Genomic DNA, 461,373 nt, shown 5'->3' with positions numbered 1-461,373 from the left:
GTCCACCAACGAGCCCACTGCCCCAGTTTTTTCATCACTGGCTCCATATACTAGACGGCGGATACGGCTATGGACCATGGCACCGGCGCACATCACACAGGGTTCCAAAGTCACATATAAGGTGGTGTCAGGTAAACGGTAATTTTGTTGTTTTTTTCCTCCCTGACGCAACGCCATAATTTCTGCATGGGCGGTGGGATCGTGATGAGTAATAGGTCGGTTCCAGCCTTCGCCAATCACGTGATTATCCAAAACCAAAATCGCGCCCACCGGCACTTCACCTTCTGCCTGCGCGCGCTGTGCTAATTGTAATGCCTGAGCCATCCAATATTCATCATTATATTCAGCAAACATATTCTTCTCTAAACGACAATATCCTAAGAGCTTGTTCGATTAAACACATCCTTCAATAATAACGGTAGCACAGGCATAGTGTTGCTCATCCGACAACGAAACATGCAACGATGTCATACCAAGCTCTGCCGCCAATTCTGCAGCTCGTTGATGCAGTCGCAAAACCGGTTTACCCAGTTTGTCGTTGAACACTTCAAATTGATTAAACCTCAGACCATTGCGCATCCCCGTCCCCAAAGCCTTCACCGCCGCTTCTTTGACGGCAAAACGTTTTGCCAGAAAACGAACCGCCTGTTGATGTTGCAAATAACGCTGTAATTCCGAGGGATGAAGGATACGTTGTGCGAGTTTATTGTCAGAACGCGTGACGATGATTTTAATACGCGCTATGGCGACAATGTCAACACCTAAACCTAAGATCGCCATTGAGCACGCGCTTCCTTCATTAATTCTTTCATCTTGCTCACCGCAGACGCTAAACCCATCATCGCTGCCTCGCCTATAATAGCATGACCAATATTTAGCTCGTGAATATCATCTAACACAGCAATAGATTTGACATTATGGTAAGTAATGCCATGACCCGCATTAACCTTTAACCCTTTACTGGCAGCGTAAACTACTGCGCTGGCGATACGCCCTAATTCTTTCTGACGATCAAGGTCATTGGACGCATTGGCGTAAACACCCGTGTGGATCTCAATATAGGGTGCGCCAACAACACTGGCAGCGTCAATCTGTTGCTCATCGGCATCGATAAACAATGAAACCAAGATCCCAGCCGCAGACAAGATGTCAACCGCTGGGGCAATTTTATCCAATTGACCAGTAACATCCAGTCCACCTTCAGTAGTCACTTCCTCACGCTTTTCCGGAACGAGGCAACAAAAATGCGGTTTCAATTCTCTCGCGATGGCAACCATCTCATCGGTTACTGCCATTTCTAAATTCATCCGTGTCTGGATGGTTTCACGCAAAAGACGCACATCACGATCAGTAATATGGCGACGGTCTTCACGTAAATGCACGGTAATACCATCTGCTCCGGCCTGTTCAGCAATAAAAGCGGCATGGACAGGATCAGGATAGCAAGTCCCACGTGCATTTCGTAATGTCGCGATATGATCGATATTAACACCCAATAGCAGATCAGCCATAATGCCCCTCTAAGAACCTGTTCGAAATCTCTTGTCTCGTTTGATATTTCGTCAAAAACGTACTCAAAATGCTCATTTACTCCCTTTTGTTCTATACAAAGAGTAAACTGCGCCTTTTCGCCCATTTTTCCCTCGTCTGTCGTCTGAGCACAGCGAAAAAGATTTGGAACAGGCTTTAAAAAAATTAATTCGCGTACTTCATGCCTGTTTTCTGTTGCTCTACCCGCCGTTTGCCATCATGAACATTTTGCTGCGACTGACTTTTAACCTACCGCTCATTTACTTGATTTATTTTAATATTTTTTATCAAAAACTATTTTATAGTCCCCATTACAGCCCTATAAACAAGAGTCGCCCCACTCTACAATAATCATTCCTGCAAATCAAAAAAATCCCGCCTGACCGTCTTTTTCGTGTATGGAGGTACAGAATTGAACATCGGGCAGTATCACAATGTGACTTGAGAAGGTGTCCTGTTTCATTGAACCATTACAATGCGTTGACAAGCTTGATGTCACCTTCTTTCCTTGCTTCGCTATCGTTTATCTTAATGTCCTCAAATTACTTTGTTAACAATGTATAGCGTAACGTATTAATTTTGATTACAATGTATAGCTAAATTATTTAACAGGGAGTTAGCGATGAGCCACTCTGTCGATTTTCGCCGTAAAGTTCTGGGTATTCGAGAGCAAGAAAACTTGAGTATCAGAGAGACCGCTAAACGCTTCCACATTGGTTCAGCTTCCGTTACTCGCTGGCTCAGTCGTATCGAGGTTAAACCTTCTTCCCCCCGTCGGCGTAAGCTTGATAAAGTGGCGTTAGCTGAAGATGTTGCACTTTATCCCGATGCTTACCAACGGGAACGGGCGGCGCGCTTTCAGGTGTGCCAGAAAGCCATTTGGCAGGCACTGAAAAACCTGGGTGTCACCTATAAAAAAAACCCTGCGTCATCCCAAGGCAGACGAAGAGACACGGCGTGCCTTCCAGGACACGATAGCCTGCTATAAAAAGCAGGGAAAACCGGTCGTTTATCTGGATGAAAGCGGTTTCGCACACGATATGCCACGAACCCACGGTTATGCTGCACGAGGTCAACGCTGTTGGGGTACCCAGGATGGGCAGGCTATAGCAGGCGCCATGTAACGTGATCACTTTTGTTAATAAATATTAATTAATATCAATATGTTATTGCTGATTTTCATAATCAACTTATACGGCCCCTGCTATAAGGGCCGAACAAATGTCATTGGCGCGTTACTGGGAACCGTCCTGATGGCGGTCGGCTTATTTTTTTGTTCCATTAACAGTGATGTTTTTTACGCCTGGGTTACCCAGCGCCTTTTGCCTACTCTTCCTCCTCATTGTGTCATCGTGATGGATAACGCCAGTTTCCACAAACGTCTCGACATTCAGCAGGCTATCAGTAAAGCCGGGCATTGGATTGAATATCTCACTCCCTACTCACCTGCTCTCAATCCTCACTTTTACCCACAACGTTGAATGAAAAATGATTCAGGTGAAATTGGATTATTGGTAGAGTCAATAGTTAAATCAGGAAACAGGCACATGAAAACAGTAACGGGTAATGGGAATGAGTGGATCCGGGAAGAATTTCATTAAATTGATTTCGGAGATAAACGCCTTAAAGAGCGTTTTTTTGAAACAGCGGGCTTATTATCATCAAAAGCGTCAGGTTCAATTTACCCAAGCTGTCATGGTTCCTGGTCACAGGCCAAAGGAGCTTATCGATTTTTTAGCAATGAGAGAGTGAGCGAGAGCGCGATATTCCGTACACATTGTGTACAAACACAAAAACGCCTGGAAGGGCATTCACTGGTTTTTTCTCTTCAGGACAGATCAGAGTTGGACTTTGACACACATAAAAAGACAGAGGGGTTGGGAAGTATATCTAAAGCCTATCACAAACATAAAATGGGGTTGATGCTTCATGCAAGTTTGATGGTAACTCAGGAGGGCTTGCCGCTTGGGTTATCCTCGCTTAAATGCGGGTCACGTGTTTCCCGAGAGGAAACCCCTCAGGAAAAACAGCGGCGGCTTTATCAATCGACAATGAAAGAGAAAGAAAGTATTAAGTGGATAGAGACCCTCTACGAGACAGCGGCGCTGATACCCAAAGATACCTGCTTAATCACGCTGGGAGACAGAGAAGCGGATATTTTCGAACTTTTTCGGGTTGCAAGCTCACTAAAAACATTTTTTATTATCCGCAACCGGAAAGACAGAAAATTTATCGATGAAAAGGGGAAAAAAACAACGGTGCAAACCGCCTTGTCAAAGACGCCGATTTTAAAAACCATAGCACTCACCCTGCCCAAAAATCAGCAAAGGGTAGCAAGAACGGCTTATGTGGATATTCGCTCCATTTCAGGCTGGCTCCCCATTAGAAATAATCTAGTTTATGGGCCTACCAATAAAGACGCTTCACGGCATATCCATGAAAAGGTTCACGTATCTGCCATCAGTGTTAAAGAACAGCCTCCTCCAGAAGGAGTAGCGCCTGTCGAATGGGTATTATTGACCAATTTGACGGCCACTGACGCCTTTGAAGCAGAAGAGAAAGTGAATGGGTATAGACTGAGATGGAAGATAGAAGAGTTCTTCAACACACTGAAATCAGGATGTTGTGTTGAACAATGTCGTTTAAATACGGCAACCAAACTAACGAAAATGATCACCCTCAAAAGCATTATCGCCTTCAAACTGATGTATATGACCAAAATGGCAGCGTTGTGTCCTGAGGCTACCTGCACCGATGTGTTGTCAAAGATAGAATGGCAAACGCTGTATTGCAGAATACAGACAACAAGCCGCCTTCCCGAGCATCCCCCACAGTGCTTCAGGCAATAACATGGCTGGGTCAATTGGGAGGATTTCTTAACCGACGTGCCGAGGGTTTACCGGGAATAATGTCGCTTTGGCGAGGGTATGAGATCCTGCAAGAAAATGTGAGATTGTTCATTATTCTTAATAACAAAAATTGTGGGTAAAAGTGAGGATTGAGAGCAGGTGAGTAGGGAGTGAGATATTCAATCCGATGCCCGGCTTTACTGATAGCCTGCTGAATGTCGAGACGTTTGTGGAAACTGGCGTTATCCATCACGATGACACAATGAGGAGGACGAGTAGGCAAAAGGCGCTGGGTAACCCAGGCGTAAAAAACATCACTGTTAATGGAACAAAAAAATAATCCGACCGCCATCAGGACGGTTCCCAGTAACGCGCCAATGACATTTGTTCGGCCCTTAGGCTGCCAATCCTGGGTACCCCAACAGCGTTGACCTTGTGTAGCATAACCGTGGGTTCGTGGCCTATCGTGTGCGAAACCGCTTTCATCCAGATAAACGACCGGTTTTCCCTGCTTTTTATAGCAGGCTATCGTGTCCTGGAAGGCGCGCCGTGTCTCTTCGTCTGCCTTGGGATGACGCAGGGTTTTTTTTATAGGTGACACCCAGGTTTTTCAGTGCCTGCCAAATGGCTTTCTGGCACACCTGAAAGCGCGCCGCCCGTTCCCGTTGGTAAGCATCGGGATAACGTGCAACATCTTTAGCTAACGCCACTTTATCAAGCTTACGCCGACGGGGGGGAAGAAGCTTTAACCTCGATACGACTGAGCCAGCGGGTAACGGAAGCTGAACCAATGTGGAAGCGTTTAGCGGTCTCTCTGATACTCAAGTTTTCTTGCTCTCGAATACCCAGAACTTTACGGCGAAAATCGACAGAGTGGCTCATCGCTAACTCCCTGTTAAATAATTTAGCTATACATTGTAATCAAAATTAATACGTTACGCTATATGATTGACCGCGCAATGCAGGCACGTTGGTCATGGAACCCCTCTCGGAAACCAAAGCGGACCCACATTCTCATGGGTTTCGAGCAGGAAGAGCTACAGCAGACGCCATAGCTGCACGATTTAATTTTGATTGCCTAACGGATACATTGAGGAATAAATATACGGAGTGGCTCATATTTTGTGTGCTAATCAAAACTACCGACCTCAGCAAGCATTCATTTCATGTCTACGGCCAAGATAAATCTGGAAAACCATAGATTTTCATTAGGCAACAAATCTAATAAAATAATTTTAAAAATTTATTTGAAATTTCTTGTGCTTCAGTCTGATATTTTGTCAAAAACGAGCTCAAGATGCTCATTTACTCCCTTTTGTTATACAAAAAGAGTAAACTGCGCTTTTTCGCTCATTTTTTCCTCGTCTGAATGTTGTTCAAGAAGATTTCAAACAGGTTTTGATAAATTTAAAAGACGAGTGTACTGTGTCCAGGGTGGATTTGATGAAAATAACTAGCGTCGAATTAGGTTATGGCGAGCTATTGGCAATAAATAGCGTTCGGTTTCCTGCAAGATAATTTGTAGATATTCGTCATCCATCACCCGTAAAATACGCTGGATATAAGGATCTTTTCTTTCCCCTGTGTCCTGTTGTAGATTGCCTTGCCACGTTTGTAGTAATTTTTCTTTGGCTTTAGTTTGTGTTTTTTCATCCCAACAAATTTGTCCGGTTTCTGCATCAAAACAGTGTGTTAGCCATGTCCAACCACTTTTGTATAATAGCAATAGTGGTTGGCTCATTCCTCGCTGATATCCAGTATATAAAAGTTGCAAGTAACGTTGTGCGTCAGATTGCAATAAAGGCTCAAACCGCCAAATGGTTCCCTTACAACCATACATCCGACTTTCAGCATTACCTCCAGCTAGGCAATAAACGAGGTGTTCCAACCAAAGTAATAATCCATCCACAGCCGTTAATTTTGTTGGTCGCCAGCGGAGTAATCCATCAGCTTGCACTCGATGTAGCCAGCCAACTAATCTGGTTTCTCCCATATCAATATCCAGTTCCAAACTGTGATATCCACCACGCTCACTGCGGATTTGTTCCGCAAGCGGTGCTATTTCTTTTTGCTGACTCTGCCAGTATATTTCTCCAAAAGAACCATAAGGCAAAGTACCTGAGGCCTTGGATCGGGCAAAGAATTTGCCAATGTCTTCCTGTTCTATCAAGGTATTCAAAAATAGAGTATTAAATTGATAACGCGCTAAATCATCCAGGGTGAAAGGTTCCTCAGCAGATAATTCCGTTTCTTCAATCGTAAAGTTTACGCCAAGGCGTAATTGGAAGAAAGTACGTACTGGATGGCGGTAAAAACGCATCAAATCATCCAAAGTTAACTCAGTTAGTGGCTCCATCACTAGGGGGCGATTAAAATCAGGATATGCTTGACCACAGGTTTGTGCTGCCGGTAACCATTCTGCCGCATAACTTTGTTGTTCACTGCCAATGATAAAATTGTCCGCGGCAAAGGGATCTCGTGTATGCCACCTGATGATATGCTGAGCCACACGTTGAGCACTGTCATCAGCATTGAGGTCTTCGTCTCCCGGTAGATGATAACTTTGTGTTAGATAGTCAAGGAGTTCACTGACCAGGACTGAGGGATAACGTTCACTGTTATCCTGAATAGAGTTGCCAATATAACTAATATAGAACTGCTGTTGCGCGGATACTAATGCTTCAAGAAAAAGGTAACGATCATCATCCCGACGGCTGCGATCACCTCTTTGTGTTTGCTGTGCCATTAAATCAAAGCCCAGTGGTGGTACTGTCCTGGGGTAGATCCCATCGTTCATACCTAATAAACAGACAATTTTAAAAGGAATTGAACGCATTGGCATTAGTGTACAAAAATTAATTGATCCCGCCAAAAAGCGCTGACTTATCCTTTCGTTATCAAAGTGTGCTATCAAATCGTCTCGCAATAAGGTGATAGATATATTGTCAGGATATTGCGCTGCCGTACCATAGTTGATAATTTTTTGCCATTGCTGTTCTATTAATACCAGAATCTCTTCATTATCTTCAGAACGTTCGAAGAAGGTATCGAGCAACTGTTGGCATAGAGGCAACCATGCCACTAGAGTACGCGCGCTGGCTAGCTGTTGGCGCCATGAACTGAGTTGCATGAGCATTTCTGCTAGCTGCCCAACCAGTTCAGCGGCCAAACCACTCGATTCATCATAAGGTAATATTCCTTGCCAATCACCGGCGTTACTCTCCATAGCATAGCCTAAAAGCATACGGGTTAATCCAAACTTCCAGGTATGCTGACCCGTTGGTGGCAGAGAAAGTTGCCGCACATTATCATCATCCAACCCCCAACGTATCCCCGCTTCCTCTACCCATTGGCGTAAGTGACGTAATTCACCTTCATCGATACCAAATTTTTTTGCCAAACTGTCAACTTCCAATAGCACTAATACTTGTTCTGAAGTGAAGCGACTTTGTGGTAAATCAAGCAGTGTAATAAATGCCTGCAACACAGGATGAACTTGACTAGATTTGCGATCTGAGATAGCAAAGGATAAGTAGCGCTCAGTAGTCGCGTTACCAAATACGGCCTGGATATAAGGGGTATAATTATCAATATCGGCCACCATCACAATGATGTCACGTGTTGTCAATTGTGGATCCGCTGCCAATAATCCCAGTAGCTGATCCTGTAAAACTTCTACCTCCCGCTGTGGGCTATGGCAGACATGTATGCTGATTGAGTGATCTTGTGGATCTAATAACCGTTTTTGATCACTACGAGTGAGGGTTTCCACAGTAACACCAATGATGGCATGATCTTCCAGCTCTAGAATATCGTGCTGCATTGTATGCAACAGGTTATCGGGTTCAACATCTACAAAGGCATGAACCTCTTGAATATCGTCAAGTTGTGACAATAAATACATATGGTCTCGACCTAATCGTCCCCAAGAGGCAAGCAAGGGATTACTGAGGTTTTGTTGACCTTCAGCATTAAATAATTCAGTCGCCGACTGTGGATTACGAAATAAATTGGGTGATAAAGATCCTTGAAAATGGCGTCGTTTGCGGCTTTCTAGCTTAGCAAGAAGAGTATAATCCTGGATATCACCCCAAAAATAGCGACAAGGATTGGTAAACATCAAATGAATTTCAATATGCTTACCTAAGGCTTGTAAAGCTTGCAAATAGATAGGAGGTAGTGCAGAAATGCCACAGATAAACACTCGCTTAGGTAAACCCGGGGGATACATATCGTTTTCATGTAATCTGCAGATAAAACGCTGATAAAGATTAGCTCGATGCCATTCGGGTTGTTTAAGCTGACGGGTATATTGCGTCAATTCCGCCCACAAAGGTGCCTGCCATTGTTGCACATCACTGAGCCCATCAATCAGCTGTCCACCTTCCCATTTTTTCAACCATTCAGGACGATAGACCAAATATTGATCAAAAAGATCGGCTACCCGTGTTGCCAATTGATGAATTTTTCGCTTTTCACTGTCATCACTGAGATAACGTTGCATTGCAGCAAAAGCGGGTCTCTCAAGTAGAGTAGGCAGTAACCACATTAATTTCCATGTCATTGCCTTTTTGCTAAAAGCACTCTCTTTAGGAATACCAGGCAGTACCTTGGTAAACATATCCCAAATAAAGGTTGCAGGCAGAGGAAACTGAATATTCGCCGCGATACCGAATTGTTGTGCTAACTGAATCTGTAGCCATTGTGCCATACCTGGGCTTTGTACCAGTATCACCTCTTGCTGAAAGGGATCCTTCAAGGGTTCGTGTTCTATCAGTACGGCAGTCAGCTCTTTTAATATATCTAGTTGATTAGAATAGTAAACCGTGAACATTACAGCTCCCATAAGGTGAGGTGAATACCACGTGTCGCACAGTTGATTTCAAACAGGCTCTTGAATTATTCCTGCGTGTCACAGAGCCAACGGTTCAATTCAACCTGTTGCTTTTGTGGTGTGATCACTTTGACATTTAATTTTACGCAACTTTCATTAATACGATCTGCATTATGAGTATATTGCCAACCCAAGGCTGGTTTTGGTAGTCTGGACTCGGAAAATGGGAAATCACCGTTTGCCAGAATCTCGATGTTTTGCTGAGCAAGTGACCACGCTTGCTTGAGCTGCCGTTGACGATGGAAACCCTGTAACAATGTCTGCTGGTATTGTAATAGCCCCAACAAAGATACCGAGAATAACAAAGCCGCAATAACGATTTCGGGTAGACTGAAGCCCTTTTGGTATTTGGCGGGTATTTGTTTTACCTCTAGCCGAGGCTGCGGATGTTTTACTCGCAACCGCCACTCACGATTATAAAAAGTTACCACTAATCGACACAAAATTCTTCATCCTTTTCGGGACAAAAATCTAACCACCGGTTTGTAACCTTCATAACCCGTTGCTCATTCATTTTTGGCATATTTCTCTTCCGGATATCCATAACGGCAGAGTGCGTGGTTTCATAAATGACTTGCTGGTACAAAACAATTTTCCGAGGTTTATGACCTGTCAGTGACCCTTCCCCTTTTAGCAGTGCACTTTCTCCTTTTAGCCAGAATGTTCCAGAAGTGATCATTGCTTTGATACAAGCTTTCAACCCGTGGGGTTGCTGTATTGCACAATGCCATTTTCCGCGCTGTCCAGTGCTGCTATGTTGTAGCAATCTCAACGGCCAACTGTGGCTGAGCCCCCAGTTTAGCGATGAAGCCGCTTGATTATAAGCTCGGAGATAGAACTGTTGGTCTTGAGTGATACGCATAGCACGATTCAATTGGTGATGTAGTCCCATTAGCAAAAATAAACTCAGCGTAAAAAATACCGCTACTGCCAATAGCGTACTACTACCCTGTTGATAAACTGATCTCATAAATTTTTACCATGAATTACGCTGTTTATCTCAAGCTGGACTGCCGGATCTCTTATTGAGTTCGCTGCAAGTTGCAATTTAAATAGATTCCCTGATGTGAGATCGCCTACAGGTGTTACGGTAAAATGGGTCACTTTTATTTCTTGTGGATCAAATAGTTTTTCCCAACCATTGCCAAAACAGTTTCTCTCTCCACGCTGTGCCTCTAAAGCTCCATGACGCAATCGGTAACCAAAATATTCAGACTTCGTATGTCCTTCGTCCTCCCAATGACCATTGCGATTAAGGTCATAAGCAACGATCATACAGGAGTTTTTCATTTCGCCTCGATCTTGACTAAAGGCTATTGCAGACCCAGAACACTGTTGATGACAGAAACCAGCCCGCCGTACATCTTTTTCGATAGTAAGCATAACTTGTCGCATTGCCTGCTCAAGACGGTAGTGCTGATATACGGTTGCAACTTGTTTGTGAAACTGTGGATAAATCTTGGCGGCGCTCAATACAATCAAACTGCCAAAACTCAACGCTAGCATGACCTCCGGTAAGGTAAACCCCATAGGGGGGTGATAGTGATGAATTTGTATGCAATCTGATTTTTTCTCTATCATGATAAATTAGCTCCTTTTCTAGGCTAGTTACAGCTTCCTCAGTTTCATCTTCGCGGCCACCGCTTTTCGTGCCTGTGGTGTTGTAAATAGACTTCTTGCAAAACCTACTACCTGCATGGTGAATTTTACGTTACGCGGTGCTCGCAATCCTCATGTATTCGTATGCATAGCTGCACGATTTAATTTTAATTGCCTAACGGATACATTGAGGAGTAAATCTACGGAGTAGCTCATATTTTGTGTGCTAATCAAAATTAAATTGCGCAGTTATATATTCATCACTACTCAACACACTGGAAAAATTAGATTATTTAATAGTACGCAACATTATGATTTTTATTAAAAATTGATAATATTCTTCTAAACACAAAAACCAGTATCTTCAGGTACAAATGGACGTACACAGTGACTATTGTGCGCCATAACGAACAACGGCTATGTAAGAAGTCTAATGACATCTTCCGATACCTGCTATCGATTTATCTTCACTGCACAACCTCATCCTGCCTCGGTTTGATATGACCAACTGGATACGCCCGGCTGAATTGACGAGAGTAAAATGACCCGGTTGCGCCGTGTTACGCCGACCATAAAACCCCATCTCATTTTGCGCAGTCGCACTCAATGAAATATTTCCAGATGGAATAAAGACGTTATCCGTTCTTCCTTCACAGGCCGCTGCTAATATTTCTCTACTGCCAAGACACCCACGACCAGAATGTTGCACCCACAACAAAATAGTATGATTATGCCAGTCAGCATCAGCTTTAATCCGGGTCAGGAAAGCTAACAGTTGCTGGGCGTTAGTCACCAACTGTTCTCGTTGTTGATGACGATACCAACCCTGCCTTCCCCACGTCACCATTAAACCCACCAGAAACATGACGAGAAGTAATTCGATCAGGCTGACGCCCTGTTGTTTTATTGCAATGGGAGATTTCATAGTTCGAGTTTAGATCGTATACATTTCAACGCTAGTGCTGAAAATGAAGGTGTGGAAACCACTCGCAAATTATTCAGTGAGTTTTCAATAGTAGATTACCTATTTGCGAGTGGAGTCACACTATCGGCAGCACTTATAGCGTAACGTATTAATTTTGATTACAATGTATAGCTAAATTATTTAACAGGGAGTTAGCGATGAGCCACTCTGTCGATTTTCGCCGTAAAGTTCTGGGTATTCGAGAGCAAGAAAACTTGAGTATCAGAGAGACCGCTAAACGCTTCCACATTGGTTCAGCTTCCGTTACCCGCTGGCTCAGTCGTATCGAGGTTAAACCTTCTTCCCCCGTCGGCGTAAGCTTGATAAAGTGGCGTTAGCTGAAGATGTTGCACTTTATCCCGATGCTTACCAACGGGAACGGGCGTCGCGCTTTCAGGTGTGCCAGAAAGCCATTTGGCAGGCACTGAAAAACCTGGGCGTCACCTATAAAAAAAACCCTGCGTCATCCCAAGGCAGACGAAGAGACACGGCGCACCTTCCAGGACACGATAGCCTGCTATAAAAAGCAGGGAAAACCGGTCGTTTATCTGGATGAAAGCGGTTTCGCACACGATAGGCCACGAACCCACGGTTATGCTGCACGAGGTCAACGCTGTTGGGGTACCCAGGATTGGCAGGCTAAGGGCCGAACAAATGTCATTGGCGCGTTACTGGGAACCGTCCTGATGGCGGTCGGCTTATTTTTTTGTTCCATTAACAGTGATGTTTTTTACGCCTGGGTTACCCAGCGCCTTTTGCCTACTCTTCCTCCTCATTGTGTCATCGTGATGGATAACGCCAGTTTCCACAAACGTCTCGACATTCAGCAGGCTATCAGTAAAACCGGGCATCGGATTGAATATCTCACTGTTGAATGAAAAATGATTCAGGTGAAATTGAATTATTGGTAGAGTCAATAGTTAAATCAGGAAACAGGCACATGAAAACAGTAACGGGTAATGGGAATGAGTGGATCCGGGAAGAATTTCATCAAATTGATTTCGGAGATAAACGCCTTAAAGAGCGTTTTTTTGAAACAGCGGGCTTATTATCATCAAAAGCGTCAGGTTCAATTTACCCAAGCTGTCATGGCTCCTGGTCACAGGCCAAAGGAGCTTATCGATTTTTTAGCAATGAGAGAGTGAGCGAGAGCGCGCTATTCCGTACACATTGTGTGCAAACACAAAAACGTCTGGAGGGGCATTCACTGGTTTTTTCTCTTCAGGACAGATCAGAGTTGAACTTTGACTCACATAAAAAGACAGAGGGGTTGGGAAGTATATCTAAAGCCTATCACAAACATAAAATGGGGTTGATGCTTCATGCAAGTTTGATGGTAACTCAGGAGGGCTTGCCGCTTGGGTTATCCTCGCTTAAATGCGGGTCACGTGTTTCCCGAGAGGAAACGCCTCAGGAAAAACAGCGGCGGCTTTATCAATCGACAATGAAAGAGAAAGAAAGTATTAAGTGGATAGAGACCCTCTACGAGACGGCGGCGCTGATACCCAAAGATACCTGCTTAATCACGCTGGGAGACAGAGAAGCGGATATTTTCGAACTTTTTCGGGTTGCAAGCTCACTAAAAACATTTTTTATTATCCGCAACCGGAAAGACAGAAAATTTATCGATGAAAAGGGGAAAAAACAACGGTGCAAACCGCCTTGTCAAAGACGCCGATTTTAAAAACCATAGCACTCACCCTGCCCAAAAATCAGCAAAGGGTAGCAAGAACGGCTTATGTGGATATTCGCTCCATTTCAGGCTGGCTCCCCATTAGAAATAATCTAGTTTATGGGCCTACCAATAAAGACGCTTCACGGCATATCCATGAAAAGGTTCACGTATCTGCCATCAGTGTTAAAGAACAGCCTCCTCCAGAAGGAGTAGCGCCTGTCGAATGGGTATTATTGACCAATTTGACGGCCACTGACGCCTTTGAAGCAGAAGAGAAAGTTAATTGGTATAGATTGAGATGGAAGATAGAAGAGTTCTTCAAAACACTGAAATCAGGATGTTGTGTTGAACAATGTCGTTTAAATACGGCAACCAAACTAACGAAAATGATCACCCTCAAAAGCATTATCGCCTTCAAACTGATGTATATGACCAAAATGGCAGCGTTGTCTCCTGAGGCTACCTGCACCGATGTGTTGTCAAAGATAGAATGGCAAACGTTGTATTGTAGAATACAGACAACAAGCCGCCTTCCCGAGCATCCCCCACAGTGCTTCAGGCAATAACATGGCTGGGTCAATTGGGAGGATTTCTTAACCGACGTGCCGAGGGTTTACCGGGAATAATGTCGCTTTGGCGAGGGTATGAGATCCTGCAAGAAAATGTGAGATTGTTCATTATTCTTAATAACAAAAATTGTGGGTAAAAGTGAGCTCTCAATCCCATTGAACATCAATGGGCACAAGCCAAGAGCAAAAGAAGGAACTTAAATTGCAGCCTTGACGCCTTATTCTCTCAATATAGTGCATAATCATTATTATGTCGTTCAGCCATAAACAGGAAGGAGAGTCTGTGAGACGTTACAAAACAGCTCAGTTGGTGCGTGAGGCAGGCATAGAAAGCAAGCAACGCCGGCATCGTTATAAATTCACGGGTAAAGAAGCTTGTTATACGCCTAATCAAGTAGAGTGTGGCGATGTGACCTACATTGGTGATATATACACCAGGAAAAATGCGGCCAGTATAAAAGTAGCCTGATTAAGACAAATACCTTCCTATGAATTTTACTGTATGTAGGATGATGTTTTCTGTCATCAGACGGTTTATACCCGTGATCAATGAAGATGCTTGATTTTGAAGTCGATAAGGATCATGCTCATAGCCATGAAAATAGAGCTGACTGCTGACCAGAAAATTACCCTCGAAGCCCAACATCGTCAAAGCCATGACCGCCGTGTCTGTGACAGGATCCGGTGTGTTTTGTTGTCCGCAGACGGCTGGACTCCCCTATGATTGCTCACTCACAGCTCATTAATGAAACCACGGTGCGGCGCCACCTTACAGACTATCATAAACTCAACAAGCTCAAACCTGAAAATGGCGGCTCCGATGGCTATCTCAATGCGGAACAGACCACGTCGCTGGTTGAACATCTCACCCAGCAGCTCTACCACCACAATCACCAAATTGTGGCGTATATCGCTGGAACATCACCTTTACCGTATCAGGTCTGTATAAAGGGTTGAAGCAGCATGGCTTTAGCTATAAAAAGCCGAAAGGTGTTCCGCATAAATTTGCCGTTGAGAAACAGCAGCAATTTATAAAGACCTACAGCGAATTGAAAGACGCCGCGGGTAATGACCCCATACTGTTTATTGATGCCGTTCATCCGACACAAGCCACCAAAATAAGCTACGGCTGGATACGAAAAGGCCAGGATAAAACGATAGAGACCACCGGGAGCAGAACGCGGTTGAATATCATGGGAGCCTTGAACATCCAGAATGTGGCTAACCCCATAATCCGTGATGATGAGACGATTAACAGCGAAAATGTGGTTCACTTCCTGTCTGCCATTCGCGCGCATTATCCCATCACGACAACGGCACATGTGATCCTCGAGGGTGCAGGCTATCACCGTTCACAGCTTGTGCAAGACGCCGCGCTTACGTTGAATATCCAGCTTCATTACCTTCCGCCGTATAGCCCGAATCTAAACTCGATAGAGCGATTGTGGAAGGTGATGAATGAGCAAACACGAAACAATAGATATTACCCATCTAAACAGAGTTTTAAGAACGATATCTTAAACTTCTTTGAAGTGAAGCTACCACAAATGGCAAGTTCTCTGGTATCTCGCTTAAACGATAATTTCCAGGCGCTAAATCCTGCATCTTGATTTCACTTGGGTATATATAAAATAGATGGCAAATAACCACACAAATTACGGAAATAAGAATAGATTGATATAAAATATCGCTCATTAGGATAAGCACGGAATACATAACGACTGTATTATCGGTTTAAAAAACTTTATGAGCAGGGAGGTTAGGCTGCACTTGTGGAGTTTCATAAGACGATGAAAAATGAGTGCTATAAAGTGATGTTTCGGCGTAAAATTTATTCATCACTGGAAGAAATTAAGGATGACAGATACCCAATGAATTTCGAGTGGCAAGGCGGCAATTAATCGAATCCCAGGAGTGTACAGGTAGTACATGACTGGGATGAGTTTGAGCCATTACAAAAATCGAGCTTAGTTTTTAACATTTCATAAGGGGTTTTTCCAGCGTGTGCTTTCTGGGCTTAGTGACATCTAGAACCCTATAAACAAATCAAAAAAACGACACCATGGAGAATGCATTATGAAGACCGTCCGCTTTTCAAAAATAGTGATGGCGTTAATGATTGTTTCGTTCGCTTTTATGATCACATTGAATAACATTCTTGACTACCGTACCAATTATGCTTTTGTGCAACATGTGTTAAGTATGGATACGACTTTTCCGAACAATACACTAATGTACCGTGCTATCACTAGCGAGAGTCTATGGCATTTTAGCTATTGGTTAATCATCGCTGGAGAAGGTTTAATCTGTCTATTTTTTCTGATGGGTAGTCTGGCGCTTTGGCGCGCACGCTATGGTACGGCAGAGGTATTCCATCACGCAAAAAAGTGGATTTATGTCGGCGCGACAATGGCAATGTCGGTCTGGTTTTTTGGCTTTATGGTGATAGGTAGCGAATGGTTTTTAATGTGGCAATCACGTGAATGGAAGGGGCAAGAAGCGGCATTCCGGTTTTACATGAGCGTACTCGGGGTGTTGATTTACATCAATCAGAGGGATAGAGATATTTCTTTATGAAAAAGGCGTGTTTCCATAGACTTGTTGCCTAATAGTGGCTTGTTGCTTATTAAGCAACAATGCGCGCCATAGAAGATAGAAGGGCCTCTAAGCGATTTTTTCGCACAAGCTAATGCAAAACGTCCCCCTAAAAATGACTAAAAAATATTTGTTTCTTGATTAGGCAGCATCTCATGAAAATTTATAATGGATTCTGGCACCACTACTACCACCAATGATGAAAATGATGTACCGGGCCAATCCCTTTGCCGACCTCTAGACTGTCTGCCTGTAACAATGCCTGTTGTAGGTAATCTTTAGCTATTTGGACACTATCTTGCCAATTATCATGCCTGGGCCGTAATGCTGCTAATGCTGCCGATAAAGTACAACCCGTACCATGTGTATGACGCGTTTTCACCCGAGCACAAGCAAAACGGTATTCACCTCCTTCGCTGGTAAATAACCAGTCAGGGCTTTCGTCGCTATTTAGATGACCTCCTTTTATTAATACGTTTTTGCATCCTAAATCCAATAATCTCTGCCCCTGTTCACACATTTGCTTTTCATTTGCTTTTCATTTTGCGCAATTGGACAATCCAGCAATATCGCGGCTTCCGGCATATTTGGCGTCACCAGGGAGACCTGTGGTAACAGATATTGCTTGATGGCTTCTACGGCCGTTAGCGGCAATAACGGATCACCACTTTTAGCCAACATCACGGTGTCCAGTACCACAAAACCAAGGGAATTATCACGTAATTTTTCAGAGACAATCCGTACGATAGATTCATTGGCCAGCATACCTATTTTAGAGGTATCGATACGCACATCATTTAGCACTGAATCTAATTGGGCTGATACAAATTGGGGATCGACAGCACAAATTGCTTGCACACCAAGGGTATTTTGCGCAACCAATGCGGTGATTACACTGGTGCCATAGGCTCGTAACGCAGAAAAAGTTTTTAGATCTGCCTGAATGCCAGCACCACCACTAGGGTCGGTTCCTGCAATGGTGAGCGCGTTGATGCGTTTCAAAGGATCGAGGTCTCCATCATGTGTCTATGAAATTCGCTGTGTCAGTACTCTTTATTGAATTAACTGGTACTTTACTGGATTTGCGGCGCATAGGCCACCAGCGCATTCAAAAACAGTGGAAACTGCATTACAGAATACCAATAGCGCAAAAACTACTATGATTACCCGACCCGTTTTATTCAGTATGGGGATAGACTCAGTGTTATCAAAAAATCTGTTATCAGAAAATTGACAGTCGAAAAACAGCATCACGGCAGCTCCTATGATAATCACTGAAAACAGGATAAATGCCCATGTATAAAAATGCATACCGAGGATAATATGACCATATGCACCTGTCCCTGGGATAATATGCAACAAAATTTGCCGGCCAGAGATAATGGTACCAACGACAGCACTCAGAATTGTTAGAGCATAATGGCTGGGTCGTGGGCCAAAGCGTATATTAAGAGCCAATCCTATCCCTACACCGGCAAACCCAATACGTTGCAACAAGCAAAGCGGGCAGGGAATATCGTGAAAAATAATTTGGTCAATGAATGCGATTAGCAATACAACGCCAATTGTGCTAAGTCCGAGCAGATTTAATTTGCATGCAACAGAAGGTGACATCGTGCATTCCTTTTATACTCAGAGGGGGACATTAAGTGAACCAGAAGTATGTAACCGGAATAGGACGAGAGTTAACACAGTGGCGATCAACCAGAAGAAAAGTGCAGCTCGTCGTTTCCCATTTAGAATGAAAACCAGTCCACCGGCATAGAACAGAAATGGTAACGCCATCATCAGGTTATTCCTTATCAACTGATTGCAAATTTATCTCCCGAGTATAGTAGAAAATATTGACGCTTATTAGAAAGCTATTACACCCGCTGATACTTCATCGAAAATGATCTCAACATGCGTGGTGTAACTACGTTTTTTCGCCAATTTTCCTTGTCTGAGCATCGCCTATGACGATGTCGAATGGTTTCCTGGAGTTTATGTGACATTACTGAGTGGCATGAGCTCTACTTTGTCTTAACACTGACCGTGGATGATGACGGAGTATAAAATCATGATGAATTGTCATCTCTGTAAACAGGCCGCACTGTGTTTTTTTTGACATGAGGAAGTGATTATTTTAGAGTGCGGCAGCTTTTCTGTATGGGACTAAGCTTGGGGCAAAAGTACGAGGCAATTGGAATGTCTGTTTTTTTAATGACTACAAGTTAAGTAATAGGTTGCAATTCGTTTACCTTTAAAACTGGCTTTAGGTTGGTTTTTTTCTTGTGGAAAGAGGTTTCTAGCAAAGGTTTATTTTTTTATTGAGGAACGATAGATGAAAAAATGGAGTATTTTAGCGATGGTTTCAGCAGTGATGTTAAGCGGCTGTGCGACAATAGTCGGTAAGGATACGCAATTGGTTCAGGTTAACAGTGATCCAGCAGGTGCTCACTTTGCAATAAAGGATGAGACAGGCCAGTTAGTGGCACAAGGAACGACACCTCAGGGAGTGACACTGGAAAAATCTGATGGTAGTTACTTTGGTAAGAGAAACTATCAAATTACTTTTTCAAAAGACAAATACCAACCCACAACTTTACCCATTAGAGCCAGTGTAAACGGCTGGTATATTGGTAGCAACGTCCTGTTTGGTGGTTTGATTGGATGGCTGGTAGTCGATCCTTTCCACGGTGGTATGTATACATTGCGCCCGAAAGAAACGAAACCCGCTATGGTGCCCAGTGCCCATTGAAGTTGAGGTCTTATTACTAATTCGAAACCTGTTACATTCACTGACACTTCGTCATAAATGATCTCAACATGTTTATTATATGGGGTGCTACGGTTTCACAAGAAGTTATGACTTGGGTGGTGAACCGATTTGCAGTATCACCGGTCGATAGGTACTACTGGTAGCTATTTTTTCTGCAAATCGGCGAGCCACTGTAAAACAACCGACACCGCCAATGAGCGCACCCAAAGCAGCAATAGCATCGTTGGAAAATGAAGCCTGACAAACAGTAGCGCCGATAATTAAGCCCAATAAAGGTGTCAGGTAAATGAGCAAAGCAGAACGTAATACACTGCTTCCACGGATACCGACCTCTACTCGCTGACCTGGTTGCAAAGCCTGCGCTATCGGTATCTGCAGTCGATGTTCCGGCCGTGAAAAAAACTCATCCAACAGTGCTTTTCCACACCCCCCCGATGAATTGCAGCGCTTGCATCCTGTACGCGGTTGGTAACTTAGCAAGGCCATCCCTTGTTGCCATGATATCACTGTAGCCCATTCTTTCATCATACTTAAACCTTCAAATGAACCTTTTGCGAGATCTATTGTGTTGCCAATTGAGTGTCAGGGGCATGAACAGAGGTCGGTAACGGCTCCAGCCTGACAAAGGGTATGTGTTGGTCCAACCCAAATCCTTGTTCCACACGTTTACGTTGTTTTTGTACTTGTTGTTGTTGGCTATCGCCAAAAGTTCCATCGACAGGAACACCGAAACTAACCGGTGAAGCTTTACCTCCCATCATTGGCAAAGTATTAAATACTGGAGATTCTGGTTGTAAATTTAACATTGCCGGTTGATTACGTTGTTGGCTATATTGTTGAACACCGACAACTACCGCCAGGCAAACGCAGGCGGCCACGGCAACTTGAGTCAACTGGCTTGCCCAGGGGCAAACTTTTTGCCAATGCCAGCCGGATGGTCGTGGTTGATGTTCAGGCACACCAGCAGGGTTCAAAGGCACAACGGTCGCTTTTTCTCCTTCTTGCGCGTCGACGATTTTAATCACCTGCGCAACGGAATGGGCAATATCTATATGCAGCATCGCGCCCACGGCCTGATCTCTGCGTAGAACACCACGGATCATGTGGTAACGTTGCCAACGTTGCTGAAGTTCGTCATCCTTTAATAAAGAATCTATCAGCTTAGTATCGAGAATTTCTCCATCCATCAAGGCGGAAAGCTTTTCTTTCTGCATGATTAAATACCTTTGCATATCCACTACTGCTGGATTAGTGGCTGAATTTTGTTATCGATAGTTTCCCTAGCCCGGAAAATACGTGAACGGACGGTACCAACCGGGCAATCCATAATGGTCGCTATTTCCTCATAGCTTAAACCCTCTAACTCACGAAGCATAATCGCCATACGGAGATCTGCTGGCAGTGATGCGATGGTTCGAAAAACCGTCTGCTCCAACTCCTCGGACAATATTAAGTTCTCAGGGTTCGATATTTCTTTTAATGCGGATGAATTTTCGTAATATTCAGCCTCATTGACATCGACATCACTTGAAGGAGGACGTCGTCCCTGAGAAATCAGATGGTTCTTCGCCGTATTCACTGCTATGCGGTACAACCATGTATAAAAAGCGCTTTCACCGCGGAATGACTCTAACGCACGATAGGCTTTAATAAAAGACTCCTGTACTACGTCGGGTATATCCCCCAGTGGAACGTATCGGGACATCAAACTAGCAACCTTATGCTGGTAACGGATGACCAGTAGGTTGAATGCTCGTTGATCCCCTTGTTGTACCCGATCAACCAATACTTGATCTGTTAACGGCTCGCTCATTCGGGGTAGACTCCCCGAAATCTATTGCTAGGTAAAAAAAAGTAGTATTGATCATATAATTATTTTCCTGAGCAAGCTTGGTTGGGAAGCTGTTTACCTGGAGGATACTACATCCGTAGCTTTTGCTTAACCAAATAGGCTAACATGAAACTTTATTTTCTTCTGTAGGCATCATACCTTATGCCAGCATCATCTGAACATGTTAGTGATGTATTGATCATCGGAAGCGGAGCAGCAGGTTTATCACTGGCTTTGCGGCTTGCGTCACCACATTGTAATGTCACTGTCCTGAGTAAAGGATTACTTCAAGAGGGGCCACGCTTTATGCGCAAGGCGGCATCGCTGCCGTTTTTGATGAAACGGACAGTATAGCATCACACATTAAAGATACGGAGATCGCGGGTGCGGGGCTATGTGACACAATGGTAGTTGAATTTATCGCCAGTAACGCCCGTTTTTGCGTAGATTGGCTTATCGAACAAGGTGTCATTTTTGATCGAGAGACCGATATACATGGTGAAAAGCGTTATCATTTAACCCGTGAAGGGGTCATAGTCACCGTCGAATTTTACATAGTGCTGATGCGACAGGCAAAGCGGTACAGAATACGCTAACAGGTAAGGCAAGTGCTCATCCCAATATCTGTGTGAAAGAACGCTGTAATGCGGTCGACCTGATTATTTCTAACAAAATCGGTTTACCCGGCACCAAACGTGTTGTCGGTGCCTATGTCTGGAATCGTGAGTTAGAAGAAGTAGAGACTTTTCAGGCGAAGGCAGTGGTATTAGCCACTGGCGGCGCGGCTAAGGTTTATCAATATACCACCAACCCGGATGTTTCTTCTGGTGATGGTATCGCGATGGCGTGGCGAGCCGGCTGCCGAGTAGCTAACCTCGAATTTAACCAGTTTCATCCTACCTGTTTATTTCATCCGTCAGCGCGAAATTTCCTGTTGACCGAAGCGTTACGTGGTGAGGGTGCCTATCTTAAACGCCCTGATGGTAGCCGTTTTATGCCCGATTTTGATTCACGCGCTGAACTGGCACCCCGTGATATCGTTGCCAGAGCCATTGATCATGAAATGAAACGATTGGGCACAGACTGTATGTATTTGGATATCAGTCACAAACCTAGTGACTTTGTTATACAGCATTTTCCGATGATTTATGAAAAGCTGCTGTCATTGGATATTGATCTGACCATTGATGCGATTCCCATCGTACCCGCAGCGCATTACACCTGTGGGGGAGTGATAGTGGATCAACATGGTCGTACTGATCTGGACGGTTTGTATGCCATTGGTGAAGTAAGTTACAGTGGATTACACGGCGCCAATCGCATGGCTTCAAATTCACTACTAGAGTGTCTGGTGTATGGCTGGTCAGCGGCGGAAGATATTCTGACGCGTCTACCGCGTGAAGAGCTGACCAGTAGTCTGCCTCAATGGGATGAAAGCAGGGTGGATAATTCTGATGAACAAGTGGTTATTCAACATAATTGGCATGAATTGCGTTTATTTATGTGGAATTATGTCGGCATTGAGCGAACCACTAAAAGATTAGAACGTGCGTTACGGCGGATCAATATACTACAGCAAGAAGTTAATGAGTATTACGCTAACTTTCGTCTCTCAAACAATCTGCTGGAGTTACGTAACCTAGTACAGGTAGCTGAATTGATTGTTCGCTGCGCCATGGAAAGAAAAGAAAGCCGGGGCTTACATTATATTCTTGATTATCCAGATAAAATAGACAATCCACAACCTACTATTCTCAGCCCTTGAACTTGACACCATAACCTGAGTGGATATGCTATGCTTCTGCTGGCCTGCTGATTGTCACTCCACACTTTTGGAGGATTTATGGATCACCGTTTACTTGAAATCATTGCTTGCCCCGTCTGCAACGGCAAATTGTATTTTAATAAAGAACATCTTGAATTGGTATGTAAAGCTGATAACCGGGCTTATCCTGTGCGGGATAACATTCCTGTTCTGTTGGAAAGCGCCGCTTACCCTCCTACTGTCGATGAGAAACTAACATGAGCTTTGTTGTCATTATTCCCGCTCGTTATGAATCACGTCGTTTACCTGGTAAGCCTCTGGCTGATATTGATGGTAAGGCGATGGTGTTGCACGTTATGGAGCGAGCACTGCAATCGGGTGCTGGGCGGGTGATTATCGCTACTGATAATAATGCTGTGGTGAAGGTCGTTGAGGCTGCTGGAGGAGAAGCCTGTCTCACCGGGCTCGATCATCAGAGTGGTACTGAGCGGCTAGCTGAGGTTATTAAACGGTATGGTTTTCCTGCCGATAATATTATCGTTAATGTACAGGGTGATGAGCCACTCATTCCTCCCGCGATTATCCGACAGGTTGTAGATAACTTGGCAACATGCGGCGCGAGTATGGCGACACTGGCAGTGCCTATTGAAAGTGGTGACGAGGTCTTCGACCCTAACGTAGTGAAAGTGGTGAGAGATGCGAAAGACTACGCGCTCTATTTTTCCCGTGCACCTATCCCTTGGGATCGGCAGCGTTTTTCTCAATCGAAAAGCAATATTGATGTAAGTCTTTTGCGGCATATCGGCATTTATGCTTACCCTGCAGCTTTTGTCCAGCGTTATGTCGATTGGTCATCCAGTCCAATGGAAAAAGTTGAATCACTTGAACAACTGCGAGTGCTGTGGCACGGCGAAAAAATTCATGTAGCACTAGCACAGGAGATACCTACTGTAGGGGGGATTGATACTCCAGAAGATCTGCAAAGAGTACGGGATATTTTTCCCTCGGTGAAATAGGTCTTTGCAGAGCTAGTGTTTGTTACCTGAAGTCAAGGATCCAGGATGAGTGAAATTTCCCAGACAATACCCGAGCTGATCGCTTGGGCACGAAAAAATGATTTTTCGATTACACTCCCTACTGAACGTCTCACCTTTCTGTTAGCCATCGCGATGCTTAATGGCGAAAGATTAGACTGTGAAATGAGCGAAAGCGAGTTGATTGATGTATTTCGTTATGTCAGTAGCGGATTTGAACAAACTCATGACACTGTCGTGCTACGTGCCAACAACGCCATTAATGATATGGTACGGCAGCGCCTGTTAAACCGTTTTACCACTGATTTGGCAGATGGCAATGCAATTTATCGTTTAACCCCTTTGGGTATTAATATTACCGATCATTATATTCATCAACGCGAGTTTTCAACGCTACGCCTTTCGATGCAACTCGAGGTTGTCGCACAAGAATTACATCGAGCAGCAGATGTGGCAGAAGAAAGCGGTGATGAATTCCATTGGCAACGCCATGTTTTTGCGCCTTTGAAATACTCGGTTGCGGAAATTTTTGACAGTATTGATATCAGCCAGCGGTTAATGGATGAACAACAAAATAGCGTCAAAGAAGATATCGCTGCGTTATTGAATCAAAACTGGCGTGCCGCCATTGCCAATTGTGAATTATTGCTCTCGGAAACTTCAGGTACACTTCGTGAATTACAAGATACGTTAGAAGCAGCAGGAGGTAAACTACAAACCAATTTGCTGCGTATCCAGGAGGCGACCTGTGGTAATGTTGCATTGGAGCGGATTGACCACCTGGTTTCTGCCTTGCAAAACAAACTGGATCGTATTATCGGCTGGGGTCAACAGACTATTGATTTGTGGATCCACTATGATCGTCATGTACATAAATTTATCCGTACCGCGATTGACATGGATAAAAACCGTGTCTTTGCACAGCGATTACGCCAATCGGTACAAAATTACTTCGATAATCCTTGGACACTGGTGTTCGCTAATGCTGATCGCCTGCTAGATATGCGTGATGAAACCCTAGCACTGTGCAGTGAAGAAGTCACAGGTGAATTACCACAGGATTTGGAATTTGAAGAGTTCAATGAGATTTGCCAACAACTGGCCGCTATCATCGCACAAGCATTGGCTGTTTTTCCACAACAAGCAAAACCACTTAATCTGGCGGAGGTGATGCGTGATTATCTGGCGCAGTATCCGCGCGCCCGTCATTTTGATGTAGCACGTATTTTGGTTGACCAAGCGGTTCGACTTGGTATAGCTGAAGCCGATTTTTCTGGACTATCCCCCGAATGGTTGGCGATTAATGATTACGGAGCCAAGGTGCAAGCCCATGTCATCGACAAATATTGACCTCATTATGCCGCTCAAGCTGGCGCAGGCATTAGCCAACTCATTATTTCCTTCTTTGGACAGTCAACTACGTGCTGGACGTCATATTGGCTTCGATGAACTGGATAACCATGCTTTTTTGATGGATTTTCAAGAGCCGTTGGAAGAATTTTACCGGCGCTACAATGTGGAGTTGATCCGTGCCACCGAAGGTTTTTTCTACTTAAGACCACGTTCCACCACCTTGATCCCTCGTTCTGTACTGTCTCAGCTGGATATGATCGTGGGTAAAATCCTGTGTTATCTCTACCTTAGTCCTGAACGCCTTGCTCATCAAGGGATCTTTAGCCAACAGGATCTGTATGCAGAACTGATAACGTTGGCAGATGAAAGCAAATTGCTTAAATTGGTTAATCAGCGTTCTAGCGGCTCAGATTTAGATAAACAGAAGCTACAAGAAAAGGTACGCGTCTCCCTTAACCGCTTGCGTCGTTTGGGTATGCTTCATTTTATCGGTAGTGACAGTAGCCGATTTCGCATTACTGAAGCGGTATTTCGTTTTGGTACCGATGTCCGTAGTGGCGACGATCCACGGCAAGCACAATTACGGATGATTCAGGATAGTGAGGCGATGGCGGTTGAAAAGGGTTTATTAGGGCATAACGACGATACTGAAGCGGATGCTGTAGTGGACAATAAATAGTGGACAGTACGATAACGGAAAAGACGCTAGCGGAAAACACAGAGGATGAGTAGTGATGATTGAATCAGGCATAATCGAACGAGGTAAGTTTCGCTCACTGACATTGGTTAACTGGAATGGTTTTTTTGCTCGCACTTTCGATCTGGATGAATTAGTCACCACTTTATCAGGCGGTAACGGTGCGGGTAAATCCACGACTATGGCTGCTTTTGTCACCGCCTTGATCCCGGATCTGACCTTACTGCATTTTCGTAATACCACGGAAGCCGGTGCTACCACGGGTTCGCGTGATAAAGGTTTACACGGCAAATTGCGTGCTGGAGTCTGTTATGCCACTCTGGATGTTGTGAATTCGCGTCATCAACGGATATTGCTGGGCGTGCGTTTACAACAGGTGGTGGGGCGGGATCGTAAGGTTGATATTAAACCCTTTACCATTCAGGGATTGCCGATCACGCTTCAGCCAACACAAATACTGACGGAAATACTGAGTCAACGTCAGGCACGAGTTCTCACCTTAGCTGAGCTGAAAGTGCGCCTTGAGGAGATAGAAGGGGTACAATTTAAGCAGTTTAATTCGATTACTGATTACCACTCTTTGATGTTTGATTTGGGTGTGATCCCAAAACGGCTGCGTTCTGCGTCTGATCGCAGTAAATTTTATCGATTGATAGAGGCCTCTTTATACGGTGGTATTTCCAGTGCCATCACACGCTCACTGCGGGATTACCTGTTACCGGAAAATAGCGGTGTGCGTAAAGCTTTTCAGGACATGGAAGCGGCATTGCGGGAAAACCGCATGACATTGGAGGCGATACGTACTACTCAGTCGGACAGGGATCTATTTAAACACTTGATTACAGAATCGACACATTACGTCGCTGCCGATTATATGCGCCATGCCAATGAACGGCGTATTCATCTTGATAGTAGCCTGGTTCTACGGGGAGAGCTGTTTAGCAACCGTCAAAAACTGCAGGTGGAACAGTATCGTTATGTTGAGATGGTGCGCGAATTGGCAGAAAAAAGTAGCTCAGAGTCAGTTTTGGAAGCGGATCATCAAGCTGCCAACGATCATTTGAATCTGGTGCAAACAGTCCTACGTCAGCAGGAGAAAATCGAACGTTATCAGAGCGATTTAGAAGAGTTAGCTTATCGACTGGAAGAACAAGGTGCAGTGATGGCTGATGCGGCGGATCAGCAAGCAGCAAATGAAGCAAAAGCTGAAGCTGCAGAGCAAGAAGTCGATGAACTAAAAAATCAATTGGCGGACTACCAACAGGCGTTGGATGTGCAACAGACCCGTGCCATTCAGTATCAACAGGCGTTGCAAGCATTGGATCGTGCTCGCACACTGTGCCAGTTGCCCGAACTGGCAGCCGATAATGCTGAACACTGGTTGGCAACTTTTCATGCTGTCGATCAAGAAAAAACTGCCGCTTTACTTCAGATTGAGCAAAAACTGAGTGTGGCAGAGGTTGCTCACAGCCAGTTTGAGCAGGCTTATCAACTCGTGATCAATATCGCTGGGCAGGTAGATCGTGCTCAGGCCTGGCAAAGTGCGCGTGAGTTATTACGCGATTGGCCGGCACAACAACATCTGGCGGAGCGTGTACAGCCATTACATATCGCTTTATCCGAATTGGACCAGCGTTTGCGTGCTCAACGGGATGTCGAACGGATGTTGCAAGAATTTTGTAAAGATCAGGAGCAGCAGTATCAACCCGAAGAGCTGGTAGATCTGCAACGTGAATTGGAGCAACAAGTTGCTACACTCTCACTCGGAGTCAACGACGTGGCAGAACGTCGTATGGAAATACGTCAAGAGTTGGAGCAAATTAAACAAAAAATTGCCACGTTAACTGCCCGCGCGCCCATCTGGTTGGTGGCACAGGATGCGTTGCATCAGCTCAATGAGCAGAGAAAGGGAATATTAGCGCTGTGGCGCCATCACAGCGAGTGGCATGTATTGGAAAATAGTGCTCAGATGACGGAGTACATGCAGCAATTGTTTGAATATGAACGTAAAATCACGATTGAACGCGACACAGTAGCGAATAAGCAACGTGAAATTGAAATACAGATTGAACGTTTGAACCAGCCAAATGGGGCGGAAGATCCACGATTACTCGTACTCGCAGAGCGTTTTGGTGGCGTGCTGTTATCAGAAATTTATGACGACATTACCCTTGACGACGCTGCCTATTTTTCTGCCCTTTATGGCCCTGCACGTTATGGCATTGTCGTGCCAGATCTATCGTTGTTAGTGGGACAACTGCAAAATCTAGAAGATTGTCCAGAAGATCTTTATCTGATCGAAGGGGATCCTCAATCGTTCAATAACGATGTTTTCACTGTAGAAGAGCATGGAAAAGCGGTACTAGTGAAAATCGCTGATCGCCAATGGCGTTATTCTTGCTATCCCAAAATGCCGTTATTTGGTCGTGCCGCCCGTGAAAATCACCTTGAAGTGTTATATTTGGAGCGAGCTAACTTAGCTCAGCGCTACGCTCTGCTGTCGTTTGACGTACAAAAAATTCAGCGTGTGCATCAGGCATGCAGTCATTTTATTGGTACTCACCTGTCTGTTGTTTTTGATACTGATCCAGAAGCGGAAATTCGGTTGCTTAATATTCGACGTACTGAAGTAGAACGTAATTTAACTACCCATGAAAATCAGAATCAGCAACATCAACAACAGCTTGAACGGGCAAAAGAAGCAATTTCTTCCCTTAATAAATTGATCCCTTTCGTTTCTTTACTGCTTGACGATGGGTTGCAACACCGTGTAGAAAAAATGACCGCTGAGCAGGCAGTGGCTGGCCTCGCTGCTCGTCATATTCAGCAACATGGTGAATCTTTAGCTAAATTGGAGCCTTTGCTTGCAGTATTACAAAGTGATCCACAGCAACACAAACAGTTGCAGGCAGATTACCTACAAACGAAGCAGCAGCAGCAGCAAGCCAAACAACAAACATTTGCTTTAACTGAAGTGGTGCAACGGCGAGTTCACTTTAGCTACAGTGATTCGGCTGGTATGTTAATAGAAAATGCAGATCTTAATGACGGATTGCGCCAACGTCTTGAACATGCGGAAACAGCACGTACCCGTGCTCGTGAACGATGGCGAGAGTATCAGGTTCAATTTACCCAGTACAATCAAGTTCTAGCATCGTTGAAAAGTTCTTATGATACCAAAAAAGAAGTGTTGAAAGAGCTCGCTCAGGAGTTACAGGATAGTGGTATACAGGCCGATATCAATGCTTACGAACGTGCTTCGAGGCATCGCGATGAATTGCATAGAGCGCTTCGTGACAATCGTTTACAACGTAATCAGTTAGAAAAACAGCTGATGTACTCTGAGGCAGAGACGGATAATTTACAGAAAAAGCAAGGCAAATTAGAACGCGATTACCGTCAGATGCGGGAACGAATTGTTAATGCAAAAGCGGGCTGGTGTCGGATTATGAGCATGGTGAAAGACAACGGTATTGAACGCCGCCTGCACCGCCGTGAGCTGGCCTATAGGGGGCGGATGAGCTTCGTTCGATGTCGGATAAAGCGCTAGGTGCATTACGGCTGGCGGTCGCTGACAATGAGCATCTGCGTGATGTACTACGTTTATCGGAAGATCCTAAACATCCAGAGCGAAAAATTGCTTTCTATATTGCTGTTTACCAGCATTTACGGGAACGTATCCGTCAGGATATTATCCACACCGATGATCCGGTGGAAGCTATCGAGCAAATGGAAATTGAATTGGGACGCTTGACTGAAGAATTAACTACACGTGAGCAAAAACTAGCCATCAGTTGTAAAAGCGTCGCTAATATTATCCGTAAAACCATTCAACGGGAACAAAATCGGATCCGTATGTTAAACCAGGGCTTGCAAACCGTTTCCTTTGGTCAGGTAAAAAGTGTACGGCTTCATGTAAATATACGTGAAGCTCATGCTAGCTTACTGGAAGTACTTTCTGAGCAGCAAGAACAACATCAGGATCTGTTTAACAGTAATCGTTTAACTTTTTCTGAAGCATTAGCAAAATTGTATCAGCGCCTCAATCCTCAGGTGGATATGGGGCAGCGTTTGCCGCAGACGGTCGGTGAAGAACTATTAGATTATCGCAATTATCTGGAATTGACGGTGGAAGTTTACCGTGGCGCTGATGGTTGGCTAAAAGCGGAAAGTGGTGCATTATCAACAGGTGAAGCGATAGGTACAGGTATGTCGATTCTTGTTATGGTCGTGCAAAGTTGGGAAGAAGAATCACGGCGTTTACGGGGCAAAGATATTTCACCCTGTCGTTTACTCTTCCTTGATGAAGCTGCTCGATTGGATGCCAAATCTATCGCCACGCTGTTTGAATTATGTGCACGATTGGAAATGCAGTTAATTATTGCAGCACCAGAAAATATCAGTCCCGAAAAAGGTACAACGTACAAATTGGTGCGAAAAGTATTTAATAATCATGAACACGTTCATGTGGTTGGATTACGTGGCTTTGTTAACACGTCTCTTGAAGAAGAGGTTGTAGCTGTATAGGTTCGTCAAAAACGCGCTCAAAATGCTCACTTACTCCCTTTTTGTTGCATACAAAGAGTAAACTACACTTTTTCGCGCGTTTTTTCCTCGTCTGAGCGTCGCTCAAGAAGATTTGAAACAGGCTCTTAGGCGAGCTATCTCGGCCAGGGGTTGGCTATGCAACATCAGCTAGCGTTACGTTTTCGGCTAAGATCCTCTTTGATACGTGCCGATTTACCAGTACGTGTACGTAGGTAGTACAATTTGGCTCTACGAACGGCACCACAGCGCTTCACCTCAATGCTGTCGATGATGGGAGAGTGGGTTTGAAACACGCGTTCAACGCCCACACTCTTGGAAATTTTACGCACGGTGAATGCGGAGTGCAGGCCACGGTTGCGAATGGCGATAACGACACCTTCGAATGCCTGCAAACGTTCTGTATTTTTTGGTCGTGATTTGGTTCCTTCACCATCAACCACCTTTACCTTAACTTCCACAGTGTCACCAGGACGGAATGCAGGTAGGTTCGTCCTCATTTGTTCTTGTTCAATCTGTTTAATAATGTTGCTCATAATTAACTCTCTTATCCTAGGTAAACTGATATATCAGGCTAGTTGGCACCTTAGAACCTGTTCGAAATCTCTTGTGCTCGTCGTGTTTTGGTCAAGTAATTCGTCAAAAACGCGCTCAAAATGCTCATTTACTCCCTTTTTGTTGCATACAAAGAGTAAACTGCGCTTTTTCGCTCATTTCTTCCTCGTCTGAGCGTTGCTCAAGAAGATTTGGAACAGATTCTTAGTACACAACACGCCCCTACATGGTTTTATTGCATGGCTCTACTACGCAAGTTCTCTTGCTGAGGGTTTCATGCTCCTGTTGGAACTCAGCCAGCAGCACCATTTGCTCGTCAGTCAGAGCTAGGCTTGCCAGAAGTTCAGGCCTTCTTAGCCAGGTACGACCCAACGACTGCTTTAAACGCCAGCGACGGATCTCAGCATGGTTGCCCGACAGTAGGATTTGAGGGACTTCCATTCCATCTAACATTTTAGGACGGGTATAGTGTGGGCAGTCTAGCAATCCATCAACAAAAGAATCTTCTTCGGCTGAGGCTCGATGACCTAAAACACCCGGTATAAAGCGGGAGATTGAATCAATCAATGTCATTGCCGGTAACTCACCACCACTGAGAACGTAATCACCCACCGACCATTCCTGGTTAATTTCTGTTTTGATCACGCGTTCATCTATCCCTTCGTAGCGCCCACACACCAGAATTATCTTCTGATAAGCTGTCAGCTCAATAACACCTTGTTGGTCTAGTTTGCGCCCTTGAGGTGATAGATAAATCACTTCGGCTGCTAGGCTAGCCTTTTCTTTGGCTGCACGGATAGCTGCACGCAACGGTTGTACCATCATGAGCATCCCCGGTCCACCGCCATAAGGACGGTCATCTACGGTACGATGTTGGTCGGAAGTGAAATCACGTGGGTTCCAACAGGCTATCTCTAACAACCCTTTTCTCACCGCTCGACCTGTTACTCCGTAATCGGTTATTGCGCGAAACATTTCAGGAAACAGGCTAACAACACCAATCCACCTCGTTTTGCTTTGCTTAGCCTGGTTTGCCTCATCATACTGACTTAGTTCGGTACTCAAAAATGAGGCTCCCAATCTACTTCAACCCGTTGAGCCGCGATATCGACTTGTTTTATGACTTGCTCATCAAGGTATGGGATCAAACGTTCTTTGATGCCAAATGCATCTTTCAGGTTTGCTTTCACTACCATCACATCGTTAGAACCGGTTTCCATCATATCGACGATTTTACCTAGTTGATAACCAGACGTGGTCACTACCTGACAACCAATAAGGTCTTTCCAATAGTATTCACCATCACTTAAAGGGGGAAGCTGTGGCGCATCAACTATAATCTCTAGGTTAGTGAGTTGACTCGCGGCTTCTCGATCATCGACACCTTTTGCTTTGATGATAAGATCTCGGTTGTGGTACTTCCAGCTCTCTAGTTCGAGATGCCGCCACTGACTTGCTTGTTGGACAAACCAAGGTTGATAATCAAAAATATTGTTAGCATTTTCGGTGAATGAAAACACTCTGAGCCAACCGTGAATACCGTAAGCCGATCCCACTTTACCGAGAACAATCGGCTGCGTAGAGACGACAGAATTAAGTTGTTTGCTCATGCCACCACCTTAACGTGACGAATCAAGCGGCTTTTTTAGCTGCATCGGCCGCTTTCATTGCTGCATCGACAGCCTTTGTAGCTGCATTAGCGGCTTCTAGAGATAATTTTTCCGTTTTTTCAGCGGCTTTTTTAGCTGGAGCAGACATTTTTTCTGTTGCTTTTTCAACGGCTTTTTTAGCTACGCTTGCGGCTTTTTCAGCAGCTTTTTTAGCTACATCAGCGGCATTAGCGGCTTTTTCAGCGGCCTTCTTAGCTGTCGTTGCATTAGCTTCTGCTGCTGCATTTTTGGCTATAGACTCATTATTAGCGGCTTTTTTAGCTGCATTTTTAGCTTTGTTGGCTGCCTTTATGGCAACATCGATAACGGCATCAGCTGTTTCTCTATCTGCTTTTTCAAGTAAATTAGCGGGATCGACAGACTCTTTAGCTTCTTTTTCCTTTTTTCCGCTAATGAGCACGTTTCTTACAAGATCTTTTACTTTCAGTGTTTCCGAAATTGCCATTCCAGACACCCGCGCGGAAACGGTAGCACCTTTACGCAGCCAGTGTTCGATGCGATCTGCGTTTAAACGCAAAAGTTCAGTACGACCCTGTGCCAATGGAGCTAGCGGATTAAAAAAGCCGACACGCTCGATGAAGCGACCATCACGCGCATTACGGCTGTCAGCGACGACAACCTGGTAAAACGGCCGCTTTTTAGCACCGCCACGAGCCAAACGAATGGTTACCATAACATCCTCTTTAATTAACAAAATAACGAGATCCTGCCTAGAAGCGGGATCCTGTTCCAATACAAAAAGCCTCAGAATTCTACTGATTTCGGTGCAAAAAGCAATCTAAAGCTCGACTTTCTTAAGGCTCCTCATCCTCGATCCCTGTTAACGACCGAGGAAGCCCGGTAGCATCATGCCCCTCATGCTGCGCATCATTTTCGTCATGCCTCCATTCTTCATCTTTTTCATCATGCGTTGCATATCATCGAATTGTTTCAATAAAACGTTGACATCGTGCACTTGTACGCCTGATCCACTGGCGATACGGCGCCGGTGAGAACCTTTGATGATTTCTGGTTTAGCACGTTCTTTGAGTGTCATTGAATTAATGATAGCTTCCATACGTACCGTCATTTTATCATCCATCTGTGATTTTATGTTGCCAGATAATTGGCCTATACCGGGCATTTTATTCAACATATTGTTCACGCCACCCATATTGCGCATTTGCTTTAGCTGTTCCTGGAAGTCGTTCAGATCGAATCCGTGGCCTTTTTTCAGCTTGGTCGCCATTTTTTTAGCTTGAGCTTGATTGACTGTGCTTTCAATATCGTCTATTAGCGACAGTACGTCACCCATGCCAAGAATACGTGAGGCTATGCGATCGGGATAAAATGGCTTTAATGCATCGGTTTTTTCACCGACACCGAGAAATTTAATTGGTTTGCCTGTGAGATGGCGGATAGACAAAGCGGCTCCACCACGTGCATCGCCATCGACTTTAGTTAATACTACCCCGGTGAGAGGCAAAGCCTGGTTAAACGCCGTAGCGATATTAGCAGCATCTTGACCCGTCATGGCATCAACCACAAATAAGGTTTCTACCGGATTCACTGCGGTATGTAATTTTTTGATTTCGTCCATCATTGCGTCATCAACGTGCAGACGACCTGCTGTATCGACGATCAGCACATCGTAGAACTCGATCTCTGCTCGTTCCAAGGCACGGTTAACAATATCAATCGGTTCTTCCTGTTCATGAGATGGGTAGAAATCAATCTCTACTTCTTGCGCTAATCTTTCTAACTGTTGTATCGCCGCCGGCCGATAAACGTCAGCCGATACGACCAACACCTTTTTCTTGTGTTTTGCTTTAAGAAATTTTCCCAGTTTAGCTACACTGGTGGTTTTACCTGCACCTTGTAGTCCTGCCACCAACACGACGGCAGGAGGTTGGGCAGCGAGACTTAACTCGCTGTTGGCATCACCCATTGCTGAGGTCAATTCACGTTTGACTATTTTTATCAGTTCTTGACCTGGCGTAAAGCCTCTATTGACGGTTTTGCCCAGAGCATGTTTTGTAATTTCGCTAATAATAGCCTGTACCACTGACAAAGACACATCAGCGTCGAGTAGTGCCACGTGGACTTCACGTAGGGCATCTTTAATATTTTTTTCTGTCAGTCGACCACGGCCGCTGATATTGCGCATTGCGCCTGACAATCGATCAGTTAAATTTTCAAACATCGTTTTATGCTCAGATATAAACAAGTCGCTTGGGCGACAAAAACCATGCTGGCGCACAATACGCCGCACTCGGCGATACAAATAATAAGGTGATTGTAGCACGAAGCTGGAATTATCGAATCTGTTTGAAATCTGTTGTGTTCGCTTATCTCATATCAAATTAAAATACTTATCCAAACAAAGAAAGCCAATAAAATAGCCAACAAGACTGCCGCCGAAGCCATATCTTTCGCCTGACCTGACAGTGGATGTAATTCACTACCAATACGATCAACAGCCGCTTCAATGGCACTGTTTATTATTTCAACGATGATGACCAGTATCACCGATCCTATCAATAAAACACGTTCGATTATCGTCAAATCGAGGCAGTAGGCAACTATGATGGCGGCAATAGCCGCTACAGTTTCTTGGCGAAAAGCCGCTTCATTTTTCCACGCCACCCGTAATCCTTTTACCGAATAGTGGGCAGCTCTGTAGAGACGGATTAATGCTGCTGTCTGATTTTTCATCAATTAATAAGCCCTTATCGTCGTTGAGTCGTAACCTTCACTGGCGGTTTCTGGTATCCTTGTGCTGAATTGCTAACGAGAGGCTTTACCTTGTTATGTCAGGTTGGCGTAAAATATACTATAAGTTACTGAACTTACCACTTAATTTTTGGGTAAAAAGCAGGGTTATTCCGGCAGATCCGCTGACAGAATTAGGTCTGGATCCCTTATGTCCTGTTCTGTACGTGTTGCCTTATTATTCTAAAGCTGATTTGCTGACGTTACGGACGCAGTGTTTGGCGCAAGATTTGCCTGATCCCTTAGATCCCTTAGAAATGGATGGTAGGCAACTCCCCAGCTATGTTTTCATTGCCAGGGGTTCTAGAGCGGCGCCTGATTGTCGTTTTAAACAGGAATCGGTGAAGTTGTTTCACGATTATTTAGATCTGCATCGCAATAACCCTGAATTGGATGTACAAATGTTGCCGGTCTCGGTGATGTTTGGGCGTTCACCAGGTCGTGAGCAACATGGCACACTACGTTTACTTAATGGCATACAAAAATTCTTTGCTTTATTGTGGCTAGGTCGTGACAGCTTTGTTCGTTTTTCAAACAAAGTGTCATTGCGCTATATAGCGGATGAGCACGGTACAGATAAAACCATCTCTCATAAATTGGCTCGGGTAGCCAATATGCATTTTTCCCGACAACGTTTGGCTGCGGTTGGACCAAGCTTACCGGTTCGTCAAGATCTGTTCAACAAATTGCTGTCTTCTAAAGCTATTGAAAAAGCGCTATTGGATGAAGTACGTATAAAAAAAATTTCTTATGAACAAGCGCAGCAAAACGCCATGCTACTGATGGCAGAAATCGCTGCTGATTTTTCTTATGAGGCGGTACGTTTTTCCGATCGTGTATTGAGTTGGACTTGGAATCGTCTCTATCAGGGGATTAATGTCCACAATGCCGAACGGGTACGCCAGTTGGCACAGGATGGGCATGAGATAGTCTATGTGCCCTGTCATCGTAGTCATATGGATTATTTACTGCTCTCCTATGTGCTTTATCACCAAGGTTTGGTGCCACCCCATATCGCGGCGGGAGTTAATCTGAATTTTTGGCCTGCGGGGCCAATTTTTCGCCGTTTGGGGGCGTTCTTTATCCGCCGTTCTTTTAAAGGCAATAAACTTTATTCGACGGTATTTTGTGAATATCTTAGCGAACTCTTTACCCGTGGTTATTCGGTAGAATATTTTCTTGAAGGAGGGCGTTCTCGTACAGGGCGTTTACTGGAACCTAAAACAGGCATTCTATCTATTACTATTCAGGCCATGTTACGGGGGGGACACGTCCTATTACACTGGTGCCAATTTATATTGGCTACGAGCATGTGATGGAAGTGAGCACTTACGCCAAAGAATTGCGTGGCGCAGCCAAAGAGAAAGAAAACCTGCTGCAAATGATACGTGGTCTGCGCAAATTGCGTAATCTGGGGCAAGGCTACGTGAATTTTGGTGAACCTTTATCGTTGATGACTTATCTTAATCACCATATCCCTCAATGGCGTGAATCCATTGACCCTATTGAGGCACCACGTCCGAGTTGGCTGACGTCGGTAGTGAATGATCTAGCAAGCCAGATTATGGTGAGGATCAACAATGCTGCCGCCGCCAATGCGATGAATTTATGTTCGACTGCGCTGTTAGCCTCGCGTCAGCGTTCATTGGCACGTGGTCAGCTGCTTGAACAGCTTGATTGTTATTTACAACTTTTGCGTTATGTGCCCTACGCTCATGACGTCACTGTACCGGATAAAACGCCGCAAGAATTGCTTGATCATGCATTAAAGATGAATAAGTTTGAGTTAGAGCAAGACAACATCGGCGAAATTGTGATTTTGCCACCTGAGCAAGCTGTGTTGATGACTTATTATCGTAATAATATTCAGCATTTGCTGGTACTGCCTTCATTGATTGCTAGTATGGTCATTCACCACAATGGTATTACGCGAGTAGAAATACTGCGTCAAATAGAAATAATTTATCCTATGCTGCAAGCTGAACTCTTTTTGCATTACAGTAAAGAGCAGTTACCGCAGATACTGGATACTTTGTTTGATGAATTGGTTCGTCAACAGTTAATTTGTGATACCGATAATCAGTTAATAGCAAATGTGGCACGTATCCGTCCGTTACAACTGTTAGCCGCCGGAGTGCGTGAAACATTACAACGCTATGCCATTACCTTTTTTTTACTCAGTGTGGATCCGCAAATAACACGAAGCGTCTTAGAAAAAAAAAGCCGTATTATGGCGCAACGTCTATCGGTATTACATGGTATTAATGCTCCCGAGTCTTTTGATAAAGCCGTGTTCACAACACTAGTAACGAAGTTACGTGAAGAAAACTTTATGAGTGACAATGATAATTCCATCGGAATGGATACGACGTTACAAATTTACCGTATGCTGAGCCATCTGATGACACCTGAAGTGAAATTGACCATTGAAAGTGCAAGCATAGCTGTGAAAACTGATACCACCTTGGTATTATCAAATGGATCTCCATCAAATACTCAAGATTAGTTTTTTATTATCATATTAAAAATAAATAGGCCATGATTATGCTTGGCCTTATTTATATAAGTAGAATCTTTAATATTAGGGTAATAAATTCATCTCTCACCCTATTTTTTTATCTAAAAAGATTACGACAGTGGATTATAACAATACAATGGTGTTAAGCCGCTTGACGAATACCTTTTATTAAACTTTACTGTATTTATGTGAGTAAATTTTTTATTTAACGAATAGGAAGATAAAGCAATAATACAATCCTGGCTAGGCTGATATTATTGCCGTTGTCTTATTATTTTATAATCTATTTTTATCATCTGAGCATCGACTAAAAATTTATCCCTCTCAATTTTTTGCATAATAAATTTTATGTAGTTGGATAGCTATTGCCTGCTGTATTTTTTGGAGAATAAGAACAGTATGAATAAAAGCTATTATTTGATACGAAATAAAGTACAGGATGTTTTAGTCATGACTACGGAGTCCTCTAAAATTAATAGTAAAAAAAATGCGAGTCTATTAATATTTTTTGTAAATAATAAATATATATTTAATCGGTTTAATGAATTATTTAAATTGATGCTAAAATCGATTTTACTGGCGTTAGCCAGTGATATTTTTTGTCTTACTACAGCATTAGCAGCATATTCACTGAATAGCACCTCAAGCGGTCAAGTAGTCTGTTATGGCAATGAGCCTCCGGGAGTCAATAGCATTAAACCTTTTATTCCACCCAAAGGTGTTGTGGTGAATGCTGCTGTTCATAACCCTCAACATTTGGATATTAACAGCGGTGACTGTCTTGTTTCAGGCGTGCAAGAGTTTCAATATACCACCTTGAATGGCGGTTTGGTTTTTTTTGATCATGTTGCATCTTTTGGCAGGGGGATTATCAGCGCCAATGGTGGCATGATGGAAACACGTACCGACCAGCTTAGTCTTGAGAATGACATCCATTTAGAAAGTAATGGGTTAACCGTGCAAGGTGCTAATGAACTCCGGCTATTAGGGACTATTATGGGTAGCGGTAGTTTAACGAAATCCGGCTCTTCTAATTTGCTATTGAATGCTTCTAACCGTTATCGTGGTGGTACTTTTGCGACTGGCGGCATTATCACTCTCGGCAGCCAGTTAGCATTAGGTAGCGGTACCTTGACTGTAGAGGGTGCGACTTTCCTGGATACGACGCTTGGTATGGGACTCAATAATGCCGTCGTGCTTAATGCGGATCTGTCACTGACAGGCAATTATCCGATGATCATCAATGGGATGATCTCAGGCCAAGGGGGAATACATAAATACGGTAGTGAGTTATTGGAATTAACAGAGGCTAATAGCTACAGCGGTGGTAGTTTTTTATATCGTGGAATGTTATTCCTTAATCACAAAGAAGCACTGTCCAGTGGTGCCTTGACGGTTGAAGGACATTCGACCCTTGATGCTCAAAGCGGAATGCGGTTGAAAAATGATCTTAAACTTAATGCCGGTCTCAATTTGGTGGGTCGTTATTTAACGTTGAACGGTACAATTTCAGGCACGGGAGGGATAACACATTTAACTTCCTCACCACTGACGTTGAACGCAGCTAACAGTTATAGCGGTGGCACCTTCACCACGGGTGGAAAACTGGTTCTCGGTGATAATAAGGCATTGGGTAGTGGCGTTTTAACAGTCGATGGAGAGACGATACTGGATAATTGGCAAGCGCTAGTACTGAATAATGATATAAATTTGAATGCTGACCTCAACGTGGGAGGCAGTCGCAATCTGGTGCTTAAGGGTATCATTTCAGGTACTAAAGGGATAAAAACAGGAGGGACGGCTTTGCTGACGTTAAATGGTGCTAACAGTTACAGTGGTGGTACCATCCTAAGTAACGGGAGTTTGACACTCGGTAACGATACAGCATTGGGCAGTGGTGTAGTGAGGTTAGAAACAGATCTGACTTTGAATAGCTCTATCCCGTTAACACTAGATAATGCCATGGTGTTAAATAAGGATCTCAAGGTGGTGGGTTATCACGATCTGACTTTAAACGGGGTAATTTCAGGTACCGGCGGGATCTCGAAATTTGGCATAAATCATTTAATGTTGAATGCGGCTAATAGTTACAGTGGCGGTACTTCTTTTGATAACGGAATGTTATCACTGGGTAACGATGCTGCACTAGGAAGCGGTACATTAACTGTCCATGGAATGTTCAACGCATTAGAGACGACGACTCCACTCACCTTAAATAATCCTATCGAACTCGTAGGGGATCTCAAGATAGCAGGAGATCACGATCTGACTTTAAACGGGGTAATATCTGGCGGTGAATACATAGATAAACAGGGCCCTGCTACTCTGAGATTAAATGCGGCTAATAGTCATGAAGGGGGTATTTTGCTGTATGGTGGAAAACTGCTGCTCGGCCATCATGCAGCATTAGGCCATGGTAGCTTGATGCTGATGAGTGAGGGTGGCAGTCTGGATACCACCACTGAGTTGACGTTGAGTAATAAGATTAAATTATGGGAGGCGGATCTTAACTTGGTAGGTAGTCATGATTTGACACTGAATGGAGAGATTTTGGGGCCAAAGAGGATAATAAAATCAGGTGCGAACACACTGATATTGAATGCGGCTAACCACTATGAAGGGGGTACTCTCTTTAACAAAGGAAAACTGCTACTTGGCTATCATACCGCATTGGGCAGAGGTGCATTGCAGCTCAGCGCAGAGGAGGTAAGTTTGGATACCCTCAAGGTGCTGACGCTGGATAATAATATTGAACTCAATGCCGATCTCAATGTAGCAGGCAGTCAGGATTTGACGTTAAACGGAATAATGACCGGCATCGGGAAGATAATCAAGTCAGGTTCTGCTGCTTTGAAATTGAATCAGCCTAACGATTATAGCGGTGGCACTGTCCTTAATAACGGAAAACTATTACTTGGAAATGATACAGCACTGGGCAGTGGTATTTTGGCTGTCGAGGGTGCCGCGACCCTGGACACCACGACCAGGTTAGCACTCGATAATCCCATCGAACTCGGGGCGGATCTCCATCTAAATGGCAGTCACGATCTGACATTGAATGGTGTAATTTGGGGTGGCAGAGGGGTAACCAAATCCGGTTCTGGCACACTGACGTTGAACTCATCTAATCGTTATACCGGTGGCACCGTCCTCAATGACGGAAAATTATTGGTTGGCAGTCAAACAGCGTTAGGCAGTGGTGCTTTAACGGTAGCCGGATCGGCGACGCTAGATACGGGATCTATGCCGATGTTGGATTTGGATAATGCTATTGAATTGAAAGCCGATCTCGATATAGCAGGTCGTTATGCGATATTAAATGGCCCTATTTCAGGGCCGGGTGGGATAACGAAATCAACAGGTGCGCCACTTACGTTAAATGGGGTTAACAGCTATAGCGGGGATACGATCTTGTATGACGGAGAGCTGTTACTGGGTCGTTCAGCGGCGTTAGGCAGCGGTAAGTTGGTCATCAGGGGAGCAGCAATCTTGGATAATAAGATCGAGATGACGTTAGATAATGCCATTGAGCTTAATACTGATCTCAAAGTAATGGGTAGAAAAGATCTCACATTGAACGGGGTGATGACAGGTGACGGAGGGATAACGAAATTTGGCAACGGCACCTTGACGTTGAATGCAGCTAATCATTACGGCGGTGTTACTGTTTTGGATGATGGCGTACTGGTGCTCGGAGCGGGTGGTAGTTTTGCGGCAAACAGTGCGGTGAATATCACTGGCTCCGAGGCGCAGTTGGATATCTCAGCAGCAGGCGATCAAACTATAGGTTCATTAATAGGGGTAACAGGTAGTGGCGTGAACTTGGGTGAGCATACTCTGACCTTTGGCGACGGCAGCAATCAAACCTTTGCTGGCGTGATCAGTGGCAGCGGGGGGCTGATAAAAGCAGGTAGGGGGAAAGCTATTCTAAGTGGTACTAATACCTTTACCGGTCACACTACTATTAATGCCGGTACGTTACAGATTGGTGATGGTGGCACTACGGGTAGCTTAGTTGGTGACATTATTAATCATGGTTCACTGATATTTAATCATGCCAATAAACATGTTTTTGGCGGCGTTATCAGCGGAATAGGTAACCTGGTTAAGGAGGGAAATGGCGTGTTAGTATTGGCAGGAAATAATACTTATAGTGGTATGACCGTAGTAAATGCGGGTACGCTTGAAGTAACAGGTTCATTGGCTCATGCAGAGGTTAACGTGAATAATGGTGCCACCTTCCAGGCTGCTGGCACCATAAGAGATGTGACGATTGGTAGTGGTGCCACTGTTTCTGCCGCTCCCATTCCTCCGGTGGATCAGCGCGTTGATGACTTACAACGAGTCAGTGATATTCGTTCTGTCGTAGAAGGGGCTGATGATAATAATCACGATGATGTGCAGATTGTTTCGCAACGTTCAGAGGAGAGGGATACAACCAGGGCTGCCGCTTTGTTGGCGGCACCTATTGCTGCTGCTCCCATTCCTCCTGTGGATCAGCGTGTTGATGACTTACAGCGCGTCAGTGATATTCGTTCTGTCGTAGAAGGGGCTGATGATAATAATCATGATGATGTGCAGGTTGTTTCGCAACGTTCAGAGGAGAGGGATACAGCCGGGGCTGCCGCTTTGTTGGCGGCCCCTATTGCTGCTGCTCCCATTCCTCCTGTGGATCAGCGCGTTGATGACTTACAGCGCGTCAGTGATATTCGTTCTGTCGTAGAAGGGGCTGATGATAATAATCATGATGATGTGCAGGTTGTTTCGCAACGTTCAGAGGAGAGGGATACAGCCGGGGCTGCCGCTTTGTTGGCGGCCCCTATTGCTGCTGCTCCCATTCCTCCTGTGGATCAGCGCGTTGATGACTTACAGCGCGTCAGTGATATTCGTTCTGTCGTAGAAGGGGCTGATGATAATAATCATGATGATGTGCAGGTTGTTTCGCAACGTTCAGAGGAGATGGATGCAGCCAGGGCTGCCGCTTTGTTGGCGGCACCCGTTTTTGCTGCTCCTACTCCCCCTAGGAAAGAGTACGTTGATGGCTTACGAGTAGCCGGTAATATTAATTTTTCCTCTGGATCTTTCTATGATGTGCGTGTTACTCCGCAAAAAAGTGGCATCATCAATGTTGCCGGTAATGCCACCCTATCTGGTGCAGCTGTCAAAGTGGCAGTGACACCAGGTCGTTATCAATTGGTTAATCGATATACCATTCTTACTGCCGATGGCGGTTTCAATGGTATGTTTGTCGATACAACGTCTGATTTGGTGTTTCTTACGCCAAGTTTACGTCAGGATGCTAATCGTATTTTTCTTACTTTGTCGCGCAACGACACGACTTTCGAGCAAACAGCACAAACGCGAAATCAGAAGAGCGTGGCACGAGCACGGGATAACGCCGATGCTACAACCCTGATTAATAGGCATTTATTGCCTCTTGATATGGCCTCTGTTCGCACTGCATTCGATCATTTATCCGGCGAGATTCAGGCCAGTGCACAGAGTATTTTATTAGCTCATAGCCATTACACCAGAGAGACGGTGATGGCACGTACTCGAGGGGAGTATTTTATGCCCAATCCGGCGACCTATCATGTTTGTGCGTCTCACGATCAGTCAATACAACAAAATAAATCGTTCATCCCCAACGAAACATGTAGTGATCCCGTTCAGGAAACGGCGACCGTTTGGGGCAGGTACTGGCTGGTAAAGGCAATTTAAAAGGGGGGAGAATACTAACGCGGTGAATTATCGTACCACAGGGTTTGTTATGGGTAGCGATATGGTGTTGAATGATCGCTGGCATGTCGGTGCCGCGGGTGCGCTAGGTCATACCTTCTTTAATACCAATCAGATTGATAATTCGGGTTCCGTCAATCATTACCATTTGGCATTATACGGCGGCACAGGTTTTGGTGCACTGGCTGTGCGACTGGGGGCCGCTTATACCTGGCATCATCTTGATATTGATCGCCGGATTGTCTTTCCTAGCTTTAGCGAGCGTGCGCAATCCAGGTATAACGCAGGGACAATGCAGTTTTTAGGTGAACTGGGTTATGCCATTACAGCAGGTTCGGTCATGTTTGAGCCTTTTGTGAGCCTGGATCATATTAATTTATACAGCGATGGATTTACCGAGACAGGGGGAGCGAGCGCATTGGTTGGTAATAAAAATAGCCAGCATGTCGCTTTTTCAAGCTTGGGTTTAAGAGCGCGGACGTCTTTTGATATTTTGGGTTTGACGGTGAGTGGCCATGGTTCTATCGGCTGGCGGCGAGGGTTTGGCGATCTTATACCCAGGACAAATCTCACTTTTGGCGACCAAAGCACCACTTCCTTTGAGATAATCGGTGTTCCCATTACCGATGATAGTACGTTGATAACGAGCGGCATCGATGTCAAGATCAGTAAAAAATTCACTTTAGGGCTAGGGTACTCGGGTCAATTTGCCGCGAAAATGCAAGATAATGCCATTAACGCTCGAGTGATATGGGAATTTTAATAAACCTTGTAAAAGTGCCGTTGATTAATAACTATTTTGAATAGGCCACTGGGATCCCGTGTCAAGCAGTAGGTTTTATGAGAAGTCTACTATATAATCCGCTCCCCTTAACGCTGATTCGACGTTAGACTTCTTGCAAAACCTACTACCTACTGCGAATTCTACGTTACCTGGTCGCAATCCTCATGTACGTGCTCCAGGTGCCTTGACTGCACAAGCCCTCACTACGGTTTTGTAAGAAGTCTATTGTTGAGAACGAAGCTCAGACGAAGAAACAATTGGCGTGGATCCCCTTAAAAATCAAATAGAGGTTGTTATGGCTGTTGAACGTACCTTATCTATCATCAAACCTGATGCCGTTGCTAAAGATATTATTGACGCCATTTATGTGCGTTTCAAGATGGCTGGATTCAAAATTATTGCAGCAAAGATGGTGCACTTAACTCAAGATCAGGCAGAAGGTTTCTACGCGGAACATAAAGGTCGCCCATTCTTTGGTGAGTTGGTTACATCTATGACCTCAGGGCCAATAATGCTCCAGGTCCTGGAGGGTGAAAATGTGGTGCAACGTCACCGCGATATGATGGGTGCGACTGACCCGAGTCAGGCACTGACAGGTACGCTGCGTGCTGATTTCGCTGATAGTGTTACCGCTAATGCGGTGCATGGTTCTGATGCAGTTGCATCGGCTCAACGTGAAATTGCTTATTTTTTTGCCGCAGATGAAATTTTCTCGTGTAGCTAATCTGTAACATTCTGCGCTCTGGATGAGTTAATTTTCCGGAGCGTTCAACAAGGTCACGACGTTTATGCCCGAACAATTTTTATCGTCTCCTATTTTATCCGATGTGACGCCTCCATCTGGACAGATCAAGACTGCCACTGTGGTTAGCGCTAAAATTAATTTACTTGATTTAAATCGCCAACAATTGCGTGAATTTTTTGCCCGAATGGGTGAAAAGCCCTTTCGTGCCGACCAAGTGATGAAATGGATATACCATTATTGTTACGATGATTTTGAGCAGATGACCGATATCAATAAAGTATTACGCACCAAGCTACAACAAATGACAGAAATCCGCGCACCTGAAGTGGCGCAAGAGCAACGCTCGGCGGACGGTACTATCAAATGGGCGATTAAAGTGGGTGATCAGCAGATCGAAACCGTCTATATCCCGGAAGGTGACCGTGCCACCTTGTGCGTTTCTTCACAGGTAGGTTGTGCATTGGAATGTAAATTCTGTTCAACCGCCCAACAGGGATTTAACCGTAACCTGCGAGTCGCGGAAATTATCGGCCAAGTATGGCGTGCGGCTAAAATTATCGGCTCTTTGAAATCAAGTGGTCGCCGTCCGATCACCAATGTCGTCATGATGGGGATGGGAGAACCGTTACTTAATCTGAATAATGTGGTACCGGCGATGGAGATTATGATGGACGATTTTGGCTTTGGTCTGTCTAAACGCCGTGTCACTTTATCGACCTCTGGTGTCGTACCGGCGTTGGATAAACTTGGTGATATGATCGATGTGGCCTTGGCAATCTCTCTCCATGCCCCGACGGATGACATCCGTGATGAAATTGTGCCAATTAACCGTAAATATAATATCGCAACTTTTTTAGCCGCTGTGCGCCGTTATCTAACAAAATCTAATGCTAACCAAGGGCGTGTTACCGTTGAATACGTCATGCTCGATGATATTAACGATCGGATAGAACAAGCCCATCAATTGGCTAACTGCCTGAAAGATACGCCTTGCAAGATTAATCTTATCCCCTGGAATCCTTTTCCAGGTGCGCCCTACGGTCGTAGTTCCAACAGCCGTGTGGATCGCTTTGCCAAGGTGTTAATGCAGTATGGTTTTACTACCATTGTACGTAAAACCCGTGGTGATGATATCGACGCGGCTTGTGGTCAATTAGCGGGAGAGGTGATTGACCGTACAAAACGAACGTTGAAAAAGAAAATTACCGCTGAAACTATCGGCATAAAAATAGTTTGAACGTTGTTAGAACCTATTCGAAATCTTTTATGCTCACTGATACTTTGTCAAAAATGGGCTCAAAATGCTCATTATTCTATGTAAACTGCGCTTTCTTGCCCATTTTTTCCTCGTCTGAGCGTCGCTTAAGAAGATTTGGAATAGGTTCTTAGACTTCTTGCAAAACCGTAGCGAGGGCTACGAAGTCAAGGTACTTGGCATGCAATAGCTGCACGGTACAGTACATGAGGATTGCGAGCACCAGGTAACGCAGAATTTATAGCACGTAGTAGGTTTTGTAAGAAGTCTATTAAGACGAGGAGATAAGGCGCGGATTTCTATCTAACCTGTGTTAAAATTTTTCTGCGCTTGTTATTGAGGATGAGGAAGAGAGTAGACTTCTTGCAAAATCGTAGTTCGTTATGCGAAGTTAAGGCATCTGGCGCTCAGTGACTGCATGGGACGCGAATATATGAAGATGACGAGCACCAGAGGTTCTGCAAGAAGTCTATTGAAGGGTGATATAGCTCTAGGGACAGGATGGAAAGCATGAAGCTAAATAGGCTGTGGGCAATATACTTAACGAGTAGCATATTAGCGGGTTGTTCAGTATCACAGGATAAAACTCGTCAAGTGGTCGCCGGGCAGACGCGTTTGCAACTCGGTCTAGAATATTTGCTGCAAGGTGATTTCAATGCTGCTCGGCAGAATATTGCTAAGGTTTTGCATGCTGATCCGCAGAATTATCAGGCTCAGTTAGCGATGGCTCTTTATGAGCAAAGGGTTGGCGAAAATCGTGCGGCAGAGCTACGCTATCAGAAGGCGATGAAACTTGCTCCGGCAAAGGGTGTCGTATTGAATAATTACGGTGCGTTTTTGTGTGGTTTAGGGCAGTATGTATCCGCACAGCAGAAATTTAGTGCATCTGCGGCGTTTCCTGATGAAGGTCAAGTGGCAAATAGTCTTGAAAATTCGGGTTATTGTTTTTTACAGGCTAATCAGAATGCTCAAGCCCGGATGCGCTTAAGTCGTGCGTTGCAGTATGATCCTGGTAAAGGAAAGCAGTTGCTCGTTGAAGCTGAAAGGCATTTGGCGCTAAGGAACAGTGCTAAAGTACAGTTGTTACTAGAGGTGTACCAAAATATTCTGCCAGCGAATGCTGAAAGTTTATGGTTACAAATTCGTTTCGCCGCATTGGCAGGTCGTCAGGATAGCGTACGACGCTATGGCCAGCAGCTTGCGCGAAATTTCCCACAATCCAAACAGTACCAGCATTTTCTCGCCCATGAATACTGAAACCGGCCAAGATAACATTGTTCCAGAGACGACAGGTGCGCGCCTGCGTCGAGCTCGCCAGGCATTAGGATTAACAGAACAGACTGTTGCAGAACGTCTGTGCCTAAGGGTGTCTACGGTCCGGGAGATTGAAGAAGACAAGATGCAAGCTAATCTGGCTTCAACGTTTCAACGTGGCTATATTCGTTCTTATGCCAAACTGGTTCATATCCCAGAAGATGAGTTATTACCACTGCCCACGAAAGATGTAGCAGGGGGATAACTAAATCTTCCTTGATGGGAGGTGTTTCATTAGGTAAAAAACGTAAAAAACGTGACACCTGGTTAATGGGCCTCACCTGGTTGATTGTGCTGATTGTTTTGGGTCTAACCTGTGCTTGGTGGTGGCAAAATCATCAAATTCGTCAGGTAGAGATTACGACTATGGTGAATCAATCGTCTTCTTCTGTGCCGTTACCTTCTGCACAATCGTCTGTTATACAATCGCCTACTACACAACGGTCACATGGTGATGGATCCGTTGCTCTTTCGCCGCCTGACGATCGTGATGTTGTTAGCGGCAAAAGAAATGAAGTACCTTTGGCTTCTAACCTTGCTGGGGTGACGCCAGTGGCGGCCAAGCAAAACTTGCTGCCGTTTAATGGTTCTCCAACGGGTGCTAGTGGTAATGGCTCTATTGCTATGGTATCTGACACAGTCATGGCGGAACCTTCCACTGAGGCAGTGGCGGTGGATCGAACAACCTCCGTAGACAGTGCGATGCCTTTATCCATATCCACGAATGATGCCACGTTCGAATCAAAGAGCGACTTGCTCATGAATTTTTCTGCGGATTGCTGGATACAGGTTATCGATATTAGCGGTAAGACATTGTTCCGAGGCATACAGAAAAAAGGAGCCACACTAAATTTATCTGGCAAGGCACCTTATAAACTGACCGTTGGCGTGCCGAGTGCAGTCAGTATTCAGTATCAAGGTGAGCGTGTGAATTTAGCTAAGTTTATCAAGGCAGGCAGCATAGCTCGTCTCACTGTTGGTGTAGAGTAGTGGTCTGTCATCGTTACCCTACCGTATAAGGAGAAAATGTGATGCACAATTCATCCCCTATAAGCCGTCGTAAATCTACTCGGATTTATGTTGGTGGGGTGCCGATCGGTGATGACGCTCCCATTACTGTGCAATCGATGACCAATACTAAGACCAGTGATATTGATGCAACGGTAGAACAGATCCTGGCTTTGCAACGTGTGGGTGCAGATATCGTCCGGGTTTCTGTGCCGACGATGGATGCTGCGGAAGCTTTCCAGAAGATCAAGAAACAAGTCAGTGTTCCGCTGATAGCCGATATCCATTTTGACTACCGTATCGCCTTGAAAGTGGCGGAATATGGCGCTGATTGCTTACGTATTAATCCAGGTAACATTGGTCATACAGATCGTATTCGTGCGGTCGTCGACTGTGCTAGAGATAAGAATATCCCGATCCGCATTGGTATCAATGGTGGTTCCTTGGAAAAAGACATTCAGGAAAAATACGGAGAGCCAACAGCGGAAGCATTGGTGGAATCAGCCATGCGTCATGTAAAGATCCTTGAAGACCTCAATTTTCATAACTTCAAAGTCAGTGTCAAAGCCTCGGATGTTGCTTTAGCAGTAGGTTCGTATCGTTTATTGGCAAAAAAGATCGAACAGCCACTGCATTTAGGCATTACGGAGGCAGGTGGATTGCGTAGCGGTTCGGTGAAGTCGGCAATAGGTTTAGGATTGCTTCTCTCTGAAGGTATTGGCGATACATTGCGTGTTTCTCTGGCTGCCGATCCGGTAGAAGAAATTAAAGTGGGTTTCGATATTCTCAAGTCGTTACGTATCCGGGCGCGAGGGATTAACTTTATTGCTTGCCCAACTTGTTCACGACAGGAATTTGACGTTATTGGTACGGTGAATGCGCTTGAACAGCGATTGGAAGATTTAATCATCCCTATGGATGTTTCCATTATCGGTTGTGTGGTTAATGGCCCTGGCGAAGCTTTGGTTTCGACGATTGGTGTAACTGGTGGACACAATAAAAGTGGATTATTTGTAGATGGTGTACGTCTTAAAAAAGAGCGTCTTGATAATAATAATATGATTGATCAACTTGAAGCCAAGATCCGAGCAAAAGCAGCGATATTGGATGAAAAAAACCGTATTGAGGTCAACCAGTGTGCCAGCCTGTCATCTGGAAATTAAAAATTTAGAGAGCCGTTGCCGGTATTTGGGATGATTGAACCATTATATTTAGAGAAAAGATGTGGCAAAAGTAGAAAATATTCAGGCTGTTCGTGGTATGAACGATTGCTTACCGGCAGAAACAGCAGTGTGGCAAAAAATTGAAAGTGTGTTGCAGCAGGTATTGGCAAGTTACGGTTATAGTGAAATACGTTTACCGATAGTAGAAGCGACACCCTTGTTTAAACGCGCCATCGGTGAGGTCACTGATGTAGTAGAAAAAGAGATGTACAGCTTTGAAGACCGCAACGGTGAAAGTTTGACGCTGCGCCCCGAAGGTACTGCGGGTTGTGTGCGTGCCGGTATTGAGAATGGTCTATTTTATAATCAACAACAACGTCTATGGTACAGTGGCGCGATGTTTCGCTATGAGCGCCCTCAAAAAGGGCGTTATCGTCAGTTTTATCAGTTGGGCGCAGAAGCTTTTGGTTTATCTGACTCGAGTATTGATGCGGAGTTGATCCTGCTAAGTGCACGTTGTTGGAAGGCGTTGGGTATTACGGATCATGTTGAACTTGAGCTGAATTCTATTGGATCCTTGGTCGCACGAACCGATTATCGTCAAGCGCTGGTAAAATTTTTAGAAGTGCATCAAGATAAACTGGACAAAGATTGTCGACGTCGTATGTACACAAATCCATTAAGGGTGCTCGATACTAAGGATCCGGATGTTCAGCGATTACTTAATGATGCCCCGCAACTCTCTGAATACCTCGATGAAGAATCAAAACAGCATTTTGCAGATTTGTGCGCACTTTTAGATCAAACAAAGATTAAATACAGAGTCAATCCCCGGTTGGTGCGTGGATTAGATTATTACAATCGTACGGTGTTTGAGTGGGTAACGAAAAGCTTGGGTGCGCAAGGTACAGTTTGTGCTGGTGGTCGTTATGATACATTAGTGGAGCAATTGGGTGGACGGGAGACCCCGGCAGTGGGTTTTGCTATCGGATTGGAACGGCTTATCTTGCTGTTTAAAAAGGTTGATCCTGACTTTACCGTACCCGTGGTTGATTTATATTTTGCCGTTTCGGGTGAAAATACCCTGAATGCAGCGATACAATTGTCTGAAACTTTGCGCGATGCGATACCTCATTTGAAATTAATGACCGATCACCGTGGTGGTAGAATGGCAAAGCAATTTACTCGTGCGAATAAGTATGGGGCACGTTTCGTTCTAGTACTTGGCAAAGATGAACTTGCCGCTAAGCGAGTGGGACTGAAAAATCTCAGTACCGGTGAACAAGAAACATTAGCACTGGTTGATGTTGTTTCACGTCTCGTGACGCTGTTGGCTTAAGAGTCTGTTCCAAATCTTTTTCGCTGTGCTCAGAAGAGGAAAAAATAGGCGAAAAAGCACAGTTTATTCTTTGTATGCAAAAGGGAGTAAATGAGCATGTTGAGCTCATTTTTGACGAATGACTTGACCAAAACACGGCGAGCACAAAAGATTTCTAACAGCTTCTAAGGAGGAAATATATCGTGGAAATTTATACCACTGCAAATGACCAAGCTGATGCAGTACGCCGTTTTTTTAGTGAAAATATTAGGGTGCTGGTTGTGAGTGTGGTGCTTGGCATCAGTGTTTTAATTGGCTGGCACTATTGGCAAAACCATCAGAATACAACATTAAAGGCGGCTTCTTTTTCCTATCAACAGGTGAGTGAAGCGTTGTTTCCTCGTGATAAAGATCTTGGCGATAAAAAATCGATTGATAAAGATCACGATGTTGCTGCGGCTGAAAAATTTATTCAAGACAATAATAATAATTACGGTGTTTTCATCGCCCTAGAATTAGCAAACTATTTTGTTGAGCAAAAAGCGTTTGACAGAGCGGAACAGCAGCTGACTCTCGCTGTGGATCAAACGAAAGATGAAAATCTATTATCGTTGATTAATCTGCGTTTAGCACGATTACAGTCACAGTTGAAAAAACCAGACACAGCATTAAAAACGCTAAATAAAATACAAGGTGAAGGTTGGATGGCAATGGCTGAAGATATACGGGGTGACTTATTTTTGAGTAAGGGGGATATCGTGGCGGCACGTGCGGCTTACACTAAGGGTATCGAGTCCAATGCTTCTCAGGCACTGCAAGTATTGTTGCGCTTGAAGTTAGATGATCTGTCTGACTGACAGTCTATCCAGGTGCTGTAAATTCTGCGTTACGTGGTGCTCGCAATCTTCATATGTTTGCCTGTACGTTGCAGTTGCTGCGCTCCAGGCGCCTTGACTTCGCAGCACTGGTCACGGTTTTGCAAGGAAATCTATCTTGATATCATTTTTGACGAAACATCAGCGAGCCTAATAGATTTCGAAAAGGTTTTAAAGGGGAATTCTCATGCGATTGCGTAAAACACTTTTATCAGGACTGGTATCAGTTATTTTTTTGAGTGGTTGTTCACTGCTTAATAGTGAAGACGAGATGGCAGTTCTATCGCCTCTACCAAAAGTTACCAATCAATTCACTCCTGATAAAATGTGGAGTGTCTCTGTGGGTAGTGGTGTTGCCGGTTATTATTCTCGTTTACACCCGACTTGGCAGGGTTCGTCAATATTTGCCGCTGATCGTAAAGGTTTGGTGCAGGCAATGGAGGTAAACAGTGGTAAACAAATTTGGCGGGTTAATCTGGCGGAAAAAACTCATTTCCTTGGCAATGATCGATCAGCGATGTTATCGGGAGGCCTAACGGTAGCCGATTCTCATCTCTATGTTGGCAGTGAAGAAGCACGAGTGTATGCGTTGAATACCTCTGATGGCAAGCTCGTTTGGCAAAGTGCTGTCGCTGGTGAAGTCTTATCTCGTCCGGTGGTCAGCGACGATTTACTACTGATCCACACCAGTAATGGTATGTTACAGGCGTTAAACCGGGCGGACGGTACTATTAAATGGACATTGAATTTGGATATGCCATTGCTTTCGTTACGTGGTGAATCAACGCCGACCGTGGCAATGGGTGCTGCTATTGTTGGCGGTGATAATGGTCGTGTCAGTGCCGTGATGATAGAACAAGGCCAGCTAATTTGGCAGCAACACATTTCCCAGATAACGGGTGCTACCGAAATTGATCGCTTGAGTGATGTGGATATGAGTCCGGTGGTGGTGGAGGGTATCGTCTACGCATTGGCCTATAACGGTAATCTGACGGCATTGGATCTGCGTTCGGGGCAAATTTTGTGGCAACGCGAGATGGGGTCAGTCGATGATTTTATCGTCAATATGGGGCGTATTTATTTGGTTGATCAAAATGATCGTATTATGGCACTGCAATCGAATGGTGGTGTTACCGTTTGGAACCAAAGCGATTTATTACATCGCAATCTGACTTCACCGGCCATGTATAACAATTATTTGGTTGTGGGTGACAGTAAAGGATATTTACATTGGCTAAATAAAGAAGATGGTCGTTTTGTGGCACAACAGCAGGTGGATAGCTCTGGTTTTCTCAGTACACCGTTAGTTGTTGATAATAAACTGATTATACAAAGCAAAAACGGCACAGTTTACGCCTTTACCGGTATCCCTGATTGACAGATTATGGATCCCTGACAACATTTACCCTGTGTAAGACCATAAGGCTTCAACAAATGATACCTGTTATCGCGCTAGTTGGGCGCCCAAATGTGGGTAAATCCACGTTATTTAACCGTTTAACACGCACTCGTGATGCATTGGTCGCTGATTTTCCAGGGTTAACACGTGATCGTAAATATGGTCGTGCTGAATTGGAAGGGCATGAGTTTATTGTTATCGATACGGGTGGTATCGATGGCACAGAAGAGGGTGTTGAGACACGAATGGCAGGGCAATCCCTATTGGCGATTGAAGAGGCTGACATCGTATTCTTTATGGTGGATGGTCGATCTGGATTGATCCCTGCGGATAAAGGCATTGCTCAACATTTACGCAACCGAAAAAAAGCGACTTATTTGCTTGTCAATAAAACAGATGGTGTCGATCCTGATAGTGCTATAGCCGATTTTTACTCGTTGGGTCTGGGTGAAATTCATGCGATTGCGGCCTCTCATGGACGTGGTATTATCCAGTTGATAGAACGGGTTATGGCACCGTTTATTACCATTGAAAAACCTGAATCGGCATTGACTGAAGAACAACTTAACGCCTCTTATTGGCTTGAGCAAGAAAAACAGCATCATGAAGAAGAGCCAGAAGACGATTTCAATCCACAGGATTTGCCGATTAAACTGGCTATCGTTGGACGTCCTAATGTAGGTAAATCGACACTCACTAACCGTATTTTGGGTGAGGAAAGAGTGGTGGTGTATGATATGCCAGGTACTACACGTGACAGTATTTATATTCCGATGGTTCGGGGTGAACGTGAATATGTTCTCATTGATACTGCGGGTGTACGTAAACGTGGCAAGGTGACGGAAACCGTTGAAAAATTTTCAGTGATCAAAACATTGAAAGCGATTGAAGATTCTAATGTTGTGCTGCTGGTCATTGATGCTCGTGATGGCATTTCTGATCAGGATCTTTCTTTGCTGGGTTTTATCCTTAACAGTGGTCGCTCGTTGGTGATTGTGGTGAATAAATGGGATGGTATGAAGCCAGAAGATCGTAACCAATTGAAAGATATGCTTAATCTACGTTTAGGTTTTATCGATTTTGCCCGTGTCCATTTTATCTCTGCTTTACGGGGGAGTGGTGTTGGTGATTTGTTCACTTCGGTACAGGAAGCCTATGACTGTTCAACTAAACGGGTTAACACCTCGTTACTGACCCGAATTATGCAGATGGCAGAAGAAGAACATCAGCCGCCGCTGGTTCGTGGTCGCCGTGTGAAACTTAAGTACGCTCATGCCGGGGGCTATAATCCGCCTATTGTAGTGATCCACGGTAATCAAGTGGCAGAGTTAACTGATACATATAAACGTTATTTGATGAACTATTTTCGTCGCTCATTAAAAGTGATGGGGACACCGATCCGCATTCAATTTAAAGAAGGCGATAATCCCTTTGCGGGCAAACGCAATAGCTTAACACCAAACCAAATGCGTAAACGTAAGCGCTTGCAATCACATCTAAAGAAAAAATAACTTGTTTCGACGCATTTTTGGGGTGGTATTAATTTGTGTGACTTCACTTTCTACCCAACCATCTTGCAAGCAAGTAATTAATTTATCACCTGTTTGTACCTGCTGGGTTGTTTTTAATACCGTGCCTGCTGGAGTTTGTGTCACATTATAACCACGTGACAAGGTGGCTAACGGGCTGACGGCTTCCAGTTGGGAACAAGCAATACCAAAACGTTGGCGATAGCAATGCAGTTGGTGTTGTAAGGCTTGTTTAAGGCGATACGATTGCCGTTGTATTTGTTGCTGATAACCATGAATTATCCTTGGTAGTGGCAGCTGTGCTAGGCGTTGTTGTAGCCGATCCATGCGTTGTAACGGCAGGAGAATTTGTCTGGCTACGCCATTCTCCAGCCTGTTTTGTAGCTTGGTTAACAGGTTTTGTTGATGTGCCAACCGTAATTGTGGATGTTGCTGTTGTAGATGATGATTAAGTGTGGTAAATCGCTGATGGCATTGTGCCAGATAATAATCCATCGCCACTTCTATGTGTTGTCGTTGAACTTGTAGTTGGCGTATCAACTCCAACTGGTTACGGCTCACTAATTCAGCGGCAGCCGAAGGGGTTGGTGCACGTAAATCGGCGACAAAATCGGCAATGGTAACATCGGTTTCATGGCCGACGGCACTGACTATCACGATATGGCTATTAAAAATAGCGCGCGCGACCCGTTCATCGTTGAAACTCGATAAATCCTCCAGGGAGCCGCCACCACGACTCAGAATTAACAGGTCACACTCTGCTCTCTGATTAGCGATTTCGATTGCTCTGACAATTTGTAGTGGTGCATCGGTACCTTGCACGGCGGTGGGGTAAATCACCACAGGCAGTGAGGGATCACGACGTTGTAATATTTGTAAAACATCATGTAAAACTGCACCGCTGACAGAAGTAATGACGCCAACTTGCTTAACTGGGCTGGGTAGTCGTCGCTTGTGGTTTTGGTCAAATATTCCTTCGGTGATTAAACGTTGTTTAAGTTGTTCAAATTTGTGTTGTAATACACCCTCACCTGCGCTCTGCATACTCTCGATGATCAGTTGGTACTCACCTCTAGGTTCGTATACGGTGATCGATGCTCTGACAAGTACCTGCTGACCGTTTTGGGGTTTAACAACACTCCGACGATTACAGTTACGGAACATGGCACAACGTACCTGTGCATGATCGTCTTTCAAAGTGAAATACCAGTGACCAGAAGAGGGCTGTGAGAAATTGGAAATTTCGGCACTTAGCCAAATTTGACCTATTTCGACTTCCAACAGTTGCCGCACGCTTTGATTAAGGTGACTGACAGTAAAAATTGACGACATATAAGCGCTAGAGAATTCCAAAGTAAACACCTTCTATACTCATCACCATTTAAAACATTGGAACAATTAGATTATTTAATAGCGCACAACATGATGATTTTTACTGAAAATTGATAATATTTTTCTAAACACAAAAACCAATATCTTCAGGTCAAATGAGTATGTAGGATATTCTGGTTTGATACACTTGGACACTAAAAAGAGTACAAAATTTTTCTGAAAAGATCGGCGGTGAAGAAAAGGCACTAATTCCGCCTGATAAATCACCAATTAATAAATGTTTGTTCGTTTTACAGGCAAAAGAATCCGTAAAATAATTTTTTTGTTGCATAGCGCGTTCACACTGCCTAGAATGCGCTCCACTTGATGCCGGCATAGCTCAGTTGGTAGAGCAACTGACTTGTAATCAGTAGGTCCCGAGTTCGACTCTTGGTGCCGGCACCATTCAGATTCTAAATGTAGGTGGGGTTCCCGAGCGGCCAAAGGGAGCAGACTGTAAATCTGCCGTCATCGACTTCGAAGGTTCGAATCCTTCTCCCACCACCAGATTTGATTTTTCTACTCAGTGCTTCTGCGGGCATCGTATAATGGCTATTACCTCAGCCTTCCAAGCTGATGACGTGGGTTCGATTCCCACTGCCCGCTCCAGATTGTATTATGCCTATTGGTAAGTAGTGCGTAGCGTCGCGCCTCTGCATCAGTCTAGTATCAGCTCCTCCCAATTTTATGTCACTATTGTCCGTGTTTGTCGATCGATTGAAGATGACTGCTCTGTCTTTGTAAGTGTGATACAATCGCCGAAGTTGTTACATTAGGGTTTGTTTGATTTAAAATGACGGGTTGGTTTATGAGTGTGAATATACAAGCTCAAGGTAGCCGTAGCGGTTTAGAAACGATTAAATGGTCTGTTGTTGCCGTATTGTTAATTGTGGCTGTTGTCGGTAATTACTATTACCGTGATGTTACTTTGCCACTGCGTGCGTTGGCAGTACTGGTTATTATCGCGATTGCTGGTGCTGTGGTGTTGGTGACGGTAAAGGGCAAAGCCACTATTGCCTTTGCTCGTGAAGCGCGTACTGAAATGCGTAAGGTGATTTGGCCTACGCGGCAGGAAACACTGCAAACCACCCTGGTTGTTGCTGCAGTAACTACCGTGATGTCGCTGATTCTTTGGGGGCTTGATGGTATTCTTGTCCGTCTGGTATCGTTTATTACTGGCCTGAGGTTTTAAAAAGATGTCCGAAGCACCTAGAAAACGTTGGTACGTCGTTCAGACGTTTGTCGGTCATGAAAAGCGTGTAGCGGTGGCGTTGCGTGAACATATCAAGTTGCACAACTTGGAGGAGCTTTTTGGTGAGATAATCGTGCCAGCAGAAGTAGTCGTCGAGGTACGTCCGGGCGGGCAGCGTGTCAAAAGTGAGAGTAAGCTTTTCCCTGGCTATGTGCTTGTACATATGCAGATGAATGATGCTAGTTGGCACTTAGTAAGGCGCGTAGCTCGAGTGCAGGGGTTCATCGGCGGAACTTCTGATCGTCCTGCGCCTATCAGTGATAAAGAATATAGGAATATAATGTGTCGTCTGGAACAAGTAGGTGATAAACCGCGGCCGAAGGTATTGTTCGAACCAGGTGAATCAGTGCGTGTTAATGACGGTCCCTTTGCCGATTTTAGTGGTATTGTTGAAGAAGTCGAGTATGACAAGAATCGTCTGAAGGTGTCTGTCTCTATCTTCGGTCGTTCTACTCCGGTCGAATTGTGTTTCAATCAAGTTGAAAAAAGTTGATTTTTCCGCCGTATATTGAAGTCTGAGTATTGCTACTGGCGTGGAATTAAAATAAAATTCCGCGCTTTCGTTTCTATTATCTGGTCTTCGCTTTTTATGGTGGAGAATATATCGAGCGTCTTGCTTTTGTTCGGTCGTGACAAGCGAAGTAAGGTGGCACAAGGGAAGCCTTAAATGAGGCGCTACTACCCAAATTGAGGAATGGTAAATGGCTAAAAAAGTACAAGCCTATGTCAAGCTGCAAGTGGCGGCCGGTGCGGCGAATCCGAGCCCGCCAGTAGGGCCAGCTTTGGGGCAGCAGGGTGTTAACATTATGGAGTTTTGCAAAGCGTTTAATGCCAGAACTGAAGGTATTGAAAAGGGCTTGCCTATCCCTGTTGTTATTACTGTGTATTCTGATCGCTCTTTCACGTTTGTTACTAAAACTCCGCCAGCTGCAGTTTTGCTGAAAAAAGCAGCGGGTGTTAAGTCTGGCTCCGGTAAGCCGAACTCAGAAAAAGTAGGTAAGGTGACCAGTGCCCAGATTCTTGAAATCGCACAGACTAAAGCTGCGGATATGACAGGTGCTGATATCGGTGCTATGGTGCGCTCTATTGAAGGTACCGCCCGTTCTATGGGTTTGGTAGTAGAGGGATGATGAAATGGCCAAGCTAACCAAACGTATGCGGATGATCCGTGACAAAGTTGATGTTACCAAAAACTATAGTATTGATGAAGCCTTTGCTCTGCTTAAAGAGCTGGCTGTTGCTAAATTTGTAGAGAGCATGGACGTTGCCGTTAATCTCGGTATTGATGCACGTAAATCTGATCAAAACGTTCGTGGTGCCACTGTTCTACCACATGGTACTGGTCGTTCAATACGTGTTGCTGTATTTGCTCAAGGCGCTGCTGCTGACGCCGCGAAAGATGCAGGTGCTGAACTGGTAGGAATGGATGATTTAGCTGATAAAATCAAAGAAGGTGAAATGGACTTTGACGTCGTCATTGCTTCCCCTGATGCAATGCGTGTTGTTGGTCAATTAGGACAAATTCTGGGTCCACGTGGTCTGATGCCTAACCCTAAAGTTGGCACTGTAACGCCTAATGTTGTAGAAGCGGTGAAAAACGCTAAAGCAGGTCAAGTTCGTTACCGCAATGATAAAAACGGAATTATCCATACCACTATTGGTAAGGCCGACTTTGATACTGCTGCGTTGAGAGAAAATTTAGAATCTTTGGTTGTGGCGCTGAAAAAAGCTAAACCTGCCACGGCGAAGGGTGTTTATATCAAGAAAATTAGTTTGTCCACTACTATGGGTGCAGGTGTTGCTATCGATCAAAGCGATCTGGCTGCTCTGTAATGACGAATTAATTGCTAAGTTGATTAATTGCTAGATCATGTAATTCGGAGCTTGGCCTATCCAAGCCTCCGTCCAAGACCGCAGGTGTATTGAAAAATACTTAATTTCCTGCATAGACGGTGGCAGATTCTCAAGCTTCTTTGCTGAATTCTGCTCGCCGTGTTTAGACGCCTCACTGTCTCAATCTTATTTGTGGTTGGGATGATGTGAGTATACGGGGATATTTTTCCGCTAATCCAGGAGCAAAAAGCTAATGGCATTAAATCTTCAAAAAAAAGAGGAGATCGTTGCTAAAGTCAGGGAAGTAGCCAAAGGAGCGCTTTCTGCGGTTGTTGCCGATTCACGTGGCGTTACCGTAGATAAAATGACTGAACTGCGTAAAGCAGGTCGTGAGGCTGGCGTATATATGCGTGTTGTTCGTAACACCTTGATGCGCCGCGCTGTTCTGGATACTTCATTCGAGTGTTTGAAAGACACCTTCGTTGGTCCAACCTTAATTGCATTTTCCTCTGAGCATCCGGGTGTTGCTGCTCGTTTGTTTAAAGAGTTTGCTAAGGGAAATGCAAAATTTGAGGTTAAAGCTGCAGCCTTTGAAGGCGAGTTAATCCCAGCTACACAGATTGACCGTTTGGCAACCTTACCAACCTACGAAGAAGCAATCTCACGTCTGATGGCAACCATGAAAGAAGCCTCTGCAGGCAAACTGGTTCGTACTCTGGCTGCATTGCGCGATCAGAAAGAAGCGGCTTAATCGCTCCTTCTCCGTGCTGCTTTTTAACGTATAAACTATTTCTGTATTTTAGGAACACTTGTTATGTCTATGAGTAAAGAACAAATTTTGGATGCAATTGCAGAATTAAAAGTAATGGAAATCGTTGAATTGATCTCCGCTATGGAAGAGAAATTTGGTGTTTCTGCTGCTGCTGCTGTGATGGCTGGCCCTGCGGGTCCTGTTGAGGCGGTAGAAGAAAAAACTGAATTTGATGTTGTCATGACCTCTTTTGGGGCAAATAAAGTTGCGGTTATTAAAGCGGTACGTTCTGCAACTGGCTTGGGTTTGAAAGAAGCGAAAGATATGGTAGAAGCTGCTCCAACGACAGTGAAGGAAGCTATCGATAAAAAAGAGGCTGAAGAACTGAAAAAACAGCTTGAAGAGGTGGGTGCTACGGTTGATCTTAAGTAAGCTGAGTTTTTTAGTTTGCAGTCTGGCTTGATAGGCTGACGGCTGGTGATTCTTTGTCATCAGCCTTTTTGCGCTGTTAAGACTGAGCAAAGTTGCATGTTGTTCGTCTTCTGGCTACGCCAATATTTTTTTATCGACGACTTAATATACTGTGTTCTCAGCTACGACCCACTGAGGTAAGCTCGGTAGGCAACACAATGAAATGATTTAAGAGTGGTAGACAAAAATATGACGGAAAATGTTTCGGTGCTACAGTCATAATGGCCAATCGAGAAAATCGATCAAAATCAATAGCGTTGCATGCATTGTCTTTGAACAACGTTCTTAAGACAGAGTGGGTCATGAGATCAGTGAGCTGAGGAACCCTATGGTTTATTCCTATACCGAGAAAAAACGTATTCGTAAAGATTTTGGTAAACGTCCACAAGTACTGGACATACCTTATCTCCTTTCTATCCAGCTTGATTCGTTTCAAAAATTTGTCGAGCAGGATCTGGCAGGACAACACGGCCTAGAAGCAGCATTCCGTTCTGTGTTTCCGATTAAAAGCTATAGCGGCAATTCGGAGTTGCAATATGTTAGCTACCGTCTTGGTGAGCCAGTTTTTGATGTTAAAGAATGCCAAGTCCGTGGTGTAACCTATTCGGCACCCCTGAGGGTTAGACTGCGTCTGGTCATTTATGAGCGGGAAGCCCCGAAGGCACAGTTAAAGATATCAAAGAACAAGAAGTTTACATGGGTGAAATCCCGCTGATGACCGAAAATGGTACCTTTGTGATTAACGGTACTGAGCGGGTTATCGTATCCCAGCTCCATCGCAGTCCGGGTGTATTTTTCGATAGTGATAAGGGAAAAACTCATTCATCGGGTAAAGTGCTGTATAACGCACGTATCATTCCTTATCGTGGTTCATGGCTGGATTTCGAATTCGATCCGAAGGATAACCTGTTTGTTCGTATTGATCGGCGTCGTAAATTACCGGCGACTATCATGCTGCGTGCATTGAATTACACTACACCGGTGATCCTGGATCTCTTTTTTGAAAAGGTCGTATTTGAAATTTGCGATAACAAGTTACAAATGGAATTGATACCAGAGCGTTTACGTGGTGAAACGGCTTCTTTTGATATTGAGGCCAATGGCAAAGTTTATGTCGAGAAAAACCGTCGTATCACCGCGCGTCATATCCGCCAACTTGAAAAAGATGAAATTGATTCTATTAACGTACCGGTTGAATATATTACCGGTAAAGTGGTAGCAAGAGATTATGTTGATCTGAATACCGGCGAAGTGATCTGTGCCGCCAATATGGAGTTGTCAACAGATTTGCTGGCGAAACTAAGTGAGGCAGGTCATAAGCGCATCGAAACGCTATTTACCAATGATTTGGATCACGGTGCTTATATTTCCGAGACCCTACGTGTTGATCCAACCAGTGATCGCTTGGGTGCTTTGGTTGAAGTTTATCGGATGATGCGTCCTGGTGAGCCCCCCACGCGTGAGGCAGCAGAAAACCTGTTCGAAAATCTTTTCTTTTCTGCAGATCGTTATGATTTGTCAGCGGTTGGCCGCATGAAATTCAACCGTTCACTGTCTCGCCCCGAGATTGAAGGTTCGGGTATCTTGAGTGAAGAAGACATCATTGACGTGATGAAAAAGCTTATTGATATTCGTAACGGTAAAGGTGAAGTCGATGATATCGACCACTTGGGCAACCGTCGTATTCGCTCTGTGGGTGAAATGGCTGAAAACCAGTTTCGTGTTGGCCTGGTTCGGGTTGAACGTGCAGTTAAAGAACGCCTTTCTTTGGGGGATCTTGACACACTGATGCCACAGGATATGATTAACGCTAAGCCTATTTCGGCGGCAGTGAAAGAATTCTTTGGCTCCAGCCAACTTTCTCAATTTATGGATCAAAATAATCCGTTGTCTGAGATTACGCATAAACGCCGTATCTCTGCATTGGGTCCAGGTGGTTTGACTCGTGAACGTGCTGGTTTTGAAGTGCGAGATGTACATCCGACTCACTATGGTCGTGTCTGCCCGGTTGAAACGCCGGAAGGCCCGAACATTGGTCTGATTAACTCCCTGTCAGTGTATGCAAGAACTAACGAATATGGCTTTCTGGAAACACCTTATCGTTCCGTAGGCGTCTATATAGGTGAACATAAGGGCGTCAAGCATACCGTACGTTTACGTGATAATCATCTTGTCGATTTAAGTGATGATGAGGCTGCAGGCCTGGACAATGGTAGTATTGTAATAACCAATGAAATTCGCTATCTGTCTGCCATTGAAGAAGGTAACTTCGTTATCGCTCAGGCGAACTCTAATTTAGATGAAAAAAACTGTTTTATAGAAGATTTGGTAACTTGTCGGAGTAAAGGTGAATCCAGTTTGTTTAGCCGCGAACAAGTTGATTATATGGATGTTTCCACTCAACAGGTGGTTTCTGTTGGTGCTTCGCTGATTCCCTTCCTGGAACATGATGATGCTAACCGCGCCTTAATGGGAGCGAACATGCAACGCCAAGCAGTTCCGACTCTGCGCGCTGATAAACCGCTGGTAGGTACAGGTATGGAGCGTGCCGTGGCGGTTGACTCGGGGGTAACTTCGGTGGCAAAACGTGGCGGTGTTGTACAGTATGTTGATGCATCGCGCATTGTTATTAAAGTTAACGAAGACGAAATGCGTCCAGGTGAGGCGGGTATTGATATTTATAACCTGACTAAATACACCCGTTCTAACCAAAACACCTGTATCAACCAAATGCCCTGTGTCAGCTTGGCTGAACCCATCGAGTGTGGCGACGTACTGGCGGATGGCCCTTCTACTGATCTTGGTGAACTGGCGTTAGGGCAGAATATGCGTGTTGCCTTTATGCCTTGGAATGGTTATAACTTCGAAGATTCCATTTTGGTTTCTGAACGTGTCGTGCAAGAAGATCGTTTCACTACCATCCATATTCAGGAATTGGCCTGTGTGTCCCGTGATACCAAATTAGGGCCTGAAGAAATTACTGCTGATATTCCGAATGTGGGTGAAGCTGCCCTTTCCAAATTGGATGAGTCCGGAATTGTATATATCGGTGCTGAAGTCACTGGTGGTGACATTTTGGTGGGTAAGGTAACACCGAAAGGTGAAACTCAGTTGACGCCGGAAGAAAAATTGTTGCGTGCTATCTTCGGTGAAAAAGCGTCTGATGTGAAAGATTCTTCTCTACGGGTACCAAATGGTGTTTCTGGTACGGTTATCGATGTGCAGGTCTTTACGCGCGATGGTGTAGAAAAAGATAAACGCGCATTAGGAATTGAAGAAATGCAACTCAAGCAAGCGAAAAAAGACCTGACGGAAGAATTGCAAATCTTCGAAGCTGGTTTATTTGCTCGTATCCGCGCGGTACTGGTTGCCGGTGGCATAGAGGTTGACAAGTTGAATAAGTTGCCACGTGAGCGTTGGTTGGAACTTGGCTTGAGCGACGAAGAGAAACAAAATCAGCTGGAGCAGTTGGCTGAGCAGTACGATGAAATGAAATCCGAATTCGAAAAGAAACTGGATGGTAAACGGCGTAAAATTACCCAAGGTGATGATCTCGCGCCCGGTGTGCTAAAAATTGTTAAGGTTTATTTGGCGGTTAAACGTCAAATACAGCCGGGTGATAAAATGGCAGGTCGTCATGGTAATAAGGGAGTTATTTCTAAGATTAACCCGGTTGAAGATATGCCTTACGATGAAAAGGGTACGCCGATTGACATCGTACTTAACCCGCTCGGTGTGCCTTCACGTATGAACATCGGTCAGATTTTGGAAACACATTTAGGCATGGCCGCGAAAGGTATTGGTGAGAAGATTAATGCCATGCTCAAAACGCGTGAAAAAGCGGCTAATTTACGTGAATTTATCCAGAAGGCTTATGATCTCGGCGATCACGTGTGTCAAAAAATTGATCTGAGTACTTTTTCTGATAGCGAAATATTACGTTTGGCGGAGAACCTGAAAAAAGGTTTGCCTATTGCTTCACCGGTTTTCGACGGTGCAACCGAAAAAGAGATAAAAGCATTGTTAGAGTTGGGTGATCTGCCGACTTCAGGTCAGATTACTTTGTATGACGGTTGCACAGGTGAAAAATTCGAGAGAAAGGTTACCGTCGGCTATATGTACATGCTAAAACTGAACCACTTGGTTGATGATAAAATGCACGCGCGTTCTACCGGTTCTTATAGCCTGGTTACTCAGCAGCCGCTGGGTGGTAAGGCTCAGTTCGGTGGTCAACGCTTCGGTGAGATGGAAGTGTGGGCGTTGGAAGCTTATGGTGCTGCGTACACATTGCGTGAAATGCTTACCGTTAAGTCTGATGATGTCAACGGCCGAACCAAGATGTATAAAAACATCGTGGATGGCGACCACCGTATGGAGCCAGGTATGCCGGAGTCCTTCAACGTATTGTTGAAAGAAATCCGCTCACTGGGTATCAATATTGAGTTGGAAGAAGAGTAAATTTTCTCCAAGGCGGCAAACTCTCAGAGCCGGGGGTTTGTCGGTGTTCGCATTGGTCACAGGGCTATTTAAACGTAGGTTTGAGTAGCCAACAGATCTAACTCCGACAGGAGCCAATCCCGTGAAAGACTTATTAAAGTTTTTAAAAGCACAAGCTAAAACTGAAGAATTTGATGCCATTAAGATTTCCTTGGCATCGCCAGACATGATCCATTCGTGGTCGTTCGGTGAAGTTAAAAAACCGGAAACCATTAACTATCGTACGTTCAAACCAGAACGTGACGGCCTTTTCTGCGCCCGTATTTTCGGTCCAGTGAAAGATTACGAGTGCCTTTGTGGTAAATACAAGCGTTTAAAACACCGTGGTGTCATTTGTGAGAAATGTGGTGTTGAAGTGACCCAAACTAAAGTGCGCCGGGAGCGTATGGGGCATATCGAGCTGGCTTCTCCCACCGCACACATTTGGTTCTTGAAATCGCTACCCTCGCGCATCGGCTTGTTACTCGATATGCCACTACGTGATATCGAACGCGTACTCTACTTTGAATCTTATGTCGTTGTTGAAGGCGGAATGACCAATCTGGAACACCGTCAAATATTGACTGAAGAACAGTATCTCGATGCGTTGGAAGAATTTGGCGATGAATTCGATGCGAAGATGGGTGCCGAAGCTATCCAGGCTCTGTTGAAAAATATGAATCTGGAAGCCGAATGCGAGAAACTTCACGAAGAACTTAACGAAACCAATTCTGAGACCAAACGTAAGAAACTGACTAAACGTATTAAGCTGTTAGAAGCATTTATCCAGTCAGGTAACAAGCCAGAGTGGATGATACTGACCGTGTTGCCGGTGTTACCTCCCGACCTGCGTCCGTTAGTGCCTTTGGATGGTGGTCGTTTTGCGACTTCTGATTTAAACGATCTCTATCGTCGTGTGATCAACCGTAATAACCGCCTGAAACGTCTGTTGGATCTTGCAGCGCCTGACATTATCGTACGTAATGAAAAACGGATGTTGCAAGAAGCGGTTGATGCCCTGCTGGATAATGGTCGTCGTGGTCGTGCTATTACTGGATCGAATAAGCGTCCGTTGAAATCTTTGGCTGATATGATCAAAGGTAAACAAGGTCGTTTCCGGCAAAACTTACTAGGTAAACGTGTTGATTATTCCGGTCGCTCGGTTATCACGGTAGGCCCACGCCTGCGTCTGCATCAGTGCGGTTTACCGAAGAAAATGGCGCTTGAACTGTTCAAACCTTTTATTTATGGCAAGTTAGAGTTGCGTGGTTTAGCGACGACGATTAAAGCGGCCAAAAAGATGGTGGAACGCGAGGAAGCTGTGGTATGGGATATCCTAGATGAGGTTATCCGTGAACATCCTGTGCTACTAAACCGAGCACCCACACTGCACCGTTTAGGGATCCAGGCGTTTGAACCGGTTCTGATTGAAGGTAAAGCTATCCAACTGCATCCGTTGGTGTGTGCGGCTTATAATGCCGACTTCGATGGTGATCAGATGGCTGTACACGTACCCTTGACACTGGAAGCTCAGTTGGAAGCCCGTGCGTTGATGATGTCGACTAATAACATCTTGTCACCGGCGAACGGCGAACCCATCATCGTTCCTTCGCAGGATGTTGTTTTGGGGCTGTACTACATGACCCGTGATTGTGTTAACGCCAAAGGCGAAGGCATGTTACTGACGGGGCCGAAAGAAGCAGAGCGTGTGTACCGTATGGGGCTGGCTTCACTACATGCGAGGGTGAAAGTCCGTATTTCTGAAGAGGTACGTAACACTGAAGGCGAAACCCTTAACCAAACTAGTATTGTCGATACGACCATTGGTCGTGCCATTTTGTGGATGATTGTTCCGAAAGGTTTGCCATATTCTATCGTTAATCAGCCGCTAGGCAAAAAAGCCATTTCTAGGATGTTAAACACTTGCTATCGCATCATGGGACTGAAACCAACGGTTATTTTTGCTGACCAAATCATGTACACCGGTTTTGCTTATGCCGCACGTTCAGGTGCGTCGGTTGGTATCGATGATATGGTCATTCCACAGAAAAAAGAAGAGATCATCAAAGAAGCGGAAACCGAGGTTGCTGAGATCCAAGAACAATTCCAGTCAGGTCTTGTTACTGCTGGTGAACGTTACAACAAGGTGATTGATATTTGGGCAGCGGCTAACGAACGTGTCGCTAAGGCGATGATGGAAAACTTGTCAGTCGAAAAGGTTTGCAATCGTCAGGGTGAATGGGAAAAACAAGTTTCCTTCAACAGTATTTTTATGATGGCGGATTCCGGTGCGCGTGGTTCTGCAGCGCAAATCCGTCAGTTGGCTGGTATGCGTGGTTTAATGGCGAAACCTGACGGTTCTATCATTGAGACGCCTATCACGGCTAACTTCCGTGAAGGTTTGAACGTACTGCAATACTTCATTTCAACTCACGGTGCACGTAAAGGTTTGGCGGATACCGCATTGAAAACGGCAAACTCTGGTTATCTGACCCGTCGTTTGGTTGACGTGGCACAGGATCTGGTAGTGACCGAAGATGACTGTGGTACTCGCGATGGTATTGTGATGATACCGGTTATTGAAGGTGGTGATGTTAAAGAGCCGTTGCGTGAACGTGTATTGGGTCGTGTGACCGCAGAGGAAATCCTTAAGCCGGGTACGGCTGATATTCTGGTGCCGCGTAACACTTTGTTAAACGAAAAATGGTGTGATCTGTTAGAAGAAAACTCGGTTGACAGTGTTAAGGTACGCTCCGTAGTAAGTTGTGAAACTGATTTTGGTGTTTGTGCTAATTGCTATGGTCGTGATCTGGCGCGTGGTCACATTATTAATAAAGGTGAGGCGGTAGGTGTTATCGCTGCGCAGTCCATCGGTGAGCCGGGTACCCAGCTTACCATGCGTACCTTCCATATTGGTGGTGCGGCATCGCGTGCTGCGGCAGAATCGAGCATTCAGGTTAAGAGCAAAGGTAAGTTAAAACTCAGTAACGTTAAATGCGTTACTAACGGTGTGGGTAAACTGGTTATTATTTCACGTAATACTGAGCTTAAACTGATCGATGAATTCGGCCGTACCAAGGAAAGCTACAAAGTTCCCTACGGTGCGGTGATGGGCAAAGGTGATGGAGCCGAAGTTAATGGCGGCGAAACAGTCGCTAACTGGGATCCGCATACTATGCCAGTGGTCACTGAAGTCGGTGGTTTCATTCGCTTCACTGATATGGTTGATGGTCAGACTATTACTCGTCAGACTGATGATCTGACTGGCTTGTCTTCTCTGGTGATACTCGATAGTGCAGAGCGTACTGGTGGTGGTAAAGACCAACGTCCGGCGTTAAAAATCGTTGATGCCAAAGGTGAAGATGTCTTGATCCCAGGGACGGATATCCCTGCGCAATACTTTTTGCCGGGTAAAGCCATTGTCCAATTGGAAGATGGTGTTCAGATCGGTGCGGGAGACACTCTGGCACGTATTCCACAAGAATCCGGTGGTACTAAAGATATCACTGGTGGCTTGCCGCGGGTTGCTGATTTGTTTGAAGCACGTCGCCCGAAAGAACCTGCTATTCTGGCTGAAATCAGTGGAATTATCTCGTTTGGTAAGGAAACTAAAGGAAAACGTCGTCTAGTGATCTCACCTTTGGATGGTAGTGACGCTTATGAAGAGATGATCCCCAAATGGCGCCAACTCAACGTATTCGAAGGTGAAGTAGTAGAATGCGGTGATGTCGTCTCCGATGGCCCAGAATCGCCACACGATATTTTGCGCCTGCGTGGTGTGCATGCGGTAACACGTTACATTACTAATGAAGTGCAGGAAGTGTACCGTCTCCAGGGTGTTAAGATTAACGATAAACATATTGAGGTTATCGTTCGTCAAATGTTGCGTAAAGGCACTATCGTTAGCGCCGGGGGAACTGACTTTCTGGAAGGCGAACAGGCAGAAATGTCGCGTGTTAAAATCGCTAACCGCCAGTTGGCAACTGAAGGTAAGATCGAGGCGACTTATACCCGTGATCTATTGGGTATCACCAAGTCCTCTTTGGCGACAGAGTCCTTTATTTCTGCGGCTTCGTTCCAGGAAACCACGAGGGTATTAACCGAAGCGGCGGTAGCAGGTAAGCGTGATGAACTGCGTGGTTTAAAAGAAAATGTGATCGTAGGTCGATTGATCCCAGCCGGCACCGGTTACGCTTATCATCAGGAACGTATGCGTGGCCGTCTGCAAGGAGAAAAGTCGCTTGTACAGCCGGTGAGTGAAGATGAGGCGACAGCGAATTTTGCTGAGTTACTTAATGCGGGTTTTGCTAACAAGAAAGAGTAACAGGTTTTTTTAGGTAATATATTGATCGTTCTGTAGTATTTGAAAGAAATTATAAATAATTGATAATCAGGTTTCAACAATGTTGGAACCTGATTTTTTTTGTTTAATAATAAATTTCGTATTTTAATATGATAGAAAATAAAAAAATATTTTGTGCAAATTTGCCTTTTACATATTACTAGCTAAACTTCCAATTACTGTGAACTAATAATAATACAGTGAAAATTTTATATTAGATTATTTCATCAATCTAATTCCCCTAATTTTTATCTTAAAAAAATAAATCTATCTATTTGTTTTATAATATTTAGATAGAATTAATATTATATGATACTTGGAGGTATATTAAAATTAAGTTTTTTCTGAAACTTTGATTAGGCAGTAGCTATATTCTAATCTCGTTATATTCGTTTAATCGTTTTATAAAGTGAGGGAATAATTATTTAGTAAGGATAATTATTTATTATACTTTGTCTTAATCTATTTATATGACATCGACAAGAATGTAAATCCTACATAGCATTTTATTGTGATGAACATAAGAAATTAGTCGTTATCCCAAGTAAAAAATAATGTTTATAGAGTGAAATAAAGTCCAATGAACAGAATATATAAAATAGTTTGGCATGGCTCTTTAGGCTGTTGGATAGCTGCTTCAGAACTGGCAAAAGCGTCGGGAAAGAAAGGCAAAAAAAAATTGTGGGTTTATAGGTTAATTATTGGTCTTTTTCTATCCGGCATAGTATTTGGTAGTTACGCTGCAAATTCTGGACAGAGGATTGAGGCTGCAAATGGAGCATTGGTAATTGATGGAGGGGTGCCCGAGAGTGCAAGCACAAAAACTGATGCAACGGGTCATATGGGTAAAGGTGGGGCGCAAGGGAAGACGCTTGCTGGCGTTGCGATTGGTTCAAGAGCTCAGGGTTATTTTGGCAGTGTTGCCATTGGTGACGACCCGAGTGCTAATTCTGTATATGGTGTGGCAATAGGTTCAGGAGTGTCGATTGATCGCAGAGGTAGTGGTGACGCTGATAGTGATGTGGGTAGAACTTTTGGTGATAAGGATACAAAAGGGCCATCGGAGCGTGCTGTTTCAATAGGAAGTGGGGTATGGGTAAAGCAATCGTTCGGGGGTATTAGTGTTGGTAATGAAGCCAGTGTCAATAACTCGACGAAGGGTATTGCCATAGGTAATGGTGCTAAGGTTGATAGCTCCGTAGGTTCTGTTGCCATAGGTAGTGAAGCCAGAGTTGATGGCTTCGCAAATTCTGTTGCTCTTGGTAGTGGTTCAATCGTTCATCAAGACAAAACGGTATCGATAGGAACTCTAACCAATCCACGTAAATTAACCAGCCTTGCTAAGGGAACCGTGAGCAACAGTAGTACGGAGGCCGTCAACGGTAGTCAATTTTTTCAGCTTGAGCAAGAAGTGACGAAAAATGCTAATAGTATTAGAACTCATAGATCTGAAGTCGATAGTGGATTATTCGGCATAGTACAACAGGATGTGATCACTCAGGAGATTACGGTAGCTGGGAGGAAAACAGGAAGACAAGTCTCGCTTCTAGGTACGTCGGGAACTCGTAAGTTAACCGGTGTCATGGAAGGTATATTAAACGCTAACAGCAGTGACGCTGTTAACGGCAGTCAGCTGTTTGCCACTAACGGAGAAGTGACGAAAAATACCAGAAGCATTACACAAAATGCTGCTGACGTAAGTACATTGACCACTAACATCAATGCGGGGTCGGTCGGCTTGGTGAGGCAAAATCCATCAAGCAAAGCCGTCACTGTCGCCGCTACCAGTGCAGGAAATCAAATTTCTTTTGCTGGTACAGCAGGATCACGGATGTTAACCGGTGTTGGGGAGGGTGTGTTAAGCGTGAGTAGCACTGATGCGGTTAACGGCAGTCAGCTTTTTTCTACTAACACCGCCGTTACCATTAATACTGAAGGGATTGAGAGAAATACCCTTGAAGTGAAAAAAAACACAGCTAGAAGTAGGACCAATTCCGATACGATTTTGGACAATGCTAGCAGTATTAGGCTAAATAATGATGCTGTCAGCCAGCTAAAGGTAGATATCGGCAAAGGAGCGATTGGTTTGGTGCAGCAAACTCCGGTGACAGGGGTTATCACTGTAGCGGCCGACAGTGGAGGAGATAACATCTCATTAAAGGGAAAAACAGGGGAGCGCAGATTGAGTGGCATTAAGGCAGGCGAGTTAAGCACCGTTAGCACTGATGCTGTCAGCGGCAGCCAGCTTTTTGCTACTGACACCAATGTGACGGGAAATCTCAATAATATTAGAAGATTGATCAGTAACCTTCATCAGGGAGCGATTGGTTTAGTACAACAGGATGGTACTACTAAGGTCGTCACTGTTGCAGCTACTCAAGCAGGAAATCAGGTTTCTTTTGCTGGTAGCGCAGGGACACGCAAATTAACGGGTGTTACACAAGGCGACATAACGGCAGATAGCAGCGATGCCATCAATGGTGCTCAACTTTTTACTACTAATAAAAATATTGTGAAAAATAGTGATGATATTGCAAAAAGCACTAAAGATATCGTAGAGAGTGCGCAAAAAATTACCGAAAATGTAAATACTATCAGTAAATTGACCCGTGATATTAGTCAAGGAACTATCGGATTAGTACTACAGGATCCATCAAGCAAAGCGATTACCGTCGCGGCGGATAGTGCAGGAACACAAATTTCTTTTACGAGTAACACTGGAGCCGCTCGCACATTAAGCGGTATAAAAGCGGGTACGTTAAGTATCAGTAGCAGCGATGCGGTCAACGGTGCCCAGCTTTTTGCTACCAATGAGAATGTGACGAGAAATGTCCGAGATATCGGGGAAGGCGCGAAGAAGATAACGGAAAATGCGGCGGCGGTGAGTACACTGACTAACAATATAAGCCAAGGAGCCATTGGATTAGTGCGACAGGACCCGTTAAGCAACGTGATTACTATCGCGGCGGACAGAGCAGGTGAGCAGGTGTCTTTTGCCGGTAATGCAGGGGTGGCACGTAGGTTAAACGGCCTAAAATCCGCTGAGTTAAGCACGAGCAGTAGTGATGCGGTCAACGGTGCTCAGCTTTTTGCTACTAATGAAAATGTTGCAAAAAATAGTCAAAGTGTTGCAAAAAATATCAGTGACATCACGCAACATGAAGGAAAGATCGCACAAAACAGTGCCGATATTCGGTCGAATGCGAGTGGTATAACGCAAAATGCCGACAAAATCACGCAACATGAAGGAAAGACTGCACAAAATAGCGCCGATATTCGGTCGAATGCGAGTGGTATAACGCAAAATGCTGACAAAATCACGCAACATGAAGGAAAAATCGCACAAAACAGTGCTGATATTCGGTTGAATACGAGTGGTGTAACGCAAAATGCTGACAAAATCACGCAACATGAAGGAAAGATCGCGCAAAACAGCGCCGATATTCGGTCGAATACGAGTGGTATAACGCAGAATGCTGACAAAATCACGCAACATGCAGGAAAGATCGCGCAAAACAGTGCCGATATTCGGTCGAATACGAGTGGTATAACGCAGAATGCTGACAAAATCACGCAACATGCAGGAAAGATCGCACAAAATAGCACCGATATTCGATTGAATGCGAGTGGTATAACGCAAAATGCTGACAAAATCACACAACATGAAGGAAAGATTGCGCAAAATAGCACTGATATTCGATTGAATGCAAGTGGTATAACGCAAAATGCTGACAAAATCACACAACATGAAGGAAAGATTGCGCAAAATAGCACCGATATTCGGTCGAATACAAGCGGTATAACGCAAAATACTGGCGAGATTAGAACTTTGACTAACAATATTAGTCAGGGATCTATCGGTTTGGTACAGCAAGACACTCCTACCAATACTATCACTGTGGCTGCCACAAACTCAGGTGATAAAGTTTCCATCGTTGGTACGTCAGGTGTGCGCACCTTAAACGGCTTAAAAGATGGTGAATTAAGTGCTAGTAGTAGCGATGCGGTTAACGGCAGTCAGCTTTTTGCCACTAATACGGATATTGCGAAAAATGCTGACGATATCAACAAATTTAGCAACAGTGTTATAAAAGGGGCAAGTGGTTTGGTGCGGCAAAAATCGCCGACGGATATTATCACTGTAGCGAGTGAAAGTGCCGGAGATCAGGTTTCTCTGGCAGGTAAAACAGGATCTCGTAAATTAAGCGATTTAAAAGACGGTGTGTTGAGTATAGATAGTAGCGATGCTGTCAATGGCAGTCAGCTTTTTACTGTTAATCAAAATGTGGCGAAAAATACTGGAAACATTGTGCAAAATGCTGCTGATATTGTCGAAAATGCTGGCAAAATTGTGCAAAATTCTGAAAGTATCAGCAAATTGACTACTGATATTAGTGAAGGCGTGGTCGGTCTGGTACAGCAAAATTCGCCTATAGCGACTATCACTGTCGCTGCTATGAAAGGTGGAGAACAGATTTCCTTTGCAGGTCAAAGCGGATCACGCATTTTAACCCGTGTCAAACGGGGTGCGCTAAGTACGACTAGTACAGATGCCATCAATGGTAGCCAATTGCTGACGACCAATAATGAAGTCGAAAAAAATGCCGATGGTATCGAGCAATTGCGGGAAGAAATTATGAACGGATCGATCGGCCTATTACTAGATAATCCGAAACATGGTGGCTGGTCAACAGACTCCAATAGTACAAGGAAAACGAGAAGTATCACCTTGGCGGCGGGACACGTAGCAGAAGAAGTTTCCATTGAGGGTAAAAATGGAGAGCGTAGATTAATCGGTGTTGCGCCGGGTGAGCTAAGCCCAACCAGTGTGGATGCGGTCAACGGCAGTCAGCTTCTCAAAACGAATAACGAATTGATGCAAAATGCCAACAATATTGCCGCTATTGCCAACAGCTTCGGTGGCGGTGCGATGATTGATCCGACAGAGGACAAGTTTGTTTCCCCAAGTTATATCGTACAAAATAGGGAGGTCAACAACGTTGGGGATGCGCTCTCAATGCTAAATGATGTGGTGGTTCTAAATAGTAGCGACATTGCTGCATTGAAAGCAGGTAGAAATAAATATCCGTCTAATACTATGACTCAGCTAGTACGTGAGGATGCGAGTAGCAAAAAGATCACAGTAGGAAAACTGACTGGAGGAAAGTCAGTTGACATTACGGGAACAGAAGGGGTTCGTAGGATCAGTGGTGTTAAGGCGGGTGTGGCGGATAACGATGCGGTGAACCTTGAGCAATTGAATAAGACGTTGGCTGACATGCGATCCGCTAATGACCATTCAGTAAATCGGGCAATTAAAAAATTGGATAATCGCCTTGATCAGGTAAAAAATAAACTTACTGCGGGCATCGCTTCATCTATGGCAATGGCCGGGATCCCACAGGCATATGTACCGGATTCCAGTTTGCTAGGTGCTGCGGTTGCCAGCTATCGTGGCGGATCTGCGATTGCCATTGGAGTTTCTACCGTTTCTGAAAGTGGTAAATGGATAACGAAACTACAGAGCAGTAATAACACGCAAAAAGATTTTGGTGTCTCTTTGGGGATAGGTTATCAATGGTAAACACGGTTTTGCAAGGAGTCCAATACAAGAATTCATGAGCGCCCGAAATAATGCTCCCAATCTTTCCAAATGGGCTGTAGCCCATTTTTAATCAACGCTTGTGCGACCTGTTGTGGAGAACGGTTGTCATGTGGCGTAAATTGTTCCAGTTCAGGATGATCATCGGCATAACCTCCTGGTTGAGTTTTAGAACCGGCACTGATGTTATTGATGGCTAACGGGATCATATTATCGCGGAAAAACGGTGATTCTCGCGTCGAGAGAGAAAGCTCGACATCGGGTGCGAATAAGCGGAAAGCACAGATCACCTGCACTAGTTGTTGTTCACTTATTACGGATGCAGGCTCAACCCCACCAACGCAAGGGCGTAGACGTGGAAATGAGATCGAATAGCGGCTTTGCCAATACGTTTTTTGCAAATAAAATAAATGTTCCGCTAGCATATAACTATCGGCACGCCAGCTATGTGATAAACCGAATAACACCCCTAAGCCGATTTTATCGATTTTAGCGTGTCCCAAGCGATCTGGTGTTGTTAATCGCCAATAAAAATCTTGTTTTTTCCCCCGCAAGTGGTGCCGGTGGTAGCTAGCATGATGATAAGTTTCCTGATACACCATAACACCGTCTAACCCTAGCGTTTTTAGCTCTGCATACTCTTGTTCTGCCAGTGGCTGAACTTCCATCATTAAAGAACTAAAACGTTGGCGGATCCCAGGCAGATGATGACGGAAGTACGCCATGCCCACTTTGGTTTGATGTTCTCCAGTAACCAGTAACAAATGATTGAATCCTTGTGCCTTGATGGCGCTGCATTCACGGATAATTTCTTCTTCATTGAGTGTTTTGCGTTTGATTTTGTTGCTCATGGAAAAACCACAATAGCTACACTCATTGGCACACAGATTGGAAAGATAGAGCGGCACAAAAAAATGCACCGTATTGCCAAAGCGTTGCCGAGTCAACTGTTGTGCTTTTTGCGCGAGCGGCTCGAGATAAGGTAATGCCGCTGGTGATATCAGTGCCATCAGATCTTCTCGCCCTGGTTTGCTGGCATTCAGGGCGTCTTCAACGTCACGTGCTGTTTTGCTATTAATACGCAGAGAAATATCGTCCCAATCCAATTTTTTTCAGTGGTGACTAAAATCTTTAAGCATGTTCTTGATCTTTCATTTGATTGAGGAAAGCGGTTAATGGGCTACTGGCGACGGCCTGTTGTTGAGGTTGTACCAAACCAGCTTGATAAGCTGATCGACCGGCTACAACCGCCAGTTTAAAGGCATACGCCATCTGGATGGGATCACGGGAAACGGCGATGGCGGTATTGACCAACACGGCATCTACTCCTAACTCCATTGCTTCCAGGGCATGACTAGGCGCGCCAAGGCCGGCGTCGACTACGACTGGTACGTTGCTTTGCTCAATAATCAATTGTAGAAAATCACGGGTGCGTAATCCCAGATTAGAGCCGATGAAGGCACCTAGCGGCATTACGGCAGCACAGCCGACCTCTTCCAATCGTTTGCACAGCAATGGATCGGCATTACAGTAAGGCAGCACCACAAAACCTTTTTTTACTAAGGCTTCTGCGGCTTTTAGGGTTTCTATCGGATCGGGTAACAGATGTCTGATGTCGGGGTGGATTTCCAGTTTTATCCAGTGGGTACCTAGCGCTTCACGCGCTAGCCCGGCGGCAAAAATAGCTTCCGTTGCTGTTTTGGCACCGGAAGTATTCGGGAGTAATTGGATACCCAGCTGTTGTAGCGGTGTTAAGATTGCATCGTGATCGGCACCTAGATCGATCCGTTTCATCGCGAGAGTAGCCAACTGCGAACCTGATTCCTGTAGCGCATCTGTCATTAATTTTGAGCTGGCAAATTTTCCGGTGCCGGTAAATAGACGTGAATCAAAGAAAGTATCGGCAATTTTTAATTTATCATTAAGCTTTAACATATTAGCCTCCGGCTATCGCCTGAAACAGTAAGATCTCATCACTCTCTTGTAGCAAATGGGTCTCCCAGTGACTGCGAGGAATAATGTTTTGATTAATTGCCAGAGCATGCCCTTGCTGGTGTCGTCGTAATTGGCGGAGTAGAGCATCAATAGTCATGGCGGCTTCAAGTTCTATGGGCTGGTCGTTTAGCGTAATTTTCACAGTATTTTTCCACTAGGCTCTTTTTTCACATATTGTCCTGCTACAAACTGCACAGTGAGTTGAACGGCTTAGTTGTAATGTATGCCAACTATGCTGTTTGCCATCAAATAAACACAGTTTTCCACTGAGTGGGGAGGGTATCCCCGTTAGAATTTTGATTGCTTCCAATGCTTGCAAGGTGCCGATGACGCCAACCACGGGGCCTAATATCCCAGAAGTACGGCAGTTGTGTGGCGCTATTTTTTGATCGGGATACAGGCAGGCGTAGCAGCCATAGGTATAGGGTGACTCGATCACTAACAGTTGTCCGCTAAAACCCATGGCACTGCCACTGATCAGGGTTTTCTGTGCCGTAACACAGGCTGTGTTAACTTGATGGCGAGAGCGCATAGTATCACTGCAGTCGAGTACCAAATCTGCATTGATTACCGTATCCGTCAAGTTTTGGCCGTCAAGCCTCTTGTTAATGGCGATAATATTTATCTGTGGATTAAGTTGATGTAGATGATTCTTGGCGAGTTTGGCTTTGCTCTGGCTGATATCACTGGTGCGGTATAGGATCTGGCGTTGTAAGTTACTAATATCGAGCAGGTCATCATCGGCGAGTAACAGGGTGCCGATTCCCGCTGCCGCAAGATAAAGGGCGGCCGGCGAACCCAGTCCCCAATACCCACGATAAGTACACGGGACGCCTGTAACTGACGCTGTTTTTCAATGCCGATTTCTTCCAACATTAGTTGACGGCTGTAACGTAAAAAATCGTTATCATTCATCACCGGTTACCTATTTTTTTTCGATCAATTGCAATAAAGTGGCTGTTGCTTGCCGCCAGTTACTGACCTGTGTAATGGCACTTACCACCGCCACACCACTAACGCCGCACGCCAATACTTGTGGTACGAGCTCGATGCTGATCCCACCAATGGCAACGGTTGGGTAATCAGGTGTGTTGGCAACCTGACGTTTTAACGCCACTAACCCTTGTGGTGGAGAGGGCATTTGTTTGGTTTGGGTGGGGAAAATATGACCGAGTGCAATGTAAGAAGGACGCAATCTGCGTGCTTTTGCTAACTCTTTCTCATTGTGCGTTGAAATACCTAGTCGTAGCCCCGCGCGCTGAATGGCACTGAGATCTGCGCTGACGAGATCTTCTTGCCCCAGGTATACGCCGTAAGCTTGGTGTTCAATGGCTAATTGCCAGTAGTCGTTGATAAATAGCCTTGCTTGATAGCGTTCAGCTAACGCAATGGCACAAGCAATGATTTTTTCCCTATGCGGATGCGCTAAGTTTTTAATACGTAGCTGTAAAGTGGTTACACCTGCATCCAGCATCCGGTTGATCCAGGTCAAAGAATCCACTACAGGATAAAGCCCCAAATGGGGCTTTGTACTGGCAAAGGCGATGTCAGGCAGATTGATTAGCATAATCACGCACTTCCTGCGAAATCTTCATCGAACAGAACTTAGGGCCACACATGGAGCAAAAATGAGCGACTTTGCCGGATGCCTGTGGCAGAGTTTCATCATGATAGGCACGTGCAGTAGCAGGATCGAGGGCCAGGTTAAATTGATCTTCCCAACGGAATTCAAAACGCGCTTTGGACAGCGCATTATCGCGGATTTGCGCACCAGGGTGTCCTTTCGCTAAATCAGCGGCATGAGCGGCGATTTTATAGGTCATCAGCCCTTGTTTAACATCTTCTTTATTTGGTAAGCCCAAATGCTCTTTTGGCGTGACATAACACAACATAGCACAACCGAACCAACCGATCATTGCTGCTCCAATACCGGAAGTAAAATGGTCATAACCTGGCGCGATATCCGTCGTCAGTGGTCCCAATGTATAAAAAGGGGCTTGATGGCAGTGTTCCAGCTCTTCCGTCATATTACGGCGGATCATCTGCATGGGCACATGCCCGGGACCTTCAATCATCACCTGTACATCGTATTCCCAGGCAATTTTTGTTAATTCACCTAAGGTATGCAATTCTGCAAATTGAGCCTTATCATTGGCATCTTGAATTGAACCGGGGCGTAGGCCATCGCCTAATGACAGTGAAACATCATAGGTAGCACAAATCTGGCAAATATCGCGGAAATGTTGGTACAGGAAATTTTCTTGATGGTGGGACAAGCACCACTTAGCCATGATAGCGCCGCCTCGAGAGACAATACCAGTCAAGCGTTTTGCTGTCATAGGAACATAACGCAGCAGTACTCCAGCGTGAATGGTGCAATAATCTACTCCTTGTTCTGCTTGTTCCAGCAGTGTGTCACGAAATATTTCCCAATTTAATTTTTCAGCAATGCCGTTCACTTTTTCTAATGCTTGATAAATGGGCACTGTACCTATAGGTACTGGACTGTTACGTAAAATCCATTCACGGGTTTCGTGGATATAACGACCCGTTGATAAATCCATCACCGTATCAGCGCCCCAGCGGGTTGACCAAACCAGTTTTTCTACTTCTTCTTCAATGGAAGATGTCACCGCTGAATTGCCGATATTGGCATTGACTTTGACTAAAAAATTACGACCAATAATCATTGGTTCGGATTCAGGGTGATTAATATTGGCAGGGATAATGGCACGACCCGCAGCCACTTCTTGTCGTACAAATTCAGCGGTAATATTTTCTGGCAGATTGGCACCAAAGGATTGCCCGGGGTGCTGTTGGCACAATATCTCACTACAGATTTTTTCGCGCCCCATATTTTCACGAATGGCGATAAATTCCATTTCAGGGGTGATGATACCGGCACGTGCGTAATACAGCTGAGTGACAGATCGACCCGCAATCGCCCTTATCGGATGAGGACGTTGTGCAAAACGTAGATGATCTAGCCCCTCATCAGCCAAACGTTGTTGGGTAAAACAGGAACTGACAGCAGGCAACGCTTCGGTATCTTGTCGTTGCGCGATCCAGTTGGCACGTAGTTTAGCCAGGCCCGCTCGGACATCCGGTTGAGCTTGAGGATCACCATAAGCACCGGATGTATCGTAAACGGGGATCGCTTCATTATCCACATAATGTGCCGCGTCTGTTGTGCCACTAATAAGTGTCGGACCTTGCTTGATTTCACGCATGGGCACTTGAATATCTGCCCGTGAGCCTTGCTGATAAATACGCCGTGAATTAGGAAAGGTCATGCCTTCTAATGTAGAGATAAACTGCTGTGCGGCATCACGTTGCCGTTTACGTGGGCGTGTTGTAGGCTCTGGTGTTATCGCCTGATGAACTGAAATCGTATTATTAGACACAGCAAATTCCTTGGTATGGGGAAATGAGTACGGCAGAGAAAATTGTTTGTCTGGAGGCTGGCGGGAGTAACGATATAGAGAGACGAATGGCATTCTTTCTTTTGCAAACGTAAATCACTGCAGTTGAAAACCAGTTCTAACGATAAATTACTCTTGTTCCCTTCGCGGGTATTAGCCCGATCAGGTTCCGCGGATCCCGAATTAACGGTCTCAGCCTGCGCAACGTTTACGCTAGGCACTCCGACAAGAGGGCTTAGTATATGAAGTAGAATAAAAACCACAAGCCCTGTTGAATTATATTTTTTAGATTTCGTTTTAGGTATCAGCGCATCGCTCCTGAACGATGGTTTGCCAAGATTCGACTGCCCACTGAATAAGCTGGTCCTCGAGCTGAAAACGTGTATCGAGCGCTTGACCGAGCGCAGACAACGTCTGATTAAATTCCAGGTAACGATCCTGATCGACGTTGGTATCTATATAGTTATCGTGAAATTCCATGATGTCTTGTGTATTATCTTTTAACGCCGGATAAATTTTGCTTTTGAGTGCCATCTTCGGGCTAGACTGACCTTCTGTCTGTTCAATAATGGTATCGTAAATCTTAAAATGACCCGATGAAAGATAATCCATTAAATTCTGGAAAAAATCCTCCAGTGCTTTTTTATCGAATGAGGCGTGCTCCGCTTTTGGCTGTTTAACACCGATCACGGTGCAATAGGTGACTAATAATTTTTTACGCGCCTGAAGCCATTGATCAATTAATTCATTACTGCCGCCAACGCGTTGAGTGAGGTTTTCCAGTCGGTTGAGCATGATTGATTCCGTGAGTTAAATAAGATAACGGTAGGTTATAGAACAGACCTCTTCTCCCCTCGCTACGGTTTTGAAAGCAGTCTAATATATAACAAGCCAGGCTTTAGAGTGCCAGTGAACTCGAGATTGTGCAACAATAGACTTCTTGCGTAACTATTGCGTAGTGTAAATTCGGCGTTACACGGTGCTCGAATCCCATCCGTATGTACCGCGCCGTTACTGTGCTCCGGGTGCCTTGAACTCATACCATTCGTTACGGTTTTGCAAGAAGTCTAATTGAAATAACATATCCCCAGATATAGCCCGAGATAATTTAGGAAGCCTCTGATGAATGAATTGAAAAATGATCGTTATCTGCGTGCTTTGTTGCGTCAGCCGGTTGATGTTACTCCGGTGTGGATGATGCGTCAGGCGGGTCGCTATTTACCTGAGTATAAAGCCACCCGTGCGAAGGCGGGTGATTTTATGTCATTGTGCAAAAATACAGAGTTAGCCTGTGAAGTTGCAATGCAACCTCTGCACCGTTATCCACTATTAGATGCGGCAATTTTATTCTCGGATATTTTAACTATCCCTGATGCGATGGGGCTTGGACTATATTTCATCGATGGCGAAGGCCCGTGCTTTCACCAACCGATTAGCTGTTTAACTGATGTACAGCAACTCCCTACCCTCGATCCAGAAAACGAATTAAGGTATGTCATGGATGCGGTGCGTGCTATTCGTTGTGAATTAGCAGGCAGTGTGCCTTTGATCGGTTTTGCTGGTAGCCCGTGGACGTTGGCAGCTTACATGGTCGAAGGTGGTAGCAGCAAAAACAAGGATTTTACTAAAATAAAAAAAATGATGTGCACTGAACCTAAAACTTTGCATTTATTGTTGGATAAGCTGGCTGAAAGTGTACGGCTGTATTTAAATGCGCAAATTAAAGCCGGTGCACAAGCCATAATGATCTTCGATACCTGGGGTGGGCTGTTAACCACTGAAGGCTATCAAACATTTTCCTTGCAGTACATGCATAAAATTGTTGATGGCTTGTATCGAGAAAATGACGGGCGTCGCGTACCGGTTACACTATTTACCAAAGGTGGTGGGCAGTGGCTGGAAGAGATGGCAAAAACAGGATGTGATGCTTTAGGGCTGGATTGGACAACGGATATTGCTCATGCTCGTCATCGAGTCGGCGATAAAGTTGCGCTGCAAGGTAATATGGACCCCAATATTTTGTATGGATCACCAGAACGGATCCGTCAGGAGATCGCTACCATTCTAGGGAACTATGGTGAGGGGAATGGTCACGTATTTAATCTCGGTCATGGTATTCCTCAGGATGTGCTGCCAGAGAATGTGGAAGCCTTTGTTAAGGGAGTACATGGTCTCTCACGCCAATATCACCAGTCGGTCAATGATATTTTAGCACCTAGTGGAACCATTTTACTCTCATAAGTGTTCAGGTACACTAGCACGCAAATTTATGCACCAGGCCTCTTGCGCAAGCTGGATCCTGTGTTGCGTTAAAAGGTTTATTAAAAGAAGGTGTCATGTTACGTAATCCGATCCATTTACGTCTTGAAAAATTAGAGGGCTGGCAACATCTGACGTTTATGGCCTGTTTGTGCGAACGGATGTATCCCAACTATCAAAAATTTTGTCTGGAAACACATTTTGGCGATCCCGCTGTTTATCGGCGTATTTTAGATTTAATCTGGGAAACTTTACTGGTAAAGGATGCTAAGGTAGATTTTGATAGTCAGCTTGAAAAACTGGTAGAGGCTATTCCTTATACCGATGATTGCAGTATTTACGGTGTTTATCCGGCCATTGATGCTTGCAGGGCACTCGGAGAAGCTATCCATTCACGTCTGAGTGGTGGGGATTTGGAACATGCTATTGCTATCAGTGAGATTTCCGTCGATACGGTAGCGATGCTTGAAATGAGTCATGCAGGTAAGGAAATGACGGCTGAAGAGTTAAAAGTCCTGCCTGCAATTGCCGAAGAATGGGATATCCAATGGGAGATTTTTCGTCTGTTGTCCAGTTATGAAGAGCGTGATTCAGATCTGATCAAAGGGTTGCGATCTGACTTGCGAGAGGCTGCTGTAAGCAATATTGGTATAAATTTAATACAATAAGGAGAAAAAACGTGATTTAACTGCTAATTTGGGGTGTTTTAAAGCTTCACAGCAGCGCTTGTCTGTTCTACATTTGAAAGGTGAAAGCAATTGGCGATCAGTGCCTGTGTAGAAGGGTAGTGTTGGCCGGCATATCCATGGCACTTGGTGCTTTATAAACGATAAATATACTGTAAGGGTAACTTATGAATAAGACACAACTGATTGATATAATCGCAGACAAAGGGGATATTAACAAAGCTAAGGCTAAATCGATTCTGGACATTATTTTGGAGGCCATTACGAACTGTTTAAAAGAGGGAGATACAATGCAATTGGTTGGTTTTGGTACTTTCAAGGTCAATCAACGCCAAGCAAGAACCGGACGTAATCCACAAACGGGTAAGCCGCTTGAGATTGCAGCATCTAACTCGCCAGCGTTTGTTTCTGGTAAAACGTTTAAAGAGGCAGTTAATAAAGTAATGGCCAGTGAACCCCAAAAGGTAGTCGGTGCACCCCAAAAGGTAGTCGGTGCACCCAAAAAGGCGGCCAGTCCACCAAAAAAAGCGGCCAAGCAATAGTAATGTGCTAGTGGTCATCACAAAATAGGGGAGGGGTTGTTTAAACCCCTTTTATCTATGTGAATATAAAGGAGCCGGCAGTTCTTTGTTATTGTTTGCCTCGTGCAATAGCTCGATAGCCAATATCTTTTCGGTAAAAACTCCCTTGCCATTGAATGTTTTTGACCAATGCATATGCATGTTTCTGTGCATCGGCGACAGTCATACCGAGAGCCGTTACGCAAAGTACGCGTCCACCATGGGTGACCACCTGGTTACTGTCATTTAAATGGGTACCTGCATGGAACACTTTCCCTTCATTCGTGATTTTTTGTTGTGGCAAACCTTGAATAACATCACCCTTACGATAATTACCAGGATACCCCTCGGCGGCGAGTACCACACCTAACGCGCAACGTTCGTCCCACTCAGATTTTTTTTCGTTCAATTTACCTTGTGCACCTGCTAAACAAAGTTCGACTAAATCAGAACGCATACGCAGCATAATGGGTTGTGTTTCTGGATCGCCGAAGCGGCAGTTAAATTCGATGACTTTCGGTTGCCCGTCACTGGAAATCATCAAACCGGCGTACAAAAAACCGCTGTAAGTGTTACCTTCAGCAGTCATTCCTCGCACTGTCGGCCAGATAATCTGTTCCATAATCCGTTGATGGATATCATCTGTTACTACGGGAGCCGGTGAATAAGCACCCATACCGCCGGTGTTTAACCCGCGATCACCGTCATTAACACGCTTATGATCTTGGCTGGTTGCCATAGGTAATACATTTTTTCCATCTACCATGACGATAAAGCTGGTTTCTTCACCCTCAAGAAATTCCTCGATTACGATACGATGACCGGCATTGCCAAAAACATTACCCGCTAGCATATCATTAACCGCCGTTTCGGCCTCTTCCTGCGTACTGGCAACAATCACACCCTTACCGGCAGCTAAACCATCGGCTTTGATCACGATTGGGGTACCTTTTTTACGGATGTAAGCCAATGCAGCATCAATATCGGTAAAATTTTGATATGCCGCGGTTGGGATCTGATGGCGAGCCAGGAAGTCTTTGCTGAAAGCTTTCGAACCTTCCAATTGTGCGGCGGCTTGGGTTGGGCCAAATATCGTTAGATCGGCAGCGCGGAAGGTATCAACGATACCAATGACCAAAGGTGCTTCGGGGCCGACGATCGTCAGGCCGATAGCATGACTTTTAGCAAATGCCAGTAACGCGGGGATATCTGTGGCAGCAATATCAACATTTTCTAATCTGGGTTCCAATGCAGTACCTGCGTTGCCTGGTGCAATATAAATTTTTTCTGCTAAAGGTGATTGTGCTGCCTTCCAGCCTAGTGCGTGTTCGCGTCCACCATTGCCAATAATCAAAATATTCATCGTGATGATTCCGTGAAATTATGTGGTTTAAAAATAAGGGGATGTTAACTTAATGACGGAAGTGGCGCATACCGGTAAAAATCATAGCGATATCATGTTCATCGGCTGCGGCAATGACCTCTTGGTCGCGGATTGAACCACCAGGTTGGATGATACAGGCAATACCGACATCAGCGGCGGCATCGATGCTATCACGAAACGGAAAAAAAGCGTCAGAAGCCATCACGGCACCAGAGATGTTCAATCCTTCATCGGCGGCTTTAATTCCAGCAATTTTGGCCGAATAAACACGACTCATCTGACCAGCACCTATCCCTATGGTCTTATTATCACGTGCGTAGACGATGGCGTTGGATTTAACGAATTTAGCCACTGTCCAACTAAATAAAGCGTCACGTAACTCTTGTTTTCTGGGTTGACGTTTAGAAACGACTTTTAAATCATCCAATGTCACCACGCCAGCATCTCTTTCTTGCACCAATAATCCTCCATTGACACGTTTGAAGTCCAACGCTGCTGTTTGCTTATCGCATTGACCACAAATCAGAATACGCATATTTTCTTTCTTGGCTAATAATGTTTTGGCATCCTCGCTTATATTGGGAGCAATGATCACTTCGACAAATTGGCGGCTAATAATGGCGCTAGCCGTACCGGCATCCAACTCACGGTTGAAAGCAATAATACCGCCAAAGGCTGAGGTTGGATCGGTTTTATAAGCATTCTCATAGGCTTTAAGAATGGAATCTCCGATGGCAACACCACAAGGATTAGCATGTTTGACGATTACACAGGCAGGATCACTGAATTCTTTGACGCATTCTAGTGCTGCGTCGGTGTCCGCGATGTTGTTATAAGAAAGTGTTTTACCTTGTAGCTGTTGTGCACAGGTAACAGAAGACTCTTTCGACTCTTCTTCTACATAGAGAGCGGCTTGTTGGTGATTATTTTCGCCATAACGCATATCCTGTTTTTTGACATAGTTAAGGTTCAGAGTTCGGGGAAAACGACCAGAAGGTTGGGTTGTTTCGCCATGATAAGCTGGAACTAAAGTGCCAAAATAGTTAGCGATCATACTGTCATAAGCAGCGGTATATTCGAAGGCTTTAACTGCCAGATTGAAACGAGTCGCATCGGTCAGGGAGCCGCCATTTTTTTTCAATTCATCGATAATGTCTTTATAGTCGCTGCTCTTAACCACGATAGCGACGTCTTTGTGATTTTTGGCTGCTGAACGTACCATCGCAGGGCCACCAATATCAATATTCTCAATGGCATCTTCTAGTGAGCAATCCGGTTTGGCAGTGGTCTGAGCAAATGGATACAAATTGACAACTACCATATCAATCGGTTGAATGTCATGTTCATCCATAACGGTTTTATCCTGACTACGACGCCCCAAAATGCCACCATGTATTTTGGGATGCAAAGTCTTAACACGTCCTGCCATCATTTCTGGGAAACCGGTGTAATCAGCAACTTCACAGACAGCCAAACCAGCTCCTTTCAATAGATTGAAGGTACCACCAGTGGAAAGTAACTCAATGCCCTGTGCGCAGAGTTCGGTAGCAAATTCAACGATGTCGGTCTTATCGGAAACACTGATTAGAGCACGGCGTATCACAGCGGGTCGTTGCATGGCTTGTATTCCTTGGTATTTTACTACAAAAATTATGGCAAAAATTGACGACACGAATTGTAGCGAAAATGTCTGCTTGATGCTTGTCAAATTTAATATGGAGTTATTTTGTGGATAACATTGTGCATAAAAGGGTATAAAGTGGACCTTTGCTGTGGAATACAGCGAACGTATATTTTAATTGGAACTAGCGATTGCGTATGGCACAAAAATCTCTATAATGCGCCCCTCTGCCGAGATGAAGTGATTTACTGAATAGTTTATCCGATAGAACGAAATTCAAGACAAGAAAATCTTGACTCTCGACAAGGGAAGCGTAGAATTCGCCCCCTCGCGTTGTACAGATAGCCGGTTGATATAGATACCGATAAGTGGTCAACGCCTTGCTCTTTAACAATTAATCAGACAATCTGTGTGGGCACTGGCAATATGCTATCGCTTAGTTTTGAAAAAGACTGGGCAAAAGCAAGAATAAAGTGCTGAAGAATGTATGAATCCGTGATCGTTTTGTTTTTTACTGCAAAGTGGTTGAGGCTGATTTCATATTGAAGCGCAGAGCAGTAAATAAAATTGAAGAGTTTGATCATGGCTCAGATTGAACGCTGGCGGCAGGCCTAACACATGCAAGTCGAGCGGCATCGGGAAGGTAGCTTGCTATCTTTGCCGGCGAGCGGCGGACGGGTGAGTAAAGTCTGGGGATCTGCCTGATGGAGGGGGATAACTACTGGAAACGGTAGCTAATACCGCATGATGTTACGCGACCAAAGCGGGGGACCTCCGGGCCTCGCGCCATCAGATGAACCCAGATGGGATTAGCTAGTAGGAGAGGTAATGGCTCCCCTAGGCGACGATCCCTAGCTGGTCTGAGAGGATAACCAGCCACACTGGAACTGAGAGACGGTCCAGACTCCTACGGGAGGCAGCAGTGGGGAATATTGCACAATGGGCGCAAGCCTGATGCAGCCATGCCGCGTGTGTGAAGAAGGCCTTCGGGTTGTAAAGCACTTTCAGCGAGGAGGAATGAAGCAATGCAAAGAGTGTTGCTAATGGACGTTACTCGCAGAAGAAGCACCGGCTAACTCCGTGCCAGCAGCCGCGGTAATACGGAGGGTGCGAGCGTTAATCGGAATTACTGGGCGTAAAGAGCACGTAGGCGGTTTCTTAAGTCAGATGTGAAATCCCCGAGCTTCACTTGGGAACGGCATTTGAAACTGAGAGTCTAGAGTTTTGTAGAGGGGGGTAGAATTCCAGGTGTAGCGGTGAAATGCGTAGATATCTGGAGGAATACCGGTGGCGAAGGCGGCCCCCTGGACAGAGACTGACGCTGAGGTGCGAAAGCGTGGGTAGCAAACAGGATTAGATACCCTGGTAGTCCACGCTGTAAACGATGTCGATTTGTAGGTTGTGGTTATAAACTGTGGCTTGCGGAGCAAACGCGTTAAATCGACCGCCTGGGGAGTACGGCCGCAAGGTTAAAACTCAAATGAATTGACGGGGGCCCGCACAAGCGGTGGAGCATGTGGTTTAATTCGATGCAACGCGAAGAACCTTACCTACTCTTGACATCCAGAGGAGTCGACAGAGATGTTGACGTGCCCTTCGGGGAGCTTTGAGACAGGTGCTGCATGGCTGTCGTCAGCTCGTGTTGTGAAATGTTGGGTTAAGTCCCGCAACGAGCGCAACCCTTATCTTTTGTTGCCAGCACGTAGAGGTGGGAACTCAAGAGAGACTGCCGGTGATAAACCGGAGGAAGGTGGGGATGACGTCAAGTCATCATGGCCCTTACGAGTAGGGCTACACACGTGCTACAATGGCGTATACAAAGAGAAGCGAGCCTGCGAGGGTGAGCGGACCTCATAAAGTACGTCGTAGTCCGGATTGGAGTCTGCAACTCGACTCCATGAAGTCGGAATCGCTAGTAATCGTGGATCAGAATGCTACGGTGAATACGTTCCCGGGCCTTGTACACACCGCCCGTCACACCATGGGAGTGTTTTGCAAAAGAAGTAGGTAGCTTAACCTTTGGGATGGCGCTTACCACTTTGTGAACCATGACTGGGGTGAAGTCGTAACAAGGTAACCGTAGGGGAACCTGCGGTTGGATCACCTCCTTACCTGAAGATAGGTATTGCGTGGTGTCCACACAGATTGTCTGATAGAAGTCGTTTCGTTTTTGTGCACTGAATATTTTTCCGTCCCCTTCGTCTAGAGGCCTAGGACACCGCCCTTTCACGGCGGTAACAGGGGTTCGAATCCCCTAGGGGACGCCATTTATTGGTATGAAAGAGGCAGTATAAGCGAGACAAAATATCTTAAAGCGTGTGATGGAATGTGTTTTAAGATATTGCTCTTTAATAATCTGGAACAAGCTGAAGCTGAGGCGATGAAGTCATGCGTGATGAAAATTAGGCGTGTGTCGTTGTGAGAACTCAGTACCCGAAGACAATTTCGGGTTGTAAGGTTAAGTAATGAAGCGTACAGGGCGGATGCCTAGGCAGTCAGAGGCGAAGAAGGGCGTGCAAATCTGCGAAAAGCGTCGGTAAGCTGATATGAAGCGAGAGAGCCGACGATCCCCGAATGGGGCAACCCAGTGCAATAAGTTGCACTATCGTTAGATGAATAAATAGTTTAACGAGGCGAACCGGGGGAACTGAAACATCTAAGTACCCCGAGGAAAAGAAATCAACCGAGATTCCCCTAGTAGCGGCGAGCGAGAGGGGAGCAGCCCAGAGTGTGTATTGTTAAGAGTGGTTAGGGGAATGACCTGGAAAGGTCGGCGATAAAGGGTGATAGCCCCGTACCTAAAAATGCGCTGACATTGCACTCAAAGAGTAGAGCGGGACACGAGAAATCCTGTTTGAAGACGGGGGCCCATCCTCCAAGGCTAAATACTCCTGACTGACCGATAGTGAACCAGTACCGTGAGGGAAAGGCGAAAAGAACCCCGGCGAGGGGAGTGAAAGAGACCCTGAAACCCTGTACGTACAAGCAGTGGGAGCCTTGAATAGGGTGACTGCGTACCTTTTGTATAATGGGTCAGCGACTTATATTTTGTAGCAAGGTTAACCGTTTAGGGGAGCCGTAGGGAAACCGAGTCTGAATAGGGCGACGAGTTGCAAGGTATAGACCCGAAACCCGGTGATCTAGCCATGAGCAGGTTGAAGATAGGTTAACGCCCGTTGGAGGACCGAACCGACTTATGTTGAAAAATGAGCGGATGACTTGTGGCTGGGGGTGAAAGGCCAATCAAACCGGGAGATAGCTGGTTCTCCCCGAAAGCTATTTAGGTAGCGCCTCGTGAGATTATCTTCGGGGTAGAGCACTGTTTCGGCTAGGGGGCCATCCCGGCTTACCACCCCGATGCAAACTGCGAATACCGAAGAATATATCACGGGAGACACACGGCGGGTGCTAACGTCCGTCGTGAAGAGGGCAACAACCCAGACCGCCAGCTAAGGTCCCGAAGTCATGGTTAAGTGGGAAACGAAGTGGGAAGGCGAAGACAGCCAGGATGTTGGCTTAGAAGCAGCCATCATTAAAAGAAAGCGTAATAGCTCACTGGTCGAGTCGGCCTGCGCGGAAGATGTAACGGGGCTAAACCATGCACCGAAGCTGCGGCAGTGGTGATTACAGATGTAATGACTGTTGGGTAGGGGAGCGTTCTGTAAGCCGCAGAAGGTGAATAGAGATGTTCACTGGAGGTATCAGAAGTGCGAATGCTGACATAAGTAACGATAAAGCGGGTGAAAAACCCGCTCGCCGAAAGACCAAGGGTTCCTGTCCAACGTTAATCGAGGCAGGGTGAGTCGACCCCTAAGGCGAGGCTGAAAAGCGTAGTCGATGGGCAACAGGTTAATATTCCTGTACAGTTTGTTATGACGAAGTGGTGACGGAGAAGGCTATGTTATCCGGGAGACGGTTTACCCGGTTCAATCGTGTAGGGAGTGCAGTTAGGCAAATCCGGCGGCACACAATCTTGAGGCGAGATGAGGAGGTACGTAAGGTACGTAAGTAACAGATGCCCGGCTTCCAGGAAAAGCCACTAAGTGAGATGTAACAGACGATCGTACCCGAAACCGACACAGGTGGTCAGGTAGAGCATACTAAGGCGCTTGAGAGAACTCGGGTGAAGGAACTAGGCAAAATGGTGCCGTAACTTCGGGAGAAGGCACGCTGATGTAGGTGAGGCACTGAGAACGTGCTGAGCGTATGTGAGTCGCAGAGACCAGCTGGCTGCAACTGTTTATTAAAAACACAGCACTGTGCCAACACGCAAGTGGACGTATACGGTGTGACGCCTGCCCGGTGCCGGAAGGTTAATTGATGGTGTAATCTGCGAGGAGAAGCGCTTGATCGAAGCCCCGGTAAACGGCGGCCGTAACTATAACGGTCCTAAGGTAGCGAAATTCCTTGTCGGGTAAGTTCCGACCTGCACGAATGGCGTAATGATGGCCAGGCTGTCTCCACCCGAGACTCAGTGAAATTGAACTCGCTGTGAAGATGCAGTGTACCCGCGGCAAGACGGAAAGACCCCGTGAACCTTTACTATAGCTTGACACTGGGACTTGAGAACTAATGTGTAGGATAGGTGGGAGGCGACGAGATGTGGACGCCAGTTTGCATGGAGCCGTTGTTGAAATACCACTCTTTATTTTTTGATTTTCTAACTTAGCGCCGTGACCCGGCGCAAGGACAGTGTCTGGTGGGTAGTTTGACTGGGGCGGTCTCCTCCTAAAGCGTAACGGAGGAGCACGAAGGTTAGCTAATCACGGTCGGACATCGTGAGGATAGTGCAAAGGCATAAGCTAGCTTGACTGCGAGAGTGACGGCTCGAGCAGGTACGAAAGTAGGTCTTAGTGATCCGGTGGTTCTGAATGGAAGGGCCATCGCTCAACGGATAAAAGGTACTCCGGGGATAACAGGCTGATACCGCCCAAGAGTTCATATCGACGGCGGTGTTTGGCACCTCGATGTCGGCTCATCACATCCTGGGGCTGAAGTAGGTCCCAAGGGTATGGCTGTTCGCCATTTAAAGTGGTACGCGAGCTGGGTTTAGAACGTCGTGAGACAGTTCGGTCCCTATCTGCCGTGGGCGTAGGAAGATTGAGGGGGTCTGCTGCTAGTACGAGAGGACCGGAGTGGACGCATCGCTGGTGTACGGGTTGTCATGCCAATGGCATAGCCCGGTAGCTAAATGCGGAAGAGATAACCGCTGAAAGCATCTAAGCGGGAAACTTGCCCCGAGATGATTCTTCCCAGAGATAGTAATCTCCGAAGGGACGTTTAAGACGAAGACGTAGATAGGCTGGGTGTGTAATTGCAGTGATGCATTGAGCTAACCAGTACTAATGACCCAGGAGTCTTAACCTTACAACACCGAAGTTGTTTTATGTTGATTCAGCTTGCTTCTAGAAGCAGACATGTTGAGAGAGACATGTTGAGAGAAAGAATTTGCCTGGCGGCCCTAGCGCGATGGTCCCACCTGATCCCATTCCGAACTCAGAAGTGAAACATTGTAGCGCCGATGGTAGTGTGGGGTTTCCCCATGCGAGAGTAGGACACTGCCAGGCATCCATTTTAATTTATCAATGCGGAGCATTGATAATATAAAAGAATCGGTGGTGCGGTAGTTCAGTTGGTTAGAATACCGGCCTGTCACGCCGGGGGTCGCGGGTTCGAATCCCGTCCGCACCGCCACCCTGTCTAGGGGCGTAGTTCAATTGGTAGAGCACCGGTCTCCAAAACCGGGTGTTGGGAGTTCAAGTCTCTCCGCCCCTGCCAAATATGTCAAATAGGAACCCTTTGCGTAAGCGAAGGGTTTTTATTTGATGGCTAGAAAGTTATTGGTTTGAGTTATTAAGAAGTTTTCTGTAGCCATGTGGGGACATACTTATTTTCTTTTTTTTGTTTAGACAAAACTGATGGATTTTGCAATGGCTCGAAATAATACCACCGATTGAGGGTAGTAGCATGGGAAATGACGAAATACTGAGTGAGCAGCGCAAAGAAACCCGCTTGATCATTGAAAAATTGTTGGAAGATGGGAGTGATCCACATGCGTTGTATATCATTGAACATCATTTTTCTATTCCACAATCCCGAGATGTATTGGAAAGGGTAGCTGTAATGGCGTTTAAATTATGTTACGAAGTGACCGATATAGAAGAGCTACAGGTTGAAGACGGTTCAGTTGTGCTATGTTGTGATGTTATTAGTGAGCTCCCTCTCGAAGCAGAATTAATCGATGCTCAAGTAGAACAATTAGTTATGTTGGCTAAAGAACATGATGTTGACTATGATGGCTGGGGAACCTATTTTGAAGATCCTAATGATGAAGATGATGAAGAATTGTTTGATGCAGAGGATGATGGTAGGCGTCATTAATAAAGATCCTATTCTAAACGAGAGTGTTAGAAATTCTGTGTCATTCTAGTAAAATACTTCGAAAAAGGAATGACACATGCCCCAGCACTTTGATTTGAATAAAGCCCTGAAAGCTCTTCAAGATGGTCAAGCACTCACGGGCAAAGACGGTATCCTTATATCTTGATTATTAACTTTCAAAGGTTGATGATCCCCAACTGATCATTGGGATGTCACCGGAGAGTTTGTTTGCGCCCTTAGGCTTAAAGCTTGTGCAGTCAGATAAAACCCCGGTGACATATTTATCGTCGCCTGTAAGACCGAACGGTATCTTGTGCTAAGAGCACGTATTTATAAGGAAGGTCGGGGCGATCATTTAATTATCTGTTTTTCATGGGAGAATCAGCCATGGACAAGACCTCAGTGGGTATTGATGTTGCCAAATTAAAATTCGATGTTGCAGTGTGGGTAGAGAGAAAAAAGTATAAAACAAAAGCATTCCCGAATACCCCCTCTGGATTTAGCCAACTACTGAAATGGCTTATCCCTTACGGGGATTGTCATATTTGTCTCGAAGCCACAGGGAGTTACAGTGTTCCACTGGCTATGTTCTTAGTTGATAATGGCATTGACGTCAGCCTAGAAAACCCATCACGTATTCATGCCTTTGGTGAGAGTGAACTGAGTCGGAACAAGACGGATCAGGGGGATGCAAAAATGATAGTGCGCTACTGCGCACTGCATACACCTGTCCTCTGGACTCCTCCTCCCTTGAGCGAACGTCAATTAACCGCGCTAGTACGCCATCTAAAGAGTTTAGAGGAAATGAGGCAAATGCAAGAAAATCGGCAATCAGTGGCTGACGATGTCGTTCAATCCTCACTGCTTGAAATCATTTCTGCACTTAAACAACAAATCCAGGCCACCAAAGAAAAAATAAAAAACCATATCGATAACGATCCTGACTTAAAGAAAAATAAAGCGTTGCTGGAGAGTATTCCTGGTATCGGTGAAATACTAAGTGCCAGTTTGCTGGCGTATGTGGGTAATGTGTCAAAATTCACTAACAGTAAGGCAGTGGTGGCCTATGCCGGGCTTAACCCAAAACTTTGTGAATCAGGTTTATTTAAAGGACGGAGCCGCCTATCAAAACGGGGTCATACCGAGCTCAGGAAAGCGTTGTATATGCCCGCTCTGGCTGCCCTTTCTTGTAATCCGATAGTGAAAGCACAGTGGCAACGACTCGTATCACGCCATAAAGGGGGTAAAATGGGCGTCTGTGCAGCAATGCGCAAATTACTCCAACTGGCGTATGGTGTGCTGAAATCAGGCATCCCATTCGATACAAAAATAGCACTTGCATCATGATGGGCAAGACGGTATCTGACCTGGAAAATATCAAGAAACGCCTTTCTGCCTTGGAAGCCAAAGTAGCGCAGGAGGGGTACTTACTGACGGAAGCCCAACTGCAAGCATTAGAAAAAGTGCAGGATAAACGAGAAGCTCATGGACAAATTGAAACGCAACATCCGGGCTATCTCGGCTCTCAGGATACTTACTACGTGGGGCACATTAAAGGTGTGGGTAAAATGTATCAGCAGAGCTTTGTTGATACCTATTCCAGAGTCGCTTTTGCCAAGGTCTATACAGAAAAAAATGCCTTGGTTGCCGCAGATATGTTAAACGATCAGGTGCTGCCATTATATGATGAGCAAGCGGTTCCCTTATTGCGTATCCTGACCGACAGAGGGTCAGAATACTCGGGGAAAAAGGAAACCCATGCGTATCAGCTTTACCTGGAGCTAGAAGATATCGAGCATACGCGGACCAAGGCATACAGCCCGCAGACTAATGGTATCTGTGAGCGGTTTCATAAGACGATGAAAAATGAAGGCTATGACGTGATGTTTCGGCGTAAAATTTATTCATCATTGGAAGACATTCAGCAAGACATCGATAAATGGCTCGCATTCTACAACAGAGAGCGACCTCATTCAGGCTGGTATTGTTATGGCAAAACCCCCTGGGAAACTTGGATTGCATCAAAAGAGTTAGTAAAAGAAAAACAACTCGATAATTTATTTGAACCATCGCACAGTCAGACTACTCTGACAAATTCGATGGCTTAGCTTGTGTCTGTCAGGTTAAGTTTGAGCTACTACATTTTAACATAAAGACAAACATCCCTAATGCCATCATCATGTTGCTGTTTCCTTAATCATTATCCTGGTAGCGGCTGTTGACTTGTGCTCTGGCTCGGCGCTCTCGGGCATCTAGCTGACGGGTGACTTCCCGCGCGATATCCTGTGGGCTGTGGTTGGGCTGGGTGATGATCTGGATCGGGGCATGAATCGATACCGGTGTGGTTTGATGGTAAGTGGCATCAGTAACCGAGTGGGTGCGATACTGTGTCGCCGGTAAGCTTTGGGGGTGTAGCGGTGCTGCGGTGGCCTGATAGCCGGTTAACATCATGCTAGCTGTTGCCGCCAACGCAGCGGTTTTTTTACGGCTGGTGATGTGCGCAGAACCGGAGACGATTTCTGCCCCTTTTTCACCGACAATACCCCATTTCCCCCGTGGAATATGACCCCCTGTGTCGTATTGCCCTGCGTAGCTCCCTTTATACGATTGGTAAAGCGGGGCGGTGTAATGAGGGCGAGGCAGTACGGGTTGTGTGGCCGCTATCTGGGGTAATTTTGTGGATTTGGCTTCAATCACGCCCAATTTTTCCAGTAACCATGACACACCGTCCATTAACCGTTTGAGCGGCGTCAGAGCGAGCGTGATACCTGCGGCTAAAGCGTCGCCAAATTTTTCCCCCTTGGCGGCCGCCATCTCTAATGCTTGCGCACTGGCTGTGATTGGACTGAGCAGCTCGCTCAACCCGCGTAACAGTGCCCTGACTTTTTCTGTCAGCCAGTCAAATAGCGGTTGTAATGGAGCAAACGCCTCTTTAATCGGCGCGACGGCTTGCCTAAATCCTTCGACCCGTCCACGTAAGAATGCCGTCATCGGCTGCCAGTAACGGGTTAAGGTGAGTGCCGTGCCCGCTATCGCTGCTATAACGAGTCCCATCGGACTCAGTAACCCTATTAGCGCAGCAGAGAGTAGACGTAGACCGGTTTGCAGTAATGGCAACGAGGAACGCGCCAGCCAGGCAACCCGCTGGCCTGTTTTGTGTAATCCATGAGATAACACGGGTAACAGTCGTATCCCCAGTACGGAAAAGGTTAATTTTAACACTGCCAGCGGGGCTAACAAGGCTGCCACCGATAAGGCCAGCGTCGCAACACCGACGGTGAATACGGCCAGCACAGTGGCGATTTTCATGAGGGTGGCGGCCAGTTTCGGGTTCTCTTCTACCCAGTTGCGTATTTTGCGGGTAACAGTTTTCATTTTCGCTATGATGTCCAGCAGCGGACTGCGCAGGGTTTCGCCCAAACTGCTAACGGTGTTATGGGTACTGGTTTTGAGCAGCAGCCATTGTGCAGAGAGCGAGTCTTTATCAATCTCCGATTCCCGCTGCATGGAACCGGTCGCTTTTTGACTGCGGGTGAGGGCGAGTTGGCGGCTGAATTCTTCAATATTGAGTCCCAATTTTGTGGCATCATTACCAAACTGTTTACCAAAAATCTGCGTCATATTAACTAATTGCTGGTCTTTGGGCAGTGTTGTGATTTTAGCCAACACTTTTTGCAAGGTACCCACCGCATCATCAGCAATACCCCGTTGCAGCGCCTTCCCGTCGAAGCCCAGGCGGTCAATCGCCTCTTGAAAGTCTTTGGCTTTGATGGTGGCTATCCCTAGTTCACGCACCATCGCTTTGCTGGCGCTGGCGGCAATTTCCGGGGTGGCACCCAGCGACAAGAAAGCGGAACCCAAGGCAGCGGCTTGCCTGAAATCCATTTTATCGGCCACATCGCCCATCCGTTTGAGCACATCGATGATGTCTGCCCCTTTAGATTGGGTGTTATCATCCAAAAAATTGAGGGTATCGCCCAAGGCTTCAATGTTTTTGATCGGAATTTTATACAATCCGGCGATTTTTCCCAGGTCTTCTGCCAGTTCACCGGCCGGTAATTCAAACGCTTTGGCGGCTGTGCAGGCAAAATTGAGCAGGTTATCTTTTTGCTCTTGCCATGAGGCGCTACCCTGCGTGACGCCCATGCGGGCACCCCCTTCCACCAACGCGGCAAAATCAACGGCACCCTGTTCCATCGGTTGCTGTTCTGCTGTGTCTTTGATGGCCTTTTGCAGCTCATGGAACCGTGAAGTACGCTGGCCGTTGTCGGCACGTAAGCCACTGACCTGTTTGGCAACCCCTTTCATTGCATCTTCAATATCACGGTAGCGTTTTACCGTAGCCAGCACCGGCAGGCCCATCGCGATGCCGGCTCCCGTTGCCGCCACGCCCGCGCCTGCCAGTCGATGACGGGTGTCACGCAGCCTATTGTAACGGGCTTTGGCGGCTGTCAGCCGCTGTTGCTGGTCTGCCGCCTGTTTGAGTCGGCGTGTCTGTTGTTGTAAACGTTGCGTGTAACGGTCCGTTTCTCTGCTGATACGCGCTGTCGCCCCGGCACTGTCTTTTGCGGATATCCCCATGCGGTAGAGTTCAGCCCGTACTTGCTGTAACTGTTGGGTTTCACTGCGTTGCTTCTGTTCTAGCTGACTGACGGCTTTCCATTGTGCGTCTAAGGCTTTTGTCTGTTTTTTCGTCGGCGCGGTTAACCCTGACATTTCCTGCGTCATCAGCTGAGCGTTGAGACGGGCGCTGCCTAATTCAGTGGACACTTTTTTCAGCGAGGCTTGCAGCGACTGAAAGGCGGTGAGTTTGCTTCCTGCGGTGTTCAGCTGCCCCAGGGCATCGCGCGAGGATTTCACCGCCGCTGCCAGCTTTTTATGACCGGCCTGCATCGTTTTCAGGGGACGAGTGACTTTGTCTACCGCACTCATCACCACCTGTAATCTGAGGTTTTTGTCACTCATCTTGTGCACCACGGCGAATAATGGCTTTCTCACGCCAATCCAGTAATTCGGTTAATGTCATGCTGCCAGTAACGGACGGCGGCCAGTGAAAAAGCATCGCAATGTCAGCCATGAGATCTTCTACCGTTAATCGGGCTGGAAACTGGACTTCACCGACTTCGGTAACAAAAAATAGATCAGCTCGACACTGAGGCGATACAAATCCGCCGGGTTCAGTGCCATGATGTCACTTTTTGTGAGCGCTGGCGTGGTAACACGCGGTAAGACGATCATCAATGCATCGACATCGGTTTCTAATAATGCTTGAATTTTTGCTCCGCGTAAGGCACCTGCCAAGGGTTTACGCACCGTGATGTCATTGAGTGTGCTCTCCCCTCTGACCAGCGGGGTATCCAGTGTCACGCTGGCCGAGGTTTTATTTTCTTCCGATGGGGTGATAATAACATCGTTGTTTTGTGTTGCCGTGGGTTTGCTCATGTTTTGCTCCAAAAATAAACAAGAATGCGATCAGGTTCGCAGACTACACTGTAACGTCCTTTAAGAATGTGTTTGCCGTGTGAGGCAAACCCTAATTTATTTAAGGGTAAATCAAAATCTGCACGGCTCCCTCATCAGGAGGTTACTGTGTGAACCGCGACTTACAGACCGATTGCCCGTCGGTGTTCTTGCAATAAATCGTTGCCATTCGAGATTTCAATCATATTGAGGGTGTCAATTTCGACAATCACCTCGTTATTTATCGTCAATTTGTAGTAGGTGTTTTTTGATGAAATCTTGGTCTGTGAGTTATCGCCCTGTTTGTAGTCACCGCTGTCAATTTCCTGATGACGCCCGCGCGTCACTATCTCGATGGATGTGATGTCACCGCTATCATCGCGTTGCAATGAACCGGCGAAGCGCAGTTGCACGCCGTCGATTTTAGCACTGCCCCATTGTCGGTAAAGCTGGGCTTCAACACCACCAATTGTCCACTCCATGTCGATTGCGCCTTCTTCCAGCCCTAAATCAATTTTAGCGCTGCCGTTCATGCCACCACCACGGTAGTCTTCCAGTTTGCGTACCAGTTTGGGCAAGGTGATCGATTCAACAACGCCTTGATAATTATCGCCGTCGTTAAACAGGTTGAAATATTTGAGTTTGCGTGGTAATGCCATAGTGTTCCCCCTTAAGTGCCCTGTTGTGCCAGATTGATAAGATAACGATCAGTAATGCGTTGACGGAGCAGCAGATTTTCCAGTGGGGGCACCGCTGTGTAGTCGTAATCAATCACCAGTTTTCCGGCCTTAAGGGCGTCTTTGTCGTTGCGGGTTTCATCGAACCAGCAGCTACCGTCGATAAGATGACCCGCTGATTTCAGTGTGCGAAAGGTGGCGCTGATGCTTTCCACGATATCCTTGATTAATGAGGGATGTATCGGTTTGTCTACTGCCCACAGGTGTGCATCCGCTAAGGTATCGGCCAGCACCTGTGCCGTGCGGGTGTAATTTTCAAACTGAAACAGCGGGTCATCAGAGCAGGTACGTGACCCCCAGAAGCGGTAGCCGTCTTTGCGGATCAGCGTGGTAACGGCATGCTGATTCAAGAGATTGGCATCGGTCGCGCTGTTTTGTAAATCCCAATAGACATCGGCAGAAATGCCGGTGACACCGTTGATACCGACGTTAGAAAGCGTTTTGTGCCAACCGGTTTGCTGGTCTATTTTTGCTCGCAGCCCGAGCGCACGCGCGGTAGCAAAGGCGGTGGTTTCCGCGTGGGTGACGCTGTCCCAGCTGAGAAAATCAGGCCAAATCAGCATAGCTTCACGTTGGCTGAAATTTTTGCGGTAATGGATGGCCTCTTCTTTGGTTTTACAGCCGTAAGCACTGAGGTAAGCGAACCCTCGCAAGCGTTGGGCAAGGGCAACCAGTTCGCTGGCAACGGCCTGGGTGTCATGACCCGGAACGCCTAAAATACGCGGTGTCACCCCACATTGGCCTTGGGCGGCGAGCAAGGCGTTGAGGCCGGTTTTGCGCCCCTCAGGGGTGCTGCCTCCGATGATATTCGAAGTCGTTTCGGCTTCATTGTCCCCCTGTGCGACACGAACCACCACAGTGAGTGGCTAAGTTTGATCACTGATGGCCTCCAATGCTCGGGCTAAGGTGCCGGTTTCACCGGCTTTGCCACTGGCGGTGAGGACATCGGTGAGCAGGATCGGGGTATTCAGTGGGAAAGTTTTTGCATCGGCATCGTCAGCGGTACAGACCATGCCGACAATCGCGGTGCTAATAGGGGTGACAGTGCGGGTGCCTTGGTTGATTTCCTGCACACTGACACCGTGATGATAAGCTTGCGCCATGGGGCGGATCTCCGGTTACGATTTCCGCTAGTGTGAGGGGTTTGGGGTGGCTTGCAGGGGAGAGACGTTGTGTGAGGGAGGGAACAATACCGATTCATCACCCTGCTGACGCGGATAATTCATGTTGTTCCTTGGCCGGAATGTAGCGATAAAGCGTCTTGGGTGAAACTCCCAGCACGATTGCCACGTGACGTAATGGGGTACCCGTGGCAAAGAGTCGTTTTGCTGTTTCGATTACTTCGGGGGTCATCACCCGTTTTCTACCGCCAATACGCCCCTGCAACCTTGCCGCCTCTAAACCGGCTTTTGTGCGCTCAACAATCAATTCACGTTCCATTTCAGCCAATGCACTCATCACATGAAAGAAAAAACGTCCCATTGCGGTACCGGTATCGATATTGTCTGTCAAACTACGAAAATGGATACCTTGGCTCTTCAACTGTTCAATCAAGGAAATTAGGTGATGGACACTACGACCCAGTCTATCGAGTTTCCAGACAACCAGTGTATCGCCGGCAGAAAGTTTTTTAAGCGCTTTCTTTAATCCAGGGCGGTTCGTACTGGATTTTCCGCTTATTTTATCTACAAAAATCTGTTCACAATTGACGCTGATTAACGCATTTCGCTGTAATTGTGTATTTTGGCAGGGCTTACGCATCAAAATCACCCTCTATTTTTTATCGTTCCTGAATAACAAATGCTCCATATATTCATCATCCCAGCCAGCGCATTTACGTCGTCCACGTAAGCTGGCTTTGTTGGCAGTATCCTTTCGCACGATGTTTAATGCCATTTTGCGCAATAATGCAAAGGTTCGGGTGGCCACTTTGTCACGAACCCGTGAATCATCCTCTCTAAAGGTGACATCAAGCACCCAATGCAGGCTGTTTTCAATGGCCCAGTGTTTTCTAATTGCCGCGATTTGTATTTCTGCTGCATCATTACAGCTACTCAGATAGTAATGCAGCTCGCACGTTGTTTTATGACGGTGATTGATAGAGCGAATATTTTCAATCAGAATAATATTCCGCAGCTCAGGCCAAGCCTGCAATTCCGCCAGCTTATCCACACAGGGTAAAACCCAACCTCGCCGACGAACCCGCCGCCCGTGACTGTCATCAAAGGCATCATAATCAGGTTTGATGGCTGCTGGAACCGCTATACAGGTTGTGTGACAATAATCTACCACCGCTTTATGGCACTTTTTTTGATTACCTTTCAGCGCCAGAATATAGTCGGCCTGTTGAGCAATAATCTTCTGCGCTATGACCCGCTGACAACCCATAGCGTCTAGAGTCACAATGTTCCCTTTAACTGACAGGCTATCTAATAAAACGGGAAGGGCCGCGATTTCATTGGATTTATTTTCCACCGCCCGCTGACCCAGGCTGATACCTTGCTCTGTAGCAAATGCACTGACCATATGAAGGGGTCCTTGCTGTGCTGCTCTATCAAACGAACCGCGGACGGTTTTACCATCGATGGCCACGACTTCTCTATCAATCGGTAAAAAACAATCCTTAACCCACAGAGAAAAGCGTTGTTCGAAGAGGACTGGGTCAATGATACTAAATACTCTGCGGAAAGTATCATGCGAAGGAAGCCCTCCTTCCAAGGTAAGAAATGTGCTCAGCCAGTCTTTTTTCGAGCGACCGTAAAGGGCTATATCAATCCAGGTTTCTGCTCCAGCTATAACAGCACAAACTGCAATAACCAGTACATCAATAAAACGATGCGCTGTCCGTCCTGCGCAACGCGGATCTGGAAATTCCATGAACGATTCAAATAGCTTATTTAACACAATATTATCCAACAAAGGCAATCAATGGATAAATATCAACTAAAACATATTAATTCGCTAGCTTAACTTTTGATGCGTAAGCCCTGTGTATTTTGGTCATTTGTTGACACCCGAATATAGCCTATTAACACCGTTAGCCTCGTCTAAAAAGCCCGAAAGTATGCCATTAAACAGCGTGTGAGGTTAAAAAAAGTTTCTCAGAAACCTTGGTTTGCGAGAAGCCGCCAAAATGCCTATCGGCACTACACAAAATACCCTCATGAAAGGGGATGATCCCAGAGTTGTGAAATGTGATGTTGATCACATCAACGAGCATGCTTTTTTAGCCGTTAACAAGAACGCGTCTCTCACCGACGTTGCTGGAGAGGCTCCTCAACAACTTCCCGTGGGCATGGGATTACATGCTGGCGGCGATTTTTGGGGAAAATTTGAGGTGGAATTGATGGCGGCCACGTCCGGCGTTGATCCGGCTACGCGCCCAGCCATTGTGCGTGAATTGTTACAGTATATGAACATGGATACTATTCATTTTACCGCTGGCTTTAATATCATGAAGTTAACCATCAAAAAGACCGTCGACGGGTTTGGTTCTTATGTTTTCCATATTCCCAATCAACATATCAAAACAGGGTGTTTTATGAGCTTCGTGCTGTATCACAACATTGTGGGTAATACGGATTGGTGGTGGTGTGACAACGCGGTAAAGGGACGATGGCACCAGAAAACACATCATCTCTTCAGCGGCAAAGCCGCAAGCACCTACCATCGTGGCGGGAAGCTGTCTGATTTATCACGAAAACATGCAGCAGGTGCTTACACCCATGTTGACATTGGCATCAGCGGTAAGCCTACCATAGGCGATGTCCTGTACATCGCGTTGCCACAAGTTATTGCCGGAAAATGGAACCCCGCTCACCGTTGCCCACAGTTTTATAATGTGGGCGCAGGCCTTGGTACATAATGGAGGTATAAAAAATGGATGAAGTTAACACTGATAATCTTAAGCCATCTTTTGCTCGTGATGATGGCTATGTCGTGACCCGTAAAGGTCTGGAATCCAAAGAGACTGTAAAAACAAGAGAATGGATTCGTCAACAGATTGAAACGTTCGCGGATACCCGTTCACGTGAAGGAATTTTAGCGGATGTGTTGGGGTTAATGCTGGTCAATTTCTCGCAACTGACCATGGCGATGGCACAGGCAAAAACGGTGTCAGATATCAAGGCGGCGGCTCAACCCTTGGCCGATATATTCACTGTGATCGATGCAGAAGTGAAAGCGGGTACATTGAAATTACCTTATAGGGTCAAACCTCGCGGAGCACAAGGCGTACTGGCTGATATGAGCCACTTATCGAATGATATTACTGTGGTGTTGCTTACCGAGCAAAAACAGAATCAGTGAAAAAGATATAGCGATAGCTATCTCATTAAAAATCATTTCCACCAATGAAAGAGCGATCTTGCTATTTTAAAACTTATTTACGCCCACATCTGAAACCTATTCCCTGCTTTTTTTTGAATAGGTTCATCAGTTAAGGCATCAAGCAGAGATAGGGCTGTCGTATCACTGCTTTCTTCTAAAGTTATTTTTTTCTTAATAGCATCAATTGATAAGGCATTTATCGGGTTACGGCTATTCACTGTCATTCCTTTTTCTTCAAGAACAAGCTTAACTATTTGCTTTTTTTTATCAAAATATTTGAATAGTACGGTGAAGGGTGTCAGTGGTTTAAACAGTACTTCATTCTCACAAGGATCAGTGGAAAAGGCAGAAATATCGGCGCCAGAGTGACCAAAAATATACATCATCTCCTTGTGTTCAGGTTTGGTGGTGTCCGTTGACCTATCTTCTACAAAAAATTTTGCAGTTTTTTCATGTTTTGAAGTGGAGAAAAAATTTCTATCACCAAGGACGTCTCCCTCCTGAAATTGCTCAGGAGGGCCAGATTTACCAAAAATCACTCGGGAGCTGCGCACCGGCGAACCGCGAAATAGTGGGCCTGGAAACATTGTATTTAAAACCAACTCGCTATCATCAAGATTATTACTACAAGATTCACCTCTATTGCCACCTAACCGAGATAACTGCTCAATACCTTGAGATAAGTCTTGAAAGAAACCTTTCCAAGATACAAAATCTTCCGGTGGAGCATTCAGTCCTACCTTGATTTCTTTATTATAGTCTTCATAAGTATAAAGTATCAGAGCTGAAATTGTGATGAGATTTTCTGAGTTTAAGGGATGACGAGTACTACTACATTTTTGTAAAGCTTGTAAGTAGATATACCTAATTTCAATCGGTTTGATGTTTGGATAGCGCTCTTTTAATCGATTACACTCATTTTTTATATTAATAGAATCGCCCAATACAATCTGCCAATAATACAATTTTAAGCGTATTACGATATCTGCAACAAATTCTTTTAGCCGTTGATAGTTTAAACTGAGCATGCTGGTAGTCTTAGTTTTCCCTTCTGGATACAAGTCAAAGTCATCCAAAGTAATACACAATAAATCTAAATTTGGATCCTCTAAAATAATGGAAGATTTAGAAAAATCTATTTTTAAATCCGCTGCCTCACTGAATGAATAAACAGTTTTATTCCTATGTTCTTCAGGCATCACTAACATTAATTTATCTAAATTTTCACCCAATGACTTTTTTGCTAAATGATTTAAGTTCTCGGTTATACGAATAGTAATTATAGATCCAAGATTGTCATTAAATTTAATTTCAAATATTCCTTCTTCATTAAAGGATGTATCAAATAAATCTTTATATTCTGGTTTGATATGTGAGGCCAGTTTCTGAATGCTGTTTGACAGAGTTATTATCTCCTCTTCATTAAGTAGCCATCTTCTCGCAATTTTTTCTATTGATAATATATCAGTAATATTTTTTTGTGTTTGAGTAAGGTGCTGACTAGGAAAAAAATCCCGGATTTCCGACCATAATGTATCAATTTTTCGGTTCAACACCTTTTCTGGGGCATTTTCAACCTGTAGGTTTTGAGGGAAAACTATACTCATCTTTTTTTATTCTCAGAAAGAACACTAAATTTTTTTCATTATTAATGATATAATATGTATTAGAGCATACGGTATTCCCCTAAATTTATTTCATTAAAATTCAGTACTACTTAGGTAAAAACCAGTGTTATTCCAAGTGTATACCCTTCGCCTTTCAAGTTACTACGGCGTTGGCGGCTCGCACTCATCCCAGTCATGTATACTCCCTGTACACTCCTGGGATTCGATTGATTACGGCCTTGCCGTAACTCGAAATTCATTAGGTATATGTTGATCTCAAATCACCTCAGCACCACCGGCCACTCACTCTCTACCGTCGTAGTATCTAGCCTATTTAACGCCACGCGGTAGTGTTTCCACGTGTTAAGTGCTGCTATTTCATCCTCAGTAGCAATCCCTAACTCCACCGCATCTTGCAGAGGCGCGATTTTCGTCGTCGCTTCTCTAAGTAAATCGCGACGCTTCTCGGCACGTGTTTTCATTCGCTGGGCAGCCAAGGCTTGTTGATGCAACGCGGTAGCCTTCTGCCAGCTGAAGCCCACTTCAGTGAGTTGATATGGATCGGCGGGAACATTAGACCTCTTCGGAAACTCTGATTTATCTAATTTCCATGTTATAAATTGCTGCAATCAGATTAAATCGTAATCCAAAACGTTTTCGCCTGTTTCGATAACGATCTGATACGATTTTAAATCGTTTAATCATACCAATGACATTTTCGTTTAATACACGCTGGCTTGATAACTCACGATTGTTGCGTTTATCTTCTTTTGTTAAGGGATTTTTCTTTGTCTTTTTCTTAGGCAACGCCGAGTTTGAATGGATCTTGCCAAGCCCTTGGTAACCTGTATCTGTCACTGTTTTGATTTCAGGATGTATTCGCACGCCAGACTCTTTGAACAACCTATACCCGTGATCAATGAAGATGCTTGATTTTGAAGTCGATAAGGATCATGCTCATAGCCATGAAAATAGAGCTGACTGCTGACCAGAAAATTACCCTCGAAGCCCAACATTGTCAAAGCCATGACCGCCGTGTCTGTGACAGGATCCGGTGTGTTTTGTTGTCCGCAGACGGCTGGACTCCCCCTATGATTGCTCACTCACAGCTCATTAATGAAACCACGGTGCGGCGCCACCTTACAGACTATCATAAACTCAACAAGCTCAAGCCTGAAAATGGCGGCTCCGATGGCTATCTCAATGCGGAACAGACCACGTCGCTGGTTGAACATCTCACCCAGCAGCTCTACCACCACAATCACCAAATTGTGGCGTATATCGCTGGAACATCACCTTTACCGTATCAGGTCTGTATAAAGGGTTGAAGCAGCATGGCTTTAGCTATAAAAAGCCGAAAGGTGTTCCGCATAAATTTGCCGTTGAGAAACAGCAGCAATTTATAAAGACCTACAGCGAATTGAAAGACGCCGCGGGTAATGACCCCATACTGTTTATTGATGCCGTTCATCCGACACAAGCCACCAAAATAAGCTACGGCTGGATACGAAAAGGCCAGGATAAAACGATAGAGACCACCGGGAGCAGAACGCGGTTGAATATCATGGGAGCCTTGAACATCCAGAATGTGGCTAACCCCATAATCCGTGATGATGAGACGATTAACAGCGAAAATGTGGTTCACTTCCTGTCTGCCATTCGCGCGCATTATCCCATCACGACAACGGCACATGTGATCCTCGAGGGTGCAGGCTATCACCGTTCACAGCTTGTGCAAGACGCCGCGCTTACGTTGAATATCCAGCTTCATTACCTTCCGCCGTATAGCCCGAATCTAAACCCGATAGAGCGATTGTGGAAGGTGATGAATGAGCAAACACGAAACAATAGATATTACCCATCTGAACAGAGTTTTAAGAACGATATCTTAAACTTCTTTGAGGTGAAGCTACCACAAATGGCAAGTTCTCTGGTATCTCGCTTAAACGATAATTTCCAGGCGCTAAATCCTGCATCTTGATTTCACTTGGGTATATACTCAAGGGCCATTAATAAGCGATCTTCTAAACCCAGCTTGGGTTTCCGACCTCCTTTCCCTTGCTTACATTTATCTGCTTCATTCAATATCTTTATCATCTTTTCAAATGTACTGCGTTTAACTCCGGTTAAGCGCCGAAATTTTTCCTCTTCCAATACCTTTATTTGTTCATATTTCATGGGGGCTCCTTGTTCAGGAGATTTTTACCAACATTCCTACATGAATGCTATAGCAGGCGCCGTATCAGTTGATTATGAAAATCAGAAATAACATATTGATATTAATTAATATTTATTAACAAAAGTGATCACGTTACATGGCGCCTGCTATAGTTTCCGAAGAGGTCTATTAATGTCTCCTCGTTAAAGAAGAAAAACTGACCCATCTCAGACAGCTATTCATCACAGCCGTCTATTTTCAAGCTATAACCTGTGCACCAGGCGGCCTGGGTTTTATCCAGTATCACATCACGTAAGGGGGCAGCCAGTTCTACCCGCTGTACCCCCTTGACATGCAGGGCACCATAAATCGCCGACAAACGGATATCACGCCCTAAACGACGTTGCGTACTGATATAGGCAGTGAGACGATTTTCGGCAGCCATGCGGATCGGTTCGGCTTCCGGTTTAGGGTAGAGCGTGAGCGTGGCATCAATGCGGTAATCAATAATGGTTGCCGATTGTACGGTGAGGCGATCAGCGACGGGGCGGATGTTTTCATCATTGAGTGCGCTGTTAACCCGTGTTAGCAGGTCTACCGAAGCAATACCGTTGTTTTCTCTGGATAATACCGTGATGGTCACGCAAGCTGGCGAGGGACTGATGGCGGAAGCATCGGCTACACGGCCATCGGCACTGAGAGCGTGAAATTCGTAAGCACCGGTCGAACCAGCAACACTTAAGCCTTCAAAGGCCTGTTGAATGCGAAGGCGGAAATCGGTGTCATTTTCTGTTATCAACGCCAGCGGCGGGATAACGTCAGGATTGGCTGCTTGAAGGATTAAGCGTTTAACCTGGTAGTTGGCGCCAATCTGATCGAGATCGGCGTCTTTGGCATAGGCCAACAGGGTGGCTTGCGCGGCTTCGTTGATCCGTTGGCGTAATAGTAATTCGCGGTAGGTGTTTTCTTGCAGTAGTTTGGTGATCGGCTCGGATTCATAGTTGAGCGTCTGGCTAATCGCTGCTTGCTGTTCCGGGGGAGATAAGGCAATAAATTGGGCTTTACGCTGCTTAAGGAGTGTTTCAAAATCCAGCGGTTCTACCACCTGGGGGGCCGGCAGTAAGCTTAAATCCAGGTTAGGCATTATTTTCCTCCTATCGGTAAGGAGAGCCTGAGAGGAACCCCGGTATCACTGCGATGGCCGCGCAGGTCGATTTGCATGATGCCGTTGATGTCAGAGGTAATGTCGATGGCGCTCAGGGTGAGGCGGTTTTCCCAACGTAATAAGGCACTGTAAATGGCGGCCATCATTCTGAGGCGCAGTGCCGGACTCTGCGGGCTGTCGATCAGGGTTGAGAGCAGCGAACCGTAAGCACGGCGCATCACCCGTGAGCCTTGTGGGGTGATGAGAATGTCACTGATCGATTGGCGAATATGCGCGATGTCGCTGATCGCTTGACCACTGTGGCGGTGCATACCAAGGTACGTCATCGGGGGTTCCCACTGTTATTGCCGCCACTTTTTACCCCGCTGTATTGATGGCGGTGCAGGGTGATACCGTTAGAGGTCAGGTTACCCCCGCTGTGGGTGAATTCTCCGGTGATTTTGCCACCCTGATTAACCTGTAAGCGGTCGGTGATCAGCTGTTGTGTGCAGGTGACAACCGGGGTATCCAGGGTGATGGCACTAGCGGCGGTTATCGTTGCAGTTTTGATGCCTGTTAGCACTAAGTGGCTGGTTTTTGGCTCATAGGCAAAGTGAGCACCGTCCGGGAAAGTCAGCATGATCGCATCCGCTGAAACCGAAGGCGCTGGGTTAACATCGGAAAAGACCGCCGGTAAAACAAATGCGGTGGTCAGTTCGCCACCCAGACTGAGGATCAGGACTTGTTCACCCACCGAGGGTGCAGACTAGCTTTTGACACGCCCTGCACGTAACGTGAGCCAGTTTAGCCAGTCGGTTTCTAAATCACCGGTTTTTACGCGGCACCGTCCTTGAGCCGTATCCACGGCAGATACCGTGCCAATCCGGATCAGGTTTGCCAGCAGGCGTTGATATTCTGCATGATTGAAGGTTTTCATGCCGTCAGTGTGCCGCGTGGGTGACATTCGGGCATGTGATCGGCGTTGTGTGAGGGGTGAGACAGAGGAAGTGAAGTTATGCTCAGAAAATATAAAATGTTATTTTTAAAATAAATTAGCATTTGTGCTAATTTAATGAATAGACTAAAATAAACATTGTCATCAGGGAGAAGGCTAATGTTCGAACTTATTTATCATTCTGAAGCAGTCCAGGAACTTGAGGACTTACCCGCTCCACTTAAAGGTAAAACAGCTTACCTACTTGATAGACTAGAGAAAGAAGGCAATCGTTTGAGATACCCGTTAAGCGATTCATTGCGTGATGGTTTATTCGAACTGCGTGTAGGGGGAGGTGATATCGCTCGAACTATTTACGCCTTTGCTAAAGGTCGTCGAATATACATATTAAGATCCTTTGTGAAGAAAACCCCTAAGACCCCGCCGAAAGAAATGGCAATCGCTTTTAACAGACTCAAGGAGTTTACAGAATGAAAGGTATACGCCACGCAGAAGTTAGAGCTAAATTATTAAGTGATCCACTCTCCTTGCTCGCCTATGAAGAAGCCCACCGCGAGGCAGAACTTGCCCTTATGTTACAAAGTATTAGGGAAAAAGCAGGTATAACCAGAACTGAAATTGCGCTACGCATGGGAGTTACTCCCCCTGTAGTCACCCGGATTGAACAGAATGTGATAAAGGCAAGCATTCACACATTGGAACGTTATGCTTCTGCATGTGGCTCTAAACTGGATATCCGTGCTGTCGATCTTTGATTTTGCCGGTAGGACTGCTTTAACCCACCAGATGTGCCAACGCGAGATCAGTGATCTCGTCAATATCCCTGTCAGTCAACCCCAATAACGGGCGGCTTTCGTAACGTACGGTCACGCCGTTGCGTGTTACTTTATCCCGCAGACCATAATGATGTACCCGTGCTACTTGTGTGACTTGGCTTGCAAAACTCACCATGGCTTCATGGGCGTTACTGTGGCTCTTTAAAAACCGGGCTGTACGTAATTTGCTGAACATTTTGCGTTTAATACGTCCGTTTTTGTCACGGCGTTTTTTCTTGCGCGGTGCAAACGGGGTACCGTCGGGTTCCTGTTGTGCTTGGATGCGCTGTTTTTGCCGTTCCCGTAGCTTTTTGGCTATCTGGCGCGTGAAAGATTTCCTACTGGCTGGTGATAATTGCTTCAACAGGTTGGCGAGTGCCTGGCTGAGCTGATCGCGGGTATTTATTGTTGCCATTGTGCCACTTTTTCCTCTTTGATAAAGAGTTCATAACGGCGGTGTGTCGTATCAGGGTCAGGCGGTTCATCCAGATGGGTGACCTGTAAGACGCCCTGTTCTTCTTTGACGATGACCCGTTCGGTCAGTCTGAGATTAATGCTGATATCACGCAGGCTGTTGTTTAAATGATCGGCTTCAAAGGTCAGTCCTTCTGCGCGGGAGCATGTTGCGCCATGATGTCGGGCTGATGGGTGCGTAACCAGTGTAAAATAGGTACAAACAGGGTATCGGCGTCGTCTGCATAATCGGTGATGATCAGATTGAGGGTGTATTGGTATTCAAAGGACAGGGACGACGCCAATGTGGAGACAATAGCGCCCCGATCAATAAAAATATCAAGCTATCGGGATTTTGTTTGAGATAAGGCACGGCATCTGTCAGTGCCTTTCTTAGCAAAGTGGGTTTTAACATCGCGGGTTATCCTGGGTGAGTTAAGCACACTGTTTGAATGTAAGCCTGTAATCCCGCTATTTGCTGAGTTGCGGTTTTGATACGTTCTCGGAGATGGAAATAATGTTTGATAGCGGTGTCGTTAAGTCTGGCGCGGGTACCATCATCCAGGCGGGCGGCGGTGGCGGCGTGGGGCACGGGTTTGGGGCAAGTGGCGTTGAGCTGCATCCTACGGTGCTTATCATTAACATCACGTTCAAGGGCAGCCAGCTGAGTTTTGGCATCGGTTAATTCCTGTGTATAGTGACTGTCAATGGCCGCGAGCTGTTGGCGCTGTTTTTCCAGTGCCTGGATAAGGGAAAAGGCCGTATCGCGCTCTTGGGTGATTGTTTTGATGGCGATATCCTTTTCTACGGTTTCTTCGTGATAATAAAAAGCCGTGAGGAGTAATCCGCTAAAAATCAGTACCAGTACGCCGGTAACGAGTCGATTAAGCATCTAACCCCCAACAGCTGAGTACACTTTCCTGTGCGCGTCTGAGAGGCTGACCCGCACAGTTATTGGCTCGAATACGGCAGTCTTTGCCACCATCGAAGATCCAGCGTTTAATTTCTGCACAGGCTCCGAGGGTGTCACCGGCATTGAGTTTGCGATAAAAAGTGGACGCCGTGCATTTACCGGCACCGATATTGTACGGGCAGAATGAGGCAATACCGGCTTTCTGCACGTCGGTTAGCGGCACCTTGATATGCTGCTCTACCCAGGCAATCGCCTTATCCACCTCCATTTTGTTAACCTGCTCGCATTTTTCGCGACTGAGTTGCAGCCCTTGTCTCACCGGCTGCCCATCAACCCGCGTCGCACCGCGGCAAATCGTCCACACGTTAGCGCCATCCTGATAGGCACTGAGTCGGTTGCCTTCTTTCTCTTGTAGGAATTGTGCGAGCAGGATCGCAGTACTGGCACCGGCTACAATTAAGGTCTGGATTTTTTTACTCAGTGGGCGCATTCTGACCACCTTGAGTACGTTGTTTACGTTGGCGTTCAGTCAGCTGTTGGCGCTGGAGGTTATGAAGCTCTTGTCGGCGGTGGTCTTCGCGCCGTTTGTAGTAACGGTTATTGAGGTACGTGCCTAGCGCCAACGCGACGCCGATCAGCGTTGCCCAGTCCTGTAATGTCCAGGCACCCAGACAGGTCAGCAGCCACGCTGATGAATAAGAAAGCCAAGAAGTGTGTCTGTCCATGCGGTGTTTTTCCGAGTATCAGTCCCACAGTTGGAGATGTTGTTTGAGGGGAGAGGGCGTCGGATCGGGCATGTCCACGCCGTAGCCGTGCGGCAAGATAACGCCCGCGTCGGCGAGTCCCGGGTTACAGGCAAAGATTTGTTCCGTCACACCCTCGGTACGCTGGTAATAACGCCAGCATAAGGCGTCTACCGTGTCGTTTTGCTGTGCAAAGATTTTCATGACCGTCGCTCAAAGTGATTAATGGGTTCCATGTTTAAATGCGTTCGAGATTAAAATGGTTCAGGGTTAAATGTGTTCAAGATTAAACGTGTTTAACGTTAAATCAGCTCAATGGTGGTGCGAGTGAAGCCTTGTATGTCCTGGATTGCCCAAGCCGCATCACGGCGGAGGTGATCAATCGTCTCTTCCCGTGCTTCTGCCCGTTTCGTGCCCGAGGCCGTGGCATCAACGCTGCGAAACCGTTCCGTTACTGTGGCCTGTATCAGGCAATAGACAGCACGGCGGTAGAGGAGCAGGCAGCTACTTTCATTGCCTACCTGCTTCGCAGGCACCTCAACCAGTGAGGGATAGCCCGCCTGTTGTTGTTTTTTTCTCCATTCTGTAAGCCGGTCATGGGTTTCATTGAGGCCAACCTGTGCCGCTTCGAGTAAACGTGCCGGGGTGAGGGTGCCGTCCTGTCGCATGGCATCACGGTAGTGCTGGAGATCGAGGTCCGGCCAGAAGCCGTTGTTTTTGATGAGCTGTTCAGTTTTTATCCCGGCTTCATTCGCTGTGGGGTTGACTGCAATACTGACCATCTGATGTTTCTCCTATCATGTTGAAAAGGTGTCAGATTCACTCCTGCCCTCCCTCCGTTCTTCATTCGGCAGTCTTGATGTGCTCTGAACATCTAAATCACTCGATTAAAAGGGCGGTGAACGGACGCATTGATAGCAATACATTTGTCCTGTCAATTGCCCGTGCCGCCCGGCCGTTGGGCATGGGGTTAAGCAGCCTGAAGTAATTTTTCAAGCTGTTTGATGTCGGTTTTGACCCCACTGCCGCTGTCCAGGGTGAGTGCCTGCTTTAAATGGAGACAGGCGGGTTCATATTTCCCATCTTGACGCAGGGCGTAACCGACCATTTTATGCAGACGGGCTTTGACCGGATCGGGCATGTCTTGCCCCCGTAAAATGTGTTGCGCACGCAGCAACTGGGCCGTATCAAGCGGGCGTTTTTTCAGCAGCGTTTGGCTGGCTAGTGCCGCCACTTCTTCGGCGATTAAACAAGCCGTGGAACGCTGGAAACTGTCCGGTGTAGCCAGATCGTGTTTGATAGCGTAGTCAGCAATGTCGAGGGCACGGGTGAGATCGCCGACATCCAGTTGCCAAATCAGCATGCGCATCAGGATCGCATCTTGCGTGCCTGTGCCCTTAGCCAGTACTCCTGCTACCCACGGGCTGTAGGTCGGTAACAAGCGGCGTTTGACCTCGGCTTTACGACTGATCGAGGCCATGCTTTTTAAGTGCAATAAATCTTGCTGCAATTTGAATAATAGTAATTCGTAGGTGCTGGCATGGCGCAGTCCTGCCGTAATCTTCCACCACATAGGCTTCATTAACCGATTCAAAATTTTCTACTCGATCACGTTTCGGGTTGTCAATCATAGCGCGGCGGCGCGTGCCCGCTTGCCAGTAAATCGACAGGTTATCGAGACGGGTGATCAGCATGGCATTGGCAGGGAAGTACGGGGCGCGTACTGCCGGTAAGCCGCCAATCCGTTTTTGGCTGATGATCAGATCCGCTGCCAGGCTTTCGCTGTTGGCTTGGTTCTGGTTGATAATTGGGAAATATTTGTCCGCCAATAACGCACGACCACAAATCACCACCAATTCGGTATCATCTTGAAACCAGCTCTCAATCAGTTCATCGACCGCATTCATCACAAATGCATCGAGATTGGCAAAATCACCGCCTTGACCAATGCGGATTTTTTCTGATGTCACCGCCCCGTCGGCATTGATGATTTTATTCATCACCTGGGTAGCGGCTTGGGCGCGGATATGCTGTAACCAGCCGATATTGACATCCTGTAACAGCGGATTCTGGGTTACATTGGAGGTGGCTGCCCGTTTGATGCCGTTAAAGCCAATCATGATGCGATCTAAGGCTTGCCGTTTAATCAGTGCGTCACGGATCAACTGTTGAAAGTGAGGAAATTTTGCCCACATGTCCAGCTTTTGATAGCTGAGGGCAGTATCAAAGTTGGTTTGCGTGCAGCGGTAGGGGTGGTTATCCAGGCCAGTGGGATCGGCAGGGCTGCGTTCTTTTTCGCCAGTATGCGTGGTACTGGCAATCGGGCGTTCAATCCCTAAGCCCACTTTTTCGCCGGTTTGTTCATCTACCGGAAACAGGTTGATTTTTGATAAAAAACTGCTGCTTTCCTGTTGTTTGGCTTCCAGTCTTTGTGCAATCGACGGTTCCACGGTGAATTTTGCGGCGATATCCGTGGTGTTTTCCAGCGCATTGAGCGTCGCGACCTGGTGAATATATTGGTTAAATTGGCTGCGGGTGTGTTTTTTCATGTTAGCAATCCGTCAGGTGAGTTGGGTTGGCACCCGTGGTGACGGGGCGAGGGGTGAAACGCTGATCAGCACGGAGTAATTGGGTGTTCAGTGCCGTCAAGCTGTGCTGTGTTGTATGCTGTTCAGTTTGTAATGCCGTGACAGTGTTCTTTAGCGCCATCAAGTCAGCCAGTTTTTCGGTGAGCTGTTGCTGATGATTGGCTATCAGGGAAACGGCTTGATGGATATCCATGAAACGTGCGTCATCACTGAGGTGTTTTTTGCCAAATAAGGCTTTGACGGTGTTAAATAGCGCCGGTTTTTGTTCGGTTTCAAATTCCAGAGTGATTTCTTCCGCTGCGCTAAAAAACGCCTCCGCCTGGCTTTTACGTGATGCCAGGGGGTTATGTTGACTGTTGGCACAGAACGTGAGCATTTCAGCCCCCAGTGAGGCTGGGTTGTCGGTAAAGGCAATACCGGTTAGGTAGGCTTTGCCGGTATCGGCGAATTTGGGCAGGTATTCAATGCTGGTGTACACTTTTTGCCGATTTTCTCGCAGTTTGACCAGTTCCTCGGTCGCATCTACCTGAACCAGTAAGGCGATTTTTCCTTTAAGCGGGCCGGCGCTAATTTCTTCATATTTTGCCGCAACGATATCGCCATACGCACGAAACGGGCTATCCGGTAACAGGCTTTTGATGTGTTCCAGATTGGCGCGTGCGCCGCGATAGGACGGGTTATAACTTTCCGCCATTTCAATAATGTGTTGCCGTGAAATGCTGCGCCCGTCACTGGTCGCACCCTCAACGGCGGCGCGGAAAAAGGTGGATTTTGCCATGCTGTTGGCTCCGGTTAATAATGATGGGGTCTAGGATGGCGAGCCGAGCGCGCGTGAACAATCCGCCGCTGTTGTTTCAGTGCTAGCACAGCGCGTAGCGAGAGAGGGAGGGGGTTTTGCACGGTAGCCTTGCGGGATCAACGCGACTATACAGGCTATTTTTGCATGGATACTTTTACCACGGACAGACTCACCACGGATACGCTCACAGCGCCCCCCCATTTAGATCCGCGCCGTCAAGCCATGTATTTATATTGGCAGGGGCTACCGGTTGCGCGTATCGCTGAAATCTTAGGCATCAAGGCGACGACGCTACACAGTTGGAAACGCCGTGACCAGTGGGATAAGTATGGCGCGTTGGAAAAGATGCAACTCACTACCGCCGTGCGCTATTGTCAGTTGGTGGCTATCGAGGCAAAGAGTGGCCGTGATTTCAAAGAGTTGGATGCCCTTGGGAGGCAGGCAGAACGGCATGCCCGTATCGGCAAATACAATAACGGGGGCAATGAAGCCGATCTCAATCCGAACCGAGCCGCTCTCCTTCGAGGAAAACGTAAGGCGTCGGTGAAAAATGTTTTTTCAGAGGAACAAATTGGCCAGCTGGCGACTTTATTTCAGGCGTCCTTGTTTGCTTATCAGCGTGCGTGGTATCAGGCGGGTTTGGATGATCGTTTTCGCCTGCGTAATCTACTGAAATCGCGGCAAATCGGGGCGACGTTTTATTTTGCCCGTGAAGCCTTGCTTGATGCGTTGACCACAGGGCGTAATCAGATGTTTATTTCCGCGTCTAAGGCGCAAGCCCATCAGTTTAAACATTATATCGTCGATTTCGCCGCCGAAGTGGGCGTAGCGCTGCGCGGTGATCCGATTTGTCTGCCCAATGGGGCTGAACTGCATTTTTTAGGCACTAATACCAATACTGCGCAGGGGCGCTCCGGGTGTTTGTATGTCGATGAGTATTTTTGGATCCCCGGCTTTAAGAAGCTACGTCGTGCTGCCTCGGGCATGGCATCACAAAAACGGTATCGGCAAACCTATTTTTCTACGCCCTCGAGTGTCAATCATGAAGCCTATCCGTTCTGGAATGGCACCTTGTTTAATCAGGGACGCGAGAAAAATCAACGCATTGAGGTCGATACCAGTTATCCGCATTTGGCCGCGGGGGCACTGTGTGCAGACGGGCAGTACAAGCAGATTGTGACCCTTGAGGATGCGCTGGCCGGTGGCTGTGATCGCTTTGATATCGCGCAATTGTGGCGTGAGAACAGTGATGACGATTTTGATAATCTGTTTATGTGTCAGTTTATCGACGATGCACACTCGGTGTTCCCGATGAAGGAAATGCAACGTTGTATGGTCGACAGCTGGGAGCACTGGCCGGATGTGAAATTACTGGCCGCGCGACCTTACGGGCATCAACCGGTGTGGATTGGCTACGACCCGGCCAGTACCGGCGATGCCTCCGGTTGTGCGGTGATGGCGCCGCCCAAGGTGGCAGGCGGGAAATTTAGGGTGCTGGAACGTTTTCAATGGCACGGTATGGATTTTTCCGAGCAGGCGCGGCATATCCAGACACTGACTGAGCGCTATAACGTGAGCTATATCGGCATTGATGATACCGGCCTGGGGCGATCTGTGACCCAGCTGGTCAGGCAATTTTTCCCTGCGGTGCAGGCGATCCATTATACCGTCGAGATGAAAACCGATCTGATTTATAAGGCCAAGGATGTGATCACCTCGGGCAGACTGGAATTTGATGCCGGTGCGATGGATATCGCCAAGGCGTTTATGTCAATCCGCAAAACCTTGACCGCCAGTGGTCAGCGCGCCACCTATGTCACCAACCGCGCCGAGGGCACCAGTCATGGCGATGTCGCCTGGGCGATTATGCATGCGCTGTTTAACGAACCCCTGGCCGGTATCACTGTCAATAACAGCAGTTTTATGGAGCCATTTTAATGGCTAATAGGAAACAGAATACGATGCAGCGGGTAGAGGCGTTTACCTTTGGCGACCCGGTGCCGATGCTCGATCAGCGGGATATGCTGGATTATCTGGAGTGTGCCGTTGTTGACCACTGGTATGAACCACCGGTGTCGTTTCATGGGCTGGCAAAATCCTTTCGTGCCGCCGTGCACCACAGTTCACCGATTTATATGAAGCGTAATTTGCTGGTGAGTCTGTTTCAACCGCATCGCTGGTTATCTAAGCAAGATTTTAGCCGCTATGCGTTGGATTTTTTGGTGTTTGCCAATGCGTTTTTAGAAGTGCGCACTAATCGTTTGGGCGGGGTACTAAAACTGGTGCCCAGTCCGGCAAAATATACCCGCTGCGGCGTTGAAGCCGGCACCCATTGGTATGTGCAATCCTGGGCCGCGCCGCATTTATTTGCTGAAAATAGCGTCTTTCACCTGCTCGATCCAGATATTAATCAGGAAATTTACGGTGTACCGGATTATCTGGCGGCACTGAATTCAACCTGGCTGAATGAAGCCGCGACACTGTTTCGGCGTAAGTATTATCTCAATGGCAGTCATGCCGGTTTTATTTTGTACATGAACGATGCGGCGCATAAACAGGAGGACATTGACCGCTTACGGCAGGCGTTGAAGGACTCAAAAGGCCCGGGGAATTTTCGTAATTTATTTATGTATGCCCCGGGCGGTAAAAAAGACGGGTTGCAACTGATCCCCTTGGCAGAGGTGGCAGCCAAAGATGAATTTATCAACATTAAAAATGTGACCCGTGATGATCAATTAGCGGCACAGCGGGTACCACCGCAACTGATGGGCATTTTACCGCACAATACCGGCGGTTTTGGTGATATCGAAAAAGCGGCACGGGTGTTTGCCATCAATGAATTGGCACCATTGCAAGAGCGACTGAGTGAAATTAATGACTGGCTGGGCGAGGAGGTGATCCGTTTTAAACCCTATGAATTAGTCGAAAAACCGTCGGTGTAAACGTGCAAGTCTAGACTGCATCAATCTGCACGTTTTTTTGCAGCCTTATTTAAGGCTAAAATCCAAGCTAGAACAGGTTTTATGATGGATCAACAGACGCATGAAAAAGTTGATTATTACATACCCAGACCGAGGGCGCGGGGAGCACCCGCTTTCGTAGTTGAAGAGCATGGCCGCCTTCATTTTGTGGCAAATTGAGGGGGATCATTGCGTTTTGATCGCAGAAAATGTGTTTTTCTACATGCGTCGGGCATGAGAGCTTCTGATGCGCGTGCAAGTGATAGTTGTTCTCTGTGTAGGAGGAACATTTATTGATGTGTTTTTAATCATTTATATTTTGTAGCGATACAAAATATGTTCAAGCATAAGTAAGAGCGAACGCACCTAATGCAAGCACACTTAACGTACCTAACATCCCAGAAGTTACGTAGCAGACGTTAGAAAAACCACTAGATTTATCTGGTGCATTTAATGATACAGCCTGACTAGCTTGACCCCCTGTTATATTTTGCAAATTTATGACTGGAACGAACTCGGTGCTAGCAGGTGGCATTACCTGCTCAGTTTTCATGCCTAAAATTCCTAATCTTTCGTAGGCTGATTTGGTTATACCATTTATGCTCACTTTTTTCTTATCACAAATAGTTGGTTGAGGATGAATAATGGATACATCCAGCCCCGGGAATTGTAGGCTTATTTTTTCTAGGCAATCGACATGCTTATCGTCTATCGTCAGAGTCCCACCCAATCCAAGATCCAATGTCAGTTCTGTTAAGGACAGTTCGCTCATTTCTACTGCATTAAGTATTATTACCAAGTCATCTGCAGAGAGGTTATGAACTTCACAGTTTATTTTGACAAAAGACGAATCAGGGGTGTCTATGATGGATTGTGCTATTTTTATCAAACGGTCAGTGTCTTTTAGAGGTTTTCCGCACGTATCATATCCACATACGGAGGTTCTACGGAAATAACTACCTGTTGCTCAGAATTGTAGTTGGTGGAAAAACTTGTTTCGTTAAAAGGAATGTTTTCAGAACCTAACCTCATAATGCAAAAACCTTTTATATAAATTTAAAGGACAGCATTGTAACGATTTATAGCAGGGAATGCGCCTAAGGCAATTGTATCTAAATTTATATCTATTAGATTTTTAAGTCATTTTATTAATAAATGTAAAATACATATCGATCGATATGATTAATGCTCTTTCTTTAACCGGTTTAACCTACTGTCGTTTTCAGGTAATGCTCTCAAAATCACTTAAATCCGTAGTAATAATATGTTGCTCCTTCGATCTAAACGAAGAAAAATTAAGCATGCTTGATACGCTCATTCAGGGTTTCAAGGATAAAAGTATTAACGGATACTTGTCGTTCAGATGCTGCACCTGCTAGACGTTCTCCCAATGACTCAGGGTAACGCAATGTAAAGGTTTTTACCTTCTCTGTTGTAGCAAATGGAGCGATGTTGTGTTCTTTACAATCCTCCAGATAGCCATTGAGAGAAACTTCTCCCTCTTTTTTCAACCCCCTATGCTATCAGACATAAAATCACAATAGCCTGATAAACCTAAAAACTTACCGCGAAACATACCCATTTCAGGTATGTAAGCGATAGTAGCGGGTTGTCCGGCTACTACCATAGTATTGAGCGTGTTTGTCATTGTTTTATTCATTGTTTAATTCCTATACTTTCTAACCATTCACGTAGACTTACCAATGCGCCTTTATCTGTATCTGGTGAGGGGTGTGGACGGTGAAACCGTGCGATACTCCCCTTTAGAAGGAATCGGACTCTTGAACCGTTTTCTTCTTTGACTTCTCCACCCAGTGCTACGATCAATGATTCAATATCAGCCCATTTGATATTTGAAGAGGGTGGCTTTCTTAATACTTTTTTTAGTGTTTCTGCCTGTTTTTTTCTCACAATGGATTCACTGAATGAAGTCAATTGGTCAATAATAGGGATTGATTTCTATGACGTCAATAGATGAAGTCACTCTGTTCTCTTTAGCCGACTGGTTACTATCTTAAATGTCCTCTGTACAATCAAATAAATAACTAACCCTCCTCAAATCTTCATCGGAACCGCCTCTTTCCCTCGCTTTTTATTTTTGATTGTTTTTCACGCAAGGGGACAGTTATTGCCACGAGTCCAAGGGACGATAAACCCGTCCTGAAGGACAACACCTAACCCTACGTCACCGGCTGTCTCATTAACACAATGAGTAGGTTGCTTATCACATTTCACCTTGCGCACCTTTTTCCAGGTATCCACATGAGTACAAATGCGTGACGTAATGCCCAGCCGTGGTGACCACACCCCGTAAATTTTCACTCCCTGCTCACCGTAGGCATTGGGCGCTTCACATTCGATATACGCCGTGCGTACAGTATGCTCTTTACGCGGGATAAACACCCCGCCTTGCTTGACAATATAGGTCGCCATACAACCGGCATCGGCAGCCGCTAGCACCTCATCCATCGGCTTATCATCCAGCAACTGCCCACTTTTTTTCGATGTTGATTTGCGCTGCAACTGACCGGCCAGTAAACGTAATTCACGGTACGTCTGGCGTGAAGGAATGCCAAAAAACTGAAATTGTCGTACCCGATGCAAACTTGCCCAGGCCACGGCATGTTCAACCGATTCATTAAGGGGCTTACCGGTCTCAATACTCAGTAACGGCTCACCGGTGGCCTTATCAATGGCGTTTTTTAGTACCGTGCTATCCATATTTTTGCTGATATATTTCGCCAGATAACTGGTGGGTGTGCCTTTACTCTTCAGCACCGGCTTGACATCAAAGCGTGGTTTGATATTTTTTCCTAGCTCCTCACGATCGCTACGGATCGCAAATTCACGTAACACCGCGGTAATGGCGACCCGATCTTTTCTCGCCATAAAACACAGCAAATGCCAATGCACGGTACCATCATGATGAGGCTCTGCTACCCGCACGCCGTACCAGCGCAGCCCCATTTTGTTCATCTTTTTGCGCACACCCGCAAACAGAGCGACCAGATAATCACTGCTTTCACGTACCGTATGGGTCGCCCATTTGGGATTAGGTTTACCGCAGGATAAGGTAGCGTGATAGCGCGACGGACAGGTAAGGGTATAAAACATCGCATAATCGCCACGCTGTTCTGCCAGATTTTCCAGACCTCTGGCGGTGGTCATCATTTCCAGATGACGTAAGTGAGGATTGCTGGTACTCGCGTTAACCACCTTTTCCATGTCCAGCGTCACCCCGTCCTCATTCACCAGTTCATGTGAGCGGATAAATTCCCGTGCACGGCGATCCTGCTCACGCTTACGGGTCAAGGCATCATAGCTGACATAGGCAGAAGCTTGTTTATGCACCAAACAAATGGCACGGTATTGCTCCTCACGCCATTCACAACGCAACCGCCACAGTTTACGTGCCCACCAGTCAGCACAACACAGCCGTGCCAGTGCGCCAGGGATCAGATGATAAGGCATTTTGCCACGGTGCTGGATATGCTCACGCAAACTGTGCCAATGCGGGGGTGTAATAGAAAACCGTTTAGCTTCCGCGGCCACACGCTGATAAAGTCGCAATATTTTATCCGGATCCGTATTATCATCCGGTAACACCTCGGCGCAGGCACAGAAAAACAGTTCCATATGTCCTGCCACCCTCGCTGCCACATTCTTTACTTCCTTTTGCATCAGTGTCGGTAAATCCAATAACACGCGTAGCGCAGGATAGTAGGTAACACGCTGATAATCCTCCGTCCTCTGCTTTTTACGCACGGTTTCAAGACGGTGCAAGACTGGCTTAATCACCTCCAATAAAAAGGTTTTGGCTCTTGCTTCACCGCCCTCACGACGCAGATAATCCAGGCGCTGCTGCAACGGCTGCTGGATAAATTTCGGCTGACGGCGTAAATCTGCTTGTATTGCTAATTCGGGATCAGCCTGCCACTTCCGTTTTATGTGATCGAGATGAGCAAGATGATTGGCTTGCGCCACCTGACGTTGCCAATAGGCTTCTATCCTCGGTTCCAGGATGGCAGGCAATTGCTCGCGCTCCCACATTAACGGAGAAAAAATGTGACAGGGGGCAGGATTGAGAGAACGCGGTGCGGGGATAGGGATTTCTTCTGAATAGAGGGTCATCGGTAACGGCCTTGTTTTTGAATAAAACGGTTCCCACGTCATCACGTGTTTATTTATTTCAGGTATGAATTAATGGCGTTAATCAGGAAGTCGATAATGCTCGATATACGTTATGCGATTAGGCAGTAATAATCTGCGTTTTATTCCTGGCCCTATTTCGTATTCATCTGGATCTAATAGCGGGACAGGTTTAAACACCTCGTGGCACGTTCTAAAGATGTGTTGTATTGCATTATGCCAGTCTTCCATAATCTGATTGTCTACCCTCAACCCATGATGGCGGATCAGACTCTCAATGAACGCGGGGAAGGATGAATAACACGCCAAGAATTCAAGATAATTTTTGATGGCCTTTTTTGACGAATTAAAATAGATTTTCTTTTTATATAAAATAAACCGTGAGTTATTATGGGCTGATAACATAATCGTTATCGATATACAGGCTCATAATACGTCCTTATTTAGATGACAGGAATACCGACACAATAACGCGTCTGTTCATTTTAAAAATGAAGGGATGGTGTTATTCCGTCTTGTTCGGCAGCGGATCACAATCAATATACGTCACCCTGTCAGGCAATAAACTGATAACGGCACGTAAGCGAATAATCGCGTCAATAATATTCATCTGTTCTTCTGGAGATAACTGTTTAAATGCCAACGCATGCTTTTTCTTTTCAATACCGGCCAAATAATACAAAGCCCCTTTCATTTGCGGATCGGTTTCTTGCATTTCAGTGATCAGCGCGGGAATAACCCCTTTATATTTTGCGTCAGGAAATAACCCCCATAATAACGCGATGTGCTTAAGACTACATTGACGCTGTTCTAAATTCAGCGGGACGACACGTGCTGGCCCTGTATTCGCCATGACCCCTCCTTATTAAGCAAAAATCCCCATCAAATGTGCAAAACCAACGGCGGCGTGGTTTATTGATGACGGGTGTACTCATTCCTTTAATAAATTGTACATCCTGCGCATTAGGCTGAACATGGCGACCATCAGGGGTCTCCAGCCAGCCACGGCGATGACGGCGATGCGTAATGTGCAACGGGTTATCTGGCAATACGGCTACGGATGTGCAGGTTTTTATTAACATGGTGCCATCTCCATTAAGTGAAAGAAGTGCCGGAATGTTTACCCCGTCCGGCGCGGGTTTGTGTGGTACTATTTTTATGCCGGCTTCTGCTCTACCAAAGATGACGCCGGCATAACCTCCCACCACAACAAGGAAAATAGGTTGATGTTTAACAATAAAACGCAAAGTGTGATTAACATTCGCATCTCATTTCGCCCTTGGTACTCTCTACGAAGACATTAAAATCTCTGCATTCAATTTGAAAAGATTTTATTCTTAGCATGAAAAAGAAATGACTGCACTGCCTAAAAAATAGATAAAGATAGAAAAATATGAATTTCAGGAGAATATTTTCAGTTCTATCGTGATGGTATTTAAGCTTGTGCATTATAATAAAGCACTTCCCAAACATATATACTCCCATTGCACCATAGACTTTGTAATATCCCCGTTGCACCTTAGAAGGTAAAGTGACAGGGAATAGCTTAATTGTCATAAATGTTATCTCGAAATAGCGTTAAAACACAGTGTGTATTTTAAAATTCATCACTTATTCCTGTAATAAATAAAACCTCTTCATAATGCTAATTTAGGGGAAGGCTTTACGCTTTGATTTAAAGGACATGACGTGTTTTGCATTTAATTTCTGCTTCATGCATGAGAAATTGCTGCCAACCGGTTAATTTTGCGTGTTTCTTTCGGTATGTATGGATTGCCATCACAATACGCATGGCACCGTAGACCATCACAGCGAGAATAATCGTGATTGATATCAGTAGTTCTGTTGAATAACTCATTATTATCATTCCTCTCTATTTTCTTCGTCTGATGTAACTGATCGATGTAATCTGTTGCTTGTGCCACCGTATCGACCTTGCCAAACGACTGATCACCTAACCACAGGTGATAACGGGTAATCGGTTGAGTCACTGTTTTCGGCAGGCGGACAAGAGTAAATCCACGGTATTCCTGTGAGTGGCGACTGATTGGGGTTGGGGTGTGTGTCATATATTCCTTAACTATTAGCAATAGCGTCTTTCAGCATGGCAACAAGGTTAACTTCAACTTTGTCTTTAGCTTTCTGCTTGGGACGAATAATAATCCGACCATCGCGTACCATCCCTCGGCAGTATCGAAAGGAATACCAACCAGTTTCGAATATTCTTTCAGAGAGACATACCCTGTAGGAACAGCGATGTTTATGGTCACATTCCCCATACTTCCCCCAATTTATCAGCCTGAATAGCAGCCATACCACGTAAACACACAAGGCGAGCCATACTGGAAATAGAACGACTGTCTTTAGCGGCAAGAGCCTCTAAACTGCCACGTTCATCATCAGATAAACGCATAGGGATAGGGTTCTTGGTCGCAATACCCTTTGGTAATCGTGAAGGCTGATTATGTTTGACTTGTTTCATAATGGTATATTGTGATCTGCTGGATTATTCATATGTTTATAGTGTCACCGTTTGGTGAACTTGTAAAATAGAGGTTCAATAAATGGATAACTTTGGGGGCAGGCTAAGGGAAGAACGTAAGCGGTTAGGCATGACTCAGACTGAGTTTGCAGATGTCGGAGGTGTTCAAAAAACTACACAAAGTAATTATGAAAACAATATTAGATTACCGGATGCTCAATACTTAGGGTCAATAACGAAGATAGGTATTGATATAGCTTATATAATCACTGGTGCTCGCACCATAAAAGCTGATATCACAACAGAAGAACAAAAATTAGTTGAAAATTACCGAGCAATGGACGACTCGGCGAAGCTAAATATACAGGCGGTTGGTGATGCGTTTGCTCAATCGAAACCCAACTTGAAAACAGGTTAATATTTATACTATGCAACATGTTGATTTTATTTATATTTTATAAATTTATTGTTATTTTATATGAAAAATAAATAAACAATAATCATAAAAAATCAATAAATGGAATAAGTCAATATCATAATTAATATTTATATGATTCATATGGCAATGTATTTAGATAAAAATAATTCGGCAAGGTTAAGTATACAAATGGTTGGTGATGCATTCGCGCAATCAAAACCTAAGCAAGAGTAAATAATGATAGAAATTTTGTCCTTGAGTGAACGATTACTATTGCTCACTTTAGTTGAAGAGCTAAATAAAATGAATCTCAAATTATGTCAAAAAAATTAGAAAGATGGTGAAAATCTGCTGTCAAGCTAATTAATGATTTTTTATACCAGTCATGATATAATTACATTATCGGATAGACAGTAGGTTAGGATTAATGAATGCCAAGACTGAAAAATCTTTAGTTTGGATAGGGAGCAGTAAAAAAGACTTGTTGGAACTGCCGCAAGACATTGTTAAATCTGTCGGTTATACGCTGCATTTTGCCCAAAAAGGCTTAACGCCTCCAAACGTTAAACCATTATCTGGGTTTCATGGTGCTGGTGTACTTGAAGTCGTAGAAAATTATGATGGTAACACCTATCGGGCTATCTGTACGGTTAAGTTTGCAAGTGTTGTATTTGTTTTACATTGCTTCCAGAAAAAATCCAAAAAGGGCATAGCTACACCAAGGGCTGATCTTGATCTGATAAGAACCCGCCTCAACACAGCCCAACAGATTTATGAGGATATGAAGAATGGAAAGATCTAAAGAATATGATTTTGAAGTCGGATCAGATAATGTTTTTTCTGATTTAAATTTACCAAACTCAGAAAGTCTGAAGCTAAAAGCTGACTTAGCTATACAAATTATTACGACCATAAAAAAAATGGGGTTAAATCAGGCCGAAGCAGGTAAAAGAATGCATTTACCTCAAGCGCGTGTTTCTGCACTTTATAACGGTAAATTCTTCAATATGTCAGAAAAAAAACTGATGGATTGTTTAAACCGACTCGGTTATGACATTGAAATCGTAGTAAAACCTAGCCATGAATTTTTAGGTCGTAGAACATTATTTATACCCGCGCATAGCTAAAAATAAGATCAGATATCAGTCGTAACAAGAAACGCCAATTCTGATAAATTTTTAATGTGGTAACCCGATTAGTTAACAAGCTGAGTCAAATGTAGTACTTCTGAAAGAAGACAATAGGTCAATACCATAATTAATATTTATATGATTCATATGGAAATGTATTTAGATAAAAACAATGCGAGACGCTTATTTTGACAATCCGTAAACTTTCTACCGGCAAATGGATCTGCGAATGTTACCCCAACGGGCGTCGTGGTGAACGAGTTCGTAAGCAATTTGCCACAAAAGGAGAAGCATTTTCATTTGAACGCCGTATTATGCCAAAAGATCAAACTATGGATGCTTCTGTTGCTAACAGGCAGAAACTCAGTGATCTTGTCGCACGTTGGTATGAAATGCACGGTAAAACGTTAACCTCTGGCGAATCGCGCAAAGTAAAACTTGATGCAGTATGTGAACGTTTGGGTGATCCATTAGTAATAGATTTTGATAAAAATGCTTTTGCAGTGTATCGAGAACAACGCTTGAATGGAAAGTGGCAAGCAAAGGGACGTGCCGCACCGAAACAGGCAACCGTTAACCGTGAATATTCCTATCTCCGTGCCGTATTCTCTGAATTAAAGCGCTTAGGTGAATGGGAAGAAGATAACCCGCTTGATGGAATTCGTCAGTTTAAAGAGGGAGATCAAGAACTGGCTTTCCTTTATCCAGAGGATATAAAACGGCTTTTGGAGGCTTGTGACGAGTCGGCAAATAAAGATTTAGGGCATGTTGTACGTTTATGTCTAGCGACTGGAGCAAGATGGAGTGAGGCACAAGGACTATCTCAGTCACAACTGATGCCGGGGCGGGTCACTTTTATTCAGACAAAAAGCAAGAAGAACCTCACAGTGCCGATATCCAAACGTCTATACCCGTGATCAATGAAGATGCTTGATTTTGAAGTCGATAAGGATCATGCTCATAGCCATGAAAATAGAGCTGACTGCTGACCAGAAAATTACCCTCGAAGCCCAACATCGTCAAAGCCATGACCGCCGTGTCTGTGACAGGATCCGGTGTGTTTTGTTGTCCGCAGACGGCTGGACTCCCCCTATGATTGCTCACTCACAGCTCATTAATGAAACCACGGTGCGGCGCCACCTTACAGACTATCATAAACTCAACAAGCTCAAGCCTGAAAATGGCGGCTCCGATGGCTATCTCAATGCGGAACAGACCACGTCGCTGGTTGAACATCTCACCCAGCCGCTCTACCACCACAATCACCAAATTGTGGCGTATATCGCTGGACGCTGGAACATCACCTTTACCGTATCAGGTCTGTATAAAGGGTTGAAGCAGCATGGCTTTAGCTATAAAAAGCCGAAAGGTGTTCCGCATAAATTTGCCGTTGAGAAACAGCAGCAATTTATAAAGACCTACAGCGAATTGAAAGACGCCGCGGGTAATGACCCCATACTGTTTATTGATGCCGTTCATCCGACACAAGCCACCAAAATAAGCTACGGCTGGATACGAAAAGGCCAGGATAAAACGACAGAGACCACCGGGAGCAGAACGCGGTTGAATATCATGGGAGCCTTGAACATCCAGAATGTGGCTAACCCCATAATCCGTGATGATGAGACGATTAACAGCGAAAATGTGGTTCACTTCCTGTCTGCCATTCGCGCGCATTATCCCATCACGACAACGGCACATGTGATCCTCGAGGGTGCAGGCTATCACCGTTCACAGCTTGTGCAAGACGCCGCGCTTACGTTGAATATCCAGCTTCATTACCTTCCGCCGTATAGCCCGAATCTAAACCCGATAGAGCGATTGTGGAAGGTGATGAATGAGCAAACACGAAACAATAGATATTACCCATCTAAACAGAGTTTTAAGAACGATATCTTAAACTTCTTTGAGGTGAAGCTACCACAAATGGCAAGTTCTCTGGTATCTCGCTTAAACGATAATTTCCAGGCGCTAAATCCTGCATCTTGATTTCACTTGGGTATAGAACGCTGTCAGGCCCGCACGGGCCGGGCGCAAAGAAATCATATTTTTCTAGCCATGGCTGCCTGGTTTGAACAACATAAACGCCGTCTGTCCGAAAAAATAACCCTTTACCAACAAAATTGGGCTGTCATTAAAAACGCTATTACTACACACATCAGAGCACTATTGGCTGCACCAGGTTAGATTCGTGCGAAACTCGTGTAAATAGCGGTTTTGCAGGAAGCTTATTCTCTAAAAGCGAAAGTAGCCAGCAGCTAAGTTACCTGGGCATAGCGAATACTAAATTAAGATGTCGTCCAGGTTATCATTGGCTGTAAAACGGATATGACTTGTTTTTTACCGAGGATACCAAAATAACGCGCATCGAATGAACTGGCACTATGGTCGGTCATCAGTAATAACTCAGATTCATTCAAGATGTAAGGCTGTAAATCTATTTGTGGTAATGGACGTCCCATTTTATCGAACGCTAGAGGTCGGCTATGTTGCAGTAATACACCGTTTACCGTAACGCCCTGTGAGGTAATACTCACTTTGTCGTCTTTCATTGCCACGATTTTTTTCATCATATAGCCGTAATGATCAGGACAAAAACCTGAGCTAATATAGCCGCGCTCTTTAGCTTCCCTGAACACGGCCTTTGATGGTGGGCAAAAGATGACGTATTCTCCTTTTGCCAACGGCTTGCTACTGATCCTATATAAACCTAAAGGAATGCTTTTGCTGATGTTGATGCGTCCACCTGACAGGTAGATGGCACCCAAAATTCCGGTGATCACCATAGCAATAATAGCTAGTGTGATAATACTATCAGCAAGGATCTTACCTTTAGTAATTTTTTTCATCCCTTAAGTCACGTCTTCGTGGTTGGATAATCAAGTTTCGGAGCAAAGAACGGCAACAATAGCTTCACAGAGTGCTGCCATATTACTGGTTGTCATCCCTGCAACATTGACTCGACCAGAGTTAACGGCATAAACCGCAAATCGGTCACGCAGCTCCGGGTCACGTAGCTGTAATACCTGTTTTTCGGTCAAACCACTAAAAGAAAACATGCCGTTCTGTTTCTCAATGAAACTAAAATCTCCGGCACCTTTTGCTTTCAGAGTCTTCACAAACAGTTGACGCATACGCTGAATACGTTCTCGCATCTCGGTGAGCTCACCTTTCCATAGCTCATATAATTCTCTATCATTGAGGATAGTGGCTACCACCGCTGCTCCGTGCGCCGGAGGATTGGAGTAATTAGCGCGAATTATCGCTTTCATCTGGCTCAATGCGTCCTCTGCATTCTTAGAGGTAGCGGCTACCAGGGTACAAGCTCCAACACGTTCATTATATAAACCAAAGTTTTTCGAATAGGAGCTGCAAACAATCAATTCTTGATGTTTGTCTGCAAAAATACGTAGACCCTGAGCATCTTCTTCCAACCCTTTGGCAAAGCCTTGGTAAGCAAAATCAAACAGTGGCAGCCAGCCTTTACTTGCAGACAGATCCGCCAGGTCGCGCCATTGCTTTTCCGTTGGATCGATGCCGGTTGGGTTATGGCAACAACCGTGGAACAGTACGACATCACCGGCCTGGGCACCGGTTTTTAAGCTGTCCAACAGACCATCAAAGTCCAGGGCATGCTTTTCGGCATCGTAGTAAGTGTATTCATGCACTTCCAGACCGGCAGCAGAAAATATATTTTTATGATTAGGCCAACTTGGATTACTCACCCAAACCCGTTTAGCACCAGCCTGTTTGACGATAAAATCAGCAGCAATACGCAAGGCACCGGTTCCGCCCGGAGTTTGCGCACTGCGCGCCCGTTCGATCACTGAATTTGAGCTACCAAAAAGTAAGTGCTGGGTAGAGCGCGTAAAGGTTGCAAGCCCATCGATACTCAGATAATTCTTTGTGGTCTCACTGTTTAACAGAAGCCGTTGAGCTTGTGCCACACTTTCGAGGATCGGTGTTTCACCCTTTTCATTTTTATAAACACCAATACCCAGATTGATTTTGTTATCTCGGCGGTCCTTTTTAAAAAGGTCTGCTAAACCCAAAATAGGGTCAGCAGGTGCAGCAGTGATTTTTTCAAACATGTAAGAGACTTCCATAACTTAAAGTTGAGCGATTGAACCGCCAGAGTAGCGCCAGTTCACTACTTTGCCAATCGTTTGTGATAAAAAAGAAATGAATGTTGTGCACCAGTTGGACTTAGCATAAAAAAACAACAAAACTGATGACAATAAAAAAAGCAGAGCCCAAACCCTGCTTTTTCGTACATAGTTGGCAGCCAAACGAAACGGCGTGCCATTATCAAATTGACTTAGAATTTGTAAACTACACCTACGCCAACAACATCTTTAGTGTTGATACCGCTAACCTTGGTAAATTCATTCTCATTCAATAGGTTGATTTTGTAATCAACATAAGCAGTAACATTTTTATTGAAATTGTAAAAAGAACCAACGGAAACATACTTCAGCAAATATTCACTCCCCATGTCGTTGGAGCCTTTAGACTGAACATAGGCCAATGAGGGACGTAAACCAAAATCTAATTGGTACTGTGCTACAACTTCCACATTTTTTGTTTGCTTCGCGATGGCTTCCTTACGTTTGCCGTATGGCGTTAGGTTCTGGGTTTCTGCATACATTGCTGCCAAGTATAGATTATCAGCATCATATTTAGCACCTATATTCCACGCTTGAGCTTTATTACCGTGAGTATCAGACAGCTCTTTCTGTTCAGCAGTACGATTAGCAGCAGAGTAAGCGGCACCTAGCTTTATGCCGTAACCAACATCATAGGTAGTGGAAACGCCGACACCTTCACCATTTTGGGTTTTTATATTTTCAATGCCTTCTCTACCATCCTGATTCGCGCCCTGGTATTGCAGAGCAAAGTTTAAACCATCAACCATGCCGAAGAAATTAGTGTTACGGTACGTTGCCAAGCCAGAAGAACGAGCGGTCATGTAGTTGTCAGGGCGAAAGAATGAGTCGCCTCCGCTGGTTGGCAATACATCAGTCCATATGTTGACATCATAGAGTACGCCATAGTTACGACCGTAATCGACCGAACCCAAGTCAGCAAATTTCACGCCAACAAAGGCAAGACGGAGTTTTTCATCATTCTTAGACTCAGGTTTGTTGGCTTCTAGTTCTTTCTCCACTTGACCATAACCAGTGAGTTGGTCAGAAATCTTAGTTTGACCTTTTAAACCGAAACGGACATAAGATCTGTCGCCACTTTCGCTCTTGTTATCAGAAAACAGATGGCGCGCATCAACCATACCGTAGAGGTCAAGTTGACTGCCATCCTTGTTACAAATCTCTACTGCGTTTGCAGTGCCAGTAGCTAAAAAAGTGGAAATAAGTACTGAGAGAATATTGCGCTTGATCATTATTATTACCTTCATTGGTGTTATTCGAATACCTGTCACTGCCGTCAATAATTTCTAGGGAACTATTGTTGATAGTCTGGTGTCGTCTATGCCGTCAAGGTGCAGTGTTCCATTCATGAGAAAGTTAATCCACCCACAAAATGCTACAAATTCAATAAAAATGTTTCTATTTGAAATAAATTGTATCTAAATATTAATAAAGTATCACTTTATGACAAAAATAGACTATCGAAAATAACAAAAGCCAGTACAACTTGGCTTTTGTTTATCAATTTGATATCAATGGTTTTTAATTAACTGGATTAAAAGGCAACATTCTTCGGCGTCCGTGGGAAGGGGATCAGCTCACGGACGTTAGGTACGCCGGTAACATAAGCGATCAAACGCTCAAAACCAAGACCAAAACCAGCATGTGGTACTGTGCCATAACGACGTAAATCGCGATACCAGCTGTAATCTTCTCTACTAAAATCCATCTCTGCCAAACGTTGATCTAACATATCAAGTCGTTCTTCACGTTGTGATCCCCCGATGATTTCACCAATGCCGGGTGCCAGCACATCCATAGCGGCGACGGTTTTACCGTCATCGTTGAGACGCATATAAAACGCTTTAATATCCTTCGGATAATTTTTCACCACCACTGGCGCTTTAAAATATTGCTCGGCCAAATAACGCTCATGTTCAGAGGAAAGATCGATTCCCCAAGAAACTGGGTTTTCGAAGGATTGATTGGATTGTTGTAATATTTCAATAGCAGTACTGTAATCAATTTGTTCAAAATCTAACCTAACAAGATCAGTCAAACGAGCAATCACATTTTTATCTATACGTTCAGCAAAGAACTTGAGATCATCAGAGCGATCGTCTAGCACTGCCTTGAAAACATATTTCAGCATTTCTTTTGCCAAGGTGGCGATATCATCAAGGGTAGCAAAGGCGACTTCGGGTTCAACCATCCAAAATTCAGCGAGATGACGACTGGTGTTAGAGTTTTCCGCCCGGAAAGTAGGGCCAAAGGTATACACTTTTGATAGGGCACAAGCGTAGGTTTCCGCATTTAATTGGCCTGATACCGTTAGGAAGGCTTCCTTACCAAAAAAATCTTTTGTGAAATCTATCTTGCCATCCTGCCCACGTGGGAGGTTTTCGAGATCCAGTGTCGAAACGCGGAACATCTCACCGGCACCTTCAGTATCGGCAGCAGTAATCAGGGGTGTCGATACCCAGAGATAACCCTTTGCATGAAAAAAACGGTGGATAGCCTGTGCTAATGTGTTACGTACCCGTGCTACGGCACCAATCAGATTAGTACGCGGACGTAAGTGAGCACATTCACGCAGATATTCCATACTGTGGCGTTTAGGTGCCATCGGGTAACTCTCTGGATTATCAACCCAACCAATAACTTTGATATCAGTGGCCTGAATTTCAAACTTTTGCCCCTCAGCGGGTGAAGAGACGAGCTGTCCCGTCATCTCAATCGAACAACCAGTCGTCAGACGCAATACCTCATTCTCATAATTATTAAGACAACTATGCGCTACAATCTGTAACGCATTAAAACAAGAACCATCATAAAGGTCGATAAAGGAGATCCCTTCTTTGGAATCTCTCCGGGTACGTACCCAACCACGTACGGTAACTTCGCTGTTCAGGGTGGCAAGGCCTTGCAATACCTCGACGACAGGTCTAATGTTCATAAATTACTCTCTGTATAAGTTTTATTTTGCGAAAATAGTGAGTTAACAAATAAGCCGCAACCCAATAGAATGGGGTAGTAGACTTCTTACAAAACCGTAGCGAGTGCTGTGAAATCAAGGCGCCTGGCACACAGCCACCGCAGTGTACATGCGAGTACATGAGGATTGCGAGCATCAAGTAACACAGAGTTCGCAGCACGTATTTACAAACACAGAGTAGGCTTTGCAAGAAGTCTGTTGTTATGTTACTTCTCGTGATGTAGGACACAAGTAGCAATTATCGAATTAATAGGATCAAAATTTTTTATGACACAGTCTTCAACTAATTCTTCTGCTGCAAAAATGTCTGTTACCGCAAACAAGCCACCGATTAAATACCGTCACGATTATCAGACACCTGACTATAGCATCACAGAAATCGATTTAGATTTCGTCTTGGATGCACAAAAAGCCACTGTCACCGCGATCAGTAAAATCATACGTCTGACAAAAGAAAAAACCCCTTTGATCCTCGACGGGGAAAATCTGGTGTTGCTGGAAGTCCGTGTCGATGGGCAGCCGTGGCCATATCAACAGAATGACCAGTTGATCCTGGAAAATTTACCCGCAAGTTTCACCTTAACCATTGTAAATGAAATTAATCCTACGACTAATACAGCACTTGAAGGTTTGTATCTTTCCGGTGAGACATTATGTACACAATGTGAAGCAGAAGGCTTCCGCCATATCACTTTTTACTTAGATCGACCCGATGTGCTGGCATGTTTTACCACCCGCATTGTGGCGGATAAAGCGCGTTATCCTTATCTTCTTTCAAACGGTAATTGTATTGACAAAGGCGATTGTATTGATAAAGAAGGGCACCCGGATGGTCGTCACTGGGTGAAATGGCAAGATCCGTTTCCGAAACCTTGCTATCTATTTGCGCTGGTGGCAGGGGATTTTGATCTATTGAGTGATAGTTTTACGACCTGCTCTGGGCGTAAAGTTTCATTGGAGCTTTTTGTCGATCGCGGTAATCTGGATCGTGCTACTTGGGCGATGGCTTCGCTGAAAAACGCTATGAAGTGGGATGAAACCCGCTTTGGCCTGGAATATGATCTTGATATCTACATGATTGTCGCTGTTGATTTTTTTAATATGGGTGCGATGGAAAACAAGGGATTAAATGTCTTTAACGCCAAATACGTACTGGCCAATGCCGAAACTGCTACTGATCAAGACTATCTTGCTATTGAAGCGGTAATTGCTCATGAGTATTTCCATAACTGGACGGGCAACCGTGTGACATGTCGCGACTGGTTTCAGCTTAGTCTCAAAGAAGGGCTGACGGTATTTCGTGATCAAGAATTTAGTTCGGATCTGGGGTCACGCTCGGTTAATCGTATCGAGAACGTCCGTGTAATGCGGTCGGCACAGTTTGCCGAAGATGCTAGCCCAATGGCTCATCCTATCCGCCCAGATAAAGTTATCGAAATGAACAACTTCTATACGCTAACAGTGTATGAAAAGGGCGCGGAAGTCGTGCGCATGATACATACTTTATTAGGTGAAGAAAAATTTCAAGCGGGTATGAAGCTTTATCTTGCACGCCACGACGGCAGTGCGGCAACCTGTGATGATTTTGTGAAAGCGATGACCGACGCGAGCAAAATTGATCTTGAGTTATTTAGTCGTTGGTATAGCCAATCTGGCACGCCATTACTCACAATACACGACAGTTATGATGCCGAAAAACAACAATATCATTTGGTCGTCAATCAAAAGACATTACCCAGCGTGGAACAATCAGAAAAATTGCCATTACATATTCCACTAGATATTGAGCTATATGATAACGATGGCAATGTGATTAATCTGCAATATAATGGAGCTCCGCTAGGTTCTGTGCTTAATGTAACTGAAACGAAACAAACCTTTATCTTTGATCGGGTTAAATGTCAGCCCATCCCTTCTCTACTCCGTGAATTTTCCGCGCCAGTCAAACTGGATTATCCTTACAATGATGAGCAGTTGATCTTTTTGATGCGCTACGCTCGTAATGAATTTTCACGTTGGGATGCAGCTCAAAGTTTGCTAGCGATCCACATTAAAAAAAATGTCGTCAACTATCAGCTAAAAGTACCTATATCGCTGCCGTTACCGGTCATCGATGCGTTTCGTGCCATTTTGCTAGACAAAAATATCGATCCGGCCTTGGCAGCCCAAATTCTCAAACTACCTTCTGAAAATGAAATGGCAGAGTTGTTTACGCTGATTGATCCGCAAGCCATCCGTTCCGTTCATCAAGCGTTGACACGTTGTTTGGCAGAAGCATTAGCCAATGAATGGCAGGCGATGTATCACATCAATAAAACGCTGCCTTATCAGATTAAACATGCTGATATTGCTAAGCGTGCGCTACGTAATGTTTGCCTGGGATACCTGGCATTCGGTGATATTACATTAGCGAATGATGAAATCACCAAGGCATACTGCCAAGCGGATAACATGACAGATTCTCTTGCTGCTTTGGCGGCTGCAGTCGCGGCGCAACTACCTTGCCGTGTTCAACTATTGGATGCATTTGAACAACGTTGGTCTCAGGATAGTCTGGTAATGGATAAATGGTTTATGTTACAAGCCACCAGTCCGGCGGTGGATGTGCTCCACCAAGTACGAACTTTACGAAACCATCGTTCATTTAGCTTGAATAATCCTAACCGTACACGCTCACTCATTGGTAGCTTTGTGTTATCCAACCCAGCGGCATTTCATGCTGACGATGGCAGCGGCTATCAATTTTTAGTTGAAATATTAAGAGACCTAAACAGCAAAAATCCACAGTTAGCATCACGTCTTATTGAACCATTAACCCGCCTGAAACGTTATGATACAAAGCGTCAGCAGTTAATGCATGATGCGCTGCAACAACTAAAAGCACTGGATAATCTCTCTGGTGATATGTATGAAAAGATAGAAAAAACATTAGGATCTTAATTTTCCATTAAACCGCTTGCTATCAGAAGCGAGTGTGTTGATATTCATGATTCATGATGTTGTGGTATAATTTGATCCGTAGTGTTGTCGATTTGGCACAAAAATTAGGCAGGAAGGTGGCATGTCTGCACAACCGGTAGAAATTCAGATTTTTGGTCGTTCACTAAAAATTAATTGCCCACTAGAAAAACAAGAGGCGTTAGAGAAAGCAAAAGAAGATCTTGAGCAACGGTTGCAAGATCTCAGAGAGCGCACTAAGGTCACAAACACAGAGCAGTTAGTTTTTATTGTGGGGTTAAACCTCTGTGCCGAACTAACCCAAGAAAAAGTGAAAACCGACGAAGAAGAAAGAAAAAAATGTGACTATATTGCCAAAATGGAGTTCCGTATCACGGAGTTACAGAAAGTCATTGACCGAGCTTTACCCAAATAGCGTAGCCTAATGGAAACATAGGAACGTATGACTTGAATAAATCGCTATCGAATGATAGATTCAACGGTGAGTAAGAAATTCTCTGAGATGTTTGCCAGTGGGCGAGTCCCCTGAGCCGATATTTTGTACCAATAAGGATGTGATGTTCTGTGATTGGTGAGCATGCTCGGTTCGCCGAGAAGCCTTAAAGTTGCAGCATCGCGTTCACCTTGAACCAAGGGTTCAAGGGTTACAGCCCACAGCGGCATCTTGGAGATCCTATCACTCGATTACTTTTTGTTGTGAACACCTTTCTACTGTATGCGCTTTTATTGGCAAATATTCACAGAATTGATAGCCTATGACGTTGACTCCACAGAATATCCTTCTACGCCGACAAATTAGAAATAAAATCCGTCAGCAACGCTGTTGCCTCGGGTCACAACAACGGCAAATAGCAGCGAAACTTGTTGCCGAGCGTGTTATTAATCACGACAGGGTCCAGCAAGCAAAAAGTATCGCTGTTTTTCTCTCTTTTGATGGTGAGTTGAATACCCAACCAATTATTGAACAACTTTGGCAACAACAAAAGCAGCTTTATCTACCGGTATTACATCCTTTCAGCCGAGGCAATCTGCTATTTTTGCATTATGATGCTACCACGCAGCTGATTATCAATCAGTTTAAGATCCGCGAGCCTCAACTAGACGTTCGGGCTGTGCTCCCACTCGCGCAATTAGATATTATTCTAACCCCCTTGGTGGCATTCGATCGCTTCGGACAGCGCTTGGGGATGGGGGAGGATTCTATGATCGCACTCTACAGTATTGGCAACAGCAAGGCACCTATCCCATTGGCCTAGCTTACGATTGTCAGCTCGTCGATAAATTGCCGGTGGCAGATTGGGATATTCCGTTACCGGAGATCATCACACCAGACGAAGTGTGGCGATGGCCATTGAAATAAACTCCAGCAAAATCTGGTTAGCCCTAGTCGATCTTCAAAAAAATCTCTTGATTCTATTCGATAACCCTGACGCCATCAGCTGTTGCTACCAACACAACATCTGCACCACGGTTAGCAAACAGCCCTACGCTCACCACCCCAGCAATACAGTTAACGGTATTTTCTAAAGCGATAGCATCTACAATCTGCAAATTATGGACATCCAAGATCTCATTGCCATTATCGGTGATCACATTCTGGCGATACTCTGGCAATCCACCGAGTTTAACCAGTTCACGAGCCACAGCGGATCGCGCCATCGGGATCACTTCAACGGGCAACGGAAATTTACCCAAAACACTTACCTGTTTCGATTCATCTATAATACAAACAAATTTATCGGCAATAGCAGCAACAATTTTCTCGCGAGTCAATGCCGCACCCCCTCCCTTAATCATTTGTTTTTGTTCATTAATTTCATCAGCACTATCCACATAAATATCCAGCATATCTACAGCATTACAGTCGAAGACGGGGATACCGAGATTTTTAAGTTTTGCTGTCGATATATCCGAGCTGGAAACAACACCTTCAATCTGATGTTTGATTGATCCCAAGGCATCGATAAAATGTGCAACCGTGGAGCCCGTACCCACGCCAACAATGGAGTTAGGTTTGACATATTTCAATGCTGCCCAGCCAACTGCTTTTTTAAGTTCATCCTGAGTCATAATCAGTTCATTGCCTATCATCGATCTATTACTAATTAATTGAAGTATAATGTAAAAATACCACTGCAGTGTACAACTAGTTATAAGGGTTGTGAACACCATACAACACAAAATACGCTAATTATGAGCATTCAGAATCGATTGCCTTGATAACGTCCTGTACCGGAATGGCATCCAGATAACGCTCAGTCGTATTAGTATCAACTTCATCAGAAGAGGGTAAAGGCCGATAATCACCTGCCCACAATAGAGTATGCCGTGCTTGCCAAGGGTACCACTGTTTAAGATTAGTGGGTCCGAATAACACGACTGATGGTGTGTGTAATGCTGCTGCCATGTGCATAGCTACCGAGTCGACACCAATATACAAACAGGCACGGTCAATTAACACGGCCAGCTCAGGAAAAGTGAGTGTACCGGCAAGATTAATAAGCTTACTGTTTTGGGAACCATTTTTTTTAGCACAACCATTAACAATATCGGCAATATGATCCAATGCAGCTTTATCGTTTCCACCGGTCAATACAACCATTTTGCCTTGCATAATAAGATGATCAATCAATAGGCTGAAAGAAGCACTTGACCAGGTTTTGAACTTCCAGCGGGATCCTGGCTGAATCAAGATATAATTATCTAGTTTCCACTGCTGACAAATTTGCGTTATACGTTCAACGTCAGCCATGCTGTAAGCCATGGTCACTTCAGTATTAACATCAGTTAACTGTAGTGGCTCCAGAATAGCAAGATTAGTCAGTACCGTATGTTGTTCCGTGCTATTGGATATATAGACCAACTTTGAATGACAGTAACGCCATAGCCAGTTATCACGCTTTGAATAGTGAAAAGCAATACTGAATTTAGGTTGTAGTAAACGACAATAAAGCCCGGCACGCCATTGATCCGATAAATTAAGGATTAAATCATAGCCTTGTTGTTTCAGATTATTAAACAAAGCCCACTCACTACAAATTTGAGCCTTAACACTGGTATATTTTGATCCACGCATAACAGTCCAGGCTTGATTAACCGTTTTGTTCGCCGACAATATATCCTGAGTGCCACTGTAAACAAGGACATCAATCAAAGCATGAGGAAAATGGATTTTTAGGGTATTAAGCAGGGGCGTGGTCAACAACACATCACCGAAGTGACGCAGTTTTATCACAAGGATCCGTTGGACATTATCTTTATTACATAATCCATTGAGGGTAATGGGTGAAGAAGAGCGAGAGCGTTGTTGCCCGGCGGATAATTCGGTTTCATTAGACAGATTCATTGTAAGACACACCATTAGAGGCAACAAACAAAAAGGCGGTTATGCTATATTAATGGGTCACTCAATGGCAATTTTTTTTTGAGGTAGATACCGAATACTCATGCCATATCTCGAATATCACTACCATTGAGAACTATTTAACCAGTTGGCACATATTTAATACTAACCGCTTAAGATATAAGCGTTCGTCGCGCGAATGCTTGCATTCGCGGCAAGAAAATGTACCATGCAACAGCGTCGGCATGTAGCGCAGCTTGGTAGCGCACCGTCATGGGGTGTCGGGGGTCGGAAGTTCAAATCTTCTCATGCCGACCAAAATTAATCAATTAAACCAACCACTTAGTGTTGGTTTTTTTGTTTCTGGAATTCGCAAATGGTAAAACTCTGGTAAAACCCCGGACGAAAAACACCTTGAGCGCGCGGACGTGATGAGTTAAACATCACCTGAAGGCTGTTACTCGTCCAGTTGAATTCCACTTTGATCACACTATAATTTTGTATTAAACAGACTGTTTAAGAACAGGAGCTTAAACTCAGGTGGATACGGTGCTTAAGTTAATTTTTATCGGGTTAAAGCAACTTACAGCTATAAACGGATGAGAGGAGGATGGCGTGTGAAAATAATAAAGACTTTTTTAAAAACAGTAACAATTTTATTCTTGCCCACACCTGTTTTGGCCTCTCCTACTTGGGTTGTGCCCACGTGGAATTCAGGTGATTGCAAAGTGTGGATAAAATCTCGATCAACATGGATTTTGATATCACCCAGGGCATGTCATAAAGAGGAGTCTCCTAAGACCGTGCGACCCACTCCCACAGAAGCCGCTCAGCGTAGAGCACAGGAGCAAATAGAATCCAAATCCAGAGCACGCGATCAATTTACAGCATTTCGGGCGTCAGCAGATGTAGATTAGTCATACCCTCTTTCATTTATAAAAAAATGAAAAATAAATAAGTTAAAAGAGAGAGATAAATGATTTGAGGTACATCTGGAAAAGTGGGTTAACTCAATTCAGCGTGCTATTTTCAGCACTTCAGGGAATTTACTGGGTACACCCTACAGCTACAGGATGCGGACTAGCGACCTACGGCTTAAAATTTTGCAGCAGACGAAATTCTCTCATATGTTTAATTAATACATATAAATTGAGCGTTTTATAATCTAAAATTGGTTAATTAGTGAGTTTAATCCCGCCCTGCACACATGGATGAGGGTGATGCAGGGTTGTTTTTAGTTAACACGATATTGTTAATCCAACAATCCTCTAAAATGCGACTAGGTACATAGGAGTAACCATTTTTATTCTTTCCGGATATTATTTTTAATATAAATAAAACAATTAACATTGTATTTATCAGTAGCCTCCTTTTTTACCAGTTAAAATTCTTGAATTGTTCAAGCGATTTAACACCTGCTTTATCGTAATATTCTCCACTGTCCGGAGAGCACAATCCAGTTCCTAGGCTACCATCTTAATGAACATTGATTATAATCGAAGGAAAAGCAGATCAAATTCTTTGTCAGCAAAAAATTCATCAGGTTTATCCAACACGACGGAGTCAGAATTTTCTCCACAGAATCGAAATTACCCAGCCTACATAATTATAGGGGGTGTAATCTTTTTGTCCTATTTCACAGGGAAAAAACTCTATGAAAACAGAGAAGCGACACTACAAACATTTCGGAACAGTTGGTCTACGTGGATACACACTGGCTATAAACCTTTTATCGATGGCAGAAAGCTCGGTTGGATCGACCACCGCATGGCCGTCTAGCGTATGCTCTTTGGGTATATAATAGCCCATAATAGATTTTGGGTCGTAGACTGTATATTGCGTCCTATTTTTGGCATACTTCTTAAACAGGTTGTACTCCGTTTTGGCAGCATCCCAACCAAACATATCCAAATAATAGGCTAACACAACCGGTTTATTCCATTGGATGCCACATTCCGGATTGTGGTGTTCGTGTAGCAAACCTAAAGCATGCCCAAACTCATGCAAGGTGGTCGATTTTAAGTAGGCTGCATCAGAAGGATCGTCGGTAAAACCGTCGAAATTCATGGTAGGTTCATTCACGGCTGTCTTTATACTATTTGTTCCTAAGTCTGACCAATTTCCATCGCCTTCCTTAAAAGCAATCCGGATATCTGCCTTCTTTTTGCTTCTTACAGGTAACCACTTAAATTTCAAATTGGCATATTTAAGCCATTCATTTGCATGGTGTCGAACTGTGTCTTGTACAGCACGAGTTACGCACGGATCTAACCTGGGGAAGCCAAGAGTGATCTGATGTGTTCAGTAATGGCGTTTTTAATGACAGCCCAATTTTGTTGGTAAAGAGTTATTTTTTCGGACAGACGGCGTTTATGTTGTTCAAACCAGGCAGCCATGGCCAGAAAAATATGATTTCTTTACGCCCGGCCTGTGCGGGCCTGACAGCGTTCTATGCCACAAGTTTGTTTGACTTCCCGATGATAAACTTCAACAGACCAACGGGCTTCGGTGACAGCACTAATTTGTCCCCGAGTGGGGGTCTCTTGGTTCGTAGCAACATAATCAATGCGACCGTGTTTGGCCACAAACTTGAAGACTGTCACCTAACCATAGCCCCGCAGGTGTACTGAAAGCCCTTCTTCTGGAATATCAAGTGAGGCTAATTTTACGTTACGATTAACTATCCGGTTCTTTCTCAACGTGGTGACCCCAATCCAGCCAGGAGAACGAATGGCGTTGAGATTATCTAAACTTGAATACCACGCATCCATCACCACCGCTTCAGGACTTATGCCCCTCGCTTTTGCCAGTTTGAGCATGTCGCAAAAATGCGAGCTTTTTGTTTTTCCGGCGGTCTCTTTGTCGTCAATTCGGTAGTCAATAGGCACTGACTCTCCCGTTTCAAGACCCCTGCCACAGCAGATTAACCAAACCAATACCTGCTATAGCAGGAGCCGTATAAGTTGATTATGAAAATCAGAAATAACATATTGATATTAATTAATATTTATTAACAAAAGTGATCACGTTACATGGCGCCTGCTATATCACATCATGTTCATTACCAGAATATTGATAATGAAACAGCTCTATCTTCTTACTCCGTTTTTTTGCTAGCACAGTATCAGCCGCAATCAGTAAACAAGGCGCTCCCCGCTCAATCGAGGGCGCGACAAGGTGCCACAACTCTTTGGGACGAAAACAGCGGCTCTTTAACCTGCGAATTACGCTATCATGGGATACCCTCGACGGGCTCACTTCTGACAACGCCAGACTAGAATATCTCACACGACTCGCTTGTAAAAATGCTTTATAAAGGTCTTTCGTACAGGGATAACCTGACATCTCATTACCATTCTTATCTTTTTTTCTACTCTCCTTTTACCATCATTTATTACAGTGCGAAACTCGTGACATCGTCCAAATCAGCGGTAACAGCTACCGATTAAAGGGAAAAAAAACAGTTGGAATTGTACCTATCACCGATCTGGAAAAGCACTCATTTTGGGATGAAAAATAATCAGAGTGGGTCAATTTTATATTGCCGTTTTTACCGGGTTAGTGGGTCAAAATTCGATTGCTGTTGACACTCAAGGGTAGGATTTCAAATCCGACCCTTTGAAAAGGCTTACGGGTGAATTCACCCTCGGCATTTCAAATGCGTATGGCGCTAACACCGTAACCCAACGTTATCTTTTCGATTATTTATTGAGCCAAACAAACCTGGGTAATGTACGCCTGCAAGCCCACAATTTGCTGCGTGACAATTGCTATTCCTTCCCGGAGACGGAAATAATCGTTGATAACGGTGTCGTCAAGTCAGACACCGGTAGCATCATCCAGGCGGGTGGCCGTGGGGGTGTCGGGCAATGTTTCACAGCGGGCAGCGAGCTGAGTTTTACCATCGGTTAATTCTCGGGTGTGTTTGTTATCGAGCACGGCTATTTGTTGGTGTTGCTTCTGCGTTGTTTGGAGCGTGATAAAGAGGTTATCGCGCTCATCCCTTATCGTTTTGATGACGCTGTCTTTTTTTGCTGATTCAGTATGGTAATAAACAGCCACCAGACTGACGAGCAGAATGAGACTCATCAGGATAAAAAATGAATCGGTTAAACATCGAGTCCTCAACAGGTGAGTTCACTTTCTTGCGCTCGTCTCATTACTTGACCCGCACAGTTATTAGCTCGAATGCGACAATCTTTACCGCCATCAAATGGCCAGCGTTTGATTTCTGCACAAGCACCGTGGTAGTCACCGGCATTCAATTTTCGATAAAAAGTCGACGAGAAGCATTTACTTGCACCGATGTTATACGGACAAAATGAAGCAATACCGGCTTTCTGGGCGTCGCTTAACGGTACCTGAACATGACGTTCTACCCAGGCGATCGCTTTATCTACCTCAAATTTGTTAACTTGCTCGCATTTTTTTGCACTGAGTTGCAGGCTTTGCCTCACCGGCTTGTCATCAACTCGTGTCGCACCGCGGCAAATTGTCCACACATTCGCGCCGTCTCGGTAAGCTGTCAGCCGATTGCTTTCTTTTTCATGCAGAAATTGAGCAAGGATGGTTGTCGCTGTCGCTCCTGCCAAAATAAGTCCCAGCATGGGTTTGCTTAGCTTACTCATTTGCCTGTCCTGCTCTTGCGCTTATCTTCTTTAATTTTGAAATATAAATTCGTCAAATACGTCAGCACAGCCAGCGAGACGCCCGCGAGTACGCCAATGGCGATCCATTGTTCCGGGCTGTAGCTGTTTAGCAAACCATTCAGGATGCTACCGGCAGAAGCACCATAGGCCGCGCCTGTCGTCAGTTTTTCCATTGTCATTTTCGTCTCTCAGTGGGGGGAGGCGCTAAAATAGAAAAAGGCCATGTGATGCGCAGCCCTAAATAAGCGTTTTTTGCAAGCATGTTACAAAAATATTCCGTATAACGTCTCTTTGTATTAATACGTAAAGATACGTCATGATTATATTGCTAAACGTAAATATACTATTTGAAAGAAGAGTTTTTTTGATTAAAAGCGGTTGGATTGGTATTATACAATACCTTTAATCATCACCTATTAAATATAAATAAATCTAATTAAATTTTTCATTTAATTGTATAGCACTCTATTTCAGATCATGTATTCAATAGGTTGTTAAGGTATCAAAAGTAGTATTCCCTTTCAATGAATGTGCCAATCACCTTATCGTGCATTTTTTCGGATTTTGAGTAATCTATGGTTTTACGATTGAATCGTTTAAGTCGCATTCTCAGTGTTAAATTTTTTTTCTGTCCTTTGCGTATAAAGCTTGCCGGTGATGTGATTGGCAGAAGGTAAGATAGAATAAGCCGTAAAATTATCTGTACAGAAGAAGGCCACCTGAAAAGGGGCTAACAGGTCAAGGAGTCTCTGTAGCGTTGAGGTATCTCGTCGTCCGAAAACATGGGCGATGATCCGCTTAAATAGGGGCTCCCAGGCATACCACAGCCATCGCTGATTTTTTTTGTTCGCTACAAAAGACCCCTGTTCATCCACTTCACAGATAATCTTAATTTCAGCTTTATCAATGGGTAAGTTGGTTACATTGCGGGGGGGTGAGTTTTTTAAAATGCGCATCACCGCATTAATACTGATAGATAGCACGCTTGCAGTGTCTCGAATACCTAAATTATTCATCGCTATATCAACAACTTGCTCTTTAATCCCCGCTTTGCAGGCCGTATAAGAATAATTCAGTTGAAAGGTGCATTTGCAGGACAGGCAACGAAAACAGGGGTGTCCGCCACTTCCTATCCCCTATTTTTTCACGTCACTCGTTTCACCACAGTAGCGGCAACGAACTTCTATTTTTGCCACCGGCGATTATCCTGCAAAAACAGAAATTCTAACAGAGAATAAACCTATTGAATACATGACCGCTGCTTGGAGCCCTCCGTTAAGAGCTTTGCATTGAGTACTGGCTCAAATTTTTTGCAAAAATCATCCAGTAAGCAATAAAGTTCGGTAATATCGTTCATGAGTGCCTCGCTATTTCGTGATGAATAATGTCCGCAAACATCATTGTCTTGAAGTACGAGGCACTTATCTATTCTTGAGCAAAAAGTTAGAGAAAATAAACGTCAATTCCTTATCCCGAACTCAGGTTACCAATACACTGGCGCGTTCGAAAAAAGGTAGTGTCATTTTCATCCATTAACTCCTGAAATCCGCATTCATTTAGCTCCAAAATGAAATTATTAATAGAGGGCGGATATTACCACAAAAGTGCTTTATACCCTTTGCCTTTGAAGCCGCCGCGTTGTTGGCTGCAGGCATATGTGCATTTCATTTGCCTAGGCGGCGTAATATAAATTAATAATACTAATAATATAAAAGAATATTTTTTTTGCCATTACTTATCATTTTCAGTTAGCTTAAGAAAATTATTGAATGACATTGATCATCACGAGTCGCCCTACTTACACCTTATTTTATAACAATATTGTTAGGAAAATAATTATGCCAGATACTCATGCCACAGACACCGTTACTCCCGCAGCTGATACAGCCGTTGCCAACGACACTACCGTTCACTATAGGGGGCAGGAGGCTACTGCGATTGCTGGTTTTATGGCATCAAAGGATTACCCTCGATTTCAGCAGCAATATCAGCAGGCGATTGATAGTATTGTCGCATTTTATAATCAACACGAAAGCGACGAAGAGAAAAAAAGAACAGTAGCCGATAACTTTAATAAATTAAAAATCAAGATCTCCGAAAACAGTGATCAGCATTCAGATAATACCTGGCATCATTATTTTCAAGCCAAAGACTGTTTAGAAAGGATAGTGCAATATTTAACAACAGAGAGTTTAATAACAGAAGGCGGAGCACCACTTAACGTAAAATTAGAAGCTATTCACGATCTCGCTCCGCATGTCATTGTTTGTCCAGAGGGCACCAAAACACACATCTTACATGCAACAATGCAATTAGAGAGTTACTACAACAGCTTGCCGCATAAAGTAGAACAAATCAGACAAACTCTCATCCATGCTGCCATAACAGAATTTATTAGTACCAATAGTGGACCTAACACCCAATTGGGTGAAAGGGCCTGGGTGCAACAGCATAATGCCTATGTCAATAGATTAGCGGAACAATTTGGCATCCCTACCATTCAGGACCAACATACTGACCCTATCAATATCACGCGAGAAGATCTCCTTGCCTGTCAGCAAAAGATTAATAGCGTCTTAACGCTCCATGCTATTACCTATCAGTTAGCGAAAAATTTGCTAGATAATCTTGAGGATATGCTGCTGAATAAAGATATTGACAGGCAGACTAACCGGTTTATTGATCCTGACATTATTCCTGGCACCTTAGCGGGTCTCGAAAAAAATTATGGTGAACTTGAGAGCGCCTCGTTATTTGAAGAAACTGAAGATTATCGCTACCAGCTACGATCCGAGCCGATACTATTACAAATAGACATCGCTAAAAAATTACTGGCGAGTTTACCGCCAGAAAAATTACAACAGATGGGCTGGTCAATAGAGACGCTGACAGATGACGGCAAAGGAGTGACGATCAAACGCATCGATACTCTTTTTTGGAAAGAAATCACAGCAGAAGAGGTCACTGAAACGCTTGAATTAAGCTTGTCTGATATAAAAGGTTTACATAGAGCCCTTGTGGACAGAATAGCGCCGGAACAATTGATCCGTATCTTGGCAGGCGCCTCTGAGCAGGATGCAGAATTTCTCACCCGTATCGATCCTCGCAGCTTATCAAGCGCCAATAGCAAAGAAATTGAATCTTTTTTCACAAAAATGGGGCCGGAAGCCAGTGTTTTTTATGCCACCAAGCACAGTGAATGGTTTAAGCGATTGGGCAGCAATCCTTTACTAAAGGTTTTTTTAGCATGGCCGGTCGATCAAATAATGACTACCTCCACTGCTCTCTTCCACGGATTTAACCAAGAACAAATTAGCGCGCTATTTGCGAAATTAGGTGTAAAAGGCATTGATTATGCGAAAAATAATCTCGCATGGTTCAAAAAACTGCCTGTCAATCCATTATTACCGGCCCTGTTAACACTCCCTAAAGATCAACTGTTCAACACGGCTACCGATCTATTGCACGGCATGACGACGCCACAACTTGCTAATTTTTTCTTAAGACTCGGTGGCGAGCGTGGTATGGATTATGTAAGGGATAAGAAGACATGGTTTAAACGCTTAAGATACAATCCATTGATACTGGCTCTATTAACATTACCCATTGAGAAATTGGTTCAGGTCCACTCTTATTTTTTTGAAAATATAAGTTATTTAAGGGCTAAAGATTTTTTTTCCAAATTAGGTCCTCAACAGAGCCTCGAATATGTAAAACGCAATCCAGGATGGCTAATTGATCTATCCTATGGCGGGGCTATTCTTAACCCCTTGAGGCTGAACCCGGTAATCCCGACGCTGTTAACCCTCAACGGTGAAGAACTGTTACAGACTGTTATTCCTGGCAATCTGAAACAGATTACAGAAACAGAACTCAACCAGTTATTTGTTAAATTGGGGCCCGCTTTGGGCATTGAGTATGCAAAACGTCATCCAGCGTGGTTTGAGACATTGCCTATTAACCCGCTGCTGCCGGTTCTTGCGGATCTGTCTGATAACGAGTTAATAAAAATCCCGCCAGAGGTGTTTTATCCGATGACCGCTGAAGCCATCAGCGAATTTTTCCAGCATCGTCAACCGACTTCTTTGTCAGCGGATTATATCAAGCGCTACCTTGATCCGTTCCAAAATCAGCAGGGGGGTGGCGATCATGTGCAAATAAACGCGTGGGGACAAGGAAATCATCCCTTTAGAGAATTCCTGTTAAACATAGTGATAATAAAAAAACAAGCGACTATGTTTGAAGCGGATTCTTTTTACTCTCCTCTTAAGCAATTATTGATCGCGGCGATTGAATTTGACGATGAGGCTACTACCCGTTCACTCTTACTAAGAACAACGGAAACGGAAACGGATGATGAAAATATAAAAGAAAGATTAGGGCTAGAACAAAAATATTATGGTCATCATAAAAATCCTTTATTTTTAGCCTTGGAAAAGAATCGTACCTGGTTAGTCACCGAATTGTTATTGCTGCATCCACTCAAGGATTATCAAGATCATGGACGATATCACGTCCTTTCCTACCCGATACAATTCAAAAATGTGGAGATCCTCGAGGCGTTGTTGCTTGCGGGTGCTGATGCAAACGAGAAAGATGCACTGACTCAGCGTCCACGAATTGAAGAAGCGGTGTTATCCGGGGATCCACGTTTGGTAAGGGTACTTTTACAGCACCAGGCAAAAGATGAGGCAGGTAATGCTTTGCTGCTCGCCATACGGCAGGGAAATAGTGAGATGGTACAGGCATTATCGACCATAACCCGGCCGAATCCTCCCAGCTCGCTTTATGATGAAGCACTAGCTGCCGCCAGAATCTTGGCAGATCCCGCCACGTCAGCCGTCATCATTGCCGTCCTTGAGCAACACACCCAACAATTATCTCATTCGCACTCTGTGGAGCCGCCGGATCTGTTTCAGCATGTGGTGACCTCCCTTGAGTCAATACAAGGCGAAAGGGCACGTAAAAAACAATTTATTGAACTATCCATACAAGATAACTTGGATCGATTACATCAGACATCGGGCACCCCCCAGTTAGAAATTGCATTTAGACTGAAACAGCAAATTCACGCTTATCTCAGCCAACAGCGCGATCCTCTACGCCATAGCACCTTATTAACGTTGGATAGCCAACTCAATCGTGTTCTCTTTACTGGAGAAATGTCACCTTTCGAAACAGAGATGCACCACATACTATCAAAAGACCCGGCATGGTTAGCCTATATCTATCAATCTGTACATAATGAACCCTCTTCTTCCCGTGCAACCTTAATGGCTTTTTTCATTGCGGCAATAAAACATGAACACTACCTCAATCTAGGGGGTTTTCCTGAGCCGGTACCGTCCAACCAACAATTAGTGTTTAATGCCACCTTCCATAGCTCTTTGGAAAACATGAATTCAGAAGAGTTGGATCATTTTATCTCTCAGTTGCGACAAGATCAGCAAAGTGGCGAGTTGCAAAAAATCAAGGTTGATCGTAGCAAGAAACAGCTGCACATCGGCTACAGTTATGACGAATTAGTTTTTCTAGCAGAAAAATATGAGATCATCCGTTCTATAAAAAGGAAGTGGTTCTCCTATTATGATTCTTATTCTGGTGTTGATAGCGATGCTGATTATAAATATCTACAGGATCATGGTAATCCAACTTATATACACCAGCGACAGCGAGAACAGTTAACACAGATCAAAGAAAGCTATGACAGCCTTTACAGTGCTGACTTGAACACCTGGGATAGCCATTACACAGGGCAAGGGCGTCTCCAGCTTAATCAGCAACTGGCTCAACAAGCGGATATTAACGGGCAACTGAGACTTCTGCTTGATCAACGGCAGGGATTACTGCTGGGTCGCGCGGATGATTGGAGAAGAAATAGTGGCATCCCTGAGTTTATTATTCACCACCTAGATACATTGAAACAGCAGGGGGTATCGACACTGTTTCTGGATCTGCCTAATACCAAACTCGTTTTATCGCTGATTGATGATTACCAACGCACCAAGAGGATGTCGCCGATATTGCGTAAGATACTGCGTAATAATGGCACTGAAACGCTTTTTAGCGCCGCCAGTGAAAAAGGGATGACCATTATTCCTATGGGCAAAAAAATTGCCCGCTACAGCATACATGAATATGCTGTGGCTAATAATGTGGCGATGCAAACGTTAACAGGGTTGCCAACGGGGGAAAAATTCATCTTTTACGCAAGTGAGACTTATTTACGGCCCCTACCGGGAGCAGGCCGTTTTTTACCCAGTATTGCCCATCGCTTAAACTTGCCGGTATTGGAAATCAATGCTAACCAGGGGTTATCAGTCAAAGAGGAGCCTTTCCGTAATCGAAAAGTCTTTAGCAATCCCTCAGCGTTCTATAAGTATGACATAGGGGCGTATTTAAACAGTAATGAACTGAGCTTAGGCGTAGGTCACGCGGCTGAGCGCGATAATGCCGCTGACTGGATTAGGCCGATGGTCGATAGGCAACAGGCCGCCGCAGAGGAAGTCCGTAAAAGTCGCGTGATTATTCAGCTAGAAGAAGACAGGGTGACGCGGCGTGCCGTAGAGGAGCTGGCCGGTAAACACCCGGATGAGACGGTGATTTATCAACGCGATCAGCAAGGCAACCTGCATTTGGTGTACGGTAAACCGGTTGATCTACAAGGTGATCTGAACCTGGTGTTGGTCGGCCATGGGCGTGGGGGTGGCGATGATGCTCACAATAATACCACGCTGGCGGGCTATAATGCGGCCGAATTGGCGGGGGTCACGCAACAAGTCTATGACACCTTGAGTGACAAACATGTTGTCCATGGCCCGATGGATAAGCTGATTTTAGCCGGCTGTGCGTTGGTTAACGATGATCAAACCGGGGGCTTTTTATTTGATATGGCGCCAGAATTATTAAAGCCGGGCGCTCCCCGCCCCCGTGAACTGGTTGGCTATTCCGCTGAAATCGGTATCAGTGGGGCTTCGAGTGAAACCGGGAGGGGCCATCGCCACCAGGTGGATCAAGGGGTTGCCGGTGAACCGGCACGTCATGTTCGGGTCAGTTTACAGCGGGATGAAACGGGTACGCGTTATTTACAGCCGGCATCACAAATCCCTCCACGAGAGTCACCAGAATCAACTTTACCTCCCGTGGTTGAAGCTGTGCAAGAGCGTCAGGCGATCACCTCATCGGATAAAAGCTTGATGAAAAGAGTGGACTGGGCGAAGGAGAGGCTAGATCTATCCCGCCTCAGTAGAGAAGTGAAAGCGGAAATCCTACGGCTAGGGGGAACCGAGTTTAGGTTGAAAGGATTTGGCCCCACCGTCGACGGTAAAACCGAGCTTATTTTTGTGCCAAAAGTTAACGCGGAGCAGAGAGGAAGACCCGGCCAGGACAGCACGGCAGTAGAAAAACGCCTGACCAGCGAGAGCGATGTTTTCGTTAGAATGCAAAATAAAATGGGGCAACTCGAGCCAGAAATTGCCCATGTGGATGGGGTCAGTACCATGAATGCGGCCTTTCTGGCGATGAACCTGTTGTCACACCGGGGAGAGCAAGAGGAGTCACCGTGGAAAAAGTTCGTCGGTCGCGCCAATTTAACCCAAATCCTGCATGGATTAGGGCAGGACATGGGGCATCTGGTTAGCACCGTCAACACCTTGAGCGGGGCAGGTGCCAAAGCCGAAGGCATGTTAGGCCGACTCCTCGGAGGGGTGCGTTTCACCCATGCCGGGAGTGTCGTCAATGTGGCGGTTGATATCATCAATCTTGTCGATGCGGTTAAAGATTTGCAACAGATACCCGAGGGGTCGCAAAAAGATTTCGCTGTCACCCGGGTGGCATTAGCCGGGACGCAATTAACGGTGGACGGCACGCTGGCAGTATTAGGGATGGCGGCCGGTTTTTCTCCGGCTGTTGCCAGCGGGATGGCGATAGCCGGGCCACTCAGTGTGCCTTTTGCCGGGGTGATGATAGGCATTAATGCCTTGGTACAGGCACTTTCCTCTAATAATGCGCATTACCAGGTTGAAGTGAGTGAAATTATCGCGCCTTTTTGCCATGCCGCGTCTCAAACTCTCCTCCAGCCCACGGCCATCGCGCAACATGACCCTCGTCATCCAGGGGTGATTTATTTTGAGCCTTATGTGCCGATACAAAAAATGGTCATTAACGGCAACCGCCTCTCGGTGCAGGTGGCCGATATCACGGTTCCCGAATTTAAAAATAATGGCTCGCGTGAACGGACCGGAAGAGAGTTGAGTGCTTATCCCGCTTTTGGTATTGATCCGGCAACCGTTTATCAACAATCTATTGCTCTGCCGGAGAGTGCGCTACTGGTCCTGCCTGCGACGTTAGCCGGGCATTATGGTTTTATGTCTGATACCGGGGCGGCAGGGCGTTTTCAGGGAGCAGAGATATTTAACCGCTTGCATCAACATTATGGTGCCGCGTTTCCTCTCTCGACAGGGTGGTCGGCGCCTAATGACGCGACTTTTATCGCTCAATCCACCACTTGTGTCATAGCATTAGACAGCGGTACGCGTTCTTTCACTTTTCAGCAGGGACAAGCGGTTAAGAAAATAGCCGGCGATGACCATCTGGGGCTGAGAGCCGGGCATTTACCCACCCCGATAATGGATGCTCAACATGCTGAGCTGTTAACCTATGAATTTCAAGGTGCGGGGGAACCACCTTTATCGATCTTGCCGATGACGCACGACACATTACCATCAAAGCGAGCAGTGAAGAGCAAAAACGACACAGCGAACGTTGGGTGTTGGATATCACCCCCGAACTCTCCACCATGACACCTGAAGCGGGTCGCGCGCGGGTGCAATCACAAATAAGTCAATTACGGGTTAGCAAAACGGCGCAAGGGGCGGTACTGACCTTAAAAGGGCGTCCGGTCAATATTATGGGTCCAATACCGGGAGAAATCACACTTCAGCTGCGCCCGATAGAGTTACCGGGTGTAACATGTAAACTCAGTTTATTAGCGGCCGACGCACAAGACAGCCCGACATTTCAGCTCAGTCTGGCGGCAGACTCTATTGAGGCGTTATCGGGCGATAATCTTAATAATATTCAACAGATTATGCAGCGCTATTTCAGTGATAACACCCGCTTTACACTGACACCCCAGGTGCGGGTGACTATCGCGTTGACAGAGGGGGATGTCGCCAGCGGACTGCTTGATTTAACCACCAGGCGCTGGCAAGTGATAGAGAATGATAGCAGTGCCGCTGCCCATCCCCATCTCTATCGCAGTGATGGAACCGCTGTTGCGTTACTCGGCCGGCCTGATGCCCACATCACCAGTGTGGCCCATATCGAATATGACGCAGAACAACAACAGTTCTATGCCGTGGGTATCGCGCATCCCAGAGATAACCCTAAAACGAGTGTCTCCTACCGCTATTATCCTCATTTGCCAGAAAATCAACGCTATCAGCGGATAGAAGCCACCTATATCGATGAAAAAAATGGCAAGGGAGAGCAACCGTTAACACAACTCATTGAGGAAATCCACTCTCAATCCTCGCAAGCGGTTATCCGTGTCAATGCCCCCTTGGAAAGTCTAAGCGTCGAGTATGCCTGGGATGGGCAACCATTTTACAAAAAAATAGAGTGGGAGCAGAATAACCATCACTTTATGGCTGAACGCAACGACAGTGTTAGCAAATCGACACTCACGGTGATCGCCCTGCCTTCACCTACCCCTGAGTTGTTTGCGGTCAGCAGACTCGGCCCTGATTTTTTAGCAAAATGTAAGAATGAATTATCTTCTATTACCCTGTTACTACAAGATGATACCCGCAAAGTCGATTTATTGGGTTTGCCCGTGATCCCGCTGAACGTGTTTGCGCATGTGGAGACAAAAATAGTGGGTGCACAGCCCGACACCACCTTTTTCTTACACAGTGAAACGCTGCCCGGCATCACCTTTAAACTGACTGCCTCGCTGCCGGTAGTAGCCACCGGAGAAATCTGCAAATGGAAGATGTCGTTATATGCTGAAACGCGGGCGGCGTTACAGGGCGAGAGCAGGGCAAAAATAGTACATCTATTACAGCACAAGAAAAATGGCTCTTGGCTATGGGATGTCGGCACATCGGTTCCATACTCGATAGGCAATAACCCTGACGGCGCGGCTGAGGGTGTATTTGAGTTAACCCCGTGGTTAAGCTCAGAGACGTCTGCCGCCACAGTAAGTGAAATACCGGCTGATAGTGCGGGCATGAGGGAGGCGATGAGCGCTTTCGATGGAGGAAATGAGCCTCTAGGCGCAAGAGATGAGGTTCTCCTGCCTTCGCAGCGACCTGATTGGGTGACCGCAAGGGCGCGTTAATTTTTGGCAATAAATGTAAAAGTGATCCTTGATGCGATTGCCCTGATCATCATATTTTCATCAGGATATACTCTGCTAATGTTTTTTATATAGCTATGCACTTTAATTTTAGTTAAAATTAAACAAAAAAGTCGATGAGAAAAAGATGAGGTATTCGGTTGATTTTCAGCGAAAAGTCCTCAGTGTTCGAGAGTAGGAAGGCCTGATTATAAGAGCCACCGCGAAGCGTTTCCACATAGGCACGGATTCGCTAACGCGTTGGCTGAGGCGAATAGAGCCGTAGCAGTCTGGCTCGCGTCGGCGCAAGATTGACAAAAAAGCCCTGGTCAAAGATGTTGAGCGTTATCCAGATGCTGACCAACGGGAACGTGCGGCCCGTTTTGGGGTGTGTACGAAATCCATTTGGCAAGCTTTGAAAAAATGGGGCATCACCTATAAAAAAAACCTGCGTCATCCCAGGGCATCCGAAGACGCACGGCACAGCTTCCAGAAAAAGAGAGACGGCTATAAAGAGCAGGGAAAATCGTTGGTTTATCTTGACGAAAGCGGTTTCGCAAAAGATATGCCACGAATCCATGGGTATTCTCCGCGAGGTCAACGCTGTTTTGGCGTTCAAGATTGGCAGGCTAAGGACCGCACTAACGTGATTGGCGCCTTATTGGGCATGGTGTTGATGGCGATAGGCCTGTTTTCCAGCCCGGTTAACAGTGATGTCTTTTACGCCTGGGTCACACAACTGCTCCTTGCATATTATCATCAAGAAGATCACTCAATAACCCCTGTGTCAGTCTAGTTGTCGCCTCTAATTTTCCTTAGCAGAGACAATAGACCTCTTCGGAAACTATAGCAGGCGCCATGTAACGTGATCACTTTTGTTAATAAATATTAATTAATATCAATATGTTATTTCTGATTTTCATAATCAACTGATACGGCGCCTGCTATAGCATTCATGTAGGAATGTTGTTAAAAATCTCCTGAACAAGGAGCCCCCATGAAATATGAACAAATAAAGGTATTGGAAGAGGAAAAATTTCGGCGCTTAACCGGAGTTAAACGTAGTACATTTGAAAAGGTGATAAAGATATTGAATGAAGCAGATAAATGTAAGCAAGGGAAAGAAGGTCGGAAACCCAAGCTGGGTTTAGAAGATCGCTTATTAATGGCCCTTGAGTATCTACGGGAATATCGCACTTATTTTCATGTTAGCCGAAGCGATGGGGTGAGTGAGAGCACCTGCTATGAAACGATTAAATGGATAGAAAATACGCTAATAAAGCATCCTGATTTTGCACTCCCTGGACGCAAAGCTTTATTAAAAAGTGATAGGGAGTATGAGCTCGTTCTTATTGATGCCACAGAAACGCCGATTGAACGTCCCCAAAAAAACAAAAGCAGTTTTACTCAGGAAAAAAGAAACGACCCACCTTAAAAACCCAAGTGATCGTCGATAAAAAAAGCAAAGCAGTCATCTGTACAAGCTTTACTCATGGGAGGCGTCATGATTTTAGGTTGTTCAAAGAGTCTGGCGTGCGAATACATTCTGAAATCAAAACAGTGACAGATACAGGTTACCAAGGGCTTGGCAAGATCCATTCAAACTCGGCGTTGCCTAAGAAAAAGACAAAGAAAAATCCCTTAACAAAAGAAGATAAACGCAACAATCGTGAGTTATCAAGCCAGCGTGTATTAAACGAAAATGTCCTTGGTATGATTAAACGATTTAAAATCGTATCAGATCGTTATCGAAACAGGCGAAAACGGTTTGGATTACGATTTAATCTGATTGCAGCAATTTATAACATGGAAATTAGATAAATCAGAGTTTCCGAAGAGGTCTATTGAATATCAATCGTGGCACACTAAACTCCTCTTATTGGGTGTTGGAACCGTAATATTACGAGTTTACTCTTCTCTTTCAATTCTTTATTATCAAATGTCAACAGCCTCTAGGGAGAGGATCAAATACAGACAAATCAAACGGACAGATTCTGTCCGTTTAATGGTGATGTCATTTCAGTTTTAAGCGGTTCGTGGTGTGTGTCGACAATGCCTTGTACAGTCACTACGTTCCCAGCGAAAGCCTGATTAATGCGATAATGTGCTGATAGCTTTGGCCTTCTGGGCTGCCACCGTATTGGGCGGTGACACTGGCAATAAATTTTTCTAACGTGGTGTTAAGGCCATTGCCATTGATTCCCATGGAGCCATCTTGTTGTTTGAACGCAGTCACGGATTGGTTACGACAACCGATGAGCGAGACGGTGAAGTAGTCCGCATCATTCGCCACACGGGCATAGTCTCCCCCACCCGTGTTTGACCGTGCATTTTTACCTCCCCACAGACCTGAGCCGTGCCAAAGACCCGTGCTTGGCCGTACACCGAGGCCTGGCCGACAATACGTGCTCTCCCGCATACCCTCGCTTCGCCATATACCTGTGCATCATCACGCACCCAAGCATTTTCATACACCCAAGCTTCATTAAATACGGCTACTTGGCCATCAACATGCGCCTCGTTGGAGACCTGTGCCTTATGGCATACGCGGGCATTGCCGAATATTTGTGCATCATCGTAGATATGTGCTTGATCGAATGCTTGCGCATTATCAGATAACCATGCATTCCCAATCATGTACCCAGCAATTGCCGTCTTGAGAGAGATTGGTTTCTGTTTCAATCCATCCCCCTACCTCACCGGCTTTCACGCCATCAAACGGTTTTCGTGCTGCTATTCGGTACAGCGTGATACCGTCGGTTTGCTGTTTTTCATCGGTTAACATAAATTTTTCCATGTCTTTTTTCCTCCAAAATAAAAAATATTGGCTTCTCACCTCTGTGGATTAACTGAATAACGCCTCTGCTAAGCAGAAGCGGTGATAGCCTTGTTTGTCCGGCGTGTTCCTCGAACTGAAAGTAACCAGGCTCTTGGCATTAGCCGGTTGTACATACTGCCCTGTGGCTTTTTACGTAAAGGGAAGGCCGTCGCTAGAGCCAATCGCCCGATCTACATCTGAGCGAGGTTGAGCACGCACTATTTTTGCGTGATGGCCCCTCTCCGATCAAGACTGTTTTCAATCGCCTCGCGCGAAATAGCCTGCGCTTTACGGCGTTGATGTCTGCGGTATTTGGCATTACCGCCATACATTGCCTTGCGTTTCGATGGTTTGTAAATAATCGTTGCCAGAACTTACCTCTGATTGATTTCTGGATAAGCTGGTTACATGACCTATTCAGAAATCAACGGGTAAACGTAAGGGTGCACTTTGTCAGTGCTATAAATCCCAAATTGTTAAAAAGCGTCCGCCTGGGCGGGGTAAAGCCGGTCTTGCAATTCGCGAATCATTCCGATCTTCATGTGCCTCGGACGGCTACTTCATGGGCTTTCCTTGCCTGCTTCACGTCGGCGTTTGCCGTGTTGATAGACTTAAATATACAGGTAAAAATGTATTTATCAAACAATTAATATTGTATTTGCATTTCGTTTATACATATCTGTTTGTATTTAAAATGAATTTATTTTGAAAAAACTTAGGATTTGACTCATCAGACCTATCGATTAGGTATGAAAAGAGTTGGGTGAATTGTGATCACGGGGAGGACCTAGCTAGCGCTTACGTCGATATATCCTATGTTCAACCATTGTTCCAATAATAGTCACTGGAACTATATCAGATTTGATTGTTGGATAATCGGGATTTAGAGGAATTAATTCAAATACAGCCTTACTATCCATGGCGGTAGTTTGAGGACGATATTTTTTAAATGTAGCTTCATTATCACAGTTTTTAGCAACAACAAACTCTCCAGGACATGGTTCTATTTCAGGATCAACGATGATAATATCCCCTGGTTCAAATTCTGGTTGCATTGAGTCCCCTTCGATTTTCAACGCAAAAGTATTCTCTGAACAATCTCTATCGGTCAGTATGTACTCAAATTCATCTGTCTCATTTAATATATGTGCGTTATACGCCAAAGCACCAGCTCGTATATAACTTATTAAGGGAATCTTCCTTGTTCCCACCTCTGCCAAGGTTTTAACCCCCCCCATGTACTAGCCAAGAAGGGTCACATTGTAAAACCTTAGCTAGTCCAAGAATATTTCTTGGTTTTTTTGTCTTTCCATTTTCGATGGCTTCTATAGACTGCTGAGATGTTTCAGCAATTTTTGCAACTTGAGTTTGAGTCAAGTTCAACTCTAGCCTTCTAGTTTTCACTCTATTTGCAAGGCTCATTATTATTCCTCGGTTAACTACTTTATATCTTCACAAGAAATTCTGTAATTGAAAAACATGTATATTTGTATATTAATACAATTAATTTTGTGGAGGATAACAACGGAAACTATCTCGGAGAGAATCAAAAAAAGATGCTCTGACCTTTGTATGACCCATATATACCCGTGATCAATGAAGATGCTTGATTTTGAAGTCGATAAGGATCATGCTCATAGCCATGAAAATAGAGCTGACTGCTGACCAGAAAATTACCCTCGAAGCCCAACATCGTCAAAGCCATGACCGCCGTGTCTGTGACAGGATCCGGTGTGTTTTGTTGTCCGCAGACGGCTGGACTCCCCCTATGATTGCTCACTCACAGCTCATTAATGAAACCACGGTGCGGCGCCACCTTACAGACTATCATAAACTCAACAAGCTCAAGCCTGAAAATGGCGGCTCCGATGGCTATCTCAATGCGGAACAGACCACGTCGCTGGTTGAACATCTCACCCAGCCGCTCTACCACCACAATCACCAAATTGTGGCGTATATCGCTGGACGCTGGAACATCACCTTTACCGTATCAGGTCTGTATAAAGGGTTGAAGCAGCATGGCTTTAGCTATAAAAAGCCGAAAGGTGTTCCGCATAAATTTGCCGTTGAGAAACAGCAGCAATTTATAAAGACCTACAGCGAATTGAAAGACGCCGCGGGTAATGACCCCATACTGTTTATTGATGCCGTTCATCCGACACAAGCCACCAAAATAAGCTACGGCTGGATACGAAAAGGCCAGGATAAAACGATAGAGACCACCGGGAGCAGAACGCGGTTGAATATCATGGGAGCCTTGAACATCCAGAATGTGGCTAACCCCATAATCCGTGATGATGAGACGATTAACAGCGAAAATGTGGTTCACTTCCTGTCTGCCATTCGCGCGCATTATCCCATCACGACAACGGCACATGTGATCCTCGAGGGTGCAGGCTATCACCGTTCACAGCTTGTGCAAGACGCCGCGCTTACGTTGAATATCCAGCTTCATTACCTTCCGCCGTATAGCCCGAATCTAAACCCGATAGAGCGATTGTGGAAGGTGATGAATGAGCAAACACGAAACAATAGATATTACCCATCTAAACAGAGTTTTAAGAACGATATCTTAAACTTCTTTGAGGTGAAGCTACCACAAATGGCAAGTTCTCTGGTATCTCGCTTAAACGATAATTTCCAGGCGCTAAATCCTGCATCTTGATTTCACTTGGGTATAGAACTAGCGATAAAGGTTGGAATTAAGCAGCAATCAATTCAGCAAATAGAGTCAGGGGCTACAAAACGCCCAAAATTTCTATTTGAAATAGCTAAAGCTCTTAACTGTGATCCTCACAGGCTTATTTATGGAAGAACAAAATTCGAAGTAGCTTGAGGAGTATCAATCTCGCTTTAAAATTTTAGTCCATAGAGAAATTATTACCGACGGAAAAAATAAAGCGACCTAGCACAATCATTACCATTAACTATCTCATAACTAAACAGTAAACATAACTAATCTGAATTCGGGATAAGCCGACTATTCTATAATGTGACGATATTTGAGCAGTTCAGAGCGAATTTTGGTTTGGATGGTGTAAGGTAGTAAGCAACGCAGTGTGCTCGACAGATACCGTCTTGATTACGTCTTTGCAAGCGCTATTTTTGTATCAAAAGGGAGACCTGATTTCAGCACGCCATAGGCCAGTTGGAGTAATTTACGCATTGCAGCACAGACACCGACTTTTCCCCCTTTATTTCGTTTTACCCATCGTTCCCATTGAGATTTTATTATTGGGTTGTAAGTGATGGAGCTAAGGGCTGGCATATACCCAAGTGAAATCAAGATGCAGGATTTAGCGCCTGGAAATTATCGTTTAAGCGAGATACCAGAGAACTTGCCATTTGTGGTAGCTTCACCTCAAAGAAGTTTAAGATATCGTTCTTAAAACTCTGTTTAGATGGGTAATATCTATTGTTTCGTGTTTGCTCATTCATCACCTTCCACAATCGCTCTATCGGGTTTAGATTCGGGCTATACGGCGGAAGGTAATGAAGCTGGATATTCAACGTAAGCGCGGCGTCTTGCACAAGCTGTGAACGGTGATAGCCTGCACCCTCGAGGATCACATGTGCCGTTGTCGTGATGGGATAATGCGCGCGAATGGCAGACAGGAAGTGAACCACATTTTCGCTGTTAATCGTCTCATCATCACGGATTATGGGGTTAGCCACATTCTGGATGTTCAAGGCTCCCATGATATTCAACCGCGTTCTGCTCCCGGTGGTCTCTATCGTTTTATCCTGGCCTTTTCGTATCCAGCCGTAGCTTATTTTGGTGGCTTGTGTCGGATGAACGGCATCAATAAACAGTATGGGGTCATTACCCGCGGCGTCTTTCAATTCGCTGTAGGTCTTTATAAATTGCTGCTGTTTCTCAACGGCAAATTTATGCGGAACACCTTTCGGCTTTTTATAGCTAAAGCCATGCTGCTTCAACCCTTTATACAGACCTGATACGGTAAAGGTGATGTTCCAGCGTCCAGCGATATACGCCACAATTTGGTGATTGTGGTGGTAGAGCGGCTGGGTGAGATGTTCAACCAGCGACGTGGTCTGTTCCGCATTGAGATAGCCATCGGAGCCGCCATTTTCAGGCTTGAGCTTGTTGAGTTTATGATAGTCTGTAAGGTGGCGCCGCACCGTGGTTTCATTAATGAGCTGTGAGTGAGCAATCATAGGGGGAGTCCAGCCGTCTGCGGACAACAAAACACACCGGATCCTGTCACAGACACGGCGGTCATGGCTTTGACGATGTTGGGCTTCGAGGGTAATTTTCTGGTCAGCAGTCAGCTCTATTTTCATGGCTATGAGCATGATCCTTATCGACTTCAAAATCAAGCATCTTCATTGATCACGGGTATATGCTGCATATTATCATCAAGACGATCACCGAATAACATTGATGGAGATCACTCAATAACCCCCTATGTCAGCATAGTTGTCGCCTGTTAATATTAAGGAGAACACCATGCCCGCAAACCCCGTGCCTATCAATATCAAGCAACAAGGGTTGCTCTGGTTTCAACCTCCGTATAATTGGTCTGACCGGCAAATAGCTAAAAAGCTAGACGTGAGCCCTTCCGTTGTTTCAAGATGGAGAAACGAGTTAATGAATGATGGCCTGTTATGTGAAGATGAGTGGTTTTTAAAGAATAACGAAGGTTGGTCCCCGAGCAGCGCTTTGCGGTGGTCCTCGAAAGCGCAGTGATGTCTGAAATTGAGCTGGCGGAATACTGTCGGCATAAAGGATTGTTTGTTGAACAGGTTAAGGAATGGCGAACGATTTCGACCCAGGCACATGAGCTGAAAGCCCTAAATAATCATAAAGTTGATAAGGTCGTCAAAGAATACAGACAAAAGGTCCGTGAACTTGAAAAAGAACTCGCCAGAAAAGAAAAGGCGCTTGCGGAAACCGCAGCCCTACTGGTAAACAGCGAGGACGCCTGATCCCTCTCCCGGAGCGGCATAAAATAATTGATATGCTCAGAGATGCGATGCAACAAGGGGCTCGTAAGGCGCCGGCATGCTAGGCCCTTGGGATTTCAGTCAGAACACTGCAACGCTGGAACAACAACCGTCACAACTCCCCCTGGCCGACAAACGGTCAAAGGCAGTTCGCAATGCCCCCAGTAACAAATTGTCTGATGCTGAACGACGGCGGATCATAGAAATCTGTAATTCGCCAGAGTTTGCGAGTTTCCTTCCGAATGTAATCGTCCCGACGCTTGCTGACAGGGGAATTTATATCGCATCTGAGTCTACGTTTTATCGGGTGCTCAAAGCTAACAAATTGTTCACTCCTAGATGTCGAGAGAGAAGTTATAAGCGCCCATGCGCACAAAAAACGACAGCACCGAATCAAGTATGGTCCTGGGATATCAGTTATTTACCAACACCTATAAAAGGCCGGCATCTTTACCTCTACATGATGATGGACATTTTCAGTCGGAAAATTGTGGGGGCAGATGTTTTTGAACAAGAATCCGGCGAACAGGCTGCAGAGCTACTGCAACGATGCATCTGGAGAGAAAAATGCGCTGACAAAAAAATTATTCTTCACTCAGCTAATGGTAGTCCCATGCGCAGTTATACCCTGTTGGCGAAAATGTGCGATCTGGGGGTAATTAGTTCATATTCCCGCCCGCGAGTCAGTAATGATAACCCTTATTCTGAATCATTGTTTCGAACGGTGAAATATTGCCCCCAGTGGCCGGCCGAGGGTTTTACCTTGCTCAATGATGCCAGAACCTGGGTAACCCAGTTCGTGGACTGGTACAACCTTGAGCATAAACACAGTGGTATCAAATAGGTTACTCCAGATGAGCGTCATAGGGGAGCAGACAGAGAAATATCAGCCAAACGGAAAGCCGTCTATGGATTAGCTCGAGCTAAAAAACCCGAACGTTGGAGCAAAGGCTGTCGTAACTGGAATTTTATTCATGAAGTGATGCTGTATCCGGAAGCAAATGCTGCATAAAATTAGAAATAAGGCGACAACTAGCTTGAAAAACAGCGAAGAATGTGTACGGAATATCGCGCTCTCGCTCACTCTCTCATTGCTAAAAAATCGATAAGCTCCTTTGGCCTGTGACCAGGAGCCATGACAGCTTGGATAAATTGAACCTGACGCTTTTGATGATAATAAGCCCGCTGTTTCAAAAAAACGCTCTTTAAGGCGTTTATCTCCGAAATCAATTTGATGAAATTCTTCCCGGATCCACTCATTCCCATTACCCGTTACTGTTTTCATGTGCCTGTTTCCTGATTTACCTTGCTCTTCTTTACTATTGACTCTACCAATAATCCAATTCCACCTGAATCATTTTTCATTCAACGTTGTGGGTAAAAGTGAGACCTCAATCCTATCGAACACAAATGGGCTCAAGCCAAAGCACTTCGTAGAAAGCAACAATGTCACATTGACTCTCTGTTTTCTTATGACTTTATTTAAATCAATTTATAAGGCCCCTGCTATATCTATTGAACTGGAGGCTTCAGGATCGACGGTTTCTGAAGTAGAGGGATTTGGTATAATAATACTGGATAATATCTGTTTTTCATATTTACACCACGCAAAATACCAAACTCATTTCAGAAAAAACCTTGCTAACTGTGCCATATGATTATTTTGACTCACTGCGATGACCATTTTTTAGTAGATAAAACAAATTATTTTTATATGTTTCGTATCTATAAAATAGAGTATAGAATGATATTTTCTACTGCAAAACATCGTAATTTGTTACTTAAACATTTTTTTAGTTGAAAATTTTGCTTAATTCATTTGATTTCTAATACAGATGCTCAGGTTATTTTAATAATATTTACAATGCAAAAAATTCAAGCTTATCTTAAAAACTATTCTGTTATTAATATGGTAGAAAAAATAAATAAGAAATAATGAAATCGTTTTACGGTAATATTTTTATTCCAATTTATTGATGTTTCCATCAGAGTTTTTTACAGTTATGGAAACAGTGGATAGCATTTTATTCAGCCATGAATACCTCAACCATCTTTGATAAATTCAGTCAGACATTTATTATCTGCATTACAAAAAATGGGTAATAGGACGGTGTTGAAATGGTATTTATTTGGTACCGATTCATTTAGCGCAACATGTTTAATAAACCGATAATAGATTACATATCAATGGTATTAATACGACACAAGAATATTTTAGATCTGTCTAAAACGTTATAACTGATTGATATTACTGGTGGGTCGTGCAGGATTCGAACCTGCGACCAATTGATTAAAAGTCAACTGCTCTACCAACTGAGCTAACGACCCGCTGCTGCTTCATATCGACAGGAACAAACTAATCATCCTGCGCGCCACTCTTGACTAGGGCGATGCATGTTACCAATTTATCTTGGTAGTGCAACTTAAATTTCCTGAAAAGCTTTAATTTTTTGCTATTTATTTAATTATGCGCAAAATAACACCCATTTAATTTGTTTTTCAGTTTATAGGCTGCCATCAAAGCAAGTTCATAGCCTAGTACAGTAGCAGTTTTTGATAATACAAAGAGGCTAAAAAGAAGCCAATTTCTTCTGTGCTTCTGCGGCTGCCTGGCTATTAGGGTACTTTTTAATCACTTGCTGATAAACCGCCTTCGCTTTGTCGGTTTGTTTTTTATCCTGCATAATCATACCCACCTTAAGCATCGCATCTGCACTTTTTGCTGATTGTGGGTAATTCTTAACCACGAATGCATAATAGGAAGCAGCGATATCTTTTTCGCCTTTATTATTATAGTACAACTGCCCCAACCAATAATTGACGTTAGGTAGATAAACTGATTCTGGATATTGAGTCAAAAAATTTTCAAATGCTACAATAGCTTGATCATATTGTTGTTTTTCCCGGGAAGAAGTGGCTTGTTTGTAAGCATTCTCGTCATCATTCACAGGTATCTTTGTATTGCTGGCAGCCTCCGGAACCACAGTACTCTTAGCACTGGTGTCAGGTTCTGTATTACCCGGTATTTCTTGCCCTATTAGACTTTCTGCCCGTTGAGCCATCTTTGGCTGCCCAACGATCTGGTTGAGTTGATACTGGTTATTCTGGATTTGACCCCGCAAACTTTCAATATCGCGTTGCGAATCTGACAGTTGCTGTTGTAATTGGGTTAATAATTGGCTGTGCGCATTAACAATACGTTCCAGCTGAGTGACATGATCTTCTAACGATCCCGAGCCAACACCACTGATCGACGCTTCGGCTGTAGCGGCCGATGGAACCGCTACGCCAAAAAGTAACGACAAACTTAGCAAATAGCATCTGCAGTTACTGTTCATCTGATTCTCTTAGTAAACCAAAACTGCGCGACGGTTTTTCGCGTATGCCTGTTCATTATGCCCCAATTCCGCTGGTTTGGCTTTACCATAAGAGACGATAGAGATTCGATCCGCAGATACACCTTTACCTTGCAGGTACATTCCAACAGCATTCGCACGACGTTCACCCAAAGCAATGTTATATTCCGGCGTACCACGTTCGTCCGCATAGCCTTCAACAGTTACCTTGAACTTCGGATTATCCCGCAGGAAATTGGCATGTTTGTTCAGCATATCCATGAAGCCAGCATTAACATCATATTTATCAAGACCAAAATAAACTGTCTTATTTGCTTGCAGTTCTTGCATTTGCAAACGTGCCTGCTCTCCAGAGGACAAACTGCTAATATTTTCGCTACTCATGCCGGAGTCAGAACCCATAGCCGATTGATCATTATCAACCTTTTTATTAGAACTACAAGCGGCCACAGCCAGAACAGGTAATACCAACATCAACCCTTTTAGCATTTTGTTCAGTTGCATTTTTTGGATCCTTTAATTTTATAGTTTGCCATAGATTATATGTGCATCACAGATACGGCGACCAGGCAGGAAATTTGACTTGTCCATCGGTTGCCGGAAGACTCGCTTTGAAACGTCCATCAGTCGATACCAGTTGTAACACTGAGCCTAGCTCCTTGGTCGAACTATAGATTACCATGGTACCGTTAGGCGCGATACTGGGCGTTTCATCCAGAAAGGTATCCGTTAATACTTGAACGGCTCCCGTTGCCAGATCCTGTTTGACGATGTGCTGAGATCCACTCTTGCTACCCACCATGATCAAAGATTTACCATCAGGGCTAACATCCACATCCTGATTTTGCGATCCTTCCCAGGTAATTCGCTCCGGCACACCGCCGTTAATGTCTATTTTATACACTTGCGGACGTCCACCTTGGTCTGAAGTGTAGGCGAGATGTTGGCTATCTTGGAACCAGCTTGGTTCAGTATTGTTACTACGACTATCAGTAATCTGACTGATGCTACCAGAAGCAAGATTCATCAGGTAAATATTGAGACTACCACTTTTAGACAAAGCAAAAGCTAATTTAGACCCATCTGGAGAAAATGCAGGCGCACCGTTGTGGCGTGGAAATGAAGCAATCGGTTTGATGTTACGATCAGCGAGCGTCTGCATAACCAGAGCAGATTTACCACTTTCAAAAGTAACGTAAGCGATTTTGCTGCCATCCGCCGACCAAGCGGGTGACATCAGAGGTTGAGGAGAACGATGAACAGTGACTTGATTGTAACCATCGTAATCTGAAACACGTAATTCATAGGGAAACTGACTGCCATTACTGGTCTCTACAATATAGGCAATGCGAGTACGAAAGGCACCTTTAATACCTGTTAATTTTTCAAATACCTCGTCACTGGCAGTATGAGCCGCATAACGTAGCCATTGTTTAGTAACTGTGTACTGATTTTGCGCTAAAACGCTACCAGCCATGCCCGAAGTATCGAGCAGTTGATAAGAAACCACATAGCTACCATCAGCACTCGGCTGGATCTGACCGATCACTACGGCATCAATCCCCAGTGTGGTCCAGGCTGTGGGGGTGACTTCAACCGAGCTGCCCGGCTGCTGCGGCATACGTGATACATCGATGGGGTTAAATTTGCCACTGTTGCGCAAATCGGCGCTTACTATCGAGGCAATTTCTTCAGGTGCGATGCCTGGCCCGAGCCATTTAAATGGAATGACCGCGATGGGCCGAGCTGAGTCAACACCCTGGGTGATTTCAATACGCACCTCTGCGTGCAAGATAGTCGCCCACAATATTAAAAATCCTAGTGCTACTCGAGATACTCGCTTCATTTTATCTCCCTTTCTAAGAAAACTTATTTCGCAATAATTTAAAGCGGTTGACCAACTTCCTGCAACACTTCAACGTGTGTACTTAAAGCGTAGAGAAATAACGTAACACAAAGACAACCTGACTAAAATTTCACGGGTGTTTATCAAACCTTATTACGGCTTAAATACAAGCGCAGCATTCTTAAACACCTGGTAAACATCATCATTCGGTGGTTTAGGTATTTTAGCCTGTTTCGCAGCTGCTATCGCTGCCTGACATAAGGCAGGATCCCCCCTTCAGCCGTTACACCCATCAATATACCTTCCGGAGACAATTGAATTCTCAGATCACATTTACGCCCCCGATAAAGATTTGCATCGTAAAATCTGCTTTGAATGGCGGCAGTGATTTGCCCTAAATAGCCATTAATTTCAGATCCCGATGCGCCACTCTTTCTACCTCCACCTTGACCTGCCGCTGCTGCACTACCTTGGGGTACATTTTTTTCTGCTGCCAAGCCTCCCAATAGATCATCCACTTCTGTTGTCCTTGCGGCCTCAGCAGCAGCAGCAACTTTCTTGGCCTCAGCCGCTGCTTTTTGTTTTGCCTCATTTTCTGCTTTTTTCGCCTCAGCCTGTTTTTTTGCCGCAGCAGCGGCTGCTTTTTTCGCTTCTGCCACCGCTTTTTCTCTGGCCTCCGCCGCCGCTTTCAGCATTTTATCGGCTTCTGCTTTTGCCTGAGCAGCCTCGGCCTCCGCCCGTCTTTGTTCTGTTTGCGCTTTTTCTATCGCCGCCGCGGCTTTTTCCTGTTGTTCTGCAAACTGTTTTTGCTGTTCTTCAGCCGCTTGTTTCGCATTTTCTTGCGCCTGTAGACGTTCTTTTTCTAGATCTTTCAAACGTTGCCGTTCTGCTGCCTGTTTTTGCTGTAGCTCTTCAGCCTGTTTCTCAGCTCTTTTTTTATATTGTTGTTGTGCACGTTTAGCTTCAGTCTGTTGCTGCTCTTGACGCTGATATTGCTGTGCAACGGCGCCAGGGTCAACCATCACCGCGTCGATAACAGTACCACTTGCACCAGAGCCACCAATATCAGCATTCTGCGTCGAGGATCCCCAAATTAATAAGGCAATCAATACCAGGTGCAGAATGACCGAAACAATCACAGCCAGCTTCAACTTATGGTTTTGTTCGGTTCCTTTTGTCACATTCGATTTCCAGAAACAAGATTTTAATAATAGACTTTTTGCAAAACTGTAGCGAATGCTGCAAATTCAAGGTGCCTTGCGCGCAGTAACTGCACGGTACATACGAGTACATGAGGATTGCGAGCACCACGTAACGCAGAACTTGCAGCACGGTAGTAGGTTTTGCAAAAAGTCTACGAAGTTATATCGGTTGCGTCATCAAGCCCACAGAAGTAACGCCAGCCTGATGAAGCATATTCAATGCTTTAATAATCTCATCATAAGGTACTTCTTTTGCACCACCAATTAAAAACACAGTTTTCGGATCAGCCTGCAAACGCGCCTGTGCTTCGGCAACCACTTGCTGTTCTGGTAGTTGTTCCATACGTTGATGATCGACAACTAGGGTATATTGACCCACCCCAGAGACTTCAACAATGATTGGTGGATCACCCTTGCTAGACACTGTTTTTGAATCTGTCGCATTAGGTAGATCAACTTCAACACTTTGCGTAATAATGGGCGCTGTCGCCATAAAAATCAGCAATAGCACCAGTAACACATCGAGTAAGGGAACAATATTAATTTCAGATTTAAGCTCGCGACTTTTACGGTTTGATGCTCGTCTCATGTGCCCCCGCCCCTCACTTATTAGAACCTGTTAAAAATCTATTGCGTAGCACGTGCAAAAGCTTGGCGATGCAGAATAGCGGTGAATTCTTCCATAAAATTATCGTAGTTCTGCTCAATTTTATTCATGCGTTGGTTAAGCCTGTTGTAGGCCATGACCGCAGGAATCGCCGCAAATAAGCCAATAGCCGTTGCAATCAAAGCCTCGGCAATACCAGGTGCAACCATCTGTAACGTTGCCTGCTTCGCGGCACCTAAAGCAATAAAAGCATGCATGATACCCCACACCGTACCAAACAGACCGATATACGGGCTGATAGAACCAACAGTACCAAGGAACGGAATATGGGTTTCCAAAGATTCTAATTCACGGTTCATCGCGATACGCATCGCCCGTGATGCACCGTTAACAACCGCTTCAGGCACCTGACTATTAGCACGATGTAAACGAGCGAACTCTTTAAAACCAGAATGGAAAATTTGTTCTGAACCGCTGATGCTATCATGGCGCGCCTGACTTTCCTGATACAGGATAGATAGCTCGCCACCCGACCAGAACTTATCTTCAAAAGCTTCAGCATCACGGCCGGCGGCATTCAGAAGACGCGTCTTCTGAATAATGATCGCCCATGAAACGATAGAAAATATAATTAATACCAGCATGATAAACTGCACCAAAAGGCTTGATTTCAAGAATAAATCTAAAATACTCATGTCAGTCACTGCGTAAACTCCGCGATAATAAACTTAAGAAGTCAAAAACCAACCACAACACGATACTCAAGAGTTTCAAACTCGGGAATGAATTGTCCAACGAGGAAGAAAATAATTATAGGTTGGCCTCATCGTTGTCATTCTTAGCTGCATTTTTACGCGTCTTGCTAATTTCACTCTGCTCCAGTGCCAAAGCAGAAATAATACCGAAACAACAGGCCAAAAGCGTGCCAAATATCCAGGCAAGATACCACATGATCTGTGCTCCTTAATACAACGAATGCGGATTTTTATCGATAAAATCTTTATCAATACGACCAAACATTTTGTAATAACACCAACTCGTGTAAATAAGAATAACAGGGATGAAGACTAACGCCACCCAGGTCATCACTTTCAGGGTTAGTAAGCTCGATGTTGCATCCCACAGTGTCAAACTGACGTTAGGATCAGTGCTTGATGGCATAATAAACGGAAACATAGCGACACCCGCCGTCAGAATAATACAAACAAGGGTCAACGAAGATGACACAAACGCCCAAGCGCTTTGCGTAAAGCGTGACAGTAATAGAGTAAACAGTGGCAAGATCACACCCAACTCAGGCAACGCCCATAGAATAGGGTACTTATTGAAATTCAGCAACCAGGCACCCGCCTGATGCGCGACTTCTTTGCGCAATGGGTTAGATTCTGCTGTCGTATCCAGTGCCGAAGTAATGACAAAACCATCAATACCTTTCATCAACCAAATTCCCGCTAATAAGAAAGCGGTAGCCGTTAGCAACGCTGAAATCTGTGCAGTGCTACGGGAGCGTAAATGTAATTCACCTCGAGTACGTATTTGCAAGTAAGTGGCTCCCTGTGTCACTAACATGGCTAAACTCACCCCCCGGCAAGTAAACCAAAAGGATTGAGTAGCTGGAAAAAATTGCCACTATAGAATAAACGCAAATAACTATCGATGTGAAAAGGCACCCCTTGCAGCAAGTTACCAAAAATTACACCAAATGCCACGGCTGGTACGAAACTACCGACAACAATGCCCCAATCCCACAGGTTACGCCAACGAGGATCATCCAGTTTGGCACGGTAGTCGAAACCAACCGGGCGGAAAAACAGCGCGGCCAATACCAACATCATCGCAACATAAAAACCCGAAAATGCGGCGGCATATACCATTGGCCAGGCAGCAAATAACGCGCCACCAGCGGTCACTAACCAAACCTGGTTGCCTTCCCAGTGCGGAGCGATAGAATTAATCATAATGCGGCGATCGATATCACTTTTACCTATGATGCGCAGTAAAATCCCTATGCCGATATCGAAGCCATCAGTGACTGCAAAACCTATCAACAGTAAGCCAATCAGTAGCCACCAGGTAAAACGTAGTTCTTCATAACCAAACATAAGTGAGTCTCTCTTACTAGGCTTGTTGTACCCTATGAATCGCCTGTTCAAAATGATAGCGACCTGTTCTTAGGCTACTTGGCCCAATGCGGGTGAATTTGAACATCAGATACATTTCTACGATCAGGAACAAGGTATAAAGCCCACAAATTAGTATCATAGAAAATAGGATCTCACCGGCGCTCACTGACGAATTTGCCATCGCTGTTGGCAGAACCTCACCTATCGCCCAAGGCTGACGGCCATACTCAGAGACAAACCAACCCGCTTCTACCGCGATCCAAGGCAATGGCAGGGCGTAAAGTGCCATCCGATGTAACCATTTTTTCTCACCTATCTGGCTACGTACAACAGTATAAAAAGAACAGGCCATGATCAATAACATCAACAAGCCACAAACGACCATAATACGGAACGCAAAATAGAGGGGCAACACAGATGGAATAGAATTTTTTGTCGCTAGCTGAATTTGTTCTTCGGTCGCCTCAATAATATCTGGTGCATATTGTTTCAGCAATAAGCCATAGCCTAAGTCTTGTTTGCTTTTATCAAATGCTGCACGTACTGCAGGATCAGTATTGCCCGAGCGCAGTTGTTCGAGTAACTGATAGGCCTGGATACCGTTGCGGATACGTCTTTCATGTTGAGACATCAATTCGCGTAGTCCCAATACTGGAGTGTCTATTGATCGTGTAGCGATCAAGCCAAGTACGTAAGGGACTCGAATGGCAAAAGCGTTCTCCATTTTTTCCTGGTTTGGAATAGCAAATAAGGTGAATGACGCAGGGGGAGGCTGAGTTTCCCACTCCGCTTCGATGGCTGCCAATTTCGTTTTTTGCACATCACCCATTTCATAACCGGATTCATCACCCAGTACAATGACCGACAACACAGCCGCTAAACCAAAACTGGCCGCGATAGCAAATGAACGCTTAGCAAACGGGATATCACGACCTTTCAACAAATAATACGAACTGATCGCCAGTACGAACATGGCACCCGTTACATAACCTGCGGCAACGGTATGGACAAATTTCACCTGAGCGACGGGATTAAACACCAGTTCAGAAAAACTGACCATTTCCATTCGCATGGTTTCGAAATTAAAATCAGAAGCGATCGGATTTTGCATCCATCCATTAGCAATCAGGATCCAAAGCGCAGAAAAATTAGAGCCTAACGCTACCAACCAGGTTGCTCCTAGGTGCTGATATTTGCTTAATCGATCCCAACCAAATAAAAACAGACCGACGAAAGTGGATTCAAGGAAAAATGCCATTAAACCTTCAATCGCTAAGGGTGCACCAAAAATATCGCCAACATAATGGGAAAAATATGACCAATTAGTACCAAACTGGAATTCCATAGTCAAACCCGTGGCTACTCCCAGAGCAAAGTTAATCGCAAATAATTTACCCCAAAACTTGGTCATATCCTTATAGATCTGTTTACCGGACAAGACATAAACTGTTTCCATTATTGCCAGTAAAAATGCGAGTCCAAGCGTTAATGGAATAAAAAGGAAGTGATACATTGCTGTTAAAGCAAACTGTAACCGGGAAAGCTCTACAATATCAAACATCTTGATTCCTCGTTCCTCACGAAAATATCGACTTTGCAGTAGTTTTATTCTCGCTTGGGTAGCACTCTTATGACCAGTAGCAACAAATACTCAGACATATAGCGGCCTAATATTTTAATAACATAATAATACCCTCGTAATCATAGAGAATAAATGGGCTTTTACCACATGTATTTATTTACATATAGAGGATTAAAATGTGCTTCCACTATTAAAATTTCATTATTGACACCTTTGATAGAAAAATAATGTTGTCCTTGTATGAATAACATCGGTCAAAAAAGTCACTTATTGGATAATATTCCATCAATGATTGAAATTCATATTGCAAATAATAAGCTTTAATCAACCGCAGTGAGAGGGCATGATAAAAATCTGACTTCCAGATTGTGGAAGAAGAGAAAATAAAAACTTTTTTTATTTTGAGGATAAATATGAATGAGGATAAATATGAATATATATCATATCGTTATAGCATGTATCATGTTGGTCAGCGCCCCACTTATGGCTTCGGAAGAAAGTGAGTTTCTTAATCCTTGTACCTTTCCTATATTTGATGTAGAAGCCCCTGATTATACACTAAGAAATATCGCAACCAACTACGTTATTCAGGATGCTCAAGTCAAGATAAAATATGATCTGGAAGTGGGAGAACCACGTCCATTTTTGCTGATAATGACGCATTTATGTGATAACAATAACCAGGACTTAGCCCGTAATATAACCACTAACTTCAATTTACGCTGGAAGGAGGGTGTAGATGATGAGGACGAGAAGTTCTTAAAAAATAAGGAGATTAAGTTACGAGTTCAAGATCCTGCTCCTAGCGATTATAAACTGGTTGTCAGAGTGTTGAGTACCACACGTCAAGAGAGATTAGAGAATTTTCCAGTCACTTTCTCCCATGAAACTGATGTCACAACAACTGATACCACCCCCACTGATATTAAGTAAAATTAAAACCATAGAATAACCTTAGTTTAGAGATCTCGTCATGTTGAACGTAGTCCAACCACAGCCACCAGCGTCAACCTGGTGGCTTGTACGATCAGCAAGCAAATAACACTAACCGAGTTGCTTACGTGCATGACGGAACATCCGCATCCACGCACCATCTTCACCCCACTCTGGCGGATGCCAGGAGTTGCTAACAGTGCGGAAAACTCGTTCTGGATGAGGCATCATGGCTGTCGCCCGACCGCTACTGCTGGTTACTGCGGTAATACCTTGTGCGGAACCATTTGGATTAGCAGGATAGCGTTCAGTGACCTGGCCGAAGTTGTCGACAAAGCGCATGACCACCTGATTCTGTTGCTGTAACATTGTTAGCTGCACCACATTTTGCACTTCTAGCCGTCCTTCGCCGTGTGAAACGGCAATAGGTATACGTGAACCTGCCATATCCTGTGTAAATAAGCAGGGGCTGACAGCCACTTCAACCAGGCTAAAACGCGCTTCAAAACGTTCGGACAGATTACGTCTAAAATTCGGCCAATGCTCCGTACCGGGGATCAACTCACGCAAATGGGACATCATCTGACAACCGTTACACACACCCAATGCCAAAGTATGTGGACGTTGGAAAAAAGCGGCAAACTCATCACGTACCCGGTTATTAAACAAAATGGATTTAGCCCAACCCTCACCGGCACCTAAAACATCACCGTAAGAAAATCCCCACAAGCGACCAACGTTTGAAAAGCGTTCAAATTTATTCTGCCGCTCAATAAATCACTCATATGCACATCGACAGCATCAAAACCTGCACGATGAAAGGCAGCAGCCATTTCAACCTGAGAATTCACGCCCTGTTCACGCAATACCGCCACTTTGGGGCGTATTTGTTGAGCAATATAAGGTGCCGCAATATCCTCGCTGGGATCAAAACTCAGTTTAACGTTAAGACCCGGATCCGTTTCATCTTGTTTGGCTTGATGTTCTTGATCCGCACAATGTGGGTTATCACGCAACCGCTGCATTTGCCAGGTAGTTTCCGCCCACCAGCAACGCAACTTCGCTCGACTCTCTTGATATAAGATTTCATCACCATGACGGATGATAAAACTGTCACCTGTTATCGCCTTTCCTAAATAGTGCACAGCGTTTGCCAAACCCAGATCAGCCAGCCATTGTTCTACCGTTTCACGCTGATCAGCACGTACCTGGATCACTGCACCTAATTCTTCATTGAATAAGGCTGCAAGGTGATCCTTACCCAACGACTGAATGTCTACATCGATACCACAATGACCGGCAAATGCCATCTCCGCCAAGGTCACTAATAAACCACCATCGGATCGATCATGATAGGCCAGTAAGCGCTGATCGGTGATCAACATCTGTATGGCTTTAAAAAAAGCTGCCAGCTGTGACACATTGCGCACATCAGCAGGTTTATCCGCTAATTGACGGTAAACTTGTGCTAGTGCAGTCGCCCCTAATGCGTTGTATCCTGCCCCTAAATCGATCAACAATAACGCATTTTCACAGTGATCAATCTGTAGCTGTGGTGTGATGGTACGGCGAACATCTTCCACTCGGGAAAAAGCGGTGATCACCAATGACAAGGGTGATGTCATTTCACGCTGCTCGTTGCCTTCTTGCCAGCCAGTCTTCATCGCAAGCGAATCTTTTCCTACTGGAATGGTCAGCCCCAGAGCGGGACAAAGCTCTTCACCGAGAGCGCGTACTGCGGCATATAATCCGGCATCCTCCCCGGATGCCCTGCGGCAGACATCCAGTTAGCCGAAAGTTTAATGCGCTTTAAATCACCAATCTGGCTGGCGGCAATATTGGTTAATGCCTCTCCAACGGCAAGACGCGCCGAAGCGGCGAAATCCAACAAAGCCACGGGGGCACGTTCACCGATAGACATGGCTTCACCCTGATAGCTATCCAGGCTCGCGCTGGTAACAGCACAATCGGCTACTGGAATTTGCCAGGGACCCACCATCTGATCACGTGTCACCATACCCGTGACCGTACGATCACCGATGGTAATCAAAAACGTTTTTTCGGCTACCGCCGGTAAATGTAGAATCCGTTTTACCGCATCAGCGATATCGATCTGCGCACGTTGTAATGGCTCACCCTGTGCTTGCAATCGCGTGACATCCCGCAGCATTTTGGGTGTTTTACCCAATAAAATATTTAATGGCATCGTGATCGGTTGATTGTCGAAGTCACGATCGTTCACCAGCAAATTTTTTTCTTCAGTCGCTTCACCGATAACCGCATAAGGTGCGCGTTCACGACGACAAATTTCATCAAATAACGCTATCTGTTCTGGTGCAACCGCCAATACATAGCGCTCCTGCGACTCATTACACCAAATTTCCAATGGACTCATGCCAGGTTCATCATTTAGGATATCCCGCAACTCAAAGCGCCCACCACAACCGCCATCATTGATCAGTTCTGGCATCGCATTTGACAGGCCACCCGCCCCCACATCATGAATAAACAAAATAGGATTGCGATCACCTAGCTGCCAACAACGATCGATCACTTCCTGACAGCGACGTTCCATCTCTGGATTACCTCGCTGTACCGAAGCAAAATCGAGATCAGCATTTGATTGACCGGAAGCCATCGAAGAGGCCGCGCCACCCCCTAAGCCGATATTCATTGCTGCGCCGCCAAGGACGATCAGCTTCGCGCCCAGAGTAATTTCACTTTTTTCTACATGATCGGCACGAATATTGCCCATGCCGCCTGCGAGCATAATCGGTTTATGATAACCACGTAGCTCACTACCGTTATGGCTATTAACACGTTCTTCGTAGGTACGAAAATAACCGAGCAACGCGGGTCGACCAAATTCATTGTTAAAGGCAGCAGCACCAAGAGGCGCATCGGTGATAATCTCAAGCGCGCTCACGATACGATCAGGTTTACCAAAATTTTCTTCCCAAGGTTGTTCAAAATTCGGAATACGCAAATTAGAAACCGAGAAACCGACCAATCCAGCCTTGGGTTTAGCGCCGCGTCCAGTGGCGCCTTCGTCGCGGATTTCACCACCAGAGCCTGTTGCTGCTCCTGGCCAAGGTGAGATTGCCGTTGGATGATTGTGAGTTTCTACTTTCATCAGGATAGGTGTTTCCTCCTGATGATAATCATAGATACCGTTCTGTGGTGCCGCGAAAAAACGCCCAACCCGAGAGCCTTGCATCACCGCTGCATTATCTGTATAGGCAGACAACACATAATCTGGCGTTTGTTTAAACGTATTTTTAATCATGTCAAACAGAGAATATGGCTGGTCAATCCCATCAATCCGCCAATCTGCGTTGAAGATTTTATGGCGACAATGTTCCGAATTGGCTTGGGCAAACATATAAAGTTCAACGTCTGTTGGATTGCGTCCGAGAGTCTTGAAAGATGCCAGCAGATAGTCTATTTCTTCCGTTGCAAGTGCCAAACCTAATTGGCTGTTCGCCTGCTCTAATGCTTTTCGCCCTTGCCCTGCGATATCGACCCGCTGTAGCATCCTGGGAGGATGATGAGAGAAAAGTTGTTCTGCCTGTGCCAAGTCGCTAAATACCGTTTCCATCATCCGATCATGCAGCATCGCCTCTAGCTGTTGCCATTGGGCAGATGTCAGCTCGCCACTCTGAATGTAGAAAGCGACACCACGTTCCAGACGTAGCACCTTGGATAAACCACAATTATGCGCAATGTCGCTGGCTTTAGAGGACCAAGGAGAAATAGTGCCAGGACGAGGCGTTACCAACCGTAAAACTCCCGCCACTGTACATTCAGGTGAAACAGCCCCATATTTGAGTAAATGTTGTAATTTAACGTTTTCCTCAGCATTCAGCGGCGCACTGAGATTGACAAAATGCACATATTCAGCGTAGATATCACGTACCGGTAATTGTACATCCTGACAGCGGGACAGCAGTTTAGTGATCCTAAAAGCTGACAAGGCGGGTGAACCGCGCAGTATTTCCATAAGCAAAGTTTCTCTCATCGATGAAGCAAAGGGAGTAGCATGTTAACGCGCGCTATTATAGTGAATCCCCAACAGCGACGGAACCGTCTGCCTCTTTATTCTTGATGACAGGCTTGACTTCACACGACAAATACTGATTTGGCGCCAACTAGAGAGCTGAAGAAATGTGGCATACAATGGACTGTGGGTAGCACCTCAGACTAGAAACAAAAAAATGTCATCAGTATAAACTAAAGAGCTGACTCCAGGGCATATAGTAGATATTGCCGATGATCATGAGCATAAGAGAAATGTAAGCCGTGTTGATGGCAGAACCCTGCCAACGGATATCGTGATAGCGCAGGTGATAAAAGTGTAATAAACGCTCCACGATTAATATTAGCCCACAAAGATGAATTATCCAGGTTTCTGCGCCGTTCATCTCAAGTATTATGAGTAAAATAAGTGCGATAGGGACATATTCCACAGCGCCGCTATAAACAGCAATGGCGGTTTGCAATTCAGAAAAACCGCCATCACCATAGGTTACCCGGTATTGATTTCTGAGTTTTACTACATCTAACGAGAGCTTGAGCAGCAATATTGCGCCCAAAACAACATAAAACGAGCTAACCATTTTAGACTCCATAGCCCAATTTCAACATCCTCCTTGCTTTAAAGGGCAAAGATCCCTACCGTGCAAACCAAAGCCTAATTTGTCTCGGTGGGTTTTCATTTCATATACTCTAACAGCAAGAAAAATTTTAACACAAATCAGGTAGAAAACTGTGCCTTATATCCTCCCCGGCGCTTTGCTCACAACAATTCTAAACAGACTCTCAAAACTTTGCATCATCTGCATAAACACTCACCAAAATACAGGATAATAAAAGCTGTTCTTGATTTCATACCTTAGCTAGACTAGGACATATTTGTTTTTTAAATGGCAAAAATAAGCGCAACAGTTTCCGGCAACCTCGTTGAAGGATAGTTTAAAGGGTAGGGTATGCGTACTGAATATTGTGGGCAGTTAAATTTGTCCCATGTCAATCAAGAAGTCACTTTGTGTGGCTGGGTTAATCGTCGCCGTGACCTCGGTAGTTCTATTTTTATTGATATGCGCGATCGAGAAGGCATTGTCCAGATATTTTTCGATCAGGGTCAACCCCTCGCTTTTGCACAGGCATTGTTATTGCGTAATGAATTCTGCATTCAGGTAACAGGTACTGTGCGGGCACGCATCGGTGAACAAATAAATAAAAAGATGCTGACCGGTGAAATTGAGGTACTCGCCGAGACACTCAATATTATCAACCGTAGCGAACCCCCACCACTAGATAATAAGCAGATTAATAATGAAGAGCCTCGTTTAAAATATCGCTATCTGGATTTGCGGCGTCCAGAAATGGCACTGCGGATAAAAACACGCGCTAAAATTACTCGTTTTGTGCGCCATTTTATGGATAGTCATGATTTCCTCGACATTGAAACCCCAATGCTCACCAAAGCCACACCAGAAGGCGCCCGTGATTATCTGGTGCCGAGTCGAGTGAGTAAAGGCAAATTCTATGCTCTGCCACAATCACCACAGTTGTTTAAACAGTTGCTGATGATGTCAGGTTTCGACCGTTACTATCAAATTGTGAAATGTTTCCGTGATGAAGATTTGCGTGCCGATCGTCAGCCTGAATTTACCCAAATCGACGTTGAAACCTCCTTTATGAGTGCTGAACAGCTGCGTCATCTGATGGAAGAACTGATCTGCAAACTGTGGAAAGAAATCAAAGGGGTCGATCTCGGCACCTTTCCCATCATTACTTTTTCTGAAGCTATACGCCGTTTTGGTTCCGACAAACCGGATTTGCGTAATCCATTGGAGCTAGTCGATATCGCTGACTTAGTCACCTCAGTCGAATGTAAAGTTTTTGCCGATCCTGCCAATGATGCAGCAGGACGAGTAGTCGCGATACGTGTTAAAGATGGGACACAAATCACTCGTAAACAAATTGATGAATACACTGAAATTATTAAACAACAGGGTGCTAAAGGCTTAGCTTGGCTAAAGGTGAATGACCGCGAAGCTGGGTTAAACGGCGTGCAAGGCCCGATTGCCAAATTTCTGAATACCGATGTATTGAAAAATATTCTGGAACGTACTAAGGCTGAGAATGGCGATATCTTATTTTTTGCTGCAGATAATTTTAAAATTGTTAGCGATGCAATGGGGACACTGCGTGTAAAACTGGCAATTGACAGGAAATTAATCAAACAGGATAGCTGGGCTCCCTTGTGGGTAATTGATTTTCCCTTGTTTGAAGACAACAAAATGGGGGCATGAGCGCCATGCATCACCCCTTTACCGCACCCAAAGAAATGACACAAACTGAACTGGCAGCAAACCCAGTCGCCGCTATCGCCAACGCCTATGATATGGTGATTAATGGTTATGAAGTTGGCGGCGGATCAGTACGTATCCACCATAGCGAAATGCAACAACAAGTATTTTCTATTCTCGGCATCAATCAACAGGAACAACGCGAAAAATTTGGTTTTTTACTCGATGCGCTGAAATACGGGACGCCGCCGCATGCAGGTTTGGCTTTTGGCCTGGATCGTTTAGTGATGTTGTTGACAGATAGCGATAATATCCGTGATGTGATCGCCTTTCCAAAAACCACTGCTGCCGCCTGTTTGCTAACAGAAGCACCTGGTTTCGCTAACCCTGCTTCATTGCAAGAACTGTCGATCAGCACGTTGATAATGGAAAACGCGGAAAAAAAGCCGAATGAACCGTAAACGCCCTGGAGTCATCGACGAGCAATATTGGGATCTAGAAAAATGATTTTTGGAGATTTTTATGGCAGGTCATAGCAAATGGGCAAACACCAAACACCGCAAAGCCGCGCAGGATGCCAAACGTGGAAAAATTTTCACTAAGATTATCCGTGAGTTAGTGACCGCTGCCAAGTTGGGTGGCGGCGATCCGGCGGCAAATCCGCGTCTGAGGGCTGCCATCGATAAAGCGTTATCGAATAACATGACGCGTGATACGTTGAATCGTGCGATTGCCCGTGGTGTCGGTGACGATGAAAATAATCACATGGAAACCATCATCTATGAGGGATATGCCCTTGGTGGTGCCGCAGTGATGGTTGAGTGCCTAAGTGATAATCGTAACCGTACGGTGTCTGAAGTACGGCATGCTTTCACTAAAACCGGCGGTAATTTAGGTACCGATGGTTCGGTAGCCTATTTATTTAGCAAAAAAGGGGTAATCTCTTATGCACCCGGTCTGGATGAAGGAACGATGATGGAACTGGCGATAAGGGCAGGCGCTGATGATATAACGGTTTATGACGATGGTACTATCGATGTGCTTACCACGCCGGAGGATTTCGATGCAGTAAAGGATGCATTGGATGAGTCTGGCTTAAAAGCACAGATGGCTGAAGTATCCTTTATCCCCTCAACTAAAGTGGATTTGGATGCAGAAACTGCACCGATGCTGCTACGTTTGATCGATATGCTGGAAGAATCAGACGATGTGCAAGAGGTTTATCACAATGGTGAAATTTCCGATGAAATTGCTGCCACATTATAATTGGCCTCTGCAATTGATGCTAAAGGTGAATACTGGTCATGGCAATTATTTTGGGTATCGATCCCGGCTCTCGTATCACAGGTTATGGTGTTGTTCGTCAGCAGGGAAACCGCTTGAGTTATCTGGGCAGTGGGTGCATTCGTACACAGGTAGAGGGCACACAGCTAGATGATTTACCCAGCCGATTAAAGTTGATTTATGCGGGTGTCACTGAAATTATTACCCAGCAGCAGCCGAATTTTTTTGCTATCGAACAAGTCTTTATGGCAAAAAATGCGGCTTCTGCATTGAAACTCGGTCAAGCACGGGGAGTGGCTATAGTCGCAGCCGTAAATCAGAATTTACCGGTGTTCGAATATGCTGCCCGGCAGATTAAACAAACAGTGGTTGGTACGGGTTCGGCAGATAAGAGCCAAGTGCAGCATATGGTACGTTCTTTATTGAAACTGCCTGCCAATCCTCAGGCAGATGCCGCCGATGCCTTAGCAGTAGCCATCACTTACTGCCATTTTAATCCAACCTCATCTTAAAGAGAGTTAACATGATAGGGCGTCTTCGGGGTATCATTTTAGAAAAACAGCCGCCGTTAATGTTGTTGGAAGTTCAGGGTGTTGGCTATGAAATCCAGTTACCTATGACGTGTTTCTGTCAGCTACCCGATTTGGGGCAAGAAGCGATTATCTTTACCCAATTCGTGGTACGTGAAGATTCACAGCTACTCTATGGTTTTAATGATAAACAGGAACGCGCCCTCTTTCGTGAATTAATTAAAGTCAATGGTGTTGGGCCCAAATTAGCGCTGGGGATTTTATCTGGCATGTCGGCACATCAATTTGTCGGCGCAGTAGAGAAGGAAGAAATCACCACCTTGATCAGACTCCCAGGGGTAGGTAAAAAAACAGCAGAGCGTTTAGTAGTCGAAATGAAAGATCGCTTTAAAAGCTTACATGGTGATCTGTTTAGTAACCGTGGTGATATTCCATCGCTAGCCGAGCCGGCGAAAGTATCAGATGCAGATATTGAAGCTGAGGCCGTATCAGCGTTAGTGACTCTAGGTTATAAACCGCAGGAAGCCAGTCGATTGGTCAACAAAATTGCCAAAACAGGGGTGGATTGTGAAACATTAATACGTGACGCTTTACGCTCCGCCTTATAGGTCCAGCATGAATGCTTTCTATACCCAATGAGTTTCGAGTTACGGCAAGGCGGCAATCAATCGAATCCCAGGAGTGTACAGGTAGTACATGACTGGGATAAGTGCGAGCAGCCAACGCCGCCGTAACTTGAAAGACGAAGGGTATATGCTACTATCGCTTTTGTCTGAGCTTCTATTAGAACCTGTTCGGAATCTTTGTTGCTCGCCGTGTCAAGACATAGGGACATCAATATGAACGGATGCTCCCTGACGAGTGCTAAAATTAGATTCATCATAACTTTCAGCCAATACCTCGGATTCGACTAATATACCGTCTATAATTTGCTTTAAGAATCTTTTTTTTATTGTCTTCTCGTCTTCATCTGGAAAATTATTTTTAATAACATCAAAAACCTCATCTTTTATCAGTGGATCAATAATTTTATTATCCTTACTCCAAGGGTCAAGAATCAGAAATGTTTCTTTTTTTTCATTTATTTCAGCGCAAAAATCGATAAAAAGAGAATATGAATTAGGGGTGCCTTCATTAATACCACAGTAAAATTCCATATTTGTGAATAGATTCGGGTCTGAAGAGTAGATAATTAGGGCGTGATTATTAGCGAAATCAGGATTATCTGGGTTATTTTCTGTAAAACAGATCACTCGCATTATCTCCGGATTTACACCTTGTCTACATAACAAGGTGTAAACTAAATAAGAGATCTCTCCACAATAAGTTGGGATCCCCTCTTTATATTCACTCTCGTGGGTTGTGGCGCTTGCTTCTACTTTTGTTGAAATTGAAGCTAAGTTTCCAGCAGAAAGATTATCCTGATCGGTTTGATGATTTTCATAGGCTTTCACAACTAATTCACCATAAATTCTTTGTATGATGACCCAATTATTATTTTTACAGGCATCATCAAATTCTTGTCGTAGATCGTCTGACATATCGGCGGCTTTTCTACGTACCCATTTACGTACAGTTTGAATAGTATCTATGCCATTGGGAGAATTGCTTGTTGGAACATCACGCCGATTTGCCTTATTGTAAAAGACATCCGCTTGAATAAAAGCGGATCTAACACTATCCCTTAAAACGTAATCCTTTTCCAAAGATGGATAGCGCCCGTCATCGATGTTAGCAATACAATCGTTCGTGCTTCGATGCCGTACAAATTCAAATTTTTTCCGTCTTCTACCAGAGGGAGCCGCATAATCGCCGGATATTAAATTTTCATTGCTAACTGAAGGCGAACACATAGAGCACCTCTATCACATTTATGAAAAAACCTGAGGCCACAATCGATAGGGCGAAGCCGCTGTAGTGGTCATGTTTCGAGGTGCCACCTCATCGAAAATTCATAACTCGCATTCATAGGCTAGATTTTGCTTCTAACTCATCCAGCCGCTGCTCCAAAGTTACAAGTTTCTCTCGGATACGTGATAAAACCTGAGTTTGTACGTCAAATTCCTCTCGATTAACCAAATCGAGACGGGTGAGCTGTGTTTGCAGTATCTGACGGATTTTTTTTTCAACGTTATCCCCGAACTCGCGTACGCCATAAGGCAGTGATTCATGCACCTGGCGAGCGATTTCTTCAATCTTTTTCGCATCTATCATAATATTCTCCAGTAATTCAAGCTCTTTCGAAAACCCAAAGCGACTTGAAGCCTAGGATACAATGTAGGATCCACGTCACACAGCAGATTTTGAAAGAGGCATAATGAGATCTGTGGTCAAGATGCTATAAGTGTAATGCCTGATCCACTTTGGATAAACCTTTTGGTAGTGTCATTCAATTCAATAGAGCTCACAGTAACACACAACAAGTAGGTTTCACCGTGGGTCTATTTTGTGGATTGCCTGTATGAATGATTAACGATATAGTTCCGAATCTCATTCTCAGATCAGTATGTACGAGGATCAGGATAGTAATTCATTCCCTTGTGGAAGTCTGTGAAAGCTTATTTTATTGAGGTTTTTTACCGTGGATCAGACACTGTGCTCTGAATTTGGCCCCCCTATAGAACGCGTAAAGCGTGCACTCTGTGCTTTACGTAATGGTCTTGGTGTCATGGTACTGGATGATGAAAACCGTGAAAATGAAGGCGATATGATCTTCGCGGCAGAAACAATGACCGTAGAGCAAATGGCGTTAACTATCCGTCACGGTAGCGGTATTGTCTGTCTGTGTATTACTGAAGATCGTCGTTGTCAACTTGAATTACCCATGATGGTCAATAAAAATTCTAGCCAGTTTAAAACTGCGTTTACCGTGAGTATTGAAGCGGCAAAAGGTGTGACAACAGGGGTTTCGGCAACAGATCGACTGACGACTATCCTTTCAGCTATTGCTGATAACGCAAAACCTGCTGATTTAAATCGCCCCGGTCACGTCTTCCCGCTGCGTGCAGAAACAAACGGCGTGCTTTCCCGACGTGGGCATACTGAAGCGGCTATCGATCTGGCTCAATTGGCAGGGTTAAAGCCTGCTGCGGTGCTGTGTGAACTCACTAACGATGATGGCAGTATGGCACGCATGCCAGAAGTGGTTACATTTGCTAAACAACATAAGATGCCGGTGCTCACGATCGAAGATTTAGTATGCTATCGACAGCGAGGCGAGCCGCCGGACAATCCGATGGCGGCATCACTCATGACGATTTCACATAGGATCTAGGATAATATGTGGATAAAAACGGGATGAATCCTGTGTAATTAACTGCCGATCTTCACGTACACCAATGCCACAGGGCTGATCATTTATTAACCAACTACCAATTAAGGTGTAACTGTCACCAAAGCGAGGTAATGGGTGGAACTGTTGCACGATCATGCCTTCTGCACCATAAGGCCCCTCCGTTTGAGCTATTCTTTGACCGTTTTCGGTTATTTGGATATTAGCGCCTTCACGTGAGAACAGAGGCTTAGTGACGTAGTGAGTCAACGGCTGATTCTTATCTTGAGCGAAGTAAGCTGGGAGTAAATTGGAATGACCAGGAAACATTTCCCACAACAATGGTAGCAGTGCTTTATTAGCAAGGATACTCTTCCAGGCCGGTTCGAGCCAACGTACGCCAGCATCCTCGAGTTTGGTGGAAAACATTTCACGGAACATAAATTCCCACGGATAAAGCTTGAAAAAATTGCTGATGACTTGGTTGTGTAGATCGGTAAATTGTCCTTTTTCGCCTAGTCCGATTTCGTCGATAAATAAAAACTCACTGGGCAGCTCAGCGTCCAAGGCGCAATCTTGCAAATACTGTACTGTAGCGCGGTCTTCTGTCGTATCCTGGCAACAGGCCACATGTAATAAATTAAATCCGTGGCTTTCCCGTAGCTCAGCAAAACGCTCAATCAGTTTTTCTTGCAAACTATTATATTGATCCGCACGTTGAGGCAGATGGCCGGCGTTTATCTGGTCTTGCAACCATATCCATTGGAAAAAGGCGGTTTCATATAATGAAGTGGGGGTATCTGCGTTGTTTTCTAACAACTTGGCCGGATTTTTGCCGTCATAGGCCAGATCGAGACGTGAATAGAGCGAAGGCTGGCACGTTTTCCATGAAGATCGAACAAAATCCCAGCAGTGTGGCGGGATACTAAATCTAGTCAATAATTCTTCATTATTGACTACTTTTTCCACCACCTTTAGGCACATTTGATGCAGTTCAGCAGTGGTTTCTTCCAACTCTTCAATCTGAGCAAGGGTAAACTCATAGTAGGCTTCTTCACACCAGTAAGGCTCATTATTTATAGTGTGAAAATGAAAACCGAACTCAGTGGCTTTGTCACGCCAGTCAGGGCGTTCATTAATAGTTACACGTTTCATTCTTTAGATCTTAACTCCCCATGCTACGTGCGCTGGATTTGGATGAAGAAGAAGTATTGCTATGTTGCATCGACGCTTGTTTAGCAACGGATTCGCCGAAACCGCCACGCGTGGTAGTGGTCGTGACCGCGGGCTTGGGTGCAAGTGTGCTTCCAGGTACGGTCACCGAGCGACCCGAAGTGGCGGCACCATAATTTTTACCACTGGCATCGACAAACTTACCGTTAGCGGGGCTGGTTGGTTGATTTGAGGTAAACAGAGGTTGTTGAGCAAAACCACTGCCACCCATCATGCGCCCCATCATATAGCCTGCCATTAACGGCATCCAGGCACTGCCACCGTGTGATTCTGCTGTTTTGCTAGTTTCAGCGGTGTTAGACGCAGATCCTGTTGTACCAGGTACCATCCCTGCCTGTGCTGGAGCGGGAGCAGGGGTACACTGTGATTCGCCAAATTCGGCCACACAATCAGCCTGGGTGGCGTATTTCGGTGCCGTTCTCGCTGCCTCTTGCAGCGCCTTATTGTACGAAGCGCTGCATTGTTCACTCATTGATGGGTTGGCTTGTGAACAATCGCTAGCATTTTGATACATCGAAACAGTTTCATCTGTTTTCTCGCAGCCTGCCAGGATGAATACGGCACTCAGTGATAACGCTATGGGTGCTAGACGATAGCTACGCCAAGATTTACGAAATGCCTCTTGATTGATATTCTTAGTCCGTTTCATGGTTATACATCCTATTTTAGTAACAGATTATTGATCTCCCAGTGAATGACATAAGAATAGAGGAAAGCGGTACAAAATTAAAGCGTGAGATAACAGCAAAATTTTGTCGCCTGGAATATATCCGTGGATAAAAAACAAATCGGGTACTGATGAAACCAGCACCCGAAGGCAGTGTGTTTAACCGTTAACCACGAAATGGATTGCCGCTATTGCGGGGCTGAGTATTCGCAGGGGGTGTCATGTCAGTCGGAGCGACTTGCCGGTTATCTGTCGTAGCATCCGGGCTTTCTGGTGCTAGCTTGGTGGTAGAGGTAGAAATAGGCGTATCCAGTACGCTATTGAATGCCATCAAATCATCCTGGTTTAAGGTTCCTAATGCTGATTTAATACTTAATTCATTGATTAAATAATCATAACGTGCATTAGCAAGCTGCTGTTTAGCATTATATAGTGTGGTCGTTGCATTCAAGACATCGAGAATAGTATGAGTACCCACTTTATAGCCTGCCTCCATCGAATCCAGCGAGCTTTTGCCAGAAATAACGGCCTGTCTATAGGCATTGATGCTGCTAATTGAAGCTGAAATATTATTGAATGAAGAGCGCACTTTTTGTACTACATTACGGTGGGCGTTTTCCAGACCTTCACTGGCACCAACAAAATTGTATTGAGCCTGTTTAACCTGAGAGTAAGTCGAACCACCGTTATATAAAGGCATATTGAGTGACACACCAATTTTATTTTTGCCTGCTTCGGTGTTGTTTGAACCGCCGTATATATCCTTGATGCGATTGTTGCTCAGCTCAGTGGAAGCCACCAGATCCAGCGTTGGCATATAACCGGTTTCAGCGATTTTAATTTGTTGCTGTGCCAGATCCTGGTTTAGACGAGCAACAAGCAACGCCAGATTATTTTTTTCCGCTTCTTGCAACAGGGTATCAACCTTATTTGGGTGTTTAGTTTGCAGTCGTTTGAGGTTTAGAGAAGCCAGTTCATGATAGTAAACACCAGTCACTTGACGCAGAGACTCTAATGCATTATCCAATTTGTTGCGACTATTGACTTCACTGGCTAATACACCATCATAATTTGCGCGCGCGCTCTGCACATCGGTGATGGCAACTAAGCCAACATTAAAACGCTGGGTTGTTTGGTCTAGTTGGCGGTAAACAGCTTCTTTTTGCGCTTCAGTGTAAGAGAGCGCGTCGATGGCGCGTAATACATCAAAATAAGCGGTAGCTGTATTGAGAATCAGATTTTGTCTACTAATTTGATAGTTGACTTCCTGAATACCCGCGGTTTTTTCCTGCAATGTTCGAGCGCGCCATTTTGACATATCGAAAATGCTTTGCGTCAATCTCAGTGAACCCGAAGTGCTATGGGTATTCGGATCTGAACGATGTATATTAACGTCGCGTCTTGAATCATTACGAAAATCGCGGCTATAGCCATAGTCGGCACTCAACCCCAATTGCGGTAACAGCGAGCTGCTTGCTTGATTAATTTTTTCAAATGCGGCATCACGTTCAGCCGCTACTTTACGTAACTCAGGGTTACTGTCTCTGGCTTGTTGATAAACTTGCAGCAGATTTTCTGCCTGACTTAGGGTACTGAAGCCGACTAAATTCAGTCCGATCAGCAAGGGGAGTAACTTCTTCATTAGTAATCCTTGTTATACAGTCACTTATTGTGCACTACAAATAGAATTTGTGCCATCTTGCCTTAATTCATCTAAATCTAACATAAACTTAAGCGAATATATTACGTTTAAGACTAACGGTTATATAGGCTAGCATATTTATTATTTTAAATATTGGTGGCAAAAATTATGCTTAATAAGGTAGTTTTGTAAAGTAATAAATCCTTTTTTATTAGATCTCTTGCATAATTTGCGGCGTGGTGTGAATAAGTTAAAAATCATATGGAGAGAGAGAGGAACAGATGACTGACTCCCAAAAATCACCGGTTACTTTTGGTAAGGGTGATGTAGAAATTATTACACGTGAGCTACTTTATAAAGGTTTTTTCACCTTAACTTTGTATCGATTTCGTCATAAATTATTCAGTGGTGCCATGAGTAATGAAATAACCCGTGAAGTTTTTAAACGCCGTCATGCTGCAGCACTATTGCCCTATGATCCGCGGCAAGATCAGGTGGTGTTGATAGAACAAGTACGTATTGCTGCTATGGATAATAGCAGTACGCCTTGGCTGTTAGAAATCGTTGCTGGAATGATAGAACCGGGTGAAACGGTTGAACAGGTAGCACGGCGTGAGGCCAAGGAAGAAGCAGGGATTGAGGTGGGGCGTTGTAAATTAACACTCAGTTATTTAGCCAATCCAGGTGCAGTCAGTGAACGCTTATCGATCATGGTGGGCGAAGTGGATGCGAGTACCGCCACCGGTATCCATGGCTTAGCGACGGAGAATGAAGATATTAAGGTTCACGTGGTGAGCCGTGAACAAGCTTATCGTTGGGTTGAAGAAGGCGTGATTGAGAATGCCGCATCGGTCATTGCACTACAGTGGTTAGAATTGCACCATCACGCATTAAAACAAGCGTGGACAAAATAATCGACTTCTTACAAAACCTGGTGACAGTGGAAGTGTGTACCAGCCCGCAGATCTTTTATTTTGAAGCAAGTTATACTGATTTCTATTCTACTCAACGGGTATTCGATGATGATGTTGGAATAGGCGTCTTGTATAACCTACTGAGTGGTGTGTGTTGCAGTTTTGCAAGAAGTCTGATGAACGACGAAAATAAGGAGAACATTTGGAAAATCTGTTTAAACTGCCGATGGTAAATGGAACCAAGGTAAGAATTCTACAAATAACAGATAGCCATCTTTTTACAGATAAAAATCAAACTCTATTGGGCGTTAATACGGCAGAAAGTTATCATGCTGTATTGGCGGCTATTGTTATGCAACAGCACCATTGTGATCTGATCATAGCTAGCGGTGATTTAGCGCAAACACCTTCCGTAGTGGCCTACCAACGTTTTGCCGCTGGCGTGTCTGAACTGGCAGCGCCTTGCGTTTGGCTACCAGGAAATCATGATGATCAATCGGTGATGGTTAAAGTATTGGCGGATGCTGGCATTGTCTCTGCCAAGCAGGTTATGGCGGGTAATGATTGGCAGATCCTTTTGTTGGATAGCCAGGTAGTGGGTCAATCTTACGGTAATCTCAGTGAACATCAGTTGTTATGGCTGGAGCATTGTTTACAAGCACATCCACAACGTTATGCTTTAGTGACACTGCATCATCATCCACTCGCTTGTGGTTGTAGCTGGCTTGATCAGATTAGCTTGCGTAATGCATCACAGCTGGCAGAAATACTGATGCGTTATCCACGTGTTACTACCTTATTGTGTGGGCATATTCACCAGGAGTTAGAGGGTGATTGGTATGGCAGACGCCTGTTAGCTAGCCCGTCTACCAGTGTACAATTTAAGCCAAATAGTCTTATTTTCACTCTTGATAACTTGGCACCAGGGTGGCGTTATATCGATTTACAGCCCGATGGTTCAGTTGCAACTGAAGTATGCCGTTTAGCGGATGGCGAATTCTGTCCTGATATCAATTCGGATGGTTACTAACTTGTGTTAAAATTTTTTTGCTAGCCGGTACATAAAGGCAACTTAAGACTGTGGAGAGAGGGTACAGTGAAACCGCTCTGTCGTTCAACTATTAGCCAAGTATTAATTATAAAATGAATAAATCAAGTTATAACGCTGACGCTATTGAGGTGCTCAGCGGGCTGGAACCCGTCCGCCGTCGACCTGGAATGTATACCGATACGACCCGTCCAAACCACCTGGGCCAGGAGGTGATCGATAACAGCGTTGATGAAGCCTTGGCAGGGCACGCACGGCGCATTGAGGTAATTTTACATGCTGATCAATCATTGCAGGTCAATGATGATGGTCGTGGTATGCCGGTGGATATCCATCCTGAAGAAGGTGTTCCCGCAGTTGAGTTAATTCTGTGCCGTCTCCATGCTGGGGGAAAGTTTTCGAATAAAAATTATCAGTTTTCTGGCGGGTTGCACGGCGTTGGTATTTCGGTAGTCAATGCATTATCACGCCGACTGGAAGTGAAAGTACAACGTAATGGGCAGATATATAGCATTGTTTTTGAAAATGGCGATAAAGTGCAAGATTTGCACGTCATAGGTACTTGTGCCAAACGTAATACGGGTACTTACATTCATTTTTGGCCTGACACCTCTTTTTTTGACAGTCCCCGTTTCTCGGTTTCTCGCTTATCACATTTATTAAAAGCCAAAGCGGTGTTGTGCCCCGGCGTGGAAATATTTTTTAAGGATTTGATCAATAACAGCGAACAACGTTGGTGCTACGCCGATGGCCTGACAGATTATTTAATGGAAGCGGTTGACGGCCTGGTCACGCTGCCAAAAGTGCCTTTTATCGGTACTCTCACTGCCGCGACTGAAGCTGTTGATTGGGCATTATTTTGGCTGCCAGAAGGCGGTGAATTATTGACGGAAAGTTACGTTAATTTGATACCCACGGTGCAAGGGGGGAACCATGTTAACGGGCTGCGTCAGGGTTTGCTAGATGCCATGCGCGAATTTTGCGAGTTTCGCAATATGGTACCTCGTGGCGTAAAACTTGTCGCTGATGATATTTGGGATCGATGCGCTTATGTTTTGTCGGTCAAAATGCAGGATCCACAATTTGCCGGGCAGACCAAAGAACGCCTTTCCTCTCGCCAATGTGCCGCTTTTGTTTCTGGTGTGGTGAAAGATGCCTTCAGTTTATGGCTTAACAAAAACGTACCGGTAGCGGAACAACTCGCCGAACTCGCTATCGCTAATGCTCAACGACGGATGCGCGCGGCTAAAAAAGTGGTGCGTAAAAAACTGACGAGTGGTCCAGCGTTACCAGGCAAACTGGCGGACTGTAGTTCACAGGATCTCAACCTTACCGAATTATTTTTAGTCGAAGGGGACTCTGCAGGGGGATCGGCGAAGCAGGCACGTGATCGCGAATATCAAGCTATCATGCCGCTAAAAGGTAAAATTCTCAATACATGGGAGGTTTCTTCTGATGAAGTGTTGGCTTCGCAAGAAGTGCATGATATTTCGGTGGCTATCGGCATCGATCCTGATAGTGAAGATTTAAGTCAGCTCCGCTACGGTAAAATCTGTATTTTGGCTGATGCAGATTCCGATGGTTTGCATATTGCTACCTTATTGTGTGCGTTATTTGTGCGTCATTTTCGCTCTTTGGTATGTGGCGGACACGTTTATGTTGCTATGCCACCGTTGTACCGTATTGATTTGGGCAAAGAAATTTTCTACGCATTGGATGAGGAAGAAAAAATCGGCGTGCTAGAACAATTGCAACGTAAACGTGGTAAACCGAATGTTCAGCGTTTTAAAGGACTCGGTGAAATGAACCCACTACAATTACGTGAAACCACGCTCGATCCTAATACACGTCGCTTAGTACAACTGACCATCGATGACGAAAATACGGCTAAAACGCTGGCGATGATGGATATGCTGTTAGCCAAAAAACGGTCGGAAGATCGCCGCAATTGGTTACAGGAGAAGGGTGATGGGCTAGCAATCGAGCTCTAGACAGAAAGGTACTACGTAACGCAACATTTGCGCTACGCAATAGCATCCATGCAGTAAAATCAATCAGCAAACTTTATATACTGTGAACAACGTCAATCTTTAAGAACCTATTTGAAATCTCTTGTGCTCGCTGATACTTCGTCAAAAACGAGCTCAAAATGCGCATTGACTTTATGTAAACTGTGCTTCTTCGCCCGTTTTTTCCTTGTCTGAGCGTCGCTCAAGAAGATTTGGAACAGGTTCTAAGCGCTAAAACTGTTACCCACATTGGTCCTTTACCTACCGGATAACGTGCCAGTAGAGTTAATTTTCCAGTGTGTTCATCAATACCATAAACGGCAATATGATCGGATTGTTGCCCTGCGGCGATTAAAAAATCACCGCTATGATCAATATTGAAACCGCGTGGTTGTGTTTCTGTCGGCTGATGCCCTATCAAGGAAATCACCGTACCCTCTTGCTCTATGCTAAAAATCGCCAGGGTGCTAGCCGTACGATCACTGATATACAGATAGCGTCCATCGGGAGTAATATGAATATCGGCGGCCCAACAAGTGCCGGTAAAATCAGTCGGCAGTGCATTCAACGTTTGGATCCGTCTATATTGTTGGCCATTATCCGTGATTTGATAAACGTCTACCGTACTATTTCGCTCATTAACACAATAAGCGACCTGATGATGAGGATGGAATGCCATATGACGTGGACCCGCCCCTTTTGCTGTTTTCACTTCTTTCTGTTGCTTGTGTGGTGTTAATTTTCCATCAGTACTTAACTTAAATAGACATATTCGGTCTTCTTCCAGACAAGGCACCAGTACCAGTTGATTGCCCAGATCGATGTTTGCTGAATGTGGTGTCTTTAAATCATCCAATTGCTGGATCCATTTTTTTACCACGCCCTGGTTATCGATCGGGCTGACGCTAACACAATTTGCATTATAGGATGCTGAAAATAAAAAACGTCCTTGCAAATCAGTCGAGATATGTGTTGGGCTGCCAGGCAGTGCAGCACTAGCCACCTTTTTTAGCCTACCATCATCAGTAATACGGTAAGTCAGGATGGCAAAATCGGGGCGCACGCCCACGTACAAATAACGCTTATCAGGGCTAATAACCATAGGTTGCACCTGCTGATCGGACACTCTCTCAGTTTGCAGCAACGTTAATTCACCTATTAGATTTAATTGCCAAACATCGATCTGTGAGCTGTTTGGACTTGCCACATACACTATTTGTTTCATCATCGTTCCTTAATCGACCTTTTCATCTTCATTCGAGATTATTAATGTAGGAAAATCCATTATTTCTGAAGATTGTGATGGCAGCGGGGCTTTTCAGATAATCATAAAAAGCGCTGACTTGCGGGTTTTCATGACCACGAATTATTGCCATCGGGTATTCAATGGGATTATGACTTTGATCGGGGAAAACACCAACAACCCTGACCTTATCACTGGATACTGCATCTGATCCGTAAACAATACCCAACGGTGCTTTTGACCGTTCTACCAGTGCTAATGCACGACGAACATCGCTGGCAGCGATAATATCCGTCGCTAATGTCGACCAGGCTCCCCAATATTCCAATGCCTGTTTGGCATAAACCCCAGCAGGAACATGGTCTGGATCGCCAAGTGCCAGGCGCCCCCCGTCCAACAAGTTTTTCCAATCGGTTTCTTTATTGATGGCAACGTTATAAATATTGCTGTCTGTTGGTGCGATAAGCACTAGTTCGTTACCCAATAGAGTGTAGCGACTAACAGAAACAATGGCCTGTTTTTCAGCGAGATAATCCATCGATTGTTGATCGGCCGAAATAAACAGATCCGCTGTTATGCCCTTTGCTATTTGCTGTGCCAGCGTGGAAGATGATGCGTAAGAAACCACCACCTCTATTTGTTTTTCTACCTGATACTGTTTAGCAATATCCTGTAATGCATTAGTTAATGAAACAGCGGCAAACAAGGTAACTTTCTCTGCCGCTACAGCAGACAGGTTCCCTACACAAACCAATATGACGCCAAAAATCCATTTATCCCACCGATATTTCATCCCCTTCCCCTTAATAAAAAACTATTAACACTGTTATTTCGACTGACTTGTCCTGGAAATCAAATTAAATATACCGCCTAAACCATAAATTAGCCCCAACATCACCGCCATCACTACCGGCACCATCACCACCGCTAACAACAAACTTTGCAATAATTCCAACATGGTAGCCCCACTTAACTATACAATTAGCGATAATTTATACCACCGTCTATTATTAGATCTATTACTAGAATAACTTATATTCACGATACTTATCATATTTATGGATGATAGACTTGCAATAGAGCTCTTGTAAAAACTATTCGGTGCTGCAAATTCTGCGTTATCTGGTGCTAGCAAATGTACGTACAGGGATTGCAGCGCTCTATACGTCTTGACTTCGCAGCACTTGCTATCGTTTTACAAAGGGTCTAATAAAAAAGATAATCCCTATGATGCTCCCATGCTAGATAACATAACAGAGTTATGTGATAACGATATAATTTTGGATAAATAACAAGGATTAATCAATCTCCATAAACAATTAGCTCTATCTATTAATAGTCACTACAATCGATTAAAGTATGTTATCAAGAAAAACAAACAAAAGGACTTTATCATGTGGGCAACTCTTGCTGCTTCATTGTTTTTTTTACCATTTAACCACACACTATCCCTGTTGCTACTACTTTGTTCGTTAGCAGGGGCTGTTTATTATGCTGTATTAACTCTGCCGGCGATGGCTTTCTTATTATTCATGCTAGTAGTCGCTGTTGCCGTAACGCTATTACGTCATCGTCAGCAGAAATGGCGAGTAGTGGTGATGGAATTACTGCTACTTCTTGGTTGCATCGCACTTCTTTTTCACGTCTCTGGTTTCAACAACTTTAAAATATTAGATAAAGTTCAAGTTGGCATGCTGAGCGGGCCTTTCTCCATGTATTACAACTTTGACAAGGCGCTGATACCCTTCTTTGTATTGATATGTTTGCCAGATTTATTCACTACCCAAAAACATCCTTCGATCAGTCAACTCAGCTGGATAGGATTAATGTGTACAGTACCGGCCTTGCTTTTACTGGCTGTTGCCATCGGTGGCTTAAAGATAGAATTCCATTTTCCACAATGGATTGGGCAGTTTTTTATCGCCAATGTCTTTTTTGTCTGCCTAGCTGAAGAAGCGCTGTTCCGCGGATATTTGCAACGAAGACTTAGCCAGTGGTTAGGGGCTTATCCAGCACTGCTATGCAGTGCGTTGGTATTCGGTGCCTATCATTTCGCTGGCGGCTCCTCACTGATTATTTTTGCTACATTGGCCGGAATAATTTACGGCTTGGCCTGGCTATGGAGTGGTCGTCTATGGGTTGCTGTTAGCTTCCATTTTGCATTTAATCTTATACATTTGCTGTTTTTCACTTATCCAATATATTTGCCAAAATAATAATTAGGCAAAAAATCAGCCAGGGTTAAAACAAACGATTGCTGTACGTAGCCGTCCCGCAATATGATATTCTTGTTGAATAAATTAGCGAGTTAAGGATTTTACGTTATGGCGGTGACTAAATTGGTTCTGGTAAGACACGGTGAAAGTGAATGGAATAAAGAAAATCGTTTTACTGGCTGGGCGGATATTGGCCTATCTGAGAAAGGTCGTAGCGAGGCGAAACAGGCTGGTGACGTATTAAAAAAAGAAGGCTTGATTTTCGATTTTGCCTATACTTCGGTTTTGCAACGCGCTATCCATACCCTGGATTATGTATTGGATGTGTTGGGTCAATCTTGGCTACCGGTTGAAAAATCCTGGATGCTCAACGAACGCCATTATGGGGCGTTACAGGGGTTAGACAAAGCGGAAACGGCTAAAAAATACGGTGATGATCAAGTAAAACTGTGGCGTCGTGGTTTTGCCATCTCTCCTCCTGAATTAACCAAAGAAGATCAACGTTTCCCCGGTCATGATCCGCGTTATGTGAAGCTCAGCGCCGACCAATTGCCACTGGCTGAAAGCCTTGCAACCACAGTCGAGCGCGTTATCCCCTACTGGGATGAGGTTATACAACCGCGCATCGCCAGGGGTGAGCGCGTTATCATTGTGGCTCATGGTAATTCTTTGCGAGCGCTAATAAAGTATCTCTATGACATGACTGAAGATGAAATCCTTGAATTAAATATCCCGACTGCTGCGCCTTTAGTGTACGAACTTAATGAAGATTTTAAACCTATCAAGCATTATTATCTGGGGAACGCAGAAGAAATCGCGGCAAAAGCAGCGGTCGTTGCTAATCAAGGAAAAGCCAAATAACTTGTGCCAAAACTGGCTAAATATCTCAACGATGAGCACCCGATCTAATCTGACAGACAACTGTATTTATAACCAGAAACTGTTAGAGCCTGTTCCAAATCTTTTTCACTGTGCTCAGACGAGGAAAAAACACAGCGAGCACAAGAGATTTCGAACAGGTTCTTAGGTCGGGTTTGAGCTACTACATAACAAGGTAATTTAAAGATTTTAAGATAGGCGATTTCTATTCTCGTAACCACTTACACCAACTGGCCATGACCTGCCGCCTTTCACTGTGAAAATCATTGGCAGCAACAATACCTGGCAACTCTTGCAATACTAAACGATGAATTCTATCACGCATGCCAATATAAGCAGCAGTTAATGCCGCCGCTTCTGACTGTGCCATGATGCCGAAATCCACCATACAGGCAAAAATACGCACATTATCTGACCAATTGGCCAGGTCCGGTTGTGCCGCTGCGTGGCGTAACACCAAATATTGCGCGATAAATTCAATATCGATGATACCACCTGTATCAGCTTTGATATCAAATAGATCTGGCTGTTTATCGCCAAGGTGATGACGCATTTTTTCACGCATGGAGATGATATCTTTTCGTAGCTGCTGATCATCTCGCCGATGACATAAAACCTGTTGCCGAATGGCGTCAAATTGTTGCTGTAATTTGGCTTCACCATAGACAACACGCGCACGAACCAACGCTTGATGTTCCCAGCTCCAGGCTTGATGCTGTTGATAATCGACAAAGGCTTCAAAAGTACTGACTAACATGCCAGATTCACCCGATGGACGCAAACGCGTATCGATCTGATACAGAATACCGGACAAGGTACGAGTGCTAAATAAATGCATAATGCGCTGAGCCAAACGCAGATAGAATTGTCGACCATCAATACTACGTTCCCCTTCGGTCATCACATTTGACGGGCAATCTAGCAGAAACACCAGATCTAAATCCGAGTGATAATTTAGCTCCCAACCACCGAGTTTGCCGTAGCCAATAACAGCGAAACCCTGTCCTTGATCTTGATGTAAAAGAGCCGGTTGACCATAACGTGCTACCATTTGATGCCAGGCTTGCTGCACCACAGTAGCAATAATGGCTTCCGCAAGATAGGTTAAGTGATCACTCACTTTCATTACCGGCAAGGTACCGCTGATATCGGCAGCAGCAATCCGTAGTTGCTGTGTCTGTTTGAATTGGCAGAGTGCTTCTAACTGCAGCTCTTCATCACCCTGAGCGATACGCAACAGATATTGGCGCAGTTCATCATGGTAGGCAACGGGTGCCATTGGTTGATATAGCGCCTGAGGGTCCAATAATTCATCCAGTAATAACGGATAACGTGCCAGTTGATTGGCAATCATCGGCGAGGCTGCACAAAGGCGGACGACATGAGTCAGTGCAGCCGGGTATTCCAACAGTAATTCCATATAAGTGGTACGTGTGACAACACTGAGCAATAGCAGGGTCACACGTGCTAAAACAATATTGGCATCAGGCCGTGAGCAGACTTCAGTCAACAGGTGTGGCATAAGCTGATCTAACACCTCACGCCCACGTCGACCCACCGCCCTTTTATTAACATCGTGGCGGAAATGGTCGATGATATGCAGTAACTGGCGGCAGAGAGTCTGCTCTAAATGAGGTGCTAACACGGCCAGATCGCTTTCTTCCAATTTATCCTGCCATAAACTGTTGTAACCGCTATAACAGGGATCTTCGCCAATATGTGCACTATCATCACCAATTAATTGATTGAAAATCTGTCGTACTGCTTGCATATGCTGCTGTAGTGTTATGAGCAGCGCTGGCCAATCAGTCTTATTCATACCATAAGCCAAACGAGCCTGATTCAGGCTGTCATGCGGCAGCGTCTGTGTCTGTTGATCAGCAATTGTTTGTAACAAATTTTCCAGACGACGTAAAAATAGATAACTTGTGCTGAGTTGATCCACCTGTGTTAGCGGTAGTAAACCCAATTCAGCGATGGTCTGTAACGTTGGCAGTAAAGCACGCTGTTGTAAACTTGGCTCACGACCACCCCGTATCAGTTGAAATACTTGTGCGATAAATTCGATTTCACGGATACCGCCTGCACCCAGTTTAATATTATCTTGCAACCCACGACGGCGTACTTCACGTGCAATCATCACTTTCATACTTCGTAACGACTGGATAACGCTGAAATCGATATAGCGGCGAAATACAAAAGGCCGCAACATATGGCATAATTCCTGAGCGTAATGATTATCGTCACCACCGATTACCTTAGCCTTCACCATCGCATAGCGTTCCCAGTCTCGGCCTTGCTGTTGATAGTAATTTTCCAATGCTGCAAAACTCATCACCAAGGGGCCGCTGTCGCCAAAAGGACGCAAACGCATATCGATACGATAGACAAAACCGTCAATAGTTTGCTGATGCAAAGCGTTGATCAATCTTTGGCCCAATCGGATGAAAAATTGCGCATTATCTAACTGCCGTCTACCTCCTGTGGTTTTACCATTCTCTGGATAGACAAAAATCAAATCGATATCGAAAGAAAAATTTAGCTCCCCCGCGCCCAATTTTCCCATACCTAAAATCAGCAACGGCTGTCTCATTCCATCATCATTACAGGGTGTACCGAAATCACGACAAAAAAGCCGATAAAGCCAATCACGCGCAGCAATAAGCAAACTTTCTGCCAATTGACTCAGTTGTTGCAGGGTTTCTTCTGTGCTGCTGGTTGACAGTAGCTGTGACCAGGCAATACGTACCATTACTCTGCTACGGAATAGTCGCAACGTTTTTAGTAATGCGCTTTCATCCTGTACTTGATTGAGCTCCCTGGCTAATTCATGTTGATAATATTGCCATTCCTGTCTCTGGGGAGGGTGCTGATGTAACTCTTCCCACCATTGGGGATGCATAAACAACATGTCACTGACAAAATCGCTCAACGCCAATAGAATGCTATCTTGCTGACCAAGCGTGACAGGAGGCGTCAGTTGAAGAAAACGCTGTTGCACATACTGTGCTTGCAATTGTAGAGGAGTGGAAACAGGTAACATAAATTCTCGGTGTAGCTGAGTGCCGGCACGGTTTTGCAAGAGTCTATACCCAATGAATTTCGAGTTACGGCAAGGCGGCAATCAATCGAATCCAGGTAGTACATGACTGGGATGAGTGCGAGCAGCCAACGCCACCGTAACTTGAAAGGCGAAGGGTATATTGTATTTATAATTTAGCGAAGCAACGCTGTGCGGCTGCTACCGTTTCTTCAATCTGTTGGTCACTGTGTGCCAGTGACATAAACGCACTTTCAAAAGCCGAGGGTGCCAGATAAACACCTTCAGCTAACATCAAATGAAAGAAAAGTTTAAAGCGTTTAACATCACATTGTATGACATCTTGATAACAATTTATCCGTGAAGCATCAGTAAAAAACAGGCCAAACATCCCCCAATGTGGTTAATCACCAGCGGAATATTTTTTACCTTAGCCGCATCAGATAATGCTTGAACTAAATTTGCAGTCAGTTGCGTTAGTCTACTGATGCTATCTTCAGACAACTGATTTAAGCAGGCAAAACCCGCCGCCATGGCGATCGGATTACCGGACAATGTTCCTGCTTGATAAACGGTACCCGTAGGTGCCAGTTGTTTCATTATTTCGTCACTGCCACCAAATGCCCCCACAGGCAAACCGCCACCGATAATTTTGCCTAAACAAGTGAGATCGGGTTTGACATTATAAAGCGCCTGTGCGCCTCCCAAAGCGACGCGAAAACCGGTCATCACTTCGTCGATAATCAATAGAGCACCAAATTCATCGCACAAAGTACGCAGGCCGGGCAGAAAATCGGCGGACGGTAGTACACAGTTCATATTACCGGCGACCGGTTCGACGATAATGCCCGCTATTTCTTGCGGGTACTGTGCAAAAACTTGCCGCACCGAATCCAAGTCGTTATAAATGCAAGTCAAGGTATGTTTTGCAAAATCGTCTGGAACACCTGGCGAATTTGCTTCTCCGAAAGTTAACGCACCCGAACCCGCCTTTACTAATAGACAGTCAGCATGACCGTGATAACAGCCCTCAAACTTGATAATTTTGTCGCGTTTGGTGTAAGCACGTGCCAAACGAATCGCACTCATGGTAGCTTCGGTACCTGAATTAACCATGCGTACTCTTTCCATACTGGGTATCAAAGAAGTAATTAACTTTGCCATCCTGACTTCAATTTCAGTCGGAGCACCAAAGCTTAGTCCACGCTCAACCGCAGCGATTACAGCATGGCGAATAACTGGATGATTATGACCCAGTATCATTGGTCCCCATGATCCCACGTAATCGATATATTCTTTACCGTCAACATCGTATAGATAGGCACCATTAGCTCTTTCAATAAATAATGGCGAGCCACCAACACCGTTAAATGCTCGAACCGGGGAGTTGACCCCTCCCGGGATAAATTTTTGTGCCTCGGCATAGAGAGTTGCGGACTTATTCATTAATGAGTTCCTGAATTTGGTGGAGAAGGCAGGTTTCGCGAGGTCTATTCCTTGCGTTCAAACATCAGATCCCAAACACCATGTCCTAGACGTTGACCGCGTAATTCAAATTTAGTCAATGGTCGTGAATCAGGACGAGGAACATACCTCTTATTGGTGGCAAGATTATGATAGCCGGTAATATTCGACATCACTTCCAGCATATGTTCTGCATAATGGTGCCAATCGGTTGCCATATGGAATATTCCCCCTACCTTTAACTTGTTTTTTACCAGTTCAGCAAAAGCAGTTTGCACAATACGCCGTTTGTTATGGCGAGCTTTAGGCCAAGGATCAGGAAAAAATAGCTGTAATCTGTCGAGTGAACTATCTGGCAACATATTTTCCAACACTTCAAGCGCATCATGGCGCATAACACGTAGATTTTTCAAATCCATTTCATGCGCAGCCGCCAGACAAGCACCCACCCCAGGAGCATGGACTTCAATACCGAGAAAATTTTGTTGTGGATTATCCGCTGCCATCGTCACCAAAGATGTCCCCATACCAAAGCCGATTTCTAATACCAACGGCGCCGTACGACCAAATATTGAGTTAACTTCAATGACAGTTGCCTGATAATCGATGCCCATCAGCGACCAGTAGCTATCCAACGCGAGTTGTTGCCCTCGGGTCAATCGCCCTTGGCGACGAACAAAACTACGAACGCGACGTAAACCACAACCATTTTCAGCAAATTGTTTCGATATAACCGTATTTATCATGGAACTTTCTAGCTATCAATAAAGTTCCAGTTTACAGTCTTACAACTCTATGCTGCAATCCCAAGCTAATTTATTTATACCCAATGAATTTCGAGTTACGGCAAAGCGGCAATCAATCGAATCCAGGTAGTACATGACTTGGATGAGTGCGAGCAGCCAACACCGCCACAACTTGAAAAGCGAAGGGTGTATCTGCCAATTTACCGATGGCGACTTATGATACCAGCACAACAATTCGCACAATGGGTACTGGAATGGTACCAATGCTATGGCCGCAAAACGTTGCCGTGGCAACAGGATAAAACGCCCTATCAAGTATGGCTGTCTGAAGTCATGTTGCAACAGACTCAGGTTGCTACTGTCATTCCTTACTTTCAACGTTTTATCACGCGTTTCCCTGATATACTGACGTTAGCCTCCGCGCCCTTGGACGAAGTGCTTCATTTGTGGACAGGTTTAGGTTACTACGCCCGTGCCAGAAATTTGCATAAAACAGCACAAACGATTGTTGACCATCATCAGGGAAAATTTCCTACTACTTTTGCTGAAATTGTCGCGCTCCCTGGTATTGGTCGTTCTACCGCCGGTGCCATTTTGTCTCTGGCATTAGGGCAACATTTTTCGATCCTCGATGGTAATGTTAAACGAGTATTGTCACGTTGTTATGCGATATCCGGTTGGCCGGGTCAAAAAGAGGTAGAAAAACGCCTGTGGCAGATGAGTGAAAAAGTCACTCCTGCTAATGGTGTAGGGCAATTCAATCAAGCCATGATGGATTTAGGTGCGACGGTATGCACCCGATCTCAACCAAAATGCGAATTTTGTCCACTCAATAGTGGCTGTTTGTCTCATGCTACTCGTAGCTGGCTTCACTATCCGGGTAAAAAACCAGCACGTAAACTACCAGAAAAAACTGCTTATTTTTTATTAATGCAACAGGGCACACAAATCTGGCTAGAACAGCGCCCGCCGGTCGGTTTATGGGGCGGGTTATTCTGTTTCCCACAGTTTAGCCAACGCACAGAACTGGTTTTTTGGTTACAACAGCGTGGATTGCAAGAAAAAGATTTACATCAACTCGGTGCTTTCCGTCACACCTTTAGCCACTTCCACTTGGACATCATTCCCCTGCGATTGTATAACTCCTTGGTGAAAAGATGTATGGATGACAGTGCCGGTCTCTGGTACAACCTGAAGCAACCGCCGTCAGTCGGGCTTGCTGCTCCGGTTGAACGCTTATTGCAACAGATTTCGAATAGGTTCTAAAAGAGGATAGAGTATGAGCAAAATAATTTACTGTACATTTTTAAAAGAAGAAGCCGAAAGACAAGATTTTCAAATTTATCCAGGAGAAATAGGCGAACGTATCTATAATGAAATTTCTAAGCAAGCGTGGGCGCAATGGATAAACAAACAAACTATGCTGATCAATGAAAAAAAGTTGAGCATGATGAACCTCGCTGATCGCCAGTTACTGGAAAAAGAAATGTGCAATTTTTTATTCGAAGGCCAAGAAATACATATTGCAGGATATGTCCCGCCAAGTAAGTCATAGAGGTTTAGATGATTTTGAAAAAATTATTTTTTTTCATCATGATATGGTTTATAAGATGAAGAAAATTTTAGTTCTACTCATGATCACACCTTTGCTGATCTCTTGCTCAGGGAATAAAGAGCAGGCTGATAATGAAATGTTTATCAAAGATACCAACAGTTTTGATATTTTGATGGGGCAATTTGCCCACAATATCGAAAATATCTGGGGCTTGGATGAAATCTTGATCGCAGGCCCAAGAGACTACGTAAAATACACGGATAAATATCAAACGCGCAGTCATATCAATTTTTACGCCGGTACCATTACCTTTGAAACTATCGCCACGACCAATCCTGAGGCTCATCTGCGTCAAACTATCATCGCCACCTTACTCATGGGTGACGATCCCGGTGCAATTGATCTTTATTCTGACGTTAACGATATTCAAATCAGTAAAGAGCCGTTTTTATATGGTCAAGTATTGGACAACAATGGTCAACCGATCCGTTGGGAATGGCGTGCTAGCCAGTTCGCAGACTCTTTGCTGCAAACTAGAATGCAAAAACGCAACAAGGGATTGCAGGTTATTTGGTCGATTACAGTGCAGCTGGTACCTAACCATCTGGATAAACGGGCGCACAAATATTTGCCTTTAATACGCCAGGCTGCCGCAAAATACCAGGTTGAAGAATCGTTAATACTGGCTATTATGCAGATTGAATCTAGCTTTAATCCCTATGCTATCAGCAGTGCTAATGCGTTAGGTCTGATGCAGATAATGCAACAGACCGCTGGCAAAGATGTATTCAAAATGAAAGGGAAAAATGGTCATCCGAGCCGCAGCTATTTATTTGACCCAGAAAATAATATCGACGCGGGTGTTGCCTATTTATCCATTTTGCAAAATAGTTACCTTGGAGGGATCCGTAATAGCACCTCGCGCCGCTATGCCATGATCACGGCCTATAACGGTGGTGCAGGTAGTGTATTACGTTTATTTTCCAACGATAAAGACCAGGCATTCATTATGATCAACAGTATGGAGCCAGGAGAGGTATTTAACACACTGATCACTAAGCATCCTGCTAGCCAATCACGTCGTTATCTAATGAAAGTGAATAACGCTCAAAAAACGTATCGTCGTCGCTAAAGGCGCGTTCGAAATCTATTCTAGTCAGAGAACCACGCCCCTTGAGCCGCGAGAGAAGACATAGGAGCAGTCGTGCAACCTGCTCCGATTTTTTTACCATTATCGGGTGCCATAAACGACAATGGTTTTACCGTGAGCGGAAATCAAATTTTGTGCTTCTAGCATTTTAAGGATACGTCCTACTGTTTCACGTGAGCAACCCACGATCTGACCAATTTCCTGACGGGTGATTTTAATTTGCATACCATCTGGGTGGGTCATAGCATCAGGTTGTTTTGCCAAATTAAGCAACGTTTCTGCGATACGCCCGGTAACATCCAGAAAAGCAAGATTACCCACTTTTTCGGAAGTAACCTGTAAGCGTTGCGCCATTTGTGCAGATAAGCGCGTCAGAATTTCTGGATTCACCTGAATAAGCTGCCGGAATTTTTTGTAAGAAATCTCAGCAACGTCACAAGCGCTTTTTGCTCTAACCCACGCACTGCGTTCTTGGCCTTCTTTTTTAAATAACCCCAGTTCGCCAATGAAATCTCCCTGATTTAGATAGGCAAGGATCATCTCTCGACCCTCTTCATCCTTGATCAGAACCGCTACTGAACCCTTTACGATATAGTAAAGCGTTTCGGCCTTTTCACCCTGATGAATCAAAGTGCTCTTCGATGGATATTTGTGGATATGGCAATGAGACAGGAACCATTCAAGAGTAGTGTCTGGTTGTGGCTTGCCGAGAACCATATGCGGTATCCTCTGTTATTATTGCAGCCTAATATTATAGCCTGATCATCATCAGGCAAGTATATAAGAACCTGTTCGAAATCTCTTGTACTCGCCGTTTTTTGGTCAAATAATTCGTCAAAAATAAGCTTAAAATGCTCATCGACTCCCTTTTTGTTGTATATAAAGAATAAACTGCGCTTTTTCGCCCATTTTTTCTTCGTCTGAGCACAGCGAAAAAGATTTGCAACAGGCTCTCAGATCATAGATTAAACTGTTTTCTTCTTTTCTAGCAGACGCTGCACGAGCGGCGCCATTATCAACTCCATCGCTAATCCCATTTTACCGCCAGGCACAACTAATGTATTAACATTTGAGATAAAAGAGCCTTGTAACATCGCCAATAAATAAGGGAAATCAATGTGATCTAAGCCACGAAAATGGATAACCACAAAACTTTCATCCAGCGATGGGATCGCTTTGGCAGAAAAAGGATTAGAGGTATCTATCGTGGGTACGCGTTGGAAGTTGATATGGGTAAGGGAAAACTGGGGAGTAATGTAATTAATGTAATCGTCCATAGAACGTACCACTGAATCCATTACTGCTTCACGAGAATGACCACGTTCATTGGTATCCCGTACCAGTTTTTGAATCCATTCCAGGTTAACAATAGGCACCACGCCAACCAACAAATCCACATATTGGGCTACATCGTATTCTTTGGTGACCACACCACCATGTAGCCCCTCGTAAAACAGCATGTCAGTCTGTGTCGGTAGAGCCTCCCAAGGCGTAAAAGTCCCTGGGATCTGTTTATAAGGCATAGCTTCATCATAAGTATGTAGATATTTACGTGCTTCACCGCTTCCCTGTTTGCCGTAGTCGGCAAAACTCTTTTCTAGCAGACCAAAATCATTGGCTTCTGGACCAAAATAACTGATATGACGCCCTTGATCGCGTGCTTTCCGAATCTCTGTATCCATTTCCGGACGAGTATAACGATGAAAACTATCACCTTCTAATTCGGCGGCACTGATATTTAATTGTTGAAATATTTTACGAAAAGCCACACTGGTAGCCGTCGTTCCTGCGCCACTGGAACCCGTGACGGCGATAATGGGGTATTTGGCTGACATAATAATTTTTTCTCCATAGGCGGGCTCCTGCCGCGTTGCAAATGAGGTCTAATGCTATTTTTCAGGATGATTCTTCGATACTGAAAGTGCTAACGTTACTTTGTGTTCGTGGCATAATATTGATGGTTTCCTGTACTTCAGACCACACCACTAACGCTTCTCCAATGATCAACTGATGACGAACATCGGCCACTTTTTGCTCTAGTAAAAATTCCTGCTCACCATAATCTGTACCTTCACGTAATACAAAAGCCTCAATTAAGCTGTCTAGCGTTTCACTGTTGATGTGTTGCCAAGGGATAATCATTATTAGCATTCCAGAGAGAAAAAAATCAAGTAGTCTACTATCGAACCATGACCTATTTAACTGCCACTCAATAGACGCCTAATATTAACAAATCCAACCTCACAATAGACCTCTTTCGAAAATTGAAAGCCGAAGGCTACTTGAAACCGTAGTTTGTTATGTGAAGTCATGGTACACAGCAACCTGAGTTAACACAGAGACACATGAGGATTGCGAGCAACACAGGATCCAGATCACGTAGTAGGTTTCAGCTTTCGAAAGAGGTCTAATAGTTTATACTCATCGACGAGTGACCACGTGAAGACAGCATTCCTTATGGCTTCATAAGAGCCTGTTCCAAATCTTTTTCGCTGTGTTCAGACGAGGAAAAAACGGGCGAAAAAGCGCAGTTTATTCTTTGTATACAACAAAAAGGGAGTCAATGAGCATGTTGAGCGCGTTTTTGACGAATGACTTGACCAAAACACGGCGAGCACAAGAGATTTCGAACAGATTCTTAGACGTCTGATAGCGTTTAATTCACTATAATGATGCTACCTTCGCAGGATGCAAGGTCTTTGTCTACTGTGATGATTTTTTATCCACCAATCAAACTTATGGAGACGATAACAATATGAGTTACTCATTACCTACCCTCGCCTATGCTTATGATGAACTAGAGCCTCATTTCGATGAGAAAACAATGAAGATCCATCATACCAAACACCATCAAACTTATATTAATAATGCTAATACCGTGCTAGAGGCTTATCCAAACTTGGCAGGACAGTCGGTTGAAGAATTGATCAAAGATCTGAATAAAGTCCCTGATGAGAAACGTACTTTTATGCGTAACAATGCTGGTGGACACGCTAACCATAGCATGTTTTGGCAAGGCCTGAAAATCGGTACTACGCTGGCCGGCAATCTGAAAGCGGCCGTCGAACGTGATTTTGGCACGGTTGAAGAATTCCAAACTAAGTTCGAAACAGCAGCAGCGGCACGTTTCGGTTCAGGTTGGGCTTGGTTGGTGAGCAAAGGTGACAAGCTAGCGGTAGTTTCCACGGCTAATCAAGATAATCCACTGATGGGTGAAGCTATCGCGGGCGTATCGGGTTATCCGATCATTGCCCTAGACGTATGGGAACATGCTTATTATCTTCAATACCAAAACCGTCGCCCCGACTATATCAAAGCATTCTGGAATGTAGTGGATTGGGACGTAGCGAGTGAACGTTATAACGAGAGACCATCCTGAACTATAACGACCAGACCTCTTGTAAAATCGTAGCAAGTGGTGTGAATTGACTAGACTTTTTGCAAAATCGTAACGAATAACCCGCCACAGCGGGTTATTCACAACGACGAAAAATGATTATGCTTGGCTTTTAACTTCTAACCAGCTGCACTTCGCTGGCTTACCCGGTTTACCTAGTGCTTCTTCAATACGGATAAGTTGATTGTACTTGGCAACCCGATCAGAGCGGCTCATAGAACCGGTTTTGATGTGACCGGCAGCGGTCCCTACCGCTAAATCGGCAATGGTGGCATCTTCCGTTTCTCCCGAACGGTGAGAGATAATAACGGTGTAACCTGCCTTCTTCGCCATCTTGATGGCGGCCAGTGTTTCAGTTAGAGAACCAATTTGATTGAATTTAATTAAGATAGAATTAGCAATGCCTTTCTTAATCCCTTCTTGCAGGATCTTGGTATTGGTTACGAACAGATCATCTCCCACCAATTGGATCTTCTTACCCAGCACTTTAGTTTGATAGGCAAAACCATCCCAATCGGACTCATCGAGACCATCCTCGATAGAAACGATAGGATATTCTTGAGTCAATTTTTCCAGATAATGGGTAAATTCCTCTGAGCTGAAAGTTGTTCCTTCGCCTTTCAACTCATAGTTCCCGGTTTCTTTGTTGTAAAACTCTGAAGCCGCACAATCCATCGCCAGAGTCACATCTTTACCCAGTACATAACCGGCTCGCTCTACCGCTTCTTTGATGGCCTTCAATGCAGCAGCATTAGACGCTAAATTGGGTGCATAGCCGCCTTCATCACCTACAGCCGTATTGAATCCTTTTTCTTTCAAAATCTTTGCCAAAGTGTGGAACACTTCAGAACCGATACGTAGTGCCTCTTTAAATGATTGAGCACCAACCGGTTGAATCATAAATTCCTGGATATCGAGATTATTATCAGCATGTTCACCGCCATTGATAATATTCATCATCGGTAATGGCAGCGACAGTCTATCTAATGGGGTACCACTCAATCCGGCGATATGCTCGTACAGAGGCATACCTTTAGACGCCGCCGCCGCTTTCGCCACCGCGAGGGATACCGCTAAAATAGCATTTGCACCGAATTTAGATTTATTCTCAGTACCGTCCAAATCGATCATAATCTTATCGATATTCGCCTGATCTTTCGCGTCTTTGCCACGGATGGCATCGGCAATAGCACCATTCACCGCAGCAACAGCTTTGGTCACACCTTTACCAAGGAAACATTTTTGGTCACCGTCACGCAATTCAAGTGCTTCACGAGAACCGGTAGACGCTCCTGAAGGCGCAGTAGCCAACCCCATGAAACCACCGTCTAAATGTACTTCAGCTTCTACGGTTGGATTACCACGGGAATCGATGATCTCACGACCGATGACTTTAACAATTTTGGACATTAGATTTTCCTCTAGTACACATAAGCTAAACTATTTTTTTACCGATTTCTGGTAGTCACTGGCCGCTTTAATAAAACCGGCAAATAATGGATGGCCATCACGTGGTGTCGAAGTAAATTCCGGGTGGAATTGACAAGCCACAAACCATGGGTGGTTTGGTAATTCGATGATTTCTACCAATTTATTATCTGCAGAACGCCCAGCGACAGAGAGTCCAGCCTCTTCAATTTTCTGCAATAACATATTGTTGACCTCATAACGGTGACGGTGACGCTCAGTGATAATGGTAGCAGCATACATCTGCCGTACCTTGCTGCCCTCAATCAAATGACATTGCTGCCCACCCACCCGCATGGTTCCGCCAAAATCACTCCCTTCTGTACGAACTTCAATACCCCCCTTTTCATCATGCCAATCAGTAATCAACGCAACCACTGGATTCTGACAGTCTGGCACAAATTCTGTTGAGTTGGCGCCTTCCATAACAGCAACATTGCGAGCGAATTCGATTAGAGCCACCTGCATACCCAAGCAAATCCCCAAATAAGGGATATTATTTTCCCGCGCATAGCGTGCCGTAGTGATCATGCCTTCTACACCACGGTAGCCAAAACCACCCGGAATAAGGATCGCGTCCAGCCCTTGAAGTACATTCTTACCCTGTGTTTCTATCTCCTGTGCATCGATAAGTTTAATCTTTACCATTAAACGATTTTTCAACCCTCCGTGTTTTAATGCTTCAATCACTGACTTATAAGCATCCGGCAATTCTACATATTTACCGATCATGCCAATGGTGACTTCCCCTTGCGGATTCGATTCCTGGTACAACACCTGCTGCCATTCAGACAAATCGGCTTCAGGATAGCTTAAATTAAAACGCTGACAGATATAATCATCAAGATGCTGCAATTGCAATAATCCGGGAATTTTATAAATAGAATCAACATCCATCAGGGATACTACCGCTTTTTCCTGCACATTACAGAATAATGCGATTTTTGCCCGCTCATTAGCAGGAACCTCACGATCAGAACGACAAATCAATACGTCAGGCTGAATACCGATGGAAAGTAACTCTTTGACCGAGTGTTGTGTCGGTTTGGTTTTTACTTCGCCTGCAGCCGCCAGATAGGGAACTAACGTTAAATGCATATACAAAGTATGTTCACGACCAACGTCCACCGCCATTTGACGGATAGCTTCTAAAAACGGCAGTGATTCAATATCCCCCACAGTGCCACCCACTTCAACCAAGGCAACATCATGCCCAGAACCCCCTTCGACGATACTTTCTTTTATCGCATTAGTGATATGTGGGATAACCTGAATTGTCGCGCCTAGATAATCACCTCGACGCTCTCTACGCAGAACCTGGGAATAAATACGACCTGCGGTAAAGTTGTTACGGCGCGTCATTTTGGTACGGATAAAACGTTCATAGTGCCCCAAATCCAGATCCGTTTCTGCCCCATCTTCAGTAACAAAGACTTCCCCGTGCTGTGTCGGGCTCATGGTCCCTGGATCCACATTAATATAAGGATCCAGTTTCATTACGGTCACTTTGAGGCCACGGGCTTCGAGTATAGCGGCTAGAGAGGCGGCGGCAATGCCTTTACCCAGAGAGGACACAACCCCCCGGTCACAAAAATATAATTAGTTGTCATGCTGAACCCGAGCGTTTAGGTTTAAAGATGATAGAAGAACTAAGACGGGAGAACAGTATACCCGAACCTTAGTTAGGCCACAAATCGTCTCCTATCCTGGGATAGGCTAAAGCTTATGCGAAATTTGTTGCGTTCTCTGATATGGCAGAACAATTTTATTCTGATGACACCATTAAAGATGAGTCGTATCGTATATTTATATCGAATGGTATTTATTATGTAATCAAAATTAAATCGTATAGAAGGGGCCGTATAAGTTGATTATGAAAATCAGCAATAACATATTGATATTAATTAATATTTATTAACAAAAGTGATCACGTTACATGGCGCCTGCTATACCGCTATTATACTTCGTCAAAAATGTGCTTTTTCGACCATTTTTTCCTCTTCTAAGCACAGCGAAAAAGATTTGGAACAGGCTCTAAAATGAGGAAATAACATGAGCAAGGGTTTACAGCCAAATCTAATGAAATCACTTTATTGGCTGTTAGGTTTATTTTTAATATCGGTTGTCCTGGTGCACGTAATTTTACGGGGGTTTATGGATACAACCGTTGAAAGTACCTACGCATCGATTAAAGATATTGAAGCAAAAAATGCAATGCGATCGGGTTGGCTACCGAAATGGTTACCCTCGACAGTGACAGAAATAATTGAAATTCATGATTTAGATACCAACCTGTCTATGATTAAATTTTCATTTGTAAAAAATACGGATCTCAGGTTACCTCCTTTATGTAAAAAAATTGAACCTACACTACCTTTGGTTCTTCCTTTCAACCGCCGTGGATGGCTGTCAGACCTATCATTGGGACCTGATACTACCATTCTTAACCATGATTTTTTTCAATGTGAACACGAATATATCGCTATTTCTAAAATATTGGGTAAGGGTTACATATGGAGATCAAAATAATTATTTTTTTATATTCTGACTTATAAATATCCCTATGTTTGTTACAATATATTAACATGAATAAAAAGTAGATATAAAAATAATCAGTATCCAAACAAAAAATTTTTCTTTACATAGAGGTAATAGCGATCATGAATTTGTCAAAAATAATTTATATCCTGATCATTCCATTATTCGTTACGGCTTGTTCGAAACAAGATATCAGTTGGACTCAAAATATAAGTTCGACGCAAAATATAAGCACGTCTCAGATCAAAAACAATATTGATACGCTATTGACCAATCCTAAACTCAAAGGTGCTCAATTGGCTATTATGGTACGTGATGCTAATAGTGGAGCAATCATTTACCAACATAATGCCAATAGCCGATTGATTACTGCTTCTAGCATGAAATTATTTACTTCAGCAGCAGATTTTGACATCCTTGGTGCAGAATACAAATTTCTTACTTCTACGCTTACCGATGGCACTCGGCATAAGGAAAAGCTGAGGGGAAATCTGTATTTACGTGGTTCGGGCGATCCCACCATGTTATTTGAAGACTATCAAGCGCTAGCGGCGGGTATTGCTGCTAAAGGTATTAGGCGGGTGAGTGGCGATTTAATCATAGATGATACTTGGTTTGATAATATCAGGCTTGGTAATGATTGGGCACAAGACGATGAAGAACACTATTATGCTGCTCAGATTTCTGCATTGACGGTATCAGCTGATAAAGATTACGATGCAGGTTCGATCATGATTAAGCTTGTTGCCAGTGATACCGTGAATCAACCGCTAACGGTTTCTATGATCCCAGCGAATAACTATGTCACCTTAGTCAATAAGGCCAAAACAACCCGTGCCGGAGGTGACGATACATTGATCATCAAACGTGAACATGGAAGCAATCGTATTATTATCAGTGGCAATTTACCCGTAGGGAAAGAAAAAAGCGTGCTAAGGAGTGTATGGGAACCGACTCAACTGGTCGCGAATTTGTTCAAGCAAGCCCTGCGACAAAATGGCATTAAAATTGAGGGTAAAACGAGAATTGGTGTAGCTACGCCATTACATGCACAAGAATTGTCCAAACATGTTTCAATACCATTGTCAGAATTAGCAATACCTTTTCTTAAACTTTCAAATAATACCCATGCTGAAATTTTGCTTAAAACTATTGGACGAAAAGTGTTTAATTCCGGCACTAGCCAGGATGGGATCAAAGCCATCGCAGATTTTTCACGGCGTAATAACATAGATACCTCTTCAATGTTGCAAACAGATGGTTCGGGATTGTCACGTCGTAACCTCGTTACGACGAAACTTTTTACTGATCTCTTGATTGCGACCCGTAAACAACCGTGGTTTGACCAATGGTATGCGGCTTTGCCGGTTGCCGGTGATCCTAATAAGCTGGTTGGTGGCACTTTGCGCAAGCGTATGCGAGGTACTGCGGCAGAAGGCAATGTTGTCGCTAAAACCGGTAGCCTGAGTGCTGTATCGTCCTTAACTGGCTATGTGAAGACGGCTAATCACGGCAAATTGGTTTTTTCTATTCTGTCGAATAATGCCTTGATTTCGGTTAAAGAGTTAGAAGATAGTATCGTGGTGTTGTTAGCTAATCTAACTCAATCGTCATATTGACGGAAGAAAGCGTTGTGGGCTATATTCGCCGGTGAATTCACAGCCCACAGCGACGCTGTGCGAATTTAAACGATGTAAATTTAAGCAGTGGTATATGATGAAAAATTTGGGGTCTCAAACCATCTCGATCGCTAAATCAACCGGGCAAACTGGTTTATCTCAAGCGCAAAAACGATTCAATTCACTGACCCAAAAAATTGATAGTAAACGGCAGAATTTAATAGCATGGCAGGCCATGCTCCCTTTATACCACCAAAAATATTCTGACGAATTTTATCCTTTGCTGACGTCTTTCGATCAGAAGCGGACAGATTTCGTGCAATTGTTAGATAAAAGCTACTCTGACAAGGTATTTAGCAAAAGTGATAGGAAGAAAATAAGTCATATTATTTGTATGATCACGATGGAATTGATGTCTGAAAGGGACTGTGTAGATTTAAAAAAAATTTATAACAAATACAGTGAAATCGACTTCGACTCGCGGGTTGAGCAAGAAAAGGAAATGATGCAATCTGCCATGGCTGAGATGTTTAGTTTTGATATTTTTGAAAAGATGGATGTTAACTCGACAGAAAAAATAATGGAGAATGTTGGTGAGGAAATACAACAAGAATTAATTCAGGAAGAACGAGTTAAAAAACAATTTGAGGGATCCTATAATGAACAAAAAAAATCGGCAAAGACTCTTGCCAGAGAAGAAAAACAACAAGCAGAAATACAAAATATCAGCCAATCACTCCGTGAAATTTACCGTAAACTAGCTAGCAGCTTACATCCAGATCGTGAACAAGACGCAGAAGAAAGAGAGCGTAAAACAGAACTGATGCAACGGGTCAATATAGCGTATAATAGTAAAAATTTGCTTGAGTTATTGGCGCTACAATTGGAAATTGAACAAATCGATCAGTCTATTATTAATACTCTCCCTGAAGATAAATTGAAATATTACAATACTATTTTAGCGGAGCAGTTTGCTGAGTTGCAAAATGAAATTAACGATATCGAAGTTTCGTTCAAGATACGTTTAAATATGTCACCCCGTTGCCGAATAGTGCCTATGACAGTAATACGTGATTTACAGAATGATATTAAAAACATTCAACGTGATATTGATCGTGTGGAGGCAGATCTGACTCTTTTTCGGGAAAGTAAAAATATTAAAAATTGGCTAAAAACCTACCGGATAGCCCGCGCAAAATGAGGATTACGAGCACCAGGTAACGCAGAATTTGCAGCACGTATTTACAAACATATATGTAGGTTTTGAAAGAAGTCTATTGATTTATGCGATTGTACAGCCGTTGAGGTTGTTAGCTTTTCTTGAGGTATTCATGAGTACACCCACACATTCACGATTAATTATTTTAGGTTCAGGGCCTGCAGGTTATACCGCTGCGGTCTACGCGGCACGCGCCAATCTGGAACCGCTGTTGATTGCTGGTATGGAGCCAGGTGGTCAATTGACCACCACCACTGAAGTGGAAAACTGGCCAGGAGATGCTGAAAATTTAACCGGCCCTCTTCTGATGGAACGTATGCGCAAGCATGCGGAAAAATTCGGCACTACCCTCTCACAAGATCATATTACCAAGACAAATCTTACAGAGCGTCCTTTCCGTCTGTTTGGCGGTAGTCAAGAATACACTTGTGACGCATTAATCATCGCCACGGGGGCTAGTGCACGTTATCTTGGTTTAGCATCAGAAGAAGCCTTTAAAGGGAAAGGTGTTTCAGCTTGTGCGACCTGTGATGGATTTTTTTACCGTGATCAGAACGTTGCGGTAGTCGGGGGGGGAATACCGCTGTTGAAGAGGCGCTATATCTGTCGAATATTGCGACAAAAGTTTATTTAATTCACCGTCGAAGTAAGTTTCGTGCAGAGAAAATATTGATCGACCGGCTGATGAAAAAAGTCACCGAGGGTAGGATTGTGCTACATACCGATAGTACCTTGGAGGAAGTAGTAGGTGATGATACAGGCGTAACAGGTCTACATTTAGGCAATGCTAAGGGTGGACAAGGTGAAGAGTTGGTAGTTTCCGGTGTTTTTATCGCCATTGGTCATGTTCCAAACACCACTATTTTTGCTGATCAGTTGCGATTAGAAAATGGCTATATCAAAGTACAGTCGGGTCTTGGTGGAAATGTCACACAAACTTCTATTCCTGGTGTGTTTGCTGCGGGTGATGTAATGGATCATGTTTATCGTCAAGCGATTACTTCTGCTGCGAGTGGTTGTATGGCAGCTTTGGATGCCGAGCGTTATTTAGATGGTTTAAATCAATGAGCTGATTAATGATCTGATGAATAAAACAAGACAACATGAATTGATCCAATGGTTGAAAAAGCAGAGTACACCCGCACGGCCCTGGTTACGTTTATCCATGTTGTTAGGTCTGTTGGGTGGTTTACTGATGATTGCTCAGGCAGGGTTATTAGCGACACTTTTGCAGTCTTTGATTATTGATCATCTGCCTCGCCACTTGTTGGTTACCGATCTCTGCTGGCTGTTGGTAGTATTTGTGCTGCGAGCTATTGTTAGCTGGTGCCGTGAGCGTACCAGTTTTGTTTGTGGTATGCGTATCCGTTTATTAATTCGCAACAGGGTATTGGAGAAATTGGCACAATTAGGGCCGTCCTGGGTAAGAGGCAAGCCCGCCGGTAGCTGGACGACGATTATCATCGAGCAAATTGAGGATATGCAGGATTATTATTCGCGATATCTACCACAAATATATCTTTCTGCGCTTATCCCACTATTGATTCTACTGGCTGTTTTCCCTATAAATTGGGTTGCCGGCCTGATTTTATTGACTACTGCCCCTTTGATACCCCTGTTTATGGTGTTAGTCGGTATGGGAGCAGCAGATGCCAATCGACGTAATTTTGTCGCTTTGGCACGTCTCAGTGGTAAATTTCTTGATAGTTTACGTGGTTTGGATACCTTGCGGTTATTCTATCGTGCACAGGCAGAAACAAAACAAATTGTTGAAACGTCAGAACATTTTCGCCGTCGTACAATGGAAGTACTCCGTCTCGCTTTTCTGTCATCAGCGGTGTTGGAGTTCTTTGCCGCTGTCTCTATTGCGCTCGTCGCTGTTTATTTCGGCTTTTCGTATCTCGGTGTGCTGCATTTTGGTAATTACCATACAGAAGGAGTCACGCTATTTTCCGGTTTTTTTCTGTTGCTTTTGGCGCCGGAATTTTTCCAGCCCTTACGCGATCTCGGTACCTTTTATCATGCTAAAGCACAGGCCTTAGGGGCCGCGGAATCACTGGTTACTTTTTTGACAAGTGAAGCCGAGGTGGCAATTGAGCAAGGAGATAAAAAATTATCAGGCAATACACCCATCAGGCTAGTCGCCAATGAGTTAGAAATATTAGCTGTCAACGGTACTCGCTTAGCTGGACCATTAAACTTTACTGTGCTTGCCGGACAGCGGATCGCTATCGTCGGCCATAGCGGTGCAGGGAAAAGTTCATTACTTCATTTGTTACTTGGTTTTTTGCCTTACCGTGGTTCACTCAAAGTCGAGGGGATTGAACTGAGAGAATTGAATACAGAGGCATGGCGTCATCAAGTAAGTTGGATCGGTCAAAATCCCTATCTACCAGAAAAAACGTTGAGAGCGAATATTTTACTTAGTCAACCCAATGCCAGTAACGTACAGTTACAGCAGGCTATAGATCGAGCCTATATCAATGAATTTCTTGTTGATTTACCTGAAGGACTGGAAACTGAAATAGGCGATCATGCGTCACGCCTTTCTGTCGGTCAGGCACAGCGAGTAGCGGTAGCGAGAGTCTTACTTAATCCTTGTCGCCTATTATTATTGGATGAACCCAGTGCTAGCCTTGACATGCATAGTGAACAACGGGTCATGAACGCCTTAAGCAGAGCTTCCTATGCACAAACTACCCTGTTGGTGACTCATCAGCTAGAGAATATATGTGATTACGATCTTATTTGGGTGATGGATCGTGGTATGTTGCTTCAGCAAGGTGATTACAGTACGCTGTGTCAGACTACAGGCGCTTTTGCTAGCTTACTTTCTTACCGTAGCAAGGAAGGTTAATTATGCGCCTTTTGTTGCCTTTTCTGGCGCTGTATCGTCGTCATTGGTTTCTTGCTAGCTTAGGGATAGTCATGACGACTCTAACCCTGCTAGCGGCTGTGGGTCTGCTTGCTCTATCTGGCTGGTTCCTTGCAGGTAGCGCCCTTGCTGGCTCTTCGGGGCTATATAGCTTTAATTACCTGCTGCCTGCTGCGGGGGTCAGAGGTGCAGCAATAATACGCACTGCGGGGCGTTATGTTGAACGGGTGGTGAGTCATGATGCGACCTTTCGCATATTAGCACATCTACGCTTGTTCGCTTTTCAAAAAATCTTACCGTTATCCCCGGGCGGTATCGCCCGTTTTCGGCAAAGTGAAATATTGAATTGCTTTGTTGCTGATGTGGATACTTTAGATCATCTTTATCTACGAATTATTACCCCGTTAGTCGCCGCAATGGTAATTATTTTTACGGTTACTTTTGGGTTAAGCCTGTTAGATATCAATATGGCATTAACATTAGGCGCGATTTTACTGGGTTTATTGCTGTTATTACCTGTGATTTTTTACCATATCGGTAAACCTATCGGTAGTGCTCTCACCGATTTACGTGCTCTTTATCGCTCAGCACTGACCTCATGGTTACAAGGCCAAGCTGAACTTTTGGTATTTAGCACTGTGGAACGTTTTCACACTAAGTTGGCAAATATCGAGCAACATTGGCTGGTTCGTCAGCAGCAGCAGGCGTCATTGTCTGCGTTTTCTCAAGCGTTGATGATATTGGCTACTGGCTTAACGCTTATCTTGCTATTGTGGCTGGCTGCCGAAAATATTAATTTCATTCACACTGTTAGCAATGATCAAGCAAGTGCTCTTATTGCTTTCTTTGTATTTGCTGCCATCGCGGCTTTTGAAGCATTGTCACCAGTAACAGGTGCTTTTCTACACTTGGGGCAGGTGATCACTGCCGCCAAACGTGTCACACACCTTATCAAGCAACAACCTGCAGTGACCTTCCCAAGTACAGTAATCTCGTCACCTATATCATCACTGATCACCCTGGAAATGAAACAGGTAAGCTTTACCTATCCAGACCAACCATTACCTGTCTTACAAGCTATTTCATTATCACTGGCTGCAGGGGAACATATTGCGTTGCTTGGGCGTACTGGTTGTGGCAAATCCACATTGTTGCAATTGTTAACCCGTGCTTGGGATCCGCCTCAAGGTCATATTTACATTAATAAGCAGCCCATTACCCATTTTGATGAAAGCACATTGCGCCGAATAATGGTTGTCGTTAGTCAGAGAATACATATTTTTAGCGATACATTGCGAGCCAATTTATTACTAGCTGCTCCTTCTGCTACGGATATTCAATTGCAAAAGGTATTAAACCAGGTAGGGTTACAAAATTTGTTAGCCAATGATGAGGGCTTAAATGCATGGTTAGGAGAAGGAGGGCGAGGATTATCCGGCGGTGAGCAACGTCGTTTAGGGATAGCTCGTGCACTGTTGCATTCGGCGCCATTATGGCTGCTCGATGAACCCACCGACGGGCTAGATGCAGAAACTGAACAACAAATTTTTTCGCTACTGAGGCAACACTGTCAGCGCAAAAGCTTGATACTGATTACCCATCGTCTATATGGATTGGAAACGATGGATCGTATTTGTGTAATGGATGGTGGTCGTATTGTCGAACAAGGTGATCATCAGAGCTTACTAAAAAATAAAGGTCGTTATTACCAACTCCGTAAGCGCTATGGCAGTTCACATATAATCTGAGTTCGAGATAAAAAATTTAGTCACTATTTTTTAGAACCTATTCCAAATCTTCTTAAGCGACACTCAGGCGAGGAAAAAATGGGCGAGAACGCGCAGTTTACATAGAGTAAATGAGCATTTTGAGCCCGTTTTTGACGAAGTATCAGCGAGCATAAAAGATTTCGAATAGGTTCTTAAATGAATCTAACTGGCGTTTAACCTCGATCAGGCATCCTTGACAGTGAGAGTCATGCAAAAATGTTTTTGTTTGACAGTGAGTATTGCGATAACTACAACATTGAGTCTTTTGTGTGTACGCCCAAATTTCATAATGTCGTCTCCATTGTAGGTAGGAATGGCGATTTAAACGGAGGTTTTCCATGCATATCTTGATAACAGGTGCAACAGGCTTAATTGGCCGTGCGCTTACCCAACGGCTCCTGTCTCTTTCCCACCAGATAACTGTATTAAGCCGTGATCCACGGAAAGCATTTGATGTACTCGGCAAGCAAATAACCTGTTGGTCAACATTAAATGACCAACAGGATCTCAATAACATTGATGCCGTAATCAATTTGGCGGGTGAACCTATCGCTGACAAACGCTGGACAGTTCAACAAAAAGAACGGTTATGTCAAAGCCGTTGGCAGATAACCCAGCAATTAGCGGAACTGATTAATGTCAGCAGTAATCCACCTGACGTATTTATCTCCGGATCTGCAGTAGGGTTTTATGGTGATAAAGAGCAGGTATTGGTCACTGAAGAAGAACCACCACACGATGAGTTTACCCATCAGCTATGCGCGCGCTGGGAACAACTGGCATCAACGGCAGAAAGTAGCCAAACCCGTGTTTGCCTGTTACGTACCGGAGTAGTACTCGCCGCAAAAGGTGGAGCATTAGCTAAAATGCTGCCTTTGTTTCGTCTTTGTTTAGGTGGACCAATGGGTAATGGTCGTCAATACTTTCCGTGGATCCATATTGATGACATGGTGAATGCGATTCACTATCTGCTTACTAATGATACTCTATGTGGCCCCTATAACATGGTTTCTCCCTCATCAGTGTGTAATGGGCAATTCAGTGCCATACTGGCTAAGATTTTACACCGTCCGGCATTTTTACGGGCTCCGGCCAGTATTATCCGCCTACTGATGGGAGAATCAGCAGTGCTGGTGCTAGGCAGCCAACACGCCGTTCCTAAACGCCTGGAGGAAGCCGGTTTTAACTTTCACCACTGTGATTTAGAAGGGGCACTACGGGATGTACTGCGGAATGTACCATGACCTGAATAGCATCAATCATCACACGTCTTATAGCTATACACCCCAGATGCCTTTTCTTCCATGGACAAGAAAGGGGTATACCCATCGCCATTAAAACCATTGGAAAATTTGCTCAACTAGATTAAAAATAAGGTCATGAAAATAAACTCACTGACAGCTTCTCAAAAACAAGATTTGGAACGCCTTCATCGTTACGAACACGATGGCCGTGTTCGAGATCGAATCAAAGCGGTGTTGTTGAAAAATGAAGGCTAGAATAACAAAGCGCTTGCCCAAGCATTACGTATTCATGAAGAAACAGTGAGGCAACATGTAACAGATTGGCTTTCAGACGAAAAATTAAAGCCTGAAAATGGCGGCTCGTATAGTAAGTTGAGCGTGCATGAATCTTTATTGCTTGAAAAACACATTGAAAGCACGACTTATAGCCGTGTCATCGATATCTGTGCTTATGTGGAAACCCAATTTGGCGTCTGTTACACCGTATCTGGCATGACAAAATGGCTGAAAGCGCATTGTTTTAGCTATAAGCAGCCCAAAGCGATGCTGGTTAAAGTGGATGTTGCTCGGCAAGAAGCGTTTATCGCGTCTTATTTCACTTTGCTAGAGAGTGCTCTTAAGAATGAACCGATTGTTTTTATGGATTCAGCCCCTCCAACGATGGCCACCAAAGTGGTCTGCGGTTGGATAAGGAAAGGCAAAGATAAGCCGCTGGTCAAAACAGGGGCAAAAACACGGGTTAATGTCATGGGAGCCATTGAATTGAGCACCATGAAGGTGGTCAGTGCCCGTCCTGAGCAGGTGAATTCAGAAACCACCGTCGCTTTTTTTGAGCAGCTCAAAGCTGCTTATCCTGATGCACAAAAGATACACATTATTTTAGATAATTCTGGCTATCATTGCCGTCAGCGAGTCAAAGACGCCGCATTAGAGAAGGCTATCGTACTCCATTATTTACCCCCTTATAGCCCTAATCTTAATCCCATCGAGCGATTATGGAAGGTCATGAACGAGCGTGTCAGAAACAACCGATTTTTCTCTTCAGCCAAAGAGTTTCGTGGGGCTATAGCCGAATTTTTTGATAGTACATTGGCAAAAATTGCTCCCTTTCTCAGGGGCAGAATTAACGATAATTTCCAAACCATCTAATCCAGACCTTCAAGTTGAATGAGTATAGACTGAGATGGAAGATAGAAGAATTATTCAACACACTGAAATCAGGATGTTGTGTTGAACAATGTCGTTTAAATACGGCAACCCAATTAACGAAAATGATCACACTCAAAAGCATTATCGCCTTCAAACTGATGCATATGACCAAAATGGCAGCGTTGTGTCCTGAGGCTACCTGCATCGATGTGTTGTCAAAGATAGAATGGCAAACGTTGTATTGTAGAATACAGACAACAAGCCGCCTTCCCGAGCATCCCCCACAGTGCTTCAGGCAATAACATGGCTGGGTCAATTGGGAGGATTTCTTAACCGACGTGCCGAGGGTTTACCGGGAATAATGTCGCTTTGGCGAGGGTATGAGATCCTGCAAGAAAATGTGAGATTGTTCATTATTCTTAATAACAAAAATTGTGGGTAAAAGTGAGGACTGAGGTCAGATGAATAAGGAAGTAGATATTCAATCAGATGCCCGGCCTTGCTAATGGCCTGCTGAATGTCCTGACGCTTGTGGAAACTGGCGTTAGGTGATGCCCCATTTTTTCAAGGCTTGCCAAATGGATTTAGTACACACCCCAAAACGGGCCGCGCGTTCCCGTTGGTAAGCATCCGGATAAAGCTCAACATATTTGACCAGGGCTTTTTTGTCAATCTTACGCCGACGCGAGCCAGACTGCTGTGGCTCTATTCGCCTCAGCCAACGTGTTAGCGGATCCGTGCCAATGTGGAAACGCTTCACGGTGGCTCTTATGCTCAGGCCTTCCTGCTCTCGAACACTGAGGACTTTTCGTCGAAAATCAACTGAATAGCTCATCTTTAGCTCGTTTGGATTATTTTTTTACATTGTAATCAAAATTAAAATGCATAGCTATTTAGTTAAAGTTTTGATTCCCGTATTTTGCTTTTACGATCAATCAGGGCACCAGTTTTTCGATCAAAGTAGCGAGATGGCCATATCTTGGATGGATGAATTTTCAGACATTCGGCTATCAACCATTCACCTTTAGGCCACGGTCGCGTCAAGGCGTTAGAAAGAGTGGAAGAATGTAACCCTGATTCCCTCGATAAAGATGCTATGGTGGTTCCTTTCTTGCGTAATGCAGCAATTATATCGGCAGGGTGCCAATCGGACTTCCTTTGAGTTACTGTCATCGTTAATCCTTTATTTTCTGCTGAGGTACTGGTCTATTAATGGTATAACTAACGTGATATTGTTAGGCGTATTAGGAACAAAAGATAATTGTTGGACAATTATACCATTAATTTCGATATATTTTCTAATTTTTTCTTAAAAAATTATTCTTTCCTCAACGCAAACATAGAGAAAATAAAGCCATGAAAAAAGAGTGGTTTGCAGCCAAAGAACTTACAGGCATTGCTGGATTACCTTCTTCACCACAAGGAGTCAACCTCATGGCTAAACGTCAAGGATGGGAACAACGTCGCCGCTTAGGTGTTCAAGGAAAAGCACTCGAATACCACGTAGATAGTTTGCCAGATACTGTTTTTAACCTACTGCAATTAAACGAAAATACAGCATGTTATTCTGTCAATGGAGAAGATCCGTTGGCAATATGGGTCGGAGCATTTAACCAATTGACTGAGTCTAAACGTAAAAGAATGACTAGCTTCATATTGAGTGCCGGCATTGAGAAGTTAGTCGAGCTGGTTAATAATAAGCAAATGGAAGATCTTTTAGAATCAGAGTGAAGGAAACCCTGTGACCGTTAAATTGTTAAATTTAACAGTTTTTTATATGTAAAAATTTCTAAATATTTTCTTAAAAAAAGCGATTTATAGCAAAATGAGTGATGTCCTTTAACGCTGCACAATAATCGTTCGCGGGCAGTTTTTTTAGTGCGGTAATGGCCTTGTCGATTTCTTCCTGCGCCCGTTGACGGGTATAGTCCAAAGATTTACATTCTTGCATAACCTCAAGTACCGATGTGAGCACATGGCGGCTATTACCTTGTCTAATTGCTTGGCGTATCATTGCAGCTTGCTTTTCTGTGCCATGCTGTATGGCATGTAACAGTGGTAGTGTTACTTTGCCTTCATTAAGATCATCACCGACATTTTTACCCAATGTGTTCCCCTCTGAGCTGTAATCGAGTAAATCGTCAATCAACTGAAAAGCGGTGCCGAGGTGACAGCCATAGCACTGCAACGCCAGTTCTTGCTCTGTACTGGCGCCTGCTAATATAGCAGAAGACTGTGATGCGGCTTCAAACAGTCGAGCCGTTTTATCATAAATAACAGACATATAGTCTTTTTCGGTGATATTAGGATTATTACAATTCATTAATTGTTGCACTTCACCTGCTGCTATCATATTGGTTGCTGTAGACATAACCTCAAACACCCGCATTGAGCCCAGGCGAGTCATCATCTGAAAGGCACGGGTATAAATAAAATCGCCGACCAATATACTGGCTGTATTACCAAATACAGTATTAGGGGTTTTTTTACCGCGTCTTAGATCAGATTCATCGACGACATCATCATGCAATAGTGTGGCAATATGAATAAATTCTATCAATGTAGCAATATCGATGTGCTTATCACCCTGATAGTCCAAAGTACGTGCAACGAGGAGAGCGACCATCGGACGAATACGTTTCCCGCCACTGTTGATAATGTAATCACCAAGCTGGTTCACCAATGCAACTTTGGAGTCCATTTGCCGGCGAATCATTGCGTCGACAGCAAGCATATCTTCCATAATCAATTGATTAATATGGTTTAATTTTTCTAGGTTCATTATATTATCCAGCACTTTTCTTTTTAGTTGTTTTAGCTGTGATGAGATCATTGCTCACATTAATTACACAAGACTAAGTTAAAGACTATGAAGAGACCTCTGTTGAAAGAACCTTATTGTACTGAAAAAATGCAGTAAATAAATGACATCTGAGCATACTATGTTTTTTTCTATCCTGGTACTGATTCTGTTCTTGTTATCCACACTGTTTTTGCGTAGAATTCGCGCTTTATTGTGGATATTTATGTGCGCTCTGGATTCAATAAAGTGGGGTGTACGGAAGGCGGAGCTTTATATGTACGCGGTTTTCCAAAGTGGTGGTAAACAACACCGGGTCAGTGAGGGTCAGGTCGTTCGTCTAGAGAAACTGGACATTGTAACGGGTGAGGTTATTGAGTTTGATCAGGTTCTAATGGTAGCTGATGGGGAAGATATCAAGATTGGCGTTCCTCTCGTCGATGGCGGTAAGATTAAAGCTGAAGTGCTTGCTCATGGCCGCGGTGCAAAAATTAAGATTGTTAAATTCCGGCGGCGTAAGCACTACCGTAAGCAACAAGGGCATCGTCAGTGGTTCACTGATGTTAAAATCACCGGCATCAGTGCTTAGGTTTTAGGGGAGTAAATTTATGGCGCACAAAAAAGCTGGTGGCTCGACACGTAATGGTCGCGACTCCGAAAGTAAACGCCTTGGTGTGAAACGTTTTGGTGGTGAGACGGTACTGGCTGGCAGTATTATCGTTCGTCAGCGGGGTACCAAATTCCATGCAGGTACTAACGTCGGCTGTGGTAAAGACCATACCTTGTTTGCTATGGTTAGTGGCAAAGTCAAGTTTAAGGTTCAAGGCTTGAAGAACCGTAAATTTGTCAGTGTTGAAGCTACAGTCAGTACTGACAAAGCAATGTAGATTTTTCGTGTTGTACTGAGTTCAATATAGGGCCCTGCAGAAACTGCGGGGCTTTTTTCTAAGCCCCGAACACACTAATAGCTTTATAGAATAAAACGACTTAAATCTTCATCTGTTACCAGCTTATCCAAATACTTACGAACATACTTTTCATCAATAGTGACAGACTGGCCGTGATTTTCACTGGCACTATAAGAAATATCTTCCATGAGACGCTCCAATACCGTGTGCAAACGACGCGCACCGATATTTTCGGTATTTTCGTTCACCTGCCAGGCTGCTTTGGCAATACTGTTGATGCCATCGTCAGTAAATTTGACAGTTACACCTTCTGTTGCCATCAATGCTTTGTACTGCTCGGTGAGTGAGGCATTAGGTTCGGTCAGAATGCGTTCAAAATCTTCAGTACTCAGTGCTTCTAATTCAACTTGGATAGGCAAACGTCCCTGCAGTTCAGGGATCAAATCATAAGGGCTTGCTACCTGAAAGGCACCCGAGGCAATAAACAGAATATGGTCTGTTTTTACCATGCCATGTTTAGTGGAAACCGTACAGCCTTCCACCAGTGGCAGTAGATCCCTCTGTACACCTTGGCGGGAGATATCTGCACTAGAAGTTTGGCCTCGCTTGCAAATTTTATCGATTTCATCGATAAACACGATGCCTTGCTGCTCAACGGCCTCAATAGCTTGTTTATGCAGCTCTTCTGGATTCACCAGCTTAGCTGCTTCCTCTTCAACTACCAGTCTAAGTGCTTCTTTTATCTTGAGTTTGCGCGTTTTTTGCCTGTGACTGTTCATCTGTTGGAACATGGATTGCAGGTGATTGGTCATTTCTTCCATGCCAGGAGGCGTCATAATTTCTACTCCTAGCGATCCCACTGCCAAATCAATTTCGATTTCTTTATCATCAAGCTCGCCTTCACGCAGTTTTTTACGAAAAGCGGTGCGAGCGGCGGAAGGAAGCTCCGGTTTTTCTTTGGATTTCGAATTATCTTTTGCCGGTGGTGTAACCAAAACATCCAGGATGCGCTCTTCGGCTAATTCTTCGGCACGTGGACGCATTTTCTCGATAGATTGCTGACGTGCCATTTTTATCGCGGCATCGGTCAAATCACGGATGATGGAATCAACTTCCTTACCCACATAACCGACTTCGGTAAATTTTGTCGCTTCGACCTTGATAAAGGGCGCGTTGACCAGCTTGGCCAAACGACGAGCAATTTCGGTTTTACCCACACCTGTTGGACCAATCATCAAAATATTCTTTGGTGTCACTTCATGACGTAACTCTTCATTCAACTGCATACGCCGCCAACGGTTACGCAAGGCGATAGCAACAGCACGCTTGGCTTTGTTCTGGCCGACAATATGGCTATTTAACTCATCAACTATCTGGCTCGGGGTCAGTTCCTGTGGATCAATTGCAGACATATTTTTCTATTCCTTGCGCTTTAAAGGCGAATTCTTAATTTTTGCACCACGGCCATGAGCACGCGCTTTAGTTTCGATCTTACCGTTATCGACTAAAGGGACCTCTTTCTCGATATCTTCACAAATTAACTCTTCGATGGTTTGATTGAGGTTAGTATAGATACAAATCTTCCCCGCAATACTCAGCGATTTTTCCACAATCTCCCTGGCACTTAACTGAGAATTTTCGAGCAGCGCCATTGCTGAAGACTGGGCATAGGGACCACCAGAACCAATAGCAATCAAATCTTTTGCAGGTCGTACGACGTCTCCAGTACCGGTAATGATCAGGGATGATTTTTTATTTGCTACCGCTAATAAAGCTTCAAGACGGCGTAGTGAACGATCAGCGCGCCACTCCTTTGCTAATTCAACAGCAGCTTTATCTAAATTCCCTTGATGTGCTTCCAGTTTACCTTCAAACAACTCGAACAAAGTAAAAGCATCCGCAGTACCACCAGCAAACCCTGCGAGCACCTGATTATGGTAAAGACGACGTACTTTACGAGCATCACTCTTCATCACCGTATTACCTAAGGTGACCTGACCATCACCACCGATCACTACCCTTCCATTAAGACGTACACTCACAATTGTTGTCACGAACAACCCCTTGTTGCAGACTAAATGAGCCTCGTGTTATGCCAAAAAAGCGGTGTTTCCAACATGATGCTTTCTCAACGATAACACGGGGTATATTTGAAAATCATTTTTAAGCTGTAGATGGGGGAGAAATGATATTTTTCAACCCCCACAGAGAGGGCAATACAACCTGACACCTCAGTATCTTTGAGACGTCGCAACATCGTATCTATGCTAGCACGGCTGCTATAAGGGCCAAGTAGAACACGATTCCAGCCGTCACTGGAGGTAACTTGGCTTTCAATGCCATCAAAAGCCAGTTTAGCCCGGATCGATTCAGCCTGATCCACTGTGCGGAAAGAACCACATTGTAGTAGCCAACTCTGTACTTTTTCTTTTTCCAGTTTGGGTTTTGGTGTCGTCACCGACGGTGGCTCCATTATTTGACGAGAGGGATCATGAGTTAGTGGTGATAGCAAGCGAGCCTCACTACCTGAAGAAGGTTCTGTCGGTTTTGCGACCCCAATCTGGCGATTTTCTAATTCTTTAATATAGCGCCAACGCTCTTCTGGTAATGGAGGTAATCCAGTCACAGTGTGAGGATTACGATTTGGCAATAACGGCGGTTTATCTACTTTGTTATGGCTGATGAAATAAAATCCCGCAGCAAACCCCACCGATAGTACGACAGCCAGAACCAGCACGATTTTAGCCATGCTGCCACTGTTGACTCTCTTTGGGCGGCCAGTTTTACTCCGGGATGTTGCCAAGCGTTCTCGGCTTACATAATCTTTTTGTGCCACTATTTTTGCGCCACGTTTTTGAAGATGAAATAGATTCGTTATGTTACTTAACTCTCGAATATTTGCCTAGACATGTTGTCACTTAACCCTATTTCGTTTTAGGGTAATCCTTGTCAACGGCACAAATAGAGGAAAAATATAACAGCCAATAGCTGTAACAGAAATTTACATTCAAATAAAATATTACTTTTAGTAAGCAATAATAAGATAATTAATTGCTAATTTATTAGTTATTATATAAAAAGCTGATGTCAAAAAAAATATTCATTTTATCATGATGTTAATTCTTTCTTTGCTGACAAAAAACACTGCTTCTACGAGCCATATCGCAAAATAGATAGATAACCGTATTGGCTCTACCTTGACAAGGTTTCAAAACCCTCCGTAAACTCTTTAAGTGGGTATTTGTGGGTTAAAGTGGTGAAAAGGTAACTCAGCTATGTTCCGTGGTGCAACGATGATAAACCTCGACAACAAAGGTCGGCTCGCCGTGCCTACCCGGTATCGGGATTTGCTCAATGAGGGAACACAAGGCCAGATGGTCTGTACTATCGACTTGCATCAGCCCTGTTTACTACTTTATCCATTGTCTGAGTGGGAAGTGATTGAGGAAAAACTCTCTTACTTATCCAGCATGAACCCATTAGAACGCCGTGTTCAGCGTTTGTTATTGGGACACGCCAGCGAATGTCAGATGGATGGTTCAGGCCGATTGTTAATCCCCAACACTTTGCGTCAACACGCAAGGCTAAGTAAAGAAGTCATGTTAGTCGGACAATTTAACAAGTTTGAACTCTGGGATGTACAGATTTGGTACCAGCAAATAAAGGAAGATGTTGACGCAGAACAGCTCCAACCACTGTCTGAACGATTACAGAATTTTTCTTTGTAGTTAGGGTAAATAAACGGCAGGATAAAGCAAGATCATGATAAATGAATAGAATGGTAACTCATTATGAGCATACGAGCGTATTGTTGAATGAAGCAGTAAATGCCCTCAATATTCGCGATAACGGTATCTATATCGATGCTACCTTTGGTCGTGGAGGTCATTCTCGTCAGATCCTCTCGCAACTTGGTCGGGAAGGGCGTCTGATTGCTATCGATTGTGATCCACAAGCGATAGCAGCGGCGAAATCCATCGTTGATCCTCGTTTTACTATTATCCAAGGTTCTTTTTCTGATTTAGCACACTATGTGCGCCAACGGGATCTTGTTGGGCACATTGATGGCATATTATTCGATCTTGGTGTGTCATCCCCCCAACTTGATGATCCACAACGTGGTTTTTCTTTTATGCGTGACGGTCCACTGGATATGCGTATGGATCCTTCCCGTGGTGTGTCTGCAGCACAATGGCTGCTGAAAGCGGAAATAGACGAAATTGCCTGGGTACTAAAAACCTTTGGTGAAGAACGTTTTGCCAAACGATTGGCTCGCGCCATTGTCGAACGTAACCAACAACAACAACCGATGACCAACACTCTCGAACTGGCTCACCTAATTGCTAATACCATTCCTCGGCGTGAAAAACATAAACATCCGGCCACACGTAGCTTTCAAGCGATTCGCATCTACCTCAATAAGGAGTTAGAAGAAATCACCAGAGCATTAGAGGCAACACTTGAAATTTTGGCACCACAGGGGCGGTTATCGGTAATTAGCTTCCATTCACTGGAAGATCGCATTGTAAAAAATTTTATTCGCCAACACAGTCGTGGGCGACAAATTCCTCCTGGTTTGCCGCTGACTGAAACACAATTACACAACTTGGGTGGACGTGATCTGAAATCACTCAAAAAAATGATGCCTTCAAAAAAAGAGGTGGAAACAAACCCACGGGCGCGTAGCTCAGTACTCCGTTTTGCAGAAAAACTGTACTAGACTTCTTGCAAAACCGTAGCGAGGGGTGTGAAGAGGAAGAGAAGGAATAACGCATGACAAGCCATGAGCAACCAAGTTTAATCAAAGTGATAACAGTGGATTTTATCCATAGTGCCAAGATTCCATTGATATTATTGGTCATGATATTGATATCAGCAATGCTCGTGGTCACAACGACTTACCGAACTCGTTCATTAACAGCAGAACGTGAGCGGCTCATTCTCGAAAGAGATGCTCTCGACATTGAATGGCGTAATCTGATTCTGGAAGAAAATGCATTGGGTGCTCACAACCGTGTTGAACGTATCGCCAGCGAAAAATTAAAAATGCAACAGGTTAATCCATTGCAAGAGAACATTGTAATAAAAAAATATTTTTGATCTCAATCTTGATGTTAGTTTCAAATAGGCTCTAGAAAATGAAAACAGTGCGTCCTACGAACAAATTAAAACGTCAGGAACGGCAAATTAGCTTTATTGGCTGGCGTTTTGCTTTGCTCTGCAGTTGCATCCTGTTGGCGATGATGGGGTTAATGATACGTACGGCTTACCTACAAGTGATCAGTCCAGAACAATTGGTACGTGAAGGTAACATGCGTTCACTACGAGTACAAACGGTACCCACTGCCCGTGGCATGATCAGTGATAGATTGGGACGGCCCTTAGCCGTCAGTGTACCGGTCGATGCAGTATGGATCGACCCAAAAGAATTACTTGAACATGGCGGGATCACCCAGGACACACGCTGGCAAGCGTTGTCGGATGCCCTAGACATTCCGCTTGATCAACTGACTAAACGTATCAACACCAACCCTAAAGGACGTTTTGTCTATCTAGCGCGTCAGGTTACCCCTACTATTGGCAATTACATCGATAAATTGAAATTACCTGGTGTCTATCTGCAGCAAGAATCACGCCGTTATTATCCTGCTGGCCAAGTAATGGCACATATTATTGGCGTGACTAACATTGATAGCCAGGGTATTGAAGGAGTAGAAAAAAGTTTTGACCGTTGGCTCACTGGTCAGCCTGGTGAACGTACGGTACGTAAAGACCGTTATGGAAGAGTCATCGAAGACGTCTCTTCCATTGACAGTCAGGCGGCACATAATTTGATACTCAGCGTCGATGAACGTTTGCAAACGTTGGTATATCGAGAATTAAGTAACGCGGTAGCCTTCAACAAAGCGGAATCCGGCACAGCCGTCCTGGTCGATGTCAACACCGGTGAAGTACTAGCCATGGCTAACAGTCCTTCTTACAATCCAAATAAATTAACCGGTACCACCAAGGATGCAATGCGCAACCTTGCGATAACCGATATTTTTGAACCGGGTTCAACGGTAAAACCTATGGTGGTGCTGGCGGCCTTGCAGCGTGGTTTGGTGAAAGAAAACAGCGTATTAAATACATTGCCATTCTACATCAGTGGTCACGAGATTAAAGATGTTGCGCGTTATGCTGAGCTATCAGTTACCGGGATTTTACAAAAATCGAGTAACGTCGGTGTTTCCAGACTGGCGTTAGCGATGCCTCCTTCGTCATTAGTCGAAACTTATTCTCTCTTTGGTATTGGTAAAGCCACCAACCTGGGATTGGTCGGCGAAAGAAGCGGTTTATATCCGAGCAGACAACGTTGGTCTGACCTGGACAGAGCTACTTTTTCTTTTGGCTACGGGCTGATGGTAACTCCGTTACAGTTAGTACGTGCTTATGCAACCATCGGTAGTCTGGGAATTTATCGCCCCCTGTCGATCATCAAAGTCGATTCATCTGTAACAGGTCAACGCGTTTTTCCAGAACCACTGGTACGCACGGTGATAAATATGATGGAAAGTGTGGCTTTACCTGGTGGTGGTGGTGTCAAAGCCGCGATCAGAGGTTATCGTCTTGCGCTTAAAACAGGTACAGCCAAGAAAGTCGGCCCTGACGGCAAATATATCAAAAAATATATCGCTTACGCTGTGGGCGTGGCCCCAGCGAGCAATCCCCAGTTTGCTTTAGTTGTGGTGATTAATGATCCGCAGGCAGGAAAATACTACGGAGGTGCGGTCTCTGCTCCGGTGTTCGGTGCCATTATGGGCGGAGTACTGCGTACTATGAACATTGAACCCGATGCGTTACCGATAAATGATCAAAGCAAACTGGTTATTAATAAGAAAGAGGCTTCAGGTGGCAGATCGTAATTTACGTGACTTGCTCGCTCCCTGGGGGCTTGATGTCCCCACGCTCCCGCTACGGGAAATGATATTAGACAGCCGCCATGCTGCTGCTGGGGATGTTTTTATTGCCGTTGTCGGTCAGCAAATAGACGCGCGTTGTTATATTCCACAAGCCATCGCTCGAGGTGTCGCTGCCGTTATTGCTGAGGCAAAAGGGGCAGAAGCACACACAGAGACCAAAGAAGTCGCCGTTACTCCTCTGATAACTGAAATACAAGGCGTACCTGTGATCTATCTTCATGATCTCACACGACATTTATCTCAGTTGGCCGGTTTTTTCTATCCACAACCAGACACCGCATTAGAATTGGTTGCTGTCACCGGAACTAACGGCAAAACGACAATCACACAATTGTTAGCACAGTGGAGTCATGCTTTGGGAAAAACCAGTGCCGTATTGGGCACCTTGGGCAGTGGCCTACTAGGGCAACGGCTAAAGCAAACAGAAAATACTACCGATTCTGCGGTTGCTATTCAGAAAATGTTGCACGGTTTACGGATGCAAGGGGCGAATTTTGCCGCGATAGAAGTTTCTTCCCACGGTTTAATACAACATCGGGTAGCAGCATTATCTTTTGCCGCCGCTGTGTTTGCCAATTTAAGCCACGATCATCTCGATTATCATGGTGATATGGTCAATTATGAGGCGGCAAAATGGCGACTTTTTTCTACTCACAATGTCAAACAGCAAATAATTAATGCTGATGATGAGGTCGGTCATCGTTGGCTAGATAAGCTGCCTGATGCAGTGGCGGTGACGATGCAGGATAAAACCCTTGTCAGCGGCAGAAAACGTTGGTTGGCGGCGCAAAGTATCAGCTATCGGACTGAAGGAGTCATTATCAATTTTGATTCAAGTTGGGGGACAGGGTATTTGCAAAGCCGCCTGCTAGGTGAATTTAATGTTAGCAATCTATTGATTGCCTTGGCGACACTATTGGCGCTCGATTATCCGTTAGCACGGCTGATTGCCACAGGGTCACAATTGCAGCCAGTTTGTGGACGGATGGAAATATTTAATGCGTTAGGTAAACCAAAGGTAATAGTGGATTATGCACATACTCCTGATGCATTAGAAAAAGCGCTAATAGCTGCCCGGTTACATTGTCAAGGACAACTCTGGTGTGTCTTTGGTTGTGGTGGAGGTAGAGATAAAGGTAAACGTCCACTGATGGGAAGTATTGCAGAACAACTGGCCGACCACATCGTGTTGACGGATGATAATCCGCGCAACGAAGAAGCACATGCGATTGTAGCGGATGTTCGCAGTGGATTGCTCGATGCTAATCATGCGTTGGTGATCCATGATCGGACAGAAGCGTTAACCAGAGCCATTATGCAGGCAAAAGAACAGGATGTGGTTTTAGTCGCCGGTAAAGGACATGAAGATTACCAATTAGTGGGTAGCCGTCGGTTTGAATACTCTGACCGCCTGACCGCCACTCGGCTATTGGAGATCAATGTATGATCACACTTTCCTTGCGACAACTAGCACAAGCGCTCAATGCTAAACTTATTGGCACACAACTGACTAACGACAAAATCGAGATCACACAAGTTGTCATTGACAGCCATCGAGTGACGACGGGTTGTCTGTTCGTTGCTTTAAAAGGTAAACGCTTTGATGGGCATGATTTTGCAGCCAGTGCCATTGCTGCGGGTGCCACAGCCTTGTTGGTCAGTAGACCACTAGATAATAACCTTTTGCCATTCAAGATCCCGCAACTGATTGTGGCAGATACCCGTATAGCGCTAGGGCAGCTTGCTGCTTGGCTTCGTCAAGAGTTACCAACCCGAGTTGTGGCTATAACCGGTTCTTCCGGTAAAACATCGGTAAAAGAAATGGTCGCGGCGATTTTGTGTCAGTGCCGAATCAATGCAAAAAAAGGCAGTACTGTGCTGTATACCGCCGGTAACGCAAACAATGATATCGGTGTACCACTGACGTTATTACGTTTAACGCCAGAACATGATTTTGCCGTTATTGAATTGGGTGCCAATCATTTAGGTGAAATTGCCTACACCACCGCTTTAAGCCGCCCTGAAAGTGTATTGGTAAATAACTTAGCCGCTGCTCATCTGGAAGGATTTGGTTCTCTGTCCGCTGTTGCTCAGGCTAAAGGGGAAATTTTCACTGAATTACCACCAAAAGGGACTGCCATTATTAATGCAGACAGTCACGACTGGCCGCGTTGGCAACGGTGTTTATTGCATCAACAGCGTGTTTGGCGTTTTGCACTGGATGCGAAGGAGGGTGTTGATTTTTTTGCCACTGATATCCGTATTCAAGCGCAGGTAACGCATTTTACTCTGCATTCACCGCAGGGCACTACAGAGATTGCATTATCATTGCCTGGCCGACACAACGTTGCTAATGCACTGGCGGCAGCAGCGTTGGCTATGTCAGTGGGAGCTGATTTGCCAGCGGTACGTCAAGGGCTCGCGCAATCCCAAGCAGTGACTGGACGATTATTTCCCATCCCACTGGCAGTGGGGAAATTACTGCTAGATGACAGTTATAATGCCAATGTGAGTTCTATGACCGTCGCAGCACAGGTACTTGCCGATATGCCGGGTTATCGCGTTATGGTGGTCGGTGATATGGGGAATTGGGAGAAAAAGCAGCAGACTACCACCGCCAGGTTGGTGAAGCGATTCGACAAGTGGGGGTGGATAAGGTGTTGAGTGTCGGGAAACTCAGTCAGCAGCTTAGCAGTGCCAGCGGTAACGGCGAACATTTTCAGGATCAACACGAGTTAACGACGCGTTTAGTCACATTGTTGCTTGAACACCCGATGATCACCGTATTAATTAAAGGTTCACGCAGCGCTGCAATGGAAAAGATTGTGCACACGCTTCAGGAGAAAACATTATGTTAGTTTGGCTAGCTGAATATTTAGTGAAATTTTATTCTGGTTTTAATGTCTTTTCCTATTTGACGTTTCGTGCCATCGTCAGTTTACTCACCGCTTTATGTCTCTCTTTATGGATGGGGCGACACCTGATTGCTTGGTTACAGAAACTACAAATTGGTCAGGTCGTTCGCAGCGACGGGCCAGAATCGCATTTTAATAAACGCGGTACTCCCACGATGGGAGGATTGATGATCCTGCTATCGATCATTATTTCGGTGTTGATGTGGACGTATCCTACAAATCCTTATGTCTGGTGTGTGTTGTTTATTTTATTCTCCTACGGTGTTATCGGATTTATTGACGACTACCGTAAAGTAGTAAGTAAAAAACCTAACGGTTTGATTGCCCGCTGGAAGTATTTTTGGCAATCAGTCATTGCGCTAATCGCTGCCTTTGCCATGTATAGTATCGGTAAAGACACAGCGGCGACTCAACTGGTCGTGCCATTCTTTAAGGATGTTATGCCACAGTTGGGCTTACTGTACATTCTGCTGGCTTATTTTGTTATCGTCGGCACCAGTAACGCAGTTAACCTCACGGATGGGCTTGATGGCCTAGCGATTATGCCAACGGTATTCGTTGCTGCTGGTTTCGCCCTGGTCGCCTGGGCGACAGGTAACGTAAATTTCGCCCATTATTTACACATTCCTTATTTGCGTCATGCCGGCGAACTAGTGATTGTTTGCACCGCCATTGTCGGCGCAGGCTTAGGCTTCCTGTGGTTTAATACTTATCCCGCTCAGGTATTTATGGGCGATGTCGGTTCACTGGCGCTGGGTGGCGCATTGGGCACCATCTCGGTATTGCTACGGCAAGAATTTTTACTGGTCATTATGGGCGGTGTATTCGTGGTTGAGACTTTATCAGTCATTTTGCAGGTTGGGTCTTTTAAATTGCGTGGGCAACGTATTTTCCGCATGGCACCGATCCATCATCATTATGAGCTTAAAGGTTGGCCAGAACCTCGGGTGATCGTGCGTTTCTGGATTATTTCACTGATGCTGGTATTGATCGGGCTGGCAACACTTAAGGTACGGTAGTTATGGTAGATTATCGGGGTAAGAAAGTGGTTATTATCGGGTTAGGATTGACCGGTATTTCCTGTGTTGATTTCTTTATGGCTCGTGGCATAACACCATGGGTTATGGACACCCGTGTTAATCCACCCCAGTTGGATCATCAATTAATGGCCGATGTGGAATGTCATTGTGGCTCGCTCAATCGGGAAGGGTTGTTAGAGGCCGACCTAATTGTTGCCAGCCCTGGCATTGCATTGTCTGATCCAGTACTCAACGAGGCGATAGTCGCCGGAGTAGAAGTTATCGGCGATATCGAATTATTCTGCCGAGAAAATCAAGTACCTATTGTTGCTATCACCGGTTCTAACGGCAAGAGTACCGTTACTATGTTATTGGGTGAGATGGCACAAGCAGCTGGCTGGCAAGTCGGTGTTGGCGGCAACATAGGGACCCCCGCGTTAACACTGCTAAAACAGGAATATCAGTTAATAGTACTGGAATTATCCAGTTTCCAGTTAGAAACCACATACAGCTTGCGCGCGTGCGCGGCTACCGTACTTAACGTTACAGAAGATCATAACGATCGTTATCCTTTAGGGATGCAACAGTACCAGAGAGCCAAATTACGTATTTATGAAAATGCGCAAACTTGCGTGGTGAATGCGGATGACACCGGTACCATGCCGAATTTCGCTATGCCACAATGCGCTGTTTCACTGCAAGCTATGCCACGACGAGCTATGTCACAACAAGAAAAGGATGAACAGAAAAAAAATAACTGTTGGGTCAGCTTCGGTATCGATGTCGGCGATTACCATTTGAGTAAACAACAAGGCACGATCTGGCTACAGGTAGGGAGGAAAAAAGTATTAGATACCAAAGAAATAAAACTCAACGGGCGTCATAATTACACTAATGCATTAGCAGCATTGGCGTTAGCTGATGCCGCCGGTATTCCGCGTTCATCCAGTCTAAAAGCGTTAACCACTTATCAGGGGCTGCCTCACCGTTTTCAGTTGGTGTTTGAAAATAGAGGAATACGTTGGATTAACGATTCCAAAGCCACAAATGTGGGAAGTACTGAAGCTGCCCTTGATGGTTTACAGCTAGTGGGTACTCTACATCTGTTATTAGGAGGAGATGGTAAATCTGCCGATTTTTCTGGTTTAACTCGATTTTTACAAGGCGACCACATCCGTATCTACTGTTTTGGTCGCGATGCACAACAATTGGCCCAGTTACGACCAGAAGTGTCACAACGTACTGATAACCTGCGGCAAGCTATGCAGCTACTCGCTGGGCAGATCGTGAGCGGCGATACAGTGCTACTCTCACCGGCCTGCGCTAGCCTGGATCAATTCCGTAATTTTGAACAACGTGGTGATGAGTTTTCTCGTCTCGCGAAGGAATTAGGCTGATGAATATCTACAGGTTGCCTAACAAACTAAAATATTGGCTAATACGCTCGCCAAAAGGCAATGCTAATAACCATGATATTACTAGCCCTATTCTTTATGACAGAATTCTAGTATGGCTAAGCTTTGGTTTAGCGATTATCGGTTTGGTAATGGTGACCTCGGCTTCAATGCCGATCGGCCAGCGGCTTGCTAACGATCCCTTCCTGTTTGCTAAACGTGATGCGTTTTATCTTACTTTAGCGTTCGCCATGTCGCTCGTCACGTTACGCATTCCGCTGCTAATCTGGCAGCGCTATAGCAATATCATCTTACTGGTTACCACAATGTTGCTGGTCATGGTTTTGTTTGTAGGGAGTTCAGTCAATGGCGCATCACGCTGGATCACTATGGGTCCATTACGCATTCAGCCAGCAGAACTTTCCAAATTGGCACTATTTTGCTATCTCTCCGGTTATCTAGTACGCAAGGCACCGGAAGTGCGCCGTAATTTTTGGGGTTTTTGTAAACCCATGGGCGTAATGGTGGCTCTCGCGGTGTTGCTGCTGGCTCAACCTGATTTAGGCACCGTGGTTGTGCTGTTTATCACTACGCTCGCGATGTTGTTTTTAGCCGGTGCCAAATTGTGGCAATTTTTGGCGATCATCGGTTGTGGCATTTTTGCGGTGGCTTTGCTGATTATTGCAGAACCTTATCGTATAAGCAGAGTCACATCGTTTTGGGATCCCTGGAGTGATCCCTTCGGTAGTGGTTATCAATTAACCCAATCGTTGATGGCATTTGGTCGTGGCGAGTTATGGGGACAAGGACTAGGAAATTCGGTGCAGAAAATGGCATATTTGCCAGAAGCACACACCGATTTTATTTTTTCGATTCTGGCTGAAGAACTTGGCTATTCCGGTGTAGCTCTCACCTTGTTGATGGTATTCTTCGTCGCTTTGCGTGCGATGTCCATTGGACATCGTGCATTGAAGGCTGATCAGCAGTTTGCGGGTTTTTTGGCGTGCTCAATTGGTATTTGGTTCAGTTCGCAAACATTGATTAATGTTGGTGCAGCTGCCGGAATACTGCCGACTAAGGGCCTAACACTACCTTTGATCAGCTACGGTGGTTCGAGTCTGTTGATAATGTCCACTGCAATAGTGTTGTTGCTACGCATTGATTTTGAAACACGTTTAGCAAAAGCCCAAGCCTTTGTCAGAACCTATTCGAAATCGACATGACGAGCACGATAGATTTCGCATAGACTCTAAGAGCCTGTTTCAAATCTTTTTCACTGTGCATCAGAAGAGGAAATAAATGGGCGAAAAAGCGCAATTTACTCTTTGTATACAGCAAAAGGGAATAAATGAACATTTTGAGCTCGTTTTTAACGCATTACTTGACCAAAACACGGCGAGCAAAAGAGATTTTGAATAGGTTCTAAGGGGTTAGGTGATGAGTGTGAGCACTAGACGTTTAATGATAATGGCAGGGGGTACAGGTGGTCATGTTTTCCCTGGCCTGGCGGTAGCTCGCTATTTGCTAGCGCAGGGCTGGCAGGTGCGTTGGTTAGGTACAGCAGACAGAATGGAAGCCGATTTAGTCCCCAAATATGGCATTGAAATAGACTTTATTCAGATTTCAGGTCTACGAGGTAAAGGGTTACGTGCTCAGCTGCTGGCACCGCTACACATCTATCGGGCAGTACGCCAGGCAAAAAAAATTATCCGTGATTACCAACCGGATGTGGTATTGGGAATGGGAGGTTATGTTTCAGGTCCTGGTGGTCTGGCAGCCTGGCTGTGTGCGGTGCCATTGGTATTGCATGAACAAAACGGTATCGCCGGTTTAACCAATCGCATTCTGGCAAAAATTGCCAAAAAAGTATTGCAAGCCTTCCCAAGCGCATTTTTACATGCCGATGTGGTAGGTAATCCGTTACGAAGCGATCTACTCGTATTACCGCCGCCAACACAACGCCTGGCTACACGTGCAGGGGCAATACGAGTACTGGTGATGGGGGGTAGTCAAGGTGCACGGATATTAAATCAGGTTTTACCGGGTGTCGCCGCTCAATTTGGCGAACAAATAACAATATGGCATCAGGTAGGCAAAGGGGCGTTGACAGAGGTACAGCAAGCTTATCAGCAATACAATCAGCAGCAGCATAAGATCACCGAGTTTATTGACGATATGGCTGCGGTTTACCTCTGGGCTGATGTGGTGGTGTGTCGTAGCGGGGCCTTGACAGTCAGTGAAATAGCTGCGGTTGGATTACCAGCAATATTCGTGCCATTTCAGCATAAAGATCGCCAGCAATATTGGAATGCACTGCCGCTGGAAGAGGCAGGTGCTGGCACAATTATCGAGCAATCACAGTTTACCGTATCAGCAGTGAGCAGTTTGCTGGCAAGTTGGGATCGTGCAACATTGGTAGCGATGGCAGAGAAAGCCAGAGCAATCGCTATCCCTGATGCAACTGAACGCGTCGCTGCCGCGGTAATAGCGGCCGAAAAGAGGTCACAGAAATAGTTAAATAGGCAATATTTGTAACAAACAATATTTATAATCCTATAACAGGCAACGGGATAGCGAAAAAAAACGTGAATACACAGCAACTGGCGAAATTACGTACTATCGTGCCCGAAATGCGGCGCGTTCGGCACATTCACTTTGTTGGCATTGGTGGTGCCGGCATGGGAGGCATCGCTGAAGTGCTGGTGAATGAAGGCTATCAAATCAGTGGGTCTGATCTCACACCCAATTCAGTGACAGAGATACTGAGTGAGTTAGGTGTACAGATTGATTATCATCATCGTGCGGAAAATATACTGGGTGCCAATGTGGTGGTGGTTTCCAGTGCGATCCTTGATGGCAATCCAGAGGTTATCGCGGCGGGTAAAGCACGCATTCCGGTGATCCGTCGTGCAGAGATGCTGGCCGAACTGATGCGTTATCGTCATGGTATTGCTGTCGCTGGTACTCACGGCAAGACTACCACCACCGCGATGGTTGCCTGTATTTATGCTGAAGCGGGTTTGGATCCAACTTTCGTTAATGGTGGATTGGTGAAAGCTGCAGGTGTTCATGCACGTTTAGGTGTTAGTCGTTATCTGATCGCTGAAGCAGATGAAAGTGATGCTTCCTTTCTTCATCTACAACCTATGGTCGCCATTGTGACTAATATTGAAGCCGATCACATGGACACCTATCAGGGTAACTTTGAGAATTTAAAACAGACTTTTATCAATTTTTTACACAATTTGCCCTTTTATGGTCGATCTGTAATGTGTATCGACGATCCCGTAGTATGCGAATTATTGCCACGTGTAGGGCGCCATATCACAACCTATGGTTTTACAGAGAGTGCTGATGTACGAATTATCGACTACCAGCAGAAAAAGGCACAGGGATATTTCACCCTGAAGCGGCGAGATAAGGAAGCAATCAAAGTAACGTTGAATGCACCTGGTCGTCATAACGCGCTTAATGCGGCGGCTGCGGTAGCGGTGGCGACGGAAGAAGGGATCAGAGATAATTGTATTTTACGGGCATTAGAGAATTTTCAAGGTACCGGTCGCCGCTTCGATATTCTTGGTGATTTTTCATTAGAAAAGGTAAATGGCAAAAAAGGCAGCGTTATGCTGGTTGATGATTATGGGCATCATCCCACTGAAGTTGATGTCACCATTAAGGCCGCGCGTGCTGGCTGGTCAGATAAACGTATTGTGATGGTTTTTCAACCACACCGCTACACGCGTACACGTGATCTGTACGACGACTTTGTTAACGTGTTATCTCAAGTAGATCTCTTGCTGATGCTTGATGTTTATTCTGCAGGTGAGTCAGTTATCCCAGGTGCTGACAGTCGTTCTCTATGCCGTACTATCCGTAACCGTGGTCATCTGGATCCGATCTTAGTTGAAAAAAATGAAGACGTGCCAAAGATTTTGGCATCTATGCTCAATGGCAACGATCTGCTATTGGTTCAGGGCGCGGGTAACGTTGGTAAGATCGCGCGACACCTGGCTGCATTGGAATTACAGCCGCAGAAACGACTGTCATCGAAATTGTCATCAAAACGGCCAGTGAAACAACGATCACCGAAACAACAGCCACTAAAACGACAACTGTTAGATAAAAACGAGGCAAGTCATGACTGAAAAAGTCGCGGTATTGCTGGGTGGGATTTCCGCTGAACGTGAAATCTCAGTGTTGTCAGGTAAAGCCGTATTGGCGGGTCTGCGTCAGGGAGGCATTGATGCACATGCAGTAGATAGCAAAGAGGTTGCGGTCACGAAATTAAAACAGCTGGGATTTGACAAGGTTTTTATCGCGCTTCACGGGCGTGGTGGTGAAGATGGTAGCTTACAAGGAGCATTGGAATTTTTACAATTGCCTTATACCGGCAGTGGTGTACTGGCTTGTGCGCTAGCGATAGATAAGTTACGCAGCAAATTAATATGGCAAGCATTAGGTTTGCCGATAGCACCTTATGTCTCGCTGAATCGTCAACAATTTGCAACCGTTTTGCCTGATAATGTAAAACAACTTACTGAGCATCTTGGTTTCCCACTGATTGTTAAGCCAAACCGTGAAGGTTCCAGTATCGGAATGAGCAAAGTGATGCAACACGATGAATTGCTATCCGCACTAAAAGAAGCTTTCCATCATGATGATGAGGTCTTGATTGAAAAATGGCTTGGCGGGTCGGAATTCACCGTTGCAATACTGGGTAACGAAATTTTACCATCAATTCGTATTCAGACACCTGCCATGTTCTATGATTATGACGCTAAGTATCTCTCGGATAATACAGAGTATTTTTGTCCAAGTGGCTTAGACCAGGAAAAAGAGCAGCAGTTAGCACAGTTAGCAAAACAGGCTTATCAGGCGCTAGGTTGTAGTGGTTGGGGTCGGGTTGATGTGATGCAAGACAGTGATGGCACTTTCTGCCTGTTAGAGGTGAATACTTCGCCGGGAATGACCGATCATAGCTTGGTGCCAATGGCGGCGCGTCAGTGTGGGTTGAGCTTCTCTCAGCTGGTGATGCGCATTCTCGCGTTGGCTGATTGATATGTCACAGGCTGCCCGAAAAACACAGGCACGAATGGTTGCAAACAATATCGCCAGGCAGAGTGCAAAACGAAGTCGCAACAAAGGCCAATTAGCTGGGCTGATTTTCCTGCTGATGGTTTTAGCGACATTGCTGTGGACGATTTGGGCGATTGTCAGTTGGATGAAGGATGAGCGCCGTTTGCCGTTATCAAAATTAGTGGTGACAGGGGAGCGTTACTTCACCACTAACGATGATATCCGCCAGGCGGTTCTGGCATTGGGAACACCTGGCTCTTTTATGAAGCAGGATGTGAATATTTTTCAACAGCATATTGAACGTTTACCTTGGATCAAGCAAGTTAGTGTGCGTAAGCAATGGCCGGATGAGCTGAGAATCCACCTGGTAGAGTATGTGCCGGTGGCGCGTTGGAACGACTTGTATCTACTCGACAGCGAAGGGAAGCCATTCAGTGTGCCCTTAGAGCGTATTGGTGATCAGAAACTGATATCACTTTACGGCTCTGAAGGCAGTGAGCATGACGTATTGAGCGGTTATAAAACAATCAATGAAGTATTGGCTGCCAGTAAATTTAAAGTAAAAATGGTCACGATGAGCGCGCGTCATTCCTGGCAATTGACCTTGGATAATGATGTTCGACTCGAATTGGGGCGAGATGACCTCAACGGACGCTTACAACGTTTTATTGAGCTGTACCGATTGCTGGAAAAACAGCCTGATAAACAACTCAATTACGTCGATTTACGTTATGACAGCGGGGCTGCGGTGGGTTGGTCGCCTGTTTTTCAAGCGATCAATTGATGATCAAAAGAATAGTGGCAGCAATAACATCAGAGACAGGCAAAACAACGATGATCAAGTCAACGGACAGAAAGTTGGTAGTAGGTCTTGAGATCGGCACGGCAAAGGTCTCGGCATTAGTTGGCGAAATTCTGCCCGATGGCATGGTTAACATTATTGGTGTGGGTAGCTGTCCTTCTCGTGGCATGGATAAAGGCGGGGTTAACGATCTTGAATCGGTAGTAAAATGCGTACAACGTGCTATTGATCAAGCTGAATTAATGGCAGATTGCCAAATCTCTTCCGTTTATTTGGCGCTATCGGGTAAACATATCAGTTGTCAAAATGAAATAGGGATGGTGCCTATCTCTGAAGAGGAAGTCATTCAGGAAGATGTTGAAAACGTGGTTCATACTGCGAAGTCGGTACGTGTACGTGATGAACATCGCATCTTGCATGTTATTCCTCAAGAATATGCCATCGATTACCAGGAAGGGATCAAAAATCCGGTTGGGCTTTGTGGTGTGCGGATGCACGCCAAAGTGCATTTGATCACCTGCCATAATGATATGGCAAAAAATATTGTTAAAGCGGTTGAACGCTGTGGTTTAAAAGTTGATCAACTTATTTTTTCCGGGTTGGCCGCCAGTTATGCAGTATTGACCGAAGATGAGCGTGAGCTAGGCGTTTGTGTGGTGGATATTGGTGGTGGCACTATGGATATCGCCGTTTATACCGGTGGAGCTTTACGCCACAGTAAAGTTATCCCTTATGCCGGCAATGTAGTCACCAGCGATATTGCTTATGCTTTTGGTACACCACCAGGTGATGCGGAAACGATTAAAGTTCGGCACGGGTGTGCGCTCGGGTCGATTATCAGTAAGGATGAAAGTGTAGAAGTACCTAGTGTGGGTGGACGTCCTCCTCGTAGTCTGCAAAGACAGACGCTCGCCGAGGTGGTTGAACCACGTTACACCGAGTTACTGAACTTAGTTAATGAGGAGATATTACAGTTGCAGGAGCGATTACGTCAGCAAGGGGTAAAACATCACCTGGCAGCCGGAATTGTACTGACAGGAGGGGCGGCTCAGATTGAGGGTCTGGCGGCTTGCGCGCAGCGGGTATTTCATGCTCAGGTTCGCATTGGTCAACCTCTCAATATTACTGGACTAACGGACTATGCTCAGAAACCTTATTATTCTACTGCTGTTGGATTATTGCACTATGGTAAAGAGAGCCATCTTAATAATGAGTCAGATACAGAAAAACGTGCCTCAGTGTGCGGTTGGTTTAAACGTATCAATAGCTGGCTGAGAAAAGAGTTTTAATGCCTTAACCTGATATTGCAACAAAGAGATCACCACAAAAAACAGGGGGTATGATCTCAAAGTAAGTTGATCTCAAAGTTATAGGCACAAAGCGGAGAGAAACTATGTTTGAACCGATGGAATTAACCAATGACGCGGTGATTAAAGTCATCGGCGTTGGCGGCGGTGGTGGTAATGCTGTTGAACACATGGTGCGTGAACGCATCGAAGGTGTTGAATTTTTTGCCGTGAACACCGATGCTCAAGCGTTACGCAAAACAACAGTGGAACAGACGATCCAGATCGGCAACACCATTACTAAAGGTTTGGGTGCCGGTGCTAACCCTGAAGTGGGGCGTCATTCCGCAGAGGAGGATCGTGAAGCACTGTGTGCCGCGCTCAATGGTGCCGATATGGTTTTTATCGCCGCGGGTATGGGCGGGGGAACCGGAACGGGAGCTGCACCCGTCGTCGCTAAGGTGGCAAAAGAATTGGGCATTCTGACCGTTGCCGTGGTAACCAAGCCTTTTCAGTTTGAAGGCAAGAAACGCATGGCATTTGCTGAACAGGGCATCGCCGAGCTATCTAAACATGTCGATTCCTTAATCACCATTCCCAACGATAAATTACTTAAAGTACTGGGTCGAGGTATTTCGTTACTCGATGCGTTCGGTGCGGCTAACAATGTTTTAAAAGGTGCAGTACAGGGGATCGCGGAGTTGATCACCCGCCCTGGCTTGATGAACGTCGATTTTGCAGATGTGCGTACTGTGATGTCCGAAATGGGTTATGCCATGATGGGATCGGGTGTTTCGCGAGGCGAAGATCGCGCAGAAGAAGCAGCAGAAACGGCCATTTCCAGCCCATTATTAGAAGATATCGATCTGTCTGGTGCGCGAGGAGTGTTAGTCAACATTACTGCTGGCTTCGATCTACGTCTGGATGAGTTTGAAACCGTCGGTAATACGATCCGCGCCTTTGCCTCTGATAATGCGACTGTCGTTATCGGCACCTCGCTGGATCCAGAAATGAACGATGAACTGCGGGTCACGGTGGTGGCGACAGGTATTGGCATAGATAAACAAAAAGAAATCAAGCTAGTTGCCAATAAACAAGCTCAGCCACTCGAGCGTTGTTATCAACAACCCGGGATGTCTTTGATGCCACAGGAGGCTAAATTTAACGCGAATGTAGTTAATGATCAGACCACAGATAACAATAAAGAACCCGATTATTTGGATATTCCGGCTTTTTTGCGTAAACAAGCCGACTAATGACCAGAAGCTTGGAATCTTTATCCTTTGTGTTAGACTGTACGGCAAGTTTTGCGCTATCTTAAATCGGCTGGGCAGATATATTGCGGGATAACACAATGATAAAACAAAGAACACTAAAGAGTATTGTTCAAGCGACGGGTGTTGGTCTGCATACGGGCAAAAAGGTCACACTAACAATGCGTCCCGCAGCAGCTAATACCGGCGTCATTTATCGTCGCACTGATCTAACACCCGTGGTCGATTTTCCGGCAGACGCAAAATCGGTGCAAGATACCTTGCTCTGTACCTGTCTGGTTAATGAACGCAATGTACGCATCTCCACGGTTGAACATCTCAATGCTGCTCTGGCGGGCTTAGGGATTGATAACATTATTATTGAAGTCGATGCCCCGAGGTGCCGATTATGGATGGCAGTGCTAGCCCTTTTGTATTTCTGTTATTAGACGCAGGTATCGAAGAATTAAATACAGCGAAAAAGTTCTTGCGTTTAAAAGAAGCAGTACGTGTCGAAGAGGGTGATAAATGGGCAGAATTGTCACCATTTAATGGCTTCCGTCTAGATTTTACCATCGATTTTAATCATCCAGCGATCGACGCTAGCACACAGCGTTATCGTCTAGATTTTTCGGCTGACTCTTTTGTACAGCAGATCAGTCGGGCACGTACTTTTGGTTTTATGCGTGATATCGAACATCTTCAGTCCCGTGGGTTGTGCCTTGGTGGTAGTTTCGATTGTGCTATCGTCGTGGATGATTACCGTGTACTTAACGAGGATGGCCTACGTTTCGACGATGAGTTTGTACGGCATAAAATGCTTGATGCTATTGGTGATCTCTTTATGTGTGGTCATAATATTATTGGCGCTTTTACTGCCTTTAAATCTGGTCACGCATTAAATAACAAGCTATTACAGGCTGTTCTGAAAAAACAGCAGGCTTGGGAATATGTCACTTTTCAGGATGAAGCGGAACTACCAGTGGCATTTAAAACGCCGTCAACGTTGCCGGCTTATTGATCAGGTTCCTGCCAATGAAGCGAAGCGTTCCAGGATAGCACGTAATTTTTCTGGGCTGCGACTTGCTAGCTTTCTGAGTTCTACCGCGCTTTTCACACTTAAATGACGGCCTGATAGTGCCGGTTTTTCCGCATTTGCTGCCGGTTTTGCGGCGTCTTTCACAATGTTATGACCCGGAGCCATTAGCGCAGGATTAATCCTAATGTCGATTGATGACAATGATGCTAGAATTTGCGCTCTCAGTGTAGAGAGCAAATGAAGTTGTTGATAACGTAATGCCATCATCCAGCTCGCATTTGCTACTTCTAGCACTAAAATATTCTGTCGATAATTGGCAACACGGCACCAGGGTTGTAATTGTGGTGGGAGTAATTCTTGCACCGCCTGGTTGAGTTTTAATAGCGCAACTGTACGCTGTTGCACTTTATGCAGGCTATAGGGTTGGGAATTATCTTTTTGCGAATGAGATAACGAACTATGTTTTTCTGCTATCGTATCATCAAACAAGACGTTCAATAATTGTGGGTGGCTTTGACGCATGAATATAGCCTCGTCGGATGTTAGACTGATAACCGGTATTCTAAATCCTTAGCAACAGTTACGCAGCCGTTATTTTTGGTCGCCAAATTAAATAGACTTCTTGCAAAACCGTCGTTCTCACACCACGCAGTAGGTTAAGCAAGGGGTCAATATAACCTTTGATCGCCCGTTTAGCGGCATTGTAAGAGACATTAAGAATTATGCTAATTAAATTACTCACCAAAATGTTTGGCAGCCGTAATGATCGTACCTTACGCCGTATGCACAAAATGGTTGATTTTATCAATCGTATGGAGCCAGAAATTGCAAAATTACCTGATCAGCAACTGCGTGCTAAAACCGATGAATTCCGCGCACGTTTGTCAAAAAATGAAACATTGGAAAACCTGATACCGGAGGCTTTTGCGGTTGTTCGTGAAGCCAGTAAACGGGTATTCGGTATGCGCCATTTCGATGTGCAATTAATCGGCGGAATGGTGCTCAATGAGCGCTGTATTGCAGAAATGCGTACCGGTGAAGGTAAAACATTAACAGCAACACTGCCTGCTTATCTCAATGCTTTGGGTGGTCGTGGTGTTCATGTTGTCACCGTCAACGATTATCTAGCACAACGTGACGCTGAAAATAATCGTCCATTGTTTGAGTTTCTCGGTCTGAGTGTCGGGATTAATATGTCAGGCATGCAAGCATCCGCCAAACGTGAAGCCTATGCTGCAGATATCACCTACGGTACCAACAACGAATATGGTTTTGACTATCTGCGCGATAATATGGCTTTCAGCCCACAAGAACGCGTACAACGTGAACTATATTATGCACTGGTCGATGAAGTTGACTCCATCTTGATTGATGAAGCCCGTACTCCGCTTATCATTTCGGGTCCAGCGGAAGACAGCTCGGACATGTATCTCAGAATTGATAAACTGATCCCAAAACTTATCCGCCAGGAAAAAGAAGATTCTGAAACCTTTCAGGGCGAAGGCCATTTTTCTGTTGATGAAAAAGCACGCCAGGTACATTTAACTGAACGTGGGTTGATCCTGATTGAACACATGTTAATCGATGCCGATATCATGCAGGAAGGCGAATCTCTTTATTCTGCAACCAATATTATGCTGATGCATCATGTTACTGCTGCACTACGCGCGCATGTTTTGTTTACACGCGATGTTGATTACATCGTTAAAGACGGTGAAGTGATCATTGTCGATGAGCATACGGGGCGCACCATGCAAGGACGTCGCTGGTCGGATGGCTTGCATCAGGCGGTTGAATCGAAAGAAGGTGTTAGCATTCAGAACGAAAACCAAACATTGGCTTCCATTACTTTCCAAAATTACTTCCGTCTCTATGAGAAACTGGCGGGAATGACGGGTACTGCAGACACCGAAGCGTTTGAATTTAGTTCAATTTATAAACTAGATACTATAGTGGTGCCCACTAACCGTCCGATGGTGCGTAAAGATCTGGCCGACTTAGTCTATATGTCCGAGAGGGAAAAAATAGGGGCGATTATTGAAGATATCCGCGAACGTACCGCCAATGGACAACCGGTGCTGGTGGGAACCATCTCAATTGAAAAATCTGAAATGGTCTCTGCCCAATTAAGCCAGGCCGGTGTTGCACATAAAGTACTGAATGCCAAATTTCATGCGACGGAAGCGGAAATTATCGCGCAAGCGGGGCAACCTGGGGCGGTCACTATTGCTACTAATATGGCGGGACGAGGGACTGATATCGTATTGGGTGGTAGTTGGCAAAGTGAAATTACTCTACTGGATGATCCATCACAAGAGCAAATCGATGCCATTAAAACCGCCTGGCAAATCCGTCATAATGCTGTGCTGGCATCCGGTGGCTTACATATTATTGGTACTGAGCGCCACGAATCACGTCGCATTGATAATCAACTTCGTGGTCGTGCAGGTCGTCAGGGAGATGCTGGCTCTTCGCGTTTTTACCTATCGATGGAAGATACTTTGATGCGTATTTTCGCTTCTGATCGTGTATCTGGCATGATGCGTAAGCTGGGAATGGAGCCCGGTGAAGCCATTGAGCATCCGTGGGTCACAAAGGCGATTGCTAACGCGCAACGTAAAGTAGAAAGTCGTAACTTTGATATGCGTAAGCAATTGCTAGAATACGATGATGTTGCTAACGATCAACGACGTGCTATTTATAGTCAACGTAACGAGTTGTTAGATGCTTCAGATGTGAGTGAAACCATAAACAGCATTCGTGAAGACGTATTCACGCTTACCATTAATCACTTCATTCCGCCCCAGTCGATGGAAGAAATGTGGGATATCTGCGGATTGGAACAACGTCTGAAAAACGATTTCGACCTCGATATACCCATTGCTTCTTGGTTAACAAATAAAAAACTGCCAAGCGAGCAACCATTAGATGAAGAAACACTACGTGAACGTGTTCTTCAGTACTCGATTGAGCAATACCGACAAAAAGAAGAAATTGTTGGTAGCGAAACAATACGTAACGTTGCAAAAGGGGTAATGCTACAAACACTGGACTCGCTATGGAAAGAACATCTAGCGGCGATGGATTACCTACGTCAGGGCATTCATCTGCGTGGCTATGCGCAAAAAGATCCAAAACAGGAATACAAACGTGAATCTTTCGCGATGTTTTCCGCTATGCTGGAATTACTGGAATATGAAGTCATCAGCGTGTTAAGCAAATTACAGGTACATGTGCCGGAGGAGGTCGCTGCGCTAGAGTTACAATATCGTGAAGATGCCGATCACCTAGTGAGCCAGCAACAATTAAGTCATCCAAATGATAGCAGTGCACTGATGTCATCTAAAGAAATAACACGGATAGAGATTGAAGGTAAAGTGGGCCGTAATGATCCTTGCCCTTGTGGTTCCAGAAAAAAATATAAACAATGCCACGGTCGTTTAAAAAAATAATTTTTTGGTATCTCGCGGATAAAGAGCTAATGTTACAGGATCCTTAATAGACTTCTTGCAAAATCGACTACGTGTTGCAAATTCTGCGTTACGTGGTGCTCGCAATCTTCATGTACTGCTGAGGTTGCTGCACGCTAGGCGTCTTGACTTCACGTAACGAACTCCGGTTTTACAAGAAGTCTAATGTGACTTTTATGCTTAGTAGCGGTTAGCTTGCCGGATGAGGAATTATGCGTAACGCATCTAAAAATAATCAGATTTTATTTACTACAAAAAAATACAAGGAGCGACTTCCCCCTCCCTCACCGAGGGCATACAAAGTGGTGTACAAGGTGGTATACAAAAGAGTAGACAGGCCATTTCCATTTTTACCCGTTTGAATCAACGGATCAAAAGGTATTCACCTGTTGCCCATATAATACGTACTACAGATCGATTTAACGATCGCTTGGGTAGCCAATTTGGTGCCGCTATTACCTACTTTTCTTTTTTGTCTTTGATCCCGATTTTAATGGTTTCTTTTGCGGCAGCGGGTTTTTTTTTGGCTTCCAATCCCTACCTGCTCGCCGAATTAATTAATAGAATCGTTAATAGCATCAGTGATCCCATGCTAGCGACAACGTTAAAAAATACGGTTAATACTGCGGTGAAACAACGCACGACCGTCGGGCTAACCGGTTTAGCTATCGCGCTTTATTCTGGCATTTGTTGGATAGGCAATCTACGTGAGGCGATCCGGGCACAATCACGCGATGTTTGGGAGCGTAACGTTCACGATAAAGAAAAATTTTATTTCCGTTATCTCCGTGATTTTGTCTCATTGATCGGACTGATCATCGCCCTGATCATAACACTGTCGCTTACATCGATCGCGGGTTCAGCGCAAGCGGCTATTGTCAACGCATTGGGTTTAGGCGGTATTGAGTGGCTACGCCCAGCACTGACCTTGATTACGCTGACAATTTCTATTACTGCCAACTGTTTATTATTCATTTGGATTTTGTGGATACTGCCGCGTCATAAACCGCAAAAAAAAGCCTTATTACGAGGTACGCTTATTGCTGCCATCGGCTTTGAGATCATCAAACTTGTCATGACCATGATGTTACCCCGCCTTGCCAGCTCACCTTCAGGGGCTGCTTTTGGCTCAGTACTAGGTTTGATGGCCTTTTTCTATTTTTTTGCCCGTTTAATCTTATTCTGTGCGGCCTGGATAGCCACCGCTCACTACCCAGAAGAGGAAATCCAGCCAAAGAGTTGTCGCTAGCATATCACACCCACTCGCTACTGCTTTGTAAGAACCCGTTCCTAGAAGTCTAATAAGTGAATATTGAGATAATCACCCATCACTTGTCGGTCTATAGATGTGAGATAAGGGATGATACCGAGCAATGGGGCAGTAAGTCGAGTCGTTAAGGTGAAGAGATATTCTTGCTGTCGTTCAGCCGTGGGGTCGATATGATTGGCGATCCAACCCGCTAGAGTTAAGCCGGCAAGTTCAATCGCCTGTGCTGTGAGCAAAGCATGATTGATTGCTCCCAATTTTATACCGATCACTAATATTACGGGCAATGCTTCCTGTTTAACCCAATCGGCAAAGGTAATTTGTGCCGATAACGGTGTAAACCAACCACCCGCGCCTTCAATGACTAGCCAATTAGCTCTGTTTTCCAGTTGCCGTAATCCTTGTGATAATTCAGCTAATTCGATAGCTCGTTTCTCTGACTCGCAGGCAATATGCGGTGATGTGGCTTCGATAAATGCCAATGGATTAACCTGTGAATAGGTTAGTCGCTGATTGCTGTTAGCCTGTAACGCCAGCGCATCACTATTACGTATACCTGCCGCTGTGATCACACTGCCAGAAGCCACGGGTTTATATCCGGCAGTGTAATACCCCTGTTTGTTAGCCGCTTGTAATAGCGCACAACTGGCAACAGTTTTACCAATCCCAGTATCGGTACCCGTGATAAACCAGCGCTTAATCACGATAAATCACCCCGTAAACGAGTTGATAACTGAGTGGATAACGTCCTACTACAGACGGATAAGCTGCCTGAAGTGCAGTTAAATGCTGGCGTCCGGTTAGCCCTTGTTTTCGTCCATGGTGCAAATGCGTAGCACCGATACCCTGTAGTGAACGCATCAGCGTAACCACATCAGGAAAGAAGAGTTGCTGTAAACGATGGTGTAAATGATGAGGGTAATGTGAACAGGCCACATGAATTTGGCTTAGGGTAAGAAAATCATTGACATGATGATAACCGTCGACGCTTTGCCAGGCTTGTCTGAGTTCATCTAATGATCCTGCTGATAATGTAGAGAACAAAATAACACCTCCGGAATGCGTCACGCGATACCATTCTGCCAATACAGCATCCAAACTGTGACACCATTGCACCGCTAAGTTACTGAAGCAAATGTCGACTTTTTTATCTGATAAAGGAATTTTTTCCATATCTGCAAGCAAATAAACATCCGCTGCCTGTTGTCGGCGTGCCTGTTGTAACATGCCTTCAGCGAGATCTAACGCTATCACTTTTTTGCCTGATGCACGCCATTTTTGGCTAAAATAACCCGTTCCACAACCCACATCCAATACGACTGTGCCCGGATGTTGGCAACCGATACGTAGCAACAACTTGCCGGTTTTTTGCTGTAATTGTGCCACAGAATCATAGCTTACCGCTGCCCGGCTGAATGCCGCCGCAATGGCCTGTTTATCAATATTGTCAGTAGCTGATGATTTATCAACGGTCGATTGCATTTAATGCCTCCAGTAAATCATCAATATCACTCGCCTGATGAGCTGCACTCAGGGTAATACGCAATCTAGCCGTGTTTAGCGGGACAGTCGGGGGACGGATCGCCGTGAGCCATAGCCCACGTTTGCGCAAATTATGGACCAGTTCTAATGCGGATTGATTATCACCGACCCACAGTGGCTGAATGGCGCTATCAGACCGACCTAAGCCCAAAGACAAATTCGCCGCACCGTGGCGGAACTGCTTAATACGCTGCTGTAGTCGATCACGTAGATCATCACCTTGCTGGATACGAATCAGAGCTGCCTGCAAAGCACAAGCCTGAGCAGGCGGCATGGCCGTGCTGTAAATCAGATGACGCGCAAACTGCAATAAATATTCGGCAACCTCGTGTTGACACAACACAGCGGCACCACTTAAACCAAAGGCTTTACCGAAGGTTATCACCAACAGTTCAGGTTTTATTTTTTGCTGCCAGCAACTGCCACGTCCTTGTTCTCCACGCGTACCAATGCCATGTGCATCATCGACCAGCAACCAACCTCCCGCCGCGATTGTCTGTGCTTGCAACTGGCTCAGTGGTGCGCTATCACCATCCATACTAAAGATCCCTTCCGTGATCACCAAGGTCTGACCATCACAAGGTTTATCCAATAGTCTTTGCAAAGCATCTGGCTGATTATGATGGAAGCGCCGTAGTTGCGCGGCTGAATTGACTGCCGCTTCCAATAACGAAGCATGACTTAATCGATCGGCCAATATGCGATCGCCAGCGGCAGTGAGGGAGGCTAATAATGCTTGATTAGCCGCATAGCCAGAAATAAACAGTAAAGCTCTTGGATAGGCTAACCAATCGGCTAATTGTTGTTCAAGCTCAGCATGGGGTTGCATGTAACCGGTAATATGACCAGAGCCACCACTGCCGACACCATAACAGCGTGATCCTTTCCTCCAAGCGGCAATGACTGATTTATCATGACTCAATCCCAAATAATCGTTACTGGAAAAATTGATATAGGATTGGTTATCAATCCGCAAGCAACGTCCGGTGCTACCTTGATTTAACTGACGAGTACGATAGGTAACCGCGGCATGACGTTGCTGTAGGCTTTGTTCAATTTTCTGTTGCCAACTCATTAGATACCTTGTTTCTGTGTGGATACAAACCCAATGTGCTAAATAACTGACGATCTTTATCTTCATCAGGATTCGCTGTTGTAAGCAATTGTCGACCATAAAAAATGGAATTCGCTCCCGCCATAAAACACATAGCTTGAGTTTGTTCATTCATTTGTTCACGTCCAGCAGAAAGACGAACATATGAGGTTGGCATCATAATACGTGCTACTGCGATGGTACGGATAAAAGCAAAAGCGGACACATCTGGATTACTTTCTAACGGTGTTCCCTTCACTTTGACGAGCATATTGATAGGTATGCTATCCGGGGGGCGTCTAGATTAGCCAGTTGTACCAGTAAACTGGCGCGATCACGTACTTTTTCACCTAAGCCGACAATACCGCCACAGCAAACTTTGATGCCAGCATTGCGCACTTCATGCAAGGTGTCTAAGCGTTGTTGATAACTGCGAGTGGTGATGATGTCACGGTAAAATTCGGGTGAAGTATCCAGATTATGATTGTAATAATCCAGACCAGCACTGGCTAAACACTGAGCCTGATCAGTATCCAATTCACCCAGTGTCATACAGGTTTCCATCCCCAATTCTTTCACTTCCTGGATCATTTGTTGCAGATATGGCATAGCACGTTTGTGAGGGCTTTTCCAAGCCGCCCCCATACAAAAACGAGTGGCACCCGCAGCTTTGGCGGCACGCGCTGCTACTAGCACTTGTTCAACCTGCATTAACGGTTTATTTTCTAGTCCGGTTTTATAGCGCGCGCTTTGTGGACAATATTTGCAGTCTTCGGGACAAGCCCCCGTTTTTATCGACAGTAAGCTACTCACTTGTATTTGCTGTGGATCAAAATACTGACGATGGACATTCTGAGCAGTAAACAACAATTCCAGTAGAGGTTGAGCAAACAACACCTCAGCTTGTTCGATTGTCCATTGTCTACGATTTCCCATCAGGGTATCTCCAAAATAAAATTTTCGTTAGTTTAAGTGAAGGCGATATACTGTCAACCAATTAAATATATTATTGTTTACATATGAATGTTATTAAACCTGAAGATCGCGCGTTTGATCGGCGCCATATCTGGCATCCCTACACCTCGATGAGTGATCCACTTCCCTGTTATGCGGTCATTGCTGCCGATGGCGTCGAATTACATTTGGATAACGATCAGCATTTAATTGATGGCATGTCTTCATGGTGGGCTGCCATTCATGGCTATAATCATCCAATACTGAATGATGCTGTGTGCCAACAGCTGAAAAAAATGTCCCATGTCATGTTTGGTGGCATTACCCATCTGCCAGCAATCACACTGTGTCGCAAGTTAATAGACATCACCGCTAAATCGTTGCAAACCGTTTTTTTGGCGGATTCAGGATCGGTCGCGGTAGAGGTTGCATTGAAAATGGCGTTGCAATATTGGCAAGCCAAAGGGGAGAAACGTCAACGTATATTGGCACTACGCCATAGCTATCACGGAGATACTTTTGCTGCCATGTCAGTATGTGATCCGCAAAATTCCATGCATCATCTTTATCGGGGTTATCTAAAAGAAAACCTGTTTGCCACAGCACCGGCACTATCTCGCTTTAAAGAAGGCAGGGTACAAGAGAATTGGGATGAGCAAGATATCAGCGACTTTACCACTATGATGGCATGTCACGCTGATGAGATTGCGGCGGTCATTGTTGAACCTATTGTGCAAGGCGCCGGTGGTATGCGTTTCTACCATCCAGATTATTTAAAACGAGTGAGAGAACTTTGCGATCAATACCAGATCCTGTTAATCGCTGATGAAATCGCCACCGGTTTTGGGCGTAGCGGCAAACTATTTGCCTGTGAACACGCTGCTATTGAGCCAGATATTCTTTGCTTAGGCAAAGCACTGACCGGAGGTTATATGACGCTTGCCGCTACTTTGACCACCCGTCAGATTGCTGAAACCATCAGCCTGGGCGAAGCCAGATGTTTCATGCACGGCCCCACTTTTATGGCTAACCCGCTGGCTTGTTCGGTAGCAAATGCCAACCTGGATTTACTGGCACAGAACCATTGGCAACAGCAGGTTAAAGCCATCGAAACTCAGTTATGGCAAGCATTATCACCGTTAAAGGAACAACAGACAGTGGCAGATGTTCGCGTGTTAGGCGCTATCGGTGTGGTAGAAATGAAAGAAAGGGTCAATATCGCAGAGGTACAACGCGAATTTGTCGCACAAGGGGTATGGATCCGACCTTTTGGTAAGCTGATTTATTTGATGCCTCCGTATATTATTCAGCCCCCGCAGCTGCGGCAGCTAACTGATGCCATAGTGACTATACTGAAACGTGTCGAGGGCAAAGCGTATTCCGCTTATCGTGTAGAATAAGTCTAATAAGAACCTATTCCCAATCTTTTTGAGTGACGCTCAGACGAGGAAAAAATGGGCGAAAAAGCGCAGTTTACATATTTACATAGAGTAAATAAAATTAGGTAATCCCCCGGCTTTGCCGGGGGACTCCGTAAGGTTTGACCGTGTGGTGCGGTCACCCGAATCTTCTATCTCGACCAAGAGATAGGAAATTCAAATGAAAGATTACCAGAGTCTTAGCCATACGAAATGGGATTGTAAGTATCACATTGTTTTTATCCCGAAAGGCCGTAAAAAAACAATATTTGGTGAAATTAGAAAGCATCTCGGTGAGATGTTTCACGAGTTAGCAAGTCAGAAGGAATGCAAAATTATTGAAGGACATTTGATGATTGATCATATCCATATTTGCATAAGTATTCCGCCGAAATATTCAGTGTCATATGTAATGGGTTATCTAAAAGGAAAAAGTGCAATCTCAATCGTACGACGGTTTATGGGTAAAGTCCGGAATTATAGTGGTGAGAATTTTTGGGCTAGAGGTTACTTTGTATCTACAGTGGGTTTGAACGAAGAGCTGATACGAGCTTACATTCGATACCAAGAAAAACAAGACAATCATTATGAACAATTGAAGCTTAGGATGTAATGACCGCCTTCAGGCGGTTCAAGGTTTGTTGGCCTCTTCTAGGGCTAATAATTAAAGCCCCCGGCTTTGCCGGGGGATATTTACTGAGTATTTGAGCCCGTTTTTAACGAAGTATCAGCGAGCACAAGAGATTTAGAACAGGTTCTAAGAAAAAAGCACCGGAATATGTCAGCAGGTGTACATTAATTGTGCTAAAATGCGATGCCGGGATTTGAGGATAAAATATGAAAAAAGTTTTTATGAAGCAAATTGTTGTAAAAAAGGTTTCAATTATCGCTAAATGTTTAGTCAATACTAAAATTTTTACTGAGATGTCTACAGCTGAATCATCAATAAAAAAAGTTTTTAATGACAGTTATTCGGAACATTCATTTGATGAATGGAACACCGAAGTGTCAGAACTGAGTGCTAATCGTATTATTGCACGGGTTGCGACTGCGTCTAAAGTTCGTGTCCGTAGTTTGATTCAGGAGCTATGGCATCATTAATTTCGGTTGTCAAGGGGAGAAAGCCCCTTGACCGGTTGTATTACGCCGCTTCTTCCGATTCTTCCAGTTCTTCAGCCTGTTCTGCCCCTGTTTTAATCGTTTCGGCTTTCTCTGTCACCGTTTTAATCGTTTTTATTCCATGGTCACCAAAAAATTGATAGAGGGTTGCGGTCGCCGCTTTAGTTAACACCATGATTTCAATACGGCGGTTCGCCGCTCCCAGAGGATTTTCTTCATCAAGTAGCATTTGATCAGCCATAGCATTGATTTGTAAAAGATGCGTACCGTCTAACCCACCTTTCTCTAAGGCTCGACGGGCGGCCATCGCTCTTTCCCCTGATAAATTCCAATTGTTGTACAACTCTTGGTCACGATAACGTGAAACATCAGTATGACCCGTAATGATAATTTTGTTATTGAGGTTATTTAAAACCGGCGCTAATTCACCCAATAAGCGAGTAAAAAACGGTGTAAGCAAAGCACTACTACGCGAGAACATCTCCCGGTTTTTATCGTCCTGTACTAAAATACGCAGTCCTTGCGGAATAATTTCTATGTTCAAATTGGATTGCGCATTGTTTGCATTACTGATTTTCATAATCATACGTGATAAATCTTTCATTTCTATTGCAGACTTATCGACGAGTTCTTGCAGTGATTGATCGGTTTGCTTAAATTGCTCACGCCAATTACTCTCTTTTTTGTTGTCTCGCGACTTGCTATTAACGATATCAAAATGCTGATCAGCGCCATTTTTATGCTGTAATGGAATCGATAAAAATGATTGTTCAGAAAAAATGCTATTTCCGTGAATGTGAGACATAATTTCATGTCGCTCTTCTTCAGAAACAGCACCCACTATCCACAACACCATAAACAGCGCCATCATTGCGAGAGTAAAGTCAGCAAAAGCCACTTTCCACGCCCCAGTATGGGCACCGCTGTGGTGTTTTTTGGCCGAACGTTTAATGATGGTAGTATCTGTACCTCGACCTTGTCCTCTCATTACATGCCTTCCATCTTATTGATCCAAGAATCAAGCGTGGCGAAGGTGGGCTTGTTATCCAGTGGTAACATTTTACGCCCCGAATCCACAGCTAATAAAGAAGGTTTACCTGCTACATGATTGACCAATACCATGCGGACACATTCAAAAAAGGAAATTTTCTTTTTCATTTCCTGTTCCATAGCATTAGCCAACGGATCCATCAGACAATAACAAATAAAGACTCCAAGAAAAGTACCGATCAAAGCCGCCGCCACTTTAACACCAATTAATGCAATAGAACCGTCTATCGATTGCATGGTAATAATAATACCGAGTACTGCCGCACAAATACCAAAACCCGGCATGGCTTCTGCCGTCCTTTGCATAGAACGGGATGGAATCAGCAACTCTTCTTCAACTGCGGCTAATTCCTGTTCCAGAATACCTTCTAATTCATGAGCATTTATTTTTCCCATCGCAATTAAACGAAAATTATCTGAGATAAATGTCACCAGACTTTTATGACGCAAAATAAGGGGATATTTTTGAAACAGTTTACTGTTTTCAGGAATTTCAATATGTTCATCTAATCGTTTCAGCCCTCCTTCATCGACCATCTCTAATAATTCATAGAGCAGCATCAATAACTGTTGCTGAAATTCCAATGTATATTCATTTTTACTGGTAACACTCTTTATCTGCTGCCACATTTCCACCAATACATTTTTGGGATTGGCAAGGATGGTGGCACCTATGCCTGCGCCAAAAATAATAATAATTTCACCTGGCTGCCAAAAAGACGATAGAATGCCTCCCGACATTAAATAACCGCCAATAACGCAGAACATAATAATAATCAAACCCAATAATTTCTGCATATATTCCTCAATGACTAAAAAATTTTTTGATTTTTTCTGTTATTTTTTTATTTAATTGACAGACACGTGCCTCAGTAAGCTCTAATACCAATGCAATTTCTTTCAAACTGAGTTCTTGCTGGTAATAAAGACTGAGAATAAGTTGCTCTCGTTTATCCAAGGTAGCAATTGCCTGTTGAAGGCTATCCTGAATAATGATTTGATCTTCCAGTTCACGACTTTGCAATGCGTCGGTATGCATTTCTACTGAAAGGAGATCATCTAAACTTTCCATTGCCTTGGCGCTTTCCAATAACAGATACTCTTGATACTCTTGTGGTGTGATTAATAATTCTATGGCAATCTCTTCGTAATTAGGTTCATGTCCTAATCGTTTCCCTAGCTCCCTTATCGCTTCATTGGTTTTGTGTGTTTTTTGCCTTAAGCGTCGTGCTCGCCAATCATGTTCACGCAATTGATCCAATACAGCACCACGAATACGATGTACCGCATAAGCAGCAAATTGCCCATCGGGATGGCCATAACGGCGTAGTGCTTCAAGTAGCCCCATCAGGGCAATTTGCTGCATATCTTCTCTTTCTATAACGCTGTCAGCCTGAAATGACAGTTGCCTGACGACTCGCTTTACCAAGGGTAAATAAATATCGAGATATTTACCTTCATCTACAGTAGTCAACGCTATATTTTCTTTAAGACACATTATCGTCATAGAATTATTGAAAGACCATTTTACTAATTACAACATCATCGAATGGCATAGGAACTTTTAATTGATTAAAGTTCTTTTGATATTCGCTCATTAAACTCTGGCGTAAATCAGCAATCGTAAGATCACGGACTTCCCGGTAATTCATACCTGAAAGTAAATTAACGGTGGCACCACGAATAGCAGGTGTTAACGCATTGACTTTCTTAACGTCATCGTCATCACCCGTAGCTATTCCTAATTCCAATAACATATAACGTTCATCCTGATCGATATTTTTCAGGGTGATAACCATATTTTTAATCTCAACAAATTGCACAGCTTTATTTCCGCGCACAAAATTTTTGGCGCACCATGTCGGTGGTTTGATAGGATCTTTTTTTATTTCATTCTGATAATTAAATGCTACCCAGCCGCCGATCAAAGTGGCAGCAATGGCGATCACTATCAATATTTTTGAGAATTTTTTTAAGATAGTCATAAATAATCCATTAAACCGTTTGCTATTAAACCGTTTGCTATTAAACGGTTGCTAAAAGAGTGCCATCATCTGCACTCGTCTCTTCTTCGCTATTAATAATTTCAGCGGCAATGATTTTGGAGCCTGGTGTTGTTTCCTGTTTTTTCTGTTGCTGTTTATCGCCAGAAAAGATTTGTACATCTACCTGTGATGTATGTAGCGCAATAAGATTTTGCCGCAGTTCATTACTGCTTTGTTGAAGTGCACGATAAATATCCCCCTGGCTGGCGTTGATATGGATTTGTAATTTGCCGGCATCAAAACTCACAGAAATATCTATTTTTCCCATTTCCGGAGGATCAAGACGAATGGTAGCCTGCTGAACATGTTTATCTATTTGTAGCTGTAGTCTTTCCCCAGCAGGGTGCGTAACTGTTCTGACCATTGGTTTTGATCCTTTGCCAAAGTGAGATGCGTGTTTGCCATCTTAAGGTTTTGCTCAGTATTGACGATAGACGGATTATTTGAACCAGGTTGTAGCGTGATCACTGAGCTTTCTGATGTTGTTATCATTGGCTTTGCCGCTAAAACATTCATCATCAAATCAGAGGTTAGATTCCGGGTAGATTGCTCTTCATCCTGTGATTTTACGGGTACCAGCAGCTGAGTTTCATTGGATGTCGATGAATTAACCTGTTCCATAGCAGACGACAGAGTAACGATGACATTGGCTGGCTTCGATGATGGCACAATGTTTAATAAAGCATGTAGCCATTGCTGATTCTGTTCATTCAATATCTCAGTGTCGCTAACCTCTTCAGCATTGTTGTGCAAAGCCACCAGTTCTTCCTCTGTGTTCTGGGGTTCAGCAGTCGACGATACAGACGAATTGGATTGCATCATCTGAGATAGCGTATTGTTAAATGTGGGCAAATCTGCACCATCGCTCTCTGGTGAACCAGAGATGGGGCTAGCAGCCACATTTTTGCTTTTTTCCCCGGCAGCTAATGACACAGGTGCTAGTGGTGTCGAATTGATCTGGGTGCTCACTTTTCTATACCCCGTGTTCAGCAATGTCCTCATGAGCTATCACTGCCATATTGGCGTAAGCACTTAAACCGTTTTGGTTATTGCGGTAGAGGGAAATCTTCTTTTCCAGCAACTGGCTTTGTTGTTGGCAATAATCGAAAGCTTGTTGATGGCTGCTTCGCAAACATTTTAATGTTTGAATTTTTTTCACTGATAAAGACTCAGATTGTGATGAAATCAATAACTCTGTAATACGTGTATTGATCTTCTGTAAACGCTGCCAATCATGATCCTTAGCGGCTTTTTTTAACTCGTTGCCTAAGCGTTCTATCCACTGCAGCTCATCCATTCTTTTTGCTTTTGCTCCCCAATCTTATCCATCCTTCATGAAGGGAAATTAATATTTTTTCAGCTTCTTCAACCAGTTCGGTGGATAATTGATGACTGGCACCATACAAACGGAACACACAGTAGTCATATAAACGCGCTAAATTGGCAGCAACTTCACCGCCTTTTTCGTAATTGAGTACGGCGGTCAGTCCATTGAGAATATCAATGCATTTATTGATACTCTTTGCCTTTTTTTCATAGCGTTTTGCCACAATATGGCTTTTAGCTCGTACTAATTCATCCATGAGTCCTGCAAATAACATCAGTACCAGTTGATGCGGCGTCGCCGCCGCTGCTTGAATAGCAATATCATCCTGCTGATACAAACTGTGGTCTTGGTTTGGGTACATAAAATATTCCGGTTTTTCGGGTTGAAATTTATCTGTTCATGAGCATCGACATCATACTCATTGAATTTTCCTGTATTTTAGCCATGGCTGTTTTCACATCGCTAAATTTCTTAAGATTGTCCTTGTACACTTTGTCAAGACGTTCTTTCAGTTGTTCTTCGATACGCTTTACACTCTTTAGTTGAATATCCAGAGAATTTTGACGTTGTTGCAAAATGCTAGGTTCAGATTCTGCATTACCCTTGTTTTTTGTAGCACTCAGGAAAGGAAATAACGCCTTTTCCATGCCTTTGATAAGCCCCTCTGGACCGTTAAATACATGGGCCAAAACGCCAAAATCAGTGGTTAACGACTCTTTTAGTCTTTTACTGTCAATTGACAAGGTTCCGTCCCTTTGCGTTGTTATTCCTAATGCAGATAAAGGTTTTCTACCAGGTGAGCTGTAGATCTGACGATATAACTGGCTGTCTAATTGAGCGAGAGCTGAATCACCGGCAAAAGCACCACGTTCAATCTTTTCTGAGTCTGAGCCGCTGCGCATCAGAGACTTGAGTGAACTCTTTAGTGTGTTATACGCCTCAACAAATTTTTGTGTCTGTTCTTCAGTGCCTGATTCATCAGGAGCAACAGAAAAATGTAAATCTGTGCCTACTGTGGTCTCTTTTTTCAGCTCAATTGAAACACCGGGCACAGTGGTTAACTTATTGCTATCACTTTCAATATCTATCCCGTCGAGCGTCACCTTTGCATTTTGTGCTGGACTTAATTCTGTGCTTCCAATGAATAGGGGACTAGAGCTTGGATCAATCTCAATTTCATTGTCCTTACCACTTTTATGGCTACTTAAAACCAATTGTTGTTGACCGTTGATACGGTAAATCGAAGCAGCGATTTCATTGTTATTGGCATAGAGATTGATCGCATCGGCTAACTCTTCCAACGTCCGCAATTTATCCACCTCAATGGTAAAATCTTTACCCGCTACTTTTAACTTTAGTGAACCTGTGGCACTGGCTACCTGTGCATCATTCAGACTCTGATATCTTATTTTATGATTGCTGGCTAGCTGAGCAATCTTCAAGTTATAAGAGCTTTTAACTGCTTTACCATTAGAAGTAATATTGGCAACCTTGTCGTCACTGGTGGTGACACTGTTTTTTACCATACCACCATCAATACCATTTAATGCCCTGATAGAATTACGAAAACCAGTGAGTGTTTTTTTAAGTTCCTTTAAGCCCTTTTCTTCTGCCTCTGCTTTCAGCTTCTGATTGCTCCAACGCTTTTCTTCAACTTCAATGCTGGCTTGTGCTATTTTTTCTGCCCATTTTTCTGGTTCAATATTCATATTCATCGAATAGCTTCCCCTGGTAGTACTTGTGCCTTATCCGTTACCACACAATCTATATGACAAAAGAAAGCAACAATTGTGCCAATATTAATTAACTGATTTATAGACAAATATATTCAATCGCGGAAGTCATACTTCCTCTTTCCTATTGTTAGGAGGAAAGAGCTGATATAGCAGGTGCCGTATAACTTGATTATGAAAGTTAACAATAATATATTGATTTTAATAAATATTTGTTAACAAAATCGCTCAGGTTACATGGCGCCTGCTATAGCATGGAAACACCGCCAAAAAACGGTGCTTCCATCATAATTCGAGTAAAGACTAACGATTTATCAGCGTAACAGACCCAAAATCATCTGAGAGGATTGGTTCGATTTCTGTAGCATTGCCATACTGGTTTGTTCCAGCATTTGACTACGAGCCAGATCCGTCAAGGTAACGGCAAAATCAGTATCCATGAGATTACCTCTGGCCTTTTCAGTATTGCTTACCATGTTTTCTAGATTGCGTGAGGTATGGTCTAGACGGTTAATAGTGGCGCCCAATTTAGAACGTATGGCAGACAGTCCTGAGAGTCCCGCTATAGTCCCGACGCTGCAAACATAGGCCCTTCAGTGGCAATTTTACCGCCACTCGCCGCCAGATCGATTTTTCCAAAACCCTCAGCAGGTTTTAAACCGATAATATCAGTTAACTTCTTAAGTTGATCCTTCAAGCTAACGGCCAATTTTGCTCCTGAGGCACTACCGATCTGGAAGTTAGCACCACTAGTTGTACTCAATACACCTGAACCGTGTAGTAATCTCTCGCCACTGTAGCTCGTGGTTTGAATGGTATTGATTAATTCAAGGTGCAACTCTTTAAATTCATCATTCATTGCTTTTTTATCAGCAGGTGAATTAGTATCGTTGGCGGCTTGCATACTCAGATCTTTCATCCGAATCATGATATCTTTCATTTCCTGGAAAGCGCCTTCTGCCGTTTGCAGCATGAATTTTGCGTCGGAAATGTTACGTATACCTACTCTCATACCACTCAATTCACCGTCCAAACGACCAGCAATTTGCAGTCCTGCAGCATCATCAGCCGCACCATTAATGCGATAACCCGTTGCTGCTTGTGTCGAAAATTTAGTCGATGAAGTGCCAGCCCTGCTCATTGAAAGCTTTGCTGCGATGGACGCCGGATTAGTGTGAACCGATGATTGTGCCATTGTAAACCTCTCCTTATTTAGGGAGCTACCTATTAGCCCCCGCTGATACCCGATATAAGCGACATCCGGCAAAGTGAAATTAAATTAATTTGATAAGATAAATTATGTTTAAAATAATAATTTTATCGCTATAAAAAAATAAAAGAGACGACATTTTTTTATTAAAAATTAACTATGATCTATATTTTAATAAACTCTGTTTAGTAAAAATTAATAATGTAAACTAAAAAATTTAATATGATCTATGTTTAAAATAGAATATGACTGTTGAGCATAAAAAAATCGGTTATTGATGATGGGTTGGTTGGGTTCGCTGGCATCGTTGATAATGTTAAATACTTAACAAATATTTAACATTATTTATGGGGATAATAAACAAGCAAAATTATCTTCATGGATAAAATAACCCGCTAAAAGATAAGTTAATTCATTTTCTGCCAGCAAACGCTATTATAACTGTATTTAAAGTAAGGTTATTAAGTCAATAGACCTCTTGTATAACCTACTGTGTGGTGTAAATTCGGCGTTACTCAGTGCTAGCCATCCTCATATACTCGTATGTACCCTGCATTTTTAATAAAATTCAATCGGATAGAAAAATTCTACTGGGATGTTGTGATTCATTCTTAAAAAGAAACCAGACTATTAGTCATGAAACTATTGATTATTTTCTCTTTGTAGCGTAAAAATATTCGCTTGCTAACAATTGGTTACTAACAACAATTTAAATTTTATTTAAAACATTAGGTTCCAGCAGCCTCTATCATAAAAATTTAAAAAAATACAGCTACAGAGCTAAACGATAGGATCCAAAAGCCTATTAAAAAATCGTCGTGAGCGAGGTTCAGATGAGGAAAAAATGGGCGAAAAAGCGCAGTCTAATGAACATGTTGAGCGCATTTTTGTTACATGACACTTTTTGCTTATATTTTTGAAAAATTGCAATGAATAAACGTTTATATTCTGTTAATAATTAGCTAATCGATTTCTGTTCGGGATTTATGACTCATCAAGGTTCCGGTGAGAAAAAACGTCTTGGTGAGTACCAGCTTAAATTGTTAGATATGTTGCTACAACATGCCGGAGAGATCCTTTCTCGCGATCAATTGACGCATTTGGTGTGGGAAAAACGGGTAATTGACAATAATAGTTTACCGAATGCCATTCATACGCTAAGGGTTGCATTGGGTGATGATAAGAAACAACAACGTGTTATCCAAACAATCCCCAAAAAAGGCTATCTATTAGATGCTTCTTATTGCGTCACCGTGGAAGAAAATACGGCAACAGCGATTGATGAAAATAATGATGATAAAAACAATTTTGATCACAATAGCAATGATGTCGATAAAAAATACAATGTGCAAAACCAAGATAATGTGCCCGATCAAAATAACGACAGTCAATGGCAAGAAAATATTTCGTTGCCACCGTTAGCAAAAAAAATGTTCTTATCGACCAAGATAAAAATAATTTTTACGCTTTTATTGACAGTTGCGGTGAGTAGCTGGATCACATTTGTTATCGAGCACAATAACCGTCTGGCGCCAAATTTTTTCGCCGAAGAACAGGAACCGAACGTTTACCGCAATATCCGTTTGTTTCAACTAAGGGATGACGACCCCAACACTGAAGATGATGATAATCTTTATCATAGATTGAAAGATACCCTATATTTACTTGACAAAGAGATTGGGGCAAAAAAAATGCGTATGAGTATTTACTATCATTTGTCACTACGATGGCTGGATTATACTTTTCTCATCGAAAATGGTTGTGAAAAAAAACAACTCAATATGACTATCTACCATTGGCGTCTTGATAATAAAAATCTTAATAATCTGATTTACCGTGAAACAGAGAGAAAAGTTAATGAAATGGATCCCTGCCACAGTTAGTTTCATCGGATTAATTTTGGCACAAGCGATAATGCCTCTCCCTGTTTTTAGTACTAACGAGTTGCCAACTATAAAAAGAAGAGAGAATGTGCAGATCGGTTTTTACGATCTGCTCTCGCAGAAAAAAGAAATTTATGATGCCAAAATAACTGTCAACAAGGGTGTGGTGATTTCTACCATGACAAGTCCTAATGATAATCGCTTTATTTTGAAAGGAAAGTTAGTGCAAAAACCATTACCAGGGCGGCAACTTCAATATAAGTACACACCTATTTTTCACCATAATCCGACATCCGGTCATATGGTAGATGGGTTAATAGACTATTTAGTACATAACAGAATAATTATCACTCCAATATGGGTAAATGGGCAATACTTGGTCTTTGGACAAGGGGGCATTTTTCTTGAAGGCAGCTGAGGTTAAGTCAGTTTTACAAAAAGTCTAGTCTGCCATCACTCAGGGGGCGAGTGCATCCCCCTTAATGAATACGGTTTTAAATGGGCTTCCAGTGATCAATAACACAATAGATTTTTTACTGTAGCACTGTGTACATTATCTTGCCCACTGATGGCCTGTGATAACGTGCTGTAATTGTTATCTGCATGACTTAATTTTTCGGTTAAAATCTGTGCTGCCAGTAATGCTGATCCGGGTTGGCTAAAAGTAGACATCCCGCTAATACGGCTATGAACCTTCTCTTTATTTGTTGAGAGTTGTCGCAGTTGTTGCGTTATCTTATCCAACAGGTTCTGTATTTCATCAAGATGGTTTTTAGCCGTAGCGGGGTTGGCGACTATTTGTTGTATATGCTGTTCGGCAGCACTCTCAAGTTGTAATTTAATCTGAGTGAATTGTTCTTTAGGATAACCATGCCCTTCTCCCCTGGCACTGAAATGATTATTCAGTAAGCTCCGCTGACTTTCATCGACGCTGAATACTGTCTGATCATGACGTAATTGACCATGAATACCAAAGCGTCCCAACCCTTTGTTTAATTGTAATAGTCTCTGTTTTAGCGTACTTTGTTCAGCAAATTTTACCGCGGTCATTTTATTTTTTGTCCCCGATACAGAAAACAATAATGTTTCTCCCGTGGATTGTTGTAGCAAGTTATCGAGGTCGTTGGAAGTAAAATCAACCTTTGGCCTGCGTGTCAATTCAACTTGTAGCTGCCGATCAACCGTGCCACCAGAAAGCTCGCTTCTCTGGTGTAATAATGACAATAATTTATTCGCCTGCTGTTGAATAAGAGGCGAGCTTTTCTCCTGTTCTTGTGCATGATAGTAATGCGATAGCTGACGTTCAACATTCATTAAATAGCGATAGGCCTGCTGCACTGAGGTTAGCTGCTGATTAAGCTGCACGTTATAACGTAACGGGCAGCTGGAAATCAGCGGCTGATCGGGGAAAGTAGCGGTTGACCTGTTACTTTTTTGTGTTTGGGTTCGCCGTAATGTCTCAATGCCACTTTGTTGGGTTAACGTGACAGTATCTGTTTTGCTGGTGCTGATTTTGTTGGTGTGAAATTTTACCGACATAGAATCTCGGTCTACCTTATATAGTCAAATAGGGAAATTCGATAGATTTTGCTATAGATTAAAAAACTGGTCTGCAACGCAGATTCTTGCTGCGTGAGTTCTAGTATTTTATCTTTCTTGTCGTCCTCAGTTAGCCCCACTAAATGAGTAGATAGCTGATTGTTGGCGTTGGTTTGTGTTATTTGAACACCGTCCAGAAGTTCTAACATATTCGTTCGGTAACCCAATTCAGTTACCGTGCCACTGACATCATCCCTGGCTTTGCTGGTTAGATCTAAAAGTACCTGGATATCATTCTGATAGTCGGATTTCTTTTTAGTCGTATCTTTCATGTTTTCACTCAGCTGTTTAAGCTTGGTGAGTATACTCATATCGTTGCCACCGGCTGTAGAAAACGCACTGTAGAGATGTACATTCGCCTTTAGTGTCACGCCCTGTGCCACACTCACTTCACGATATTCGGCATTGCCTGCATAGCTATAGCTTTGAGTACCAGTATCATAGATTATGGGTGCTACATCATTTTTGGTACCAGAGAACAGATAGCTGCCACCGGTATCTTTAGCATTCAGCTGATAGATGATCGAATCGATAATATACTCCAGATTAGCAGCATGGATAGGCATATCCTGATCACCGTTGGTATCATTTGCGGCTTCTTGTAATCTTACCCCTGCCATCTTTAATTCTTCTTGAATAAAATTAGGTAATCCCCCGGCTTTGCCGGGGGACTCCGTAAGGTTTGACCGTGTGGTGCGGTCACCCGAATCTTCTATCTCGACCAAGAGATAGGAAATTCAAATGAAAGATTACCAGAGTCTTAGCCATACGAAATGGGATTGTAAGTATCACATTGTTTTTATCCCGAAAGGCCGTAAAAAAACAATATTTGGTGAAATTAGAAAGCATCTCGGTGAGATGTTTCACGAGTTAGCAAGTCAGAAGGAATGCAAAATTATTGAAGGACATTTGATGATTGATCATATCCATATTTGCATAAGTATTCCGCCGAAATATTCAGTGTCATATGTAATGGGTTATCTAAAAGGAAAAAGTGCAATCTCAATCGTACGACGGTTTATGGGTAAAGTCCGGAATTATAGTGGTGAGAATTTTTGGGCTAGAGGTTACTTTGTATCTACAGTGGGTTTGAACGAAGAGCTGATACGAGCTTACATTCGATACCAAGAAAAACAAGACAATCATTATGAACAATTGAAGCTTAGGATGTAATGACCGCCTTCAGGCGGTTCAAGGTTTGTTGGCCTCTTCTAGGGGCTAATAATTAAAGCCCCCGGCTTTGCCGGGGGATATTTACTGGCTTCTATCCGTCGTCCTTGAGCCCCAAAACTAATTTGCAGACTTTGGTTATTTTTTTGATACTGTGCAATGACCGTGTTCTCGCTCTGCACCTGTAAATTTCTGGCACTGGCGACAACATCATCTGAAGGCTGTAGCACCCGCATTCCATCGCCACTGAGCTGCTCACTCAGCCGATTTATTCTCGTTCTAATGTCGGCAGTACTGGATGACATTATCCGTGAGAACCTTGCTGTACCTTGTCTGCCATAGCCACTAATGTGTTCTGCCATATTGATTTCCTTGTAAGAAGTCTAGTATCAGAATATTTCTAAAACGCTGCTAAAAAGTTGTCCGGCGATCATGATCATTTTCAGATTGGCATTATAGAGGTTTTGATATTCCACCAAATGGGGCCCTTCTTGATTCTCATCTACACCATTCGCGCTGATTCGTTCACGATTTGCCCTATTCAACTCCTCTCTGCTTATCTCAAATTGACTCTTATAGTTAGCTGATTTCCTCGCCAGATCATTGATAGTAGAATCGGCAGCCTCTTTAATCGTAATATTTCCTAAAGCGGGGAATTTCTCGTTTTTCAATGCTATTAATTTTTTCAAATTGCCATTATCAGAGACAGTGCCCGTCGTCGCTGAGAGCCCCAATTCTTCAGCTTTAATATCAGTGATCTGTAATATCCGGCTTGGATTGTTACTATCAAAATGAAAGAGCGGTTTTCCTTGATTGCTATTTAAATCATAGCCAGCCTGTAATTGAGCATTAAATTTCTGTTCTATTGTTTGCGCGATATTTTGAATGTTTTCCTGCAAGGGCATTAGCGTATTAGATTCAATATCATTCATTGCCCCTAGCTGACCACCGCAAGACGGATTAACAGTAGAAGTCGAGCCAGGATATTTCAGCTGAATTTGCTGGCCACCACCGGGTAACGTAGTTAACGCCATTTCTCCCGCTGTATTACCTGTGACCAAGGGATGACCATTTTGTAAGGAAATATCATAACTGCCATTATTCGCATTATTAACCCGTACCTCTATCAAGGCGCTTAACTCTCTGACACTTTTATCACGCTGATCCCGCAGGGTATTGCTATTGCCACCCGTGGATTCTAACTCGATAATTTTTTGGTTATAACTCGCGATGTTAGTACTGAGGTTGTTGATCGTGGCAACAATATTTTTGCGGTCATTAGCCAACCCTGCTTTCTGATTATTAATCTCTTGATTAAAATAATTAAGACGTGATGCCAATACCTTAGCCTGATTGATTATTTCCGCACGATTTATGCTGCTATCAGGTTGCTCCTCACTATTAATCAGACTATTAAAAAAGGCATCCAATCTTGCTGGCAAGGAATTTTTGGATTGAGTACTAGACTCGCTGAAAATCTCTTCCAACGTTTGCAAATACTGCATAGCCTCTCTGTCATAACTTTCTTCACTGCCTGCTTGCCATTCCTTGCTCACTAAAAATTGATCACAAATCCTACGGATACCATCAATGCTCACACCATCACCGGCACGGATCCCGCTGTTCGTACCAGGGCCAAGGCTGCTGGTTTCAATCTGTTGGCGTGAATAATCTCTATTTTCCTGGTTCGCCATGTTCATCATCACAGCATCTAGATGCGCTTTCATGGCTCTGGCACCACTGGAGGCAATCTCAATTAAACTCATTTGCTCGCTTCCCTTTCTGTTAGTCAATAAGAATTAACAGTAAATTTTTTGTGGTATTCACTGTGGTTTTATAAGAAAAACGACCGCTGAATCTTAGACTTAAATAACTGCAGCAAGATAAGCCTGAGAATCTGTTCGAAATCTATTGAGCACTTAATTGTTTAATCAGTAAATCAGCGATACCACTACTGCGTTGTGCAGCCAATGTCGATGCGAGTTTGTCATCGTAAAAATCACGCATGACCCCTTGTTGTTTACTATTAAACAGATTGTCACCCTCAGCTAAGGCATCAGATGTTTTGCGCATCTGTTGTAACAAATTGCGCATGAATAACGCCTCGAACTGTATTGCGGCTTCTTCGATATTTTGCGGCTGAATTTCCCCGGTAAAACTGCCGGGGATCACGGTGCTTGGCTTACTGATTACTTTTTTATTAATGATTTCGTTCGCCTGGATACTCTCAGTCATTTATTTTTTCCTTAGATTACTACCAGTTCAGCATCTAGCGCACCCGCTTCATGTAACGCTTGCAGGATAGCCATAATGTCATCAGGGGATGCACCTAAGCTATTGATAGTGTTTACAATACTGCGCAAACTGGTACCCGCTGGTACAATAACCATTTTTCCACCGTCTTTGTCGACGTTGATGTCACTTTGTGGCGTCACTGTGGTTTCACCTCCCGATAACGCATTCGGCTGGCTAACTTTTTGATCCTCACGAATGCTAACCGTCAAATTGCCGTGTGAGACTGCCGCTGCGCGTACTACCACCCCTTCACCGATCACAACCGTACCGGTACGCGCGTTAAACACTACCCGAGGTATCTGCTTGCCAGCATTAATCTGCACATCTTCTAGCATCGACATAAAAGCGACGCGAGCACCTGCCCCTTGCGGTGCATTGACCACCACATTCGTTGCGCTTTGAGCTGTGGCAGTATTGGCACCGAAGATCCGGTTAAGGGCAACAGCAATATTATTGGCTGATTTAAAGCTAGGGCGTTTCAGATTGAGGATCACGGTGTCGTTGGTTTGAAAATCGCTGATCACTTGCCGCTCAATACTGGCACCATTAGGAACGCGTCCTACAGTCGCTGTGTTCACTGTCACACTAGAACCACTATTCCCCTCTGCTTTCATACCGCCAACCACCACATTACCTTGTGCTAATGCATAAACTTCACCATCGGCACCACGTAACTGAGTGAGCAACAAGGTACCGCCGCGCAAACTTTTGGCATCACCAATGGATGAAACCGTAACATCAATCGATTGACCACGGGCGTACATCGGGGGCAAGGTGGCGCTGATAGCCACTGCCGCCACATTTTTCACTTTAGGATCAATCTTGGCTGGCAGCTGCACACCAAATTGACGCAACATATTAGCCATCGATTGACCCGTGAATTTAACCTGGTTTTTATCTCCAGTACCGTCCAGACCTACTACCAGGCTGTAACCCACTAATTGGTTACCACGCATCCCTTGAATATCGACCAAAGAGCTTAAGGGCTGTGCGTTGGCCAGCGGTAATGTCAGCCATAATCCAAGCAGCATAAAATAACGTTGAAACATAGTTAATACTCCTGCTTAGATAGGGAACAGCTGATGGTTGAAGAAACGCGTCAACCATCCCGCTGAGTTAGCATCACTGAGCGCACCACGACCTGCGTAGGAGATGCGCGCATTAGCAATACGTTGCGAAGAAATGGAGTTATCACGCTCAATATCCTCTGCGCGTACCAGACCTGTCACACGCATGTATTCATCCCCTTGATTAAGAGTGAGCCATTTTTCGCCGCGAATAACCAATACGCCGTTCGCCAATACCTGATGTACTGCTACGGTAATCGAACCACGCAACATATTTTGCTGCTGTGAGCTGCCGGTTCCATCAAATTTACGTTTACCAGAAAGTGAACCGCTGAATTTGTCAAGTTTTTTGCCTAATACCTCCGGTATTCCTAGGGTCATATCATTATTTTTGCCAAAATTAGTCTTCGCTTGCTTACTCGATTGGGTCGATTCATCCAACTTTACCGTCAAAATATCGCCGACACGGTAAGCACGCCGATCTTGCAGCAAAGACCAGTTATAGGCGGGTTGATACAGTCCGCCTCCTTGCAAAACAGGTGCTGGCTGGTTCAGATTCTCCGGTGGAGCATAAGCAGCATCATCTTTATGCACCAATAATGCCGGAGATTCACAGCCACAGAGCGCCAACACTATCGGCGTTAACATTAAAAACCTTTTCATTCATTATTCGCTTTTAAATAATTGGCGAGAAGATTAGATATTATGAGTAACGTATTTATCCATCTCATTACCCGCAGTGATCGATTTGGCGATAATTTCCCAAGCTTGTTGTACTGCAAGCATCTCAACCATTTCTTCTACTACCTGTACATTAGATCCCTCCAATGCATTCTGCATAAGTTTGCCTAAAGCGCCTTCTCCGGGTTCCCCTTCCTGCGCCTCACCACTGGCTGTCGTTTCTCTATAAAGATTGTTACCAATGGGAAGTAGCCCGGCCGGATTAACAAAATTAACCAGTGTCAGTTGCCCGAGCTCAACCGGATCGGCTTCACCACCGACCATGGCATTGACAGCACCGTTTTCGCTAATGATTAACCGTTCAAGACCTTCTGGAAGTTCAATCCTCGGATTCAAAGGGAAGCCTTCTGTCGTTGTCAGTACACCATCCGCGTTTTTACTCAGATTACCAGCACGGGTGTAGGCCATGTTGCCATCGGTCATTTCTACCTGGAAAAAACCTTGCCCCGTGATCGCCACGTGCATCTCGTTCGGGCTTTCCTTCTGGGTACCTATGGTAAATTTCTTTTGCGTTCCTACGACTCTCACCCCTCCGCCAAACTGAATACCGTTAGGAGAGATATTATTCTGATCCACCGGTGAACCTGGAAGTCGCTGAGTCTGATAAAATAGATCGGCGAATATAACGTCATCACGTTTAAAAGAATCGGTATTAACGTTAGCCAAATTATTAGCAATAGCTTTCATTTTGGCATCTTGTGCCAAAAGACCGGTTTTGCTGACCCATGTTGAGTGACTCATTATTTCTGCTCCTCAATCACTGATTTTATGATTAGCCTTGAAGCAGTTTATTGCCTGCCTGCGCCAGTTCTTTTGCAATTTTTATCATGTTGATTTGTACCTCAAAATAACGACCGATTGAGATGCTGGAAAGCATCTCGCTGACTGCAGAAATGTTGCTGCCTTCCAGATAGCGATTTTCAATCAGGATACCTTCATCACGTGGGTGAGTAGGAAGATCAGTGATTAAGAGACCGCGGTCGTTCTTGCGTAATTCATTCGCCGGGATATCAACCAGTTTGATACGATCGATATCCGCTGGAATAGCGATCCCATCTTGAGGCACGATAGAAATCGTACCGTCACGGGCTATCGACAGTGAGCTATGAGGGGGTAATACAATGGCCCCACCATCACCCAGCAACGGCAATTGATGAACCGTTAATTCTCCATTCGCACCAATATTGATATGACCATCACGGGTGTAGACTTCACGGTTGCCGTCTTGCAATGCAATCAAACCTCGATCTTTCAAAGCAATATCGAGATCAAGTCCCGTTTCCTTTAACATGCCGGCAGTCATATCAACCCCGGCGTTTTCCAGTGCGATAGGAAAACGGGTAGCATAGCCTTTTCCTGCTACCCTGGTGGTGATGGATCTTTCCAGATCCGCACGAAAGCCTTGGGTATTGACATTCGACAAATTATTAGCATGAATTTTTTGTTGAGCCAGGCTACGATTAGCGCCACTCACGGCGGTGAATAGAAAATGATCCATGTTATAGCGCCCGCATTAATGTATCCTGCATGCTTTTATTGGTCGTCAACACTTGGGCATTGCCTTGATAGTCATGTTGCGCGCTCAGCATTTTTACCAGTTGGTCAGTCACGTCGACGTTAGAGCCTTCTCTTTGACCTACGTGCAGCTCGCCCAACAAACCATTGTTGGGCACATTGATTACGGGATCACCGGAAAGCGCGGTCTGTGCCCAGCTAGTTTTACTGACAGGGGCAAGATGACTTTCGTTGGCAAAACTCGCGAGCAGAATTTGACCCATTAACCTAGATTCGCCATTGCTGTAACTGGCGCTAATCTTGCCATCTGCTTGAATTGTCAGATTCTTATAAGTACCAGGCGCATTACCGTCACGACTGCTATTGACATCCGATGACGCGCCATATTGTGTAAAATCGTTATATTTAACAGCGAGAGTAATGGGATCGATGCCAGGGATAGGAGGGGCTGGTGGATTCGTATTCCCTATAGCAGGATTAGGCGTGATTAATTTTCCTTGCGTGTTAAATTCCAGAGCTGTTTGGCCTACATCGACCTGATCCAGTTGGTAGTGAACAGTCCACTCATTGACGCCAGTCTTGACAAAATACTGAGCAAAAGAATGTGCATTGCCTAATGAGTCATAAACTTTGGTGAAGTTCGTAAGGCTGTATGTCTGATCATTATTGGGGTCAAAATTTGGAATGGTAGGGATGATAGGCATCCTCGCGTCTAAATTATTCTTCACATTCACTTCACTGCTTGCTTTAGCCGCTATCATACCCTTATTGATTTTTAAATTACCGACAACCCCTTGTTGCAATACACCATTGGCATCGACTGGAGAGCCTTGAACCTTTTTGCCATCAAGACCAATTAAATTTCCTGCTATATCGGTATCGAAATTTCCAGCACGGGTGTAAACCGTATCACCTTCATCACTCGCCAAAATAAAGAATCCGTTACCATTGATCGCCACGTCCAGGTTATTGTCAGTCCGAATAGCGGTTCCCTGTCGGCTGATGCTATGCGATACGCCACTGACTGCCACACCCATAGGGTCACCTTGGGAATACATGGCGGCAAATTCAGCTTCTTCCGATTTATAACCGATAGTGCCCGAGTTGGCGATATTATTACTGATACTTTTTAACTTCTTAGTAATGGCATCCAAACCAGTGACAGCGATATTATTACTCATAACATATTCCTCCTAGATTAATGGGTTTAAGCAGCAACAGGCACTGAACCTGGTGTTTTTACGCTGGAACCAAGCTGACTGATTTTGTTAAAAGAAACATCACCCAAACCTGAAACATTCAATCGCGGCTGGCGACCGTTTGAGATACGCACATTGTTCACCGTACCCGCTAATTCCAGCGGAATGGTTTTGGCTTCTTCACCAGTGCCTGTTACCACTGTGAGCGTATATTGCCCAGGGGGCATACCCAACTCTTTGGGATCAAGGGTGAAATTCACGGTTCCCGCTTCTTGCTGACCGAGAGCGAGTTTATATTCTTTGTCAAACTTATCTTTGAGATAGACGGTAACAGCGGCTGATGCATTTTCCAACGTTAAACGCGCATCATACGTTTCTGTCCCCGATTCAAGTTTATTGGTCTCTACCATCACCTTTTGTCCCACTAAATTCGCTTGAGCCAAGGCTTGCATGTTTTCCATCAGAACCGTATTTTTATTAGTAGCCTCGACCATTTTTTGGCTAGATGTAAGTTGTGCCAATTGGGCCAACTGACTAATAAATTCCGTCCCGTCGGTTGGATTAAGTGGATTCTGATGTTGCATCTGTGCGACCAGCAATGTCATAAATTGGTCTTTTAATTCTTTTGATGATTGAATTGTAGGTTCTAGCGTTTTCTTACCCGTTGAATTCATCGGTTCTGTAATATTAGGAATCGACATCGTTATGGTTCTCCAAGTTTTAATACACTTTTTTGCATGCTTTTTATGCTGTTGAGGACTTCAATATTGGTTTCAAAGCTGCGTTGTGCAGAGGTCATGTCTGCCATTTGTTCGACGACATTCACATCTGAATAAAAGACATAACCTTGCTCATTAGCAAGTGGATGATTAGGTTCATAGCGCTGTACTGCATTGCCGGTTTCGACTATGTCAAGCACCCGTACTTGCGCCCCGCTGACACCTTGGCGATACTTCCTGCCTTCGCGCAAATAAACCGCAGAAAATAGGGGACTGCGCGTCTTATAAACGGCAGCGGCACTGGCTGCAGGTGAATCAATATTGGCCAGGTTACTGGCAATGGTATTCAGCCTGATAGTTTGAGCGGTCATTGCCGATCCAGATATTCGATAAATATTCTCAAAAGACATGGTTTATTTCCCTTCTATCGCTTTTTTTAGCCCCAGTAATTTCATATTCAGAAATGACAAACTGGTTTGATAGTCGAGGGCATTCTTTGAAAATTCTGCTTGCTCAATGTCCAATGCCACTGTATTCCCATCTGTAGACGCTTGATAAGGCATGCGATATTTTATTTTCGTATCAGGCAGCGTATTAAATTTAAGTTTTACACGTTGCATTTCAGAGACAAAATCAATATCTTTAGCTTGAAAATGTGGGGTATTCACTTGAGCTAAGTTGGCTGCTAGCAGTTCCGCTCTAAGAAGTCGAAGCTGCATTGCTTTAGGATGAACGCCCAGCGATTTTTCAAAACTCATGCTCACGAAATTTTTCCTGTCTGATGTTAAAAAGATTTTGGCACATTCAATAAGGCAATCAACGTGCCAGGTAAATAACATCATGATTAATATTAATTTTTCTTTATTCGTCTTAAAAAAATGGAAGTGCTGTTTCCCAATTGTATTTTTCCGCCAGACGACAAGTTTTAGTCGAAATCTATGGGGCCACCGTTATTTTTATGGTGATCTTTTGCTGATATTACTATTTAGCGCTCATTGCTATATCGGGCAGGCTATTGCTGCGGAACAAAGCGTAAGAAAACAGATCTATGCGCGAACAGCCGCTAGCGTCAGCGCTGATATTGCCCGTACCGCGAAGCGTAAAAACTGGCAAGACTACAGGGTACAAATGAATATTTTTATTCCCAGCGAAATCAGTTATTACGCACCCTGTCACAGCCCTCTTCAGGTAGCCGATCCAGACGAGAGTCGGAGTGATCTAGCGCGCATGCGTTATGTGATCAGCTGTGAGGATCCTCACAGCTGGGAAGTTGCAGTTACGGTGAAACCCGATATTTATTTACCGATATGGGTTGCTAAGAAGAGTATTGAACGTGGTAAAAAAATTACTCCTAACGATATCGAGTTAAAAAAACGCAATATCAGTGGCCTCTTTGGCAATTATCTTACTGATCCTGATGAAGTGGTCGGTTTCACCGTTAAACGCCGTATTCGTGATCTCCAGCCATTATCCGTATCCCATCTTGAACAGCCGACTCTGGTTACGCGAGGACAACAAGTATTGATGATTGCTGAACAAGAGGGAGTGGTCGCGCAAATGTTAGGTGAGGTATTAAAAAACGGTCATAAAGGTGATCGGGTAAAAGTAAAAAATTTAAGCAGTGGAAAAACAGTGAACGCCACAGTCGATGGTATTGGTATCGTTCGAATGTTAGTAGGGCCAAATTAGCGCACACCGCGTAAAACCTACTTATGTGCTCGTAAATACGTTATGCAAATTCTGCGTCACCTGGTGCTCGCAATCCTCATGTACACGTATGTACCGTGCAGTTACTTCGCTCCTGACGCCTTGAATTCGCATAACGAACGACGGTTTTGCAAAAAGTCTAATACATTTCAAACAGATGATAAAAAAGATAAGAATGGGCTAAAGATCTGTCCTGTTAGTGTCGTTTGATCGGATATGAAAATAATTTCACTGATTTTTAACTTTTATAGAGGGATTTTATGACTACCATTCGAGATGCCATTAATACCTCTCCTATTTCAAGAACAAAGAAAAAACTGGAGAACACAGAACCTGAGGTTAGATCTGATCACCCTAATACGGAGAAGTCGGGGGTTCTAACCAGTTAGAGAAACATTTAGGAAAAGCGCGCGAAGAATTGAATGCCATGTCAGAGATAGATAACACACTAATCCAAAAGATAAAAGAGGGGATAAAAGAGAATAAGGAAATCAACCTCTCTGACTTGGCTGAAGCAATGATAAAATTTTATAGATAAAGGCTAACTGACGATGAACGCAACCCAAAGTTTAAAGCAGCTTCTTTTGACCATTCAATCGGATCGCAAGCACTATATTTCATTGGATAAGCTGTTGCTAACACAACGCCAATGTATGATTACTTGCAATGCCACGAAATTGTTGGCCGTCAATGAACGCTTGAGTGAGATCTATCACGCATTATCTCAAACCGCGACAGAGCGCCTAGCGCTCTTGAAAAAGCTAAAAGTAACGGCTGATAGCAAGGGGATGCAGATACTTTTTCAGCGTTTACCAGAACAGTACCGTGAACATGTTACCGCGCTATGGGCAGATCTGGAACAACGCGTTCTATCCTGTCAACAGAAAAATCTGAGCAATGGTAAACTTATTTCCATGCAACACGATATTTTCGCACCATTACTCGGTTATAAAGAAGCGTTTCTTTATGCTGGCTAATCATTGAAAAGAAGATGGCTTTTACTCAATATGATTAATAAAAATAGTGTTCTCATAACATTGATTATTTTTATCAGCATTTTTATATTGCTTTCTCAAACTATGAATATTGAGTTAATTACCTTGAGAAAATCTATTTATGATATACCAGAACATGTGATTAGAACCATGAAACAAACGGTAAAGCATACAGTAAAACAAACGGTGAAACATACTTTTTTAAGCTGATGTTATCAGCTTAAAAAATTCTTAATCGATTGTCACCGATTTCATCTTTATTTTAATAGGGAAATACCAATTAACAGATCTTCACCAGAGTCTAAATGAATTTTTTTCAACATCGGCGTAAAATCAAAATTTTTATCCATTCGCCAACGGCTATAAGCACTCACCATTTTTACTATTATCGTTTCATCCAATGTATCATTATTCAGCTTCCATATTGAGCATAGTATCTTTATATTAAAGAGATCAATACTTAATAATCTGAACATTTGACCGTAATTTAAGCTATCATGATAGGGGAATGTGTTATGATATACTTGATACAAGACATAATTTTGTAATATATGCGGATGCTTGTCAAAATAAGGTGCCAATTGTTCCTGCCAAATAGTCATTAATTCTGTTTTACGTTCATCCAGATGGATTTTTTGCATGAGGCTTAATTCACTTAATTTCAATATAAATGGTATTTTTTGTGCGATAGGTAAAGTGAGTGATAATGGAACCATTCCCAATAAAGCTAATACCGATGATTTAACATTTTCTATTTCAGGCAATTCGCAAAAAGTTTGTTGTAAGCTTCCCTGTTCACTAAGTAGATTAAATTCATCGGCTAATATCTTGATCCTTTCCAACACCTCTTCCTGATTTTCTGCTTCCTGTTCTTGTTCTGCGCGATTTAATAAGATGCTGGCCACATATAAGCTTTGCTCCAGAGAAAAATTTTCGTTAGTCACAAGATTAAAAATTAAATAATTGAGTTCTTGACCCTCTATTTTGCATTCAATATTGGTTTCACTTTGTTTATTGACAGCATAGATAGTCAATGCTTGCGGATTTAATAAAATTTCACGGCAAGCAGTTTCACAGCCTAAAAATAAACTTTGTCTTTCTTCATTTTGCCAGTTAAATGTGATGCTCGTATCAAGTTCATTCTCAGTAGCACAAAATGGACACTCACAACTTGTCTCCAAATCGGCAAAACAATTGACATATTCGGGTTGATAGCATTGAATATTTGACATGATTCTTCCTAAAGTGGTGATTATTTTATAGTGACTAAGTCCTTGGCTTGCAATATTTTATGAAAAAACAGGTGTGCACTTTCTATTGCAACCTGTTTTTTTTCATCCCATTGTTTGCTTTGATAAGCAAAACTGGGATAAAGGCCTAGCCAGCGATCGCGTTGCATCGGGATTAGCCAATAAGCATTTAATGAATAATCCGCTGGTGATGCAATTTGTTGCTGGTATGTGATGCCTTTTGTCATATCCTGTAATAGGATATCGTAATAAGGTTGATTGACTGCATAAGCACAAGCGGCTGATGCTATCTGGACCCGAGCGACGCCAGGCAACACAGTCAGTGTTTGCAGTTCTCCGTACTGACCGCCCAATAATATAACCTCCCAAGGAAATGAGGTTAAAAATGTGAACAAACGATTTACATGATTTAACGTTCTGTCTTTTTTTACAAATTCAATATCTTCTTCAAGGAGTAAATAATTACGCCATGCGGCATCTTTAGCCTGTTGTAATATCGCCAGGTGAGTCTTACTTTGGGAAACAATGTGAGAGGGATGCTGCAACAGAGGATAATGAACCAGTTGTTCTGCGTTGATACCAAGGTCAGTAAATTTTTTCTGTAACTGTTGCCAATGAGAAATATCATCGTTGCGTGTTACTATCACTATTTTTTCAAAGAATGCCCAATTTACTTTCAGCGATGCTGGCGCCTGAGTGAGACGGTGATAATAAGCCAATAAATTTTTATCTTCGACGATATCCTCAAGCGTAAAATCTGATGCTTCATTAGAACTAATAATAAAATCTTTATCAAAGGTATTGTGATTATGTGCAATACACAAAATAGCCTTCCGTGGTTCAATCTGTAAAACCGGCACAGTAAAGTTGCGTAAAAACTCCGCTTCTTCCGCCAGGATCTTTTTATCAAGATAACGATTTTTCTTCAGATAATTACGATGATATGCAAAGGTACCATTTAATGCATGATTAGCCCCCATCGATGTTGTCTTGTATATTTTATTTAAATGACTGTACCAAACATAAATTTGATCTGAACCAGAGAATTGTGCGTAATTATTTTTCATTTGCGTGATAGTGTAAGAAATTTTATCCGGAGGATAATAATCGTCATCATCCATACAGATAATATATTCCCCTGTCGCCAATACATTTAATTGGTTACGTTTCTCCCCAAAGCTAGACGTTTATCGCTGTATATATAGCGAATAGTTTCATCACTCGCGCTACCAACCAGTAATGTTATCAAATCCTGATTGCTGTGTTCAGAATCATCCAGAAGAATCAGCTCACGGCGATCAGCAGGATAGTCTTGATATTGATAGATATACAATAGATAAGGTAGAAACTCACGCCTATTGTAAGTTGGACAAATAACGCTGACAAACGGCTGAAATTGACCTTCTATGATTTTTTTATTCTGGCTCCGCTTAAGCGATGCCTTCACCAAGGTATTAATCAAAGATGTGCCACTGTTTGTTACTTTGTTATGTTTTTTTTTATTTTTTTTCATTATTTGCCTCCATGTCTCTTAATATTATTAGACATGATTACGTAACCAACATTGTGTTGAAATACCGTCACTAATTTTTAGTTCTTTACGTGCTTGTGCCAAAATGAAAGCATGTTGTTGTTGCTCTAATACTATTTCAACCATTTTTTCCTGGCAGACTTGTTGTTTTAAGCTAATTTGTAAATTCTGCGCCTGAATATCGGCCAATTGTTGTTCTTGCTTCTGCCAGTTAATGACCCGTTGAATGTTTTTTTTATAACTGGATTTATTGCTCAGTAACGCTGCAGAAGTAGCATGGATCGTAGGGCTTTTATTTGATAATGCTGTTAATGCATTAATATTTTTTTCATAACGCAGACAAAGTCTTTTCTGTTGTGATAGCTGAGCGGTTAATTTGTTAACTTTCTGGTGACGTAATTGCAATAATTTTTCCAATATAGAGTTCATAATTTTTAGCCCTATGTGTTGTCATCCCTCACTATGGTGAGAAGTCTATTATTATATGATTTATCGTTATTTAAGTTGATCCTGTATAGAGTGTGGCAAGCTGTGCCACAGTGGTAGCCAAAGACGCTGATTGGCTCACTTCTTGGTATAAAAAATGGGCTATCGCCGGATAACTATTGACTGCTTTATCGGCATTGGCATCAGCGCCAGGGATATAACCGCCTAAAGGGATCAGCGGCTTAATACTAATATAATCAGCATATAATTTTTTTAAATGACTCGCCGATTTTATATGTTCCGTACTTGCTATTTGGCTCATACAACGACTAATAGACTGACCAATATCAATCGCAGGATAATGTCCGCTTTCAGCCAGTTGACGCGAGAGCACAATATGTCCATCCAATACCGCTCTGGCACAATCGACCACCGGATCCTGCTGATCATCACCTTCCGCTAAAACAGTATAAATTGCTGTCATGGTTCCCTTACCGTTACTGTTACCTGCACTTTCTGCCAGGCGTGGGATCACACTGAAAGCAGAAGGAGGATAACCTTTGGTCGCGGGGGTTCTCCCAGTGAGAGGGCAATTTCGCGTTGTGCCATCGCATAACGCGTCAACGAATCGACCAATAGCAGGACATCTTTGCCTTTATCTCGATAGTAGGTAGCAATCGAATGGCAGATTTCAGCAGCTTTGATGCGCATCAAGGGAGATTCATCGGCTGGCGCGGCGACGACCACTGACTTCGCCATTCCTGCCGCCTGTAGTGAATGTGCGATAAATTCATTGACTTCGCGTCCGCGTTCACCGATCAGTCCAACCACCACCACATCCGCTTGGGTGTAGCGCGTGATCATACCCAGCAGAACACTTTTACCCACGCCACTCCCCGCCATCAATCCGACACGCTGTCCCTTACCTATAGTAAATAAACCGTTGATGGCTTTTACACCGACATCCAGTGGTTCTGCCACCGCACGCCGCATCAGTGGATGGATCTGTGGTAATTGCTGAATCAGGGGTGTTTCGCCCCCTAAGGCGCCCTTACCATCTATAGGTTCTCCTAAGCCGTTTACCACGCGCCCTAACCAGCTATCATCGATCAATTGTTCGCTTTCATCGTAGCCTGGAAAAACCCGGGCACCGCTTATCAAACCACTCGGCGGCTTAAAAGGCATTAAGTAGGTGACATCACGATCAAAACCGACAACCTGTGCTTCGACAAAAATAGAGTCGCTACCTTCAACCCGGCAGCGCTGACCAATGGCGAGACGGCAGCCGACACATTCAAGCAAAATACCATTAACCCGTACCAAGCGGCCTGAAACGCGGACAAGACTGATATTGTCAATGGATTTCAATGCATTATCGATAACTGAACTATCAGTAATACCCTCCACCGGGTTCTCGGTCATTTTAATCATGCGTGCTATCCGTTAATAAATTGCTTTTTAACACATCGATACACTGATCCAAACGATGTTGACAACCCACATCCATTTCAGTGGTTTCGGTGACAACACGACATTCACCGGGTTCCATGGCCACATCCGCCTGTAAACCCCATTGTTTTACTTTTTCTGCGGCTACATCATTGATACGGGCAAATTCTTCTGCATTGAGATAAATTTTTAGTTGTTTCGGCACTGTGGGTAAGCTAGCGAGTGCTTCTTCTACCAACGTCAATAATTGCGTAGGTTGTAACGCCAACTCACAACGGATCACCTGACGCGTCACTCTTTCTACTAATTTCATTAACTCATCACGGCGTCGGACTTCATAATTATTCAGATAATCTTGCATCGCAGTAGATAACACAGAAAAAGGCTGGATCGCGTTGGTAAAAAGATCTTTCCCCGATGTTCGTCCTTCCACCCGACCTTTTTTCATGCCTTCGTCATAGCCTAAACGAACACCTTCCTCATAGCCCTCTTCCTTGCCATCGATCACACCTTGTGTGAAACCTTGCTCAATGCCCTGCTGAAAACCTTTTTGTAATTGCTTTTGATATTCCTCTGGTGCTAGCTCAACCCTATCCTGCCCTAACGATGGCAAAGGTGTCTGGTGTAATGGCGGAAATTTATGTAACCGGTACTTCACCCCTGAGGTAGCTAACTTATTTTTACCTGACATGTGCTATTACTCCACGGTTGGTTCAGCAAAGAGTTGCACCTGAATTTCTCCTGCTTCGGCTAATTCACGGACTCTGGCCATAATTTCTTTGCGTACCTGTTCAACTCGACTGACGGTGATAGGCCCCATGCGATCCGTTGCATTTTGCAATAGCTGAATTTGACGTTTCGGTAATACGTTGAAAATAGCTTGACGTAATACTGGCTCAGTGCCTTTCAATGCGACCGCCCAATCGTTCATTGGCACTTCATCTACCAGACGTTGTAAGGTGGTTTCCGTCTGACGGCTAAGGATGAAGAATTCATACATTTCATCTTTCAGTTCATTAAGTACATTTTCATCACGTTCCCCCAACTGCTCCAAGAGCTGTTGTTGATTATTCGGAATACGGTTAACAATATTGGCTGCCTGTTTGATACCCAATACTTTAGAACCGTGTTCTGAAAGCAGTGTTACGCCGCGTTCAATCAAGCGATCAAGTTCATTCACCACATCATGATTAATGTCATCCAGTTTAGCGATGCGGTACAACACATTATCCTGTTGATTCTTATCTAAATAAGAAAGCACATCAGCAGCGACATCCGGTGGCAAAAATGCAAGGAATACCGCTTGTAACTGCAAATGCTCCTGAGCAATCAGCGCCGAGAGTTGTACGGGATCGATCCATTGTAGACGCGTCATTCGATGGCGAATCTCATCGCCATAAATGCCGTTGATCACGCTTTTGGCGATCTCTCCCCCTAAGGCCTTTTCCAGAATACTTTGTAAATAACTGCGTGAAGCACCGTTAATGCCACTCTGCTCACTGTAATCATGGAAAAAATCATTTAACGCTTGTCGGGCATGGATAAGTTTGACATCTTGCAGACGTGACATGGTTTCACTGATACAGATCACCTCTTCACGACTTAATTTCTTCATCACCGCCACCGCGGCGTCCTCACCAATGCTGAGCAGTAATATGCCAGCCTGATCCAAACGTGTACGGATCTCCTTCTCAGCAGGACTGTCAGAGATATCAACTAGTTTGTTCATTGGATTCTGTGTTGCTTCTTTCATTACTATTGATCCATTGTTTAATCACTTCAGCTACACGGTCGGTCTCAGAATAAGCGAGCATCTGCATATGGTTTATCTTGGTTTCCAGACCTGAAGACGGTGATGGTAAATTTTCTTCTTCCTGGAACGGGGATTTAGGTAACGCTTTTGCTAGAACTTTTTCATCCGTGGCTTCTGTATCAAACTCGCCCAATTGAGGTTCTGCTTCTTTTTCTTCTTGCGCTGTTCTCTGATCGCTAGCGGCAACGGCTTCTACTGGAAACTTCTCTTCACGAGTAAGACGTTGCACCAAAGGTCGGATGCCAAACCACAAGAACAACAGTGTTAACAGACCTATGCCTATCATCTCGGCCCAGCGTAAAATGCTCGGTTCTTGCCACCAAGGTAAGATAGGTTCCTGGTACTCAGCTTGTTCGGTGAAAGCGATCATATTCATCGTCAGAGAATCACCTCGTTTGAGGTCGATACCAGCGGCATCTTCTGCTAGCTGCTTTAACTCATCGAGTTGTTGTGTTGTCCATTGCTCCACCGCCGGGGCAGATTTATTCAATACAATGGCGACGGTCATTTTTTCTAGCTTGTAACTGGGATGACGCACATGGCGAATATCGCGATCATAAGCAAATTTACGCTGTGATTGATTACGGCTAATAACGGCAGCAGCGGGTGGCCCGGTATCTGCCTGCGCTGCTGGCTCATTACTCAAGGTACCAGGAATACCTGTTGCGCTGTCATCGTTGCCACTTTCCTGACTCACATTTTCGTCAATGGTGTGCGGATCGGTGCCATAACGTTCGGAGGTTTCTTCAATATGGCTCAGATCCACTTGTGTCGCCACACTGATACGGTAGTTATTGAGCCCGACAATGGAATTGAGTAGATTGGCGATATTTTTTTCCGCCGCCATTTGCAGCTTATGGGCTAATTCTGGGCCAGTTTTGACCATTGACAAGCCATTATTGCCAGTTTGATATGCTTCAGAAAGTAAATCACCATTTTGATTAATCACCCGGACATTAGCGGCTTTCATCCCGGGAAGGCTACCAGAGACTAATTGAACAATGGCACCTACCTGTTCTTCTGTCAGCCGATGACCGTATTTCAAACGTAATATCACCGAAGCGCTGCTATCGGGTTTGTTACTAATGGCAAAAGAGCTGGCTTCAGTCATTCCCAAATGCACCCGGGCATATTCAACCGCGTCAAGTGCCATGACACTTTGCGCTAGCTCACCTTCCAGACTCCGTTTATAGCGAACGTTTTGCATAAACTGGCTACTGCCGAGCATGGCTTCTTTATCCATTAACTCATAGCCAACGGGTAAAACAGCAGTGATACCTTTTGCAGCCAATGTCATGCGTGCTTTGCCTAACTGACTTTCGGATACCAGAATTTGACCGTTATCCGGGTTGACACGGTATGGAATAGATTCGCCGCCGAGTACCTCCACCACTTGCGCAATCGGAATATGTTCCTGAGAACCAAATAATGCGGTGTAGCCTTGTGAACTGCGCCAAAGACTGAAAATTATCGCGCCGCTAATCACGGTTGCCGCGATACCCATGAGGATAGTATTTTTATTTTTGTCCCACTTAATAGGGGGCAATTTTTGTTTAAGTTTATCTAACACCGTTTTACCTTACAGCGGAGTATTGATGATTTCATTCATTGCAGTGAGGAGCTTGTCGTTCACCTTCTGCAGTGCCGAGAAAGCCACGCTCGCTTTTTGACTCTCTAACATGGTGCCAGTTAAATCGTCACTGATGCCCATATCTATTGCTTCCTGTTTGTCACTGGCCACATGTTGTAGTTGATCCACACTATCAATCGCGTGATCGAAAATCCTGGCGAAAGAGAAGGGCGTGCTCTCTTTATCAAGAGTTAACACCGTATTCGCAAAAGCACCATTGGCAGCAATGACTATTACCTGCTGCATTTTTTGCAGTATGGGTGCTTGCAAAGAAGCGATACCCATCAAATTAACTTTATACTCATCCGTCATAGCTATTTTTTATTCCTTAACTCGTTATGAGTAGCATTCAATATCGATACCTTCTTCACGCATAGAAGCGAGTCGGTAACGTAACGCTCTTGGTGTTATGCCTAAAAATGCTGCTGTTTTTGTTTTACTACCTTGATGGCGTTGCAATAAATCAACAATATATTGATATTCCGCTAAGCGACCGCGTGATTTAATATTGCTTTTTCTTTCATGCGTATTCATTCGGCTATCATCTGTTTTAAGCAGAGACATTTTTTCCATCTGGATACTACCCGTAGAGAGAGGTAAACCGAGATCTGAAAAATCAATCACTCCGTTATTACTCATGATGATGCCACGTTGAATGACATTTTCTAATTCCCGGACATTACCTGGCCAGGAATATGTTTGTAGCCTTTGCTTGGCTTCTAACGTTAATTCTATTTTAACGTTTAAAAAATCGTGATATTTTTTAATAAATTGTTGTGCTAATGGCTGAATATCTTCTGGACGTTCACGCAACGGTGAAATGTGAATGGGCACGACAGAAAGTCGATAAAAAAGATCCTGCCTGAAATGTCCTTTCGCTATTTCAATCTCCAAATCTTTATTGGTTGAAGCTATTATTCTGATATCAAGTGGAATACGTTTTTGTCCACCAAGACGCTCTACTTCCTGTTCCTGTAAAACTCGCAATAATTTAACCTGTAGCGCTAACGGCATATCGCCAATTTCATCGAGTAATAATGTGCCGCCATTTGCTTGTTCGAATTTTCCTGGAACACTGGCAATAGCACCGGTAAAAGCACCCTTCTCATAGCCAAATAGAATAGCTTCTAGCATACTTTCAGGAATAGCTGCACAGTTGACCGCAATGTAAGGGGAATGGTCCCCTATTGCTTTTTGATGAATATATTTTGCTACACACTCCTTACCCGTTCCTGTTTCACCGGTAATCAGCACGGGAACATTGAACTCAGCGACACGGCGCGCGAGGGAAAATACGCTCATGCTGGAGGAAGCATGAGCGACAAAACCATGATCATTTTTAGATAAGAAATCCATAGTGATACTCATCATAATGTGTTTTCACCCTGAAAAATAAATTCTGTAAACTCTTTTTTCATCAAACTTATTGCTTTATTAAACTATGGTCTAACTAAACTATAACTCAACAATGAGTGTAAGTACGGTAGAGAGTGATGATATTAGAAACAATTCTGTATCAATTTAATTAAGTTAGTACATTGGTGATATTTAATCATCGGCGGCAAGTATACAAGTAGCTACTGGCATCATAGCATTAAAAAAAAATTAAAAAAATTAATTTATTTAAAATCAATAAGTTGACTATTATTTATTAATTTAATTAAAAATAAATAAATAAATAAATAAATAAATAATAAAAAATCTATTGTACAGTTTGGTAATAGGAGGTTTAATTAGCGCCTGTAAAATTTGATTGATAAATAAAATGACGGGATAGAAAATGAGGCGTGATATCCTTTGCAAGCAGTCAAAAGGCGTGCAGTTAAAAAATGTACAATCAAAAAAAATCAAGGCAAAAATCTATCAAGGTGATCAATTACCAGAGGTAATGACACTCGATATCAATAAACTGGGTCGCCCTTACAACAAAGTACCCAAAATAATTTCTGATTATTTTGATATTTTAGACTCTAAAATTAGCCTGTTTTTCCTAAAAAAATATCGGGTTAATCTATCGTTAAAGAATATTAATACCGAGATGGACTGTAGCCATAAAAACGCTAAAGTCTTCAGTACTGAATTGGGAAATGTCGCTTTCGATACTGAACGTAGTTTTTTATTGAGTATGCTCAATGGCTATTATGGACTCAGTAAAGATAATACTGCTGTTGAATCCGGGGTACAAACATCGATAACCAAAACAGAAGAAAGACTGAAAAATAAACTGGGCATTGAGTTAACACAATTATTTCTGAATATCGATGATTTTGGTGAACCATTGGTATTAAAAAATACTCATAGTACCTTTGTTAAAAAATGGTCTTATCGCATAATATTTTCATTAGCCGGTGACGAACAGCATGTTTTTTATCTTTTACTTGATGCTAATCATGTTGATAGATTACTCCGTTCTCATCAGTCTGACGATGAAGAAGAGAAAAAGGCAGGTAATAATAAAGCAGCGCTCCCTTTGGAAGAATTGTTTAATAAATTGCCGGTTACGTTAAACTGTAGATTAACCAGTGTTAACCTCACATTAGCCGAATTAAAAGTGCTGAAGGAAGGAGAGATTATTACTGTCTCTATGCCTGAACGTTTTCCGGTTTTTATTGGTAGAGAACAAATGTTTAATGCAACCATTACAGAAATTCGCGGAAAACTTTTCCTTTCCGAATTCAATGAAAAAACGATGAGATAATACCCATGACTGACGAGCAAAAAGAATTAAACGCCGATCTTGACCTCGATCTCGATTTTACCTTAGATCAGATAGCAGATAGCGAATCAAGTGATGTGGATGCTGTTGAACCTCAACAAAATACTGTTACTGAATCTGCAGTAGCCAAATCAGCGCTAGCCGAAAAAGCACGTAATATGTCATTGTTTAATCGTATTCCAGTTGCATTAACATTGGAGGTGGCATCGGTTGAACTTTCATTGGCTGAGCTGATGTCTATCAACACGCAATCCATTGTTGAACTGGATAAACCTGCCGGTGAACCCCTTGATATCAAGGTAAATGGTATTTTATTCGGTAAGGCCGAAGTGGTCGTACTCAACGATAAATATGGCCTGCGAATTATTGAGTTGAATAATCAGAATCTGGGTGAACTTGCCCTATGAATTGTGAACAGCGCGCAATGCCCAATTCGCGTAGCCTGGTCGGTTTAACAAGAGGTTTATTGTTGATCTGCGGATTGCTGTTTTCCTCTGTTCTGTTTGCACAGGACGGAGGCATCACTTTCTTCAGTACCACTGAAACAGCCAGCGGGCAAGATTACAACGTAAAAATTGAAATCCTGATCCTGATGACTTTGTTGGCCCTGCTGCCAATTATGTTTTTGATGATGACCTGTTTTACCCGTTTTATTATCGTGCTAGCGATCTTGCGCCAAGCCTTAGGTTTACAACAAAGCCCACCCAATAAAATTCTGGTGGGTATTGCCATGTCTCTAACGCTGCTGATCATGCGTCCAGTCTGGACGAAAATTTATGATAATGCCGTGCTACCTTTTCAAAATGATGAAATCACACTCAAGCAGGCGTTGATGAAAGCACAACAACCGCTGAAAAATTTTATGCTGGCTCAGACCAGTACTTCATCATTAGACCAGATGATGGGAATCGCGCAGGTTACCGGTGCGGCGCAAGAGCAAGATCTGAGTGTGGTGACGCCGGCTTATGTACTCAGTGAATTGAAAACAGCATTTCAGATTGGTTTTATGATTTATCTTCCCTTTTTGGTGATTGATCTGATTGTTGCCAGTGTTTTGATGGCAATGGGAATGATGATGTTGTCCCCTTTGATCGTTTCTTTGCCGTTCAAGCTGATGTTATTTGTGCTCTGTGATGGCTGGACGCTGATCGTCGGTACTCTAACCGCTAGCATACAGGGGCTATGATATGATGACGATGGATATCGCTGGGGATATTGTGGCTCAGGGCGTCAGTTTAGTGCTGATAATATCGGTTGTCGCCATCGTACCCAGCTTATTGGTGGGGTTGTGTGTCAGTATCTTTCAAGCAACCACGCAAATCAACGAACAAACCTTAAGCTTTTTACCTCGCCTTAGTGTCACTTTGTTGGTACTGATTTTGGCCGGTAAATGGATGATCACCAAGTTGAGCGATTTTACCATTTCTATTTTCACCCAAGCTGCTCAGTTGGTGGGGTAAAGAGCGATGGAGATCGATATTAAGGCACTTATCACAGCGCTATTTGCACTGTGGCTACCTTTTGTGCGTATCCTATCTTTTTTGCATTTTTGTCCGCTATTGGGTCACAAAGCATTTAACCGTAAAAGTAAGCTGGGTGCTGCATTGCTATTAGCGATTTTGATTACTCCGATGTTAAATCAAAATATTATCCTGAAAGATTTGTTATCGATGCGGGCATTGTTGTTGGTCGCCGAGCAGATTTTATGGGGGTGGCTATTTGGTTCGACCCTTGGCCTGGTTTTTATTGCCTTGCAGACTGCCGGACACATTCTATCAATGAATATGGGTTTAGGAATGGCAATAATGAACGATCCCGGCAGTGACGCATCCACTGTCGTTGTTGCGCAAATTATTTTTGTTTTTAGTGTGTTAATATTTTTTACTGTCGATGGACATTTGCTTTTTATTAGTATTTTATATAAAGGTTTTACCTATTGGCCGATTGGCGATGCCATTAATAATTTTTCATTACGTTCATTGTCTCTGAGTATGGGATGGATTATTTCGTCAGCCGTGCTATTAGCGTTACCAACAACCTTTATTATGTTAACTGTTCAAGGCGCATTTGGTTTGCTAAATCGAGTATCGCCAACCCTGAATCTTTTTTCGCTAGGCTTTCCGATTAGCATGTTATTCGGTTTATTTTGTCTGGTGTTGATCATGACCAATATACCTGATCACTATTTGCATCTGAGTAATGAGATCCTCGCACAATTAGATAAAATGAAGGGGTACTGATGTCTGGTGGCGGTGGTGAAAAAAGTGAAAAGCCTACGGGGGGAAATTATCCAAGGCACGTAGAAAAGGAGATATTCCTCGTTCAAAAGATATGACGATGGGGGCGGGATTATTGGCTTCTTTTTTTACCCTGGCCTTATTTTTTCCTTATTACAGGCAATTGTGTGAAGAATCATTTATTTCTATTGGTATGATGGCAGGAAAATTGGATGATAATGGTGCGATGGAGCAATTCATGCTACGTAATTTCTTGGTTATTTTTAAGTTTATCGCTACGCTATTGCCGATTCCTCTGGTCAGCATAATTGCTTCTTTAATACCCGGAGGATGGATTTTTACCACGTCAAAATTAATTCCGGATCTAAAAAAATTGAGTCCTATTAGTGGATTTAAACGTTTATTTTCTCTCAGCCATATTACTGATGTACTAAAAATGTTGCTAAAATGCACGGTGTTAATTTTTACACTCTGCATTATGGTAAAAAATAATTTAGCAGAACTCATGTATTTACAATCTATTCATTTGCAAGAAGCGATTTCTCTCGGATTCAGTCATTATCATTATATATTCGCTTATTTTATCGCTATTATCATTATTTTTTCTTTATTTGATGTACCACTCAGTAAATATATGTTTATTAAAAAAATGAAAATGACCAAGCAGGAGGTTAAAGAAGAACATAAAAATAACGACGGCAATCCACACACCAAAGCACGGATACGCCAATTACAACATCAATTTTCTATTGGTCAAATTAATAAAACCGTTCCGGTTGCAGATGTTATTATTACCAATCCGACTCATTATTCGGTAGCCTTAAAATATGATCCTCAAAAAGCCAGTGCACCCTATATTGTTGCCAAGGGTAAAGATGATATTGCGTTATATATACGCAAAGTTGCTCAAGAAAATGGTATTGAAGTCGTGGAATTTCCGCCACTGGCACGCGTGATATATCATTCAACCCGGGTCAATCAACAAATTCCAGCCCCATTGTATCGGGCAATAGCACAAGTACTTACTTACGTGATGCAAATAAAATCCTGGCGTTCTGGGCAGGCAGAAAAACCTGCCTTGGATACACACCTAGGGATCCCCAAAGAGATGCTAAAAGCCCATGATAAATAATAGTTTAAAAAATATTACTCACTTTTTCAGGCATACACACATCAGCGTGCCCATATTGCTGCTTTGTGTTTTGGCGATGATTATTTTACCGCTTTCTCCATTGGTACTGGATATTCTGTTTACCTTCAATATTGTATTGTCGGTATTGGTGTTATTGGTCAGTGTCAACAGTAAAAGACCGCTGGATTTTGCCATTTTCCCAACAATATTGTTGATAACGACCTTAATGCGTTTAACGCTCAACGTTGCTTCAACGCGCGTTGTTTTGCTTCACGGCCATGAGGGGATAGGCGCAGCAGGTAAAGTGATCGAGGCCTTCGGTCAAGTCGTGATCGGGGGCAACTTTGTTGTCGGTTTTGTGGTGTTCATTATCCTGATGATTATCAATTTTGTCGTGGTCACTAAGGGAGCGGAACGTATCTCCGAGGTTTCTGCACGTTTTACCCTGGATGCTTTACCGGGTAAACAGATGGCGATAGATGCTGATCTTAACGCCGGTTTACTCAATCAGGAACAAGCACGTCAACGTCGTAAAGAGATCGCCAATGAGGCGGATTTTTACGGGGCGATGGATGGTGCTTCTAAATTTGTCCGCGGTGATGCCATCGCTGGTATTATGATCCTGATCATTAATGTGATTGGTGGCGTTTGTATCGGCATTTTTAAATATGATCTCGACGCCAGTCAATCTTTTCAGCAATATGTCTTGCTGACCATTGGTGATGGTCTGGTTGCTCAAATTCCTTCTCTATTATTGGCGACGGCCGCGGCAATTATCGTCACTCGTGTCAGCGATGGTGGTGATATGAGTGATGAAATAAAAGATCAACTCCTCGCCAAACCGAATGTTTTATATACTGCTGCTTTCGTGATGTTTGTTCTGGCAATCGTACCGGGTATGCCGCATATCGCATTTCTCAGTTTTACGGCATTGCTGTTGTTTGCCGCTTGGCAGCAAGGAAAGAAAATTCAGTATGCTGCGCCAGAACCGGATATTAATACCATTACTCAGGCTATTTCTACCGATGATGCAATGAACATCAGTTGGGAAAGCATCCCGATAGTTGAACCCATTGCACTGACGTTAGGATATAAGCTAGTGACGTTGGTCGATAAAGCGAAAGGTAGCCCACTCACGCAGAGGATCCGCGGGGTGCGGCAAATTATTTCTGAAACATGTGGCATTTTGTTCCCAGAAGTGCGTATCCGGGAAAATTTTCGCCTTAAACCAACACAATATTCAATTAATATTAATAATGTCAAAATGGCTGAAGGAGAAGTTCACGCCGACAGGTTAATGGCTATCCCCACTCCTGAATTGTACGGTGAAATCGATGGTATATTGGAGACTGATCCGGCTTACGGTATGGCGATTGTCTGGATCGACCCTGAAGATAAACCTCAGGCACTGGGTCTTGGCTATCAGGTGGTAGATTGTGCCAGTGTGGTGGCAACACATGTAAATAAAGTCGCGCGTCAACATTTGCCAGAATTATTTAATTATGATGACATCACGCCATTACATCAGCGACTGGCAGCCTTGTCGCCACGTTTAGCTGAAGATCTTGCAACTGCTTTAAACTTTAGCCAGTTATTGCGGATCTATCGCCAGTTATTGACTGAGCATGTGCCGTTAAAAGATATCGTGACTATCGCTGCCACTTTAGTAGAAAGTTCTGCGGTCACTAAAGATACCCTGTTGCTAACCGCAGATGTTCGTTATGCGTTACGTCATGCTATCGTTAATGAACTCAATCGGGATAAAAAAGAGTTGCCGGTCTATACCATCAATAATGAATTGGAAAATCTGTTGCTGGGTGCATTAAGTCAATCTCAGCAAACAAGTAAAATTTCCCTCGACAGTTTCCCCGTCGATCCCAACATCCTGACCCAACTGCAAAACAATATGCCGATTATCAACGAGCAAATGAAAGTTCAGGGGCATACGCCAATTTTGTTGGTCACACCTCAGCTACGGCCTTTGCTTGCCCGCTATGCACGGCTATTTTCGCAGGGTTTAAATGTATTGTCTTATAACGAAATACCGGATGATATGGATTTAACCGTCGTAGGTACATTGGATTAGCTCACTGCGGTTTTGCAAGAAGTCTAATGTACTGTTGAGTAACGGAGTCGCGCCCTGTTGTTTTATCTGTAGACGCAACAATTTCTGTAAGGGCTGAATATCCTCTGATTTTAAGCGTGGGATCAGCAAAATCAGTCGCTCATCGTATTGGCGTTTAAGACCTTCGAGAATAATTTGTTGAGCGATTTGATGATCGTTGCATTCGACCAGATGTTCGACCATAGCCACCTGCAGTGGAACTTGATGGCGAATTTTTCGGCTGAGCGATCGCCACCAACGTTTCAGTCCTTCGCTGCCTTCTTCCGTCATGCACTGATCCATCATACCGATATAAACCTGTTGTTTTAATGCCTCTATTTCGGCTTCGTTGTGCAGTGATATTTTGCTGATCGTCGGCAAGATATTCAATAATGCGCTATAGGCACCCGTACGCAGGAAAATCTGCTCAGATAGGCGCAATACTTCAGGATGTCGCGGAGCCTGGTTGAGCAAATCATCGATACCGTGACGAGCAGCATGAATATGTCCTTGTGCCAGTTGGATACGCACCCGGGTGATATCTACCGGTAATTGACCGCTATTCGCTACTTCCGCAGCGCGTTCCAAATACTGATTAGCACTGCGTTCATCACCACGTTGCTGAGCGGCCTCAGCTGCCAGCAAATAGTTGACCATAGGTTGCTCAGCATGATCCGCATTGAGTGTGAGCAGTTTTTCTACCTGTTTAAAATCGCCTTCAGCAAGTTTGACTAACGCGGCTTTCATTTGTTTGCTGGCGCGGTGACGTCTACGTCCCATAAACCAGCTTCGGGTACGGGAGCCGGTATTAAAAATACGCCTTAGTATCCATTCGATAGTCAGTAAGGCTGCCAATAACAGTACTAACATGATGACCATGCCAGTAACACTGGTTTCGATATTGTAGTTGTCTGTCTGAATCAATACATAACCCTGATGCCCAGCGAGCATAGGGCCGAGTATTATCCCGGCAAGCAAGATCAGGAATAATAGCAAAATGCGTAACATGTTTAGTGCTCCTGAGAATGCATTGGCGTTTGCGCCAGCAGATTACGGACACGGGTCTGCATCAAATTTTCTAAAATTGATGGGCTTCTTAAATGATCGGGTAGATTCGTTGAAATCGATTGTTGGCTTAGATTATCAAGCTCGGCAAGAAACGTTTTGCTATTGATATCGTTAGCATCAAAGTAAGCCCGTATCCAGGTGGAACTCGTCTCGAGCGACTGTCTATAAACTTCATCCTGATGACGAGAAACAGCCTGGGCTGCTATCAACAGACGGGCACGGATATTCTCACGCAAATAAACATCCTGATTTGGCGCTAATAGTGGTTCGGCATTGCTATCACGGCGCCGGATGCTAATAAAATCGGTAATAAAATTCTGCCAGCTTTTATTTAAATTCTGCCGCCATTGAGATAAAGAACCAGAGAGTGCGTTGTTATCTTCATCCATCGGTGGATTATCAGTACTATTATCGGCTAAACGGAGGCTATCAACCTGATTTGCCAGTTGATTCAGCTTAAGAATAATGCCATCAAAATCAATCTGATTGATAATGGATACTGTGTTGATATCTTCGGTGATAGCGCGACGTACTTCGATTAAACTGGGGTCATTCATATCTACGAGGCTAGCATCAGCACTTTTCAGTAAGATAGCGGCGCTGGTAATATCTTGATCCCCCACAGTTTACGCCCAGCCATTTTCACAAGGAAATCCGCCTGAGCAAGTAACCAGATCTTGGCGTCACTGCTCGAAATAGAGGCGATTTTTTCCTGTAACTCGTTTAGTTGACGTGTCAAGGAGTCTTGTTGACGATTCGATGTCTCTAACGCTTTACTGTGCTGCTGTAGTAACAATTCCAACTGTTTTCTGTCTTCTGCTTGGCTCTGTTTTAATTGAGTTAACTCTTGGCGTAATGATTGATTGGTGACGTGCTGTTGCTGGAATTGTTGTTGTTGATAAAAATAAAGACCCGTGCTTAACGTGCTAACGAGTACGATGATGACAGTGCCCAGTAAGAGTAGGTTTAAAGACCCCGAACGTTTTTCTCGTGTTATTGACTGTTGCTCTTTCTTTGGCACCTTTTCCTTTACAGTTGTGGTGCCTTCTATAGGGATAGATTGGGTATTTTGTTCCGTCATAATGGGTGCTCCATAGTCAGGTTGATTAGACTAGGCTTCTTAGAACCTGTTCGAAATCTCTTGTGCTCACCGTGTTTTAGTCAAGTAATTCGTCAAAAACGCACTCAAAATGCTCATTGACTCTCTGTAAACTGCGTTTTTTCGCGCGTTTTTCCTCGTCTGAGCGTCGCTCAAGAAGATTTGGAACAGGTTCTTAGAAATCTATTGTAACTCACGGATCAAGGCATCATTGTCAGCACCCTCGGCCACGCGAACATCGTGCCAACCCAACCGGTTGGCATAAGCGGCTAAGCGTTCGCTGACGACTATCATGCGGCAGTGGAGCAGCCAAAAAGAACGATAATATGCCGGAATTAAAGTATAGAGTTGTTGTAACATTTCGCCGCTAGTCACTACCAGCGTGTTAATCCTCGCGTGTTGCCAGTAAGCACTTTGTTTATGGGCATCATAATAAACCGGATTGCGTTGATAGCACTCACAATAACTCACTTTCGCCCCTCGAATGATAAGAGTTTCACCCAGTAATGCACGTCCACCATTGCCACGTAGAAGTAGTGCCTGTTTACCATTAACTCGTTGTAATTCAGGTAAGGCAAGTAGCCCTTCGCTAGTGGAAACATTGAGCGGGTAATTTACCGGTAAATGGCTGACAGCCTGTAGCGCCAAGGCTGTGCTGCGACCAATAGCATAATAAGTCAGCTTAGCCGGCCATGACAGTTTATTTCTGTTTAATAGCGGGTGGATATAACGAATGGCGTTTTGCGACAGTACAAAAACCAGATCTCCTGGCTGCATAGCCTGTAGCAACACGGGTAGCCGGGTTAAATCGTTGCCTGGTGACAAGTTAACCAACGGTGCATGATAGGCCATTAGGCCAAGAGTACGTAGCCGGTTAACTAACTGTTCACCCGCAGGAGAAGGCCGGGTTACCAAAATGGTGGGTATTGACATAGTTTTAACGGGAACGCCCCAGGTTAGCAAGGTCATATTAGGAGATCATAGTGACAGTGGTTTTGGATAAATTGCGGCGAGGATTTCGCGCGCGCCCCGTGACAGCAATTCATCAGCCAGGTCAATGCCGATTTGTTCTGCGCAACTCGCTGGTCCACGGCGTTCACCATAAATAATTTGACTGCCGTCTGGCGCTCCGATCAGCGCTCTAAGCCATAAATTCTCGCCTTTCAATTCGGCATAACTACCAACGGGTAATTGGCAGCCTCCTTCCAGGCGAATATTGAGTGCTCGTTCAGCACAGACTCGCAGTTCAGTTGGACGATGGTTTAATGGTGCCAATAACTGGCGTGTCTCATCGTCATCCAGGCGGCATTCAATACCAATCACGCCCTGACCTACTGCAGGTAGTGACTCTTCTGGAGTCAGTGAATAGCTGACACGATGCGCCAATCCAAGGCGTTGCAAACCGGCTACAGCTAAAATAATGGCGTCATAGTTCCCTTTATCTAACTTACGGAGACGGGTACCAAGATTACCACGTAAATCGCGGACAATAAGATGTGGGTGATGTTTACGGATTTGACATTGACGACGGAGGCTCGACGTGCCGACGACACTGCCAGCAGGTAATTGCTCAAGCCGCTCGTAATGGTTAGCAACGAACGCATCACGTGGATCATCCCGTTCACAGAAGGTCACGAGTCCTAATCCCTCTGGTAAGCTGATCGGCACGTCTTTCATGGAATGAACGGCGATATCAGCTTTATTTTGCAATAGTGCTAGTTCGAGTTCCTTAACGAATAATCCTTTACCCCCTATTTTTGCCAAGGGTGTATCCAAAACAATATCCCCACGCGTGATCATGGATATCAGTTCTATTTGCAAATGCGGATGAGCAGATTGTAAGCCCTGCTGTACATAACAAGCTTGCCACATTGCAAGCGGGCTTTGCCGTGTGGCGATACGGATCACTGTTTTCGACATATTTATTACCGTTTTTACCGTCTGCCACCATGAGAACCTGTTCGAAATCTCTTGTGCTCGCCGTGTTTGAGTCAAATAATTCGTCAAAAACGCGCTCAGAATGCTCATTGATTCCCTTTTGTTGTATAAAAAGAGGACGAACTACGATTTTGCAAAGAGTCCATTCTATCATTGACTGGCTGACATTGCGTCGCCACCAAAATACTTTATTCGAATCTATTCAACATCTCTTGTGCTTGCTGGTACTTCGTTAAAAACGCGTTCAAAATGCTCATTGAGTCCCTTTTGTTGTATACAAAGAGTAGACTGCGTTCTTTCGCCCGTTTTTCCTCGTCTGGGCATCGCTCAAGAAGATTTGGAATAAGTTCTTAGAAGTTGTTTGCATTGCTTTCTTTACGATTAAAAGAAAAAATGTTAGATTGATCACGTTTCACGTAAATAGATCTCAATTAGACATAAGTTAGTTAAACGTAAATTAGTTAAATGTTTCTTTAAACTCAATGCGGATCCCTCAAACATGAGTTTTTTTCTTAGCGTTGGAAAATCAGGCGAAACGTCTTGTACCCCTATATCGAGACACTAAAACGACGGCTGGATACGATAAACCAATTACGGGTTGATCGTGCCTTGGCGGCGATGATGCCTGCCTCCCAAAGAGTTTACCATTTGTTACCTGTTTTGCTGCATTATCATCATCCTTTGATGCCTGGTTATCTCGATGATGCTCTCCACGGTATCTGCCTTTTTACCCTCAATGAAATACAACAACGTTATTTAGCGGAGATAGTTACCGGATACGCTGAACCGGTGCAACAGGGGGCTCATGGTGAATTACCGATTGCTGGCATGTATTCCATGGGCAGTACCTCTTCTATCGGGCAAAACAGCACCTCTGATTTAGATATTTGGGTCTGTCATCAAACAGGGTTAGACAGGACAGCACGCCACCGACTTCAGCAAAAATGCCATTTACTGGAAAAATGGGCAGCGACACAAGGAGTAGAGGTTAGCTTTTTTTTGATCGATGAAAATCGTTTTCATCATCAAGCCTGTGGGAGTTTGAGCAGTGAAGATTGCGGCTCTACACAACACATTTTGTTACTGGATGAATTTTATCGTAGTGCCGTTTGTTTGGCAGGTAAGCGTATTTTATGGAATTTGGTGCCAGTCGAAGAAGAAAAGCATTATGACGATTATGTTTTATCCTTGTATGCGCAAGGTGAGATCATTGCCAATGAATGGCTGGATTTGGGCGGTTTAAGTACATTGTCTGCGGAAGAATATTTTGGTGCCACTTTGTGGCAATTGTATAAAAGCATCGATTCCCCCTATAAGGCAGTGCTGAAAACGTTATTGTTGGAAGCCTATTCATGGGAATATCCTAATGCTCAGCTTCTGGCGATGGAAAGTAAGCAGTGCCTGCATGACGGCCTGTGCAATGAAGAAATTATTGCTTTCGGTCTTGATGCCTATTACATGATGCTCGATCGTGTGACCCGTTATCTTGTTCAGATTGATGATAAAGTCCGACTGGATCTGGTTCGCCGTTGTTTTTATTTAAAAATCTGCGAGAGATGTGCTGATAATGGGATGAATAACGGCTGGCGGCAGGGTGTTATCAATCAACTAGTGAGTAAATGGGGCTGGAGTGATCAACGTTTAGTGATGTTGGATGATCGTGCCAACTGGAAAATCGAACAGGTGCGTGAAGTACATAACGAGCTGTTGGCTGCAATGATGCAAAGCTATCATTATCTTATTTGTTTTGCACGCCGTAATAACTTGAGTGTTAGCGCTAGCCCGCAGGACATCGGGGTTCTCACCCGTAAGCTGTACGCTGCTTTTGAAGTACTACCGGAAAAAGTCACGTTGGTTAATCCGCAAATTTCGCCGGATTTATCTGAATCACACCTGACTTTTATTCAGGTTTTGCCTGGTCGAGTCAATCGTGCCGGTTGGTATCTGTATAATCAAGCCCCTTCGATAACAAGTATCGTTGGTCATCAACCACTGGAATATGACGGCCATCTGAGTAAGCTGGTAGCCTGGGCGTACTTCAATGGGTTACTGACCGCGAATACACAGTTACATATAAAAAGTACGAATTTATGCGATAAGGTAAAATTGCAAGAGCTGGTGGCGGATGTTTCCCAACAGTTTCCGTTACGTTTACCTGCCCCTATACCAAAAGCCCTGTGCAGCCCGTGCGAAATTCGCCATCTGGCGATTATTGTTAACTTGGAGAATGATCCCAGCGAGATTTTTGGCCATCAGGCTGAGCATTTTGATTTACGCAAACTTGATGTATTCAATTTCTCTCAGCAGAAACAATGTTTGGTCGGTAGTATCGATTTACTGTACCGTAACTCATGGAATGAAGTGCGCACGTTACATTTCAGTGGTGAGCAGGCTCTATTAGAGGCACTAAAAAGCATTCTAGGAAAAATGCATCAGGATGCCGCGCCCCCCGAAACAGTTAACGTTTTCTGTTATAGCCAACATTTACGCGGTTTGATTCGTGCCCGTATTCAGCAATTAATATCAGAATGTATTGAATTACGCTTATTTAGTACGCGTCAGAACCTAGGACGTTTTAAAGCGGTACGGGTGGCGGGTCAAATTTGGGGCCTATTTTTTGAGCGTTTAAATGTTTCAGTGCAGAAATTAGAAAATGCTATTGATTTTTATCGGGCTATTTCTAGCAATAAATTACACGGCCTGGCGACAAAAGTGGCAGCGGATCAAGTGCATTTGCCACCCGTGATTGATGGTTTTGCCAGCGAAGGGATTATTCAATTTTTCTTTGAAAGCACCGGTGATCAAGCAGGTTTTACTATTTATATTCTTGATGAGTTTAACCAGGTTGAGGTTTATCATCGTTGTAAAGGAAGCAAAGAAGAGCTGGTATGTGATGTGAGCCGTTGCTATTCATCTTCCCATGATCGTTTTACCTATGGCTCTGACTTTATTAATTTCAATTTGCCGCTATTCTACCAGATTGTACAATTGGACGGAGGTTATCAGGTCGTTCCTTTCTATTGTGAAGCCTTATCTCATTTGTGTGTCAATGTGGCTCATACAGAACCAGCAGTAGCATCTGAGCCCTGTCTATTGCACTGAGATAATAGACTTCTTGCAAAACCTACTATGTACTGCAAACGACGTACTGCAAATTCTGCGTTACCTGGTGCTCGCAATCCTCCATACATTCGCTTGTACACTGCATGCCTCGGCTTTGCATAACGAACGACAGTTTTGCAAGAAGTCTAATAAGTTTGTAACTCACTCAAATAAATTTCGAGCTGGCTCGAACTATTCAATTTTGCTACTAGCAAAAAAACAACCACTATCAGAAACTCAATCCACTCCTTCATATAGCAGAACGATTCTATTCTAATTACAGCATAAAGATAAGTCGTGTCGTATATTTATACTGAATAGTATTCATTATGTAATCAAAATTACACCGTACCGCTATACAGGTGCTGAGAGCCTGTTCCAAATCTTTTTGAGTGACGCTCAGATGAGGAAAAAATGGGCGAAAAAGCACAGTTTACATAGGGTCAATGAGCATTTTGAGCGCATTTTTGACGAATTATTTGACCAAAACACGGCGAGCACAAGAGATTTCGAACAGGTTCTTACAAACCGTATGGCTTGATCGTATATAAACACCATGTAATACCAAACAGAGGAGGTATTATTTATTGTTCTATCATTAGATCGAATGGCAATCGCCGTTGTTTGCGGAATGTTACCGCTGATTCTTTTACCGCAGTTACCAGAACAAAGATTATTTTGGGTTTTGGCAGTATTGGTCATAGTCCTGTGGCTTAGCCGTAATCTGATATGCTGGTACTTTGCTTTGGCGATCATCAGTTTCCTTTGGGGATGCTGGCATGGAACCGCCTTGCTAACGCAAACTAATACCTTATCTCAGGGCGATAAACAGGTCATTGCAACGGTTAAAAGTATCAATCTATCTCATCATGATGAACAGAAGGTTTTATTAGCAATTAATCAACTTGAGGGAAAATACCTGTTCCCACCAGTAGGCGTATTTGTAATTTGGCAGAACGGCTTGAAACCATTTTGTGCGGGGCAGCAATGGCGATTTAAATTACGCATGCGCCCCACACATAGTTTACTTAATCAGGGAGGATTTGATAGCCAACGTTGGGCAATAGCGAATCGACAACCACTGTCAGGGAAGATCATCAGTGCTGAGCCGATTGATAATAGCTGTAATTTACGTCAAAAAATTGTCACTATGATTCAGGAGCAAATTAGCACCTATGACCATCGAGCCATTTTATTAGCGTTGGCATTTGGTGAACGAGCTTTGCTTAATCAACAAAATTGGCAACAATTGCGGCAAACAGGCACAGCTCATCTGATGGCTATTTCAGGACTGCACATTGCTATTGCAGCACTCTTCGGTGCATTACTTGCCAGGGCATTGCAATTTTCTTTTCCAGTTCATTGGATAGGCTTGGGTTTTCCTCTGCTGTTTTCATGGTTGCTAGCGATATCTTATGTTTGGCTGGCGGGCGCGAGTCCTCCTACATTAAGAGCAGCACTAGCGTTAACACTATGGCTAGCATTACGCCGTTTCGGTATCCTATCCAGTGCATGGCAGGTTTGGATATGGACACTCAGTCTGATACTCATCACCGATCCGTTGGCAGTATTATCAGACAGTTTTTGGTTATCCTGTTTAGCCGTAGCCGCACTCATTTTTTGGTGGTACTGGATGCCACTAACATTGAACCAACAAAAAAGTTGGCGCGGATTGGCACGACGTTGGCTGCATTTGCAATTAGGCATGATGTTATTGCTGATGCCGTTACAAGTTGGCTTATTTCATGGTCTGAACATTTCCTCTTTGGTCGCCAATTTGTGGGCAGTGCCGATCATATCTTTCATCACCGTGCCAATAGTTTTAATGGCGTTAGTAACGAGTTTTATCCCGGTGATAACATCGTGGTTATGGTATCTCGCGGATTTGTCTATTAGTGTGGTATTTTTTCCTTTGAATGTACTACAAAAAAGCTGGCTCACCGTTGGCAAAAATGCGGTATTAATCAGCTGTAGTGGATGGTTGGCAGTGATTATTTGGCGTTTTCAATGGTGGCGTAGTCACACAATTGCAGTGCTAACACTATGCCTTGTTCTGTGGCTATTTTCCTACCGTCCTCAGGAGTATCGCTGGCGAGTTGATATGTTAGATGTTGGGCATGGTTTGGCTGTGATAATTGAACGCCACGGCAAAGCGATAATATTCGATACAGGAATGCGTTGGAAAACCGGTAGCATGGCATCAAGAGCAATATTGCCCTATCTTAGTTGGCACGCCCTTAATGTAGAACAAATTATCATCAGCCATGATCATAAGGATCATAGTGGTGGCTTGTCTGAACTCATGGCTGCCTTCCCGCAGGCGATGATACGTGCTCCCTTTTTTCCGGCTATAAACGGATCACAACGGCAACAATTTATCCCTTGCCGACAAGGAGATAACTGGCAATGGCAGGGTTTGCATTTTGAAGTACTTTGGCCGCATGATCTGATGCAGAGAGGTAAAAATGATGACTCTTGTGTTGTCCGTATTAACGATGGTAAACACAGCATCTTATTGACCGGTGATTTGGAAAAAAGTGGAGAATATCAGCTAGTACAAGAACTCGGTAATAAACTGACTTCAACCATTTTACAGGTTCCTCATCATGGTAGCCAAACTTCATCTACACCACCATTTTTACGCGCAGTGAAACCCGAATTAGCCTTTGCATCTGTAGCACGTTACAGCCCATGGCGATTGCCAGCAAGAAAAATTGTCCTTCGCTACAGGAAAAATAACATTATCTGGCGTGATACCTCCGTTTCTGGGCAACTCAGTCTGTTTTTCTTCGATGATAAGTGGCGTATAAGTGGTTATCGCGAGCAATTAATGCCCCGTTGGTACCACCAGTGGTTTGGTGTTAGAGAACATTATGAGTAGAATGGGCCTCTTAGAACCTGTTCGAAATCTCTTGTGCTTGCTGATACTTCGTCAAATTTTTTTGGGCTAAGCTTTAATGATAAATGATAAAGATCTCTCCACATGGCAGACTTTCCGGCGCCTCTGGCCGATGATCGCTCCTTTTAAAACCGGTCTCATCACCGCGGCGATAGCATTAATCCTTAACGCGGCCAGTGATACTTTTATGTTGTCATTGCTTAAACCACTGCTAGATGACGGTTTTGGCAAAGCAGATAGTTCAATTTTGATGTGGATGCCGTTGGCTATTATTGGTCTGATGCTAGTACGAGGTATAACGGGATTTATTTCAACTTATTGTATTGCATGGGTTTCTGGTAAAGTGGTGATGCATATGCGCCGTCGTCTATTTAGCCATATGATGGGTATGCCGGTTTCATTTTTCGATCAGCAGTCTACGGGAATGCTACTTTCTCGTATCACCTACGATTCGGAACAGGTCGCGTCCTCTTCTTCCAGTGCATTGATTACAGTCGTTAGGGAAGGTGCCTCTATCATCGGGCTGTTTATTATGATGTTTTATTACAGCTGGCAATTGTCATTAATTCTGATCGTTATTGCCCCTATTGTTTCACTGGCAATCCGCATGGTATCTAAACGCTTCCGTGATATCAGTAAAAATATGCAAAACACCATGGGGCAAGTGACCACCAGCGCAGAGCAAATGCTAAAAGGACACAAAGAAGTCTTGGTTTTCGGTGGACAAAAAACGGAAACCGAGCGTTTTGATACGGTTAGTAACCAAATGCGGCAACAAGGAATGCGCTTGGTTTCTGCCTCGTCGATCTCTGATCCTATTATTCAGTTAATTGCTTCTTTTGCGCTCGCTTTTGTATTGTACGCAGCGAGTTTCCCCAGCGTGATGGAAACCCTGACCGCTGGCACTATTACCGTAGTATTTGCTTCCATGATAGCGTTGATGCGTCCGCTAAAATCATTGACCAATATCAATTCTCAATTTCAGCGTGGCATGGCAGCTTGCCAAACCCTGTTCTCCATTCTCGATACTCGGCAAGAAAAAGATCAAGGTAAATTAGAAGTGACTCGGGTGAATGGAGATATTGAGTTTCGTAATGTCAGCTTTTCTTACCCAGGAAAAGAAGCCCCAGTATTAAACGATATTAATATACATATTCAGGCAGGGAAAATAGTGGCACTGGTTGGACGCTCCGGCTCAGGCAAATCGACTATTGCTAATCTTCTTACTCGTTTCTACGATGTCGATCAAGGTAACATTTCGATCGATCAGCATGATTTACGTGATTATAAACTGCGATCACTGCGTAATCAGATTGCATTAGTCTCACAGAATGTACATTTATTTAATGATACGGTCGCTAATAATATTGCCTATGCTAGAAATCAGCAATACAGTCGTGAGGAGATAGAGGAAGCAGCACGAATGGCTTATGCTACTGATTTTATTGATAAAATGGAGAACGGATTCGATACTTTGATTGGCGAAAATGGTGTAATGTTATCTGGAGGACAGCGTCAACGTATCGCGATTGCACGTGCTCTGCTACGTGACTGTCCTATTTTGATCCTCGATGAAGCGACCTCAGCATTAGATGCTGAATCTGAACGTGCCATTCAGGCCGCTCTCGAAACATTACAAAAAAATCGCACTTCATTAGTGATCGCACATCGCTTATCTACGATTGAAAAAGCGGATGAAATCTTAGTAATAGAAGATGGCTATATTATCGAACGAGGTGAACATAGTGAACTGTTAGCGAAACAAGGCGCTTATGCTCAACTTAACCGTATGCAATTTAGCCAATGATGCAGCGTATCTGGTCTGGTCGATCACATCTCTATTTGTTACTGCTACCCTTATCCTGGTTATATGGATTAGTAACCTGGTTGATTCGCGTGAGTTACCTGCGAGGTTGGCGTACCAGCTGGCGCTCACCGGTACCCATCGTGGTGGTAGGCAACCTTACCGTAGGAGGTAACGGCAAAACGCCAGTAGTTATCTGGTTAGTAGAACAACTACGGAAACGTGGGCTACGGATCGGAGTGGTTGCACGTGGTTACGGCGGTAAAGCGGCAAGTTATCCGTTAATACTCACAATGCAGACCACCACTGAACAAGCCGGCGATGAACCTGTACTGATTTTTCAACGTACTGGCGTACCCGTCGCTGTGTCGCCTAACCGTTCTGCAGCGGTTCAGGCCTTGCTCAGGGCATACCCGTTAGATTTGTTGATAACGGACGATGGTCTACAACATTATGCACTCCAGAGAGATTTTGAACTGGTTGTGATTGATGCGCTGCACCGTTTTGGTAACGGTTGGTGGTTACCTGCTGGTCCGATGCGTGAACGTGCAGGGCGGCTCGCTTCAGTGAATGCCATCATTATTAATGGTGGTTATGCGGGACCAGAGGAAATCCCTATGCAATTGCAAGCCTCTCAGGTAGTCAATCTGGTGACGGGAGAGCAAAGACCTGCTCAAAAATTGATACAGGTTATCGCCATGGCAGGTATTGGTCATCCGCCACGGTTTTTCTTGACACTGAAACAACTGGGTGTGACTGTGCAAAAAGAATATCACTTTGCTGATCATCAAAATTATTCGTTGGAACAATTGTTACCACTTGCCAACCAGCAACAATCCTTGCTGATGACTGAAAAAGATGCGGTAAAATGCCGTGCATTTGCAAAGCCATATTGGTGGTATCTGCCAGTTGATGCACAATTAGCCTCACCTCAGGCAGAAAAGCTATTGACGACCATTGGATCATTATGCAACCGAGAAACAAGATCTCAACATTAGACTTCTTGCAAAACCTACTATGTGTTTGCAAATACGTACTACGAATTCTGCGTTACCTGGTGCTTACAATCCTCATGTAGTTACATGTACCACGCAGTTACTGCGCGTAAAGCGCCTTGACTTCGCATAACAAACGACGGTTTTGCAAGAAGTCTATTATCCCGAAGAACCTATTCGAAGCAGGTAAAACATGACAGATCAAGAAAAAGAAACCACTGATTTTGGTTTTCGCACCGTCGCCAAAGAAAAAAAAACAGGTATGGTGGCAGAAATTTTTCATTCTGTTGCTGCCAAATACGATCTGATGAATGATTTAATGTCATTTGGAGTCCATCGGCTCTGGAAGCGTTTTACCGTAGATAGTAGCGGTGTACGGCCGGGTCAAAAGGTATTGGATTTGGCTGGAGGTACCGGTGATTTGACCGCCAGGTTCTCGCGATTGGTGGGCATTCAGGGCCAAGTTGTACTAGCGGATATCAATGAATCCATGCTGCGGGTCGGTCGTGAGAAACTACGTAACAAAGGCATCATTGCTAATGTCAGCTATGTTCAAGCTAATGCCGAAACCTTGCCTTTTCCAGATAATTATTTTGACTGTATCACTCTCTCTTTTGGCCTGCGCAATGTAACCGAAAAAGAGAAAGCATTACGTTCTATGTTTCGCGTACTCAAACCTGGAGGTCGTCTGTTGATTTTAGAATTCTCAAAACCTCTTTTTGAGCCAGTCAGCAAGATTTATGATGCATACTCATTCCATATCTTGCCTAAAATTGGCAAAATTGTGGCTCAGGATGCTGAAAGTTATCGTTATTTAGCCGAATCTATCCGTGTGCATCCCGATCAGGAAACACTTAAGGATATGATCAGTGATGCTGGCTTTGAAAACGTTACCTATTCCAATTTAACCGGTGGTATTGTTGCATTGCATCGGGGTTTCAAGTTTTGAGGACCTGTTCGAAATCTCTTGTGTTCGCCGTATTTTGGTCAAGTCATTCGTCAAAAACACGTTCAAAATGCTCATTGACTCCCTCTTGTTGTATACAAAGGGTAAACTGCGCTTTTTCGCGCATTTTTTCTTCGTCTGAGCGTCGCTCAAGAAGATTTGGAACAGGCTTCATAAGGTGGATGCTTTTATGTTTTTGACACCCTTAGTGGTTGCTGCGTTGGAAACATTGCTCAATAAACTGCTATTCCGTGATCACGGTATAAAAACGATACCTGCTCTTTTGGCAGCTAAAGTGCTACGTATCGAACTGGATGAATTGCAGACGCCGCTATTACTGTTATTTAGTGATCATCACGTTGATATATTGACCCAGTGGGAGGACAGCGTTGATTGTACCATTAAGACCCGTATCACCGTCCTGGCCAAGCTCAGAGACAGACAGCAGCTACCCACGCTTATGCTCAGTGGTGAACTGATCATAGAAGGTGATATTCAGGTTGCACAGCAGCTAATGACGTTGCTAGATCTGGAACAGTGGGATCCTACTGAATGGTTAACCCCTTATTTTGGTGATATTGCTACCGAAACCTTAAGCCAACTGCTGCACAAGGGACACACTTTCCTCACCACCCGTTGGCGACAACAACAGCGTTATTGCGCCGAAACCATAACTGAAGAATGGAAAATAGCGCCGACTCGGCTGGAAGTAGCATGGTTTAACGAAGAAGTGGATGCCAGCTTGCGTACTCTGGATAGCCTCAATACAAGATTGGCCAGGATGGAGATAACAAAATGATGACTCCAGGAGAGTTTCAACGTCTTTATTCGATTATTCGCATAATGATTATTTATGGTCTGGATGAATTAATTCCGATTATTCGCCTGACCTTACCCCTGCGTATCGGCTGCCGATTACTTTTTTGGCTAACAAACCGTCATAAAGATAAATCACTCGGTGAACGGTTACGTCTTGCTTTACAAGAACTAGGGCCAGTCTGGATCAAATTTGGCCAAATGATGTCAACTCGTCGTGATCTTTTATCGAAGGCCACTGCCGATCAACTGGCGTTATTACAGGATCGAGTAGATCCCTTCGATGGTGCACTCGCTCGTAAACACATTGAATTGGCAATGGGCACACCTTTAGAAACCTGGTTTGATGATTTTGATCAGCAAGCTTTAGCTTCAGCGTCGATCGCTCAGGTGCATACTGCTCGTTTGAAAAAAAATGGGCAAGAAGTAGTATTAAAAGTCATACGTCCCAATATCCGCCCGATTATCAAAGCCGATATACGTCTAATGTATCGTTTGGCAAAATGGATGCCTAAATTACTGCTTGATGGACACAGATTACGCCCGCATGAAGTCGTGAAGGAGTATGAAAAAACACTCTATGATGAGCTGAATTTGCTACATGAAGCCGCCAATGCCATCCAGTTACGTCGTAATTTTAACAATAGCCCAATGCTATATATCCCGAGGTGTATACCGATCTCTGTCGAGAAAATGTATTGGTCATGGAACGTATTTACGGTATACCGGTATCAGATATTACTGCATTGGAGAAGCAAGGCACCAATATGAAGCTACTTGCTGAACGAGGCGTTCAAATTTTCTTCACTCAGGTATTCCGTGACAGTTTCTTCCACGCAGATATGCACCCAGGTAATATTTTTGTCAGTTATCAACAACCACAGGATCCAATGTATATTGGCATTGATTGTGGCATTGTCGGCGTATTGAATAAAGCGGACAAACGCTATCTAGCAGAAAATTTTGTCGCTTTCTTTAATCGTGATTACCGACGTGTTGCCGAGTTACATGTTGATTCGGGTTGGGTACCGAGTGATACCAATATAGAAGACTTTGAGTTCTCTATTCGCATGGTTTGTGAACCCATTTTTGAAAAACCATTAGCTGAAATATCATTTGGTAACGTACTGCTGAACTTATTTAGTACCGCCCGACGTTTTAACATGGAAGTACAACCTCAGCTGGTATTGTTACAAAAAACATTATTGTATGTAGAAGGACTGGGACGCCAACTTTATCCTAAACTGGATCTATGGACGACGGCAAAACCATTTTTGGAAAACTGGTTGCGTGATCAAATTGGGTTGCCTGCAATGATCCGCACATTAAAAGAGAGGGCACCTTTTTGGGTAGAAAAATTTCCCGAGCTACCTGACATGATCTACGACAGCTTACAACGACATAAAATATTACAACAACGTCTGGATCAATTATCCTCGCAGATTAAAGAGCAGAAACGTCAAGAACAATCTCGTTATTTGTTTAGTGTCGGCGCTATACTGTTCATCAGTGGCACAATTTTACAATTGATTAGCATCTCTGTACTATCAATAGGGTTAATTGTTGTCGGTGTTCTAGTATGGCTGATGGGATGGAAGCGAGCTTGTTGATGGCGATGAAAGTCAGCATAAAACTGTGATCACCGCACGCGACAAATCATAAGGTTAGACGACGCATAGAGGTAGATAAAATGGGCGGCATAAGTGTTTGGCAGTTGATAATTATTGCTATAATCGTGGCTCTATTGTTTGGTACTAACAAGCTGCGCTCCCTCGGATCCGATCTAGGCGCCTCAATTAAAGGTTTTAAAAAATCGATGAGTGATGATACTTCTACACCTTCAACGGATAAATCGTCAACTGATGCTGATAATACGACCAATGATGCTGATTTTACGGCAAAAACTATTGCCGATAGCCCGCCTGATGTAAAAACAGAAAAATCTAAAAATGACAAAGAACAGGTATAAACCATGTTTGACATCGGGTTTGGTGAATTGCTGCTAATCATGGTAATCGGCCTCGTTGTGCTTGGGCCACAACGGTTGCCTGTGGCGGTAAGAACGGTTACAAGCTGGATCAAAACATTGCGTTCTTTGGCTACCACAGTGCAACAAGAACTGTCTCAAGAGCTAAAACTCCAGGAACTACAAGACAGTCTGAAAAAAGCCAAACAAGCGGGGTTACAGGGTATCACTCCAGAGCTGCAAGCTTCTATCGATGAACTAAAGCATGCCACAAAAACACTCCAGCAGACCTGCCATACAGAAAAATCCCATGCTGGCAATAATCCACAGCTTATTGATCCAGAGGCGATTCATGATGAGGTCGTGTCGACCACACCCATATCAACAACGGCAACTGATAACATTAAGAGCATTAAACCTCGTCCTCATCACTCTAGCAGGGATCAGTAAGTATGACTGTTGATAACACTCAACCTCTTATCAATCATTTAATAGAACTACGCAAACGGTTATTGAATTGTATCGTCACCGTATTAATCGTTTTTTTGGTATTAGTGTATTTCGCCAATGATATTTATCAATTAGTCTCTGCACCGTTAATCAAACAACTACCACAAGGTGCCAACATGATTGCGACTGACGTTGCGTCACCTTTTCTCACCCCCATCAAGCTAACTATAATGGTATCATTGTTTATTTCTGCTCCATTCATTCTTTATCAGGTTTGGGGATTTGTCGCACCGGCCTTGTATAAACATGAACGCCGCCTAATCTTACCATTACTGGCTTCGAGTAGTGTCTTATTCTACCTGGGCATGGCATTCGCGTATTTTATTGTCTTTCCACTGGCATTCAGTTTTTTCGCAAAAACTGCACCAGCGGGTGTCTTAATAGCAACAGACATCAATAACTATCTTGATTTTGTTATGGCGTTATTTGTAGCCTTTGGTGTTTCTTTTGAAGTGCCTATCGCCATTATTTTACTGTGTTGGAGTGGTGTGACTACGCCGGACGATTTAAAGAAAAAACGCCCATACATATTAGTCGGTGCCTTTGTCATTGGGATGCTACTGACTCCACCTGATGTTTTTTCACAAACATTACTCGCTATCCCAATGTATTTGCTATTCGAAGTCGGTGTTTTCAGCGCCCGTTTTTATCCGCTAAGACAGCACCACACCTCCATGGAAGAATAGCAAAACCTACTATGTACTGCAAATTCTGCGTTACCGGGTACTCGTAGTCCTCATATCAAGTACATTTAATAAATTTCGTAAAAAAAAAAGATATATACAAATTGCGGTATTCAATCAAAAAAATGATTTTTTATTTTTCCTAAATAGAGATTTATTTTTTATCTTTGCTTATTGATCAAACGGTTATTAAAACTCATCAACGCTCAGTAATCAAAAGAGCGTGTTCTATGCTTGACATTGAGCACTGTTAATCACTTATAATCTGTATGGTTTTAACACATTGACCTACGGCGGGGTGTTTATGAAAAACTTTAATCTGAAAGATCACATCAATGTCAGTAGAACTCAAAGTTCGACTGTTGAAGTCCCCTCACAACTTATGTCACTCGTATCAATGTTTAAAAAAAATGATAAACCTTGGGCAATTAAAAATTCAGCATCACAATATATGTATGCGAACGATGCCTACCTTAGCATGTTAAATTTAACCCATAAATTTAATATCGAAGGTCGATCAGATGGTGAAATACCCCATTCTACTGCTGAATTCGCGCTTTACTTTCAGCAACATGATCGTAAAGTTCAAGAACTGAAAAGAAGTTTATCTTCACTTGATATTCATCCTTACGGATCTCAGCAAATAATTCAACCCTATCTTTGTGAAAAATTCCCTTATGATGACGGAGAAGATGTCAAGATCATCGTTCATGCTAACAAATACCACTTCTTTTCCGATATGTTTTTTATAAATAGGAAATTGCCACACTCGCTGGTTTTTAGTCCACCGGAAAATTTATTTACCCGTAGCGAGCTTGACGTACTATTCTTGGCCGTGCGCCGCATGAAAGCGAAAGAAATAGGAAGAGTACTGAGTCGTTCTCACAGGACAGTAGAGAATAAATTGCGAGCCATTTATCGAAAAACCGGTATTCATTTTTTGGGTCAACTCATAGAATTCTGCCAAACAAAAGGTTTTGACAGATACGTCCCGCCTAGATTTCTGCGACCTTGTAGCCTGCTACTTGATTGTGATGATACGACGTAACTGTCATTCAAACACGACTGGAACCCACACAATTCATTAATTAGAATACTATTAGCATTTGAGTTATGAACATCATCGGAGCATCACTATTCGCGTCAATATTCGACCGTTAAGCCTGTTGCTCATCACCGATAGTGTGTATATGCTTACAGCATCTCGTATCATAAAGAAACAAGTAAAAATGAATTATTTAAATAAAGAAAACATTGAGCATATCGCAGTCGGTGCATCAGTTCTTGCCAGTGGTGGAGGCGGAGATCCTCACATTGGCAAACTCATGGCATTGAATGCACTAAAACAATATGGGTCCATTACACTCCTCTCGGTTGATGAACTAGAGCCAGATGCGCTTATCGTTTCTACAGGAACCATTGGCGCGACTATGGTCTCATTCGAAAAGTTAGCTAATGGTGAAGAATCGGTTACCGCTTGCCGGTTGATTGAAAAATACTTAAATAGAAAAATTTCGGCAATTTATCCTATTGAAATAGGGGGTATTAACTCACTGTGGCCTCTGGTAACAGCTGCTCGTCTTGGTGTGCCACTCGTTGATGTTGATGCGATGGGAAGAGCTTTCCCCGAGTATCACATGACTACACTCTCTCTTGGTACGGTTAGCGCTTCCCCTTTGGCTATCGTAGATGCAAAACTTAACATAAGTTTAATTCAAACGCAGGACAATCATATTACAGAAAAGCTTGCGCGCTCCCTATGTGCTGAAATGGGCGGCACTGCCTTCCTTGCCGCCTATCCCATTAGCCCTAATGACGCCAAAAAATCTGGTATTTTGGGTACACTTAGCTTTGCGCAACAGATTGGTGAAACGATAGAACGAGCACGAAATACTAAAGCGAATATTGTGCAAACATTGGCAGCGTTATTGCGGGGTTTTGTATTATTTCACGGAAAAATTACCAAGGTAGATCAACGTACTGTAGGAGGGTTTACCCGTGGTGTCGTCTATTTCGCAGGCACCGATAAGGATAATGGAAAAACGTTTGAAATATTTTTTCAAAATGAATATCTGCTGGCGCGAAGCGCAGAACGTACCTTATGCACTACCCCTGACCTGATTACTTTACTGGATGAAGAGACAGGAACACCGATCCTCACTGAACGATTACGCTACGGTATACGTGTTGTGGTGTTGGGGATACCTGCTAATGAAAAATGGAGAACAGCGCGTGGCATTGAGGTCGCGGGACCTGGTTACTTTAACTACGGCATAGACTATATACCGCTTGAAGAACGGGTCACCTCGAGCACTCGCGCCTAGGCATCGCATACGATCGTGTTGATAAGCATCTGAATGCTTTCCACATACAAAAAACGGCACCACCAGGTGCCGTTTTATATTTCTAAAGCAAAAATCTTAAAGGTTTCATGAACCCGTTATCTGGCGCAGTTTATTTCACAGCCTCACGTAACCCTTTACCCGGTTTAAAGTGTGGAACGCATTTACAGTCCATCTCAACCGGTTCGCCGGTTTTAGGATTACGGGCACAACGTCGAGCACGATGGCGGAGCTTTAAACTACCAAATCCTCGCACTTCCATATGCTCACCTCTGGCTAAGGTCCCCACAACATGATTCAACATTTCGGTTACAACTTCTGCAACGACTTTATTTGGTAGTCTAGTTTCCTTGTCAGCTATTCTCTTAATCAAGACAGACTTGGGTACCTCTGGCTTCTTCTTGGGTGTTTCTATCATATTACCTCCAAGTTCTTAGCTAAACCGCCTAACAGGGATGGAAAAACCGTAGCGGTTATTCCTGTTATCACTATTCGCCTTTTGCCACTTTGAACGCTTCGGCCATAGCATTAGAAAAATTGCCTTCTTCTTGCTTACTGTTATTGCTAACAGCTGCTACTACGGTTTCTTTCTCGTTGGTTTCGTCCTTAGCACGAAGAGACAACATGATGACACGGTTCTTACGGTCAACGTTGGCGTATTTGACTTCGATGGCATCACCCATCTTTAGAGTCGACATGATATCTTCAGTGCGATCACGAGCGGTGTCGGAAGCACGTAGACACCCTTCTACACCATCCGCCAGTTTAACTGTAGCACCTTTAGCATCAACTGCTGTAATTTTACCCGGCACTATAGCCCCTTTCTTATGCACTGATAGGTAACTATTGAATGGGTCTTCTGCCAGTTGCTTTATACCTAAGGAGATACGCTCGCGTTCTGCATCAACTTGTAAAACTATGGCGGCGATTTCATCACCTTTTTTGTATTTACGCACTGCTTCTTCACCGGGTTCTTCCCAAGAGAGATCAGACAAATGAACCAGGCCGTCGATACCGCCATCTAAACCGATAAAAACACCAAAGTCAGTGATGGATTTGATTTTTCCTTCAACACGGTCATTTTTACTGTGAGTTTCTGCAAACTGTTCCCACGGATTCATTTTGCACTGTTTCAGACCGAGGGAAATGCGGCGACGGTCTTCATCAATATCAAGTACCATCACTTCAACTTCATCACCAACGTCAACCACTTTAGATGGATGAATGTTTTTATTTGTCCAGTCCATTTCGGAAACGTGTACCAAACCTTCAACGCCTTCTTCGATCTCTACGAAGCAACCGTAATCAGTCAGATTAGTGACTCGACCCGTCAACCTAGTCTTTTCAGGGTAACGCTTAGCAATGGCAACCCAAGGATCTTCACCCAATTGTTTCAGGCCTAGTGATACACGAGTACGTTCACGGTCATATTTCAAAATTTTGACTTTTATTTCGTCGCCTACGTTGACAATCTCACCGGGGTGCTTAACGCGTTTCCAAGCCATGTCAGTAATGTGTAACAAGCCATCGACGCCACCCAAATCAACAAATGCACCGTAATCAGTCAGGTTTTTAACGATACCCTGAACTACCGCGCCTTCTTGCAGGTTTTCCAGCAATTGATCACGTTCGGCGCTGTTTTCCGATTCGATAACGGCACGACGCGAAACCACAACGTTGTTGCGTTTTTGATCCAGCTTGATAACTTTGAATTCAAGATTTTTGCCTTCTAGATGCAACGTATCACGAACAGGACGGACATCAACCAATGAACCAGGTAAAAACGCGCGGATGCTGTCGATCTCAACAGTAAAACCACCTTTCACTTTGCCGTTAATGATACCGCTAACGGTTTCTGCATTTTGATAAGCTTTGCCCAGACTCACCCATGCTTCGTGGCGTTTAGCTTTCTCACGGGATAACAATGTTTCACCAAAGCCGTCTTCGATTGCATCTAGTGCAACGTCAATTTCGTCACCAACCTGGATTTCCAGTTCACCTCGTCCATCCCTGAACTGTTCCATGGGAATCGCTGATTCAGATTTTAGACCGGCATCAACCAGTACGACACCTTTACCGATAGAGACAACAACACCACGGACGATAGAACCAGGACGTGTTTGAATTTCTTTTAGGGATTCTGCAAAGAGTTGAGCAAAAGATTCTGTCATTTTAATGATCTTCAAGGGTTATCGTATAACTTCCATCTAGCCTCCCGCCGAATGGGGTTGTTTCATATGTCTCACCACCGATCCTTGGTAGCAAGGTTAATTAACGCTTTTTGCCTGCTAGTACAGGCTTATCAACGCCTCCCGTCTTAATACCCCCACAGGGATGGCTAAATTTTTTTTCGAATATAGGCCAATGACTCTGTGAACACCTGCTCAATAGACATCTTGGTTGCATCCAGTACCAAGGCGTCCGCTGCGGGGACCAAGGGCGCAACAGACCGATTGCGATCACGATTATCACGCTCTTGTATATCGACTAAAAGACGCTCAAAGTTAACATTAAACCCCTTTTCCTGCAACTGTAGAGTACGCCGCCGTGCACATTCTTCTACGCTAGCAGAGAGAAATATTTTAACAGGAGCATCCGGAAACACTACCGTACCCATATCACGACCATCAGCAATCAAGCCGGGTTTTTTGCGGAATTCCCGTTGGCGACGCAATAGTGCCTCACGGATCCGTGGAAATGTTGCTATTTGAGACGCTCTGTTACCTATGGCTTCAGTGCGGATTTCATTGCTGACATCCTCACCTTCTAGAATAACTTGCAATTGCTTGTTGTTTGAGACAAAGCAAACATCGAGATTTGCGGCAATGGGAACCAACGCTTCTTCGGTATTGATATCAAGTTGATGATGTGAAGCTGCCAGTGCTAAAACACGATAAATAGCACCAGAATCCAGTAAATGCCACTTTAGCAATTCAGCTAATGCGTTGCATAATGTGCCCTTACCCACTCCACTAGGTCCATCAACGGTTATCACCGGGACTATCACCGTCATTTTTTCTCTCCTATCACTGAACCTCATGTTAGCCCGATAGGGCTAACACCGGCGCGGCATTATACGCTTTATCGTTACTAAACGTTAACTCTATAGCTGTTTAAAAAAAATGTAGGAACCTATTAAAAATCTATTACGTTTCTTAATTAGACCTTTTGCATAACCTGCTAAGTGGTGTGAATTCGGTATTACACGGTACTAAAGCTTCATGTATTCGCATGTACACAGCGGCTACTGTAAGCTCTGACTTCACATAACGAACAACGGTTTTGCAAGAGATCTATTGATGCAAACGGCTGAAATACTGAAAATAATCAGGGAAAGTTTTGTTAACACAATGAGGATTTAGCAGAGTTATCGGGATATCCGATAGTGCCACCAGTGAAAAGCACATTGCTATACGATGGTCGTTATAGGTGTTTATTTCAGTAGAAATGAACTTTTCTGGCGGAGTAATACGGATGTAGTCTGTGTTTTCTTCTACTTTGGCACCTATTTTCCGTAGTTCTGTCGCCATCGCGGATAAACGATCCGTTTCTTTCATTCGCCAGTTATAAATATTACGTAGGGTAGTGGATCCCGTAGCAAACAATGCGGTAGTCGCGATAGTCATAGCGGCATCAGGTATTGGGTTCATATCCATATCGATACCGTGTAATTGGCCGCGGCAGCATTCAATATAATTTTCGCCCCACTTTATCGTTGCCCCCATTTTTTCCAGCACCTCGGCAAATTTGATGTCACCCTGTATGCTTTTTTTGCCAACACCCGTCACCCGGACCATGCCACCCTTAATCGCTGCGGCTGCTAAAAAATATGAAGCTGAAGAAGCATCCCCTTCCACATGATATTCCCCGGGCGAATGATAGTGCTGCCTACCCTTGATATAAAATTGTTGATAATTTTGTTGGTAAACGTCAACGCCGAAAATTTTCATTAAATGCAGCGTGATATCGATATAGGGCTTAGATACCATATCACCCTGAATCTGAATATGGGTATCTTGAGCTGCCATGGGAGCTGCTATCAATAATGCACTGAGGAACTGGCTGGAAATACTGCCATCAAGCGTCAAATTACCGCCACAAAAACCGCCCGTTAAGCGCAGTGGTGGATAATTGTTCTGTTCTAGATAGCCGATTTGTGCCCCCCCTGACGCAATGCGTCAACCAAATGTCCAATGGGTCTCTGTTTCATGCGTGTTTCACCGGTCAAAATAATCTCATTATTACCTAGGCACAGAACAGCGGTGAGAGGGCGCATCGCAGTACCTGCATTACCCAAAAAGAGTTGCGGAGTGTCGTTGGCAAAAGGTGCATGGTTGGCAAACAGCGCTCTGCCTAATCCATTAATTTCGCAGTGAGTCTTGTTAATAGCAAGCTGATAAGTGACACCCAGCGTTTTTAATGCTTTAAGCATGTGGTGAATATCATCGCTGTTTAACAAATTGTGGATCCGGGTCGTCCCCGTCGCCAATGCCGCCAATAGCAACACCCGGTTAGAGATGCTTTTCGAACCGGGTAAATTAAGAGTACCGTTAACCAAAGGGATAGGTCGTAGCGTTAAGGACTCATTCATGAGGACATTGCTCAAACTCAGACATAAAATTGACCAATGCTTTTACACCATCAAGTGGCATAGCGTTATAAATAGAAGCTCTCATCCCGCCAACTGCAGAATGGCCTTTTAATGCCTGTAAGCCTCGCTTTTTGGCTTTTTTTAGGAAAATTTCATCCAACATAGGATCAGTCAATTGGAAAGGCACATTCATCACTGAACGGTTATTCCCGGCAACCTTGTTACGATAAAGCTTGCTGTTATCAATGAATGAATACAACAAGTTAGCCTTAACCTTATTGCGTTTTTCCATCTCGGCAAGGCCGCCTTGTTCTTTTAGCCATTTAAATACCAAACTGGCGAGGTACCAGGCAAAAGTAGGGGGGTATTAAACATAGAGTTGTAATCGGTCAACGTTTTATAATTAAGAATAGAAGGGGTTAGCGGGTGTGCTGTGCCCAGTAAATCCTTACGTACAATCACGAGCGTTAATCCTGCGGGTCCAATATTTTTTTGCGCCCCGGCATAGATCACGCCATAGCGACTCACGTCTATCGGGCGAGAAAGCAACGATGAAGAAAAATCGGCAACCACAATTTTACCCGGAAAATTCGGTTGTTCATCGATGGTGATACCGTCGATGGTTTCATTCGGGCAATAGTGCACATAAGCGGCATCATCATGTAATGACCATTGACTCATAGGTTTAACACCATTTCGTCCATCGGTACATGTGGTAGTAATGTTAACTACCTTGGGTTTGCAATAACGAACTGCTTCTTTGATCGCGCTGTTCGCCCAAAAACCGCCATTAACATAATCGGCAGTTGTGTTGGTACCCAACAGATTAAGTGGAACTGCCGCAAATTGTCCCCTGGCTCCACCTTGACAAAACAGCACCTGATAATTACTGGGAATATTTAATAGCTCGCACAGATCTTTTTCAGACTCCTGAGCTAAAGCAAGAAATTCTTTACTACGATGGCTGATTTCCATCACAGAAGTGCCTAGATCCTGCCAGTTAGATAATTCTTTTGCCGCACGGTGCAACACCTCGGCAGGTAGCATCGCGGGTCCCGCGCTGAAATTATAAATTGTGGCCATTTTATCACCTGTTGGTTAACATTAATCACTACGCAGCAGCTTTAATACTGGCGTGACATCGGGCATCACACCATGCCAAAGTTTAAATGCATGTGCCGCTTGGCTAACTAGCATACCTAAACCATCGGTATAGTGTATTGCGCCATGCTTCGCGACCCAAGTGAGAAAGGGGGTCAAACCTGATTGATAGCACAAATCATAGCAACCTGTATCATTGGATATAATAGAGGCAGGCAATCTGGGCATGTCATTATTCATCGCCGAACCAGTGGCATTGATAATTAAATTAAATTTTTCTCCGGCTAATGCCATCATGTCCCATGCATCAACATGCTGTTTAAAATGTTCTCTGAGCTGTTGTGCACGACTAAAAGTGCGATTGGTGATAACGATATGGCAACCATACGAGAGTAAAGGCGGGATGATCCCACGAGCTGCGCCGCCAGCTCCGATCAATAGGATACGATCTTGTGTCTGGATTAAATTCAGCCTCACAAGATCACTCAATAAGCCCATGCCGTCGGTATTATCGCCAAGCCATCGTCCGTCGTCTAAACGCTTTAAAGTATTCACTGCACCCGCCAGTGCTGCTCTTTCAGTAAGCTGGTGGCATAGCTCATAGTGACAGCCCTGTTTATGGTGACGAAATAGCGCGTAGGCGCGTTCCTTAAACGGCATGGTAATATTAGCCCCTTGTGCACCAGCAGCAAAAAAAGCGGTCAACGTTGCTTCAAAATCAGCATGGGTCGCCAGTATCGCACTGTACTGCTGCGAAATACCGGTTTGTGCGGCAAAAAGCGCATGAATTTTAGGTGATTTACTGTGTTCGATAGGATTACCAAAAACTGCAAATTGCGGCATATTTTTTCTCTATGAAACCTTTTTGTGAGTCCATGAGGATCGCGAGCACCCGGTAACACAGAATTTGCAGCAGGTAGTAGGTTTTGCAAGAAGTCTACTGTTAGCTTAGCCCTGACGCACTTGTTTGCCGGTTAAGCTATCTCTGATTTCAGAAGGCTTTTCACGACCGCCAATCTGTCCGGATAACACAGGTAAAACTGTGCCAAATTGCATTTTAACTTCGCTCTCACTGCGGCAAGGTTGGCAACCACTTAAATTCGCACTGGTTGAAACCACCGGCTTACCATAATAAGTACAAAGCTGTTGCACTAGCGGATGATCAATCACCCTGACGGCGAGCGAGTTGAAGCGTCCGGTCAACCAACAAGGCGTCTCTGAACGAGCAGGGATCACCCAGGTGACGGCGCCTGGCCAGCTGGCAAAGACATTTTGCCGCTGTACCCTATTCAGTTGTGTATCATCCACATAAGGCCTTAACTGATCATAATTCGCTGCCACCAAAATCAATCCTTTTTCCCGAGGACGTCGTTTTAAGGCTAATAAGGCATCAACGGCCTTTTCGCTATCAGGATCACAGCCCAGGCCGAATACGGCTTCTGTCGGATAGGCAATCACTTCTTCACGTTGCAATGCTAACACTATGTTAGCCATATTTTTATTTATCACAGAGGCTTTTCTTATTTTCTACCCAGAGATAAAGATCGTTCACGGTATTAATATCAATGATATCTTCTTCATTCATATCAAGCTTCAGTTGCTCACTGATCATGATCACCATATCGATCAGTGCGATGGAATCTGCGTATAATTCATCAACCAGGTGCTTTTCACCACTGATATCCTGCTCGTCACATCCTAGACAAGCAACCAGGATTTGGCGGATGACGGCCTCGTACTCAGTTTTACCACTCTTCTTCATCCTTCGATCCCCAATCTTCTTCATTACTAGGCGCAGTACTCGACGTCATAATCTCCGACATCCAAGGTTTATACAAGGTCTTAAAGCCGAAGCTTTCCATGATTTTATCATCATCTTTAGCGGCATCTTGTGCCTTGAGTCTATCGTCAAGTTTTGCCTCAGAGATAACCTTTTCTTTAAAAGATTGCCTCAATATTCTTATCCTTTGCGGTTCTCGGTAAGACTCTTTAGCAGAATCTATAGCGGATTTTTTATAATCAGACTCAAACCGATAGAAAGCTTCTTTTAATCCCTGGGATCTAGCATCAAAATCATCAGGACGGGTGGCATTTTTATCAAGATCATCCATTAACGTTTTAATTCTATCCCTCAGTCGCAGAGGAGGCTTGCTTTCATTCGATGAAACCGAGCCTGAATCATAAAATACCCCACCAATAGACTCTATCATAGCTTTTCCTTCTCAGTCTTTACATCTGTGTCATTGTTTAATTGAGCAGCGTCAAATTTTGTTTGAAAAACCTCTCTCAGTTGTTGTAAAGCATTTTGTGAGAGTTGGCGGCATTCTGTCATCGCCTCATTGGCCAGTGATAAACCGGTAACGGCTTGTTCAAGAAATTCATCGGGAACAAATTCAGCAATGTGATCAGCGTATTTAATGACAAACCTGGTTTCTTCATGGTATTCAATGTTTATCGGTTTACTCCAAGTTTCATGAAGAAATTGCAACAATTGAGCATGTCTTTTTTTGGCATAGGTTGGCAGGATTAAATGTAATACAGGCGCATTATCAACCTGTTCTTTATCTAATTTATGCAACCATTCATCTACCAGAATAATCAGTAAATCAGGGTGGTCCAGTGCGTTGGACAACATTTCTTTGGCCCGTACTTGTAAAGTCGCGTTTAATTTATCACTTAAATTATGACTCGCATCAATATATTGCGTAATATGCTGTGCCGCAGTAATCACACCTTGTTGATAACCTTCAGCGTAGGCATTCTTTTGTATTTTTTCCGCGTCTACTGTCGCCTGCTTAAGGATTTTTTTTGCACGCCAAAAGGCTTCAGACAAGATATTTTTTGCCCGTTTTTGCCCAGTTACTTGTGCCCGTGTCAGTAATACGCCTTCATGTGCCGCTGAAGGAGAAAGTAAGGGAATATTTTTTAACATAGTGAATAGCCACAGTAATAAATTTGGTTAATATTTTTATTCATATTTTGTCTTAGAGACTATTCGAAATCATGCACGTAAACAGGTTTCTACTGCACCGGTCACTTTTTTGGTCAGGGCGGATATCAGTGAAACGTCAAAATTATATTCACCAAGTTCTTTTTGCAATTGAGCAAGCTCATCGGTGCTTATCCTAGGATTGGCTATTTTTGCTAAAATTTCATTTCTTCTATCAGAAAAATCTACCGCATTGGTAGCATAAGACTGAACCATACGATCTTCCAGCGAGACTATTGGGTTGTTATCTGGCGTAATATCATTAGCAACAGCCGCCATACCTTTAATATTTTCTAGTGAATTCATGATTACCTCTATGGATTGAAAGATAAAAAAAGAAAGCAGGGCAGTCCCCTGCCTTTCTGTTAACGGAAGTTACCCACAATACTCATATCAATATCTTTCAGTGCTTTTATCGTATTAGATTGCGCATTTCTGATGATGGTATAGGTACTGAGTTTTTGTTGATAGTCAGCCAGATGTGATGGTGAATCTATGTTTCCCGGTTTTTTTAATTCATCTAAAGCTTTTTTATATTTAGCTTGAGCAGAAATTACACTAGCATTAAAATCTGTAGATACGTCTGCTAAATAACTTTTGCCTCCGTTATTGAAATGTTCTACAATTTCATTGACATCCTTAATATATTCATTTTTAACTGGTGTGGGTGCAGTAGTTGACATTTTATTTTTCCTCAAATTTATAAAGGTTTAGGAAAGTACCAGTAACCAGGAGCAACCTTTATATAACCCTGATCACCGTATTTAAATGATTTGCCTTTGAGCCAATCATCTTTTAATTCAACGGAAAATTGCACATAGTGTTCGCCCCAGGTTTGCATATAATCGGTGACAAAACTACGCAGTTGTTGTAATTGACCATCATCCAGTGACCCTTGAATAATAAAGGTGACACTGCCGCTGTTATCATTGCGGGTATAAGGAATGGCCATTTTTTTAATCCCCGCTTCGGCCTGATAAGCGACTTCTGTATCACTTATCACTAGCAATTGACTTTGCTAGGCATAGGGAATTTGTTGATTCAAATTCTTTATAAGCTGTGCCCGCTGTTGATCATTAAGCTGACTGCGCTCTTCACTGATTAATATTACGGGTGATTGAGGTGTTTCTATTCTGATGCGATGGTATTTTACCGTCGGCCAATTTTCAGTTAACCATAATCCAATGCGTTGTTCTTCACTTTGCAAACTTAGCACTCTGACTGGCTTAGAAAAATGAAGACGTATCAAAGATTGCCGTGCCCATGCCACTTCTTTTTCATTATTTGCCAGAATATAAATCCAACCATCATGACCGTGAAAGATATGATATTTTCCTTCGTTATCACCGAGCAAGGATGAAAGTTCACCGCTTTGTTTTTGCTTACTGTCTCGATAGTCAAAATTAGCCACAATGATTGCCGAAATTAATGTTACTGCGCTTAAAGAGCACCAAAGAGCGGCTCGGGATTTTTTTGCTAATGGCAAGGGCGTTGTTTTTTCTTTTTCTTTTCCCGGATAAAGCAGAATTTCTTCTGCCCATTCACTGTTTATTTCTTTGACCGCAAAAACGACTTCGCCAACGGTGATTATTTGGTTAAAGAGTATCGACGCTGCCTTATTTTTTTCGCTATCGTCTTCATTATTTAGTTCACGTAATAATACGTTGGCTGGCGTTTGGTCATCAATGTTAATTTCAAAATTACTGCCTGCTGAAGTAACCGGAATAAAAATAGTATTTTCAGGAAAAATGGGTAAATGCTGTTGTGTTAACACTTCATTTTCTTTAGCCACAATAAATAATGTTTTACCGCTCGCTAGATCGAATTCACAGCCCTTTAACATACCATTGAGCAAACGAATAACGATCTGTGCTGCTGTGGTTTCTTTTTTTATTTCTCTATGCATAATCGCTTATTACTTTTTTTAGCAATCCAATGTGAAGTCTAGCCGTGTCAATATAATAATGAGAGATTAACAAATGGCGCTTGTCACATCCTGATAAGAATCTCATCAATTATCCTGATGACCATCATGTTTTATTTTATTTGTTATAATGTGTCCATACACGACGAGCATAACGCATTCTCAGATCACGACGAGATTTATGTAATCCCGCGTTATAAGCACCGACCGCTTCCCAAGAATATCCGTAAATTTTCATCATATCAGAGAGTATTGAGGCACCGACAAGCACCGACAAACAGGGGTCTGCTTTCATCTTTTTTGCATCAATGCCAAGTTTACGTAACCGTGGAAAGTGGCTACTGTTAATTTGCATCAATCCAACGTCATAACTGCCATTATTATTGCGACCAACTGCATTGGGTTTCATTCCTGACTCTACTTGCGCAATGGCCTTAAGCAATTTTGCTTCAATACCAAAACTTTTTTCTGCTTGCTGCCAACAACTTGCTTGTGCCAATGGACTGAATATAAGCAGGATGAGTGTATTTAAATAGACAAATATTTTCATATTGATATTTCCTTTAGCTAGCTATATTTAATTGAGTAACAGTGTTGTTGTGTCGTAATGGACTATAAAAACATTTTTCTTTAACTGGAGTTGATAATTTTTTATATTTCAAAGAAAGTGACGCATTTTTTGCTGCTGTTGAAATATCACTCATGAAATAATTCTGCATAAAATAATCGTGCACAGTTTTTTGCGTACCATGATTATGTTCTCTCGGCGAATTCACATAGTGATAATTATCTAATAAAATACCTTGGTTTTCAGCGGATGCTTTCGTTTTTTCGGCTAATTCAATGGCTTCGATATAATGCTCTTCTTTTGCCAGAATAACCGCCAAAAAACTTTGTAATGTGGCATGTTGTGGTGCCTGTTCAATCAATTTTCTTTTGCCTATGCGAATAGCAGCAGTAGCATCACCATTGATAAAGTTTAATAGCATTTTAAGAATGCCAGAAGCTACCCTTGTCGGTAATAATTTCAAACTGATATGTACCGCATCAAGCGCTTCTTTTATACGCCCCACAAGCAGTAAATGCCAGGCATGATAATAATGAATTGCCGCATTCGATGGTGCGAGTGATGTCGCCTGTTGAAATAAAATATCAGCAACACAATGTTCTTTATTTATACTATTTAGTATCGCTAATAGGGATAAGGCTAGAGCATTATCTGGCTCTTTCGACAAGGCTTTTATTACCGTCCTTTTTGCTTCCATTTGCGCATGTTTTTTATCGAATAAACCTAAATTTGCCATTGCCAAATAACATTCAGCGATACTGGTTAATAAAAGTGGATGGTTTGGATCTTTATCCAAACATTGCAAAAATTGTGATAAAGCTTTTTTCACACTCGAAGGCGTATAACAATCAAGTTGATGGCGTCCATTAAGGTAAGCAATGGCAGTATCTGATTCTTTCATGAGTGAAACCGCATTTTTTCCGTTAATTAAACAAGGGATATAACGCGGTAGAAAATCGTCGATCAGGCATTGCAAACTAAGACAACTAAAATTAATGTTCTCATCAAGCGTGAAACTTTCTCGGTGAACGATATAATGATCTCGAGTACGTACTAATTCAATACGTAGCGAAGGTTTAATACTATGGGTTATCATCATACCCGCGAGATAATAATCAGGCTGGGTTTTATCCAATAAAGTGACAATATCATCATAATCTTTACAACTGCTGGTCAATGTTGAAGGCAAAATATTTAGCCCTCGTGCCGCATATTTTGATAACGCCTGTATTAAAAAGTCGTGCATCACTGATGAATGAGTAGGGTTATCCATTTTGAAAGGCAATACGGCGAGCACACTTTTTGATTCACGTTCATTCACTGGCGAGACGTGGGTGACTGGGCATGTAAAACGGTAGCCTTTACCATAAATAGTATCAATATAGCGATTGTTTTTATTTTCCTTCAGTAAGCGTCGTAATACATAGACACAACGTGTCAATGATTCTTCAGCAACAGCATCACCTCCCCACACTTTTTCTAATATTTCATCTTTAGAAATAAGTACACCGGCGGAGTTAAGCAAGAGTATTAACACCCCAAGTTCTTTAGGTGGCAGACTGGTTTCTTTATCCTGGTAATAAAGAATTCCATCCATTCTTAAAGTAAATTCACCAAAAATATATTGTTCAACGTCAGATAATATTTTATTCATTAGATACTAATCTCTTAGTTTAATTAGCCTAAATTTTCTGTGTTACTTCCATTAATAAGGTGGTTAATGCAAGTAGATACGTTTGTTTAATAGATCACTGTGTTTATAAAAAGAAACGCAGTTTCTACGATTAAATAACGGCTAGGACAAAATAATCGTTTTATATAAACAAAACTATCTCAATATGACTATAATTTATCTTTAATAAGATAGGTACAAACAATGGCGGTCATATTAATCTATTCTTGGTAAAAAAATGTATAGCACTTGTAAAAGTGCCGAAATTAGCAATTTTTTCGTAATAGAGGAGGAAAGGTATTTTTTACTGATGTAGAGATAAGAGCCTGTATTAGCTCGGCCAAAGGTGTTGCACCAATAATTGAACCTTACGTTTGCCACGAAATTCATTAACGTCGAGTTTGTAAGCCAAATGAACGTCAAGCACAGTATTATTGGGCCATATCTTAGGATCAATATTAAAGGCGATGCCATCCAGTAAGGGGCCACCGGTTAGCGGTTGCAAATTTAACTTTAAATGGCATTCACCTACTAGCCGCTGTTGTAGAATGCGAAATTTACCATCAAAAGTGGGTTCCGGAAAAGCTTGTCCCCAAGGCCCCCTGCTTGCAATAATTCCGCTATTTCCAGTGATAATTCGCCTGCGCTCAGCTCCCCATCGGACCAAATAATCCCTTCAAGCTGTGAGGCATCCAATGTTTCGCCGACGAGATCGGCAAAGCATTGTCGAAATTGCTCAAATTTATCTTGCTGTAACGACAGCCCTGCCGCCATCGCGTGGCCGCCAAATTTTAATATGAGCCCTGGATTTTTTGCATCCAGGCGCTCCAATACATCGCGTAGATGTAAACCGGCAATAGATCGCCCCGAGCCTTTCAATATCCCCTCTCCTGCGGGGGCAAAAGCGATGACTGGCCGATGAAAACGTTCTTTAATGCGTGATGCGAGAATACCTACCACCCCCTGATGCCATTCTTGGTGATACATAGCAATGCCATAGGGCAACACGTTGCTGTTGTATTCCAGTTGATCACAGAGTTGCAACGCTTCTGCCTGCATACCTCGTTCAATCTCACGTCTGGTTTGATTAAGCGCATCAAGATCCTGAGCCAGTGTTCGTGCTTCTTCTTGGTCGTCACTCAGTAACAATGCCACACCAATCGACATATCATCCAGGCGTCCCGCTGCATTGAGCCGAGGAGCAATGAAGAATCCCAGGTCACTGGCAACCAATTGTTGTGCATCACGTTTAGCAACGTCCAATAAGGCACAGATACCGGGGCGACATTTCCCTGCCTTGATACGGTTCAAACCCTGATGTACCAAAATACGGTTATTGCTATCCAGCGGCACCACATCAGCGACGGTGCCTAAAGCGACAAGATCCAGCAGCTCGGCCAGATTCGGTTTCAGCAATGCCTGTTGCGCAAACCAACCGCTATCTTGCAAACGAGCGCGCAATGCTAGCATGAGGTAAAACGTTACCCCGACTCCAGCGAGGGATTTAGAAGGGAAAGCACAATCGGCAAGATTAGGATTAATGATGGCGTCGGCAGCGGGCAAAACATCCCCAGGTAGATGGTGATCGGTCACCAGAACCTGTATTCCTTTTTGATGAGCGAGATCGACACCGGCGTGAGAGGAAATACCATTGTCTACCGTGATAATCAATTCTGCACCTCGGACAGCAACTTGCTCGACCACCTCAGGGCTAAGACCATAACCATCGTCGAAACGGTTAGGCACCAAATATTGCACGTTATTCGCACCCATGCTGCGCAGCGCCAGTACCGCCAGCGCAGTGCTGGTAGCGCCATCGGCATCAAAATCTCCAACGACCATTATCTGCCGCTGTTCAGTCATTGCCTGCTGCAGCAGATTAACCGCTGTGTCAATACCTGCTAGTTGTTGCCATACCAGTAGGCTTTTTACACCCCGTTCTAACTCTTGTGCATCTTTAACCCCCCGCGCCGCATACAGGCGGCGCAGTAGCGGGTGCAATTGCAACGGCAGTTTATATTGAGGTGTCATTTCACGACGACGTAGCTGGGTTTTGATTATCACTGACCACCGTACCTACAAATATCTATTGAGAACCTATTCGAAATTTCTTGTGCTCGCCGTGTTTTAGTCACGTAATTCGTCGAAAACACGCTCAAAATGCTCCTTGACGCCCTTTTATTGTACAAAAAGTAAACTTGGCCTTTCGCTCAGTTTTCCCTCTTCTGAGCAACGCGAAAAAAATTTGGAACAGGCTCTAAGATTGCATTTGTTCCATGATAAATGGAATAGCATAAAATAGGTAACAAACAGGGATAAGATTTTTGCGAGCTGTATCGAAAAAAATCATTTATGTCATCTATTTTATGCATATTAGATAACAAATTGACTTTATTCCCGGTATACAGGCAGGAATGTGCTGACTTGTGGCCAGAGCAAGGAGAAAGCCGTTGGAACATAAGAAAGATCTTACTATGAAAAAAGTTGCCGAAATAGCAGGCGTTTCAACTGCAACCGTGTCGCGGACATTGACATACCCAGAAAAAGTTTCCATTTTTACCCGGCGCAAAGTGGAGGAGGCAGTTGTCACCGTGGGTTATTATCCTCATACCTTATGCCGTAATGTTAACCATCATGAATCCCATAATATTTTGGTTATCGTACCAGATATCAGCGATCCATTTTTTGCTGATATTATTCAGGGCATAAAGAAAACGGCCGTCGATCATGCTTATTTAGTGATCATCGTAGATTGCGCACAACAAATTCAGCAGGAACAAACGTTTATCGATCTGATTGTTACCAAGCAGATTGATGGCATGTTACTTTTGGGCTCCAATTTGCCTTTTAACATTGGTAAAGAGCAGCAACGGAATTTTCCGCCAATGATCATGGTGAATGAGTTTGTTCCGGAACTGGAATTGTCCACGGTACATATCGATAATCTCAGTGCTGCCTTTCAAACCGTTGACTACTTACATAGCCAGTTGGACCATCATCGTATTGCCTGTATTGCCGCGCAAGAGTGTATTCCACTTAGTTGTTACCGTCTGCAAGGTTATATTCAAGCACTTCACCGTAACAGTATTACAATAAGAAATGAGTACATCGTTCGTGCTGATCGCAGCTACGAGGCAGGAGCCAAAGCATTCGCCACGCTGATGACATTACCTCATTCACCTACAGCAATATTTTGTTACAACGATATTATGGCCATTGGCGCAATTTGGCAGGCAAAAAAACTGGGATTACAGATCCCACAAGACGTTTCACTAGTAGGATTCGATAACCTGGAATTATCACAATATTGCGATCCCCCATTAACCACAGTGGCACAGCCTTGCTATCAAATTGGTCAGAAAGCCATGTTGTTACTGCTTGAACAGCTTAGCGGCCAGCGGATGAAAACGGGTTCTTATCTGCTAGATTACGAATTAATCATTCGTAAAAGCACATCTAGGCCCAGATGCTAACCTTGGTAACAGCAAATAGGTGGTATAGCTGCGCAATTTAATTTTGATTGCCTAACGGATACATTGAGGAGTAAATATACGGAATGGCTCATATTTGTGTGCTAATCAAAATTAAATTGCGTAGCTGTATAGCCTACACAAGGCTTAATCCGAAACTGTGCGAATTTGGCGTATCTAAACGGCGAAGCCGTCTCTCAAAAGTCGGTTATACCGAACTAAGAATCTGTTCCAAATCTTCTTGAGTGACGCTCAGACGAAGAAAAAACGGGCGAAAACGCGCAGTTTATTTTTTGTATAATAAGAGGGAATCAATGAGCATTTTAAGCGCATTTTTGACGAATTACTTGACCAAAATACGGCGAGCACAAAAGATTTCGAACAGGCTCTTAGAGCCTTATTACCTAACAAAGAAACCTTTGCTCGGTAAGCAACAGCAATATTGACGTATAATGACACAAATGATGGGTTAAAATGAAAAGGCAACTTACTCATAATAAATGAAAAATCGTGTTTTATTGCTTATTATATAAATAAAATATTATTTAATAGATTATTTTTTAAAGTGTTGTCTTTATTTTTAGTGCAGTGTTGATCACTACCAGCATAATAATCGTAAAAAGCAAATTGTTTTTCATATCGGTATCTCAAAAATAATTGTAGCGCTAATATTACATCCGATAAAATTATATGATCCCAATGCGTTATATATCGATGGTGATTTTTCAAAAATTAATGATCTTTAATTGACATTGGAATTTTAACAGTTCCACTTTTCATCATTAATAAGTAAGCTTACCAACACACCAGTAGCGTTGTTGTGAGACGGTGCTACCATTTAATCAAAGCAAAAGGAACGCTCGGATGTCGATTCCCCTTACTTGGCACGATGTTATTGGCCAGGAAAAACAACAGTCTTACTTTCAGAAAACGCTCAGCTACGTAGCAGAGCAACGCGATGCGGGTAAAGTCGTCTATCCTGAGCAGCAAGATGTATTCAATGCCTTTCGTTTTACTGCCCTGATGGAAGTCAAAGCGGTTATCCTCGGGCAAGATCCTTACCATGGAGCAAATCAAGCACATGGCCTATCATTTTCCGTGCTACCTGGCGTGCCTATTCCCCCTCACTGATGAATATGTATAAAGAATTGAAGGCAGATATTCCGGGTTTTATATACCCTAATCACGGCTATTTACAAAGCTGGGCGCAACAAGGTGTGCTACTGTTGAATACGGTATTGACAGTTGAAGCAGGTAAAGCACATTCTCATGCAAATCTTGGCTGGGAAACTTTTACTGACCGGGTCATCGCTGCATTGAATACATATCGAGAAGGCATAATTTTTTTGTTGTGGGGATCTCATGCACAAAAAAAAGGACGGATGATTGATACAAAACGTCATTTTATTCTGCAAGCGGCTCATCCATCCCCCTTATCTGCCCATCGGGGGTTTTTCGGCTGTCAGCATTTTTCGAAAACGAACCAACTGTTGCAAGAGCATAATTTGGTGCCGATAGACTGGCAGCCAGGACTGCTAGCGTAGATTGACACCACAAAAAAGGCACTGTTGAAAAAAGTGCCTTAATGATCACGGAAAAAATGTTAACTTTCTGCTTTGCCCTTGGATACCTCGACCATCGCTGGACGTAATAAGCGGCCATTGAGTTTATAACCCTTTTGCATCATCTTGATGACATAGTTCGGCTGAACTTCATCAGATTCAGACAATTTCATCGCTTGATGACACTCCGGGTTAAACGGCACCTGAATATCTGCAACAATTTCAATACCAAATTTACCTACAGTGTCCAGTAAAGATTTCAGCGTCAATTCGAGCCCTTCGATCATGGGTAAGAGTTCAGTATTCGATCTCTCTACCAGTGACAATGCTTTTTCCAAACTGTCAATCACCGGCAATAATTCGCCTGAAAATTTTTCTAGCCCAAATTTTCTAGCTTTTTCGACATCATTTTTGGCACGACGACGGATATTTTCGATTTCAGCTTCTTTGCGGGGCAAACTTTCACGTTCTCTCTTCTCGGCAGCCGCCAATGCCGTTTCTAGCTTGGCAATTTGGGCTTCTAGTTCAGTAACACGTTGGTCCACAGTATCATCGGTCTGTAATGTTTCGCTTGCTTGCTGCTCAACTGTCTGTTTATTTTCTTCTGCCAACGTTTTATCGATAGACGTTTTCTGTTCTTTATTGTCATTCTTCATAGATATCTCCGCGTTTTAGCATTAATCTCGCAAGTTGGTCTATTATGGGGATCAAAACGGTGGATTCAAGGGAATTGGTCACAATGTTGAAAGAAGGAAACATCCCTGTGAGGAAAGCGGCGGTAATGACGAAAAAATTTAACTGTATTGGTATTGTTGGGCACCCACGCCACCAGACTGCGCTAGACACACACAAGATGCTATGCCATTGGCTCAAGTCCGAGGGCTACGAGGTTATCGTTGAAGAACAAATTGCCAAGGATCTCGCTTTAAGCAATACCACTGTGGGTAGCTTAACAGATATTGGTAAAAATGCGGATTTGGCGGTTGTGGTTGGTGGTGACGGTAATATGCTCTGTTCTGCTCGAGTACTGGCCAAACATGATATCAAAGTGATCGGCGTTAACCGAGGTAACTTTGGTTTTTTAACCGATTTGGATCCAGATACTGCTCAGCAGCAGCTTGCTGAGGTACTAGCAGGTGAATACTTAAGTGAACAGCGTTTTCTATTAGAGGTCAAAGTTCTCCATGCCAACCATCACAAAAAGCCCAGCACAGCGATCAACGAAGTCGTGTTACATTCTCGCAAAAGGGTACAGATGATTGAATTCGAAGTTTATATTGACAATTATTTCGCCTTCTCGCAACGTTCTGATGGACTGATTATCGCCACGCCAACGGGATCTACGGCTTACTCACTTTCTGCCGGCGGCCCCATTCTAACATCAACCCTCGATGCTATCGTATTGGTGCCAATGTTTCCACATACCTTATCGGCAAGGCCACTGGTCATCAAAAGTAGCAGCACTATCCGTTTAAAAGTTTCCCGTAATGACTTAGAAATCACTTGTGACAGCCAGATTGCTCTGCCCATTCGGAAAGGTGAAGAGATAGAGATCAGCCGCAGTAAATGTCACCTTGATCTCATTCATCCCAAAAATTACAGTTATTTTAATACGTTAAGTACCAAATTAAGTTGGTCAAAAAAATTATTCTAAAAAAGTGCAAGCAATACTTTACTGTCGATAAAAACGGGTTATACTGTTAATAAATACAGCATTGTATTTATTAACAGGAGATTTGCCGTGCTAGCTCAACTAACTATCCATAACTTTGCTATCGTGCGTGAGTTGGAAATTGATTTTCAACCTGGAATGACCGCCATTACTGGAGAAACCGGCGCAGGTAAATCCATAGCCATTGATGCCTTGGGTTTGTGCTTAGGGTCTCGTTCAGAAGGAAATATGGCACGTTTAGGGACATCACGTGCCAATATTTGCGCACGTTTTTCACTGATAGACACTCTTTCCGCCCGCCAGTGGCTGAAAGATCACCATTTGGATGACAGTGATGAATGTCTGCTACGCCGTGTTATCGGTGCCGATGGTCGCTCACGAGGTTTTATCAATGGGACAGCTGTGCCACTTTCTCAGTTACGTGAGTTAGGCCAATTATTAATTCAGATCCACGGTCAAAACGCACATCAGTTGTTACTAAAATCTGCACACCAAAAACGGTTACTTGATGCATACGCTAATCAACACGTATTGTTAGCAAAAATGCAAAACGCTTATCAGACTTGGCATCAGAGTCGTCAGGCACTGGCACTATATCAGCAACAGATACTTGAACTTAATTCACGTCAGCAACTGTTGCAATACTACCTCCAAGAGCTCGATGCCCTTGCCCCTAAAGTAGGGAAATATGAGCAAATAGATGCGGAATACAAACGTTTAGCTAATAGAGGTCAATTGTTGTCGATTAGCCAACAGGTTCTTCAATCACTCTCCGATGGTGAACAACAGGATATTCTTAGCCAACTCCATAGCGTCAAACAACAAATCGTAGAGTTAGCGAACATAGATGATAAACTCAATAACTTTCCTACTATGCTCGAAGACGCTTTAATTCAGATCGATGAAGTCAGCATTGAACTGAGAAATTATGTTGCCCAATTGGACAACGAACCAGGCCGTTTGCATGAACTGGAACAGCAGTTAGCGCTTCATCTTGATTTAGCGCGGAAACATCATATTGCTCCTGAAGCATTGCCCCAATTTTATCAACAACTCTTGGCAGAACAACAACTACTTGCACAACAGGAAAATGATCATCAACAACTTAGCCAAAGCGTGCAAACTCATTATCAACACGCTTTGGAGATAGCTGATCAACTACATCGTAAACGCCAATATTATGCACAAGAACTGGCGACTTTACTTACTGAAAGTATGAATCAGCTTGCTATGCCTCATGGTCAATTTACTATAGCTACATTCTTTGAACCAGAGTCCCTCAGCGCTGATGGAGCGAGTCGCATTGAATTTTGCGTTACCACGAATCCAGGTCAGCCATCACAGCCTCTAGTTAAAATTACCTCGGGTGGCGAACTTTCACGTATCGCGTTAGCCATTCAAGTGATCACTGCTCGCAAAATGGATACTCCCGCATTAATTTTTGATGAAGTTGATGTTGGTATTAGTGGCCGAACTGCTGCCATTGTTGGTCGCTTACTGCGCCAATTAGGGGAATCAACTCAGGTAATGTGTGTGACTCATCTTCCACAAGTTGCAGGTTGTGGTCATCAACATTTTTTTGTTAGCAAGCAAACTGATGGCAATGAAGTAGAAACTCACATGTATCGGCTTGATAAAAAAAGCCGATTGCAAGAATTGGCACGTCTTCTTGGTGGGGGCGAGATCACAAAAAACACACTGGCCAATGCAAAAGAGCTGCTGACTGCATAGCACTAAAAGTGCAGTCGTTACCTTAATTGACGAAGGGAACGCAGGTCTGCCACTTTTACCAGTCACATAGCCAACAGTTGATTAATGTGGGCAAAATTTGTTCTGGTCAATTAATTTTTGACACAAATTCAAGGGCTTTATACCGCTTGATATAGCTGTGCACTTTAACTTTAATTATAATATAAAAAATAATCCAAATGAGCTAAAGATGAGTTATTCCGTTGATTTTCGGCGTAACGTCCTCAGTGTTCGAGAGCAGGAAGGACTGAAAGCCCTTCTTCTGGAATATCAAGTGAGGCTAATTTTACGTTACGATTAACTATCCGGTTCTTTCTCAACGTGGTGACCCCAATCCAGCCAGGAGAACGAATGGCGTTGAGATTATCTAAACTTGACCACGCATCCATCACCACCGCTTCAGGGCTTATGCCCTTCGCTTTTGCCAGTTTGAGCATGTCGCAAAAATGCGAGCTTTTTGTTTTTCCGGCGGTCTCTTTGTCGTCAATTCGGTAGTCAATAGGCACTGACTCTCCCGTTTCAAGACCCTGCCACAGCAGATTAACCAAACCAATACCGGCTATAACACCCTGTTCATTACCAGAATATTGATAATGAAACAGCTCTATCTTCTTACTCCGTTTTTTTGCTAGCACAGTATCAGCCGCAATCACTAAACAAGGCGCTCCACGCTCAATCGAGGGCGCGACAAGTTGACACAACTCTTTGGGACGAAAACAGCGGCTCTTTAACCTGCGAATTACGCTATCATGGGATACCCTTGACGGGCTCACTTCTGACAACACCAGACTAGAATATCTCACACGACTCGCTTGTAAAAATGCTTTATATACCCGTGATCAATGAAGATGCTTGATTTTGAAGTCGATAAGGATCATGCTCATAGCCATGAAAATAGAGCTGACTGCTGACCAGAAAATTACCCTCGAAGCCCAACATCGTCAAAGCCATGACCGCCGTGTCTGTGACAGGATCCGGTGTGTTTTGTTGTCCGCAGACGGCTGGACTCCCCCTATGATTGCTCACTCACAGCTCATTAATGAAACCACGGTGCGGCGCCACCTTACAGACTATCATAAACTCAACAAGCTCAAGCCTGAAAATGGCGGCTCCGATGGCTATCTCAATGCGGAACAGACCACGTCGCTGGTTGAACATCTCACCCAGCAGCTCTACCACCACAATCACCAAATTGTGGCCTATATCGCTGGACGCTGGAACATCACCTTTACCGTATCAGGTCTGTATAAAGGGTTGAAGCAGCATGGCTTTAGCTATAAAAAGCCGAAAGGTGTTCCGCATAAATTTGCCGTTGAGAAACAGCCGCAATTTATAAAGACCTACAGCGAATTGAAAGACGCCGCGGGTAATGACCCCATACTGTTTATTGATGCCGTTCATCCGACACAAGCCACCAAAATAAGCTACGGCTGGATACGAAAAGGCCAGGATAAAACGATAGAGACCACCGGGAGCAGAACGCGGTTGAATATCATGGGAGCCTTGAACATCCAGAATGTGGCTAACCCCATAATCCGTGATGATGAGACGATTAACAGCGAAAATGTGGTTCACTTCCTGTCTGCCATTCGCGCGCATTATCCCATCACGACAACGGCACATGTGATCCTCGAGGGTGCAGGCTATCACCGTTCACAGCTTGTGCAAGACGCCGCGCTTACGTTGAATATCCAGCTTCATTACCTTCCGCCGTATAGCCCGAATCTAAACCCGATAGAGCGATTGTGGAAGGTGATGAATGAGCAAACACGAAACAATAGATATTACCCATCTAAACAGAGTTTTAAGAACGATATCTTAAACTTCTTTGAAGTGAAGCTACCACAAATGGCAAGTTCTCTGGTATCTCGCTTAAACGATAATTTCCAGGCGCTAAATCCTGCATCTTGATTTCACTTGGGTATATACCCATCGCCATTAAAACCACTGGAAAATTTGCTCAACTAGATTAAAAATAAGGTCATGAAAATAAACTCACTGACAGCCTCTCAAAAACAAGATTTGGAACGCCTTCATCGTTACGAACACGATGGCCGTGTTCGAGATCGAATCAAAGCCGTGTTGTTGAAAAATGAAGGCTGGAATAACAAAGCGCTTGCCCAAGCATTACGTATTCATGAAGAAACAGTGAGGCAACATGTAACAGATTGGCTTTCAGACGAAAAATTAAAGCCTGAAAATGGCGGCTCGTATAGTAAGTTGAGCGTGCATGAATCTTTATTGCTTGAAAAACACATTGAAAGCACGACTTATAGCCGTGTCATCGATATCTGTGCTTATGTGGAAACCCAATTTGGCGTCTGTTACACCGTATCTGGCATGACAAAATGGCTGCAAGCGCATTGTTTTAGCTATAAGCAGCCCAAAGCGACGCCGGTTAAAGTGGATGTTGCTCAGCAAGAAGCGTTTATCGCGTCTTATTTCACTTTGCTAGAGAGTGCTCTTAAGAATGAACCGATTGTTTTTATGGATTCAGCCCCTCCAACGATGGCCACCAAAGTGGTCTGCGGTTGGATAAGGAAAGGCAAAGATAAGCCGCTGGTCAAAACAGGGGCAAAAACACGGGTTAATGTCATGGGAGCCATTGAATTGAGCACCATGAAGGTGGTCAGTGCCCGTCCTGAGCAGGTGAATTCAGAAACCACCGTCGCTTTTTTTGAGCAGCTCAAAGCTGCTTATCCTGATGCACAAAAGATACACATTATTTTAGATAATTCTGGCTATCATTGCCGTCAGCGAGTCAAAGACGCCGCATTAGAGAAGGCTATCGTACTCCATTATTTACCCCCTTATAGCCCTAATCTTAATCCCATCGAGCGATTATGGAAGGTCATGAACGAGCGTGTCAGAAACAACCGATTTTTCTCTTCAGCCAAAGAGTTTCGTGGGGCTATAGCCGAATTTTTTGATAGTACATTGGCAAAAATTGCTCCCTTTCTCAGGGGCAGAATTAACGATAATTTCCAAACCATCTAATCCAGACCTTCAAGTTGAATGAGTAGATACCACAAGTTTGTTTGATTTCCCGATGATAAACTTCAACAGACCAACGGGCCTCGGTGACAGCCTTCATCTGTTCCCGGGTGGGGTTCTCTTTGTTCGTTGCAACATAATCAATGCGACCGTGTTTGGTCACAAACTTGAAGACTGTCACCCAACCATCGCCCCGCAGGTGTACTGAAAGCCCTTCTTCTGGAATATCAAGTGAGGCTAATGTGACGTTGCGATTAACTATCCGGTTCTTTCTCAAGGTGGTGACCCCAATCCAGCCAGGAGAACGAACGGCGTTGAGATTATCTAAACTTGAATACCGAATACCACGCATCCATTACCACCGCTTCAGGGCTATACCCCTCGCTTTTGCCAGTTTGAGCATGTCGCAAAAATGCGAGTTTTTTGTTTTTCCGTCGGTCTCTTTGTCGTCAATTCGGTAGTCAATAGGCACTGACTCTCCCTTTTTAAGACCCTGCCACAACAGATTAACCAAACCAATACCGGCTATCGCATCATGTTCATTACCAGAATGGTGATAATGAACTCGCTCTATCTTCTTACTCCGTTTTTTGGCTAGCACTCTATCATCCGCAATCAGAAAACAAGGTGCTTCCCGGTCTATCGAGGGGGCGACAAGTTGCCACAACTCTTTGGGACGAAAACACCGGCTCTTTAACCACCGGCTTACGCTATCATGCGATCCCTCGACGGGCTCACTTCTGACAACGCTAGACCAGAATATCTGACACTACTCGCTTGTAAAAATGCTTTATAAAGGTCTTTCGTACAGGGATAGTCTGACATCTCATTACCATTCTTATCTTTTTTCCTACTCTCCTTTGACCATCATTTATTACAGTGCGAAACTCGTGTCAGTGAAGGGAGAGTATACGCTTTTTTTGGTAAGATAAACCGGTTCAGTTAATCTTGGTTCAAATATTGGTTTTCTCCCCACTAAAATGGACTATAAAAGCATGAAAATAGGTTATGCTCGTGTTTCAACGAAAGAGCAATAGGTGTCCATGCAGGTTGATGCACTGAAACAGGCGGGTTGCACGCAAATAGTTGAAGAAATAGCAAGTGGTGCAAAAACAGCAAGACCTGTTCTTGATGAAATCATGAGAAATTTAAGAGAAGAAGACACCTTGGTTGTATGGAAGTTGGATCGCTTAGGCAGAAATTTGGCACACCTGATTCATCTTACTACCCAGCTTCTCGAAAAAAAAGTGGGCTTAATCAGCTTAAATGATCCGATTGATACCACCACCGCGCAGGGTCGATTGATTTTTGGTATTTTTGCCTCATTGGCTGAATTTGAACGTGAACTTATCAGAGAGCGTACGCAGGCGGGATTAAAGTCAGCACGCGCGCGTGGGCGAAAGGGGGGGCGCCCTAAAGGAATGAACCCAACGGCAATAGAAAAAGCGGCTATCGCTGAAGCACTTTATAAAAATGGGACTATCCCAGTTAAAAAAATTGCTGAACAATTAGCCATTTCAAAAACGACGTTGTATTTGTACTTACGATCCAGAGGGGTTGTTATTGGTGAAAAAACAGAGCGGGTTGTTACACGTTGAGCATTCTCTCTAGTAGGCCTTGGTAAGGTAAAGAAAAATCATCATGTAAATGGCATTGAGATAAATTTTCGTTATTAAAAAATAGTTAATTCATAGTGTTAACTCAGAACGAACACTTTTGGGGGTTCCTCCACACGACCCCTTTAAGATATAGGCAAAGAAATGCCCTGCGTTAAACGCATACCGCATAATCCTATAATTCCCTTGCAGACCAACAAAAATGTAGTAACATAAACGTATGAAGATAACATTTGAATGGGATCAGACGAAAGCGGAAAGCAACATCAAGAAGCACCGCTTAAGTTTCGAAACAGCCATCCGTGCTTTTGCTGACCCGTTCGCGTTGGTTGAGCAAGACCGCATCGAAAATGGGGAACACCGCTGGCAAGCTTTGGGACTTGTCGAGGGCTATTTGTTGGTTTTGGTGGCACATACCATCCGAGATAACGAGGACGACATCGACGTCATTCGTATCATTTCGGCTCGTCGTGCCGAACCTAAAGAGAGGAAGCGTTATGAGCAAAATCGTTCGCTATGAAATTGATCTGAAAAACCTGCCTCCGTTGACAACAGAACAGCAGGCAGAGCTTAAAACACTGAAAACGATGCCGGATGAATCCATTGACTACAGCGATAGTCCGCGATTGGACGATGTATTTTGGAAAAATGCCGTGCAAAATCCACTTTATAAGCCTACCAAAACTTCTACGACGGTGCGGGTTGATTCGGATGTCATTGCGTGGCTTAGGAGTGAAGGTAAAGGCTATCAGACCCGTATCAACACTATCTTGCGCGAAGCAATGATCCGCTCTCTGCATCACAAGGTGTAAGGCTCTAAGATTTTGACTAAACTCTATCACATGGCATTCTTCTGATTAAGCTAGGCCCGTCGGGGCAAGCGTGCCATGTTACCTTAAACAGGTTTCTTGGCCGATTGCCCTGACGGGGAAAAAGAGTGAGTAACTTGTCTATTTAATTTTTCGTTTTTATGCTCCTGCTATGAAAGGTGTGCTGAGGCTGCCTACATGGGGGTTAACCGGCGTGAGTGACGCGGGTGTCTGTGCCTGTGTAGCACGGCCTGAAGATGGAAGGCCTGACATGGCTTCACGTAATGCACTGGACACCTGAGCGTCATCTCGATGGGCCGGTCTTTCTTTTTGCACCTCTTGCAGTCCGTTGAACAGGACCTCGTTTTTTGGCGTGACATCCAATTTATCAAAGACGCCGTTTTTATCTTGTAACCAAAGATGACGGTACTCTGCATGTTTCATAAAGTGTTTGATACGGACAGTCGGATACGAACTCGGGGCGCTCGCGTGGCTCAGCACCACATCGTTGTTATCCTGTTTTTCTATCCGCATGTTTTCGAACGACCACGGCAGTAGCACGACATCTTGGGCGATGTATCCGCCGTTTTCGCTGCCATTATCTTGGTTATCAATCTCGACATTACGGGCGCCAGCCTGGATATGATACCTGTCTGCCCCCTTTACCCTTGAGTGTATCTTTGCCATGTTGGTGCCATAAGCGATTATTTTCCTCGTCTCCCGGCAGAGGCGTGGTTGACAAGGTGTTATTTCGTTTGTCTCCTTGCAGGTGGGTGCTAAATTTCGTCCCTACCTGCGCCAGTTGTAAAAAATGAGGCACCCGGGTCGGGCTATTATTTTCATGACGGCTGACCGGTTTTCCCTTGATGGTGACTTTCACTTGTTTTTCACCCTCACGGCTGGGGGTGATGAATTCAACCTGGATGTCCTCCGGTCGGGCCGCACGCAGAAACGCTTGTCGGCTTTGGTCATGCTCGGGAATGTAGTGCGCGGTTAACGGGGTCAGGGATGGCCAATGCCCGTCGGCGGCGCGTCTGAGCGTTTGTGGCCATCCGGTGATGCGCAGGCCATCACGGGTATGGAGGACATAGGCGTGTTGCAGGCTTTTTTGCTGACCGTCTGCGTGCAGACGGTACATGTTTTCTAACCTTAGCTCAGTGTGGGCCCCGTTATCGCCCCGCAGTTGCAGCCACACCTCTTCGCCGGCCAGCCGAATACTGGCGATGTCTTCTGCGTCATAATCCAGGAGCACGTTGCTGTGTGCCTGCGGCTCCACCTGCTCTTTTAACGTTATCTGTGCGCGTGTTGCGCTCTGATTGCGAAGGATATGGTAGCTGTCTGTTCCTTTTCCTCCGGCTGCATACCCGCGCCCTAAACCGAGGGTATTGTTACCCGCGTCTCCTGTCAGTAAGACAGACACGTCACTCTGTCCGTAGGCATGTTCAATGTGGCTTAACCGAGCCAGTGTCTTAACATGCGCCAACGCGTTTAGCTGCGTTATCGCCTCTTCTCGCGCCTGCCCCGTTAATTGCGCAATCCGGGCTAACCGATCAATCACATCCTGGCGCTGCCCCTCACGGTAATACGCGGCGAGGCCAATATCGAGCGCCAGCAGGGTGCTCTTGCCATTCATTGGTTGGCGCGAGGCGATCACCGTATCTCCCTGGTCACGATCGCTCCCCGCACCCTGCCCGCCATCCAGGACGTGCGGGGTGGTCGGCGCCGCTTGACCCAAAAGTCGAAAACTGTCTGCCTGGCTGCCCCCAGTAAACTGTTTGGTGCCGCCGCCGATGTCGAAGTCATTTTTTCTGTCCCGCCTGCCCAGGACTCTGTCATTACCCTCGCCCATATTCACCTTGTTGATGGAGTCGGCCTCCGAGGGTCGGCGAAAAGGGGCTCGGACTGCCTCGCCGGTGGGACGGAGGGACACTAAGAATTTTTCGCCGTTTTCGTCAATAATGTTCACGATTTGACTGGCGCCACGGGGTGCGAAGCGGTTCTGGCGACTTGCCGCCTTCGCCGGGCCAAAGGTGCCATCGGCTTGTCCCTCTGCAATGGTGTAGCTTCCATCGTCTTGGATCACCACTAAATCGGCGCGGTGGTCGCCATTCATATCATGCAGCTGTATTTGCGCATTATTGAATTTCTCTGGCGTGAACAGCTGTTTTATCCCGTCATGATGTTGTACTGCTTTGGCGATAAAAGGCATCTGGCGATTGCCGCTGCTCAAGAGCGTGTAGAGGTCCCCTGTTTTGGTGATGGAAACAATATCGTCATCACCATCGCCATCAATATCGCCGACCACACGATGAAGATAGGCCGCCACAGACGCGGGGACGGACGCGGGGTATAACGTGGAAAGCGCCATTGACTGCGCGGGTTCAAAAATACCGGCGGCGGCGGCCAGCGCATCGTCGGCCTTCACGGGTTTGCCATAACTGATGTTGACATGGCCTAGCCCGCTGCTGTCGCGGCTAACGTCTCGTGTAAATGACACAAAATCCGCCCGGCCGTCTTTATCCACGTCCAGTAACACCGGGGGGCGTCACTTAAAAATGACCGCTGCAGGCCGTTTGATTGCTCGCGACGGGCAAAGGCCCCGTTTTTATGGGCTAAAAAAATCTGTACCGGGTCGCTACTGTCGCCGACGGCCACCATATCGTCCCATCCATCCCCGTTGATATCCCCGACCGTCGTTCTTATTGTCGGCCAGATCAGCGGCACGATGCTATCGATACGCTGTTGAGTCCCATAACCGCCTTTCCCATCAGATTTTAGGAAATAGAACCCATCAATAGAATAAAAGGCGAGCTCACGGTGACCATCATGGTCAATATCGATACTGATTGCGCGCGTATCATTTTGTAAGGGATTCAAGCTCACCGTGGGCAAGGGGTGATCGGCCGTCGCAACAAAGGACCCTACCGGCTGGTCCGCGCCGATAAAGGGTTTTTTTAGCACGGTCGCGGGCAGACGCGCGTCCTCATCATTCAGATCAACGACCTCGTCGACCCCCTCCGCGTAAGGCAGGTAGTAGTTTAGTGAATATTCTTCCAGTCTCACGACGGCTTTCCCTTCGCTTTGTTGGAAGGTCAATACCCTGTTTCCTCTGCTATACCGCATGGCGTAGCTGGCCGCCTCTTGTTGCATGGCGTCTGATGACGGTATTGCTGTCGGGGGATGCGGTCACGTATGATGTGCTCGCCCTTGGCGATGTCTGTCGCCACGATCCGCCGATAAGGGAGGGGGTTCAGCTTGACGACCCCTCGGCTGAGGTACAGGGTCTCAATGTTGATGTTAGCCCGTAATACGGTTTTAGCAGCCTGTTCCAATCGGGCGGTCAGTGCTTCCTCTGCCTCCTCTTTTAGCTGGTAGGCCGTTACCTGGTTTTCCACCTCCGGCGTCTGATCTTGCCCGGTAAAGGCCAATACCCCAGCTTGAAAGGTTTCCCACCCGTCTAATTTGACGATTTTTTTGATCTCGTCCACTTCACGGACTGCCGAATAAATGCCGCCAGCTAAGAGCAGCGCTGCCCCGAAGGCCAATCCCACCGGGCCGGCTACCGCGGCGGCGGCGCCGCCAAGCGCAAAAGCAAGGGGGACGCCGATGCTTACCAGCGCGCCGGTGAGCGATAAAGACCCTTCGACGATCAAATCTTGGCGCAATGTCGGATCGGTGGTGGTGGCGAGCTGACTGAAAGCACGGAATGCCTGGTAGAAGTCAAAACCGCTGGATAAGACGCCGAGCGCCGGGCCGCCAAAGCGAGCCAACTGCAGTTTGAAGCCTGACTGCAGGCCCATCTGGGTCAGACGACTGCCCCAAATGCCGAGCCCCTCTTGGGTGAGATCAATCGCCATGTTGGAACTCAGTGCAAACAGGGCCATATCCCTTTCTCGTGTCAGCTGTTCTCTTTGTGCGGGGGTAAGGATTGATTTTGCAGTCGCCGGTTATATTTGGTTAGATCGCTCAATGAACGCAGGTAGCCGTAGCCTTGCATGGTGCCGCCCGCGCGGCTGGTAAAGCGCTGCAGACGCGCCCTGCCGGCTATCGGCACGCTTTTTAGCGTGTCGCCCAGTGTTGGTGCAATGTCTAACACCAGCTTGGTCGCCTGGCTGCCCGCCGTCGGCTGTGGCCTGAAGGTCACCTGCTGTCGGATCGCATCCAGCTGCGCCAGCACACTGGCTTTTGCGGCGGGATTGCCGCTGTCGATGAGGCGATTTTCCATGTAGAAGTCAAAACCGCTGGATAAGACGCCGAGCGCCGGGCCGCCAAAGCGAGCCAACTGCAGTTTGAAGCCTGACTGCAGGCCCATCTGGGTCAGACGACTGCCCCAAATGCCGAGCCCCTCTTGGGTGAGATCAATCGCCATGTTGGAACTCAGTGCAAACAGGGCCATATCCCTTTCTCGTGTCAGCTGTTCTCTTTGTGCGGGGGGTAAGGATTGATTTTGCAGTCGCCGGTTATATTTGGTTAGATCGCTCAATGAACGCAGGTAGCCGTAGCCTTGCATGGTGCCGCCCGCGCGGCTGGTAAAGCGCTGCAGACGCGCCCTGCCGGCTATCGGCACGCTTTTTAGCGTGTCGCCCAGTGTTGGTGCAATGTCTAACACCAGCTTGGTCGCCTGGCTGCCCGCCGTCGGCTGTGGCCTGAAGGTCACCTGCTGTCGGATCGCATCCAGCTGCGCCAGCACACTGGCTTTTGCGGCGGGATTGCCGCTGTCGATGAGGCGATTTTCCATACTGCCTTCCGCCGGTATTTGCTGCCGGAGGAAACGCACGGCCTGTTGTGCTTCAACGGTACTGTAATCAGCCTGGTGCAGATAACGCGCCAATTTTTGGGCATCAAAACGCAGTTGCTCCGCCACCTGTTGTGGTGAGAGGCGTTGGAGATGATCGACTGAAAAGGGCTTACCGTCGATGCGGGCCCCCATTTTATCGAGTACCACGACGGCTATCGGGACCGCGCTCAGGGTAATATCAGGGGCAGCGGCCAGGCGTTGTGCTTCGGGTTTATACTCGCCGAGTAGCGTCTGCAGTTGCCTTAGCCCCGAGAATTGCGCACGGGCGGCGGTCAGATCGACTTTGTACAAGGTGACTGCCGTGGAGGGCGCCATGTGGTGACGCAAGGTCGTCTCAAGTACCCGTCGGTTTTGACTGACATCCGCCCCCGTGATGTGCATCGCGCCTACATTGGGGTGATAAAGCGTAAAGTGGCCGTTCTCTTTGACAGAAAGCGCCAGGATTTGCTGATCGATTTTTAATAGATACTGGCCGGGCGTCATATCCGCGTGCGTCACGGGCAACGGTTGTCGGCCAAAAATCGAGGGATGCGCGTCAGGTGTCGCGAGCAACCCCTCGAACAGCCGGCGGAATTGTTGCACTTGCTTGACGTCATTGTCAGAAAGGGGATCCTGAGCGCGCAGCTCGTTGAGCGTGGCGTAAGTATTGAGGCCCTTCAGGTAATGCTCACTGGCCTGCCCGCCTTGTGTTTGTGCATCCAACCGGCAAGTCCTGTGGCAGTGGCCGCCGCCTGTGCGTACCGGCTATTGTCCTCGATAAATAACGCCTGTGGCGCGAGCTGCACGTTGACGCCCTGTTCGGCCTCAACGCCTTTCCATGCCGTGATAGCACTGATTTGCTGCCTGTTCCATTCTTGACTGCGCGCCAACGCGTGTTCACCCGTCAAGTGAGCGAGCTGAGCATGGGTATCCGGTAATTGCAACAGCTGTTTTACATCGTTATGCCAGCGGGAAAAATGGCGCGCGTCAGTGGTGAAGGCAGAGATCTTCCTTTCATCAAAGGCGCCGTCGGCATCAGGGAAAAAATCGGCCAGGTCAAGACGTTGCTGGGCATCCAGCGTATCGAGGGTTAACGTATTGGCGTGCAGCGCCTCCATGAGTGCGATAACCCGCTGCAGTCGGGTAGTGAGATCGGTACGATCCACCACGGGAGAAGGAAGCGGGATTGAAGACAGGGGATCAGCATAGGCGCTATTTCCTCCGGGTAGGCCCCTTGGACGAGGTACGCTAGGTTGTAGAACAAGCGGTTGCACCTGGATAGCGCCCTCAGCGGAAACAGCAAGTGGCGCAGTATAATCAATAGCGACTTCGGTATGAGGTTGACTGTTTCCGTAAATAATTTTACCCAATGCCACCTGTAAATGGGCGACATTAACCACATCGGTTACCAGTGGATTAATAAAACGACCAATCCTTTGCCGAGTCTCGGGCGATGAAAACGACTGGGTTTCCCCCACAAAAAGTATCCGCACTTGTTGCTCAGCCAGTAAAGACGATATTTTTTGTCTCAGCGTTTGACGTGCTGACTCTGCCTCCTCTCCTTCCACGGGATTGCCATTCGGTGAATAGCGGTGGTAATTTATATCGCTAATCTCCCTATGTGTTGGATCCTCTCTTAACCATCGACAAGCCGCCGTCATCGCCTCTTCATCCTGCGGATCGATCACCGCTATTTCATGAGCATAAAAGCGATGCCTGACGGGTTGATCACTCACTCGGGCGACGTTATCGGTCACTCTTGTTCCGCCATCAGCGTTCTCTTGCCCGACAGGGCTATAATCGCGGGAGTCTGAAAGGGTTAATAATTTTTGCAAAACGGGATTGAGGTTTTCTAGAATTTGCCTTGCCATAGGTTTTGTCATGCTATCAGAAGGGGCAAGTGTTTCTTCAGCGGTAGGCGGATACGGGTAGGAGAACTCGGTACCGTCCGCAAATTGGTAACGGATCCCGCTATACGTTTCTACCTCATTTTTCATAACGAGAACATTGCGTTGTAACGATTTTCTTTCATCCATAGACAGGTTAGGGATTTTTATCAGCACACGAGAGTCTTTTTCGTCTCCAAGCGAAATAACTTTTGCTCTTATAGTGCGCTCACTGTTTAATCGAATGTTGAACTCTGCTCCCTGGTTTACTACTCCCCCTATATGGCCTGCCCTGGTATTTATCCGGTACGGATCTTTTAATAAAGGGACTGATATCCTGGTACGAGGGAATTCGATGACACGATCATCGACACCTGATATGGCCAGTTCAAAATTTCCATCAGGCGTACTCGCTATACGTGCAAAAACTCGTTTGCCGGTCGCCGTGGGTACGGTAATCATGCGATCAATGTCTTGCTGAGTAAAACGCCGATTTAATGTTAACTGGTTTCCTTGCCGTTCAATACGAAGGGGGGGGCACAGAATCACTCAATGAGGCGACCAAGAGTTGTTGAATAATGACCTTCGCCTGTTGGTTAATCGCGTTTTCCCGCTGCTCACTGTCATATTGTGCATAATCGGGTGTATATTGATTCACCATGTTGTTGAATGCATCTTCCGTACTTTGGGTTAACCTCAGTGGGATGACCTCGCTGAAAATAGTATCAATCTGGGATTTGAGTTGCTGACTCAGATCAGCAGACACTCGCCCCGAATTGAGTAACGGTTTGAGTCCTACTATTTGTAAGTTAAACGGAAATAGCGTGATGAGTTTATCCACGGCGGAAGCGGTGTCTGTGGAGGGCTGTAAAATATTTGCAATTTTTTCGAGAACTTTCAGCTTGAAAAGATGGGTATGAGCCTGCTTCAAAAAAGTCTCCAGTTGTAAAGACTCTCTGATCTTTTCTGTTAACACTGTCGCTGTGGTGGCAGGCTCAGCCTTGTTCCAGAAAGATGACTCTGTACCATCGGCAAAGAGATAATGGACCCTTCGGCTGATTTCTCTGCCATTTTGCTGCACAGTAATCATACGTTGTAATAAATTTTTATCACTTTCTGATTGGGGATATGCCCTCAACTGTACGAGTGGATTTTCTTCGGAACCGATTGAGATAACCTCTGCCTTGATTGCAAAGGGGAGAGCATTACCGTTTTGATCTTGTCTGGTGATGCCAATGTTTAACTTTTGTCCTTCCTGTTATATCACTGCCGATTGCCGTGTTTCTTCCATCAATACGGGGTAGCTAACTTTTATAAAGGGCACACTGATAGCAATATTTGCCTGAGGTTGGGCAGCCATGCTCGGAGCGGCACCAGAGACTTTTAAGCTAAATCGATTATTTTCGTATATTACCTGAGCAAATTGACTGTTGCCATCGCCCCCTGGCAGGGCCACCATATGACCAATATCTTCTTGGGAAAAATGCCGATTGGCTTGTAAAACCCCCTTTTGTCGTTCTATATTGAGGGGGATAAGCGGCTCATTCATGGCTTTTGTGAATAATTTTCTAACAATTTTCGCCACTTCTTGGTCAAGGAACACTTGCTCCGGCCGCGCGGGTTTCGTTGTATCACTATCCGAAAAATAGTCATCCAGTGCACTGGTTAATAGCTTCGCCTTTAGCCTGGGTAACATCAGCCTTTGGACTATTTCATCAATCTTCTCTTTTAGTAGGATGGTTTCTTCTGGAAAAGAATCGGTTAAACTCCGCGAGTTTGCCAATACTAATGCTGGCATATCAAGGGGTAACATGCCAGCCAGCATATTTACGGCTAAATGCGTGCTTTGCCGGAAATCAGAAGGTCGAATGGCGTCAATGATCGTGAACCAAAGTGTTGAACGAAAACGGGTTAAAACCTTGTTTGCTTCCGCTGTTAGCTGCTCTGTCAGAGAGGCCATTGTCTCAACAACCGGTTGTTGTTGATCCTGATCCCAAAAAGATAATTGAGTGTTATCGGAAAATTGGTAGATAACACGCCCGTAGTCTTTTCTTCCATTGAGATTAATGGAAATATTTCGTTGTAGTACCCCTGCAATTTCCAGATCAGCTCTAAGTTTTGGCACCTTGAGCGTAACAAAGGGGTTCTTTCCTTTACCTATTGAGTCGACTTGTGCTTTAGTGCCACCGAACAGCGTAAAAGTATCCCCTACTTTTTTTATTTCTTTTTCTGAGACTCCCTCTCTTCTTTCTAGCAGATATTCTTCACCGAAGGAGGGCCGAAGTTTTTGTCTCAGGCTTCCAAAATCATTCCAATTTGGGACACCTGATATGCGTAGCGTGAAACGCTGTGTTAGGTTATTAAAATTTATTCGTGCAAATACCGTTTTCTCATCAAGCAGTGGGATAGCTACCATAGTACCTATATCATTGATGCTAAAATTACGATTGATTTGTCAATGAGTCTCTTTTTTGGTGACTTGTAACGGGGAAAGGGGTGAAAGAGGGGAATGGAGTGGATCAGTTAATATCCCGTTGATAAAGTGAGTGGCTTGTTGCTGAATAAATTGTGCGCTTTCTTCAGGCAAGTACGAGGCTTTCGCTTGCAGGGCGTTTTGCTCTACCCTTTTTTCTAAGGATCCGGTATCAATTAGTGGCGCGATAATGTTCTGCATCAGGTGATAAATTTTAGCTAACAGGGGTTGTGTTATCCGTACAGTCAGCTGTTTAACGTTAATTAATTGTTGCAACCTTAGTAGTTTCGTATGGTTGGCATTTGGCAGTAATTTGCCAAGCAAAGTCGCAGGATCCTGTAGCGTTTTTTGAATCTGTTGAACGATAGAGGAGACGTGAGATTTTATCATCCAATCAGTCATATTAAGACGGCTTTCGATCTCTGTTTCCAATGACTGCTCGCTGTTAACCGGTGGCCGCGGATCCCAGAAAGATAATTCGCTACCGTCTGGAAATTGGTAAATGGCCCGCCCGTAGATCTCTTCTCCGTTGTGCATCACGAGAATATTGCGTTGTAACCAGATTTTTTCATCAGCGGATAGGATTGGCGTCTTCAAACGCACAAATGGATTTTTTTCGTGGTCGCCGATTGAAGAGACTTCTATCTGGATACTTTTGCTTTCTGTTAATTTAAATGTAAATGTCTCTCCTTGAGTGACCGCCTTGTCTTCTACTACAAGGCTTTCTCTCATTCGTATACAATCTAATACCTCTACTGGGCGGGGACGTGATCGCTATCCACGAAATCTGATCGTATTTTTTGTACTATTCGGCTACTGTCGTTCAACTCTTTAACAGTATCCGCGTTAACACCTGAAATTCTTAATTCAATACGGGCCTTATTAGCAGGCAAAGCCGTGTCTCTGTCATCTCTAGCAATACGTGCAAAAACGGTTTTACCTTTTTTTGTTGTCACCTGCACCATGCTACCCAGATCTTGTTGCGTAAAATGGCGATTGGTTTGCCAATAGGTTTCATCTTTTGAGAGGCTGATACGAAGGGGGATAAGGGGTTCATTGAGCGCTTTGGTGAATAATATCCTAATGATCTTATTGGCCTGTTGGTCAATAAATTGCTCATTTGACCTATTCATGGGTTGATTAAAATCAGCGGCATGCTGATCCAGTGTTTCATTTAATAAGCGTCTATCGGCTCGGAGCAAAACACTATCACTGGCAATATCATAAACTTGTTTTGCCAGACTTTCTTTCTGTTGCACACTCATTAAGTTAATTGCATCAACCAGCGTTGGCACGGTTAAACTCTGTGGTTGCAGGCCGGCGATCATGGCTGCGATGGTCGCGCTATCTACAGGAGGCCGTAAAATCTTGCGGACAACCGCAGATGTTATGTGAAAACGTTTTAAAATAGTGTCCAGTTGTAACTGTTCTGTAATATGTTGTGTAGCAGATAGGGTTGTTTCCTCGGACTTGGTATGAGAGACCGGTGCCAGGGGAGAGAATTCAGATTTATCGGGAAATTGATAAATCACTTCGCCGTAGGTTTCTTTGCCATCTTGTAAAATAGCAACATGGGCAGGTAACGATGCTTGCTGATTATCGAATAGGTAAGGTATCTCTAATCGCACTAACGGATTTTTCCCCACCACTTTTTCAATTGAGACAACCCTGACTGTTATTGAAAAGGCAGTCACATCCGTTTCTAACGCAAGACTCAATGCGTGCCCAATTCTTAGTATCGGCTCTTTTTGTCCATTTTTTATCATTTTTATGGGGTATGGTGTCGTTAATAAGGGAGGCTGTACGGTTGCAGTGGTGAGGTATTCCTCCTGATTAACACCGGATAATTTTAAACGAAATTGTTCATTCTCAAAGACCACACGTGCTAGTAAGATTTTTCCGCTTTTTATCGGAAATGCAACCAGGCTACCAATATCTTGTTGAGTCAAACACCGGTTGATTTGCCAGGTACTTTCTTTGCGTATTATTTGTAGAGGAAGAGGAGACTGATTCAGCCATGTTGCTAATGAGCTACGAATGATTTCAGCTGAGCGGCTTCTGAGGGCTGCTTCATCCCATTCTCCCTCCACGCTGACTTGCCTTATCACCTCTTGCAGCTGTGTCTCGTTGATGCGCGGTAAGATGATAGACCGGATGATACTGTTAACTTGGGTTCGAAGGTGCTCTACGGTTTCTTGCGGGAGGCTGTCATAACGGATAGCGGACTGATCAGTCACGCTTCCTCTCTGACTCACGCGAGTGCCTTGCTTTTCGATGAGAAGTAATCTTCCCATTTCCTTTGCTTGTGGGCTATCAGGCAACAGGCTGGTGATGATCTCTGCCGTGGAGCCGAGCTGTTGGGGTCTAGCAAAATCTCAGTAAAGATAGCGATAAATTTAGTTCTATTTTCACCAACGATTGCCGTACCGCTAGAACCGGCTTCGGGTAGGCTTTCCACCACACTGTTACTGTACCCACCCTCGGTGCTGCTCTCTGCAACCAACACAGTTTTATTTTTTTTTACTCGTATTCCTAAAAAAGAGGCCAACGCTTTTTTCATAGTTTATCTGCGAATACATTCCGTTTGCGTACACACACACACTTTCAGCATTCATCCTTATAATGTGAAGAGTAATTTTATTTAACCTGAGACGGATTTAAAAAGGAAACGCAATGCCTCTCAGGCACGAACTCAGAGATAAAATTAGTTAAACATTGAGTCAATGGAAAAAATATAACTCAAACTCATTTGGATTATTTATTAAAATTTATTATTTTCATTAAATAGACTTCTTGCAAAACCGTCGTTTGTTATGCGGAGCCAAGGCGCTTTGCGGGCAGAAACCGTGGTGTCTATGCGAGTACATGAGGATTGCTAGCTCCCCGTAACGCAGATATTATATTACTCCGGCATTAAAAATAACTTTCAAATTTAAGGATAAATGCGGAAAGAGTGCGGAAGTCTATTCGCAAAGGGAATGCATTTATAAATAGATCATGGTAGAAAATTCAGTAGTTCCTCCAGCAAAAAGAAGAAAAGTAGATGCAAATGAAACAGACTCAACTGCGGCTGCAATCGCAGGCCCGAGCAGGATAAGAACCCCCATTGAACAAAATATTATTACTATTTTTACCGGTATTTTACAACAATCACACTCACTCGGCTCCATCACTGAAATTATCACCGCCCTACTACCCGATAGCCCAGAAGTCAACCTTCTTACGCCGTTATTTCCTCAGCCGCCTCAGCAGGCACAGCCTGTATTGGGTCTTGATGCTATTCCCATTCCCTGGCAGCCCCCTATTCCCTGGCAAACCGATCTGAGGATCTCTCCAGAGAATGAAGTGAAAATACGTGCCAAGCTTGACGAGGTGATTAGGTTCATTCTGTTACCGAGATTAAGTGACCCTTTTTTTTTAGAGATGGCACAACAAATTAACCAGGATGGTGCTGATGAAGCATCGATAAGCACTCAGGCACCTGAGATCATAAGAAGGGCCTTCGGCAGATTACTGAATAAGCCTCTCGTTCCCCTGGTAATAGAACGAGAAGGGACAACCTGGAAAGCAAATCGCTATTTTAGTAGAGAAGACGTTGGCGGCATGGTTAAAATTCCAACGATAAATGGCGAACACGTCTTTGCTCAGGTCGGTTTTGATGATACCGATCGGCAATTTACATTAGAAATATTTGGCCTCCCTGCTACCGACGTCCTTCATTTACAGCACATCCGTTCCCCTTTTGGGGATGATATTCAGTATGACGTCATGATTAAAAACAGTGAAAAAAAAGCGTCAGTAGAAGAAGTCGGTGACACCGTCACTCTCAGAGACGGCACTGTCGCAGAAGTGATCTTCATTGGCGAAGAGGATGATCCACAGGTGAAACTGAGGGTAGCTGTCTCCAGATCCGATGTAGATGAAGCGGTACTACAACGTAATATTCCAGTTTTACAGCATGGCGAGGAAAAGTACGGTCGCATTTCTTATCTGTTCCCTGATCAATCAAAACTCTCCTTTAAGCACCATAGGCTTCCTGTCCATACCGAGAGATCGTTAAAAAGAGAAATCTCACGCCATTTAACACTGATGGATACAGTGATTGATACCTTGCAGCCTAAAATCATCGCTAAAATTGGGGAGTATCTCCAGTACGTCAATTTTTCCCATTTAGCGATGCTATTGCCACTCGGTGATCCACGGCGATATGCGTTACAAAAAATCCCTCCCATAGAGAGCACAGAAAAAATCTGTCGTATTTTACTCCCTAGGATCAGCGATGAATTACTGAAAAAGACAGTGGCGGACACTATCCGCAAGGAAAAACATGTCTTTAGAAACCTCGATCAATTTATAGCGGAACAAGCGAGGGCATCGATGGATATCTTACTCACTGCCGCTCTAGCGCAGCCGGTTATCCCCCTTAGCATAGAACGTAAAGGCGATGATTTGATCATGAGTAGGGCACTTAGCCTGGCAGATGTGGGCAGTATGGTTAAGGTTTCGCTAGCCGGAGGGACAACGGCATTTGCTCGAGTACATTTTAATCCGCCGAGTACAACGGCAGTCGGTCTATTACCTCAACTTCGTGGTGGGTACTTCCATTTAGAGCTGTCTGGCATCACGGGTCAGTTAAATTTTTTTCAGGTTAAGTCGCCTCTGGAGAACTATCAAATTCGGCGTAGAAGTGCGAACACAGAAGAGGAAACAAAGATAGAGCGGGCAATGGAAAGAAGCCCCCTATCCGAGGCCTACAGTAAGTGGAAACTTTTAAATGGTACAATGGCAACAGTCATCTCCATTGGCGAAGGGGATAATCCCTTCGTCGAGCTGAGAATACCGAAAACCACATCCAGAGCCTCTTTAGAACAGCAAGGGGTACTACAAGATAATATTCCCCTTTTTATCAATGGTAAAAAGAGCTATGGGCGGGCGATTTACACCTTTATGGACGGTTCGCCAGCACGTGAATGGTTAACACCACCACAAGACACGGGGGATATAGCCAGCCAGTTACAAGGGGAGTTTGACGTTGCGATAGCCAATTATCGTACAAAGCTTAAGTCTGTTGTCGTGTCAAAAATAAATCAGCCGACTGCTTATGCTAATGATCTGAAGCTAGTTCTTAACATGATCCGCGGCTTGTTGCCGCCTAATTCAACAGCGTCGGCGCTAGCACAGTTAGCACCTTTAGTGGAAATATTATCGTCACCAGAGCAAAAGCTGAAGCTACACGGTTGGCTAACCAGGGTACTTAACAGGATCATTTTACCCAGGTTAAATAATCAGGTCATAGAGCGCACACTGAACGAGTATCTCTTTGACCCTAACCATATTATGATATATGGCGATACACACACGGCCATTATTACAAAATTATTGGCCTACACCTTGAATGAACCTCTGCAGCCTCTCTTTCCAATACAAGCACCGGGTAATGATCGTTGGGTGATGAATCGGCCTCTCGCTACAGAAGACATTGGTCGAATATTTACCTTGCCGAAAGCGGACGGAAGTACAGTACCTATCCGTATAGCCGATGAAAATGGCATAATTCAAATAAAACCGGGTCAACCTGCCGTCACTGAGCAAGGAAGTCCCATTTTCCCCTCTCCAGTACTAAACGGCGCCTTGACAGCAAGGATCACCCAAACTTTACCCTTGGATGAACTGTTACAGCCGGCTTATCGTGTAGAGCTTAGAAAGGCTTTACAAGCAACCATCGACAATTTTTTTCTCCCTTCTTTCAGTGCCGCGGCGGCAATAAGGAAATTAACAACCCTGCTACCCTTTTATCTAGGTGCGTTATCGTTAAAAACCTTCGTGTATTCACAAAAGTTTCCCGAAGGAAAGTCAGAGCAACTGATAACCGAAATTGATAGGGTTATTCGTGAGGTTATTTTACCTAGATTAACAACAAATACAGAAAGGGCATTGGATACGATTGTAGAGCAGAAAATTTTTGATAATAGCCAATATAGAGATGGACAGTTAAAAGAATTCATTGCTCAACAGGTCACTGAGATAATTAAAAACACCTTTATACCCTTACTCAAGCCAAATATTGAACCTCTCAGTGTTGTACGCATCGACACCGATTTTGGCCCTATTTTGAGTTTAAATAGGCAGGTGGTGGAGCAAGACATCGGTCAAAAAGTCACGGTGCAGACAGCAACCGGTAAAACGCTCTTCGCAGAGGTAGCCTATCAAGATCTACCCCCCATGGAGAGCAGATACGATTTTTTATCGGAAACATCCGTAGTTGATAATAATGACCTAAGAAACCGCTTTGTATTGAAAATATCAGGCGTTGATAATCTAGACCTGGAGTTTCCTGATTATTCCCAACATGCTCATACGCCGTTAAACCCTTCTACTCCTCAAGGCGCCGCTCTCCAACAATTTCGCGCGACCCGGATAATATACCCATTTAAATATCTCCCCTCATTGGCAGAGGTTATTAACAGTACATCACATTTTCCTCAGTTATTACTCACCGCCAGTGCAGTGACCAAAGAAAGGAATACTCGCGTTTCTTCAGTGACATACGGAGAGGAATTTAATTTAACACAGGAAAATGGCGATGTTATCGCGGCTAAAGTGACATTAATTGAAAAAGGAGAAAACCCATTTGTGCACGTGCAGTTACAAATACCGCCCCCTCAGGAAGGTCAAAGCGCGTTTCTGCAACGTAATATTCTTATTAAGGGCCGCAATGAAAGAGTCGTCTATGGTAAAGCCATTTACCATTTTGCAGACGGTAGTACCTTGTCATTATGGAAGCAGCCACTCGCTAGCCGGGGTTCCCAGGTGCTCCCGAGTGTCACTGAACAAATTCAAAAGCAGCTTAGTCCCTTATTTAACGATATCACTGCAGATGCACCTGTAAACCCGGTAGAAGATGCAAGCGTGGGTCTTCGCGCTCTTGGCTCACCGCAACGTGATGAGGTCGATCGCTGGACGAGGCCTGTGGTGCAGCAAGAAAACGCGGATGCTCGCGGTGAGGAGCCGCGTAAAAGTCGCGTTATCATCCAATTGGAAAATGATGCCGAGAGCCTGAGAGCCGCTGGCGATCTGGCCAGTAAATATCCTAAACAAACGGTAATTTTTCAGCGGGATGTACAGGGAAAGCTGCGTTTAGTCTACCGTGACCCACAGAGCTTACTGGGTGAGCTGGATCTGTTTTTCGTCGGTCATGGGCGAGGGGGTAAAGAAGATGCACACAATAACCGTACACTCGCCGGATACAATGCGGCGGAATTGGCTGAAGTCGCCAAACAGCTCTGTAGCACACTAGCAACACAATATGCCGTCGAACAAGCGGTCAGTAAACTGGTTCTGACCAGCTGTGCACTGGTCAATCATGACCATGAAAGCGGCTTTTTGTTTGACCTGGCACCCGAATTGTCTAAACGCGGCATGGTCCCCACCGAAATCGTCGGTTATTCAGATGAAATCAAAATCAGCAGAGCGGAGGCTGAGCGGGGTATCGGGCACCGGCACTTGGTGTCCGGTGGTAAGGCAGAGCTGAGTGCACGTCATGCTAGAGTCAGTTTGACCTTTGATCACAAGCAACATCGCTATGTGTCTGTGGTGCAAAATCCGTTAACCGTCACCGATATCGCTGTGCTCAACCAGATGGGCGCGACCTTACAAGGGCAGCCCCTATCATCTGAGCACCTTAATGATTGGCAACTGTTTGCCAAATTAAAATTTACTTCACGTACTTGGCTACGTTTCTTCGCTAATCTTTCACCCAATGCCAAAGTAGCGAAAACCGTACTGAGCCTACTAAAACGTATTGAAAGCGGCGTCCATCATGAGCTATTGACCCTCAACCGGGACTCGCGTTTGCCTGTCGAGGCACAGCGTTTACTGAAGATGATCGGCCGCCATTTGCAATTCAGTCGCGACCCACAAGCCCCGGCTGATACGCAATTGATACCCGCATTACACCATCAAGCGCGCACTGGCTGGATGCGTTTCAATATTGGCATTAATCGCTTGTCCTACGCATCACAAATTTTTGGTTACGTCGATGGCTTCATGGGTCTATCGGCGTCACATGAAACCTTAGCCAGTGATACCTTGACACCGACAGAAAGGCGCGATCTGGAATACCAGCGAGATTGGGCGTGGGCAAGTTTTGGCTACAATGGACTAGCCGATCCACTGCAAACCTTTCTCAGTCGTGTTGCGGGATCGCTTGCCCAACAGCCGGTAAAGGGGATAGCGGTAAATGGCCTGAAACTCGGGCTGATCAAATGGGGAGGTGCGGCCTTAAGTGCTGGTGGCTTGGTGTTTGATGTTCATACAGCAATAGAGGCGTTCACCCAGGCCAGCAAAGAGAAGGATCCGGCTCGTAGAAGAGAGCTTTATATTGAAGGCGGGCTAGCAGTGGCGGGTGCGGTGGTCAATCTGACTGTCACCGCGGCTTTTTTATTCGGGGGCGCCGCCATTGCCGCAGCAGCCGGGCCAGTGGGTATCGTGCTCGGTGCCGCACTGCTGGCGCTAGGGAAAATTCATTCTGCCGTCAGTGCCATTCAACGCTTAGAAGAGAAGATCACACTGAGTACAGAAGAGAAATGGGCCAACGGATGGCGTAATTTTTGGTGGCAAGAGTTTACTGCTGATGTACAAAGGCGTTATGCCGAGGCGGTGCAACGTCCAACAGACCGATTCAATTTTGACGGATGGTTACAGCAACGGGCTTACCATACTCTGCTCGATGATCCAGAGAGTGCGTTCTATTTTTACAGTCGAGGTCGTTTTGATTATAGCGAGCATCATTATTTCAAATTGAAAATCACGCCGATACACACAATGAGGCCAATACGCACAACGGCCGTTTCTGGCATGCTTCCGATCGATCTTTTCAATACCGTGAAAATAGGGACACAAGAAGAGATGGTGCGGGCTAAGGCCAATTTTGAGCGTCAATATGACACAACTTTGGTGTCGTTTGAGGTTGAAAAAAGCGATAAATACTATTTTCAGCCCATGGCACTGCAGGACGTCGATGACATTTTTGATGCCGTGCGCTGGGAGCATGACTACCAACGTAGACTCGATGCTATTCACCATCAAGCTGCAGAATACGCACAAACTCATCATTATGTGGCGTATACCAAGGCGCTGAAACTGCAGGAAATCGATGCTGAAATCGAGACTGAGCTTTATGCTAAGGTCTATGCCAGTTTAGAATTTGAGTCTGAGTCAATGGCAGCAGCCACGACTCGCTTCTACAACGATCATTATGCCGCTAAGACGGAGAGATCCGTGGATCTCTGGTACCAGGCACAGGTTGAAGAATGTCTCTCGCATCAGGATCATTGTGACAATCCGACACACGGTGATGAGGAACGAGCGCGAATAACGGCCTATCACCAGGAAGAAAATCGCCGTAAAGCCCATCGTGATGCAATTAATGGATATAGAAAACGACCAGAAAGCGCACAAATACAAGCAACTTACCGCACTGTCCGCGCTGAGCACTACGCTAATCTGCACCAAAAGGCACTCGAAAAAATTCGCCAAGAGGTGCATGACACACTTTATAGACAAAAATATCACGCGCTGTCAGAGACGCTTTTACGTCAATATCAACCCTCTGGTTTAAACACCGTCAGTATGGTGGCGCGGTCGTCCGCTTCCCATCGCGCTGATGCCGCGGTGGTATGGGATCTCCGAGGAGGCAAAGACGATGTGCGGGGATATAAAAACCGCCCTAATCACTTTAAGACACAGCCGAATGGACGCTATATCGGTGGCCAACAGGCTGACCGCTTTTATTTAAGCGCTCATACTCTCGACGGTGCTATCAGTACCTTGAATGGCGGTGAAGATACGCCAACAGATGATGGCGACATGGTTATTCTTTCCGGGAAACCGGTCAATGGTTGGGGTTATCAGGTTAATCTTATGGAGGGAACCCTCAACTCGCTGGCAAACGAGGTCAGTGGCCGTATTGAAGGGGGACAAATCCGCCTCGACCCTGGTCGTCAACAGCGTGTCGCTCGGCTGCATAACATTGAGAATGCAATCGGGCACGTTCAATCCAATGATTATTTCACCGGCAATAACCAAGCCAACTACCTGAGTGGACAAGGTGGCGGGCACGATATATTACTCGGGCTAGCCGGCAATGATATCTTGGCATTGGCCAATGGCAGAGCAGAAGGCGGCATAGGCATAGACACCTATATTATTCAGCAACATTTACATGCTATTGATGCCACAGTTTATGTACGTGATGACGATGCTAATAAAAATTCTCAAGTAAACCAAGAATACAGCGTGGTAAAACTAGAATTCTCTGTCAATGCCATCGAGTCAATCCTTTTAGTAGAACAAGATCAGGGACGCTATCAAATACAATTTGTGTTGACCAATAAAAACGGCAGCCACACAACCTTACTGTTACAGGATGCGTATCAACTTTCCACTGATGGTCTGCAACTTGAGCTGTTAACTAACTATAATTTACGCACTGATGACGGCTTTGTGCTCTACGATCCACAGGGCGAACAGAATCGGGGATGGCCAAAAGTGATCAAGCGTCCCGCGGACGGTCACTGGCGATTGCCTGTGATTGCCGTGGAATACGTGGCGCAATTGGACGAAAGCCATCGGGATTTCTTCCGTCGGCCATTAGAAGCGGGGGAACAGATACAACTAAAACAGATTAACGGCCAAGGCACCGTCACCGTTAATGGCACAGAAAGGGTACTCCCTCCTTTTCTACAATTGCGTCTGCAGGATACTGAGCACAGTGATGACATAAGAGGTGATCAACATAACAATGTCCTCAACAGTTTATACGGTGACGACAAGCTAACAGGGGGGACGGGCACAGATATCTATAATATTGCCCATCATGCAAAAAACCACCGTGTGGTGACAATCAATAACGATGATGCCCGTTACCCTAGCAGGAGCACGCACGACCTCAGTGATCAGGCAGCACTTTCGCCCGATGTCATCGTCTTACACTCCGTCTCTATTGATCAATTCAATCGGCTCCGCAGGGAAGAGGATGATCTCATCTTGTGTGCCAACACGCCCGATCAGCGTATCGGTGTCCTTGAAATCAAGATCAAACTCTTTTTTACGGCTCCCCGCTATCGGCATTTGGTGGTGGTTGACCGTTATGGTAATGATTATGCCTTGGACATCGACGAACACGGCCAGGCCTATCTTGGGCAAAAAAAGTCAGAGATCCAAGCGACACAGGGCAGCGATACTATCGAGTTATCGGGGGCGGTGACACTGCCCAATAACACCTTTGACGCGCTAGGGGGTAACGACATCATTATCGACAAAAGTCGAGGCAATCGCACGATCCATGGAAGCGCAGGAGATGATGAAATACGGGTCATTCCCTATGCCAATGGCAATCCGATGTGGGATCCCAAACAAAATCCACAGGCTCCAGCACTCTTTGAAGGTAAGAAAACCTTTTATGGTGGCGAGGGTAATGACAAGCTCTATGGTGGCAGTGATAATGATAGACTGGATGGTGGGGCTGACGACGATATATTGCAGGGCAATAAAGGTAACGACCATTTGGCGGGAGGGACAGGAAGCGATCTTTACCTGTATCAATCCGGCGACGGTGATGATGAGATCGAAGATATCAAAGGCATCGATACACTGGTGCTGCTGCCTGGGATCACCCGCCAGCAGATCCTCTTGCGTAGAGTACACAACGATTTACAAATTGTTATTGCCCCGAAGGCAGGCGATAAAAATGATGCAATAAACATCATTACGGTGAAAAATCACTTCCTTTCTACCGACCATCAGCTAGAAATCATCAGGCTAGAGCAGCAGGATTATCACGTCAGTGAGCTGCTAGCGACGACAGTACGCATTGTTGGAGACGCAACCAATAATGACATGAGAGGCGATGAGCAAAACAATTGGCAGGAAGGCGGAGCAGGAGACGACCATTTATATGGATTAAGCGGCAATGATAGTCTGTTTGGCGAAGTGGGTAATGACTATCTGTATGGGGGAGAAGGAAACGATCGCCTGTTCGGCGGTATCGGTAACGACAGGTTGGAAGGGGAGGCTGGAGACGATCTGCTTGACGGCGGTGTTGGACATGATCGCCTGTATGGTGGCGCCGGCAACGACATCTTATTGGGCGGTACGGGTGACGATATACTCGATGGCAGTACAGGCAATGACGGTCTGTTCGGTGGTATCGGTAACGACACCTACCTCTATCGTTTGGGTGATGGCGAAGATGAGATAGAAGATAGCGAGGGGAGAAACCTGTTACGTTTGGAGGGGATCGCACTGGCTGATCTTTGGTTATATAAGAAAGCGGAGCATCTTAATATCGTTATTGCGGGGAGAGAGGGAAGGCAACCCGGTCTGATAAAACTAAAAAATCACTTCAGACCCCAGGGAACTCAACTGGCGACAGTGGAGGTTACGGGAACTTCTTACAGTATCGCAACTCTGATGCAGGCAATCGCTGACCACTATTACAATACTGCGCTACACACAGGATCACCGTCTCCCGTTATTGGCACACCACTGCTTAGCCGAACAGGAAACCACTACATTGCTGGCGGCACGGATAAAAATAAAGTTATCGATACAGGAAAAACCAATACTTGGTTACGCGGTGGCCCGCGACAAGACGAACTCATTGGTGGTGAGGGTAATAATTGGCTCGATGCCGGTGAAGGAAACGATTATCTCTTGGGTGGCAAGGGAGATGATTGGCTGCTGGGTGGGCAAGGAAACGATACCTATACTTTTCGACGGGGTGATGGCCATGATGTTATCGAGGACAGTCACGGCGACAATACGGTGAAGTTTATCGCAGATATTACACCACAAGATTTGCAGTTTACCCAGGAAGGCAATGACCTGCTGATACAGCTGTCCGATAGAGAAAACAGTATTCGGGTAAAAAATCACTTCTTATCTCCATCCCATGGTATCCACCTGATCAAGGTAGGAGAAACACGACTGAGCCGCGAGGATATCACACAACGTACAAAACCTACTTTTAATGAAAGTAATGGCTATCAAAGGCTGATTCAAGCGATGGGAGCGTTATCCGGCAATCCAATAGAGACGTCATTTACACCCACTTTATTGAATTCTTCTCTGAGCCATCATCGCTTAACGCCGTCTATAGCCAGCGTGCCATAAACTGATCAGCCTGGCTGAACTTCGTTTGGGTATGGCAGCTTTGTGATCAACCGGTGATCGACTACGCATCACCGGTTGATGTGTGCCGTGCGCCTTGACTTCACATGACGAACAACGGTTTTGCATTTTTCAAGAAGCCGATTAAAGAATTTGACACATTCCAACGGTTTCTGCCGCTTTACTGTCGAAGGTAAGCGTATATTCGCACTCAGCGGCATGAGCGCATCGCTCAATTAAACAGTCGGCAAAATCTGCTTTCGAACGGGAAAATAGACGCAGCGCTTGCCAAACGATTTCGGCACGCTCCAGTATTAATTCTCTCGTTCGCAACAGTATTTTGAGAACATGCACAATTTTTTCTTTTTCTAAGTGGTAGCAACTTCGCAGTACCCATACAAGTTCAACGACTGACACCATCGTGATGAACCCCGGCTTCTCAGCTGAAAGCGATTCAATTAACTCAGTTGCCTTCGGTGACTGTATGGGATCATCTTGCGTTACATAACGTACCAATACATTAGTATCCAAGCCAATCATCGTGCCGCCGAGGCGTTGATTCCGATGGCACGATCCATATCTTCGATGCTCACTGGCCTATCTGGTCGATGAACCAGTCCTTTCAAATCTTTGACGGAATGCGTCGCTGCCATAATAGTCACTTTTCCACTTTCTTCCGCTATAAACTCAATGCGATCACCCACAGTAATTCCCAGTGACGTCCTTATCTGGATAGGAATAGTGATCTGTCCTTTTGACGTCAACGTTGCTGTAGCCATGTCTATTCTCCAATATTATTCCTTACTACAAGGTAAGGGATTTATGTGATTGCGTCAATTGATTCATTAGATTTGTTGCAAGACCCTTGCGAGTGCTGCGAATTCAGGGTGCCAGAGCACTCTTGGGAAAGAAGGTAAACGGTGATATCGTCGTTACCTTAAACCGGAGGGATCAATGCCTTTACGAAAAATCACCTGTTTAGAACCTGTTCCAAATCTTCTTGAGTGACGCTCAGACGAGGAAAAACTGCGCGAAAAAGCGCAGTTTATACATAGAATCAATGAGCATTTTGAGTACGTTTTTGACGAATGACTTGACCAAAACACGGCGAGCACAAAAGATTTCGAACAGGTTCTTAGAAAAATCTGGCAGTTATCACAGCTAACCCGGTCAGTACCCCAAAAGGGACAACAGGAATGAATTTGACAGGTTTCGCAGCAGACAGCACAGAATGACGATTAGGTGAAAATAATGACATTGACTCTGCTAATTGGGCGATACCATTGTAAAATCCACCCGCCTTGTCCAGTTGGTCAGGTGACGGAGTAGGCGGCCTAGGGTAAGACAGTGCCAACGATAGAGGGAGCTCATGCGATGCTGAGCCAAGGATCTCGATCTTTTCAGAAGTAACGGCATTTTTTCGCACAACGGCGATCTTCTCAGAAACAATCTGAACATTGTTAGTATTCAGAACAGGCACGGCCATCACACTATTCATATCCTATCTCCTACGAATTAAGACATCATCACTTATCCCTAACAGGGATCGATCTGCCCTGCTAGCTAAACAATCCAATACGAAATAACGTTTTTTTACGTAAACCCTTCCATTATCGATGGACACAAATATTCAGACCCAATTCGAGTGTAGTCCGTGATTCACTTAATTTCCATTATGTGTGGCTGAGTTATTTGTGCTCAGTATTGATTGACATAGTCATGTGATGATGTGATAAATATCCCTATAAAAAACAACCATGGAAGGTAAATAACGTGACTTATTCAGAACTGGCAGAAATAATTGACACTTTTTTCACACAAAATCTCATTCTGTTAACAAAACAGAGTGAAGAGGAATCGGTTGCAGCCCTGAGAGCCTATGTCGAGGACAGTAAGGCACTTGCCTTGCAGGAACAAGAAATACTAGGGAGTCCTACGAATACGCCGATGATGAGGCATAAACTCAGAGCTCAACTGCTTAGCCGCCAATCCGAAATGAAATCCTTAACCCGCATACTCTACTGGCTTGATAAATGTGATTATTATCCTTTTCACCAAAGTAGGCTGTTTAAAGCGATTAAACAACGTATCGCCACCCTATCTCTGCCAGTACCCAAAGAAATACACTTCATGTCCTTGATCCAGCTTGACGCTATCCAGCGAGACTATATCAAACTTTGGGCGCAGCAAAATGCACGAAACTATAGAATAAATATCTGGATGGATTCGGCCACTCTGCTAGCAGGTGAACTATGCGGGCGTATACAAGAAGCCGCCGTTAAACATGCTTCTACAGCAAGACACATCAGCGATGGGGCTTTTCAAACTCAGCTGACTGATTGGCAAAACAAAGCGTATAAAAGTATTGTTCACACAATGTCACAAGATGATCCCAATCAGATTGGTAGCAAATTTTGTTTTGATCAAGCGGCAATCCTATTTTTGGAAGAAAATGGCTTAGCAAAACCCGGTGAATTGGAAAAAATGGGCCAAACGCTTGCTGATAATTTTCAACTTAGCGTCAAGGAGCTGCGAAAAGCGACACCCTATGCTAGTCATATCAAACTTGTCGACTTCTACCAGATGAAGGATCAGACAAACTATTCGCTCTATATTAAGGAACTGGCGTTAAGAGGCAATTTACTGGTTGCGACTGATATTAGTCGTTTACTCATACTACAGCAGCATGGTGGTATCTATCTCAATACCGATATATTACCTCGTTTGAATGAAATGCTATTTTCTCCACGGATTAAAATCGATCGGCACAATCAAGAAGCCGTGATGCAAATAGTATTAGATGAACTGGTTCATCGTGGACAAATGCCCGGTCGCGCAGAAATGATTAATCGCATCGGCCGTGGGGGCTATCTTGATCAGCTCCAAGAGATGGATGATCGGGTAAAACAACCTATCCAGCATATTGTAAATCAGGCATTAGATCAGCATCAGGATCTTTTTATGCCACTGGGTGAACTAAAGGTAGACCCCTATTTTGCTTGTAGCTACGCCAATGGCAATAACAAAGCGATTATCGCGATAAAAAACAGCCCATTTATCAACCGAGTTTTAAACAGATTAGCGCAGATACACCAGGTGATTATTGGGGAAAATATTGATGGACTCAATCCTGAGCGGCCAATCCCGCGCACTACAAACGAAGAAATTAGAACAGTTTTGCAAGCTAAGCGTTTGCAACTCAATGATAAATGGTTACTTTCTTATCGTTCTGAAGGCATGATCACCGGTGGTATTTCAAGCAGTCGTCAGATTGTCGGTATTGCGGCTTACCAACATGCCTACGCCGCATTACTAGAGCAAGCGGGTGTGGTACTACCTGACAGGCGTCAACAACTATCACCACACAAAATTTTGCAGCCTTACACTCAAGCTTTTTTCCCCACAGAAGAGGCTTATTTGTCACGTTCGCGGGAGTCGAGGATAAAATTTTTCTACAATGTGTTTCCACAGAGCAGCCAATACGACAGCCAATACATTATACAGTTGCAGGATGATGAAGGTGTTAATCAAATGGCGCGCTTTTTATACAATAAAAATAGTCTTCGCACGGCGCACTACCTTTACCAACCAAGAACTGGGCGGTTAGTTGAAATTAATATTGCGCCAAACTTTGCGTTTAAAAATAGAACCCGCATCATTTTGATAGCGCATGGTACTTTTATGAAAACCCTCGGCGGCGAACAAATCGTTCAACTGCTTGTCAACCAGCGTTTGTTACGAAGGGATGCACAAGGGCTGTTCCCCATCATAGAACGCGTATCGATAGTCGCTTGTTACATCACTGAACCGATCCCCGGTAGCACAAATGTTGTAGAAAAAGCAGGCGAGCCGTTTATAGAAAAGTTTTATCAGGCTTTTTCCAATAAAAAAATAACGGTAAATAGTATCAGCACACGTGAAAAAGTGGTTTCTGTCGATGTATTGGGACGTAAATGGACCGGATTACCAGTAAACCCGCAAGCGCCTCAACATCACTGGCTCATTGATTGGGCGTTAGTCAAAGAGAGTAATAGAAAAATCATTTTTATCCAAAAAAATGAGGGTGGGATAATCAGTAAACGCATCACTTTGGTAGCGGGAAACAATATGCGCAGTAGTATACTGCGTACTTCTTACGATGGCCGTTTTGGCGTAGATTACGTCATTGATCTTCCCACGGAGCAGGTTGTCAAGCTCAATGGATACCTGGATAGAAAAACCGCTAAGAGCGTTATAAAAAACATGCAAAGAGGTACCCTCTTCATGGCAGCCGATAGCATGGCATTGATAGCGGGGATGACCGAAAGCCAGGTAAATCACGGGATTATCGTCAACGGTACTGAGCATGATATGACGGCTTTTCAGCAAATTTTACGGCTGACTGAACATCATAATGATTACAGAAATTGGTTGACTGAAATCGATCTGTTAGGTGGGACACAAGCGTTAAAATCGGAGATGGAAAGACTGTTTGATTCTCCACAAACGGCGTTTATGCGCCTGAAAGAACGCTATTTACATGATGATTTTGATCTCTTTTGCCTTGATTTGAGTAATCCGATGAGTGCTGGCATTATTGAGCGCGATATGCGTGGAACAGCACCGATTGAAGGTATTTATTTAAGCAAAATTGAGCAATATCTGAGCCCGACCATCAAGCTAAGCATAAAACGTATGGATGGTCCTGCAGAGCGTCTGAACAAACTCAACGGGGTCATTGATAAAATTGAGGCCAACCTGGTCTACTTAAACAAGGGTAGAGATGACACGCCACTTTATTATCACTCTGCACTGACCAATCGATCAGAACAAACTACCGTCAGCCAGAACGAATTGGCAAAAAAATACACTCATGAACGCTATCTCTACAAAGCGCAAGAGCACTATGCTGACACCTTGATTCGAAATTATTTCACATTACCCATCGTACTCTGTGACGCGCTGGTCAGTGCAAACGGTGAGTTGCTGGCAGAAAACAACTTGCCAGCCGATAAGTGGGCACCCTTATTATTGGCAATGAAATACGACAAAAAAACCAAAAAGTACGTCGTACCTTATCTGCACGATGATGGCATACAAGAAAAATGGCTGAGTACTGACAACGACCAATTTGCCGAAATGCAGCGTTTTTTGCAGCAACAACATGAAACACTGACGGAAGATTACCCTCTTTTCAATGGGCGCCTTTATCCCGGTAAAACAGAAATCGCTAGCATCGGTGCCAATGCAGTGTTTGCCATTATGGCGATACAGCATTGGCTACACAATGGCATTACCGTGCCGGGTAATACACTGTTAGCCAAAACGTTACAGGTACACACTTACCTTGCCATGACGCAAGTCACCTTCAATGTCACCGGCGATACAACGACTTTGCTGCAGGCCGTATTCAGAAGTGTGAGAATCGGCGATTTTTTCCGCCTTTTTCAATTAATCGCCCTGCCAGTTGGCCTGGTATTGAGTATTGCGGATGTGGCTTTCAACGCCATTGAATTAAGTAAAGCCGAAAACCAGGTACAGCGTCACCTGTCGAGAACTCAGCTAACTTTCTCGGTGGCGGGGCTGTCATTATTTGTCGGTGGTGTTATTGCTAGCTTGCTGGGCGCGACCTTGCTGATCATTGGGCTATTTATCGTTGGGATCGCCTTGGCAGTGGCAGGCTATTTTTCCCAGGCTGCAATTTTAAAGGCGATGAAAAATCTAGATAAGGCAAAGGTGATCGGCGGTTATTTTAATGCCATGCGAGCCGGATGGGAACAGGGCGGCTTTACTCTAGCACGAGGAATACTACAGCCCTGTGAAGGGGTGGTGGTCACACAAGTTGATCTACGCAATATTCACGCTATTTCTGTGGTGTTCGATACAATGGGCCAGAGCATAAAAAAGAAAGATGCCGTCGATGGCACCAGCCAAAACTATATCGATTTATATCCGTTACGTGAGGTGGGGCGTACGGTTAACACCACCGCCACGCCACCGGATAACGCAACTGGCATAACGACACTGATCTTACCCACACAACCGCGGGCAAAGATTACCCCAAAGTCCACCCTAGGTTTTAATGCGGCGCCTATACACAGAGAATTTCAGGCAATGCACTTTTTCTTTCGCCAAAATTCCGCATTTCCGTTTAGTATTGCCTCTGATCCTGTTTCTGGTCTGCCTTATTTTTCTGTACCCACGGCACTTGAATTGTATTATTTCTTTACCAATGTAGACATTGTATTGGGTAACCATCACTATCATCTGATTGCGCCAGGCGTAGACGAAACATCGCCAGTAAACCCACTGATTAATCAGCCGGTATACAGTAAACACCTGCACTATACCCTGCTCGCCCCTGAACAAGGTGCGGCAACGGTGGTGTTGGTGTTAAATAACCAGCAGGCTCCGATAATTATTGATTGCGTTAATGATCAGGTGAACTGGATAATAGAAGCCCGCCACCTCAAGGGGGTTGAGCAGATATTTTATCCTGCCCCTGTATCAACTCAGGCCAGCGTGGTGAAATTTATTCGCCGTCTGCCGACCACGAGCAGTGAACATAGCCAGCAACTTATCAGCACTATCACCCTTAAAGATAGCGCGAAAACTAAACTTACCGTACGCATGCCACAGGGTACGGTGGAACTAGACCAACAACAGAGTATTTTTTATCATGTTAATTTTTCTGATCTGAATAACACTCACCAAACCACTGACATTAGCGACGACCAGGCGGTGAAACTCGCAGTACAAAACTATCTGCGAGTGCAAAAACTGCGTAATAACCACGCCATTAACCAGATTCAGATCGACAATTATATTCACCGTGATAGTAGAGGTGGCACCGAAAAGATTGACGGCTGCTTTTATCATTTAAAGCAAGCCACTTTGTTCTATACCGCCAACCACGACGATACTCCCTTTAATAACAGCAGTACACGCAGCAATGTTGAACTGATTTTCCATAACTCGCACTGTGCCTGGTATCGTGGCGATTTGACGCTGGCCTTGCAGCAGGCCCAAGGTAACATTGAACCCACCACCTATGAAAAAATCTTTTGGATGTCAGACATCAGAACCAAAAAGTTACGCTACCTGTATCTGCCAGCCGTGCATCTGCCGATTACGGTCAATAAGGAAAGGCGCGCCAACGCAGCCACATCAGATATTATCCAGACGCAGGTTTTTGCCAAGGGTATTTTATTTCAGCAACGCTATAGCTACGTTGTGGAGGGTGCTCGCAAACAGATCCATTTTCTCTACATGATTGATACGTCCTCTTCTGAAGGACATCTGACCCTGTTGGAAATCCGTGATCTTCCCACTGGGGTCGTGACCGATTTAATCAACAGCAGTAACCTGGATGCCCTTTATCACTTTATGAATAAAACCACCTCTGTTTCTTCTGCTGGCGCCAAATTTTCTTCATTAATGCCGACACATGCCGATATTGTCAAGATGGGCATCCGGCAAAGCGACGCCACGGTATTGATCGGTAACCGATTGATATGGCCACCACTTGATAGCCTGGGAGGGGTGAGCGGAAATATATCAGCAAAAATTGATCCCTCTGTTCTCAATGATACTCGCTATTTAACCACCCTAACGGCGGCGGTAAAAGGAGACAACCCGAATAATCATCATTATTTTTGGAGTGTGACCGAACCGGATAATCACCAGCAGTTCTACAAACTCTATTTACAACAAGGCTATTCAGCGGCGAGGGAAATCCAATTAGCTGATTTTGGTTTGATAGACCGCGAAGTCGTGGGCAGTAGCGCTGCTCATCAGGGCATTGCTATCAGTATGAAAAATGGCCATGCTTATCATCTCACCATCGATGAACAACTCACACTACAAAGTCTAGGTAAAACCTGTATAGAGAATGATCAGGGAGGGTTAGCGTCGTTAACAACCTCTATTCGCGAACTGAAAGAAAAGCAGGGAAGGCCCTTTTCAGTTGAGAGCAGACAAAAAAAAGCCATTCAGATAGCACCGATCCTGGTTATCACCGATTTGCTGAACTGTCGCCGTAGTGTGGATGATAACGATGATGAAAATAACAGGTTATCGACCTGGTATGACAGCATTGGCGAAAAATTGCTGATTTGTCAGGCAAACTCGTACTCACAGTGGCAGTGCTTGGGGATGGCAGATCAGCAGGGGCCTGGTTGGTGAAGCATAGCCATGACAGCCTGGAAATAGGTTATTTACCGACAATTCCTGTCGACGCCAAGGTAACGCTTTTTAACGGCAATCGCTTGCGGGACAGCATTGAAATACCGGCTTTACAACCCCTGCCTGCGGATACACTCGCTGACAGTGATAGTTTCACTGGCGTATCTTTAACAGACAGTGGACACCTCAGGGTGATCACACAAGCTGGGATCATGCTTGAGGTGATTAAAAAACAGCATGAATTTGTCACCAAATTGCTGGGAATAACCCGGGCTTTTAGTGACGCCTGCTATACTTTTCCACATCGCCCCCACAGACTGAATAGGGGTAAAATGGCGCGTACATTGAGTGGTCTTTGCGCAAAATATCACTGCCCAGAAATTATCGCTATTCCACTACGAGATGACCGATCCGGTTGGTATCACCCGCAAACTGACGGTTTGTTTATTCTCCCCACTGATGAGGGCGATGCGCAATACCTTGGTTTCAGTGAAGATGAACAATGCGCTTATTTTAGCGCCAAGCGACACGGATTTTTGCTGCAAATATTTTCTCCAGATGATCATGATTTTATTGATAACCAACAATGCATCTACCAGCGGCTGGGTGAACTACTTATTTTAAATGCTAATCAAACCGAAACGCCTTTTTATCTCAATATTGATGCCCTACCCCGTTTGTGGATAACAACCAATGGGCAGCAAAGGGCGGATAAACCGTTTACCTTTGATATCGTGTCGTTTAATTATCCAGTGATAGAAATAACTCATGGTGGCTCTGGGTCAGTACACTGTCATACTCAAGTCCCTCGGCAAGGTGTTTCTGTCACACGTAAGGGGGCACACCTTATGGTGTTTTTTGCGGATAACACCTTAATCATCAATGATGTTTTTGATCCACAGAAAAATAGCGCTCATCACCGATTACAACTCACCTTTGCCGCCCGCCCTATTACCGCCAGTGAGCTGGCGGCTTATTATATCGAGAGTGCCAGTCATGGTGATAACGGACTAGTGAAACCGCATGAATATGCTGTGATCCCGCTGCCTGATTGATAATAAACTACATACCCAGCGACTACATGTCGCTGGGAATTGAAAAATAGCAACAACCTTGGAATATAACTCAATTATAATTCACGAGCGCCGTCGGTATTACTCTGGTTAGCGTTGTTTTTTGCATAAAATAGGAGTAGAGCGGCGGGATCTTGGAATATTCTATTTCCCATTAAGCGTGAAGCTGCAATTTGACAGCACTCAGCTTTTATCACTGAAATCACTTTCTCATCAATATAAAATCCCCAAACCTTTTTGATGGTCAATCGGGCTAAGCCCGCCACAGCTTGATGTGATAGAACCTTTTTAATTCATCATTTATTTTTTTCTAAGTCATTTTTTATAAATTCTTTTTATTAGACTTCTTGCAAAACCGTCGTTCGTGATGCGAATTCAAGGCACCTGGCGCACAGCAACCGCAGTCACGATAAACCACAAATAAAAATGGAGCAAAAACAAAATGGAATACAAAAATGTCGCGATGCAACTAGAAAATATCACTGTAGATCAAACGGAATACAATAAAGAAAATGGTAATTATCATAAATTTATCCAAGCCAGGAATAATTATTTGTCCCTTACGAAACCTATATCGTCATTAGAAGAAACCAAACTCTTATTTAAAATGCTGGACTGCTTGGATAAATGGATTGTTATTCATAATAAAAAAGGTGAAAAACGATATAATGCTTTCTTATCAAATATACTTTTAGCACGTAAAAACGCTCTAATGACCCGCGTGCCTAAAATTTTGCATTTTGTCTGCCTGTGTGAAATAACAGATATCCAGAGGGATTATATTAATCTTTGGATACAAACCAATCCAGATTATGCCATCAGGGTCCATGTGGATGAATACGCGGTTTTGGCAAAAGAGCTTGCTGTACGAATACAAAAACAGGCCAGCAAAGAAGTATTGAACGATTCAAGAAATACCTTTCCAACGACACTATTTCGCTGGCAAAACGAGGCTTTTAGCTACGTAAAAAAAAATATAAAAACCAATATGGGGGATGGTAAACCGAGTTTTGATAACTGTGTCAAAGCATACTGTCAAAATAGAAGGTTAGGCAGTGCTGAAGAGCTGGAAGAGATAGGTTACGCAAATAGAATGGGGATGGGAGCTGCCCATAGAAATTTGCAGAAGGCTAATCCAAAAACAGATATCAAGCTCATTACCAGTGGTGAGGCACTTGTTCCCTGGTCCTCGCATTACTTAACGGAACTGGTCTTACGGGGCAATATGGTTACCGCAAGTGATATACTCGGCCTAGAGCGGTTGCAAAAAGACGGGGGCATTTATTTGGCGACTAACTTGCTGCCCGCTATCAACGAAAAACTCTTCTATGTTGGGCACCAAAACTTGATTCAAACCACGGTCCAGGATCCTAAAGGGACGCAAAGTGTTGCAGCAATTACCAGTCTTATCCTCGATGAACTAGTAAAGACCGATCAGAGCCCCAATCAAATCCCCGCGCGTGCAAAATTGATCAAGGACTATCCCATTTATTCTATCGTTCCCAAAAAGCGAGCAAAAATAGAACAAGTGATCAAAGATGCCTTGAAGAAACAGATCCCATTATTTAAAAGGCTGGGTGACGTTAAGGTCGACCCTTTTTTTCAATGTTCTTATGCTGATGGTAATATCAACGCCGTGGCAGTACAAAAATTTAGCGACAGACAAGACAATCCCTTTATTACTCAATTGTTAGCCAATTTTGCCAAGACCTATAAGATCATTGAGGACTATAATCACCACGGTCTTGATACAACCGTCCGAACATTATGGCATCCCATCATCCCTAAGATTACAGAAGATGTGCAGCGTGCAGGTCTTCATATCAGTGCTAAGGCGGTTCTTTATTATCGATGGGATATTTTCAATCAGTATCCACAAACCAGCCCTGAGCTTTTGGGCACGCCCGCCTATGATTTGACGTATTCACAGCTATTACAGGAGGCCCTGGATGCACAAGGTGATCAAGTGTTTCCGACCAATCCTTATACTTTTCAAAAAAGGTATACACCTTCCTTCAGTGCGGTGAACCTGTTAACCGAAGAGGTCGCGCGATCTCATTTGATGGGACCAATGCACTATCTTAAACCTTTTGCCAACGCTCCCCAGTACGGCGGTCAATACATTATACAGCTCTACAATGATGAGATAAGCAAAAAAGCCGCCGAGTTTTTATACAATCAAAATAGGGATGTTAGCGACTGGTATTATTACGATGAGGTAAAAGATCAGCTCGTCCTTCAACCAGCCACAGTAGCGACTGTCAATGCAGGTAAATACATCCTATGGGTAGGAAATGGAACCTCCATCACCACCTTGCACAAGCTAAAAATCGTAGGACTATTGAAGGCTATGCTACCAATCAGTACCTCCATAGAACAGCTGACCCTTGTAGCTTGTCAGCGATCAGCACAAGGCACCCAGCCCCTCTCTATTGAGGGCCTCTATGATGCTTTTGATAAGCCTGATCGTAAGATAAAGGTCGATCACATTGTTGTACAAGAAAATCTCTTTACTGTCGATGGGATGGGCCGTAAATGGCAGGGTAGGTTATCCACAGTGGGGGCAAATCACTCCGTAGTAACAGAAATCGACTGGAATCGCGCGACAGAGAATAGCCGAGAAGTGATCGCCACACGATCGACCAATGGATTGACGGTATCCTATGCAACCCGGCCTCTTAGCGAGAGTAGGGTGATACGCAATGAAGTTATCACTCTGGTTGACGCTAATCAAACCATTTTTGGACTCGGTTCGGTGATAGAGATACCGATTATCCATCCCGCAAAACAAGTAACATGGATGAAGGATCCGACAAAGCTCGACGGATGGATAGATCAAACAACGATTGAAGGAATATTAGGCGCGATGGAGCAAGGTGTCGTGGTAACCGTGGCCGAGAGTATGGCATTAATCGCCGCGATGGGTAAAGTTGATCATGAGTTCATCATTAATGATCCTAACCTTTCCCGGATTGCTGCAGTGATGCAAGCTTTGAAGCAGAGCCTTGAGATCAAAACCTACGCAGATTGGTATGAAATACTTGATTTTAGCTGCGGAAAAACGGCATTCAACCGGCTGGTCAATACCCTTTTTCCAACCTCCAGAGCGCGAGATCAAGCCTTTAAGCGCCTGCAATGGCGAGTAAGAGGCAAACGCATCACCTTTTTCAACCTCGATCTAGGCAAAAATGACAGTGCGATGGCAATATGTAAGGAGATGAAAAGTAAAACCGCGATTAAGGCGATTTTTTTGGGGAGTCTGGAGGCGCTGCTATTGTCTAATAGACAGGCAGACAAAGGCAATCTTCCTCAATTAGAATGGGCTACTCGCCGTTTAGAAAACCTCGAAACCAATTTAAGCCGCCTGGAGAATAGCGGCCAAGCACCTCATTCCCCACTCAAGCGTTATTATTACTCGTTGTGGGATCCTAAGTTCAGCTTACAACAGGGTCAGCGCATTACGCTGAAAGACTATGTCAATAATGATTACATACGAAGATCACAGCAACTTAATTGGCAGGGAGAACCCTACCCGAGCTTGGTTACTGCTGATAATTACGTACGTAAACAGACATGGAAACGTATCAATCAGGAGACATTGCAGAATAATCGGTTAGCACCGGGAGAATGGGTGATACTCTTCTCAACGCTGCAATACAATACGTTGGATGAAAAATACACCATCAGCTATTTGAATACAACCAACTACAAAATGGTGGATGTTACCACTCACAACTCCATTTTTGCTGAAATGAGGATCTATTTAGACAAAAATGCTGAATTAATTAAGCAAAATTACCGACTAACCGGAAAAAAGGAACCGATTGCCAGGAGCCTGGGGCGTATGGGCGGAGTGGGTGGCTTCGCCAATTTTGACGATTCCGTTGTGTCTATTTATCGTTTTTTAAAGCACGCGATCTACGCCGGCAGTAAAGAGGAAGATCCTGCCATGAAACTTTATACCCAAATGTCAGTGGCGGCAGATATAAATAACCTACTCAGTTTAACGCCGACTCTCGCCGAAGGTGCTGAGAGATTGGCACCCTCTATCGCTCAATCCAAATGGTTATCACAGCGCTTCCCTGGAACGGTTAATGCCTTTTTAGGCTACAGTGAGAAGTTTTACCAATCAAAAACCATACAAAATTTAGGTGAATTTACCACAGCAGCCGGTTTTATTGGGGCTGGCATAAGCTTTTTGCCTAATCTCTATCTATTAAACACCACCAACAACGATCGTCAACGCAGTCTTGCTATCACCAGGATGGCATTCGACAGTGTGGGTGTGCTTTTTAGCGCGGTAAGTTGGAAATTGATGGCCACCACAGAAGGCTTTTTCCCGTTACTGTTAGTTATTGGCGCAAGTTATGGTTTGTCCAGGTTAAGTGAGAAAGTGAGTCAAATCCTGGGAGAAAATATTGATAATATCACTACTGCCCAAATTTTAGGTGAGCGGTTTAACCAACTCAAAAAAGGTTTTGAGCGGGGTGGATTTGCTGTGGTTAATCATGAAGTACTGGTGCCATTAGAAGGAGCGGTTATTAAAGCCATCCACCTAGAAGAAATCCGAACGCCTCGAGTCATATTCGATGAAATAGGGGCGCAAATGCGCAAAAAAACCGACCAAGGAAAGGATCTGATTGCTGACAGCAATGACTCTGCCGCTTACATCAACCTGCGTGAGTTAAGTGGTATAGCCGAAAACCAGTTCATCACGGTCGCCAATCTCCCCGCCGCCCATCAACCTGCCTTGAAAACGCTCATTTTACCTTGGTCACCCCGTGCCAAAATTAATCCGTCGTATGCCGAAGCAGACTTCGTTGAATGGCGAAATGATGCCGAGTTTGGCGCTATGCGTGACTTTGCTGCTCAGGATCCGCATTTTATTTTTGAATATCACAAGTCTCCGGATTCTTTCACGCCCTATTTCTTGCCTGTTTTAGACGAAGTTGAGGAATTTGTGGGAATCGACTGGATGGTCATCAACGATCTGAAATATCACTACGAAAAAACAGATGTCAACGTTTATTTCGGTAATCACACTTATAAAGTGATGGCTCCGGGGATTAAGAAAGATAAAAAAATTAGCGAGTCTGTATGCAAAAATTATTTGCATTATCGGCTATATGGCCCAGAGGAGGGAAAGGCGACCATTTTCCTGGTACTGAATAGAGGTCAGGCTGATATTACCATCGAACGTAGTAATCCTGATATCACCTGGATCGTCAATGCTAATCATTCCTATCTTCCCGATATGCTTGCACGTCCAACCCCCGGTGGCTACGAGATATATGACAAGGATCCGGATGCACAAGGTGAAATCAATGTCATTGCCATCAACGTTACCCAGCGTAATAACACCCAATTTACTTTTCAGGTACCCTTAGGCGTGGTGACAACCAATCCCACCGACAGTAATCGGTTAATTGTCAGGGAGTTTAACGCCAAGTATTTCATGTTTTTATTAACACCAGCATTAATCCGCCAGCTTGATCCTGATAATAAGACCAAGAGCATGTCACCGGCAATGAAAGAGTCAACACTGGTAAAACGCTATTTGCAACAAATGATTAAAGATAAACGCTTTTTCCCGCTCTACATTCCCATACAAAAATTTTCCCTTACTGGTGACGAAAAAAGCGATCAAGTTTATTATTCCGTACACAATGAAGATTTTGTCCATACCAAAAACCAGCCAGGTACGCTATTTGAAAATACCCGGCGTAGCAATGTCCAGACCCTTTTTTTTAGCGAGGAGTATGCTTGGTTTAAGGGAGATTTGTTGATACAGGAAGTGTCTGAAGGCATGGAGTATCTTTACTGCTATCGAAATCTCTTTTGGGTATCAGAAATTGCTACCAATAGGCTGAAACATATTTATCTCCCCTTCTGTCATCTGCCCGACGTGCTTAATTCTCAAAATCAAGCTGAGCGACAACAGATAAAATTTCCTTCTCAATCTACCATTAACATCATCAATCAACCCAAAGATATCACCAGATACATCAATTTTGAACAACGCTATCGCTATCAGCAGCCTAATGGTAAGCAATATCTGGGTATCAGATACAAGATTGATACCCGTTATCCTGAAAAAGGATTGATAGTGACTGAAATTGATAACTTACCGCCAGAAATACAAAATCAACTTATCCAAAATTTGGATTTAAATACACTTCATCATTTCATGAAACTCAATATCCATGCAGAGATCAGCCCTCTACCCCATAGTAAGCTGGATCCCTCGACAGGAACGGGACAAAATGTAAAAGCAATAGATAATCTTAAAACAGATACCCTTTTTTCCGTAGGACGTGGCGTCATATGGCCATTGCAAGGCAGCATAGTGGTAAAGGGGCATGTCGACGCAAGTCTTCCTGATACGGTACTCAATAATCCCAATGAGATCATTAGCTACGCAGGAACAACAACCAAAATTATCGATGAAAATGTCGCTGTGGAAGGCGAGCTACAAACCAGCACCAAACATTACCATTTCTGGTGTATTAGCGATAAGCACCGAAATTTTCTAAAATTATATAGTCAACAGGATACAAATCCGGCAATAGAAATGTGTTTAAGTGATTTTAATATAAATAATAACCAGGTGTTGAGCATAGATAATGCGATTATTAATACAGTGAACGGATTATTGTACGGCCTTGACGATGACCACACTATTTTATTGGCAGGAATAGGGCAACCTTGGTTATTGAAACAAAATAATTGGTGGGTTTATTTTAAAAAACATATTGATCAGCTGACAGAAAGAATGGAAGGCTTGATTTCACTGCCACCAGGGCAAACAAAACCCATTGGTATTGCCCCTTATCTAACGTTATCCGGCTTACTACAGAGTGACGGGATAAAACCGCTATCTGCCTGGTATGATTTTGCTAGTAAGCAGTTTATTCTTTGTAAAAACGAAGAAAACCAACAGATAACTTACCTGCAAATGGACAGTAAAAGCAAAAACGGGGCTTGGATCGTCAAAATTAAGGACAACCATCAGAAGGAAATAGGCTACATTACTTCCATGACAATCGATGAATTAAGCGTGTGCTTTCACAAAATAATCTTAAAAAATGCGACAAAAATACCGAGTCTGATGACACTCATTTCGCGAATATCTGCCACTCCCCTCTCTTTTATACAAGTTAGCCCAGAAAGAGGAGTAATAAAAGGGACAACCACTGACGGACTGTTACTGTATATCAGTAGAAAAAATGCAGAATTTAAAGCCACGTTATTAGCCGTTACGCCTGTTTTTACTACAGCACAGGCAAAGAAAGAAAATTTATCGGCAATCACGCCTAATTCTGCTATTTGGCAGAAAACCTATAGGTTGACTCTCCAAACTGAGCTTAACCAGTTAATTCAATATTATTTCTACTTTGAAGTTATCAGAGTGATGTTAGCTAATGATCAGCAGGGTTGGTATCACGCGGACAGCAATAAACTGTTTTTACCTTTTTCCACGGATGGATCGGGAAATGTAAAAATACATAATTTGAATAAATATCTTGGCTATGACAGTAAAAATCACTGTGCTTATTTTAACAGCCAAGAAGGTGAACAGTGGGATTTGATAAAGATGGATCAAAATGGTGGATTAGCAAAGAGAATAGTGAATAAGGGCATATTATACCAACGCACCTCCTTCCTCCTTATTTTGGACAGTGGCCCTGTCTCAGTGCTTGATGAAGATGACTATATCAATGTTGATGTGCCAGCCTTACTGATAATCACCCCTTTTAACCAAGCTAAATATGAATCTTTTACTTTTCAGATCGATAAATTTAGCTACGCCATGATATACCTGGCACATACTAACCCAGGAAGGCTAAGATGTATTATGCCGAATACGCCAAAAAAGCCGTTGATTTCACAAAAAGCAAAAAGGCTGGTCTATTTGCGTGATTGTAGAAGAAAACTTGTTAATGTTATTTGCTTCGGATAAGAATAATATTGAGTTCATGTTCAAAGGAATCGCTATGCCAGCGACAGGCTTATCAGAATACTATGGCACCACACTCGATAGTCTGCCGCCGGCGGGTTCTCCAATTGATGTTAGCATCTCTCTTCTCGTCTTGGAGAAATATTACCATGCCCTGTATATAAGCGAAGATAAACGGACAATGGACGGTCATCTTGCGGCTCCATTTCCTGCATTCGCCGCATAACTAACCGGCTACTTTTTGCAACAGTGAATCGACAATAGGAAGCAAAATATTGTCAGTTTGATCGCTGTCAAACATACCGACTCCACCGATCCTATCACTATAGTATGTCGCCAGTGTTTTAGCTGTTGTGTATTGGTTGTTAAAAACAAATTGTATTTTTCCACCCGTCTCGCCATCTTCACCCTCTAGAAACGCACCAATAACCACCAGTAGTTTATCACCAACAAACACTCTCAAATCTTCCTGTTCCCGGGTGATAAGCATCTTAGAAAAATCAGTGCTATCGGAGAACTGGCAATATATTTTCTTCTGATTGTTAGTAGTAATGTTACAAATATAAGTCACTGCGTAATGAAACAAGGTGGCATTAAACGTAAAGCTCATGTGTTGCTGATCGTCGGTCATGATCACTAATAAAGCCGGTACGTCAATTTCTACGTGTGCTTGCTCAGTGAGCTTGAGCACGTGATCCGCTTTTAATACCAGCAAATTATCCCAGCGTTGGTAACAGGGGCTTTGGTTTGGAAAAGTGATCCGGCCACCATTATCATAAATTTTAAGTAATAGCTGGCTTGAAAATACGCTAGCAGCACGAATAAACCAAGCCGATTTATCCCATTTGTTAAAACCAAGATAACGATATAATCGATCGGCATCATGGATAATAAACAGCTTTTGACTGGCGGGGTGATACCAGCCTCGATGCTGATTTCTACAATTCATTGGTATTACTTCGGGAACACCATAATAATGGCAGAGTGTGCTAAAATCTTGTTTTAATTGTGGGATGTCTACTATTTCGTTTTGATAATAACCATCAATGAAGTTATCGGTGGCGGATAACAATAGGATATCGAACCCGTTAGCTTGCTTGCGGATATAAAAAATCAATCCGCCCTCAGTAATCGCCTTTATATCGCCATTATCCTGCAGAATAATATAAGCTAAAAATTTATCTTTTTCCGCTAATACGTTGCCCATACTCTGTATGATCAGATGGGGGATTAGCGCTTTATTGGCCAATAGATTGCCGCTAAAAATAGCCGCTAATTGATTCGGATCCAGAGTAGATACGTAGCCAAGCGTTTTTTTTCCGCTAGTATTTTCTGCTGAAATCCAGGCCCCTTGCTGGCCGTTGACCTCATGTGCCATACCCAGGTAGCACAGTTTTTGCCAATAACTACTTTGGCAAAGAATAAATTGCTCTCCATCACATTGATACCAGGCGTGCAGTGGCTTCCCTTCCTCATCCATGAGTAAGCCAAACAGAGTAAGATGTGATCCTACCTTAATCGCTTTTTTTTGCCCGGCAGGCAGCGCTGAAACACCATGTAGCCGATCTTGCTGTGTTCTTACGTAATGTTGTAGCGCGATCGGCCAATTTATCTGCTGTTCGAGCCAAATCTTTCTTACCCCGACCAGGGTAAGAGAATCACGATCAGATAGACGATAAATTAGCCCATTTCTTATGCTGAGCAGTGTATCCTGAATGCTTAATACCTGTTGGTTATCCAGGCCGAAATCACTCAGATCTATTTCTCTAGCATCGTCGTTGTCTTGTTGCACATACAATTTAACCGGTTGATGATGATCAGCTGGCGGGGTGAGGGACCAAAAATAATAGTGACGATGGTTATCACTGCTTTTTTCTACCGGCGCTCTTCCCGCCGGCTTGATAAGATAATCGACATTATTCATCATGCTGGCATCTATTTTGGCAGAAATTTTCTCATTTAGGTCATAACTCTCACTCAGTACTGGCCATATTAGCTGATGGTTAAAAGATTCTATGGGGTGATCGTCTACCAGCTGGGATTGCGTTTTTTTGATGGATAGTAGCGCCGTTTGGGGTACGCGGATTGGAGACAGACTTTTATGTAGCAGCTGCGGTCTGGCCTCGTCAAGTAGGGGATTAATATTCAACATGGGATCAATGTTACCGCTGCCACTCTGTCTGACGATAAGATCGGTCAACACCCGAAAGCTTTTCTCTGTTGAGAGCGTATTTAGCACACTTTCTGGCAACCCGCTGGCTTGAATGAGCTGTAAGCTGTTATCAATATCATCAGTGTCAATAAGATAGTCAAGCAAAGCTTGAACGGTGTGGGAAGGATAAAAGTCAGAGCCTGGATTGAGATAAGTGTATTCCTGCTGAAAACGAATAGTACCTGGAGAAACTTGCCAATTGATTAGTGTCCCCGGAGATTTATACTTATACTCTTCTGTCTGCATATTACTGGATTCTGTATCAACTTGATGATGTATATTAAAATAGATCTTTATCAACCGTTGCCAATTGAAGCGCTCTAACAAAGATGTATCTATATCCCGTTCTATATCCTGCTCTATCTGTGCCCTCACTACTTTTATATCCATTTTGTAGTTTACAGGCAGGTAGATTTTTATCAGCTCTTTAGTATTAAAATCGGATACCCAGCAGATATTACGATAAGTATAAATACTGGCTACTATGGTTTGAGCAGAAAATTGATCATAATCAATCTGATGTGGAATAATGACTGAGATATTTCCCTTATACCAGGCATATTTTTCATTGCTAAATAATAACTCAACATGAGTGCGTTTTATTTTATGCGTAAAAAGTGTGTTGTCGGAGGTTTTTGTGTAAATAAAATCGTTTTGCCATAAAGAATAAAAACAATATTTACTTTGTTCTTCTTCAATGGGATTAAAATTATTGATCCGCAGTAATTTAATAATTTCTTTCATGCCTTTGGTATATTCAGCCAGATATTTTTTTACCGTTCTATGATCTTTATTGGCAATAACTTTATTATCCAGCAGGGTTTGTACATTAACCTGTAATGGAACTATCCTTAGGTTTTTGCTATCGACTTCAAAGAGACCGCTAGGTAGTTGAATAATAATTTGTGTATTTTTGATGTCAGTAATATTAATATTAATGGCTTCCGTTTTATTATTATGAGTTTCATTCGATGCCTTGTCCGGTAGATGACGATAAAAGTTTAATACTGAATCAGTCAGGATCACCTGTATACCGAACAGATGGCTGGCAGCAATAACCCACTTTACTTTATTATTACTGCATTTTATTGTGACATTGGCTTGGACTTTATTTAATCCTAACACCACAACAGCATCTCCTGTTTCTGGTGCACAGAACGTATAATGTAAATATTTTTTGTATATATTATATTTTACTTGTTGATCTTCACTAATACCGGGTGCAATAAATTTATAGTCACCATTTCCTAATAAAATATCTATTTTCGTCATACTGTAGCTAAATATTATCTTGGTTAGTGCCATCCATACTGGTATTATTCCCGCTCCTATTTTTATCTGTTTTGCAAAGATAAATCCGGGATTTTTTTGCGCGAAGCCGCGCATGGTTTTAAATTCAGGTGAGGTTTGCAAAACGGGGAATAATACGGAATCATAAACAGGCTCCATATTGGCTTTCGGTGTGACCGGTAAGATAAATAAAATTAGGTAATCCCCCGGCTTTGCCGGGGGACTCCGTAAGGTTTGACCGTGTGGTGCGGTCACCCGAATCTTCTATCTCGACCAAGAGATAGGAAATTCAAATGAAAGATTACCAGAGTCTTAGCCATACGAAATGGGATTGTAAGTATCACATTGTTTTTATCCCGAAAGGCCGTAAAAAAACAATATTTGGTGAAATTAGAAAGCATCTCGGTGAGATGTTTCACGAGTTAGCAAGTCAGAAGGAATGCAAAATTATTGAAGGACATTTGATGATTGATCATATCCATATTTGCATAAGTATTCCGCCGAAATATTCAGTGTCATATGTAATGGGTTATCTAAAAGGAAAAAGTGCAATCTCAATCGTACGACGGTTTATGGGTAAAGTCCGGAATTATAGTGGTGAGAATTTTTGGGCTAGAGGTTACTTTGTATCTACAGTGGGTTTGAACGAAGAGCTGATACGAGCTTACATTCGATACCAAGAAAAACAAGACAATCATTATGAACAATTGAAGCTTAGGATGTAATGACCGCCTTCAGGCGGTTCAAGGTTTGTTGGCCTCTTCTAGGGGCTAATAATTAAAGCCCCCGGCTTTGCCGGGGGATATTTACTTTGTTCAAACTAGGGTTGTCTTGCAGATCAGTGATGGTTTTTTTTTCGTCTACGCCTTCTAATATACGTAAATTAATATAAGTGTTCATATCTACAGGAATGCCAATATCTTGCATTTTTCGTATTTGTTGACCCTGTTTATCGAACAGTACGGTAGGATTGTTGTGTTTTCGTAGATCGATTTGGCTAATGACAACCCCTTCCGACGGAAGTAAAACGCCTTTCTCAAGACTAAATCCTCCCCGCTGCCATCCCTCACTCATATGATTGAAATAGTGCCCCCAAGCCTGTACATTTTCTCTATCTTCCAATGAATTTTTTGTCTTATGCATCATAAATTGGCTAAGTTCAGTCAGCATAATGTTAATTATGGATAGCACTACCGTTGCAATAATACCCGGGATGCTAAAAGCTGTGTTCATGACATCATTTGTGATCCGTATCATAGTAAGATGATGTTTTTCTTGCTCTTTGGTTTCGATTAACTCATCAGTATTCAGTACAAAATTTTTTCTGGCTAATCGAGAAGCCATGATTTCGGTTTTTTTATTGTTTGTTCTACTCACCATGTTAAAAAAACGGTTAACACTTTTCATTCTTTCTGGAATTTTACTGAGTTTACCCTCTCTAAATAATGTTAATTGTATATCAGTTGCGGTATCGGCGGTGTTGGACACGTTGTTAATATCTATCGGAACAGATAGAGCGAAATAGATATCGAGCGCTTTTCTTAAATCAATAAATATTCGGCTAATATTATTAATCCCCGTATCAATATCATCTCCAAATTGATATACCGATGTAGTAAAATCAGCTTTATTTTCTATATTGTCAATATACTTTTTTTTATTCAAGTGCTTAGTTGGTAATTGTCCATTGCCAAATCGACAAAATTGCCGAATGATTGCTGTTGACTTGTCTAATAATGGGTTGATGGCAGTAAAAATTTGATTGGTTGTTTCTAATGTTTTTACTTCAACAAGATTTTTAATATTCAGGTAGGGTATTCTATATTTTTTTTCCAATGGGTAGTAGCGGATATCTGATAACATCGCTATCCATTCATCTCCAAGTCTACCTGCAATTTTTATCTGATTAGCAGCGAATGATAAAATGTAAGGGGAAACATTATTGCTAATATAGTCCGCTTTTGATTGTTTAATGCGTTCTATATATTTAATCTTGCTATAATTGTCTTGTAATCTATTTATTTTAGTAGAGAATGTTTTTGTATTATAATCAGTGATATAAAAAGAATGATAATAAAGCGCAATGTTTTTAGGTAAAAGTTTAAGAAAATTATTAATATCATAAATAGTCGACGCCATCGTTGTAATATTTAATTCCATGCTATTCTTTATTACTTTTTGACGATCTGAAAAAATAATATCATCAATATTTCCTAGATAAATGGCGGAAATAATGTCGCTTTTACTGTACATTTTTTGTAATATTTTGTTGATGTCCCGTGTGTTTCTATTTTTAGCTAAATCTATATGGTAAAACGTAAATTGGTTGTGACGTACCCGACTTTGTAGCCGCTCAAAAGCGACTTGAGGATCATGGAATAGTTTGTTGATCAAAGATTGCAATGCTAATTTTCCGTTGGAAAGATTCAGCGAATCAAACCAAGCGGTGTAATTCTTCTTTAATAGTGAGCTGGTTAATGCCTCCATCAGGAGTGCTATCTTAGCGAGTTGGCGATCAAAAATAATGATTTCTCCCCCGCCTCCCCCCATAGCAACCAGTAATACCATGCTATCGGCAGACACTAACAGTGCACCTTGTTGTCCGCTGTCCAACAGTGCCTGGGCGGTGCCTTCATGAATCCAGCAGGCGGATAGCTTTTCCTGATGAATGATAGGTGTCTTAGTGATGTAACCTAGTGTAAAAGGCTCTGGTTGGAAGGCAGTAACGATTTTATTGGGATCAATAAGGTATTTTTCTAAGGGGTGAGAGAGTAACGTTTTTTGATCATCTTCTTCATTATTATTGATAATGATTTTTTTGTCGCCAGGTTGTGTCAAATTCCATGTCATGCCTGATGATGTTGCCGTACCTGTCCATTTCAAGCCGATGGTATCAACAGTAATGAGTTTTTCCTGGATTATTGTGCGTTTTATTTCTACTTCTTTTTCAGTAAGAACAGCACAAAAATCAACAATAAAACGGGGCGGCTGAAAATTTTCGCCGGGCTGCTTAATATCTTTTTCTAAAAATTTAACTGTTTCCGTAAATTCAACGATTGAAAACTCAGTAACCATGAGGCTCAATTGCGTAATGATGTCGCGGTTTCTCAATAGTGGTTGATTAATGAATAGCGGTTTATGAAGCAGTAAATTAGCGATTATTTTTCCATCGATGTTGAGGTCGGCGCTGTTGTTCTCCATTCTATTATCCACCAAAATAATTCTTTTTTTTCGGTGGTCGCCAAGGTATTCAGTGCCAGCAACTTTGGCTAATTGTTGTGTGCTGGGATCATAGCAATACCAAATACTTAACAGAGGATTTTGCTGATAGAGGAAATTAGCGGCTGCTAGCGCTGCTGTGTTGGCGTAGAGCTGGATAATGTATTGCTGATCGTAGCACGGGCGGTTAATGAGCAGGCTGTTGTCGTGCATCGGCCCTGATAAATGTGATTGATAAGTTTCTTCGGTTAAAAAGAACACATTGATAAAAGGTTGTTCGGATGCCATGAGTGTTTTAGTGCGTTCAATCTCGACCTGATTATACAAATCGGCACAAGCATAGTCATAAGCACGGCTCCCGGTCAGTTCATCGCTTGAACGAGCATGTTTCCCCTTGTGGGCAATATTGTCATCACGATACTGAACCAATACACTCGCATCAAACCGCAACGATAATTCCACTAGCCGTTGCTTGAGGGCTGTTTGAGCGAATTCAGGGTTCCATTCGATCAGGGTTAACCGGTCAATGCTGTAAAGGCTATGTTTAATGAGCAAATGACCCTTATTGAGATTGTCTAGCATCTTTTTGATGCATAAACTGTCCCTTTTCGCGACCACTGCCCGGTTATAGCCCGCGTCATACTGACATTGAAAATAGGGATCCACTTTCAATTCGTTAAGCGATTTGAAGAGAGGAATATTTTGTTCATGCGCTCTGGCAAGCACATCTTTTATCTTGCTGACAAAAAGAGGAGCAACAACTTGATTGCCTTCCATCTCTTGCGCTTCCGGCATATTCCCCGTTTGTTTCTGTTGTTCTAAAATAACATTGACAATGCGCCGTTGACTTTCAGCGCCCTCTGGGTCTTCCGCTGTGCTGTCGATAAGCGCGCTAAACAACGTTGTATTTATTGCGGGCAACAGGTCAGTATGCAAACAAATCCCGCCATATTCTTGCAGTATCAACAGGCGACAAATATCGCTGGCCGCGGCTAGGTTGCCGCGTAACGCCAACTCTTTAATGTACCATTCGCTTTCTTTTTTATCTGGCTGCGTTTGTGTATTATCCGTATCCGGAACAAGATCAAAGACAGTCTCAGTCGAGATATCAGGTAAAAGTTGCGATAAGTTGCGTAGGTTTAATCGATAAATTTTGGCTGTAGGATTGCGGCTTTGCAGCTCACTCAATGCATCCTCAATGCTTTTTTCATTTTTTCGTTTGATTTGTCTCAGTGCATCTTTTGTTGCTAAATTTTCATTTTGTAGAAATTCTGAGGTGGCTTGATCAAAACTAAAAAAATGGGTCTCCATAGAGGTTTTAATGGTTTGATAAGCCTGATTTTGCTTTATGATCCGGTTTTCTTTAGATAAGGAATAAAGCTCACCTGTTCCGATAGTGAGCGTAGTAAGTGCTGCTTTACTCGCCTCGTTCTGTAAACGCAGTGCCAGCTCCCAGGCTAAAGCAGCCGTATTATCAACCCAGATATTTATTTCATAATCTGGATTATGTTTTATCCACAGATCGATATATTGTTTTTGTATTTCAGTTATTTTTACTAGGCAAATAAAATGTATTTTTTTATCCACGGTTTCTTTAATTGCTTCCATTCGCAAGTGGATCACATCAGTTAATTTATTTTTTTTTATTATTTTATTTTTTTCATCGATAAATATATCGGAATTCTCTTTCAATGAATCAAGCAGCTGTAGCAATAATAACATTTCTTCTGAGGTGGTTTGCTCAGACGTTAGATTTTCATAGCAGTTCTTGATGTTGATAAATTTTTTATAAAATATATTCTGTTGATAATAATCACTGTTGACATGAATGTTTCTTAGAAGGCTGATAACGAATGCGCGTTGAGCAGTTTGGTCAAGTATGCGCTCTACATCAAATTCAAATAGCATATCAATTTCCCTATTAATTAGCGTAAATGTTGGTGTGAATAGTGAGCAAGGAAGAAAATAGATTAAGTCACACGAATCGGCTCTGGGAGGGTTCGTCACATTAACTGAGAAATAGACGAAAATAAGCCGAATGTGGCGCAGTCTATGCCAACTGTATGCAAAATACAAGCGCCCAATCTAGGTGCTTCGCAACCCCAGTCGGCAATAGACTTATTGCAAAACCTACTATAACGACGCAATTTAATTTTGATCAGCACACAAATATCAGCCACTCCGTAGATTTACTCCTCAATGTATCCGTTAGGTAACAAAAATTAAATCGCTCAGCTGTCTGTGTTTGCAAATACATGCTGCGAATTCTGCATTACGTGGTGCTCGCAATCCTCATGTACTCGTATATACCGCGTAATTCTGCGTACGGTCTTGCAAAAAGCCGACTATAGAAGTGAAAGAAAAATGATTAAAAGGGAGTCGGTTTCGTTAAGTGAAATGCTTTATTGTATTGCTCCGTCTGATCCTGATGTGCTGGCACCCGTTCTCCCGGTGAAGAAACAAAAGCAGACATCTCTTGCACCAAACTTTCTACACCCAATTTTGGCTCTGGTACCGGTTTATTAACACCGTATAATTTCTGTAGCGCTAATATATCAACAGGTTGTAATCTTGCTATATCTAGGGAATTTGACATAACACTATCGTGACGGGGATGAAAAGAAGAATGATTTAGCCCCAGAGCGTGCCCTATTTGATGACTGACTAGGCTTCTAAAAATTTCACGGTTGGTATGATTGAAGGTATCCGTCCCAATAGTACTCATTTGCGAAGCAGGTAAATAATCAGTAAAACCCGCATTTGCCCCTTCGCCGTGAGTGTTGTAATTGATAAAGCTAAGGTCAGCATCTTGATCATTGGCAACCTGGGAAAACGCTAGACCGGTTTTTTCTGCAATTTCATCAAGAACAGACTTTGTGATCTCTTTTTGTTCATCGGTATAACCCGTCAAGTTCGTGTAGTTATATTTTGATGTTGTAGCGTCATATTGCGGAGTAGGATATTGATAACGGAGTATAATACGCTCTTGATGCGCTTCTTTATTCCACTTAGATCCACCTTTAAGCCCTTCCGCGACATCATTAATATGACTTTCTTCACTTGTTTGATTTTTTATCTCATGACCTACTGCCTGCTTTTGTAAACCCGTCGCGGTCATCAAAAAATTCGTTTCTTCACCCAGGACTTCTGTCATACCGGTAACATCATTTGATATCCTTAGACGATCCTCTGATTCTTTCGCTAATTCCACTATTTTTATCTGATAACCGTCACTGAACGGTATTTCATACCGTGAATATTTTCTGTTATTTTTTTTTATATTTTTCTGAAAAACAATCGCGCCTTTTCTATTTGCAATAGAGATGATTGTATAATAAGAACCATGTTTGAATTTTTTATTAAGGTGCAAACGTAACATGCTATTTTCTTTATCAATAGAAAAAGAAGCGAATTCTTGATCATCAGCCCCACGTAATGTGAGTTTTTTCTGATAGTTTTCCGGCGGTATAAACCTCTCTGTACCGCAGCGCCTGATGTGTGTACCACGCTTCAATCTACGTTTATCATCTGTATTATCATTTGTGTCACGGCCATACAGATTCTGTAATGCTAAAATGTCAGCAGGTTGTAATTCTTCGACAACATGGTTATAAGACATCACACTGTTGGGATCCGAGGTGTCCGGGGCATGGAGCAACCCAAGCGCATGTCCTATCTCATGGCGAATGAGTCGATTGAATCTGTACATGTCATCAAAATTCGTCCAAATTTGGCTAGTCCCAGACTGCGGGGGGTAATCAGCATAACCACCGGGAGCAAACGAACCCTTGCTATCGTAATTAGCAAAAACCAGATTGCCTGCTTCATCATCTTGTGCTATACGGAATTCTAGACCGGTTTTTTGCGCAATTTCATCAAGAACAGACTTTGCGATCCTTTTTTGTTCGTCGGTATACGTGGTTAAATTGGTATGGCCTTCAGTAGTTTTCCCGTTATATTTTGGCTTAAAAAATCGATAAGTGAGCACCCGCTCTTTATAAGGATTTTTATCCCATTTTTGTGTGTGCTCTAGACTCTTTGCTAATGCGCCAATCTCGCTCATAATATATATTCCATTCATTTTTTTTTCGCTTTCTATTTATATTTATTTACAAAAAATTTTTATATAAAAATAATAAACAGACAGAATAAATTTTTATTAAAATAATATTTTTTAGAGAGACTCAGAATTAATACTGATAAGATGTTATATTTTCTTATAACATCTCTATTTTTATTTGGCGAAATGAATATATCTCGTTTTCAGAAAATCATGATAACCGGCTTGCTCTCGCTATAATACGTTGATTGTATTTCTCGTAGGCTGTATTACCCGGTTGCACCGAAACAGCATGTGAACGTGAAGAGGGAAAGGTAGACATCACCTGAGCCATCTTTGCTGTTGTATTGTGCTGTTCTGGCTGAAGTGAAAACGTCTGCTTTTCTAAACCGGTGGATGTCATGATAAACGTACTGGTTCTTGAATTAACGCCAATCACGTTATTATCAGAAAATATTTTTAAACGGTTTTCTGCTTCTGCGTGGTATATTTCTAATTGATACCCTTGAGCGAAAGGGATCTCAGCACGCGAAACTTCTCTATCAATGCCTTTTATTTCTTTATTAAAAATAACTTCACCCTGTGTATTTTTAATCTGAATACTGGCGTAAAGATGATCCCTGAAATAGTCATCAAGTAATGGTTTGCTGACATCAATATTCATGATTTCCTTAGTTGCATCCACAGAAAGGGAAGCAAATTTCCAATTACTTCTGTCTAGGAAAGTAAATTGATGTGAAGATAGGATCCTTTCCAAACCCGTCGCTGTCATAGTAAAATTATTTGTTTTCGAAGTTGAAACGGAGATACCTTTCATGTCAGAGGATGACGCTAAACGGGTTTCTGCTTCAGCGTGATAAATTTCCAATTGATAGCCCTCACGAAAATGGGTATCAACACGTGAAAGTTCAGCATCAGTGCCTTTTATTTCTTTGTAAAAAACAATCCTTCCCTCTTTATCTTTAACCTGAATGCTGGCATAAGTCTGATTACTGAAATAATCATGTGCCGTTGCGGCAATCACATCAACACGGATAACGCCACGTGTTTCATCAATAGAAATAGAAGAAAATTCGGCATCTTCTATCCCCAATAAGGTAAATTTTTTCTGATAATTTTCTGGTTTTACCCGTGCCTGATTCATGACTCTTATACGTCGTTTCTCAGGCTGTACTTCTTGTACCTCATCCTGTCGATTCACGACTCTTATACGTCGTTTCTCAGACTGTACTTCTCTTACCTCATCTCCTAAGCGTGCCCTTTGCCATGTTTCCTCTCTTCTTGCAGATCGCTCCTCATGTTGCTGTCTTATCTGTTCATTCTGCTCCTTGATACGTGCCAATTCTTTCTCATATTCCTGTTTTTCCCATTCCCGTCGTTTCAGTTCCTCTGCCCATCGTTCATTATCTTCCCGTTCTACTCGGGCCTGTTCCTCAACTTGTTTCCTGTGTTCCAGTCTTCTGTCTTTCTCCTCTCTCTCTGCTCTTTCTTGTGAGCGTCTCTGTACCCGTTCATTGTATGCTTGTGCCTCCTGCTGTGCGATTTCTTCTCTTCTTAACCCTTCGCTTTGCCGTTCTCTTTGCAGAGTTGCTTCTCTTCTTGCAGATTGCTCTTCATGTTGCTGTCTTCGCTGTTCCTGCTGCTGCTTTATACTTGCCAATTTTTCCTCATATTCCTGTTTTTCCCGTTCACGTCGTTTCAATTCCTCTGCCCATCGCTCGTTATGTTCCCGTTCTATTCGTGCATTTTCCAGTGCTTGTTTCCTGTTCTGTGCCTCTACCTCTGCGATTGCCCGTGCCCGTCTCTGTGCCCGTTCTTCTTCATCTGTTTGCGCCTTCTTTTTTACAAGCTCTTCTCTTTTATGCGACGCTTGTCGGCGTATTTCCATGGCAAGGTCTTGCTGTTCCCGCAATTTCCGGTGATGCTCTCGCCATTCGAGCTCTCGTGCTTTCCGTACTTCCTGTGCTCTCTGCTCCCGTTTAATTTCCTCTGTCCGTTGCACTTCCAGCCGTTTTTGCTCTTCTTCCTGCCTCTGTTGATTCTGCTGATCCCGTGCCTGTAGCCGCTTTTGTATTCGTTCTGCTGCCCGCGGATCGGTGTCATGACCATACAAAGCCCGCAAAGCGACAATATCAGCAAGCTGTAATTCGTCTACAGAAAAGTCATACGACATCACACTATTAGGATTAGCAAGACTATTAGTGTGCTTCAGCCCAAGAGCATGCCCTATTTCATGAGTAATCGTCTTTTTAAAATTACTCAGATTTTCAGAATTTATCCACACTGGACTGGGATTGGGAGGGTTGGGATAGAAAGCATACCCTTTTATAGGGTTACCTGGAGAGAGGAAATTACCAAAGGTTAAATTGCTCGGTTGAGCACTTTCAACCATGCGAAACTCTAAACCCGTTAGATCTGCAATCTCATTAAGAACAGATTGGGTCATTTCTCGTTGTTGATCTGTGAAAGTGGTCAAATTAGTATAATATTGATCGCCATCGTAGTGTGCTCTACCTTGATAATTTGGCGTCAGATATTTGAATGTGAGTGTGAGTTCACCCTGTCTATCGGAGGGATCCCCTCGCTCTGGTGATGAACCTGATTTCCATTTTCGGCCATCTTGTATTTCTTTTGATACAGAATGAACATGACTCATAATGACTTCACTCCCTTTTCATCTTAAATTTATAATTAATATAAATTTATTTTTTTTGGAATGCATCATAGTAATCATTGTTTAACATTATTTTTCATTATTTCATCGATAAGTTAAATACTTTTAAAATATAAAGATGATTTAATGGAATAACTATTTTATTTTTCGTGAATTGATTATGTAATATTTCACGTCATGTATCCATTCACACTACGTATAGCGGTACGGTTTAATTTTGATTACATACTGAATACTATTCAGTATAAATATACGACACGATTCATCTTTATGCTATAATTAGAATAGAAGCGTTCTGCTATAGTAGGTTATGAAAAAGATTTCGAATAGGGTTCTTACAATTTCAGGGCCTGGTTGATGCACGGAGGGCTGGATTGAATATGTACACGTTGCAAATGGCGCGTAGAGCAGTGAGTGAAGCCTTCACGTCCATGTAATAACGAAAAATTATCAGCGATCACGACGTCTCCCTTTTGCCAGTGATGCGCATAGAAGTGGCGCACATCGTACAAACTTTTATGTAATACCCGGCGGAATTCTGCTTGTTGCTCTGGCGCTATTCCATGATATTCCAGTGTGTGCTGATTGAGAAATTTTTTCCCTTCAACCGGAGGTTCATTGTAACGCATAATCATACCCTTCCCGGTGGGGTGCTTAACCAATAGAGGCGAACATAATGTACCACCGTAATGCACGACCTGTGCAATTCGGTAAGTGACAGATACCGCCTTCCATTGTGCCAATACCTGCTCACTGGCATTAGCAATCATTAAGCTGGTATCAACAAAAGTAGTGCGTCCTCCTTCGTTAGCCGCAGGAGCGGCGGCGCAGTGAAACAACTGAAATTCAGGAATAGTCGATTTGTACATCCCGTCCCAGTGTAATGGGACATAGCTATTATCAAAAATATGATCTGTCGCGTGCTGATCCTCTATTACGTTCAGTACTGCGCCAAACGGCCACATCATAATCTCACCCCACATCTTGGCATACTCGGCTAATACTTCCGCGTCGGCGAAATCCGAAGTAAAACCACGCAGTACCACCAAGTGATGACTACGTGCCAGGGTGCGTAATCTGTTGACGGAGAGCGTCATGACCTTTTGCCCGTCATTCTGTGGATGTAATACTACACCAAAAGGTTGGTTTTTTACCCTTTTGCAATTTAAATCCAGTGATCCTGATTTATTTTCCATCATTAACATTCCTGGTAAAAATTATGCCCACTCACAAGGCCACCACTTTTGTTTGTAAAAAGAGTGGCAATAAAAAAACGATAGGTTTTACACATGACTCATGTGTAATATCCCACTCCTTTATCGGGAGTAACTGACGCCATAGCAGAATTTATAATCAGATAATGGCTCGGTGTACCCCGAATCATCACCAGTGTGCCGTTCAGTTCTTCGGCTTTTTTACGTTTCATCAGCACAAACTGGCCGTTGATATTTACTGCTACACCATGCCAGGGTGTCAGCCAGTTATCTTTAGTGGCTATCATGTGGATCCCAATCTTCAGGCTATCTGCAGGTTGAGGATGAATAGAAAGGCGGATCGCCATAGGAAAATGCTGAGCCAGTAGGTTCCCCCAGGCTAAGCTACGCTGGATCAGGTTACAGGCTCGCCGTTTGGCATCCTTCTGTAAAGCCGCATTGGAACCGTTGTAAACGGATGATTGATTGTCTTCAAATAAAAAACGGGTAACAGCACGATATAACTGTAAGCCTTGTGCATCCTGCATCAGACGTGCCTTAATCTTCTCTTCTGGTTCGACGTAGCTATCAACCAATAGACTGCGCAATCGATCATAATCGTTGGCATGCCCCGCCAGCTCTTCGATATTCCCTAGGTTAAACAGGCTTAAATGTGTTATTCCTAGCTCATGCAATAAATTTCTCATTCCACACTGATAATTGTGGATCACTTCATCAGTCACCCGTATCACATCACCAAATACATGCCCGTCCGCACAGATAATAATATGGGCGCCAGGCGAATAATAAAGTTGAATGCGTTTACATAATGAATCAAGAAAAATCAGTGATATTTTTTCGGCCATATCCGGTAATTTACCGATGACTTTATTGATATTAGGTGATTTAACCGGAAATGCAGGTAAAATAAATTCAATACGCTGATCATTTTTAATAAACTCACAGATCCTTGGAAGCTGAACGTCAATGATTAATTTTTCTTCATCCTCTATCTGTGCCTCAGGTTCAGGAAAACGTCGACGATATAACAAAATTTCTTGTAGAATTTTTAACGCCAACTTTTCGATGTGAATATTACCCACGATTCATTCCTTTAAAATTTTTATTATTATAATGATGGTGAAATTACGTACAAAAATAATAGCAAATAACAATTGTTAGCACAGTTGCTTAACAAGATAGCAAAGTATCAACGTATTTATTATTTTGGTTTAATACCGGTTATCACACTGTAATAACCTAAAGCGGGTGTTATTTTTATTTCACGGAAACCAACATCACCGAGCAACCTGGTTATTTCTGCACCTGAATATTGTTTTCCCTCTGTCCAACCTAGCATGATTACACTGTATGCTGCAGCAGCTAATGGACCCGAGCCATCATCATGATACAAAAGTTCATGTAAAATTATCATTCCCCTGGGGATAAATCTTTAAAACTTTTTTTTGCTAGGAATTTATTTTTCTCTTCTGGCCAATCGTGGAAAATATTAGAATAAAAATGGATATCAGCTTCTGGAAAGGAAGCGTTTTCGTCCCACATATTGCCCGAACGAGTTGTTATCTTCTTTTCTAAATCATAATCCTTCACGAATTTACTCGCTAATTCACATATTTCAGAAAAATCATAAATAATACCGTGAATATGTGGCCAGCGTGTCACCACACCCAGAGTGTGAGCACCAGACCCCCGGCCAATGTCCAACATTGTGTTATAAGTGGATAATTTCAGTTTATCCGGCCATATACTGGCAGCCCCCATACTTAACGCATGCATAGCATCAGTAAAAAGTTTTGCTTTTTCAGGTTGCTGTAAATGTGATGTAAATAACTCATCTTGATTGTATACCTGAGGCTGATTGTTTGTAATGGCCGCTCGAAGATTTGTTAGGGAAAAATTTTCACTGTTTTCATACATTAAATCCCAGAAATAACCAAAATAGTTGGGATTAATCTCCGATAAACGTTCCTCTAACAAATATTCTTTCGACACCCGGGTGAGTGAATAACCCTTTTCTGTGTATTCTATTAATCCCAATGCTCGTATGACAGATAAGATCGCATCGGCCGGTCGAGCGGCAAGAGTAAAACGGTTGCAAATTTCTTTTAAGGTTTTACTCTCCTCAGAAATATATTTAAAAATACCTAATCGGTGCGCAACCAGTACAGTAGGATACGCATACATACCCATCGTAATATCTAATATTATTTTGTCATCACACTTAGGTTGGCAAATAGTTTGCTTCATCATGACATCCTTCTTCAGCAACATCACAATTATTGTTGCTGGTTATATTTTTATGGCTGATATTGTATAAACTAATCATTCCAGATAAAAACCATTAAATTTATTAGACGAACAAAAAAACACAATCATCATTTTTTAACAGGGGATTTTCACTATAAGTGACAAACTTATCTTGATAATCCAGCATTCATGAAATTAAGAAGAAAAAATAAAATATAATCATTATTATATTTATAATTTTTACTGGTTGTTTATATTAAAAGAAGACTCCATTTTTTTATTAGACAAACTTCATGCAACAACTCTGCAACTTATTTGTATAAATACACTTTAATTTATACTCATTATTCTGACACCATATTAACTTTCAGGAAATAATCATGCCCCCTTATACACGCCACCCTAGCCAGATAGGTATTTCATCGCAAAAATGGATCGAACTGGTTAAACGACTCAGAAGAGTGGATTCATTAAATTTCCCTGCTCATACCGCAGGGGATAGAGCAGCAGAGGCCTTCCTGAAGCAGTTTACTTTTCCATTGGAAGACAAAATCAGCAAATATGATTTGCTAATTATTCATCTGGAGCAACATGACGGCAAAATTCCACGATGGGCGAGATCGTCTAAACATACCACTGCACGGCAAGTACAAGCCCCATCTGTTGTGGAACCAGAAAAATCCTGGACACAGCGAGTGCAAGAAAAGTTTGGCTCCCTTGAAGAAGGCAAGAAGCAAGCATTACAAATGCTGCAAAGGCTGTACCCACTGCGGCCACAGCATCTCGAGGAAGATACAGGGAAAATTAATGCGCTATGGAAAAGCTTTAATATGTCGGGTGAACTGCGACAACAACTGGTTTTTGAGTTGGCCAGCAAGGGAGTCATTCCGGTGTGGGCTGAACAGCACAAAAACCTGTCAATGGATGTCAATAATCCCGATAGATTTAAGCATATTCAAGACATGACTGATCCACAGATTGCTGGACAAGCAGGGGCCGCCCTTCTTTGGAGGAAAACAAAGCGATTCATCATTTTTCCCCTGAATTTCTTACCACCTATGCTGCAACACAGGGCTATCAAATCAATAGAGAAAACGCCTTCTTTCTAACCCATATCAGTGGCGTATTTCGAGGTGATCACCTTACACCCCATGAATTAGCCGATGATGGAAAATTGCTTGCCTTCGAAGGCGGACATACCTGGAAGCACACCACAGATATCACACTTTGCAGCAGCACTCATTATCGAGATGCTATTGCATACGGTCGCAGTAATACAGGGGGAGTCGGAGGAGTCGGGGGTGCAGCACAATTTCACTACGGCTATCAAAATGATCCTACTTATTATGATTTTGATTCAGAAGACTCAGTAGATTCTAACGATTCAGATGCTGATCAAGCACTGCGACGCAGGCAAAAAGACGGCTTTGTCTACCTGATAGACACACGCGGACTGGAGGCCGTACCCGTGGGGGATAATAGCGTCCTGAATCCGTACAATTCAACGACCGGCGGCATGACGGTTCCCGCTGAGGTACACATTTCCGTTCCCGCAACGGGCATCCCTTCTAACCGTATATGGTTAGTCAACTCGGACGGCACAAAAGCCGTCAAAATTGATGACCTGTACAGACATTTTAAGCGCGATCTTTACGAGCTAGAAGAGCACACATTGAGCGGAGGGAGTTCAGAACACTACGAATCTTTATTTTATAAAAGCGAACAACGAGGACTCAAAGTGCTCAATATGAGCGACCTGACCCGATCAGGCACCACTCACAATGTTCGTTACTACCAACATGCTGATTATCCATTGATTAACCCGGGATTAAGCGCCCCAGGCTCTGGCGCGAGTAGGCATAATCACCCTCTTACACCTTCTACTTTTACGCTCATCCAGCCGATGGATGGCACCAGAACGCAATTAGGTCCAGACCGGTCTGATGAGCCTCTTGCGGCGGCTAAGCGAGACGACGTTACGGGCTGGCGCTCAACCTTTATCATCCCCGAAAAGCAGGATGGCGAAATACCTTACAACGGGTTCGATGGCCAAGTTATTGTTCAGCTGGAAGATGACCCTACAGTGATGGAAGCCGCGTCCGATCTGGCTGCCAAACGTCCTGGAGCATCGGTGTTATTTCAGCTAGATGCTGCCGGTGCTCTCCATTTGGTTTATGGTGATCCGAGCCTGCTGCGAGGTAATTTACGGTGGTATCTGGTGGGGCATGGCCGTGGCGATAATGAAAGTGATCATAACACCTTGGCGGGATACACGGCGAGTGAATTGGCGAAAAAAGTCGCTGACCTTAGTAATAGGCTTGACACAGACTACAGTGATAGCGGTATTCGTAGTGCACCTAGCTACGTCAGTCTGGTCGGTTGTGCACTGACTGATAATAATAACGGCGGCTACACTCGACAATTTGCGCTATCACTCAAAGAACAAGGGATCACGGCCGATGTCTCTGGGCGTAGAACCCCCATTATTGTTGATAGGGACGGCCGTAAATTCACGCGCTCAGCAGACAATCGCTGGATTAATGGTCTTGATGATAACAAGCTCGTGCTCACTTGGGATCAGCAAAACAAATTAATCCAGACAACGCATCTCAACATGCGTGTGACAAACATGCTAGATATTATTAACAAGATAAACGTCAATCAATTGCAACTGACGGCACTGAATAGCGAACAACAAAGGGTGCTCGCCTATTTCTTCCCGCCCCACCGATGGCTCGTTAGATATACAAAAAGTGGCCTCGTTAATCAAGAATCGCTGGCAATTTCAGCTGTTCATCAATAATACGCAGCACTTGTTGCAGTCTCCTCGAGCACAACGACAGTTAGCAACATCCAGCGGCAAAAAAGCGCTATTACAAAGTCATATTTGGCATGAAAAACAAAGCGATGTCATTGCAACCTGGCACGGAATTGCCACTGAACAAGGCAGTGTTAACCTGAAACTCGCTCCCCAAGCGCTATTTATCGGCGACGGCAGTCCCTATGCACGAGCATCGGCTACTGCAACCAGTCTGGCCTGGTTGGATAGCCAAGCGCAAGGAGGGAATGCCAGTGAAAACTACCTTAATGGGCTAAATAATTACGCCGACATTCACGAGCAGCGTGCCGAAGGCCCGCTTTCCGATAATGACACTCAGCAGGTGCAGCAATTAGACCCATTATTTGATCGATTACTCGCTGTACCTGAGGACCATCCCCGTGTTTTTATCCGCCAAAGCTTGCCAACAACCTACGCTGATGTCGCCTTGGGTCATTATTTGTTAAACATCGGGTCAGATACATTGACGCTATCGAAAAGCAACGATGGCTTTTCCCTGTATGATCCCACGGTAGGAACCCTGCGTATTACGGGTCCCAAAGCGAATCAGATACTCACGACAACCTTGCAAACATACTTGCGCCCTGTGTCACCGGGTCCGACAGGTGATCAGCAGCCTGCTTTACCGCCTATTACCCTGTATAAAGTCGATATGGCTGCCGCACAGACGCATTTTCCGACCTTGGCACCACTGCAAGACTTGCTCAGTGATTATCAAACGGAAACACAGCGTCTGGCAAACGCAGCCGATATTACCCTGAGTGAGGTCGTCATTCCGGCGCGTATCCTGAACAAAATGGGGGCCAGAGTGAGGGGTAAACCTTTTGCTATGCAGCACCTCACACAAGCTGATTTAGCCGACCAGCTGTCTTTTGATGCAAAAAAACTCTCTCGTTATCTACACCAAGCCGATTACAACGATCTCGCGACCCAGCAAGCGGTGCGTTTCCTCAAACAACAGATCGCCTCGAAAGGCTCGGTCGAAAGTGTACTGGTAGCCGATGGCGATGCTCAATCCCGGGTCAGTGCCCTGGCGCAATTACAAAAAATTCATCAGTATGTCACCCCGATGCTAAACCCTGAGGCGCTCCCTGATCAACACCTCACTGATCACACCGCAAAACTGACGCTACAGATTGATCCTACGCTCGGCGCCACAGTGAAAGCGGTCCCCGTTGCGCCACGTTGGGGACGGACTCAACGATTAAGCAGCCGTTTAGGCGGTACTATGCAAGGGTATGGTTATCTTCGGGCGTTGAGTGATATGGCTAAGTATGATGCGTTGCTGCAAAGTGACACACTGACCGCAAAGCAAAAAGAGCAGATCACTTTTGAGAAAAATCTGGCAATGTCCTCTTTGATCACTAACCTGGTGATTGATGTCACACAAGAAGGATTGGGTCGCTGGGGAAATCGTTTAACACGGCTGGGTGTTCGATCCGGTTTTAAACTTCAATTGGCACGATTTGGGGGCCCCGCACTGGGAGTATTATCCAGTGGTTTTGATATCTACCAAGCGCTTCGTGCTTTCAGCGAACTGGCCGCCACGACCGATCCTAAACTACGTCAAGATTTGATCGTCACAGGTTCCTTATCGACGGCCGGAGCACTGGTCAGCATCGGCGTACCCATCGCTTTTGCCGTCGGGGGCACCGCTGCCAGCGTAGCCGGCCCACTGGGTATTACGGTGGGAGCCGCGCTACTGTTGGCCGGCGCCATTTATTCTGCTGTGCGCGAAGTAGAAAACATCAAGAAAATCCTCACATTAACCGATTGGGAAACCTTGCGCAGCGGTTGGTTCGCCTTTACTGGGCAGGATCAGGAGCCGCATATCGCCAATCAGCTCATGCGCCACGAAACAGAACAGGCAGCACAGCGGATCCTGCAAGAAAAACGGCAAGAGACCGCTATCGCGTTATTACGTGCCAATATTAACATTGAAACCCTCTATCTGAGCCTGGGTCAACCCGATCTGGCCGAACGCAGTTACGATAAAGTCACAGCAATGGGAGAAAACGGGCGTGAGATCCTACGTGATAAAATCTCCCCCAAAGAAACGGTCAATCCTCGCACGCTCGCAGAGAGCACACTGATACCAAACCAGAACGCAGAATACCACTGGGGTAGAAATCTGTACTACCGTGACGGTCAATTAGAGCCGAGTGCCTATAAATATTACGACGTTCAGTTTTCATCAGCTGATGATGTGGTCAATAGTGCCGGGGAAGTGTCTGCTCAAGTGCTGAAAAAACCGTTTATGGGTGTGTTTAATCAAGTCGGTACCTTTTTCCGACAAGAAGAAGGCAAGCAAAAAACCCAGCTTCCTGGCCTGAATCCGCGGCAAAATGACTATCGCTCGGTGATGAGCGATTTTAACGGTGATGGCCAGCAAGATATTGGCTATTTTTCCACACAAGGGTTATCGCTATTACTTGCCGATGGCAAAGGCGGTTATGCTCAACCACAACTTATCGAAAAAGGTAAATTGATCGATGGCTTAACCGTACACACGTTGGTAGGGGACATCGACCATGACGGCAAAGACGATATCGTTATCACCATAGGCAGCGGAGAGCCTATTCGTATTCTGTTAGCCAAAGAGAACAATACCTTTATTGAAAAACCGCAACCCATACGCTTAGCTTTGTCATATTCAAGTGACGCTGCACCCGTGCTGCTAGATATAGACAGGGATGGCCATGCTGATCTTGTTTCATGGAGCCGGCAGCTTACCCCGGCCGTGAATACAGTTAAGGATCCTCGCGGTTATATCAACATCAGCTATGGTAAAGCAGATGGCACCTTTGAGCGCTCCGCTTCACTGCCTTTCTCACAGTTAAAAGTACCCCAAGCCGCAGTATCCGCGCATACCCACCATGTTGCCGGTGATATCAATGGTGATGGCTACGGTGATCTCGTTACTCTGACTGCAGAAGGAAACCTCTATACCCTACTAGGCACAGGCGATCGGGCCAACCCCTTTAAGGCACAAGATGTACAACAGCATCAAGGCATGACACAACTCGCCAGAAATTTTAATACCGCGCAAATACAGCTACGTGATATGAATAACGATAACCGAGCCGATTTAGTGCTAATACAGGATAATGGCAACCACAGCATCGCTTACGGAAAAAGCGATGGCTACTTTGCGATAAACACCGAGGTGAAGCCTCAACAAGGCCAGCCGCGTCAGAACTTACTGGCGCTGCGTAACGAACATCAAATACTGGGTATTCGCACCGATGCACAGGGAAATAACCAGCTGTTATCCCTGAACAAAGCAGGCGAAATCAATGCGCATCCTTTTACTAGCACACCCCCTGAGGAACGCGTCGCCTGGTTTAGTTTAGGCGGTGGTAATGATGATGCTATGGGGCATCAAGAGCAGAAAAATATCTTCGAAGTCGGGGCCGGTAAAAAACGCTTTATTGGTGGCCGTAAAGCAGACACCTTCTTATTGATGGGGCAAGCAGCCCCACAGGATCAGCGTCATGCCAGTGTATTAAATGGTGGGGACCTGTCACCATCAGATAACGCTGATACGGTCATGGCGGCGATCAAACGGGATGGCTCAGGAGGCTATCATATCGATCTGACGGCGGGTATTGCTCGCTATCGTTCTAGTGAGAAAATTATCGCCAAATTGCAGCAGATAGAACATGCTGACGGGCACAGTGAAACTGATGACGAACTGATGGGGAACAGTGCTGACAACAAATTGAATGGCATGGGTGGCAGAGACGTGCTAAACGGTTACGCCGGTAATGACTGGTTAACGTTACAGGCCGGGCAGGCAAATGGCGGGGTGGGCATAGACACCTATCGTATTTTGCAAAGTCACAGCAATGCCCAGGTTGTATTGTCAGATACGCCCAACACGCAGGAACACAGTGCAGTATTACTGGACTACCTGGCAGCAGACATCGTTAGTATTACTATGGAAGACGCGGATGTGGTGCTAACACTGCGTAATAAAAATAAGACACATACCCAGGTATTTTTACGTGATATGTACAGCGCAAGGGTGGGTAACCAACGAACCCTGCAGCACAATTATGCACTCTATACCTATGACGGATTGCATCTCACGGGTTGGCCATCTACCCTGAGCCCAAAATCAGAGGGTAGCGTGCCGTCCCTGCCCAACTTGACAGCACGATATATCGCCATCCATGATAGAAGTCGCGCTGCAGCATTAAAAACAGTGCAACCCGGAGGCGATGTCAGCGCTCATCTGCAAGTAGTCGATGGCCGGGGACAGGTTGAAATCAAGGTTAACGACCAACCGGTCAGTAGTCATGCAGATAACAGCCCTACTGTTTTGCCAAGTTTTCTACAACTGGCTCTGGTCGGTACAAAATTTCACACCACCCTGACAGGGGATAACAAAGACAATTACCTGACAGCCTTACCGTTATCCGGACGTGAAGACACTAACCGTTTATGGCACCAGTACAGTTACGATACGCTAATGGGTAAGGGGGGTGCCGATACCTACGAGATTGGCAGGAGTGAACGCGGTATCTGGATTGACAATGAGGACGACGGTAGCGCGACAGGAGGAGAAGCGGCGCAGGACAGGCTGTTATTACCCTGGTCATTGAAAGAGACCCAGCTGATACAGGCCGGTAACGATATTGTGCTCCGTCACCGTGACACATCCGCTTCATACCCCATTATTCGTATTCGCCACTTTATGCAGGATGAACGTTATCGCCATCTGTGGCTGCAGGAAAAAAACGGCCTCCTTGCCGAGCTGTTCATTAACCAGGGGCAAGTTGTCATCGGGCGGGTGGACGTTAGCGAGCAGGATGACCATGTTGTCGTGCTTCACGAAAGCGCACTCATAGACAAAAAGATAGCATTACTTGATGGTGATGACAGCTTTAGCGATTTAAGCGACACAGATTGCCAGATAACAGGCGGTCGAGGTGATGACACCCTACTAGGCGGTGCTGGCAATAATGTTTATTGTTACGCCACAGGTGATGGCCACGACGCCGTGCAGGACAAAGGCGGTAATGACAGACTGGATTTCACCTCAGCAGAAATCAATAAAGACGCTTTATGGCTGGAAAAAGTAGGCTACGACCTCAGGGTTAGGGTTAAGGGGCGTGGTTCCTCTGAGGGTGTCACAATAAAAAATCATTACAGGGGGGCAGACTCGAGAATAGAAAAGATAATTGCCGGCGGCTTCCAGCTATCAGGTAACAGTATTGATCAATTAGCCGAGACCATGGCCAGTTTTTCCACGACAGCAAGTGTTTCATCCCCTTCCACCTCCTCCCTTTCCACACAGATTAACCGCCACTGGATAACAGTGTCAGCGGCATAGGAACAGGATAAACAGAAGAGGAATTTGTCAAAAACAGCGGATATGGACGGTTAAAATTAATCGCCCATGTCTTCTGTATCCTGCCCTGATTATTCTCTAAGCAGATTCATTGGGTTGGCCAAGGATTTATCTTCTTCAGATAACGCATTAATCTTCAACATATTAAACATACTATTGGCAAGCTCGCGTTCTCCCATGATCACCTGACTTGCCCCACACTTTGAGATATAAACCACAGCATCGTCATAATGAGCACGTACCAGAATCTCAATATCAGGTCGTTTAGCACGTGCAGAAGCCACGATTTCCCCCGCTTCGTAGCCGTCGGGAATAGTCAGTAGCAGCCAGCGGGCGGAGTCCAAACCAGCAAGAGACATGATTTCAGTATTAGTTGCATTGCCTTGTATTGCATTTATCCCTTGTTTTCTCAGTGTTTCTATCCGTGGACGTGAATTTTCGACCACTACCAGCGGTATTCCTTCAGCACTGAGCCTTGCCCCTAGTAAGCTGCCTACGCGACCATAACCCACTAATAAAGCATGATTGAATAAGTCAATTGGAATTTGTTTTTTTTCTTCAACCACCTCTTCTAAAATTTGGTCTTGTGATGTTTCTGTGTTACGTAGATAACGCTCAAGTAGGCTAAAGAGCAGTGGATTGAGCATAATGGAGAAAATCGCACTGGCCAGTACCAGATTACGACCATATTCAGGCAATAAACCGAGAGCACTCCCCAAACCTGCCAAAATAAATGCAAACTCCCCAATTTGCGCCAAACTTGCCGAAATCGTCAGAGCCGTGCGTTTTGAGTGACCAAATAGACGAACAAGCGTAAATGCTGCAATTGATTTTCCAAAGATGATAATGCTCACAGCAGCAATAATCGCTAAGGGTTCACGCACTAAAATTATCGGGTCAAGTAGCATGCCAACGGAGACAAAAAATAATACTGCGAAGGCATCACGTAGCGGTAAGGTATCCTGAGCAGCCCTGTGACTAAGTTCAGATTCATTCAATACCATACCCGCAAAGAAGGCGCCCAACGCGAAGGAAACATCAAATAAAGCCACGGCACCATAGGCAATACCTAACGCAAGCACTAATACGGCCAGAGTGAACAGCTCTCGTGAGCCGGTGCGAGCGGTTCTAACTAGGATCCAGGGAACCAAGCGGCTGCCAACAACAATCATCAACGTAATAAAAGCGATGACCTTACCGATGGTAATAGCCAATTCAGTAAGAAGTTGACGAGTACCGCTATTTTCATTCCCTAATACCTCAGCGAAAGCAGGAAGCAGTACTAATGTTAGCACCATAACCAAATCTTCCACGATTAACCAACCGATAGCTATTTTTCCACGTTGGCTATCAATCAGTTGCCGTTCTTCCAACGCGCGTAGTAATACTACTGTACTGGCGGTCGACAAACATAAACCAAACACCAGTCCAGTCATGGGCTCCCACCCTAACAGATGAGACAGACCAACACCCAACAGGGTAGCGACGATAATTTGAGCTATGGCTCCGGGAATAGCAATAGATTTTACTGCCAGGAGATCCTTAAGAGAAAAATGGAGCCCAACCCCGAACATTAACAAAATAACACCAATATCTGCCAATTCTGGCGCCAACGAGAGATCAGCCACAAAACCAGGTGTGAAAGGTCCAATCAAGACCCCCGCGGTAAGATACCCAACCAGGGGTGAAATACGCAGGCGATGTGCCAATGTTCCTAAAAAGAAAGCGAGAACCAAACCACCGACTATCGTAGTGATTAATGGGGTTGAATTGTGCATCCAGACTCCTATGAGTTGCTATATACCTACAGATCATACGAGTAATGTGTACTACCAATGGTAGCGTGTCAATGCTGGATACATTTGTTGCAAGCGTTTTTTTGGTTACGCACTATCACTGAAGACAGTTACATTTTTGTAAATGCGAGCCTATCCTGAAATTTGAACGCATACCTGTAATCAATGTGTCCTAAAAATCTGTCCGGTTTTACTTGACCACTACACCATCCTGATGGTAAATCTAAACTCGACCATATACAGGATATAGCATAGGCATTATAAATTGATGTATCATTTAAGAATGACTTATCCATTAAAATTCCGCCAACATGTATTGGCTATTAAAAAGCAAGAAAAGCTCACTTATGCTGAAACAGCGTCACGTTTTTGTGTAGGGATAGCGAGCCTAATGCGCTGGGCTAAACGTATCGACCCTTGCCTGACTCGTGATAAACCGGCGACCAAAATAAACCGTGCAGCGTTGCTCCTTGATGTGGAAACTTACCCTGATGCGTCTCAATACAAAACGAGCCGGGTTTAGCTATAAAAAAAACATTTTATCATCCCAAAATCGACGTCCAAGCTCGAAAAGATTTTCAGAGCAAGATTCAGGCCTATGAAGCCTGTAATACCCCGATAATTTACGTGGATGAAAGCGGTTTTGCCCATCATATGCCTCGTCTTTATGGTTATTCAATTAAAGGTAAGCGCTATTACGGCCAACACGATTGGCATGCCAAAGCACGAACTAACGTCATTGGCGCTCAGCTTAACGGAAAATTAACCACAGTTCTGCCATATCAATAGCGATATTTTTTATGCCTGGGTCACTCAAGATTTATTGCCAAAATCCCCTCGAGGGGCCGTCCTCGTGATGGATAATGCAAGATTCCATAAACGCCAAGACATCCAGTCTGCTAGACAGAAAGCCGGCTTTATTCTGGAATATTTCCCCACTTATTCCCCTGATATGAACCCCATTGAGCATAAATGGGCTCAAGCAAAAGCACTTCGGAGAAAGCGACAATGTGATATCGACACTCTCTTTTCTGACCCTTTATTTTAAATCAATTTATATCGCCTAAGCCATAAATATACGACATGACTCATCTTTATGTTGTAATTAGAATAGAATTGTTCTGCGATACGTGTTGACCCTCATGAATGCATAGTCTGTGGTTGTCGTTTAGTTTTAAGTGGGATAACACCCGGATTACCATGGCATAAATTAATAAATCATCATGAATCTCTGGCAAAAATGAAAGGGATTTAGCCTCTACAGGGAAGTTGCTCCTCATAAAATCCCAATGGGAACGATGGGTAAAGCGAAATCGCTGTTTGCGCATACGTACGTTTTTTTTGCTCTTTGTAGCGAGCCTGCTATCCATCTATCGGGAAGGGGGGGAAAGCTCTTCATTATCTGCATTAAAATATCTACTTATTAAAATATATCTTTGAAAAAGTAGAATTTATAAAATAGTATTGATTGGGTTAATCCCCCACCGCCATTTCTCAAAAACAAGATTTGGAACTGTTTAATCATTACGAACACGATGGCCGTGTTCGAGATCGAAGAGAGCACTACATCATAGATATCTGTGCTTATGTTGAAACAAGATTTGGTGTCTGTTACAGGGTATCTGGCATGACAAAATGGCTGAAGGCGCGTCGCTTCAGTTATAAGCAACCTAAAGCAACACCGGTTTACGAGTCAGACACAACCGGTTTTTCTCCTCAACCAAGGAGTTTCGTGAAGCTAAGCACATGGGCAAAAATTGCTCCCTTTCTCAGAGGCAGAATTAACGACAATTTTCAAACTATTGACGCCGTACCTTCAAGTTGAATGGATATATACCCATCGCCATTAAAACCACTGGAAAATTTGCTCAACTAGATTAAAAATAAGGTCATGAAAATAAACTCACTGACAGCCTCTCAAAAACAAGATTTGGAACGCCTTCATCGTTACGAACACGATGGCCGTGTTCGAGATCGAATCAAAGCGGTGTTGTTGAAAAATAAAGGCTGGAATAACAAAGCGCTTGCCCAAGCATTACGTATTCATGAAGAAACAGTAAGGCAACATGTAACAGATTGGCTTTCAGACGAAAAATTAAAGCCTGAAAATGGCGGCTCGTATAGTAAGTTGAGCGTGCATGAATCTTTATTGCTTGAAAAACACATTGAAAGCACGACTGATACCCGTGTCATCGATATCTGTGCTTATGTGGAAACCCAATTTGGCGTCTGTTACACCGTATCTGGCATGACAAAATGGCTGCAAGCGCATTGTTTTAGCTATAAGCAGCCCAAAGCGACGCCGGTTAAAGTGGATGTTGCTCAGCAAGAAGCGTTTATCGCGTCTTATTTCACTTTGCTAGAGAGTGCTCTTAAGAATAAACCGATTGTTTTTATGGATTCAGCCCCTCCAACGATGGTCACCAAAGTGGTCTGCGGTTGGATAAGGAAAGGCAAAGATAAGCCGCTGGTCAAAACAGGGGCAAAAACACGGGTTAATGTCATGGGAGCCATTGAATTGAGCACCATGAAGGTGGTCAGTGCCCGTCCTGAGCAGGTGAATTCAGAAACCACCGTCGCTTTTTTTGAGCAGCTCAAAGCTGCTTATCCTGATGCACAAAAGATACACATTATTTTAGATAATTCTGGCTATCATTGCCGTCAGCGAGTCAAAGACGCCGCAGTAGGAAAAAAGATAAGAATGGTAATGAGATGTCAGACTATCCCTGTACGAAAGACCTTTATAAAGCATTTTTACAAGCGAGTAGTGTCAGATATTCTGGTCTAGCGTTGTCAGAAGTGAGCCCGTCGAGGGTATCGCATGATAGCGTAAGCCGGTGGTTAAAGAGCCGGTGTTTTCGTCCGAAAGAGTTGTGGCAACTTGTCGCCCCTCGATAGACCGGGAAGCACCTTGTTTTCTGATTGCGGATGATAGAGTGCTAGCCAAAAAACGGAGTAAGAAGATAGAGCGAGTTCATTATCACTATTCTGGTAATGAACATGATGTGATAGCCGGTATTGGTTTGGTTAATCTGTTGTGGCAGGGTCTTGAAAAGGGAGAGTCAGTGCCTATTGACTACCGAATTGACGACAAAGAGACCGACGGAAAAACAAAAAACTCGCATTTTTGCGACATGCTCAAACTGGCAAAAGCGAGGGGTATAGCCCCTGAAGCGGTGGTAATGGATGCGTGGTATTCGGTATTCAAGTTTAGATAATCTCAACGCCATTCGTTCTCCTGGCTGGATTGGGGTCACCACCTTGAGAAAGAACCGGATAGTTAATCGCAACGTCACATTAGCCTCACTTGATATTCCAGAAGAAGGGCTTTCAGTACACCTGCGGGGCGATGGTTGGGTGACAGTCTTCAAGTTTGTGACCAAACACGGTCGCATTGATTATGTTGCAACGAACAAAGAGAACCCCACCCGGGAACAGATGAAGGCTGTCACCGAGGCCCGTTGGTCTGTTGAAGTTTATCATCGGGAAATCAAACAAACTTGTGGTATATACCCGTGATCAATGAAGATGCTTGATTTTGAAGTCGATAAGGATCATGCTCATAGCCATGAAAATAGAGCTGACTGCTGACCAGAAAATTACCCTCGAAGCCCAACATCGTCAAAGCCATGACCGCCGTGTCTGTGACAGGATCCGGTGTGTTTTGTTGTCCGCAGACGGCTGGACTCCCCCTATGATTGCTCACTCACAGCTCATTAATGAAACCACGGTGCGGCGCCACCTTACAGACTATCATAAACTCAACAAGCTCAAGCCTGAAAATGGCGGCTCCGATGGCTATCTCAATGCGGAACAGACCACGTCGCTGGTTGAACATCTCACCCAGCCGCTCTACCACCACAATCACCAAATTGTGGCGTATATCGCTGGACGCTGGAACATCACCTTTACCGTATCAGGTCTGTATAAAGGGTTGAAGCAGCATGGCTTTAGCTATAAAAAGCCGAAAGGTGTTCCGCATAAATTTGCCGTTGAGAAACAGCCGCAATTTATAAAGACCTACAGCGAATTGAAAGACGCCGCGGGTAATGACCCCATACTGTTTATTGATGCCGTTCATCCGACACAAGCCACCAAAATAAGCTACGGCTGGATACGAAAAGGCCAGGATAAAACGATAGAGACCACCGGGAGCAGAACGCGGTTGAATATCATGGGAGCCTTGAACATCCAGAATGTGGCTAACCCCATAATCCGTGATGATGAGACGATTAACAGCGAAAATGTGGTTCACTTCCTGTCTGCCATTCGCGCGCATTATCCCATCACGACAACGGCACATGTGATCCTCGAGGGTGCAGGCTATCACCGTTCACAGCTTGTGCAAGACGCCGCGCTTACGTTGAATATCCAGCTTCATTACCTTCCGCCGTATAGCCCGAATCTAAACCCGATAGAGCGATTGTGGAAGGTGATGAATGAGCAAACACGAAACAATAGATATTACCCATCTAAACAGAGTTTTAAGAACGATATCTTAAACTTCTTTGAAGTGAAGCTACCACAAATGGCAAGTTCTCTGGTATCTCGCTTAAACGATAATTTCCAGGCGCTAAATCCTGCATCTTGATTTCACTTGGGTATATAGGTACAAAATTCGCGGATCATAAATCTGAAAATGAGAGAAAATTAACTTTTCATTATTATGAATGACATGTAGAAGAGGTAAATTTGCACTATCAGAACAACGAGCAAAATGATAAAAATGCAATAATTGTTCTAACGGAGCAACAACTGCAGCATATCGAAGAAAATCCAGCCGTAGCCTACCTTATCAGCCTTGGTTCCAAGCGGAGCAGGCAGACAATGAGTTCCTTCCTTAACAAGGTGGCAAAGATGATCGGGTACCAAAGCATGAAAGATTGTGTTTGGCATGTACTGCGTCGTCATCATATTCAGGCTATCTTGGCGATGTTATCTGATTCTGGGAAGGCGCCGACTACCATTAACACCTACTTATCAGCGCTCAAAGGGGTTGCTCTCGAAGCGTGGACAATGAAGCAACTTGATACCGATAGCTATCAACATATCAAACATATAGGCTCGTTCAAAGGAAACCGATTACCAAAGGGAAGAGCACTTGAGGAATCAGAGATCAGGGCATTATTTTTCACATGTGAAAGTGACCTTTCATGTAGAGGGCTTCGTGATGCCGCGATTATTGGTATTCTTCTCGGGTGTGGTCTGCGTCGTTCTGAAATCGTAGCACTTGATTTTGAGCACATTGTCCACAAGGAGCAGGCACTAAAGGTACGTGGTAAAGGTAATAAAGAACGACTTGCATACATGCCGAAAGGGACTTGGCTCAGACTTAATAAATGGGTGGAGGAAGTACGCGGCGAGCACAACGGCTCCCTTTTTCCACGGATCAGACGGCATGACGATGTGACTGACCATAGAATGTCAGACCAAGCTATCTACCACATTTTACATACCCGACGTATAGAAAGCGGCCTAGAAAAGTTCGCACCCCATGACCTTCGCAGAACTTTTGCTTCTGCCATGCTTGATAATAATGAAGACATAGTAACGGTTAAAGATGCAATGGGTCATTCCAGCATAGCCACAACCCAAAAGTACGACCGCCGTGGCGATGACCGTTTAAAACGAGCAAGTAAACGTCTCAATTTTTAGTCCTTATATCACAGCTTTAAGCCCTTTGCATGAAAGATCACTTTCACATGTGAAAAATAACGCCCTGATCTCTGATTTTTCAAGCGCCTTTTGATATTGAAGGATCTCTATTCGTAATAGACAATCAAAATTTATACAAGCGAGCAGGGTTATCAACAAGGATTTTTTTGTACATTTCCACTGGGGGAGCCCATTTCTGCAATAACCCTAAGATATGCCGATCGGCGACAACTCTGAACAGACTTAGCGACGTTGGTAAGCAGCTGGATGTTCTATCGGTATGCCGCCAATCATTTACCCATAGTTATACGAGCCGTATTCGCCTCAATATAACTGAAAGACATAATAATGATTATGCACTATATTGAGAGAATAAGGCGTCAAGGCTGCAATTTAAGTCCCTTCTTTTGCTTTTGGCTTGTGCCCATTTATGTTCAATGCGATTGAGAGCTCACTTTTACCCACAACGTTGAATGAAAAATGATTCAGGTGAAATTGGATTATTGGTAGAGTCAATAGTTAAATCAGGAAACAGGCACATGAAAACAGTAACGGGTAATGGGAATGAGTGGATCCGTGAAGAATTTCATCAAATTGATTTCGGAGATAAACGCCTTAAAGAGCGTTTTTTTGAAACAGCGGGCTTATTATCATCAAAAGCGTCAGGTTCAATTTACCCAAGCTGTCATGGTTCCTGGTCACAGGCCAAAGGGGCTTATCGATTTTTTAGCAATGAAAGAGTGAGCGAGAGCGCGCTATTCCGTACACATTGTGTACAAACACAAAAACGTCTGGAAGGGCGTTCACTGGTTTTTTTCTCTTCAGGACAGATCAGAGTTGGATTTTGACACACATAAAAAGACAGAGGGGTTGGGAAGTATATCTAAAGCCTATCACAAACATAAAATGGGGTTGATGCTTCATGCAATTTTGATGGTAACTCAGGAGGGCTTGCCACTTGGGTTATCCTCGCTTAAATGCTGGTCACGTGTTTCCCGAGAGGAACCCCCTCAGGAAAAACAGCGGCGGCTTTATCAATCGACAATGAAAGAGAAAGAAAGTATTAAGTGGATAGAGACCCTCTACGAGACAGCGGCGCTGATACCCAAAGATACCTGCTTAATCACGCTGGGAGACAGAGAAGCGGATATTTTCGAACTTTTTCGGGTTGCAAGCTCACTAAAAACATTTTTTATTATCCGCAACCGGAAAGACAGAAAATTTATCGATGAAAAGGGGAAAAAAACAACGGTGCAAACCGCCTTGTCAAAGACGCCGATTTTAAAAACCATAGCACTCACCCTGCCCAAAAATCAGCAAAGGGTAGCAAGAACGGCTTATGTGGATATTCGCTCCATTTCAGGCTGGCTCCCCATTAGAAATAATCTAGTTTATGGGCCTACCAATAAAGACGCTTCACGGCATATCCATGAAAAGGTTCACGTATCTGCCATCAGTGTTAAAGAACAGCCTCCTCCAGAAGGAGTAGCGCCTGTCGAATGGGTATTATTGACCAATTTGACGGCCACTGACGCCTTTGAAGCAGAAGAGAAAGTGAATTGGTATAGACTGAGATGGAAGATAGAAGAGTTCTTCAACACACTGAAATCAGGATGTTGTGTTGAACAATGTCGTTTAAATACGGCAACCAAACTAACGAAAATGATCACACTCAAAAGCATTATCGCCTTCAAACTGATGTATATACCCAAGTGAAATCAAGATGCAGGATTTAGCGCCTGGAAATTATCGGTTAAGCGAGATACCAGAGAACTTGCCATTTGTGGTAGCTTCACTTCAAAGAAGTTTAAGATATCGTTCTTAAAACTCTGTTTAGATGGGTAATATCTATTGTTTCGTGTTTGCTCATTCATCACTTTCCACAATCGCTCTATCGGGTTTAGATTCGGGCTATACGGCGGAAGGTAATGAAGCTGGATATTCAACGTAAGCGCGGCGTCTTGCACAAGCTGTGAACGGTGATAGCCTGCACCCTCGAGGATCAGATGGTTGAGTTCACCCTCTCCAGCCCGGCGGATTTGCAAGGTTTGCTAATTCCTACACGGCAAATCCATTCGCTGTGCACCTGGGCCATGCGTGGTGACTACCGCAGTGGTAACGGCTGTGATTACACGGGTAGCCAATATTTTGATGAGCAGGGCAACTCCACCGATGATCCGACTAAAGACAGATGCACTGGCCGGTTAGTGGAATGTAAAAACCGTTTCGGCAAACATAATCCGTTACCTTTTGGCGGGTTTCCAGGCTCCGCGCTGATCAAGAGGTGAGGATGCGTAAAAGAACGCTACAGGCGATGCTGGCTCATGCGGCTGCCGCTTATCCCTTTGAGTGTTGTGGTGTCATCGCGCAGCAATCACGGCGAGAACGTTATTTCCCCTGCCGTAATTTAGCCGTTAAACCAACAGAACAGTTTTATCTCGATCCTCAAGGCTACATGGATGCTGAAAACTGGGGCACCATCACGGCAATCGTACACAGTCATCCCGATGCCACGAGTCAGCCATCGGAATTGGACAGGGCACAATGTGACCATACCCAACTGCCCTGGTATATCGTCAGCTGGCCTGAGGGCGATGTGCGCACACTTCAGCCCCGAGGCGAGCTACCGCTGGTAGGGCGTGAATTTGTCCTTGGGCATACCGACTGTTGGGGGTTGATACTGTCTTATTTTCGCCAGACGCATGGCATTGAATTGCATGATTATCGGGTAGATCACCCTTGGTGGGAATCAGGTCAGGAAAACAGGTATCTGGATAATTGGTATCAATGTGGATTTCGTGAATTTAGCGGAGAATACCAGCCAGGTGATGTAGTGATGATGCAGGTATCCGCACCGGTTGCCAATCATGCGGGGATTTTGCTGGCAGACGGTATGTTATTGCATCACCTGTATGGCAAACCCAGCCAGCGCGTGCCTTACGGCGGGTATTGGCAAGAGCGTACGGTGAAAGTGGTGAGGCATAAGATGTTATTGTGAAAGAATACAGGGTAAATAGACATAGCAGGAAATATACAACATGATTATTAATAAATATCATTTAATATCACTATCTGGTTTTGATTTTTACAATCAATGTATAATTTCTCCTGCTATAATCTACAACCTATCGTCGATTATTTTTCTGTAGTAAGTACAGTAAATTTGCAGTTTGTCGGATCCTGATTAACACATTCATAAAATTTCTCTCCCAGCGCCATTGACTCTTCTTGCCAGTTTGGCTTATTTGTGGTGGGAATAGATACTATCAGGTTCTCTTCTTGTTTCTTACCTTGTTTATAAAATCTCATATCGATATCACCCTTTTCTAATTCGTAGGAGCAAGTAACCAATATGCCTCTTTCTAATTTTTCTATTGGTCGATAGAGCGCTTGAGAGAAATTTTTAACCGGTCCACCGCCTCTTCTTATTGCAAGCCATTGCCCTTCTGGTGTAGTAGCCAAATACTGTGAATTTTTAACAGAAATATCGGCTATTGAGGGACAGTTCATTTCGTTTCCAGCATTTGCACTAACAGAAAAAAGTGCGACGCTGGTGAAGGCAATAATTGTTTTTAGCTTCATTATGTTGTCCTTAATTAGTATTAATTGATATTTTTAGCAATTACCTTAGAGTATATTACCATTTTGGTTTTTATTTGTTTGGCGTGGATAAAACCTAGTTTTAGGCACATGTTAGCTGAATGAGAGGCTGATAGATAACATAGTTTCTTAATAAAAAGCAAGAATTCAAAAATCACTCCAAGTTACCAACGTTAGGATGCACCCTTGATTTTTTACTAGAAATATTTTTCCTACCCATTTTTGTGATTTCACTTAGATTAAAGGTGACGGGCTATTGTCGATTTTTCAGTTAACTTACTGGTCCATCATAAAAATCACCCAGCTACTCCTGCAGCCTTCGGGAGCCAATACCATGGCAGCACTCCACCAAACGTTACGAACAATCCGCCTGTACGGAAAACTCGGGCACCTGTTTGGCCGTGTGCATCAACTCGCGGTCGAGACCCCAGAGAAGCGATAAAAGCGCTGTCGGCTATCCTGCCTGGGTTTGAGCAATTTATGTTACGCAGTCAAGCACAAGGCCTGACCTTTGCAGTATTTAACGGCCAGTACAATATTAGCAGAGAAGAATTAGCCAGCGCCCACGGCAGCCAGGATATTCGCATTGCCCCGGTGATTATCGGCAGCAAACGGGGTGGCGTGTTTCAAACCATTATCGGTGCGATGTTAGTGGCGGCGTCATTTATCCCCGGCGCTCAATTTTTGGCCCCTGTTGGCATTTCCATGATGGTCGGCGGGGTGATTCAGATGCTATCCCCACAACAAAGTGGGTTATCACGCCGTGAGGACCCTGATAACAAGCCGAGCTACGCCTTCGGGGGGCCCGTGAATTCCACCGCACAAGGCAATCCGGTACCGATTGGCTACGGCAAGCGGCGTATCGGGGGTGCAGTGATTTCTGCGGGCATTTACGCGGAAGACCAGATGTAAAAATAACAAAGCAGCGAACACAATCCAGGTCGCCAAGGCGATCTTTTTTTATGGGTAAACTATGGTCATCACAGGAAACAAAGGCGGTAGCCAGCGGCCACCTACGCCCACAGAATCCCCGGACAGCCTGCATTCTACCGCCAAAGCTAAAATATTATTGGCCCTGGGTGAAGGGGAATTTGCGGGCGAATTAGACGGCACCCGTATTTATTTGGATGGCACCCCGCTTAATAATGCAGACGGCAGCGCTAATTTTACCGGTGTCACCTGGGACTACCGCCCCGGCACCCCATCGCAAGACTACATTACCGGGATGCCGAACGTTGAAAATGAAGTTACGGTCAACACCGAGTTAAAGGCCGACACCCCGTGGGTGCGGGCTATCAGCAACACCCAGTTATCTGCGCTGCGTATTCGATTTAGCTGGCCGGCGCTGCAACGTCAGACTGATAACGGCGATGTTAACGGCACTCGCGTTGAGTATGAGATAGAGATGGCGACCGATGGCGGGGCTTACCATACTGTCCTCAAGACCACAGTGGAGGGCAAAACCAGTACAGGGTATCAGCGTTCACACCGTATTAACTTGCCTGACGCGAAAACCGGTTGGCAACTCCGTGTCCGTCGTCTGACACCGAACAGCACCAGTAACCGACTCGCCGATAACATGCACATTGAGGCATTGGCCGAAATCATTGATGCCAAGTTGCGTTATCCCAACACCGCTCTGCTGTATATCGAATTTGATGCCAGCCAGTTTCAGCACATTCCCGTGATTGCCTGTGAGCCCAAGATGCGTACAATACGGGTGCCCACGACCTACGACCCCGCAACGAGGACGTATAAGGGCACGTGGGATGGCACTTTCAAATGGGCGTACAGCAATAATCCGGCCTGGGTGTTCTATGATATTTTGCTCGCCGACCGCTTCGGTCTCGGCCATCGGTTAACCGCTGCACAGGTGGATAAATGGGAGCTGTATCGCATCGCGCAATACTGTGACCAATTCGTCCCCGATGGCAAAGGGGGTAACGGGACCGAACCGCGCTTTCTGTGTGATGTTTACATCCAATCGCAGGCCGAGGCTTTTACCGTATTACGTGATTTGGCGGCGATATTTCGTGGCATGACGTACTGGGCGAATAATCAACTCTGTGCCCTGGCCGACATGCCCCGTGACCGAGATTACCTGTACACCCGTGCCAATGTCATCGACGGACGTTTTTCCTACTCGAGTAGCTCAGAAAAAAGCCGTTACAGTACGGCAATGGTCAGCTGGAGCGACCCGGCTAACGGCTATCAGGATACCATTGAGGCAGTCTCTGATGAAACCTTGGTCCGACGTTATGGCATCAATCAACTGAGTACCACGGCAATCGGCTGTATCCGTCAGACAGAAGCCCACCGCAGAGGATGCTGGGCGCTGCTCACCAATGCCAAAGACCGCTTGGTGACCTTTGATGTCGGTCTATACCCAAGTGAAATCAAGATGCAGGATTTAGCGCCTGGAAATTATCGTTTAAGCGAGATACCAGAGAACTTGCCATTTGTGGTAGCTTCACCTCAAAGAAGTTTAAGATATCGTTCTTAAAACTCTGTTTAGATGGGTAATATCTATTGTTTCGTGTTTGCTCATTCATCACCTTCCACAATCGCTCTATCGGGTTTAGATTCGGGCTATACGGCGGAAGGTAATGAAGCTGGATATTCAACGTAAGCGCGGCGTCTTGCACAAGCTGTGAACGGTGATAGCCTGCACCCTCGAGGATCACATGTGCCGTTGTCGTGATGGGATAATGCGCGCGAATGGCAGACAGGAAGTGAACCACATTTTCGCTGTTAATCGTCTCATCATCACGGATTATGGGGTTAGCCACATTCTGGATGCTCAAGGCTCCCATGATATTCAACCGCGTTCTGCTCCCGGTGGTCTCTATCGTTTTATCCTGGCCTTTTCGTATCCAGCCGTAGCTTATTTTGGTGGTTTGTGTCGGATGAACGGCATCAATAAACAGTATGGGGTCATTACCCGCGGCGTCTTTCAATTCGCTGTAGGTCTTTATAAATTGCTGCTGTTTCTCAACGTCAAATTTATGCGGAACACCTTTCGGCTTTTTATAGCTAAAGCCATGCTGCTTCAACCCTTTATACAGACCTGATACGGTAAAGGTGATGTTCCAGCGTCCAGCGATATACGCCACAATTTGGTGATTGTGGTGGTAGAGCGGCTGGGTGAGATGTTCAACCAGCGACGTGGTCTGTTCCGCATTGAGATAGCCATCGGAGCCGCCATTTTCAGGCTTGAGCTTGTTGAGTTTATGATAGTCTGTAAGGTGGCGCCGCACCGTGGTTTCATTAATGAGCTGTGAGTGAGCAATCATAGGGGGAGTCCAGCCGTCTGCGGACAACAAAACACACCGGATCCTGTCACAGACACGGCGGTCATGGCTTTGACGATGTTGGGCTTCGAGGGTAATTTTCTGGTCAGCAGTCAGCTCTATTTTCATGGCTATGAGCATGATCCTTATCGACTTCAAAATCAAGCATCTTCATTGATCACGGGTATATCCAATCCCAGGCTGAAGCCTTTATCGTACTGCGGGATTTGGCGGCGATATTCCGCGGCATGACCTACTGGGCGAATAATCAACTCTGTGCCCTGGCCGACATGCCCCGTGACCGAGATTACCTGTACACCCGTGCCAATGTCATCGAGGGACGTTTTTCCTACGCCAGCAGCTCAGAAAAAAGCCGCTACAGCACGGCGATGGTCAGCTGGAGCGACCCGGCTAACGGCTATCAGGATACCCTTGAAGCGGTTTCTGATGAAACCTTGGTCCGACGCTATGGCATTAATCAACTGAGCACCACGGCGATTGGCTGTGTCCGTCAGACAGAAGCCCACCGGCGTGGTCGTTGGGCGCTGCTCACCAATGCCAAGGACCGCTTGGTGACCTTTGATGTCGGCTTAGATGGCGCGATTCCATTACCGGGGCACATCATTGCGGTTGCCGACGACATGTTATCGGGGAGAAAAATCGGGGGGCGCATCCGTCACGCCGTCGACTGCGACATCACCTTAGATCGACTCGCTGACGTCAAACCCGGCGATCGGCTGCTGGTTAATCTGCCCAGTGGCACAGCTCAGGCTCGAACCGTCCACGCGGTTAACGGTCAACTTATCACCGTCAGTGTGGCTTACAGTGAAACGCCGCAACCGGAGGCGATTTGGTCGGTGGAGGCCGATGACGTAGCCCTTCAGCACTACCGGGTGACCCGTATCGAGGACAATAACGACAACACTTATCGCATTAATGCTGTCCAACATGACCCCGATAAATATGAACGTATCGACAGCGGCACGCGCCTCGACGAGCGGCCTATCAGTGTGATTCCGTTGACCCTTCAACCCCCTCCGACACACATCACGTTGACCAGCCATGCGGTGATTGCTCAAGGTTTAGCCGTCACCACTTTACAGGTTAATTGGCAGGCAGCCAGCGGTGCGACCGCTTACGACGCCCAATGGCGGCGGGATAAGGGCAACTGGACGCCGCTACTGCGGGTATTGACTTGCGGCTTTGAGGTGCCCAACAGTTATGCTGGGTGCTATCAGGCCAGAGTGAGAGCCATTAACGCGACGGGTAGCACCAGCCTGTGGGTCACGACGCCAGAAATCCCTCTCCAGGGGAAAGAAAATCCACCACCCCAACCGGTTGGCTTGACCACCACACCAATTGTGTTTGGCATCACGCTCAATTGGGCCTTTCCTGCGGGCGCCGAAGATACCTTAAAAACCGAGGTGGAATGCAGCCGTTTTGCTCATGACGCCCATCAGAAGCCACTGATTGACATTGCCTACCCGCAGCGTCATTACACGATGCAGGGTCTGGCTGCGGGGAGAACCTTTTACTTTCGTGCCCGTCTGGTCGATCGACTGGGCAATCAAGGCGCCTGGACACCGTGGGTGCAGGGGGCATCGAGTGACGATGCGGAGATGGTGCTCGATCACATCCGTGATGATATTATGACCACGCATGCCGGTAAAAGACTGACTTCTCAACTCGATACGCTCATAAAAACCAGCCAGGCCAATGAACAAAAACAGGCGCGCACCCGTATTACCCTCGAAAATGAGGTAAAAGGCAAGATAGAAGAAACATTGCTACAGGTGAATGAGAGGCTAGAGCGACAAGACAAAACATTGCAACGGTATAATCAGGGACTTAAATCCCGCTTCAAAATAAGCCAATTACAAACACAAGACGTGCAAAAGACCGCCACGCATCTGGATACCGCATTTGTCACCTACAAAGAGGAGATGGACACGCAATTTGACCGTGCTAACGCGGATATGCTGGCACTCAGACAGGCTCAATCCGATGCTCAGCAGGCGCTGAGTGTTCACCAGGTGGACGTGAGGGCGCGCTTTGATAAAAATGACGCGTTAATAACCGACATCCACACCGCGCACGCCACAGCGAACCAGGCCCTGGCTGACTATCAAAACCGGATAAGTGCCCGATTCGGCAAAAATGAAACGGCGATAAGCCGGGTCAAACTCGCTCAAACCACGGCGACCCAGGCGCTAGCGGAATATCAAAACGTGATTGCCGTGCGATTCCGTGACAACGACGCCGTCATTGAAACCAAAGCCACAACACAATTTACCTCATCAGCCGGTAACGCCCTGTACAGCATAAAAGCGGGCATTCATCATCAGGGCAAGTATTATGATGCGGGCATGGTGGTCGGCGTGGAAACCCGTAACGGGAGTGTAAAATCACAGATAGGCTTTAATGCCGATAATTTTATTTTATTAAGTGGGCAAAATGGCAAAAAGTTCTCGCCCTTTGCGGTAAAAAATAATCAGGTCTTTATACGCGAAGGCTTTATTCAAGATGCGACCATTGACACCGCTCAAATAAAAGAGGCCGCCATCACTCATGCAAAAATTGGCGGGCCTCTCCAGTCGACAAACTGGGCGGCAGGCCATTCAGGATGGAAAATAGAGAAAGCCGGACACGCTGAGTTTAACGATGCCACCTTCAGAGGGACGATATATGCCACCGATGGCTGGTTTAAAGGGACAGTGTCTGCGGATAAAATAGAAGGGGATATTCTGGACATGTCTCCTAATTTTTTTAAAACAAAAAAAGGCAGCATTCCCGATAGCCAATCTGTAATATTCCCTTTGTTTTATATAAAAAAAACAGCCTCACCACGAAGAGTGTTGCTATTAGGGAGAAAAGAGAAAGGGATATCTTTGAACGTATCACCTGATTGGGTCAGAGCAACGATAACCCGTGATGGCATGGATGTGCAATACCTTGGGAAAGCCGGGGCGGGGCTATTAGGAGAGTATGTTAACGCTGTCAACAGATATTGATATCACCATCCCGGCGGGTGAAGGGGAGGTATTAATTGGCTTAAGATTACAATCTACAAGGGGTAAGCTTAGAATGTTCAACTGGACGGCAAGCGGTGATATCTACACCATGAAAAACGCAGCCAGTATCAAAATAGCCTGATTAAGATAACTACCCGTCTATGAATTTTACCGTATGTAGGATGATGTTTTCTATCATCAGACATTTTATATAAAAATAGACGACAAATAACCACATAAATTAACGGTAACAAAAAAAATCAGTAAATAAAAATACGAGGGAGCGATATATTTATTGGCTCAGAGAAGCCACGATAGCGCTTAATACATGGAAACATGACCGAATGGTACTGAATCGGTTGGATATCATGAAAACGTAAATGGGGTGGCTGATATATTCTATTTAGCTCAGTGACATGAATCGCAAATAACCCAGTTTGGTCGGTAATAGCCTCCGTTTATTCGATTTTAAGCGTTTTTTGATATTCCATTTTTATTGGATTGATTATCCTAAAAAAGACGTCTATAAATGGTAATAACAGGAGTAAATTTTATGCTACGTGTCCCACGGACAGGAGAAACTACCAGTGCCCAAATCGTTTCCCCACCCCCGCCTACGTTTCTACATTGGGATCCATAACAGGGGCCAATAGAACTCATCAACAGCTCTCGGGAGAGTCATCACAAACTCAACGAAGCACTCAATACGCTTTAAGAGGATCTCAATATGAAACCAAGGTTATGTTCTCAACGAATACATGGAATAAACAGGATCCATTTTATCCTGTTTCTGGTAGAAGTGCTGCCGGTGGACGTAATATTGCTTTTTTGCAACAAGCTGAAAAAATATTTAATGATGGTACTCAAACCCTTCAACAAAAAAAGAAGCAATTGTTGCGCTAGGCATCAAACTCGACTTACGTGGTTTGGAATTTTTTAATATGCCAGGTAATGTATCGGCAGAATTGAAAGAGGTTAATGGTAAATTGATTGCTGATATTATTAACCATAAATCCGGTGATGAAGCGGTTATTAAAAGAGTCATAGAACCAATGTCTGGCACTGGCACCTATTCTAATTGGATCAGGGCAGTAGGCTTTCAGAGAGAAATGATAGTTAATGACATTAATCCGTTAGTTACATTAACGCAAGGAGCAATTGTCTATCATCCTAATGAAGTACAGAAAAAAATTAAAGAAATTAAATCAGAAGTATTAAAGATTAGCAAAAATCATGGTTTTGATTTTGATGAGAATTTTATTATAAAAATTGATAAACTCCCTCCATCAATATCAATCGATAGTGAAATTAATAAAAATCAGGGGTTAAGACCGGAAGAAAAAACAGAAAAAAATACAGGAAAAAAAGAAATCCTTCAGACATTTTGTAATTCTGAAAAGGCGAAAGAATTGCGGCAAGAAATAAGAACGTACTTCGAAGAAATTGCGAGTGCTTTGGTACCAATAGAAAATGGACAAATAGCCCTAGATACATTAAATAGTGAATCTCGAATACATTTGGCCGCGTTATTTTATATTGCGCAAAATGCTACTGCAAGTTATTCAGACACTGTTAAAATAAACAAATCGCCATCAGGAGAATATACTATGCATTTACCTATGTCTATTCTTTCTAGTGAAAAATGCCAATATATACGCCTGTTTCCTAAAGTAACTAATGATGAAAAAATAAACTTTATTAGCCATGTTCATAACAACAAACTCAATCCTACAAAATTTGTGGCAGGAGATGGTTGGGAGTTATTAAAAAATTCTGATATTAGTTCAAGTGACTTAATAATATTAAGCGGTCATTTCAGCAATGTCTATTTATCTGAAGTTGATTTCGAGGAAAAGATTAAGGAATATATTATTCCTGCCGCTGATAAAGGAGCTCAAATTCTTATTATGAATTCTTTTTCACAGGGAAAAGAAGACATGTTTAAAAAACATGGCTTTCAAGTTTCTACGTGTCAGAGAACATCTACGGCTAAAGGAGATTTTCTATTAGCGTTGAAAAATATCATCACAGATGATGCAGTACTAACACAACAATATCTAGATGAAATGACCCAAATATCAGCATGGAGTGATGTGACACAACGTCTCGCTGACGAACTAAAGCCGCTGCTTCCTCGTTTGTATAATGAAATAAAGAGAACTGTCAGCGAATCAACTAATAGAGATAGTTGTGAAAGCTTAAATGAGGTACTACGGGTAATAGAGCCATTTATGCATCAGCCTTCTTTTGAAAAAGAGCAGCTAGAACAGCTAGTGAATATCTGTCAACATATAAAAACGATTGTTACTTGGGAGCCGAGTTTGAGTCAGCGGGCCTTATCGCTCGCCACTAGGTGCCGTGATAGGATAGAAGATGGACTTAAACAAAGGACGACAACGCAACAAATGGTGAAAAACATGAGCAGGGTATCTTCAAGCCTTTTCGATAGGAGCGTTAATGCTATGGCCGATGTCATTGTGGGTTTAAGTCCTTCCGGCTCCACCAGTCGTTCTGGTCAACACGGCGATCCTCAACGTTCAACAGATACATGGGCCCAGACTGCGAATGCTTTGTATGAAGGTTATGCTATTTCTAATGAAAAGAGGGAAAAAAATAAAGCGAATGCGGAAATAGAAGAAAAAAGGCATCAAGAACAGTTGAAAAGGAAGTACGAGAGTAGACAAAATACTATTCCTGATTCTTCTTCGCTAAATATTGGGGTGGCAACATCTATGAATAGTAGATCCTTGTCAACGGAGCGCCACAGAGAGGGTGAATATCAAACAGAAGATTCTTCACATATCTTTGATACAGAGGGAGAAGTTGCAAGCCTAGAGGCTCGGTTGGCGAAGCTAAGAGAATTTAATATGAGTAACCTGCTAGACCCTAGCACCAGTACTCCGGCACTACAACGCCGACTAGATGCGCTCAGAAGTGATTCCAGCAGCCGACAGGCTAAAAAATCTCGTACCCGTATTGCCGAGGGAATAGATGAATTTGGCAAACCGTTCACCTCTACGTTTACTTGGTAGTGGGCTAGATCTGTAATTTTTTCTAAGCCGCAGGTTACAGGTTCGAATCCAGCAGGGCGCACCAATGAAATCAATAATTTACATACAATTGCACACTGAATTTTCAACTACCTTTTTTAAAAGTGCCAGATTAATGACATGAAGGTCGAAAAAAAGGATAACATGGCCGATGTCTATGAAACAGGTTTCAAACAAGGCTACCTTGGACGTTGGGAGAGTGAGTCATTTTACGATGCACCACAGAAAGAAACGTTCGTTCAATAAGGATGGCACTTTCATTAAGGCTACTTGACCTTATCAAATAGTTAAGGGTATAGTTTACTTATGGTTACTGGGTGCTAGAGTTGATTTCCCCCGTGGTTACAGAATGATTTTAAAAATCTTACAGGATGCTATATGTCTGAAAATATTAACATTCAGTCTCTGCCTAAAGAAATTCCGCCGCAGTTTGTCGCGTTTTGGAAGATCAGCAGCGAACCTTGGGCTTTCAAAGACCCTGATTCGCGGTATCGGTATGCAAATTCAGCGTTCCTGGAACTGTTAGATTTACCACCGGAATTTAACATTGTAGATAAGAGCGACAGTGAGCTACCTGTAAACAAGCCTGCTGACAGTAAATTACCGTATCTTGATTTTGCTAAGTTTTCTCAACAATATCGCGACTACGAGAAGCTTGCTGTAGTAGCTAACCAGACTGTCTCATCAATTGAAACCCATTGTTTTGGTCGGGAAAAGAAAATTCAACCCTATATTTTCGATAGAACTCCTGTACTGAATGATCGAAAAGAGTCCGTTGGTGTAATGCTTCATGCACATCCGATGTCATTTTTTACACCTGGGCAATATGTCGAAAAAGAATCACCTCTTTCTCTACTGTATGATAAGCCAGACGAGTTCTTTACTGATGAAGAATATGATGTGATATTTTTCTTGTTGCAGAATATCAGTAATGAAAGCATAGCGGAAGAATTACATATTTCTGTTCAGAAAGTGGACAGTATCCAACAGGGAGTTTATGAAAAGGCGCAGATTGGTTCATTGTATGATTTTAAGGTATTTTGTAAAATTCGTGGCTATGAGCGCTATGCCCCACAAAAATTTCTCGAACCAAGCTCTAGGATGGTTCCTTTATCCACATAAAAATAGAAAAATTGGTTGATTAAGCACAAGTTAACGTAAAATACTGCATGATTGGGAATATACTAAATACGTGAACTGGATGTTGCTGGTGAAGTATAAAAAATGTAGCGGCTAGAAAAAGGTATGGATAGAATGCCTTATGTTTTTGTAATGGGCTCTGGATATATGATCAGAGCTATCCCATCAAAAATTACTTGATCAACTCTATAAAAAGGGAATTGATATCATCATTTCCGTCAACAATGACAGCCAACTAGAGCAGTCGTCATGTAACATGATCTATGTTTTTAAGAAATAGTCATTAATATCAATATGTTGTTTTAATTTTCATAATCAGTTTATAGAACGAATGACAGCAAAAATCAGAGAAGAGTTTGAGGCGTGTTTTGAAAAATTAGAAGACTCGAGTCAACATGCTTAACAGGTCAAAAAATCATTTTTATTTAAAAATTATAAAATCTGATTAGCAAGAAATCTAAGCCAAGTCTCCAATAATTATGCTCAAAACAAATAACTCATTGATTTAAAATTATTTTAATTTCAATGAGAGAATTATCTTTCCATATCAAAAAATGGCTTCAGTACTGGCTCCAGTGAAATGACCGATTAGCATGGCTTAGCTTCTTTGCTAACCAGGATATAAAATGGTTACGAAAAAAGTTAGATTAAGAAAACTCAATTTTACGTACTGTTTTGCAGTAAAATTTTTGATGGACAGCCCTGGACGTATGGTACTAAGGTTTTAAAAACAAAGATGTATTTCTAAGACAAACCTTGGCTTTTAAATAAATTGCACACCGGGCTGCATAAACCTTTTTGGAATATATCGATCAAAACCGGTCGCCTCACAAAATTCTTTAAATTGGCCTACTGAACAAACCCCTGCTTTTTGAAAAATGTTAGTTTTGTACTTTTCTATAGTATCATGAGAAACATCAAGCGCTCTGGCTATCATTTTGCTGGGCAAAGATTGCTGTAAGTAGAACACCACATCAAGTTCTCTTTTAGTGAATATGTCTGTAGGCGGATCCAATACTAATATAGAAGGTGTGAGTTTGCTCACATATTGAGGGAGGGAACAAAAATTTAATTTTCTTCCATAAAAAGCAGTGCCTATGCATTCTTTTTTTATTTCGTTACCAACAACCGTTTCCTTATAGAGAGGGAATTTCTCGGCGAAATAAGGTTGAAGTACCTTTTTTCGGGTATAAACTTGCGTTGAAATTATCCCAACACTTTTCCCTTTTTCAGCTTCCCTATCCCATCTTTGAAAATCTCCCGCAAACTCGGACCAAGGCGCGGGCACTCGTTATCCAGTCGACCTTCAATATCAAAATTAACAGGTAAGTCAAAAACATCAAGCGCCGCTTCGTTAGCGTATACATACCGTGACTCATTGTCTCTCACCCCCCAAGGTTGCCCACTAATTTCCATAAATGATTTGAAGGAAAATAATTCGAGGGAATCTACCGTAATTCGCTGAGAATCAGGTATTTTTGCGTGATTGATATCATCATCCATAACAACCTCCTGAGTAAAGAATTAACTATTCACTAATAAGAGTCATTGTATTACGTGACTCACGTTACGTAGATTGGATAGGGAATTAAACGAACTGTACACCGGGTTGTATGAATTTTTTGGGGATATATCGGTCAAGCCCCGTTTCCCTACAAAATTCTTTAAATTGGTCTACTGAATAAACGCCCGCTTTTTGAAAAATTTTATCCTTGTACTTTCCTACCGTATTGTGAGAGACATTAAGCTTCCGTGCTATCACTTTAGCTGGCAAGGATTGTTGTAGGTAAAACACCACATCAAGTTCTCTTTCAGTGAACCTGCTTATGGGTGGAGTTAGTATCAATACAGAAGGAGTGAGTTTGCCAACATATTGTGAAAAGGAATAAAAATTTAATTTTCTTGCGTTAAAAATAGTACCGATACACTCATTGAGTCCATTATAGAGTGGTGTTTTTTCAATATAGTAAGGTTCAAGTTTTTGCTCACGTCCCCATAACTGGGTTGAAATTATAGCAACATTTTTTCTGTTTTTTTCAGTCTCTCGATCATGCTTTCGGAATTCTGTGGCAAACTGGGCCCAAGGGCAGGACATTCCTCATCTAATCGACCTTCAATATCAAACCCAATCGGCAGATTATGGGCATCCAAAGACACTTTATTCATATAGACAAATCGTGATTCCTTATCCTTTATTCCCCAGGACTGACCACTGTTTTCCATAACTGACTTAAATGAAAGTGATTCAAGAGAGTTCACAGTAATCCCTTGAGAATCAGTTGCCTTTTCGTGATTAGCTTCGTCCATAGTAGCCCCCTAAATGTTTGAGCCTATACCCTAATATAGCGAAAACGGCCACAAAAAACCGAGGCTACGAGGAGCAAGAAATACTCTATTTGCGTAAATATCACAAGACTACCCGTAATATTTTTTGTTAACGGTGTTTAACTTATTCAGTTTTTTGTGACGCACTTTTGCCTGAGTCCGTTTATGTAAAATCCTTACAGGAAGAGACTCTAGAGTGGATACTTTCTGGCGCATTGTTTTTCCTAAACTTGCGGCACGACGCTAAAGCTACAGTAGAAACAGAAATGAATTTTCTCCTATCTGAAAATTTTTTGTAAAACATGACTTAAAATCAAAGGCTTTATGTATATATAGTTGTCAATATTATATCGGTTACCATAAAAATCAGAAAAAAGCTAGTCCCTCTATTTTAGACTAGTGCCACTTATCTTTTTCATTAGTATTACCCGACATAGGTAATTGATACTCAATTATTTGCATTAGGTGAAAGTGATAGCTTTTAACGCAGGAGCCTGTACTGGTCTAATGGAGAAAATCGCATGAACGAATTTACTATCAGTATTATATTCTGGGTAATTTGTTTGATTTTGTATGTGGTCTGGTTGGTGTGGACTATCAGGACAGGAAAGAAAGACGGCATAGATTTGACATATAAATATCACGGGAAAAAGTTGAAATCTCGATCAATCCACTCGGGCTGGATACAGTCAGGATGGACACAAAGGAGACACGATGATGACGATTAAATTGAAACCAAAGATACGTTATAGATACGATGACCCCATCAAAATAGTAGATAATTTTTTGGTTCAATCAGGGCTTAATACCGTGTTTCCATGGCGTCACCCTGCTGATAGAAGACCTTCTATACAGAGTATTAACGCTCTGATAAAAATGCTGGATCAAGCTGAAGCAATACTGGCGGAAAAGGGAGACAGATAAATGATCTCATTGTTGTCAACATGAGTGAAATAAATTATTTATATTACAATGCACGTAACTAAAAAAAGAGAAAAAATATGAATAAGATTAAAACTTCATTAAAATCATTCCCTCTTATTTCTATTATGGAACATAGTGAAGATATTTGGGGCATAAAAGATTGTGAATCACGATTTATTTACACTAATCGGGCTTTTCGTGAATTTTTAAATATTCCTGCGTGCTTTAAAATCGAAGGAAAACGTGATGAGCAACTCCCCACGCCGGTAGCCGAATTTGCTTCGGAGCTGAAAAAGCAGGATCAAGAAACGATAAAGAGTGGACAAAGAGTCACGCTCATTAAAACACACTTTTTTGGTCGAAAGAAAAAATTAGAACCGTATCTCTATGAAAAATTTCCTTTGTATAATGAAAAAAATGAGTGCGTAGGAACTGTTTTTTATGGAAAAAAAATGGATTTTATTTCTTTGCCACAATATGTAGATAAGGTTACACCTTCAGTACTCGCATTGGAGCCACCAAGCGATCTGTTTACAGCATTTGAACTTAAAATTGTCTTTCATATACTACAGTCCTTAAGCGCCAAAGAGATAGGAGAAAAATTACATCGTTCTCCACGGACGATAGAAAACCATCTGCAAGTCATGTACAGAAAATCGGATGTTAATTCATTGCCTGAGTTTAAAAGATTCTGTAATGAACATGGTTTTGATTGCTATATCCCGCAAGAATTTATCCACCCTAGGATACAGTTTATTGAGAATAGGAGATATCATTATGAGCAATAGACAGAACAGAGCGAGAAAACGAGAGTTGAGAAATAAAGCATTAGAGGTTCAAAAAAAGCAAAGCAAAAAGGAAACGCTATTTAATCGATTAATAAATTGGTTCAAGAAGAAAAAAAGCCTAAACGTAAATTACCTTAAATACATTTTATTTACTCGTAAAAAATAATGTGTTTAACACAAGATGTCTTTTTACCTATAAATAATTTTTTAATATCATTAAATTTTATATTAGTAATTTTTATCTATAGAATATTTATGAGTATCTGGATTGCTTAGGGCGTAGGCGTGAAAAAAATGAGAGAGTGTTTAGAATTCTATGTCAGCATAAAGGCTAGATCATAATTTTACCATCAAATCTTCCTTCAAAATAAATAGCGAATTTTGATACCTGAACAACCTATTGAATACATGACATTTTTTTATTGCCTATTTTTAAAAGTGTCAAATTGGTGACATGAAGGTCCAAGAAAAAAATAACATGGTCGATGTCTATAAAACAGGTTTCAAACAAGGCTACCTTGGATGCTGGAAAAGTGAGTTATTTGACGATGAATGACAGAAAGGAACCTTCGCTCAGTGCAAGGACAGGTCGAAATGAAGAGGCAACATATTGATAAATAGTGACTGAAAAGTGGTGTTTTGTCGTGTTTTGTTGCCTATTATTTAATCTAAAATAATATATCTGTTTGTTTTAAATAATTTATTTTATTTTTGAATGGCTTTACGTTGAATATCTAGCTTCATTACCTTCCGCCGTATAGCCCGAATCTAAACCCGATAGAGCGATTGTGGAAGGTGATGAATGAGCAAACACGAAACAATAGATATTACCCATCTAAACAGAGTTTTAAGAACGATATCTTAAACTTCTTTGAGGTGAAGCTACCACAAATGGCAAGTTCTCTGGTATCTCGCTTAAACGATAATTTCCAGGCGCTAAATCCTGCATCTTGATTTCACTTGGGTATATACAGAGAAAAATGCCTTGGTTGCCGCAGATATGTTAAACGATCAGGTGCTGCCATTACATGATGAGCAAGCGGTTCCCTTATTGCGTATCCTGACCGACAGAGGGTCAGAATACTCGGGGAAAAAGGAAACCCATGCTTATCAGCTTTACCTGGAGCTAGAAGATATCGAGCATACGCGGACCAAGGCATACAGCCCGCAGACTAATGGTATCTGTGAGCGGTTTCATAAGACGATGAAAAATGAAGGCTATGACGTGATGTTTCGGCGTAAAATTTATTCATCATTGGAAGACATTCAGCAAGACATCGATAAATGGCTCGCATTCTACAACAGAGAGCGACCTCATTCAGGCTGGTATTGTTATGGCAAAACCCCCTGGGAAACTTGGATTGCATCAAAAGAGTTAGTAAAAGAAAAACAACTCGATAATTTATTTGAACCATCGCACAGTCAGACTACTCTGACAAATTCGATGGCTTAGCTTGTGTCTGTCAGGTTAAGTTTGAGCTACTACAATTCCTGGTGATCGACGTCCTTGCTGGCACGTTTACCTGGAAAACGCCATCGGCAGGCGTGTTCTGGTAAAAAATACTTTTTAACTAACCCTCTTGTACCTTTATTCGGATACCTTAGCGTTGACCATCGGGGTAATACTTTGAATATCTCGCTGCCTACATAGCTAGAGATCACTGTGCTTGTAATAGTTTCCCCATTCCCACAATTTGGGACTGAGGATCTTGATTAATTCACCAGTAATCTTGCTCGGGAGAGACTTAATGGCTTCTTTGGTGTTACGAATAAACATTAACACATTGTATTTAATTAGTTTAATCAGTAATTTTTCCTTGTGTTTACGGATATTGAACCCCAAAAAACCAAATCCCTTACTAATATGCGTAATCGTTTTCTTCTCTATCGAGAGTGACAAACCACGTTTTTTTTGGAACGCGGGTATTAACGGTTTTATCGTATTCTCCAACACTTTTATTGATGCACAGAGTGATAACGAAGTCATCAGGATAGGAGATAAAATTCACTTTATCAGACTTTTTGGGCACCGCTTGTTTAATGTGTTGCTCTAATCCCGCTAATGTCAGCAACATTAATATTGGGGAGATAATACCGCCTGACGATTTCGCATAGGTTCTAAGTAATGTCTGCTTAGGATAAACGTTCTTACTTCTCAAAATGACGGTTGTCCAAACTTTGCGTCACTTGGCTATTAAGCATGTTCAACAATAGGATTGAGCGTGTTTCTCCATCCGGTTCAGTATAAATAGCCTGTAATCCAGCAAAAATTCCTTCAGTAACCCGTACAACGTCACCCAGTACCGGCAGCCTAGGATCAGACATTTTATGCATCATATGTAACTTTATATCATCAATGACCAATTGTGGAATAATCACCGGATGTATTCCAAAACGTACAAAATGGCTAACACCACGAGTGGCTTTGATCGTTGTGGTATGAATATTTTCAGGGCTAAACTCGGTGAATAAATAGTTAGGGAATAAAGGCTCAGTTACCGTGATCCGTTTTCTGCGGAAAATTTTTTCCATTTCCACTGTCGGTGTCAAACAAACGACTCCTTGTCGTTCCAAATGTTCTTGCGCACGTAACTGTTGAGCGCGTTTACAATAGAGTAAATACCAAGACTTCATGATGTTGTACTCCCACCCGAAGAGCGCCTTAGCTGATCACGTAAATTCGGAGGCGTGCCTTTGATGGTCAATGTGTCAGTCGCTGCGTCCCAAAGAACACGTTCACCCAGAAGCTGCACATCAAAATTGACAGTTAAACCCCTCCGCTCCCCACAAATTTCTTCAATTGACGTAATGTTGTACGATCTCCCGGGAAGCTTTCTTCAAGAACGTATCCCTGTTCATTAGAAAACTGCTGAAGATTTTTCTCGCCTAAAACAGGTAGCTCTTGTGATAATGCATGTAGTTCAATTTCTTCACCAGTTTGTAATCGTTCATTACAATAACTGTACACTTGCTGTCGATACGATTGCTGCTCTTTTTTATCTAATTGCGCATCAGCACAATAGTCATCAACTGCCTGTAATAAGCCACGATTTTGTGCTTTAGTGTCTAAACCTTCAGTGGCCGCCAGGAAATCCATAAAGAAATCGGATATTTTGCGTCCTACTCGTCCTTTTAGGAAAGTGAGATAACGTTTCGATTGCAGGTTAGTTTCCCATTCGGTCAAATCAATACGAGCCACAATATCGGCATGGTTAATATCCAGATGATGTGTGATGCTCAGATCAAGCTGTTCATCAACACGCATACTATTACAACTGTTAAGAAACGCGATCAACAAATACTCGACAGCTAGATAGCGGTATTGACAGAACAGTAGAGTTCCACTCTCAGCAAACGAATATTTTGCTAGTTCATCACGTAGACGACCTGTAGCTGTGTGAGTAAAACTTAAGAAATCTCCATCACCCTTACGACTGAGTTTTAATGCATTAGCTAACTCACTTTGCTCATCAAACTGTCCATAAGCTTTGCTTTTTGTACTGTAGACACGGTGTAACTCGGTCATCATCTCTTTGACAACCGTGTCGGTTGACAGCAAAGAATCTCGTAGCACCATGCTAAATTTTTGATTGTCATCTTTGATCAATTGATGTAAAGCCATCTGATCGATATTCAGGCTCATGAAAGGTACTCCTTTTGGAAAACTGCCTATTCAAACACCTATGGATCCTGGCTGCAACTAAAAGCGATAACTGTGCTCAATAAGTCGCTAATGCTGTAAAATCGTATTTTTATCAGGTAGTATGTGTGGTTTTGTCAACGGGTAAAAATACAATTTTATCCAACACTATGCTTGCGTAATGGCATTTGCTGCCTCAATATGTGATGATGAAACTCATTAATTTATCAGTTAATACAACCTCAATATGGTGACAAATCGTCAGCGCTACCGCGAAAATGTGTCCGGGATGATCAGTTGGGGGCATTGGTTTGCCTTATTTAATATCCTTTTCAGCCTGGCGATAGGCAGTCGATACCTGTTCGTTTCTAATTGGCCGGCTTCCCTGCCGGGCAGAATTTATGCCTTGACCAGTTGGCTTGGGCATTTTAGTTTCATTGTTTTTGTCGCTTATGTATTGATAATCTTTCCTCTGACTTTCCTGGTGATGTCACAACGCGTACTGCGCTTTATTTCCGTGGTACTCGCCACTGTGGGGCTAACACTGTTACTGATCGACAGTGAAGTTTTCACTCGTTTCCATTTGCATCTTAATTCGGTGATATGGGAATTAATTGCTGATCCAGAGCAAGACGAGCTTACCCGTGATAAGCTATTCATCTTTTTTTGTGTACCGATCATTTTTCTGATTGAGATGTTCTTTGGTACCTGGTGCTGGCAGAGACTACGTAGCCTGAATCGTAAACCCGTTGTTAAGCCACTGGTAGCACTATTTACCGGGGCATTTTTTGCATCACATCTTATGTATAGTTGGGCTGACGCCAACTTTTATCGACCAATAACTATGCAACGGGCAAATTTACCGCTATCTCATCCAATGACTGCCCGTAATTTTTTAGAAAAGCACGGTATGCTAGATAAGCAAGAGTATCAGCGTCGTCTGATTGAACAAGGCAGCCCTGATGCTTTGGCTGTTGAATATCCCCTCAATAAGATCAGTTTTAGCGGCAAAAACATGGATGGTGAAGATAATGGCTACAATTTACTGCTGATCCTCATCGATGGCATTCGTAGCAGTAATCTCGCGTCAGATATGCCGATACTGACTCAATTTGCTGATGCTAATCTGCAATTTACTCGCCATTACAGCTCAGGTAATCGACAAAATACCGGTTTATTTGGTCTGTTTTACGGTATATCGCCGACTTATCTCGGTGGCATTCTTGCCGCACGTAAACCTTCCGCCTTGATTAACGCATTAGACACACGGGGCTACCAATTCGGCCTGTTTTCTTCTGATGGTTTCAAGTCATCTTTGTACCGGCAGGCATTATTGAGTGATTTTTCGTTACCTACGCCGATACAACAGAATGACAGCGTAACAACCACACAGTGGCAGCAATGGTTAATCAATCGCAGTACCGACAGAAAATGGTTCTCATACATTAATTTCAATGGCGCGACAGAAGATCAGAACAAAACAGCAGAGAAGGGACTCCCTTTGTCGACTGATTTTATCCACCACTATCAGGCAAGTGCCCAAAATACTGATCGGAACATCATGACCATCATTGCAACACTAAAGAAAAATTATCAGTGGGATAAAACAGTTGTGATCATCACCGCTGCTCATGGTATTGAATTCAATGACAGCGGTGATGGTACCTGGGGAGCGGGGAGTAAATTTAATCGTGAGCAGCTTCAGGTGCCGCTTATTATCCACTGGCCAGATAGATCGGCTCAAAAGATCGATAAGCTGACCAATCATGAGGATATTATGGTGACCCTGATGCAACATTTACTACATGTTAACACCCCGCCACAGGATTATTCTCAAGGTGAAGATTTGTTTGCTATTAAACGCAAGAATAATTGGGTGACAACGGGTGATGACGGTATGTTAGTGATCACCACCCCGACGCAAACCATATTGTTACATGATGACGGTAATTATCGCACCTATGACCAGCAGGGTAACGAAATAAAAGATCATAAACCTCCACTCGCACTGTTACTGCAAGTGTTAACGGAAACAAAACGTTTCATTGCTAATTAGTTAGAGCCTATTCGAGAACGTCGTGAATACACAATACAATAGATCTTGAACCATTTTACAACTTCATGGAAACGACACGATGAATAAACATTATGATTATCTAGCAATTGGTGGTGGCAGCGGCGGTATTGCTTCAATTAATCGGGCAGCCAGCTATGGTAAAAAGTGTGCATTGATTGAAGATAAAAAGCTGGGTGGCACTTGTGTGAATGTCGGTTGTGTTCCGAAAAAAATCATGTGGCACGCAGCACAGATCGCTGAAGCCATTCACGTATACGGTGCTGATTATGGTTTCAACATCGAACTAAGTACCTTCGATTGGCCAAAATTGATTGAAAGTCGCAATGCTTATATCAACCGAATTCATCAATCATATAAACGTGTTTTAAGTCATAATGACGTTGATGTTATCACTGGTTTCGCCAGGTTTATCGATGTGCATACTGTTGAAGTGAATGGTGAGAAAATCAGCGCCGATCATGTTCTCATCGCTACTGGAGGGTACCCCGATCATCCTGACATTCCTGGTGTTGAATACGGCATCGATTCTGACGGTTTTTTTGATTTACATGAAACACCAAAACGTGTAGCGGTGGTCGGTGCTGGCTATATTGCGGTAGAAATTGCCGGTGTGCTAAATGCATTGGGTGTCGAAACCGATTTATTGGTACGTAAACATGCGCCTTTACGCCACTTCGATCCTTTAATCGTGGAAAACCTGGTAAACACCATGAAACAGGGAGGGGAAGAAAGAAAGATAAAATTACATACCGAAGCAGTACCGCAAGCAGTGATTAAAAACGCGAATGGCAGCCTGGAGCTACAACTAGAAAATGGAAAATCACTTACCGTTGACCATGTCATTTGGGCAATTGGGCGCAAGCCAGCCACCGATAAGCTCAACCTCGATGCTTGTGGTATGAAAATAAATGATAAAGGTTATATAGAGGTTGATAAGTTCCAAAATACCAGTGTTAAAGGCATTTACGCAGTCGGTGATAACACGGGTGCAGTGGAACTAACGCCGGTTGCGGTTGCTGCCGGTCGTCGTCTCTCTGAACGTTTGTTCAATAATAAGCTGAATGAATATCTCGATTACAATAATATTCCCACGGTGGTTTTCAGCCACCCCCCCATAGGAACCATCGGCCTGACTGAACCACAAGCCCGAGAAAAATTTGGCGCCGATCAAGTTAAAGTTTATCATTCTTCTTTCACTGCGATGTACAGTGCGGTCACTCAGCACCGTCAGCCTTGTCACATGAAACTGGTCTGCAGCGGCAGCGATGAAAAGATAGTTGGCATCCATGGTATCGGTTTCGGTATGGATGAAATCCTGCAAGGGTTTGCCGTAGCCGTAAAGATGGGGGCGACCAAGAAAGACTTTGACAATACAGTGGCTATTCACCCGACTTCCGCTGAAGAATTCGTTACCATGCGCTAATTCTCTGGAATAAAACACTCATTATTTTACGTAATTTGGGGTTCCCAAAACGGTGTTGACTGTATATACTTACATGAAACTGTATAGAAAAACAGGTAAAAAGTATGAAAAGACTAACACCCAGACAACAAGAAGTTTATGATTTAGTCTGTCATTGTCGGGCACAAACTGGCATGCCACCGACACGTGCCGAAATCGCCAAGCATCTGGGATTTCGTTCAGCTAACGCTGCGGAAGAACATCTGAGAGCCTTAGCCCGTAAGGGAGTGATTGAAATCCTATCCGGTACCTCACGCGGCATCCGTATATTAATAGAGAAGGAAGAAGAAGGGCTACCCGTCATTGGTCAAGTAGCCGCTGGAGAACCGCTATTAGCACAGCAAAACGAAGAAGGGCGCCATAAGGTGGATCCCTCGTTGTTTAAACCCCATGCCGATTTTCTTTTACGAGTAAGTGGCATGTCAATGAAAGGCATTGGTATTTTCGATGGTGATCTTCTTGCCGTACACAAAACAAAAGATGTACATAATGGTCAAATAGTAGTAGCGCGTATTGAAGATGAAGTCACGGTAAAACGCTTACAAAAGCAAAATGATATTGTGCATCTTTTACCGGAAAACAATGAGTTTAAACCCATCATTGTTGATCTTAAACAGCAACATTTAACCATAGAAGGCCTAGCAGTAGGTATTATTCGCAATGGTGGTTGGCACTAACTTTTAACAAACCGTTTGCTTAGAGCCGTTCCAAATCTTTTTTGCGGTGTTCAGAAGAGGAAAAAATGGGCGAAAAAGCGTAATTTACTCTTTGTAACAACAAAAAAGAAAATGCGCATGTTGAGCGCATTTTTGACGAATTACTTGACCAAAATACGGCGAGCACAAGAGATTTCAAACAGGTTCTTAGGAGTATAAGAACACGATGTACTATTCACTGGTCAGAAAAATTTTATTTCAACTTGATGCTGAACGTGTGCACGAATTGACGTTGAGAGGCCTACAACGAATGACAGGAACGCCTTTAGCATTCTTGTTACGTCAATCGGTGCCGACAAAAGCGGTCAATTGTATGGGACTGTCATTTAAAAATCCATTGGGTTTAGCTGCTGGGTTAGATAAAAATGGTGAATGCATTAATATTTTAGCCGCTATGGGGTTTGGATTTATTGAGATTGGAACAGTAACGCCACGAGCACAACCGGGTAATGACAAACCACGTTTATTTCGGGTCAGCACAGCGGAAGGGATCATCAATCGCATGGGGTTTAATAACAAGGGGGTCGATAATCTGATCAACAATGTTAAGAAAGCGCATTTTAGCGGCATTCTTGGCATAAATATTGGTAAAAATAAAGATACTCCGGTTGAACAAGGTAAAGACGATTATTTGATATGTATGGATAAAATCTATCCTTATGCTGGTTATATTGCGATTAATATTTCATCGCCCAATACCCCTGAATTACGTTCATTACAGTATGGGGATGCACTGGATGATTTATTAGCGGCAATTAAGAATAAACAAACTGAACTACATCAACAATATGGTAAATATGTACCCATCGCGGTAAAAATTGCCCCTGATCTGACGGAAGAAGAATTAATTCAAATAGCCGACACGTTAATCAGACATAAAATTGATGGGGTAATTGCCACTAATACCACCTTGGATCGTTCTTTAATTCAAGGATTACCCTATTGTGAACAGAGCGGCGGCTTGAGCGGTCGCCCATTACAGCTCTCTAGTACCACTATCATCCGGCGTTTATCGCAAGAGTTACAAGGTCGGCTGCCTATTATTGGCGTTGGCGGTATCGACTCACTGATTGCCGCTCGAGAAAAAATAGCAGCCGGTGCCACTTTGATTCAAATTTATTCAGGGCTCATCTTTCATGGACCAAAGTTGATTAAGCATATTTTGGCTGATATTTAACGGATTTATTTCCCTAATTTTTTTATATTCTATGACTTTAATTATTAGGTTATAACGAGAATGACATCTTCGCTATAATGTGCCCTTATTTTATGGTCATGTATTCAATAGGTTGAAGCCATGTTAAATCTCTATTTCTAGCGGGGTAATTGATGATGGAAAAAATAGAGGTTCGTTACCGCTACTGCGGTCAAACTCCCAACGCTTCAGAGGCTCCTTGACCTATTAGCCCTTTTTCAGATGGACTTCTTCTGTACAGATGATTTTACTGCTTATTCGATTTTACCTTCCGCAAATCACATCGTTGGCACGCTTTATACGCAAAGGACAGAAAGAAAAAATTTAACACTGAGAATACGACTTAAACGATTGAATCGTAAAATGATAGGTTACTCAAAATCCGAAAAAATGCACGATAAGGTTATTATGACATTCATTGAGAGGGAATACTGTTTTTGATACTTGAACAACCTATTGAATACATGACCTATTTATCATAGTGGCAGTATTTTATTTATGATAAAAATTAATAAATTAAAAAATAAAAGTCACAATCGATCGAAATTAGGTCAAAATGCATTAGATTATCTTGTACTTTAACGTCTTACTCGATAACCCAAAAATTATAAAAATGAGTCAGATTTCGTCCCACTCGCTCCCTCTGCTATCACGGTATTTTTCCGTCATGGCAAGTGGATTTATGTCCCAGTAATTTTTGCGCAAACTCCTTACCTCTGGCTTCACTATGCAGCCTAGCTGATAAGTTTCTGATTTCGTGAAATGAGGGCGGTGTGCCTTGCCGTTTTAAGCTGTAGTAGCTCAACATCTTTGACTAACATTAAAGCGCACAGATATAGTGAGAGGCGTAAAATCAAAGCGTAGGTTCACAGCAAACGGAGCGGACTTGCTGTCCATGAGCATTGCGAGTATCCCGCACCACACAGTAGGTAATGACTACGGAGCGACAGAAGCATATTCTTTACATTCACTATATGTTAGTACAAGTTTAAATTTTATATTTGACTTGATATCGTTATAAGCTTATACCAGAGTTGATGTTATCTGAATCAGTGCTCGGTATAAAACTCGTGTCAACCTATAATGTAGTTCAACCTAAAAAAGGAACATCAATGGGAATAATAAATTTTTTCCATTTAAGAAAAGTTGCTTTTATCTGTTCTTTTCTAATAGTAACCGGATGCACTGATAAAGTTTATCCAGAAAAAACAGTTACGTTCATCACTATTTCCGACCTCCATTTTAATCCATTCTATAACTGTGATATTAAAAACGATACCTGCCTTATTATTGATAAACTTCAAGCAGCGCCAACATCGCAATGGAAAGAAATTCTTGAGCGGTATGAACAAAGTAAACAAATTTATAATAAAGATACAAATTATTTTTTATTTCACTCTGTGTTAGGTACTTTGAAGAAACGTGCTGATGATACCCATGCGCAATTTGTATTATTGTTAGGTGATGTTTTAGCACATGACTATAATAAAAATTATATAAAATATACAGGAGATACTTCTTCAATAGGAATACAAAATTTTGTTAACAAGACAATGCAATTTATTACCAATGAATTAAAAAATAGGCTTTCATCTATCGATGTTTATACTGTAGTAGGGAACAACGATACCTATTCCGATCATTATACTTCTGAAGCGGTATTTTACAAAAATATAGCTAAAATTTGGAGTCAATCGATAAAAGATGAAAAAAATCGTATTAAAATGGAAAATGATTTTAGTAAAGGGGGGTACTATTCTCTCGAATTGTCTAAACAAAAAAAACTGCGTTTAATTGTGCTTAATACTAATTTTTTTTCTACCTTAGGAAAAGGTCTGGATATTGAAGCTAAAGAAGAATTAAATTGGTTGCATAATGAATTATCTTCTGTACATAAAAAAAATCAAAAGGCAATCATTGCGTTACATATTCCGGTTGGAATTGATGCGTATCAAAGTGTGATACAGAGTGACGTTGTGAGTCTTTGGGATCCACAGAACACACAACAATTTTTATCTCAACTTGAATATTACTCTAATGAAATTATCGCTATTTTTTCGGGTCATTTACACACGGATTTTTTTGAAATAATTAAATTTAACGGAAGAACTAAAAATATCTTTCTAACTGGCACACCCGCTGTCAGCCCATTATTTAGCAATAATCCAGGATTCAAACTGTATCGCTACTCTCGTAACACTTTAGAACTTCAAGGTTATTCAACCTATTATTATCCCTTGGACAGTATAAGGCCAGAATGGAAACTGGCCTATGATTCGAATAAAAATTATAAACTGGCTTGCCGTTCTTGTAATTTGATGAAAGCTATGGATAAAATTAAGCCAAGTGGCGAATTAGCTGACAGTTATCAAAAATTCTATATGCTTAGAAAAGATTTACAACCTATTACCAAAGAAAACAAATGGGTACCTTATTATTGTGCTATTCGAAACCTCACAGCTGAAACTTATCAGGTGTGCCTGAAAAATTTAGCTTTTAGAAAGGGGATATGAAGCACGATTTTCTACCTTACATGTCCAGCTATGTATAGCTGAGCGATTTAATTTTGATTAGCATTCAAATATAAGACACTTCGTACATTTACTCATCAATGTATCCGTTAGACAATCAAAATTAAATCGCATATCTATAACGAATTGTTTTTAGCCCTCCTAAAAAAATACAGAAAACCTTTCATTTGAGGAAATGAATGACAATGGGTAACATAACCTACTCATTGATCTCCACATCAGTTCGGTGTTTTCGATATCGAATCTCTCTCTATAGGAAGGTAGTGTTATGAAACGGGCCGTTGTCGTTTTTAGTGGTGGTCAAGACTCCACCACCTGTTTGATCCAGGCTAAAAGAGAAAAAAAATATGACGAAATCTATTGCATCACATTTGATTATGGACAATGCCATCGTGAGGAAATTGAAGTTGCGAAAAAGCTAGCACGACAATTCGAGGTGCAAGGTCATAAAATCTTAGATACCACATTACTTAACGAGTTGACCACGAGTAGCCTGATGCAAGACAGTATCTCTACACCGATCCACAATAGGCTCAATGAAAAAGATGGCGAAGAAAATAGTGAAGGAGGTAAGCCGAGCCTTCCCAGCACTTTTGTTCCTGGAAGAAATATTTTGTTTCTTACATTGGCAGCTATTTATGCTTATCAGGTACAGGCAAATGCCGTTATCTCCGGTGTCTGTCAAACAGATTTTTCCGGTTATCCTGATTGTCGTGATGAGTTTGTTAAATCCCTCAATGGTGCCATCAAGCTAGGCATTAATAGAGATATTTCTTTTATCACCCCCTTGATGTGGCTAGATAAAGCTGAAACTTGGGCTTTAGCGGATTATTATCAGCAACTGGATACTGTCCGTAATTCTACCTTGACCTGCTACAATGGCACTAAAAGCGATGGCTGTGGTACCTGTGCTGCTTGTCATTTACGTTCCCGAGGTTTAAACCGTTATCTTGCTGATCGAGAGAAAGTCATGGCTTCCCTAAAGAAAAAAACCGGGCTGTCTTGATATCTTGCTTGTTTTAAGAGCCCATTCGAAATCTCGAAATCGTCATAAACGATTCAGATGAGAAAAGAATGAGCGGAAAAGCGCAGTTGCTTTTGTGTACTTTTACTTATTCCCGCGCCCCACCCCGTTTTGGGGGCATGGGATAAGTGTCACATCCCTCTTACAATGTTAGTTTAGCGCTATTTTGTTGTAGGAATACGGGTCCTATACCTGAAACTTCCCGTAATTGATCTAGCTCGGTGAAAGCACCGTATTGCTCACGGTATCTGACTATCGCTTCAGCCTTTTTGATACCAATGCCATTAAGAGATTTGGCTAATTGTTCTGCTGTAGCGATATTGATATTAATACGTTCTAATGAAGTGTCCTCCATCTTGGCACCAGGATTTCCTTTGACTCTATTTTGCTCTTTTGGTAGCGAATTAGCGGGCGTTGCCATATTTTTATCTGAAATACCGGTACTAACCGGTGCAGCAACAACACCGGAAGTTGAACCCAAAATCCCCAGTAACCATGTTAATAGTAGTCGTGTACGAATGTTCTTCATGTTGTTGTATCCTCCATGTGTTTGACAACATGCTTACTGTGCCGCAGCCTGTTTTTCCCCGCAATTAGCAGCGAACAAATATGAGAGAGGCCGCTAAAGCGGCCTTACTTGGTTACATGGTTTTGCAGAGGTAATGTGATACTTACTGTGATTGTCGCTCGGTCGCACCTATTTTTATGGTCGCTTGTTGATGCAGATTCGCCATTAATGTCGCAAAAGTTATTCCGCTGGCACCCTGCTGCATCTGGCTGATAAAGGTTTTCATCTCGTCCTGAGATAATTTACCTGGAATGACATTCAGTAATTCGATCAATACCACGTTGCCTTGACGATCCTGAGATAAACCATATACCGGCTTATTTTTTTGTGGCGGTGCTAACCTGAAGATGGCTTTCGTCAGTAGCTCATCATCTGCGGAACGGGACAGAGTTTTTTTCTCAGTAAAACTCAGATCTACGGTTTTCATCGCGGCGGCACCTTTGTCTTGTTTTAACGCCGCCAGAATTTTTTCACCCTCAGCTTGAGCGAATTGCTGTGCTTTTTGACGTTTAACTAATGCGGTTATTTCGTTATGAACCTGCTTGAAAGGTTCTATTTTTTCAGCTTTATGCCCCGCTACACGAATAACAAAAGCTTTATCCCCTTCGACAGTAATGACGTCAGAATTACCACCGGCTCTTTCCTTTGTTCCGATTAAAGTATCATCGAACATTGTTTGTATTAAGGGTTTAAAGTTTAGTTCGGCAGGAACAGTTGCACGCGTGAACCAGCCAGTCTGTTGGGCTTTCGATCCTGCCGCTTTTTCAGCAGACGCCAATGAATCGTTATCGTTGGTGGCCGCTGCACTCACTTTTTGTTGTAACGCGTAATAAGCGTCTAGCGCTTTTTCCTGTCTCACTTGCTTAGCCAGTTCAATTTGTATTTCACTTAATGGTTTGATCTGCTCTGTCTGAATATCGTTTAAACGTACCAACAAATATCCCACCGAAGATTTTATGACACCTGAAAGTTGCCCTTTTTCGGTTAAATTCGCTTGTTTTAACTCGTCAACGGTGGTTTCAGGTTGTAACCAACCCAAGGCACCCCCCTTTTTGCGCGAGATAATATCGGTTGATCTCTGTTTGGCCAGTGTTGCAAAATCAGCACCGTTTTTCAGTTCAGACAAAGTAGATTCTGCCTCTTTTTCGGTTTTAAACTGAATCACACTGAAGTTTTTACGTTCCGGCTGCTTGTAGTTATCTTTATGTCGATCGTAATAAGTTTGAATATCCTTTTCATTAACTATAATTTTGTCTTGTATCGCCGCTGCATCTATCTCAATGAAGCTAATTTTTATTTCTTCCGGCGCGATAAAATTATTTTCATTCTGATCGTAATAAGTCTGCAGTTCTGCTTCGGTTACTTTCTGTCGAGTCTGTAATTTATTGATATCGAACGTTGCGAGACGAACATCACGTTGTTGTAAAATCAGTTTAGATGTGGCTTCAGCTTCTTGAGGCAAAATAAATTCACTGTCACCCACCGCTTGTAGCAATTGTTTCATGATTACCTGTTGACGCTGTAGCCGGGCAAAGTGTTCGGCTGTATATCCCATGCTAGTAATCAGGTTAAGGTATTTAGCATTATCAAATTTATTATTCGTCTGAAAATAAGGAATCTGGCGAATCGATGCTTTTACTTGTTCGTCACTGACCGTTAAACCAAGCTTTTCAGTATATTGATCGAGTAATGTATTGTTGATTAACTGTTCAAGTGCTTGCTGGCGTAACTGCTGCATGTAACCTTCGTTACCCGCTAGGGTGGAGAATTGTTCGCCTAATTGCTGTTGTAAACGAGAACGTTCACCTTGAAATACCTCCTCTAACTGTGCACGGCTAATTTTTTTGCCATTAACTTTAGCGGCATAATTGTCAGTCTCGTCTATTAGGTAGCCGCTGACACCGGTTAGGATAAAGGAGAGGATAATTAAGGCAATAATGATCTTGAGGGCGACATTGTTAGTAGCCGCACGTAGCTTTTCCATCATAAGGTGACAATACTCCGCTGTGTATAGTAGCTGGTAAGTCTATTTGACTTACCAGCATTAGCGCTATCAATATTTATCGCGCACCATCACTCTTTTAAGGGGATAGGCTGTGCACCAAAAGGAGGATTTTGCAATGCTAAAGTTAAAACATCGTCGATAGCTTTCACTGGATGGATACTGAGGTCAGCGATCACATTATTGGGAATTTCCTCCAGGTCACGTTTGTTTTCATCCGGAATCAATACTGTTTTGATGCCACCACGGTGCGCTGCCAGTAATTTTTCTTTTAAACCACCGATAGGCAATACCTGACCTCGTAATGTGATCTCACCCGTCATCGCAACATCCGCACGTACTGGATTACCAGTCAGGCAAGAAACCAACGCTGTACACATCGCGATACCAGCACTTGGGCCATCCTTTGGGGTCGCCCCTTCTGGAACATGTACATGAATATCGCGTTTTTCGTGAAAATCAGCGGCGATACCCAGTTTGTCAGCACGGGCGCGTACCACCGTTAATGCCGCTTGAATGGATTCTTGCATCACTTCACCCAGTGAACCGGTGTAACTGAGTTTACCCTTCCCTGGAACGCTGGCTGTTTCGATAGTGAGTAAATCGCCTCCCATTTCTGTCCAGGCGAGTCCGGTCACTTGTCCGATTCGATTTTCTGTATCCGCTCTGCCATAGTCAACTTTTTGCACACCGAGGAAATCTTTCAGATTATCCCCGTTGATTTCAATCTGTTTGAGAGGTTTTTCCATCAACAGCTTTTTCACCGCTTTGCGGCACAGTTTGGAGATTTCACGTTCCAGACCACGCACGCCTGCTTCTCGGGTGTAAAAACGGATAATGTTGATAATGGCACTGTCTTCGATCGTCAATTCAGCTTTTTTAACCGCATTGCGTTCAAATTGTTTTGGCAGTAGATGCTGTTTGGCAATATTGAGTTTTTCATCTTCGGTATAACCAGAAAGGCGGATCACTTCCATACGATCCAACAGTGGCGCAGGAATATTCATTGAATTAGAGGTTGCCACAAACATTACATCAGACAGATCGTAATCGACTTCAAGATAGTGGTCGTTAAACGCCACATTTTGTTCTGGATCAAGCACCTCTAATAACGCCGAAGCTGGATCACCACGCATATCAGCAGCCATTTTATCGATTTCATCCAATAGAAAAAGCGGGTTTTTCACCTTTACTTTAGCCATTTTCTGAATCAGTTTACCGGGCATGGAACCAATATAAGTCCTGCGATGGCCACGTATTTCAGCTTCATCACGCACGCCCCCTAGTGCCATACGCACATATTTACGGCCAGTCGCTTGGGCGATAGATTGACCGAGAGAGGTTTTGCCTACTCCCGGCGGGCCGACCAAACAGAGAATGGGACCTTTTATCTTATTGACACGGCTTTGTACGGCGAGATATTCCAAAATGCGTTCTTTAACTCGCTCCAAACCATAATGATCGGTGTCCAACACTTGCTCTGCTTTAACCAAATCCTTTTTAACCTTACTGCGACTATTCCAGGGTACTTGCAACATCCAATCAATGTAACCGCGTACGACTGTTGCTTCTGCCGACATCGGTGACATCATTCTCAGCTTTTGCAACTCAGTTTCGGTTTTTTCACGTGCATCTTGTGGCATTTTTGCCGCTTCAATTTTACGTTTTAGCATCTCCTGTTCATCAGGAGCATCATCCATCTCTCCTAATTCTTTCTGAATCGCCTTCATTTGTTCATTGAGATAGTATTCACGCTGGCTTTTTTCCATCTGTTTTTTTACACGGCTACGGATGCGTCTTTCAACCTGTAACAGATCGATTTCTGATTCCATCATTGCCAGTAAATATTCAAGACGCTCAGTCACTGAAAACATCTCAAGTACAGCCTGCTTGTCAGTTAACTTCAATGGCATATGAGCAGCAATAGTATCAGCAAGGCGCGCTGCATCTTCGATACTGTTTAAAGAGATTAAAACTTCAGGAGGAATTTTTTTATTAAGTTTTATGTAACCTTCAAATTGATTAATGGCTGTGCGCATCAAAACCTCTTGTTCGCGCTCATCCATCAATGCCGGTTTCAGATATTCAGCAAATGCTGCAAAATGCTCACCGCTATCTGAAAGTGTCGTAATATTCGCTCGCTGTAATCCTTCTACCAGTACTTTTACCGTGCCATCGGGCAATTTCAGCATTTGTAAAATAGAAGCTACGGTACCAACAGAAAATAGATCCTTGATGCAGGGTTCGTCCGTTGAAGCTTCTTTTTGTGCAACTAACATGATTTTTTTATCATGATCCATCGCAGCTTCTAGGCAGCGAATCGATTTTTCTCGACCCACAAACAGTGGGATCACCATATGGGGGTAAACCACCATATCACGCAATGGCAATACAGGGATTTTTATGCGTTCAGAACGCTCAGGGTTCATAGAACTCTCTCTTAGCTTATTGCCTGATTTATAAGAAATCTCATGAAACACGGGTCGTCACGAATTTCACTACATAGATTTCTGAGTATATTGGGACGAAAACATGAGATTCAACAATAACGACGTGAGGAAAAAGAAACGGAGGATGAGATCCCCCGTTTTACATTAACTCTTTGGATTAATTACTCACCCATCGCTTGAGCTTCAGTATTACGGTAAATCAACAACGGAGAAGATTGACCAATGATAGCTGATTCATCCACTACTACTTTATCCACTCTTTCCATTGATGGTAGATCGTACATAGTATCCAGTAATGCCGCTTCAACAATAGAACGCAAACCACGTGCGCCTGTTTTACGTGCCATTGCTTTTTTGGCAATCGCTATCAATGCATCTTCACTGAACTCAAGCTCGACACCTTCCAGGTTGAACAGCGCTTGATATTGTTTTGTCAACGCATTTTTCGGCTCTTTTAAAATCTGAATCAATGCATCTTCACTTAATTCACTGAGTGTTGCTACCACGGGCAAACGCCCTATAAACTCAGGAATTAAACCAAATTTAATCAAATCTTCTGGTTCGGCCTGTTTTAATAATTCACCTTCACTTGCCTTCTCAGATGCATTTTTCACCGTAGCGCCAAAACCAATACCGGTACCGGTATTCAGACGTTGACCGATAACTTTATCTAATCCGGCAAAAGCTCCACCGCAGATGAAAAGAATTTTTGAGGTGTCAACCTGTAAGAACTCCTGTTGTGGATGTTTACGCCCCCCCTGTGGGGGTACTGCCGCAACAGTGCCTTCGATCAGTTTCAACAGTGCTTGCTGCACACCTTCCCCGGAAACATCACGGGTTATTGATGGGTTGTCTGATTTACGTGAAATTTTGTCAATTTCATCAATATAGACAATACCCCGCTGTGCTTTTTGTACATCGTAATCGCATTTTTGCAACAGTTTTTGTATAATATTTTCTACATCTTCCCCTACGTAACCAGCTTCAGTCAGGGTGGTCGCGTCTGCCATAGTAAAGGGCACATCCAAAAAACGCGCCAAGGTTTCTGCTAACAGGGTTTTGCCGCTACCAGTAGGACCGATCAACAAAATATTGCTTTTACCTAGCTCAATGCCGTTGCCAGTATCACCGTTACGCAGGCGTTTGTAATGGTTGTACACCGCAACAGCCAATGCTTTTTTCGCCGGGTCCTGTCCGATAACATAGTCATCAAGATGATGGCGAATCTCCCGTGGTGTCGGCAACGCGCTTCGTTCTTTGTGTGGCGGAGCAATTTCTCTGATTTCCTGGCGAATGATGTCGTTACATAGATCGACACATTCGTTGCAAATATATACCGCTGGCCCAGCAATCAACTTAAGTACTTCATCTTGATTCTTGCCACAGAAAGAGCAACATAGCAGCTTTCCCGACCCCCTTTTGCGCTTCTCTGTCATCAATAAACCTCTTCTTTTTTTTAGTCCCTACCACCGCAGAATAAACACCGCAGCAAAGTAATCGTTCAAATTATCATTTAATATTGCATTATCACAAAGCATGACGGCTAATCCTGCTGATACCGCTCAAATAACCCGCGATTTGTACTGGAAAGTACTTGTACCACAACATTTTTACTGCAGTATATCGGATCGCCGAAATAAATCGTTGGTCAGGGTGCCATAATACACAACACATACGTGGCGGATCATACCTTGTAACAGCCGAAGAAGATTATTTTTTACTTTTTTTGACACTATTGGTTCTACTAGTGTCAGGTAAAGCTCGATGATCTAATACACTGTCTATTAAACCGTATTTTACTGATTCTTCAGCAGACAAAAAGTGGTCACGTTCTGTATCTTTTTTTATTGTTTTAAGTGTTTTACCTGTGTGTTTCGCCATAAGTTCATTCATGCGTGTTTTTACTTTTAAAATTTCTTGAGCATGAATTTCTATATCGCTGGCTTGACCTTGATAACCACCCAACGGTTGGTGAATCATCACACGAGAATTGGGTAAACAATAACGTTTGCCTTTTGCTCCAGCGGTCAACAGGAAAGCGCCCATTGAGCACGCTTGCCCGATACACATGGTACTGACATCAGGTTTGATAAACTGCATGGTGTCATAAATAGACATCCCCGCCGTAATTACGCCGCCTGGTGAGTTGATATACAGAAAAATATCCTTTTCTGGATTTTCGGCTTCCAAGAATAACATCTGAGCTACAATCAGATTGGCCATGTGATCTTCAACTTGACCGGTCAGAAAAATAACGCGTTCTTTCAATAAACGCGAATAAATATCATAAGCACGTTCCCCACGCGAAGTCTGCTCTACAACCATTGGCACAAGAGCCATGTTCGGTACAAATTGATTTTGCTTTCTGTTGTACGACATTATCGTCTCCTAATAGAGTTTTAACACCACTGATCATCGATTCTACTTGAGATAATCAGCAATGACCAATGGTTAACGAGACAAACAAAAAAACCCGGAACCAATGGCGACGGGCTTGATGGGTTGAGTATTCATTTACACTAAATATTAATTAGTCAAATACATTAAAAAATATTATACAACAGCAGACGGATTCATCAGTTGACTGAAGGTGGTTACCTTTTCGCTTACTTTGGCTGTAGCCAGGATCGTCTCTACTACTTTTTCTTCCAGAACCACATTACGCATATTGTTTATAAATTCTTTCTGATTGCTATAAAAGCTAACGACTTGTTGTGGATCTTCATAGGCAGATGCCATTTCTTTAATCAATTCCTTGACACGATCTTCATCGGCTTTCAGCTCATTTTTTTGGATCACTTCAGCGAACAGTAAACCGGTAACAACTCTATTTTTAGCTTTGTCTTCAAACTGTTTGCGTTGTTCTGATGTCACTTGCTTGGCATCACCGCCAAATTGTACGAATTGCTCGATAAGAGAATCAACCTCGCTGGCAATCAAAGTTTTTGGAACTTCAATCTTATTTGCCTTAGCCAATTCCTCGATAACTTTAGCCTTAACACGGCTACGTATCGTGCTTCTCAGCTCACGTTCCATATTTTTACGGACTTCAGCATGTAAACCAGTCAAAGAACCATAGCTACGCCGAAATCTTTAATGAATTGTTCCGTCAACTCTGGCAATTGCCGTCTTTCAACTTTTTTCAAGTCGATAGCAAATTCAGCTAATTTACCTTTCAGATTTTCAACATGATAATCTTCAGGGAAATTCACTTTTATGGTAAATTTTTCGTCGACTTTACGACCGATGATACTTTCAGCAAAGCCTGGGATCATGTCATTTTCACCGATCACTAATAGGAAACCAGATGCATGTCCCCCCTCAAACTCTGTGCCGTCAATAGAACCGGTAAAGTCAAGTGTGACCTGATCTTCCGCCTGTACAGCCGCTTTTGTTTCTTGCCAACGTGCTTGTTGTTTACGCAAAGTTTCTAACATATTATCAACATCTGCATTACTGATGGTAACAATCGGTTGTTCTATTGTAATGTTTTCTAGACCTTTCAGCTCAATAACCGGACAGACTTCAAATTCTACTGAATAAGTAAAATCTTGTCCCTTTTTGTATTCACCTGGAAAATAAGTCGGTGAACCAATAGGGTTGATGTTTTCTTGATCAAACGCCTCAACAAAATGGCGAGACATCAGCTTACTGAGTACATCCTGAGAAACAGAAAAACCGAAATGCCGTTCGACAATATTCATTGGTACCTTTCCTTTACGGAAACCATCGATACGAACAGTCTTAGCCCTATTAGCCAGCTCGCTTTGTACTGCTTTTTCAATATCACCAGCAATAATCGTAATGGTCATGCGCCGCCCAAGTCCTTGAGTGGTTTCAACAGAAACTTGCATCTTGCTTACCTCAAAAATATTACAGTGTTCGGTCAACTACAGAATCCTACATAAAAACAACAATATAAGCTAACATTGTCAGCGTTTTCTAAGAACTGAGACAACCACATGACAAAACCGAGTGTCCCAGATATCAGAAGTCTCCCGAAACTATTTTGGAAAAATAAAACGCGCCATTATAGCGAGGTGTGAGATATGAGTCGAGCAACCTGGTAGATTTCACAACGTAGTCTATTCAATAACTGAGCAGCCAATCGGTTTAGCGTCAGTTTGGCCAAGCGATTCCATATTGAATTAACGTGGTTCTCGTCAATAAAAACAATTCTTGCTATTTACCTGTTTACTTTGAGGGGAGGCTGAATGGTAAACTAATGACTTCAGGCAGTAAATGAACATATTGAGCACATTTTTAACGAAGTATCAGCGAATACAATAGATTTCGAACAGGTTCTAAGAGGAAGTTATGTTATTAGTTTTACGTCTGCTACTGGCGATTTTGTATTGTCTTCTTATTTGTGTTTTTGGCTCCCTTTATTGTTTGTTTAGCCCACGGGATCCTCAGCATGTTGCTCGTTTTGGGCGCTTATTTGGTCGGATGTCAACGCTGTTTGGTATCACCGTAGAACAACGTATGCCACAAGGAGCCGCTCAGTGTAACAATTGTATCTACATTGCTAATCACCAGAATAACTATGATATGGTCACTACGGCAAAAGTCACCCCTCTTGGTAGTGTCACCGTCGGCAAAAAAAGTTTGCTGTGGATCCCCTTATTTGGGCCAATATATTGGTTAACCGGTAATTTACTGATAGATCGTGACAATCGGACGAGGGCGCACGGCACCATAGCTCAAGTGGTGGATCAAGTTAAAAAAAGAAAGCTTTCCATTTTGATGTTTCCTGAAGGAACCCGTAGTCGTGGGCGAGGCCTGCTACCCTTCAAAACTGGCGCTTTCCATGCCGCCATTGCTGCCGGTGTGCCTATTGTGCCAATTTGTGTTTCCAATACTCACGGTAACATTAATTTAAATCGCTGGTCTAATGGGCGGGTGATCGTTGAAATCATGCCGCCGATTGATACACGTTGTTACAGTAAGGAGCAGGTACGTGAACTAACTGATCATTGCCGTAATCTCATGTTACTAAAAATAAAGCAATTAGATGAAGAAATAGCGGCACAGACCCCGCTGTAAACAAGTAATATTTTTTCCCGTTCATCATTTCTCTCGTGGAATGAACTACTGCTATTTCTCTACAAAATATAAATTAGTATAAAATATTATAATTTATAATATTTTATATGATAATTTCAATATTAATATGTAAATTATAGGCTTGAAAAATAAAAATAAAAATAAAAATAAATCACGAGGGAAATATGTCTAATAAAAATAAGAGTCGAATTATACAAAATTTATTAAAAAAAACTAACGGAATCAGGGTAGTCAATGATTCTATTGCCGAGGTGAAAATCACAAATGATCATGCTTTTTATAAATTAATTTGCGAAAAAGCAGCTCATTTCGATTATTCAGTTAAACAGTTCAATTTATTGTATTTTAACATTTATGAAGAAATGATGAAAAGATCTTTTACTATTCTGGAAATAAATAATCACTGTGAAATAAATAATATTCCAGTATTTAATATGGATGAGCTACTGACTTTAATACCGAAAGAAACTAGAAAAAATTATATTGATTATCAAAGGAATACAATAAGAAATGATCAACATGAATATCTTTCCAATAAAGTGAATATTGTGGCTTCCTATATAGAGATAGAGGCAGAGTCAATAGCTAATTGTAGCCATCAAGATTATATTGTTGATTCTGATATTTATTATAAGTTTATCTATAAAAAGCTTTGTAATAGTGAATATACATACACCGAATACAATACATTGTATGAGGGGATCTCTGAAGAGTTGGTGCATACTAATCTTGATATTGACGAAATTATAAAAAGATATGATGAATATGGTATTACACCGCCAACAGAGGATGAATTAAAAGGATTAGTAAAAAAACAGGAAGACACCCGATCGGGCAATCACTTTAAGAAGAAAATAATCTTAGATTTTCAAGGGAGAATCAATATAAAAATTGATGGAACAAGTGATGATCCTACGGTTGTTACAGGCACTAACGAATTAAATTTTAATATTGATCTATTTCATAATAGATCTTCTGAAAATTCCCAAGATAAAAATAGAGAGGGCATCCTCAATAATAAAGAGCTTCTAAAGGCATTAGAAAATACGGTAAAAACATTCAATGATATTTTTGGAATAAAAAAGGACAATAACCCATTTAAAGTCTATGGAAATATTGCTAATTTCAGACTGTTTTTATTTGAAGATTCTGCAATTTATCAAGATTATTTAAACCTTACCTATGATGATACTATTTCTGGTTTTGATTTAACGGAAATATCTGATAACAATTATATTAGCAACATGTATTTGTATTATGGCAACGTCCAGCGTGATGCTAATGGAGAATGGGATTACTGGCGTTATAACTATATTATAAAACACGAGTTTATTCATGCATTAACCTTTTGCTTGACGGCTAGGCTAGATATTGGAAAAGTTCTCATGAAAGGTTTAGCAGAATATACTACACTTCTGACAGAAGGGGACAACATCGCTGATTTTACAAATCTGGTTGAAGATGAATATAAAAATTATTCTTTAGAGAAAATAATCAAAGGAAAGATTGATCCTTATAAAACAGGTATCACGGTCATTGCCTATCTTGAACAGAATTACCCAGACTTTATGGACAACTTGCTTTACGCTGCAACAGAAGATGGAAAAACGCTGGATGGTCACCTTTATTTTAAGCAAATGATGCAGGATATTTATGACAGTGAAGCAGATAAAATTCAACATGGAGGAGGATTTTCACATTGGGTACAAACCAGCTCACAGGTAAAAGGTAATGTTACTGTGTCATCCAGTGATAACAGGGTGCCCGTGCCACAACCCCTGTTAATAACGCAAAAAGTTGACCCACAACCGGGTAGTGAAGATCTTTTAAGCAATGAGTATTTTTCAGGCATGCTCGTGGAACAGTCAGATTCGTCTACTCCTACTTACTATAATACCCGGTTACCACGGGCAGATGTCTCTCGTCTAATGAACTCAATGCATCATTTTCCTGACAAAGAACCACAGGGTTCCTATGCCAGTTTCTGAGCGTGAGCGGTAGCTTGATCAACGAAGAGATCACTGGGGCGTACACCAGTGTAGAGTGCAAATTGCTCTCGTGCTTGAATAGCGATCACTTCGCTGCCACTGATGATACGCTTATTATGTTGTCCAGCGTAGCTGAGCAACGGCGTTTCGTTAGCAACCACATCAAAGATTGTCTGTGCATTCTTCATCGTCAGCTCGGTAAAAGCCAATGATGTTGCTGTTGTACTGGTTGCCATCCCCATAGGGGTAGCATTTATCAACATCTCGGCAGTCAGAGCCCCACCTCTGGCTGCCATTGATAATTGTAATGTTGTGCCAAGGTCTTCCCCGTTGATTGATTGCGCGCAACAATGTGTCCTCGCCTGAAACCGCTATCTCGCAATGCCGCCGTCACGGCTTTAGCCATTCCTCCACTACCTTGCAGTATAAATGATGTTTCCGTCGGTATCTGGTGTTTTTTAAGCAGTTCAACGACTGCAATATAATCGGTGTTATAACCGTGCAAACAGCCATTATTATTAACAATAGTATTGACAGATCCAATCGCTTTGGCTGAATTATCCAATTGATCTAAAAAAGGAATACAGCTTTCTTTAAATGGCATCGATACCGCGCAACCTCGGATACCTAGAGCGCGTATACCATTTACGGCAGCCTCGATATCGGTGGTGGTAAAGGCTTTGTAGATATAATTAAGCGCTAATTTTTCATAAAGAAAATTATGGAACCGGGTGCCGAAATTTCCTGGATTTCCAGCCAGGGAAATACATAACTGAGTATCTTTGTTGATATTAGTATTCATCATCGTTCCTTATTTGAGAAGGTATGTTTATTATAAGAGAT

Annotated in this window: 353 protein-coding genes, 8 tRNA genes, 3 rRNA genes, 1 other RNA gene, 71 pseudogenes and 1 riboswitch (1 of these 437 only partly in view); of the genes and pseudogenes, 208 read left to right on the top strand and 228 right to left on the bottom strand. The window is 44.0% G+C overall.

What is annotated here, in order from left to right; genetic code table 11:
• The 3 genes in view from tadA to pdxJ are tightly spaced (at most 39 nt apart) and all read right to left on the bottom strand, a layout consistent with a single transcriptional unit that may run on beyond the window.
• Window positions 1–354, bottom strand: partial view of a tRNA adenosine(34) deaminase TadA gene (gene tadA / locus CCS41_RS10805; RefSeq protein WP_072551077.1) — the 5' portion only. It extends 153 nt beyond the left edge of the window; only the first 354 of its 507 coding nucleotides appear in the window; its start codon is at window positions 352–354; its stop codon lies off the left edge, out of view.
• 39 nt (window positions 355–393) lie between these two features.
• Window positions 394–780, bottom strand: coding sequence for a holo-ACP synthase (acpS, locus tag CCS41_RS10800; RefSeq protein WP_072551076.1), 387 nt, complete (start codon window positions 778–780; stop codon window positions 394–396).
• Complete coding sequence (gene pdxJ / locus CCS41_RS10795; RefSeq protein WP_072551075.1) at window positions 768–1,511, bottom strand: pyridoxine 5'-phosphate synthase; 744 nt, start codon at window positions 1,509–1,511, stop codon at window positions 768–770. Before pdxJ ends, acpS begins: the two co-directional genes overlap by 13 nt.
• A gap of 641 nt (window positions 1,512–2,152) precedes the next feature.
• Between pdxJ and CCS41_RS10790 the strand changes: the two genes are divergently transcribed.
• The 4 genes from CCS41_RS10790 to CCS41_RS10780 all read left to right on the top strand — a co-directional run bounded on the left by CCS41_RS10790 (window position 2,153) and on the right by CCS41_RS10780 (window position 4,379).
• Window positions 2,153–2,518, top strand: coding sequence for an IS630 transposase-related protein (locus CCS41_RS10790; RefSeq protein ID WP_072551074.1), 366 nt, complete (start codon window positions 2,153–2,155; stop codon window positions 2,516–2,518).
• Complete coding sequence (locus tag CCS41_RS16140) at window positions 2,433–2,654, top strand: hypothetical protein (RefSeq protein WP_205411519.1); 222 nt, start codon at window positions 2,433–2,435, stop codon at window positions 2,652–2,654. The genes CCS41_RS10790 and CCS41_RS16140 overlap by 86 nt, the downstream gene beginning before the upstream one ends.
• A gap of 39 nt (window positions 2,655–2,693) precedes the next feature.
• On the top strand, window positions 2,694–3,011 hold the full coding sequence (locus CCS41_RS10785) for a transposase (protein WP_119797576.1): 318 nt from the start codon (window positions 2,694–2,696) through the stop codon (window positions 3,009–3,011).
• A gap of 120 nt (window positions 3,012–3,131) precedes the next feature.
• Window positions 3,132–4,379 (top strand): IS4 family transposase, encoded by a 1,248-nt coding sequence (locus CCS41_RS10780; protein WP_119797575.1) that lies wholly within the window; start codon window positions 3,132–3,134, stop codon window positions 4,377–4,379.
• A 10-nt stretch (window positions 4,380–4,389) separates the two neighbouring features.
• Here the strand turns inward: CCS41_RS10780 and CCS41_RS10775 are convergent, their stop codons facing one another.
• The 8 genes from CCS41_RS10775 to CCS41_RS10735 all read right to left on the bottom strand — a co-directional run bounded on the left by CCS41_RS10775 (window position 4,390) and on the right by CCS41_RS10735 (window position 11,797).
• On the bottom strand, window positions 4,390–4,980 hold the full coding sequence (locus CCS41_RS10775) for a transposase (RefSeq protein WP_119797574.1): 591 nt from the start codon (window positions 4,978–4,980) through the stop codon (window positions 4,390–4,392).
• Window positions 4,895–5,089, bottom strand: coding sequence for an IS630 transposase-related protein (locus CCS41_RS17270; protein WP_119797588.1), 195 nt, complete (start codon window positions 5,087–5,089; stop codon window positions 4,895–4,897). The genes CCS41_RS10775 and CCS41_RS17270 overlap by 86 nt, the downstream gene beginning before the upstream one ends.
• A 10-nt stretch (window positions 5,090–5,099) precedes the next feature.
• On the bottom strand, window positions 5,100–5,261 hold the full coding sequence (locus CCS41_RS17265; protein WP_119797572.1) for an IS630 transposase-related protein: 162 nt from the start codon (window positions 5,259–5,261) through the stop codon (window positions 5,100–5,102).
• Between the two features lie 571 nt (window positions 5,262–5,832).
• The gene (gene recC, locus CCS41_RS10755) at window positions 5,833–9,213 is read right to left on the bottom strand and encodes an exodeoxyribonuclease V subunit gamma (RefSeq protein WP_119797571.1); all 3,381 of its coding nucleotides are present in this window, start codon (window positions 9,211–9,213) and stop codon (window positions 5,833–5,835) included.
• A gap of 65 nt (window positions 9,214–9,278) precedes the next feature.
• Window positions 9,279–9,704 (bottom strand): prepilin-type N-terminal cleavage/methylation domain-containing protein, encoded by a 426-nt coding sequence (locus tag CCS41_RS10750; protein WP_338025028.1) that lies wholly within the window; start codon window positions 9,702–9,704, stop codon window positions 9,279–9,281.
• A complete protein-coding gene (locus tag CCS41_RS10745; RefSeq protein WP_072551123.1) occupies window positions 9,704–10,243 on the bottom strand; it encodes a YgdB family protein in 540 nt (179 codons plus the stop codon). The genes CCS41_RS10750 and CCS41_RS10745 overlap by 1 nt, the downstream gene beginning before the upstream one ends.
• On the bottom strand, window positions 10,240–10,854 hold the full coding sequence (locus CCS41_RS10740) for a prepilin peptidase-dependent protein (protein WP_072551124.1): 615 nt from the start codon (window positions 10,852–10,854) through the stop codon (window positions 10,240–10,242). The genes CCS41_RS10745 and CCS41_RS10740 overlap by 4 nt, the downstream gene beginning before the upstream one ends.
• A gap of 448 nt (window positions 10,855–11,302) precedes the next feature.
• Window positions 11,303–11,797 (bottom strand): prepilin peptidase-dependent protein, encoded by a 495-nt coding sequence (locus CCS41_RS10735; protein WP_072551125.1) that lies wholly within the window; start codon window positions 11,795–11,797, stop codon window positions 11,303–11,305.
• A 197-nt stretch (window positions 11,798–11,994) separates the two neighbouring features.
• Here CCS41_RS10735 and CCS41_RS17260 point away from each other — a divergent pair, with 197 nt between their 5' ends.
• From CCS41_RS17260 to CCS41_RS10690, 8 genes and pseudogenes are all read left to right on the top strand, one after another.
• Window positions 11,995–12,174 carry an IS630 transposase-related protein gene (locus CCS41_RS17260; RefSeq protein WP_119797570.1) on the top strand — a complete coding sequence of 60 codons (180 nt, stop codon included), beginning with the start codon at window positions 11,995–11,997 and terminating at the stop codon, window positions 12,172–12,174.
• Complete coding sequence (locus CCS41_RS17255; RefSeq protein ID WP_119797569.1) at window positions 12,165–12,359, top strand: IS630 transposase-related protein; 195 nt, start codon at window positions 12,165–12,167, stop codon at window positions 12,357–12,359. Before CCS41_RS17260 ends, CCS41_RS17255 begins: the two co-directional genes overlap by 10 nt.
• Window positions 12,283–12,714 carry a transposase gene (locus CCS41_RS10720; protein WP_119797568.1) on the top strand — a complete coding sequence of 144 codons (432 nt, stop codon included), beginning with the start codon at window positions 12,283–12,285 and terminating at the stop codon, window positions 12,712–12,714. Before CCS41_RS17255 ends, CCS41_RS10720 begins: the two co-directional genes overlap by 77 nt.
• Window positions 12,711–13,520, top strand: a complete 810-nt coding sequence (locus CCS41_RS10715; RefSeq protein WP_119797567.1) for an IS4/Tn5 family transposase DNA-binding protein — start codon at window positions 12,711–12,713, stop codon at window positions 13,518–13,520. Before CCS41_RS10720 ends, CCS41_RS10715 begins: the two co-directional genes overlap by 4 nt.
• Window positions 13,487–14,077 carry a transposase gene (locus CCS41_RS10710; RefSeq protein WP_119797566.1) on the top strand — a complete coding sequence of 197 codons (591 nt, stop codon included), beginning with the start codon at window positions 13,487–13,489 and terminating at the stop codon, window positions 14,075–14,077. The genes CCS41_RS10715 and CCS41_RS10710 overlap by 34 nt, the downstream gene beginning before the upstream one ends.
• A 286-nt stretch (window positions 14,078–14,363) precedes the next feature.
• Window positions 14,364–14,549, top strand: a complete 186-nt coding sequence (locus CCS41_RS10700; protein ID WP_119797565.1) for a hypothetical protein — start codon at window positions 14,364–14,366, stop codon at window positions 14,547–14,549.
• Window positions 14,550–14,675: 126 nt separating this feature from the next.
• Window positions 14,676–15,690 (top strand): annotated as a pseudogene (locus tag CCS41_RS10695) (IS630 family transposase).
• Between the two features lie 466 nt (window positions 15,691–16,156).
• Window positions 16,157–16,657, top strand: coding sequence for a DUF2165 family protein (locus CCS41_RS10690; protein WP_072550116.1), 501 nt, complete (start codon window positions 16,157–16,159; stop codon window positions 16,655–16,657).
• 205 nt (window positions 16,658–16,862) lie between these two features.
• Here the strand turns inward: CCS41_RS10690 and thiD are convergent.
• The 3 genes and pseudogenes from thiD to CCS41_RS15710 form a co-directional block, all read right to left on the bottom strand.
• A pseudogene (thiD, locus tag CCS41_RS10685) lies at window positions 16,863–17,677 on the bottom strand (bifunctional hydroxymethylpyrimidine kinase/phosphomethylpyrimidine kinase).
• Between the two features lie 51 nt (window positions 17,678–17,728).
• On the bottom strand, window positions 17,729–18,289 hold the full coding sequence (locus tag CCS41_RS10680; RefSeq protein WP_072550115.1) for a disulfide bond formation protein B: 561 nt from the start codon (window positions 18,287–18,289) through the stop codon (window positions 17,729–17,731).
• Between the two features lie 18 nt (window positions 18,290–18,307).
• Complete coding sequence (locus CCS41_RS15710; RefSeq protein ID WP_162860059.1) at window positions 18,308–18,463, bottom strand: DUF5993 family protein; 156 nt, start codon at window positions 18,461–18,463, stop codon at window positions 18,308–18,310.
• A gap of 535 nt (window positions 18,464–18,998) precedes the next feature.
• Here CCS41_RS15710 and CCS41_RS10675 point away from each other — a divergent pair.
• Window positions 18,999–19,415, top strand: a complete 417-nt coding sequence (locus tag CCS41_RS10675) for a hypothetical protein (protein WP_072550114.1) — start codon at window positions 18,999–19,001, stop codon at window positions 19,413–19,415.
• Between the two features lie 105 nt (window positions 19,416–19,520).
• On the opposite strand, the gene rseC is transcribed toward CCS41_RS10675, so the two are convergent.
• The 3 genes from rseC to rpoE are packed head-to-tail and all read right to left on the bottom strand — an operon-like array spanning window position 19,521 to window position 21,249.
• Window positions 19,521–19,964: a SoxR-reducing system protein RseC gene (gene rseC, locus CCS41_RS10670; protein WP_072550113.1), complete on the bottom strand. Its 444-nt coding sequence runs from the start codon at window positions 19,962–19,964 to the stop codon at window positions 19,521–19,523.
• Between the two features lie 32 nt (window positions 19,965–19,996).
• A complete protein-coding gene (locus CCS41_RS10665; RefSeq protein WP_072550112.1) occupies window positions 19,997–20,650 on the bottom strand; it encodes an RseA family anti-sigma factor in 654 nt (217 codons plus the stop codon).
• Window positions 20,651–20,673: 23 nt separating this feature from the next.
• Window positions 20,674–21,249, bottom strand: coding sequence for an RNA polymerase sigma factor RpoE (rpoE, locus tag CCS41_RS10660; RefSeq protein WP_072550111.1), 576 nt, complete (start codon window positions 21,247–21,249; stop codon window positions 20,674–20,676).
• A 180-nt stretch (window positions 21,250–21,429) separates the two neighbouring features.
• Between rpoE and nadB the strand changes: the two are divergent.
• The 6 genes and pseudogenes from nadB to mukB all read left to right on the top strand — a co-directional run bounded on the left by nadB (window position 21,430) and on the right by mukB (window position 30,643).
• Window positions 21,430–23,032: pseudogene (gene nadB / locus CCS41_RS10655) on the top strand (L-aspartate oxidase).
• 78 nt (window positions 23,033–23,110) lie between these two features.
• The gene (locus CCS41_RS10650) at window positions 23,111–23,293 is read left to right on the top strand and encodes a Trm112 family protein (protein WP_072550109.1); all 183 of its coding nucleotides are present in this window, start codon (window positions 23,111–23,113) and stop codon (window positions 23,291–23,293) included.
• Complete coding sequence (kdsB, locus tag CCS41_RS10645; protein ID WP_072550108.1) at window positions 23,290–24,048, top strand: 3-deoxy-manno-octulosonate cytidylyltransferase; 759 nt, start codon at window positions 23,290–23,292, stop codon at window positions 24,046–24,048. The genes CCS41_RS10650 and kdsB overlap by 4 nt, the downstream gene beginning before the upstream one ends.
• A 45-nt stretch (window positions 24,049–24,093) precedes the next feature.
• Window positions 24,094–25,416, top strand: coding sequence for a chromosome partition protein MukF (gene mukF / locus CCS41_RS10640; protein ID WP_072550107.1), 1,323 nt, complete (start codon window positions 24,094–24,096; stop codon window positions 25,414–25,416).
• Window positions 25,397–26,098: a chromosome partition protein MukE gene (gene mukE / locus CCS41_RS10635; RefSeq protein WP_072550106.1), complete on the top strand. Its 702-nt coding sequence runs from the start codon at window positions 25,397–25,399 to the stop codon at window positions 26,096–26,098. Before mukF ends, mukE begins: the two co-directional genes overlap by 20 nt.
• Window positions 26,099–26,168: 70 nt before the next feature.
• Window positions 26,169–30,643 (top strand): annotated as a pseudogene (gene mukB / locus CCS41_RS10630) (chromosome partition protein MukB).
• Between the two features lie 164 nt (window positions 30,644–30,807).
• On the opposite strand, the gene rplS reads toward mukB, so the two are convergent.
• The 6 genes and pseudogenes from rplS to CCS41_RS10600 form a co-directional block, all read right to left on the bottom strand.
• Complete coding sequence (gene rplS / locus CCS41_RS10625; protein ID WP_072550105.1) at window positions 30,808–31,197, bottom strand: 50S ribosomal protein L19; 390 nt, start codon at window positions 31,195–31,197, stop codon at window positions 30,808–30,810.
• Between the two features lie 241 nt (window positions 31,198–31,438).
• Window positions 31,439–32,281, bottom strand: coding sequence for a tRNA (guanosine(37)-N1)-methyltransferase TrmD (gene trmD, locus CCS41_RS10620; RefSeq protein WP_275887659.1), 843 nt, complete (start codon window positions 32,279–32,281; stop codon window positions 31,439–31,441).
• Complete coding sequence (gene rimM, locus CCS41_RS10615) at window positions 32,278–32,826, bottom strand: ribosome maturation factor RimM (RefSeq protein WP_072550103.1); 549 nt, start codon at window positions 32,824–32,826, stop codon at window positions 32,278–32,280. The genes trmD and rimM overlap by 4 nt, the downstream gene beginning before the upstream one ends.
• A 508-nt stretch (window positions 32,827–33,334) precedes the next feature.
• Window positions 33,335–33,559, bottom strand: a pseudogene (gene rpsP, locus CCS41_RS16135) (30S ribosomal protein S16); the annotation flags it as partial.
• A gap of 147 nt (window positions 33,560–33,706) precedes the next feature.
• The gene (gene ffh, locus CCS41_RS10605; RefSeq protein WP_072550118.1) at window positions 33,707–35,068 is read right to left on the bottom strand and encodes a signal recognition particle protein; all 1,362 of its coding nucleotides are present in this window, start codon (window positions 35,066–35,068) and stop codon (window positions 33,707–33,709) included.
• A gap of 155 nt (window positions 35,069–35,223) precedes the next feature.
• Complete coding sequence (locus CCS41_RS10600; protein ID WP_072550102.1) at window positions 35,224–35,580, bottom strand: diacylglycerol kinase; 357 nt, start codon at window positions 35,578–35,580, stop codon at window positions 35,224–35,226.
• 95 nt (window positions 35,581–35,675) lie between these two features.
• On the opposite strand from CCS41_RS10600, the pseudogene plsB reads away from it, so the two are divergent.
• The 13 genes and pseudogenes from plsB to der all read left to right on the top strand — a co-directional run bounded on the left by plsB (window position 35,676) and on the right by der (window position 55,266).
• Window positions 35,676–38,143, top strand: a pseudogene (gene plsB, locus CCS41_RS10595) (glycerol-3-phosphate 1-O-acyltransferase PlsB).
• Between the two features lie 570 nt (window positions 38,144–38,713).
• Entirely contained in the window at window positions 38,714–43,876 is a 5,163-nt protein-coding gene (locus tag CCS41_RS10590; protein ID WP_205411422.1) for an autotransporter-associated beta strand repeat-containing protein, read from the top strand.
• Between the two features lie 13 nt (window positions 43,877–43,889).
• Window positions 43,890–44,657, top strand: a pseudogene (locus CCS41_RS10585) (autotransporter outer membrane beta-barrel domain-containing protein); the annotation flags it as partial.
• A 316-nt stretch (window positions 44,658–44,973) separates the two neighbouring features.
• Complete coding sequence (gene ndk, locus CCS41_RS10580) at window positions 44,974–45,402, top strand: nucleoside-diphosphate kinase (protein WP_072550099.1); 429 nt, start codon at window positions 44,974–44,976, stop codon at window positions 45,400–45,402.
• 64 nt (window positions 45,403–45,466) lie between these two features.
• Window positions 45,467–46,660, top strand: a complete 1,194-nt coding sequence (gene rlmN, locus CCS41_RS10575) for a dual-specificity RNA methyltransferase RlmN (RefSeq protein ID WP_072550098.1) — start codon at window positions 45,467–45,469, stop codon at window positions 46,658–46,660.
• Between the two features lie 528 nt (window positions 46,661–47,188).
• Window positions 47,189–47,935 carry a type IV pilus biogenesis/stability protein PilW gene (gene pilW, locus CCS41_RS10570; protein WP_072550097.1) on the top strand — a complete coding sequence of 249 codons (747 nt, stop codon included), beginning with the start codon at window positions 47,189–47,191 and terminating at the stop codon, window positions 47,933–47,935.
• Window positions 47,925–48,197, top strand: coding sequence for a helix-turn-helix domain-containing protein (locus tag CCS41_RS17775; protein WP_420866967.1), 273 nt, complete (start codon window positions 47,925–47,927; stop codon window positions 48,195–48,197). Before pilW ends, CCS41_RS17775 begins: the two co-directional genes overlap by 11 nt.
• A gap of 14 nt (window positions 48,198–48,211) precedes the next feature.
• Window positions 48,212–48,982, top strand: a complete 771-nt coding sequence (rodZ, locus tag CCS41_RS10565; protein ID WP_420866966.1) for a cytoskeleton protein RodZ — start codon at window positions 48,212–48,214, stop codon at window positions 48,980–48,982.
• A gap of 41 nt (window positions 48,983–49,023) precedes the next feature.
• Complete coding sequence (gene ispG / locus CCS41_RS10560) at window positions 49,024–50,163, top strand: flavodoxin-dependent (E)-4-hydroxy-3-methylbut-2-enyl-diphosphate synthase (protein WP_072550095.1); 1,140 nt, start codon at window positions 49,024–49,026, stop codon at window positions 50,161–50,163.
• A gap of 61 nt (window positions 50,164–50,224) precedes the next feature.
• A complete protein-coding gene (gene hisS, locus CCS41_RS10555; protein ID WP_072550094.1) occupies window positions 50,225–51,502 on the top strand; it encodes a histidine--tRNA ligase in 1,278 nt (425 codons plus the stop codon).
• 182 nt (window positions 51,503–51,684) lie between these two features.
• Window positions 51,685–52,338 (top strand): YfgM family protein, encoded by a 654-nt coding sequence (locus tag CCS41_RS10550; protein WP_072550093.1) that lies wholly within the window; start codon window positions 51,685–51,687, stop codon window positions 52,336–52,338.
• Window positions 52,339–52,543: 205 nt separating this feature from the next.
• Window positions 52,544–53,734: an outer membrane protein assembly factor BamB gene (bamB, locus tag CCS41_RS10545; protein ID WP_072550092.1), complete on the top strand. Its 1,191-nt coding sequence runs from the start codon at window positions 52,544–52,546 to the stop codon at window positions 53,732–53,734.
• Window positions 53,735–53,790: 56 nt separating this feature from the next.
• Window positions 53,791–55,266, top strand: a complete 1,476-nt coding sequence (der, locus tag CCS41_RS10540) for a ribosome biogenesis GTPase Der (RefSeq protein WP_072550091.1) — start codon at window positions 53,791–53,793, stop codon at window positions 55,264–55,266.
• Here der and xseA read toward each other — a convergent pair.
• Complete coding sequence (gene xseA / locus CCS41_RS10535) at window positions 55,252–56,616, bottom strand: exodeoxyribonuclease VII large subunit (RefSeq protein ID WP_072550090.1); 1,365 nt, start codon at window positions 56,614–56,616, stop codon at window positions 55,252–55,254. The genes der and xseA overlap by 15 nt on opposite strands.
• Window positions 56,617–56,984: 368 nt before the next feature.
• On the opposite strand from xseA, the gene CCS41_RS10525 reads away from it, so the two are divergent.
• The 13 genes and pseudogenes from CCS41_RS10525 to CCS41_RS10465 all read left to right on the top strand — a co-directional run bounded on the left by CCS41_RS10525 (window position 56,985) and on the right by CCS41_RS10465 (window position 75,364).
• Window positions 56,985–57,060, top strand: a tRNA-Thr gene (locus tag CCS41_RS10525).
• 17 nt (window positions 57,061–57,077) lie between these two features.
• A tRNA-Tyr gene (locus CCS41_RS10520) sits at window positions 57,078–57,162 on the top strand.
• Window positions 57,163–57,189: 27 nt separating this feature from the next.
• A tRNA-Gly gene (locus tag CCS41_RS10515) sits at window positions 57,190–57,264 on the top strand.
• A 199-nt stretch (window positions 57,265–57,463) separates the two neighbouring features.
• On the top strand, window positions 57,464–57,847 hold the full coding sequence (gene secE, locus CCS41_RS10510) for a preprotein translocase subunit SecE (RefSeq protein ID WP_072550117.1): 384 nt from the start codon (window positions 57,464–57,466) through the stop codon (window positions 57,845–57,847).
• A 4-nt stretch (window positions 57,848–57,851) separates the two neighbouring features.
• The gene (nusG, locus tag CCS41_RS10505; protein ID WP_072550088.1) at window positions 57,852–58,400 is read left to right on the top strand and encodes a transcription termination/antitermination protein NusG; all 549 of its coding nucleotides are present in this window, start codon (window positions 57,852–57,854) and stop codon (window positions 58,398–58,400) included.
• Window positions 58,401–58,608: 208 nt separating this feature from the next.
• The gene (gene rplK, locus CCS41_RS10500) at window positions 58,609–59,037 is read left to right on the top strand and encodes a 50S ribosomal protein L11 (RefSeq protein WP_072550087.1); all 429 of its coding nucleotides are present in this window, start codon (window positions 58,609–58,611) and stop codon (window positions 59,035–59,037) included.
• A 4-nt stretch (window positions 59,038–59,041) separates the two neighbouring features.
• On the top strand, window positions 59,042–59,740 hold the full coding sequence (rplA, locus tag CCS41_RS10495; RefSeq protein ID WP_072550086.1) for a 50S ribosomal protein L1: 699 nt from the start codon (window positions 59,042–59,044) through the stop codon (window positions 59,738–59,740).
• A 253-nt stretch (window positions 59,741–59,993) separates the two neighbouring features.
• Window positions 59,994–60,491, top strand: a complete 498-nt coding sequence (gene rplJ, locus CCS41_RS10485; RefSeq protein WP_072550085.1) for a 50S ribosomal protein L10 — start codon at window positions 59,994–59,996, stop codon at window positions 60,489–60,491.
• Window positions 60,492–60,554: 63 nt separating this feature from the next.
• Window positions 60,555–60,923, top strand: a complete 369-nt coding sequence (gene rplL, locus CCS41_RS10480) for a 50S ribosomal protein L7/L12 (protein WP_072550084.1) — start codon at window positions 60,555–60,557, stop codon at window positions 60,921–60,923.
• Window positions 60,924–61,290: 367 nt separating this feature from the next.
• Window positions 61,291–65,420 (top strand): annotated as a pseudogene (rpoB, locus tag CCS41_RS10475) (DNA-directed RNA polymerase subunit beta).
• A gap of 121 nt (window positions 65,421–65,541) precedes the next feature.
• Window positions 65,542–69,762: a DNA-directed RNA polymerase subunit beta' gene (rpoC, locus tag CCS41_RS10470; RefSeq protein WP_072550082.1), complete on the top strand. Its 4,221-nt coding sequence runs from the start codon at window positions 65,542–65,544 to the stop codon at window positions 69,760–69,762.
• 598 nt (window positions 69,763–70,360) lie between these two features.
• Window positions 70,361–70,444, top strand: a pseudogene (locus CCS41_RS17770) (ESPR domain-containing protein); the annotation flags it as partial.
• A gap of 135 nt (window positions 70,445–70,579) precedes the next feature.
• On the top strand, window positions 70,580–75,364 hold the full coding sequence (locus tag CCS41_RS10465; protein ID WP_240313749.1) for a YadA-like family protein: 4,785 nt from the start codon (window positions 70,580–70,582) through the stop codon (window positions 75,362–75,364).
• 32 nt (window positions 75,365–75,396) lie between these two features.
• On the opposite strand, the gene thiH is transcribed toward CCS41_RS10465, so the two are convergent.
• The 7 genes and pseudogenes from thiH to CCS41_RS10430 form a co-directional block, all read right to left on the bottom strand.
• On the bottom strand, window positions 75,397–76,488 hold the full coding sequence (gene thiH / locus CCS41_RS10460) for a 2-iminoacetate synthase ThiH (RefSeq protein WP_072550080.1): 1,092 nt from the start codon (window positions 76,486–76,488) through the stop codon (window positions 75,397–75,399).
• Between the two features lie 25 nt (window positions 76,489–76,513).
• Window positions 76,514–77,317, bottom strand: coding sequence for a thiazole synthase (locus CCS41_RS10455; protein WP_072550079.1), 804 nt, complete (start codon window positions 77,315–77,317; stop codon window positions 76,514–76,516).
• A gap of 1 nt (window position 77,318) precedes the next feature.
• Complete coding sequence (thiS, locus tag CCS41_RS10450; protein ID WP_072550078.1) at window positions 77,319–77,519, bottom strand: sulfur carrier protein ThiS; 201 nt, start codon at window positions 77,517–77,519, stop codon at window positions 77,319–77,321.
• Window positions 77,520–77,531: 12 nt separating this feature from the next.
• Window positions 77,532–78,292 (bottom strand): annotated as a pseudogene (locus tag CCS41_RS10445) (HesA/MoeB/ThiF family protein).
• A gap of 10 nt (window positions 78,293–78,302) precedes the next feature.
• Window positions 78,303–78,944 carry a thiamine phosphate synthase gene (gene thiE, locus CCS41_RS10440; protein WP_072550076.1) on the bottom strand — a complete coding sequence of 214 codons (642 nt, stop codon included), beginning with the start codon at window positions 78,942–78,944 and terminating at the stop codon, window positions 78,303–78,305.
• Window positions 78,940–80,781: pseudogene (thiC, locus tag CCS41_RS10435) on the bottom strand (phosphomethylpyrimidine synthase ThiC); the annotation flags it as partial. The gene thiE and the pseudogene thiC, both read right to left, overlap by 5 nt.
• A gap of 140 nt (window positions 80,782–80,921) precedes the next feature.
• Window positions 80,922–81,034: riboswitch (TPP riboswitch) on the bottom strand.
• A 62-nt stretch (window positions 81,035–81,096) separates the two neighbouring features.
• Window positions 81,097–81,594 (bottom strand): Rsd/AlgQ family anti-sigma factor, encoded by a 498-nt coding sequence (locus tag CCS41_RS10430; RefSeq protein WP_072550075.1) that lies wholly within the window; start codon window positions 81,592–81,594, stop codon window positions 81,097–81,099.
• A 327-nt stretch (window positions 81,595–81,921) separates the two neighbouring features.
• On the opposite strand from CCS41_RS10430, the gene hemE reads away from it, so the two are divergent.
• The 3 genes and pseudogenes from hemE to CCS41_RS10415 form a co-directional block, all read left to right on the top strand.
• Window positions 81,922–83,040 carry a uroporphyrinogen decarboxylase gene (hemE, locus tag CCS41_RS10425; protein ID WP_072550074.1) on the top strand — a complete coding sequence of 373 codons (1,119 nt, stop codon included), beginning with the start codon at window positions 81,922–81,924 and terminating at the stop codon, window positions 83,038–83,040.
• 95 nt (window positions 83,041–83,135) lie between these two features.
• Window positions 83,136–83,726 carry a YjaG family protein gene (locus CCS41_RS10420; protein WP_072550073.1) on the top strand — a complete coding sequence of 197 codons (591 nt, stop codon included), beginning with the start codon at window positions 83,136–83,138 and terminating at the stop codon, window positions 83,724–83,726.
• Between the two features lie 185 nt (window positions 83,727–83,911).
• Window positions 83,912–84,178, top strand: a pseudogene (locus tag CCS41_RS10415) (HU family DNA-binding protein); the annotation flags it as partial.
• Window positions 84,179–84,374: 196 nt separating this feature from the next.
• On the opposite strand, the gene purD reads toward CCS41_RS10415, so the two are convergent.
• Together purD and purH are read right to left on the bottom strand one after the other, a co-directional pair.
• Window positions 84,375–85,667 (bottom strand): phosphoribosylamine--glycine ligase, encoded by a 1,293-nt coding sequence (gene purD, locus CCS41_RS10410; protein ID WP_072550071.1) that lies wholly within the window; start codon window positions 85,665–85,667, stop codon window positions 84,375–84,377.
• Between the two features lie 49 nt (window positions 85,668–85,716).
• Window positions 85,717–87,306, bottom strand: a complete 1,590-nt coding sequence (gene purH, locus CCS41_RS10405; RefSeq protein ID WP_083429588.1) for a bifunctional phosphoribosylaminoimidazolecarboxamide formyltransferase/IMP cyclohydrolase — start codon at window positions 87,304–87,306, stop codon at window positions 85,717–85,719.
• A gap of 567 nt (window positions 87,307–87,873) precedes the next feature.
• Here purH and CCS41_RS10400 point away from each other — a divergent pair.
• From CCS41_RS10400 to CCS41_RS10360, 9 genes and pseudogenes are all read left to right on the top strand, one after another.
• Window positions 87,874–89,420: ribosomal RNA gene (locus CCS41_RS10400) — 16S ribosomal RNA — on the top strand.
• Between the two features lie 80 nt (window positions 89,421–89,500).
• Window positions 89,501–89,576 (top strand) — tRNA-Glu (locus CCS41_RS10395).
• A gap of 189 nt (window positions 89,577–89,765) precedes the next feature.
• Window positions 89,766–92,676 (top strand): 23S ribosomal RNA (locus CCS41_RS10390).
• A gap of 84 nt (window positions 92,677–92,760) precedes the next feature.
• A 5S ribosomal RNA gene (gene rrf / locus CCS41_RS10385) occupies window positions 92,761–92,876 on the top strand.
• The 16S, 23S and 5S rRNA genes sit together here with 3 tRNA genes alongside, the layout of an rRNA operon.
• Window positions 92,877–92,926: 50 nt before the next feature.
• A tRNA-Asp gene (locus CCS41_RS10380) sits at window positions 92,927–93,003 on the top strand.
• 8 nt (window positions 93,004–93,011) lie between these two features.
• A tRNA-Trp gene (locus CCS41_RS10375) sits at window positions 93,012–93,087 on the top strand.
• Between the two features lie 189 nt (window positions 93,088–93,276).
• The gene (gene rraB, locus CCS41_RS10370; protein WP_119797561.1) at window positions 93,277–93,690 is read left to right on the top strand and encodes a ribonuclease E inhibitor RraB; all 414 of its coding nucleotides are present in this window, start codon (window positions 93,277–93,279) and stop codon (window positions 93,688–93,690) included.
• Between the two features lie 387 nt (window positions 93,691–94,077).
• The gene (locus tag CCS41_RS10365; RefSeq protein ID WP_162859989.1) at window positions 94,078–95,037 is read left to right on the top strand and encodes an IS110 family RNA-guided transposase; all 960 of its coding nucleotides are present in this window, start codon (window positions 94,078–94,080) and stop codon (window positions 95,035–95,037) included.
• A gap of 17 nt (window positions 95,038–95,054) precedes the next feature.
• Window positions 95,055–95,798 (top strand): annotated as a pseudogene (locus CCS41_RS10360) (integrase core domain-containing protein); the annotation flags it as partial.
• Window positions 95,799–95,883: 85 nt separating this feature from the next.
• On the opposite strand, the gene CCS41_RS10355 reads toward CCS41_RS10360, so the two are convergent.
• The 7 genes and pseudogenes from CCS41_RS10355 to CCS41_RS10325 all read right to left on the bottom strand — a co-directional run bounded on the left by CCS41_RS10355 (window position 95,884) and on the right by CCS41_RS10325 (window position 102,764).
• Window positions 95,884–98,655 carry a phage tail tape measure protein gene (locus tag CCS41_RS10355; RefSeq protein WP_119797559.1) on the bottom strand — a complete coding sequence of 924 codons (2,772 nt, stop codon included), beginning with the start codon at window positions 98,653–98,655 and terminating at the stop codon, window positions 95,884–95,886.
• Window positions 98,648–98,767 (bottom strand): GpE family phage tail protein, encoded by a 120-nt coding sequence (locus CCS41_RS10350; RefSeq protein WP_119797558.1) that lies wholly within the window; start codon window positions 98,765–98,767, stop codon window positions 98,648–98,650. Before CCS41_RS10350 ends, CCS41_RS10355 begins: the two co-directional genes overlap by 8 nt.
• Before the next feature lie 14 nt (window positions 98,768–98,781).
• A complete protein-coding gene (locus CCS41_RS10345) occupies window positions 98,782–99,132 on the bottom strand; it encodes a phage tail assembly protein (RefSeq protein WP_119797557.1) in 351 nt (116 codons plus the stop codon).
• Window positions 99,133–99,293: 161 nt separating this feature from the next.
• Complete coding sequence (locus CCS41_RS10340; RefSeq protein ID WP_119797556.1) at window positions 99,294–99,809, bottom strand: phage major tail tube protein; 516 nt, start codon at window positions 99,807–99,809, stop codon at window positions 99,294–99,296.
• Between the two features lie 11 nt (window positions 99,810–99,820).
• Window positions 99,821–100,990: pseudogene (locus tag CCS41_RS10335) on the bottom strand (phage tail sheath protein).
• A gap of 97 nt (window positions 100,991–101,087) precedes the next feature.
• On the bottom strand, window positions 101,088–101,648 hold the full coding sequence (locus tag CCS41_RS10330; protein WP_119797555.1) for a recombinase family protein: 561 nt from the start codon (window positions 101,646–101,648) through the stop codon (window positions 101,088–101,090).
• A gap of 12 nt (window positions 101,649–101,660) precedes the next feature.
• Window positions 101,661–102,764: an ISAs1 family transposase gene (locus CCS41_RS10325; RefSeq protein WP_119797760.1), complete on the bottom strand. Its 1,104-nt coding sequence runs from the start codon at window positions 102,762–102,764 to the stop codon at window positions 101,661–101,663.
• A 256-nt stretch (window positions 102,765–103,020) separates the two neighbouring features.
• Here CCS41_RS10325 and CCS41_RS10320 point away from each other — a divergent pair, with 256 nt between their 5' ends.
• Together CCS41_RS10320 and CCS41_RS10315 are read left to right on the top strand one after the other, a co-directional pair.
• Entirely contained in the window at window positions 103,021–103,752 is a 732-nt protein-coding gene (locus tag CCS41_RS10320; protein WP_119797554.1) for a hypothetical protein, read from the top strand.
• A gap of 14 nt (window positions 103,753–103,766) precedes the next feature.
• Window positions 103,767–104,195, top strand: a complete 429-nt coding sequence (locus tag CCS41_RS10315; RefSeq protein ID WP_119797553.1) for a hypothetical protein — start codon at window positions 103,767–103,769, stop codon at window positions 104,193–104,195.
• 77 nt (window positions 104,196–104,272) lie between these two features.
• Here CCS41_RS10315 and CCS41_RS10310 read toward each other — a convergent pair whose 3' ends face one another.
• The 3 genes and pseudogenes from CCS41_RS10310 to CCS41_RS10300 form a co-directional block, all read right to left on the bottom strand.
• Complete coding sequence (locus tag CCS41_RS10310) at window positions 104,273–105,823, bottom strand: ADP-ribosyltransferase domain-containing protein (protein ID WP_119797552.1); 1,551 nt, start codon at window positions 105,821–105,823, stop codon at window positions 104,273–104,275.
• Between the two features lie 281 nt (window positions 105,824–106,104).
• Window positions 106,105–106,452 carry a tail fiber assembly protein gene (locus CCS41_RS17250; protein ID WP_275887658.1) on the bottom strand — a complete coding sequence of 116 codons (348 nt, stop codon included), beginning with the start codon at window positions 106,450–106,452 and terminating at the stop codon, window positions 106,105–106,107.
• A pseudogene (locus tag CCS41_RS10300) lies at window positions 106,421–106,753 on the bottom strand (transposase family protein); the annotation flags it as partial. The pseudogene CCS41_RS10300 and the gene CCS41_RS17250, both read right to left, overlap by 32 nt.
• A 35-nt stretch (window positions 106,754–106,788) precedes the next feature.
• Between CCS41_RS10300 and CCS41_RS10295 the strand changes: the two are divergent.
• Window positions 106,789–107,804: pseudogene (locus tag CCS41_RS10295) on the top strand (IS630 family transposase).
• 11 nt (window positions 107,805–107,815) lie between these two features.
• Here the strand turns inward: CCS41_RS10295 and CCS41_RS10290 are convergent.
• The 4 genes and pseudogenes from CCS41_RS10290 to CCS41_RS10275 all read right to left on the bottom strand — a co-directional run.
• A pseudogene (locus CCS41_RS10290) lies at window positions 107,816–108,001 on the bottom strand (IS5/IS1182 family transposase); the annotation flags it as partial.
• A gap of 215 nt (window positions 108,002–108,216) precedes the next feature.
• Window positions 108,217–109,125: a baseplate assembly protein gene (locus tag CCS41_RS10285; protein ID WP_119797551.1), complete on the bottom strand. Its 909-nt coding sequence runs from the start codon at window positions 109,123–109,125 to the stop codon at window positions 108,217–108,219.
• Complete coding sequence (locus CCS41_RS10280; protein ID WP_119797550.1) at window positions 109,125–109,472, bottom strand: GPW/gp25 family protein; 348 nt, start codon at window positions 109,470–109,472, stop codon at window positions 109,125–109,127. Before CCS41_RS10280 ends, CCS41_RS10285 begins: the two co-directional genes overlap by 1 nt.
• A pseudogene (locus tag CCS41_RS10275) lies at window positions 109,469–110,062 on the bottom strand (phage baseplate assembly protein V). Before CCS41_RS10275 ends, CCS41_RS10280 begins: the two are co-directional and overlap by 4 nt.
• Window positions 110,063–110,239: 177 nt before the next feature.
• On the opposite strand from CCS41_RS10275, the gene CCS41_RS10270 reads away from it, so the two are divergent.
• Together CCS41_RS10270 and CCS41_RS10265 are read left to right on the top strand one after the other, a co-directional pair.
• A complete protein-coding gene (locus CCS41_RS10270) occupies window positions 110,240–110,554 on the top strand; it encodes a type II toxin-antitoxin system RelE/ParE family toxin (protein ID WP_119797549.1) in 315 nt (104 codons plus the stop codon).
• A complete protein-coding gene (locus CCS41_RS10265; protein ID WP_119797548.1) occupies window positions 110,551–110,835 on the top strand; it encodes a helix-turn-helix domain-containing protein in 285 nt (94 codons plus the stop codon). Before CCS41_RS10270 ends, CCS41_RS10265 begins: the two co-directional genes overlap by 4 nt.
• A 19-nt stretch (window positions 110,836–110,854) precedes the next feature.
• Here the strand turns inward: CCS41_RS10265 and CCS41_RS10260 are convergent, their stop codons facing one another.
• From CCS41_RS10260 to CCS41_RS10215, 10 genes and pseudogenes are all read right to left on the bottom strand, one after another.
• A complete protein-coding gene (locus CCS41_RS10260; protein WP_420836488.1) occupies window positions 110,855–111,310 on the bottom strand; it encodes a phage virion morphogenesis protein in 456 nt (151 codons plus the stop codon).
• Window positions 111,298–111,763, bottom strand: a pseudogene (locus CCS41_RS10255) (phage tail protein). Before CCS41_RS10255 ends, CCS41_RS10260 begins: the two are co-directional and overlap by 13 nt.
• 6 nt (window positions 111,764–111,769) lie before the next feature.
• Complete coding sequence (locus CCS41_RS10250; protein WP_119797041.1) at window positions 111,770–112,240, bottom strand: lysis protein; 471 nt, start codon at window positions 112,238–112,240, stop codon at window positions 111,770–111,772.
• Window positions 112,233–112,751, bottom strand: a complete 519-nt coding sequence (locus tag CCS41_RS10245) for a lysozyme (protein WP_119797042.1) — start codon at window positions 112,749–112,751, stop codon at window positions 112,233–112,235. The genes CCS41_RS10250 and CCS41_RS10245 overlap by 8 nt, the downstream gene beginning before the upstream one ends.
• Window positions 112,735–112,986, bottom strand: a complete 252-nt coding sequence (locus tag CCS41_RS10240) for an HP1 family phage holin (RefSeq protein WP_119797043.1) — start codon at window positions 112,984–112,986, stop codon at window positions 112,735–112,737. The genes CCS41_RS10245 and CCS41_RS10240 overlap by 17 nt, the downstream gene beginning before the upstream one ends.
• 18 nt (window positions 112,987–113,004) lie before the next feature.
• Window positions 113,005–113,208 (bottom strand): tail protein X, encoded by a 204-nt coding sequence (locus CCS41_RS10235; protein ID WP_119797044.1) that lies wholly within the window; start codon window positions 113,206–113,208, stop codon window positions 113,005–113,007.
• A 98-nt stretch (window positions 113,209–113,306) separates the two neighbouring features.
• Entirely contained in the window at window positions 113,307–113,786 is a 480-nt protein-coding gene (locus tag CCS41_RS10230) for a head completion/stabilization protein (RefSeq protein WP_119797547.1), read from the bottom strand.
• 188 nt (window positions 113,787–113,974) lie between these two features.
• Window positions 113,975–114,484 carry a phage terminase small subunit gene (gene gpM, locus CCS41_RS10225; protein ID WP_240313748.1) on the bottom strand — a complete coding sequence of 170 codons (510 nt, stop codon included), beginning with the start codon at window positions 114,482–114,484 and terminating at the stop codon, window positions 113,975–113,977.
• Complete coding sequence (locus tag CCS41_RS10220) at window positions 114,465–115,553, bottom strand: phage major capsid protein, P2 family (protein WP_119797545.1); 1,089 nt, start codon at window positions 115,551–115,553, stop codon at window positions 114,465–114,467. Before CCS41_RS10220 ends, gpM begins: the two co-directional genes overlap by 20 nt.
• Before the next feature lies 1 nt (window position 115,554).
• Window positions 115,555–116,370 (bottom strand): GPO family capsid scaffolding protein, encoded by an 816-nt coding sequence (locus tag CCS41_RS10215; protein ID WP_119797544.1) that lies wholly within the window; start codon window positions 116,368–116,370, stop codon window positions 115,555–115,557.
• Window positions 116,371–116,535: 165 nt separating this feature from the next.
• On the opposite strand from CCS41_RS10215, the gene CCS41_RS10210 reads away from it, so the two are divergent.
• Both CCS41_RS10210 and CCS41_RS10205 read left to right on the top strand, forming a co-directional pair.
• Complete coding sequence (locus CCS41_RS10210; protein WP_119797049.1) at window positions 116,536–118,329, top strand: terminase large subunit domain-containing protein; 1,794 nt, start codon at window positions 116,536–116,538, stop codon at window positions 118,327–118,329.
• A complete protein-coding gene (locus CCS41_RS10205; RefSeq protein ID WP_119797543.1) occupies window positions 118,329–119,333 on the top strand; it encodes a phage portal protein in 1,005 nt (334 codons plus the stop codon). The genes CCS41_RS10210 and CCS41_RS10205 overlap by 1 nt, the downstream gene beginning before the upstream one ends.
• A gap of 358 nt (window positions 119,334–119,691) precedes the next feature.
• On the opposite strand, the gene CCS41_RS10200 is transcribed toward CCS41_RS10205, so the two are convergent.
• The 9 genes and pseudogenes from CCS41_RS10200 to CCS41_RS10155 form a co-directional block, all read right to left on the bottom strand.
• Window positions 119,692–120,240 (bottom strand): hypothetical protein, encoded by a 549-nt coding sequence (locus CCS41_RS10200; RefSeq protein WP_119797542.1) that lies wholly within the window; start codon window positions 120,238–120,240, stop codon window positions 119,692–119,694.
• A 406-nt stretch (window positions 120,241–120,646) separates the two neighbouring features.
• Window positions 120,647–120,978 (bottom strand): annotated as a pseudogene (locus tag CCS41_RS10195) (type II toxin-antitoxin system HicB family antitoxin).
• Between the two features lie 29 nt (window positions 120,979–121,007).
• Entirely contained in the window at window positions 121,008–121,265 is a 258-nt protein-coding gene (locus tag CCS41_RS10190; protein WP_420866978.1) for a type II toxin-antitoxin system HicA family toxin, read from the bottom strand.
• A 195-nt stretch (window positions 121,266–121,460) separates the two neighbouring features.
• Complete coding sequence (locus tag CCS41_RS10185; RefSeq protein WP_119797540.1) at window positions 121,461–123,524, bottom strand: replication endonuclease; 2,064 nt, start codon at window positions 123,522–123,524, stop codon at window positions 121,461–121,463.
• Between the two features lie 481 nt (window positions 123,525–124,005).
• Entirely contained in the window at window positions 124,006–124,353 is a 348-nt protein-coding gene (locus tag CCS41_RS10180) for a DUF5347 family protein (protein ID WP_119797054.1), read from the bottom strand.
• On the bottom strand, window positions 124,295–124,498 hold the full coding sequence (locus CCS41_RS10175; protein ID WP_240313916.1) for a phage filamentation protein Fil family protein: 204 nt from the start codon (window positions 124,496–124,498) through the stop codon (window positions 124,295–124,297). Before CCS41_RS10175 ends, CCS41_RS10180 begins: the two co-directional genes overlap by 59 nt.
• 714 nt (window positions 124,499–125,212) lie before the next feature.
• Window positions 125,213–125,569 (bottom strand): hypothetical protein, encoded by a 357-nt coding sequence (locus CCS41_RS17420; RefSeq protein ID WP_323586334.1) that lies wholly within the window; start codon window positions 125,567–125,569, stop codon window positions 125,213–125,215.
• 7 nt (window positions 125,570–125,576) lie between these two features.
• Window positions 125,577–125,779, bottom strand: a pseudogene (locus CCS41_RS10160) (DNA-binding protein).
• Window positions 125,767–125,982: a hypothetical protein gene (locus tag CCS41_RS10155; RefSeq protein ID WP_119797538.1), complete on the bottom strand. Its 216-nt coding sequence runs from the start codon at window positions 125,980–125,982 to the stop codon at window positions 125,767–125,769. Before CCS41_RS10155 ends, CCS41_RS10160 begins: the two are co-directional and overlap by 13 nt.
• Window positions 125,983–126,064: 82 nt before the next feature.
• Here CCS41_RS10155 and CCS41_RS10150 point away from each other — a divergent pair, with 82 nt between their 5' ends.
• From CCS41_RS10150 to CCS41_RS17245, 6 genes and pseudogenes are all read left to right on the top strand, one after another.
• Window positions 126,065–126,400 carry a helix-turn-helix domain-containing protein gene (locus CCS41_RS10150; protein WP_119797537.1) on the top strand — a complete coding sequence of 112 codons (336 nt, stop codon included), beginning with the start codon at window positions 126,065–126,067 and terminating at the stop codon, window positions 126,398–126,400.
• Between the two features lie 427 nt (window positions 126,401–126,827).
• Complete coding sequence (locus CCS41_RS10145) at window positions 126,828–127,202, top strand: type II toxin-antitoxin system RelE/ParE family toxin (protein WP_119797536.1); 375 nt, start codon at window positions 126,828–126,830, stop codon at window positions 127,200–127,202.
• Window positions 127,189–127,527 (top strand): helix-turn-helix domain-containing protein, encoded by a 339-nt coding sequence (locus CCS41_RS10140; RefSeq protein ID WP_119797535.1) that lies wholly within the window; start codon window positions 127,189–127,191, stop codon window positions 127,525–127,527. Before CCS41_RS10145 ends, CCS41_RS10140 begins: the two co-directional genes overlap by 14 nt.
• Window positions 127,528–127,718: 191 nt before the next feature.
• Window positions 127,719–128,438 (top strand): annotated as a pseudogene (locus tag CCS41_RS10135) (phage integrase); the annotation flags it as partial.
• 58 nt (window positions 128,439–128,496) lie between these two features.
• Window positions 128,497–129,519 (top strand): IS630 family transposase, encoded by a 1,023-nt coding sequence (locus CCS41_RS10130; protein WP_119797534.1) that lies wholly within the window; start codon window positions 128,497–128,499, stop codon window positions 129,517–129,519.
• A 9-nt stretch (window positions 129,520–129,528) separates the two neighbouring features.
• Window positions 129,529–129,717 (top strand): annotated as a pseudogene (locus CCS41_RS17245) (IS701 family transposase); the annotation flags it as partial.
• Window positions 129,718–129,818: 101 nt separating this feature from the next.
• On the opposite strand, the gene traF reads toward CCS41_RS17245, so the two are convergent.
• The 4 genes from traF to asnS form a co-directional block, all read right to left on the bottom strand.
• Window positions 129,819–130,379, bottom strand: a complete 561-nt coding sequence (gene traF / locus CCS41_RS10120) for a conjugative transfer signal peptidase TraF (RefSeq protein ID WP_072550899.1) — start codon at window positions 130,377–130,379, stop codon at window positions 129,819–129,821.
• A gap of 30 nt (window positions 130,380–130,409) precedes the next feature.
• Window positions 130,410–131,621 (bottom strand): amino acid aminotransferase, encoded by a 1,212-nt coding sequence (locus CCS41_RS10115; RefSeq protein ID WP_072550900.1) that lies wholly within the window; start codon window positions 131,619–131,621, stop codon window positions 130,410–130,412.
• 227 nt (window positions 131,622–131,848) lie between these two features.
• Window positions 131,849–132,928, bottom strand: a complete 1,080-nt coding sequence (locus CCS41_RS10110) for a porin (RefSeq protein ID WP_072550901.1) — start codon at window positions 132,926–132,928, stop codon at window positions 131,849–131,851.
• Between the two features lie 302 nt (window positions 132,929–133,230).
• Complete coding sequence (gene asnS / locus CCS41_RS10105) at window positions 133,231–134,631, bottom strand: asparagine--tRNA ligase (protein WP_072550902.1); 1,401 nt, start codon at window positions 134,629–134,631, stop codon at window positions 133,231–133,233.
• Window positions 134,632–134,973: 342 nt separating this feature from the next.
• Between asnS and pepN the strand changes: the two genes are divergently transcribed.
• From pepN to CCS41_RS10085, 4 genes and pseudogenes are all read left to right on the top strand, one after another.
• Window positions 134,974–137,610, top strand: coding sequence for an aminopeptidase N (gene pepN, locus CCS41_RS10100; RefSeq protein WP_072550912.1), 2,637 nt, complete (start codon window positions 134,974–134,976; stop codon window positions 137,608–137,610).
• 121 nt (window positions 137,611–137,731) lie between these two features.
• Window positions 137,732–138,043 (top strand): cell division protein ZapA, encoded by a 312-nt coding sequence (gene zapA / locus CCS41_RS10095; RefSeq protein WP_072550903.1) that lies wholly within the window; start codon window positions 137,732–137,734, stop codon window positions 138,041–138,043.
• 76 nt (window positions 138,044–138,119) lie between these two features.
• A non-coding RNA gene (gene ssrS / locus CCS41_RS10090) (6S RNA) lies at window positions 138,120–138,303 on the top strand.
• Window positions 138,304–138,383: 80 nt separating this feature from the next.
• Window positions 138,384–138,988: pseudogene (locus tag CCS41_RS10085) on the top strand (5-formyltetrahydrofolate cyclo-ligase).
• A gap of 53 nt (window positions 138,989–139,041) precedes the next feature.
• Here the strand turns inward: CCS41_RS10085 and rpiA are convergent.
• Both rpiA and rfaQ read right to left on the bottom strand, forming a co-directional pair.
• The gene (gene rpiA / locus CCS41_RS10080) at window positions 139,042–139,698 is read right to left on the bottom strand and encodes a ribose-5-phosphate isomerase RpiA (protein ID WP_072550913.1); all 657 of its coding nucleotides are present in this window, start codon (window positions 139,696–139,698) and stop codon (window positions 139,042–139,044) included.
• A 121-nt stretch (window positions 139,699–139,819) separates the two neighbouring features.
• The gene (gene rfaQ / locus CCS41_RS10075; RefSeq protein ID WP_119797533.1) at window positions 139,820–140,974 is read right to left on the bottom strand and encodes a putative lipopolysaccharide heptosyltransferase III; all 1,155 of its coding nucleotides are present in this window, start codon (window positions 140,972–140,974) and stop codon (window positions 139,820–139,822) included.
• A gap of 238 nt (window positions 140,975–141,212) precedes the next feature.
• On the opposite strand from rfaQ, the gene CCS41_RS10070 reads away from it, so the two are divergent.
• A tRNA-Pro gene (locus CCS41_RS10070) sits at window positions 141,213–141,289 on the top strand.
• Window positions 141,290–142,645: 1,356 nt separating this feature from the next.
• Here the strand turns inward: CCS41_RS10070 and CCS41_RS10065 are convergent.
• The 8 genes and pseudogenes from CCS41_RS10065 to CCS41_RS17750 all read right to left on the bottom strand — a co-directional run.
• The gene (locus CCS41_RS10065) at window positions 142,646–143,263 is read right to left on the bottom strand and encodes a matrixin family metalloprotease (RefSeq protein WP_323586449.1); all 618 of its coding nucleotides are present in this window, start codon (window positions 143,261–143,263) and stop codon (window positions 142,646–142,648) included.
• Window positions 143,239–144,316, bottom strand: a pseudogene (locus CCS41_RS17765) (transposase). Before CCS41_RS17765 ends, CCS41_RS10065 begins: the two are co-directional and overlap by 25 nt.
• 360 nt (window positions 144,317–144,676) lie before the next feature.
• Window positions 144,677–144,778, bottom strand: a pseudogene (locus tag CCS41_RS17760) (lysis system i-spanin subunit Rz); the annotation flags it as partial.
• Window positions 144,742–144,876 (bottom strand): Rz1 family lipoprotein, encoded by a 135-nt coding sequence (locus CCS41_RS17755; protein ID WP_083429650.1) that lies wholly within the window; start codon window positions 144,874–144,876, stop codon window positions 144,742–144,744. The gene CCS41_RS17755 and the pseudogene CCS41_RS17760, both read right to left, overlap by 37 nt.
• A 219-nt stretch (window positions 144,877–145,095) precedes the next feature.
• Window positions 145,096–145,599: a lysozyme gene (locus tag CCS41_RS10040; RefSeq protein WP_072550909.1), complete on the bottom strand. Its 504-nt coding sequence runs from the start codon at window positions 145,597–145,599 to the stop codon at window positions 145,096–145,098.
• Window positions 145,596–145,799: a class II holin family protein gene (locus CCS41_RS10035; protein WP_072550910.1), complete on the bottom strand. Its 204-nt coding sequence runs from the start codon at window positions 145,797–145,799 to the stop codon at window positions 145,596–145,598. Before CCS41_RS10035 ends, CCS41_RS10040 begins: the two co-directional genes overlap by 4 nt.
• 323 nt (window positions 145,800–146,122) lie before the next feature.
• Window positions 146,123–146,696: pseudogene (locus tag CCS41_RS10030) on the bottom strand (IS1 family transposase).
• A 179-nt stretch (window positions 146,697–146,875) separates the two neighbouring features.
• Window positions 146,876–146,977, bottom strand: a pseudogene (locus CCS41_RS17750) (IS982 family transposase); the annotation flags it as partial.
• 481 nt (window positions 146,978–147,458) lie between these two features.
• Here CCS41_RS17750 and CCS41_RS10025 point away from each other — a divergent pair.
• The 5 genes and pseudogenes from CCS41_RS10025 (at window position 147,459) to CCS41_RS10010 (ending at window position 157,780) form a co-directional block, all read left to right on the top strand.
• A complete protein-coding gene (locus CCS41_RS10025; protein WP_162860055.1) occupies window positions 147,459–154,421 on the top strand; it encodes a C80 family cysteine peptidase in 6,963 nt (2,320 codons plus the stop codon).
• Window positions 154,418–155,962, top strand: a complete 1,545-nt coding sequence (locus CCS41_RS10020) for a hypothetical protein (RefSeq protein ID WP_119797531.1) — start codon at window positions 154,418–154,420, stop codon at window positions 155,960–155,962. The genes CCS41_RS10025 and CCS41_RS10020 overlap by 4 nt, the downstream gene beginning before the upstream one ends.
• A 304-nt stretch (window positions 155,963–156,266) precedes the next feature.
• Window positions 156,267–156,404, top strand: a pseudogene (locus tag CCS41_RS17235) (IS630 transposase-related protein); the annotation flags it as partial.
• Between the two features lie 84 nt (window positions 156,405–156,488).
• On the top strand, window positions 156,489–156,755 hold the full coding sequence (locus tag CCS41_RS17230; protein ID WP_275887694.1) for a transposase: 267 nt from the start codon (window positions 156,489–156,491) through the stop codon (window positions 156,753–156,755).
• A 201-nt stretch (window positions 156,756–156,956) separates the two neighbouring features.
• A protein-coding gene (locus tag CCS41_RS10010; protein ID WP_240313747.1) for an IS5 family transposase occupies window positions 156,957–157,780 on the top strand; the annotation gives its coding sequence in 2 pieces (ribosomal slippage) (window positions 156,957–157,344 and window positions 157,344–157,780; 825 coding nt in all).
• Window positions 157,781–158,027: 247 nt separating this feature from the next.
• Here CCS41_RS10010 and CCS41_RS15700 read toward each other — a convergent pair.
• The 6 genes from CCS41_RS15700 to CCS41_RS17745 form a co-directional block, all read right to left on the bottom strand.
• Window positions 158,028–158,195, bottom strand: a complete 168-nt coding sequence (locus tag CCS41_RS15700) for a hypothetical protein (RefSeq protein WP_162860053.1) — start codon at window positions 158,193–158,195, stop codon at window positions 158,028–158,030.
• On the bottom strand, window positions 158,192–158,596 hold the full coding sequence (locus CCS41_RS10005) for a hypothetical protein (RefSeq protein WP_119797529.1): 405 nt from the start codon (window positions 158,594–158,596) through the stop codon (window positions 158,192–158,194). The genes CCS41_RS15700 and CCS41_RS10005 overlap by 4 nt, the downstream gene beginning before the upstream one ends.
• Window positions 158,571–158,756, bottom strand: coding sequence for a hypothetical protein (locus tag CCS41_RS10000; RefSeq protein ID WP_119797528.1), 186 nt, complete (start codon window positions 158,754–158,756; stop codon window positions 158,571–158,573). Before CCS41_RS10000 ends, CCS41_RS10005 begins: the two co-directional genes overlap by 26 nt.
• Window positions 158,757–158,995: 239 nt before the next feature.
• A complete protein-coding gene (locus tag CCS41_RS17920) occupies window positions 158,996–159,136 on the bottom strand; it encodes a transcriptional antitermination N peptide (RefSeq protein ID WP_477021203.1) in 141 nt (46 codons plus the stop codon).
• Between the two features lie 432 nt (window positions 159,137–159,568).
• On the bottom strand, window positions 159,569–160,015 hold the full coding sequence (locus CCS41_RS09995) for a LexA family protein (protein ID WP_420866965.1): 447 nt from the start codon (window positions 160,013–160,015) through the stop codon (window positions 159,569–159,571).
• Window positions 160,002–160,199 carry a helix-turn-helix domain-containing protein gene (locus tag CCS41_RS17745; protein WP_420866964.1) on the bottom strand — a complete coding sequence of 66 codons (198 nt, stop codon included), beginning with the start codon at window positions 160,197–160,199 and terminating at the stop codon, window positions 160,002–160,004. The genes CCS41_RS09995 and CCS41_RS17745 overlap by 14 nt, the downstream gene beginning before the upstream one ends.
• Before the next feature lie 220 nt (window positions 160,200–160,419).
• Here CCS41_RS17745 and CCS41_RS09990 point away from each other — a divergent pair, with 220 nt between their 5' ends.
• Together CCS41_RS09990 and CCS41_RS09985 are read left to right on the top strand one after the other, a co-directional pair.
• Window positions 160,420–161,442: an IS630 family transposase gene (locus tag CCS41_RS09990; protein ID WP_119797033.1), complete on the top strand. Its 1,023-nt coding sequence runs from the start codon at window positions 160,420–160,422 to the stop codon at window positions 161,440–161,442.
• A 6-nt stretch (window positions 161,443–161,448) separates the two neighbouring features.
• Window positions 161,449–161,613 (top strand): helix-turn-helix domain-containing protein, encoded by a 165-nt coding sequence (locus tag CCS41_RS09985; protein ID WP_119797527.1) that lies wholly within the window; start codon window positions 161,449–161,451, stop codon window positions 161,611–161,613.
• 246 nt (window positions 161,614–161,859) lie between these two features.
• Here CCS41_RS09985 and CCS41_RS17740 read toward each other — a convergent pair whose 3' ends face one another.
• Window positions 161,860–162,045: a hypothetical protein gene (locus CCS41_RS17740; protein WP_420836492.1), complete on the bottom strand. Its 186-nt coding sequence runs from the start codon at window positions 162,043–162,045 to the stop codon at window positions 161,860–161,862.
• Window positions 162,046–162,059: 14 nt separating this feature from the next.
• Window positions 162,060–163,082: an IS630 family transposase gene (locus CCS41_RS09975; protein ID WP_119797033.1), complete on the bottom strand. Its 1,023-nt coding sequence runs from the start codon at window positions 163,080–163,082 to the stop codon at window positions 162,060–162,062.
• A 166-nt stretch (window positions 163,083–163,248) separates the two neighbouring features.
• Here CCS41_RS09975 and CCS41_RS16720 point away from each other — a divergent pair.
• Window positions 163,249–164,757 (top strand): annotated as a pseudogene (locus CCS41_RS16720) (IS3 family transposase).
• On the opposite strand, the gene CCS41_RS09965 reads toward CCS41_RS16720, so the two are convergent.
• From CCS41_RS09965 to cydA, 12 genes and pseudogenes are all read right to left on the bottom strand, one after another.
• Window positions 164,659–165,030, bottom strand: coding sequence for an IS4/Tn5 family transposase DNA-binding protein (locus CCS41_RS09965; protein ID WP_072550258.1), 372 nt, complete (start codon window positions 165,028–165,030; stop codon window positions 164,659–164,661). The pseudogene CCS41_RS16720 and the gene CCS41_RS09965 overlap by 99 nt on opposite strands.
• Before the next feature lie 967 nt (window positions 165,031–165,997).
• Window positions 165,998–166,073 (bottom strand) — tRNA-Lys (locus tag CCS41_RS09960).
• A gap of 242 nt (window positions 166,074–166,315) precedes the next feature.
• Window positions 166,316–166,690, bottom strand: a pseudogene (gene ybgF, locus CCS41_RS17735) (tol-pal system protein YbgF); the annotation flags it as partial.
• Between the two features lie 128 nt (window positions 166,691–166,818).
• Window positions 166,819–167,083 (bottom strand): annotated as a pseudogene (locus CCS41_RS17730) (YbgF trimerization domain-containing protein); the annotation flags it as partial.
• Between the two features lie 9 nt (window positions 167,084–167,092).
• Complete coding sequence (pal, locus tag CCS41_RS09950; RefSeq protein WP_072550260.1) at window positions 167,093–167,605, bottom strand: peptidoglycan-associated lipoprotein Pal; 513 nt, start codon at window positions 167,603–167,605, stop codon at window positions 167,093–167,095.
• A 46-nt stretch (window positions 167,606–167,651) separates the two neighbouring features.
• Complete coding sequence (gene tolB, locus CCS41_RS09945; protein ID WP_072550261.1) at window positions 167,652–168,947, bottom strand: Tol-Pal system beta propeller repeat protein TolB; 1,296 nt, start codon at window positions 168,945–168,947, stop codon at window positions 167,652–167,654.
• Between the two features lie 153 nt (window positions 168,948–169,100).
• Window positions 169,101–170,128 (bottom strand): annotated as a pseudogene (gene tolA / locus CCS41_RS09935) (cell envelope integrity protein TolA).
• Window positions 170,129–170,309: 181 nt separating this feature from the next.
• Window positions 170,310–170,738: a colicin uptake protein TolR gene (gene tolR, locus CCS41_RS09930; RefSeq protein WP_072550263.1), complete on the bottom strand. Its 429-nt coding sequence runs from the start codon at window positions 170,736–170,738 to the stop codon at window positions 170,310–170,312.
• Between the two features lie 38 nt (window positions 170,739–170,776).
• Window positions 170,777–171,460 carry a Tol-Pal system protein TolQ gene (tolQ, locus tag CCS41_RS09925; protein WP_072550264.1) on the bottom strand — a complete coding sequence of 228 codons (684 nt, stop codon included), beginning with the start codon at window positions 171,458–171,460 and terminating at the stop codon, window positions 170,777–170,779.
• Window positions 171,461–171,566: 106 nt separating this feature from the next.
• The gene (cydX, locus tag CCS41_RS09920) at window positions 171,567–171,707 is read right to left on the bottom strand and encodes a cytochrome bd-I oxidase subunit CydX (protein ID WP_072550265.1); all 141 of its coding nucleotides are present in this window, start codon (window positions 171,705–171,707) and stop codon (window positions 171,567–171,569) included.
• 12 nt (window positions 171,708–171,719) lie between these two features.
• Window positions 171,720–172,858 (bottom strand): annotated as a pseudogene (gene cydB, locus CCS41_RS09915) (cytochrome d ubiquinol oxidase subunit II).
• A 16-nt stretch (window positions 172,859–172,874) separates the two neighbouring features.
• Window positions 172,875–174,440 carry a cytochrome ubiquinol oxidase subunit I gene (gene cydA / locus CCS41_RS09910; protein ID WP_072550267.1) on the bottom strand — a complete coding sequence of 522 codons (1,566 nt, stop codon included), beginning with the start codon at window positions 174,438–174,440 and terminating at the stop codon, window positions 172,875–172,877.
• Window positions 174,441–174,923: 483 nt separating this feature from the next.
• On the opposite strand from cydA, the gene CCS41_RS09905 reads away from it, so the two are divergent.
• Window positions 174,924–175,394 carry a hypothetical protein gene (locus tag CCS41_RS09905; RefSeq protein ID WP_240313746.1) on the top strand — a complete coding sequence of 157 codons (471 nt, stop codon included), beginning with the start codon at window positions 174,924–174,926 and terminating at the stop codon, window positions 175,392–175,394.
• A 111-nt stretch (window positions 175,395–175,505) separates the two neighbouring features.
• On the opposite strand, the pseudogene purL reads toward CCS41_RS09905, so the two are convergent.
• Both purL and CCS41_RS09895 read right to left on the bottom strand, forming a co-directional pair.
• A pseudogene (gene purL / locus CCS41_RS17725) lies at window positions 175,506–179,334 on the bottom strand (phosphoribosylformylglycinamidine synthase); the annotation flags it as partial.
• A 280-nt stretch (window positions 179,335–179,614) separates the two neighbouring features.
• On the bottom strand, window positions 179,615–180,010 hold the full coding sequence (locus CCS41_RS09895) for an MAPEG family protein (protein WP_072550269.1): 396 nt from the start codon (window positions 180,008–180,010) through the stop codon (window positions 179,615–179,617).
• A 369-nt stretch (window positions 180,011–180,379) separates the two neighbouring features.
• Here CCS41_RS09895 and aspS point away from each other — a divergent pair.
• The 4 genes and pseudogenes from aspS to ruvA all read left to right on the top strand — a co-directional run bounded on the left by aspS (window position 180,380) and on the right by ruvA (window position 184,130).
• Window positions 180,380–182,169, top strand: a pseudogene (gene aspS, locus CCS41_RS09890) (aspartate--tRNA ligase).
• Between the two features lie 61 nt (window positions 182,170–182,230).
• Window positions 182,231–182,974 carry a YebC/PmpR family DNA-binding transcriptional regulator gene (locus CCS41_RS09885; RefSeq protein ID WP_072550271.1) on the top strand — a complete coding sequence of 248 codons (744 nt, stop codon included), beginning with the start codon at window positions 182,231–182,233 and terminating at the stop codon, window positions 182,972–182,974.
• A 38-nt stretch (window positions 182,975–183,012) separates the two neighbouring features.
• Window positions 183,013–183,504, top strand: a complete 492-nt coding sequence (gene ruvC / locus CCS41_RS09880; RefSeq protein WP_072550272.1) for a crossover junction endodeoxyribonuclease RuvC — start codon at window positions 183,013–183,015, stop codon at window positions 183,502–183,504.
• 11 nt (window positions 183,505–183,515) lie between these two features.
• Window positions 183,516–184,130 (top strand): Holliday junction branch migration protein RuvA, encoded by a 615-nt coding sequence (gene ruvA / locus CCS41_RS09875; RefSeq protein WP_072550273.1) that lies wholly within the window; start codon window positions 183,516–183,518, stop codon window positions 184,128–184,130.
• Window positions 184,131–184,340: 210 nt separating this feature from the next.
• Here the strand turns inward: ruvA and CCS41_RS09865 are convergent, their stop codons facing one another.
• Both CCS41_RS09865 and ubiK read right to left on the bottom strand, forming a co-directional pair.
• Complete coding sequence (locus tag CCS41_RS09865) at window positions 184,341–185,375, bottom strand: hypothetical protein (protein ID WP_072550274.1); 1,035 nt, start codon at window positions 185,373–185,375, stop codon at window positions 184,341–184,343.
• Between the two features lie 112 nt (window positions 185,376–185,487).
• Window positions 185,488–185,736 (bottom strand): ubiquinone biosynthesis accessory factor UbiK, encoded by a 249-nt coding sequence (gene ubiK, locus CCS41_RS09860; protein WP_072550275.1) that lies wholly within the window; start codon window positions 185,734–185,736, stop codon window positions 185,488–185,490.
• A gap of 367 nt (window positions 185,737–186,103) precedes the next feature.
• Between ubiK and ribB the strand changes: the two genes are divergently transcribed.
• The gene (ribB, locus tag CCS41_RS09855) at window positions 186,104–186,796 is read left to right on the top strand and encodes a 3,4-dihydroxy-2-butanone-4-phosphate synthase (RefSeq protein WP_072550276.1); all 693 of its coding nucleotides are present in this window, start codon (window positions 186,104–186,106) and stop codon (window positions 186,794–186,796) included.
• Here ribB and CCS41_RS09850 read toward each other — a convergent pair.
• From CCS41_RS09850 to tolC, 3 genes are all read right to left on the bottom strand, one after another.
• Window positions 186,782–187,948, bottom strand: coding sequence for a glutathionylspermidine synthase family protein (locus CCS41_RS09850; RefSeq protein ID WP_072550277.1), 1,167 nt, complete (start codon window positions 187,946–187,948; stop codon window positions 186,782–186,784). The two genes, ribB and CCS41_RS09850, sit on opposite strands and share 15 nt — an antisense overlap.
• A 10-nt stretch (window positions 187,949–187,958) precedes the next feature.
• Entirely contained in the window at window positions 187,959–188,675 is a 717-nt protein-coding gene (locus tag CCS41_RS09845) for a DUF1190 family protein (RefSeq protein ID WP_072550278.1), read from the bottom strand.
• Between the two features lie 184 nt (window positions 188,676–188,859).
• Window positions 188,860–190,335, bottom strand: coding sequence for an outer membrane channel protein TolC (tolC, locus tag CCS41_RS09840; protein WP_072550279.1), 1,476 nt, complete (start codon window positions 190,333–190,335; stop codon window positions 188,860–188,862).
• A 281-nt stretch (window positions 190,336–190,616) separates the two neighbouring features.
• On the opposite strand from tolC, the gene nudF reads away from it, so the two are divergent.
• The 3 genes from nudF (at window position 190,617) to parE (ending at window position 194,288) form a co-directional block, all read left to right on the top strand.
• Complete coding sequence (nudF, locus tag CCS41_RS09835; protein ID WP_072550280.1) at window positions 190,617–191,249, top strand: ADP-ribose diphosphatase; 633 nt, start codon at window positions 190,617–190,619, stop codon at window positions 191,247–191,249.
• Between the two features lie 202 nt (window positions 191,250–191,451).
• Window positions 191,452–192,279: a 3',5'-cyclic-AMP phosphodiesterase gene (cpdA, locus tag CCS41_RS09830; protein ID WP_072550281.1), complete on the top strand. Its 828-nt coding sequence runs from the start codon at window positions 191,452–191,454 to the stop codon at window positions 192,277–192,279.
• A 113-nt stretch (window positions 192,280–192,392) separates the two neighbouring features.
• Window positions 192,393–194,288: a DNA topoisomerase IV subunit B gene (gene parE, locus CCS41_RS09825; RefSeq protein WP_072550282.1), complete on the top strand. Its 1,896-nt coding sequence runs from the start codon at window positions 192,393–192,395 to the stop codon at window positions 194,286–194,288.
• Between the two features lie 220 nt (window positions 194,289–194,508).
• Here parE and pgl read toward each other — a convergent pair whose 3' ends face one another.
• From pgl to CCS41_RS09810, 3 genes are read right to left on the bottom strand one after another with little or no spacing between them, the layout of a single operon-like run.
• Window positions 194,509–195,531: a 6-phosphogluconolactonase gene (pgl, locus tag CCS41_RS09820; protein WP_072550283.1), complete on the bottom strand. Its 1,023-nt coding sequence runs from the start codon at window positions 195,529–195,531 to the stop codon at window positions 194,509–194,511.
• Window positions 195,532–195,559: 28 nt separating this feature from the next.
• Window positions 195,560–196,342, bottom strand: coding sequence for a molybdate ABC transporter substrate-binding protein (gene modA / locus CCS41_RS09815; RefSeq protein WP_072550284.1), 783 nt, complete (start codon window positions 196,340–196,342; stop codon window positions 195,560–195,562).
• Between the two features lie 33 nt (window positions 196,343–196,375).
• The gene (locus tag CCS41_RS09810) at window positions 196,376–196,507 is read right to left on the bottom strand and encodes an AcrZ family multidrug efflux pump-associated protein (protein ID WP_072550285.1); all 132 of its coding nucleotides are present in this window, start codon (window positions 196,505–196,507) and stop codon (window positions 196,376–196,378) included.
• A gap of 436 nt (window positions 196,508–196,943) precedes the next feature.
• Here CCS41_RS09810 and CCS41_RS09805 point away from each other — a divergent pair, with 436 nt between their 5' ends.
• Together CCS41_RS09805 and gpmA are read left to right on the top strand one after the other, a co-directional pair.
• Window positions 196,944–197,765, top strand: coding sequence for a CPBP family intramembrane glutamic endopeptidase (locus tag CCS41_RS09805; protein WP_072550286.1), 822 nt, complete (start codon window positions 196,944–196,946; stop codon window positions 197,763–197,765).
• 108 nt (window positions 197,766–197,873) lie between these two features.
• Window positions 197,874–198,626: a 2,3-diphosphoglycerate-dependent phosphoglycerate mutase gene (gpmA, locus tag CCS41_RS09800; protein WP_072550287.1), complete on the top strand. Its 753-nt coding sequence runs from the start codon at window positions 197,874–197,876 to the stop codon at window positions 198,624–198,626.
• Window positions 198,627–198,849: 223 nt separating this feature from the next.
• Here the strand turns inward: gpmA and glnE are convergent, their stop codons facing one another.
• The 3 genes and pseudogenes from glnE to trmB all read right to left on the bottom strand — a co-directional run bounded on the left by glnE (window position 198,850) and on the right by trmB (window position 203,894).
• On the bottom strand, window positions 198,850–201,687 hold the full coding sequence (gene glnE / locus CCS41_RS09795; protein WP_119797751.1) for a bifunctional [glutamate--ammonia ligase]-adenylyl-L-tyrosine phosphorylase/[glutamate--ammonia-ligase] adenylyltransferase: 2,838 nt from the start codon (window positions 201,685–201,687) through the stop codon (window positions 198,850–198,852).
• A 166-nt stretch (window positions 201,688–201,853) separates the two neighbouring features.
• Window positions 201,854–203,130 (bottom strand): annotated as a pseudogene (gene hemL, locus CCS41_RS09785) (glutamate-1-semialdehyde 2,1-aminomutase).
• A gap of 44 nt (window positions 203,131–203,174) precedes the next feature.
• Window positions 203,175–203,894, bottom strand: coding sequence for a tRNA (guanosine(46)-N7)-methyltransferase TrmB (gene trmB / locus CCS41_RS09780; protein ID WP_072550289.1), 720 nt, complete (start codon window positions 203,892–203,894; stop codon window positions 203,175–203,177).
• 216 nt (window positions 203,895–204,110) lie between these two features.
• Between trmB and mutY the strand changes: the two genes are divergently transcribed.
• Genes mutY through mltC form a run of 3 tightly spaced genes read left to right on the top strand, consistent with a single transcriptional unit; the run spans window position 204,111 to window position 206,581 of the window.
• A complete protein-coding gene (gene mutY / locus CCS41_RS09775; RefSeq protein WP_072550290.1) occupies window positions 204,111–205,160 on the top strand; it encodes an A/G-specific adenine glycosylase in 1,050 nt (349 codons plus the stop codon).
• Between the two features lie 13 nt (window positions 205,161–205,173).
• A complete protein-coding gene (locus CCS41_RS09770) occupies window positions 205,174–205,449 on the top strand; it encodes an oxidative damage protection protein (RefSeq protein WP_072550291.1) in 276 nt (91 codons plus the stop codon).
• Window positions 205,450–205,504: 55 nt separating this feature from the next.
• Window positions 205,505–206,581, top strand: coding sequence for a membrane-bound lytic murein transglycosylase MltC (gene mltC / locus CCS41_RS09765; RefSeq protein ID WP_119797749.1), 1,077 nt, complete (start codon window positions 205,505–205,507; stop codon window positions 206,579–206,581).
• 99 nt (window positions 206,582–206,680) lie between these two features.
• Here mltC and crp read toward each other — a convergent pair whose 3' ends face one another.
• The 3 genes from crp to CCS41_RS09750 all read right to left on the bottom strand — a co-directional run bounded on the left by crp (window position 206,681) and on the right by CCS41_RS09750 (window position 208,741).
• Window positions 206,681–207,316 (bottom strand): cAMP-activated global transcriptional regulator CRP, encoded by a 636-nt coding sequence (gene crp, locus CCS41_RS09760; protein ID WP_072550292.1) that lies wholly within the window; start codon window positions 207,314–207,316, stop codon window positions 206,681–206,683.
• A 248-nt stretch (window positions 207,317–207,564) separates the two neighbouring features.
• Window positions 207,565–208,434, bottom strand: coding sequence for a phosphoribulokinase (locus CCS41_RS09755; RefSeq protein ID WP_072550293.1), 870 nt, complete (start codon window positions 208,432–208,434; stop codon window positions 207,565–207,567).
• Between the two features lie 61 nt (window positions 208,435–208,495).
• Window positions 208,496–208,741 carry a YheU family protein gene (locus CCS41_RS09750; RefSeq protein ID WP_072550294.1) on the bottom strand — a complete coding sequence of 82 codons (246 nt, stop codon included), beginning with the start codon at window positions 208,739–208,741 and terminating at the stop codon, window positions 208,496–208,498.
• Window positions 208,742–209,354: 613 nt separating this feature from the next.
• Between CCS41_RS09750 and sodA the strand changes: the two genes are divergently transcribed.
• Window positions 209,355–209,978, top strand: coding sequence for a superoxide dismutase [Mn] (gene sodA / locus CCS41_RS09745; RefSeq protein WP_072550295.1), 624 nt, complete (start codon window positions 209,355–209,357; stop codon window positions 209,976–209,978).
• A gap of 117 nt (window positions 209,979–210,095) precedes the next feature.
• Here sodA and eno read toward each other — a convergent pair whose 3' ends face one another.
• Both eno and CCS41_RS09735 read right to left on the bottom strand, forming a co-directional pair.
• Entirely contained in the window at window positions 210,096–211,406 is a 1,311-nt protein-coding gene (eno, locus tag CCS41_RS09740; RefSeq protein WP_072550296.1) for a phosphopyruvate hydratase, read from the bottom strand.
• A 30-nt stretch (window positions 211,407–211,436) separates the two neighbouring features.
• Window positions 211,437–213,073, bottom strand: a pseudogene (locus CCS41_RS09735) (CTP synthase).
• Window positions 213,074–213,515: 442 nt separating this feature from the next.
• Here CCS41_RS09735 and CCS41_RS09730 point away from each other — a divergent pair.
• The 9 genes and pseudogenes from CCS41_RS09730 to CCS41_RS15695 all read left to right on the top strand — a co-directional run bounded on the left by CCS41_RS09730 (window position 213,516) and on the right by CCS41_RS15695 (window position 224,178).
• Window positions 213,516–213,992 carry a YbbD-related protein gene (locus tag CCS41_RS09730; protein ID WP_072550298.1) on the top strand — a complete coding sequence of 159 codons (477 nt, stop codon included), beginning with the start codon at window positions 213,516–213,518 and terminating at the stop codon, window positions 213,990–213,992.
• Between the two features lie 131 nt (window positions 213,993–214,123).
• Window positions 214,124–215,620: a D-alanyl-D-alanine carboxypeptidase/D-alanyl-D-alanine endopeptidase gene (gene dacB, locus CCS41_RS09725; protein ID WP_083429603.1), complete on the top strand. Its 1,497-nt coding sequence runs from the start codon at window positions 214,124–214,126 to the stop codon at window positions 215,618–215,620.
• 94 nt (window positions 215,621–215,714) lie between these two features.
• On the top strand, window positions 215,715–216,821 hold the full coding sequence (locus tag CCS41_RS09720; protein ID WP_119797525.1) for a J domain-containing protein: 1,107 nt from the start codon (window positions 215,715–215,717) through the stop codon (window positions 216,819–216,821).
• 130 nt (window positions 216,822–216,951) lie between these two features.
• Window positions 216,952–217,907: pseudogene (gene trxB / locus CCS41_RS09715) on the top strand (thioredoxin-disulfide reductase).
• Between the two features lie 16 nt (window positions 217,908–217,923).
• Complete coding sequence (gene cydD / locus CCS41_RS09710; protein WP_072550301.1) at window positions 217,924–219,696, top strand: heme ABC transporter permease/ATP-binding protein CydD; 1,773 nt, start codon at window positions 217,924–217,926, stop codon at window positions 219,694–219,696.
• A 2-nt stretch (window positions 219,697–219,698) separates the two neighbouring features.
• A complete protein-coding gene (gene cydC, locus CCS41_RS09705; protein ID WP_072550302.1) occupies window positions 219,699–221,462 on the top strand; it encodes a heme ABC transporter ATP-binding protein/permease CydC in 1,764 nt (587 codons plus the stop codon).
• A gap of 359 nt (window positions 221,463–221,821) precedes the next feature.
• Entirely contained in the window at window positions 221,822–222,727 is a 906-nt protein-coding gene (locus tag CCS41_RS09700; RefSeq protein WP_072550303.1) for a TIGR01777 family oxidoreductase, read from the top strand.
• Between the two features lie 135 nt (window positions 222,728–222,862).
• Window positions 222,863–223,876, top strand: a pseudogene (locus CCS41_RS09695) (IS630 family transposase).
• 14 nt (window positions 223,877–223,890) lie between these two features.
• Window positions 223,891–224,178, top strand: a complete 288-nt coding sequence (locus CCS41_RS15695) for a transposase (RefSeq protein WP_162860052.1) — start codon at window positions 223,891–223,893, stop codon at window positions 224,176–224,178.
• A 242-nt stretch (window positions 224,179–224,420) separates the two neighbouring features.
• On the opposite strand, the gene CCS41_RS09685 is transcribed toward CCS41_RS15695, so the two are convergent.
• Together CCS41_RS09685 and CCS41_RS09680 are read right to left on the bottom strand one after the other, a co-directional pair.
• Window positions 224,421–224,711 (bottom strand): IS630 transposase-related protein, encoded by a 291-nt coding sequence (locus CCS41_RS09685; RefSeq protein WP_072550670.1) that lies wholly within the window; start codon window positions 224,709–224,711, stop codon window positions 224,421–224,423.
• A gap of 62 nt (window positions 224,712–224,773) precedes the next feature.
• Window positions 224,774–225,049, bottom strand: a complete 276-nt coding sequence (locus tag CCS41_RS09680; RefSeq protein ID WP_072550671.1) for a helix-turn-helix domain-containing protein — start codon at window positions 225,047–225,049, stop codon at window positions 224,774–224,776.
• 183 nt (window positions 225,050–225,232) lie between these two features.
• On the opposite strand from CCS41_RS09680, the gene CCS41_RS09675 reads away from it, so the two are divergent.
• Window positions 225,233–225,607: a DNA-binding protein gene (locus tag CCS41_RS09675; protein ID WP_072550672.1), complete on the top strand. Its 375-nt coding sequence runs from the start codon at window positions 225,233–225,235 to the stop codon at window positions 225,605–225,607.
• A gap of 70 nt (window positions 225,608–225,677) precedes the next feature.
• Here CCS41_RS09675 and ispB read toward each other — a convergent pair whose 3' ends face one another.
• Window positions 225,678–226,658: an octaprenyl diphosphate synthase gene (ispB, locus tag CCS41_RS09670; protein WP_072550673.1), complete on the bottom strand. Its 981-nt coding sequence runs from the start codon at window positions 226,656–226,658 to the stop codon at window positions 225,678–225,680.
• Between the two features lie 295 nt (window positions 226,659–226,953).
• Between ispB and rplU the strand changes: the two genes are divergently transcribed.
• The gene (rplU, locus tag CCS41_RS09665) at window positions 226,954–227,265 is read left to right on the top strand and encodes a 50S ribosomal protein L21 (protein ID WP_072550674.1); all 312 of its coding nucleotides are present in this window, start codon (window positions 226,954–226,956) and stop codon (window positions 227,263–227,265) included.
• Between the two features lie 19 nt (window positions 227,266–227,284).
• Window positions 227,285–227,563 carry a 50S ribosomal protein L27 gene (rpmA, locus tag CCS41_RS09660; RefSeq protein WP_072550675.1) on the top strand — a complete coding sequence of 93 codons (279 nt, stop codon included), beginning with the start codon at window positions 227,285–227,287 and terminating at the stop codon, window positions 227,561–227,563.
• 83 nt (window positions 227,564–227,646) lie between these two features.
• Here rpmA and hslU read toward each other — a convergent pair whose 3' ends face one another.
• The 3 genes and pseudogenes from hslU to CCS41_RS09645 form a co-directional block, all read right to left on the bottom strand.
• The gene (gene hslU, locus CCS41_RS09655; RefSeq protein WP_072550676.1) at window positions 227,647–228,996 is read right to left on the bottom strand and encodes an HslU--HslV peptidase ATPase subunit; all 1,350 of its coding nucleotides are present in this window, start codon (window positions 228,994–228,996) and stop codon (window positions 227,647–227,649) included.
• A gap of 126 nt (window positions 228,997–229,122) precedes the next feature.
• Window positions 229,123–229,638 (bottom strand): annotated as a pseudogene (gene hslV, locus CCS41_RS09650) (ATP-dependent protease subunit HslV); the annotation flags it as partial.
• 74 nt (window positions 229,639–229,712) lie between these two features.
• Window positions 229,713–230,420 carry an SPOR domain-containing protein gene (locus tag CCS41_RS09645; protein ID WP_205411415.1) on the bottom strand — a complete coding sequence of 236 codons (708 nt, stop codon included), beginning with the start codon at window positions 230,418–230,420 and terminating at the stop codon, window positions 229,713–229,715.
• A 439-nt stretch (window positions 230,421–230,859) separates the two neighbouring features.
• Here CCS41_RS09645 and mraZ point away from each other — a divergent pair, with 439 nt between their 5' ends.
• The 16 genes and pseudogenes from mraZ (at window position 230,860) to lpxC (ending at window position 249,312) form a co-directional block, all read left to right on the top strand.
• Window positions 230,860–231,312, top strand: coding sequence for a division/cell wall cluster transcriptional repressor MraZ (gene mraZ, locus CCS41_RS09640; RefSeq protein ID WP_072550677.1), 453 nt, complete (start codon window positions 230,860–230,862; stop codon window positions 231,310–231,312).
• Between the two features lie 50 nt (window positions 231,313–231,362).
• Window positions 231,363–232,304 carry a 16S rRNA (cytosine(1402)-N(4))-methyltransferase RsmH gene (rsmH, locus tag CCS41_RS09635; RefSeq protein WP_072550678.1) on the top strand — a complete coding sequence of 314 codons (942 nt, stop codon included), beginning with the start codon at window positions 231,363–231,365 and terminating at the stop codon, window positions 232,302–232,304.
• A gap of 53 nt (window positions 232,305–232,357) precedes the next feature.
• On the top strand, window positions 232,358–232,684 hold the full coding sequence (gene ftsL, locus CCS41_RS09630; protein ID WP_072550679.1) for a cell division protein FtsL: 327 nt from the start codon (window positions 232,358–232,360) through the stop codon (window positions 232,682–232,684).
• Between the two features lie 38 nt (window positions 232,685–232,722).
• Window positions 232,723–234,489, top strand: a complete 1,767-nt coding sequence (gene ftsI / locus CCS41_RS09625; protein ID WP_072550680.1) for a peptidoglycan glycosyltransferase FtsI — start codon at window positions 232,723–232,725, stop codon at window positions 234,487–234,489.
• Window positions 234,434–235,993: a UDP-N-acetylmuramoyl-L-alanyl-D-glutamate--2,6-diaminopimelate ligase gene (gene murE / locus CCS41_RS09620; protein WP_420836473.1), complete on the top strand. Its 1,560-nt coding sequence runs from the start codon at window positions 234,434–234,436 to the stop codon at window positions 235,991–235,993. Before ftsI ends, murE begins: the two co-directional genes overlap by 56 nt.
• Window positions 235,990–237,404: pseudogene (murF, locus tag CCS41_RS09615) on the top strand (UDP-N-acetylmuramoyl-tripeptide--D-alanyl-D-alanine ligase). The gene murE and the pseudogene murF overlap by 4 nt, the downstream one beginning before the upstream one ends.
• Window positions 237,398–238,480 carry a phospho-N-acetylmuramoyl-pentapeptide-transferase gene (gene mraY / locus CCS41_RS09610; RefSeq protein ID WP_072550683.1) on the top strand — a complete coding sequence of 361 codons (1,083 nt, stop codon included), beginning with the start codon at window positions 237,398–237,400 and terminating at the stop codon, window positions 238,478–238,480. Before murF ends, mraY begins: the two are co-directional and overlap by 7 nt.
• 2 nt (window positions 238,481–238,482) lie before the next feature.
• Window positions 238,483–239,877 carry a UDP-N-acetylmuramoyl-L-alanine--D-glutamate ligase gene (gene murD / locus CCS41_RS09605; protein WP_072550684.1) on the top strand — a complete coding sequence of 465 codons (1,395 nt, stop codon included), beginning with the start codon at window positions 238,483–238,485 and terminating at the stop codon, window positions 239,875–239,877.
• On the top strand, window positions 239,877–241,097 hold the full coding sequence (gene ftsW / locus CCS41_RS09600) for a cell division protein FtsW (RefSeq protein WP_119797524.1): 1,221 nt from the start codon (window positions 239,877–239,879) through the stop codon (window positions 241,095–241,097). The genes murD and ftsW overlap by 1 nt, the downstream gene beginning before the upstream one ends.
• A gap of 214 nt (window positions 241,098–241,311) precedes the next feature.
• Complete coding sequence (murG, locus tag CCS41_RS09595; RefSeq protein WP_119797523.1) at window positions 241,312–242,388, top strand: undecaprenyldiphospho-muramoylpentapeptide beta-N-acetylglucosaminyltransferase; 1,077 nt, start codon at window positions 241,312–241,314, stop codon at window positions 242,386–242,388.
• Window positions 242,389–242,459: 71 nt separating this feature from the next.
• Window positions 242,460–243,914 (top strand): annotated as a pseudogene (gene murC / locus CCS41_RS09590) (UDP-N-acetylmuramate--L-alanine ligase); the annotation flags it as partial.
• A gap of 97 nt (window positions 243,915–244,011) precedes the next feature.
• Window positions 244,012–244,932, top strand: a complete 921-nt coding sequence (locus CCS41_RS09585) for a D-alanine--D-alanine ligase (protein ID WP_072550687.1) — start codon at window positions 244,012–244,014, stop codon at window positions 244,930–244,932.
• Window position 244,933: 1 nt separating this feature from the next.
• A complete protein-coding gene (gene ftsQ, locus CCS41_RS09580; RefSeq protein WP_072550688.1) occupies window positions 244,934–245,734 on the top strand; it encodes a cell division protein FtsQ in 801 nt (266 codons plus the stop codon).
• A gap of 50 nt (window positions 245,735–245,784) precedes the next feature.
• Window positions 245,785–247,041, top strand: coding sequence for a cell division protein FtsA (gene ftsA / locus CCS41_RS09575; protein ID WP_072550689.1), 1,257 nt, complete (start codon window positions 245,785–245,787; stop codon window positions 247,039–247,041).
• Between the two features lie 104 nt (window positions 247,042–247,145).
• A complete protein-coding gene (gene ftsZ / locus CCS41_RS09570) occupies window positions 247,146–248,294 on the top strand; it encodes a cell division protein FtsZ (RefSeq protein WP_072550690.1) in 1,149 nt (382 codons plus the stop codon).
• 98 nt (window positions 248,295–248,392) lie between these two features.
• Window positions 248,393–249,312: pseudogene (gene lpxC / locus CCS41_RS09565) on the top strand (UDP-3-O-acyl-N-acetylglucosamine deacetylase).
• Here lpxC and CCS41_RS09560 read toward each other — a convergent pair.
• A complete protein-coding gene (locus CCS41_RS09560) occupies window positions 249,313–249,852 on the bottom strand; it encodes a DUF721 domain-containing protein (protein WP_072550692.1) in 540 nt (179 codons plus the stop codon).
• Window positions 249,853–250,052: 200 nt separating this feature from the next.
• Between CCS41_RS09560 and secA the strand changes: the two genes are divergently transcribed.
• Window positions 250,053–252,782: a preprotein translocase subunit SecA gene (secA, locus tag CCS41_RS09555; RefSeq protein WP_072550693.1), complete on the top strand. Its 2,730-nt coding sequence runs from the start codon at window positions 250,053–250,055 to the stop codon at window positions 252,780–252,782.
• A 313-nt stretch (window positions 252,783–253,095) separates the two neighbouring features.
• Window positions 253,096–254,049, top strand: coding sequence for an inner membrane protein YhjD (yhjD, locus tag CCS41_RS09550; protein WP_072550699.1), 954 nt, complete (start codon window positions 253,096–253,098; stop codon window positions 254,047–254,049).
• Window positions 254,050–254,090: 41 nt separating this feature from the next.
• On the opposite strand, the gene bioD is transcribed toward yhjD, so the two are convergent.
• The 3 genes and pseudogenes from bioD to bioF form a co-directional block, all read right to left on the bottom strand.
• On the bottom strand, window positions 254,091–254,771 hold the full coding sequence (bioD, locus tag CCS41_RS09545; RefSeq protein ID WP_072550694.1) for a dethiobiotin synthase: 681 nt from the start codon (window positions 254,769–254,771) through the stop codon (window positions 254,091–254,093).
• Window positions 254,764–255,549 (bottom strand): malonyl-ACP O-methyltransferase BioC, encoded by a 786-nt coding sequence (bioC, locus tag CCS41_RS09540; RefSeq protein ID WP_072550695.1) that lies wholly within the window; start codon window positions 255,547–255,549, stop codon window positions 254,764–254,766. The genes bioD and bioC overlap by 8 nt, the downstream gene beginning before the upstream one ends.
• Window positions 255,533–257,638: pseudogene (gene bioF, locus CCS41_RS17720) on the bottom strand (8-amino-7-oxononanoate synthase). The gene bioC and the pseudogene bioF overlap by 17 nt, the downstream one beginning before the upstream one ends.
• A gap of 92 nt (window positions 257,639–257,730) precedes the next feature.
• Here bioF and bioA point away from each other — a divergent pair.
• The 3 genes from bioA to CCS41_RS09515 all read left to right on the top strand — a co-directional run bounded on the left by bioA (window position 257,731) and on the right by CCS41_RS09515 (window position 260,175).
• Window positions 257,731–259,056, top strand: a complete 1,326-nt coding sequence (bioA, locus tag CCS41_RS09525; protein ID WP_072550700.1) for an adenosylmethionine--8-amino-7-oxononanoate transaminase — start codon at window positions 257,731–257,733, stop codon at window positions 259,054–259,056.
• 199 nt (window positions 259,057–259,255) lie between these two features.
• Window positions 259,256–259,687, top strand: a complete 432-nt coding sequence (gene tnpA, locus CCS41_RS09520; protein WP_119797021.1) for an IS200/IS605 family transposase — start codon at window positions 259,256–259,258, stop codon at window positions 259,685–259,687.
• Between the two features lie 224 nt (window positions 259,688–259,911).
• Window positions 259,912–260,175 (top strand): DNA-binding protein, encoded by a 264-nt coding sequence (locus tag CCS41_RS09515; protein ID WP_072551040.1) that lies wholly within the window; start codon window positions 259,912–259,914, stop codon window positions 260,173–260,175.
• A gap of 40 nt (window positions 260,176–260,215) precedes the next feature.
• Here the strand turns inward: CCS41_RS09515 and lafU are convergent, their stop codons facing one another.
• From lafU to CCS41_RS09460, 11 genes are all read right to left on the bottom strand, one after another.
• Window positions 260,216–261,181 (bottom strand): putative lateral flagellar export/assembly protein LafU, encoded by a 966-nt coding sequence (gene lafU, locus CCS41_RS09510; RefSeq protein ID WP_072551041.1) that lies wholly within the window; start codon window positions 261,179–261,181, stop codon window positions 260,216–260,218.
• On the bottom strand, window positions 261,181–262,041 hold the full coding sequence (gene motA, locus CCS41_RS09505; protein ID WP_072551042.1) for a flagellar motor stator protein MotA: 861 nt from the start codon (window positions 262,039–262,041) through the stop codon (window positions 261,181–261,183). Before motA ends, lafU begins: the two co-directional genes overlap by 1 nt.
• Before the next feature lie 7 nt (window positions 262,042–262,048).
• Entirely contained in the window at window positions 262,049–262,741 is a 693-nt protein-coding gene (locus CCS41_RS09500) for a FliA/WhiG family RNA polymerase sigma factor (RefSeq protein WP_072551043.1), read from the bottom strand.
• Between the two features lie 13 nt (window positions 262,742–262,754).
• Entirely contained in the window at window positions 262,755–263,228 is a 474-nt protein-coding gene (locus CCS41_RS09495) for a flagellar basal body-associated FliL family protein (RefSeq protein ID WP_072551044.1), read from the bottom strand.
• A 40-nt stretch (window positions 263,229–263,268) separates the two neighbouring features.
• Window positions 263,269–263,652 (bottom strand): flagellar hook-length control protein FliK, encoded by a 384-nt coding sequence (locus tag CCS41_RS09490; protein WP_119797522.1) that lies wholly within the window; start codon window positions 263,650–263,652, stop codon window positions 263,269–263,271.
• A complete protein-coding gene (locus CCS41_RS09485) occupies window positions 263,601–264,257 on the bottom strand; it encodes a hypothetical protein (RefSeq protein ID WP_119797521.1) in 657 nt (218 codons plus the stop codon). The genes CCS41_RS09490 and CCS41_RS09485 overlap by 52 nt, the downstream gene beginning before the upstream one ends.
• 4 nt (window positions 264,258–264,261) lie before the next feature.
• Entirely contained in the window at window positions 264,262–264,585 is a 324-nt protein-coding gene (locus tag CCS41_RS09480; RefSeq protein ID WP_119797520.1) for a flagellar protein lafD, read from the bottom strand.
• On the bottom strand, window positions 264,578–264,976 hold the full coding sequence (gene fliS / locus CCS41_RS09475) for a flagellar export chaperone FliS (protein WP_072551047.1): 399 nt from the start codon (window positions 264,974–264,976) through the stop codon (window positions 264,578–264,580). The genes CCS41_RS09480 and fliS overlap by 8 nt, the downstream gene beginning before the upstream one ends.
• Window positions 264,977–265,004: 28 nt before the next feature.
• The gene (gene fliD / locus CCS41_RS09470; RefSeq protein ID WP_072551048.1) at window positions 265,005–266,330 is read right to left on the bottom strand and encodes a flagellar filament capping protein FliD; all 1,326 of its coding nucleotides are present in this window, start codon (window positions 266,328–266,330) and stop codon (window positions 265,005–265,007) included.
• A gap of 332 nt (window positions 266,331–266,662) precedes the next feature.
• Window positions 266,663–266,887, bottom strand: coding sequence for a flagellin (locus tag CCS41_RS09465; protein ID WP_477021202.1), 225 nt, complete (start codon window positions 266,885–266,887; stop codon window positions 266,663–266,665).
• Window positions 266,888–266,910: 23 nt separating this feature from the next.
• Window positions 266,911–267,543 (bottom strand): flagellin N-terminal helical domain-containing protein, encoded by a 633-nt coding sequence (locus CCS41_RS09460; protein WP_083429668.1) that lies wholly within the window; start codon window positions 267,541–267,543, stop codon window positions 266,911–266,913.
• Window positions 267,544–268,544: 1,001 nt separating this feature from the next.
• On the opposite strand from CCS41_RS09460, the gene CCS41_RS09455 reads away from it, so the two are divergent.
• A complete protein-coding gene (locus CCS41_RS09455) occupies window positions 268,545–269,441 on the top strand; it encodes a winged helix-turn-helix domain-containing protein (protein ID WP_162860050.1) in 897 nt (298 codons plus the stop codon).
• Window positions 269,416–269,859, top strand: coding sequence for a hypothetical protein (locus tag CCS41_RS09450; RefSeq protein WP_072551050.1), 444 nt, complete (start codon window positions 269,416–269,418; stop codon window positions 269,857–269,859). The genes CCS41_RS09455 and CCS41_RS09450 overlap by 26 nt, the downstream gene beginning before the upstream one ends.
• A 95-nt stretch (window positions 269,860–269,954) precedes the next feature.
• Here CCS41_RS09450 and CCS41_RS09445 read toward each other — a convergent pair whose 3' ends face one another.
• Together CCS41_RS09445 and CCS41_RS09440 are read right to left on the bottom strand one after the other, a co-directional pair.
• The gene (locus CCS41_RS09445) at window positions 269,955–270,980 is read right to left on the bottom strand and encodes a hypothetical protein (RefSeq protein WP_072551051.1); all 1,026 of its coding nucleotides are present in this window, start codon (window positions 270,978–270,980) and stop codon (window positions 269,955–269,957) included.
• A gap of 11 nt (window positions 270,981–270,991) precedes the next feature.
• Window positions 270,992–271,660, bottom strand: coding sequence for a hypothetical protein (locus CCS41_RS09440; protein ID WP_072551052.1), 669 nt, complete (start codon window positions 271,658–271,660; stop codon window positions 270,992–270,994).
• A 121-nt stretch (window positions 271,661–271,781) separates the two neighbouring features.
• Here CCS41_RS09440 and tnpA (CCS41_RS09435) point away from each other — a divergent pair, with 121 nt between their 5' ends.
• Window positions 271,782–272,213 carry an IS200/IS605 family transposase gene (gene tnpA / locus CCS41_RS09435; RefSeq protein ID WP_119797021.1) on the top strand — a complete coding sequence of 144 codons (432 nt, stop codon included), beginning with the start codon at window positions 271,782–271,784 and terminating at the stop codon, window positions 272,211–272,213.
• A 38-nt stretch (window positions 272,214–272,251) separates the two neighbouring features.
• On the opposite strand, the gene CCS41_RS09430 is transcribed toward tnpA (CCS41_RS09435), so the two are convergent.
• From CCS41_RS09430 to flgB, 11 genes are all read right to left on the bottom strand, one after another.
• Window positions 272,252–272,572: a hypothetical protein gene (locus CCS41_RS09430; protein WP_072550121.1), complete on the bottom strand. Its 321-nt coding sequence runs from the start codon at window positions 272,570–272,572 to the stop codon at window positions 272,252–272,254.
• A 27-nt stretch (window positions 272,573–272,599) separates the two neighbouring features.
• Entirely contained in the window at window positions 272,600–273,976 is a 1,377-nt protein-coding gene (gene flgK / locus CCS41_RS09425) for a flagellar hook-associated protein FlgK (protein WP_072550122.1), read from the bottom strand.
• Window positions 273,977–274,118: 142 nt separating this feature from the next.
• Window positions 274,119–274,445: a rod-binding protein gene (locus CCS41_RS09420; protein WP_072550123.1), complete on the bottom strand. Its 327-nt coding sequence runs from the start codon at window positions 274,443–274,445 to the stop codon at window positions 274,119–274,121.
• Between the two features lie 11 nt (window positions 274,446–274,456).
• Complete coding sequence (locus CCS41_RS09415) at window positions 274,457–275,554, bottom strand: flagellar basal body P-ring protein FlgI (RefSeq protein WP_072550124.1); 1,098 nt, start codon at window positions 275,552–275,554, stop codon at window positions 274,457–274,459.
• A gap of 15 nt (window positions 275,555–275,569) precedes the next feature.
• Window positions 275,570–276,235: a flagellar basal body L-ring protein FlgH gene (gene flgH / locus CCS41_RS09410; RefSeq protein ID WP_072550125.1), complete on the bottom strand. Its 666-nt coding sequence runs from the start codon at window positions 276,233–276,235 to the stop codon at window positions 275,570–275,572.
• 33 nt (window positions 276,236–276,268) lie between these two features.
• A complete protein-coding gene (gene flgG, locus CCS41_RS09405) occupies window positions 276,269–277,054 on the bottom strand; it encodes a flagellar basal-body rod protein FlgG (RefSeq protein ID WP_072550126.1) in 786 nt (261 codons plus the stop codon).
• Between the two features lie 31 nt (window positions 277,055–277,085).
• Window positions 277,086–277,811: a flagellar basal body rod protein FlgF gene (locus tag CCS41_RS09400; protein ID WP_072550127.1), complete on the bottom strand. Its 726-nt coding sequence runs from the start codon at window positions 277,809–277,811 to the stop codon at window positions 277,086–277,088.
• A 1-nt stretch (window position 277,812) separates the two neighbouring features.
• Window positions 277,813–279,009: a flagellar hook protein FlgE gene (locus CCS41_RS09395; RefSeq protein WP_072550128.1), complete on the bottom strand. Its 1,197-nt coding sequence runs from the start codon at window positions 279,007–279,009 to the stop codon at window positions 277,813–277,815.
• 26 nt (window positions 279,010–279,035) lie between these two features.
• On the bottom strand, window positions 279,036–279,728 hold the full coding sequence (locus CCS41_RS09390; protein WP_072550129.1) for a flagellar hook capping FlgD N-terminal domain-containing protein: 693 nt from the start codon (window positions 279,726–279,728) through the stop codon (window positions 279,036–279,038).
• 2 nt (window positions 279,729–279,730) lie between these two features.
• Window positions 279,731–280,156, bottom strand: a complete 426-nt coding sequence (flgC, locus tag CCS41_RS09385; RefSeq protein ID WP_072550130.1) for a flagellar basal body rod protein FlgC — start codon at window positions 280,154–280,156, stop codon at window positions 279,731–279,733.
• 3 nt (window positions 280,157–280,159) lie between these two features.
• Window positions 280,160–280,504 (bottom strand): flagellar basal body rod protein FlgB, encoded by a 345-nt coding sequence (gene flgB / locus CCS41_RS09380; protein WP_420836466.1) that lies wholly within the window; start codon window positions 280,502–280,504, stop codon window positions 280,160–280,162.
• Between the two features lie 82 nt (window positions 280,505–280,586).
• Here flgB and flgA point away from each other — a divergent pair, with 82 nt between their 5' ends.
• Both flgA and flgN read left to right on the top strand, forming a co-directional pair.
• Window positions 280,587–281,435, top strand: coding sequence for a flagellar basal body P-ring formation chaperone FlgA (flgA, locus tag CCS41_RS09375; protein ID WP_072550131.1), 849 nt, complete (start codon window positions 280,587–280,589; stop codon window positions 281,433–281,435).
• Between the two features lie 569 nt (window positions 281,436–282,004).
• On the top strand, window positions 282,005–282,430 hold the full coding sequence (gene flgN, locus CCS41_RS09370) for a flagellar protein FlgN (protein WP_072550133.1): 426 nt from the start codon (window positions 282,005–282,007) through the stop codon (window positions 282,428–282,430).
• Between the two features lie 275 nt (window positions 282,431–282,705).
• Here flgN and CCS41_RS09360 read toward each other — a convergent pair whose 3' ends face one another.
• The 12 genes and pseudogenes from CCS41_RS09360 to CCS41_RS09315 all read right to left on the bottom strand — a co-directional run.
• Window positions 282,706–283,680 (bottom strand): hypothetical protein, encoded by a 975-nt coding sequence (locus CCS41_RS09360; protein ID WP_072550135.1) that lies wholly within the window; start codon window positions 283,678–283,680, stop codon window positions 282,706–282,708.
• A gap of 20 nt (window positions 283,681–283,700) precedes the next feature.
• Entirely contained in the window at window positions 283,701–284,819 is a 1,119-nt protein-coding gene (locus CCS41_RS09355; RefSeq protein ID WP_119797519.1) for a glycosyltransferase family 2 protein, read from the bottom strand.
• A 32-nt stretch (window positions 284,820–284,851) separates the two neighbouring features.
• Window positions 284,852–285,211, bottom strand: a complete 360-nt coding sequence (locus CCS41_RS17405) for a glycosyltransferase family 2 protein (protein WP_119797518.1) — start codon at window positions 285,209–285,211, stop codon at window positions 284,852–284,854.
• A 27-nt stretch (window positions 285,212–285,238) separates the two neighbouring features.
• Window positions 285,239–285,658, bottom strand: coding sequence for a flagellar export protein FliJ (gene fliJ, locus CCS41_RS09345; RefSeq protein ID WP_072550137.1), 420 nt, complete (start codon window positions 285,656–285,658; stop codon window positions 285,239–285,241).
• A gap of 70 nt (window positions 285,659–285,728) precedes the next feature.
• Window positions 285,729–285,977 (bottom strand): hypothetical protein, encoded by a 249-nt coding sequence (locus CCS41_RS16705; protein ID WP_240313911.1) that lies wholly within the window; start codon window positions 285,975–285,977, stop codon window positions 285,729–285,731.
• Between the two features lie 66 nt (window positions 285,978–286,043).
• A pseudogene (locus tag CCS41_RS16700) lies at window positions 286,044–286,558 on the bottom strand (flagellum-specific ATP synthase FliI); the annotation flags it as partial.
• 520 nt (window positions 286,559–287,078) lie between these two features.
• Complete coding sequence (gene fliH / locus CCS41_RS09335) at window positions 287,079–287,795, bottom strand: flagellar assembly protein FliH (protein ID WP_072550138.1); 717 nt, start codon at window positions 287,793–287,795, stop codon at window positions 287,079–287,081.
• 6 nt (window positions 287,796–287,801) lie between these two features.
• A complete protein-coding gene (locus CCS41_RS09330) occupies window positions 287,802–288,833 on the bottom strand; it encodes a flagellar motor switch protein FliG (RefSeq protein WP_119797746.1) in 1,032 nt (343 codons plus the stop codon).
• On the bottom strand, window positions 288,817–290,487 hold the full coding sequence (fliF, locus tag CCS41_RS09325; RefSeq protein WP_072550140.1) for a flagellar basal-body MS-ring/collar protein FliF: 1,671 nt from the start codon (window positions 290,485–290,487) through the stop codon (window positions 288,817–288,819). Before fliF ends, CCS41_RS09330 begins: the two co-directional genes overlap by 17 nt.
• Window positions 290,488–290,496: 9 nt before the next feature.
• Complete coding sequence (gene fliE / locus CCS41_RS09320) at window positions 290,497–290,859, bottom strand: flagellar hook-basal body complex protein FliE (protein WP_072550141.1); 363 nt, start codon at window positions 290,857–290,859, stop codon at window positions 290,497–290,499.
• 24 nt (window positions 290,860–290,883) lie between these two features.
• Window positions 290,884–291,060: pseudogene (locus CCS41_RS17715) on the bottom strand (helix-turn-helix domain-containing protein); the annotation flags it as partial.
• Between the two features lie 69 nt (window positions 291,061–291,129).
• Window positions 291,130–291,915 (bottom strand): annotated as a pseudogene (locus CCS41_RS09315) (sigma-54 interaction domain-containing protein); the annotation flags it as partial.
• A gap of 412 nt (window positions 291,916–292,327) precedes the next feature.
• Here CCS41_RS09315 and CCS41_RS09310 point away from each other — a divergent pair.
• The 7 genes and pseudogenes from CCS41_RS09310 (at window position 292,328) to CCS41_RS09280 (ending at window position 298,718) form a co-directional block, all read left to right on the top strand.
• Entirely contained in the window at window positions 292,328–293,245 is a 918-nt protein-coding gene (locus CCS41_RS09310) for a FliM/FliN family flagellar motor switch protein (protein WP_205411414.1), read from the top strand.
• Window positions 293,246–293,250: 5 nt separating this feature from the next.
• The gene (fliN, locus tag CCS41_RS09305) at window positions 293,251–293,670 is read left to right on the top strand and encodes a flagellar motor switch protein FliN (protein ID WP_072550144.1); all 420 of its coding nucleotides are present in this window, start codon (window positions 293,251–293,253) and stop codon (window positions 293,668–293,670) included.
• Window positions 293,671–293,687: 17 nt separating this feature from the next.
• The gene (gene fliP / locus CCS41_RS09300; RefSeq protein WP_072550184.1) at window positions 293,688–294,449 is read left to right on the top strand and encodes a flagellar type III secretion system pore protein FliP; all 762 of its coding nucleotides are present in this window, start codon (window positions 293,688–293,690) and stop codon (window positions 294,447–294,449) included.
• Window position 294,450: 1 nt separating this feature from the next.
• Window positions 294,451–294,723 carry a flagellar biosynthesis protein FliQ gene (gene fliQ / locus CCS41_RS09295; protein ID WP_072550145.1) on the top strand — a complete coding sequence of 91 codons (273 nt, stop codon included), beginning with the start codon at window positions 294,451–294,453 and terminating at the stop codon, window positions 294,721–294,723.
• Between the two features lie 6 nt (window positions 294,724–294,729).
• Window positions 294,730–295,503: a flagellar biosynthetic protein FliR gene (locus CCS41_RS09290; RefSeq protein ID WP_072550146.1), complete on the top strand. Its 774-nt coding sequence runs from the start codon at window positions 294,730–294,732 to the stop codon at window positions 295,501–295,503.
• Window positions 295,503–296,632: pseudogene (gene flhB / locus CCS41_RS09285) on the top strand (flagellar biosynthesis protein FlhB). Before CCS41_RS09290 ends, flhB begins: the two are co-directional and overlap by 1 nt.
• Window positions 296,622–298,718 carry a flagellar biosynthesis protein FlhA gene (locus tag CCS41_RS09280; protein WP_072550148.1) on the top strand — a complete coding sequence of 699 codons (2,097 nt, stop codon included), beginning with the start codon at window positions 296,622–296,624 and terminating at the stop codon, window positions 298,716–298,718. Before flhB ends, CCS41_RS09280 begins: the two are co-directional and overlap by 11 nt.
• Here the strand turns inward: CCS41_RS09280 and CCS41_RS09275 are convergent.
• From CCS41_RS09275 to hemC, 4 genes and pseudogenes are all read right to left on the bottom strand, one after another.
• Window positions 298,692–299,744 carry a heme biosynthesis HemY N-terminal domain-containing protein gene (locus CCS41_RS09275; protein ID WP_083429590.1) on the bottom strand — a complete coding sequence of 351 codons (1,053 nt, stop codon included), beginning with the start codon at window positions 299,742–299,744 and terminating at the stop codon, window positions 298,692–298,694. The two genes, CCS41_RS09280 and CCS41_RS09275, sit on opposite strands and share 27 nt — an antisense overlap.
• A 2-nt stretch (window positions 299,745–299,746) precedes the next feature.
• Window positions 299,747–300,885, bottom strand: a pseudogene (gene hemX, locus CCS41_RS09270) (uroporphyrinogen-III C-methyltransferase).
• Between the two features lie 201 nt (window positions 300,886–301,086).
• The gene (hemD, locus tag CCS41_RS09265; protein WP_072550185.1) at window positions 301,087–301,836 is read right to left on the bottom strand and encodes a uroporphyrinogen-III synthase; all 750 of its coding nucleotides are present in this window, start codon (window positions 301,834–301,836) and stop codon (window positions 301,087–301,089) included.
• A 45-nt stretch (window positions 301,837–301,881) separates the two neighbouring features.
• On the bottom strand, window positions 301,882–302,823 hold the full coding sequence (hemC, locus tag CCS41_RS09260) for a hydroxymethylbilane synthase (RefSeq protein WP_072550150.1): 942 nt from the start codon (window positions 302,821–302,823) through the stop codon (window positions 301,882–301,884).
• Between the two features lie 558 nt (window positions 302,824–303,381).
• Between hemC and CCS41_RS09255 the strand changes: the two genes are divergently transcribed.
• The 5 genes from CCS41_RS09255 to ubiE all read left to right on the top strand — a co-directional run bounded on the left by CCS41_RS09255 (window position 303,382) and on the right by ubiE (window position 312,590).
• Complete coding sequence (locus CCS41_RS09255; protein WP_072550151.1) at window positions 303,382–305,943, top strand: class I adenylate cyclase; 2,562 nt, start codon at window positions 303,382–303,384, stop codon at window positions 305,941–305,943.
• A 607-nt stretch (window positions 305,944–306,550) separates the two neighbouring features.
• Complete coding sequence (locus CCS41_RS09250) at window positions 306,551–308,824, top strand: ComEC family protein (protein WP_072550152.1); 2,274 nt, start codon at window positions 306,551–306,553, stop codon at window positions 308,822–308,824.
• A 76-nt stretch (window positions 308,825–308,900) separates the two neighbouring features.
• Window positions 308,901–310,649 carry a lipid A ABC transporter ATP-binding protein/permease MsbA gene (gene msbA, locus CCS41_RS09245; protein WP_072550153.1) on the top strand — a complete coding sequence of 583 codons (1,749 nt, stop codon included), beginning with the start codon at window positions 308,901–308,903 and terminating at the stop codon, window positions 310,647–310,649.
• Window positions 310,646–311,644, top strand: a complete 999-nt coding sequence (gene lpxK / locus CCS41_RS09240; protein WP_072550154.1) for a tetraacyldisaccharide 4'-kinase — start codon at window positions 310,646–310,648, stop codon at window positions 311,642–311,644. The genes msbA and lpxK overlap by 4 nt, the downstream gene beginning before the upstream one ends.
• Before the next feature lie 190 nt (window positions 311,645–311,834).
• Window positions 311,835–312,590, top strand: coding sequence for a bifunctional demethylmenaquinone methyltransferase/2-methoxy-6-polyprenyl-1,4-benzoquinol methylase UbiE (ubiE, locus tag CCS41_RS09235; protein ID WP_072550155.1), 756 nt, complete (start codon window positions 311,835–311,837; stop codon window positions 312,588–312,590).
• A 43-nt stretch (window positions 312,591–312,633) separates the two neighbouring features.
• On the opposite strand, the gene CCS41_RS17225 is transcribed toward ubiE, so the two are convergent.
• Entirely contained in the window at window positions 312,634–312,762 is a 129-nt protein-coding gene (locus CCS41_RS17225; RefSeq protein ID WP_275887655.1) for a hypothetical protein, read from the bottom strand.
• A gap of 15 nt (window positions 312,763–312,777) precedes the next feature.
• Here CCS41_RS17225 and CCS41_RS09230 point away from each other — a divergent pair, with 15 nt between their 5' ends.
• The 7 genes and pseudogenes from CCS41_RS09230 (at window position 312,778) to CCS41_RS09200 (ending at window position 318,886) form a co-directional block, all read left to right on the top strand.
• Window positions 312,778–313,386: a ubiquinone biosynthesis accessory factor UbiJ gene (locus CCS41_RS09230; RefSeq protein ID WP_072550156.1), complete on the top strand. Its 609-nt coding sequence runs from the start codon at window positions 312,778–312,780 to the stop codon at window positions 313,384–313,386.
• Window positions 313,383–315,013 (top strand): annotated as a pseudogene (gene ubiB, locus CCS41_RS09225) (ubiquinone biosynthesis regulatory protein kinase UbiB). Before CCS41_RS09230 ends, ubiB begins: the two are co-directional and overlap by 4 nt.
• An 80-nt stretch (window positions 315,014–315,093) precedes the next feature.
• Window positions 315,094–315,372 carry a twin-arginine translocase TatA/TatE family subunit gene (tatA, locus tag CCS41_RS09220; RefSeq protein WP_072550157.1) on the top strand — a complete coding sequence of 93 codons (279 nt, stop codon included), beginning with the start codon at window positions 315,094–315,096 and terminating at the stop codon, window positions 315,370–315,372.
• Between the two features lie 3 nt (window positions 315,373–315,375).
• Window positions 315,376–315,747, top strand: a pseudogene (gene tatB / locus CCS41_RS09215) (Sec-independent protein translocase protein TatB); the annotation flags it as partial.
• A 74-nt stretch (window positions 315,748–315,821) separates the two neighbouring features.
• Entirely contained in the window at window positions 315,822–316,565 is a 744-nt protein-coding gene (tatC, locus tag CCS41_RS09210; protein WP_072550159.1) for a Sec-independent protein translocase subunit TatC, read from the top strand.
• 301 nt (window positions 316,566–316,866) lie between these two features.
• On the top strand, window positions 316,867–317,610 hold the full coding sequence (locus tag CCS41_RS09205; RefSeq protein WP_083429591.1) for a helix-turn-helix transcriptional regulator: 744 nt from the start codon (window positions 316,867–316,869) through the stop codon (window positions 317,608–317,610).
• Between the two features lie 181 nt (window positions 317,611–317,791).
• Window positions 317,792–318,886, top strand: coding sequence for a DUF917 domain-containing protein (locus CCS41_RS09200; RefSeq protein ID WP_072550161.1), 1,095 nt, complete (start codon window positions 317,792–317,794; stop codon window positions 318,884–318,886).
• Between the two features lie 130 nt (window positions 318,887–319,016).
• On the opposite strand, the gene CCS41_RS09195 is transcribed toward CCS41_RS09200, so the two are convergent.
• The 16 genes and pseudogenes from CCS41_RS09195 to recJ all read right to left on the bottom strand — a co-directional run bounded on the left by CCS41_RS09195 (window position 319,017) and on the right by recJ (window position 333,813).
• Window positions 319,017–319,322 (bottom strand): HU family DNA-binding protein, encoded by a 306-nt coding sequence (locus tag CCS41_RS09195; protein WP_072550162.1) that lies wholly within the window; start codon window positions 319,320–319,322, stop codon window positions 319,017–319,019.
• 70 nt (window positions 319,323–319,392) lie between these two features.
• Entirely contained in the window at window positions 319,393–321,075 is a 1,683-nt protein-coding gene (gene rpsA, locus CCS41_RS09190; protein WP_072550163.1) for a 30S ribosomal protein S1, read from the bottom strand.
• A gap of 167 nt (window positions 321,076–321,242) precedes the next feature.
• The gene (gene cmk, locus CCS41_RS09185) at window positions 321,243–321,917 is read right to left on the bottom strand and encodes a (d)CMP kinase (RefSeq protein WP_072550164.1); all 675 of its coding nucleotides are present in this window, start codon (window positions 321,915–321,917) and stop codon (window positions 321,243–321,245) included.
• 280 nt (window positions 321,918–322,197) lie between these two features.
• Window positions 322,198–323,495 (bottom strand): annotated as a pseudogene (aroA, locus tag CCS41_RS09180) (3-phosphoshikimate 1-carboxyvinyltransferase).
• Window positions 323,488–324,578: pseudogene (gene serC, locus CCS41_RS09175) on the bottom strand (3-phosphoserine/phosphohydroxythreonine transaminase). The pseudogenes aroA and serC overlap by 8 nt, the downstream one beginning before the upstream one ends.
• A 21-nt stretch (window positions 324,579–324,599) precedes the next feature.
• Window positions 324,600–325,439: a shikimate dehydrogenase gene (gene aroE / locus CCS41_RS09170; protein ID WP_072550167.1), complete on the bottom strand. Its 840-nt coding sequence runs from the start codon at window positions 325,437–325,439 to the stop codon at window positions 324,600–324,602.
• A gap of 105 nt (window positions 325,440–325,544) precedes the next feature.
• The gene (gene tsaC / locus CCS41_RS09165) at window positions 325,545–326,090 is read right to left on the bottom strand and encodes an L-threonylcarbamoyladenylate synthase type 1 TsaC (protein WP_072550188.1); all 546 of its coding nucleotides are present in this window, start codon (window positions 326,088–326,090) and stop codon (window positions 325,545–325,547) included.
• Between the two features lie 4 nt (window positions 326,091–326,094).
• Window positions 326,095–326,358 carry a phosphopantetheine-binding protein gene (locus tag CCS41_RS09160; protein WP_072550168.1) on the bottom strand — a complete coding sequence of 88 codons (264 nt, stop codon included), beginning with the start codon at window positions 326,356–326,358 and terminating at the stop codon, window positions 326,095–326,097.
• Window positions 326,342–326,806 carry a hypothetical protein gene (locus tag CCS41_RS09155; RefSeq protein ID WP_072550169.1) on the bottom strand — a complete coding sequence of 155 codons (465 nt, stop codon included), beginning with the start codon at window positions 326,804–326,806 and terminating at the stop codon, window positions 326,342–326,344. The genes CCS41_RS09160 and CCS41_RS09155 overlap by 17 nt, the downstream gene beginning before the upstream one ends.
• Entirely contained in the window at window positions 326,803–327,528 is a 726-nt protein-coding gene (locus tag CCS41_RS16695; RefSeq protein WP_072550170.1) for an HrpE/YscL family type III secretion apparatus protein, read from the bottom strand. Before CCS41_RS16695 ends, CCS41_RS09155 begins: the two co-directional genes overlap by 4 nt.
• A 69-nt stretch (window positions 327,529–327,597) precedes the next feature.
• On the bottom strand, window positions 327,598–327,891 hold the full coding sequence (gene sctI / locus CCS41_RS09140) for a type III secretion system inner rod subunit SctI (RefSeq protein WP_072550171.1): 294 nt from the start codon (window positions 327,889–327,891) through the stop codon (window positions 327,598–327,600).
• 59 nt (window positions 327,892–327,950) lie between these two features.
• Complete coding sequence (gene sctF / locus CCS41_RS17220; RefSeq protein WP_083429593.1) at window positions 327,951–328,268, bottom strand: type III secretion system needle filament subunit SctF; 318 nt, start codon at window positions 328,266–328,268, stop codon at window positions 327,951–327,953.
• Window positions 328,269–328,285: 17 nt separating this feature from the next.
• Window positions 328,286–329,491, bottom strand: a pseudogene (locus CCS41_RS09125) (PrgH/EprH family type III secretion apparatus protein).
• A 136-nt stretch (window positions 329,492–329,627) separates the two neighbouring features.
• On the bottom strand, window positions 329,628–330,053 hold the full coding sequence (gene iagB, locus CCS41_RS09120) for a type III secretion system invasion protein IagB (RefSeq protein WP_420836467.1): 426 nt from the start codon (window positions 330,051–330,053) through the stop codon (window positions 329,628–329,630).
• A 19-nt stretch (window positions 330,054–330,072) separates the two neighbouring features.
• Entirely contained in the window at window positions 330,073–331,731 is a 1,659-nt protein-coding gene (locus CCS41_RS09115) for a winged helix-turn-helix domain-containing protein (protein ID WP_072550175.1), read from the bottom strand.
• A 349-nt stretch (window positions 331,732–332,080) separates the two neighbouring features.
• Window positions 332,081–333,813, bottom strand: a pseudogene (recJ, locus tag CCS41_RS09110) (single-stranded-DNA-specific exonuclease RecJ).
• Between the two features lie 386 nt (window positions 333,814–334,199).
• Here recJ and cytR point away from each other — a divergent pair.
• Together cytR and ung are read left to right on the top strand one after the other, a co-directional pair.
• Complete coding sequence (cytR, locus tag CCS41_RS09105) at window positions 334,200–335,222, top strand: DNA-binding transcriptional regulator CytR (RefSeq protein ID WP_072550177.1); 1,023 nt, start codon at window positions 334,200–334,202, stop codon at window positions 335,220–335,222.
• Window positions 335,223–336,083: 861 nt separating this feature from the next.
• Window positions 336,084–336,763: pseudogene (gene ung, locus CCS41_RS09090) on the top strand (uracil-DNA glycosylase).
• A 59-nt stretch (window positions 336,764–336,822) separates the two neighbouring features.
• Here the strand turns inward: ung and grpE are convergent.
• Window positions 336,823–337,437: a nucleotide exchange factor GrpE gene (gene grpE, locus CCS41_RS09085; protein ID WP_072550179.1), complete on the bottom strand. Its 615-nt coding sequence runs from the start codon at window positions 337,435–337,437 to the stop codon at window positions 336,823–336,825.
• A gap of 125 nt (window positions 337,438–337,562) precedes the next feature.
• Here grpE and nadK point away from each other — a divergent pair, with 125 nt between their 5' ends.
• The gene (gene nadK, locus CCS41_RS15690) at window positions 337,563–338,435 is read left to right on the top strand and encodes an NAD(+) kinase (RefSeq protein WP_072550190.1); all 873 of its coding nucleotides are present in this window, start codon (window positions 337,563–337,565) and stop codon (window positions 338,433–338,435) included.
• 87 nt (window positions 338,436–338,522) lie between these two features.
• Window positions 338,523–340,184, top strand: coding sequence for a DNA repair protein RecN (gene recN, locus CCS41_RS15685; protein WP_072550180.1), 1,662 nt, complete (start codon window positions 338,523–338,525; stop codon window positions 340,182–340,184).
• A 242-nt stretch (window positions 340,185–340,426) separates the two neighbouring features.
• Here the strand turns inward: recN and CCS41_RS09075 are convergent, their stop codons facing one another.
• A complete protein-coding gene (locus tag CCS41_RS09075) occupies window positions 340,427–341,005 on the bottom strand; it encodes a transposase (protein WP_162860048.1) in 579 nt (192 codons plus the stop codon).
• Between the two features lie 85 nt (window positions 341,006–341,090).
• Here CCS41_RS09075 and CCS41_RS09070 point away from each other — a divergent pair, with 85 nt between their 5' ends.
• Together CCS41_RS09070 and CCS41_RS09065 are read left to right on the top strand one after the other, a co-directional pair.
• Window positions 341,091–342,113, top strand: a complete 1,023-nt coding sequence (locus tag CCS41_RS09070; protein ID WP_119797078.1) for an IS630 family transposase — start codon at window positions 341,091–341,093, stop codon at window positions 342,111–342,113.
• Between the two features lie 72 nt (window positions 342,114–342,185).
• Window positions 342,186–343,199, top strand: coding sequence for an IS630 family transposase (locus CCS41_RS09065; protein ID WP_119797244.1), 1,014 nt, complete (start codon window positions 342,186–342,188; stop codon window positions 343,197–343,199).
• A gap of 25 nt (window positions 343,200–343,224) precedes the next feature.
• Here the strand turns inward: CCS41_RS09065 and CCS41_RS17710 are convergent.
• A pseudogene (locus CCS41_RS17710) lies at window positions 343,225–344,021 on the bottom strand (IS701 family transposase); the annotation flags it as partial.
• Between the two features lie 218 nt (window positions 344,022–344,239).
• Here CCS41_RS17710 and CCS41_RS09050 point away from each other — a divergent pair.
• The 3 genes from CCS41_RS09050 (at window position 344,240) to CCS41_RS09040 (ending at window position 345,624) form a co-directional block, all read left to right on the top strand.
• Entirely contained in the window at window positions 344,240–344,794 is a 555-nt protein-coding gene (locus CCS41_RS09050) for a recombinase family protein (protein WP_240313909.1), read from the top strand.
• 238 nt (window positions 344,795–345,032) lie between these two features.
• Window positions 345,033–345,332 (top strand): BrnT family toxin, encoded by a 300-nt coding sequence (locus tag CCS41_RS09045; RefSeq protein WP_119797515.1) that lies wholly within the window; start codon window positions 345,033–345,035, stop codon window positions 345,330–345,332.
• The gene (locus CCS41_RS09040; RefSeq protein ID WP_119797514.1) at window positions 345,310–345,624 is read left to right on the top strand and encodes a BrnA antitoxin family protein; all 315 of its coding nucleotides are present in this window, start codon (window positions 345,310–345,312) and stop codon (window positions 345,622–345,624) included. Before CCS41_RS09045 ends, CCS41_RS09040 begins: the two co-directional genes overlap by 23 nt.
• A gap of 156 nt (window positions 345,625–345,780) precedes the next feature.
• Here CCS41_RS09040 and CCS41_RS09035 read toward each other — a convergent pair whose 3' ends face one another.
• From CCS41_RS09035 to CCS41_RS08985, 11 genes are all read right to left on the bottom strand, one after another.
• Window positions 345,781–346,308: a hypothetical protein gene (locus CCS41_RS09035; RefSeq protein ID WP_162860047.1), complete on the bottom strand. Its 528-nt coding sequence runs from the start codon at window positions 346,306–346,308 to the stop codon at window positions 345,781–345,783.
• Window positions 346,244–348,046, bottom strand: a complete 1,803-nt coding sequence (locus CCS41_RS09030) for a hypothetical protein (RefSeq protein WP_119797512.1) — start codon at window positions 348,044–348,046, stop codon at window positions 346,244–346,246. Before CCS41_RS09030 ends, CCS41_RS09035 begins: the two co-directional genes overlap by 65 nt.
• Window positions 348,047–348,075: 29 nt before the next feature.
• Complete coding sequence (locus CCS41_RS09025; RefSeq protein WP_119797511.1) at window positions 348,076–348,717, bottom strand: FG-GAP repeat domain-containing protein; 642 nt, start codon at window positions 348,715–348,717, stop codon at window positions 348,076–348,078.
• Entirely contained in the window at window positions 348,714–349,505 is a 792-nt protein-coding gene (locus tag CCS41_RS09020; RefSeq protein WP_119797510.1) for a hypothetical protein, read from the bottom strand. Before CCS41_RS09020 ends, CCS41_RS09025 begins: the two co-directional genes overlap by 4 nt.
• Window positions 349,506–349,519: 14 nt before the next feature.
• Entirely contained in the window at window positions 349,520–351,121 is a 1,602-nt protein-coding gene (locus tag CCS41_RS09015; RefSeq protein ID WP_162860045.1) for a hypothetical protein, read from the bottom strand.
• Window positions 351,076–352,833, bottom strand: a complete 1,758-nt coding sequence (locus tag CCS41_RS09010; RefSeq protein WP_162860044.1) for a hypothetical protein — start codon at window positions 352,831–352,833, stop codon at window positions 351,076–351,078. The genes CCS41_RS09015 and CCS41_RS09010 overlap by 46 nt, the downstream gene beginning before the upstream one ends.
• Window positions 352,805–353,422, bottom strand: a complete 618-nt coding sequence (locus tag CCS41_RS09005) for a hypothetical protein (protein ID WP_119797507.1) — start codon at window positions 353,420–353,422, stop codon at window positions 352,805–352,807. Before CCS41_RS09005 ends, CCS41_RS09010 begins: the two co-directional genes overlap by 29 nt.
• A 120-nt stretch (window positions 353,423–353,542) precedes the next feature.
• Window positions 353,543–354,700 carry a P-loop NTPase family protein gene (locus tag CCS41_RS09000; RefSeq protein WP_119797506.1) on the bottom strand — a complete coding sequence of 386 codons (1,158 nt, stop codon included), beginning with the start codon at window positions 354,698–354,700 and terminating at the stop codon, window positions 353,543–353,545.
• Window positions 354,701–354,739: 39 nt separating this feature from the next.
• Window positions 354,740–355,489: a hypothetical protein gene (locus tag CCS41_RS08995; protein ID WP_119797505.1), complete on the bottom strand. Its 750-nt coding sequence runs from the start codon at window positions 355,487–355,489 to the stop codon at window positions 354,740–354,742.
• 20 nt (window positions 355,490–355,509) lie between these two features.
• Window positions 355,510–357,051 (bottom strand): hypothetical protein, encoded by a 1,542-nt coding sequence (locus CCS41_RS08990; protein WP_205411412.1) that lies wholly within the window; start codon window positions 357,049–357,051, stop codon window positions 355,510–355,512.
• Window positions 357,009–357,317, bottom strand: a complete 309-nt coding sequence (locus CCS41_RS08985) for a hypothetical protein (protein WP_119797503.1) — start codon at window positions 357,315–357,317, stop codon at window positions 357,009–357,011. The genes CCS41_RS08990 and CCS41_RS08985 overlap by 43 nt, the downstream gene beginning before the upstream one ends.
• Window positions 357,318–357,754: 437 nt before the next feature.
• Between CCS41_RS08985 and CCS41_RS08980 the strand changes: the two genes are divergently transcribed.
• Window positions 357,755–367,930, top strand: coding sequence for a C80 family cysteine peptidase (locus tag CCS41_RS08980; protein ID WP_119797502.1), 10,176 nt, complete (start codon window positions 357,755–357,757; stop codon window positions 367,928–367,930).
• Between the two features lie 141 nt (window positions 367,931–368,071).
• On the opposite strand, the gene CCS41_RS08975 is transcribed toward CCS41_RS08980, so the two are convergent.
• From CCS41_RS08975 to CCS41_RS08965, 3 genes are all read right to left on the bottom strand, one after another.
• The gene (locus CCS41_RS08975) at window positions 368,072–368,467 is read right to left on the bottom strand and encodes a PIN domain-containing protein (protein ID WP_119797501.1); all 396 of its coding nucleotides are present in this window, start codon (window positions 368,465–368,467) and stop codon (window positions 368,072–368,074) included.
• Window positions 368,464–368,706: an AbrB/MazE/SpoVT family DNA-binding domain-containing protein gene (locus CCS41_RS08970; protein ID WP_119797500.1), complete on the bottom strand. Its 243-nt coding sequence runs from the start codon at window positions 368,704–368,706 to the stop codon at window positions 368,464–368,466. Before CCS41_RS08970 ends, CCS41_RS08975 begins: the two co-directional genes overlap by 4 nt.
• Window positions 368,707–369,062: 356 nt before the next feature.
• Window positions 369,063–369,425: a hypothetical protein gene (locus tag CCS41_RS08965; RefSeq protein ID WP_119797499.1), complete on the bottom strand. Its 363-nt coding sequence runs from the start codon at window positions 369,423–369,425 to the stop codon at window positions 369,063–369,065.
• 275 nt (window positions 369,426–369,700) lie between these two features.
• Between CCS41_RS08965 and CCS41_RS08960 the strand changes: the two genes are divergently transcribed.
• The 4 genes from CCS41_RS08960 (at window position 369,701) to CCS41_RS08940 (ending at window position 385,346) form a co-directional block, all read left to right on the top strand.
• Window positions 369,701–376,090, top strand: a complete 6,390-nt coding sequence (locus tag CCS41_RS08960) for a TcdA/TcdB catalytic glycosyltransferase domain-containing protein (RefSeq protein WP_119797498.1) — start codon at window positions 369,701–369,703, stop codon at window positions 376,088–376,090.
• On the top strand, window positions 376,021–377,145 hold the full coding sequence (locus CCS41_RS08955) for a hypothetical protein (RefSeq protein WP_205411411.1): 1,125 nt from the start codon (window positions 376,021–376,023) through the stop codon (window positions 377,143–377,145). Before CCS41_RS08960 ends, CCS41_RS08955 begins: the two co-directional genes overlap by 70 nt.
• Window positions 377,146–377,605: 460 nt before the next feature.
• Window positions 377,606–385,123 (top strand): TcdA/TcdB catalytic glycosyltransferase domain-containing protein, encoded by a 7,518-nt coding sequence (locus tag CCS41_RS08945; protein ID WP_119797495.1) that lies wholly within the window; start codon window positions 377,606–377,608, stop codon window positions 385,121–385,123.
• 34 nt (window positions 385,124–385,157) lie between these two features.
• Window positions 385,158–385,346, top strand: coding sequence for a hypothetical protein (locus CCS41_RS08940; RefSeq protein WP_162860043.1), 189 nt, complete (start codon window positions 385,158–385,160; stop codon window positions 385,344–385,346).
• Here the strand turns inward: CCS41_RS08940 and CCS41_RS08935 are convergent, their stop codons facing one another.
• A complete protein-coding gene (locus CCS41_RS08935) occupies window positions 385,347–388,877 on the bottom strand; it encodes a hypothetical protein (RefSeq protein WP_119797493.1) in 3,531 nt (1,176 codons plus the stop codon).
• Between the two features lie 38 nt (window positions 388,878–388,915).
• On the opposite strand from CCS41_RS08935, the gene tnpA (CCS41_RS08930) reads away from it, so the two are divergent.
• Window positions 388,916–389,347: an IS200/IS605 family transposase gene (tnpA, locus tag CCS41_RS08930; protein ID WP_119797021.1), complete on the top strand. Its 432-nt coding sequence runs from the start codon at window positions 388,916–388,918 to the stop codon at window positions 389,345–389,347.
• A gap of 52 nt (window positions 389,348–389,399) precedes the next feature.
• On the opposite strand, the gene CCS41_RS08925 is transcribed toward tnpA (CCS41_RS08930), so the two are convergent.
• The 7 genes from CCS41_RS08925 to CCS41_RS17210 all read right to left on the bottom strand — a co-directional run bounded on the left by CCS41_RS08925 (window position 389,400) and on the right by CCS41_RS17210 (window position 402,039).
• Window positions 389,400–393,749 (bottom strand): TcdA/TcdB catalytic glycosyltransferase domain-containing protein, encoded by a 4,350-nt coding sequence (locus CCS41_RS08925; protein ID WP_072550935.1) that lies wholly within the window; start codon window positions 393,747–393,749, stop codon window positions 389,400–389,402.
• Window positions 393,750–394,209: 460 nt separating this feature from the next.
• Window positions 394,210–395,904 (bottom strand): M57 family metalloprotease, encoded by a 1,695-nt coding sequence (locus tag CCS41_RS08920; RefSeq protein WP_072550936.1) that lies wholly within the window; start codon window positions 395,902–395,904, stop codon window positions 394,210–394,212.
• A 208-nt stretch (window positions 395,905–396,112) separates the two neighbouring features.
• Window positions 396,113–398,557, bottom strand: a complete 2,445-nt coding sequence (locus CCS41_RS08915) for a putative mucin/carbohydrate-binding domain-containing protein (RefSeq protein WP_072550937.1) — start codon at window positions 398,555–398,557, stop codon at window positions 396,113–396,115.
• Window positions 398,558–398,910: 353 nt separating this feature from the next.
• Entirely contained in the window at window positions 398,911–399,771 is an 861-nt protein-coding gene (locus CCS41_RS08910; protein ID WP_072550943.1) for a TauD/TfdA dioxygenase family protein, read from the bottom strand.
• A gap of 98 nt (window positions 399,772–399,869) precedes the next feature.
• A complete protein-coding gene (locus CCS41_RS08905; protein WP_072550938.1) occupies window positions 399,870–400,871 on the bottom strand; it encodes an L-tyrosine/L-tryptophan isonitrile synthase family protein in 1,002 nt (333 codons plus the stop codon).
• A gap of 119 nt (window positions 400,872–400,990) precedes the next feature.
• The gene (locus tag CCS41_RS17215) at window positions 400,991–401,203 is read right to left on the bottom strand and encodes a class I SAM-dependent methyltransferase (protein ID WP_275887654.1); all 213 of its coding nucleotides are present in this window, start codon (window positions 401,201–401,203) and stop codon (window positions 400,991–400,993) included.
• Entirely contained in the window at window positions 401,200–402,039 is an 840-nt protein-coding gene (locus CCS41_RS17210; protein WP_275887653.1) for a methyltransferase, read from the bottom strand. Before CCS41_RS17210 ends, CCS41_RS17215 begins: the two co-directional genes overlap by 4 nt.
• A gap of 377 nt (window positions 402,040–402,416) precedes the next feature.
• Between CCS41_RS17210 and CCS41_RS08895 the strand changes: the two genes are divergently transcribed.
• Genes CCS41_RS08895 through CCS41_RS08885 form a run of 3 tightly spaced genes read left to right on the top strand, consistent with a single transcriptional unit; the run spans window position 402,417 to window position 410,213 of the window.
• Window positions 402,417–403,145: a hypothetical protein gene (locus tag CCS41_RS08895; RefSeq protein ID WP_119797492.1), complete on the top strand. Its 729-nt coding sequence runs from the start codon at window positions 402,417–402,419 to the stop codon at window positions 403,143–403,145.
• Entirely contained in the window at window positions 403,043–404,839 is a 1,797-nt protein-coding gene (locus CCS41_RS08890; protein WP_162860042.1) for a C80 family cysteine peptidase, read from the top strand. Before CCS41_RS08895 ends, CCS41_RS08890 begins: the two co-directional genes overlap by 103 nt.
• On the top strand, window positions 404,790–410,213 hold the full coding sequence (locus CCS41_RS08885; protein ID WP_072550941.1) for an FG-GAP-like repeat-containing protein: 5,424 nt from the start codon (window positions 404,790–404,792) through the stop codon (window positions 410,211–410,213). Before CCS41_RS08890 ends, CCS41_RS08885 begins: the two co-directional genes overlap by 50 nt.
• 89 nt (window positions 410,214–410,302) lie before the next feature.
• Here the strand turns inward: CCS41_RS08885 and ybaL are convergent, their stop codons facing one another.
• The gene (gene ybaL, locus CCS41_RS08880) at window positions 410,303–412,009 is read right to left on the bottom strand and encodes a YbaL family putative K(+) efflux transporter (RefSeq protein ID WP_072550942.1); all 1,707 of its coding nucleotides are present in this window, start codon (window positions 412,007–412,009) and stop codon (window positions 410,303–410,305) included.
• Between the two features lie 301 nt (window positions 412,010–412,310).
• Between ybaL and CCS41_RS08875 the strand changes: the two genes are divergently transcribed.
• The 10 genes and pseudogenes from CCS41_RS08875 (at window position 412,311) to CCS41_RS08835 (ending at window position 419,398) form a co-directional block, all read left to right on the top strand.
• Window positions 412,311–412,550, top strand: a complete 240-nt coding sequence (locus CCS41_RS08875; RefSeq protein ID WP_240313744.1) for an IS630 transposase-related protein — start codon at window positions 412,311–412,313, stop codon at window positions 412,548–412,550.
• Window positions 412,551–412,681: 131 nt separating this feature from the next.
• Window positions 412,682–412,816, top strand: coding sequence for a hypothetical protein (locus CCS41_RS17205; RefSeq protein ID WP_275887652.1), 135 nt, complete (start codon window positions 412,682–412,684; stop codon window positions 412,814–412,816).
• 34 nt (window positions 412,817–412,850) lie between these two features.
• Entirely contained in the window at window positions 412,851–413,075 is a 225-nt protein-coding gene (locus CCS41_RS16685; protein WP_240313743.1) for a transposase, read from the top strand.
• Between the two features lie 81 nt (window positions 413,076–413,156).
• Window positions 413,157–413,282 (top strand): annotated as a pseudogene (locus CCS41_RS17705) (IS91 family transposase); the annotation flags it as partial.
• Between the two features lie 636 nt (window positions 413,283–413,918).
• Window positions 413,919–414,815: an IS630 family transposase gene (locus CCS41_RS08860; protein ID WP_119797489.1), complete on the top strand. Its 897-nt coding sequence runs from the start codon at window positions 413,919–413,921 to the stop codon at window positions 414,813–414,815.
• Window positions 414,740–415,537 (top strand): annotated as a pseudogene (locus tag CCS41_RS17700) (IS701 family transposase); the annotation flags it as partial. The gene CCS41_RS08860 and the pseudogene CCS41_RS17700, both read left to right, overlap by 76 nt.
• A 58-nt stretch (window positions 415,538–415,595) precedes the next feature.
• The gene (locus tag CCS41_RS08850) at window positions 415,596–416,618 is read left to right on the top strand and encodes an IS630 family transposase (protein ID WP_119797243.1); all 1,023 of its coding nucleotides are present in this window, start codon (window positions 415,596–415,598) and stop codon (window positions 416,616–416,618) included.
• Between the two features lie 140 nt (window positions 416,619–416,758).
• The gene (locus CCS41_RS08845) at window positions 416,759–417,682 is read left to right on the top strand and encodes a tyrosine-type recombinase/integrase (RefSeq protein ID WP_240313908.1); all 924 of its coding nucleotides are present in this window, start codon (window positions 416,759–416,761) and stop codon (window positions 417,680–417,682) included.
• A 473-nt stretch (window positions 417,683–418,155) separates the two neighbouring features.
• Window positions 418,156–418,530 (top strand): IS4/Tn5 family transposase DNA-binding protein, encoded by a 375-nt coding sequence (locus tag CCS41_RS08840; RefSeq protein WP_083429569.1) that lies wholly within the window; start codon window positions 418,156–418,158, stop codon window positions 418,528–418,530.
• Complete coding sequence (locus CCS41_RS08835; protein WP_162860040.1) at window positions 418,520–419,398, top strand: IS4 family transposase; 879 nt, start codon at window positions 418,520–418,522, stop codon at window positions 419,396–419,398. Before CCS41_RS08840 ends, CCS41_RS08835 begins: the two co-directional genes overlap by 11 nt.
• Window positions 419,399–419,400: 2 nt before the next feature.
• Here CCS41_RS08835 and CCS41_RS08830 read toward each other — a convergent pair.
• A pseudogene (locus tag CCS41_RS08830) lies at window positions 419,401–419,691 on the bottom strand (transposase); the annotation flags it as partial.
• On the opposite strand from CCS41_RS08830, the pseudogene CCS41_RS08825 reads away from it, so the two are divergent.
• Window positions 419,689–419,970: pseudogene (locus CCS41_RS08825) on the top strand (phage minor tail protein L); the annotation flags it as partial. The pseudogenes CCS41_RS08830 and CCS41_RS08825 overlap by 3 nt on opposite strands.
• A gap of 2 nt (window positions 419,971–419,972) precedes the next feature.
• A complete protein-coding gene (locus tag CCS41_RS08820) occupies window positions 419,973–420,680 on the top strand; it encodes a C40 family peptidase (protein ID WP_072551169.1) in 708 nt (235 codons plus the stop codon).
• A gap of 137 nt (window positions 420,681–420,817) precedes the next feature.
• Here the strand turns inward: CCS41_RS08820 and CCS41_RS08815 are convergent, their stop codons facing one another.
• Entirely contained in the window at window positions 420,818–421,264 is a 447-nt protein-coding gene (locus CCS41_RS08815) for a DUF3757 domain-containing protein (RefSeq protein WP_072551168.1), read from the bottom strand.
• Between the two features lie 352 nt (window positions 421,265–421,616).
• Here CCS41_RS08815 and CCS41_RS08810 point away from each other — a divergent pair.
• Together CCS41_RS08810 and CCS41_RS08805 are read left to right on the top strand one after the other, a co-directional pair.
• A pseudogene (locus CCS41_RS08810) lies at window positions 421,617–422,194 on the top strand (tail assembly protein).
• 61 nt (window positions 422,195–422,255) lie between these two features.
• Window positions 422,256–423,665: pseudogene (locus CCS41_RS08805) on the top strand (TipJ family phage tail tip protein); the annotation flags it as partial.
• A gap of 13 nt (window positions 423,666–423,678) precedes the next feature.
• On the opposite strand, the gene CCS41_RS08800 reads toward CCS41_RS08805, so the two are convergent.
• Window positions 423,679–424,701: an IS630 family transposase gene (locus CCS41_RS08800; protein WP_119797486.1), complete on the bottom strand. Its 1,023-nt coding sequence runs from the start codon at window positions 424,699–424,701 to the stop codon at window positions 423,679–423,681.
• 56 nt (window positions 424,702–424,757) lie between these two features.
• Between CCS41_RS08800 and CCS41_RS15680 the strand changes: the two are divergent.
• The 7 genes and pseudogenes from CCS41_RS15680 to CCS41_RS08785 form a co-directional block, all read left to right on the top strand.
• Window positions 424,758–426,290 (top strand): annotated as a pseudogene (locus CCS41_RS15680) (TipJ family phage tail tip protein); the annotation flags it as partial.
• A gap of 225 nt (window positions 426,291–426,515) precedes the next feature.
• Window positions 426,516–427,583 (top strand): phage tail tip fiber protein, encoded by a 1,068-nt coding sequence (locus tag CCS41_RS16675; protein ID WP_323586441.1) that lies wholly within the window; start codon window positions 426,516–426,518, stop codon window positions 427,581–427,583.
• Complete coding sequence (locus tag CCS41_RS15675) at window positions 427,558–427,725, top strand: hypothetical protein (protein WP_162860039.1); 168 nt, start codon at window positions 427,558–427,560, stop codon at window positions 427,723–427,725. Before CCS41_RS16675 ends, CCS41_RS15675 begins: the two co-directional genes overlap by 26 nt.
• A 485-nt stretch (window positions 427,726–428,210) precedes the next feature.
• Window positions 428,211–428,486 carry a hypothetical protein gene (locus CCS41_RS15670; RefSeq protein ID WP_162860038.1) on the top strand — a complete coding sequence of 92 codons (276 nt, stop codon included), beginning with the start codon at window positions 428,211–428,213 and terminating at the stop codon, window positions 428,484–428,486.
• A gap of 38 nt (window positions 428,487–428,524) precedes the next feature.
• A complete protein-coding gene (locus tag CCS41_RS08790) occupies window positions 428,525–430,615 on the top strand; it encodes a hypothetical protein (protein ID WP_119797484.1) in 2,091 nt (696 codons plus the stop codon).
• A gap of 138 nt (window positions 430,616–430,753) precedes the next feature.
• Window positions 430,754–430,879: a hypothetical protein gene (locus CCS41_RS17195; protein ID WP_275887651.1), complete on the top strand. Its 126-nt coding sequence runs from the start codon at window positions 430,754–430,756 to the stop codon at window positions 430,877–430,879.
• A gap of 132 nt (window positions 430,880–431,011) precedes the next feature.
• On the top strand, window positions 431,012–431,755 hold the full coding sequence (locus CCS41_RS08785; RefSeq protein WP_119797483.1) for a PAS domain-containing protein: 744 nt from the start codon (window positions 431,012–431,014) through the stop codon (window positions 431,753–431,755).
• A gap of 781 nt (window positions 431,756–432,536) precedes the next feature.
• On the opposite strand, the gene CCS41_RS08780 is transcribed toward CCS41_RS08785, so the two are convergent.
• From CCS41_RS08780 to CCS41_RS16665, 4 genes are all read right to left on the bottom strand, one after another.
• On the bottom strand, window positions 432,537–433,061 hold the full coding sequence (locus tag CCS41_RS08780; RefSeq protein ID WP_240313742.1) for a response regulator transcription factor: 525 nt from the start codon (window positions 433,059–433,061) through the stop codon (window positions 432,537–432,539).
• Window positions 432,980–433,276: a hypothetical protein gene (locus tag CCS41_RS16670; RefSeq protein ID WP_240313741.1), complete on the bottom strand. Its 297-nt coding sequence runs from the start codon at window positions 433,274–433,276 to the stop codon at window positions 432,980–432,982. Before CCS41_RS16670 ends, CCS41_RS08780 begins: the two co-directional genes overlap by 82 nt.
• Before the next feature lie 85 nt (window positions 433,277–433,361).
• On the bottom strand, window positions 433,362–433,868 hold the full coding sequence (locus CCS41_RS08775) for a helix-turn-helix transcriptional regulator (RefSeq protein WP_240313740.1): 507 nt from the start codon (window positions 433,866–433,868) through the stop codon (window positions 433,362–433,364).
• A complete protein-coding gene (locus CCS41_RS16665) occupies window positions 433,784–434,080 on the bottom strand; it encodes a PAS domain-containing protein (protein ID WP_240313739.1) in 297 nt (98 codons plus the stop codon). The genes CCS41_RS08775 and CCS41_RS16665 overlap by 85 nt, the downstream gene beginning before the upstream one ends.
• 732 nt (window positions 434,081–434,812) lie before the next feature.
• Here CCS41_RS16665 and CCS41_RS08765 point away from each other — a divergent pair.
• From CCS41_RS08765 to CCS41_RS08750, 5 genes and pseudogenes are all read left to right on the top strand, one after another.
• Complete coding sequence (locus CCS41_RS08765; RefSeq protein ID WP_119797481.1) at window positions 434,813–435,022, top strand: hypothetical protein; 210 nt, start codon at window positions 434,813–434,815, stop codon at window positions 435,020–435,022.
• Between the two features lie 77 nt (window positions 435,023–435,099).
• Window positions 435,100–435,810, top strand: coding sequence for a helix-turn-helix transcriptional regulator (locus tag CCS41_RS08760; RefSeq protein ID WP_119797480.1), 711 nt, complete (start codon window positions 435,100–435,102; stop codon window positions 435,808–435,810).
• Complete coding sequence (locus CCS41_RS16090; protein WP_162920483.1) at window positions 435,800–435,976, top strand: hypothetical protein; 177 nt, start codon at window positions 435,800–435,802, stop codon at window positions 435,974–435,976. Before CCS41_RS08760 ends, CCS41_RS16090 begins: the two co-directional genes overlap by 11 nt.
• 572 nt (window positions 435,977–436,548) lie before the next feature.
• A pseudogene (locus CCS41_RS08755) lies at window positions 436,549–436,764 on the top strand (transposase); the annotation flags it as partial.
• Between the two features lie 10 nt (window positions 436,765–436,774).
• Window positions 436,775–437,246, top strand: a pseudogene (locus CCS41_RS08750) (integrase core domain-containing protein); the annotation flags it as partial.
• A gap of 215 nt (window positions 437,247–437,461) precedes the next feature.
• On the opposite strand, the gene CCS41_RS15665 reads toward CCS41_RS08750, so the two are convergent.
• From CCS41_RS15665 to yejK, 3 genes and pseudogenes are all read right to left on the bottom strand, one after another.
• Complete coding sequence (locus tag CCS41_RS15665) at window positions 437,462–437,797, bottom strand: RNA-dependent RNA polymerase family protein (protein WP_162920441.1); 336 nt, start codon at window positions 437,795–437,797, stop codon at window positions 437,462–437,464.
• Window positions 437,798–437,958: 161 nt separating this feature from the next.
• Complete coding sequence (gene rfaH, locus CCS41_RS08735; RefSeq protein ID WP_072549718.1) at window positions 437,959–438,444, bottom strand: transcription/translation regulatory transformer protein RfaH; 486 nt, start codon at window positions 438,442–438,444, stop codon at window positions 437,959–437,961.
• A gap of 98 nt (window positions 438,445–438,542) precedes the next feature.
• A pseudogene (yejK, locus tag CCS41_RS08730) lies at window positions 438,543–439,432 on the bottom strand (nucleoid-associated protein YejK); the annotation flags it as partial.
• A gap of 265 nt (window positions 439,433–439,697) precedes the next feature.
• On the opposite strand from yejK, the gene yejM reads away from it, so the two are divergent.
• The 7 genes and pseudogenes from yejM (at window position 439,698) to queC (ending at window position 448,437) form a co-directional block, all read left to right on the top strand.
• A complete protein-coding gene (yejM, locus tag CCS41_RS08725) occupies window positions 439,698–441,506 on the top strand; it encodes an LPS biosynthesis-modulating metalloenzyme YejM (RefSeq protein ID WP_072549720.1) in 1,809 nt (602 codons plus the stop codon).
• Between the two features lie 79 nt (window positions 441,507–441,585).
• Complete coding sequence (gene gorA, locus CCS41_RS08720; protein WP_072549721.1) at window positions 441,586–442,950, top strand: glutathione-disulfide reductase; 1,365 nt, start codon at window positions 441,586–441,588, stop codon at window positions 442,948–442,950.
• Between the two features lie 104 nt (window positions 442,951–443,054).
• Window positions 443,055–443,666 carry a transcriptional repressor LexA gene (gene lexA, locus CCS41_RS08715; protein WP_072549722.1) on the top strand — a complete coding sequence of 204 codons (612 nt, stop codon included), beginning with the start codon at window positions 443,055–443,057 and terminating at the stop codon, window positions 443,664–443,666.
• A 205-nt stretch (window positions 443,667–443,871) separates the two neighbouring features.
• Window positions 443,872–444,882: a quinone-dependent dihydroorotate dehydrogenase gene (gene pyrD / locus CCS41_RS08710; RefSeq protein ID WP_072549723.1), complete on the top strand. Its 1,011-nt coding sequence runs from the start codon at window positions 443,872–443,874 to the stop codon at window positions 444,880–444,882.
• A 204-nt stretch (window positions 444,883–445,086) separates the two neighbouring features.
• Window positions 445,087–445,341 (top strand): annotated as a pseudogene (locus tag CCS41_RS08705) (IS1 family transposase); the annotation flags it as partial.
• Window positions 445,342–445,970: 629 nt separating this feature from the next.
• Window positions 445,971–447,413, top strand: coding sequence for a metallophosphoesterase (locus CCS41_RS08695; protein ID WP_162920442.1), 1,443 nt, complete (start codon window positions 445,971–445,973; stop codon window positions 447,411–447,413).
• 286 nt (window positions 447,414–447,699) lie between these two features.
• Window positions 447,700–448,437 carry a 7-cyano-7-deazaguanine synthase QueC gene (gene queC / locus CCS41_RS08690; RefSeq protein ID WP_072549725.1) on the top strand — a complete coding sequence of 246 codons (738 nt, stop codon included), beginning with the start codon at window positions 447,700–447,702 and terminating at the stop codon, window positions 448,435–448,437.
• A gap of 160 nt (window positions 448,438–448,597) precedes the next feature.
• Here the strand turns inward: queC and CCS41_RS17400 are convergent, their stop codons facing one another.
• The 6 genes and pseudogenes from CCS41_RS17400 to tig all read right to left on the bottom strand — a co-directional run bounded on the left by CCS41_RS17400 (window position 448,598) and on the right by tig (window position 457,329).
• Window positions 448,598–448,984 (bottom strand): ComEA family DNA-binding protein, encoded by a 387-nt coding sequence (locus CCS41_RS17400; protein ID WP_072549726.1) that lies wholly within the window; start codon window positions 448,982–448,984, stop codon window positions 448,598–448,600.
• Window positions 448,985–449,126: 142 nt separating this feature from the next.
• Window positions 449,127–451,010, bottom strand: a complete 1,884-nt coding sequence (gene ppiD, locus CCS41_RS08680) for a peptidylprolyl isomerase (RefSeq protein ID WP_072549727.1) — start codon at window positions 451,008–451,010, stop codon at window positions 449,127–449,129.
• 86 nt (window positions 451,011–451,096) lie between these two features.
• Window positions 451,097–453,454 (bottom strand): endopeptidase La, encoded by a 2,358-nt coding sequence (gene lon / locus CCS41_RS08675; protein WP_072549728.1) that lies wholly within the window; start codon window positions 453,452–453,454, stop codon window positions 451,097–451,099.
• A gap of 182 nt (window positions 453,455–453,636) precedes the next feature.
• Window positions 453,637–454,911: an ATP-dependent protease ATP-binding subunit ClpX gene (clpX, locus tag CCS41_RS08670; protein ID WP_072549729.1), complete on the bottom strand. Its 1,275-nt coding sequence runs from the start codon at window positions 454,909–454,911 to the stop codon at window positions 453,637–453,639.
• Window positions 454,912–455,185: 274 nt separating this feature from the next.
• On the bottom strand, window positions 455,186–455,854 hold the full coding sequence (clpP, locus tag CCS41_RS08665; protein ID WP_072549730.1) for an ATP-dependent Clp endopeptidase proteolytic subunit ClpP: 669 nt from the start codon (window positions 455,852–455,854) through the stop codon (window positions 455,186–455,188).
• A gap of 174 nt (window positions 455,855–456,028) precedes the next feature.
• Window positions 456,029–457,329, bottom strand: a pseudogene (gene tig / locus CCS41_RS08660) (trigger factor).
• Between the two features lie 463 nt (window positions 457,330–457,792).
• Here tig and CCS41_RS08655 point away from each other — a divergent pair.
• Both CCS41_RS08655 and CCS41_RS08650 read left to right on the top strand, forming a co-directional pair.
• On the top strand, window positions 457,793–458,521 hold the full coding sequence (locus tag CCS41_RS08655) for a 1-acylglycerol-3-phosphate O-acyltransferase (protein WP_072549731.1): 729 nt from the start codon (window positions 457,793–457,795) through the stop codon (window positions 458,519–458,521).
• 185 nt (window positions 458,522–458,706) lie between these two features.
• Window positions 458,707–460,530 (top strand): hypothetical protein, encoded by a 1,824-nt coding sequence (locus CCS41_RS08650; RefSeq protein WP_072549732.1) that lies wholly within the window; start codon window positions 458,707–458,709, stop codon window positions 460,528–460,530.
• Here CCS41_RS08650 and CCS41_RS08645 read toward each other — a convergent pair.
• A pseudogene (locus tag CCS41_RS08645) lies at window positions 460,515–461,332 on the bottom strand (shikimate 5-dehydrogenase). The gene CCS41_RS08650 and the pseudogene CCS41_RS08645 sit on opposite strands and share 16 nt — an antisense overlap.
• Window positions 461,333–461,373 lie beyond the last annotated feature (41 nt).

Origin of the sequence: Candidatus Fukatsuia symbiotica (assembly GCF_003122425.1) — a bacterium.
Lineage (GTDB): Bacteria > Pseudomonadota > Gammaproteobacteria > Enterobacterales > Enterobacteriaceae > Fukatsuia > Fukatsuia symbiotica.
Note: the sequence above shows the minus strand (reverse complement) of the source record. Positions and strands in the feature narration are given on the sequence as shown.

Bases quoted from the DNA above. Each gene is read 5' to 3' on its own strand.
- acpS (WP_072551076.1), bottom strand. From the start codon at position 780: ATGGCGATCTTAGGTTTAGGTGTTGACATTGTCGCCATAGCGCGTATT.
- pdxJ (WP_072551075.1), bottom strand. From the start codon at position 1,511: ATGGCTGATCTGCTATTGGGTGTTAATATCGATCATATCGCGACATTA.
- CCS41_RS10790 (WP_072551074.1), top strand. From the start codon at position 2,153: ATGAGCCACTCTGTCGATTTTCGCCGTAAAGTTCTGGGTATTCGAGAG.
- CCS41_RS10785 (WP_119797576.1), top strand. From the start codon at position 2,694: ATGTTATTGCTGATTTTCATAATCAACTTATACGGCCCCTGCTATAAG.
- CCS41_RS17265 (WP_119797572.1), bottom strand. From the start codon at position 5,261: ATGAGCCACTCTGTCGATTTTCGCCGTAAAGTTCTGGGTATTCGAGAG.
- recC (WP_119797571.1), bottom strand. From the start codon at position 9,213: ATGTTCACGGTTTACTATTCTAATCAACTAGATATATTAAAAGAGCTG.
- CCS41_RS10745 (WP_072551123.1), bottom strand. From the start codon at position 10,243: ATGAGATCAGTTTATCAACAGGGTAGTAGTACGCTATTGGCAGTAGCG.
- CCS41_RS10740 (WP_072551124.1), bottom strand. From the start codon at position 10,854: ATGATAGAGAAAAAATCAGATTGCATACAAATTCATCACTATCACCCC.
- CCS41_RS10735 (WP_072551125.1), bottom strand. From the start codon at position 11,797: ATGAAATCTCCCATTGCAATAAAACAACAGGGCGTCAGCCTGATCGAA.
- CCS41_RS17260 (WP_119797570.1), top strand. From the start codon at position 11,995: ATGAGCCACTCTGTCGATTTTCGCCGTAAAGTTCTGGGTATTCGAGAG.
- CCS41_RS10715 (WP_119797567.1), top strand. From the start codon at position 12,711: ATGAAAAATGATTCAGGTGAAATTGAATTATTGGTAGAGTCAATAGTT.
- CCS41_RS10690 (WP_072550116.1), top strand. From the start codon at position 16,157: ATGAAGACCGTCCGCTTTTCAAAAATAGTGATGGCGTTAATGATTGTT.
- CCS41_RS10680 (WP_072550115.1), bottom strand. From the start codon at position 18,289: ATGTCACCTTCTGTTGCATGCAAATTAAATCTGCTCGGACTTAGCACA.
- CCS41_RS15710 (WP_162860059.1), bottom strand. From the start codon at position 18,463: ATGATGGCGTTACCATTTCTGTTCTATGCCGGTGGACTGGTTTTCATT.
- CCS41_RS10675 (WP_072550114.1), top strand. From the start codon at position 18,999: ATGAAAAAATGGAGTATTTTAGCGATGGTTTCAGCAGTGATGTTAAGC.
- rseC (WP_072550113.1), bottom strand. From the start codon at position 19,964: ATGATGAAAGAATGGGCTACAGTGATATCATGGCAACAAGGGATGGCC.
- CCS41_RS10665 (WP_072550112.1), bottom strand. From the start codon at position 20,650: ATGCAGAAAGAAAAGCTTTCCGCCTTGATGGATGGAGAAATTCTCGAT.
- rpoE (WP_072550111.1), bottom strand. From the start codon at position 21,249: ATGAGCGAGCCGTTAACAGATCAAGTATTGGTTGATCGGGTACAACAA.
- CCS41_RS10650 (WP_072550109.1), top strand. From the start codon at position 23,111: ATGGATCACCGTTTACTTGAAATCATTGCTTGCCCCGTCTGCAACGGC.
- kdsB (WP_072550108.1), top strand. From the start codon at position 23,290: ATGAGCTTTGTTGTCATTATTCCCGCTCGTTATGAATCACGTCGTTTA.
- mukF (WP_072550107.1), top strand. From the start codon at position 24,094: ATGAGTGAAATTTCCCAGACAATACCCGAGCTGATCGCTTGGGCACGA.
- mukE (WP_072550106.1), top strand. From the start codon at position 25,397: ATGTCATCGACAAATATTGACCTCATTATGCCGCTCAAGCTGGCGCAG.
- rplS (WP_072550105.1), bottom strand. From the start codon at position 31,197: ATGAGCAACATTATTAAACAGATTGAACAAGAACAAATGAGGACGAAC.
- rimM (WP_072550103.1), bottom strand. From the start codon at position 32,826: ATGAGCAAACAACTTAATTCTGTCGTCTCTACGCAGCCGATTGTTCTC.
- ffh (WP_072550118.1), bottom strand. From the start codon at position 35,068: ATGTTTGAAAATTTAACTGATCGATTGTCAGGCGCAATGCGCAATATC.
- CCS41_RS10600 (WP_072550102.1), bottom strand. From the start codon at position 35,580: ATGAAAAATCAGACAGCAGCATTAATCCGTCTCTACAGAGCTGCCCAC.
- CCS41_RS10590 (WP_205411422.1), top strand. From the start codon at position 38,714: ATGCTAAAATCGATTTTACTGGCGTTAGCCAGTGATATTTTTTGTCTT.
- ndk (WP_072550099.1), top strand. From the start codon at position 44,974: ATGGCTGTTGAACGTACCTTATCTATCATCAAACCTGATGCCGTTGCT.
- rlmN (WP_072550098.1), top strand. From the start codon at position 45,467: ATGCCCGAACAATTTTTATCGTCTCCTATTTTATCCGATGTGACGCCT.
- pilW (WP_072550097.1), top strand. From the start codon at position 47,189: ATGAAGCTAAATAGGCTGTGGGCAATATACTTAACGAGTAGCATATTA.
- CCS41_RS17775 (WP_420866967.1), top strand. From the start codon at position 47,925: ATGAATACTGAAACCGGCCAAGATAACATTGTTCCAGAGACGACAGGT.
- rodZ (WP_420866966.1), top strand. From the start codon at position 48,212: ATGGGAGGTGTTTCATTAGGTAAAAAACGTAAAAAACGTGACACCTGG.
- ispG (WP_072550095.1), top strand. From the start codon at position 49,024: ATGCACAATTCATCCCCTATAAGCCGTCGTAAATCTACTCGGATTTAT.
- bamB (WP_072550092.1), top strand. From the start codon at position 52,544: ATGCGATTGCGTAAAACACTTTTATCAGGACTGGTATCAGTTATTTTT.
- der (WP_072550091.1), top strand. From the start codon at position 53,791: ATGATACCTGTTATCGCGCTAGTTGGGCGCCCAAATGTGGGTAAATCC.
- xseA (WP_072550090.1), bottom strand. From the start codon at position 56,616: ATGTCGTCAATTTTTACTGTCAGTCACCTTAATCAAAGCGTGCGGCAA.
- secE (WP_072550117.1), top strand. From the start codon at position 57,464: ATGAGTGTGAATATACAAGCTCAAGGTAGCCGTAGCGGTTTAGAAACG.
- nusG (WP_072550088.1), top strand. From the start codon at position 57,852: ATGTCCGAAGCACCTAGAAAACGTTGGTACGTCGTTCAGACGTTTGTC.
- rplK (WP_072550087.1), top strand. From the start codon at position 58,609: ATGGCTAAAAAAGTACAAGCCTATGTCAAGCTGCAAGTGGCGGCCGGT.
- rplA (WP_072550086.1), top strand. From the start codon at position 59,042: ATGGCCAAGCTAACCAAACGTATGCGGATGATCCGTGACAAAGTTGAT.
- rplJ (WP_072550085.1), top strand. From the start codon at position 59,994: ATGGCATTAAATCTTCAAAAAAAAGAGGAGATCGTTGCTAAAGTCAGG.
- rplL (WP_072550084.1), top strand. From the start codon at position 60,555: ATGTCTATGAGTAAAGAACAAATTTTGGATGCAATTGCAGAATTAAAA.
- CCS41_RS10455 (WP_072550079.1), bottom strand. From the start codon at position 77,317: ATGTTAAAGCTTAATGATAAATTAAAAATTGCCGATACTTTCTTTGAT.
- thiE (WP_072550076.1), bottom strand. From the start codon at position 78,944: ATGCTAATCAATCTGCCTGACATCGCCTTTGCCAGTACAAAGCCCCAT.
- CCS41_RS10430 (WP_072550075.1), bottom strand. From the start codon at position 81,594: ATGCTCAACCGACTGGAAAACCTCACTCAACGCGTTGGCGGCAGTAAT.
- hemE (WP_072550074.1), top strand. From the start codon at position 81,922: ATGAATGAATTGAAAAATGATCGTTATCTGCGTGCTTTGTTGCGTCAG.
- CCS41_RS10420 (WP_072550073.1), top strand. From the start codon at position 83,136: ATGTTACGTAATCCGATCCATTTACGTCTTGAAAAATTAGAGGGCTGG.
- purD (WP_072550071.1), bottom strand. From the start codon at position 85,667: ATGAATATTTTGATTATTGGCAATGGTGGACGCGAACACGCACTAGGC.
- purH (WP_083429588.1), bottom strand. From the start codon at position 87,306: ATGCAACGACCCGCTGTGATACGCCGTGCTCTAATCAGTGTTTCCGAT.
- rraB (WP_119797561.1), top strand. From the start codon at position 93,277: ATGGGAAATGACGAAATACTGAGTGAGCAGCGCAAAGAAACCCGCTTG.
- CCS41_RS10365 (WP_162859989.1), top strand. From the start codon at position 94,078: ATGGACAAGACCTCAGTGGGTATTGATGTTGCCAAATTAAAATTCGAT.
- CCS41_RS10355 (WP_119797559.1), bottom strand. From the start codon at position 98,655: ATGAGTGACAAAAACCTCAGATTACAGGTGGTGATGAGTGCGGTAGAC.
- CCS41_RS10350 (WP_119797558.1), bottom strand. From the start codon at position 98,767: ATGGCTGACATTGCGATGCTTTTTCACTGGCCGCCGTCCGTTACTGGC.
- CCS41_RS10345 (WP_119797557.1), bottom strand. From the start codon at position 99,132: ATGAGCAAACCCACGGCAACACAAAACAACGATGTTATTATCACCCCA.
- CCS41_RS10340 (WP_119797556.1), bottom strand. From the start codon at position 99,809: ATGGCATTACCACGCAAACTCAAATATTTCAACCTGTTTAACGACGGC.
- CCS41_RS10330 (WP_119797555.1), bottom strand. From the start codon at position 101,648: ATGCGTAAGCCCTGCCAAAATACACAATTACAGCGAAATGCGTTAATC.
- CCS41_RS10325 (WP_119797760.1), bottom strand. From the start codon at position 102,764: ATGGAATTTCCAGATCCGCGTTGCGCAGGACGGACAGCGCATCGTTTT.
- CCS41_RS10320 (WP_119797554.1), top strand. From the start codon at position 103,021: ATGCCTATCGGCACTACACAAAATACCCTCATGAAAGGGGATGATCCC.
- CCS41_RS10315 (WP_119797553.1), top strand. From the start codon at position 103,767: ATGGATGAAGTTAACACTGATAATCTTAAGCCATCTTTTGCTCGTGAT.
- CCS41_RS10310 (WP_119797552.1), bottom strand. From the start codon at position 105,823: ATGAGTATAGTTTTCCCTCAAAACCTACAGGTTGAAAATGCCCCAGAA.
- CCS41_RS10285 (WP_119797551.1), bottom strand. From the start codon at position 109,125: ATGCCTAACCTGGATTTAAGCTTACTGCCGGCCCCCCAGGTGGTAGAA.
- CCS41_RS10280 (WP_119797550.1), bottom strand. From the start codon at position 109,472: ATGACGTACCTTGGTATGCACCGCCACAGTGGTCAAGCGATCAGCGAC.
- CCS41_RS10270 (WP_119797549.1), top strand. From the start codon at position 110,240: ATGTTCGAACTTATTTATCATTCTGAAGCAGTCCAGGAACTTGAGGAC.
- CCS41_RS10265 (WP_119797548.1), top strand. From the start codon at position 110,551: ATGAAAGGTATACGCCACGCAGAAGTTAGAGCTAAATTATTAAGTGAT.
- CCS41_RS10260 (WP_420836488.1), bottom strand. From the start codon at position 111,310: ATGGCAACAATAAATACCCGCGATCAGCTCAGCCAGGCACTCGCCAAC.
- CCS41_RS10250 (WP_119797041.1), bottom strand. From the start codon at position 112,240: ATGCTTAATCGACTCGTTACCGGCGTACTGGTACTGATTTTTAGCGGA.
- CCS41_RS10245 (WP_119797042.1), bottom strand. From the start codon at position 112,751: ATGCGCCCACTGAGTAAAAAAATCCAGACCTTAATTGTAGCCGGTGCC.
- CCS41_RS10240 (WP_119797043.1), bottom strand. From the start codon at position 112,986: ATGGACAGACACACTTCTTGGCTTTCTTATTCATCAGCGTGGCTGCTG.
- CCS41_RS10235 (WP_119797044.1), bottom strand. From the start codon at position 113,208: ATGAAAATCTTTGCACAGCAAAACGACACGGTAGACGCCTTATGCTGG.
- CCS41_RS10230 (WP_119797547.1), bottom strand. From the start codon at position 113,786: ATGGTCAGTATTGCAGTCAACCCCACAGCGAATGAAGCCGGGATAAAA.
- gpM (WP_240313748.1), bottom strand. From the start codon at position 114,484: ATGGCCTCGATCAGTCGTAAAGCCGAGGTCAAACGCCGCTTGTTACCG.
- CCS41_RS10220 (WP_119797545.1), bottom strand. From the start codon at position 115,553: ATGAAAAAACACACCCGCAGCCAATTTAACCAATATATTCACCAGGTC.
- CCS41_RS10215 (WP_119797544.1), bottom strand. From the start codon at position 116,370: ATGGCAAAATCCACCTTTTTCCGCGCCGCCGTTGAGGGTGCGACCAGT.
- CCS41_RS10210 (WP_119797049.1), top strand. From the start codon at position 116,536: ATGGATACTTTTACCACGGACAGACTCACCACGGATACGCTCACAGCG.
- CCS41_RS10205 (WP_119797543.1), top strand. From the start codon at position 118,329: ATGGCTAATAGGAAACAGAATACGATGCAGCGGGTAGAGGCGTTTACC.
- CCS41_RS10185 (WP_119797540.1), bottom strand. From the start codon at position 123,524: ATGACGTGGGAACCGTTTTATTCAAAAACAAGGCCGTTACCGATGACC.
- CCS41_RS10180 (WP_119797054.1), bottom strand. From the start codon at position 124,353: ATGGCGAATACAGGGCCAGCACGTGTCGTCCCGCTGAATTTAGAACAG.
- CCS41_RS17420 (WP_323586334.1), bottom strand. From the start codon at position 125,569: ATGACACACACCCCAACCCCAATCAGTCGCCACTCACAGGAATACCGT.
- CCS41_RS10155 (WP_119797538.1), bottom strand. From the start codon at position 125,982: ATGAAACAAGTCAAACATAATCAGCCTTCACGATTACCAAAGGGTATT.
- CCS41_RS10150 (WP_119797537.1), top strand. From the start codon at position 126,065: ATGGATAACTTTGGGGGCAGGCTAAGGGAAGAACGTAAGCGGTTAGGC.
- CCS41_RS10145 (WP_119797536.1), top strand. From the start codon at position 126,828: ATGAATGCCAAGACTGAAAAATCTTTAGTTTGGATAGGGAGCAGTAAA.
- CCS41_RS10140 (WP_119797535.1), top strand. From the start codon at position 127,189: ATGGAAAGATCTAAAGAATATGATTTTGAAGTCGGATCAGATAATGTT.
- CCS41_RS10130 (WP_119797534.1), top strand. From the start codon at position 128,497: ATGAAAATAGAGCTGACTGCTGACCAGAAAATTACCCTCGAAGCCCAA.
- traF (WP_072550899.1), bottom strand. From the start codon at position 130,379: ATGAAAAAAATTACTAAAGGTAAGATCCTTGCTGATAGTATTATCACA.
- CCS41_RS10115 (WP_072550900.1), bottom strand. From the start codon at position 131,621: ATGTTTGAAAAAATCACTGCTGCACCTGCTGACCCTATTTTGGGTTTA.
- CCS41_RS10110 (WP_072550901.1), bottom strand. From the start codon at position 132,928: ATGATCAAGCGCAATATTCTCTCAGTACTTATTTCCACTTTTTTAGCT.
- asnS (WP_072550902.1), bottom strand. From the start codon at position 134,631: ATGAACATTAGACCTGTCGTCGAGGTATTGCAAGGCCTTGCCACCCTG.
- pepN (WP_072550912.1), top strand. From the start codon at position 134,974: ATGTCTGTTACCGCAAACAAGCCACCGATTAAATACCGTCACGATTAT.
- zapA (WP_072550903.1), top strand. From the start codon at position 137,732: ATGTCTGCACAACCGGTAGAAATTCAGATTTTTGGTCGTTCACTAAAA.
- rpiA (WP_072550913.1), bottom strand. From the start codon at position 139,698: ATGACTCAGGATGAACTTAAAAAAGCAGTTGGCTGGGCAGCATTGAAA.
- rfaQ (WP_119797533.1), bottom strand. From the start codon at position 140,974: ATGAATCTGTCTAATGAAACCGAATTATCCGCCGGGCAACAACGCTCT.
- CCS41_RS17755 (WP_083429650.1), bottom strand. From the start codon at position 144,876: ATGGTAAAACTCAGCTCGCTGCCCGCTGTGAAACATTGCCCGACACCC.
- CCS41_RS10040 (WP_072550909.1), bottom strand. From the start codon at position 145,599: ATGAGTAAGCTAAGCAAACCCATGCTGGGACTTATTTTGGCAGGAGCG.
- CCS41_RS10035 (WP_072550910.1), bottom strand. From the start codon at position 145,799: ATGACAATGGAAAAACTGACGACAGGCGCGGCCTATGGTGCTTCTGCC.
- CCS41_RS10025 (WP_162860055.1), top strand. From the start codon at position 147,459: ATGCCAGATACTCATGCCACAGACACCGTTACTCCCGCAGCTGATACA.
- CCS41_RS10020 (WP_119797531.1), top strand. From the start codon at position 154,418: ATGACACCTGAAGCGGGTCGCGCGCGGGTGCAATCACAAATAAGTCAA.
- CCS41_RS10005 (WP_119797529.1), bottom strand. From the start codon at position 158,596: ATGATTGGGAATGCATGGTTATCTGATAATGCGCAAGCATTCGATCAA.
- CCS41_RS10000 (WP_119797528.1), bottom strand. From the start codon at position 158,756: ATGGAAAAATTTATGTTAACCGATGAAAAACAGCAAACCGACGGTATC.
- CCS41_RS09995 (WP_420866965.1), bottom strand. From the start codon at position 160,015: ATGGGGGGGGTTAAAACCTTGGCAGAGGTGGGAACAAGGAAGATTCCC.
- CCS41_RS17745 (WP_420866964.1), bottom strand. From the start codon at position 160,199: ATGAGCCTTGCAAATAGAGTGAAAACTAGAAGGCTAGAGTTGAACTTG.
- CCS41_RS09990 (WP_119797033.1), top strand. From the start codon at position 160,420: ATGAAAATAGAGCTGACTGCTGACCAGAAAATTACCCTCGAAGCCCAA.
- CCS41_RS17740 (WP_420836492.1), bottom strand. From the start codon at position 162,045: ATGCCAGCCCTTAGCTCCATCACTTACAACCCAATAATAAAATCTCAA.
- CCS41_RS09975 (WP_119797033.1), bottom strand. From the start codon at position 163,082: ATGAAAATAGAGCTGACTGCTGACCAGAAAATTACCCTCGAAGCCCAA.
- CCS41_RS09965 (WP_072550258.1), bottom strand. From the start codon at position 165,030: ATGAAAACAGTAACGGGTAATGGGAATGAGTGGATCCGGGAAGAATTT.
- pal (WP_072550260.1), bottom strand. From the start codon at position 167,605: ATGCAACTGAACAAAATGCTAAAAGGGTTGATGTTGGTATTACCTGTT.
- tolB (WP_072550261.1), bottom strand. From the start codon at position 168,947: ATGAAGCGAGTATCTCGAGTAGCACTAGGATTTTTAATATTGTGGGCG.
- tolR (WP_072550263.1), bottom strand. From the start codon at position 170,738: ATGAGACGAGCATCAAACCGTAAAAGTCGCGAGCTTAAATCTGAAATT.
- cydX (WP_072550265.1), bottom strand. From the start codon at position 171,707: ATGTGGTATCTTGCCTGGATATTTGGCACGCTTTTGGCCTGTTGTTTC.
- cydA (WP_072550267.1), bottom strand. From the start codon at position 174,440: ATGTTTGATATTGTAGAGCTTTCCCGGTTACAGTTTGCTTTAACAGCA.
- CCS41_RS09905 (WP_240313746.1), top strand. From the start codon at position 174,924: ATGTTGGTCAGCGCCCCACTTATGGCTTCGGAAGAAAGTGAGTTTCTT.
- CCS41_RS09895 (WP_072550269.1), bottom strand. From the start codon at position 180,010: ATGGTTAGCTCGTTTTATGTTGTTTTGGGCGCAATATTGCTGCTCAAG.
- CCS41_RS09885 (WP_072550271.1), top strand. From the start codon at position 182,231: ATGGCAGGTCATAGCAAATGGGCAAACACCAAACACCGCAAAGCCGCG.
- ruvC (WP_072550272.1), top strand. From the start codon at position 183,013: ATGGCAATTATTTTGGGTATCGATCCCGGCTCTCGTATCACAGGTTAT.
- ruvA (WP_072550273.1), top strand. From the start codon at position 183,516: ATGATAGGGCGTCTTCGGGGTATCATTTTAGAAAAACAGCCGCCGTTA.
- CCS41_RS09865 (WP_072550274.1), bottom strand. From the start codon at position 185,375: ATGTGTTCGCCTTCAGTTAGCAATGAAAATTTAATATCCGGCGATTAT.
- ubiK (WP_072550275.1), bottom strand. From the start codon at position 185,736: ATGATAGATGCGAAAAAGATTGAAGAAATCGCTCGCCAGGTGCATGAA.
- CCS41_RS09850 (WP_072550277.1), bottom strand. From the start codon at position 187,948: ATGAAACGTGTAACTATTAATGAACGCCCTGACTGGCGTGACAAAGCC.
- CCS41_RS09845 (WP_072550278.1), bottom strand. From the start codon at position 188,675: ATGAAACGGACTAAGAATATCAATCAAGAGGCATTTCGTAAATCTTGG.
- tolC (WP_072550279.1), bottom strand. From the start codon at position 190,335: ATGAAGAAGTTACTCCCCTTGCTGATCGGACTGAATTTAGTCGGCTTC.
- nudF (WP_072550280.1), top strand. From the start codon at position 190,617: ATGACTGACTCCCAAAAATCACCGGTTACTTTTGGTAAGGGTGATGTA.
- parE (WP_072550282.1), top strand. From the start codon at position 192,393: ATGAATAAATCAAGTTATAACGCTGACGCTATTGAGGTGCTCAGCGGG.
- pgl (WP_072550283.1), bottom strand. From the start codon at position 195,531: ATGAAACAAATAGTGTATGTGGCAAGTCCAAACAGCTCACAGATCGAT.
- modA (WP_072550284.1), bottom strand. From the start codon at position 196,342: ATGAAATATCGGTGGGATAAATGGATTTTTGGCGTCATATTGGTTTGT.
- CCS41_RS09810 (WP_072550285.1), bottom strand. From the start codon at position 196,507: ATGTTGGAATTATTGCAAAGTTTGTTGTTAGCGGTGGTGATGGTGCCG.
- CCS41_RS09805 (WP_072550286.1), top strand. From the start codon at position 196,944: ATGTGGGCAACTCTTGCTGCTTCATTGTTTTTTTTACCATTTAACCAC.
- gpmA (WP_072550287.1), top strand. From the start codon at position 197,874: ATGGCGGTGACTAAATTGGTTCTGGTAAGACACGGTGAAAGTGAATGG.
- glnE (WP_119797751.1), bottom strand. From the start codon at position 201,687: ATGTTACCTGTTTCCACTCCTCTACAATTGCAAGCACAGTATGTGCAA.
- trmB (WP_072550289.1), bottom strand. From the start codon at position 203,894: ATGATAAATACGGTTATATCGAAACAATTTGCTGAAAATGGTTGTGGT.
- mutY (WP_072550290.1), top strand. From the start codon at position 204,111: ATGATACCAGCACAACAATTCGCACAATGGGTACTGGAATGGTACCAA.
- CCS41_RS09770 (WP_072550291.1), top strand. From the start codon at position 205,174: ATGAGCAAAATAATTTACTGTACATTTTTAAAAGAAGAAGCCGAAAGA.
- mltC (WP_119797749.1), top strand. From the start codon at position 205,505: ATGAAGAAAATTTTAGTTCTACTCATGATCACACCTTTGCTGATCTCT.
- crp (WP_072550292.1), bottom strand. From the start codon at position 207,316: ATGGTTCTCGGCAAGCCACAACCAGACACTACTCTTGAATGGTTCCTG.
- CCS41_RS09755 (WP_072550293.1), bottom strand. From the start codon at position 208,434: ATGTCAGCCAAATACCCCATTATCGCCGTCACGGGTTCCAGTGGCGCA.
- CCS41_RS09750 (WP_072550294.1), bottom strand. From the start codon at position 208,741: ATGATTATCCCTTGGCAACACATCAACAGTGAAACGCTAGACAGCTTA.
- sodA (WP_072550295.1), top strand. From the start codon at position 209,355: ATGAGTTACTCATTACCTACCCTCGCCTATGCTTATGATGAACTAGAG.
- eno (WP_072550296.1), bottom strand. From the start codon at position 211,406: ATGTCCAAAATTGTTAAAGTCATCGGTCGTGAGATCATCGATTCCCGT.
- CCS41_RS09730 (WP_072550298.1), top strand. From the start codon at position 213,516: ATGAGCAAGGGTTTACAGCCAAATCTAATGAAATCACTTTATTGGCTG.
- dacB (WP_083429603.1), top strand. From the start codon at position 214,124: ATGAATTTGTCAAAAATAATTTATATCCTGATCATTCCATTATTCGTT.
- CCS41_RS09720 (WP_119797525.1), top strand. From the start codon at position 215,715: ATGATGAAAAATTTGGGGTCTCAAACCATCTCGATCGCTAAATCAACC.
- cydD (WP_072550301.1), top strand. From the start codon at position 217,924: ATGAATAAAACAAGACAACATGAATTGATCCAATGGTTGAAAAAGCAG.
- cydC (WP_072550302.1), top strand. From the start codon at position 219,699: ATGCGCCTTTTGTTGCCTTTTCTGGCGCTGTATCGTCGTCATTGGTTT.
- CCS41_RS09700 (WP_072550303.1), top strand. From the start codon at position 221,822: ATGCATATCTTGATAACAGGTGCAACAGGCTTAATTGGCCGTGCGCTT.
- CCS41_RS09685 (WP_072550670.1), bottom strand. From the start codon at position 224,711: ATGAGCTATTCAGTTGATTTTCGACGAAAAGTCCTCAGTGTTCGAGAG.
- CCS41_RS09680 (WP_072550671.1), bottom strand. From the start codon at position 225,049: ATGACAGTAACTCAAAGGAAGTCCGATTGGCACCCTGCCGATATAATT.
- CCS41_RS09675 (WP_072550672.1), top strand. From the start codon at position 225,233: ATGAAAAAAGAGTGGTTTGCAGCCAAAGAACTTACAGGCATTGCTGGA.
- ispB (WP_072550673.1), bottom strand. From the start codon at position 226,658: ATGAACCTAGAAAAATTAAACCATATTAATCAATTGATTATGGAAGAT.
- rplU (WP_072550674.1), top strand. From the start codon at position 226,954: ATGTACGCGGTTTTCCAAAGTGGTGGTAAACAACACCGGGTCAGTGAG.
- rpmA (WP_072550675.1), top strand. From the start codon at position 227,285: ATGGCGCACAAAAAAGCTGGTGGCTCGACACGTAATGGTCGCGACTCC.
- hslU (WP_072550676.1), bottom strand. From the start codon at position 228,996: ATGTCTGCAATTGATCCACAGGAACTGACCCCGAGCCAGATAGTTGAT.
- mraZ (WP_072550677.1), top strand. From the start codon at position 230,860: ATGTTCCGTGGTGCAACGATGATAAACCTCGACAACAAAGGTCGGCTC.
- rsmH (WP_072550678.1), top strand. From the start codon at position 231,363: ATGGTAACTCATTATGAGCATACGAGCGTATTGTTGAATGAAGCAGTA.
- ftsL (WP_072550679.1), top strand. From the start codon at position 232,358: ATGACAAGCCATGAGCAACCAAGTTTAATCAAAGTGATAACAGTGGAT.
- ftsI (WP_072550680.1), top strand. From the start codon at position 232,723: ATGAAAACAGTGCGTCCTACGAACAAATTAAAACGTCAGGAACGGCAA.
- murE (WP_420836473.1), top strand. From the start codon at position 234,434: ATGATCAAAGCAAACTGGTTATTAATAAGAAAGAGGCTTCAGGTGGCA.
- mraY (WP_072550683.1), top strand. From the start codon at position 237,398: ATGTTAGTTTGGCTAGCTGAATATTTAGTGAAATTTTATTCTGGTTTT.
- murD (WP_072550684.1), top strand. From the start codon at position 238,483: ATGGTAGATTATCGGGGTAAGAAAGTGGTTATTATCGGGTTAGGATTG.
- ftsW (WP_119797524.1), top strand. From the start codon at position 239,877: ATGAATATCTACAGGTTGCCTAACAAACTAAAATATTGGCTAATACGC.
- murG (WP_119797523.1), top strand. From the start codon at position 241,312: ATGAGTGTGAGCACTAGACGTTTAATGATAATGGCAGGGGGTACAGGT.
- CCS41_RS09585 (WP_072550687.1), top strand. From the start codon at position 244,012: ATGACTGAAAAAGTCGCGGTATTGCTGGGTGGGATTTCCGCTGAACGT.
- ftsQ (WP_072550688.1), top strand. From the start codon at position 244,934: ATGTCACAGGCTGCCCGAAAAACACAGGCACGAATGGTTGCAAACAAT.
- ftsA (WP_072550689.1), top strand. From the start codon at position 245,785: ATGATCAAGTCAACGGACAGAAAGTTGGTAGTAGGTCTTGAGATCGGC.
- ftsZ (WP_072550690.1), top strand. From the start codon at position 247,146: ATGTTTGAACCGATGGAATTAACCAATGACGCGGTGATTAAAGTCATC.
- CCS41_RS09560 (WP_072550692.1), bottom strand. From the start codon at position 249,852: ATGCGTCAAAGCCACCCACAATTATTGAACGTCTTGTTTGATGATACG.
- secA (WP_072550693.1), top strand. From the start codon at position 250,053: ATGCTAATTAAATTACTCACCAAAATGTTTGGCAGCCGTAATGATCGT.
- bioC (WP_072550695.1), bottom strand. From the start codon at position 255,549: ATGCAATCGACCGTTGATAAATCATCAGCTACTGACAATATTGATAAA.
- tnpA (WP_119797021.1), top strand. From the start codon at position 259,256: ATGAAAGATTACCAGAGTCTTAGCCATACGAAATGGGATTGTAAGTAT.
- CCS41_RS09515 (WP_072551040.1), top strand. From the start codon at position 259,912: ATGAAAAAAGTTTTTATGAAGCAAATTGTTGTAAAAAAGGTTTCAATT.
- lafU (WP_072551041.1), bottom strand. From the start codon at position 261,181: ATGAGAGGACAAGGTCGAGGTACAGATACTACCATCATTAAACGTTCG.
- motA (WP_072551042.1), bottom strand. From the start codon at position 262,041: ATGCAGAAATTATTGGGTTTGATTATTATTATGTTCTGCGTTATTGGC.
- CCS41_RS09500 (WP_072551043.1), bottom strand. From the start codon at position 262,741: ATGTGTCTTAAAGAAAATATAGCGTTGACTACTGTAGATGAAGGTAAA.
- CCS41_RS09495 (WP_072551044.1), bottom strand. From the start codon at position 263,228: ATGACTATCTTAAAAAAATTCTCAAAAATATTGATAGTGATCGCCATT.
- CCS41_RS09490 (WP_119797522.1), bottom strand. From the start codon at position 263,652: ATGGTCAGAACAGTTACGCACCCTGCTGGGGAAAGACTACAGCTACAA.
- CCS41_RS09480 (WP_119797520.1), bottom strand. From the start codon at position 264,585: ATGGATGAGCTGCAGTGGATAGAACGCTTAGGCAACGAGTTAAAAAAA.
- fliS (WP_072551047.1), bottom strand. From the start codon at position 264,976: ATGTACCCAAACCAAGACCACAGTTTGTATCAGCAGGATGATATTGCT.
- fliD (WP_072551048.1), bottom strand. From the start codon at position 266,330: ATGAATATGAATATTGAACCAGAAAAATGGGCAGAAAAAATAGCACAA.
- CCS41_RS09460 (WP_083429668.1), bottom strand. From the start codon at position 267,543: ATGGCACAATCATCGGTTCACACTAATCCGGCGTCCATCGCAGCAAAG.
- CCS41_RS09455 (WP_162860050.1), top strand. From the start codon at position 268,545: ATGACTCATCAAGGTTCCGGTGAGAAAAAACGTCTTGGTGAGTACCAG.
- CCS41_RS09450 (WP_072551050.1), top strand. From the start codon at position 269,416: ATGAAATGGATCCCTGCCACAGTTAGTTTCATCGGATTAATTTTGGCA.
- CCS41_RS09445 (WP_072551051.1), bottom strand. From the start codon at position 270,980: ATGTCGGTAAAATTTCACACCAACAAAATCAGCACCAGCAAAACAGAT.
- CCS41_RS09440 (WP_072551052.1), bottom strand. From the start codon at position 271,660: ATGGCAGGGGTAAGATTACAAGAAGCCGCAAATGATACCAACGGTGAT.
- tnpA (WP_119797021.1), top strand. From the start codon at position 271,782: ATGAAAGATTACCAGAGTCTTAGCCATACGAAATGGGATTGTAAGTAT.
- CCS41_RS09430 (WP_072550121.1), bottom strand. From the start codon at position 272,572: ATGGCAGAACACATTAGTGGCTATGGCAGACAAGGTACAGCAAGGTTC.
- flgK (WP_072550122.1), bottom strand. From the start codon at position 273,976: ATGAGTTTAATTGAGATTGCCTCCAGTGGTGCCAGAGCCATGAAAGCG.
- CCS41_RS09420 (WP_072550123.1), bottom strand. From the start codon at position 274,445: ATGACTGAGAGTATCCAGGCGAACGAAATCATTAATAAAAAAGTAATC.
- CCS41_RS09415 (WP_072550124.1), bottom strand. From the start codon at position 275,554: ATGTTTCAACGTTATTTTATGCTGCTTGGATTATGGCTGACATTACCG.
- flgH (WP_072550125.1), bottom strand. From the start codon at position 276,235: ATGAAAAGGTTTTTAATGTTAACGCCGATAGTGTTGGCGCTCTGTGGC.
- flgG (WP_072550126.1), bottom strand. From the start codon at position 277,054: ATGAGTCACTCAACATGGGTCAGCAAAACCGGTCTTTTGGCACAAGAT.
- CCS41_RS09400 (WP_072550127.1), bottom strand. From the start codon at position 277,811: ATGGATCATTTTCTATTCACCGCCGTGAGTGGCGCTAATCGTAGCCTG.
- CCS41_RS09395 (WP_072550128.1), bottom strand. From the start codon at position 279,009: ATGAGTAATAATATCGCTGTCACTGGTTTGGATGCCATTACTAAGAAG.
- CCS41_RS09390 (WP_072550129.1), bottom strand. From the start codon at position 279,728: ATGTCGATTCCTAATATTACAGAACCGATGAATTCAACGGGTAAGAAA.
- flgC (WP_072550130.1), bottom strand. From the start codon at position 280,156: ATGTCTTTTGAGAATATTTATCGAATATCTGGATCGGCAATGACCGCT.
- flgB (WP_420836466.1), bottom strand. From the start codon at position 280,504: ATGAGTTTTGAAAAATCGCTGGGCGTTCATCCTAAAGCAATGCAGCTT.
- flgA (WP_072550131.1), top strand. From the start codon at position 280,587: ATGATTAATATTAATTTTTCTTTATTCGTCTTAAAAAAATGGAAGTGC.
- flgN (WP_072550133.1), top strand. From the start codon at position 282,005: ATGAACGCAACCCAAAGTTTAAAGCAGCTTCTTTTGACCATTCAATCG.
- CCS41_RS09360 (WP_072550135.1), bottom strand. From the start codon at position 283,680: ATGTCAAATATTCAATGCTATCAACCCGAATATGTCAATTGTTTTGCC.
- CCS41_RS09355 (WP_119797519.1), bottom strand. From the start codon at position 284,819: ATGGATGATGACGATTATTATCCTCCGGATAAAATTTCTTACACTATC.
- CCS41_RS17405 (WP_119797518.1), bottom strand. From the start codon at position 285,211: ATGAAAAAAAATAAAAAAAAACATAACAAAGTAACAAACAGTGGCACA.
- fliJ (WP_072550137.1), bottom strand. From the start codon at position 285,658: ATGAACTCTATATTGGAAAAATTATTGCAATTACGTCACCAGAAAGTT.
- CCS41_RS16705 (WP_240313911.1), bottom strand. From the start codon at position 285,977: ATGAGCCAAATAGCAAGTACGGAACATATAAAATCGGCGAGTCATTTA.
- fliH (WP_072550138.1), bottom strand. From the start codon at position 287,795: ATGTCAGGTAAAAATAAGTTAGCTACCTCAGGGGTGAAGTACCGGTTA.
- CCS41_RS09330 (WP_119797746.1), bottom strand. From the start codon at position 288,833: ATGAACAAACTAGTTGATATCTCTGACAGTCCTGCTGAGAAGGAGATC.
- fliE (WP_072550141.1), bottom strand. From the start codon at position 290,859: ATGACGGATGAGTATAAAGTTAATTTGATGGGTATCGCTTCTTTGCAA.
- CCS41_RS09310 (WP_205411414.1), top strand. From the start codon at position 292,328: ATGAGGCGTGATATCCTTTGCAAGCAGTCAAAAGGCGTGCAGTTAAAA.
- fliN (WP_072550144.1), top strand. From the start codon at position 293,251: ATGACTGACGAGCAAAAAGAATTAAACGCCGATCTTGACCTCGATCTC.
- fliP (WP_072550184.1), top strand. From the start codon at position 293,688: ATGCCCAATTCGCGTAGCCTGGTCGGTTTAACAAGAGGTTTATTGTTG.
- fliQ (WP_072550145.1), top strand. From the start codon at position 294,451: ATGATGACGATGGATATCGCTGGGGATATTGTGGCTCAGGGCGTCAGT.
- CCS41_RS09290 (WP_072550146.1), top strand. From the start codon at position 294,730: ATGGAGATCGATATTAAGGCACTTATCACAGCGCTATTTGCACTGTGG.
- CCS41_RS09280 (WP_072550148.1), top strand. From the start codon at position 296,622: ATGATAAATAATAGTTTAAAAAATATTACTCACTTTTTCAGGCATACA.
- CCS41_RS09275 (WP_083429590.1), bottom strand. From the start codon at position 299,744: ATGTTACGCATTTTGCTATTATTCCTGATCTTGCTTGCCGGGATAATA.
- hemD (WP_072550185.1), bottom strand. From the start codon at position 301,836: ATGTCAATACCCACCATTTTGGTAACCCGGCCTTCTCCTGCGGGTGAA.
- hemC (WP_072550150.1), bottom strand. From the start codon at position 302,823: ATGTCGAAAACAGTGATCCGTATCGCCACACGGCAAAGCCCGCTTGCA.
- CCS41_RS09250 (WP_072550152.1), top strand. From the start codon at position 306,551: ATGGCAATCGCCGTTGTTTGCGGAATGTTACCGCTGATTCTTTTACCG.
- msbA (WP_072550153.1), top strand. From the start codon at position 308,901: ATGATAAATGATAAAGATCTCTCCACATGGCAGACTTTCCGGCGCCTC.
- lpxK (WP_072550154.1), top strand. From the start codon at position 310,646: ATGATGCAGCGTATCTGGTCTGGTCGATCACATCTCTATTTGTTACTG.
- ubiE (WP_072550155.1), top strand. From the start codon at position 311,835: ATGACAGATCAAGAAAAAGAAACCACTGATTTTGGTTTTCGCACCGTC.
- CCS41_RS17225 (WP_275887655.1), bottom strand. From the start codon at position 312,762: ATGAAGCCTGTTCCAAATCTTCTTGAGCGACGCTCAGACGAAGAAAAA.
- CCS41_RS09230 (WP_072550156.1), top strand. From the start codon at position 312,778: ATGTTTTTGACACCCTTAGTGGTTGCTGCGTTGGAAACATTGCTCAAT.
- tatA (WP_072550157.1), top strand. From the start codon at position 315,094: ATGGGCGGCATAAGTGTTTGGCAGTTGATAATTATTGCTATAATCGTG.
- tatC (WP_072550159.1), top strand. From the start codon at position 315,822: ATGACTGTTGATAACACTCAACCTCTTATCAATCATTTAATAGAACTA.
- CCS41_RS09205 (WP_083429591.1), top strand. From the start codon at position 316,867: ATGAAAAACTTTAATCTGAAAGATCACATCAATGTCAGTAGAACTCAA.
- CCS41_RS09200 (WP_072550161.1), top strand. From the start codon at position 317,792: ATGAATTATTTAAATAAAGAAAACATTGAGCATATCGCAGTCGGTGCA.
- CCS41_RS09195 (WP_072550162.1), bottom strand. From the start codon at position 319,322: ATGATAGAAACACCCAAGAAGAAGCCAGAGGTACCCAAGTCTGTCTTG.
- rpsA (WP_072550163.1), bottom strand. From the start codon at position 321,075: ATGACAGAATCTTTTGCTCAACTCTTTGCAGAATCCCTAAAAGAAATT.
- cmk (WP_072550164.1), bottom strand. From the start codon at position 321,917: ATGACGGTGATAGTCCCGGTGATAACCGTTGATGGACCTAGTGGAGTG.
- aroE (WP_072550167.1), bottom strand. From the start codon at position 325,439: ATGCCGCAATTTGCAGTTTTTGGTAATCCTATCGAACACAGTAAATCA.
- tsaC (WP_072550188.1), bottom strand. From the start codon at position 326,090: ATGGCTAACATAGTGTTAGCATTGCAACGTGAAGAAGTGATTGCCTAT.
- CCS41_RS09160 (WP_072550168.1), bottom strand. From the start codon at position 326,358: ATGAAGAAGAGTGGTAAAACTGAGTACGAGGCCGTCATCCGCCAAATC.
- CCS41_RS09155 (WP_072550169.1), bottom strand. From the start codon at position 326,806: ATGATAGAGTCTATTGGTGGGGTATTTTATGATTCAGGCTCGGTTTCA.
- CCS41_RS16695 (WP_072550170.1), bottom strand. From the start codon at position 327,528: ATGTTAAAAAATATTCCCTTACTTTCTCCTTCAGCGGCACATGAAGGC.
- sctI (WP_072550171.1), bottom strand. From the start codon at position 327,891: ATGAATTCACTAGAAAATATTAAAGGTATGGCGGCTGTTGCTAATGAT.
- sctF (WP_083429593.1), bottom strand. From the start codon at position 328,268: ATGTCAACTACTGCACCCACACCAGTTAAAAATGAATATATTAAGGAT.
- CCS41_RS09115 (WP_072550175.1), bottom strand. From the start codon at position 331,731: ATGAATAAAATATTATCTGACGTTGAACAATATATTTTTGGTGAATTT.
- grpE (WP_072550179.1), bottom strand. From the start codon at position 337,437: ATGAAGAATGACAATAAAGAACAGAAAACGTCTATCGATAAAACGTTG.
- nadK (WP_072550190.1), top strand. From the start codon at position 337,563: ATGACGAAAAAATTTAACTGTATTGGTATTGTTGGGCACCCACGCCAC.
- CCS41_RS09070 (WP_119797078.1), top strand. From the start codon at position 341,091: ATGAAAATAGAGCTGACTGCTGACCAGAAAATTACCCTCGAAGCCCAA.
- CCS41_RS09065 (WP_119797244.1), top strand. From the start codon at position 342,186: ATGAAAATAAACTCACTGACAGCCTCTCAAAAACAAGATTTGGAACGC.
- CCS41_RS09050 (WP_240313909.1), top strand. From the start codon at position 344,240: ATGCAGGTTGATGCACTGAAACAGGCGGGTTGCACGCAAATAGTTGAA.
- CCS41_RS09045 (WP_119797515.1), top strand. From the start codon at position 345,033: ATGAAGATAACATTTGAATGGGATCAGACGAAAGCGGAAAGCAACATC.
- CCS41_RS09040 (WP_119797514.1), top strand. From the start codon at position 345,310: ATGAGCAAAATCGTTCGCTATGAAATTGATCTGAAAAACCTGCCTCCG.
- CCS41_RS09035 (WP_162860047.1), bottom strand. From the start codon at position 346,308: ATGGCAAAGATACACTCAAGGGTAAAGGGGGCAGACAGGTATCATATC.
- CCS41_RS09020 (WP_119797510.1), bottom strand. From the start codon at position 349,505: ATGGCCCTGTTTGCACTGAGTTCCAACATGGCGATTGATCTCACCCAA.
- CCS41_RS09000 (WP_119797506.1), bottom strand. From the start codon at position 354,700: ATGGTAGCTATCCCACTGCTTGATGAGAAAACGGTATTTGCACGAATA.
- CCS41_RS08995 (WP_119797505.1), bottom strand. From the start codon at position 355,489: ATGAGAGAAAGCCTTGTAGTAGAAGACAAGGCGGTCACTCAAGGAGAG.
- CCS41_RS08990 (WP_205411412.1), bottom strand. From the start codon at position 357,051: ATGGGAAGATTACTTCTCATCGAAAAGCAAGGCACTCGCGTGAGTCAG.
- CCS41_RS08985 (WP_119797503.1), bottom strand. From the start codon at position 357,317: ATGAAAAAAGCGTTGGCCTCTTTTTTAGGAATACGAGTAAAAAAAAAT.
- CCS41_RS08980 (WP_119797502.1), top strand. From the start codon at position 357,755: ATGGTAGAAAATTCAGTAGTTCCTCCAGCAAAAAGAAGAAAAGTAGAT.
- CCS41_RS08975 (WP_119797501.1), bottom strand. From the start codon at position 368,467: ATGATTGGCTTGGATACTAATGTATTGGTACGTTATGTAACGCAAGAT.
- CCS41_RS08970 (WP_119797500.1), bottom strand. From the start codon at position 368,706: ATGGCTACAGCAACGTTGACGTCAAAAGGACAGATCACTATTCCTATC.
- CCS41_RS08965 (WP_119797499.1), bottom strand. From the start codon at position 369,425: ATGAATAGTGTGATGGCCGTGCCTGTTCTGAATACTAACAATGTTCAG.
- CCS41_RS08945 (WP_119797495.1), top strand. From the start codon at position 377,606: ATGGAATACAAAAATGTCGCGATGCAACTAGAAAATATCACTGTAGAT.
- CCS41_RS08940 (WP_162860043.1), top strand. From the start codon at position 385,158: ATGCCAGCGACAGGCTTATCAGAATACTATGGCACCACACTCGATAGT.
- tnpA (WP_119797021.1), top strand. From the start codon at position 388,916: ATGAAAGATTACCAGAGTCTTAGCCATACGAAATGGGATTGTAAGTAT.
- CCS41_RS08925 (WP_072550935.1), bottom strand. From the start codon at position 393,749: ATGCTATTTGAATTTGATGTAGAGCGCATACTTGACCAAACTGCTCAA.
- CCS41_RS08920 (WP_072550936.1), bottom strand. From the start codon at position 395,904: ATGAGCGAGATTGGCGCATTAGCAAAGAGTCTAGAGCACACACAAAAA.
- CCS41_RS08915 (WP_072550937.1), bottom strand. From the start codon at position 398,557: ATGAGTCATGTTCATTCTGTATCAAAAGAAATACAAGATGGCCGAAAA.
- CCS41_RS08910 (WP_072550943.1), bottom strand. From the start codon at position 399,771: ATGGAAAATAAATCAGGATCACTGGATTTAAATTGCAAAAGGGTAAAA.
- CCS41_RS17215 (WP_275887654.1), bottom strand. From the start codon at position 401,203: ATGATAATTTTACATGAACTTTTGTATCATGATGATGGCTCGGGTCCA.
- CCS41_RS17210 (WP_275887653.1), bottom strand. From the start codon at position 402,039: ATGATGAAGCAAACTATTTGCCAACCTAAGTGTGATGACAAAATAATA.
- CCS41_RS08895 (WP_119797492.1), top strand. From the start codon at position 402,417: ATGCCCCCTTATACACGCCACCCTAGCCAGATAGGTATTTCATCGCAA.
- ybaL (WP_072550942.1), bottom strand. From the start codon at position 412,009: ATGCACAATTCAACCCCATTAATCACTACGATAGTCGGTGGTTTGGTT.
- CCS41_RS08875 (WP_240313744.1), top strand. From the start codon at position 412,311: ATGACTTATCCATTAAAATTCCGCCAACATGTATTGGCTATTAAAAAG.
- CCS41_RS17205 (WP_275887652.1), top strand. From the start codon at position 412,682: ATGCCTCGTCTTTATGGTTATTCAATTAAAGGTAAGCGCTATTACGGC.
- CCS41_RS08860 (WP_119797489.1), top strand. From the start codon at position 413,919: ATGAAAATAAACTCACTGACAGCCTCTCAAAAACAAGATTTGGAACGC.
- CCS41_RS08850 (WP_119797243.1), top strand. From the start codon at position 415,596: ATGAAAATAGAGCTGACTGCTGACCAGAAAATTACCCTCGAAGCCCAA.
- CCS41_RS08840 (WP_083429569.1), top strand. From the start codon at position 418,156: ATGAAAAATGATTCAGGTGAAATTGGATTATTGGTAGAGTCAATAGTT.
- CCS41_RS08820 (WP_072551169.1), top strand. From the start codon at position 419,973: ATGCGTAAAAGAACGCTACAGGCGATGCTGGCTCATGCGGCTGCCGCT.
- CCS41_RS08815 (WP_072551168.1), bottom strand. From the start codon at position 421,264: ATGAAGCTAAAAACAATTATTGCCTTCACCAGCGTCGCACTTTTTTCT.
- CCS41_RS08800 (WP_119797486.1), bottom strand. From the start codon at position 424,701: ATGAAAATAGAGCTGACTGCTGACCAGAAAATTACCCTCGAAGCCCAA.
- CCS41_RS16675 (WP_323586441.1), top strand. From the start codon at position 426,516: ATGGACACGCAATTTGACCGTGCTAACGCGGATATGCTGGCACTCAGA.
- CCS41_RS15675 (WP_162860039.1), top strand. From the start codon at position 427,558: ATGTTAACGCTGTCAACAGATATTGATATCACCATCCCGGCGGGTGAA.
- CCS41_RS08790 (WP_119797484.1), top strand. From the start codon at position 428,525: ATGCCAGGTAATGTATCGGCAGAATTGAAAGAGGTTAATGGTAAATTG.
- CCS41_RS17195 (WP_275887651.1), top strand. From the start codon at position 430,754: ATGAAGGTCGAAAAAAAGGATAACATGGCCGATGTCTATGAAACAGGT.
- CCS41_RS08785 (WP_119797483.1), top strand. From the start codon at position 431,012: ATGTCTGAAAATATTAACATTCAGTCTCTGCCTAAAGAAATTCCGCCG.
- CCS41_RS16670 (WP_240313741.1), bottom strand. From the start codon at position 433,276: ATGGATGATGATATCAATCACGCAAAAATACCTGATTCTCAGCGAATT.
- CCS41_RS08775 (WP_240313740.1), bottom strand. From the start codon at position 433,868: ATGTCCTGCCCTTGGGCCCAGTTTGCCACAGAATTCCGAAAGCATGAT.
- CCS41_RS16665 (WP_240313739.1), bottom strand. From the start codon at position 434,080: ATGGACGAAGCTAATCACGAAAAGGCAACTGATTCTCAAGGGATTACT.
- CCS41_RS08765 (WP_119797481.1), top strand. From the start codon at position 434,813: ATGATGACGATTAAATTGAAACCAAAGATACGTTATAGATACGATGAC.
- CCS41_RS08760 (WP_119797480.1), top strand. From the start codon at position 435,100: ATGAATAAGATTAAAACTTCATTAAAATCATTCCCTCTTATTTCTATT.
- CCS41_RS16090 (WP_162920483.1), top strand. From the start codon at position 435,800: ATGAGCAATAGACAGAACAGAGCGAGAAAACGAGAGTTGAGAAATAAA.
- CCS41_RS15665 (WP_162920441.1), bottom strand. From the start codon at position 437,797: ATGACTTCGTTATCACTCTGTGCATCAATAAAAGTGTTGGAGAATACG.
- rfaH (WP_072549718.1), bottom strand. From the start codon at position 438,444: ATGAAGTCTTGGTATTTACTCTATTGTAAACGCGCTCAACAGTTACGT.
- yejM (WP_072549720.1), top strand. From the start codon at position 439,698: ATGGTGACAAATCGTCAGCGCTACCGCGAAAATGTGTCCGGGATGATC.
- gorA (WP_072549721.1), top strand. From the start codon at position 441,586: ATGAATAAACATTATGATTATCTAGCAATTGGTGGTGGCAGCGGCGGT.
- lexA (WP_072549722.1), top strand. From the start codon at position 443,055: ATGAAAAGACTAACACCCAGACAACAAGAAGTTTATGATTTAGTCTGT.
- pyrD (WP_072549723.1), top strand. From the start codon at position 443,872: ATGTACTATTCACTGGTCAGAAAAATTTTATTTCAACTTGATGCTGAA.
- queC (WP_072549725.1), top strand. From the start codon at position 447,700: ATGAAACGGGCCGTTGTCGTTTTTAGTGGTGGTCAAGACTCCACCACC.
- CCS41_RS17400 (WP_072549726.1), bottom strand. From the start codon at position 448,984: ATGAAGAACATTCGTACACGACTACTATTAACATGGTTACTGGGGATT.
- ppiD (WP_072549727.1), bottom strand. From the start codon at position 451,010: ATGATGGAAAAGCTACGTGCGGCTACTAACAATGTCGCCCTCAAGATC.
- lon (WP_072549728.1), bottom strand. From the start codon at position 453,454: ATGAACCCTGAGCGTTCTGAACGCATAAAAATCCCTGTATTGCCATTG.
- clpX (WP_072549729.1), bottom strand. From the start codon at position 454,911: ATGACAGAGAAGCGCAAAAGGGGGTCGGGAAAGCTGCTATGTTGCTCT.
- clpP (WP_072549730.1), bottom strand. From the start codon at position 455,854: ATGTCGTACAACAGAAAGCAAAATCAATTTGTACCGAACATGGCTCTT.
- CCS41_RS08655 (WP_072549731.1), top strand. From the start codon at position 457,793: ATGTTATTAGTTTTACGTCTGCTACTGGCGATTTTGTATTGTCTTCTT.
- CCS41_RS08650 (WP_072549732.1), top strand. From the start codon at position 458,707: ATGTCTAATAAAAATAAGAGTCGAATTATACAAAATTTATTAAAAAAA.